Origin of the sequence: Tsuneonella sediminis, assembly GCF_051912845.1 — a bacterium.
GTDB lineage: Bacteria > Pseudomonadota > Alphaproteobacteria > Sphingomonadales > Sphingomonadaceae > Tsuneonella > Tsuneonella sediminis.
This window is the reverse complement of sequence record NZ_JBNCBU010000001.1, coordinates 277,008-722,545: the sequence shown is the minus strand read 5'-3', so window position 1 is coordinate 722,545 and position 445,538 is coordinate 277,008. Positions and strand designations below refer to the sequence as shown.

Below are 445,538 nucleotides of genomic sequence, written 5' to 3'. Positions count from 1 at the left end.
ATACGTGTTCCAGTATTGTTCTTGCATGACTGTATCAGCACAAGTGGCAGATCCGTCTGCCCATCGCCCGCTCGAAGTGGTCTATAGGCCGCTCGCGAGCCTGATCCCCGACCCCCGCAATGCGCGCACACATCCCAAACGGCAGATTGAGCAGATCGTCCAGTCGATCGCTGCGTTTGGGTTCACCAACCCGGTACTCGCCGACGAGGCGGGGAACATCATCGCCGGGCACGGCCGATTGCGCGCGGCGAAGGAAATGGGCCTGGCCGAGGTCCCGGTGATCGAGCTTGCCGGGCTGAGCGAAGCGCAGAAGAAAGCGCTGCGCCTCGCCGACAACAAGATCGCGCTCAATGCGGGCTGGGACCTCGAAATCCTCAAGCTCGAGCTCGCTGATCTCTCGCTACCCGAGATCGACATCGACCTCTCGCTGACCGGGTTCAGCGCAGGCGAGATCGACGTCGTGCTGGGCGACACCCCCGATCCCGATGACGAAGTCATCCCTGCAGTACCCGAAGCGCCGCGCGTGCTGCCCGGGGACATCTGGCAGCTCGGTGAGCACCGCGTCGCGAGCGGCGATGGCCGCGACCACGACTTCCTCGCTCGGCTTGTCGGCGAGAGCGAACGGATCGACTGCGCGTTCCTCGATCCGCCCTACAACGTGAAGATCAATGGCCATGCCGAAGCCAAGGGCCGCCACCGTGAGTTCGCGATGGCCTCGGGCGAGATGAGCACGGCCGAGTTCCGGACTTTTCTTGCCGACACGCTCGGCGCCTGCGCGTCGGTATCGCGCGAGGGCGCGGTCCACTTCGTTTGCATGGACTGGCGCCACATGGACGACGTGACCGCATCGGTGTCAGGCGTCTACTCGGATCTCCTCAACATATGCGTGTGGAACAAGAGCAACGCAGGGATGGGATCGCTCTACCGCTCGAAGCACGAGATGGTGTTCGTCTACAAGGTGGGCGATGCGCCGCATACCAACGCGGTCTAGCTGGGCAAGCACGGCCGCAACCGCACCAACGTGTGGGATTACCCGAGCGTCAACTCAATGCGCGGCAGCCGGCGCGAGGACCTCGCGCTTCATCCGACGGTCAAGCCGGTCGCGATGGTCGCCGACGCGATCTGCGACGTCACCCGGCAGGGCGAGCTGGTGCTCGATATCTTCCTCGGTTCGGGCACCAGCCTGATCGCAGCCGAGCGTGTCGGGCGACGGTTCCGCGGGCTCGACATCGACCCGGCTTATGTCGATCTCGCGATGACCCGTTGGTCCGAGATCACCGGCAAGGAGCCGCAGCTCATCCACCGAGAGAGCCGAGACGAGGCAGCATGAGCCGACGCGGCGACACGCGGTTCGTGAAGGGCCGCTCGGGCAATCCTGCCGGCCGTCCGAAGAAGCGGCGGCCGCACGTCTCGGCGTTCGACATCGTGTTCGACAAGACGCTCACGGTCACCCAGGGCGGAAAGGAGCGGGAGCTGACGATCGAGGAGGCCCTCGAACTGCAGACCTACCAGGCTGCGCTCAAGGGTAGCAAGATGGCGATCCGCAAGGTGCTGAAGATGATCGAGAAGCGCGAGGTGGCGCTGGCGAAGATGTCGCCAGCGCCCGTGAGATCGATGAGGGTGGTGCACGAGTACAGCTCCGACAACTTGCGCGATGCACTGCTGATCCTCGGCATTGCCGAGCATGATCCCAAATGGTCAGAGAAAACCGACCAATCACTCCGCATTGCGACTTGGGCGACGCAGGCTGGGCTGAGCCGTCCAGGCCGACGAAAATACACGGACCGCGAGGTGTCCGACATCAAGTTCTTCACGCTTGACGCTGATGCGCTGCGTTGGCCGCGGGGTAGTTCGGCGTGACCGAACAAGAGATCGAAGACGAAGCACACGAGGATGTCGGGTATGGTCGGCCCCCGACAGCGACCCGGTTCCGCAGGGGTCAATCCGGCAATCCCCGGGGGCGGCCCCGCAACCGCAAGCGCGAAATACCCCACGATGCAATCCTCGGGCAGATGGTCACGATACGGGAGGACGGACGTGAGCGTCGCGTAACGGCCGCCGAGGCCTTTCTTTTGCAGCTCACGCAAAAGGGGCTGGCTGGCGACAGCGCCGCAGCACGTAGTTCACTTGAGGCTATCGAGAAGGCGCGTGCTGCCCGTCAGGACAGTGGCCCATCCGGACAAGAAGTGATCACCATCTCGTTCATCAGGCTGGGTATCGAGACGATTATCGACGCGCTGGGGATCGCGACGAAGAAGTATCCGCGGGACGAAAGCAGAGTTCGGTGGGAGCTCAATCCCTGGATCGTCGAGGCCGCGTTGGCCCGAATGGGGCGGCAGCAGTTATCAATCGAGGAGCAACGCGAGGTTTTTGCCAATACGCGCGCGCCGGGCAAGGTTGAGTGGCCCGGGTGGTGGGAAGTGCCCAAGTGAATGGCCGCTTTGCGCCCCGAACCCCGACGCTCAGACCCAATCTACTATCGCCTGCAAGCAGACGTTCGGGTCCTCTGTCGTAAGGCTGCGTCGAGCAGCCCTCGTGGGTCGTTTGGGCAGTTCTTAGCGCAAAGTTGTTGGTGCAGCAGCGTGCGCTCTACATCACATGTCGGATGCGCCGGCCTTCCCCTGAAGATCAAGAGCCGCCGTCACCCAGCTGCGCTCGAATTCCGTCAAGTCCGAAGTAGAAGACTGCGCCACCAGCGTGAGCCTTTCCGTCAACGCGGACCTATCGTCGCCCTCCTGATAGAATCTTTCGGAAATCTGGATAGGAATTCCTTCCTCATCCAGATTCTTCAGCTCCTCTGCACGAAACCACCGGCTCAAATCGTGGAGAAAGAGGCTGTAGTCGACGTGGTGCCCCTCCGCCTTCAGGAACATCTCCACTACCGAGAATAGCTGTGGAAGCCCATATTCGCACGCGCGAAGAAACTTAAAAACGTTATCATGTCCAACGCGGTCGCCTTGAAATCCTTGATCATACTCTAGGAGGAAGGAGCGCATCGTATTCGCATGCCGCAGGCGACTGATGAAAAGGGTCAACTGCTTGTCTGAGAAAGCGCCGAACTCACGCGCCGACCGAACTGAGCATATAAGCGTACTGACTGCTGCGATGTGCTCGTAGCGAGGCATTCCAGACCAGATGATCGAGCGCCGGCCGCGCAATGCTGCCGCTACAGCCCCTTTCAACGCCATGGCGGTGTCAAGCCCTACCGCCGCCGCAAGGCGAAGCCCGGAGGTGTCGAGATTCAACGCAGTTCTGAGCGCCGCCACTCGATCGTCAATTTCGCTGCTGGTGTCATCTTCATCGAGATGGACAACGTAATCATCGGGAGCAGCGTCATCGTCCCCAAAAAGAGTAGGCGAGACCTCGGTGAGCTCAGGTTCTGGGGGTGAGTTAAACAGGAAAACGCGACCAATATGGTGCTGACCAAGCCTCCCCGCCCGACCCCGGATGTTCGCGAAGGTAAAGAAGTCATACCTGGAACGGCTTATCGTCTTATCGAAGATCAAAACCGTCTTCGCAGCGGTGTTTACGCCCTCGATCAGCGTTGACGTGCAGAAAAGGACAGGCAGGTCACCCGTATTGAACATTCTTACCATCTGAGAAGCGATGGCACGTGGAATTCGCCCATGGTGAATAGCAAACCCGTATTCTACTGCCTTCACGAGTGGCCAGCCCGCTCCCACATTTTCTCTCAACCACTCGGAGAATGGGGTGCTCGTATCCGATACCGCCATTTGCTCGGCAGCTTCTGCCGCCAGCCTGTTGGCTTTGTCAGGCGAAGACACGAAAACCAGTGCGGGCCAGTTGGTGTCGTCGCCAACCTCGTCGAAGAGCCTAGCGTGCTTGTCACTGATGGCCGTCAGGTCGAACGTGTCCACTGCGACCGTCGAGAACCGAGTCCGCAGAAACTCAAACTTCCACCTTCCATCTGGTGAGACTTGAACCCCGTCGATATTAGGACCGAGGAAGAAGAATTGACGCGAGCGCCCCAGAAGTTTGTAAACGGCCGCATTGAGCGTGACACTTCGCTCGTCGCGGCGGTTTGGATCGAGCTTATAGAACTCGTCCACCACGGTTAGATCTAACGTACCCAAGTCCGTGCGGTTGATGAGCCGCTCTTGGGTGCCAAGGAAGACAATCGGACCCTCTCCTGGCTTGTCCCCAGGATGCATGACTACGTTGAACGCTTCCCGGAAGCGCCTCCGCAAGCGACGCCGAAACTCGTCTAAGAGAGCGATCGTCGGGAGAACAATCGCTACCCGCTTATAACGGCCGGACGCAAGCAGTGCATCAATGAGGAGGCTTTTCCCGAAGCTGGTCGGGGCGCTCAAGATGAGATTCTTGCCCTCAAACAGATCATTGAGCGCGGCCATTTGCTCCCGGTGGAGGGTAAGGCCTTCCAGTTCGGGAACGGTTACGGTCTCGGCCACTACACGATCTGCCAAGTCGGCGGTCTCTTTATCAATGTAGTTCCACAGCCCGGTGGCCCGCGCGAGCGCGCTATATGCCTCACGGAACGTCTTCAGCTCCTCATGCTTGGGAAGCAGTTCGGCAAGCCTGGGTACCACCTCTAGCAGGTGCGGGTCGTCGGTCTCTGTTCCATTGATCGCCAATGCCGCTTGGCGGAGGATTGAGAACACCCGTTGCTTTAGTGGCTCACCCGAGAGCGTTTCAACGGCTTGCCAGTCAATCGCTGCCATGCTCATGGACAAAGTCCCTTCAGGCGACTGTCAAAAGCGTCCGCAAGCGTTCCCTTTGACCCCAATGGGACGTAAATCAGCATGATTCTGATCTTCTCGGTAAGTCCGGACTCTCGGAGCCGGCTGACCAGCTCCGACAACTCGGCTCCAACAGCTTCCGTATAGGATTTGCAAAACGTCTCGTGCGACTGAGTCGCCTTGCTATCACATGTGATACAAATAGGGAACACCGCATTCTTGAACAAGTCGTCGAGTGACGTTTGGACAGATAGCAGGTCCCGGATCTCTCGGTAATGAGCGAGTGACTTTGACACTTGGGGCCCAAGCAACAGCTTCTCGTTCTTGAGAAAGCCTTGATCAATATGCTCCGTGACGGAATCAATTGCGGCTTTGATGCCCTCGATAGCGCTTCGGTAGAACTTTGCCTCGCCGAGCCATAGTTCAAAGCCACCATCTGGCAGATCACGAACATGGACCAAGTCGAACGACTTCACGACGTCGTTTGATGAGGTCAGATAGAATACACGCGGCGCGAATGGCACGGTGTTAAAAAAATCGCGGCAAATCGCGTGCAATACGATCTCTCCGACTTCCCCGCGCTGCTTGTAGTTCTCACTTCGATAGACGCGAACAGCTGCCTCGCGGAGCCGAATATACATGTTGCCGTGATCTACGCGCAGCTCATCCTCTTTAAGAGCGTAATCCGCTATCCACTCTATGAGGTGATCTGCGAAGCTGTCACAGCGCCAAGCCTGCAACTCGAATCCGGCGCAGTAGCTGGCACTCGCCGGCACTGACGTTTCGTCGATTGCTAGTTGGGTGAGCAGGCGTTTCGGCTTGCTACTGTATGGACTTAACATCACGCCAACCACGCACCGCCCCTAAATTCGTGCGAGGGGTCTAACCGAATTTACTTACAGTTTCTACGAAACTTGGACTTGGATCTTGCCGAGAGACCACAACGGCCTTGAACATGCGGTTTGTTTACCTTCTAGGAGCTTCCTGAATGGCGGGAACAAACCCGTGGCTGCCGAGAGCGGCCAGTCAACTGGCGACCACAAGTGGACTGGCGACTTTGGGCATCGACTGCCTTCTTTAGCTGATTACGTTGAGCGGGCGGTTCGCGCGTGCTCGAGGATGAGCCAACTTTATGGATGCCGTGTGGCTTGCTCCGGGCAGGCAGCCAAGCAAAGGTAGGATCAGTAAATGGCGGAAGGTAAACCTGACAAAGAACCGAAGGGCGATCCCGCGGGGCTGTTCAGGGGCAAGCAGTTCGACATCGAACATGCCCTCAACATGTATGCGACGAGCTTCGTGCTCATGCCTGCCTTCGGGATCTACGAGGAGGAGATTGTGGCCGCGTTCAAGCCGCGGCTCGCAAATTGCCATATCTACGTCATCGGCACTATGCCAGCGATGGAGATCGTTGATCATCGCCTTGAGGATGGACGGCTTGTCATCAGTATACTCGTTGCTGGCAAACGCCATGAACTCGCCTGGCCGATGCCCGACGGCGTTGAGATCGTCGAGACCGAGCGAGGGTCGTTCATCAAGAACGGTGATGACTACTGGGCGCCCACCGAAGAAGAGATAGCGCGACGGCTCAACGACGAACAAGATGCGATCCGCTTCGATGTCCTTTACATTGGGCAGGCTTACGGAAAGGATGGGTCGCGCAACGCCCTCGACCGGCTGCTTAAGCATGAGACCCTGCAGAGGATCTCGGTCAAAGGCGTGCCGTCTGATCGCCGGCTCACGCTGCTCATGCTCGAGATCGAACCGGGCAATCGCATGATCACCTTCATGAACCCGTGGGCCGAGAATAAGGAGGACGGAAGTGCCCGCATTTCAGCGGGCCTGGACAAGTTGTTCGGGACATCCGATGCCGAGCGCGTAACTCTCTACGAAGCGTCCCTAATCCGGTACTTCCAGCCACCGTTCAACAAGGAGTTTAAGGAGAGCTTCCCGTCTACTAACCTGAAGGTGTTGGCGGACTGCTACGACAAGGATTTCTCCGCCTTGATCTCAGAGATTTGCATCGACGAACTGCCATTTAAGATGACCTCGGACGCTGTGCGGCCGTCACAGTATCACACCGCACAATTTGACCTTCACGAGGACGAGGCGCGTCAGGTGTTCTTCGGCAAGAAGACATAGCGGCTTGGGGGCGTCATTAAGCCGCGCGCCGCGGATGAATGCAGGTCGGATTTCAGGACGAGCTTCGGGTGCTGCGAATATCGGTTATGATGGCGATTGCCGACATCGCCGATCTGCGCACGTATGTCCGCTTACTCGCCCACTTAGCTAAAAGCGGGCAGTCGGGTGGCGGCCCAAAAGCGGATTTAGTTGGGTCCAGTGCCTTCGAGGATCATGTCTGCGACATCTCTTGGCTTGTCCCAGATCGAATAGTGGCCGCTGCCTTTGATCCAGTGGAACGCGGCCTGGGGAAACGCCGCACGGGCACGGGAGGCCTGACGGGGTGGACACAAGCGATCTTTTTCGCCCCAGGCGATGGTGATGCGCCCAGCTTGCGGTGATGCGGGCCCTGACTGTGCCGGGCCGCTCGCCAAATCTTTGATCAACGGAACGACCGTTGGTGTTTCGGCAAACAAGACGAGTTCCTTTTTGACCATAGTTTCTTCGAGCGCCCAAGGCCGCGCCGAAAGTTGAGCAAGCAGCGCAGTCCGCGAAACCGACGACCTGCTTAGCGTTCCCAGTTGGTCCTTCAGTGCGTGCAACAGCTTTTGCGAAGCAGTAAGGGTCCACTTGAAATACGTCCGCTCCCAGCCCCGCCAGAAACCGCCCGGATTGAGAGCGAAGACATTTCCTACACAGCCGCGGCGCGCCATCTCGAGCACCAGCCTCCCGCCGAGCGAGAAGCCCGCAACATCAATGGAAGTGAGCCCGTTTTGCTCAACATATTCTTGCAAATCGTCGGCTAAGCCAGCGAAGGTTCCGCTATCGGCGCGCACGGCTGTGTCGCCGTGCCCGGGCAAGTCGATCGTGAGTACTTCTCTTTGTCTGGCCAGAAAGGGAATGATCGGCGACCAAGACTCGCGACTGCCCCCCAGCCCATGAACCAGCAAGAGCTTTGATCCGCTTCCTTCGGTACTCGCTTCGATTTTTATGTCCGCTGTCATGTCGATGCATCACTACCCCGTCGTTCTAGGGATTGCCATCGACTGCAGCTCCAAATGCACTTGCTCAGCGAGGAAGGCGTTGGGGTGAAGCCGCTTGCTGAAAGTCTGCTTCGCACATCCGGTTGCCCAGAAGCGGAATATCAGCAATCGGCCCAGAAGCTGTCAGGGAGCTGAGCAAAGGCAGTCGCTCGGTCCCATCAGAGAAACTGTGTCTCATCTTTTCGAAGTCAGAGACGCAGCGCTGGCACTCACACTCTCGTTGTGGGCCAAGTTCCAGGCCGGGGCGATCGGCAAAATCCGCGATGGTGATACCGCCAAGGCGCCCGACGAAACTGTCATCGCTTCGCCGTGGTGCCGTTGAACTGCGACACCGCGATGCGTGTCCGAAATCGACGTTGATTATCTTTGCCATCATCATGTCATGCGTCGGGTTTGGCGAAAGCGGGCATAACGATTGAGCAGGTCATTGATGAGCTGATCTTCCGTAAAGCCGGTGACATCGTGGGGCTGATCGCCTTCCGAGCTGTGCGCCATCGCCCGATAATGCCGCTGTTCTCCCTCGTGGATTGTACGCGATTCCACCCATACGAAGCTCGGCGAGAGGAAGCTTCTGGAGCGGATCGTGTAGCAGAATACGCCCCTTTCCCCGTGTGGAATCTTCAGATCCAACCGGTCGGGCTGTTCAGTCAGTTCAGGGGAGAAACCACTTTCGCGCATCCGGGCGTCCACCGCTTCGAGCGCTGGCTTGGCGGTCGAGCGAATGAAGCTGGCGATCTGCTCGGCATCCATATGCTGCATGAGCGACGTCAGCCGTTGCTGCCAGCTAAGTTCGGGATCGGCGGCAGTGATCTCTGCGCTTGAAAGATCGATCGTTGAGCCGGCCTTCTCGAGCTGCAACGCCCGCAAAAGACCAAAGCAGATGAAGATCATGACAACCGCGAACGGTAGAGCGCTGGCGATTGCGGCGGTCTGCAGCGCTTCCAGCCCACCGGCCAGAAGAAGCACGCCCGCGATGCCTCCAGCGCAGACCGCCCAGAAGATGCGCTGCCACACGGGCGGATTCTCGGCAGCGCCGGAGGTGATCGTATCCATGACCAGCGCGCCCGAATCCGCCGAGGTTACGAAGAAGGTAATTACCAGAAGCGTGGCGATGAACGAGGTGATCGTGCCGAAAGGAAGCGCCGCCAGCGTTTCGAAAAGGGCCACCGGCAGATTGGTCAGCGCGGTCTCCGAGATCGGCGCGACGCCGCTCATATCGAGCGAGATCGCCGTGTTGCCGAAGACCGTCATCCAGAGGAAGCTGAAGAGTACCGGCACGAGCAATACGCCGCTGATGAACTCGCGGATGGTTCGGCCCCGTGAAATGCGAGCGATAAACATGCCGACGAAGGGAGACCAGGCGATCCACCAACCCCAGTAGAACAACGTCCAGCTACCCAGCCACGGGTTTGGCTCGTAGGCGTAGAGGCGAAAGGTTCGCTGGACGAGACTGTCGAGATAGGCGCCAATGTTCTGCAGGTATGCATCGAGCAAGAAAATCGTCGGACCCGCGAACAGCACAAACGCGAGCAGCAGGACCGCGAGGATGATGTTGAGCTCCGACAGGCGCTTTATGCCCCTTTCGAGACCCAGGAAGACCGACACGGTGGCGATGGCGGTAATCCCGGCAATGAGCAGCAGCTGCGTCGAGACCGACACGGGAATTCCGAAAAGATAGTCGAAGCCCGCGTTCACCTGGAGAACGCCGAGACCGAGCGAGGTCGCGACCCCGAACATCGTCCCGATGACCGCGAAGATGTCGACCGAGTGGCCAATGGGCCCATAGATTCGCCGCCCGATGAGCGGATAAAGCGGCGAACGCAGCGCGAGTGGAAGGCCGCGGCGAAAGGAGAAATAGGCCAGCGCCAGGCCCACGACGATGTAGATGGCCCAGGCGTGAAGCCCCCAGTGAAGGAACGTCAGCACCATCGCCTGCCGCGCCGACTCTATCGTTCTTGCCTCGCCGACCGGAGGAGCCGCATAGTGCTGGATCGGCTCCGCCACCCCGAAGAAGACCAGGCCGATGCCCATCCCGGCACTGAAAAGCATCGCAAACCATGACAGATAGCTGTAATCGGGTTCGCTCTCGTCGGGGCCGAGCTTTACGTCGCCGTGCCGGCTGATCATCAGATAGATGACGAACACCAGAAATCCGGCGACGGCGGCGACATAGAACCAGCCGAAGTCCGCGATGATGAGGGCCTGCACGCGCGCGAACAGCACTGCCGCTGGCTCAGCGAAGATGGCGCCAAAGGCCGCGAATGCGAGAATGAGCGCTGCCGATATGTAGAAGACCGGCGGATTGACCTGGATGCGTGCGCTGTCCTCCAGCGGAGCGGCTTCCTTCAGAACGGGGTCGGACAAGATGCCTCCCTGTAGGTGCGCGGTTACGTTAGTCGAACGCGGTGCGGCCCGGTCGGTTGCAAGAAGCAGAAGCGCGCCCCGCCGGCCGCAGCAACCGAAGCGGTACTTTCATACATTCAGGATGCGTCAGCCTTGCTAGCGCAGATGCTATTCGCGCGGTCGGGGCAGCGGGTCTAGCTCGGCAGCCGCGGGCGTGGTGCGCGGAAGAATCTGGTACGGCTGCTGGAGTTCGCTGGGGACAGCTTCGCGGCGGAATTGCCGCCATAGCGCGAAGATGAAAGTAAGCGCGGCGCAAGCGCCAATAAACATAAACAAGCCTCCGGGCCCCGCGGCCATCATCAGTCCAGCGCCGGCAGTGGGGCCCGCCGCAGCGCCGATCGAGTATGTGAGCACCAGTCCGCCGCTTGCGCTGACTCGCTGCTCCGCATTCAGGTGGTCGTTGGTGTGCGCCACGCACAGCGGATAGAGGGCAAAGCTCAGGCCTCCGAACAAAGATCCGAAGATCAACAGTATGGCTCCGGCATTCGTGGTTGAAGCAAGGCCGCCGCAGACGACCGCCGCGCCTGCCAGAGTACCAACGATGACAGTTCGCCGATCGAATCGGTCCGACAGCCAACCGAGCGGCCATTGCAGAGCCACACCGCCAGCGATCACTACGCTCATAAAAAGCGCCGTTCCGGACAGCTCCAATCCTAGGCGACGGGCGTAGACGGCTCCCAACCCGTAGAACGCGCCGAGCATGAGGCCCGTCATGCCACACCCGACCACTCCTAGCGGTGAGGCAGCATAGAGTCCCCGGGCGGAGAGCGGGGTCTTCCGGGTGACAGCAGGCTCTTCCATGCGAGTCAGCGCAATGGGCAGGACAGACAGGGACACCAAGAGCGAGGACGCGAGAAATGGTGCTGCGGTGAATCCGTCCAGGTTGAGCAGAAACTGCGCAATCGATTGCCCGGCATACAAAGCGATCATGTAGGCGGCCAGAATCAAGCCGCGTGTCTTGGGCTCAGCTCGGTCATTCAGCCAGCTCTCCAAACAAACGAAGACGGCTGCTACGCACAGTCCGTCGACAAAGCGCAGCAGCGCCCAAAGGCCGACGTTCTCGAAAACTGCGTATGCAAGAGTGCTGGCGGAAAGTAGCGACACCGCCGCGGCGAAGGTGCGGATTTGACCGACCCGGCGAATGACTGGTGAAACTCGTAAAGACCCAATCGTCAGCCCGACAAAACAGGATGTCGCCACCAAGCCGATCAGGCCGGCTCGAGATCCTGTGCTCTCGAGCCGCAAGCTGACGAGGGTCGACATCACGCCGTTACCCGCCATCAGCATGAAGATGGCGAGAAGCATGCTGCGCGTGGACAAGAATGAGCTGGGCACTAGAGCCTCAATGGCTCTTTGAGCGCCCCGTTCCCTGCCGACAACTGAGCTCGATAGATGTCCAACTTTAGCGCTTGGCCCGCAGTGAGCGGAAGTTCCCCTTTCGGCCCAAATCCCGCTTCCCGCTACTGTGAATCCCGACACGATCTGCTACCTGACCAGCCAGGAGGAGGGATGCACGCAGGTTCGCTATCGCAGTACTTCACCGGCGCGGGCGTGAAGACCGTGACCGGCACCGAGATCGATCCTGCCGTCTCCCGCAGCCACGAGTTCCAGGGCGTCGATAGTTTCCGTGCGTTCCTCGGCACACCGGCTGAGACCATTCACGTCCCCGTGAAATACGTCTGGCTCACTGACGAGGAGCCACCGCTGGTCATCGCGAGCGAGGGCACCTGGTACGACAGCCGCCGCGGCAAATCGCATCGCGGTCCCGAATACCGGCTTTATTACCCGGTGGCAGTCGAGGACGTCGTCTATCGCGCGAGCGACGGCGACACCCTGTTCATGTGCATGGACCGCGAGGGCATGCTGCTTGCGCTGCTGTGCCGTGCCGGGAGCTCGATCGAGCAGCAGCTGCTGTGGCTCTTCGGACTCGATGTCGGCGGACAGGACCTGTTCCAGCGTGACCTGCGCGAGGAGAGCGGGCGCGCGCTCGACATCGCCGCGCGCATGGTTCTCGAGCTCATTGGGATCGAGGTCGAGGCAGCCGACGACGACTGGCTCGAGCGGCTGTTGAAGGCGTTTCCGAAGGGCCTGCCCTCGACCCGCCGGTTCTCGGAGTTCGCGCGGCGGGCCTGCGAGGATCTCGATCCTTTAGGAGATCCCGATCAGGCGCTGCTGGCGTGGATGGACCTGGAGGAACGGCTATTCCTCACCTACGAGCGCCACATCGTGGGCGAGCGCCTGCGCGAGGGATTCGTGGCCGACGGGGTCGCGGACGTCGACGCGTTCATCTCCTACTCGCTGGGGGTGCAGAACCGGCGCAAGTCGCGGGCCGGTTATGCCCTCGGACACCACGTCGAGGCGCTGCTCGAGGTCCATAGCATCCGCCACACTCGCGAGGCGACGACCGAGAAGCGCAACGGGCCGGATTTCCTGTTCCCGGGCGAGGCCGAGTACCACGACCCTGCGTTTCCCGATGCCGATATGCTGATGCTGGGGGTCAAGACCAGCTGCAAGGATCGCTGGCGCCAGGTGCTCGCCGAGGCTGACAAGATTCGAACGAAACACCTGCTGACACTGGAGCCCGGAATCTCGACGGCCCAGACCGACGAAATGGCGAAGGAGCAGCTGCAACTGGTGGTGCCGCGTGGCATCCACGAGTCCTACCGCCCTGCCCAGCAGAGGGCTCTGCTCGACATCGGCGGATTCCTCGAGCTGGCCTCCCGGCTGCCTGCGGGCGCGACAGGAATCGGGCTGCGACAGCAGAACCTGCTCTAGTATCGCTCCGCCGCCCCGCATTCCCATGCGAGCGGTCACCGTTACGGGCGAAGCTTGGCTAGTCCTGCTCCTCGAACAGCTCGCGCGGGTGCACGCCGAGAGCTGCAGCAATGCGCCCGAGCACGGCCACAGAGGGATTTCGGCGGCAGCGCTCGATCCCGCCGACATAGGTCAGATCGATCTGGCCTCGTGCGCGAGCTGCTCCTGGGTGAGCTCGCGCTCTTTCCGCAGGCGGCGCACGTTGATGCCGACGATCCGGTTCCAGTCCATCGGCCAGCATGGAGACCGGCCGGCGACGAACCTCTAGGGATTATAGTCACTATTCCCGTTGACTTGGCTGCCCCTGCAAGCATGGGTCCTGTCCGTGTTCGACGTCTGGTCCCCCGAGCATTCGGTGCTGCGCGAGAAGGTGGTGGAGCACGTCTTTCTCGCCGAGCTCTCGCGCACGCTGCTGCTCGATCTGAAAATGCCGTTCGAGGTCCTGAGGGCCGAGTTCGACGCGTTCGGCTACGATCTCGTGATCGAGGCCAACGGGGTGCTGCGGCATGTACAGCTCAAGGCCACCAGAGCCTCGGGGGCCCGTGCGAGCGTCGATGTCCAGCTCGCGCTGGCGCGCAAGCCCGGCGGCTGCGTGGTGTGGATTGTCGTCGAACCCGATACGCTCGAGCCCGGCTCTTTCCTGTGGTTCGGCGGCGCCCCCGGCGCGCCGCTGCCGGATACGGGCGACCGCTCGGTGCGGCACAGCCGCGCCGATGCGACCGGCGAAAAGAAGGTCCGTCCGGGGCTGCGCCGGATCCCGAGGGGCATGTTCAGGCGGATCGATACGATGCGCGAGCTCGCGATCGCGATGTTCGGCCAGAGCGAGGCGGCCTACGACCGCATCCTGGTCGATAATCTGGCCCGCCGGGATGTTGCTCTCGACCCGGGCCTTGTTCCGGACCGAACCCTCACCTGGGAGGAAGCCGGCGAACTGGGCGCGATGGTCGACGCCTATGCGCTGGCCGAGGATGCCGGACTGGACGATCCCGGGGAGGTGGCGATCGCCATGCGCGCGAGCGCCGAGCGCACCGGCGAGTGGCAGGGCTCCGCGCTCGAACTGTGGATCACGGTCTGCATGGAGCGCCTGTGGGGCAAATGGCAGAGCGAGGGCGCGATCGGTGTCGACCTGAGCCTCCCGCCACGGCCGATGCTCGCAGAACTGGCGATCGCATTCGGGGAGAAGCTGGCGAGGCTGGGGTGGCCGCGGCGCGAACAGCGCGGCTGACTCAGTTGCGGTTGAGGCCCATCTCGCGGCTCTGCAGTTTCGCCTTCCACAGCTGCTCGGTGGCGATGATGTCCTCGACCGTCGCCGAGCTGCCGCTGACCTCCAGAATCGAGACCTGATAGTCCGACGGATCGCGGCTGCGCAGGCCGAGGTTACCGCCGTGGCCGGTGCGCACGTATTCGAGCCAGCGCCCGAGAAAGCCGTCGCTACCGGTCGCCGATCCGACGTACTGCTCTTTGGTACGCGGGCAGGTCAGCAGATAGATGCCGCGGGCCGCGCCCAGCGCCGCCAGCCATCCCGCCGGCAGCGCCTCGATCTCCGACAGCCTGCCGAAGAAGCGGGTGTAGCCGGGGAACGCCTCCTCCTGAAAGCTGCGGGCGATCTCGACGACCGGCTTCGGTTGCCTCGCAGCGACCTGCGCCCACGAGCGGATTCCGCTGCCCCAGTCGATGAACACCCGGCCGACGTCGCCGGCAGAGGCTGCGACGAGCTCCTGTCGGTAGAGATCCAGACCGGTGACGTCGTGGCCGTCGAGCGGATCGGTCGCGCCGGCAGGGCAGGTGCCGACCCGCTGAACCGCGTAGAGCCCGGCGAACATCGAGGACCCGGCAGGCGTCACCACGAAGCTTGCCCAGAACGGCGAGGCAAGGCGGGAGCGGTTCCGCTCGGTCTGGATGCTCTGGTAAGCAAGGAACGCGTCGTGGTCGTCACGCCAGAGGGTGTAGAGCGTCCTACTTCGAGATGCCGGCACCTGGTGTCTCAGCAGACGGGTGTCGGCCGGGTCGATGCCGTAGCTGTCGAGAATGGCGTTGAAGGTGAGGGTCATGGCGCGACCCTGCCGGACTCTCGCAGGAATGAAAACTCACAGGCGCGCGTAGATGGCGATGCGCACAGCGTCGGCTGTGACGGAAGCGCCGAGCTTGCGCATCATCGAGCTTCTCAGTCCGGTTGCCTCATCTGTGGAGAGGTCGAGGGAATCAGCGATGGCGTTCCGCGAATGGCCTTCAGCGAGCCTGCGCAGGAAGGCAAGCTCGGCGTGGGAAAGGCTGTCGACCAGCGCCTTTGCGCGCGAAATATTATCTGCGGTATCCATGGCTCTCCGCCTTCAGCGACTCCGCAAGAAGCCATGGACGATGGGCAGGCCAGGTTCCGCAAAGCATTAATGGGGCCAGCTGAGAAAGAGTTATAGTCGCTGGATGCCACTCTTTTATTAAGGATACCGCAAATCCGGATAAGCTTGTGATAATGGGCCAACGAGACCGTTTCATCCGGCCAAGATCCGGCGCGCCCGACGCGCAGATCCCTAAATGCATCGACGGAAATACATTCGCGGGTGACAGGTCAGCCGCCTTCTGCTCTTGAGCACGAATAAACGACCGCAAGAGAGGCATATGGATAGCACAGAACAGATGGACGCAGAGACGCTTATCACGCTCACGTCCGATATCGTCTCTGCCCACGTCAGCAATAACAGCGTCAGTGTTGATCAGGTGTCGGCGCTCATCGGCAGCGTATATCAGGCGCTGGCCGGGCTTTCGGGTTCGGCTGAGCAAGAAGAGCCGCGTCCCGATCCTGCCGTCTCGATCCGCTCATCGGTCAGGAAGGATCACCTGGTCTGTCTCGAGGACGGCAGGAAGATGAAAATGCTCAAGCGTCACCTGATGACCGAGCACGGGATGACGCCCGACGAGTATCGCGAGCGCTGGAATCTTCCAGGCGACTATCCGATGGTGGCGTCCGACTACGCCGAGACACGGCGCGATCTGGCGAAGAAGATCGGTCTCGGCCGCAAGCCGGGACAGGCGCGCGGTCGCCGGAAGAAGAGCTGAGGACCAGGGCTGGCCGGCGAATAGCGCCGGCCGGTCCCGCAATCCCGCAAGTAACGTCAGCCGAGGACGAGCGCCGCCAGCAGGAGCGCGTTCGTCCACAGTGCAGCAGGCACCAGCCAGAGTGCGATACGCGACGTGCGCGAGCGGCGCCGACGGTGCCCGCAGCCTGCGCACTCCTCGACCACGTGGAGGCGAAAGCGGTGCTTTCCATGGAACCGGCAGTCGTCTTGTTTCAATTTTCACATTCCGCATCGGCTCGGGGGCTCCCGGCTTCGGCCGGGGGCACATCGACCCGGGTCCCGCCGCCGATACTGCAGAACTTCTCCTCGCTCCGCAGGAACGCGTCAATCTGCGCCAGAACGCCCGGCAGTGGCCGGCGCTCGCGGCCCTTCAGTGTGCATTCCCACACCTCGGCTACCCGCCACCCGTCGGCGAGCAGGCGTTCGCGGATGCGCTCGTCACGCGCGATATTGCTGGCGATCTTCTCCCGCCAGAACTCGGGCCGGCTCTGCGGCCATTTGAACAAATGACAGGCATGTCCATGCCAGAAGCAGCCGTTCGCAAATATAAGAGCGCGCTTGCGGGGGAATACGAGGTCGGGTTTCCCGGGGATGCCGCGTCCGTGAAGCCGGTAGCGCCAGCCGAGCGTATGGAGACCCTTGCGGAGAAGCATTTCTGGACGAGTATTCGTGCTCCGGATGCCCGCCATCATCCGGCTTCGGACCTCGGGCGAAACGACGTCAGGCAACCTTGCGGTGCCTTCCGGGATTGCGATCACGGGCGAGCATCTCGGTAAGCTGCGGCTCCAGATACTTCGCCACCGCCTCGACCACCGGGACCGCAACCGCATTGCCGAACTGGCGATAGGCCTGCGTGTCGGAGACCGAGATCGACCATTTGCGGTCACCGTGTTCGAACCCCATCAGCCGCGCGCACTCGGTCGGCGTCAGCCGGCGCGGCCGTGTCCCCTTCTGTGCGATCAGAATTTCCGATCCGTCCTTGTGGTAGCGGGCCGAGAGCGTGCGGGCGACATCGTCGGGACCGAACAGGCTGTAGCCGAACCCGTTTCCGGCCTTCTCGTGCTTGGCCCGGTAATCCTGAAGGTACTGCCAGAGCCGCGGGGTCAGCGTGTACTTCGCATCGACCTCGTTGTGCGACTGGAGGATCGAGCCGAGCGTCGGCCATTCCGCCTGCGGCGGGACCATCCGGTCGAAATCGTCAAAGCTAAACCCCACATCCTCGCGGAAGCCGGCTATAAAGATGCGCTCGCGCTTCTGCGGTACCCACGGTGCCGAGCTGATCACCCGCCAGTCGATCGTATAGCCGAGATCCTGCTCGAGAGTGCGGCGGATGACCTGGAAAGTGCGGCCGGCGTCATGACGCTCGAGGTGCTTGACGTTCTCGAGCAGGAACGCGGCCGGTCGGTGGTAGCGGATAATCCGCTCGATATCGAAGAACAGGTTGCCCTGATGCTCGTCGTCGAAACCGTGCTTGCGGCCCAGCGAGTTCTTTTTCGACACGCCTGCAAGTGAGAACGGCTGACATGGAAATCCCGCGAGCAGCACGTCGAAGCCCGGAATGAGTGAAGGATCGACGCCGTAGGGGCGGATATCACCGGCCATGACGTGACCGGGCACTTCGGGAAAGTTGCGGCGATAGCTTTCCTGCGACCAGCGGTCCCACTCGCTGGTGAAGACGCACTGCCCGCCGATCGCCTCGAACCCGAGCCTCAGACCGCCGATGCCCGCGAAGAGGTCGACGAAGCGAAAGGCCGGCGGATCCTGACGCTCCGGCAGCCTTGCCGCAGCGATCGCCGTGACCCGCTCGCGCACCAGCTTGGGGATCCGGCACTCGGCAGCAAGGTAGCGGCGAATCTGGCGCTCGGTCACGCCAAGCTCACCGACGGCTTCCTCTATCGAGAGCCCGGTCCGGTGAAACTCCGCTGCGAACTCACCGGCTACCTCGTGCATTACGCAACCCCTTTCATCGCCGACCAGCTCTGGGTCGATTTCGGACGGAATGGCGCAGCGAGTCCCGCGTAGCAAGTTTGTTCTTCAAATGTTTCCACAGTCTCGGAGAGCGGTGGCAGGCATTGGTCAGCCACTGACTAATCATCCTTGAGTGCACACAACAAGACACTTGCCAAGACATACCAAGACACACTAGACGACGAATCATCGACGACGGGAGGTTAAATGACACACGAGGAAATGGAGCGGCTCACCGCCCATACCGATATCAAATCGGAAAAGATCCGTGTGCTGTTCCGCACGGGTGTACAGCGCGCTGATATCGCGAGATTCATGGGAGTTCAGTACCAGTACGTCCAGAACATCCTGAAGCGGAGCGGTCTCCTCGACCGCCCTCAGCCGGGCGGGGACCAAGAATCGGAAGACGTCAAAGTGTACACGGTTAAGGTAACAACCGGCGGGGCAATCAGATTGCCTCGTGAATACACGAAGGAGCATGGCATTAATGCAGGGGACACGCTGATCTGCCGCGAGGGAAAGGACGGGCTTACAATTATGAGCAGGAGCACTGCGGCAGAGACGCTGCGCAAGACCCTTGAACAGCGCATGCCGGCGGAGGCGGCGCTTCTCGAGGCACTGCTGGACCGAACAGGATCCAGCTGAAGGAGCAGAATGAGATGACTGACAGGTTTCCAGGTGATGGCAAAGGCCGCCACCCGAAGGTGGAGCTGTGGCCGCTGACGGCGCTCAAACCGGCACGGCGAAACGCGAGGACCCACTCGGACCGGCAGATCGCACAGATCAAGGGGTCGTTCGAGCAGTTCGGGGTCACCCATCCGATCCTAATCAATGACGAGGGGGAGATCGTCGCAGGCCACGGCCGGGTCGAGGCAGCGCGGCAGCTCGGGATGACCGAACTGCCGGTGATCCGCCTCTCCCATCTCGGCCCCGAGGAGCTGCGCGCCTACGCGCTCGCCGACAACAAAATCGCGGCGAACGCCGGGTGGGACCCCGAGATCCTGCAGATCGAGCTTGCCGAACTGTCGGCGCTCGACCTCGACTTCGATCTCGAGATCACCGGGTTCTCGACCACCGAGATCGATCTCGCAATCGGCGACGGCGAAGACGAGCCAGCCGACGACGAGAACCTCGACGAGCTTCTGCCGGCAGGGCAGTGCTGGATCCGTCCGGGCGACCTGTGGCTCCTGGGCGAGCACCGCCTGCTGTGCGGTGATGCGCGGGCGGCGGCGAGCTATCGCGCGCTGATGCCGGGCGAGCTCGCCAGGATGGTGTTCTCCGATCCGCCCTACAACGTGAGGATCGACGGACACGTTGACGGCCTCGGCGGGACGAAGCACGACGAGTTCGCGATGGCCTCGGGCGAGATGTCCCCGCGCGAGTTCGCCGGCTTCCTCGAGGAAGTATTCGTCAACGAGGCGCAAGTCAGCATCAACGGCGCAATCCACTTCCAGTGCATGGACTGGCGCCATATGGGTGAGATGCTCGAGGCCGGCGAGGCAGTCTACTCAGGGCTGCAGAACCTGTGCGTGTGGGCCAAGGACAGCGCCGGCATGGGATCGTTCTACCGCTCCCAGCACGAACTCGTATTCGTATGGAAGGTCGGAACCAAGCCGCACCTCAACACGGTCGAGCTGGGGAAGAACGGCCGCTACCGTACCAACGTGTGGAACTATCGCGGCGCGAGCAAGACCGGCGCGAACTCGGAGCTTGCGATGCACCCGACGGTCAAGCCGGTTCCGATGATCATGGATGCGATCAAGGACGCGTCGCGCCGCGGCGAGATCGTGCTCGATGCATTCGGTGGGTCGGGCTCGACGCTGATTGCAGCGGAGAAAACCGGCCGGCGCGCCCGGGTGATCGAGCTGGAGCCGAAGTACTGCGAGGTGACCATCCGGCGCTGGGAGAAGCTCACCGGCAGCGAGGCGGTGCTGGAATCCACCGGCGCCACCTTTGCCGCGACCTGCGCCAGCCGCGAGGCGAGCCGCGCTTTCGACCTCGAGCTGGACGGCGCAACCAGTGAGGAGAATGCGTGATGTCCGACAACCATGAGGAACAGGATCGCCCGGACGCGCAGCTGGAGGAGGCGGCGCCGCGAAAGCCCCGCACCCTCCGCGAGTCTGCCGAGACCGAGGCAAGGTTCAAGCGGAACCTCGACAGCTACATCGTGCGGGACGAGAGGGGGCGGTTCAGGCCCGGCACCCCCTCACCCAATCCTTACGGCGCGCGCCCGAAGGAGCGCCGCATGTACGGGATGACCCAGACCACGAAGGATGTGCTCGAACTGCTCGAGCAGCCGGTCATGATGACGAAGGGCAAGGGGAAGAAGAAGCAGGTACCCGCCATAGTGGCGATCTATGACAAGATGATTCACAAGGCGATCGCCGGCGACTGGCAAGCGATGAAGAAGTGCATCGAGCTGCGCGAGCGCTACTCCGATTTTCGCGAGGAAACGCTGAAGGGACTGCTTCGGGAGGCAGGCAACCTGCGGCTCTCATTCGCGCAGGCCGGACAGAAGATGCCCGAGGAGGTGGAGCGGTTGCTCGAGTTCATCGAGCTTACTGTGGCGCACGGACAGTTTCGGCCGGCCTAGGCCGCCTGGGACGGGCGTCGACTTGTGGCGCATCTCCCGAGATCCGACGATTCAGCGTTCGAACAAAAATCCCGGGAGCTTGAAGGAAGAACTCCACTGCAGGGTCCGTAAGCAGCAAAGATCTCCGCAGGAAAAGGGGTCGGCAGTCGGCCGAATTAATTGAGCGGGCCGGCGCTGACTCCTCGAGATCTTTTTCGAGCAGTTGGTGATTTCTCAAGGAGGGCCTGCCAGCGAACCGATTGCATCCTTGACTGGACTTGGTCCCGGTTTCATGTGGTGCTTGAGGGGGTTAGATATGGCTACCGCTGCTCAACTACCGGGGCCCGGCGGAGTGCGGGCTGTCCCCGAAATTGCTCTTCCCGGATGCGGAGAGGGCCCTGTTGAGCTACCCCGTATCATGCATCTTATTACTCACGCCGCACTTGCAGAAACCACCGGCGGGGTCTGCCTCGTAATACCGCATCCTGCGGGAATCGATCAGCTCACGGCGATCTTCTGTGCATTGGCTTACCTGCCAGATGACAGTCGAGACCTTGCCGACGCTCAAATCCGGAAAACCTTCAAACCCGGACAGAAGGTGAGGGTTCTGCCAGATGGATTCGTATACAGGGTGGCGGGTGATCTCGAGATCCATGGCAAGAAGGGGTATTTTCTTCAGTATCTCGATGCGAAAAAGGGCAGCGGCAACGGGCGGTTCGGAATCTGGGGCGGTGATCTCAAACGACTTGAACCCACCGAGCGTTCACGACCACTTGGTCCCGATCGCAGCGAGTGGTCGCCGGCTGCCCCAACTCTCATCGATTCCATTTGCGGCACCGAAACTCTCGGCAATCACGCACTCCTGAAGAACAGGGTGATACTGCTTGGAGCGAGATCAGAACTCGAATCCTTTCTCGACGACCTCGTCATTCTTCCCGCCGGCGCGCGAGCGGACGAGTCCGTTGGCCCAATCGGCTGTGAATTTCCCTGGGGCAGCATCAGCGAAGCCGGAGAAGTTTACATCGAGCACCCTCGCTCAACCCCGGGTGAGCCGCTTCTCGCGGCCACTCGCAACTTCGTTGCTGCGCGGGCTGCAAGTGATGGCGCTGAGGAGGGGACGAGGATCTTTGTCAGCCGGTGGCTGGAAGGCTGCATTCAGAACTTTCAGAACCTTTCTCGGATCGTCGATCGGCAGAGGGTGATATTGCTCGTCGAGGCCAGCGAGCGGGATCGACTGGATCTGTTCAGACGGGATGGCTGGGTTATTTGGGAGCCGACCGCGTCGGAACTGCTTGGAACCGACCCCGTCCAAGAAACCGGGGTGCGGTGTGTCGACCGGAATATGCAGTCCGCAAGAAACGACAGCCAATGTCGTGTTACATTCAGGACGGCTGTCCACGAGCGGCTATCCACCTGCTACCAGGGCTTGCGCTCGGTCGGCGAGCTCGTCCGCGAAATTGAGTCCGATGAAGATGGAGAGCTACTCGACGAACGTGTTGAGGAGCAGTGTTCGATCTTGTGGAGCCTGTTCCTCCAGGCCAGCAGCTGGATAAGTGCGCCGGACGAGGAGCAAAGATCGGAGTTTCTTGCCGGAATAGGCGAGGCGCGCCTGAATCTCGCCATGCTGTTGTCAGGAGTGCCTCGTGAGCTGCTGGACGCAATGAGGCGGGCGCTCGACGCCTTGAGGGCGTTTGCTGAAGAGCAAGGTTCCAGGCGCACGACTCCCAAAGGAGAGGCTTTGCTTGAGGCGCTGGACAGCGAAGAGACTCCGGTGCTGGCCCTTGGAGGAGCACACGAGAAAGAACACGCCCGTTTGCATCTGGAGGGTTTGTTTCCGTGCGACCGGATCGTCTCGGTCGCCGAGTTGCGGGAGCAGGGGACTACGGAGCACCTCGTTGGCTGTTCTGTGATGTCCAGGAAAGCCTTCGCGAGGCTGATGGACCCCTGCCCGTCCTCAAGTATCGAACTCGTCGGCTACGATTTTGAACAGGAGATCTATCATGGCCGCCTTGCCTGGCGGGCGAAAGCAAGGGCGCGGCTGGCGCCTGACCCGGAAACGAGGGAAAGGCTGAGCGGCTTTCCAGCCGTTGGCCTGGAGCCGGTTGCACCACGGGGACCTGACCCGCGGCCGGAGCCACGGGAGAACCCTGTCGAGGCCCTTGCGCGGGCGTCCCGGAGGCCGCGGCTCGATCTTCCCAAAGGGGAACAGAAGGAAACTGACGAGACACGTGAGGCGCGTCTCTGTCGTTTCACTGGCTGCTCCTGGGCGATTTTCACACCCGGCCATTCCATCTCAGTGATCGGGCTGGATGGCAGCGGGCTTCGCAGGAAGAACGTGGACGATCTTGTTACGGGTGAGCACGTGCTATTGCGCGAATCAGGCGACAAGGACGTCATCAGGCTCATCGCTGAGGATATCGCGGGGCCAGCTGAGTACGCGCTACTTTGCGAACAGGCGCAGCGCTGGCGCGACGCGCTCCGGGCAATATCGTCTTCACCACTGGATCTCTGGAGCAAGCTGCGCAGACTCGGGCTGCATCGTGATCCTGTCACGATCCGCTATTGGCTCCTCGACGACGGGGTGATCGGGCCTCGATCTCAAGATGACCTTTCCATCATCGTCGAAGGTGCCGGGGGTCAGCCCGACGACAGAATATGGTCGGAGTGCTGGGACGCCATTTGCCGATTGCGCAGCTTGCACATGCGGGCCGGGATGAAACTGACCGACATCCTCGAGGCAGAGTGCCGCGACCTGGATTGCCAAGATTTCGAGCACGAGCAGGCTCTGGATCTTTCGCTTGGTCTGCTCTGGCTTGTCCGGGTTGCTGAGGTTCGGCCGTCTGAGCACTGGCCAGCTGGCGAAGTTAATCAGCTTGTGTGGGGCAGCGATGACTGGAGAGAACAGCGGATGCGAAGCCTGCTGGCAGGAGAACGCACCTGAATGGCCCAGATGATTCCTCACGTGCCGTCCCAGGGCACACCACAATCCGAGCTTAGGGTCTTCAGGAAACTGGCAAGCGAGCTGGAAACATCCGGCTGGATCGTCTTTCACTCACTTGGTCTGTCGAGCAGCTACACAGGTCATTACGGCGAGATTGATTTTGTCGTTCTCATCCCCGGACGCGGAATCGTCTGCGTGGAGGTGAAGGGCGGCGGCGTGACTCAACACGGCGGCGTCTGGTCTTCCCGGGATGAAAAGGGCGTAACACACCAGCTCAAGCGTTCTCCCTTCTCTCAGGTCCAGAGCGCTATGTTCAAGCTACGTCGCGCCATTGAGAGCCGCTTCGGCAAGCACTCGATGGAGGCACAGGTCCCCACCGGCTACGTGGTGATCTTTCCCGGCGTCGATTGTCCACCGCCAAGCCCGGAATACACGCGTCGTGATGTTATCGATCGTCAGGACCTTGACCGCCCGATCGCCCAGCTTTTGAGTGAGTGCCCCACTCTTGAAGTCTCCTCCGCCAAGGCTGGCGCCGCCTTCAGCGGTGGTGCCTTTCAGAACCTGCGCAAGTTTTTCCGGCCCGACTTTGAGCGTGTTCTGACGGCAGGAGCGAGCCTGCGGCCGGTAGAGGAAAGTCTTCGGGCACTCACCGAAGAGCAGTACGCGTTCCTGGATGCCGCCGATCTCAATTCGCGGTGCATTCTTGTAGGACCCGCAGGCAGCGGGAAGACTACCCTGGCCGTGGAGTACGCCCGGCGCCTTTCGGCCGAAGGACAGAGCGTACTCCTTGTCTGCTTCAACCGCGGACTGGGTCGCTGGCTTGCGGAAAGGGCGACAGATCTCGGGCCCGGAAGGGTTGTGGCGGGGTCAATGCACAAGCTGCTCGACGAGCGGATCGGCAAGACTTCATTCGCAGCGGAGTTCCGGAAGAACCGGCAGCACCCTGAACTTTTCAGTGAACTGTACCCTCTATACGGCGCCCTCGCTATCGAGGAGCTGGGCGAGCGATTTGATGCAGTCCTGATAGACGAGGCGCAGGACTTTCGCTCAACAACGCTGGTCGCTCTTGCCGAAGCCTGGACGCGAGATTCTGAAAATCCGCGCATCGTCTTCTTTGGAGACTACGTTCAGCAGGCGATCTACGACACGCCGGGCGAGAACCTGCAGGTAGCGAGAGAGGCACTTACTGGCGCTTTTGCCCTGCCCCTTCGAAAGAATTGCCGCAACACGCGCCGGATCGCCGTGCAGACCTCGAGCCTTTCCGGATTCCGCGATCTCAAGCTCAACCACGGCCAGCCCGAGGGGGAGGCGGTCGAGACCACCTTCTACCGCGACAGAACTGATCAGACGGAACGGCTGGCAAAGGTATTTGCCAAACTTAGGGACGAAGGGATCAGCTCCGACGATGTCGTGGTGCTGGGAAAGTACCGTCTGGAGAACTCCGGCGTGGCTACTCTATCTCAGGAAAGCTGTTGGAGACTGGTTGATGATCCCAATGGACAGCGGAAGAGCACAGTCGTCTATTCTACAATTTATGCCTTCAAAGGTCTGGAATCGGCGGTGGTAATCCTCGTCGACGTAAATTGTCTGGACGAGGGGGAGGGCGAGGCACTGCTGTATGTCGGCATGTCTCGAGCAAAGGCCCGGCTTTACATGTTGATAGACGAACGGTGTCGACCCGCCTTCGACCGCAAGGTTCTTACAGGGCTCACTGGACTTGTCGGATCATGAACACCAATCCATTTGGCCTGCCTGAACAGATCTCCGACTCTCGCGATGTAAGATCCTTTGTTGTGGACTGGCTTCGCCGCGAACTCGTGGGGCCATCGCCGGGGCATCCGATGCTGCAATGGAGCGCTCAACATCCCGAGCTGAACGGCGAGGAGATCCTGAGACCCCAGGACCCTCCACGATACCGCTACGGGGCAGGCATTCTGTTCCCGAGAGGTGTTACCTATTCAGGGAGTCTGGATCCTGGCGACAGCCTTTCGGACCTTGACGCCAGTGCTGCAGAGGAACCTGACGCTGCAAGTCTGGATGAAGTCGGCGGCGAGCACACCACCCAGCCGAACGAGGATGCGAGCGAACTGGACGAGGAAGTCGAGGTATCAACCTCGTTCCTGCCCAGCACGATGGGGATCAGCTTCCTCCTCGAGGCAGCTGATGATCTTGAGGTGGAACTGGAATGGGCCACCTACGACCCTCGGAAGTTACGGGGCTATGGCTTGCCCGGCAGACCACGCGATGAGGAACAGACACTCTGGTTCCGTCGCCCGCAGCGTCAAATCGTTCCGCTCAAAGCTGAGCAACTTATCGAAACCGCCCAACAGCGCCTGACGCTCGTCGACACTCCCGGTCAGGGTCAGCTGGTTCTCCATGTACTGAGCCGGCCCTGGTCCGGCGCCCCCGCGCGGCGCCTCGTCACTCTCACGCTTATGAACACCAGTGACGCCGAGCCAAGGAACGAAGCCTGTTTCTTCCAGTGCGGCTTCACAGCACGCGCAGTCGGTGATGCTCGCATACTGCCATATAGCGAACGGCCTGAAGAGCAATCCGACGACGAGGAATTGTCCCTGCGGTTGCTCTATCGCCATCGACCCGTCTTTGCCGTGGGGCACGGTTGTGCCGCCGACTGGGATGCAGATCCCTCTGCACACTTTGCTCACTCCGTGAGAACCGAGACCCTGCCCATGTACGAGCAGGCGCCTATCGCTCCCCGGGACTACATCGAAGGCGTCGATCTTTCGATGCGTCGGCTGGGAGAGGCTGAAAAGGCGGATGTTCTTCGCTCCTGCCGGAGTCTTGCCCAGTCGTACGGGGCGTGGATTGCCAAGCGTCGTGAAGAGCTGGCCGCCGATGCAACGATTTCGGCAGCGCTTAAAAAAACAGGCGAGCGACATCTTGCCGCTTGTGATCAATGCCATGAGCGAATGCTCGGTGGCATCGAGCTTCTGGAGCGAGATGCCGACGCCCTCGAGGCATTCCAGCTGATGAACCGGGCGATGGTGGAGCAAAGGGCTCACTACGCTCTCTCGTCCGAAGCCCAGCTGAGGCGCCAGTGGACCGAGGTTCGTGGTGGCAACGTTCCGGAGCGGCCGTACTCACAGCCCGATTATCCCTACAGCACGGCATGGCGACCCTTCCAGCTCGCCTTTGTGCTGATGAACCTGCTGCCGTTCCTTGAGCCGGAGAGCAGTGAGCGCAGCATCGTCGACGTCATATGGTTTCCGACGGGTGGCGGGAAGACCGAGGCCTATCTCGGTCTGGCAGCATTCTGCATCCTCCACCGCCGTCTTGCTGACCCGGCCAATACCGGAACGACAGTGCTGATGCGCTACACGCTACGCCTGCTGACGACACAGCAGTTCCAGCGTGCTGCTTCCCTGATCTGTGCTCTTGAGTTGATGCGCCGGGGTTCCCCTCAGACTTTTGGCGAGACGCCAATTACAATCGGCCTATGGCTCGGCTCGGGCGTCACGCCGAACCGCAACAAGGAAGCGGTGGCCGATCTCGCAAAGCTTGCGCAAGGTCAGGGCGACAACAGGTTCATCGTACTTTCCTGTCCGTGGTGCGGCGTCGACATGGGGCCTCAGCCTCTCGGACGGAAGACGCGCGTATTCGGATATGAGCAAACGGGCAGTCCTGCTCACGTCAGATTCCGGTGTGAGGATCACGACTGCCCCTTCAGTTCGGAGATTGGACTGCCGCTCGAGGTCGTTGACGAGAGGATCTATTCCTCTCCTCCAACAATGCTCATCGGCACCGTCGACAAGTTCGCAATGATGCCTTGGCAGCCCCAGGCAAGGCACCTTTTCGGCATCCACTCGGAAACCGCTGTCTCCCCTCCCGATCTGGTGATTCAAGATGAGCTCCACCTCATCGCCGGTCCATTGGGGTCGATGGTCGGCCACTATGAAACTGTCATCGACGAGCTTTGCGCCCGCTCGGCACAGGGGCGCAGGATCGGCCCTAAAATCGTCGCTTCCACTGCGACCATTGCAAGGGCAACCGAGCAGGTCAAAGCCCTCTACGATCGAGAGGCGCTGCTCTTTCCGCCCCAGGGGCTTCGAGCAGGCGAGTCGTATTTCGCGGTAGAGCGCACTGATGTGCCGGGACGCCTGTATGTAGGTGTGCTCGCGGGGGCGCTGTCTTCACACGTGGTAGCCCAGATCAGAACGGTCGCAGCGCTTCTGCAGGCGCCCGCCCTCCTTCAAGAGCCAATCTGTCCTTCCGTTCCAGACAATCTGCGTGACCCGTACTGGACCCTCATGTGCTACTTTAATTCGCTTCGGGAACTGGGTCGGGCCGCTACTCTGATACAGGCCGACATTCGCGAGTATCTCAATGCGGTCTGGGACAGGATCGGCCTCAGAGCTGACTTGCTCGGAGCCGAGGGCAAGAGCCTGCGCAGGTTCATCAACCGGGACGAAGAGCTGACGAGCCGTCTCCGAAGTGCGGAGATTCCGGGGACACTTCAAAAGCTGTTCACAGGGCTGCCTTCACCCGAGACTGTCGACATTTGTCTTGCGACCAACATGATCCAGGTGGGCCTAGACGTGCCGCGCCTCAGCCTGATGACAATCGTGGGACAGCCCAAGACGGCTTCCGAATACATTCAGGCTTCGAGCCGCGTTGGTCGCGATCGGGACAAGCCAGGCCTTGTCGTGACCAACTATAATCCATTCAAACCGCGGGACCGATCGCACTTCGAGAGCTTTCGCTCCTATCACGAGAACGTCTACCGCCACGTCGAGCCGACGAGCGTCACTCCATTTGCAGTTCCGGTTTCAGAAAGAGCCATTCACGCCATCGCGGTTACTCTGGCACGCTTCAAAGTGCCGGAACTTCTGGACTCGCCGGCGGCCGGCATTTCCACGAGCACGCGTAAAATGATCACGGACGTTATCAGGAAACGCGTCCGTTCCATTTCAGAGGGTGACGAGGACATCGCGCTGGAGAAGCTCGAAGATTTCCTCGATCTCTGGGATCGTTGGCGTCCTGAAAACTACGGCGATTTTATCGGCTCAAGCGAAAGCGAACCGCTCCTTTGGCCGGCAGGGAAAGCTCCGGCTGATGAAGACTGGCTGTCGACCAGCCCGACAATGGCCTCGATGCGGAGCGTTGACGCAGAAAGCGAGGCAATGCTCATTCGGCAGTACGTGACGGGAAGCGACCGATGAGGCGCCCCCACAGCCGTACCGGAGGGCAGAACCGGGCAGTGCTGGTTCGCAAGCGCCCGGTTCGTCGCGGCCAACTCATCTCCCCGTTTGGCGTCGGTGCAATCACGGATTTTCGCAATGACGAAGCCCTCATGTGCGCCGGTATTGATGCCTGGTTTCAGGAGGATCCGCCAGGCGACCTGCGGGTTAACGAGGAACGCCTGCAGGCGCGACTGGGGTGCGACTACTTCGTTCTTCCGCCTGACTTCAGCGAGAACCGTGGTGGCCCCAAGATCCGCATCCCCTATGTTCGCTTCCCCCGTTGGCACTATTGCCCGAGGTGCTTTCGGATGCGGGAGGCACAGCTCTTCGGCGATCAACCGACCTGCTCGGCCTGTTCCGGCGAGGGGCGATGGAAGCGCAGGATGATCCCCATCCGCATTGTCGCGGCATGCGAGCATGGACACATTCAGGACTTTCCCTTCCAGGAGTGGATAGGTTGCTCATGTGACGAGAGCGCCGAACTCTATTTTAAGTCCGGCAGGAGCGCAGCGAGCATACAGGGGACCAAGATCGAGTGCCGCAAATGTGGGAAGGTGCAGTCACTCGCGGGTGCTTTTCAGCCGGCCGCACTTGCAGCTCGCGGCGCCCACTGCTCGGGTGCCCGCCCCTGGCTTGGCATCACTGAGGGCACCGGCGAATGCGTGCAGCCTCTGCGCACGCTGCAGCGAGGTGCCTCCAACCTGTATTTTCCAGTGGTCCGCAGCTCTATCTACGTTCCAGCCGAACTCTCCGCCGTAGATCCGAAAATCCGGAAGATGCTCGAAGACCCGGCAAAGTGGGCGGCGCTGACATCGGCGACGGTCGACGGCAAGCCGAATGAGACCGCCATCCGAATGCTGGCACAGATGAACTCGATTGATCCCGACGCATTGCTTGAGTCCGTTTCAGCCAAGATGGCTACGGGAGAGCAACAGAAGAAAACAGCGCAGGCGACCGAGGAGGAGTTCAGGCGTCAGGAGTTCGACGTACTCCGGGCCGGGAGTAGCGATCACAGATCAGATCTGCTTTGTGAGGTACTGCCCGGCACACGGTACGGCTTGCTAGCTGACTTCGTCAGATCTGTCGGTCTGGTGCGAAAGCTGCGCGAAACGCGGGTCCTCACCGGCTTTGCAAGGGTCAACCCGCCCGGCGGTAGTTCCGACGTCGAGCAGGCACTTTCACGCGCACCTCACCCGCGCTGGTTGCCTGCGACTGTTGTTCGTGGAGAAGGCATCTTCATCGAATTCGATGATTCAGTCATTTCAGAATGGGCAGCACAGGCGGAAGTCAGATCCCGCACGAAAATGCTTATCTCCGGCTATGACGCGCAGAGAGCTGCCAGAAACCTGCTCCCTCGAGGCATCGATAGTCGATTTCTGCTCGTCCACACCCTGGCGCATGCGCTGATCCGCGAACTCACCTTTCTTTGCGGCTATGGTTCCTCTGCGCTCCGTGAAAGGATCTATTGCAGCCTCGACGATCCGGGGCGCCCCATGCTCGGTCTGCTCATCTACACTGCATCCGGGGACTCGGAAGGTACCCTCGGCGGACTCGTAAGTCAGGCAGAAGAAGGCAAGCTTGAGGCCCTCTTCTCCGCGATGTTTCGCCGTTCCATGTGGTGTTCCAACGACCCAGTCTGCATCGAGAGCCAGCCAAGGGGAGCTGGGCAGATGAACCTGGCCGCGTGCCATGGGTGTACGCTGCTGCCCGAAACAAGCTGCGAAGAGGGTAATCGGCTGCTCGACAGGGCGCTTCTTGTGGGTACACCAGAAAACGGCAAACTCGGTTTTTTCAGCAAAATCTGGTCCCCGGCTACCTCCTCACCCGCTTGAGGACACCGCGCCGACGGTAGCAGCTCGCGCCACCCTGGCCGGTTTCCTCCAGAACTCCGTAGGCGCACGAGCGATCATCCCCGATCTGTGAGATCTGCAGTGAATTGGCCGACGCCCACAAGTCCAGAACTATCAGTTTTGCCGCCGGCAGACCGCATGGGTGCGCACAAGCTGCATGCAGCTGTTTTCTTTAAGAGGCTTCGCGCTATGCCCCACATATGAGCGGCGCATTATACAACGGCTACAGCTGGAAACAGCGGGACCTCATCCTCAAGGCTTATCGTCGCGGCGAAGCGGGGCCTGACTTCGTTCTGGAAGGGAAGCCCTGCGGCCTTTGCGGCAACCCGGATCGACCTGCTGGCGAATGGCATTCGGAAGATTACTCTCAACCCTTCACCTTCGAGCCGCCCCAGACCTATCCCCTTTGTAAGCCCTGCCACTTGCGCCTGCACAAAAGGTTCAACCAACCTGCCGAGGAATGGGAACTGTTCTGCCGCCACGTCGAGGCTGGTGGATACGGATCAGAGTTCGTTTCTTCTTATCCGCTGGGGAAGCGCAGAGACCTGTGCGCGAAGATCAGAGTAGGCGAACCGTTTGGGGTCGCTCCGATCCGAAGGCGAACAGTTTCGAGCCCGTGGTGGCGAGAACTCACACTCGATCCAGAGTCTCTCGACGCTGCATGGGCGCGGCCCAGACCCTTGAGAGAGCGCCCGGACGAGCAAAGCTATCGCTCTGCTCTCGAAGCTGCCTCGCCTTCTGAGCAGGAGTGGGCGATCCTGCGTTATCACGCCAATGCACATCGCAGAACGGTGACCATGCGCGAGATCGCGCGGGAAGTTCTGGGCTCGGATCAACCACAAGCTGCAAATCTCGCATATGGGAAGCTGGCGAAACGAATCGGAAAAGCCTTGAATTGGCAGCCCGACCTTGGCCCGAATGGAACTCCTTTCTGGATGAGCGTCATCGCCGAGGGGTGGCGACCACCGAGCCGCAATGGACAACGACGGGACTATGAGTTGACGATGGTGCCGGTGCTCAAGGGGATGGTGTCCCCTGAAGCGCCGGATCGTCGACGCAGAGGCGCTGCTGATCATCTTGATCGCTGCAAACTAACGGTCGGCCATGGCCCGCACGCGGTCACCGCTGCGAGGCGCGAGCGGCGGCGAGAAGTTGTGGGTTGTGACGCCGCGCCAACGGCGCGGGGGATCTGCCGTTCCGACGGGGACTCGAACCCCCTTTAACATAAGACCGATTGGCGGCCCGCGCCCAAGGCGACAAGTCAGATTGCGTGATTGGCGGTGCGCTACGAAGCAGTCAGTGCACCATGAAGGTAACTCGACGACAGGTTCGTATGGCAGCGCGATCACAGTTTCAACAGACGGAGCGTTCCCCAGTTCACAGTCGCTCTGACAACCAAGCTTGAATCTGTCACCGAGCGCACGAGCGATCTCCGTCCATCCTGCTTCAGGCCGAAATCGTTCTTTACCGAGGAAAGCAGTGGCACATTCCCGTGGAGTTCTAGGGACGCCTGGCCGATCAGGGAGGCTGGCAGCCTGATAATGAGGTCACCCTTAGACGAATGTGTCAATTCGAATCGGCCCTTCTTTGTGTCTCCATCGACCTTCACAGAAAGCCGCCCGACGCTATCAAATGAGATATCCGCAGCTGGCGCATTCATCAACTCCGCGCTAACATCGGCATTCGCAGACTTGTGAGACTTTTTATCGACGGTGATCGTCACCCACGAACCGGCCTCACTTGAACTCAACGACACCAATCCTGCAGGAGAGGAGTCGACGAGTTCGATGGATCCAGCGCCGTGACCTCCAGAACACAACACAGTCAACGAACCGGGGACCTGCTGTTCTATCCGCACCATCCTACCGTTCGGAATGTTGTTCTTCACGCCCCGCGCCTTTCCATTTTAGCTAGCTGCGAGTCCATCCGCATCCCCCACTACCGACAATGAGTTCGCGACGTGCTCCAAAACCGACAACACCGAAGGGAAGCCGCAGGGTACGCGAGCACCGTTTGCCGCACGCAAGGCATGCGCTTCTTTTGCAAAGATGAGGCTCATCCCTGCCTCTTCCAGTAAGCGGAGATTGCGTTGCACGATCTGTTTGCTGAATGCCGCCTCGTTTAGCGCAGGAACAACGAACACGGGGATGTCACAATGCACGGCGATCGCTGAAATCAGATCGTCAGCAGCGCCGGTCGCCAGTCGGGAGATCTGTGCCGCTGATGCCGGCATTATCACAAGTGCGTCAGCGGATTCTGCCAGCTCTATGTGCGGAATGAAGATCCCGTTTGACGACTGAAACATGTCGCTGAAGACCTTCCCACGCGCAAACGCCGAGAGAACCTCGACATTCACAAAGCGATGGGCGTTCCTAGAGAGTACGACCGTCACCTCCACACCCTGATCTGTGAGTATCAAAACCTGCTGTGGAATTGCGGTAGCAGCTCCGGCGCCGCAAACGCCGAGCAGCCATCTCATGATACAAGCGCCGCCTTGGCTGCACGAGTCTGACGATCCGTGGCCAGAAGCTCGCAGAGAGCTTCGCATGCCTCGTGATATTTGCTCTGCTCCCGGCTTAGCACGCACATCTTGGCACAACTCGCCTCGTACCTGCAGCCCCCACACACTTCGGGAACGTGGGAGCGCATTCTTAAGCGCTCCTCGACGAAATCACCCATGATATCGGGAAGCTCCGCACTCCAATTCGGCGTATAGGCCTTCTTGAACTCGGAACGCTCGGCGCGAGCCATGCTGCAGGGGTAAAGGCAGCCGTCATCTGCAAGCAGAAGCGCCTCGTCCACTGCACCGCAGCTTTGCTCCTTTGCGGAGACGTAGATGCGGTGCCGTTCAGCAAGGTAGTCAGCTACCCGCGGCATGGTGGGCAGATAGAGATAAAAATTGCCTATACGGGATGCGGTTCGACAGAGGTCATCAAGCACCCCAAGGAATGCAGCGGCCGAAGGGACCCCAAGACTTGTCTTCTCAATCTCGACATACTTGTTTACAAAAATATCGGCGATGTCGAGTTCTGCCATCTTCAAAAAGAATGACTCGAAATCGTGACAGTTTTGCTCAGCAAGAGTTAGGGCAACTGCGAGCCGAAAGCGATTCTCGCCCCGCACGTTTGCAAGGTTTTGAATGCCGCGGAAAATGCGATCAAATGTGCCCCCACCCCTTATCCGGTCGTTTGTGGCCGCCGTTCCTCCGTCTAGGCTGACCGCAACAAGCTTCAGCTGGAGCGAAGCAAGGCGCTCCGCAATCACCGGCGTCACCAGTGTTCCATTTGTCGAGATGGAACACTGGACCCCGCCCGCACGGAGTACCTCCAGATAGTGGAAAAGATTTCTATCGGCTAGCGGCTCACCGCCGAGAAAAATGACATTCGTAACACCATTGCGCATGATGTCACGGCATCGTTCTTCCCCCTGCTCAACTGTAAGCGTGTGGGCTTTGTTGTTCAGGAAACGGCTATTGTAACAAGTCTCGCAGGAGAGGTTGCACCGGTTGGTAACCTCCCAGAACACAGTGTTTGGCGCTCCCGCGAGACTCATGACAAGGATCCCTGTTCAGCAAAGATTATTGTTGGTGTCGTCCAACGAGAGCGGACCGACCTTGCGAGTAACCTCCAAAATCTTGAACGCCTTGCCACCCACCGTCTCGTTGACAACCAAGCGGTCCTTGCCAGAGGATTTAAGCGCTGCGTCTACCTGCTCCCGGTCATAGTTAAAGATGACCGCCCCTTTCTCATTTTGGTTAGGCATTCTCAGTCTCCTTTCTTTTGGGGTTATACTCTAGCTCGAGGATGCCCTCTCTCCCGCTTGATCGAAGCAGGATGGGGCGGCCGTCGGCTATGCGGGACCGCTCAATGAGCTGCTCGAGATGGATGCGCATCGAAATTGGGCCTGGACTATTCGGCGCGACAAAACGTACATCTATATGGTCAGGCATGTTGAACACTCCTTGTGCTTGGATACTCTGCCCCCATCAATGTGCAGAACACGTGCAAAACATCCGGGCTACACATGGGCTGCTCCCCTCGACTAGTCTTGGCAAGTACCTCGACTACTGAGTCTTCGACTTCGAAAATACGCCTCCCGTTTGCCACAACCACGTTGAAGCTTCCCCGCGATAGGGCTTGTCCGTTCGGATCGTAAGCGCCGCCAATGATTAGCGCTTGGCGTGCAAGATGCGCATCTTCTTGCGCGCGTTCTGCCGCCGCTATGCTGAACGGAAGGACAAAGTGAGCAAATGAGACAGTAGCCTCTTGCTGGCATTCCTCGCGCACGGCATCACTTTCGACCAACAGGAGATGCTCCCGGGTTGGCACGGAAGTCCTCTCATCTATCTCCCTCACCATCTCGCTCCCCGTAATCTCATCATAGAGGCCATAGGCATCCTTCTGCCCAAGGCCTTCAGCCACGGTGAAGTTGAGATCTGGCCGGAGAGCGTCGGCGCCATCGGAAATCTGGACGCCAAATCGACCTGGATCTTGGTGAACGATAGAGTTTGTATTCAGAGTAAACGGCGAAAACCCGAGTAGCGCCAGCCGATGCTGGTGCTTGGACAGAAGCTCGACGGTTTTCTGAAAATCGGTTTTAGACTCTCCAGGGAAGCCGATGATGCACATCGCATGTGCAGCGATACCCACTGCCGCACAGTGCTGCAGAACTCGGTCGACGTCTTCAACCGCGATTCCCTTCCCCATCAGATCGAGCACTCGCTGTGAGCCACTCTCGAGCCCGAACGACAGGACTTTGCAGCCCGCTCTAGCCATCAAACTCAGAGTTTCGTTAGTTAGTGCGCGTTCAAATCGAATTTCAGTACCCCACCGTATAGTGAGGCCATTATCTAGTAAGAGCTTGGCGAAAGCCGAGGCTTTAGAAGGGGCAAGCGACTCGTCCACGAAGTAGAAGTGCCCGCAACCGTGGCGATCCCGGAGGCGCTCTATGTGCGCCAAAAGCCCATTGGCTTGGAGGGTCCTGTAATCATTTCCATACGTGTGAAAGTGCGTGCAGAAGGCGCAAGCACCCCAATAACATCCTCTGGAGGTGAGGAGCGGAAGGATAGGGCTTGGTGACAGGTACTGGGAGAGGTTTAAATCATCGAAGTCAGGTGTGGGCAGCTCTTCCATGCGTTCGCGGTGGCGCGTCTTAACATCGACCTCGGCTCCCAGACGCGTCATAAGATTAGGAGTATCAAGCAACCACGGGTCTTGTTGCGTTTCGAGGCAGTCGAGCAGGGTGACTAATGCGGTCTCGCCTTCATAGGCAATGACGAAGTCGAACAGCGTAGCCAAAGTAGGGTTGCTTGCCAGTAACTTCCCCACCTCGGGCATGAGGCTGCCACCCACAGCGATGGGGATGTCCGGCCAAGCGCTGCGGACGTAGCGGGCAAGTTCGAGCCCAGCGATGAGCTGACCGTAGTAGTTGATCGAGATACCGATCAGGCCTGGAGTATCGTCGCCTACCAAGGCGCACACCCGCTTCTCCAGAAATTCGGCGACGGGACTCCGCCGGCTTTTTACACCTTGAACGACTTCGCGTAAAGAAAACGGAGCTTGCCCACACCTGAATTCGGCTCGATTTACCGAATATTCGCTGTGCACCGCGCCGATCAGTTCAAAAACGTCATCTACAGCTTCGATGGCTCGCCTGCGCTCGACCTTGTTCTGAAAAAGTTCGGCGTCTCCGAAGCACTTCACAGCATCGCGTACGGCTAACCGGAGCTTGGGCACCATGGTGTATGCCCTTGCAACTCGGAAGTAATCAGCCTGCATCTCGAAAGGCAACGTGCGCATGCCCCCGTAACCATCCATTTTTTCGGCGAGTAGCGCTTCGCACGTCTCGATGAACTCGGGAGCGAGTAGATGCCGAACAGTCTCAATCGACAGATCGACAATCTTACAGCGGTGCCTGCCCGACGCGCGAATCGCTGCAGCAAGGCTGGGCAAGCCGAGAGGTGGATAGAACGGGTTGGCGATCGGGGGCGCGAGAAGGAGGGTGTACACGGCGCCCCCCTAATTCAGTTCAGTCAGATCTGAGAAACTTCCGACCAACACCACGAAGTGTGCCAAAGAGTACGGATCGTGTGCTACACATTCGCACCGAAGCCGGCATCGAAGCTCACAACTGAAGTGATCCGTCGGAACGCCCTTGAACAGCATACAAGACTCCGGCCCTGCCCGGACGAGCCAAGAAGCAGCGCCCGTCAGCAAATTGAGTCAGCGATTCGGCGATCGAAGCGGGCACTATGATGCAAGCTCAGATAGACATCAATAGTGTAAATGAGCCTGTTTCGCGAACAATTCCCCCACGGGATTCTGTCACACCAAAATGCACCGGCCCGTTAGAACCTGAGGTCAGAGGCGCACGCAAGCAACAACGGGTGGAGAACTCACATCTGCCGTTCCGACGGCGAGAATGAGCGATGCTGCGTTTCCGGCAGATGAAGCCGCTGCAGAAGTTCGGCTCCGACCATATCGCCTCCTCCACAATTACTTGGCGTAGGAACGCCACCCAAGTGCGCCTAGCGGAGACAAGCTTCGGTTAGACTGACAGCACCGCCATGACAGTTCTGCTAGACCCAATGCGCGCGGCCCGGCAGCACGTAGTCATCCCGCCTCTCCGTTATCCAGTTCTTTACCATGATGGCCGAGAGGCGGGGCATGCCCCATGCGCCATCCGCCACCGTCCTGATCGCCGACGACGAGCCGCTCCTCACCGACCTGCTCGAGTTCCGCCTGACCGCGCGCGGATACGAAACCGTAGTCGCGAGGGACGGGCGCGAAGCGCTGGTGCGGCTCGAGGAAATCAGGCCGCAGGCCGTCGTGCTCGACATGATGATGCCCGTCCACGACGGCCTTGAGGTCCTTCGCAGGATACGCGCAAGTGAACGGCACTCCGCCACGCCCGTGATCATGCTGAGCGCTCGGCGCGGGGAGGCCGACGTGATCGGTGCCCTCGAACTGGGCGCGAACGACTATCTCGTGAAGCCATTCCTGCCAGAGGAACTGCTGCTGCGCCTCGCGCGCCTGCTTGCAGGATCAGCCGCGTGACCGCGCGATCAATCGCGCTGGCGGTGACCGGAGTGCTCTGCGTGGCGATGGCGCCTCAAGCCGCAGCCGCTTCGGAACCGAGCGACTACGAAGCAGGCGTTGCGGCACGGCTCGACGGGCGGCCGGGAGATGCCCAAATCCTGCTGAACCGCTGGCTTGCGAACCATCCGGACGACGCTGATGCTTTGCTCCAGCTAGCGTTGACCGAGCTCGCATTGGGACGCCTCGATTCGGCGGAGAAGGGTTTTCACGCCGTGTTGTCGGCCGCGCCTGGGTACGCGGATGCGGCGGCGGGGCTGGAGACAGTCCGGGCACGCAGGCAAGCGGCCCACCGGCGCCAGCGCCCGAGCCTCGGGCTCGAAGGCGCGTGGAGCGATCTGACCCGCGGGCAGGCCGACTGGCGCGAGGCAACGCTCGAAATCGAGGTTCCAGTAGGAGCGGCGTCGGCGGGGGGGCGGATAAGCCATCTCGCTCGTTTCGGGGCCAAGGACACGGAACTGGAGGCGCAAACCCGCTTCCACCCGACGAGCGACACCTGGTTCCGCGTGCACGCGGGCGTCACGCCTCACGCCGATTTCAGGCCCGCCTTCTCGTTCGGCGGTGGTGCGGATTTCAGGCTCGCCAACGCGCAAAGCATCGTAGTCACGCTCGATGGCGCCTTTCAGCGGTTTCCCGCGCAGGACGTCGTTACGATGAATCCCGCCATTACCCGTTACTTCGACGCGGGGCGCACATGGGTCACTCTCCGGGGCGTGGCGACGGCCGCCGATGGTGGTCCGCTCGAGCTGGGCGGGCTGGCACGGATCGATCACGCGCCGGGAGAGCGGTGGCGGGTGTTCGTCGGCGCCGCCGACGGGCCGGACACCGACCTCGGCACGGTTGCCAGGACGAGCGCGGTTTTCGCGGGAGTCGCGGCCCCGATCGGACCCCGGATGTCGATCACGGGATCCCTGTCGCGCGAGTGGCGCGGCGGCCTGGGCGACCGCTCGGAATTCCGGCTCGCGATCAGGACCGGTCTTTGACCGCCACGCTGTACGCTCTCTGGCGATTCTCGCTGCTCCTGTCAGGCGCCGCGCTGGCGGCGATGGCGGCGCTGCTGCTCGCCCGGCTCGTCGACAAGCGAAGAGCCGAAAAGCGCGAGGAAGTGCGGCTCCGGTTGATCCCCATCCTGTTGCAGGGACGGGATATTTCAATCGAGCGGTCCCGGTTTGAGCGGCGCGTGGCGGCCGACCTGACCGTCGAGTTGGCCGAGCTTGTGCGCGGAAGCGATCGCGACGGGCTGATCGCTGCGGCGACACGCGTGGGTGCCGGCAAAGAACTGGCAGCGCGCCTGCGCTCGCGCGCACCGCAGGACAGGCTGGTCGCGGCCGAAGCGCTGGCGATGTTTCCCTCCTACACCCAGCAAGTGACCGCACTGGCTCTGAATGATCGCAACGCGGACGTTCGGCTGGGGGCCGCGCTGGCATTGGCGCACGAGGGGCGTGCGCCCCCGGTCGGTCAGCTCGTTCGCTGCCTCGGCATTGGATCGAGTGAACGATCTCTTCTGGTCGTGTCGCTGATGCGCGACCTCGCGCGGACCGATCCACACGCCGTCGAAGCGCTGCTTTACGACCTTGACGTTCCCGACGCCGCGAAGCTCGCGGCCACCGATGCGCTCGCCCAGAGCGGGGCGATCGATCACGCACCCCTTGTCGCATGGATGGCCGAAACAGCCGAAGAAGGCGGCGAGTTGCGGCCCCGTATATTCCGTGCACTCGGGCGCGTCGGCCATCCATCGGCCCATCCTGCGATCCTGGCCGGGCTCGACAGCGACCGCTGGCCGGTACGCACGACCGCCGCGGAGGCAGCGGGGCGCGCCGCGCTCGTCCAGGCGGTGCCACGACTTGGTGAACTGCTGGGCGATAAAGAGTGGTGGGTCCGCTTCCGCTCAGGCGAAGCGTTGCTGCGGCTTGGACCGGCGGGACACCTCGCACTGGAGGCGGCGGCAAATGGCGATCTCCCGGTCGCGCGCGAGGCGGCAAGGGTGATCCTGGCAGAGAAGAGGGCAGCATGATTCTGCCATCCGCATGGGCCCAGGACTGGATGGTCGGGGCTGCTGAAACGATAGCGCTGATCGTCATCGTCACCGGCCTGTTGCAGGTGGGCTTCTACGTCGTGCAACTGGCTTTTGCCGCACTCGCGCTGTCCAGGCGGCCGCCCGTGCCCCGCAGCGCGACGCTCTGGCGCCGCTATTCGGATGAGGCACCCCCGATCACGGTGCTCGCTCCGGCCTTCAACGAAGAGCTGACGGTGGTCGAAAGCGTGCGCTCGCTGCTTGCGCTCGAGTATCCGGATTTCGAAATTCTCCTGATCAACGACGGATCGACCGATCGCACCCTCGCCAGGCTGATCGAAGCGTTCGATCTCGCGCCGGTCGAGCGCTATGTCGACAGCGCGCTCTCCCACGCGGCGATCCGCGGCTTCTACGCCAGTCCCGCGCTGCCCCGGCTACTCGTCATCGACAAGGATAACGGCGGCAAGGCGGACGCCCTCAATGCCGGCATCAACAGTTGCCGCACCTCGCTGTTCTGCGCGATCGATGCCGATTCGATCCTCGAACCCGACGCGCTGCTGCGCGTCGTCCGGCCCTTCATCGACGAGCCCGATCTGACGATCGCAGCCGGGGGCACCATCCGCATCGCCAACGGCTGCACCATCGATTCCGGTCGGGTGGTCGAGGTGCGCCTGCCGCGCAACTTCCTCGCGCTGGTGCAGATCATGGAATACCTGCGGGCTTTCCTGATGGCCCGGCTCGCGCTCGGGAAGATGCAGGTCCTTACCGTGATCTCCGGCGCCTTCGGTCTGTTCAACCGGCAGCGCGTCGTCGAGGTGGGCGGGTACAGTCACGCCACCGTCGGCGAGGACATGGAACTGGTGGTCAAGCTGCACCGCCATATGCGCGACCGGCAAGAGCCCTACCGTATCGAGTTCATCGCCGAGCCGGTTTGCTGGACCGAATGCCCCGAAGACCTTGCGGTGCTGGGCCGTCAGCGCAGCCGCTGGCAACGCGGAGCGCTGGAATGCTTCGCGAAGCACAAGGCGATGTGCTTCAATCCCCGGTATGGGCGGATCGGCTTTATCGGCTTCGGGCAGATACTCCTCGTCGACGTCATCGGTCCGCTCGTCGAAGTGCTTGGTTACCTGCTGGTGCCGCTTCTCTATGCTCTGGGCCTGCTCGCCCTTCCGTGGCTACTGGCGTTCCTTTCGGTCACCTTCACGTTCGGCATATTCGTGAGCGTCGCGACACTCGTCCTCGAGGAAATCCAGTTACGCCGTTTTCCGCGTGTCCGTGCGATCCCGATCCTCGCCGCCGTCGCCGTGCTCGAGAATTTCGGCTATCGCCAGCTGTCGAACTTCTGGCGGTTGCAGGGATGGTGGCAATTCCTTCGCAGGCAGCAGGGGTGGGGGACTATGACCCGCAAGGGGTTCGCGACGGCGGCGACGAACTAGAGCGCTTCGAGCAGTTTTAACAGCTCGTCGGTCGCGTGGTGCGGATCGTGACCGGCATCGATTGCCTCTTCCACCGCGAGCGCGGCTTCCCCGATCGCAGCAAAGCCGAACATCCCCGCATTACCCGCAAGCCTGTGCGCGAGCGATGCCAGCGCTGGCAGGTCATTCCGCGCGAGAGCATCGCGCAGCGCCGCCCGCTTTTCGGGTGCCTGCGCAACAAAGCGCTGCCCCAGTTCCGCGAGTTTGGCCTGCAGTGCGTCGGTCACAGGAAGGCGCGCACTTGTGCTGCGAGGGTAATCGGATCGAACGGCTTGGCGATGACGCCGATCGCGTCGAGGGTGCGGAAATCGTGGATCTCGCTCCGCTGGGCCCGGGCAGTAACGAACACGACCGGGATGGCGGCGGTGCGCGAATCGGCGCGCAGGCGGTCGAGCACCTGCGGACCGTCCATGCCGGGCATCATCACATCGAGAAGAACCAGGCTCGGCCGCCATTCGATCGCCGCAGCGATGGCCTGTTCCCCGCCCTCGGCCGTCCTCACCTCGAAGTGGGGATCCAGCGACAGCGCCATGTCGGCGATCTCGCGGATATCGGGTTCGTCGTCGACGTAGAGGATCCGGGTCATGCCGCCCTCCGGTTCATGCGCTGGATCAACGCCATCGTGGTCTCGACGAGTGTGGCCACCGCGCTGCGGCTCTTGATGAGAACCGCGTCGACGTTATGCGAGGCGGGTGTCCCGTCGAGCGCGGTGAAGATCACCACGGGCAGATCCTTCGCAGATGCGCGCAGACTGTCGATCAGGTCGAGGCCGCTCTCCGGCGGCACGACGACGTCGACGATCACGCCCGCGAGATTGCGCTGCGTTACCTCCTTGCGGGCATCGGCGAGCGAACTTACCGACACGACCGCGGCCTTTCCGGCGAAGGCGCTGGCAACTACCGCCAGGCAATCCTGGTCGTCGTCTAGATGCAATATCGCCGGCAGGCCGTGCTCGGGCTGGCCGGGTCGCGCGTCCTCGCAGTCGGCGAGCGGCAGCTCGAAACTGAACACGGTCCCGCCTCCGTCCCGATCGGAGAAGGTCAGCGCCCCCCCGTGCAACTGCGCGATTTCCCTCGCGATCGCGAGGCCCAGGCCGGTGCCGCCGCGCCGCCGGCGGTCGGACCCGTCGGCCATCGCGAACTTGCCGAATATCCGGTCACGGAAATCCTCGGGGATGCCTTCTCCACGGTCCCGAACCTCGATACGTGCGCGCCCTCCGGCGTTTTCGATCGCTATTTGAACCGTTCCTTCCGGTGGAGAATGCTTGATCGCGTTGGAGACAAGGTTGGTCAGCAGCTGCTCCAGCCGGTCGGGGTCCCCCATCACCGCGATCGGCCATGGCGGCATCGACAGTTCGATGGCAACCGAGTGAGCGTCGCCGAAGGCACGGTTTGCCTGCGCCGTTCGCTGGACGAGGGGGACGAGCGACATTCTCCTCAAGTCGAACTGCATCTTGCCGGATTCGATCTTCTCGATGTCGAGGATATCGTTGATCAGGCGGATGAGCCGTTCGCAATTGCTGTGGGCAATCGACACGAGCCGGGCGACCTTTTCCTCGAGCGGACCTGCGGCGCCCGCGGCGAGCAGGCCGAGCGATCCGCCGATCGAGGTCAGCGGAGTGCGCAGTTCGTGGCTTACCGTGGACACGAATTCGGTCTTCATCTCCTCGATGCGCTTGCGTTCGGTCACGTCGCGTATCACCGCGACATAGGACACGTCCTCGCCATCGCTCACACGGCTTATCGAAACATCTGTGGCCAGGGTGGTGCGGTCGGCGCGGCGGCCGATGAACTCCTGGTGCTCGCCGGAACCCTGCGAACCCGCAACGCCAACCTGACGTAGCCATGCGATGCTGTCGTCCAGCGGCGCGGGGCTCGCCATCAGGTTGGTGTTGTGCATCCCGACCAGCTCGGCCGGAGTGTAGCCGAACAGGCGCGTCATGCTCGGGTTGGCTTCGCGGATGTATCCTTCGGCATCCAGCACCAGCATCCCGTCTACTGCGCTGTCGAAGATCGCGCGGTTGCGCGCGCTGAGCGCACGTACGCGTTCCAGGGCCGACTTGCGCAGCCACATCGCTCGCCAGATTACCACGGAGAGGAGCGCGAGGAGGGTGACGAGGGCGCCCAGAGCGCTGTTTATCAGGAATTCGGCGCGCACACGCTTGCGATCCCTCGCCTGCGTCAGGACTGCAAGCCGGCTCGCCTCCGCCCGGTCGAGACGCGCGATCTCGGCTCGCAGCGCCTCCATCAGCAAGCGTCCTTCGCCCTGTGCGATGGTGCCGCGCGCGGCTCCGGCGTTTCCGCGTGCAACGAGGTCGATCGTCATTTCGGTAAAGCGAAGTTTCCGGCTCGACAGGGCTTCGACGCGCGTCAGGTCGGGCCCGGCGAGAACAGGCGCAGCGGAGCGGTCAAGCCTGCGCTCGATGCGAGTGCGGGCTCTCTCGTAAGGTTCGAGGAACCGTGGATCGCCCGAGATGACGTATCCCCTTTGGCCCGCTTCGACTTCCTGGTGATCTGACAGGATCTTGAGCAGTTCCTGCCGCGCCGAAACCGATTGTTCGACCGACGTGCGGAGCGCCCGGTTCTGGGCAAACTCGTTCTGGATCTCGAAAAAGACGAACAGCAGGCTCGTCGGGATCGCGACGAGCGCGAGCAGCGCCGCCGCGCGGCTGAGTCCTTTGAACCGGTTCATCCTTGCGCGTTACCATCAACATATGACCGAGTTCTCAATCGACTGGCGCGTAGCATCCGCAACCTTCCCTGGCCTCCCCATCGCGGGCACTCGCAGGCACGCTACAACCCGAATTCCACTCCTGCCCAGATCGTGCGGGGCGCGCCAAGATCAATCGATCCGCCCTGGTTGCGCGTGAAGACGATCTCGTCGGCCAGATTCTCGCCGCGTATCAGGAGCGCGAACCTGCGGGTTACCGGCAAGCGGGCGAATGCATCGAGCGTGGTCGCGGACGGCAGGAGGTCGGTCTCGAGGTCGTTCTCGAATTGCGCCCCGACATGCCGTAGGGTTACGGCCACCAGGGCCTTGCCCGCCGGTCGCCACGAGAATGTTCCCCCGGCGAACCAGCGCGGCGTCTGGGCGGGGCGCTTGCCGTCGAGCGCTGCCGCCGCCCCGCTGCCTCTCGCCCGCGAAGCCGTGTAGGCCAGCGATCCGTCCAACCTGAACGAGCCGATTGCCACTCCGGTACTGGCTTCCACACCACGAGCCTCGATAGCGTCGAGGTTCTGCCGCTCCCGCAGGTTCGGACCGATCGTCACGTTGGCGATTGCGTGTTCGACGCTATTGTCGAACGCGGTGATCGAAAGGTCCAGAAATGCGGCGGGACTGAAATCCACCCCGGCTTCGTAACCTTCGAGGCGTTCCGGCCGCAGCCCGGGATTGGCCCGGGTCGTTACGGGAAAGACGGTGAAGGGCCGGTAGAGTTCGTTCAGGGTTGGTAGCCTCAATCCGGTATAGCCTGCCGCGCGCAGCCGCAATCCGCTGCTGACGCGGGCGACCACCCCACCGCGTAGGCTCGTCTCCCAGCCGGAACGATCGGGATAGCGTTCGTCGATGACAATCGATCCGGAGGCGTTGCGCGCCTGGTAGAACCCGTCGCGGATCGTGTAGCGGTCCGCGCGCGCGCCGCCCGTCAAGGTTATCACGCCGACGCTTACGTCGTTTTCGACGAAGACCCCCAGGTCGGTGTTCACGCCGCCGGCGTTGCGGCGCTGGGTCACCGCGCCGGTAGTGCCGTTGATGGCGTCCTCGTATAGCTCGCCGCCGGACCTGCGGTAATCCATGCCGAGGCGCAACACGTTCATGGTTCCGGTCGGGGGGCGCAGTTCAAGCTTGCCGCCCAGTCCGGTCGCCGGGGTGTTCCGTTGGTCGAGAACGGGCCGGAAAGTGGCAGAACTGACGACGAGGTTGGTGAAGTTGCGCGCCTGGACATAGCCCAGCGCGTCGAACTGCCACCGACCGCGACCCACCACGCGCAACGAGGCGTCCTGTCCCGCGGTCGACGAATTCGCGCCGTCGAACCGCAACGTCCGTTCGTCGCGGTAGGCGAGGCCGCGCGCCTGCAATTCGATGGTATCGCCGATCGGCGCCACGCCGCGCGCCTGGACCGACCACGCATCGTATGCGGCGCGCGCCGTGGCGGGAACGCGCTGGTCGCGCGGTGTCGTATGGAACCCTTGTCCGCGGTCCCATCGACCCGAAACGACCGCGAAACCCGCACCCAGCTGCGGGGCGATCGTCATGCCGACTTCTGTTTCGCTGCGATCGTTGACCAACGCGCGCGCGCCGATTGGGCCGAGCGTCCGCGCGTCGGCGCTCGACAATTCGATCGTGCCCGCTAGCGCCCCCGCTCCGAACGGCCCGGAGCCCCCTCCTCGGGTCACGCGCGCGCTGGCCAGCCGTTCCGGCGCGATCGCGCTGAACGGGATGTACCCGAAGAACGGGTCGCTCATCGGCACGCCGTCGAGAAGGATCTGTGCCCGGCTCGAGGCATTTCCGCCGAGCGCGCGAAGCGTGACGCCCTGTGCGCTCGGATTGCTGGACCGGCTGTCCGATCGGCGGAACTGCTGGAATCCCGCCACCGCGGCGAGGGCGTCTTCGATACGGCCCGAGCCCGTTGCGACGAGTTGCTCGCGGCCGAGTACCTGCGTGTCATATGCAGGGGTCGCCGGGGGGTCGGGCAAGCCCGCGCCGGTCACGACTATCGCGGGCTCGTCACCTTGGCGGTCCTGCGCCTCGAGCGGGGCAGCTATCCAGGCAATCCCGATAGCGGCAGCGCAGGGCGCAAATCTCGATGCGCGGACAATCACAGGTTCATTGGCTCCTCGGGAACTGGGCGACGCGGGCGCTCGACGGCCAGTGGGGCGCCGCCATGCAGGCCACCATACGCAGGCCGCGGCCGACAACCAAGCCTCCGGGGTCGCCCGCCTGCGCGTCGGCAGGGAAATCGCGAATGGCCAGGAAAATCGCCGCCATCCATATACTTGCTACCCTGCCGGTTTTGTCACACGACTGCCTGCATGGGGGTCGGGGAATTTCACATCACGGCGATCATGCCCGGGCCGAGCGCGGTCGCACTCGGCTCTGCGGGCGACGCAACGTTCCTGTCCGGCTGGCAATGCGAAGAATTGCTGGGCCTCATCGGGTCGGCGCGCTGTTGCCGCTTGCTTCCGCGGGGCTGGGCGGAAGGCTGGCCCGGGCGCGGCAATCTCTTCCTGGTCGACGGCAAGGCGCTACGGGATAACTGGGCCGCATCGTGCGGGGTGGCGCGAGATCACCCGCGTCCCCTTGCCCTGGTCCTGCGGTTCGCCCATCCGGCATGGGATGTTGCAATCGGTCGCATCGCCGAGGCTTATGGCCTTTCGGCCGTCGAGGCTGCGCTGGCCAACGCGCTTGCCGAGTTTGGCGATTTCGAGAAAGCTGCCGCGTCCGCGGGTCTCAAACGAGTGCCCGCGCGCAATGCGGTCATGCGGCTGCGCGCGAAGTTCGGAACCCGCAACCTTGCGGAAACGGTCGAACACATCCTGATGATCATGTTCGGGCCGCGTTCGGACGACTTCAAGCCGGTCGACGACACGATCGCCGACATGCTCGAAATCGGTCCGCGCCACTTGTCCGTCGCCCGGGCAATCGCGGGAGGATCGCCGCGCAAGGCGATTGCCCGGACTAACGGCATGTCGCTGGCAACGGTGAAAGCCCTGCTTGCGGAGATTTACCAGCGGCTGGACGTCACCTCTGCGGCCGAGGTTAGCTGCGTGCTGGCGCAGGCGTCCAACATCGCGGAATCCTTCCTCGACCGGCCTGACGGTGCGCTCGACCCCGCGCCCGCCCTGCGTCATGCGTCGGTCCGCGACGGTGCGGGGCGAACGATCGCCTACTCGGTGTTCGGCGACCGCGGTGCACCCGCCATCGTCCTGCTTCACAGCTCGATCTGCTGCCGTCATCCACCGACCCGCTTCGTCCGGTGCCTTAACCGTCTGGGATGGCAGGTCATCGTCGTCGACCGCCCCGGCTTCGGGGAGACCAGCAATGCCGACTCCGAAAGCGCGGATGCGCATTTCGCCCAGGCCGCGGACGACCTCGTCCTGGTCCTGGACGAAGAAGGAGTCCCGAAAATCGTGCTGGTCGGTCGAAGCACGGGGCAGGGGGCGTTCTTCTTCACGGACCGGCTCGGCGACAGGATCGAACGGGCGATCCTCTTCAATCCGACTCCGCCGGTACATCACTCGCCGGTCGACAAGGGACCTCTCGGGGCGCTCAAGCGACGCTATGCGCGAAGCCCGGGGTCGATCCGCCTGCTGATCGGGTTGTTTCTGCGCTACGCGACGCCCGAACGGATCGTAGTGGGAATGCGGCGGTCGTTCGCGCAAAGCGATCCCGATCTGAAATCCCTCGATGATCCCCGTGTTGCCGAGGACTATCTGCTCGCAACGATGCCCCTGCGGAAAAACCTGTCCGGCTACATCGTCGAAAATGTCTCGTGGGCGAGGGGCTGGGAACCGCATCCGCGCGGCCGGACCGACCATTACACGCTCGTCTTCGGACGGCACTTCGTCCTGCACGATCCGCAGGTTTCCCGGCGGTACTTTTCCCGGCTGCTCCCGCGAGCGGAATGCCACGTCGTCGTCTCGGCCGGCCAGATGATCCTCTATTCGCACCCGGAGGAAGCTGCAGCCTGCGTCGGAAGTCCCGCCTGACTTCGGGCATTTCGCTTGCCCTGCCGCCGTGCTCGCGTAAGGTTGACGCAAACGTAAAGCGAGCAAGCAGGGAGTGGACGATGGCGTTCAAGACGCGGATCACGGAGATGTTCGGGGTCGAGACACCGATCCTCATGGGGGGCATGACCGGCGTGGGTTACGGCGAACTCGTCGCCGCCGTCGCCGAGGCCGGCGCGCTCGGGTTCATCACCGCGCACATGTATCCCAGCGGTGCCGCGCTCAGGGAGGAAATCGACAAGGTTCGCGGGCTGACCGACAAGCCGTTCGGCGTGAACCTGACCCTGCTGCCGTCGATCAACCCGATCCCTTACGACGAATACCGCGAGGCGATCATCCAGAGCGGTCTCAAGATAGTGGAGACCGCCGGGCGCGCGCCGACCGATCACCTGCCCGCGTTCAAGGAAGCCGGGGTCAGGGTGATCCACAAGTGCACCAGCGTCCGCCATTCCGAAAGCGCGGTGCGCAAGGGCGTGGACGTGATCAGCATCGACGGGTTCGAATGCGCTGGGCATCCGGGCGAGGATGACGTCGGGCTTGTCGTCCTGCTGCCCGCTACCGTGGATGCGCTTCCCGACACGCCGATCGTGGCGAGTGGCGGCATGGCCGATGGCCGCAGCCTGGTCGCCGCGCTCGCGCTGGGTGCGGACGCGGTCAACATGGGCACGCGCTTCTGCGCCACGCAGGAAGCGGCGATCCATCCCAACGTGAAGCGCCAGATCGTCGAGAACACCGAACTCGACACGGTGCTGGTGGGCCGGCCATTCCGTAACACTGCGCGTGTCGCACGCAACGCGGTCTCCGAAGAGGTCGCCGCGATCCAGCGCAACCCTGACACCACGTTCGAGGAAGTGAAACACCTCATGGCCGGCGCGCGCGGGCGCGAACTCGTCTATGCAATGGGGGATATGGACGGCGGCATCTGGTCGAGCGGGCAGAGCCAGGCGCTGATCCACGACATCCCGACCTGCAAGCAGCTGGTCGCCAACATCATGGCGCAGGCCGAGGCGGTGCGGGCCCGGCTTGGCTCGCTGGACGATTAGCGCTGGCTGGGGCGGCAGGATTCGAACCTGCGAATGCCGGTACCAAAAACCGGTGCCTTACCACTTGGCGACGCCCCAGCAGCGCGGCGCTCCTATAGCGACCTCGCCGCGCAAGGAAAGACCCGGTACCGATTCAAGAACGCGGGCGGCGCGGGTCAGGCCGCATGCGGGGCTGGCTGCCACGGCCAGCGATTTGATCTGGATCATTGCCGCCGGGAATGCGGATCACCAGTCTCCTGGGAATGACGAAGCTGCTGATCCCCTTGGCGTGCGCTGCCCTGGCCGGTTGCCACTCGTTTGCGCCAAGATCCGATGACACAGGTGCGATGGACGCCGGCAGCGCGCTTGAGGCACGGGGCTACAAGCTTGCCGTCAACCGTTGCGCCGATTGTCACTCGGTCGATCATGCGGAAACCTCGCCGTTGGCGCTCGCGCCCAGCTTTTCCGCCATCGCGAATTTGCCTGGCTTGACCCCCGCAACGCTGGCGCAGTGGATGCGCGACCACCGCAACTATCCGGACGAGATGTATTTCGAGATTCCGGCGGAGCACATCGAGGAACTGGCGGCGTACATGTTCACCTTGCGGCGAACGGATCCCCCGCGTCCCGATTGATCCCTGCGGCCGTCAGGCGCTCTCGAGCGACTTCCAGGGGACGCGGTCGAGCAATTCGGGCTTTTCGATCGCGTCGAAATCGGCCGCCGAGTGGCGTTCCTTCATGTTGGACGTGTTTACGATCCGGCCACGCCGGACCGCAGGCCTGTCTTCGAGCGCGCGGACCCACCTTGCGAGGTTGGTGTATTCGTGCACCGACAGGAACTTCGCCGCGTCGTTGTAGGCATCGCCCCGCAACAACGCGCCGAACCAGCCGTAGGCCGCGACGTCGGCGATCGAATAGGCGCTTCCCGCGAGAAATTCGGTTTCTGCCAGCCGCAGATCGGCGACCGAAAGAATGCGCTTCGTTTCCATCGCGTAGCGGTTGATCGGGTATTCGAACTTTTCCGGAGCGTAAGCGTAGAAGTGACCGAAACCGCCGCCGATGAACGGGGCGGTGCCCATCTGCCACATCAGCCAGCTCAGCACCTCGGCACGGGCGGGATTTTGCCGGGGCAGCAGGAAATCGAATTTCTCCGCCAGGTGGATAAGGATCGCGCCGCTTTCGAATACGCGGAAGGGTTCCGCGCCGCTGCGGTCCTCCAGCGCGGGAATCTTGCCGTTGGGATTGAGCGCGGTGAACCCGCTCGAGAACTGGTCGCCCTCGCCGATGTTGATGATCCACGCATCGTATTCGGCATCGTGGCCCGCCTCGAGCAGTTCCTCGAACATGATCGTCACTTTCTGCCCGTTCGGGGTGCCGAGCGAGTAGAGCTGGAACGGATGCGCGCCGACCGGCAGTTCCCGGTCGTGCCGAGCGCCGGCGGTGGGGCGGTTGATGCTGGCGAAACGACCCCCGTTCTCCTTGTCGTGTGTCCAGACTTTCGGCGGGGAATAGTCGGTACCGGTCATGCGCGAGACGCTCCGTGTGACGTTCAGAAGAAGATGGACATGGGCTCGCGGAACCGCAAGCCGCCAATGCCGTTGCGCAGGTCATGGTCGCTCAATCCAAGCTCATATATGTCGACGACGACATGCCGGGCATCACGCGCAAGCGCAGCGGTCGTGGATGGGCCTATTACGATCCCAAGGGCGAGCTGATCACCGATCCGGACGAGCGGGACCGCCTGAACCGGGTGGCACTCCCGCCCGCCTATACCGACGCATGGTTCTGCCCGGCGCCGAACGGCCACATCCTCGCCACCGGTATCGACGCCAAGGGGCGCAAGCAGTACCGCTATCACCCTGATTTCCGGACTGCGCGCGAAAGCGAGAAGTTCGACGGCTGCGCATCTTTCGGCCGGCTCCTGCCGCTCGTGCGCAAACGGGTCGAGATCGACCTCAAGGCCCGGGCCCTCACCCGTGAGCGCGCGATCGCAAGTGTCGTGCGCCTGCTCGACCTCGGCGCCATCCGCATCGGCAACGATGCCTATGCGCGGTCGAACAAGAGCTTCGGAGCAACGACGCTGCGCCAGCGCCATGCGCAGGTGAAAGGCCAGACCATCCGGCTCAAGTTCAGGGGGAAGAGCGGGGTCGAACGCGAAGTGGTGCTGTCGGACCGGGCGCTCAGCCGGGTCGTGCGGGCCATGCAGGACCTGCCGGGTCAGCGATTGTTTCAGTACGAGGACGAGAACGGCGATCTGCGCTCGGTCGGGTCGGCGGACGTCAACGATTACCTGTGCGAGACGATGGGCGATCATTTCACCGCCAAGAGCTTTCGCACCTGGCATGCCAGCGTCCTGGCACTCAAGGTCCTGGCCGAGGCCGAGGGACAGGTGACGCTGAAAGCCATGCTCGAGGAAGTGGCCGATCACCTCGGCAACACGCCAGCGGTGACGCGGCGCAGCTACGTGCATCCCGCGGTCATCGCGCTCGTCGAACGGCAGCAGAAATGGCGCAGCGCCTTGCGGATGCCGCGCGCGACCCGCTGGCTGGGACGCGAGGAACGGGCGCTGATCGATCTTCTCGAGGGATCACCCCGGGCCAGCAAGCTGCTTGCTGCGTGAGCGGGAAGGACGGTACGGAACGCTCCCGCCGAGCCGGGGTTGAGCCCGCATGACAAAGAACAGCGACAAGGCCGAGACGCTTGACCACGCCTTGCCCGATGCACTGCAGGAGAGGGCCTGCCGTGTCCTCGATCTGGCGCATGAAAAGGATCTGTCGCTCGCAACCGCCGAGAGTTGCACGGGCGGATTGCTGGCCGCCCTGCTGACGGACGTCGGCGGACGCGGCCATGTATTCGATCGCGGTTTCGTGACCTATGCGGAAGCGGCGAAAACCGATCTGCTCGGGGTGGACGCCGGGCTGATCGACAGCGTCGGCGTGGTGAGCGAGGATGTGGCGCGCGCCATGGCGAAGGGAGCGATCGCGCGGTCTGACGCCGACGTCGCCCTGTCGGTGACGGGCTTTGCGGGCCCCGGCGGGCCGGGCGACGAGGAAGGGCTTGTGCACTTCGCCTGCGCGACCCGTGACGGGGCCTGCGCCCACCGCGAGGAGCATTTCGGATCGATCGGTCGCGCGGGCGTCCGGATCGCCGCGCTTGAAGTCGCGCTCGCGATGATGGAAGACGCGCTCCACGCATGAACGACGCTTCGGACCGCTTCTATTCCCTGCACGCGCACGGGCTCGTGCGCGTGGCCGCGAGCACCCCGCAGGTGCGCACGGCCGACGTGGCGTTCAACCGCGACGCCATTCTGGAAGAAGCGAGGCGCGCGCACGACGCGCACGTGGATCTCGTGGTCTATCCGGAGCTGTGCCTGTCGTCCTACGCCATCGACGACCTCCATCTCCAGCTTGCGATGGTCGAGGCGGTCGAGGCGGCAGTGGCCGACATCATAGAGGCAAGCAGCGATCTCGACCCGCTCCTGCTCATCGGCGCGCCGCTGCGGCACAATGGCCGCCTGTACAACTGCGCGCTGGCTATCCATCGCGGGCGGCTGCTGGGTGCCGTGCCCAAAAGCTACTTGCCGAACTACCGCGAATTCTACGAGAAGCGCTGGTTCGCCAATGGGCGGCTGATCGAAGGGATCGAGATCGCCGTGGCCGGAAGTCAGGTCCCGTTCGGGACCGACCTGATCTTCGCCGCCGAGGATCTGCCCGGGTTCCGAGTGGCGGTCGAGATTTGCGAGGATTACTGGGCCCCGGTTCCCCCATCGACCCGCGCCGCGCTCGCCGGGGCGACGATCCTGTGCAACCTGTCCGCGTCGAATATCACCATCGGGAAGAGCGACGAGCGCCACCTGCTCAGCCGGTCGCAGTCGAGCCGCGCGGTGGCGGCGTATGTCTATTCCGCCGCCGGGCACGGCGAGAGCACGACCGACCTTGCATGGGACGGGCAGGGCATGATCTACGAACTCGGCGACCTCCTTGCCGAGAGCGAACGCTTCGCCTTGCAGCCCGAGCTCTGCATCGCTGACGTCGATTGCGAACGCATCCTGTCCGACCGGATGCGGATGCAGACCTTCAACGACGCGGCCGAGCACGAGGGCCGCCCCGAAGACAGTTTCAGGATCGTGCCTTTCGCGCATGAACCGTCGTTCGCGGACATCGGACTTGTCCGTCCCGTGCGGCGCTTCCCGTTCGTGCCCAACCGTCCCGACAAACTCGACGAGGATTGCTTCGAGGCGTTCAACATCCAGGTCGACGGACTGATGCGCCGGATCGAGGCGACGAAGCCCAGGTCGCTGGTGATCGGGGTGTCGGGCGGCCTCGACAGCACGCATGCGCTCATCGTTGCCGCCAAGGCCTGCGACCGGCTGGGCCTGCCTCGCGCAACTATCCGCGGATACACGATGCCCGGTTTCGGGACCTCGGAAGGCACCAAGTCGAACGCATGGAAACTGATGGAAGCGCTCGGCATCACGGCCGAGGAAATCGACATCCGGCCCGCCGCGGAGCGCATGCTGCACGATATCGGTCATGCGTATGCGCAGGGCGAGCCGGTCCACGATACCACGTTCGAGAATGTCCAGGCGGGGCTTCGCACCGACTATCTATTCCGGCTCGCCGGCCAGCACGGCGGGTTCGTGATCGGCACCGGGGACCTGTCGGAACTCGCGCTGGGCTGGTGCACATACGGCGTCGGCGACCAGATGAGCCATTACGGGGTGAACTCGGGCGTTCCCAAGACGCTCATCCAGTGTTTAATCCGCTGGACGACGCGCACCGACCAGTTCGACTCGGTGACCGACGCGGTGCTAGAATCCATCGTTGGCACTGAAATCAGCCCGGAACTCGTTCCTCCCGGCGATGGCGGCGAGATCCAGAGCACGCAGAGCATCATCGGCCCGTACGAGCTGAACGATTTCTTCCTCCACCACACCATCCGTTGGGGTCAGAAGCCGTCGAAGGTCGCGTTCCTTGCCTGGCACGCCTGGCGCGATGCGAGCCGCGGCCGGTGGCCGCTAGCCTTCCCTGAGGATGCCAAACACGAATACGACCTCGTCACGATCCGCCACTGGCTCGAGAACTTCCTGCGCCGGTTCTTCGGTTTCAGCCAGTTCAAGCGCAGCGCAATGCCCAACGGTCCCAAGGTTAGTGCCGGCGGTGCGCTCAGCCCCCGTGGCGACTGGCGCGCGCCGTCGGACGCGGTTGCCGATGTCTGGCTCGACGAGTTGCGCTCTAGGGTGCCCGAACGCTAGTATCGTGTGGAGCAATCCGGCGCGGGGACCGTTTGGATTGCAAATGACGACGGGAATTGCCCGACATGGCTACTATCTCGGCGATCGCCACAGCGGTCCCTGATCTTGATTTCGAACCCGACTATCGCCGCTGGGCCCTGTCCCGCCTGGGCGAAAGCCGCGAAGCAAAGCTCTATGAACGCATGGCGAGCCGGTCCGGAATCGAGCATCGCTGGTCGGTCCTGGACGAGGAAGACGCTCGGCTTGACGAGGGGGTCGGCTTCTACGGCGGCGAGGCGCCGAGCACTGCGGCTCGCATGGCAATCTACTCGCGGGCGGCACCCGAGCTGGCGTTGAAGGCCATTGCCGGCCTGCCCGAACTCGGAACGCCGACCCACATCGTCGTCGCCAGCTGCACGGGCTTCGTCGCACCGGGCATCGACCAGATCATCGCTCGCCGGCTCGGGCTGGGAGATAGCGTCGAGCGGGTCCTTGTCGGCTTTATGGGATGCTACGCTGCCGTGACGGCGCTTCGCACCGCACGGCACATCGTGCGATCCGAACCCGACGCCCGCGTACTCGTCGTCACCGTCGAACTGTCGAGCCTGCACCATCAGGAGGAAATGGACCTCGAGCCGCTCCTCATGGGCGCGCAGTTCGGCGACGGGGCCGCAGCGGCCATCGTCACCCGGCGTGAAGCAGGACTGGCACTGGGTGAAGGCATTTCGGCGGCGCTTCCCGACAGTGCTGATCTGATAACCTGGCGCATAGGGGATACCGGCTTCCACATGCGGCTGTCGGGCGAAGTGCCGGGACGAATTGCGTCCGCACTGGCCGACCCGACCGTCCAGCGCCGGATCACGGGAGGCAGGGATCCGGCAGATATCGCTGCGTGGGCTGTTCACGCGGGGGGGCGCTCGATCCTCGATGCGGTCGAAAAGGGCCTGCATCTCTCGCCAACGGCGCTCGACGAATCGCGCGAGGTCCTGCGGATGTTCGGGAACATGAGTTCCTCGACCTTGATGTTCGCGCTCAGGCGAATCCTGCGTTCGCGTCCGGACAGCGGGGTCGCACTGGCGTTCGGACCGGGCCTTGCAATGGAGGGTTTTCGCTTCGGCTGGCGCGATGCTGGCTGATCGCGCCCTCGACGACGAACTAATGGACGATCCCGCGCTCGACGCGGGGACCTACGCGCAAGTCCTTCACCATCTGGCCCAAGTCAATACGCTGACCATGGCACGGCGGCCAACGCTGGCGTTTCTCGACCGCGCGATCGGCACGCGCAAGAGTTTCACCGTGCTCGATGTCGGCTTCGGCGACGGCGACATGCTGCGCGCGATCGCGCAATGGGCTCGGGAGCGCGGGGTCGAGGCGCGGCTCGTCGGGATCGACCTCAACCCCCGCAGCGTGGCCGCGGCGCGCAGTGCGACATCCAATGGTGCGGCGATCGAATACCGGACTGGCGACTACGCCGATCTCGCGGGCGAGGGCTGGGACTGCGTGATCTCGAGCCTTGTCGCGCATCACATGAGCCACGGGCAACTCGTCGCGTTCCTGCGGTTCATGGATCGCGAGGCTGCGGCCGGGTGGTTCGTCAACGACCTCCACCGTCATGGCTTTGCCTATGCAGGATGGCCGATTCTCGCGGGGATCATGCGCTGGCACCCCATCGTGCGACACGATGGACGCCTGTCGATCGCCCGGTCCTATAGACCCTCTGAGTGGCTGCCGCTGCTCGCTGAGGCGGGCATCGAGGGCGCGCGGGTATTTCGCCAGTTTCCCTTCCGGCTATGCGTCGAAAAGCGCCGCTGATCGTCGGCGCGGGGCCGGCCGGATGCATGGCCGCAATCGAGCTGTGCAGCGGCGGAGCTACGCCGGACCTGATAGACCGCGACGGGACGGTGGGCGACGCGCTGTGCGGGGGCTTCCTTTCGTGGCGCACCGCGGCGAAGCTGCGGGCGATCGATGCCTGTCCCGTGCATCTGGGCGCGCCCCCGGTCGCGACGCTGGCGCTGATTGCCGGCACGAGTGAGGCGACGGCTCGATTGCCGTCTTCAGGCTTCGGCCTGTCGCGCCATGCGCTCGACAGTGCGCTGCGCAAGCGCGCGGTCTCCGCGGGAGCCCGACTGGTCATTGACCGGGTCCGCGCTGTCCGGCCGGACGTGGTCGAGGGAGAGGCGAGCGATTACGTATCGGAGGCGATATTCCTCGCCAGCGGCAAGCATGACGTACGCGGCCAGTCGCGCCCGCGTGACGACGATGATCCCGCGCTTGGCCTGCGTATCCGCATCCCGGCGCACGACCGGCTTGCCACGCTGCTCGACGGGCGGATCGAACTGCACCTGTTTGCCGGCGGATATGCCGGGATCGTTTTGCAGGAGGATGGCAGTGCCAACGTCTGTCTTGCGCTGCGCAAGTCGCTGCTGGCCGATGCCGGCGGGAAGCCGCGCGATCTTCTCGACCGGCTCGCCGCAGAGCACCCCCACTTTGCCCAGCGCATCGCCTTCGCGCCGAGCGACAGTGTGGTCGATACGGTCGGCTCGGTTCCCTACGGCTGGATCGCCCGGACCAGCAAGCCGGGCCTTTACCGCCTCGGCGACCAGGCCGCGGTCATTCCTTCTCTCGCTGGCGAGGGCATGGCAATAGCCCTGGACAGCGGCATTTCCGCGGCACGGGCCTGGCTCGCCGGAAGGGACGGCCCGCATTTCCAGGCAAGGTTCGCGGCGCGGGCCAGATGGCCGGTCCGCGTCGCGAGGCTGATTTGGCAAATTGCCGAAAGGCAGGCCGGTGCTTCGGCGCTGGTCCACGCCACCGATAAGGCACCATGGCTCGCCCGCGCGGCGATGACACTGACGCGGCTGTGACGGCTAGATCTTCACGACCCAGCCATGCGGATCGGGCGCGAGGCCGCGCTGGATCGAAACCAGCCGCTCGCGCAGCTTACCAGTCAGCTGGCCCGGGCCGCCCGATCCGATCGTAAACGCTCCCTCGGGTCCCTCCACCTTGCCAACCGGAGTAACGACGGCCGCCGTGCCGCAGGCCATCGTCTCGATCAGGTGGCCGCTCTCTGCGTCGCGCCGCCACTGGTCGATCGAATAGCGTTCCTCGCGGATCGAAAGGCCTTCGTCCCGGAGCAACTGGATCAGGCTGTTGCGGGTGACGCCCGGCAGGATCGTGCCGGTTAGCGGCGGGGTGATCACGCTACCGTCGTCAAAGGCGAAGAACAGGTTCATCCCGCCCAGTTCCTCGATCCACTTGCGTTCGACGGCGTCGAGGAAGACGACCTGGTCGTGTCCCTTGGCAATCGCCTCGGCTTGCGGGACCAGGCTCGCGGCGTAGTTCCCGCCGGTCTTTGCCGCCCCCGTCCCGCCGGGTGCTGCGCGAACGAAATCCCGGCTCACCCAGATGCTGACGGCGGGCACGCCGGACTTGAAATAGTTCCCCACCGGCGAGGCGATGACCAGGAACTTGTATTCGCGCGCGGGCCGCACGCCCAGGAATGCTTCCGAAGCGAACATGAAGGGCCGCAGGTAGAGCGCTCCGCCTTCGACGGTGGGAAACCAGTCCCGGTCCTTGAGAACGAGTTGACGGCAGGCTTCGACGAACAGGTCCTCGGGCACGTGGGGCATCGCCAGCCGGTCGGCGGACGAATTCATCCGTGCCGCGTTCATATCGGGCCGGAAGAGCGCGAACTGGCCGTCGGGATGCCGGTATGCCTTCATCCCCTCGAAGATTTCCTGCGCATAGTGCAGCACCGCGCAGGCGGGATCGAGGCTCAACGGCTCGCGCGGACCGATCCGCGCGTCGTGCCAACCGCGTCCTGCATGATAGTCGACGGTGACCATGTGATCGGTGAAGACCGTGCCGAAACCCGGGTCGGCGATCGCCTGGGCGCGGGTTTCGCCGGGTACGGGAGCGGGGTGGGGCAGGTGCGCGAAGTCCATGCAGCGCCGGTTAGGGCGGCCCGCGCCGCCACGCAAGTGAGGCAAGGGCGGGGAAGGGCGGGCCTATCCCCAAATGAGAAGGGCGGCCCCTTCTGCCAGGAACCGCCCTTCGCATGGTCAGCGGCCGGTTCGGCCGCCCACGAAGCCTCTATCGGCGTCAGAGATTACCGATAATGCCTCGCGAGGGTCGTCACCGACCTCCCTGCTGAACCATGAGACATCGGATCACCTCCTTTCGCGCTTCTAGAGCCAGACCCGCCGTTTCACCGGGGGCCGAGAGCCGCGTGGGTCGCTGGCCTCGACAGGGAATGTGAGTCTTTCGGCCCCGCAACACAAGTCTTGAAAAATAGTTTTTCACTGTCAGTATTCGACGCTTCCGGCCCGCGCTTTCGCGGGCCTTTTTCATACCTGCCCCCGGCAGTCCTCCACGACCCGCGTGACCTCGGGCCAACTTGGCAGGTAGAGCGTCGACTGGCCCGCGGCCTCGACCGCGAAACGGCCTTTCGAAAATGCCATCGCATCGAGGATCGGGTCGTTCGCGGCAACGGTCGCCACCAGCGACGGCAGATCGCCGCCCGAAGGCTGCGCCGTCAGGACGCGATCGGCGGTCTCGGTGCGGATGCGCAGCGGCACTCCTCCCGAAGCCGTCCCCGCCCGTGCGAGGGTGATCGTGCGGTCGGCGATGCGGCAGGTCAACGCGAACCGAGCGTCCGCCCCCGCGGTCCCGAAGAGCGCCGCGGTGGTCGCGGCGCTCCTGCGGTAGAACCAGTCGCCGTCAGTCTGCGGCGCGTCCATCCAGTTGTCGAAGCTCGGCGCGGGCGCGCCGGCAGGTGCCGGTGCAGTCGTGGGACGAGCCTGCGGGGGTGCGGGGGTCGGCTCCGGCGCCGGAGCGGTGCAACAGGCAGCGCCAAGACATGTGAGGGCGGCAATGGGGCCACGAAAGCGCATGAATTCTCCCGGTTTGACAGGCGACCAACGCACGCTAACCCGCAAAAGGTCCATGAGAAAGATGCGCCTCGATCAGTTGCTCGTCGACCGCGGCCTCGCCGAAAGCCGCAGCCGTGCGCAAGCGCTTGTGATGGCGGGCGTGGTCTTTTCGGGTGAGCGAAAGCTCGACAAGCCCGGTCACCAGATGCAGGTGGATGCCGAGATCGACGTGCGCGGGAGGGATCACCCGTGGGTCTCCCGCGGCGGAATAAAGCTGGCCCACGCGCTCGACGTTTTCGCGCTCGACCCGGCGGGGGCGATCGCGATGGACATCGGTAGCTCGACCGGCGGCTTTACGGATGTCCTCTTGCAGCACGGGGCTGCGCGCGTGTTCGCCGTCGATTCTGGAACCAACCAGTTGGCCTGGAAGCTTCGGCAGGACCCGAGGGTGACCGTGCTGGAGCAAACCAGCGCGCGAATATTGACCCCCGGGATGATCGATGCCCCGTGCGGCTGGGTCGTTTGTGATGCGTCGTTCATCGGCCTTGCCAAGGTCCTCGAGCGACCGCTTGACCTCGCGGCGGCGGACTGTCGGCTCGTCGCGCTGATCAAGCCCCAGTTCGAGGTCGGCCGCGAGGAAGTCGGCAAGGGCGGCGTCGTGCGCGACCCTGCGCTTCACGAGCGCGTTTGCACGGATGTTCGAAATTGGCTCGAGGTACGTGACTGGGCAGTCGACGGAATTGTCCGCAGTCCCATCACGGGACCGGAAGGCAATGTCGAGTTCCTCATCGCCGCACGGCGTGGCAACGTTGCGCCCGCATTCGCGGTCGGCCACAAATCCGCCCACGAATCGGCTTCGATGGAGACTCCATGACCGCTCTCGCCTCGCGTGGACAGTTGCGCGCCAGTCTGGTTCGCTGGGCGTTGTTCACCGTGCCGCTCGTGGTGCTGCTCGGATTCCTGTCCGGGCAGCTCTCGGGAAGCGGGGCCGACAGCGTGTGGTTCCGCTCGCTCGAAAAGCCTGCGATCTTCCCGCCCCCGATGTGGTTCGGGATCGTCTGGACGATCCTCTATGTCCTCATGGGACTCGCGCTCGCGATGGTCTGCGCGGCTTGGGGCGCGCGCGGCCGATCCGCCGCGATCGCGGTGTTCGCACTCCAGTTCGTGGTCAATCTCGCGTGGTCGCCAGTGTTTTTCGCATTGCACGAAATCCGCGCCGCGCTGGTCGTGATCGGCGTGCTCGACGTGCTCGTGCTGCTGACGATCGTGCTGTTCTGGCGGGTGCGCATGCTGGCGGGCGTCCTGCTGTTACCCTACCTGGCATGGATTGCCTTTGCGACGGTGCTCAACTGGCAGTTCCTCGAACTGAACCCTGCGGGCGGGATCGACGAACCGGCCAACGGCGCGGTCGAGCGTTACGAGTTCTGACTTGCGCGCAGGTGGCGTCGCCGCCACATAGCGCGCCATGCAGAGCGAAAATCCCCTCGTCGCCGATCTCGTCAAGCTGGCCAATGCGGCTGCGGGCACGTTCGCGGGCATGACACGCGAGGCGCGCGATGGCGCGCGCGAACGGATGCGCGAGGCGTTCGGCGGGCTGGACTTCGTCAGTCGCGAGGAGTTCGACGCGGTCAAGGACATGGCCGCTCGCGCGCGAGAAGACAGCGAAAGACTGGCCGCCCGCGTCGACGCGCTCGAGGCGGCGCTTTCCCGTAAGGACTGACATCTGCGGGGGCCTTGGAACGCCCTCTGGTTCGCGGGGTTGAGCGGACGAAAGGGATTACCCGCATGTTCACCCAGCTCAACCCACCGATACCGCTTCACGTGCTCGACAAGGGCGACGGCCTGGCCTTCGGTGTGATCGACTACGGACCCGAGCATAACCTGTTCTGGATCACTGCGCTCGACGCAAACGGCGAAATCTGGTGCGCGCCCAATCCGCAGGTCCGGATGCAGTCGAACTGGAGCATGGGGCGCGGGAAGAGTCCGGCCGTCGCTGCCTCCCGAGGCCGCCTCGCCGCTGCGAACGCCTCGCCCGGAGAAATCTGCGCCGACTGTTCGGACGCGCTTGCGAGCCGCGCCTAGCTCATCCGCTCGGCCGACCCTCCGGCAATTCGCCACACCGATGCGTTGCTCAGGATCGGTTCGAACGGCGCGGTTTCGGTTCCCGTGAGCCAGACTTGCGTGCCGCCGTCCGCGAGCCGCGCGAACAGCGCCTCGCGCCGCACGGGATCGAGATGCGCGGCCACCTCGTCAAGCAGCAGGACGCTCGCTCGCCCGCGCGCGGCCAGGCCCGCGTGGGCCAGGGTGATGGCGATCAGCATCGCCTTTTGCTCACCGGTGGAGCAATGGGCGGCCGGCTGGTCCTTGCCTGCCATCGTGACCGCCAGATCGTCGCGGTGGGGGCCGGCAAGCGTGCGGCCGGCGGCGCGATCGGCGGGTCGTGCGGCCCGCAAGGCCGCGGGATCGGCGCTGCCACCTCCGGCAAGCGCGAGGCGCGGTCTTGCAAATGGTTCAGGCGGCAGCGTGGACAGTTCGGCGCACAGCGCCTCCACGAGCCGCGTGCGCCCCTGTGCAAGCGCTGCCCCGGCTTCGGCCATCTGCGTCTCGATGCCATCGAGCCATATCGGATCTGGCGGCGTCTCCGACGACAACAGGCGGTTTCGTTCGCGAAGGGCTGCCTCGTATCGCGCGGCGCTCCGTGCGTGATCCGCGTCGAGCGCGACTGCCATGCGATCAAGCCAGCGCCGACGCGCGCCTGCGCTGTCGGTGAACAGTCCGTCCATCGCCGGCGTCAACCATGCGAGAGCGAGCCACTCGCCAAGCGCGAGCGCGCTTGATTCGGCGCCGTTGATCCGCACCAGTCGGCGCGAAGGTCGAGCCGGATCGGTGGCGGTACCAAGCCGCACCGGCTCGCCCTCCGCCTCGAGCGAAGCGCCGATAGCGAAACCCCCGGGGCCATCACTCGCCGCCATGTCGGTAAGCGAAGCACGGCGAAGGCCTCGACCCGGCGCGAGAAGCGACAGCGCTTCGAGCACGTTGGTCTTGCCCGCTCCGTTTTCGCCGACGAGCAGATTGAACCGGCCTGCCCCGTCGAGGCTGGTGGCACGATGATTTCGGAATGTCGTGAGGGAGATGCGATCGAGCGCCATTAGGATCGGCCGATAGCGGTCACTCGTCATATCTGCCAGCGCTTACAGAGGGGGTCCCAACAATTGGGAAAATTTCCCTAAGTTGAGCAAGGCGTTCATCGGCCGTCCATATGGTCGATCGAGAAAATGGCTATTTTCCGCCATTTTTTTAAATTGGCACGCCCCTTGCGAAAGTATCGGCATCAGGCGGAATGGCCCGCCGGACATTCTTGATAAAGGGAAAATCAGACATGCAACTTCTCAACACCAAGGCTGCCGCCGCCTTCTTCTCGCTCGCCTTCAGCCTCGTGATGCTGGCGACGGCGATTGCCCCCGCCAACGGCGGTGCGCTTCTCCCGGGCGGAATGCTGGCATGAACAGGCCCGACCGCACCCGCTCCGCCGTCACGCCCAAACGCGAGGGCTTTCACCTCGATCGCGCCAACGGCAAGGTCTTCGGGGTCTGTGCCGGGATCGCCAGCTACTTCGGGATCGACCCCCTGTTGGTCCGCGTAGTCTTCGCCGCAGGCACGATCATCGGCTTCGGCTCGTTCCTGCTGATCTATCTCGCGATCGCGCTGATCGCCGACTGAGGGAGCCCTTTCGGGGGCTCCCTCCAACCCTTCACATCGCCGAGATGCCCCCGTCGAGCTTCAGTTCGGCCCCGGTCATGAAGCTGCTCTCGTCACTGGCGAGGAACAGGACGCCGTCGGCGATCTCGCGCGGCACGCCCACCCGCTTCAGCGGGATCTGCCGCGCCAGCTTGTCCATGATTACTTCTTTCGAGTGGCCTGTGCGGCTCGTCATCCCGTCGAGGATCGGGGTGTCGACGAAGGTCGGGTGCACCGAGTTGCAGCGGATGTTCCAGCCCATCTTGCCGCAGTAGAGCGCGACCGATTTCGACAGCATCCAGACCGCCGCCTTGCTGGCGTTGTAGCCGGGCATCGTATCGCTCGCGATAAGACCGGCGATCGAACTGATGTTGACGATCGAACCAGGCTGATGGTCCTTCATCAGGGGGAGGGCCTTCTGGCAGCCGAGGAACACCGAATCGACGTTGATCGCGAAACCGCGCCGCCACTCCTCGAGCGTGCAGGTCTCGATATTGCCCCGCACCCCGACTCCTGCGTTGTTGACCAGCACCGAGAGGCCGCCAAGCGTGTCGCGCGCCATCTCGATCGCTGCATCCCACCTGTCCGGATCGGTCACGTCGTGCTGCATCGCAAAGGCGGTTCCGTCGCCGTGCTGCTTGTTGAGTGCGGCAGCGGTTTCGTGAGCGCCTTCGCCGTTGATGTCGGTGCAGATCACGCGCGCGCCTTCACGGGCGAGAACCTGGCAGTGCGCCGCGCCGAGCCCCTGCGCAGCGCCCGTTACCAGCGCCAGCTTGCCCGCAACCCGTCCTGCCATGTCACTCTCCCCGAATGTCGCCCGCCAGTAGCAGACCCATTATTCGAACGTCGATCCCGATGCCCGCATTTCTGCGCTTCTCGACGAAACCGGAAAGCTCGGCAAGGGGCACGCGGTGAACGGTGATGTCCTCACCATCGGTTCCACCCCCTGCGCTCACCCGCGTCAGGCCGTGCGCACGCACTAGAGTGAAGCTTTCGCTGACCATCCCGGGCGAGCTGTAGAATTCGCCGGCGATCGAGAGCCGGTCGGCGCGCCAGCCGGTCTCCTCCTCGAGTTCGCGCCCTGCGGCCGCCAGCACGTCTTCGTCGGGATCGTTCTGGTCTCCGACGAGGCCTGCCGGCAGTTCGAGGCAGACCTTGCCGAGAGGTACCCGGTATTGCTCCACGAGCAGGACATGCCCTTCATCGACTGCGAGAATAACCGCGGCCCGGATCCCGCGCACTCGCCCGACGTATTCCCACCGGCCCCGAACCTTCGCGGCGATGTAACGGCCTTGCCAGACGACTTCCTCGGGTTCGCCGCGGTCCGCGGTCATACCTCGATCAACCGGTCGGGCAGTTCATTCACGTCGTCTTCGTCGCGCGGGAAATGTTCCGCGAGGACGGCGCCGACGTCCGCGATGCCGGTCGCGAGGCCCTCGGCGATCCGGCCTTCGCGGATATGGGCCAACATATCTGCCATCGCGCTTCCCCAGACTTCGCCGGGCACCTTGCGCGCGATCGCTTCATCGGCGACGATTTCCGCCCGGTGCTCGCGCATCGACAGGTAGATCAATACTCCCGTGCGCCCGTGCGTGCGCCGCTCGGCCCCGACCTTGAAATGGCGTACCGCAGCATCGTGGACCCGGGCTTTCTTCACCAGGGGCGGGATGAGGAAGAATTTCAGGGGCTGCCAGAACTGGATCGCCCAGACCGAGGCGAACTTCAGCACCATCACCGCGAGGGCAAGCGTCAACACCGCCTGGGGGTGCCAATCGTGGTTCCATCCGCCCAGGACACGGTCGACAAGTGGAAGGTAGAAACCGGGTAGAAGCGCGAGGAAGGCAAGCGCGGTCGTCGCGGCAAGAAGTCCCCATCCGATCTGGATGTCGTGATACCCGTCCGAACGTTCGGCAAGGACGGTGACGATCTCGCCCGCGGTATGTTCCTCCGCCGCAGCTACCGCCGATGAAACGCGATCGTGCTCGGCCTTGCTCAGGTATGCCATTGCGTGCCCCCTACCAGCCGCCCGACGCGCCGCCGCCGCCGAAGCTGCCGCCGCCGCCTGAGAAACCCCCGCCACCGAACCCGCCGCCGCCCCAGCCGCCGCCGCGCGAGTTGCCGCCGAGGATCGACTTGCCTGCTTCCCAGACGATGATGTCGCCGATCGTGCTGCCGGTCAGCGTCCCGTTGTGCCGTCCGCCGCGCCGGCGCCCGCGAATAAGCGGCAGTATGAAGAACAGGAAGATGAACGCGAACCAGATGAGCATGCCGACGGGAAAACCGCCTTCGTCCGCAGACTGCTGTTCCTGCGCTTCACGGGCGACTTTCGCAGCCTCCTCAGCTGGCAATTCGAGTTGCTTGATGATCGCGTCCGTTCCGGCAACAATTCCGCCAGGCATGTCGCCGGCCCTGAATTCGGGCAGGATCGTATTCTGGACGATCAATGTCGAATACCCGTCGGTCAGGTAGGGCTCGAGGCCGTAACCTACCTCGATCCGCACTTTTCGGTCGTTCGGCGCGACGAGCAGGATGACACCGTCGTTGCGCTCTTCATCGCCGATGCCCCAGTGGCGGCCGAGGCGGTAGCCGTAATCGGCGATGTCGTATCCCTGCAGGTCGGACACCGTGGCCACCACGAACTGGCGCCGGGTGCGGGTTTCGAATTCGGCCAGCCGCGCCTCAAGCGACGCCTCGATGTCGGCGGGGATGACGTTGGCGGCATCGGTCACCCGGCCGGCCAGCGCAGGAAAATCCTGCGCCAGCGCTGGCGTTGCAAAAAGCATCGCCCCGGCCGCCAGCACCTGGGCGAGGAGGAGCGCGAAGGCGCGCATCGGAGCGTTACTGGTTCGCGGCGGCGGCGGTAGGCTGCGCGGCGTTGTCGTTGGCGCCGGCGGCGGGCGCGGTGGCGGATCCGCCCGGAGTCATGTCAAGCGTTGGCGCGGTTTCCGCGCCGGGCGTCACAGCCTTGTAAGGCACCAGCGGTTCGGCCCCGTAGACCACCTTCGCGCCGATGATGCTGGGGAAGGTGCGAATCTCGGTGTTATACTCGCGGACCGCTTCGTTGTAGTCGCGAATGGCGATGCGGACCTTGTTCTCGATCCCTTCGAGCTGGCCCTGCAGCATCTGGTAGTTGGTGATCGACTTGAGGTCGGGGTAGCGTTCGAAATTGGCGAGCAGCCGGCCCAGCCCGGCGCCGAGTTGCTCCTGCGCGGCCTGATATTGCGCCATCTTGGCCGGGTCCGACAGGTCGTCGGCGGATACCTGGATGCTGGTCGCCTTCGCGCGGGCCTCGATCACGTCGGTGAGGATTCCGCGCTCCTGCTCGGCCGCGCCCTTGGCGACCTCGGCGAGGTTGGGTACGAGATTGGCGCGTTCCTGGAACGTCGCCTCGACGTCGGCCCAGCGGGCCTTGGCCGTTTCTTCCTTGGTGGGGATAGAATTTATCCCGCAACCGGCAAGTCCGAGAGCGGCCAGCGCCACGATAGCGGCGCGGCGGACGGCGGTGAAATTCATCGCGGCAAGCCCCTTTGTTCCACATCGCCGGAAACGCCCGGCCCTGTATTGCCCATCTAGCACACCGGGGGAAGGGTTCAAGAATTTGCGAGAGTTGACGCGGTCAATTTTCCTGCGCAGCGTGAGCACCAAGGGTCGCCGACAGGGGGGGGAAAGATGCTTGCAGAGTTCAAGGCATTCATAAATCGCGGCAACGTGCTCGATCTCGCGGTCGCCGTCATCATCGGCGCGGCGTTCGGGAAGATCGTCACTTCGCTCACCGAAAGCATCCTCATGCCGGCGATCGGCTGGATCTTCGGGGATATCGATTTTTCGAATTACTTCATCCGCCTCGGGGAAATTCCGGCAGGCTACGAGGGTGAAGTCACGAATTACGCCCAGCTGAAAGAGGCCGGCGTCGCCATGATCGGTTACGGAGATTTCATCACCCAGCTGGTCAATTTCCTCATCATAGCGTGGGTCATCTTCCTGATCGTCAAGGCGGCAAACAAGGTCGAGACGAAGAAGGAAGAGGCACCGGCCGGTCCCAGCGAGACCGATCTGCTTGTCGAGATCCGCGACGAACTCCGCAAGCGTCCCTGAAGTCACTTCACATTAAGCCGGCATGGCCTATATCGGCGGTGCCGGACTTGTTCCGGCTATGGCGATAAACTGCGGCGTGCAATAGGCGCAGCGGACCCGGGGGCAGTACCCGGCGGCTCCACCACCTCCTCCGCCATTCGTGGGGGAAATGACGGGGCCGAACCAGGATCGACGTGTGCTGAAAAGCGCTGTTTTCGCCCGGGCTGAGTAACCCGCAAATAGGCTCACAACACACAAGTGCCAACGACAACGAAGCACTTGCTCTCGCTGCGTAATTCTAGGGCCTGACGGCCTGACGTTACAAAGCCTAGAGCACGGTTCGGACCGAACCGGGTAACAGAATCGGAAACCGGGGGCCCGGGGGAGCCTAGCAACAGAATCCCCCACCTCGCTCTGGGTGATTGGACTCTTTGGCGGATCAGGCCCGCGTCCGGGGTCGTCTCCGGACTCGCGGATCGCGGCGAATCTGGCGAAGATCGAAGCGGACGGTCAGGGCACCGGGCTGGCTGTTTCGCGCCGCTCCTTTTCGAAGCGCAAACAATCGAAGATTTTTGCCCCCGCCAGAAAGACCGATCCGGTCGCGGCGGCGAATAGCAACTTTCCGCCCCAGCCGGGATACTGCGTCATGTAGTGAACGCCGCGCTCGCAAGCGCCCAGGGCCAGCGCATAGATGATCAGGCACGCCTCGACCCGCGTCTTGATGACGAAGAGGCGTCCGATCTTCTTCAGCATGCAAAGCCTCGCACAACCCGTTGCAATCGTTAACGTCGCAGCTGCGCTTCGGTGCCGAATGGCAACGGAAGTGTCCCGTGCGATGGTTAATACGAGGTAGAGTGTAAAACCTACCGCTTCTGCGTCCAGCGCGTTAACCAAGAATTTCGAGGTCGAGCGTTTCGAGCAGTCGGGTGCGCGCCATGACGACGTCAGCGACAAGGTCGGGCTGCCCCAGGTCGGCGGGGTTGATGGTTTCGGGCCAGTGCCTCGTTAAGACCTCCTCGATCCTGTCGGCCTTCGCCTCGTCGAGCAGGAAGCGCTGATCTATTGTGGTCGGGTCGGCGACGACCCGCAGACGCAGACAGGCGGGTCCGCCGCCATTGGCCATCGACTGGCGCACGTCGACCGGCAGGACTCGTCGGATCGGACCGTTCCCCGCGACCAGGGTCGCAAGATAGCGCGAAACCGCGTCGACTTCGGTGCATTCGCCGGGCACGATGAGCGCGGTGTCCCCTGCGGGCAGGGTGACCAGCTGTGCGTTGAACAGGTAGCTTCGAATCGCCTCGGCGAGCGTTACCGCGGACGAAGGCACTTCGACGACTTCGAGCGCGGGGAACGCATTGCGGATCGCCTCGTAAGCCGCCGACTGGTCGGCAAAGGCTTCAGCATGGGTGAAGAGCACCCGTCCGTTTGCCACCGCGACGACGTCGTTGTGGAATGCACCTGCTGCGATCGCGGCGGGATTCTGCTCGACGAACACCGCCTTCCCGGGATCGAGCCGGTGCAGCCGGGCAACAGCGCGGCTGGCCTGTTCGTGCTGGCGGGCGGGGAACGAGCCGCCGCCGCGCCCGTAAACGAAGACCTCCACGCCGGGTCCATCGTGACTTTCGCAAAAGCGCATGTGGTTGGCCGCGCCCTCGTCGCCGAAGCTGGGCGGTACCGGCTGATGAACGACGAAGCGGCTTTCATCGGCGAATGCCAGCCTGAGTTGACGGGCCGTGTCTTTCGCTTCCTGAGCGCGGTGCGGCATCGTCACGAGGTTTGCCGGCGTCAGGTGGCAGCGCCCGTCGCGCGTGTCCGGGGACGGGCTCACTGTCGCCGCGTTCGCGGTCCACATCGAGGAGGCAGACCATGCGGCGGCGGTAAGCGCCGGGTCGGTGGATTCATCGGCGCCCAACCGGCGAAGGAAATCCGCGTTGGGGCGGGGAAGCGGCACGAAGAAGCCCTGCGCGAGGCCGAGCGCCATGTTGTGGCGCATCTTGGCAAGCCCCTGGAGCGCCGCGGCGCGCGGGTAACTTACGTCGCCTGCGTGGGCGGTCGCGGCGAGGTTGCCGAGACTGAGGCCCGCGTAATTGTGGCTGGGGCCGACGATGCCGTCGAAATTGATCTCGATGAGACCCGACTGGTCGGTCACCGGGCAACGCTCCACACTTCGTCGCCTTCGCCTACTCCGAGCAATCCCGCCGACCGGTGGTCGATCTCGATTGTCCCGTCGGGACGGAACTCGCGCATTCCGAACGCGGATCGGAAGCTGCCTAGCGTGCCGGCTGCGATGATCGAGCGCTCGCCGATGTCTAGCGTTGCGCTGGCGATCTTCGCCCGCCGGGATTCGCGGATCGATTTCACATCGTCCGTGCGCGCTGTCATCGTCGGACCACCGTCGAAGATGTCGACGTAGCCGTCATACCGGAACCCTTCGTTCTCGAGCATCCGCATCGCCGCCCGGCCGGTGGGGTGGGGCATGCCGATCACGTCGCGCGCGTCGTCGTCGAGCATCGCGATATAGACCGGATGCTTGGGCATCAGGTCGGCGATGAACTGGTTGCCGTTGATCGCATTGAAATAGTCCGCTTCCTGGAAGGTCATCCCGAAGAAGCGGCCAGCCACGCCGTCCCAGAACGGCGAACCTCCGCGCTCGTCTATGATTCCGCGCAATTCGGCCAGAATGCGATCGGCGAACCGTTGGCGGTGCATCGCGATGAAAAGGTACCGGCTCCGCGCGAGCAGTAGGCCGAGACCGCCCGCTCGCTCGCTCGGGTGAAGGAACAGCCCGCCCACCTCGCATGACCCTTCGAGATCTGTCACGAGGCTGAGAAGGTCCGCGCGCACGGTTCGATCCAGCTCCTGCGAATGCTGGGTCAGGGTGGTCTTGCGGTAGGAGTAGAACGGCCAGCGTTGCCCGACCTGGGTCATCAGCTGGCACGTGCCCCTGACCTCCCCGGTTTCGGCGTTCTCGAGCACGAGCACGAACTGCTCGTCGCAGAGGGCGTCGCCCTCGCGCGTGAAGGCGGCCTCGGTGCGTTCGAGCTTTGCCTTGAGCGACGCGCGGTCAGCGGGCAGGTTGGTGAACCCGCCGCCGGTAAGCTTCGCCATCTCGTAAAGAGGTTCCAGATCGTCGGGGTGCGCAGCGCGAAGTCTGAAGGTCATCGGGGAAAGCTCAAATCCGTTCTCCGGCGGCGATGCGGGCAAGGACCAGCGCCGACAGCGCGGCACGCTCGGCGAGGGAAGATACGATCATGAATTCGTCGGGCGAGTGGATCGCCCCGCCGCGCACGCCCATCGTGTCGACCACGGGCACCCCGCACGCGGCAATGTTGTTTCCGTCGCATACGCCGCCGGTCGCCTTCCAGCCGATTTCCTGACCGAGCTCCACGCCGCACTGCCGTACCAGGTCGAACAGTTTCTGGGCCCGGGCATCGACGGGCTTGGGCGGACGGGTGATCCCGCCATGCCGGCGGAGGGACACTTCGTGCAGGTTCTCGATCTCGGAAAGCAACCGTTCGAGATCGCGCTCGAACGTATCGGCCGCTTCGGTCGATCGCGGGCGGATGTTGAACCGCAGGACGGCATGGTCGGGGACGACGTTGTTCGCCGACCCGCCTTCGATCCTTGCCGGGTTCACCGACAGGGTATCGTGTCCCATTGCCTTCAGGCGGACCGCGAGGTCGGCCGCTGCGACGATCGCGTTACGACCGTCCTGCGGGTTGCGACCTGCGTGGGCGGACTTTCCGGAAACGACGATCGAGTAGTTGCCCGACCCGCCGCGTGCGTGCGCGAGAGTGCCGTCAGGCAGCGCGCTCGGCTCGTATGTCAGGGCTGCGAACTTGCCCCGTGCAAGATCGGCAATCAGCGCGGCGGACGACAGGGAGCCGGTTTCCTCGTCGGAATTGATCATGACGTCGTAGCCGAGCGACTGGCCGGCCCGCGTGCTCTCGAGCAACTTCAGCGCGTACAGGATAACCGCGAGGCCGCCTTTCATGTCCGCGAGGCCAGGACCGTTCAGCGTGTCGTCGTCAAGCCAGGACTGGTCCTGGAACGGGTGGTCGGCGGGGAACACCGTGTCCATGTGCCCGGTCAGCAGGACGCGGCGCTCTGCGTCGGGGCGTACGCGCAGGACCAGGTGCTTCCCGTGCTCCTTGCCCTCCTCCTGCCCCCCTGCGGACATCACGGTCACCGCGGCCGGCTCCACCATCTCGATGTCGCCCGGGAGCACCGAAAAGGCATCGGCGAGCAGAGCGGCCTGCCGCGCCAGTCCTTCCAGATTGGCGGTCCCGGTGTTGACCGCGCCCCATTCGCGCACGGTTGCCAGCATCGCAGGCCCGTCGATCGCGGCGGTGAACTGGTCTGGCGCAAGTTTCATCTGCAACCGCTCCTAGCGCGCCGTTCGTGGCTGTCCAACCCCGGCCTTATCGGTCAGCGTCCTGTTGCCTTCACCGCGCACTTTGGTCATAGGCGCTGCTCGCTTCCTCCCCGGACGACAGGCTATTGACGGCGCGTGCCGATTCCAGTCGGTGTGCGCGATAACCACGCGAGGGAAGCAGTGAGCGATACCGTTACCAAGGCAGGACTGATCATTGACGCCGCGCTCGCGGGCTTCGTCGAGGACGAGGTGCTGGCCCCGCTGGGCCAGGACGCGGCCGGGTTCTGGCAGTCGTTCGCAAGCCTCCTCGATGACTTTGCGCCGCGCAATCGCGCACTGCTGGACAAGCGCGAAACCCTGCAGGAGCAGATCGACGACTGGCACAGGCGACGACAGGGACTTCCGCACGATGCGGCGGCCTATCGCGCATTTCTGGATGACATTGGCTATCTCGTTCCCGATCCGGGACACTTTACGATCGGCACCCGCAACGTCGATGCCGAAATCGCGACGATGGCGGGTCCGCAGCTGGTCGTGCCGGTCCTCAACGCCCGCTTTCTTCTGAACGCGGCCAACGCGCGATGGGGCAGCCTGTACGACGCCTATTACGGTACCGATGCGCTCGATGCTCCCGCACCGAAGGCTGGCGGGTATGACAAGGCGCGGGGCGACGCGGTGATCGCCCGGGTGCGGGAATTCCTCGACAGCGCGATTCCCTTGGCCGAAGGGAACTGGGCAGGACTGTCGGGGCCAGATGCGATCAAACTGGCCGATCCCGGTCAGTTCGTCGGCGATACACGGCGCGGAAAGATGTTCGTCAACCACGGCCTGCACATCGAGGTCGTGTTCGATTCTGCCAGTCCGGTTGGCCAGGACGACCGGGCGGGTATCTCGGACGTCGTGCTCGAAAGCGCGCTGACGACGATCGTCGACCTGGAGGATTCGGTCGCCGCGGTCGACGCCGGGGACAAGCTCGCCGCGTACCGCAACTGGCTCGGCGTGATCCGTGGGGACCTTAGCGAGACGTTCGAAAAAGGAGGTCGGCAGGTCACCCGCCGCCTGGCGGACGACGTGACGGCCGGCGGGACCGTCCTGCCCGGGCGCAGCTTGCTGTTCGTGCGCAATGTCGGACACCTGATGACCAACCCCGCGATCCGGCTGCCTGACGGCAGCGAGGCGCCCGAAGGCATCATGGACGCAGTCATCACGAGCGCCATCGGCGCCCACGATGTCCGCGGCATCGGCCGTTGGCGCAACAGCCGGACAGGCAGCATCTACATCGTGAAGCCGAAGCAGCACGGTCCCGAGGAATGCGCGTTCACCAACGACCTGTTCGACGCAGTCGAGGACCTGCTGGGGCTGGACCGGCACACGATCAAGGTGGGCGTGATGGACGAGGAACGGCGCACCAGCGCGAACCTTGCCGCGTGCATCCACGCGGTGAAGGATCGCATCGTCTTCATCAACACCGGCTTCCTCGACCGCACGGGGGACGAGATCCATACGTCGATGCAGGCCGGGCCGATGATCCGCAAGGCGGAGATGAAGGCTTCCGACTGGCTCACCGCCTACGAGGCGCGCAACGTCGCCATCGGTCTGAGGCACGGGCTCTCGGGCAGGGCGCAGATCGGCAAGGGGATGTGGGCGGCACCGGACATGATGGCCGACATGTTGGAGCAGAAAATCGGCCACCTGAAGGCGGGCGCGAACACGGCCTGGGTCCCGTCGCCGACGGCCGCAACACTGCACGCCACCCACTACCATGCGCTCGATGTGTTCGAGCGTCAGAAGGAATTGGGCGATGCGCCCGGCCTCGATGCGCTGCTGACGATCCCGCTGGCGCAAGGAGCGAACTGGTCCGAGGACGAAGTGCGCGAGGAACTCGACAACAACGCCCAGGGTCTCCTGGGCTATGTCGTTCGCTGGATCGACCAGGGAGTGGGCTGCTCGAAGGTCCCCGACATTCACGACGTCGGCTTGATGGAAGACCGCGCGACGCTGCGGATCAGCAGCCAGCACATGGCCAACTGGCTGCTCCACGGCGTCTGCACGCGCGAACAGGTGATGGATTCGTTGCGCCGCATGGCCGCCAAGGTCGATGGGCAGAATGCGGGCGATCCGGGCTACGTGCCGCTCGTCGGGAACGAGGACGGCCCCGCCTTTCGCGCGGCCATGGACCTCGTCTTCAAGGGGACCGGTCAGCCGTCCGGCTACACCGAACCGCTGCTGCACGAATGGCGCCAGCGCGCCAAGGCTAGCTGAGGGCCCGCGCCACCGAGACGAATTCGTGGATGCTCAACGTTTCGGCCCGCCGCTGCGGGTCGATACCCAGGGTGTCGAGCGCGTCCAGCGCCCCTGGCACGGATTTCATGCTCTGGCGGAGCATCTTGCGCCGCTGACCGAAGGCGGCCTCGGTCAAGCGCTCGAGCTTTCGGGCAGAGACGCCATCCGGCATCGCGCCGGGTTCGATGTGGACGATCGCGCTCATCACCTTGGGGGGCGGGGTGAACGCGCTGCGATGGACCTTCATGGCGAGGCTGGCGGTGCAGCGCCATTGCGAAAGCACCGCGAGGCGGCCGTAGGCGCTCGTGTCGGGCCTGGCGACCACGCGCTGGGCGACCTCCTGCTGGAACATCAGCGTCAGGCTCGTCCAACGGGGCGGCCAGGGTTCTCCCGACAGCCAGCGGGTGAACAGAGCGGTGCCGACGTTGTAGGGCAGGTTGGCGACGACCGCGTAGCGCTCGCCCATGAGCGCATCGTGGTCGAGCTTCATCGCGTCGCCCTCCACGGTCCGCAGCCTGGCCGGAAAAGCGGTCTCGAGTTCGGCGAGGGCGGGCAGGCAGCGCCGGTCCATCTCGACCGCCGTCACGCGCGCACCCGCCCGCAGCAGCGCCCGCGTCAGCCCCCCGGGACCAGGCCCGATTTCGAGCACCGCCCGGTCCGCCAGGTCGCCGGGGATCGCGGCGATCCGGTCGAGCAGTTGCTCGTCGAACAGAAAGTTCTGACCCAGCGCCTTGCTGGCGGACAGGCCATGACGGGCCACGACCTCGCGCAGCGGGGGCAGATCAGGCATCCCGGAACCGCCTGGCGGCGCACTCGCCGGCCATGCGCATCGCGGCGATCGTCGCACCAGGGTTCGCGCGGCCTGTGCCTGCAATGGCGAAGGCGGTGCCATGGTCGGGGCTCGTACGCACGATGGGGAGGCCAAGCGTGACGTTGACACCATTATCGAAGTCGAGCGCCTTGAGCGGGATCAGCGCCTGGTCGTGATACATGCACAAGGCTGCATCGAAGCTTTCCCGCTGATGGGGCGCGAAGAGGGCGTCGGCCGGGTGCGGCCCGCTGGCATCGATGCCGTCTTCGCGCAGCGCCGCGATCGCGGGGGCGATGATGCGGGCTTCCTCGTCCCCGAACCTGCAGCCCTCGCCGGCGTGGGGATTAAGCGCAGCAATCGCGATCCGCGGCCTGTCGATACCGAAATCGCGCGAGAGCGCATCCGCGGCGATCGCCGCGCGCCTGCGGATAAGATCGACCGATAGGAGCGCGGGCACCCTTCCAAGCGCGACGTGAACGGTGAGCGGGATCGTGCGCAAACGCGGGCCCGCTAGCATCATGACCGCGTCCTGCGCCGCGATACCGCAGGCGTGCGCGACGAATTCGGTCTGTCCCGGGTGACGGAAACCCACCTCGGCCAATAGGGCCTTGGCGATCGGACCGGTCACGAGCGCGGAAGCCTCCCCGCGCACGGTAAGTTCCGTGGCCTGTTCAAGGCTCGCGAGCGCGAGCGCGGCCCCATCGCGATCGGGTTCGCCCGGCCGCCACACGCCGTCGAGGCCGCCAAGCACCGGCAGCGCACGCTCGAACACCAAGAGCGCCTCGGCAGGCGAGGCGACCGGCTCGATGGGCACGTCGAGCCCGCGTGAGCGGGCCGCCGGAGCGAGAAGGCGGCTCCCGCCGACCACAGTGAACGCAGGTATCTGAAGGCGGGACCGCTGCGCCCAGGCCTCGACAATCAGCTCCGGCCCGACCCCCGCGGGATCGCCCAGCGAAACCGCCAGCGGTACAATCGGCCGGTCTGCCGCCACTCTCAGTCCCCCACCGGGACGAACGGAATGCCCGCCGTCAGTTGTATTCGATCACCGCGTCGTTGCGCAGGTCGCGCAGGTACCGCTGCGCGCGCTTGTTGATACGGTCGTCCTCGAGCTGGGACATGAGCTCGTCGAAGCTCGGCGCGCCCGCTTCCTGCGGGTCATCGCGGCCGCAGAGCATCAGGACGCTGACACCTTCTTCCAGCCCGCCGAAGGGCGGAGTCGTCTGTCCGATCTGCAAATCGAGCAGCATCGCCTGGATCTGTTCGGGAAGCGACCGCAGAACGATGCCGTCGCTGCTTGCGACCCGGGCGCCCATCGACGCGGCGACTTCGTCGGCGCTGCCGCACCCGCGCATCTGGCCCAGACCGTTGACGAACTTCTGCAGGCCGCTCTGCGCCTCGGCCTCGGAGGTACCGGGGGCAAACTCGAGCGAGATCTGCTTGAGGCTGAGAACGGCATCACGGGGGTCGGCCATGAGGACTGCCCGCTTGTCGATCAGCGCGAGGATCGAGAATCCGCCCGAATTCTCGATCGGTCCGACCAGCTGGCCGACCTGCATCTGGCGCGCGGCCACCGCAAGCTCGCTCGGCAGCATCTCGAGCCGGACGAACCCGAGGTCGCCGCCCGCCGCGGCGGTCGAGGACTGGGAGAACTGGCGGGCATAACCGACGAACGTGCCGCCCTGGCGGAGCTGTTCCATGATCCTGTCGATGTTCTCGAGAACCTGTTCCCGGTTCTCGGGCGTCGCCGCCATCCAGATTTCGCCGAGACGATATTCCTCGGTGCCGCGGCTCGCCTCGAGCCGGGCCATCATCTCGTTCACCTCCTCGGCCGACACGTTCACGAACGGCGCGACGTTGCGCCGCAGGAGGCGTTGCCAGGAAAGCTCGCCGAGGATCTGCCGCTTCAGCGAGGCCGGGGACGAACCGACCCGGTTGAGGTAATCGTCCATCGCCTGGACGTTCTGGCCGAAGTTCTGCGCCGCCACACGGGCATAGGTCTGGTCGACCTCCGCCTGACTGACCTCGATCTCCTGGGCCTTGGCCTCCTGGATCTGCAGCGTCTCGTCGATCAGGTTGCGCAGAACCTGGGTGCGGAGCCGCTGGAGTTCGTCGCCCGCGATCTCGCTCTTCGATGCCGCGAGCACCAAGGCGGCGCGCTGGTCGACATCGGTCCCGGTGATGATCTGCCCGTTGACGACCGCGGTGGGCTTGCGCAGGTTGGGATCGTTCTGGCCGAGAACGGACACGGTCCTGGGCAGGTTGAGCCCGCCTGCCTCCTGCGTCTCCTGCGCCGAAGCGGCGAGGGGGGAGATGACGAGGCCGGCAGCCGCCAAACCGCTGACAAGCTTGGAAAGTGTTCGTTCGATCACGCGTCGGTCCGTTTACGTCGACGCCCGGAAAAGGCGCCCGATGATGCCCGGGCGGGTGGGCCAGAACGGCTTAACCCAAGCTGAGTGCGCGGGCGTTAGCCGTTTGATCTTCGCCTGCCAACCGGACTTGCGTCAACGGAAGCCCAGGTTCCTAAGAGCGAAGTAGAATTGGAAGGTATTCCCGCGCCGCGCGTCGCCCTGGTCGAGGTAGTCGCGGCGCCAGGTCGCGCCCAGTTCGAGGCAGTCGTCCTGGTAGGCGACACCTATGCGCGTGCGAATGGGATCGAACCCGTCGGAGGCAAGGGTCGGATCCTCGCTGCGGTCGGTCAGGTTGAACACGCCCGAGCCGAACAGCGACCAGTAGCGGGCGAAAGCGACCCGGCCCGCGAGCCGGAGTTCCTCGCGGTCGCCCAGATCCTCGATCGTCGGCGCAATATCGCGGTTGAGCCGCAGGTAACCCATCTCGAGGTATGTCCGGCTCGATCCCACGGTCGCGTCGATTTCGTTTCGGCGCACCGCGAGGCTGTCCTTGTCGAGACGGAAGCGGTGCGTGAACTTGACAAAATCCTGATAGCGCACCTCGGTCCGGCCGACGAAATCGGACACCCGCTCGCTCAGGCCGGTTCCGTCTGGAAGGATGGTATCGCGGTTGTTGAGCCTGACCGACTGCCCGACCGTGGTCGAGATCCGCCAGTTGGTTCGCCGCAATTTCCAGTCCACCCCGTAGGTGATACTCGGCCCGTCCTCGATCCGGTCATAGCCGGGAAAGCGATTGAGCGAGAAGAGGTTCGAATCCTCGAGGTCGATTGCGCGGGCATCCTCGTTCGGCACCGCGAGGTTGCGGATCGGGGGAGTGACCACGATCTGCACGCGCGGTGTCAGCACCTGCGTGCCGCCGAATGCGGGACCGACAAGCGGCCATTCGAGATCGGCGGCGGCGAGGGCGACGCCGCGCGTCTCCCAGCCGGGGTTCCCGCGATAGATGGCCGTGGCGGTCAGTCCGTTCTCGTCCGAATGATAGACGTCGCCGCGCACCAGTCCGGTCAGGGTCAGCAGCTGGCCCCAGCCGGTCACCTGCTTCAGGTCCCACTTGGCACCGAGGAAGGCGCGCTGGGTGTCCTGCCCCTCGCTTCGGAACAGCGCCAGCGAATTGGCATGGAGTTCCAGCTTGCCTCCGCCCAGGAACGGCGTGTCGATCCTGCGGCGATAGTCGACCAGCGGCAGCGCGACCGGAACCTGGCCCTGGGGCACGCCCAGCCGCAGCGTCTGCGTCGCGTAGCCCGCGATCACGAGATACGAATCCTGGTCGATGCGCTCGATCTCCGCGATCGAGCGCAGGCGGTCGTCGCGGCTGATGTCGTAACGACGCAGAAACGTCCGGTCGCTCGTCCGGCGGGCCGAGAAGGTGAGGCTCCAGTTGGGGTCGAACTGAAACTTTCCGTTGGCGAACAGATAGCCGCGAAACCGGTTGTCGCCGCTGGGCGCGCCGCCGAAGGGATCGAGTCGCCGGCTGTAGGTCATGTAGCCGGTCACCTGGTAGGCGCCGAGGTCGGTCAGGTGACGCCACTGGCCTGACACCATCGGGGGCGCGCCGGTGAATGCGTAGCCGCTGAGAGTGAGATCCCTGTTCGGCGCAAGATTGAGGTAATAGGAGCCCGACAGCTCGAGCCCGTTGTTGCGGGAATACTGGATGTCGGGGATGAGGAAGCCCGACACCGGGCGGCCGTCCGTGCGCACGGCCAGCCCGGGAAGGGGGATCAGCCGCGCCCCGAAGATTTCCAGGTAGGCGCCCTGGAAGCGGACCCGTTTCTCTTCGGGCGAATAGGTCACCCGGTCGGCGGTGATCCGCCAACTAGGCTCGCGTGGGCATCCCGCGCGGTCGACCACCTCGCAGCCGGTGTAGGCGGCCCTCGTCAGTTCGATCGTGCCATCGGCCAGCCGCTTGCCGTTGGCCGCGGCCAGGCGGCCGCCTTCGCGCAGCGAAAGCAGAAGGTCTTCCATCGCCCCGGCCTCGAACTCGTCGGTGAGTTCGATACGGCTGGTGTAAAGCTGGTTGCCGTCCTCGTCCACGAAACGGACGTTGCCGGTCGCGACGATCTGCCCGGTCGAGCGACTCCAGGTGACTTCGTCTGCCCGAACCGACCGGTCTTCGCTGCGCAGCACGACGTTGCCGCTCGCGGTGACGGTGTCTTCGTCGGAGTTGTAGGCGACGGTGTTGGCTTCGAAGTTGATCTGCCGGTCGTTCGTGGGAGCGGGCGGCAGAGACGCGGCGTCGATCGGCGGCATCGGGGTCGTGAGGTCGGGCGGCGCGCCCTCGGGCTGGTCGGTCGTGCCCATGCCGGGCGCGGGTCCGTCCTGCGCGAACGCGGGCACGGCCAGCAAGGCAAGCGTCAATGCCCAGAGGCTCGCGGTGCTACCGCGACCCAAGGCGCGCAAGCGGCGGGCCGGGGCTTGCTGCGTTCCGATCGAAGCGGGGAGCATTGCTTGCCTATCGCAGCACTGCCGCCTAATCGCAATCGCCATCCTGACCCGGCGCGCGCCAGGACGCGCAGTTGCCGGGACGAACACAATTTGCCGGAGTTTCCATGCAGATCACCTTCGCCGATTCCATTCCCGCCGGTGCGGCAATTGTCGCCCGTATCGTCGACCAGGATGCGCTGCCGGGCGATCTCGAGCGGCCCATCGCCGAGGGCGCGCGGTCGGCCCGCTTCAAGGGACGCGCGGGGCAGGTTTTCGACGGTTTCGCCGAGCGTGAGGGCGAAGTGGTTCGCGTGGCGCTCGCCGGAGCGGGTGAGGCGGGCGACGAGGGGCGCCTCGCCAACCTCGAGAAAGCCGGAGCGGGACTTGCGGCGAGATACGCGTGTTCGGGTTCGGAGGAACTCGCGATCGAGTTCGGCGAGTTGTCGGCCGAAGAGGCTGCCGCCGTACTGATGGGCGTTCGCCTGCGCACCTGGCGCTACGACCGCTACCGCACGACGATGAAGGACGAACAGAAAGTCACCCTTCGCAAGGTCGTAGCCGTCGGCGCCGCTGATGGCGCCGAGGCCGCGTGGACCGATGCGGCCGCTGTCGCCGACGGGGTCGAGTTGACCCGGGAACTCGTGACCGAGCCTGCCAACGTGATCTATCCCGAATCGTTCGTCGAACGAGTGAAGGCTCCGTTCGAGGAGGCCGGACTGAAGGTCCGCGTGCTCGACGTCGACGAGATGACAAAACTTGGCATGGGGGCGCTGCTGGGGGTCGGACAGGGGTCCGAGCGTCCCTCGCGCCTGCTCGCAGTCGAATGGAACGGCGGGGCTGACGGAGAGAAGCCTACCGCGATCGTCGGAAAGGGCGTCACGTTCGATACCGGCGGCATCAGCCTGAAGCCGGGCCCGGGCATGGGCGACATGAAGTGGGACATGGGCGGCGCGGGCGCGGTCGCGGGCGCCATGCTCGCGCTCGCCAAGCGCAAGGCGAAGGCCAATGTCGTGGCGGTCATGGGCCTCGTCGAGAACATGCCCGACGGCAAGGCGATGCGCCCTGGCGACGTCGTCACCACGATGAGCGGCCAGACCGTTGAGGTGCTCAACACCGATGCCGAGGGACGGCTGGTGCTCTGCGACGCGATCACCTGGGTGCAGAAGGAGTACGATCCGGCCGCGATCGTCGATTTCGCCACGCTGACCGGAGCGATCCTGATCAGCCTCGGGACCGAGCATGCCGGGCTGTTCTCCAACGACGACGCGCTTGCCGATGCGCTGTTGAAAGCCGGACGCGAAAGCGGCGACAAACTGTGGCGCATGCCGCTCGGCCCGGCCTACGACAAGCTGCTCGATTCGCAGATCGCCGACATGCAGAACATCGGTCCGCGAGAAGGCGGCTCGATCACCGCGGCGCAGTTCCTCCAGCGCTTTGTCGACAAGGGGCGGGCATGGGCGCATTGCGACATCGCCGGCATGGTCTGGGCGGCAAAACCCGGCGCGACCTGGGGCAAGGGAGCGACCGGTTACGGGGTCCGGCTGATCGACCGCTACGTGCGCGACGTACTGGAGAGCTGATCTGAAGCAGCTGAGCTTCTACCTGTCGGGGGAGCGCCCGGTCGACCAGGTGCTCCCCGTCATCATGCGTGGCGCGATGGCCAAGGGCCAGCGCGTGCTCGTCGTTTCGGGCGACGAGGCTGACCTCGACCGGTTGAGCGCGGCGATGTGGAGCACCAACCCGGCCGCGTTCGTCGCCAACGGAAAGGCCTCGGACGCACACGCGGATCGCCAGCCGATCCTGCTTTCGACGCGATGCGACGCGGTGAACGGTGCCAACGTCGTGGCGCTTGCCGACGGCGTCTGGCGCGACGAGGCGGAGCGGTTCGAGCGCGCCCTGGTGTTTTTCGACGAGGGTAAACGGGAGGCGGTGAGGGCGATCTGGCGCCTGTTCGACGGCCGCGAGGATATCGAGCGGGAATATTACGCGGTCGAAGGCGGCAAGTGGGTGAAGAAAGCCTGACGCTTGCGCCCCGCGCGGCTCGCCGCTAGGGGCGCGCGCAATTCCCCCAACCCCGTTCGCAAGGATCCTCCCATGGCGGTTACCCACACCTTCTCGATCATCAAGCCCGATGCCACGCGCCGCAACCTGACCGGCGCCGTCACCAAGATGCTCGAGGACGCCGGGCTGCGCGTCGTCGCCAGCAAGCGCATCCACATGACCCGCGAGCAGGCGGAAGGCTTCTACGCGGTGCACAAGGAGCGGCCGTTTTTCGGCGAGCTCGTCGAATTCATGACCAGCGGTCCCGTCGTGGTGCAGGTGCTTGAGGGCGAGGACGCCGTGAAGCGCAACCGCGACGTCATGGGCGCCACCAACCCGAAGGACGCCGAGGACGGCACGATTCGCAAGACCTTCGCCGAAAGCATCGAAGCCAATTCGGTTCATGGCTCCGACTCGGAAGAAAACGCCAGGATCGAAATCGATTATTTCTTCAAACCGGAAGAAATCGTCGGTTGATCACTGCCGGGGACCGGCTGGACCGGTCCCCGCCTCTGAATGTCGATTACGCTGGTGATGGCGCGCGCGCGCGTGTTACAGCGCCGGCCATGCCCTGGGGTCGTAGCCAGAAGAGCAAGGCTCTCGTCGCGCGCTTCGTCGCGGCAACGAACGCGCACGACGTCGATGCGATGCGCTCGCTCGTGAGCGACGATTTCACCTATATCGACAGCTGGCGTGAAGGCGTTTCGGGCCGCGATACCGTCATGGTGGGTGTCCGGCGGCTGTTCGAAGCCGACCCGGGTTTCAGGATCGAGGTCGAATCGACCAGTTTCGCCGACCCGTTCGTGCTGATGCGGGGGTGGGCGAACAGCTCGGTGTCCGCTTTCGGCCGTCGCCGCGCGGTGTGGCGCGCGCGCTGCGAGAACGGTCTCATCGTCGAATGGCAATCCTGGGCCGAAGGCGGTCCGCCCGCAATGAACCGGACCTATTCGCCCGAGGCGACCGAGGACATGTCGGACCGCGCCAGCGCCCCGCCGACGGCGGCCTGACGTCAGGCGAGGTCGGCGCCCCCTGTCGACCGGCATTGAAACCTAGCCCGATGCGTCCGCGAATCGGTTGACCGTTCTGGCGTGGGCGCGATGGGGAGAGCGGGTCGCGATCCGCTGTTCGCGCTCCATGGCCTCGCGTGCCGCCGGCAGGAGCGCCAGGCCGAGCAGGGCATACACGCCTGCGATCGCGCTGCGCCAGTCGGTATCGAGATCCTCGAACGAGACGTGGGCCACCGGTCCCCGGTGCGCGGCGAGGGCGCTTTCCAGCCGCTTCTCGCGCAAGGCTAGCTTGCGCCGCCATTCGGTCCGGATGGCCCCGGCGTCGCGCATCCGCGACTGGAACGCCGACTGACCCGCCACCATCGAGACCGTGCTGTCCAGGACCGCATCGCTCGCTCGGGACGTGACGATCACGCGGGCATCGGGAAACTGCGCGAGAAGCGCGGGCAAATCCTCCGCGTATTGCGGGCATTTCAGCACGCGCGGGCGGGCGGCGTCCCTCATCGCGACCGCATCGGTCCGCAGGACACGGGCGAACTCGCGGTACACCGGTGCGGGGTCGCTCGCCTCGCTCCACGCGACGTAGGAAGGGATGTGCCACTGCGCTTCGTAGGCACAAGGCGACAGTGCGGCCGACAGCCAGCCGATCTCCTCGTCGGCGCGCGTGGCGCCGAAAGGATGGAAGGTATCGAGCCAGGGGTTGATCCTGCGCGCGACCGCCAGCGCGAACGCCGCCTTCAGCGGTCGCCAGTCCGGTCGGGCGGGAACGGGATCGAAGCTGTTGCAGAACCGAGTTGCCGCCAATGCCGGATCGGCCGCCAGGAGCCGGTGGATGCGCGTCGTCCCGCTGCGCATCTGGCCGGCAATGACGATCGGGGGCGCAATCGGTGCCGTGGCCAGGTCCGGGCGGGCGCACCACAGGCGTCCCAGCGCGTGCCGCTTGCGTATCGCCCCGGTCAGCTGTCCATAAGCCATCGTGTGGCCCAGCGCGTTGAGCCGCGCCTCGTCGGTGAGCGAGCGGCACAGGCGATCCAGCCGTTCGCGGAAGTCGCGGCGATCTTCCTCGCTCCGCCCGGCGGCTTCGTCCTCTGCGCCGAAACCGCGCGCGCCGACCCGCCACAAGGCGTCCGGGTCGAGCGGCGGCCTCGGGGCTATCCCGCTGCGCCAGATTGCCGCCACCGCGCGGTCGGCAAGCCGTGCGGCGGGCGCGACCGCCAGGGGGTGCGGGCGTGGTGGTGCCATCAGAACTCGTCGGCGATGTCGAGCAGCCGGGTCACCGACTTCGGAGCCACCGTGCGCCAACTCCGCTGAAGCCAGTCGGCCACGTGGTTCCAGTCGAGATCCGGGCGGTTCAGGATTACCCCGATCCAGCCGCTCGCGCCGTAGTAGGCGGGCTTGTGGTAGGCGTGCGGCTGCGCTTCGACGAGGCCTTCGAGTTCGTCCATGCTGGCAGTCTTGACCAGCAACGAGACATGCGGCGTGCCGTGATGCTGGTCCGAGAAATAGGCGAAAAACTTGCCCGATTTCTCGCTTCCTGCCCGCCAGCCCGGCGAACCATGGCTTTCGCGTTCGTGGGTTCCGGGCAGGTCGAGCGCCAATCCGCGCACCTGCTCGAGCAGCCACCTGGGATCGCTCGGGCGCGACACGTATTCCTCGAGAACCCGCGAATATAACTGGTGCTCCGCGATCAGCACCCGCGCGGCGAGGCTCGCTTCGGTGTCGCCGGGCAAGACCGCGACCCGGGTCTGGCCAAGCACTTCGCCGGCGTCGAGTTCTTCGGTAACTAGGTGCACGCTGCACCCCGCGTGGCTATCCCCTGCGTCGAGCGCGGCGCGGTGCGTATGGAGGCCGCGATACTTCGGCAGCAGCGAGGGATGGATATTCAGCATGCGATCCTTCCATCCGCGCACGAAATCGCCGCCGAGGACGCGCATGTAGCCGGCCAGCGCCACGTATCCGGCGCCCGAATCGCGGATCGCGGCATCCATCGCGGCGTCGTGCGCGGTCCGGCCCATGCCCTTGTGGCTGAGGGCGAACGTCGGCACGCCTTCCGCCCGGGCAAGCTCCAGCCCCGCTGCGTCGGGATCGTTGCTGGCCACGAGCACGATCTCGTACCTGCTGCCGGCCCGCCTGCTGGCGTAGAGCAGCGCTGCCATGTTGGTGCCGCTGCCCGATATGAGCACCGCCACGCGCGCCTTCGCCAACCGGATTCTCCCGCAGTCCATCGAGGAACCTACTACCCCGACGGGGGCTTGTGCCAGCAGATGGGACCTCCGCTCAAGCCCCGCTCCGAAGATATACCGTACCTGCGCCGGCTCGGCTGGACCGTGCTCGTTGCAGCGGTGCTGTTGATCGTCTGGCGTGCATCCGATCTCCTGCTGCTGGCGTTCGGCTCGGTCATCGGTGCCGTCATGTTCCGCAGCGCCGGAAGGCTGTTCGAGCGGATCGGGGTGCGCAACCGGACCGTGGCGCTTGTCTTCGGGATACTCCTGTCGCTCGCTCTGTTTGCCATGGTGGGCTGGCTGATCGCCGTACAGTTCGGCAACGATGTCGCGGCGATGATCGACAACCTCCCGGAAATCGTCGCCTCGATCGAGCGAACGGTGAGCGTGACCCCGGTGGGCGAGGCAATCGTCCGCGCGGCAGAGGCGGCCGTCGCCGGCAGCGCGATTGCCGACCGGCTGGGTGCGCTGGCGGGCGGGGCGGCGGAAGTGCTGCTCAACTTCCTCATCGTCATGGTGGGCGCGCTGTTCCTCGCGGGCAACCCGCGTCCCTACATCCGCGCGACCGTACTGCTGACCCCTCCCGCCGGCCGCCAGGTAGTAGAGCGCGCACTCGACCGGATGGGGCTCGCGCTGCGGCTCTGGCTGAAGGCGAAACTCGTGACGATGACCGTAATGGCGATCCTCATCGGCGGGTCGTTCCGGCTGGCGGGGGTGGAAAACTGGGCTGCGCTCGGCCTGCTCGGCGGATTGGCGGAGTTCATCCCCTACGTCGGGCCGGCGGTCGCGATGCTGCCGGCGGTCGGCCTGGCGGCCGCTCAGGGAAGCGACGTGCTGGCCTACACTCTGGTGGCTATCGTCACGGTTCGGGTGGTCGAGGCGTGGCTGATAACGCCGGTGGTGAACAGGCAGGTGGTCGATATACCGCCTGCGCTCACGCTGTTCACGATCCTGGGTGCGGGGGCCGTGTTCGGGATCTACGGAGTGTTCTTTGCCGGGGCGCTGCTGGTGGTCGCTTTCGTCGGGGTGCGTGAAATCTACCTGCGCGATACGCTGGGCGAGGATATCGGCGCGATTCCCGGCAAGCGGGAGTAGCCCGCCGCGCAGCTCAGGCGAGGTGGCGTGCTTCCCAGTCCGCGCGGCTCGCCCATGTCCCCGCCGACCCGCGCACGGTACAACCGCGCGGCCCCTCGACGACTTCGCCGATACGCGCGACGGTTTCCCCATTTGCCTCGAGATCCGCGGCGACTTCGCGCGCGAGTTCCGACCGCACCGCCAGGACCATTCCGATACCGCAATTGAACGTGCGGGCCATCTCGCCCGGCTCGATCGTCCCCTGCGCCTGCAGGAACGCCATCAGGCGGGGCTGATCCCATGCGTCGGCGTCGATCACCGCGTGCGTCCCTTCGGGAAGGACGCGCGGCACATTTTCGAGCAGGCCGCCGCCGGTAATGTGCGCCAGCGCATCGATCCGGCCCGCGCGGACCAGTGGCAGCAAGGCCTTGACGTAGATCCGCGTGGGAGCGGTCAGCGCATCGATGAGCAACGTCTCGGGGTCGAACAGGGCGGGGCGGTCCATCCGCCATCCCATGTCCTCGGCGAGCCGGCGGACCAGCGAATACCCGTTCGAGTGGACGCCGGAGCTTGCCAGGCCGAGCAGGACATGACCCGGCGCAACTCGATCGCCGGTCAGCTGCTCTCCGCGTTCGACCGCGCCGACGCAAAAGCCGGCGAGGTCGTAGTCGCCCTCCGCGTACATCCCCGGCATCTCGGCGGTCTCGCCGCCGATCAGCGCGCAGCCGGCCTGCTTGCACCCGTCCGCGATGCCCGCGATGACCCGCTCCGCGATGCCGTTCTCGAGTTTGCCGGTGGCGAAGTAGTCGAGGAAGAAAAGCGGTTCGGCGCCCTGAACGACGAGGTCGTTCACGCACATCGCGACGAGGTCGATCCCGACGGTATCATGGCGGTCGTGCTCGATCGCGAGCTTGAGCTTGGTGCCGACGCCGTCGTTCGCGGCGACCAGCAGCGGATCGTCGTAGCCGGCGGCCTTCGGATCGAAGAATCCGCCGAAGCCGCCAAGATCGCTGGTCGCTCCGGGCCGAGCGGTCGCCTTCGCCATCGGACCGATCGCCCGCACCAGTGCATTGCCGGCGTCGATCGAGACCCCTGCGGATTCGTAGGTGTAGGAGCGCGGGGGCGGGCCATTCGAAGTCATGTCGCCGCCCTGACGCATTCGCGCTTGGATTTCCATGCCCGTTTGGGCAAAAGGCCGCCAGTTTTCCCCTATGGCACCCATCCAGTCCCTTCCGCGCGACCCCCGCCGCGTCACGATCATCGTCGCAGCCGGGCTGATTGCGGCCATACTGCTCGTGCTCGGCGGTCGGGCCCTCTACGCCCAGATCGCGGGAGATCGCGGAATCGCGGCGGTCGCCGCCTCTGGCGATATTCAGGTCGGCGGGATCGAGGTGGACGTGACCGCCAAGACCGCCGAGGAAGCGCGCGAGGAAGGGTGGCGGCAGGCGATGAAGCTCGCCTGGAAGAAGATCGACGGGCCCGCGATCCCGGACGGGCAACTTTATTCGCTGGTATCCTCGGTCGTCATCGAACGCGAGCAGCTCGGACCCGGCCGATACATCGCCCGGCTCGGGGTGGTGTTCGACCGCGCCCGCGCGGGCGGCCTGCTCGGCCGGGGCGAGAACGTCCAGCACTCCGCGCCCCTGCTGCTCGTTCCCGTCACCTTCAGCGCCGGGACGCAGACGGTCTACGAAATCCGCAATCCGTGGCAGCGGGCCTGGGCGGAATATCAGCCTGGCGCGAGCAAGATCGACTACGTGCGCCCGACCGGCGCGGGCGGCGATTCGCTGCTTCTCACCTATGGGCAGGTCGGGCGGCGCAGCCGGACCTGGTGGCGAAATGTTCTCGATCAGTTCGGTGCTTCGGACGTGCTGATCGCAATCGCCAACCTGGACTACTCGTACCCCGGCGGTCCGGTGAAAGGCACGTTCACTGCCCGCTACGGACCCGACAGCGAATTCTTGCAGACTTTCACCCTCACCGCGCGGAACCAGGACGCATTGCCCGACATGCTCGATCGGGCGGTGCTGCGGTTTAACGCGATTTACGAAGCGGCGCTCGAGGACGGCAGGCTCAAGCCCGACTCTACGCTCAACCTCGGTGCTCCCCAGATCGATCCCGCGCTCCAGCGGCTGATCGAGTACGGGCGCGCCGCCGAGGCGGCGGAGCGCGCGCGCGAAGTAGAGGCAACCCCGGCTCCCGCGCCCGGCGAAACCCCGTCGCCAGCGCCGGCACCGGCGGTCGTCTCAAGCTTCTCGGTCCAGTTCGCGACCCCGAACGCGGGGGCGTTCGACGCCTCGCTCGCCGCCGTCCGCGCGACGCCGGGAGTGCGCGGCGCGGCCGCGACGAGCACGGCAATCGGCGGCACCTCGGTGATGACCGTCAGCTTCTCAGGAGACGTCAACGCGTTGGCCGCCGCGCTGCGGTCTCGTGGGTTCACCGTGCGGCAGGCCGGGGCAGGCCTCGCCATCAGCCGGTGACCGGGCAAATCGCCCTGCCGCTGACCGTGCGGCGGGCGGACGACCCGGGCCGGATCGTCGTCGGCAACGCCAACCGGGCTGCGATCGATGCGCTGTCAGATCCGTCTGCATGGCCCTATGGAACGGCAATCCTCGCCGGTCCTCCGCGGAGCGGAAAGTCCTTGCTGGCGAGGTGGGCAGGGGGACAGGGCGACCTCGAGATCATCGATGGTGCCGACGCGGTTGACGAGACCGACCTGTTTCACCGCTGGAACCGCGCGCAGGAAAGCGGCCGGGCGCTGCTGATGGTGTCCGATCGCGATCCCTGGGACATAGTCCTGCCCGACTTGCGCAGCCGTCTGGGTGCGGCGCTCCACCTCGAGATCGGCGTGCCAGACGACGAAATGGTGGGGGCACTGATCGAAGCCCACGTCGAAGCGCGTGGACTTGCGCTTGGCGAAGGCGCGCTTACCTATCTGATCCCGCGGCTCGAACGCAGCTTCGCCGGGATCGAGAACGTGGTGGCGGCGATCGATCGGCTCAGCCTCGAGCGCAAGACGGCTCCCACGCTTTCGGTCTGGCGCGATGCGCTGGAGGCGGTGCAGGGCGCGGAGCAGCCCCGCTTGCTTTGATGCGCGATCGGTGGGAGATTCGCGGCAGATGCTTGATGAACTGAAGGCCTACCTGGATTCGGTGCGCGCGCGAGATCCTGCCCCGCACTCGCGATGGGAAATCCTGCTCTATCCTGGCGTGCTGGCCCTGGGCATGCACCGGGCGGCGCACTGGCTGTACGAGGCGAAGCTCTATTTCCTCGCTCGGTTCGTAAATCATTTCAGTCGTTTTCTGACTGCTATCGACATCCATCCGGGAGCGCGGATCGGCAGGAACCTGTTCATCGATCATGGTTTCACCGTCATCGGCGAAACGGCCGAGATCGGGGACAACGTCACCATCTATCAATGCGTGACGCTTGGCGGAACCAATCCGGCCAACGGCGTGGGCGGCAAACGGCACCCGACGATCGCTGACGGCGTCATCATCGGTTCGGGCGCGCAGGTAATCGGGCCGATCACCGTGGGCGCGCGTGCGCGGATCGGCGCCAATGCGGTCGTGACCGACGATGTCCCCGAAGGGGCCACGATGATCGGCCTGAAGGCGCGCAGTACCCTTGTCCCGGCCGAGGAATGGATGAAGGAATTCCTCCCCTACGGGACCCCGTGTGACGATCCCTGCGCGCCGGGGCGCGACTGCGTCGAGAAGCTCGAGAACGAGCTTGCCGCGCTGCGCGCAGAAGTCTCCGAGCTCAAGGCCGCCCTGAGCGATGCCGAGCCGGTTGGACGCCGCGGCGGGGCCAAGCGCGGATGAGCGCGGGATGAGCGTCGGGGGACCGGGCGGCGGCTCGATCGTTCCGTTTCCAGCGCGCATCCCCGGCCAGATCGGTTTCGAGCGCGACGAGCTCATGCGCATCCTCGACCTGTACGGCCGCATGGTGGCCGCCGGCGAATGGCGTGATTACGCGATGGATTTTACAAGGGATTTCGCGGCCTTTGCCGCTTTCCGCCGAACCGCGGAACGGCCACAGGCGCGCATCGAAAAGCGCCCCGCGCTGCGCAACCGGCAGGGCATGTGGACGCTGTTTGGCGAACACGGCCAGATCCTCAAGCGCGGTCACGAACTCGCCGGTGTCCTCGCGCCTGTCGAGCGGCGGCTGGTCAAGGCGGTCGAAGGCTGATCCAGGGACCGGGTATGAAAAACCCCGCGTCACCGGCGCGGGGTTTTCGTTCCAGGTGACCCGACGAGGACTACCCCCGTGTTGAACTGGGGCCCCCGTCGCCCATGACCTTCTGCATGGCCTTCAGGATCGCGCCCGACTGCTCGGCGCCCGAATTGGGAGCATGGAGATTGGCCTGGGCCGAAATCTGCTCCCAGTGCGCCGCGAAACCTTCCACGGTGCGCTCGTCCTCCGGCAGCCAGACGGCGTCGTTCATCATCACCCACGCAGAGTGGTAACCGCCGCCGCCGGCGCCCACGATGGCGTTTGTCGGCGCATCCTCGCTGACGAGGTAGAGTGCTGCCGGGACGACGTTCTCGGGCGCGAAGAGCTTGAACGCCTGTTCGGGAAACAGGTCCTCGGTCATGCGCGTACCCGCGACCGGCGAGAGCGTGTTGACCCTGATGTTGTACTTGGCCCCCTCGAGCTGGAGCGTCTTGGTGAGTCCCGCGAGGCCGAGCTTGGCAGCCCCGTAGTTCGCCTGCCCGAAATTGCCGAACAGCCCCGTCGACGAAGCGGTCATCAGGATGCGGCCGTAGGCCTGCTCGCGCATCAGTTCCCAGCACGCCTTGGTGACGAAGGCCGAGCCGGTGAGATGGACCTTGAGCACGAATTCGAAATCTTCGGGGCTCATCTTGGCAAAGGTCTTGTCACGCAGCACGCCGGCATTGTTGATCAGGATGTGGACGCCCCCCCACTTCTGCTTCGCGTCGGCGACCATCTTTTCCATCTGATCGAACTCGGTCACCGAGCCGCCGTTCGACATCGCCTCGCCGCCTAACTTCTCGATTTCTTCGACGACCTGGAGCGCCATGTCCGAATGGCCGGTGCCATCCCGCGCGCCGCCCAGGTCGTTGACCACCACTTTCGCGCCCCGGCGTGCCAGCTCGAGCGCATACTCTCGGCCCAGGCCCCCGCCAGCGCCCGTGACGATCGCGACCTTGTCCTTGAACGAAATGGTCATGGCAATTTTCTCCAATCGATCCGGCACGCAGGTTTACGCGCCCGTAAAGCAGGTCACGCGGTTGGCACCAATTGCGCCGCGATGCAACCGCACACGGGCTCAGCGCGACGGAGCGACGGATTCCAGAGCGCGAATGCAATCGCCGATGCGGTCTATCACGGCATCGCCGCCGAGTTCGGCTGGCGGCATGTCGCAATAGCCGTAGCCTGCCACGATTACCGGGACCCCAGCGGCCCTTGCCGACATGACATCGTAACTGCTGTCGCCGACATAGGCGAACCGGCCCCCGCCGAGCCGTTCGCGCGCCTCGATAATCGGGTCGGGGGCGGGCTTCGATCGTCCCTTGCCAAGGCTGTCCCCCCCGAGGATCAGGTCGAACCGGCGCGAAAGGTCGAGCGTGTCGAGGATCTGCCGCGCGAAGCTTTCGAACTTGTTGGTCAGAAGCGCGAGCCGCACGCCGCGAGCGGCCAACGCCTCAAGCACCTCGACCGCACCCGGATAGGGCCGGGTGTGAACGCAGTTGTTCGCCGCGTAGTGGGCGAGCAACTCCTTGTAGAGCGGGCGGAACTCGTCGTCGGGCAGGCCGCCGCGCGCATCGATGACCCGTCTGAGCATCATTTTCGCTCCACCGCCGATCGCGTCCTCTATCTCCTCGACCGGGACGGGGTCGTAGCCGCCTGTCCGCAACGCGTGGTTGACCGCCTCGCCGAGGTCGCGGTGGGTGTCGAGCAGCGTGCCGTCGAGGTCGAACCCGACGATGTCGAAAGCAAATTCCCTCATCGCGCTGCACCGGTAGCGGGGATTCTTCCAACCGCAAGCAATCGGTGGCATGGCCTGCCGCCATGAACACCACACGTGAATTCGCCGCCATCATCCTTGCCGCAGGCAAGGGGACCCGCATGAAGAGCGACCTGCACAAGGTGCTTCACCCGATCGGCGGCCGGCCCATGCTGCACCACCTGATGGCAAGCGTGGACCGGCTCGGCCCTCGCGAGACGGTGGTCGTGGTGGGCAGCGGGCGCGAGCAGATCGAGGCTGCGGTATCGGGACGTGCGAAGACCGCGCTGCAAGAGCCTCAGCTGGGCACCGGCCACGCCGTGCAGCAGGCTGAGGAGCAGCTGGCCGGCTTCGACGGTGACGTCCTCGTCCTTTACGGCGACGTGCCTTTCGTAAGTCCTGAAACGATGCGACGGATGCTCGACCGTCTGCACGAGGACGACGCGCCGCCCGCGGTTGTGCTGGCATTCCGGGCCGGCGATCCTGCCGCGTACGGACGGGTGATCTCCCACGACGGTCGAACGATCGCGAAGATGGTCGAATTCAAGGATGCCTCCGAAGAAGAGCGGGCGGTCGACCTGTGCAATTCGGGCATGCTCGCGGCGCGCGCAAAGGACCTGTTCACGCTGCTGGGGCGCATCGGCAACGACAACGCGGCGGGCGAGTATTACCTCCCCGACATCGTGATGACCGCCCTTGCGGACGGGCGCGCGAGTGCGTGCATCGAGACCGACGAGGCCGAGGTACGCGGGATCAATTCGCGGGCCGAACTCGCCGCCGCCGAGGTGCAGTGGCAGGAATTCCGGCGCGAGGAAGCTATGGCGAACGGCGCCTCGCTCCGCGCGCCCGAAACCGTGTTCTTCAGCTACGATACCGAGATCGGCCGCGACGTGACCGTCGAGCCGAACGTGGTCTTCGGCCCGGGGGTGAAGGTGGCTGACGGGGCGAGAATCAAGGCTTTCTGCCACATCGAGGGCGCGACGATAGGCGAGGGCTGCGAGGTCGGCCCATTCGCCCGGCTCCGCCCCGGCGCGGTGATGGAGAAGGGAGCCAAGGTCGGCAACTTCGTGGAGATGAAGAAGGCCGTGCTGGGCGAGGGCGCGAAGGCCAGCCACCTGACCTACCTTGGCGATGCCGAGGTGGGGGCGGGGGCCAACATCGGGGCGGGGACCATCACCTGCAACTACGATGGCTATTTCAAGCACCGCACCGTGATCGGCGAACGCGCCTTCATCGGATCCAACAGCGCGCTGATCGCGCCCGTGCGGATCGGCGCCGATGCGATAGTGGCGGCCGGCAGTGCGGTCAGCCGCGATGTCGTCGCGGGCGAGCTGAGGATGGTCCGTGCGGAGCAGATGGTGAAGCCTGGCTGGGCCGACCGCTTTCACGATGCGATGAAAAAGAAGAAAGCGGCGGAGAAAAAAGCCTGAACGAGGAGCCCTCGACATGCTGGCTCTGCCGGCGTCCGCTGGGAGACAAGGTGCAGCAGCACCACACTGTTCCCAAGGCCAAGAAGGGCCGGGATACGGTCCCGGTCCATCCGATCTGCCACCGGGCGATCCATGCCAACTTCACCAACGCGGCGCTCGCGCGCATCGGCGGAGACCTTGCCGCATTGCTCGAAAACGCGGCGCTGGCGAAGTTCCTCGAATGGGTTGCCGACAAGCCACCCGACTTCCACGCGCCGACACGAACGGCGCGAAGGTAACGACAGATCAGGCGGTTTCCCTGGCCTCTTCCGCGACCTGCTGGTCGACCTTTTCTTCCCACTGGCGGAATTCGCTTCGGCTCAGCAGGTAGCGCCAGCGCGCTTCGTCGAACGTGATCAGTTTGTCGCGCACCGCGCGGACGACGTCGGCCTTGCGCTGCTCGGACCAGTGGACCTTGTGCGACCTGGGAAGTCCGGCGCGCTTGATCGCTGCCGAAACCGTGCTGTCATATGGGTACGCCATGCAATTCACTCCTCGACGCCCCCGTCCGAAAGCGACGGTGTGCGCCGAGGGTTAATTCGGTCTTGCGAGTACTGGTTTACAGGGCGTTGAGCATCCCGGTCGTGCAGGATGCGCGCCGAACCGACTGCCCGCCCGGTTAACCGCGCCCAAGGATCAGGCGTGTTGCGGCGAGCGCGACGATCGCAGCCGCCATGTCCGCTGCCCAGTCGCTCCACTGGGCGTGGCGGTTCAGCGCCGGAATCGTTTGTGCGATTTCGATGACCCCGCCGAATGCGGCGAGCCAGACGAACAGGATGAGCACGGAGCGGTCGCGCCAGCCGGCGGCGGCGAGCACCCCCAGGGTAACGAAGGCGAGAATGTGCTGCACCTTGTCGCCGGGTCCGCCGGGCAGTTCCGGGGGCCGGGGAAGCAGCGCCATGACGAGCGCGAAGGCGGCCGCCACGAAAAACGCGCGCCGCAGCCAGAGCTGCGTGCGCGCGTCACTCATCAGCTTGCGGATGATCAGGCCTCGACGTGCTCGGCGAGCACCGTCAGGCCATTCTCGCCCACCTCGGCGAACCCGCCGCGAACTTCGATGTGCTCCGGCGCCGCGCCCTCGGTGCGAAACACCTGGATCGCGCCGTCGCGAATGGTCGACATCACGGGCGCATGGCCCTCGAGCACGCCGAAGTCGCCTTCGGTGCCGGGGACGACCACCATGTGGACGTCCTCGGACCGGACCAGCTTTGCCGGCGTGACCAGCTCGAAGTGCAGGGCCATTGTCTTACGCGTCCTCGGCCAGCTTCTTGGCCTTTTCGACCGCTTCCTCGATCCCGCCGACCATGTAGAAGGCGGCCTCGGGCAGGTGGTCGTACTCGCCGTCGACGACCGCCTTGAACGACTTCACCGTGTCCTCGATCTGCACGAACTTGCCCGGGATGTTGGTGAACACCTCGGCCACGTGGAACGGCTGCGAGAGGAAGCGCTGGATCTTGCGCGCGCGGGCGACGGTCAGCTTGTCCTCCTCCGACAGTTCATCCATGCCGAGAATGGCAATGATGTCCTGTAGCGACTTGTACTTCTGCAGCACTTCCTGGACGCGGCGGGCGGTCTGGTAGTGCTCCTCGCCCACGACGCGCGGCTCGAGCACGCGCGAGGTCGAGTCGAGCGGGTCGACCGCCGGGTAGATGCCGAGCTCGGAAATCGCGCGCGAAAGAGTGGTGGTCGCATCGAGGTGCGCGAACGAGGTCGCCGGCGCCGGGTCGGTAAGGTCGTCCGCGGGAACGTAGATCGCCTGCACCGAGGTGATCGAGCCCTTGGTGGTGGAGGTGATGCGTTCCTGCAGGTTGCCCATGTCGGTCGACAGGGTCGGCTGATAGCCCACCGCCGAGGGGATGCGGCCAAGCAACGCCGACACTTCCGAACCGGCCTGGGTAAAGCGGAAAATGTTGTCGACGAAGAACAGCACGTCCTGGCCTTCCTGGTCGCGGAAGTACTCGGCCATGGTCAGGCCCGAGAGCGCGACGCGGGCACGGGCGCCCGGGGGTTCGTTCATCTGGCCGAACACGAGCGCCACCTTGGAGCCTTCCGAGGTCGCGTTGCCATCGGCGTCCTTGGCGATGACGCCCGCGTCGAGGAATTCATGGTAGAGGTCGTTGCCCTCGCGGGTGCGCTCGCCGACGCCGGCGAACACCGACACGCCGCCGTGGCCCTTGGCGATGTTGTTGATCAGTTCCTGGATGAGCACGGTCTTGCCGACGCCCGCACCGCCAAACAGGCCGATCTTGCCGCCCTTGGCATAGGGGGCGAGGAGGTCGATGACCTTGATGCCGGTGACGAGGATGCTCGCCTCGGTCGACTGGTCGACGAACAGCGGCGCCTCGGCATGGATCGGAGCGGTCATGTCGCTGTCGATCGGGCCGCGCTCGTCGATCGGCTGGCCGACGACGTTGACGATCCGGCCGAGCGTCTTCGGGCCGACGGGGACCGAGATCTGGGCACCCGTATTGATCACGGGCTGGCCGCGGGTGAGACCCTCGGTCGCGTCCATCGCGATCGTGCGCACGGTGTTCTCGCCAAGGTGCTGGGCGACCTCGAGGACGAGCTTGTTGCCGTTGTTGTCGGTTTCAAGCGCGGTCAGGATCGCCGGCAGTTCGCCTTCGAACGCGACGTCGACGACGGCGCCGATGACCTGGCTGATGGTGCCGGTGGTGGTCTGGTTCAGGACGGGAGCGGTTGCCATGGTATATGTTTCCTACTGGCTTTCGGAAGCTGCGGTTTCGGTGGGTTCGGCACCGTGTTCGGTGCAGACATTTGCGGGATCGGCGAGCACCCAGCCGGTCTTGTCGGCATTGGGGCTCAGGGTCGCCTTGTGGCGAAGGTACTCGTCATCGCCCAGGCTGTAGTCGCACACGACATTGGGCGAACCCATGCCGGCGCGCTTGCAGGTGGCCTGGTTGACGGGTTCACCGCCGTTGCAGGCAGCTGCAAACGCGGCCGCGAAATCCTGCGTGTCGGGGGCGGGCAGGGTGGGTGCCGGCGCCACCGGTGCCGCCTGGGTGGCGGCCGGCTCGGGGGCGGGTTCCTGTCCACATGCGGCAAGCGCGAGAACGGGAAGAAGGAAAGCGATCTTGTTCACGTGTCGACCCTGGTCAGAGCGCTTCCGCGCCCGCGATGATTTCGATGAGTTCGGTGGTGATCGCGGCCTGGCGGCTGCGGTTGTACTGGATGGTAAGCTTGTTGATCAGCTCGCCCGCGTTGCGCGTGGCGTTGTCCATCGCGGTCATCGAGGCGCCCTGCTCGGATGCCTGGTTCTCGAGCAGCGCACCGAAGACCTGGGTCTTGAGGTAGCGCGGCAGAAGCTCGGCGAGGATTTCCTCCTCGTCGGGCTCGTACTCGACCGCGGCCTGGCTCGCCGTCGCCGTCTCGGGCGCGGGGACAGGGATGATCTGCAGGCGCGTGGGTTCCTGCGTCAGCGCCGACTTGAACTTGCTGTAGAACAGGTGCGCGACGTCGAACTTGCCGGCCTCGTACATCTCCATGAGTTCGGCGACGATGCGCTCGGCCTCGTCGTAGCCGGGTTCGCGGACATCGGTCGTGTCGAACATGCGGGCGATGTTCTGCGGGTGCGCGCGGCGGATCGGCGCGCGACCCTTCCGGCCGACCAGATAGAAATCGACCTCCTTGCCGGCGGCCTTCAATTCCGCCGCCTTGGCAAGTGCGGCGCGCACGATGTTCGAGTTGAATGCGCCGGCCAGCCCCTTGTCGCTGTTGGCGACGACGAGCAGGTGGCGCTGTTCCCTGCCGGTGCCGGCGAACAGCTTCGGCGCGCCTTCTCCCGATACCTTGCTCGCGAGCGAGGCCATGACCTTGCCCAGCCGCTCGGCATAGGGACGCGCGGCCTCGGCCGCCGCCTGCGCCTTGCGCAACTTGGCGGCCGCGACCATCTGCTTGGCCTTGGTGATCTTCTGGGTCGACTTGACCGAGTTGATCCGACCCTTGAGTTCCTTCAGCGAGGCCATTTCGGCTCCCTAGCTAGTCTTCTCGGGTTCAGGCGTACTGCTTGGCGAACGCGTCGAGGGCGGCCACGGTCGACTTCTTCACGTCGTCGCCGAAGTCGCGGGTCTCGCGGATCGTCTTTAGCACGTCTGCGTGTTCGGCGCGCATGAAGGCCAGCATCCGGGCTTCGTAATCGGTGACCTGGTCCACCGGCACGCTGTCGAGGTAACCGTTGGTGCCGGCAAAGATCGACACGGTCTGCTCCTCGAACGGCATCGGCTGGAACTGCGGCTGCTTGAGCAGCTCGGTCAGCCGCGCGCCGCGGTTGAGCAGCTTCTGGGTCGAGGCGTCGAGGTCCGAGCCGAACTGCGCGAAGGCCGCCATTTCGCGGTACTGTGCCAGCTCGAGCTTGATCGAGCCCGACACCTTCTTCATCGCCTTGGTCTGCGCGGCGCCGCCGACGCGGCTGACCGACAGGCCGACGTTGATCGCCGGGCGGATGCCCTGGAAGAACAGGTTCGTCTCGAGGAAGATCTGGCCGTCGGTGATCGAGATCACGTTGGTCGGGATGTACGCCGACACGTCGCCGGCCTGGGTTTCGATGATCGGCAGAGCGGTGAGCGAGCCCGAGCCGTTCTCCTCATTCATCTTCGCCGCGCGCTCGAGCAGGCGGCTGTGGAGGTAGAACACGTCGCCAGGGTAGGCTTCGCGGCCCGGCGGGCGGCGCAGCAGCAGCGACATCTGGCGATAGGCGACGGCCTGCTTGGAAAGGTCATCGTACACGATGACGGCGTGCATGCCGTTGTCGCGGAAGAATTCGCCCATGGTGCAGCCGGTGTAGGGCGCGAGGTACTGCAGCGGCGCGGGCTCCGAAGCGGTCGCGGCGACGATGATGGAATATTCCATCGCGCCGTTTTCCTCGAGTGTCTTGACGAGCTGCGCGACGGTCGAGCGCTTCTGGCCGACCGCGACGTAGATGCAGTAGAGCTTCTTGCTCTCGTCGCCGCTGGCGTTGACTTCTTTCTGGTTGATGAAGGTGTCGATCGCGACGGCCGACTTGCCGGTCTGGCGGTCGCCGATGATCAGCTCGCGCTGGCCGCGACCGACGGGGACGAGGGCGTCGAGCGCCTTGAGACCGGTCTGCACGGGCTCGTGCACCGACTTGCGCGGGATGATGCCGGGCGCCTTGACCTCGACGCGGCGGCGCTCGTCGGACACGATCGGGCCCTTGCCGTCGATCGGATTGCCGAGCGCGTCGACCACGCGGCCGAGCAGGCCCTTGCCGACGGGGACGTCGACGATGGTGCCGGTGCGCTTGACGCTGTCGCCTTCCTTGATCTCGGCGTCGGAGCCGAAGATCACGACGCCGACATTGTCGGCCTCGAGGTTGAGGGCCATGCCCTGCACGCCGTTGGCGAATTCGACCATCTCGCCGGCCTGAACCTTGTCGAGCCCGTGAATGCGGGCGATGCCGTCGCCGACCGAGAGCACCGAGCCGACTTCCGAGACTTCCGCCTCGGTGCCGAAGTTGGCGATCTGGTCCTTGATGACCTTGGAGATTTCTGCGGCGCGGATTTCCATGACGTGATGTACCTTTTCAGGGACGGGCTTGCGCCCTTAGGCCTTCATGGCCTGGGCAAGGGAGTTGAGACGGGTGCGGATCGAACCATCGATCCGCTTCGACCCCACGGTGACCACGAGCCCGCCGAGCAGGTCCGGGTCCACCTTGGTGGAAAGTTTCACGGTGCGGCCTTCGCGCTGCGTCAGCTTCTGGCGAAGCTGATCGATCTGCGCGTCGGTGAGCGCGTGGGCGCTGGTGACCTCGGCGGTCACTTCGCCGCGCTGGGCAGCGGCGATCGTGCGGAACGCGCGGACCATGTCGGCGAGGTGCGACAGGCGGCCGTTCTTGGCCAGCGTGCCGAGGAACTTCTTCGTCAGGTCCGACAGGCCGAGCGCGGTAGCAACTGCTTCGATCGCGGCCCCCTGCGCCTTCCGGCCGATTTCCGGGTTGGTCGTCAGCGCGCGCAGGTCGGCCGATTCGGCGAGCGCGGCGGCAAGTGTGTCGAGGTCCGATTCGACCGCCGTCACCGTCCCCGCCTCGCTGGCGAGTTCGAACAATGCAGAGGCGTAACGCCCTGCGAGGCTAGCCTGAATACCGGCGGAAATATCCACGCGCGATGGTCCTCTTGGATCCGGGAAATTCGATTTTGGGCTTCGCCGCGAAGTGGACAGCCGCAAGGCTCCCCGGGCAAGGCTGGCGCGCCCCTATCACCGGGTTTGCGGCGATGCAACCGGGAGTCGGGGCACGGCTGAAAGAGATCGCCCGCATGGGGCTGTCGTACCGGCTCAGCTACCCTCGGCCCGGCAGCTGTAGACCAGCCGCTCATTTGCCTGCCGGGGGAGCAGCGCCACCACCGCCGACTGTTGCTCGCCGAGCCGGCCTGCCGCGTTCGTGGCGCCGCACGCGGGAGGGCGGTACTTGCCACGCGCTTCGCGGGCGCGGGTCATGGCCGACTGGGTCAGCGGAAAGCGGTCGATGCGGAACACCCGGGTCTCGGGATCGAAGCTGTTGACCGAGACCGTATCCTCGTCGTTCGGAACGAACAGGCGGGTCCAGCGGCCCTCGGCAAAACCATACTGGGTCCGACCGTTGACGCAGCCATCGGGTTCCCATGCGAAAGCAAGGTCTTCGGAGGGGGCGCTAACGATCCTGCTGCGGTCGAGCTCGATCGAGCAGCTTAGTTCGGCCGCGCCCGGCTGTTCTTCCTTGCCCGCATCGCCGCCGGCGGGGGCGCCGTCGGCCATCATGTCGGCGACGCGCCGGTCTATCGCATCGATCCCGGGCCGGGTGAACCACACCGCGAGCGCGGCGATCGATGCCACCGCTGCGAGCGCGCCGGCGAGGCGCATCTTCTTGCCGCCGTCCTCCCCACCGCGCAGGGTCCACGCCGCGTATCCGGACCCGACTGCCAGGATGATCAGCAGGCCGGCAATCGCCATAGCGTTCTCGCGATCGCTCATCACGGAAAGCTGCGCTTCGAAGCGGGCGCGTTCGCGGCGTTCCCGGTCGCTTTCGGCGCGCTGGGCCAGCCGGGCGCGGGCCGCAGCCTGCTCGGCCTGCAATCGTTCGCGTTCCGCGGCGTCGAGCTGGGCCATCGAGCGACACGGCATCGTGTTGACCGACGGGTCGATTCCGGCCGATTTCAGGAAGGGCAGCAATTCGCGACCCGACACCGCGAACGAGAATTCGGCGTCCGAGCTGTCGTCCGAAGTCGTGCCGAAACTGTTGACCCCGAGGACGCGCCCGCAGGCGTCGAGCAACGGCCCTCCCGAATTGCCCCGGGCGATCGCCGCGGTATGAAGCACGGTGTCGAAATCGCGGCTGGGCCGCAGGCCCGAAACGAAACCCCTGCTTTTCACCGGCGGCTGGGGACGGAACAGGTCCGCAATGTCGAGTCCCTGCGCCCGATCGACGTTCATCGGATAGCCGACGGCCGCCACTTCGTCCCCGTCGCCAGCCGCATTCCCGGTCAGAGTCAACGGGGGTAGCCGCAGCGCGCCGGTCACCTCCACCAGCGCAAGGTCCTTGACGGTCGATACGGTCATGACCTTGCCGTAATCCGCGCCGTCGCCGTCGGGCGGCACGATGGCGATCCGCAAGGTATCGTCCTGGAGAACCTCACGCACGACGTGGGCGTTGGTGACGATCTTCGTCGGGGTCACGGCAAAGCCGGTGCCGTGGCTGACGGGGAAGACGCGCTGGCCGTCGGTCCCCATGATGACGACGCGCACCACCCCGCGCGCGGCGACGGTGATGTCGGACGCCTCGGGCCGAGCGGGCGAAGGCACAGCGAGCGCGAGCAGCGCGGCCACGAGAGTGAACAGGCGAACCATTGGCCGCGGCTTGTGCCCGCGCCCGGGATTGACCGCAAGCCGCGGGAAGCGCGGCCCGGCGGACGGCGCTACCTGTTCAGCCGCGATCCGATATGGCACGAACGAGGACGACCAAGCGATGACCGATGCAGCTTTCCTCTCGCCCGAACTGACCGACGATGACCGGTGGCGAATCGCGATGGCGAAGGATCGCCGTTACGACGGCCGGTTCGTGACCGGCGTGCATTCGACCGGCATCTATTGCCGCCCCAGCTGTCCGGCACGTGCGCCGCGGCGGGAGAACGTCCGGTTCTACGCCACCTGCGCCGAGGCCGAGGCGGCAGGCCTGCGGTCCTGCAAGCGCTGCGTTCCCGATGACGTGTCCCGCGAGGAAGCGGCCGTCATCGCCGCGATCGACGAAATCAAGGCCAGCGCGGGCCAGCCCCGGCTGGACGATCTCGCTGAGCTGACCGGATATTCGCCCAGCCACTTCCAGCGGCTGTTCACGCGCTCGACCGGATTGTCGCCCGCTGCCTATTCCCGCGCCTTGCGCGAGGAAAGGGCGCGCTCGGCGTTGACCTTGTCCGGGCGGGTGACGGATGCGATCTACGACGCGGGTTACGAGAGCGCGAGCCGGTTCTACGAAGCGATGGAGGGCAAGATGGGCATGGCGCCTTCGGCGTGGGTTGCGGGCGGGCGCGGCACGACCATCCACTGGGCGGTGGTCGGGACGACACTGGGATCGATGCTGGTCGCCGCCACCGACAAGGGCGTGTGCCGCCTCTCTTTCGCCGAGGGGCCCGAAGACCTTGCCCGCCGGTTCCCCAATGCCCGCCTGGTCGAGGGAGGCAGCGAATTCGAGCGACTGCTCGCCGATGTCGTCGCCTCTGTCGAAACGCCCGGCGACAGTTCGCACATTCCCCTCGACGTCAAGGGCACCGCATTTCAGGAAGCGTGCTGGCGCGCGCTTCGGGCGATCCCGCCGGGCGAAACGCGCACGTATGCCGAGATCGCCGCGGCAGCCGGAAATCCCAGGGCGGTGCGCGCCGCCGGCAGCGCGAACGCGCGCAACAACGTCGCGGTGCTGATCCCTTGCCACCGGGTGATCCGTACCGGCGGGGACCTCGGAGGCTACGCCTACGGCCTTGGCATCAAGCGCGAACTGCTCAAGCGAGAGGGCGCGGCGTGAGCCGACCTGCGGGTGCCGAGCGCCCGCCTGTCTCCGAGACCGCTCCGTCGACGCCACTTTTGCGACGGGCGCTCGACTTCCCGCTTATCGCGTTGATCGCCGGGCTGGTCGCGATAAACGGCCCGATAGTCCTGTTCGCGCTTATCGTGCGGCAGCTGGTTCGCGAAGACCCACCCGGCGCGGCGGTCATGGCCGGAACGCTGATCGGCGCCACGCTGATTGCGGTGCTGATGTACAAGCTCGTTATCGGCAGGCTGGGTGCAAACGCGCGCGACGATCTGCCGTTCGACCGGCGCGGGATCGATTTCGTTCGCGGAACTGTACTCGCGGCTCTCCTCATGAGCCTGATCGTCGGCGGGGTCGCCCTGCTTGGCGGCTATTCGATTTTGGGCTGGGGCGGCAGCACGAGCCTTGCGATGATACTCCTTGGCGCAGGGTTGCAGGCCGCTTTCGTCGAGGAGATTGTCGTGCGCGGGATCCTGTTTCGCTTCCTCGAGGAATTCGGTGGAAGCTGGTTCGCCCTTGCGCTCAGCTCTGCCCTGTTCGGCCTTGGCCATTATGCCAACCCGAATGCCACCGTGTTCAGTTCATTCGCGATCGCGCTGGAGGCGGGGATCATGCTCGGCGGGGCCTACATGCTCACCCGTAACCTCTGGTTCGCGATCGGTCTCCACTTCGGATGGAATGTGACCCAGGGATACGTCTGGGATATTCCCGTCTCGGGCGCCGCCGTGGACGGGCTCGTTCAGTCGCGAAGCGAGGGCAGCGTGCTCGTTTCGGGCGGCGCGTTCGGGGTAGAAGCCTCAATCGTCGCGCTCATTCTGGCGACCGTGTTCGGGTTCGTTCTCGTTCATCTCGCGATTCGCAAGTGCAATGTCGTGCGTCCGTTGTGGGTCCGCAGGCGAATCGCGGCGAACGGCCAGAGCTAGTCCAGCTTGGGCGTCATGCCCGGTTCGCACTTCTCCATCGCGCGGCGATAGGCGGGGCGCTCTCCGATGCGCCTGAGGTAGGCCTGCAGGTTGGGCATGCCGTCGATCCCCGTTCCGCTCATCGCGCGGCTCGTGGTCAACTGGAAGCCCATCATGATGTCGGCCGTGGTCAGCCGGGCGCCGCCGAAATAGTCCGCCGCGCTCAGGCGATCCTCGATGATCTTCCAGCTCCTGGCCATCCGGTCGGCAACGAACGGGGGAATCTGGCCACCGGCCGTCATGCGGCTGGCGACCAGCGCCATCATGCCATTGGTCATGAAGGTCGCGTTGGCCCAGTGGTAGAAGAACAGGTGATCGGCGAAGTCGGGATCCTCGGGACCCGGGACAAGCGGCGTTCCGGGCGCGTGTTTCGCCACGATCCAGTCGATGATCGCGCCGCTTTCGCCGAGGACGATCCGCCCGCCCGGGCCATCGTCCTCGACCACCGGGGCGATGCCCATCGGGTGGAGCGCCTTGTATTCATCGGGCGCGAGGTTGTTGTCGGTCCGGCGGGTGTAGAGCTTCAGCTCGTAATCGAGGCCCAGTTCCTCGCACAGCCAGACGATTCGCTCGGACTGCGAGAGCCGCAGGTGGTGGACCGTAAGCATGCCGGATTCTCCCTAGGCCGGTTCGATGCGCACCGGCGTAGCCTTGAAACTCGGCGTGCGCGAGCGCGGATCGACCGCCGTGCCGACAAGCACGTTGGCCTCGGGGAAGTAGGCCATCACCGATCCCCGGGCGATGTCGTATGCCTTGAGCGTAACGCCATCCATCCGACCGTGGTCGGAAACGAGGTTGGCCCGGTCGCCTTCGCGCATCCCGACGGCGGCGATGTCATCGGGATGAAGCATCACGGTGTCGCGCGTGGCGTTACCGCGATAGCTGTCGGTCCGCTCGTAGATGATCGAATTGAACTGCCCTTCGGAGCGAACCGTGGTCAGGACCAGGCCCGGCGCGCGGGGCGGGGGAAGCCGACGGATGACGAAACGCGCCTTGCCGCTGTCGGTACGAAACCTCGGCTCGTGCAGGAGGCGTCCGGTGATGTGGAATTCGCGCCTCGCAACGTCGATGTCGGCGAGCGCTTCCATGCCGGGGACGCTGCGCGCGATCGCCTCGCGGATCGTCCGGTGACTTGCAAAGCCGGCCCAGTCGATCGGGCTGTCCGGGAGCAATCGCTCAGCCAGATCGGCGAGGATGGAAACCTCCGGCCTGACGGTTTCGAACCGCTCGATGCCTCCATCCGACATGCGAACGTAATTGAACATCGATTCCTGGGTTGTCGGTTCCCACTCCTCGTCGCGGGCTGTCACGGGCAGGACGATCACTTCGCCGGCTTCCATCCCCTCGACATGCCCGCGGTTAAGTGTCGTCGTCAGGTACATGCGGAATCCCACCCTTTCGAGCGCTTCGCGGGCGAATGCGCGGTCGGGCGTCGCTTCCAGCAGATTTCCGCCCATGACCACTGCGGCGTCGAGCCGGCCGGATTGCGCGGCCTCGATTCCCGCAAGCGTATCGTAGCCCCGCTCCTTCGGCAGCTCGATCCCGAAGCTCCGCTCGATCGCCTCGACGACTTCGCCGGTGAGCACCGGTTTCACCCCGATCGTGCCGATCCCCTGGACGTTCGAATGCCCGCGCAACGGCAACAAGCCCGCCCCGGGACGGCCGATGTGCCCGGTGAGCAGCGCGAGACAGGCGATCGCTTCGACCACGTCGCATCCGTTGAGGTGGTGGGTGACGCCCATGCCCCAGGCGAACACGGCGTTCTCGGCCTCGGCTATGCGACCCGCAATCTCGTCTATGCGGGTGCGGGCAATGCCGCAGCCCGTCTCGATCTGGTCCCAGCCGGTTGCCTCAACGTCGGCGCGGTAGGCAGCGAAACCTTCGGTGTGCCGGTCGATGAACGCGCGCGCCTCGGCCCCGCGCTCGATTATCGCCTTGGCCAACCCCTTCAGCAGCGCGGCATCGCCGCCGATGATTGGCTGGAGATAGTCGCTGGCGATCTCGTCGCCGCCCTTGAGCATCGAGCGCGCGCTCTTCGGCACGGCGAAGCGGACAAGGCCTGCCTCCTTCGCCGGATTGACCACGATGACCTGGCCGCCGCGCGCCCTGCAATCCCGCAGCTTGTGGATCAGGCGCGGGTGGTTCGATGCCGGGTTGGCGCCGATCAGGATGAACAGGTCGCACTTCTCGAGGTCGGCGAGTTCGACGGTGGACGTGCCGGTGCCGATCGTCGTGCCGAGGCCTACACCGGTGGCCTGATGGCAATAGTAGGAGCAGTTGTTGACGTTGTTGGTGCCCCAGGCCCGCGCGAGCAGCTGGAACACGAATCCCGCCTCGTTCGACGAGCGGCCGGAGGAATAGAACATCGTCCTGTCCGGATCGGTCTGGGCCAGCCGCGCGGCGGCGCGTTCCATCGCGAAGTCCCAGCTCACGACCGTATATCGGTCGTCTCCGGCGGCCTTCCAGACCGGGTCCGCTAGACGACCGAGGTGTTCGATCTCGTGCCCGTCGAGCTCTGCGAAGTCGGCAAGCGGGTGTTCGAGCACTTCGCGCGGGATGGCCGGCTGGATATCGGTCGACTGGGCCTGCACCGACTTGTTGCAGACCGACGGAAATTCGCCGAGTTCGTTGACCATCCCGCCCCGCTGGCCGCCCATGCCGAGCCCGCAGGCCTTGCACGCGTTGTGCGAGGCCAGCGCCTTGCCCGCCCGCACGACGCCGATTTTCTGCGCCGTCTTGAGCAGGTAGAGGATCTTCTTGGTTCCGCCGCCGACGGTCAGGGATTCGGGTGCGTCCATTCCGCCGCTTATGGCACGGCGCGCGGCCCGGGCGAAGCGCCGCCGCGCGGGGTCACTCGAAACGCCTCAAGGCAACAAGCTGGACCGACTTTCCCGGCACGTGAAGGCGCATCATCATCTCCAGCCCCTCAGGCCCGGTCATGCGGCCTTCGACGGTCCCCGAGCCATCGGGCGACGTGAACTGTCCCGCAAAGTTGGAGCGGTCCGCGCCCAGCCTGACGTCGGTGAAGACGAGGCCTTCGACCGGCGAACTGACCCTCAGGATGCCGTCGGCGAAATCGATTCGAAGGCCGATGAAGGAGCCATCGCAGCAGGTCCGGTATTCCGCGTTTCCGCTAGTCGGTACGGCCGAGGCCGGGGTGGGTACCCCGTACACAAAGGCGTAGTCGTCAGCGAATAGGACCTGGTTGGGCCGGGCCGTGACCGACAGATATCCTTGCGCCGTGCTGGTCAACGGCCGCGCCGCGAAATCGTTTGCTTCCGAGATAGACCCGCTCCCACCGAGCGCGTTGAATCCGAATTGGACGGTGCGGTTACCAGGGTTCGTGATCCCCCCGCCTCCATTCGGCAAGACGGGCCCTTCACCTAGTCCTCCTATCGACAAGCGGAAGTTGCCGCTGCCCGAGTGCGAAAAACCGATCGGCACGGAAGTGTCGAAGGTCGCGGGATCGGGTATATTCTCCCACGGCCCGGCCTGGCTCGCGACCTTGTAGCCCAGCACGGCAAATGCGTACCCGCCCGGCTGTCCGAGAGCGAACGGCAGCGTATCGAACTTGGGCGCCGGCGTCGGGGCAGGGATTGCCGCTGTCGGCGCGGGCGCGCCGGACGCCGTCTGCGGCGCGGGACCGCCGCCTTCGCCGCACGCCGCGACCAGGGCGATGATGCCGGCAATTGCGGCGGCGCGGAGTAGAGCGTTGGTGCGGTTCATGGCGGTTCTCCTCATCGCATGAGGGTGTCCGCGCGGCCTCCGCAGGACAATGAAGGCGCGCCGATGGTTTGCCGATGATTTCCTGATTTCAGACGAAGCTGTAGGGATCGATGTCGACCGCTACGCGCACGCCTTGGGGAAATTTGAGCGAATCCAGCCACTCGCGGATCACGTCCTGCACCTGCGCGCTGCGCCGCGCATTGAGGAGAAACCGGTACCGATGACGTCCGCGCAGCAGCGCGAGCGGCGCGGGAGCCGGTCCCAGGATGGCCACATCGGGCAGGTTGGGCCGCGCCGCGCCCAGGCGGTGCGCCGCCTCGCGTGCTTCCGCCTCGTCCTCGGAACTGACGATGATCGCCGCCCAGCGCCCGAAGGGCGGCGCTCCGGCGTGGCGGCGGGCCTCGGTCTCGGCCTCGTAGAAGGCGTCCCGGTTCCCCGCCGCCAGCGCGGCGATCACAGGGGCGGCCGGGTGGCGGGTCTGGATCAGGACCTCGCCGGGCTTCGTGCCGCGGCCCGCGCGGCCCGATACCTGCGCCACCTGCTGGTAGGTCCGCTCGGCCGCACGCAGGTCGCCGCCCTCGAGGCCGAGGTCGGCGTCGACCACGCCGACCAGCGTCAGTTCGGGAAAGTGGAACCCCTTGGTCACGAGCTGGGTGCCGACGATGACGTCGATCGCCCCGCTTTCCGCCTGCGCCACGAACTCTGCCGCGCGTTCGGGAGAGTTGACCGTGTCGCTGGTGACGATCGCCACGCGCGCCTCGGGCAGGATTTCGGCCACCTCGTCGGCGATCCGCTCGACCCCCGGCCCGCAGGCGACGAGGCAATCGAGCTCGCCGCATTCGGGGCAGGCGGGCGGCGGCGGCGTCTCGTGCCCGCAATGGTGGCACGCGAGCCGCTGCGAGAAGCGATGCTCGACCAGCCACGCGGTGCAGTTGGGGCATTCGAACCGGAAGCCGCAATTGCGGCACAGCGTGAGCGGCGCATAGCCCCGGCGGTTCAGGAACAGCAGCGATTGTTCGCCGCGTGCCAGCCGGTTCTCCATTTCCGCGACGAGCCGCGGAGCGAGCCAGCGACCGCGCTCGGGCTTTTCCTCGGTCAGGTCGACCGTGTCGATGCTGGGCAGCCGGGCGCCGCCATAGCGGTCTTCGAGCACGAGCCGCTCGTAGATCCCGCTCTCGGCCATCTGCAGGCTCTCGAGCGCGGGGGTCGCGCTGGCGAGCACGACGGGAATGCTTTCGAACCGCGCCCGCATCACGGCGACGTCGCGCGCGTTGTAGCGGACGCCGTCATCCTGCTTGAAGCTGACCTCGTGCGCTTCGTCGACGACGATCAGGCCCAAGTTTGCGTAGGGCAGGAACAGCGCCGAGCGCGCGCCGACCACGACCTGCGCCTGCCCGGAAGCGATCGCGCGCCAGGCACGGCGGCGCTCGGTCGACTTGAGACTGGAATGCCAGACCACGGGCGGTGCTCCGAAGCGATCCTCGAACCGTCGCAGAAACGCCTCGGTAAGCGCGATCTCGGGGAGGAGGACGAGCGTTTGGCGCCCCAGGTCGAGCGCCCTGGCAGCCGCTTCAAGGTAGCATTCGGTCTTTCCCGACCCCGTCACCCCGTCGAGCAGAAACGGGGCGAACCTGCGCGCTTCGACCGCGTCGACGAACCGTTCCGCGACCACGGCCTGCGCGGGACTGAGTTTGGGTGCGGCATGACTGGCGCGCGCAGTTGGGTATGGCCGGTCGCAGTCCACCTCGACCGGCTCGAGCACGCCTTGGTTGAGGAGGCCGCGCAGCACGCCCTCGCTCACTCCTGCGATGCCCGCCAGTTCGCGGATTGTCGCCTGCTCGCCCTCGAGCGCCGCGATGGCCGCTTCTCGTTGGGGCGTCATTCGCTCCGGCATGCCGCCGCTCAGGCGGTATTCGGTCATCGTAGCGGGGCCGCGCAGCGCGCCTCCGCTTGAGAGCACCATGCGCGCCACGGCAGCGATCGGGGCGCAATAGTAATCGGCGGTCCACTCGATCAGGCGCCTGAGCTCCGCGCGCAGGGGAGGCACCGGCAGGAGACCGGCGAGCGGACGCAGCTTGCTGTCCGGAACCTCGCTCGCGGGAAGCCGTTCAGGCTCCCAGGCGATTCCGACGATCTGGCGGGGCCCGAGCGGCGCGACGACGACCGATCCCGGCTCGACATGCATCCCTTCCGGAACCCGGTAGTCGAGCGGGCCGAGCGCGGCGTTGAAGATGATCAGTCGGGCGCGGTTCATGTTTACAGGCCCATATGGGCGCCGCCGGGGTGGGGCGGCAAGGTAAGAGGACCTTGCAATGACCGAAATGATCGATACCGTTTCCATTCTTCACCGCCGGAAATTTCTTGCGGGTATCGGTTGCGCGGGCGGCGCGATCGTCCTGCCGGCCTGTGCCGGGCCCTACGGCGGATTCAGCTTCACCGACGCTATCGCGCGCCTCCTCTTCCTGTCGAGTTCGCGCGCGTTCGACCGGATGGCGGCCCCCGGCGGATTCTGGGATCAGCAGGTGGCGCAACTCGGCTTCGAGGAATTCCTCGGCGCGCGGGGAGGGGTGTTGAGCCGCATCCTCACCTCGGCGCTGTTCAAGGACCGTCTGGCCCGCGCGCTCGCCCCTGTCGCGTTCGACGCGGCCGAGCGCGCCGCGCCCGTCGTCGCCGACACGATCCGGGTCATCGGCTTCCAGAATGCCGTGGACCTCATCCGCGGCGGTCCCACGGCGGCCACAAGTTACCTGCGGCAGAACATGGGGACTCGGCTGATCGACGCGATGCTGCCCGAAGTCGGGCAGGGGTTGCGCGTTGCCAGCGACCCCATCGTGGGCGAGGCGCTCGCGGCGCTGACCGGGGTCGACATTCCGCAGGTCGCTCGGCGCTTCACCGGCACGGTCGACAACGTCATCTGGGACCAGATCGGCTTCGAGGAGGCGGCGATCCGCCGCGATCCCGCGTCCACGCGCGATCCGCTGATCATCGGCGTCTTCGGCGCGGGGAACGCGTTCTAGCCACTGGTTGGCGCAGAAGCTAAGGCTCTCGGGGAATCGCCCTTTTCCGGAGAGTCTCCCCAAAATGAAATTCTTTGCCGACACTGCCGAGATCGCCGACATCCGCGAATTGAACGATGCGGGCCTGCTCGACGGAGTGACGACCAACCCCTCGCTCATCCACAAGTCCGGCCGCGACTTCATGGAAGTGACGAAGGAAATCTGCGGCATAGTCGAGGGGCCGGTCTCGGCCGAGGTCGTCGCGCTCGATCACGAGACGATGATGAAGGAGGCGGAAGTCCTCCGTAAGATCGCCGACAACGTTTGCATCAAGGTGCCGCTTACGATCGACGGGCTCAAGACCTGCCGCGCCCTGACGCGGGACGGCACGATGGTGAACGTCACGCTGTGCTTTTCCGCCAATCAGGCGTTGCTCGCGGCGAAGGCCGGTGCGACCTTCGTCTCGCCGTTCGTGGGGCGCCACGATGACAACGGTGTCGATGGTATGGACCTCATCCGCGATATCAGGTTGATCTACGATAACTATGATTTCACGACAGAAATTCTTGTCGCCAGCGTGCGCCACGTGGTCCACGTGCTCGAAAGCGCGCGAATTGGTGCCGACGTGATGACCGCGCCGCCCAAGGTCATCAAAAGCCTCGCCAACCACGTTCTGACCGACAAGGGGATCGAAGGCTTCCTGTCCGACTGGGCGAAGACCGGACAGTCCATCCTCTAGGAATACCGCGGTTGGCCGACGAAACCCCTCTCGATCGTTTCAAGCACGCGTTGACCGGCGCTGCGCGCGCGCTCGCTCACGAGCCGGAGGTCGAGGTGGCGTGGAGCGCCGACAACCCCACCGTGCGGGGCAAACAGATGCGCGTGCCGCTTCCCGGGCGCTCGCTGCCGCCCGACCAGGTGCGCGAGGCGCGCGGAGTGGCCGATGGATTCGCGCTGCGGATGCTCCATCACAACGAGGCTCTGCACGCGCGCGGTGCACCGTCCGAGCCGGTTGCACGGGCCTGCTACGACGTCGCGGAAATGGTTCGTTACGAGGCCATAGGTTCAAACGATTACAGCGGGATACGGTCGAACCTTGATGCTGCGATGGAGCTGCGCACGGCATCGGACCCGATCAGCCGCGCCATGCGCAAGGAAGACGTTCCGCTCCCCACCGCGCTCGGCCTCCTCCTGCGCGAGAAGTTGACCGGCCAGCCGGTGCCCGAACGCGCTGCGCCCGGCGTCGACATGGTGCGGGGCTGGATCGAGGACCGCGCGAGGACCGACTTCGAGGCGCTTGCCGGGTCGCTCACTGACCAGAAGGCGTTCCAGAACCTTTCGCTCGACCTCCTGCGCCATCTCGAACTGACGCTGCCCGACGACGTCGACCAGACGCCCGACGACAGCGACGATGGTGACGAGCCCGAGGGGGACGACGAGGACGAGGGCGAGGACGATAACGAGGGGCAGGGCGATCCGCAGGCCACCGAGATGGCCGGGGAGATGTCCGACGGCGACGACGACGGCGAGAGCGAGACCGAGATGTCGTCGGAAGACGACATGGAGGGCGGCGAACCCGGCGACGAGGGCGAGGAGGGCATGATGCCCGTTCGCCCAAACCGCCCGTGGACCGACATTCCCGAAGGCTTCGACTACAAGGCGTGGACGACCAGGTTCGACGAGGTGATCGAGGCGCCCGAGCTGTGCGATCCGGACGAGCTCGACCGCCTGCGTGCCTATCTCGACAGCCAGCTCACCGGTTTGCAGGGCGTGGTCACCCGGCTTGCCAACCGGCTTCAGCGCCGCCTCATGGCGCAGCAGAACCGCAGCTGGGATTTCGACCAGGAAGAAGGTCTGCTCGATGCCGCACGCCTCGCTCGCGTGGTCGTAAGCCCTGGCCATTCGCTGAGCTACAAGATCGAGCGCGACGTCGAGTTCAAGGATACCGTCGTGACGCTGCTGATCGACAACTCCGGGTCGATGCGCGGTCGGCCGATCAGCATCGCCGCGATCAGCGCCGACATCCTTGGTCGCACGCTCGAGAGGGTCGGCGTGAAAACGGAGGTTCTCGGTTTCACCACCCGCGCGTGGAAGGGCGGGCAAAGCCGTGAGGCGTGGCTGGCCGACGGGAAGCCGCCGCAGCCGGGGCGCCTCAACGACCTGCGCCATATCGTCTACAAGAAGGCCGACGAGCCGTGGCGCCGCGCCCGCCGCAACCTCGGCCTGATGATGCGCGAGGGTCTGCTTAAGGAGAACATCGACGGCGAGGCGCTGCTGTGGGCGCACGACCGCCTGCTTGCCCGCAGCGAGGACCGCCGCATCTTGATGGTCATCTCCGACGGCGCGCCGGTCGACGATTCGACCCTGAGCGTGAACAGCGCCGGCTATCTCGAACAGCATTTGCGCAAGGTGATCGACTGGATCGAGAAGCAGAGCCCTGTCCAGCTCGTCGCGATCGGGATCGGCCACGATGTGACCCGCTATTACCGCCGCGCGGTGACCATCATGGACGTCGAGCAGCTCGGCGGCACGATGACCGAACAGCTCGCCGAACTGTTCGAGGTGGAGTGATCCCCGCAAGTTCCGCTTGCACGCCCGCCGGTTCGCGATAAATCGCTTTCCAGGGGAATCAGGGGTCTAACTTCATGACATTGCGGGGGTTGTGCGCGCGGAGCGCGTGGCTGGTAGCGTGCCTGGCGTCGCCATGCGCGGCGCAGGATGCTGCTGCGGACGTGGCGATTGGCGAGGCCATCATGCCCGACCCGGCAACGGCGGCGCAGGAACCGGTGGCTGTGGCCGCTGCAAGGATGACCCCTGTCGCGCTCGAGCTAGTCGATCCGGTCGGCAGCAAGACCAGCAAGTCGCTCGAAACGTTCCGCTTCGTCCTCGCCGAGCCGGTGATGGCGGGCGGCGTCGAGGTGATCCCTGCCGGCACTCCGGGAACGGGCGAGATCGTCCACGCGAAGAAGGCCGGCGGGATGGGCGCAGCCGGCGAGCTGGTCGTGGCTGCCCGCTTCCTCGATCTCGGCGACCGCAAGGTCCGCCTCCGCAGCACGGTCGTCGACGCCGAGGGAAAAAGCCGCATCAACGGGGTAAGCAATTTCGCCGCCGCCTCCGCAGCAAGTCCACTGCCGGTCGCCTGGGTCGGCTTCTTCATAAAGGGCAGCGAGATCGAGCTGCCACCGGGCACGCGGCTGGTCGCGAAGCTCGCAGAAGACTTCGTCCCCGCCGCATCCGCAATGCCGGCCGCGGCGAGCGAGGGGGAAAGCTCTGCGACCGTCGGGACGGTCACGGATAACTTGGAAGGACAATCAGAATGAAGTTCGCACTTACCCTGGCCGCCGCGATGGTCGTTGCCAGTCTTTCGGCACCGGCGATTGCCAAGGAGGCCGCCGCGCCGATCGCGATCCCCGCTCCGGCCGCGGGAACCGGCCAGATCGTCTTCTTCCGCCCCGGCGGAATGGGTTTCGCGATGGGATGCTCGGTCAACGAGAACGGCGTGAAGATCAGCTCGCTTGGCGCGGGCCGCTATTTCGTGCTGCGCACCACGCCCGGCCGCCACGAATACACCGTGAAGAGCGAGGCCAAGGATACGCTGGCGCTCGAGGTCGAGGAAGGCGAGACGAAGTTCGCCAAGTGCAAGATCAAGATGGGCATCATGGCCGGTCGCCCTGACCTGGCGCCCGCCGACGAGGCGGAATTCCGCAAGGGCAACTTCAAGCTCGTCGACGCCGACGACATGGGGCCTGCGCCGGGCGCGCTGCGAGCGGAGGAGATGGACGCCGCGGCGGGCGAATAGCAACGCGGGGCGAGCCGGGGCGGTTGCACTTCCGCTTCGGCACGCTAGCCATGGCGCGATGTCGACCGTATCCGAAGCCGTAGCCAGCCGCCGCTCGATCAGGGCGTTTCTCAACAAGCCGGTCGAGCGAGGCATTATCGAACGCATCCTTGAAAAGGCCCGGCGCGCGCCTTCGGGCGGCAACACCCAGCCGTGGCACGGGATCGTGCTTACGGGAAAACCGCTCGAGCGGCTGATTGCGCGGGTGGCGGAAGACGTGCCCAAGGGGCGGGCGGCCTTCGCGCCCGAATACCACGTCTATCCGCCCGGGCTTGACGGCGCGTACGAGGACCGCCGTTTCGGCGTCGGAGAAGCGCTCTATGCCGCGCTCGGCATTCCGCGCGAGGACAAGATGGCGCGGCTGATGTGGTTCGCGCGCAACTTCCAGGCGTTCGGCGCGCCGGTGCTGATGCTGGTCCACACGCCGAAGTACATGGGTCCGCCGCAATGGTCGGACATCGGCATGTGGCTCCAGACGATCGCTCTCCTGCTGCGCGAGGAAGGCCTCGACAGCTGCTTCCAGGAGGCTTGGGCAGTCTATTCGCCGCAGATCCGCGAGGTCATCGATATCCCCGAAGACCACATATTCTTCTGCGGCATGGCGATCGGCTGGGGGGACCGGGAAGACCCGGTCAACGCCTTTGCCGTCCCCCGTGCGCCCATAGACGAGGCGATCCGGTGGGAAGGTTGGGATTGACGCTTGGCCGCGCGCCGCTAACCCGCGCGCCATGGCCCAGCTTCGCCTCTTCAACTCGCTGACCCGCAGCCTCGAGACGTTCGAACCGATCCACCCCGGCGAGGCGCGGGTCTATTCGTGCGGGCCGACGGTCTACAACTACCAGCACGTCGGCAACATGCGCGCCTACGTCTTCGCCGATACGCTGGGGCGGGTGCTGAGCTTCAAGGGCTATCGGCTTACGCACGTAATCAACATCACCGACGTGGGCCACCTGACCAGCGACGCCGACGCCGGCGACGACAAGATGGAAAAGGCCGCCAGGGCCGAGGGCAAGTCGGCTTGGGACATCGCCCGGCACTACCAGGAGGTGTTCGAGGCGGACCTTTCCCGGCTCAACGTCAGGAAGCCCGCGCACCACCCGCGCGCGACCGACTACGTTGATGCGATGATCGCGTGGAATGCCGAGATCGAGGCGAAGCACGCCTACCGACTCGACAGCGGGCTCTATTTCGATGTGTCTACGGTGCCCGACTACGGCCGGCTCGCGCGGGCCTCCACCGGAACGGACGGGCTTGAGGGCGAAGGCCGGATCGAGAGCGTCGAGGGCAAGCGCCACGCGCCGGATTTCGCGCTCTGGCGCACTACGCCGCCGGGAGAGAGCCGGCAGATGGAGTGGGACAGCCCGTGGGGCCGCGGCGCGCCGGGCTGGCACATCGAGTGTTCGGTGATGAGCGCCGAACTGCTCGGCCATCCGTTCGACATCCATACCGGCGGCATCGACCACCGCGAGATCCACCACCCGAACGAGATTGCCCAGAACCAGGCGCATGCCTGCGGCCCTGATACCGGGGCGCGGCTGTGGATGCACAACAACTTCCTCGTCGATCGGCGGGGCAAGATGAGCAAGTCGACCGGCGACTTCCTGACCCTGCAGGCGCTGGTAGACCGCGGGTATCACCCGCTCGCCTACCGGTTGATGTGCCTCCAGGCGCACTATCGCAGCGAACTGGAATTCACGTGGGAAGGACTGGGAGCCGCACTCGTCCGGCTCAAGCGCCTGATCATGGCCGCCGCGCCGCTGAGAGACGTCGAGACAGGTACCGATCACCCCAAACTCGCACCGGTGGTTGCGAAGTTCGACGATGCCGTGTCCGACGACCTCAATACCGCGGTCGCGCTGACCGCGCTGGACGAGGCGCTGGCGATGAAAAAGGTCGATCCGGCGGCAAAGCGCGCAGCGGTCGAGGCCATGGACGCCGTGCTCGGCCTGCGTCTCCTTGACCTCACGCGCGAGGAGCTGCGGCTGCGCCCGGCGAATGCCGTCATTACCGAGGCCGAGGTCGAAGAAGCGCTCGCCCGGCGGAAGAAGGCGCGGGCCGACAGGGACTTCGCCGCATCCGATTCCATCCGCGACGAGCTTGCCGCACGGGGTGTCGAGGTGATGGACGGCGACCCGCTGGGATGGGACTGGAAGCTATGACCGTTGCGGTGCTCTCGGGCCTCGTGCGCCCGCTCGTTGAATCCCGCCTCCCGCCCGGGATCGAGCCGCGCTGGTACACTTCGGTCGACGAACTGCTCGCTCTCGCGCCCGAGGCCGAAATCGGCTGGTTCGACCTCGACCGGAAGGAACCGATGATCGAGGCGGTGCGCGCGGCTCGCAGGCTGAAGTGGCTCAACTCGATCTACGCGGGCCTCGATTTTCTCCCGCTGGAGGTGCTGATCGAGCGCGAGGTCACGATCACCAACGGTGCCGGGATCAACGCGCTGACGATCGCCGAATACGTCGTGATGCTCATGCTGGTCCACGCCAAGGGGTACCGCGAGGTCGTGCGCGCGCAGGACAGGCACGAGTGGCTGTCCGATTCGCCCGGCAAGATGGAACTCGCCGGGAGCCGCGCTCTGCTACTTGGCATGGGCGCCATCGGCAGCCTCGTGAAGACCCGGCTCGAGGCGTTCGACGTCGAGGTCGTACCGGTGCGCCGCTCGCCCGCGGCGGGCGCGCTGGGCCCCGACGAATGGCGCCGCCGCCTTGGTGAATTCGACTGGGTCATCCTCGCGGTGCCGGCGACGGCCGAGACCGACGCGATGATCGGCGCCGCCGAACTCGCGGCGATGAAGGACAGCGCGGTGCTGGTGAACATCGCGCGCGGCGCGGTAGTCGACCAGAATGCGCTCGTCGCCGCACTCGATGCGAAGGCGATCGGCGGCGCCCTGCTCGACGTGACGACACCCGAACCGTTGCCTCCGGACCATCGGTTGTGGAGCCTCGACAACGCGCAGGTCACCATGCACCTGTCGGGCCGCGCGCAGTCGAAGATGTTCCTGCGCTCGGCAGAGCGGTTTGTCGAAAATTGCCGAAGATACGCGGGGGGTGATCCGCTCGAACCGATCTTCGACCCCGTAAAAGGGTATTAGTTACAAGACTCCGCCTCTCCGACTTGATACGCTGCCTCTTTTCCGGGCCAGAGGGGGGTTGGCGGAATGGCTGAGGGCGGCAAGCAGAAGGCATCGGATCTCTTCATCGAGTGTCTCGAGGCCGAGGGGTGCGAATACATCTTCGGGGTCCCGGGCGAGGAAAACCTGGATTTTCTCGACAGCCTCAGCCGGTCGGACAAGATCAAGCTCATACTCACCCGCCATGAGCAGGGCGCGGGTTTCATGGCGGCGACTTACGGGCGGCACACGGGCAAGACCGGGGTCTGCATCGCCACGCTCGGACCGGGGGCGACGAACTTCGTGACCGCGGCGGCCTATGCCCAGCTTGGCGGCATGCCGATGATGATGATCACCGGGCAGAAGCCGATCAAGAAGTCGAAGCAAGGTCGTTTCCAGATCCTCGACGTCGTCGCGATGATGGGGCCGATCACGAAATACACCCACCAGCTGGCCGCGGGCGACAACATCCCCAGCCGGGTGCGCGAGGCCTATCGCCTTGCCGAGGAGGAAAAGCCGGGCGCCGTCCATCTCGAGTTCCCCGAGGACATCGCCGAGGAGAAGACCGACGCGAGGCCGATCGTGCGATCGACCGCGCGCCGCCCCAGCGCCGAGCCCAAGGCGGTGCGCCAGGCTGTCGAGATGATCGAGAAGGCCAAGGCCCCGGTCCTCGTCATCGGCGCGGGGGCGAACCGCAAGATGACCGGCCGCATGCTCGAACAGTTCGTCGAGAAGACCGGAATCCCGTTTCTCACCACCCAGATGGGCAAGGGCGTGATCGACGAACGGCACCCCAAGTTTCTTGGCTGCGCCGCGCTGTCGGCGGGCGATTTCGTCCACCGCGCGGTCGAGGACAGCGACTGCATCATCAACGTCGGCCACGACGTGATCGAGAAGCCGCCGTTTTTCATGAAGACGGGCGGGGCCTGTGTCATTCACGTCAGCAACAGGACGGCCGAGGTGGACCCGGTCTACTTCCCGCAGGTCGAGGTGATCGGCGACATCGCCAACGCCGTCTGGCAGATCAAGGAAGACATCAGCCCCAACCGCAGCTGGGACTTTGCCCACATGCTCGCCTACCACAAAGCTGAGCTCGATCACACGAACAAGCTGGCGTCCGACGACCGCTTCCCGATCTTCCCGCCGCACCTCGTCAAGCAGGTGCGCGACGCGATGCCGCACGACGGGATCATCTGCCTCGACAACGGCGTCTACAAGATCTGGTTCGCGCGGGGCTACACCGCGTACCTGCCCAACACCGTGCTGCTCGACAACGCGCTCGCGACTATGGGGGCGGGCCTGCCGAGCGCGATGATGAGCGCGATGCTCTATCCCGAGCGCAAGGTCATGGCGATCTGCGGCGACGGCGGGTTCATGATGAACGACCAGGAGATGGAGACCGCGGTGCGTCTCGGTCTCAACCTCACCGTCCTCATTCTGCGCGACGACGCCTACGGCATGATCCGCTGGAAGCAGGCCAACATGGGGTTCAGGGATTTCGGGCTGACCTATGGCAACCCCGATTTCGTCAAATTCGCCGAGAGCTTCGGCGCGCACGGGCACCGGATTGAATCGAGCGACCACCTGCGCGAAACGCTGCGGCACTGCAACGAGACGCCGGGCGTGCACCTCGTCGATTGCCCGGTCGACTATTCCGAGAACGACCGCATCCTCAACAAGGACATCAAGGAGCTTTCCAAGGCTCTGTGAATTGATCCGACAGGAGGATTCATGACCAAGCTCAAGGACACGTACCCGCTCTACCTCAACAACAAGGCGGCGCAGCCGAACGCCGACCTCGAGGTGACCGACAAGTACACCGGCAAGCTTGCCTTCCGAACCGCGCTCGCGACGCCGGACATCATCGACGAGGCGATCGCGGGCGCGGTCCGCGCGGCCGAGCCGATGGCGCGGCTGGCGAGCTTCGAAAAGCAGGGCGTCCTCCAGCACTGCGTCGACCGGTTCCAGGAGCGGTTCGACGAGCTTGCCTATGCGCTGTGCGTCGAGGCAGGCAAGCCGATCAAGGACGCCGAGGGTGAGGTCACCCGGCTGATCGACACCTTCCGCATCGCCGCCGAGGAGGCGACCCGCATCTACGGCGAGGTGCAACCGCTCGACATATCGCCCCGCGCGAAGGGCTACATGGGCATCTGGAAGCGGGTGCCGATCGGCCCGTGCAGCTTCATCTCGCCGTTCAACTTTCCGCTCAACCTCGCCGCGCACAAGATCGCCCCCGCGATCGCGATGGGCTGCCCGTTCGTGATGAAGCCTGCCAGCATGACCCCGCTGGGCGCGATCATCATGGGGGAAGTCCTGGCCGAATGCGATGTGCTGCCCGAGGGGGCTTTCAGCATCCTTCCCGCGAGCCGCGATGGAGCCGACCTGTTCACGACCGACGAGCGCTTGAAGCTGCTCAGCTTCACCGGTTCGCCGGGGGTGGGATGGGACCTCAAGGCGAAAGCCGGCAAGAAGAAGGTCGTCCTCGAACTCGGCGGCAACGCAGCGGTGATCGTCGACAAGGACGCCGACCTCGACCACGCGCTCGAGCGGATCGTGTTCGGGGCGTTCTACCAAAGCGGACAGAGCTGCATTGGCGTCCAGCGCATCCTGATCCACGCCGAGGTCTATGATCGGTTCAGGGACATGCTCGTCGAGAAAACCAGGACGCTCGTCGCAGGCGATCCCAAGGACCGCGACACATTCATCGGGCCGATGATCTCCGAGAAGGAAGCAACGCGGCTCAAGGGCTGGATCGACGAGGCAGTGGAGGCCGGGGCACGGCTCCTGTGCGGAGGCGAGCGCAAGGGCGCGATGCTCGAGGCGACACTGCTCGAGGGTGTGCCCGAGGAGTGCAAGGCCAACCGCGAGGAGGCGTTTGGCCCGCTTGCGAACCTCGCGAGGTTCACCGACTGGGACGAGGCGCTCGAAGTCGTCAACGACAGCAAGTTCGGACTCCAGGCCGGAATGTTCACCCGCGACCTCCATCAGGTTCTCGAGGCATGGGACCGGCTCGACGTGGGTGGCGTCGTGGTGAACGACGTGCCGAGCTACCGGGTCGACAACATGCCCTATGGCGGGGTCAAGGATTCGGGCCTGGGCCGCGAAGGCATCCGGTTCGCGATGGAGGACATGAGCGAAATCCGGAACCTCGTTATCCGGCGCCTTTGAACGGTGCCGTCCGGCCCGCCTGTCACACCTGTCACACTGTCCTGTCGCAAAACAATTGGCACCGCTCAAACATCCCGGAGCAGCAGCAGTTCGCAGCTCACCGTCATGCGGGGGCCGGGCAAAAGCCGGTGATCGACCGCGACGATCGCGGCCTCCGCCACGAGTTGGCCGGGGATCGCGAATTCGTGATCGGGGAGAGCCTCGACGAACCTCTCTCCCGCGCCAACCGCTTCGATCCCGTCGAATGTCAGCTCGAAGCCGTGCCGAGCACCTTCGAAGGTGATGCTGGCCCACGGGCGCTCGGTCTGGCGGACGACGGTGGCCTGACCGCCCGCGAGCGCGCAGAGGGCTTCGCGAAGGCGTCCGGCGGTGCCGAGGGGCGCGCGCAGCGGCGATGCACAATCAGTTGGCACGCGCCACCTCCCGGTAAGTGTTCATGAAATGTTCCACGCGCGAGGACAGGGCGCGACGAGGCTCACGGCCCATCCTCAGATCGAGCACGAAGCGCGGGTCGTTGGCCGCCAGGCGGCCGAACTTGGTGGCGGGCATTTCGTGCTCCTTCAGGAATTTCTCGATTGTTCGGATCAGCATGTGACCTTCTTCTGCCTCTGCGACTCGGCCCCCAGGCAAGGGACTCGGGTGGTGCGATCGAGGCTATGGGGACCATGCGAAATCCTACTTGTCTAGGAAAAATCCTACGAGTAGGAAGGAAAAATGGTAAACCCGCCTGATGATCCCTTCCGATTGCGCTTGCTTGACCTCGCGCAGCAGCGCGGCGTCAGTCTTGCCGGGCTGTCGGAGATGATCGGACGCAATTCCAGCTACTTGCAGCAGTTCATTCGCAAGGGTTCACCGCGCAAGCTGGAGGAGGGTGACCGCCGCACGCTCGCGCAGTTCTTCGGCGTGGCCGAATCGGAGCTGGGCGGCGTCGAGGAAATTTCCCTGCCCACGGCGAACTCCCGCGGTGAGTGGATCGAGATTCCCCGTCTGCCGCTGGGGGCGGCAGCGGGACCCGGCGCGCTTGCCGCCGACGAGCGGGCGTTCGATTCGTTTCGCTTCAGCCGCCGCTGGTTGCGCGAGCAGGGCCTCGGCGGCGCGGAGCTGTCCGCGATCCGCGTCGAGGGCGATTCGATGGAGCCGCTTCTCCACGACGGCGACGAAATCCTCGTCGATCGCGCCCAGCGGACCTTGCGCGACGGCATCCACGTCGTCCGTCTGGGCGATGCGCTTATGGTCAAGCGGCTTGCGCCTGCCGGGCCGGGCCGCGCGACCCTGCTCAGCCAGAATTATGCCTATCCGCCGCTCGAGGTGGCGCTCGACGAGCTCGAGATCGTCGGCCGCGTGGTCTGGAAGAGCGGCCGGCTCTAGGTTCGCGAACGGCCAACCGGAAGGCGTTCGCCTGCTAGTAGCTACAAAGTTCGCGCCAGGATGGATGGATCGCGGGGTGTCGCCCGTTAGAGAGGTGAACACGCTTCGCTTCGGAGATCCATTTTGCGTCTTGTTACTGCATTCATCGTCGCTCTGCCCGCCATGCCAGCCCTAGCACAACAGAGCCCGGCCGAACCGGCCCGGGACAACGCCGCGCATGTCCAGTTTTCGACCGGGTTCGATTACGAACGCGGCGATTACGGCACCGGGACCGAGATCGAGAAGGAAAGCGTTCCGCTGTCGCTCGTCGTCGCAAAGGGCAGGGTGCGGGCCAGCGCACAGACCTCGCTGGTGCGGCTGACCGCGCCTGCTAACGTGGTCGCGCCTTCGGGGCCGCTGGGATTGCCGATCCTTGTCGATCCGACCCGGCCCGACACCGTCGACACGCGCCAGGGTATGGGGGACCTCCACCTTTCGGCGGCCTACGACCTGCCGCTTGGCGGTGTCAGCGCCACGATCGGCACGGGGGTCAAGGTGCCCACCGCCTCGGTGGACAAGGGGCTGGGAACCGGCAAGGCCGACTATTCGGTCCGCGTGGATCTTGCCAAGCCGCTGGGCAGCGTCACCCCGTTTGCCGGCGTCGCCTACACGGTGACGGGTGACCCGGACGGTTTCGACCTCAGGAACTCGCTCTCGGCCCAGGCCGGTGCGTCGCTGCGCCTGGCCGGGTCGACCTCGGCCCACCTCGGATATGCGATCGCGCAAAGCCAGGTTGCAGGGGGCGAGGACGACCAGCGGATCGTCGGCGGCCTGAACACCGGCGTGGGCAAGAACCTGTCGCTGGGATTCTACGGGTCGGGCGGGCTGACCGACGGGGCTTCCGATTTCGGAGGCGGGGTAACGCTGGGCATCCGGCTCGGGCGCTGACGGGACGGCGGCGCCGCCGGGCCCGCCAGCGCTTGCAATCGGAGCGGTTAGGGGTCACCTCGGCGCGATGCAGCCGGACAAGCCTTTGCCCCCCATGCGGGCCGCGATCATCCCCGTGACCCCGCTCCAGCAGAACTGCTCGCTGATCTGGTGCACCCGGACGATGATGGGCGCGCTCGTCGATCCCGGCGGCGACCTCGACCGGCTCAAGGCGGGGGTGGCGAAGGCCGGGGTGACGCTCGAGAAGATCCTCGTCACCCACGGCCACCTCGATCACTGCGGACAGGCCGGGATGCTGGCCAAGGAACTCGGCCTCAGGATCGAGGGGCCGCACGAGGCCGACCGGTTCTGGATCAGCCGGCTCGACGAGGACGGCGGCAAGTACGGGATGCACGCCGAGGTGTTCGAGCCCGACCGCTGGCTCGAGGATGGCGACACCGTGACCGTCGGCGAACTGACGCTTGAGGTGATCCATTGCCCCGGCCACACGCCCGGCCACGTCGTGTTCTTCCACCGGCCGAGCCGGTTCGCGATCGTCGGCGATGTCCTGTTCCAAGGCTCGATCGGGCGCACCGACTTTCCGATGGGCAACCACCAGGACCTGATCGACGCGATCACCGGCAAGCTCTGGCCGCTGGGCAACGACGTGACCTTCATCCCCGGCCACGGACCCACAAGCACCTTCGGGCGGGAGCGGCAGACCAACGCCTTCGTGAGCGATTATGCGCTGAGTTGACGCTCAATAAGATTTGCGAGCAGATGGCTAGGAAAAATCCGGTCGCTTCTACTTCGTGTCGTTGTCTCCATGGAGCGACAGAACGGCGGAGCGGACAAAGGCATCCCAGTTTATCAATTTCGTAGCCAAGCTTGTCGATGGCTCATGCCCGGTGACGAAAAAGGCGAACCGAGTAATTATATCGTTTTCTTCGTCAACAAAACTCCTTCCGTGTATGTCATTTTTATTAAATTCGTTTGCGATACGTAAAGAATCCGCCCGATTTTTGCCCTTTGGCTTTTGCAGATTAACTATGATCGACAAGGTTCGGCAATTACTCAGCGTCTTTTTGTCTTCGCAATTTTGCAACTGCGCATTCGCCGGAATTCCGTTGGGCAAAATGATCTCGTAGCTGCCATCGTCAAGCTTTTTCGTCTCAGGCGCGGGGCGGATCAAACTTATTGCCTTCAAGAACTGGTCTTCGGTTATCGACTTGAGCGGAGCAGTCGGCGACTGAGATAGCGCCTGTACTGGAGCGATTGATAGGCAAAGTGCAATGGTCGCTTTTAGCGCTAATCGTTTACTGCACGACATAAGCCATTCCTCTCTAACAGCGAGAGCGACCCGTGTCCCCGGCCTGAAATTCCCTGCTTTCGGCCCGAATTCAACTCCTAAGTCCTGCCGAGAGCTATCAGAACCGCCACGACCGCCAGCCCCAGTTGCGTCAGCATCGTGATGATCGTGCCGACCGACCGGCCGCGGCCGAGCGCGCCGCCGTCCATTCCGAACCCGTGCGCCACGCGGCCGAGCATGTAGATCGCTGCCACCCAGGCGAGCCACGGCGCGCCCTTGCCGGAAATCTCGATGGCGGCGATCAGGATGAGCACGAACGCGGTGTTCTCGACGAAGTTGAGCTGGGCGCGCATCCGCGCGGTCAGCGGACCGCCGGCGTCGTCGCCGATCGAGACCTTGTGCTGGATTCGCATCCGGCCGACGCGCATCGCCAGCCAGATGTTGATGATAGCGGCCGCGGCGGCCGAGGTAAGCGTAACCGGAAGGATCATTTCGCCCCCATTCCCCTGCGAAAGCACGCCTCGCTCGCTAGCACAGCGGGGCGCGCTTGCAACGGGCGCAATATGCGCTATAGGGCGCGCCTTCCCGTCACTGCCGGGTCCCGTTCGCCGCTTTCCGGCTCGCCAGACGTTGTCCGGCGGGTTGTGCGCCGCAGGGGACTGGCCTAGGGCGGACCGCAACAGCTTTGATATTCATACGGAACAGGTGCCAAGATGGCCGTCCCAAAAAGAAAAGTTTCGCCCAGCCGCCGGGGCATGCGCCGGTCGCACGATTCGCTGAAGGTCGAGGCATTCCACGAATGCTCGAACTGCGGCGAGCTCAAGCGTCCGCACAACCTCTGCTCGCACTGCGGGCACTACAACGGCCGCGAAGTCGTCGCCGTCGGCCTCTGACGGCCGGCCTAGGGTAGTCGCGTCATGAGCCTCCCGCGTATCGCCGTCGACGCGATGGGGGGTGACGAGGGCGTGCAGACGATGATCTCCGGCGCGGCGCTCGCCCGCCGGAGGCACGACAAGTTCAAGTTCCTGCTCGTGGGCGACGAGACGCGGATCAAGTCCGCGCTCGACGCGCACCCGCAGATGCGCGGTGCGTCCGAGATCCTCCACTGCGACGGTGTCGTGGCGGGAGACGAGAAGCCGACTCAGGCTCTGCGACGCGCCAAGACCACCAGCATGGGTCTTGCCGTCAACGCGGTGAAATCGGGCGCCGCCGGCGCCGCAGTCAGCGCGGGCAACACCGGTGCGCTGATGGCGATGAGCAAGCTGGCGCTGCGCACGATGCCGGGCATCGACCGCCCGGCGCTCGCGGCGTTGCTGCCCAGCCTCGGCGACAACGATGTCATCATGCTTGACCTCGGCGCCAATACCGAGTGCGATGCGAGGAACCTCGTCCAGTTCGCCGTGATGGGCGCAGCCTATTCGCGCATCGTGACGGGCCGCGAGGAGCCGCGCGTGCGGCTGCTCAACATCGGTACCGAGGAGATCAAGGGCACCGACCAGCTTCAGGCGGCCGCCGGGCGCCTGCGCGCTGCCAAGGGCCTGGCGTTGAGTTTCGACGGCTTCATCGAGGCCGACAAGATCAACCGCGGCTCGTGCGACGTGGTCGTGACCGACGGATTTTCGGGCAACATCGCGCTGAAGGCGATCGAGGGCGCGGCGCGCTTCGTCACCGACCTGCTGCGCAACGCCTTCACCAGCTCGCTGCGATCGAAGATCGGTTTTCTCGTCAGCCGCCCGGCGACCGAACTGCTCAGGCACCATCTCGATCCGAACAACCACAACGGCGCGGTCTTTCTCGGCCTCAACGGCGTGGTGGTGAAGAGCCACGGCAGCGCCAATGCAGCAGGGGTCGCCAACGCGGTCGCGGTTGCCGCGCGGCTGCTCGAGGACGACCTCACGCACCGCATCGCTGACGACCTCGCTGCGCTCGGCGAGACGCGCCTGCGCTCGAACGGCGACCAGGGCCGGGCGGCATGATCCGTTCGGTCGTGCGCGGAAGCGGATCGGCGCTGCCCCGGCGCAGCGTCGGCAACGCCGAAATGGCGACGATGGTCGACACCACCGACGAATGGATCGTCGAGCGGACCGGCATCCGCAACCGCTACCTTGCGGCCGAAGACGAAACGACCGCCACGCTGGCCGCCGAAGCTGCCCGCAGGGCGCTCGAGGCGGCCGGGATCGGACCGGCCGATATCGGCCTCATCGTCCTTGCGACCGCGACCCCTGACCAGACCTTTCCCGCCACCGCCACGAAAGTGCAGGACCTTCTCGGCTGCCACGGCGGGATCGCGTTCGACGTCGCAGCGGTCTGTTCCGGCTTTCTCTACGCGCTCGCGACAGCCGATTCGATGCTGCGCGCCGGGATGGCTCCTCGGGCCCTCGTGATCGGCGCGGAGACCTTCAGCCGGATCCTCGACTGGGAGGACCGCACTACCTGCGTGCTGTTCGGAGACGGCGCGGGCGCCATCGTGCTCGAGGCGCAGGACGTGGCCGAGGACGGACCGGGCGTCATCTTCACCCAGCTCCACGCCGACGGCGCGCACAACGAGCTGCTCTACGTCGACGGCGGGCCGTCGACCACCGGCACCGTCGGCAAGCTGCGGATGAAGGGCAAGGAAGTGTTCCGCCACGCGGTCACCAACCTTGCCAGCGTGCTGGAGACAGTGCTCGGCGAGACCGGCTTTTCCGCCGAGGATATCGACTGGGTGGTGCCGCACCAGGCCAACGCCCGAATCCTCGATGCGACCGCGCGCAAGCTGGGGCTTCCTGCAGAAAAGGTCGTCGTCACGGTCGACCGGCACGCCAACACTTCGGCAGCGTCGGTCCCGCTCGCGTTCGACACGGCGGTCAGGGATGGCCGGATAAAGCCCGGCGACCTCGTGATGTTCGAGGCGATGGGTGGCGGGTTCACCTGGGGTGCCAGCCTCGTGCGGATGTAACCGCCGCCGAGGGTTTAAATTGGTCCCGCGCATTGCAGGTTCGGTCCTAATCCGTTAGAACAAAGCGAAATTCGGGTCGCACCGCCAAAACGGGAGGACGCCGGCATGATGCGTTCGGTGGGTACGCTGACTCGGGCAGATCTCGCAGATACGATCAACCGCAAACTCGGCTTCAGCCGCGCGGAATCGCTCGAGCTCGTGGAATCGATTCTTCGCCACATGTGCGAGGCGATGTCCCGGGGCGAAAACGTCAAGATCTCGGGTTTCGGCACCTTCGTGCTGCGCGACAAGAAGGAACGGATCGGCCGCAACCCCAAGACCGGTATCGAGGTGCCGATCACCCCGCGGCGGGTGATGACCTTCCGCGCAAGCCAGCTGCTCAAGGAGCGGGTGGCGAACGGATAGGGATGGCCCGATGACCTCCGGCTTCGACGACGGCAAGGATGAAGGCGCACTGCGCACGATCGGTGAGGTCGGCGAAGCCCTTGGCATCAAGGCCCACGTGCTGCGCTACTGGGAAGGCCAGTTCCCGCAGCTTCGACCGATGAAGCGCAGCGGGGGACGACGGTATTACCGGCCCGAGGACGTGGCGCTGGTGAAAGAGATCGACAAGCTGGTGAACCGCGAGGGCTATACCTTGCGCGGTGCGAAGGCTGCCCTTGCGGCCAATCCCGGGCCGGATGCCACCAACGCGACAGCTTCATCGACCGCCGACCGGGCCTCAGTGCCGGCCGAAGGGATTCGCTCCGATGCCCTCGACCGCCTTCGCGCCATCCGGCGCACCCTTGCGGACGCGCTGGAGACCTGACGCTTCAGGTCCGCTCTGGCTGTCCCCTGTCCCTATGCTGGCGGCTTGTTCGCGGGACCAGCATACCCACCCTCCGGCGGTAATCCTCGTAACTGGCGCCAAACAGCGCGACGAGGTCGCGTTCCTCGTACCGGATGGCGATCAAGATGTATGCGGTCATCCCGGCCGCCAGAAGCAAGTGGCCCGCGCTCATCACCGGGGTCGCCCAGAAGGCGATCAGGAACCCGGTATAAAGGGGGTGGCGAACGAACCGATAGAACAGCGGTTCGCGCAATTCCGGGGCCTGAGGAGACTTGCGGCAGACATGCAGCCAGCTTTGCTGCAGACCGAAAAGCTCGAAATGGTTGATGAGAAAGGTGCTCGTCAGAACGACCAACCAGCCCAATCCGAAGAGTGCCCACAGCAGTGCCGATCCGACCGGGTCGTCGACCGACCAGACGACCGCGTTGATCGGCCGCCAGAACGTGAAGAGCGCGATCAGAACTAGACTGGCGGTGAGAACATAAGCGCTTCGTTCGGCATGTCTGGGCACAATGCACGTCCACAACCGCTTGAACCCCGGGCGCGCCATGACGCTGTGCTGCAGCCCGAACAGTGCGATAAGCGCGGCGTTGCCGGCTGCGGCGGCCAGGGGGACGGTGTCGGGACCGCGATCGACAGTTACCGGTACCCATGGCAGGTTCCCGGTAAAGGCGATCAGGTAAAGGAAGGTCGCGAAGAACACGGCATAGGCCGTCGCGGCGAACAAAAGGCTGATGAATGCGGTCATCGCTTGTCTCCTCCGTCTTGGCTGACTTATCTGCCTCGCGCCCCGGTGTCGGCAATGACTGGAGGTCCTGAAACATTGATCGAAACGCCGGACACGTTTAACTTGCGCCTGCAATGAACAGCTCGATCGCCCCGGTACCGGACCGGCCGGATGGGACAGGGAGGAGGGTCGTCGCCAGGGCCCTCGCGGTGATCGGCGAACGATACAGCGATCCGATCGACATCGAGATGCTGGCACGGGAAGCGGGTGTCTCGCGCAGTGTCCTCGCCCTTCGTTTCCAGCAGGCGTTCGGCTGCCCCCCGATGCGATATTGCTACCGCTACCGGCTCGACCGGGCGGCCGAAATATTGCGTTCGGAAGGGACGACCGCGGCCGAAACGGCGTTTCGGGTGGGCTTTGGAAGCGAGGCCGCGTTCAATCGCGCGTTCAAGCGTCACCACGGGGAGACGCCGATTGCCTGGCAGCGTGCGCGCCGAAGGATGGCAGCGGCCTACCCCCTGCCGCCGCAAACCATCGCTCATTGCCATGCGAACGACGGCACGCGGATCGCCTGGTCCCAGATGGGCGAGGGATTTCCCCTGATCAAGACGGCGAACTGGCTCAATCATCTCGAACTCGACTGGACAAGCCCGGTCTGGCGGCACTGGCTGGCTGCCCTGTCGAGCCGGCACCGGCTCATCCGCTATGACGAACGCGGCAACGGATTGTCCGACTGGGAGACACCCAGCTTCTCACTGGCGGCTTTCGTCGATGACTTCGAGGCAGTCGTCGACGCGGCGGGGCTCGAACGGTTCGACATCGTCGCGCTGTCGCAAGGGGCGGCCGTGGCCATTTCCTACGCCGTCCGGCACCCCCATCGGGTCAGGCGAATGGTTCTCGCCGGGGGCTATGCGCGCGGTTGGCGCCTGCGGCTGTCGGGAGAAGACTATGCTCGCCGGGAAGCCATGGTCACCCTCTCGCGGACGGGCTGGGGCACCAACAGCGCGGCATTTCGGCAAGTGTTCACCAGCCTGTACATTCCGGGCGGTACCGCAGAACAGTTCGGCTGGTGGAACGAACTCCAGCGTTTGACTACCTCGCCGCAGAACGCCGAACGTCTGCAGATGGCGCTCGGCCTGATCGACGTATCCGGACTGCTTTCCCGGGTGACGGTGCCGGTTCTGGTGGCACATTCGCTTCGGGACCAGGTCATTCCGTTCTCGGCTGGCGAGGATCTCGCCCGATGCATTCCGGGTGCCCGCTTCCTCCCGCTCGACAGCGACAACCATGTCCTGCTCGATCACGAACCTGCGTGGCCGGTTTTCCGCGATGCAGTCGACAGTTTCCTGGCCGGATAGAGGCTACTCCGCCGCAAGCAGCTCGGCTTCGCCGAGGTCGACGCTGACAAGGCGGCTGACGCCGCGTTCGACCATCGTCACGCCGAACAGGCGGTGCATGCGGCTCATGGTCACCGCGTTGTGGGTGACGATCAGGTAACGGGTGTCGGTTTCCGCGACCATCGAGTCGAGGAGATCGCAAAAGCGGTCGATGTTGGCATCATCGAGCGGTGCATCGACCTCGTCGAGGACGCAGATCGGCGCAGGATTGGTGAGGAACAGCGCAAAGATCAGCGCGGTCGCTGTCAGTGCCTGCTCGCCGCCGGACAGCAGGGTGAGCGACTGCAGCCGCTTGCCCGGCGGCTGGGCGAAAATCTCGAGCCCGGCCTCGAGCGGATCGTCGCTGTCGATCAGTGCGAGGTGGGCTTCGCCGCCCTCGAACAGGCGGGTGAACAGGCGGCGAAAATGCCGGTTCACTTCCTCGAACGCGGCGCGCAGGCGCTCGCGGCCTTCGCGATTGAGATTGCCGATGCTCCCGCGCAGGCGGGCGACTGCTTCGGCCAGCTCGGCCTGCTCGGCCGCGCTGCTGCCGTGCGCGGCCTCGATGCGCTCAAGTTCTTCCGCCGCGACGAGATTGACCGGCCCGATCCGTTCGCGGCTGGCCGCGAGACGCTCCATTTCCTCGCCTTCGAGCCCCGCGCTCTTCACCGTTTCGGCGTCGAACCCCGCGCGGCCGGCGAGCAGCGGGGGAGGGCACTGGAACCGTTCGCCCGATATGCGCGCCATTTCCTCGCGCCGCTGTTCCTCGTTTTCGGCGCGGGCCGAGAGCCCAGCACGCGCTTCGCGCGCCGAGGCAAGCGCTTCGGTCGCTTCGGCATGGCTGCGACCGGCGACCTCGGCGGCGGCCTGCGCGTCGGCCACGGCGGCTTCTGCTGCAGCGAGGCCGGCAGCGAGCCGGGCGCGCACTTCGTCGCCCCGCTCGATCTCGCGCAGCAGCCCCTCGGGTTTTGCCGCGACGACCGCGCGCTCCTCCTCGATCTCCTCGAACCGGCGGCTCATGTCGGACAGGCGCCGCGCCGCCTCGCCGGAGCGGGCCTGCCAGCTCGCCATGTCGGCGCGCTGCGCCGCTGTCCGCTCACGCGCGACCGCAAGCGCTTGCTCGTGCGCCGCGAGGTCCGCCGTCGCGGCCTGGAGAGCGGTTCGCGCCGCCTCGTTTCTGGAGCGTGCCGCCTCCAGCGTGGCCCTGCCGGTATCGGGCGCAGGCAGCGCGGCACGCTTTGCCTGTGCACTGGACAGCTCCCCCTCCGCGGCGGCGCGCTGTTCGGCGAGGTCCCGTTCGGCCGCCGCCAGTTCGGCCAGCCTTGCGGAATGGCGTTCGCGCGCCGCCTCGGCCTGGTCGAGCGACCTCAGCGAGGCCCGCTCGGCCTCGGCGGCCTCCTGCAAGTCCCGCTCGGCGGCGACCAGACGGCGCTGGAGCGTCGTGAGCTCGTCCAGCGCGCGGGCCTGCGCGGCTTCCGCCTCCTCCAGTGCTGCGCGCCGGGGGGGGATAAGGGTGTCCAGTTCGTCGAGCCGGTTTTCCGCTTCGAGCTGGGCCGCTTCGGCCGCGCCTTCGCCGCGCGCCACGAAACCGTCCCAGCGTCGCAGCGCGCCGCCCCTCGTGACCAGCCATTCGCCGGGACCGAGCGTCCGTCCGTCGTCGCTATCGCCAACGTGGACCAGCGCGAGCCGCGCGGCGAGCTGCGGCGGGCAATCGGTCACGTGATGGGCCAGCGCATCGGCCACCGGGACGGGCGGTTCCGAACCGGTCCAGTAACGCCCTTCGCCATCGCCCTGCGGACTGCCGAGCGGCGCCTTCGCGTCGCGTCCGAGCGCGGCAGCGAGCGCGCGTTCGTAACCCGGCGCGGCACGCACCCGGTCGAGCGCGGTGGGGACGCCGTGGCGGTCCGCAGCCTGCCGGGCCCGCGCTTGCCGATCGCGGTCGAGTGCCTGGCGTTCGCGTTCGAGCCCGGCGAGGTCGGCCCGGGCACCGGCGAGTGCGGACGCCGCCTCGTCGCGCGCTGCCTGAAGCGATTCCTTGCCCGCACGCATCGTTTCGAGCGCTTCGCGGGCAACGCTCACCGCGCCGGCAGCATCGAGGGCGGCCTGCCTTGCCTCGGCCACCGCCTCGTCCGGATCGCCGGTCTGCAAGAGGCCAGCGCGGGTTTCGTCGTGGCGGCGCGCTTCTCCGGCGAGGCGGGCGAGGCGCGCCTCGGCCTGGGCGACCTCGGCTTCGGCTACGCGCCATTCCGCCTCGACCCCTGCCTGGTCGGCGGTCGCCTTGGCGAGGGCGAGTTCGGCGGCTCGCCCGGCGCGCTCGGCTTCCTCGACTTTCGCTGCGAGTGAGGGGCGGCGCGCCTCGTCCGCCTCGAGCGCGGCTAACCCGGCGGCGAGTTCCCTCTCAAGCCTTGCGAGCGCCTCGGCGGCATCGCGGGTCAGGCGGTCGGCGTCCCCGCGGTCCTGCTCCAACCGTGCCTTCTGGCGGTCGAGATCGGCGAGCCGCTGTTCGGCGGCTTCGAGCTGGCTGGACAGAGCCGCCATCCTGTGGCCGTGGGCACTGGCATCGTCGCGTCGGTCGGCAAGCTCGTCGCGCGCTTCGGCGAGCGCTGCCGCCGCAGCCGCCTGCGCCTTCTGCGCCTCCGCCGACGCCGCCTGTGCCGCGGTAACCCGCGCGTCCGCTGCCCGGGCTTCGGCGCGTGCGGCTTCGGCCGCGGCTGCGGCGTCGCGCCAGCGCGCGAACAGCAATCGCGCCTCGGCGACGCGGATCTGATCGGACAAGGCCTTGTAGCGTTCGGCCTGCTTGGCCTGCCGCCGCAGCGATGCGATCTGGCTGTCGAGGCCGGCCATGAGGTCCTCGAGCCTTGCCAGGTTCGCTTCGGTCTGCCGCAGCTTGCCCTCAGCGTCGCGGCGGCGGACATGGAGACCGGCGATCCCGGCCGCTTCCTCGAGCATCATCCGCCGCTCTGTAGGCTTGGCGGCGATGACCTGCGCGATCTTGCCCTGGCTAACCAGCGCGGGAGAGTGCGCGCCGGTCGCCGCGTCGGCAAAGGTCAGAGCGACGTCCTTGGCTCGTACGTCGCGTCCGTTGACCCGGTACGCGCTGCCCGCTCCGCGCTCGATGCGGCGGACGACTTCGAGGTCCTTGCCGTCATCGTCTGCGCCGGTCAGGACGACTTCGGCGAAATCGCGCGGCGGGCGGCTGGCGGTCCCGGCGAAGATGACGTCATCCATCCCGCCGCTTCGCATCGACTTGGGCGAGTTCTCGCCCATCACCCAGCGGATTGCCTCGAGCAGGTTGGACTTGCCGCACCCGTTCGGTCCGACGACCCCGGTCAACCCCGGTTCGATGCGCAGTTCGGACGGCTCGACGAAGCTCTTGAACCCGGTGAGCTTGAGCCGCCTGATGAGCATCCGGCCGGTGTCCCCTTACGCCCGGGGACTACCTGGCGCCGGCGCGCTGGAGCATCGGTTCGAGCGAATCCCAGGACTGGGTGCCTACGTTCTTGCCGTTGATGAAGAACGTGGGCGTGCCCGCGACGTCGAGTTCCTGCGACTGGGTTTCGGATCGCTTGGCGATGGCCTCGACCGATTTCGAGTCGGAAAGGCAGACCCGCGCTTGATCTTCGCTTATGCCGCGGCTGGCGAAAAACGGCAGGAAGCCTGCCGCCCGCGCCACTGCGACGAAGCGCTGGTCCTCGGGAAGCGCCATCGCCGATTCGAGCTGCCCGCCGGCGGCCTGTGCGCCCGACATGATCGTGTCGAAGTTCATCCACACCTGTTCGGACAACGGGACCATCGCGTCCGGCGTCGAACACCGCACGAGCCGCGCCAGCACGAGGTCGAGCCCGTTGTGCACCTGGTTGCGCAGCTCGAAGCTGACCTTGCCGGTGTTGATGTACTTGTCTCGCAGCGGCTCGAACCCGGTCTGGGTAAAGTTGGCGCAGGCGCCGCAGGTCAGCGAACCGAATTCCATCAGCTTGATCGGCGCGTCGGGATTGCCGACCATGTAACCGCCGTCCTCGGTCACCGAAGCGACGTCGATCCATTCCTGGCCGTCCGGAGCCGGCGTGGCGGCAACGGTGGCGCCTTCGGCCACTTCGCCGTCGGCGGTCTCTTTCGATCCGCAGGAAGCGAGTGCCAGCGCGGCGACGAGGGTGAAAGAGGCGGTACGCAGCATGATCATCCTTTCGGGTGGTCGTCGAGGGTATACGAGGGCAGACGGACGGTGAAGCGCGTCCCGGGGCTTTCCACAGCTATGCCTCGTCGTGGGTCAGAGACGGGCGTCGAGCTGTGGTTGCAGCAGGCTCCAGGAATAGGTGCCGGCCAGCATCGTGCCGTCGATCGCGAAGCTCGGGGTGGCCTTGACGCCGAACTTCTCGTCGTCGGCCTTGGATTGCGCCGCGAGCCGCTTTGCCAGCGCCTCGTCGGCGAGGCACCGGTCGAGCGCCACCCGCTCGTACCCCCGGCCGGTCATTATGGTGTAGAATCCGAGGTCGCTTGCGATCGCCCGGCGCCGCGCCGCGCCGGGGCCGTTGTACCAGCGCGATTGCTGGCCTTCGGTCGCCTTCTCCGCGAGCGGCAGCCACTTGGGCTGGGCGAGGATCAGCGCCGCATGGTTGCGCGGAAACTTCGCCGCGGGACCGCAATTGGCGAGCATCGCGGCGGTCAGGTCGATGGGGTCGCGGACCACGTGGCGAATGTCGAGCTGGACCTTGCCGGTGGCGACATAGAGGTCGAGTGCGCCGGATGCCTCCCGGGCGAAGTGCCCGCAATGCGAGCATGTGTAGCTCACGAACTCGGTCAGTTTCACCTTCGCCTGCGGATTGCCGATCTTGTGGCCGCCCCCCGAGGTGTCGACGACGGTAAGCCAGTTGGGTGTCGCGGCAATCGCGGCCGTCGCTCCAAGCGCGGCGATAGCGGCGATGATCCTGCGGGCGAACTTCACGTGTTGTCCTCCTTGCTGCCGAGCGAACGGGCGAGCGATTCGAGCACCGCACGAAGCTCGGGGTCGCCGACATCGCGCAGGCTGTCGCCGAGTTCGAGCGGTATCGGTTTGAGCGAGGGCGGCGCCGCGGGCCGCGCTTCAGCACGGGGCGGCTGAACCGCGCCTTGCCGCAGCTTGACACGCTCAACCGCCTTGTACCCGAAGAAGCGGTTCACCCGCTCGATGATCTCTGGGATTACGTGCTGGATCAGCGGCGCATGCGCGGGCAGCACGACGAGTTGCAGGATGCCGTCTGCCTTCTCGCCGGGTGGGAAGCGGATCGCTTCGGGCGTGCAGACCCTGGCGTGCGCCTCGCCAACGATCTCGGGCCAGCGGGTGACGACGCTCGACTGGACGAAACCGAAGCGGCGGAAGGCCGTGCGTCCGACTTGCGGGGTCAGCTCGGCGATCGACTTCGCCGGTCCGCCGCGCGGCCGGGTGTACTGCTTCGCCTTGGGGAGTTTCGCGTCCCGTTCCATCGTCGCGGCGGCCATGCCATAGGCGCGCCATGAGCGCCAGCGAGGACAGCATACCCGGTCGCCTTCTGGGTTGGTACGACCGCAACGCGCGCGTCCTGCCGTGGCGCAGCCCGCCCGGGTCGCCGGCGCCGGAGCCTTACCGCGTCTGGCTCTCGGAGGTCATGCTGCAGCAGACCACGACCGCGGCGGTCGCGCCCTATTACGCGCGGTTTCTGGACCGCTGGCAAAACGTAGAGTCGCTGGCCGCAGCCAGCGATGCCGAGGTCATGGCCGCATGGGCGGGGCTGGGATACTATTCGCGCGCGAGAAACCTTCTCGCGGCGGCGCGGGCGGTGGCGGCGCGTGGCGGTTTTCCCGAGACGGAAGCCCAATTGCGCGAACTTCCCGGCGTCGGCGCCTACATCGCCGCCGCGGTGGCGGCGATCGCTTTCGGTGAGCGCGCGGTAGTCGTCGACGCGAACGTCGAACGCGTCGTGTCGCGCCTGTTCGCCATGTCCGAGTCCCTGTCAACCGCCCGCAAGGCGATCCGCGCGCGGACCGATTCGATCACTCCGGACGAGCGGGCGGGAGACTTCGCGCAGGCGATGATGGATCTGGGTGCGACGATCTGCACCACGCGATTGCCGCGCTGCGCTGCCTGCCCGTTGGCGACGAACTGCGCCGCGAAGGCGGAGGGCGATCCGGCGCGGTACCCGGTGAAGCCTGCCAAGAGGGTCAAGCCGCTTCGCAAGGGCACCGCGTTCTGGTTCGAGCGCGAAGGCTCGGTCTGGCTGGTCCGCCGCGCTGAAGCCGGAATGCTTGGGGGGATGCGCGCGCTGCCCGACGACGGTTGGTCGGCGCGCGCCGACGGCGCCGGACCGCCTGCGGGCGAATGGCGCGAAGCGGGTGTCGTTCGCCACGGCTTCACCCATTTCGACCTCGAACTGGCGGTGCTTGTGTCGAGCAGGGGAGTTCCGCCGGGCGATGGCGAATGGTGGCCGCTTGGGGAACTGGAAGCCGCGGGTCTCCCCACGCTTTTTGCCAAGGCGGCCGTGCGCGCCCGCGCCTAGAGAATCCCGCCGCCGAGCGAAAGGCGGACCACTGCGATCACGATCACCACCAGGCAAAAGTTCCGGCCGTGGTTCGATCGCGACAGCGCGCCCAGGCCGGCTCCAAGAATGGCGATCGGCAGCACGATCCAGTTGCCCCAACCGAGCAGCGGAATGGCGGACGGGATCGCGAGGACCAGGGCTACGAGACCGAGCAGGATCGAGAGGATGTTGAGCATGTGTCTTATATGCCTAGCACACCGAAGGGATGCAAGCGCGCGATGAAGTGCGATTGACCCGGGCGGGCCGATGCCGCACATCCCGAATTGAAACCGATTTTTCCCTTGGAGTGGTCGATGGCATTTCGTGATCTTGCAACGCCGCAGATGTCGCGGCGCGATCTCCTGGGGTCGAGCGCATGGCTTGGGGCAGGGATGGCGCTCGCCGGCCTGCCGCTGGGCGCCGCCGCCCATGCGGCCGCCTCGGCCCGCTGGCCCTCGGTCGCAAGGCTCGTCAATGACTACGTCTCGTCGCGCAAGGTCGCCACGATCGTCGCTGCGCTCGGCTGGGGGCAGCGCCCGCCCGAAGTGATCGCCGGAGGCACGCTTGCCTTGGGGGTGACCGCGCCCGCGGGGCCGGACAGCCTGTTCCGGGTCTATTCGATGACCAAGCCGATTACCGGCATGGCTGCGATGATGCTGATCGAGGATGGTCGCCTCGGGCTCGACCAGCCCATCGCCGAACTGTTGCCGGCGTTCGCCAGCATGACGGTGCAGAAAAGCTACGACGGGTCGCTTACCGAACTGGAGCCGGCGAAGACGCCGATCACGGTGCGCCACCTCCTCACGCATACCGCCGGCCTTGGCTACGGGATCATCCAGAAGGGCGCGATCCGGCAGGCCTACATGGATGCAGGACTCGGAGCGGGGCAGGCGACCAAGCTCAAGCTGCCGCAGTTCACCGGTGCGCCGAGCGCGCCGAGCCTGGCCGAGTTCGCCGACCGGCTTGCCCGCCTGCCGCTGGTGTACCAGCCGGGAACGCACTGGTCGTATTCGGTCAGCCTAGACCTGCTCGGCCGGGTGATCGAAGTGGCCAGCGGAATGCCGTTCGACGCCTTCCTCAAGGCACGGATGTTCGAGCCGGCGGGAATGACCAGCAGCTTCTTCAAGGTGCCGGCGAGCGAGACCGGACGACTGACGACGAACTATTTCCGCGTGGGCGAAACCCTGATGCCGATCGATCCTGGCGGCAACTCGATATTCGCGGAAGAACCGCCGTTTCCCATGGGCGGGTCGGGCCTGGTGATGTCGACCGCCGACTACGACCGGTTCCTGCGTATGCTGGTGGGTTACGGCCGGATAGACGGCAAGCGCGTCATGGGTGAGCTGGCGGTCAGGGTTGGCACGTCGAACCTGTTGCCCGAAGGGGTCGCGACGACAGGTACGTTCGCGGAAGGATCGGGGTTCGGGGCGGGCGGCCGCGTCGGCCTCGGCGACCAGGCGGGAACCTTCGGCTGGGGAGGGGCAGCGGGCACGGCCGCCTTCGCCGATCTGCGCCGGGGCCTCAGGGCCACGCTGATGACGCAGTACATGCCGGCGGACGCCTATGGGATGACCACCCAGTTCACCAGGGCGGTCCTGTCCGATCTCGGGGGTGCAAGCGGGCAAATGGCGGAGTGATCGCATTCGGCGGCTCCCCGCTGGAGCGCGCGGACTTCCTGCGCTGCGATCCCGATGCGCTTGCCGCCAGGATGGACTGGCGGGCGCGCCTGCTCAGGCTCGACGGGCTCCTGCCGACTTTCGATCCCGACAGCGGGGGGCTTGGCTGGGGAACGCTGGCCGAGGCCCCTGACGGGTGCGACCTCGTCTTTCTCGGTCTTCTTGATGACAGGGCCTGTTTCGCCGCCGTTCCAGAAAGCGGCGCCGAGGGCCCGGCCTATGCCCAGCCCCAGGTTTGGCAGGCGATGCAGGTCCTCTCGCCACAGGACCTGGCGATCTACGGCGGTGCGCGCAGCCTGGTCGACTGGCACGCGCGCCACCGGTTCTGTGCCCGGTGCGGCCAGCCCACGCGAATCGCCAAGGGCGGGTGGCAGCGGGACTGCGCCCATTGCGGTGCGGCGCACTTCCCGCGAACAGACCCCGTCACGATCATGCTCGTCGAGCATGACGACCGCCTCCTCCTCGGACGCCAGCCGCGCTTTCCCCCGCGAATGTTCTCAGCGCTCGCGGGTTTCGTCGAGCCGGGCGAGACGATCGAGGAAGCCGTTGCGCGAGAAGTACTGGAAGAAGCCGGCGTGCGGGTGCGCGATGTACGCTACCTCGCCAGCCAGCCGTGGCCCTTTCCAAGCCAGCTGATGATCGGCTGCCATGCGGTGGCCGAGAGCGACCAGATCACCCTCGACGTGACCGAGCTGGAAGACGCGCGCTGGTTCACGCGCGCCGAACTCGTCACGGCGCGCGATGCGGGTTCCGATGGTACCGAGGCGCTGATCTTTCCGCGTCCGGCCGCGATTGCCCATCACCTCGTCCAGTGGTGGCTCGATCGATGAGCGAGACGGTGACGATCGACATCTGGTCGGATGTGATGTGCCCGTGGTGCGTGATCGGTTTCAAGAACCTGGAGAAAGCGCTTGCGCAGCTCGAGGGGGAAGTTGTCGCCGATGTCCGCTGGCTGCCGTTCGAACTCAATCCCGACATGCCGCCCGAAGGCGAGGAAAGCACCGCGCACATCGCGCGCAAGTACGGCCGCACCCCGGAGCAGGCGCGGGCGGGGCGCACGATGATGGCGGACAGGGCGGCAGAGGCGGGTTTTCCGTTCGATTACACAGGCGAGGGCGAGCCGCCGCCGGCGATGCTGTGGAACACGTTCGACGCGCACAAGCTGCTGCGCTGGGTGCTGGACGCCGCGGGCCCGGAGACGCAGACGCAGCTGAAGCTGGCATTGTTCGCGGCGCATTTCCAGCAGCGCCGCAACGTGGGCAGTCGCGACGTCCTGCTCGCGATCGCCGAGGAACAGGGCCACGACCCCGCCGCTGCCGCCGCGGCACTCGATGACGAGCGGATCGCGGCCACGGTGCGCGCGGACGAACGGCTGGCGTGGGACAGCAACGTCACCGGCGTCCCGGCCATGGTGATCGACGGCAGGTTCTTGGTCCCCGGCGCGCAGGCGCCCGAGACCTATGCCGACGTCCTGCGCAAGGTCATCGCGCGCAGAGGCCGGGCCTAGCGGGAGGGGCTCGATCCGCCGCCGACCATGTGGTCGATTGCCTTCGGCCCTTTCCGGGCGTCCTCTTCCGGGTTGTCCGAACCCGTCGCAGTCTCGATCTCGTCGCCTTGCAGCTTGCCTTGCGCGGCCTTCTCGTCCGCGCGCGAGCCGACCCGGCGGTTGACCTCGCCGCCGGCGCTGCTGCCTTGCGCGCCGGGCGTGCTGTCTTGCCGCGCCTGGTCGATGACCTCGTTGTCGGGATGGCGTGACTGGCGTTCTGGCATGATCTGTCTCCTTCTCCCTGAGAACGGGGGGAGAGGGCGCGATGTTCCGGGGATCGGCGCCCGCAACGCGGGGCAGTTCAGATCAGGCCGAGCTTGGTCAGCCGTCCGGCAAGACGGCCGGGAATCGCGTCGCTCGGCTCCTCTCCCTCCTCCAGGTCGCGCGGCACGTTCCTTTCCTCGAGGTAGCGCCAGCCCTGGTGCGCGCGTTTGTGCTTGGGCTGAACCAGCACGAGCCGGGGCGCGAGGCGGATGGTCCAGTGGCCGTCCGCGCGTTCCTCGAATCCGAGGATTTCACACCGCGCGACGATCGCGTGGTCCATGATCCAGTAGAGCGAGCCACCGATCATCTCGGCATGGCGGGTGGGGCGATAGCGCGTGCGCATGTGCGCTTCCTCGCCCGCTTCGACCCATTCGCGCAGCGACTCGATGCTTTTCGACCGATAGGCGATCTTGGTCATGCTGAGCGGCATGGGCGTTACCCCGCCAGCCCGGCCGCCACCGCCAGCCCGAGAAACGCAAGGAAACCCATCGAATCGGTGATCATCGTGACAAAGACGCTCGAAGCCACCGCGGGGTCCTGATCGAGGCGCTCGAATATCACCGGCACCGCGACGCCCGCCAGCCCCGCGACGACGATATTGACGACCATCGCCGCCGCGATGACCCCGCCGAGTTGGGGCGTGAACAGCAGCGTCACCGCGATTCCGATGAGGAGCGCGACCGTGGCGCCATTGAGCATTGCGACGCGCATCTCGCGCCAGATCATCCGCCGGGTGTTGGCGCGGGTGAGCTGGTTCATCGCGATCGCGCGGACCGTGACCGCCATCGTCTGCGTTCCCGCGTTGCCGCCGATGCTGGCGACGATCGGCATGAGAACGGCAAGCGCCACGAGCTGCTCGATCGCGGCACCGAACATGGCGATGATAGCGCTCGCCACCACAGCGGTGCCGAGGTTGGCGACCAGCCAGCGCACGCGGGCGACATAGGCCTCGCGGATGGGTTCGTTGATGTCGCCGTCGCCTGCACCGGACAGCAGCAGCACGTCCTCGCCGGCCTCCTCGGACACGATGTGGACGACATCGTCGGCGGTCATCTGTCCCACGAGCCGGCCGTCCTCGTCGATCACTGCCGCAGAGATCAATGCGTACTTCTGGAACATGTTGCCGACCTCCTCCTGGTCCATCGTGACCGGGATGAGGGTCTGATCGCGCTTCATGACCTCGGTAAGCGGGGTCGCGCGCGGCGCCCGCATGATCCAGGACAGCTGGCAGGTTCCGACCGGCTTGTGGGCGAGGTCGACGATAAAGACCTCCCAGAACTCGGTGGGCAGGTCGTCCTGCCCTGCGTCGCGCAGGTAATCGATCAGGTCGCCGACGGTCAGGTGCTCGGGCACCGCGACGAAGTCGCGGCTCATCAGGCGCCCGGCGGTTTCTTCCGGATAGGCCAGCGCGCTCTCGATCGCCGCGCGGTCCTCGGGTTCCATCTCGGCGAGGATCGCCGCCTGTTCGGCCGGTTCCAGGTCCTCGATCAACTGGACCGCGTCGTCGGTCTCGAGTTGCTCGGCGATCTCGGCGACGGCCACCGGGCCGAGCGCTTCCATCATGTCTTCGCGGACGTGGTCGTTGAGTTCCGCGATGACTTCCCCGGTCATCAGGTCCGGGATCGCCGCGGCGAGCAGCGGGCGGTCGCCCGCTTCGAGAAGTTCGAACAGGTCGGCGATGTCCGCCGGGTGGAGCGGCTCGACCAGTTCGCGGGCGAGCGCCGGGTCCCCGTCGTCGAGCGCCGTCACGACGCTGCGCAGGTATTCGGGCTTCAGGCGGTTGTCCTCGTCGTGCCGTTCGTCGTCGACGCGGTCGTCGGGACGATCGGAATCGTCGTCCGCGCGCAACACTTCGTCGTCGAGGATCGTCTCGTCCGCCATGCGCGTGGCCTTAGGCGCGAGGCAGCGAAACGCAACCCGGCGGGTGACTTCGCCGCGATCCCGCCTATATCGGCCCCGATTCGTTCAAGGAGATTCCGATGGCCGCCGAAACACTCACCTTCACTCTCGACACCGGAAACGGCCAGGGCGGCGACGTCGTCATCAAGCTGCGCCCCGACCTTGCGCCTAACCACGTCGAGCGCATCACTGAGCTGGCGACGGAAGGGTTCTACGACGGGGTGGTGTTCCACCGCGTGATCCCGGGTTTCATGGCGCAGGGTGGGGACCCGACCGGTACCGGCATGAGCGGCAGCGACAAGCCCGACCTGAAGCAGGAGTTCAGCACCGAGCCGCACGTGCGCGGCACCTGCTCGATGGCGCGGACCAACAATCCCGATAGCGCGAACAGCCAGTTCTTCATCTGCTTCGACGACGCGCGCTTTCTCGACCGGCAGTACACCGTCTGGGGCCAGGTCGAGAGCGGAATGGAACACGTCGACGCGCTGCCGAAGGGCGAGCCCCCGCGCGAGCCCGGCAAAATCATCAAAGCCACCGTGGGCTGACACGGGGCAGGCCGCAAAGGGCCGACGGTGAACGGGTCGCTCACCAGCGAAACGCAGATGCGCTACTGGCAACCGGCGCCCGCCCTGCGGACGTTGGTGAGCGGTTATCATCTCTATCGCATCGGCAATTCCGACGGCGAGCGTCAGTCCGACGTTTTCCAGCCGGCCGGACCGATCCTGCGCTTCACTTGGGGGCCGCCGGGCGGATGGCGGGTGCGCCCCCCGCGCGGCGCCTGGCAGGATGTGCCGCCAATCGCCTTGTTCGGCCCGACCAGCGGCGCCACCTGGTCGCAGAGCGGTCCGGGGACGACCGTCGGTTTCGGAATCCTGCCCCGCGGCTGGGCCCGACTGGCACGCGGCGCGGCGTCCGATTGGACGAACCGCGTTGCGGAACCGGGAGATCTCCTGCGACTGGACGTGCGCGGGCTCGCCGCATCGCTCGATGGCGTGCAGTCCGATGACGCTGTTCCGGCGCTCCTCGACGCCGCGCTTGCCGAGGCGATGCCCTGGCCGAGCCAGAACGAGAAGGTGATCGCCGACTTCGAGGAGGCGCTGCTCGAGCAGGGTATCACCAACGTCGAGCAGCTGGCCGACCGGATCGGCCGCCCACGCCGGAACACCGAACGACTTGCCAAGCGGGTGTTCGGCCTTTCACCCAAGAAACTGATCCGGCGCGCACGCTTCCTGAGGTCGCTTCATGCGCTCGGCGACAGTGCAAAGGACGGCGCTTCGGCCAGCGCCCGCGCGATAGACTACGGATATACCGATTATTCGCATTTCATCCGGGACGCGCACGCGTTCCTCGGAATGAGCCCTCAAGCCTTCCTCAAGATGGACAATCCGTTGCTTCGCCAGTCTCTCGCGCTGCGCAAAAAGGTGCTTGGTGCGCCGGCCCAGGCGCTGGCGCGAGGCCGCGACTAGAACGAGCCGCGCAGACGCCGTTCCTGAAAGGCAAACCGGGCGGCCTTCGATACGTCCGACTGGAAAGAGCGGTTGACCATCAGTCCCACCGCGGATCCAGCAAGCGGGACGAGCATGCCAACCCGGCGGCGGAACGTGGCGAGCGCCATCGCCCGACTGATCCGCTCGACCGCAGCGTCGACCATCGGCGTGGCGGCATCGCCGCTCACCGGTTTCAGCGACCCGTCGTCGGCAATCGCGTTCTCGATTCCCGCGATGCGCTCGGCCCGAAGGTCGGGGTCGTCGAGCGCGGCCAGTTCGAGAATCTGGAGGCGGAACAGTTTTTCCGCTTCTCCCAGGCCGGCATACCCGTACGCCCGACCGGTGTCGCGGATGTTGCGCAGGGCAAGGCCAATCGAGGCAGGAATATCGAGCCCTGCCGAAACCGCTCCCCCAAATCCCGCGGCGGCACCGGTGGCGCCGTTGATGGTCTTGTACAGGCGCTCGGTTTTCAATGCTGCTTCCCGGGCGGCGTCGAGGTCGGCCGGATCGTGTTTCATGGGCGCCAGCGGCGCTGCGCTTGCGGCGGTATCGATCCCCTTGACCACCGCCTCGACCACCGCGTTGGGCACCACGCTGGCGAGTGCCTTGCCGAACGGATTGGTCAGTCGCTCGATCCCGCGCCCGAGGCGCGAGGGCTTCGACCTGCGGAAGGCTTCCTGTTCCTTGTGAATGTCCACGCCCGTGCTCCCTGGCTGTCGCGGCTGGTAACCCGCGAACCTCGCGCTGCGTTCCTTCGGGTCAGAGATTGGCGTTGATCAGCCATTCGTGGAACAGACGCACGGGGCGCTGTTCCAGATCGCGCGGACGGCAAACGAACCAGTACGAATAGGGACTGTCGACATCGACGTCGAACAGGCGCGCCAGCCGCTTGTCGCCGGTGCGCTTGAAGTGGTCGTCGTGCATTATCGCGATACCCAGTCCCTGGGCCGCCGCCTCGAGAATGAGCTGGCCGGAATCGTAATGATCGATCGCCGCCGGCTCGAAATGCTTCAGACCCATCGCCTCGCGCCAGGCGACGAAGCTGTCGGGCAACTCGTTGTGGACGAGGAATGTCTGGCCAGCGAGCTTCGCGGCGTCGGGTTCGGGACCGACCTCGCGCGCCACTTCCGGCGAGGCGATCGCATAGACGAGGTTGTGATCGAGGCGGACGGCGTGAAGCGACGGGTCGGGCTTCTGCATCAGCACGATCGCCGCGTCGAGCGTGTCGCCCACGCGGTCGAGCAGGTGCGGACCGGTGTCGATGTCGATGTGCAGGCGAGGGTGGAGCCTGCGCAGTTCGGGAAGCCGCGGGAAAAGCCGCTGGCCGCCGAACAGCGGCAGGACGCCCAGGTGAAGGCGCATCAGCCCGACTTTGTCGGACTGTGCTTCCACCGCCGCGGCCAGCGCCTCGATGTGCGGGGCGACCGCATCGTGGAACGCGCGGCCTTCGTCGGTGAGCTGCATGGCTTGGTGCGCGCGCGTGAACAGCTTCTTGCCGACGAATTCCTCAAGCGTGCCGATCCGGCGCGAAAGCGCGGACGGGCTGAGGCCGAGTTCGGTCGCCGCTGCCCGCGCGGATCCCAGGCGCACCACGCGCAGGAACGCCTCGAGCGCACGCAGGGGAGGAAGGCGGCGGGTCATCACGGCGAAGATGCGTATTGCGAGCAACCTTGTCGAGAAGGTTTTTTCCGCAACTGCGAACAAATGCGCCCGTTCAGTCTCCGGCGGTTGGAGTTTCGGGAGGGTGGAGCCGCAGCCGCTTGACGTGGGTCTCGTCGGCGTCGGTCACCTCGATCTGCCAGCCGCTCGGGTGACGGAGGACCGTCCCTACATCGGGCACCGCCTCGGCCAGCACGAACGCAAGGCCGCCCAGCGTGTCGACGGCCTCCTCGACCTCGGCCAGCTTGGGATCGATCCGTTCGGCAACATCATCGAGCTCTGCACGTGCGTCGCAGTCCCACATGCCGTCGGGCAAGGCGACGATCCACTCGGGCTCCTCGTCGTCGTGTTCGTCCTCGATCTCGCCGACGATTTCCTCGACGAGATCCTCGATTGTGATGATCCCGTCGGTCCCGGAGTATTCGTCGACCACCACCGCGAGGTGGACGCGCTGCAGGCGCATGTCGGCCAGCACGTCGAGCGCGTTGCGGGCCTGCGGCACGAACAACGGCTGCCGCATCAGGACCGTCCAGTCCGCCGGCGGCTCGGCCCCGGTCGCGATGATCGGAAACACGTCCTTGATGTGCATCATCCCGATCACGGTATCGAGTGTGTCCCGATAGATCGGCAACCGCGAGTGCCCGTGCTCGGCAAAGGCGGCGACGACTTCGTCCCACGTTGCCGCCGCGCTAATCGCGACGATCTCGCCCCGCGGGATCGCCACGTCGTCGGCGTCGTGCTCGGAGAAGTGGAGCAGGTTGCGCAGCATCTGCCGCTCGACCGGCGAGAGATCGCCGTTCGGCGCAACCTTTTCTCCCTCGTCGCCTTGCGCGGCGTCGTGCTCGTCGATCGCGTCCTCGAGCTGTTCGCGCAAGGAGCGTTCGCCGTCGTCGGTGTCGAAGAACTTGCGGATCGCGAGCCAAAGCCCGCGGTTACTGTCCGCTTCTCCCGTCTGGGAATCGGTGTCGGGCATGGCCCTGTCGTAAAACCCTTTATGGTTCAGGCGTTCCCATATGGATTGCCTATGCCCATCGATGCAAGCGCCTTCACCTCGAGGGCCTCCATCGCATCGGCATCGTCTTCCTCGATATGATCGTGTCCGGCCAGGTGAAGCAGCCCGTGAACGACCAGATGGGCGGCGTGGTCTTCGATCTCAAGACCCTTGTCCTCCGCCTCGCGGCGACAGGTTTCCCAGGCGAGGGCGATGTCGCCGAGCAGTTCGGGAGGGCCCTCGGGCGCAAGGCCAACGAGGTCGCCGCGGTCGAGCATCGGGAACGAGAGGACGTTGGTCGGCCTGTCCTTTCCGCGCCACTCCCGGTTGAGCGCGTGAACCTCTTCGTCGCTGGTGAAGAGCACGCTTGCCGAAAGCCTCTTGCCCGACAGTTCCGGTGCCACCGCGGTCGCGGCCGCGAGCGCGCGCTCGGCAAGTTCCGCCCAGTCCGTCGGGCCCGGCCAGCCGTCGACGTCGACATCGAGCGTCAGGAGGCCGGCCCTTCGTACGCCTCGACGATCCGCCCGACGATCGGATGCCGCACGACGTCGGCGGCGGTGAACCGGCTTACCGCTATGCCATCGACGCCCTCAAGCTTCTCGACCGCGTCGGCGAGGCCGCTCATCCGGTCGCCTCCCGGGATGTCCACCTGCCGGGGATCGCCGCACACCACCATCCGGCTGTTCTGGCCGAACCGGGTGAGGAACATCTTCATCTGCTCGCGGGTGGTGTTCTGCGCCTCGTCGAGGATGACGAACGCGTCGCTCAGCGTGCGGCCGCGCATGAAGGCGATCGGCGCGACCTCGATCACGCCGCTCGCCAGGTGCCGCTCGACCTGCTCGGGCGGCATGCAGTCGTAGAGCGCATCGTAAAGCGGACGCAGGTAGGGGTCGACCTTGTCCTTCATGTCGCCGGGAAGGAAGCCGAGCTTCTCGCCCGCCTCGACCGCCGGACGCGAAAGGATCAGGCGCTGGACGCTGCCGGTAATCAGCTGGCTGACCGCCTGCGCAACCGCAAGGTAGGTCTTGCCGGTTCCGGCCGGACCGAGCGCGAAGACGATGTCCTCGCGTGCGATCTGCTGCATGTATGGGATCTGGCCGGGGCTGCGGGGGACGATCGTCTTGCGCCGCGTGCGGATCATCACTGGCGGAGCGTCGCCGCCGCCGCGCACGATCCCCTCGAGCGTGGGTTCGACCGACATCGCGATCAGCCCCTCGATCGCCCCTGCGTCGAGTTCCTGTCCCGTGGCGAGCCGGTCGTACATCGCCTGAAGCGTATCCCGGGCACGGGCCACCGAATCCTCGCTGCCCTCGATCTGGACCCGCTCGCCGCGCGCCGAGATGAATACCCCGAGACGGTTTTCGACCTGCACCAGGTTGGCGTCGAACTGGCCGAAAAGCGGACCGAGAAGCCGCTGGTCCTCGAAGGTAATCTCGCTGCGTGCGCGGCGGGAAGGCGTCGCGGCGGGAAGGGGGATGGCGCTGGTCGCGCGGGCAGGTTTACGGGCCATGCTCTCCTTTCGGGTTGCCGCTCGAATCTAGGATTGCGCGGGCGTTGCGCAAGCCGGACGCGCTCAGCAGACGGTGGATAACGCGCCCGGCGGGAAAAATAGTCGGGCGGGTGTATCTTTCGGGCAGTGCGTGCAGCTTTGTCGCTGGTCGCCTGCTCGACGAACGACGCGCGTCGCCGCGATCGTGCGGTTCATCGAGTATCGTGGCGCTTTCCGCGAGCCGTGTTTATGAAGCGGACTGAAGCTTAGCTATGATGAAACGTACATTGGTTGCCGGTCTGCTTCTTGGCGCGTCGGGCATTTGTCCGGCAGATCCGCTTGCAGCCCAGCACAACGACGATGAAATCGTGGTCAGCGGCGAGCTTGAGGAGGCCGAACGCGAGGTCGTCGCGCTGACCAGGGCAATCACCCGGCGCCCCCGGGTCGATAAGCCGATCTCGCGCCGCTATCAGCAGATGTGCCTGGGGGTGCGGGGTCTTTCGCCCGAGTTCGCTCATGTCCTGATCGGCCGGATCGAGGACAACGCCCGCGCGCTCGACGTGCCCGTCGGCGGCACGGGCTGCTCGATCAACACCCTTGTCTACTTTACCGCCAACACTCGCGCGCAGATCGCGCAGCTCCGCAAGGGGCAGCCCGAGTGGTTCGATAGCCTGCTCGATTACGAATACGAACGCATCCTGCGGGGCAATGGCGCGGTGCAATCATGGCATTCGACGCGAACCAAGGGCTCCGACGGCAAGGAATTCGCGGTGGCCCTGATCGGCAATCCCCCGCGGGAGGTCGAGACAGGCAGGCAGTGGAAAGCTACCCGTTTCGCGCAGCAGATCCGCGTGGACATCGAAGGGTCGATCGTTCTGTTCGATACCCGATACGTCCCGGGCAAATCCATCCAGCAGCTGGCCGACTACGCGACCATGCGGCTTCTTGCCCCGACCGACGACGTGTCGGGCCGGGCCGCAGGCGAGATGGAGACGATCCTGTCCCTGTTTGCGCCCGGTGGCGATGCTCCCGACGGCCTTACGCCGTTCGACCGGGCATACCTCGGCGCTCTTTACGCCCTGCCGCCGACAGCGCGGGGCGAGGCGATGCGCGATGCGACCTGGGCCGCGTACCGCCGTGCGCGTTACGCGGCGCCTTCGAACTGAAGCACCCGCCCGGCTAGCGAGTTGGGACCGGCTTCCACCAGCTCCACCTCGGCGAGGTCGCCGATCGCATGGTCTCCTTCGAACCACACCGACTGGAGCCATGGCGACTTGCCGAGCCACTGTCCCGGCTTCTTTCCTTTACGTTCAACCAGAACGGTGCATCGCTTGCCGACCGACGCCGCGTTGAACGCGGCCTGGTCGCGGTTGAGCGCGGCCTGGAGGCGCTGGAGGCGCTCGTCCATGACTGCAGGCGCGACTTGCCCGTCCATGGTCGCGGCCGGTGTACCGGGGCGGGGCGAGTACTTGAAGCTGAAGCATTGCGAATAGCCAACCGCGTCGACGAGGCGGAGCGTGTCCTCGAACTCGGCCTCGGTTTCGCCCGGAAAGCCGACGATGAAATCGCCGGACAACGCGATATCGGGACGCGCGGCGCGGAAGCGCTCGAGCAGGCGCAGATACTCTTCCGCCGTGTGGCTGCGGTTCATGGCACGGAGCACGCGATCAGACCCGCTCTGCACCGGCAGGTGAAGGAACGGCATGAGCTTGTCGACCTCGCCGTGCGCGGCAATCAGGCCATCGGTCACGTCGGAGGGGTGGCTGGTCGTATAGCGGATGCGCGCAACGTCGGGCAGCTTTGCCAGCGCCCGGATCAGGCCGTCTAGACCGATCGCCCGGCCCCGGTCGTCCTCGCCGCTCCAGGCGTTGACGTTCTGACCAAGCAACGTGATCTCGCGCGCACCGGCTTCGACCAATCTGGCAGCTTCGCCAACCAGATCGCTGAACGGACGCGATATTTCCGCACCCCGTGTATAGGGCACCACGCAATAGGTACAGAACTTGTCGCAGCCTTCCTGGACAGTCAGGAACGCGCTCGGACCAGTCCGTCGGCGGGCGGGCAGCGCATCGAACTTCGCGATCGGCGGCATGTCGGTATCAGTCGCGCGCTCGCCGCGCACCGCGGCGTCGATCATGCCGGGAAGCCTGTGATATGCCTGCGGGCCGACCACCATGCTGACTGCGGGCGCCCGCGCCATGATCTCCTCGCCCTCCGCCTGCGCGACGCAGCCGGCGACCGCTATCAGCGGCCTCCGGCCGGCGGCTTCCCCCGCCTTCACGATCCGGCCGATATCGGAATAGACCTTTTCCGCGGCCTTTTCGCGAATGTGGCAGGTGTTCAAGACAACTAGGTCGGCGTCCTCGCCCTCGGGCGCAGGCGCGATGCCGCGCTCGGCGAGCAGTTCCGCCATGCGCTCGCCATCGTAGACGTTCATCTGGCAGCCGAAGCTCTTGACCCTGTAGGTCCGGGGGGGCGGTGTATTGCGCATGGGCGCGGGCCTATAGCGGCTTTCGCGCGCGCGGCAAAACCCGGTGGCGCGGCGCGGGCCCGTCAGCGGGTGTCCGGGTCGAGCGGCGCGTTATAACGGACCGGCACGACGTCGTGCCTGAAATCGCGGAGCGGCTTGCCGAGCGCGGTCAGCAAGGCGGCCTCTATTGCCGCGCGGGCGCGGGCGCCGATGGCCTTGCGCCCGTGGAAGTCCTCCGGGCTGAAGGGTTCGAGGAAGTGGATCCGCACGTCGAACGTGCCTTTGCGCGCGAGGACGCGTTTCGCGTTGTTGAGGCCGCTTTCCTCGCCCACCCAGCCGATCCATTCGCCCAGCTCGCCGTAGTCCATCAGCACAGGCTGGACGAGCACGCCGGGCGGCGGCGGTTCGAGCACGCTGAGCATGCTGGTCTTGAACGGCAGCAAGCTCTGGTTGTCGGTGGTCGTACCTTCCGGAAAGACGGTGACCGACCAGTTGTCGGCCAGCGCCTCGCGCAGCGAATTGATCTGTTCCGCCACGCCGAGCCGGTTTTCCCGCTGGACGTACACCGTGCGGTTGAGGCTGCACAGCCAGCCGATGACCGGCACCTGGCTCAACTCGTGCTTCGCGACGAACGCGGTCCCGCTCGCCCCTGCGAGCGCAAGGATGTCGATCCACGACACGTGGTTGGCGATGAAGAAGACGTCGCGGCGCAGCGGGGTGCCAATTCTCCGGACCCGCGCGCCCGCGATCCGCGCGGTCCACCGCAGGAACAGCATCGGGAAGGGCGATCCGTACGCCAGCAGCCTGAAGGCGTAGTGCAACGGCACCAGGACCAGGAGGATCGCGACGATCGCGGAAAGCCGCAGCGCGATACGCACCTTTCCGGCGAGCGGGATGGGGGTCGGTTCGCCGCGTGTGGCGGCCTCGCGCGCTCGGGCCTCGTCAGCCGTCGCGGTCGATCCGGACACCGTAGAGTTCCATCCGGTGATCGACGAGACGGTAGCCCAGTTTCTCGGCGATCTGGCGCTGGAGCGCCTCGAGCTCCGGATCGACGAATTCGACCACCTTGCCGGTCTCGACGTCGATCAGGTGATCGTGATGCGCTTCAGGAGCGGCTTCGTACCGCGCGCGCCCGTCGCCGAAATCGTGCCGGTCGAGGATGCCCGCTTCCTCGAACAGCCGGACCGTCCGGTATACGGTCGCGATGGATATCCCCGGGTCGATTTCCGCTGCGCGCTTGTGCACCTGCTCGACGTCGGGATGATCCTCGCTGTTGGAAAGGACCTGCGCGATGACGCGCCGCTGCTCGGTTATCCTGAGCCCGCGTTCGGCGCAGAGCGCCTCGAGATCGATGGTCTGGTGCAAGCCTGGCTCCGCAAGTGGTCCTCGCCCCGCAACCTAGGGCTGCGGGGCGCGGCTGCCAAGTGTCAGGCGGACTTCTTGCGACGTCCGCGTTTCTGCGTCGGATTGCGACCGAGACCGATCTTCTTGGCGAGATCGCGGCGCGTTTCCGCATAATCGGGCGCGACCATCGGATAATCCGATCCCAGGCCCCAGCGCTGGCGATATTCGTCCGGGGTCATCCCGTGTTCGGTCATCAGGTGGCGTTTGAGCATCTTCATCTTCTTGCCGTCTTCAAGACAAACCAGATGATCTTTCTTTACCGACGAACGGATTGATACTGCCGGTTCGGGTTTTTCTTCTTCTTGGGCAGTGCCACTGCCGAGCCCCGACAAGGCGCCGAAGACGGTGGTAATGAGGGCCGGCACGTCTTCGACGGCGACGTTGTTGTTGCTCACATGTGCAGCCACGATGTCGGACGTGAGCGTAATCAGCGTCTCCGACATGTCGGTATCCAAGTTATCCATTTTCACCTCGTGCGATCGATAGTGCGCAGGGTTTTTCCGACCCGTTTCCCCCACGTCCGGTCAGTTAAGCACTATTCCAGTGGCGAAACAAGATGGAGTCCGGATATCGGCCTTGTATTACCTTTGCTTTTTTCAAGAACAGCGATCAAATCTGGTAAGCAAAGGTAATTGCATCGAGTTTTGATCCCTCGGATGTCCGGTAATAGTCCTTGCGGCATCCGATAGGTTCGAATCCCAACTTGCGATAGAGCGCGATGGCGGGGTTGTTGTGTCGTGCTTCGAGAAACAGCCTTTCGGCCCGGCGGAGGCGCGCATCCTCGATGGCCTGCCGGATCAGTTTCGCGCCAAGACCCCTGCCGCGAGCCGCGGGGACGACCGCGACCAGCAGGAGTTCCTCCTCGCCCGGCGCCGCGCGCACGAGCGTGAACCCGGCGCCTGGCTCGCCTTCGGCGGGCGCGATGCCCCGAAAGTCCGCGAGGCGATAATGGGTGTGTGCGAAGGCGAGCGAATCCGACAGCTGCCGGCGGTTCCAGGCCTCTCCCCAGGCGGGATCGAAGGCCACATCCATGATCGCCATGATCCGATCGACATCGTCGGCAGGCGGCGACGTCATGCGGGAAGCCGCGCGTCCGGCCCGCGCCCGTAAAGAGGTGACGCGTCGTTGCCAGGCAGACCGGCGGCCAGCGCAAGCACCCGTCGTGCGTCAGGCAGCATCGGCACCGCCCGGTGCTCGCCACGCAGCATGGCCGCGAATTCGGATGCACGCGAGCCGGCGATCCTTCCCCTTGCACCGCGCGCGACTGCCGCTTCGGGCGCGAGCGAGGCCAGCTTCGAGAGTTCCACGCCGCCTTGGGCGAAGTCCTGGATGAACCACTCGCCGTGACCGCCGGTCATGCACACGGTGACCGCTTCATCCTCGCCAGCGTCCTCGATCGCCATTGCTCCCACCAGAGACAGGGTCGGGTAGCCGCAGACTTCGGCCTGCCAGGCGAGCGAAAGCGAGCCGGCCACCGCCAAGCCGATCCGCACGCCGGTAAAGCTTCCGGGGCCGCGCGAGACGAGAATGCGGCCGGCGCGGCCCTTGGCGGGCAGCGCGGCGATCATCGGGACGAGGTGTTCCGCATGACCCCGTCCCAATACGCGGTGATCCGCGGCCACAAGCGTTCCGCTCTCGAAAAGGGCGACACTACAGGCCTCCGTCGCGCATTCGATGACCAGGGTTCGCATCGCGCGACCCAACCTCATCGCAGCCGAGCGCGCAAGCGCCCGCGCTCAGACAATGCGGTTGAACCGGTCGAATTCGGGCCGGGGGCTGCGCTCGAAGATCGACGTCGGGTCGCCGTAGCCGACCGAGCAGATGAAATTGGATCGCACCCGGGGCTGGTCGGCAAAGAAATGCGCATCGACCGCTGCGTTGTCGAACCCTGACATCGGACCCGTGTCGAGGCCCAGCGCGCGCGCGGCGATGATGAAATATGCGCCCTGGAGCGAGGAGTTGCGGAATGCGCCGGTCTCGCGGCCTTCCTCGTCACCATCGAACCAGCTCTTCGCGTCGGTGTGGGGGAACAGCCAGGGCAGTTCCTCGTGAAAATCGATGTCGTACCCGATGATCGCGGTGACAGGAGCGGCAAGGATCTTGGGCGCGTTCTTCTCCGAACAGCGATCGGCAAGCGCCCGCTTCGCCTCGTCGGACTGAGCCCAGACCATCCGGGCGGGCTGCATATTGGCCGATGTCGGCCCCATCTTCATGAGTTCGTAGATTGCGTGGATCTGATCATCGCTGACCGGCCGGTCGAGCCAGCCGTTGTAGGTGCGCGCCTCGCGGAAGATCTGGTCGAGCGCGGCCGCCGGCAGCGGCTGGTCGTGGTACTGCGTTGTCATCGATTTCCTTCAGGCTGCGCGAACTTCGGTTACTTCGGGGATGTAGTGCTTGAGCAGACCTTCGATCCCGTGCTTGAGCGTGGCTGTGGACGACGGACAGCCCGAGCAGGCGCCTTGCATCTGCAAGTGAACGACGCCGTCGCGATAGCCGCGGTAGACGATGTCGCCGCCGTCGTTGGCGACCGCGGGCCGGATGCGCGTCTCGAGCAGCTCCTGGATCTGCGCGACGATGTCGGCGTCTGCCGGATCGTCATCGACCGCAGGTTCGGTCTCGGGAGGAACCGAAAGACCCGATGCATCCCCGCCGGTAAACAGCGGTGCGCCACTGACGAAGTGATCGAGCAGGATCGCGACGACCTGGGCCTTGAGCTGCGACCAGTCGGCCCCCGGCGCAGCGGTGACCGAGACGAAATCGCTGCCGAAGAACACGCCGGTGACTTCGCCGGTGTCGAACAAGGCCTCGGCCAGCGAACTGGCCTCGACGGCTTCTGGCGAAACGAATTCGCGGGTTCCCGCCGGCATGACCTGGCGACCCGGGAGGAATTTGAGCGTCGCCGGATTCGGCGTGGTTTCGGTCTCGATGAACATGCCGGACATGTAGGGTTCCGCTTGGCTTGCGACAAGCGCGGCGCGGTCTCCTCTTTCTTCCCCGCATTCACTATCCCTTCACTTGCCCGTACCTTATAGCCTGCTGCCATGAGCCTGTTTCCGCGTGCCTTCCGGCACTTCGCGCCCCTCCTTCCGCTCGCCTTGATCGCCTCCCCGATGGCGGCGCAGGAAAAGTCGGCAGCCCCCGCGCCGCGCCACCTGCAAACCGGTTCGACGACGCCGTGGATCTATCGCGGCAGCGACGTGCCGCGCGATCCCGAATGGTTCTTCGGCGAGATGCCCAACGGGCTGCGCTACGCCGTGCGCAAGAACGGGGTGCCGCCCGAGCAGGTATCGATCCGCGTGCGCATCGATGCCGGTTCGATCCACGAACAGGACCACGAACAGGGATTTGCGCACCTGCTCGAACACATGACATTCCGCGAGAGCAAGTACCTTGCGAACGGCGCCGCGATCCCGACTTTCCAGCGCCTTGGCGCCACGTTCGGCAGCGACACCAACGCCGAAACCACCCCGACGCAGACCGTCTACAAGCTCGACGTGCCCGAGGCGAACCCGGGCAAGCTGAACGAGGTCTTCAAGCTGCTGTCGGGCATGATCCGCGAGCCGACGCTGTCGGCTCGGGGCCTGTCTGAGGACCTGCCGATCGTCCTTGCGGAAAAGCGCGAGCAGGCGGCCGCGGCCAAGCGGGTGGCAGAGGAAAGCCGCAAGACGATCTTCGCCGGCCAGCGCCTTGCCAACCGCCTTCCGATCGGCACCGAGGAGACGCTCAAGGCAGCGACGCCTCAGACCGTCCGCGCATTCCACGATCGGTGGTACCGCCCGGAGAACACGGTGATCGTCGTTGCCGGCGACGCGGACCCGCGCGCGCTTGCCGCGCTGGTCGAGCGCTACTTCGGCGACTGGAAGGGCAACGGTCCCCACGTCGAGCCGCCAAACTTCGGAGACCCGGTCGCGCCCGCCGGTGCCGATCCTGCCAATCCGGTAGGCGAGACCCAGGTGCTCGTGGAGCCGGACCTGCCACGGACGCTCACCTACGCCGTCATGCGTCCGTGGCGTCCGGTCAACGACACGATCGTCTATAACGAGGGTCTTCTGCTCGATTCGCTCGCCCAGGCCATCATCAACCGGCGGCTTGAATCCCGCGCGCGTGCCGGCGGTTCCTACCTGTACGCGCAGGTAAACCAGGACGATGTCAGCCGCACCGCCGACGCGACGTTCGTCAGCTTCGCCCCCCTGACCGAAGACTGGCGCGCCGCGCTGTCCGACGTGCGCGCGGTCATTGCGGACGCCGTCGCTTCCCCTCCGACGCAGGAGGAAATCGACCGCGAAATGGCCGAATTCGAGGTCGCGTTCGCGAGCCAGGTTGAGCAGCGTGCAGTCCTCGCCGGATCCAAGCTCGCAGACGACATCGTGCAGGCGGTGGACATTCGCGAGACGGTTGCCGCGCCGGAAACCGTGCTGATGGTCTTCAACGGAATGAAGGCCAAGTTCACCCCGGCGAACGTGCTTGCACACACCCGGGCCTTGTTCACCGGGACGGTGACGCGCTCGGTCTTCGTGACGCCCGACGCGTCGGAGGCCGATGCCGCTGCGCTCCGGATGGCGCTGCTGGCGCCGGTCGCCGCGGACGGGTCGGCGCGGCTCGCGGCCAAGTCGGTGTCGTTCGACGACCTGCCCCCGGTCGGGCCGGCTGGCACCGTGGCCGAGCAGGCATCGCTCGGCGTGCTCGGCATAGAGCGCGTCAAGTTCGACAATGGCGTCTCGGCGCTCCTGTGGAGCAACAACGCGGAGCCGGGGCGGGTAACGGTAAAGGTCCGCTTCGGATCGGGCCGCCGCGCCTTCGCGCCCGAAAACGCCGTTTACGCGTCGCTTGGCGAAGCCGCGCTGGTGGGTTCGGGCGTGGGCGAACTTGGTCAGGAGGAGCTCGATCGCATCTCCACCGGGCGCAGGATGGGGTTCGATTTCAGCATCGAGGATGGGGTCTTCACCTTTACCGCGCAGACCCGGCCAGCCGATCTGGCGGACCAGCTCTACCTTTTCGCGGCCAAGCTCGGGATGCCGCGCTGGGATCCCAATCCCGTCATCCGCGCGCGGGCGGCGGCCAAACTCGCATACGAAAGCTATTCGACCAGCCCCAACGGCATGCTCGAGCGCGATCTCGACTATGAACTGTACGGGCACGACGCACGGTTCGAGACGCCGACCCCCGCCCAGCTCGACGCCGCTACGCCCGAAGGTTTCCGGAAGGTCTGGGAGCCCTTGCTGAAGCAGGGGCCGGTTGAAGTGCTCGTGTTCGGGGAGTTCGACAAGAGCGCAACGCTCGAGGCGTTGCGCCGGACGTTCGGCGCGCTGCCGGCGCGCGATCCGATACCCGCCGAGGCGCTTGCCCGCACGACCGTGCTGGCCAAGGATTCGGCCCCGCGCGTGCTGTTCCATCGCGGCGACGCGAACCAGGCGGCGGCGATGGTGGCCTGGCCGACCGGGGGCGGGGTGGCGGGCCTGCGCGAATCGCGCCAGCTCCAGATCCTGAGCGATCTGTTCAACAACCGGTTGCTCGACGAGATGCGCGAGCGAACCGGGGCGAGCTATTCGCCCCAGGTGGCGAACGAATGGCCGGAAGACGTCGAGTCCGGGGGCTCGGTAAAGGCCCTCGCCATGATCCGGCCCGAGGACGTTCCCGCGTTCTTCGCCGCGACCGACACGATCGCGCGCGAACTGGCGACGGCCCCGGTCACCGCCGACGAGCTCGCGCGGGTAACCGAGCCGCTCAAGCAGTCGATCAGCCGGGCTTCCACCGGTAACACCTTCTGGCTTTGGCAGCTCGAGGGGGCGAGCGTGGACTCGCGCAGGGTCGCGCTGCTGCGCACGCTGCTGGTCGACTACACGCAAACCACGCCCGAGGCGATGCAGGCGCTTGCGCGCAAGTACCTCACCGCGCGTGAACCGTTCCGCCTCGCGGTGATCCCGCAGGGACAGGAGCTTGCGACGGCAGGCGCTGCATCGGTCGAGGGCGGACGCTGACGCGACACGCCCGCTTGGTCGCGGCCAAGATTATCCCGCTTGGCCTGACGGCAGCTTTGCGGTTCGGTGCGTGCGCGCCTAGAAAGCGTGTTTCCCCGCAACGACCGACGAAATGACCGTGGCAAGCAACTGGACCCCTGAAAGCTGGCAGGCGCACGAAGCGCGCCACCTGCCGCGCTATGAAGATGCCGCCGCGCTGGCGGTCGCCGAACAGACGCTGGCAAGCTATCCGCCGCTGGTCTTCGCCGGTGAAGCGCGCGCGCTGAAGGCCGATCTTGGCGCGGTGGCCAGGGGGCACGGTTTCCTGCTCCAGGGCGGCGACTGCGCCGAAAGCTTTGCCGAATTCCATCCGAACAACATCCGCGACACGTTCCGCGTGCTGCTGCAGATGGCGGTCGTGCTGACGTTCGCCAGCAAGCGGCCCGTGGTGAAGGTCGGGCGGATGGCGGGCCAGTTCGCCAAGCCGCGAAGCTCCGACACCGAAACCCAAGGGTCGGTCACGTTGCCGAGCTACTTTGGCGACAACGTCAACGGGATCGAGTTCGACGCCGACACCCGCCGCAACGACCCGCAGCGCATGGTGCGCGCCTACTCGCAGGCCGCCGCCACGCTCAACCTGCTGCGCGCGTTCGCCGGCGGGGGATACGCCAACCTGCGCCAGGTCCACCGCTGGACGCTCGATTTCATGGGTCGCAGTCCCTGGGCCGACAAGTTCAGGGACGTCGCCGACCGGATCGGGGAATCGCTCGATTTCATGGAAGCTTGCGGGGTCAACCCGGAGACCTTGCCCCAGCTCGAACGAACGACGTTCTACACCAGCCACGAAGCGCTGCTGCTTCCCTACGAGCAGGCGCTGACGCGCCAGGACAGCCTTACGGGCGACTGGTACGATACCAGCGCGCACATGGTCTGGATCGGCGACCGCACACGGTTTCCCGGCAGCGCCCACGTCGAATTCGCGCGCGGAATCGGCAACCCGCTGGGCATGAAGTGCGGCCCGAGCCTCGCGCCCGACGATCTCTTGCGGCTGCTCGATATCCTCAACCCGGCGCGCGAGCCGGGACGGATGACGCTGATCAGCCGGTTCGGCCACGACAAGGTGGAGGCGGGCCTGCCACGCCTCGTTCGCGCGGTCCAGCGCGAAGGACACCCGGTGGTATGGAGTTGCGACCCGATGCACGGCAACGTCGTGAAGTCGGACAGCGGCTACAAGACCCGTCCGTTCGACCGCATCCTGTCCGAAGTGAAGGGCTTTTTCGCGGTCCATCGGGCGGAAGGCACGCACGCCGGCGGCATCCATATCGAAATGACCGGACAGGACGTGACCGAGTGCGTTGGCGGCGCGGTCGCGATCACCGACGAGGCGCTGGGCGACCGCTATCACACGCACTGCGACCCGCGGCTCAATGCGGCGCAGTCGATCGAGCTCGCCTTCCTGCTCGCCGAAATGCTCAACCTCGAGGCTCAGGGCCGGCCCGCAGCGGCAGCCTAGGGAAGTTTACCTAGGCTAACGCAGCGCCGCCTAAACCGCGGGCCGCTATGGCCGTGAGGTGGGCGGGGGAATCGCAAGCATTGACTGGCGCGCGGGCTTAGAGTTCGCCGGCATCGCGCTCGCGGCGGCGGTAGCGATAACGGCCGTCGTCCTGGCGGGAAGGGTGCGCGACCTCGGCAACCGGCTGCGCAGCCGCGACAGGAGCCTCGCCCGCAGTTTCGCCCTCGTTGCCATGGCCGAGGAACTGGCCGGGCTTGGCCGCTGGCGCGCCCGGCCCGATGGTGTGCCCGAATGGTCGTCGGGGCTGAGCCGGATCACGGGTTTTCCGCCAGGCATGACCCCCGACTTCGAAACGCTGTGCGAAATGATGCCGGACGGAGGGGCGGCTTTCTACGGCGCGCTCGAACAGCACAAGCGCGATTCCCGGCCCTTCGCTTTCGAATTCGCCGCCCGCCGGGTCGATGGCGAGATGCGCACGCTGCGGGTCGTAGTGCGGAACGAATTCGATCCTGCGACCGGCAAGCTGGTCGAGCGACAGGGGGTGGCGCTCGACGTCACCGAGGCCCGCAGGCGAGAGGCGGAACTGGCGCGGGAAAAGGGCGAGGCGATCGCAGCGGCCGAGGAAGCGCTGCGCCTGTCGGAGACCGACCCCCTTACGGGCCTCGCCAATCGTCGCCGCGCCATGGCGGAAGCCGACCGCGGTGCGCTGGCCGCGGCGCAGCAGGCCGAACCGCTCGTCCTGCTTATCTTCGACATCGATCACTTCAAGTCAGTGAACGACCGTCATGGCCACCCCGCTGGCGACGCGGTGCTGGTCAAGGTCGCGGAGATCGCGCGCAGGGCGGTTCGCACCGGCGATCTCGTCGCGCGGATCGGCGGCGAAGAGTTTCTCTGCATCCTGCGGGGCGCAGACCTCGCCGTCGCGCGTGCATGCGCGGACCGGTTGCGCCGTGCGGTAGCGCGTGAAAGCGGAACCGCAGGCGTGCCCCCGGTCACGGTCAGCGTCGGCTATGCCGGCTGGCGCGAGGGCGACGCGGCACTGGCGCTGTTCGCCCGCGCCGACGCGGCGCTTTACGAGGCGAAGGCTTCGGGCCGCGACTGTGTCCGCCGCGCTGCCTGACGGGCCCCTTCAGGGCCGCAGGATGGTCGACCCGACGGTCTTGCGCGCCTCGAGGTCGCGATGAGCCTGCGCCGCGTCCTCGAGCCGGTAGGTCTGGCCGATCTCGACCGCCAGCTTGCCCTGTTCGATCAGCGACCAGAGCTTTCTGTTGCCCTCGGCGCGTTCGGCGGGCTCGCGGTAATAGTCGAACAGCGTAGGGCGCGTGACGAACAGCGATCCGGCGGCTGCGAGCGCGCCGAGGTCGATCCCGGTTACCGGCCCGCTCGCGTTGCCGAAGCTGGCGATGATCCCGCGGCGCCCGGTGGCGCGGAGCGAGGCTTCCCACGTTGCTCGGCCTACTCCATCGTAACTTGCGCGGACCCCGGCTCCGCTCGTCACCGCGCGGACCAGTTCGGAAAGATCGGTCGCTCCGGTATCGAAGGCATGCTCGGCTCCTAGCTCGACAGCCCTGTCGCGCTTGTCCGCCGAACCGGCGGTCGCGATCACGCGCACGCCGCGGGCGGCCAGCCATTGGACGAGCAGCTGACCGACCCCGCCGGCAGCCGCGTGGACGAGCGCCCAGTCGCCCGCGGCCAGCGGGGCGACCCGTTCGGCCAGCATCTCGGTCGTGAGTCCCTTGAGCAGGACCGCCGCCGCGACGTCGAGCCCGATCGTATCCGGCACACTGAACAGGCTGGCCTCGGCTGCGATCTGCGCGTCGGAATAAGCCGCCCGGTTGGGACCGAATGTTGCCACGCGGTCACCCACCGACAGGCTCACGCCGTCGCCAACGGCCTCGACGATACCCGCAGCCTCGAGACCGAGTGTCCCGGGCAGGTCGATCGGGTAGAGGCCTGATCGGTGATAGGTATCGATGTAGTTGAGGCCGATCGCCTCATGCCGCAGCAGGACTTCGCCGGGTCCTGGGTCGGGAAGGTCGACCTCGCGCCAGGCGATGACCTCGGGCCCGCCGGTCCTTTCGATGATCGCCTGCCTGGTCCGCATGCCTCGCCTGCCTTTCGAAGGCCGGAATAAGGTGCGAAGGGCCCGGCGCAACCCGTAAATGCCTTGCAGGGAACGAAAAACGAACGGAAGCCTTCCTATGTCAAGGCGGTTCGGCCATCATGGATCAGGACTGGTAGCGACAGAAGGATTTTCGTGTGCCCCAGCCATCGGTCCGCGCCGGCGCGGACACCGCCCCCGGCCTGGCGGAACGCTTCGCCCGAACCCGCTCGCTGAGCGAGGCGCTCGCCGCGCCCCTCACCGATGCCGACGCGACGATCCAGTCGATGGAGGATGCCAGTCCTACGAAGTGGCACCTCGCGCACACCACGTGGTTCTGGGAAACCTTCCTGCTGCGCGACCACGCGAAGGAATATCGCCTGCGGCACGGGGAGTGGCCATATCTTTTCAATTCCTATTACGAGGCCGAGGGCGACCGGCTGATGCGCGGGAAGCGCGGGATGCTCTCTCGACCGTCCCTCGACGAGATCCTCGATTGGCGCGCCCACGCGACCGCGGCGATGGCCCCCTTGCTCGGCGATCCCGCTCTGGCGCCGCTTGTCGAGCTTGGCATCGCGCACGAACAGCAGCACCACGAACTCCTGCTGACGGACATCAAGCACGCGCTGTTCCAGAACCCGCTGGGTCCAGCTATGTGGGACGAGGCGGCGACCGCCGCGGAACCGGCCGGCGAAATGGGCTGGCACCGGCACCCCGGAGGCATTGCCCGCATCGGCCACGAGGGCAACGGCTTTGGCTTCGACAACGAGGGACCCGCGCACCGGGTCCTGCTCGAGCCGTTCGTGCTTGCCGACCGGTTGGTGACCAACGCGGAATGGCAGGATTTCATCGACGACGGAGGCTACCGGACCGCATCGCTCTGGCTGTCCGATGGCTGGGCCTGGGTGCAGCAGGAGGGCATCGTGGCTCCGCTGTATTGGCGAGGCGAAGACGCGTTCACGCATGCCGGGTGGCAGCGTCGCGATCCGCATGCGCCGGTGACGCACATCTCGCACTTCGAGGCGGACGCGTTCGCGAGCTGGGCTGGCGCCCGCCTGCCGACCGAGTTCGAATGGGAAGCCATCGCGCAGGGTCATGATCCGGCCGGCGGGAACCAGCTCGACGGGGCGAAGCCGCCGCTCCCGCGCGGCGGGAACGACCTGTTCGGCGATTGCTGGCAGTTCACCCGTTCGGCCTACCTGCCATACCCGCGCTTTCGCCCCGCAGAGGGGGCAGTGGGGGAATACAACGGCAAGTTCATGAGCGGACAGGTCGTCCTGCGCGGGGCGAGCTGTGCGACCGTTCGCGGGCACTCGCGCGCCAGTTATCGCAATTTCTTCTATCCTCACCAGCGCTGGCAGTTCACCGGTCTGCGCCTGGCCAGGGACGCGTGATGCGGACCAACGAAAGCCTCAATCTTGTCGAGGTAGACGAGAACGGCGTGGCGACCGCCTTTCGCTCCGACGTGCTTCAGGGTCTCTCGGAACCGCAGAAGGCGATTCCCGCGCGGTGGTTCTACGACGATATCGGGTCCGAGCTGTTCGAGGACATCACCCAGCTTCCCGAATATTATCCCACCCGCGCCGAAACCGAGATCCTGTCGTCGCGCGGCGCAGAATTCCGCGATTATATCGGTAAAGGGCGCGCGGTAGTCGAGTTCGGGTCCGGCAGCTCGGTCAAGACGCCGCTGCTGCTCGATGCGATCGCGCCTGCGGCCTATGTCCCCCTCGACATCGCCGGCGACTTCCTGCGCGCATCGGCAGAAGCGCTGGCAGCGAAGTTTCCCGGGCTCCCGGTCCATCCGGTCGAGGCCGACTTCATGCGCAAGGTAGAATTGCCAAGCGCGGTGGCCGACATGCCCAAGCTCGGTTTCTTCCCCGGCTCGACGATCGGCAACATGGTCGCCCGCACCGCAACCGACCTTCTGCGGACGATGCGGGCGACGCTGGGCGAGGGCAGTCAGCTGCTGATCGGCATGGACCTCATCAAGGAGGCGCCGGTGCTCGAGGCGGCGTATGACGACGCGGCCGGGGTAACCGCGCGGTTCAACTGCAATCTCGCGGCGCGGATCAACCGTGAACTAGGCGGCACGCTTCCCCTCGACGCACTGCGGCATGTTGCCCGGTGGAACGACGACTTCGCGCGCATCGAAATGCACCTGCAGGCGACGCGCGATATCGCCTTCGAGGTTGCCGGGCGCCGGTTCGAGATGCGCGAGGGCGAGACGATCCATACCGAAAACAGCCACAAGTTCTCGCGCCGCAGCGCGACGCTGCTGTTGCTGGCTGGCGGGTGGACCCCGCTCAGGCGGTGGACCGATTCGCAGGACCGGTTCTCGATGATACTCGCCGATGCGACGGTGCCGCGCAGCGCGCCCTAGTCATGGTGGCGAAAGCGGTGGTGCGCTATTATCTCGTGGAAGATGGACTTCAAATCGATCGTTGACGCTGCCGCCGACATCATCCGCGAAGTTCCGCGGTCGGGTCTGCTGATGGCGACTGTCGCCGCGATCGTCGGCAGTTTCGTAGGAAGCGCGATCGCGCGTCGCGGTTCCGCTGTCGGCCGGACGCTCGCGGGGGCGAGCACGCTCATGCTGGCAGGCATTCTCGTCGTCGTCGTGCTGCAGGTTTCGCGATTTGACCCGCGGCTCGACGTCGCGGTGCCCGAACTGGGGCTGCCGACGCAGACGGTTGCAGGCGGCGAGACCCGGGTGGCGATGGCGCCCGACGGACATTTCTGGATTCGCGCCGAGGTCAACGGCTTTGCGGCGCCGTTTCTCGTCGATACCGGCGCTACGCTGACGGCTGTGTCGGTGCCGGTCGCGCGCCATGCCGGCCTCAATCCCCGCTCGGGAGGTTTGCCTGTCCGCATATCGACCGCCAACGGCACGGTTTCCGCCGAACTCACGACGATCGATACGCTGCGCTTCGGCAACATCAAGGCCGGCGGCCTCGACGCCGTCATCGCGCCGAATATCGGCGAAACCAACGTGATCGGGATGAACCTCCTCTCGCGCCTCGCGTCGTGGCGTGTCGAAGGGCAGACAATGATCCTGCGGCCGCATAACCCGCAACCGGTCGCCGCCGAGTGACCTTGCCGCCCGCTGCTGCTGCTGGCAGGGCGGCGGCATGAGCGAACACTACGTCCCGTCATTCGAAGGCATCCACAACTTCCGCGACTATGGCGGCTACGCGGCAGAGGGGGGCAGAGTCCGGCGCGGCCTGCTCTACCGGTCGGGACAGCACGTGGGCGCGACCGACGCGGACCTGGCGGCGATCGCGGCGCTCGGCATCCGCACCGTGATCGACCTGCGCGGCGTCAGTGAACGCACGAGCAATCCGTGCCGGCGCCATGTCGGCTGGGGAGGCGAGGTCGTAGCCCACGACGGCGAGACGAGCTCCAGTCCGCCCCACATGGACGTCGGGCCCGAAGTGACCACCGCCCAGTATGCCCGCGAGCGGATGATGGCGGTGTACACCCGGATGCCGGACAATCCGGCGATGCAAGTCATGTTCGGCCGGTATCTGCGCGCCCTCGCAGAGCGCGACGGGGCGAGCTTGGTTCACTGTTTCGCGGGCAAGGACCGGACCGGCATCGCGGCAACGATCCTGCTTCACGTCCTCGGGGTCTCGAAAACCGACCAGAAGCACGAGTTCCTGCTGACCAACTCGTCGCCGACGCTGCATGTGCTGCGCGCGCAGTCGGTTCCGGGAATCGAGGCCCGGCTGGGGCGAAAGCTGGACGAGGAGGCAATCCGCGCGCTTCTCGAGGTGCACGAGGACTATCTCTTTCGCTTTCACCAGACAGCGAGCGGGATCGCAGGCTCGTTCGATGGCTGGCTGGCGGAGAAAGTGGGTGTCGACGAGCGCCTGCGCGACACCCTTCGGGAGAAGTTTATCGCCTGACGGGGATAGCGGGCAGGTCGCGACTCGATTTCGGGCCGTCGCGCTCCTATCTCGCCGCGGAGACGGAGGAATCGATGGCAATCCACAAGACGCGCATGCTCATTATCGGCTCGGGCCCTGCCGGACTTTCGGCCGCGATTTATGGCGCCCGCGCAATGATGGAGCCGATCGTCGTGCAGGGGCTCCAGCCGGGGGGTCAGCTCACGATCACCACCGACGTCGAGAATTACCCGGGCTTCAAGGACGTCATCCAGGGCCCGTGGCTGATGCAGGAAATGCAGGCGCAGGCGGAGCACGTGGGGACGCGGATGATGTGGGACACGATCGTCGACGTCGACCTGTCCGGACCTCCGTTCCGTGCGATCGGTGACAGCGGCGACATCTATGAAGGGGACACCCTTGTCATAGCGACCGGAGCACAGGCCAAGTGGCTTGGCGTTCCCGGGGAGCAGGAACTGGGCGGCAAGGGCGTTTCGGCCTGCGCGACGTGCGACGGTTTCTTCTATCGCGGCAAGAAGGTCGCGGTGATCGGCGGCGGCAACACCGCGGTCGAGGAAGCGCTTTACCTCACCAATCATTCGGACGACGTGACGCTGATCCATCGCCGCGACGAACTGCGCAGCGAGAAGATCCTGCAGGAACGCCTGTTCGCCAATCCGAAGATCAAGGTGCTGTGGAACAAGACCGTCGAGCAATTCGTGGGTGACCCGCTCGCCGGCGGCCTCACGCACCTCGTCCTCAAGGACACCGTCACGGGCGAGACGACCGATTTCGCCGCAGACGGTGCGTTCGTCGCTATCGGCCACGCGCCCTCCACAGAGCTGTTCAAGGGCAAGCTCGAGATGATCGACGGCGGCTATCTCAAGGTGGAGCCGGGCACCCCGAAGACGGCGATACCCGGGGTATTCGCATGCGGCGACGTGATGGACCATGTCTACCGGCAGGCGGTTACTGCGGCGGGCACCGGGTGCATGGCGGCGCTGGACGCGGAACGTTTCCTTGCCGAGATCGAGTTCGCGAAAGGTCAGGCAGCGCAGGAAGCCGCCGCCTGATACCTCAGTGAAGGTCGAACAGCGGGATCGCCGCGTGGAGGATCAGCGCGATCAAGGCGAGGCTCGATAGCGCGAACAGGGCGAAGCGGACCATCACCCGGTTCACCGTCGCCTGCACGATCGAGTGGACGATGCGCAGCCCGACGTAAATCCAAGCGATTACGGCATTCAGGCCGTCTCCGTGGCCGATGATCGCAAGGACCAGCGCGACCGCGTAGAACACCGTTGGCGCCTCGTGCAGGTGGTTGTAGTTGTCCGCCTTCCAGTTGACCGCGTCGGGCAGCTTTTCGCGAAGGCCGGCGCCGGTCGTGCCGGTCATCCCCGGTTCGACCAGGCCCGCCCTGTTCATGGCCGGGATGCGGGTCGCGTACATCCACAGCCACATGACCATCGTCCAGGCCAGCAGCGCCACGACGGGCTTGAGGATCTCCATCCCGATCACGCGACGACTCCCGGGTTGGGAAACAGGGTAATGGCAAGGGCGATGACCGACAGGACGACCAGCGCGGCAGTCGACAGCATGAACAGCACGAAGCGCACCGCCACCACGTTGACCAGGGCCTGCCACAGCGAATGGGCGATTCGCAGCGCGACGTAGATCCACGCGAACAGGATCGCGGTCGGAGTCGGACCCAGCAGCGCGATTACGAGCGAAACAGCATAGAACAGCGTCGGTTGCTCGACGAGGTGCGAGTAGTTGTGCGACTTCCAGTTCGCGCGCTCGTCGATCACCCCTTCGAGGTCCTGTCCGCGCCCGCCCGGCTTTGCCTTGCCGAGATCCATCCCGGCGCGCTTCATCGCCGGAAAGCGCGTGGCAGCGGTCCACACCAACATGACAAGCGTCCACGCGACGAGCACTGCCGCCGGCGCCAGCATCTGAGCCTGCATCGTGATTTCCCCTCTACGCGACCCGGCGCGAAACTGCGCGCGTGGCAACGGGTTGTCAAACGCGGCTAGTCGTTCGTGGACAGCACCTTGGCAAACGCCTGCGCGTCGGTGTTGCCTCCGGTCAGGGTGACCACCGTGCCATCGTCGAGCGGGACCTTGCCGGCAAGCACGGCGGCCAGCGCCGCGGCGCCGCCGGGTTCCACCACAAGGCGCAGCCGGGAAAACGCGAATCGCTGTGCCTCGCGCACTTCCGCGTCGGATACGGCGACCCCCGGTTCGGCGCGGTCCTTGAGAACGGCGAAGTTCACCGGCGCAGTGCTCGGCGTCTGGATCGCGTCGCAGGCCGTCGCGGGCGGGTTTGGTCCCACGCGCTGGATTTCGCCGCTGACCAGACTGCGCGCGACATCGTCCCAGCCTTCGGGTTCCACCGGCACGATCGCGCTCGAAGGGCAGGCGAGCGCGAGGCCGGCCGCAAGCCCGCCGCCGCCGCAGCATACGACGATGCGGGTGGGCTCATGGCCGAGCTGTTCGGCGATCTCGATCCCCATGCTGCCCTGTCCCTCGATCACCCACGGGTCGGCGTAGGCGTGGACAAGGGTCCGCCCGCGCTCGTCGCACAGGGCATTGGCGATGATGTCGCGATCCTCGCCCCCGGCGCGGTCGTAGAGGATGACCTCGGCGTCCAGCGCGCGGGTCGCGGCGAGCTTCACTCGCGGCGCATCCGCGGGCATGACGATCGCCGCCTCGATCCCGAGCTTGCGCGCCGCAAATGCGACGCCCTGGGCGTGGTTGCCGCTCGACACCGCTACGACCCCCGCCGCCCGCTCCTGAGGAGTCAGGTCGGTCAGGCGGTGCCACGCGCCTCGGATCTTGAAAGCACCGATCGGTTGCAGGTTGTCGCATTTGACATGGATGCGCACGCCGCAGACCTCGACCGGCAAGAGCGGGGTCGGCGGCACGAGCGCGGCGATCTTCTGCGCGGCGCGCATCACTCCTTCGCGCGTCGGGTTCCGGGGGCTTTCGCGAAACATTCGGTCCGACTAGTGCGTTCGCCCTGTACAGCCAATCAGCGAATCCCGATGGGAGCCAAAATGTCGACAGTCCTGGTAATCGGTGCGGGCGGAGTGAGCTCGGTCTGCGTCCACAAGATGGCGATGAACGCGGAGATCTTCTCCGACATTCATCTCGCCAGCCGCACGAAATCGAAATGCGATGCGATCGCGGCCAGCGTGAAGGAGCGTACCGGGCAGGACGTCGCAACCTACTCGATCGATGCCGAGGAAGTGCCGGCGATGGTCAACTTGATCCGCAAGGTGCAGCCCAGCCTCGTGGTCAACCTCGCGCTGCCGTACCAGGACCTGCCGATCATGGATGCCTGCCTCGAAGCGGGGGTGAACTACCTCGACACCGCGAACTACGAGCCAAAGGACGAGGCGAAGTTCGAATACAAGTGGCAGTGGGCCTATCACGACCGTTTCAAGGAGGCAGGGTTGATGGCGCTGCTCGGCTCCGGCTTCGACCCGGGCGTGACCAGCGTGTTCACGATGTGGCTCAAGAAGCACAAGCTCAAGACCATCCGCCAGCTCGACATTCTCGACTGCAACGGCGGCGATCACGGGCAGCACTTCGCGACCAATTTCAATCCCGAGATCAACATCCGCGAGGTCACCGCGCCCGCTCGCCACTGGGAAAATGGCGAGTGGGTAGAGACCCCGGCGATGCAGGTGAAGACCGAGTTCGATTTCGAGGCGGTCGGCAAGAAGAATGCCTATCTCATGTACCACGAGGAGCTGGAAAGCCTCGCGAAGTTCGTCCCCGAGCTGGAGCGCGCGCGGTTCTGGATGACCTTCGGCGATGCCTACATCACTCACCTGACCGTGCTGCAGAACGTCGGCATGACCTCGATCGAGCCGATCCGCTACCAGGGCAGGGAGATCATTCCGCTCCAGTTCCTCGCCGCCGTGCTGCCGAAGCCCGAAACGCTGGGCGAGACGACAAAGGGCAATACCAACATCGGGGTGATAGCCACCGGCGAGGCGCTCGACGGATCGGGCGAAAAGACTTTCTACATCAAGAACATTTGCAGCCACGAAAAGGCCTTCGAGGAAACCGGCAACCAGGCCGTCAGCTACACCACCGGGGTTCCGGCGATGATCGGCAGCGCACTGATGGTGACCGGCAAGTGGTCGGGCGAAGGTGTTTTCAACATGGAGCAGATGGACCCGGATCCGTTCATGGAAATGCTGAATTCGGACGGCTTGCCGTGGACGGTCGAGGAGCTGGACGGGCCGGTCGCCTTCTGATGGAAACCCGTGCCGGCGATCCGGGGGCTTTTGCCCGGTTCGACCTCAATCGCGTCGATTCGCCGGCGTTCGTGGTCGATGCGGCGAAGTTGCGCGCCAACCTGCAGGTCCTCGCCGACATCCGCGACGCGGCCGATATCAAGGTGCTCGCCGCTCTCAAGGCGTTCAGCATGTGGTCTGTCGCGCCGATCGTGGGTGAGTATCTCGACGGGGTCTGCACCAGCGGGCTGTGGGAGGCGCGGCTCGCCAGCGAGTTCTACGACGGCGAGATCGCGACGTACTGCGCCGCCTACAAGCCCGACGAGCTCGAGGAGGTCTGCCGGCTGTCGGATCACGTGATCTTCAACTCGCCCGGCCAGCTCGAGCGCTACCGGCCGATCCTCGACGCAGCCCGTGCGAGCGGACAGGATTTCGATGTCGGCCTCAGGATCAACCCGCTGTGTCCGCAGGGCGAGGTGCCGCGCTACGATCCGTCGAGCCCGGGGAGCCGCCTCGGCTTCCCGGTCGACCAGCTCACGCCCGAAATCATGGAACAGGTCGATGGCATCCACTTTCACAACCTGTGCGAACAGGATTTCGAGCCGCTGAAGGCCACGTGGGACACGGTGTTCGACGCGATCGAGCCGTGGTTCGGCCAGCTCAAGTGGATCAACATGGGCGGCGGTCATCACGTCACCCGCGCCGATTACCAGCGCGAGGAACTGGTCGAGTTCCTGCGCGACGCCAAGGATGACACCGGGGCAGAAATATATCTCGAGCCGGGCGAGGCAGTCGCGCTCGATGCGGGCATCCTTGTCGGCACGATCCTCGATTCGCACTGGAACGGGTTGCCTGTCGCGATTGTCGACATTTCGGCCACCTGCCACATGCCCGACGTGATCGAAGCGCCGTACCGGCCCGCGATGCTGAACGAGAGCGGGGAGGGCGAACCGATCCGCCTCGGTGGGCCCTCGTGTCTCGCGGGGGACGTTATCGGCGATTATCGCCTGCCCGTGCCCAACGAGCCCGGTGAACGCATCGCGTTCCTCGACCAGGCTCACTACTCGATGGTCAAGACCAACACCTTTAACGGGGTGCAGCTGCCATCGATCTGGCTGTGGGACAGCGACACCGATTCGCTCGAGCAGATCAAGCAGTTCGGCTACGAGGACTTTCGCGACAGGCTCAGCTGAACGGAGCTGAGGCACGCCCCGTCCGGCGCAAGGTTGTTTCGCAAACCGCTCATTTTCACTTGCGGTTCACGCGCGCGCCGATATACGCGCACCCCGCAGCCCCAAGGGGACTTCCATAACCGCAAGGCTGCCTTGTCCGAACAAAACCGTTTGGGGGTCCCTTGAGTTGCACCATCATCCTGACGCCCGGTCTGTAGTTCGCGCCCTCGCGCCGGACGAACCGGTCATTCTCAACCGCCCGCACGCCGCTGCGCGCGCCGCCCGTTTCTTCGTCGAGAAGTTTCCGGGCAGGTCGCTCTACGCTGTGAAGGCTAATCCCTCGCCCGAACTGATCCGCATCCTGTGGGGCAGCGGGGTGACGCACTACGACGTCGCCTCGATCGCGGAAGTCCGGCTCGTGCGCGCCGAGCTGCCCGAGGCGACGCTGTGCTTCATGCACCCGGTGAAGACGCCCCGGGCGATCCGCGAAGCCTATTTCGAGCATGGCGTGAAGACCTTCAGCCTCGACACGATCGAGGAGCTGGAGAAGATCATCGATGCCACCCGCGGCGAAGACGGCGAGCAGGCGAAGGACCTGCGGCTACTCGTGCGCCTGCGCGTAAGCTCCGAATATTCCGAGCTCAGCCTCGCTGCCAAGTTCGGCGTCGACCTTGCCGATGCGGCCGAACTGCTGCGCGTCACGCGCCAGCACTGCGACTGGCTGGGCGTGTGCTTCCACGTCGGCAGCCAGGCGATGACGCCTTTCGCCTACGTCCAGGCGCTTGAGCGAGTGCGTGCCGCGGTAGCCGAGGCTTCGGTGGTCATCGACGTCGTCGACGTGGGTGGGGGCTTCCCGAGCGAATACCCCGGTATGGAGCCGCCGCCGCTCGAGGATTACTTCGCGATCATCCACCGCCACTTCGAGGCGCTGCCGATCGCCTACAACGCCGAGCTGTGGTGCGAGCCGGGCCGCGCGCTGTGCGCCGAATATTCCTCGCTCGTCGTGCGGGTTGAAAAGCGTCGCGGCGAGGAACTCTACATCAACGACGGCGCGTATGGCGCGCTGTTCGATGCCGCGCACATCGACTGGCGCTTTCCCGTCCGCGCGCTCGAGGATGACCTCGAGCAACCGCTTGCCGAGTTCGCCTTTTACGGGCCGACCTGCGACGATGCCGACTACATGAAGGGTCCCTTCATGCTGCCGGCCGACATCCAGGCCGGCGACTACATCGAGATCGGCATGCTCGGCGCGTACGGCGCGGCGATGAAGACCGGCTTCAACGGCTTCGGCAACGCCGAGCAGATCGTCGTCGACGACGAACCCATGGCGAGCCTCTACCGCGGCGACCGCGTGGATCCGCGCGCGAGCGACAACGTGGTGAGCCTGCGCTGATCAGCCGTGTTTTGACCGGTGCGCGTCGAGCAACGGCTTGACCCGGCCCAGCGCGGCGCCGACCAGTTCCGGGAAGCTGCCCGGCGCAATTTCGAGCAGGGTATTGTGCGCGGTCGCCACGCGTTCGGTGTCGGCCCAGTCGGTCCCGATACCGATCGCCCAGCCGCGAAAATCATCCGCCGCGCCGGCGCGCGGTTCGAGCGCCTTGGCGAGCGTCATGTGAAAGTCGAGCCGGCCGGTCATGGGCAGCAGCGAAAGAGGGAACGGTGCGCTCAGGTACGACAGGGTGTCGTCGACGTGGATCGTGCGGCTTGGCCGATGACGGGCGAGGACCGAACTGAAATGGATGTTCTCATCCGCGCACACCAGCGCGACCCCGCGCGGTACCGAGAAATCGAATATGTCACCGAAAATGAGGCCGAGCGCCTCGCTCTCGCACCGCTCGCTTGCCCAAGGCAGAGCGGGCCATTTTTCATGATGGCGCTGCGTTCCATACAGCGCGGCCTGCGGAAACGCCCGGTGCATCCATTCGCAGTGGACGGTGTGAAATGGGTGCAGGTTCACGATCGCTGAGACGTTGGCCGGACCGCCCGTGATCCGGTCCACCCGTGATCGCGTCCGGTCATCGAGCGCGTAGGAATCGAGGAACAGGAAGGTGCCGTCCCCGCGGTCGACCAGCGCGCACTGGGTGCCGACGTTGACGACCCCGCCGATGCGGAACTCGCCGCGGATCGACCAGAAGCCGTTTCCGCAATCGACCAGCGGATCGCTCATCGGTTGTCGCCCCGGAAGAATGGACGATCGCCCGCTACCGTCACCCGTTCCATCACCCGCCGCGCAGGGTAGTAATCGCTCGCAGCGAGGTGCTGGCACAAGCGGTTGTCCCAGAACGCGATCGAGCCCGGCTTCCAGCGAAACCGGCACTGGATTTCCGGATCGGCGGCGGTCGCGTAGAGATGGTCGAGCAGCCAGCGGCTTTCCTTCTCGCTGAGCCCCTCGATGTGGCTGGTGAAGCCGACATTGACGTAGATCACCTGCTTGCCGCTTTCGGGATGCGTACGGATCACCGGATGGCGCATCGGCGGATAGCGTTCGTGCAGATCCTCGGTTGTCTTGCCGAGGCGCTTGGCGAAGACCCGCGCTATGTCGTGTACGGCGGTAAGACCCGCGCAAAATCGCTTCATTTCCGGACTCAGCCGTTCGTAGGCGAGGTGCATGTTGGCGAACAGGGTGTCTCCGCCCACTTCCGGCACTTCGACCGCGCGCAGGATCGATCCGAGCGACGGGCATTCCCGCCAGGTGACATCGGAATGCCAGTTGTTTTCCCGGCCCCGGCTGTCCGGGCCGTGCTCGATGCGGAGGATTTCCGGGTCGGGCTGGCTTCGCGGCGTCGCCGGGTGGATTTCGAGATCACCGAAGTGCCGTGCGAAGGCGATATGCTGGGCGGGGGTGAGGTGCTGGTCGCGGAAGAAAATGACGCCGAAGTCCAGGAGCGCCGCCCTGATTTCGGGTATCCGGGCAGTGACATCGGGCGCGGCCAGGTCGATGCCGTGGATTTCCGCTCCGATCGCCGGGGTAAGCGGGCGAATGTCGAGCGAACCGGCGCCAGCGGTCTCGTCGTGAACGGCAGCAGTGGCCATCAGGTGTCTCCATTGGAGGCAAGTGTGCGCCCGCGCGGGTGTCGGGGTCAATCTCCGAACCCGATGAACCGTGCGGCCTCGGCGACGGTCTTGCGTTTGCTTACCACCGCGTTCGCGGGGAAACCGTGGTCCGGCCAGCCCATCGCCACCGCTTTCATGATCACCTGATCGTCGGGGATTCCGGCGTGCTCGCGCACGACAGGACTTTGCATGATCCCTTGCGAGTTGATCACGCAGCCGAGCCCGCGGGACCACGCGGCGTTCACGAGCGCGGTGGTCACCGCGCCGCAATCGAACTTGGCGTCGTCCCCGTCGTCGAGCACGCGATCGTAGGTCACGATGACGCAGACCGGAGCGTCGAACTGCCGAAAGCCCCGCAGGACCCAGTCCTGTCGCCCATCCTTGTCGTCGCGCTCGATCCCCATTGCCCCGAACAGTTGCTTGGCTACCTCGACCTGCCGTTCGCGGTGAACGCCCGCAAAAGCGCTACCCCGACGGAACTCGCGGCTGTCCGGTACGCCGGCGAGGATGTTTTCGGTATTGCCGCGACGAATGCGGTCGAGCGGCTCGCCGGTAATGACGTGAAAGTGCCAGGGCTGGGTGTTCATCGACGAGGGCGCGCGCACGGCAAGCGAGAGCACCTCTTCTATCAGTTTGCGCGATACCGGCTTGTCGAGGTACCCGCGGATCGAGCGGCGGCCGAGGACGACATCGTCGTAGGAGAGGGGCGATGGGTTGTTCATGGCAACCGGCATACCGCCTCGGCCGCCCGGGTAAAGCCTTCAGCCCCCGCTGCCGACCTGAACCTGCATGAACTGTGGGGGACTGCTCGGTGACTGCTGCTGGCCGAGCGGCGTCGCGCCGCCCTGGGCGAGCGAGGTCAGCGGCATCCCGGCGGCAGCGAGGGCATAGGGGCTAACGCGATGGCGAGTGCACAGGCCCCCCGCACCGTCGCTGACGAGCGGCGATTCAAACTCGACGCCGATCTGCGCCCCTTCCGAGCGCATCACCTCGCACACGACCAGCTGCCCGCCGCCAAGATCGAGCACGAACTGCGTGCCCTTGGGCACGCCGACGAGTCCCTCGATGAACGCGCCGTTCTTCGACAGGTCGCGAATCACCGCCTCGTAGCGGTGATCGCCATGGATGATGCCCACGCGGCGGAACATCGACCGGCGGTCGGCGCGGTGCTTGTCCGGGCCGCTCGGCTCGATCTTGAATTCGCCCGAAGTGATGTTCGCGAGCACTACCGGCTGTGGCATCGCCTTGGAATAGATCCACCCCTGGACCAGTTCGGCCCCCCGCTTCTTGACCACGTCGAGCTGGTCGAAGGCTTCCACGCCTTCGACGGTGGTTTCCATTCCCAGCGCCTTCGACAGGCCAATGATCGCGGTGATGATCTTGGCGCTGTTCTGATCCTTCTGGGTACAGGTGTCGACGAAGCTCTTGTCGACCTTGAGCTTGTCGAACGGTGCCGAACGCAGGTAGCTGAGCGAGGAGTAGCCGGTCCCGAAATCGTCGAGCGCGAGGCGGACGCCCAGTTTCTTGAGCGCCGCGAAAGTCGCCTCGGTCGTCTCGCTGTCGCCCATGAAGACGCTTTCGGTGAGTTCGAGCTCGAGCCGGTCGGGCGCAAGTCCGCTTTCCTCGAGCGCCGCGGCGACGACCTCGACGAACCCGTTCGCGGTGAACTGGCGCGCCGAGACGTTGACCGCGACGCGAACGGTAGCAGGCCACTCGGTCGCATCCCTGCACGCGCGGTGAAGTGCCCACTCGCCCAAGGGACCGATCAGGCTCGATTCCTCGGCGACGGGGATGAACGTGCCCGGCGGGACCCATCCGCGTTCCTCGTGCTCCCAGCGCATCAGTGCTTCCATGCCCACGACATGGTTGTCGGCGATCCGCACTACGGGCTGGTAGTGGAGTTGCAGTTCGTCCGCCGCGAGCGCCTCGCGCAGGTCGTCGAGCAGGAGCGCGCGCTCCTCTTCCTCGTCCTTGAGGTCGGCGGAATAGAACCGGAACTGGCCGCGGCCGCCGTTCTTGGCCGCGTACAGGGCAAGGTCGGATGCGCGGGTCAACTCGTCGGGCTCCAGCCCGTCGTACGGCGCTATCGCGACGCCGACCGAGGTGCCGATGATCGCACGCTTGTCGTCGATCGGGTAGGGCTGGGACACGATCTGGATGATCTTCTCGGCCAGTTCTCCCAGTTTCCCGCGATCGTCCATGTCGGGCAGGATGACCTGGAACTCGTCGCCGCCGAGACGGCCGATCTCTCCGCGGTCGCCGATCACATTGCGCAGCCGCTCGGCGACCTGCTGGAGAAGCGCATCACCGGCCGGGTGGCCCATCGTGTCGTTGACCTGCTTGAACCGGTCGAGGTCGAGCATCATCAGCGCGCAGACACGCTTGGCTGCCTTGTAGGCGGCAAGGACACTCTCAAGCCGCCGGTTCATCCGGTGGCGGTTGTACAGACTGGTCAGCGAATCGAATTCCGCGAGCCGCTGGTCCTCGATCTTGCGTTGATATTCGACCGAGACGTCCTTGGCCGCGCCGCGATAGCCGTGGAACCTGCCGCCCGCATCGATCTTCGGCTGGCCCGAAAGCGACAGCCAGACCGGGCGGCCGGTTCTTGCCTCGGGCAGGGTGCACCGCACGACCATATCGGTGATCCGGTTGCGAGCCTTCACCTGGAAACCCAGCGGGCGGCCGGAGCGGTTGTCCGGGTCGTCGGGATCGGTCTCGAACAGGCTCGCCAGGGGCTGTCCGAGCAGGGTCGGTAGCGGAATGTCGAGCGCCTCGGCGGCGGCAGGGGAGAGGTAGCTGAGGATGCCTTCGGCGTCGGAGGCCCAGATCCATGCGATCCCGGTCTGTTCGAAGTCATCGAGGACGGCCGCGCGCAGACCGTTGCTGGTGAGGTCGCTCACCGCGTCATGCTGGCTTCCTGAGAAGCCCTTCAAAAGGTTCCTGACAGCCATGTCCGTCCGTTGCGCGCCATTCCGCCCTGGAATGGTCACGAATTCATACGACCGAATGGTTTACAGGGACCTAAGCGAAAGTCCCATTCGACGAACCGAGTCGAAAGTCAGGCCGCCTGAGCGACCCCGATTTCGAGGCGGTCCCAGATCTCGACCAGGGCAGACGTCAGCTCGCGCATCATCCTCTCGTCATGCGCGGGTCCGGGCGTGAACCGCAACCGCTCCGTGCCTCGCGGGACGGTGGGGAAGTTGATCGGCTGGACGTACATCCCGTACTCGGCGAGGAGGATGTCGCTGATCCTCTTGGCGCGCACCGGATCGCCCACCATCAGGGGAACGATGTGGGTCGTGCTGTCCATCACCGGCAACCCGGCTTCGCGGAACATCGCCTTCAGCCGCGCAGCGGCGGCCTGCTGGCCGTTGCGTTCTTCGCTCGATCCCTTGAGATGGCGGACGGAGGCGAGCACGCCGGCGACCAGGACGGGCGATAACGAAGTGGTGAAGATGAAGCCGGGAGCGTAGCTGCGGATGCAGTCGACCACCTTGCGGTCGGCGGCGATGTATCCGCCCATCACGCCGAAGGCCTTGCCCAGCGTTCCCTCGATGATGTCGATCCGGTGCGCGGCCGCGTCGCGCTCGGAGATGCCGCCGCCGCGCTTGCCGTACATGCCGACCGCGTGGACTTCATCGATGTAGGTCAGCGCGTTGTACTTTTCCGCAAGATCGCAGATCGCGTGGATCGGGGCGACGTCCCCGTCCATCGAGTAGACGCTTTCGAACGCGATCAGCTTGGGCGCGTCGGGATCTTCGGCCGCGAGCAGCTCTTCCAGGTGCGCGACGTCATTGTGGCGGAAGACGCGCTTCTCGCACCCGGAATTGCGGATACCGGCGATCATGCTCGCGTGGTTCAGCTCGTCGGAGAAGATCACGCAGCCGGGCAGTAGCTTGGCGAGCGTCGACAGCGTGGCGTCGTTGGATACATAGCCGCTGGTGAAGATCAGCGCCGCCTCCTTGCCGTGGAGGTCTGCGAGTTCGCTTTCGAGCTGGACGTGGTAGTGCGTGTTGCCGCCGATGTTGCGCGTGCCGCCGGATCCGGCGCCGACGTCGTGCAGCGCCTCTTCCATCGCGGCGATGACCTTGGGATGCTGGCCCATCGCGAGGTAGTCGTTGGAGCACCAGACTGTGACCGGCTTCGGCCCGTTGTGGCCGTGAAAGCACCGCGCGTTCGGGAACGCGCCCTTGTTGCGCAGGATGTCGATGAACACCCGGTAGCGGCCTTCGGCGTGGAGCCGATCGATCGCCTGGTCGAAGATATGGTCGTAATTCACGTGGATGTCCCGTCCGTCGGCAACCATTCGGCCCTACCGCTGCGGGCGCAAGATTTCCACCGTGATCTTTGCGAATCGTTCGCGACTAGATTCGGCCTGTCTCGTGAAGGCCGAAGGATTGCAGGGCGCTGGCGAAAGCTTCGGAGCGGGCCGGCTCTGCGGTGAAAACCGCCCGGTCGGGACGCTGTCGGATAAATTCCTGGCCCTCGGTCAGGTTCGCGATACGGCGCGCTATGCCCTCTGCCCCGTCGACGAAGCGCACCTCGGGGCCAAAGATCTCGGCCAGTTCATCGGCCAGGAGCGGAAAGTGGGTGCATGCAAGGACGACGGTATCGACCCGCCGGTCGCCGGCTCCCACGCGCAGCGCGGTTGCCGCCCGCTCGATGGCCGCCACGTCGACCCGGTCACCTCTGAGCTTCGCCTCGGCCGCTGCGACGAGTTCAGGCGCGGCATGCCGGATCAGATGCTTGTCCGAAGCGAATTCCCGCTCGAGCCGGTCCACGTAACCCTGGCGTATCGTCGCCGCCGTACCGAGCAGACCGATGGTGCCGGTCCGGGTCAGCGCCGCGGCGGGCTTGATCGCCGGGACGGTGCCGACGATCGGGATGTTGAGCACTTCGCGCACCATGCCGAGCGCAATCGTGCTGGCGGTGTTACATGCGATCGTTGCCAGGCGCGGCCTGTACCGTTCGGACAGGACGCCGAGCAGTCCCGCGACCCGCGCGGCGATCTCGGCCTCGGTCTTCGCGCCATAGGGCAGGCCAGCTGTGTCCGCGGCATAGATTACCGGCGCCGCGGGCAGGACCTTGCGGAGTTCGGCAAGGACGGAAAGCCCGCCGACGCCGGAATCGAACAGCAGGATGGGGGCGGCGGGATCCACGCGAAAACTCCAAACCCGTGCGGGCCGATCTTGTCGAAGTCGGGCCGTGCTTCTAGCGTCGCGCTTAGGGGCTTGCGCGGCAATTCGACAAGCTCGGTGCGCACGGGGACAAATGTTGCAGACAGATTTCATCCTGGCCGCCGTGACCGGATACCTGCTCGGCTCGATCCCGTTCGGCCTGCTTCTGACCCGCGCGTTCGGCGCCGGCGACGTGCGCCAGATCGGGTCGGGCAGCATCGGGGCAACGAATGTTCTTCGTACCGGGCGCAAGGGGCTTGCCGCGGCGACCGTCGTGCTCGACGCGGGCAAGGGCGCGGCGGCGGTGCTGCTTTCGGCACTCTTCTGGCCCGGCACGGAAGGCGTGGCGGCGGTAGCGGCGATCGTGGGGCACTGTTTTCCGGTCTGGCTGCGGTTCAAGGGGGGCAAGGGCTTCGCTACCGCGGCGGGCGTGCTGCTGGCCCTGTCGTGGCCGGTGTTCCTGGTCTGCGCGGCGGTGTGGGCGCTCGCCGCCGTCGCCACCCGGATTTCGTCGGTCGCCTCGCTCAGCGCAGTGACCGCGGCTCCCCTCGCGGCGTGGCTCATGGGTCACGGAGACCTGGTAGTCACGCTGGTTGCCGTGGCGGTCGTGGTCTACTTCCAGCACCGCGCGAACATCGGCCGACTGGTGCGAGGCGAGGAACCGAGGGTCGGCGATAAATCGTGAGCCTTGCGCAGGAAGAGGCTTTCGCGCGCATCCGGCTGCTGCGTTCGCCGAACATCGGACCCGTCACCTACCGCCAGCTCCTCGCCCGGTTCGGCACGGCCGAGGCGGCGATCGACGCCCTTCCCGACCTCGGGAAGCGAGGGGGGAGGGCCTATGCGGCCGCGCTGCCGGAAAGGGTTGCCGAAGAAATCTCCCGTGTGCGCCGGGCCAACGCGAAATACCTGTTTCATGACCAGCCTGGATACCCGCCGCTCCTGGCGCAGGCGGACGGTGCGCCGCCGATCCTGACCTGGCGCGGCAACCTGTCGTTGGCGCAGCAGCCGGCGGTAGCGATCGTGGGTGCGCGCAACGCGTCGGCGGCGGCGGTGAAGCTTGCGCGCGAATTCGCGGCGGCCCTGGCCGAGGCCGGTCTCGCGGTGGTCTCGGGGCTCGCGCGCGGCATCGACGGGGCCGCGCACCGCGGCGCGATGCCTGCGACCATCGGGGTTATCGCAAGCGGTATAGATCTGACCTACCCGCCCGAGCATGCGGACCTCCAGGAGGAGGTCGCGCAGCATGGCCTGTTGATCGCGGAACAGCCTCCCGGCACCGAACCCCTTGCCCGCCACTTTCCCAGCCGCAACAGGATCATCGCGGGTATCGCCGCAGGGACGCTCGTGGTCGAGGCCGCGCCGCGGTCCGGTTCGCTGATCACCGCCCGGCTCGCCGCCGAAGCCGGGCGCGAGGTGATGGCCATTCCCGGCAGCCCGCTCGACGGGCGGGCGGCAGGGTGCAACCAGCTCATCCGTGACGGGGCGGTACTGGTCCAGTCGCCGGATGAGGTGATCGAACTTCTCAGCAGTTTCGACGGCACGCCCCGATCGACCTTCCGCGAGGCGGCGCCGGCCAATGGTTTCGATCACGACGAGCTTGCCGGCGCCGAACCGGCCGATGTCGCCGCCCTTCTGACAACCGCTCCGGTCGGGATCGACGAGTTGATCCGCCAGTCGGGAGAAAGCCCCGCCGCGGTGCAGATGGCGCTGCTCGAGCTGGAGATAGCAGGCCTTCTGGTCCGGCACGCGGGAGGGCGGGTCAGCCTGACCGCTTGACGGAGCGCGCAGACCCCCTCCACCCTCGCGTACACGTATACGCGTAGGGATGCCGAACCACTCACATGCAGCTTGTTATCGTCGAATCGCCCGCCAAGGCGAAAACCATCGAGAAATATCTGGGGTCGGACTTCAAGGTCCTTGCCTCGTACGGCCACGTCCGCGACCTCCCGCCCAAGGACGGCAGCGTGCGGCCCGACGAGGATTTCGCGATGGATTGGGAGGTCTACCGCGACAAGCAGGGCCGGGTGAAGGACATCGCCGACCTTGCCAAGAAGGCCGATAGATTGATCCTCGCCACCGACCCCGATCGCGAGGGCGAGGCGATCAGCTGGCATGTGCGCGACCTGCTCGCGAGGAAGAAGGCGCTGCCCGACCAGGTCCAGCGGGTGACCTTCAACGCGATAACCAAGGGCGCCGTGACCGAGGCGATGGCAAGGCCCCGCGATCTCGACCAGGACCTGATCGACGCCTACCTCGCGCGCCGGGCGCTCGACTACCTGTACGGCTTCACGCTCTCGCCGGTTCTCTGGAGGCGGCTGCCCGGCGCCAAGAGCGCGGGACGCGTGCAGTCGGTTGCGCTGCGCCTCATCGTCGAGCGCGAACGCGAGATCGAGGCGTTCGTCGCGCAGGAATACTGGTCGGTCGTCGCGCACATGCAGCACGACGGCACGGCGTTCGATGCGCGGCTGGTGACCTACGACGGCAGGAAGCTCGAACGCCTGTCGATCGGTGACGAAGGCACTGCGAACGCTGCGAAAAAGGCCGTCGAGGAAGCGCGCTTCACGGTCGAGGAGGTCGAGACCCGGCCCCTCAAGCGCAATCCCGCTCCGCCGTTCACGACCTCGACATTGCAGCAGGAAGCCGCACGCAAGCTCGGCTATTCGGCCAGTCACACGATGCGACTTGCGCAATCGCTCTACGAAGCGGGCGCGATCACCTACATGCGGACCGACGGGGTGCAGATGGACGGCAGCGCGATCAGCGCGTGCCGCCGGGCGATCAGCGACCGGTTCAGCGGGCACTATCTTCCCGAAAAGCCCCGCATCTACCAGACCAAGGCGAAGAACGCGCAGGAGGCCCACGAGGCGATCCGTCCGACCGACTTCGGGCGCGAACGTGCGGGGGCGGGCGACGAGGCGAAGCTTTACGACCTGATCTTCAAGCGGGCGATGGCGAGCCAGATGGCGGCTGCCAGCTTGGAACGGACCACCGTGACGCTGCGCGATCCGACGGGCCGGCACGAACTGCGCGCGACGGGCCAGGTGGTGAAGTTCCCCGGCTTCCTCGCGGTTTACGAAGAAAGCTTCGACCAGAAGGGCGAGGACGACGACGATAACCTGCTGCCGTTGATGCGCAAGGGCGACAGCCCCGCCAAGACCGGGGTCGACGCCACGCAGCACTTCACCCAGCCGCCGCCCCGCTTTTCGGAAGCCAGCCTGGTCAAGCGGCTCGAGGAGCTGGGCATCGGTCGCCCCTCGACCTATGCCTCGACGATCCAGACGCTGCGCGACCGCGAGTACGTGCGGATGGAGAAAAACCGTTTCTTCGCAGAGGAATCCGGCCGGTTGCTGACGGCGTTTCTCGAACGCTTCTTCGATCGCTACGTCGCCTACGATTTCACCGCGGGGATGGAGGACGAGCTCGATGTCGTCTCGGACGGCAAGGAGGACTGGAAGAAGCTGCTTCGCCAGTTCTGGCTCGATTTCAAGCCCAAGACCGAAGACGTGATGGAGCGCAAGCCGTCGGAAGTGACCGAAGCGCTCGACGAATACCTCTCCGACTATCTTTTCCCTCCGCGTGCGGACGGGCATGACCCGCGCGAGTGCCAGACCTGCGTCGCCGAAGGGCGCAGCGGCGGTCGGCTATCCCTGCGCGGCGGCAAGTTCGGCGCGTTCATCGCCTGCTCCAACTACCCGGAGTGCAAGTTCACCCGTCAGTTCGCCAACCCGGGCGGATCGGGCGCCGGCGAAGGCGACGGCTCGATGGGCAAGGACCCCGAAACTGGCCTGGAGGTCGAGCGCAAGACGGGCCGGTTCGGCCCCTACGTCCAGCTGGGCGAGGGCAAGGACGCCAAGCGCGCCTCGATCCCCAAGGACCTTGATGACTTCGACTTGGAATGGGCACTGAAGCTGCTGAGCCTGCCACGCATTGTCGGGACCCATCCCGATACCGGCAAGGAGATCGAGGCGAACATCGGCCGCTATGGGCCGTACCTCCGCCACGACGGCAAGTACGGCAAGCTGTCGAGCACCCGCGAGGTGTTCGAGGTGGGCATGAACCGCGCGGTCGACATCCTCGCGCAGGCTGCCAACCGCGGCGCGGGCGGTGGGCGCGCCAAGGCCGAGCCGATCAAGGTCCTGGGAGTGCACCCGACCAGCGGCGGCGAGATGAAGGTCATGCCCGGCCGGTACGGCCCCTACGTCACCGACGGGACGACCAACGCGACGCTGCCCAAGGACGCGAGGCCCGAGGACGTGACCGAGGCGCAGGCGATCGAGCTGATCGATGCCCGCGCGGCCAAGGGCCCCGCGAAGAAGAAGGGTCGCAAGGCCGCGGCCAAGAAGGCACCTGCAAAGAAGAAGGCCGCTCCGAAAAAAGCGGTCCCCAAGAAGGCGAAGGCAGGCTGATGGCGAAAGATCATTTCGAGCGGCACAAGCAGCCGTGGAAGGCCGAGGAGGCGGGCACCCTCCGCACGCTCGCGGGCAAGGGCAAGGGGCTCAAGGAGATCGCGAAGGCGCTGGGGCGCAGCGAGGAATCGACCAAGGACTTCGCCAAGAAGAACGGGATCGAGATCGCGAAGAAGCGCTAGGCTCGAGCGCCTAATGCAGGGTGCGGCCGGTCCCGCCGTCCTTTCCGAGGCGGCGGCGGTCGCGTTCGAACGGTCGCAGCAGGTCGAGGTGTGTCCACAGGCTCAGCAGGAAGGCGATCCCGCAGCCGAGTGCGAACGGGATGACGAACGCGAAAACGGAACCGCTCCTGTCGTAATCGCGGATACCCCAGGCTACGGACCCCGCGATCACGAGCCAGCGCAGGACGAGGGCCAGCTTCCGCCGCTGCCCGAGACGCCGAAGCAGGCCCTCGTAGTCGGCGCTGCTCACGATGAGGCCGTTGGCCGCTCCGGGTGGGCGGTACACGAAGTTGCCGCTGTCCAGCTTCGTGAAGAATGCCGCGAAGCGATCGCCGGGGCGTGGGGTCAGCGGCGAGGTCACCGCACCCAGTCGAGCCCGATTTCCTCGAAAATCTCGCGGCTTTCGGCCCAGTTCTCCTCGACCTTCACGTGAAGGAAGAGGTGGACCTTCTGCCCCAGCAGTTCGGCCAGTTCCAGTCTCGCGGCCTCGCCGATCGCCTTGATCTTCGCGCCACCCTTGCCGAGCACGATCGCCCGCTGGGTGTCGCGGCCGACGACGATCTGCTGGTGAATTTCGACGCTGCCGTCCTTGCGCACGGTATAGCTTTCGGGGCGCACCGCGCTGTCATAGGGTAATTCCTCGTGCAGCTGGCGGTAGAGCTGCTCGCGCGTGATCTCGGCGGCGAGCAGGCGCTCGCTCGCGTCGGATACCTGGTCCTCGGGATAGACCCATTCGCCCTCGGGCATCATCGCGGCGAGGGCGGCCTTCATCTCGGCCACCCCGTCGCCGGTCTGGGCCGAGACGAAGAACACCTCGGCAAAATCGACCTTGCCGGTCAGTTCCTGCGCGAGGACGAGCAGCGGTTCCTTCTTCGCGACGTCAACCTTGTTCAGCACCAGGATCTTGCGTTCGGGCCGGTGGCCCAGCGCCTCGAGCAGGGGTTCAAGCTCGTGGCGGCGCTGCTTGACCGGATCGACCACCAGCAGCACCGCGTCGGCCGCCTCGGTGCCGTCCCACGCAGCATTCACCATAGCGCGGTCGAGCCGGCGGCGGGGTTCGAAGATGCCGGGTGTATCGACCAGCACCATCTGCGTATCGCCCTCAAGGGCGATGCCCATCAGCCGCGCCCGGGTCGTCTGCGCCTTGGCGCTGACGATCGCGACCTTCTGGCCGACCAGCGCGTTGACAAGGGTCGACTTGCCGGCGTTCGGCGCGCCGATGACGGCGACGAATCCACAGCGGGTCATCCGTACTTCTCCATGAATGCCTTGGCGGCGGCGGTCTCGGCCGCCTGCTTGCTCGAACCGTCGGCCTCGACCTCCCCGACGCCGGCGACGGTCACCCGCACCGTGAAACGGGCGTTGTGATCGGGACCGGACCGTTCCAGCATCGCGTATTCGGGAGGCTTGCGGCGGTTGCCGGCCGCCCATTCCTGGAGCGCCGACTTGGGATGTTTCGACCGGCCCCTGCGCCCTTCGACCGCTTCCGCCCAGATCTGCCGCACGAGGCCGCGCGTGGCATCGAACCCGGCTTCGATGAAGTTGGCGCCCAGCAGTGCTTCCATCACGTCGCCCAGCACGTTGTCGCTGTCGTGCGCCCCGTCGTCGCGTGCCTGCTTGCCGAGGCGCAGATGCGCGGGAACGCCGATGTCGCGCGCGGTGCACGCGCAGGTGTCGCGGCTGACCAGCGCGTTGAGCCGCTGGGCAAGCTGGCCCTCCGGCGCGTCGTCGCTGGCGTAGAGCCATTCGGAGATCGCCAGGCCAAGGACCCGGTCGCCGAGCCATTCGAGCCGCTCGTAGTTCACCGCCTCGCCGGTGCTGCCGTGCGTCAGTGCCGCGCGCCAGACCGCCTCGTCGCGAACGGTGAAGCCGGTCTGTTCAAGCCAGGCGCGGGTTTCGGGGGAGAGCCGGCAAGCCGTCATATCGCGTGCCCAATGCGCGACCAGCGGGCCGCCGTCAGCCATGTCCAAGGCTTGATCCAGCTTGCCGACCCGTCGGTCGACCACACCATCGCGCTGGCGCGGGCGACCAGCAATTCATCCGGGATCAGGCCGACGCCGCCGCCCGGCATCGCTGGAAATCGGCTGTCCTGCGAATTGTCGCGGTTGTCCCCCAGCACGAACACCTGCCTCCGTGGCACCACCACGGGGCCGAAATCGTCCTGCGGTGTCCGGCCGAAGTCGAGCGTGTCGTAGCTCGCGCCCGAGGGAAGCGTCTCGCGGAAGCGGGTATACGAACAGGCCGCGCCTGCCGCCCGTCCGCCCCACGCACACCCGGTGTTGGGAGACTGCGGGATGGAAAAGTCGCCGATGATCTCGCGCTTGACCGGCACGCCGTTGAGAATGACCTGCCCCGCGCGCAACGCGACGGTATCGCCCGGCAGCCCGATCACGCGCTTGATGTAATCGACCTTGTCGACCGGGTGCTTGAAAACGACCACGTCGCCGCGCTCGGGCAGGCTGCCCAGCACGTGGCCCGGGATCAGCGGCAGGTTGAAGGGCAGAGACCAGCGCGAATAGCCGTAGGGCCACTTGGCGGCGATGAAGTAGTCGCCGTTCCACAGCCGGGGGAGCATCGATTCGCTGGGGATCGTGTAGAACGAGAAGAAGAAGCTGCGAAAGACGAACACCGCCAACGCCAGCTTCAGGACGAACGCGGCGAAGCTGCCCCAGGTCTCCCTGTCCTGCTCGGCCGTGGCGGTACCGGCGGTCGTGCTGTCGGCGGTCATCCGGCAGGCCCCGTCCGTTCCCTGTCACGCCTGTCACACAGTCCCGGAAAAGAAGAACATGCTTTCGGGAATACGTTTTCGCGGCATTCGAAAGGTGGCCGCACGCTCGGGGGGACGCTATCGATCATCGCCGCCCCTCTAATCGCCCGGGCGGGCAGTAGGAAAGGATATTCATGAGCGACGCCGTCCGGAACGCCTGGCAGGCCATCCAATCCACCCCGCAGCGCACGCTGGCGCAGCTTTACGCGAGCGATGCGGACCGGGTCGGCAAGTTGTCGGCACGGCTGGACTGGGAGGAAGGCGGGGCGATCTTCGACTGGTCGAAGACCCACCTCGACGACGCATTGCTGACCGCGTTCGAGGATCTCGCCGCGGCGCGCGACTTCGCCGGCAAGCGGGCCGCGCTGCTCGCGGGTGCGACCGTCAACGTGACCGAGGGCCGCGCGGCCGAGCACACCGCCCAGCGCGGTATCGGGGCCAAGGAAGCGGTCGAGGAAGCGGCCGAGTTCCACCACCGGATGCACCTTCTGGTCGATGCGATACACCGGGGAGCGCTGGGCAAGATACGGCACCTGATCCATATCGGCATTGGCGGATCGGCGCTTGGCCCGAAGCTGGCGATCGATGCGCTGGCCCGGGATGGCGCGCTGGTCGATGTCCACGTCGTGTCGAATATCGACGGGCTGGCGCTCGAACAGGCATTCGCGGCGTGCGATCCGGCGACGACCCTGATCGCGGTCGCGAGCAAGACGTTTACGACGATCGAGACCATGACCAATGCCGCCAGCGCGATCGACTGGCTGCGGCACAGCGGCGTGGCCGACCCCTACGGCCGGGTCGTCGCGCTGACCGCCGCGCCCGAAAAGGCTGTGGAATGGGGCGTGGACGAAACCCGCGTGCTGCCGTTCTCGGAAAGCGTCGGCGGGCGCTACTCGCTGTGGTCGAGCATCGGGTTCCCGATCGCGCTCGGCGCGGGGTGGGACGCATTCGACGCCATGCTGGCCGGTGCCAACGCGATCGACGTGCATTTCCGCGATGCCGACGGGCGCGCGAACCTTCCGCTGCGCGCGGCGTTTGCCGATCAGTTCTACACCCGCGTGCGCGGGTGCCAGACCCGTGCCGTCTTCGCGTATGACGAGCGGCTCGCGCTGCTGCCGTTCTACCTCCAGCAGCTCGAGATGGAATCGAACGGCAAGCGAGTGACGGCTGAAGGAGCGCCGGTCGACGGGCCGACCGCCCCGATCACCTGGGGCGGTGTGGGGACCGACGGTCAACACGCCGTGTTTCAGCTGCTGCATCAGGGCACGGTCGAGGTGCCAGTCGATTTCATCGCCAGCATTGCGCCGGGCGACGCCCTCGATCCCGCACACCACGAGATACTGCTGACCAACTGCTTTGCGCAGGGCGCGGCGCTGATGGCGGGTGGCAGCATGGCCGCCGACGGCAAGGACCCCGCGCGCCTCTTTCCCGGCGACCGACCGAGCGCCACGATTCTTCTCGACGACGTCGATCCCGCCGCGCTGGGCGCGTTGATCGCCTTCCACGAACACCGCACTTTCGCGAACGCGGTCCTGATTGGGATCAACCCGTTCGATCAGTTTGGCGTCGAGCTCGGCAAAAAGATGGCAAAGGATATCGAGGCGGGGGGTGGCAAGTTCGACCCCAGCACCGAGGCCCTGCTGGAGGCGGCCGGGCTGGGCGATTAGCCGTCTTCCTGGGACGGGCGACCCCGGGGCCCGGCTGGAAGGGCCGCAGCGGTGGCGTGGGCAAACGGATGTTTGTCATTGACTTTTTTGCCGCGCTGCACCATCTGCCCGTCCGAACCGATGCGCGCCTTGCCAGCGTGAAGCGGCGGTCACACCGCCCCGGCGCGCGCTTCGATCCTGATTTCAAGCGACTTCCCATTTCACGCGGGCGGTTAGAACCACCACCGCGAACGCGCGCGCCGCCAAGGCTGCCGCGCGCTGTCGCTCGCATACGAGTTTTACTTATCATGTCATTCGAACAACTCGGGCTCTCGCAGCCCATCCTCCAGGCGCTGGAGCAGAAGAACTACACCGTCGCCACGCCGATCCAGACGCAGGCCATCCCGCTCGTGCTGGGCGGCCGCGACCTCCTCGGCATCGCGCAGACCGGCACCGGCAAGACCGCCGCGTTCATGCTGCCCAGCATCGACAACCTGCGCGAATCCGGCCGCCAGACGCCGTTCAAGTCATGCCGCATGCTGGTGCTTGCACCGACGCGCGAGCTGGCCGGCCAGATCGCCAAGAGCGCCGAGGACTACGGCGGTTTCACCGGCCTCAAGGTCTCGGTCGTCGTCGGCGGCACCTCGGTCGGCAAGGACCGCAACAAGCTGCATCGCGGGACCGACATTCTCGTCGCCACGCCGGGCCGGCTGCTCGATCTCGTCGACCAGAAGGCATTCAGGCTGGACGGGGTCGAGATCCTCGTCCTCGACGAGGCCGATCAGATGCTCGACCTCGGATTCATCCACGCGTTGAGGAAGCTTGTCGCGCTTATGCCGAAGGAGCGGCAGACGCTGCTCTTCAGCGCCACGATGCCCTCGTCGATCAAGGACCTGTCGAAGCAATATCTGACTGATCCGGCGCACGTGTCGGTCACCCCCGCGGCGACCACGGCGGAGCGGGTCGAGCAGTACGTCACGCTCGTCAGCCAGTCGGAAAAGCAGGGCTTGCTCGAACTGATCCTGCGCAAGCGCTATCCCAAGACCGAGGGGATGGAGCGGGTGCTGATCTTCACGCGTACCAAGCATGGCGCCGACCGCGTGGTGAAGAAGCTGGGCCAGAACGGCATCCAGGCCGACGCGATCCATGGCAACAAGAGCCAGCCGCAGCGCGAGCGGGCGATCGCCAACTTCAAGTCCGGCCGCGTGCCGATCCTCGTTGCGACCGACATCGCCGCGCGCGGGATCGACATTCCGGGCGTAAGCCACGTGATCAACTTCGAGCTGCCCAACGTGTCCGAACAGTACGTCCACCGCATTGGACGGACCGCGCGCGCGGGCGCCGATGGCATCGCGATGACGCTGTGCGCCGAGGACGAGCGGGCATACCTGCGCGACATCCAGAAGCTGACCGGGGTTACCTGCGAGAGGCTCCCGCTCCCTGACAATTTCCGCGCCTTCATCGAAGAGCTACCGATCGTCCGGCCGAAGGGAAATCCGGGCCAGGTCCAGCAGCCCCGCGGGAAGAAGGTACACGCCAAGCCGATCGGCGGCGAGCGCCGGGGCAACGAGCGCAAGGACAAGCGGGGCGGCGACCGGCCGCAGCATACCTCGGGAGAGCGGCAGGGAGAGCGTGGCGGCAAGGCCGCCGGCAGCGGGGGCGGCCAGAACCGTCGCCGGCGCTTCCGCGGCAAGGGCAACGCGGGCGGAGGCACTGTTCAGCGCCGCACGGGCGGATAAGGGCCTGCAACCCGCCGTTCATCTCGGTTCGTGTGAGAATGGGCGGCGGGTCGCGCCGTATTCCCGATTCGGGGCCTATCGAGGGTCTGTCCTGCATGAAGCGTCTGGCGCCTTATCTCCCCTGCCTCCTGCTAGCTGCCTGTGCGCCTGCCCAGATGCAGATGCCAGCAAATCTTGCGTCTTCGACCGTTCGGACCGAGTTTGCGGGCATCGGCAGTCACACCTCGGGCCGGTATGCGGCCGGTCCCTACAGCGGTGTGTTCGACCGCTCGCTCGAGAAGTGGACGTTCGCCGACACCGACATTGCGCGGGCCGGGCATACGTACTTTTCGATTGCGGGTCTCGAGCCGGGCCCAGCGGTCGAGGGCCATTGCGGGATGCGCGAGCGCGCCAGGGCGATCGGGTCGGCCATCGAGATTACCACGCGGCCGATGACGTATCGGTGCGAGTTTACCGCCGACGGCGCGCCGATGGGCGCATGGCTCGAGCTCTGGGAGACGACCGGCCGCGGCCTTGCCGCCTTCCGGTATGAACGTCGCGGCGAAATCTCGCTCGGGAGCGAAACCGTGCGTTTCCGCTCAGTCCATCGCATCGACGGCTCATCAATGCCGACGATCACGCCCGTAGGGTACACGTTCGAGCATGGCGGTCGCGACATCGGCGCGATCGACCTGGCCAACCGTCCCGCACTCGTTGTCCCGGCCACGCTGGACAAGCGTGTCGAGCGTGCCGTGACAGTTGCCGCGCTTGCGCTGGCGACGTTCTGGGACCCCGCGATCCGCGAACCCGAAGCCTGATTCCCCAGGCGGTTGGCATTGCCTGCTTGGGGCTCCATATGCGCTGCCCGAACAGGAGACGCGCATGGCAACCCAGGACTATGACTACGACCTTTTCGTCATCGGGGCGGGCTCCGGCGGCGTGCGGGCGAGCCGGGTGGCGGCGAGCCACGGGGCGAAGGTCGCAGTGGCCGAAGAACATCGCGTCGGCGGGACGTGCGTCATCCGCGGGTGCGTGCCCAAGAAGATGCTCGTCTACGGGGCGCACTTCGCCGAAGACCTCGAGGATGCCGCGGCGTTCGGCTGGACGGTCGAGAACCCCCGCTTCGACTGGGCGAAACTGCGCGACAACGTTCTGAGGGACGTTGACCGCCTCAACGGGCTCTACACCCAGACCCTCGAGAACCACGACGTCGAGGTGATATTGGACCGCGCGGAATTGACCAGCCCGCACGAGATCAGCCTCGGCAGCGGCAGGACGGTGACCGCGCGGTATATCTTGATCGCGACCGGTGCACGGCCGCACGTGCCCGATTGTCCCGGCAACGAGCTCGGGATCACGAGCAACGAGGCGTTTCACCTCGATGGGTTGCCGCCGCGGGTGCTGATCGCGGGCGGCGGCTACATCGCGAACGAATTCGCGGGAATCTTCAACGAGTTCGGCAGCAAGGTGACGATCATCAACCGGTCCGACAAGCTGCTGCGTGGATACGACGAATCCCTGCGCGACCGGCTGCTGCAGATCAGCGTGACGAAGGGAATCGATTTCCGCTTCAACGCCGAGTTTCGCGGGATCGAGCAGACCGACGAGGGGTGTCTCCGCGTGTCGATGACCAATCACGAGGATATCGAGGTCGATTGCGTGATGTTCGCAACCGGCCGGGTCCCCAACACGCAGGGTCTTGGTCTCGACAAGGCCGGCGTCGAGCTTGGCGAGCGGGGCGAGATCAGGGTCGATCGCTTCAGCAAGACCAATGTCGAGCATATCTACGCGGTCGGCGACGTGACGGACCGCGTCCAGCTCACTCCGGTCGCGATCCGGGAAGGGCAGGCGTTTGCCGACACGGTGTTCGGCAAGGGCGATCCGGTCGCGGTCGATCACAGCGTGATCCCGAGCGCGGTTTTCAGCCACCCGCCGCTTGCCGGCGTCGGCCTGACCGAGGGCGAGGCGCGCAACAAGTTCGGCGCGGTGAAGGTCTACGAAAGCGATTTCCGGCCGATGAAGAACGTGCTGGCCGGCCGCAACGAGCGGAGCCTGTACAAGATGGTCTGCGACGACACGACCGGCAGGATCCTGGGCATTCACATGATCGGCCCCGAGGCGGCCGAGATCATGCAGGCCGCCGCGGTGGCGGTGAAGGCGGGCCTTTTCAAGGCCGATTTCGACGCGACCGTCGCCATCCACCCGACGATGGCCGAGGAACTGGTGCTCATGCGGTAGGCCGATTGCCGTTCACAACCCTCCGGCGTAGGCTCGGGCCGGAAGGGAGAAGGGCATGGGTGGGACCGTCCTCGTCACCGGCGGAACCGGCTACATTGCCGGCGAACTGATTGATCAGCTACTCGGCAGGGGCTGGTCCGTGCGGGCCACCGTCCGCAGCAGGGCAAAGGGCGAGGCGCGGCTGCGTGCGCGCTGGCCGCAAGCCGGTGACCAGCTTTCGGTGCACGAGGCCGAGTTGATGGACGATGCCGGATGGACCGAGGCGGTGTCCGGCTGCACCCACGTCGCGCACGTCGCCTCTCCTATCGCCGCGTCCGCTCCAAGGGACGAGGACGAAATGATCGTGCCCGCTCGCGAGGGTACCCTGCGCGCGCTGCGCTTCGCCCGCGACGCCGGAGTTCGCCGGTTCGTCCAGACGAGTTCGATGGCCGCGGTCGCCTATGGCCGCAGCGAAAAGGTCTATACCGTCGACGAGAGCGACTGGACGAACGTCGATCATCCGGATGTCTATCCGTACGTAAAGTCGAAGACGATTGCCGAGCGTGCCGCGCGCGACTGGGTGGCGGCGGAAGGCGGGCGGCTCGAATTCGTCTCGGTCAACCCCTCGATGGTGCTCGGGCCGGTTCACGATGCCGATTTTTCGCCCTCGGTCGAAGTGGTGCGCCAACTGCTCGACGGCTCGATGCCCATGGCCCCCGACCTCGGTTTTGCGGTGGTCGACACGCGCGATTGCGCCGACCTGCACGTCCGCTGCCTCGAGACGCCGGGCCTCGCGGGAGAGCGCTTTCTCGCCTCCGGTCCGTTCTTCAAGCTGATCGAGCTCGCCGCGATCCTGCGAGCGCATCTGCCCCGTGAGCAGGCGCGCAAGGTCCCGACGAGGGTCATGCCTGACTGGATGGTCAGCGTGCTCGCCATGGTGAATCCGGGGGTCCGCTCGATCCGCGCCGAGGTCGGCAAGAGCCGCAACGTGGATGCCAGCCACGCGAAGGAGCGCCTCGGCTGGGAAACCCGCCCGGTCGAGCATAGCGTTATCGACTGTGCCAGCAGCCTGATCGCCCACGGCGTGGTGAAGCCCTGATGCGGCTCGCGGGCAAGACCGTGCTGCTGACCGGCGGTACCGCGGGAATCGGCGAGGCGACGGCACGCCAGCTCAAGGCGAAGGGGGCCGAAGTCATCGTGACCGGCCGATCCCCCGATCGCCTGAAGGCGATGCGCGAAGCCGGCTTCGAGGCGATCCGGGCCGACCTTTCGACGCCGCAGGGCGCTATCGACATCGTCCACGCGCTCCGCGACCGGGAGATCGACGTGCTCATCAACAACGCCGGGCAGGGCGTGGACCACGACTTTCGCGAAGGACCGCCCGATGTCGATGCGGCCGACGACTGTATCTATGCCAACCTCAACACCCCGATCCGGCTGATCGCGGCGTTCGTCGAGCGGCTGAAACGGCGGCCCGAGGCGGCAATTGTCAACGTCACCAGCGGCCTCGCGATCGCGCCCAGGGCGGGCGGCCCGGTCTATTGCGCCACCAAAGCAGCCCTGCGCGCCTACACCCAGTCGATCCGGGCGCAGCTCGCCGGGACGTCGATCACCGTCATCGAGGCGTTGCCGCCGGTGGTCGATACCCGGATGACCGCAGCGCGGTCTGGCAGCAAGATGTCGGCCGAGGCGTGCGCGCGGCAAATCGTCGCCGCGATCGAGCGCGACCGGAGCGAGGCCAACATCGGCATGGTGAAGCTGCTCAAGGCCGTCCACTCGGCCAGCCCGGCGCTCGCGCGGCGGATCATGCTGCGCTTCTGAATTGCGTTCGGTCCTGGCCTCGTGGCACCGAATTCGGGGACTTTTCGTCGCGGAAAAAGAGGCGGATCGCGGCGCAGCTTGACGCTTTCCCCAACCGCGGCCTAACCGCCCCACTCAGCCAGGGAGTGCCGATGTCCGCCAATATCGCAGAAATGGAACGCCGCCGCGCCGCCGCCAGGCTGGGTGGGGGACAGAAGCGAATCGATGCCCAGCACGCCAAGGGCAAGCTGACCGCGCGCGAGCGGCTCGACGTGCTGCTCGACGAAGGATCGTTCGAGGAGCTCGACGCTTATGTCGAGCATGACTGTGTCGATTTCGGGATGCAGGACCAGAAGATCCCCGGCGACGGCGTCGTGACCGGCAGCGGCACGATCAACGGGCGACTGGTCTATGTCTTCAGCCAGGACTTCACCGTGTTCGGCGGTTCGCTGTCGAAGCGCCACGCGGAGAAGATCTGCAAGGTGATGGACAGCGCGATGAAGGTTGGCGCCCCGGTGATCGGCCTCAACGATTCGGGCGGCGCGCGCATCCAGGAAGGCGTCGCCAGCCTCGGCGGCTATGCCGAGGTGTTCCAGCGCAACGTGCTCGCATCGGGCGTGGTGCCGCAGATCAGCCTCATCATGGGCCCCTGCGCGGGCGGGGCGGTCTATTCCCCGGCGATGACCGACTTCATCTTCATGGTGAAGGATTCCTCGTACATGTTCGTCACCGGGCCCGACGTGGTGAAGACCGTCACCAACGAGGTCGTGACGCAGGAGGAACTGGGCGGGGCGGTGACGCACACCACCAAGACCAGCGTTGCGGACCTTGCGTTCGAGAACGATATCGAGGCGCTGCTGCAGACCCGGCGGTTCTTCGACTACCTGCCGCTGTCGAACCGCGAAGAGGTGCCCGAGCGGCCGACCGCCGACCCGTGGGACCGGCTCGACGACAGCCTCGACACGCTGATCCCGGCGAACGCCAACCAGCCCTACGACATGCACGAGGTAATCCGGAAGGTGCTCGACGAGGGCGACTTCTTCGAGGTCCAGCCGGCGCACGCGGGCAACATCCTCACCGGCTTCGGCCGGATCGAGGGGCGCACCGTGGGCGTGGTCGCGAACCAGCCGCTTGTCCTCGCGGGCGTGCTCGACATCAATTCATCGAAGAAAGCCGCGCGCTTCGTGCGCTTCTGCGACGCGTTCGAGATTCCGATCCTGACCTTCGTCGACGTGCCCGGGTTTCTTCCCGGCACGGCGCAGGAACACAACGGCATCATCAAGCACGGAGCGAAGCTGCTGTTCGCCTATGCCGAGGCGACCGTGCCCAAGATCACCGTGATCACCCGCAAGGCCTACGGCGGCGCCTACGACGTCATGGCCTCCAAGCACTTGCGCGGCGACCTCAACTACGCCTGGCCCACCGCCGAGATCGCGGTGATGGGCGCCAAGGGGGCGGTCGAGATCATCTTCCGCTCCGACATCGGCGACCCAGACAAGATCGCAGAGCGCACGAAGGAGTACGAGGACCGCTTCGCCAACCCCTTCGTCGCGGCGCAGCGCGGCTATATCGACGAGGTGATCTATCCCCACTCGACCCGGCGGCGGATCGCTCTGGGCCTCAGGAAGCTACGCGGGAAGGTGCTCGAGAACCCATGGAAGAAACATGACAACATTCCGCTTTAGGAGCGTGCCATGAAGCTCGGTCGCCTCAACCATGTCGGCGTCGCGACGCCTTCGATCGCGGACAGCGTAACCTATTACCGTGAAGTGATGGGGGCTACCTCAATCACGGAAGCTTTCGACCTGCCCGAGCAGGGCGTGAAGGTCTGTTTCGTCGACACGCCGGGACATGACGGCACCGCGGGCACGCAAGTCGAGCTGATTGAGCCATTGGGGCCGGATAGCACGCTTGCAGGCTTCCTTGCGAAGAACCCGCTGGGCGGCCAGCACCACGTCTGCTTCGAGGTGCCGGACATCGAGGTGGCGCGCGCGCATTTCGAGGGGCTGGGCAAGCGCATCCTCGGCCCGACCCGCATCGGCGCGCACGGCACGCCGATCTTCTTCCTCCACCCCAAGGACATGATGGGCCAGCTCACCGAGATCATGGAAACACCGAAAGGCGCGCATTGATGCTCTTTTACGACAGCCCCAATCCCGCGCCGAACCCGCGCCGGGTGCGCATTTTCGCGGCTGAAAAGGGCATCGAGCTGCCGACGCAGGAGGTCTCGATCCCGAAGCGCGAGCAGAAGTCGACCGAGTTCATGGCCAAGAACCCGCGCGGGCAGACCCCGGCGCTCGAGCTCGACGACGGGACCGTCATCGCCGAAAGCGTCGCGATCTGCCGCTACCTCGAGGCGCTGCACACCGAGCCGCCGCTGTTCGGCACAACGCCGGTCGAGATCGCGCTGGTCGAGATGTGGAGCCGCCGGGCCGAGATGATCGCGATGTATCCGATCGGCCAGGTCTGGGTGCACACGCACAAGTTCACCGCCGCGCTTCCTGGTCGCAACGCCGAGTGGGGCGAGGCCAACCGCCCGCGCGTTGCCGATGCCTTCGCGTTCTTCGACCGCAGCCTCGAGAACAGCGAGTTCCTGGCGGGCGACCGCTTCTCCATGGCCGACATCATCCTGCTGACGACCGTCGACTTCGCGACGTTCGTCGGCTGCGGACCCGGCCCGGAGAACGCGGCGCTGAACCGCTGGCACGAAGCCGTGAGCGCGCGCCCGAGCGCGGCGGCCTGAGGACCAAGATGACCGACAAGACAAAAGCCGATTGGGAAGCGCTCGCCGCAAAGGAGGTCAAGGGCAGGGACCTTGGCTGGCACACCCCCGAAGGCTTCGATATCCACCCGCTCTACACCGCCGAGGACGTGCCCGCCGATCCCGGCTTGCCGGGCTTCGCGCCGTTCACCCGCGGCGTGAAGGCGTCAATGTACGCCGGCCGTCCGTGGACCATCCGCCAGTACGCCGGCTTCTCTACCGCCGAGGAATCGAACGCGTTCTACCGCCGCAACCTCGCGATGGGGCAGAAAGGACTCTCGGTCGCCTTCGACCTTGCCACGCACCGTGGCTACGACAGCGACCACCTGCGGGTGGTTGGCGACGTCGGCAAGGCAGGCGTGGCGATCGACACCGTGCGCGACATGGAGATCCTGTTCGACGGAATCCCGCTCGACCAGATGAGCGTGTCGATGACGATGAACGGCGCGGTGATCCCGGTGCTCGCCTTCTTCATCGTCGCGGCCGAGCGCCAGGGCGTGAGCCAGGACAAGCTCGACGGGACCATCCAGAACGACATCCTCAAGGAGTTCATGGTCCGCAACACCTACATCTACCCGCCCGAACCGAGCATGCGGATCGTCTCGGACATCATCGCATATACCTCGGGCAACATGCCGAAATTCAACAGCATTTCGATCTCGGGCTATCACATGCACGAGGCCGGGGCGACCGCGGTGCAGGAGCTTGCCTTCACGATCGCCGACGGCAAGGAATACGCCAGGCGCGCGATGGCCGCGGGCCTCGACATCGACGCCTTCGCTGGGCGCCTATCGTTCTTCTTCGGCATCGGGATGAACTTCTTCATGGAAGTCGCCAAGCTGCGCGCCGCGCGCACGCTGTGGTGGCGCACAATGGACGGGCTGGGCGCGCAGAAGGACCGCAGCAAAATGCTGCGCACGCACTGCCAGACCAGCGGCGTCAGCCTGCAGGAACAGGACCCGTACAACAACGTCATCCGCACCACGATCGAGGCGCTGGCCTCGGTGCTCGGGGGAACACAGTCGCTCCACACCAATGCGCTCGACGAGGCGATCGCGCTGCCGACCGACTTTTCCGCCCGCATCGCGCGCAACACGCAGCTGGTGATCCAGGAGGAAAGCGGGATCACCAACGTCGTCGATCCGCTCGGCGGCAGCTATTACGTCGAGGCGCTGACGGCGAAGCTTGTCGAGGAAGCCGAGAAACTGATAGCCGAAGTGGACGCGGCGGGCGGGATGACCGCCTTCGTCGCCAGCGGCAAGCCCAAGGCCGCGATCGAGAGCGCGGCGGCGGCCAAGCAGGCGAGCATTGACCGGGGAGAGACGGTGATCGTCGGCGTCAACAGGTACCGCAAGGCCGAGGAAGACCCGATCGACACGCTCGACATCGACAACCACGCGGTGCGCGAGGCCCAGATCGCGCGGCTCAAGCGCGTGCGGGCCGAGCGCGACGAGGCGGCTTGCCGTGCCGCGCTGGCGGCGCTGACCGAAGGCGCAAAGTCAGGCGGCAACCTGCTCGCTCTCGCGGTCGAGGCCGCGCGCCACGACGCCACCCTGGGCGAGATTTCCTCTGCCATGGAAGAGGCGTTCGGCCGCTACGGCACCAGTCCGACACCGGTGACGGGCATCTATTCCGCCGCCTACGAAGGCGACAGCCGCTACGCGCAGGTGGTCGAGGGCGTGAAGGCGGTCACGCGCCGCCTCGGCCGCGCGCCGAAGCTGATGGTCGCCAAGATGGGGCAGGACGGCCACGATCGCGGTGCCAACGTGATCGCATCCGCCTTTGCCGACATGGGCTTCGAGGTCGTGTCCGGCCCGCTTTTCCAGACCCCGGCGGAGACCCGCGACATGGCGCTAGCCGAGGATGTCGACGCGATCGGCGCCTCGAGCCTTGCCGCCGGGCACAAGACGCTGATCCCCGAACTGATCGGCCTGCTCAAGGAAGCCGGCCGTCCGGACATTAAGGTCGTCGCGGGCGGGGTGATCCCGCCGCAGGACTACGACTTCCTGCGCGAAGCGGGGGTGCAGGGCATCTACGGACCCGGCTCGAACGTGGTCGAATGCGCGGCCGACATGCTGCGCCTGCTGGGGCACAACATGCCGCCGGTCGGCGACGAACTGGAGGTAGCGGAATGACAGAAGTCCGCACCGACTGGACGCGCGAGGAGATCGCCGCGCTGTTCGACCTTCCCTTCACCGATCTGCTGTTCCGCGCGGCGTCGGTTCACCGCGAGAACCATCCGCCCGACCAGGTGCAGCTGTGCACTCTGCTTTCGATCAAGACCGGGGGCTGTCCGGAAGATTGCGGCTATTGCTCGCAGTCGGTGAAAGCCGACAGCGGCGTGGCAGCCTCGAAGCTGATGGACGTGCGCAGCGTCCTGCAGTCCGCCGCGCAGGCCAAGGACAACGGCAGCCAGCGGTTCTGCATGGGCGCCGCGTGGCGCAATCCCAAGGACCGCGACATGCCCGCGATCGTCGAGATCGTGAAGGGCGTGCGCGCGATGGGGCTGGAGACCTGCATGACGCTCGGCATGCTGACGCCCAAGCAGGCCGACATGCTCGCCGAGGCGGGGCTCGACTACTACAACCACAACATCGACAGCAGCCCCGAATACTACGAACGCGTCATCAGCACGCGCACGATGGCCGACCGGCTCGACACATTGAACAACGTGCGCGCGGCGGGGATCAACGTGTGCTCAGGCGGGATCGTCGGCATGGGCGAGACGCGCGAGGACCGCGTCGGCTTCGTCCACACGCTCGCCACGCTGCCGCAGCATCCCGAAAGCGTGCCGGTCAACGCGCTGGTGCCGGTCAAGGGCACGGTGCTGGGCGACATGCTGGCCGACACGCCTTTGGCGAAAATCGACGACATCGAGTTCGTCCGTACCATCGCGGTGGCGCGCATCACGATGCCACTTTCGATGGTGCGCCTGTCTGCCGGGCGCGAGAGCATGAGCGAGGCCACCCAGGCGCTGTGCTTCCTCGCCGGCGCGAACTCGATCTTCACCGGCGACAAGCTCCTCACCGCCCCCAACGCCGGCGACGACAGCGACGCCGCGCTGTTCGCCAAGCTGGGGCTGACGGCGCTACGACAACAAGAACCGATGCGCGCCTACAAATCGATGGAGCCTGCCGAGTAATGTTCTCCAAAATCCTCATCGCAAACCGGGGCGAGATTGCTTGCCGGGTCATCAAGACCGCGCGCCGGATGGGTATCGCGACCGTCGCAGTTTACTCCGACGCCGATGCCCGCGCGCCGTTCGTGCGGATGGCCGATGAGGCCGTGCACATCGGCCCGGCGCCCGCGGCCGAGAGCTACCTGGTCGCGGACAAGATCATCGCCGCATGCAAGGCGACGGGCGCCGAGGCGGTGCATCCGGGCTATGGCTTCCTCTCCGAACGCACCAGTTTCGCCGAGGCGCTCGCCAATGAGAACATCGCCTTCATCGGCCCGCCGGTGAACGCCATCGCGGCAATGGGGGACAAGATCGAGTCCAAGAAGCTCGCGAAGGAAGCGGGCGTGAACACCGTCCCCGGTTCCGAGGGCGAGATCACCAGCACCGAAGAGGCGCTGAAGGTCAGCCGCGAGATCGGCTACCCGGTGATGATGAAGGCCAGCGCGGGTGGCGGCGGCAAGGGCATGCGGCTCGCGCACAATGACCGCGACGTCGAGGAAGGGTTCGAGGCGACCCGTCGCGAGGGCTTGAACAGCTTCGGCGACGACCGCGTGTTCATCGAGAAGTTCATCCTCAACCCGCGCCACATCGAGATCCAGATCCTTGGCGACCAGCACGGCAACATCGTCTACCTGAACGAACGCGAGTGCAGCATCCAGCGCCGCCACCAGAAGGTGGTCGAGGAAGCGCCGTCGCCCTTCGTCACGCCCGCGATGCGCAAGGCGATGGGCGAGCAGTGCGTCGCGCTGGCCCGCGCGGTCGGATACTACAGCGCGGGCACGGTCGAGCTGATCGTCAGCGGCGCCGACCCCACTGGCGAGAGCTTCTACTTCCTCGAGATGAATACCCGGTTGCAGGTCGAACACCCGGTGACCGAGGCGATCACCGGCATCGACCTCGTCGAGCAGATGATCCGCGTCGCCGCGGGCGAGAAGCTGCCGTTCGGGCAGGACGACGTGCGTCTAGACGGCTGGGCGATCGAGAACCGTGTCTACGCCGAGGACCCCTATCGGGGCTTCCTGCCGAGCACCGGTCGTCTCGTGAAATATCGCCCGCCGGTCGAGGGCTGGACCGATGACGGTGCCGAAAACGGCCGTCGCGGGGTGGACGGCGTCCGCGTCGACGACGGCGTCTATGAAGGCGGCGAGGTTTCCATGTTCTACGACCCGATGATCGCCAAGCTGGTGACTTGGGGCGAGACGCGCGATGAGGCCGCCGACCTCCAGGTCGCCGCGCTCGATGCCTTCGAGATCGAGGGGCTGGGCCACAACGTCGATTTTCTCTCTGCGATCATGCAGCACCCGCGCTTCCGTTCGGGCGAACTCACCACCGGCTTCATTGCCGAGGAATATCCCGATGGCTTCCAAGGCGCAGAGGCCGACGCGCGCACGATCGGTGTACTCTGCGCTGTGGCCGGCGCCATCGCCACCGCCGATGCCGACCGCTCGCGCCGGATCGACGGACAACTCGGCGACGAGCGCGCCGCACCCGGCGACTGGCAGGTACGCATCGGAGGTGAAGACCACGCGGTCGTGCTCGAGGAGGACGCGATCACGGTGGACGGGAAGCCCGTCGCCATTGCGCTCGAATATACGCCCGGAGACCGGTTCGTGTCGGTCGAACTGTATGCGAACAACAACGATGACGAGGCGGACCCGCTCGCGACCTACGGCATCCAGCTTGCTCCAACCCGCACAGGCTACCGCATGACCACGCGCGGCGCGAAGCACGACGTGCGCGTCCTGCCCGCCCACGTCGCGCAGTACGCGGAGCACATGATCGAGAAGATCCCGCCGGACCTGTCGAAGTTCCTGATCTGCCCGATGCCCGGCCTGCTCGTCTCGCTCCACGTCGGCGAAGGCGACGAGGTGCAGCCCGGCCAGCCGCTCGCCACGGTGGAGGCGATGAAGATGGAGAACATCCTGCGCGCCGAGAAGACCGGCACAGTAAGGAAGATCAACGCTGCCCAGGGCGCCAGCCTCGCGGTCGACGAGGTGATCCTCGAACTGGAGTAACTGCTTCCTATATCAAGCCGATGGGCACCATCTTCACGATAGGATACGAACAGGCGACGCAGGCCGCGCTGGTTGCCGCCTTGCGCGATGCGGGCGTCGAGGTGCTGGCCGACATCCGCTACCTGCCGCTGTCGCGCCGCCCGGGTTTCTCGAAGAGCAGCCTGCGCGCAGCAATCGAGGAGGCGGGGCTGGAATACCGCCATTTCCGCCATCTCGGCACGCCGGCCGAAGGCAGGGCGGCCGCGCGTCGCGGCGACCATGCGGAACTCGCGCGGATCTACGCGGGCCAGCTCGAGCTGCCCGAAGCGCTTCAGCAAATGGCTGAGATCCGCGCGCTGGCAGAGGACAGGCGAGTCGCACTGCTGTGTTACGAGCGCGACGCCGCCCAATGCCATCGTTCTTTGCTGTTCGCGGCGCTGTTCGCTGATTTCGCCCGCGTCGACCTCGAACCCGGCCTCCTGATCGCTTGACCGACAAGCAGTGCCATGTGCCGCAATGGCACCCGAGCGCGCGTTTACCCTGAATCGTGGTAAACCGGCTCGCCAATCGGCTGGACTTGCGGAATCCTGCAATCGCCCGGAATTCCCTCCGGACCCACAGGAGAACGACGATGGCTCATCAGGGTGTCGGATTCTTCGACGGCCGCGGCCATTTCTTCAAGACCCCCGACGAGGCGACGATCAGCGATCTTTCGGCCCTGCTCGGGCGGATCGGCGAGGGCGAAAGCCTTGCCCCCGGTATCGCGCAGACACTGCTCGGCCGGCGCGAGGATCTCGAGCGGCTGTTTCGCGAACACGACGAGATGATCGCCGGGCTCGGCAAGAACGTGGCGAGCCTGCCCGCCCGCGCGCGCCCGGCCGCCTAGCGCGCGATTTCCTCGTCGAGGAACGAGGCTACGTCGTCGAGCGCGACATCGCGGGCGACGAACGCTTCGCCGATGGCCCGCAGCAGGATGAAGGGCAGGGTCCCCGCATCCATCTTCTTGTCGTGGAGCATGTGGCCGACCAGCCTGCGTCCGTCGCAATCCAGCCCCAGCGAACGGATCGACGCCGGCAGACCGGCTCCTCCAACGGCCTCAGCGACGGCAATCGCGTCCCCTTCATCGAGGTGACCGCGCCGCGCCGAATAGCGCGCTGCCAGCACCATTCCGAGCGCGACCGCCTCGCCGTGGAGTAGCCGGTCGGAAAACCCTGTCTCCGCTTCGAGCGCGTGCCCGAAGGTATGGCCGAGGTTGAGCAGCGCGCGCCGTCCGCTCGTCTCCCGCTCGTCCTGGGCGACGATTGCCGCCTTCATCGCGACGCTGGTGGCGACTGCGTGTTCGAGCGGGTCCTCGCGCAGCTTGATAACGCCAGCACCGTGGGTTGCCAGCCAATCGAAAAACGCTCTGTCCCCCAGTAACCCGTATTTCAGCACCTCTGCATAGCCTGCCCGCAGTTCGCGCGCGGGAAGGGTATCGAGGGTCGCGAGATCGGCGACCACCAGCGACGGCTGATGGAACGCGCCCACGAGGTTCTTGCCGAACTTCGTGTTGATCGCGGTCTTGCCGCCGACCGAGCTGTCGACTTGTGCAAGCAGGGTAGTGGGGACCTGTACGAAGCCGCAGCCGCGCTTGAGGATCGCGCAGGCGAACCCGGTAAGGTCGCCAACGACACCGCCGCCCGCGGCGATCACGTGATCGCCGCGCTCGACCTCATGTTCCAACAGCCAGTCGACGAGCGTCGCAAGGCTTTGCCAGCTTTTCGAATCTTCTCCCGGCGGCACTTCGAATACCGCGGCGGTGCGTCCCGCCTGCGCGAGCGCCCTCTCGATCCGGCGGCCGTGCGCTGCCCACGCGCCGGCATCGGCGACGACGGCGACCTGTTCCTTGCGCATGAACGGCGCGACGATGTCGCCCAGCCGCTCGATCAGTCCGCGTCCGACGTGGACTTCGTACCCGCGCCCGGCGAGCGCGACCGGGATTACAGCCATCGTTCAATCGCCTCGATTATGCGAATAGCGGTTTCGTGCTGCGGTCCCTCCTGGCTTTCGACCCGGATGGGCGCCTCGCCATAGAATGGCGACCGCTCCTTGTGCAGCCGCTGGAGAATCTCCACCGGATCGCCTTCACGCAGGAGCGGCCGATGGTCGCGGCGCGCGGTGCGCTCGACCAGCGTTTCGATCGTGCAGTCGATCCACACCGCGATGCCGGCGGCCAAGACGAGCCGGCGGGTCTCGTCGTTGACGAAGGCGCCGCCCCCTGTTGCGATTACGCCGTGGCCTTCCTCGATCAGGCGGGCGATCACGCGGCGTTCACCGTCGCGGAAGTAGTCTTCGCCGAAGCTTTCGAAGATCTCCGCGATCGGCATCGCCGCGGCGGCTTCGATCGCCTCGTCGGCATCGACGAAATCGGTCTTCAGAAGCGCGGCAAGCTTGCGCCCGACGGTGGACTTTCCGACCCCCATCAGCCCGACGAGCACGACCGGTCGGTCGATCCGGGCGGCGATCGCGCCGATTTCGGCGTCGCTCAGGCGCGGGCTGGCTGAGTGCATTGCCGCCCCGCCTATAGATGGGCTAGGGCGCGTGCAACCAACCTGACCTTGCGGGAATGGCAGGCTTACTTGGGAATGCGAATGAGGTCGATGATGGGTGCGCGGGCCAAGCTGATCGCGGGAGGGGCGCTGGCAGCTGTGCTGGTCTACGCCTGGATCGACGGAGGCGAGGAGCCGCTGCGGCCGATATCGGAGCCGGTGGCCATGCCGGTGACCGCGCGATGAGGCGCGTGATCCTGCTCGGTTCCGCGACCGCGCTCGCGCTCGCATCGGGCCTCGCACTGGCGCAGAGCGCGCCGGAATCGCTGCTGCCGCCCGGGTTCGACGATCCGGCTCCGGCCCCCTCTCCGGCGCCCACCTCGAGGCCGACGGCTCCCGCGCAACCCGGCGCTCCGGCGCCGCCTCCGGGATCGACCTCGGTCCCGGTCATCCAGCCCATACCCGGCGGTGTGAACGCCGCGCCGCCGCCGGTCGCGTTGCCGGGTCTGGACGGCAAGCTTCCCACGCTCGAAGAGCTTGAGAAGATGTCGACCGACGAGCTCGACGAACTGCTCGGCCTCAAGCCCAAGATCGACATCCCGCCCGGTGCGCGCCGATCGCTCGAGCGCGTCGGTGTGCTGGCGCCGACCGAAGGCGGCCTTCCCGTGCGTTCGCTGGCCAACCAGCCGGCATCGCTGGTCAGGGCATCGCTGGGTGGGACCTCGCGGCCCCTCGTTTCGCGCTGGGGCCATATCCTGCTTCGCCGTGCCCTGGCGAGCCGGCTCGAGGCGCCCTCCGGAATGGACGCGGCCGAGTTCGCCGCGCTGCGGGTGGCCGCGCTCAACTCGATCGGCGAGTTCACCGTTGCCCGTGCGGTCGCGCAGGACGTCGATACCGTGAACTGGAACCCCGCTCTCACCGCGGCAGCGCTCGACGCCTACGTCGGAACGGCCGACCTCGTCGGCGCGTGCCCGGCCGTACGCTTGCAGGGCAATCGGCGCGAGGACGGGACCTGGCGGCTGTTCCAGGGCATCTGCAACGCCTACGCCGGCGAAAGCGCCCGGGCGAAGAACGACATAGAACGAGTGCGATACCGCGGCCAGGCGCCCAACATCGACGCCTTGCTGGCCCAGCGGTTCGCTGGCGCCGCGGGACAGGGGCGGGGCGCGGTGACGATCGAGTGGAAGGGCGTGACCGACATGAACCCGCTGCGGTTTGCGCTGGCGAACGCGGTGGGCGAGCCGGTTCCGGGCGATCTTCTGAACGGCGCGGGACCGTATTACGCGCGGGTGGCCGCTACCGCGCCGATGCTGCCGCTGGCGCAGCGCATCGCCGCGTCGGAAATTGCTGGGCGCGAAGGAATCCTGTCGTCGGCGGCGCTGGTCGACCTCTATTCGCAGCTCTATGCCGAGGACGAGAGCGATGGCCCGGCCACCGAACGTGCTCGCCTGCTCCGGCAGGCCTACGTCGGCGCCGACGCAGGGGCACGAATGGCGGCGATCCGCCAGCTCTGGGCTCCCGGTGCGGGCGGCGCGATCGACTATGCCCGGCTCGTCCTCACCGCCTACGCCGCCGCGCGGGTCGAGCCGGACGAGGAATTCGAAGACGACGCCGCCTCCCTCGTCGCCTCTATGCTCGCCGCGGGGCTGGAGCGCGACGCGCTGCGCTGGAGCGGCGTGGTCCCGCAGGGGAGCATGGCCTGGGCACAGCTTGTGTTTGCCTCGCCCGGACGGGGTCAGCCGGTGTCGACGGGCGCGGTCAACGATTTCATCGATGACGATCCCAGCTCAGGCCAGCGCAAATCACAGTTCCTCGTGGCGGGGCTCGCTGGACTGGGGCGGATCGATGCGGGTGCCGTGTCCGGACTTTCCGACGATCTCGGCATGAACCTCACGGCAGCAACGAAGTGGTCGCGGGCGATCGACGCCGCTGCCGCGGTCGACAACCAGGCGCTCGTTGTGTTCCTCTCGGGCCTCGGAATGCAAGGGTCGGGATGGGACCGGATGACCCCCCGGCACCTTTATCACATCGTCTCCGCGCTTGACCGGGTCGGCCTGACTGCCGAGGCGCGCATGATCGCCGCGGAGGCGGTGGCGCGCGGCTGATGCCGGCCTGGGGATGACCGCGATCGACGATTTCCTCTCGATGCTGGCCGCCGAGCGCGGCGCGGCGAAAAACACCCTGGCGGCGTATCGCCGGGACCTCGAGGGAGCCGCCGACGCAGTTGGTGACCTGGTGCGGGCTGACAGTGCGGCGCTCGCCCGGCTTGGCGGCGCGTGGTCGGCCCTCGCGCCTGCAAGCGTCGCGCGCAAAGCTTCGGCGCTGCGCCAGTTCTACGGTTTTCTCGTCGACGAGGGCGTGCGCTGCGACGATCCCTCGTCCGCGCTGCCCCGGCCTACCGCGCGCCGCCCGCTGCCCAAGGTTCTCACCCATGATGAAGTGGCAGCCCTGTTTACGCGCGCCGAAGCGGAGGCGGCGGGGGATGTGCCCGCCGCGGTCAGAACGCTCGCGCTGGTCGAGATGCTCTACGGATCGGGCTTGCGGGCGACCGAACTCGTTTCTCTGCCGCTGGCCGCGGTTCCGCGCGATGCGCCGTTCGTGACCGTCACCGGGAAGGGCGGGCAGGCGCGGATGGTCCCGGTCGGCGCGCGCGCGATCGCCGTGCTGGGCAGATGGATCGCAGTCCGCCCGCAAGGCCGGTTCCTGTTTCCTTCGCGGGGCGGCCATCTTTCGCGCGTCCGCCTTTTCCAGCTGGTCAAGGCACTGGCCGGGCGCGCCGGGATTGCGCCGGAAAAGGTCAGTCCGCATGTCCTGCGGCATGCGTTTGCGACCCACCTGCTCGAAGGCGGTGCCGACCTGCGCGTGCTGCAGACCCTCCTCGGCCATGCGGATATCGCGACCACGCAGATCTACACTCACGTCGATTCGGCGCGGCTCGTCGCGCTGGTCAACGAACGCCACCCGCTTGCGCATGGCATCAAGCGCGACTAGCTGCCCCAAAATGCAATCCTATCTCGAATTCGAGAAGCCCGTCGCTCAGCTGGACAGCCGTATCGCGGAACTTCGCTCGGCGGCCGAAGACGACGAGGTGGACATCTCGACAGAGATCGCGCGGCTGGAAGCCAAGAGCGCCGATCTCCTCGCGGCGACCTACTCTTCGCTTACGCCGTGGCAGAAGACACAGGTCGCCCGGCATCCGGGCCGGCCGCACTTCCGCGATTTCGTGGCCCATGCCTTCACCGATTTCGTGCCGCTTGGCGGCGACCGCCTGTACGGCGACGACGAGGCCATCATGGGCGGTCTTGCCAAGCTGGGCGGGCGCAAGATCATGCTGATCGGGCATGAGAAGGGCCACGATACGGCGAGCCGGATCCGCCACAATTTCGGCATGGGCAAGCCCGAAGGCTACCGCAAGGCGATCCGCCTGATGGACATGGCCGGGCGGTTCGGCCTGCCGGTCGTCACGCTGGTCGATACCTCGGGCGCGTTCCCTGGCATCGAGGCCGAGGAGCGCGGCCAGGCCGAGGCTATCGCGCGTTCGACCGAGGCGTGCCTCGCGCTGCCGGTGCCGATGGTCTCGGTGATCGTGGGCGAGGGTGGATCGGGCGGCGCGGTCGCACTGGCGAGCGCCGAACGCGTGCTCATGTTCGAACACGCGGTCTATTCGGTCATCAGTCCGGAGGGCTGCGCCTCCATACTCTGGCGCACCGCCGAGAAGGCGCCCGAGGCGGCCGAAGCCATGAAGGTCACCGCGCAGCACCTCGAGCAACTCGGCGTGATCGATCGAATCGTGCCCGAGCCGGTGGGCGGGGCGCATCGCGATCCCGGGAAGGCCGCGAGCGACCTGGGCGCGGCGATCGCGGAAGAACTCGATGCGCTTGTCGCCCTTTCGCCCGAAGCGCTGCGGCGCTTGCGGGAAGAGCGGTTTCTCGCGCTCGGGAGCAGCTAGACCGCAGATCCCCTGCGGGGAACTAGCCGCTACGGCATGGGTTTTCCCGTCACATGACAACCGCAGGCGGCGGGTGGGCGCCGCGCATGCCAGGGGAAATATCCATGTCGCGACTGAAGACCCTTGCCCTTCTCACGGCCGCTATCCCGTTCGCGCTGAGCGGGTGCGCCACGATGGGCGGCTCGATACCCGATCCGTCCGCCCCCATCAGCCAGAGCGAAGCGCAGCAGGGCGCCGAGGCCCACCCCCAGATCATGCAGGAATTCGGCGGGGCCATGACCGGGCCCTACGCCGCCTATGTCGAGCAGGTGGGCAAGAACATCGCGGTCCAGTCGGGCCTCGGCAATGCGCGCGATTCGTTCACCGTCTCGCTGCTCAACAGCTCCGTGAACAACGCGTTCGCGATCCCTGGCGGCTACGTCTACACCACCCGCCAGCTCGTGACCCTGATGAACAACGAGGCGGAACTCGCGGCTGTCCTCGGTCACGAGGTCGGGCACGTCGCGGCCCGCCATTCGCAGCGGCGTCAGGCCAAGGCCACCCAGAACTCCCTGCTGGGCGCGGCGGGCGCAATCCTCTCCGGCATCCTGCTCGGCAACAGCGGTATCGGCCAGCAGATCTCGCAGGGACTCCTGCAGGGATCGCAGCTCCTGACGCTGAAATTCTCGCGGTCACAGGAACTCGAGGCCGACAAGCTAGGGGTCCAGTACCTGAACAGCGCGGGGTACGATCCGCACGCGATGGCGACAGTGTTGCAAAGCCTCGCGATGCAGAACGCGCTCGATGCTTCGCTGCAGGGTCGCCAGAACGCGACCATCCCCGAATGGGCATCCACCCACCCCGATCCTGCCAGCCGCGTCCAGAACGCGCTCAGCCTCGCGGGAACCGGGACCGGGATCACCAATCGCGACACGTTCCTTTCGCGGATCGACGGGCTGACCTATGGCGACGACCCGTCGCAAGGCGTTATCGAGGGCAACCAGTTCATCCATCCCGAATTGCGGCTGGCGTTTACCGCGCCGAGTGGCTTTTACATGGTCAACGGCACGCGCGCGGTATCGATCAACGGCCAGAGCGGTCAGGCGCAGATGACGACCGCGCCCTATAACGGCAACCTTGAAACCTATGTGAGGCAGGCGTTCAGCAGCCTCGCCCAGAATCAGCAGCTCGCGCCTCAGACGATCCAGCGCACGACCGTCAACGGGCTACCCGCGGCTTACGGCACGGCGCGCGTCAACAGCGGCGGCAGCCAGGTCGATGTCGTGGTGTTCGCTTACGAATTTTCCAACAGCCAGGCATTCCACTTCGTGACCATAAGCCAGGCGGGCCGGTCGGAGGTATTCTCGCCGATGTTCAATTCGATGCGCCGCATCAGCGCGAACGAAGCGGCGCAGGTGGTGCCGCGCGTGATCGACGTGGTGACGGTGGGATCGCGCGACACGGTCCAGTCGCTCGCGGCGCGGATGGCCTATTCCACCGCTCAAGAGCAACGCTTCCGGGTGCTGAATGGGCTGACTTCGAGCGAAACGCTGCGTCCCGGCCAGAAGGTCAAGATCGTCGTTCGCGGACGCTGACGACCGGCGCGCAAAAAAAAGGCGGCGGGATCGCTCCCGCCGCCTCTTTTTCAGTTTTGACCGGAAGTGGCTATTAGCCCTTCATCTTGGTCGAAACGGTGGTGAAGGTTCCGCTCAGCTGGTTGCCGAGGCCCTGCATCGCGGCGATCGCGGCGACCGCGATGAGAGCGGCGATCAGGCCGTATTCGATGGCGGTGGCGCCCGCTTCGTCGCGAACGAGATTCTTGATGAACTGCATGTGACGTCTCCTGGTCAGTCTTCGCTACCCGGTCCTTGCCGAACCCATATTCACGGCTTGGACTGCATTGTGAGTTACGGCGTCGGAGTTGATAAAATCCTAACCGCTGGCTTATTACTTCGAGGCCTTGTCCATCTTGTCGGCGACATTGTTCCACATGGTGATTGTGGTGTTTCCGAAATTCTGAACTGCCACGATCATGGCGAGGAAAACCATCGCCAGGATCAGGCCGTATTCGACGGCGGTGGCCCCCGAGATGTCGGCGGCAATTCTTTTGAAGAGCTTGCGCATCGGCATGGGTTGTTGTCCGTCGAATACTTCCTGACACGATGCGTTGTGCGCCAGCCGGGTTAAGAAAAGGTTTCGGGGAACGCTGCGCTTGGAAAAGAATCCGACATGGATCGCCGTCGTCGCGGGTGCGCTGGAAGGCGGGGACGGGCGCTTCCTTCTCCAGCGGCGGCCACCGGAAAAGCACCACGGGGGCTTATGGGAATTCCCCGGGGGAAAGGTCGAGCCGGGCGAAAATCCCCGGAAAGCGCTGGTTCGCGAGCTTAACGAGGAGTTGACGATATCGATCGATCCAGCCGGGCTCCAGCCGCTCGCCTTCGCCGAATGCGAACCGACATGCGATCATCCCGGAATTGTCATCCTGCTTTACAGGGTCGGCGTCTGGCGGGGGAATCCCGTAGCCGAGGCGGGAGCTGCGATCGACTGGTTCTCCCTTGCCGAAGCAGGGGGGCTCGCGCTGCCGCCTCTCGACCGGGCATTGGTCGAAACCCTGCGATCAGGCACGCAATAGGTGTTGCCAAGCCTTCGACCCATGCCTATGTGGCCCCCTCTCAAGCGCGCCCGTAGCTCAGCTGGATAGAGCATCAGACTACGAATCTGAGGGTCGGACGTTCGAATCGTTCCGGGCGCGCCAACTTCCCCCGTTCACCACAACGCAGCACGATCGAGCAGCTCTCCTTCGGGTCCTGGGCGAGCGTATGGCGCGCGTTGGCGATTAGCGCCGCGGTTCCAGGCCCAGCTTGAGCATCGCCCGGCGCACGGGGGGATGATCATGCAGTTCCAGCAGCGGCGGCTGGTAAAGGAACCACGGGTGCCTGCGCCAGTCGGTAGGGACCGCCATGGGACCTTCGCTGAGAAGGTAACCGGTTATTGCGGTCGTCAGCAGGTCGAATTCCCGCAACAAGGCAAGAGGCGCCGCTGCGAGCGGGATCGAGCTGGGCCACTGGGCGATCGATTCGCGGTAATAGTCCAGGCACTTTTTCCTCGACGCCGCATCTCCCTCGCCCACCGCTCGCGAGAGCATCAGACGGGCGACTCGCCCTTGCGGACGGATATTGACCGGCGCCGCGTCGGCGTCGGCTACGAGGGAAGTCGCCGCCTGAAATTTGCCCGACATCAGGTTGGTGCGAAAGGCCGTTTCCCAGGCGCACCAGTTGTTGGGGCTGTGGGCCAGCGCCTCCTTTGCAACGCCGATGCTTTCATCTTCCCGTCCCGCCATAACGAGGGCGTGCCCTAGCCAGAACTGGACCCCGGCGAGGTTCCATTGACGATCGAGCGCCCGCCGCAAAGCAGCGATAGATACATCGAATTCGCCGCAGCACAGCGCCAGAAACCCGATTGCAGCCGGCAGATCCCATCCCGGCGACAGGCGCGCTTCCAGTTGCTCGAGCCTTTCACGCTGCACGCGCCAGCGCTTGTAAGTCGGTTCGGCGAGTGCCAGCGCGATGCGAGGATATGGATGCGCCGGATCGAGTTCCGCTCCGCGCCTGGCGGCCGCGAGGGTTCCGCGCAGGTTCCGCTGATTGTCGTCGTTCCAGTCGAGAGCCTTGGCAGACACCAGGGCGAGGCCTCCCCATGGCGCGCCGTATTGCGGGGCGATATCGATCGCGGACCGGAACAGCGACGGCGCCTGGCCGGGAACGAGAGCGCATCCCTCGTCACGACGGGCCACTTCGGCCCTTTCGAAGAGCTCGAGCGCTCGCGGGTCGACCTCGTCTGCCCGGCTCCGCAGGAAGGCCGCTCCTCCTGCCAGCACCGCGCCCGCCACCGCCGCCACCGCGATCCTGCGGTCGAAGCGTGGCTGCAAGCGACGCTCGTCGGGCCGGTCACCATGCTCTGCGCTGCGTAGGCGATATCCCACGCCTCGAACCGTCTGCACGTCGAAAGCGCCTGAACCGAAGCCGATTCCGGCCTGGCGAACCTTCGATACGGCGCGCTGGATCGCGTTGTCTCCGACGACCTGCCCGTCCCAACACCTGCGGATAAGCGTGTCGTGACCAACCACCTCGCCGTTCGCCTGGGCGAGCGCAACCAGCACGCGCATCACGCGGGGCTCGAGCAGCAACTCCTCATTGCCGTGCAGAATGCGCCGGGTACCGGGCTCCACGCGCACCGCGCCAAGGCGAAACGACTCGGTCGCATCCAGCCTGACGAATTCGTCGCAATGCTCCTGTCGCAAGAGGCATCTCCTTTCGGCGTGCCGCTTGGAACCCGCATATATCAGCTTGCCGTCAGCAAATCATCAGCTTCGGGTGCTCGCTCGATGAAGAACCCGGGAGCACGATCCCTGTCGGTGACCTACACAAGGAGCCGACCATGAAGAAAATCGTGACCACCGCACTTCTCGCATGCCTGGTGTCCGGCCCGGCCCTGGCAGGTGAAATCACGGGCAACGACAAGCCGATCACCGTGAAAGGGAAGTCATCTTGCGCTTTTTCCGGGCAGAACGACACGCCCGAGGGCGACGAAGGTCCGCCCCCTGATCCGGGTGGCCGGGTGCAGTCATACGGATTCTTCTTTGCGCAGACCTGGCTGGCTCCTTTCCTCGACCCCGCCGTCAACGATCCGCGCGTGGAGTCGTTCATACCGGGATGGGCCTGCAATCCTCAGCGTGCCGAGCCGTTCGTAGGCAACTAGGCCAAGCGAGGTGAACGGCGGGCCGCCATCCGGGATGACGGCGGCCCAAGCGGCTCGATTGCTTCGGACCGGACGCGCCGCACGCAAGGAACCCCTCGCAACCTTCGGCCATTGCCCCTAGGGACGCGCTGAGCCGCGAAGGGGAAATGTGGCCGATACGCAGGAAAAACGAGGCCCGGTCGAGTTCACCGACGAGTCGGTCGAGGCGGGAGTCTGGCGGTTCGCGCGCGTCGACCGGGCGAGCGTGATCGTCGATGCGGAAGACTATTTCGCGCTGATGCAGAAGGCGATGCTGAACGCGCGCCGCCGAATCCTGCTTGTCGGATGGGATTTCGACACGCGGATTCACCTGGCGGTCGGGCGTCGCTGGTTCAGCCGCCTGTTCCGGCGAACCTACCCCCGGCGGCTCGGCAGTTTCATCGTCTGGCTCGCGCGGCACCGCAGGGGCATCGAGATCGACATCCTCAAATGGGGACTCGGCGTGTTCGAGTTCGCGGTCCGCGGATTCATGCTGTTCGACGTCATCCGCATGGCCGCCTACAAGCAGATCAACTTCAACTTTGACGGCCATCACCCGGTCGGCTGCTCGCATCACCAGAAAATCGCCGTGCTCGATGACAAGCTCGCAGTCTGCGGCGGGATCGACATGACCCAGGAGCGCTGGGACACGCGCGAGCACCTCGAAAGGGACCGCCGCCGGCATCGGCCTCACGGCCTGCGCTACGGTCCTTGGCACGACGCGACGATGATGATGGAGGGCGAGGCTGCACGGCATCTCGGCGCGCTCAGCCGCGAGCGGTGGGAACGCGCTGGCGGCGAGCCCTTGAGCGAAGTGGAGATCCCGTTCGAAAGCCTCTGGCCGAAGGAGTTGCCGGTCCAGTTCGAAAACGTCGAGATCGGGATCGCGCGGACCCGCGCCAAATACGACGGCCTCGAGGGGGTCAGCGAAATAGAGGAATTGCTGCTCGCCCAGATCGCGGGCGCAAAGCACTTCATCTACTCGGAAAATCAGTATTTCACCTCGCCCCGCATCGCCGACGCGCTTGCGAAGCGACTGGAAGAGGACGATCCGCCCGAAATCGTCATGGTCCAGCCGGAGACGGCGGACGGCTGGCTCGAACAGGTCGCGATGGACCACGCGCGCAACTGCCTGCTGCATTCGCTGGCCGAGGTTGATCACCGCAAGCGCTTCGGTTTCTTCGTCCCGTACACGGGCGAGACGCCAATCTACGTCCATGCCAAGCTGACCATCTTCGATGACCGGGTCCTGCGCATCGGCTCTGCGAACTGGAATAACCGGTCAATGGGCCTCGACAGCGAATGTGACGTGTTCATCGATTGCGCGCGACCGGGCAACTCCCATGCCTGCGATGGGATCGCCGCGATCCGCCGCTCGCTCCTTGCCGAACATTGCGGGATGGAAGAGGAAGCGGTCGGCCGCGCGCTCGAGGACTGCGGATCGATGCTTGCCTTCATCGAGAGGCACGGTCGGGAGAACTCCCGCCAGCTTCGCCGCTTCGAACCCCCCGAAGTGGACGAGATCGAGGAGACGCTGGCCGGATCGCAGATCCTCGATCCCGAGTCGCCCGACGACATGTTCGAACCGTTTGCCAAGGGCGGCCTGATGAAGCAGGGCAGTCTCGTCAGCCGCGCCTGGAGCCGTGTGCGTGGCAGGAGGAAACGAAGACAATGAGCAGCCTGGTCGGCCCCGACGAAGACGATCCGCGCGGCAAGCCCCCGGTTCCCGATCACGTGCAGGACGCGATCCGCACGCTGATCGAGTGGGCGGGAGACGATCCCACGCGCGAAGGCCTGGTCGACACGCCGGCGCGCGTGGCACGGGCGTGGAAGGAATACTGCCTCGGATATTCCGAAGATCCGTCGGTTCACCTCAGCCGGATCTTCGAGGAAGTGGGCGGCTACAACGAGATCGTGTTGCTCAAGGACATCCCGTTCCAGAGCCATTGCGAACACCACATGGCGCCGATCATCGGCAAGGCGGCAATCGCCTATCTCCCGAACGACCGGGTAGTGGGCATCAGCAAGCTCGCGCGCGTGCTCCACGGCTTTGCGCGGCGGCTCCAGGTGCAGGAGCGGCTGACCGCGGAAGTCGCGGACTGCATCTGGGAGCACCTCAAGCCGCAAGGCGTCGCCGTGGTGATCGAGGCATCACATTCGTGCATGACCGCGCGCGGCGTGCGCACGCCAGGCGTCGTGATGACGACGAGCCGGATGATGGGCACGTTCCTCGACGATCCGCGGAGCCGCGAGGAAGTGCTCAAGCTCATGGGCTACTGAGCGGGACCGCACGAAAAAGGGCGGCAGGCACCTGGTGCCGCCGCCCTTTCCTGTCCGACTGGTTGCTGACGGTCAGAGCTGACCGAGCAGATGATCCGCGCTGGAAACCGAAAAATCGCCCGGTGCCTCGACGTTGAGTTCCTTGACAACGCCATCCTCGACGATCGCCGACCAGCGCTGTCCGCGCTTGCCGAGGCCGAAAGCAGACCCGTCCATGGTGAGACCCATCGCTTCGGCGAATTCACCGTTGCCGTCGGCCAGCATGGTGATGTCGTCAGACCCGGCTGCCTTGTTCCACGCGCCCATCACGAAGGGATCGTTGACGGCGGTAGCGACGATTTCGTCGACACCCTTGGATTTCAGTTCGTCGGCCTTCTCGACGAAACCGGGCAGGTGCCGTGCCGAACACGTCGGGGTGAATGCGCCGGGCACCGAGAACAGCGCCACCTTCTTGCCCTTGAAGTACTCGCTGCTCTGGATCGCCTCGGGGCCCTGTTCGGTCGCCTTGACCAGTTTCACGTCGGGCAGCGTGTCGCCCACCTTGATCGTCATCTTGCAATTTCCCTTCACTGTCCCGTCCATTCGCCGGTCGAGATAGCGCCGCGGGCGCCCGGCGCAACCGCAAGCGCGCCTTCGGCGTGGTTAATTTCGCTTCACCGCTGCCGTTTAAGAACGGGTAAACGACCGGGCGCACTCTCCCGATCAGGCGGGCGGGTCCGTTCGCCGGATCATGCGGGCCGGGGTGGGGCCCGTTCGGGGAGAATGGGGTCATGAGGACAATCACGAAACTGGCCGCGGCGGCGGCGGCCATGGCGCTGCTTGCAACTCCGCATGCAGCGGTGGCCGGCACGCCCGGCGAAGCGGCCAAGCTGCGCCGGCTCGATATCATGTTGATGGTAAGCTCGCTGCGCTGCCGCTTCGGAGCAGACAATTTTCAGGCCGATTACGCGCGCTTCTCGACCAACCAGTATCCGGTCATGCAAGAGGCGTTCCGGACGATGGAGGCCGACTACAAGGCCCGGATGAGCCCGCAGCAGGCCAAGAAAGCCCTCGACAGCGTATCGGTCGGAATGGCCAACCAGTACGGCGTGGGCCATCCCTGGCTGGGTTGCAGCGAACTCAAGTCGGCAACGCGCGAACTCGCCGCGACGCGCGACCGCTCCCGGCTCATCGCCGCAGCGGACGAGATGCTGGGCGATCGTCCGCCGCAAATCGCTTCGCGCCGCTGAAACCGGTCAAGCGGGGGGAAACGGGCGGCGCTGCGGAGCGACCGCCCGTTCTTCGTGGGAACCGCTCACCACACATATAAAGGAAGCTTTATATTTGCCTTCGGACGCGCCGGAGGGTAGGGGCGCGCCATTCCCGAATTTGGAGACGACCCCGTGGCCACCACCGCCGACACCATGACCCGCGATTACGTCATCAAGGACATCGCGCTCGCCGATTACGGCCGCGACGAAATCGCGATCGCCGAAACCGAAATGCCGGGCCTGATGGCCCTGCGCGAAGAATACGGCGCCTCGCAGCCGTTGAAGGGCGCGCGGATAACCGGCTCGCTGCACATGACGATCCAGACCGCGGTGTTGATCGAGACGCTCGTCGCGCTGGGGGCCGAGGTGCGCTGGGCAACCTGCAACATCTATTCGACGCAGGACCATGCTGCGGCCGCGATCGCCGCGCAGGGTATTCCGGTGTTTGCGGTGAAGGGCGAGAGCCTGGCCGATTACTGGGACTACGTCGGCCGCATCTTCGACTGGTCGAGCGAATCCGACCCCGACCTGACCGCCAACATGATCCTCGACGATGGCGGCGATGCCACGATGTTCGCGCTGTGGGGTGCGCGGGTCGAGGCTGGCGAGGACCTGTTCGAGCCGTCGAACGCTGAGGAGATCGAATTCGTCCGTGCGCTGAAGGCCTTCCTGAAGGCGAAGCCCGGCTACCTGACCGCCAGCGTCAAGGCGATCAAGGGCGTTTCGGAGGAAACCACCACCGGCGTCCACCGCCTCTACAGCCTGGCGAAGCAGGGCAAGCTGCCGTTCCCCGCGATCAACGTGAACGACAGCGTTACCAAGTCGAAGTTCGACAATCTCTACGGCTGCAAGGAATCGCTGGTCGATGCGATCCGCCGCGCAACCGATGTCATGCTCGCCGGCAAGGTCGCCTGCGTCGCCGGCTTCGGCGACGTCGGCAAGGGCAGCGCCGATTCGCTACGCAACGGCGGCGCGCGCGTCATGGTCACTGAAATCGACCCGATCTGCGCGCTGCAGGCCGCGATGGAAGGCTACGAGGTCGTGACGATGGAGGAAGCGACCAAGCGCTGCGACATCTTCGTTACCACCACCGGCAACGAGGACGTGATCACCGCCGAGCACATGAAGGCGATGAAGAACATGGCCATCGTGTGCAACATCGGCCACTTCGACAGCGAGATCCAGATCAGCGCCCTCGACAATTACGACTGGAAGGAAATCAAGCCGGGCACGGACCTGGTTACCTTCCCCGACGGCAAGCAGATCATCATTCTCGCCAAGGGCCGCCTCGTTAACCTCGGCTGCGCGACCGGTCACCCCAGCTTCGTGATGAGCTGCAGCTTCACCAACCAGACGCTGGCGCAGATCGAGCTGTTCACCAAGGGCGACGAGTACAACAACGACGTCTACGTGCTGCCCAAGCACCTCGACGAAAAGGTTGCTGCGCTGCATCTCGACAAGCTGGGGGTAAAGCTGACCAGGCTGACGCAGGCGCAGGCGGATTATATCGGGGTCCCGGTCGAAGGTCCGTTCAAGCCCGATCATTACCGGTACTGAGTTGCCGCAATGACGTTGCATAGTGCGGTCAGCGCGCATAGCTGACCGCCATGCAGTCGACCTCCACCGCGCTCGCGCTCATCGGCCTTCTGCTGGCCGCCTGGGTCGCGGGCGCGGCGTGGATGATGATCGCGGCCGGCGCCAGGACCCGGCGCGCCGAAGCCGCCCGAAAGGCCGCGCGCCGGATGGTGCGGATGATCGACGAATCACCCGCGATCCCCCTGATCGTGCGGGTCGACGGTCGGATCGAGGCCAGCGACCGGCTCGCGGGATGGCTGGGCCTGCCGAAACTTCCACAGTACCTGAGTGAACTTTCCGGCGCGGATGGTGGCAGAGGCCTTTCGGCCGAGCAGCTCGCCGAGTTGTCGGCCCATGTCATCCGGACTCAGAAAACCGCCGCTCCGTTTCGGATGGAACTGACCCCCCCGGGCTCGCAGCGAAGCCTTGCTGTGCGCGGGGTTCTTGCCGATCCCCAGGTTTCCCCTGGTGGGGCGGCCTTGCTCTGGATCTTCGATTTTTCCGAAAGCCAGGACGAACTGTCGCGTCTGCGTGCGGAAGCATCGCGCGCCAAGGGCGATTTCGCCGCGCTCGTCGGGCTGATCGAGGCGGCGCCGCTGCCGATGTGGTTCCGCGGACCCGACGCCAGGCTGAAACTTGTCAACAAGGCCTACGTGAGCGCCGTCGGCGCCGAAAGTGCCGAGGCCGTGGTCGAAGCGCAGATCGAACTGGTCGAATCGGTCGACGGCCTTACCGCGGCGCAGGTCGCGGCGCAGGCGGCTCAGGCGAAGACCCCCGTCGAGCGCATCGTCGCCGCGACAATCGGCGGGCAGCGCCGCAGCCTGCGGGTCAGCGACCTGCCCCTCGGGGAAGAGGGCGTCGCCGGCTACGCGGTCGACATCGAGGAAATGGAAGAGCAGGCGCGCACGTTTCGTGCGTTTCGCGAGGCGCAGCGCCAAATGCTCGACCAGCTGTCGGTCGGCGTGGCGCAGTTCGGCCCGGATCGTCGGCTGCTGTCCGCCAACCAGCCCTTTCGCCGCATATTCGCCATGCGGCCCGGCGCGACCGACGGGATCGAGTTCGAGCGCCTCCTGCGCGAATCGCGCGAGGCGGGGCGCACGCCGGAAGTGCGCGACTTTCCCGCGTGGCGCGCCGAGCGGGCCGAATGGTTCGGCTTTGGAGAGGCGGTCGAGGAGGCATGGCCGCTTAACGACGGGACGCACCTGCGCGTCGTCGCGCAGCCAATGCCCGACGGCGGGCTGGTCCTGATTGCCGAGGATCGGACCGAGAGCCTGGCGCTGTCAGCCACCCGCGACACACTCCTGCGCACCCGTACGGCGACGTTCGACAGCCTGTTCGAAGCTTTGGCGGTGTTTGCGCCGGACGGGCACATGCAGTTGTGGAACCGGCGATTTGCCGGCGCGTGGGGCCTCGAGCAGGACGAGGTCGAGGGTCATCCCACCGCCGACGAGCTGGTCGCCCGCATCACCCCGCACCTCAACGATCCCAGGCAGGCGAAGGCCGTGGGTGACATCGTGCGCGGTGCCACCCTGGACCGCAAGCAAACCGGCGGCCGGGTGGCGCTTGCCGATGGCCGCACGCTTGAAATCGCGGGGGTCCCGCTCCCCGACGGGAACGGACTGCTCACCGTCCTCGACATCACCGATTCGCAGAACGCGGAGGCGGCCCTGCGCGAACGCGCCCAGGCGCTCGAGGCAGCGGACGAAGTCAAGACGCGGTTCCTCGCGAACATGAGCTACGAATTTCGCGTGCCGCTCACCTCAATCGGCGGATTTGCCGAGCTTCTGCAGGCAGGAATTGCGGGCGATCTCGGCGAACAGGCTCAGGAATACGTCGCCGCGATCCTCGAATCGGTTCACCGGTTGACCGACCAGGTCGAGAATGTCCTCGCGCTATCACAAAGCGAGGCGGGACTGCTGCCGCTCGCCAAGGAGAAGCTGGAGCTTCTGCCGTTCGTGACTCAGGTCGTCCGCGAGCGTGAGGCCGCGATCGTCGCGGCCGGGCTCAGCCTCGACCTTCGAGGAGGGGGAACATCGAAAGTGGAGGCCGACCCGCGCCAGCTGGGCCGCGCGATCGGCCATCTCCTCGACAATGCGATCGCCGCGACGCCGAGCGGTGGCAAGATCCTCGTCGACTTGTCGCGCAAGAAGGACGGCGTGCGGATCGTCGTTTCGGACAGTGGCCGGGGCATGACCGCCGACGAACTGCGCCGGGCGCGCGAGGGCCTTCGAATCGGCCCCGACGGCCGGCCCGAACGGCGCCAGGGCCTCGGCATCCCGCTCGCCACGGAGCTCGTCGAGGCGCACGGCGGCACCCTCGAGATCGTCTCGCGCAGGGGCGAGGGCACATTCGCGACGATCCACCTGCCGTGAGGGTCGAACTGCCCGATCTCGACGCGATGGCGGCATTTGGCGCGCGTATTGCGTGCCGCCTGCGCCCCGGCGACGTGGTTGCGCTGAGCGGAGGGCTCGGCGCGGGCAAGACGACCCTCGCGCGCGCGATCATCGAAGCGCTTGGTCATCTCGGCGAGGTGCCTTCGCCCACGTTCACGATCGTGGAGACATACGAAGCGCTCGACCCCCCGCTGGTCCATGCGGACTTCTACCGGCTCGAGCACCCCGGCGAGGCAGAACAGATCGGCCTCGACGACTATCGCGAGGGCGCTGTCCTTCTAGCCGAGTGGCCCGAACACGCAGGCGGCTTCGCGCACGAGCCACAATGCCTCGAAATTGCGTTGGAAACTCGGGCCCACGGGCGCGCGGCGATTGTCGAGGGCGGGGCCGATTGGCTAGGGCGCATGCCATGAGTTCGCTTCCCGAGGGTCTCGCCGATTTTCTCGCCCGGTCAGGTTGGGACGGCGCGGCGGTCGACCCGATCCCGGGCGATGCCTCGTTTCGCCGGTATTTTCGCATCGAGCGGGAAGGGCGCCGGGCGATGCTGATGCATGCCCCGCCGCCGCACGAGGACCCGGCACCATTCCTGCACGTGGCCCGGTGGCTTTCGCAATACGGCCTGCGCGCGCCCGCCATCTACGCCGCCGACGCTGCGCAGGGCTGGGTGCTCCTCGAGGATTTCGGCGTCGATCGAATGCGCGACTGGCTCGACGAGCATCCCGCGGGAGAACACGATGCCTATGCCGGGGCGATCGACGCGCTGATCGACCTGCATGGAAAGCCGCCCGGGCCTTTCGAGCCCTATGACATGGCAGTCTACCAGCGCGAGGCCGGTCTTCTGACCGAATGGTACTGCCCCGCCGCCGGCCTCTCGGTCGACGAGAGTGGTTACGTTGCGGCATGGGAAAAGGCGCTCTCGCCGATGATTGCGCGCCAGCGGCCCGGCGTGACGGTGCTGCGCGATTATCATGCCGAGAACATCATGCTGCTCGAGAATGGCGGGCAAGGCTTGATCGACTTTCAGGATGCGCTCGTCGGTCATCCTGCCTACGACCTCGTCAGCCTGTTGCAGGACGCCCGCCGGGACGTCTCGCCCGCGCTCGAACGGGCGATGCTCGACCGCTATCTCGCCCGGGTCGATGCGGACCCGGAATTCGAGGCCGATTACGCCCGTCTGGGCGCGCAGCGGAACGCCAAGATCGTCGGCATCTTCACCCGCCTTTACCGGCGCGACGGCAAGGATCGCTACCTGTCGATGATCCCGCGGGTGTGGGCGGCGATGGAACGCGATCTCGCTCATCCCGCGCTTGCGCCGGTGGCTGCGTGGTTCGATGTCAATATTCCGCAGCGACTGCGTGACAGCGGTGGCGGAAAGATCGCGTGAGCCCGGGCGCCTAATGGAGCTAGCCAGCGACACCGCGATGGTCATGGCCGCAGGGCTCGGCAAGCGGATGCGCCCGCTCACCGCCAGCCAGCCCAAGCCGATGGTGCGCGTTGCGGGCAAGCCGCTGATCGACCACGCGCTCGACCGGCTTGCCGAGGCGGGGGTGGCCAGGGCGGTCGTCAATGTCCATTACCTGCCCGAGCCGCTGGTTGCGCATACCCGTCAGCGCGCGGCACCCAAGGTCGCGATTTCGGACGAACGCGACCAGCTCCTCGAAACCGGGGGCGGGATGGTGAAGGCACACGCCGCCGGGCTTCTGCCGGACCCGTTCTTTTGCCTCAACGCCGACAACGTCTGGCTCGACGGGCCGCGCAATGCCTTTGCCGACCTGTCGGCGGGATGGGACCCCGACAGAATGGACGCGCTCCTGCTTGTCGTGCCGCACGCACGGGCGGTCAACTTCCGCGGGCCGGGCGATTTCCACATGGATCCGCTCGGGCGGCTCACTCGCCGCAAGCCGGGGCGGATCGCGCCCTTTATATACACCGGCATTCAGATCGTTTCGCACCGGCTGCTGCGCGACGCTCCGGAGGGTCCGTTCAGTACCAACCAGCTGTGGGAACGCGCGATCGCGGAAGATCGGCTGTTCGGCACCAGCTTCACCGGCCTGTGGTTCGAGGTCGGGACGCCGCAGGCGATCCGTCCGACCGAAGAGGCGCTGGGCGGTGGCTGATGCGGGGGGGCCGCAGGTCTATTCGATCGCCGCGCACCGGGGGTTCGCCGACGCGCTCGTCGCGGGCCTGATCCCGCGATACGCGGAGCCTGACCTCGGGCTTGCCCGGCTCACCTTGCTGCTCCCATCGACCCGCGCTGCGCGCACCGTGCAGGACGCCTTCGTACGCGCCAGTGGCGAGGGGCTGCTGATGCCGCGGATGGCGGTCGTGGGCGATCTCGATCTCGATGAGACGCTAGGGGTGCTGCTCGATCCGCTGGGCGGGGCCGAAATTCCGCCCGCGGTCGAGCTGACGCGGCGCTGGCTGCGGCTGGCCGAAATCCTGCGCGAGGAGATGGGCGAGGCGGCACCCCGGGGCGCAGCGCTCCTGCGGCTGGCGCGCGAGACGGCGCGGACCATGGACCGGTTGCTGGTCGAGGACATCGCGCCGGAGGAACTGCTGCAGGACCGCGTGCTCGATCTCGTCGGTGATCTTGCGGACCACTGGCGCAACTCGCTGAGGCGTTTCGCCCGCGTGCAGCAACGCTGGCTCGCGGAACTCGAAACGGAGGGGGCGATCGACGCCTCGGCAAGGCGCAATCGTCTCTTCGAATTCGCCGCGCGTCGCTGGCGCGCATCGCCCCCCGATACGCCCGTGGTCGCGGCTGGTGTTACCTCGGCCGCTCCGGCGCTGGCAAATCTCCTGCGGGTCGTCAGCGAACTCCCGCGCGGGGCCGTGATACTGCCCGATCTGGATCTGGCGATGGCCGACGAGGTCTGGGACGAACTGGGTGCGGCCGGCGCGCGCGACAATCCCGGCGATCCGCCCTTCGCGCCGGGTGACGCGGTCACCCACCCGCAGTTTCACCTCAAGCTCCTGCTCAACCGGATGGGCATCAACCGCGCGGAAGTGCAGCCGTGGCACCGCCGCGGGCTGGCTGCCGCGCCGCCCGAGAGAAGCCACGCGATCTCGGCTCTGTTCCTTCCGCCCAAGGCAAGCCGATCGTGGGTCGACCTGCCGGCTGAAAAGCGCCGCCTGGCGGGTGTCAAGGTAATGGAAACCGCAAATCCCGAGGCGGAGGCACAGGCGATCGCCCTGCTGATCCGCGAAGCGGTGGCGATACCCGAGAAGCGGGTCGCCCTCGTCACGCCCGACCGCGGGCTGGCCCGCCGCGTCATACAGCATCTGGCGCGATGGAACCTCGTGGCCGACGATTCGGCTGGACGCCCCCTGTCGGACACGACCGCCGGCCGTCTGCTGCTGCAACTGGCTGAAATGGCGGGCGAGCGTGCCGCACCGGTTCAGCTCGTCGCGGCGCTGGCCAATCCGCTCGTGCGTTCGGATGACGGTCGTGGCGGCTGGCTCGACGCGCTTCGGCGGTTCGAACGCGAACTTCGCGGGCCGCGACCGGCTCCGGGTCTCTTGCCCCTCAGGCCTTATGCGGCGAAGGCGCGTGTGCTCGCATGGTGGGAAGGGGTGGAACCCGTCCTCGTTCCGCTCCTGGCCGACGACGCCCTGTTGCTTGCCGACTGGCTCGACCGCCTCGCGATGGCCGGCGAAGCGCTCGCGGGAAACGCGCTGTGGGCGCGCGAGGACGGCCGCGCGCTCGCGCTGTTCGTCGAGGACCTGCGTCTCCACGCGCGCGACGCGGGATCGAGGGTCGATGCCGGAGATCTCCGCGCGGTGCTGCGCGACGCGATGGAGGCGATATCGGTCCGGCCACCTTATGGGGGCCATTCGCGCGTCGCGATCTATGGCTTGATCGAATCGCGCATGGCGCGCGCCGACCTCGTCATCGCCGCGGGCCTGAACGAAGGGACCTGGCCCGCTCGGCCCGCGACCGATCCCCTGCTCGCCCCGGCGGTGCTGCGCGCGCTCGGGGTGCCCGGAGCGGACTTCCGCATCGGGTTGTCCGCCCATGACCTCGCCGCGGTCCTCGGCGCGCCAGAGGTCGTCCTCAGCCGCGCGCGGCGCGACGAAAGCGGTCCCGCGATCGCCTCGCGCTTCCTGCTTCGGGTGCAGGCCCTGCTGGGAGAGCTGGGCGAAACGCACCGCGAGACGCAGGCCCCCCGGCTTGGCACAATCATCGACCACGCCGAACCTGCGACACCCTATCCGCGCCCGATGCCAGCGCCCGATGCCACCCAGCGCAGGGTCGCACTTTCGGTCACTTCGCTCGACCGGCTGCGTGCCGATCCGTTCCAGTTCTATGCGTCGAGCATCCTCCGTTTGAAGGAACTCGACGGCCTCGACGCTGAGCCGTCGCCCGCCTGGCAGGGCACGCTGGCGCACGCGATCCTGGAGGAGTGGCACAAGTCTGCGCGGCCGCTCCCCGAGATCGCGTCAGAACAACTCGCCGAGATGAACGCGCACCCGCTCACGCGCGCGCTGTGGCGGCCTCGACTGATGAAGGCACTCGAATGGGTCGCCGCGTCGATCGCCGCTGACCCATTGCGCACGCCCGTGCTGGTCGAGGCCCAGGGCGAGCTCGACTGGCGCGGCATTACGATCCGGGGGCGGATCGACCGGCTCGACCGACTCGAGGACGGCTCCTTCGCGGTGGTCGACTACAAGACCGGCCGGCCTCCAAGCGGGGCGCAGGTGGAGCGGGGTTTCGCTCTCCAGCTCGGTACGCTCGGCCTGATGGTGGAGGAGGGCGCCTTTCCCGAAGCGAGGGGGGCTGCAACCCGGTTCGAATACTGGTCCCTGGCCCGCAACAAGGATGGCGGCTTCGGGTTCGTCGAAACCCCGGTACTCGAGGGACGCAAACAGAAGGGTGTTCCCGCCGGCGAGTTCCTGCCGCGTGCGCGCCAGTACCTCGATGCCGCGCTCAACCAGTGGATCCTCGGTGAAGCGCCGTTCACTGCGCGCCTCAACCCCGATGCGCCGGGATATGCAACCTACGACCAGCTCATGCGGCTCGACGAGTGGGTTCGCCGCGAAGGCGGTGACGGGGTATGAGCGGCAAGGTCTTTCCGCTGGCCGACAACCAGGCGCGCGCGGTCGCGCCGGACCGCAGCGTGTGGCTGTCGGCGTCCGCGGGAACCGGCAAGACGCAGGTGCTTTCCGCCCGCGTCCTGCGGCTGCTGCTTCGTCCCGGCGTGACCCCGGGTTCGATCCTGTGCCTGACCTTTACCAAGGCTGGCGCGGCGGAGATGGCCGAGCGGGTGAATGCCGTGCTGGCGAGCTGGGTGCGGATGCCCGACACGCGGCTCGCGCAGGATCTCATCGCCATCGGCGCCCCGCACGATCCCGCGACCATCGCCCATGCGCGGACGCTGTTCGCCAGCGTGCTCGACTGTCCGGGCGGGGGCCTGCGGATCGACACGATCCATGCCTTTTCGCAGTGGCTCCTCGCTGCGTTTCCCGACGAGGCCGGCCTCGTCGCGGGAACGCGGCCGATGGAGGACCGGGACCGCGAATTGCTCTCTCGCAGGGTCCTCGCCGAATTGGTCATCGAGGCGGAGGAGGCGGGCGACGAGGCGGTTTCGGGTCCCCTGGGCATGCTCAGCGAGCGGATGGGACCGGCCGACGTCCCCCTGTGGCTGATGCGCTGCGCCGAAGCGCGCGATCTGTGGTTCGGTACCGGCGGATGGCAACCCCCGATGCGCGAGCGCGTGCTGCGGCTGATAGGGCTGCCTTCCGACGCTGGCGAAGGAAGCCTCGCCGAACTGTGCAGCGACGGCGTGTTTGATTGCGCCGCGCTCGAGCGGGTGCGGGCAGCGAACGCGTCATGGGGAACGCCGACGGCGGGCAAGTCGCTCGACGCAATCGCGGATTTCCTCGGCGCGAGCGGGATGGGCCGGGTCACCGCAGCAAAGGCGCTGGAAACCGCGTTGTTCACCCAGAAGGGCGAGCCGAAATGGCTCAAGAACCTGGAGAAGCAGGATTGCGACTACGCCGCCCATCTAGCCGCTGTGGCCGAATCACTCGACGCGCTGCGCGAACGCCGGGCGCTGCTTGCACTCGCCGACCTCGTCACGCCCGCGCTCGAGATCGGTCGCCGGTTCGCGCTCGCCTGGGAGGAGGCCAAGACCCGAGAGGGCCTGATCGACTTCGACGACCAGATTTGCCGTGCCGCCGCGCTGCTATCCAATTCGGCGATATCGGACTGGATCCGCTATAAGCTCGACCGCCGCTTCGACCACGTGCTGATCGATGAAGCGCAGGACACGAACCACGCGCAGTGGGACATCGTCCGCGCGATCACCGACGATTTCTTCTCCGGCGAGGGACAGCGCGGCACGGCGCAGCGCACGCTCTTCGTCGTCGGCGACTACAAGCAGGCGATTTTCGGCTTCCAGGGGACAAGTCCCGAAAATTTCGCTGCCGCGCGCGAGTACTACCGCGAACTGATCGAGTCCCTCGCGACGAACGATCCGACGATCGAGAGCCTCCTGCCGCTCGGCCTCGGTCGGTCGTATCGCACGTCGCAGCCGGTCCTCGATTTCGTGGACGCGGCGATCGCGGCGATCGGCCAGGAGGCCTTCGGGATCGGAGCCGACGAGACGGTCGAACGCCACGTAGGCTTTGATCGGCCTGGGATGGTTGCCTTGTGGCGCCCGGTCAGCGCACGGACCGATGAAGACGAGGACGGCCCGGAGGACTGGCTGTCCGAACCCGAACGCGCGATGGCCAATCGCATCGCGGATCAGGTAGCCGCCTGGCTGCGCGAGGGCCTTCCCCTGACGAAGGACGGCGGGCGCAACGCCGGGCCGGGTGACATCATGATCCTCGTTCGCAAGCGGCGCGAGCTAGCCGGTCTCATCGTCGCGCGGCTCCACGCAGCGGGAGTTCCGGTGGCGGGAGTCGATCGCCTCCGCCTGGGCGCGCCGCTGGGGGTCAAGGACCTGATGGCGGCACTGCGATTCGCCGCGCAGCCGCTCGACGATCTCAGCCTCGCGAACCTGCTTGTTAGCCCGCTTGGGGGGTGGAGCCAGCAGGACCTCCTCGACCACGGCTACCGCCGGGACAAGCGGCTGTGGGATCACATTCGCGAAGGCGATGCGCCGCTCCAGCGCGCGACCGCGGAAAGGCTTCTCGATCTCTTGCGGATCGCCGATTTCGAACCGCCGGCGGCCATGCTCCGTTGGATCCTGGTGGGGCCGTGGCAGGGGCGCAAGGCACTGGTCGCGCGGCTCGGGCCCGAGGTGAACGATCCGGTCGACGAACTGCTCAACGCCGCCTCCGCCTACGCCGCGACCTCGACCGCGAGCCTTGCGGGGTTCATTGCCTGGTTCGATGCGGGCGAGGGCGAGCTGAAGCGCGAAAGCGAAGGTGGGGGCGGACTCGTCCGCGTGATGACCGTTCACGGGTCGAAGGGCTTGCAGGCTCCGATCGTCATCCTCGCGGACGCGGCCGGCAACCCGGACACCGCACGGACAACCGGGCTGGCCCTGGAAGAGAGTGCGATAGGCGGTGGGCAGCGCCGCGTGCCGCTGCCGCCGCTGCGCAAGGAGGAAAAGGCGGGGCCGGTACGGGAAGCCGAAGCCGCAGCGCGATGCGCGGAGCGCGAGGAGCACTGGCGCCTGCTCTACGTTGCGATGACGCGCGCGGAAGAGGCACTGTTCATCGGCGGGGCGCTTTCCAAGCGGGAGACCGAGCCTGCCGCGGATTCTTGGTACGCCCGGCTTTCCGCGTTGATGACGAGCGACGAAATCGACGACCCTATCTGGGGCATGCGGCGCGAGTGGGGATCGCTGGCCGCTCCGGTTCTGCGGGCGACACCGCTGGCCGAAGGCGCGAGGGCCGAATTGCCGGAGTGGGCGACCCGCGCGATCGGCCCCGAGCCCCGGCCACCAAGGCCGCTGGCGCCGTCAGCGGCAGGGGCCGATCAGGGCAGCGATCCGCCCCTGCCGCCCGAGGCCGCGCGGATCGCGGCACGGCGCGGCGTGCTCATCCACCGCCTGCTCGAACGCTTGCCCGACGTTGCGCCCCCCGCAAGGGAAGATGCCGCCCGGCGATGGCTCGCGCGGCAGGCGCCGGACCTCGAGGAAGGCGAACGCGCCGAGATGCTCACAAGCGCGCTGGGCGTCGTCGCGGAGCCGGATTTCTCCGAAGTCTTCTCGTCCGCTTCGCTGGCGGAAGTGCCACTGGCTGCGACGGTCGCAGGGCAGGTGATCGCGGGGACGGCGGATCGCCTGCTGGTAGAGCCCGACAGGGTAACGGTTGTCGATTTCAAGACCGCACGGCGTCCGCCCTCATCGCTCGAGGAAGTGCCCGAGAGCACGCTGCGTCAGATGGCCGCATATGTCGCCGCGCTCGTCGCGATCTATCCTGACCGCGAAATTCGCGCAGCAGTGCTTTATACGCAGACTCCGCTGCTGATCGAGATCCCGGCCGCGATGCTGGCGAGCCGCAAGGCGCTCTTGACGGCGAAATCGGAAAGCTTTGCCCAGCCGGGCGTTGAGTGAGCGACGCGAGCGCCTAGATAGCACCCGACACAAGGAGATTCCCATGCCGACCATCGCCGTGACCGACGCCAGCTTCCAGACCGATGTGCTCGAGGCCGACAAGCCAGTGCTCGTCGATTTCTGGGCGGACTGGTGCGGACCCTGCAAGATGATCGCACCTGCGCTCGAGGAAATCTCCGACGAACTCGCCGACAAGGTGACCATCGCCAAGATGGACATCATGGAGAACACGGGGGTTCCCGGATCGATCGGCGTACAGTCGATCCCGCTGATGGTCCTGTTCAAGGACGGGAAGCCGGTGGCCCAGAAACTGGGCGCCGCGCCCAAGAGCCAACTGAAGGGGTGGCTCGAAGGCGAACTCTAGCCTTCGTCGGGCCCGCCCGGGCGATAACCCGACTTGTCCAGGTGGGCGACGAACTCGTCCCACAGCGCGGGTGTCGCAGCGGCGATCAGGCCCTTTCGCCTGGAATCGACGCGGTAGGGCGAACCATCCTGCCGCGCGCAGCGACCGCCCGCCTCGTTGAGAAACAGGCTTCCGGCCGCGTGATCCCACGGCAGCGTGCGTTCGTAGATCGCGATATCGTGTCCGCCGATGGCGACGAGCGGATACTGCTCGGCCGCGCATCCGGGCGCTTCTGCGATTGTGAAATGCGGAACGATCTCCCGTTCGAACACCTCGCGTTGAGAAGGCGCCATATAGCGGGTCATCGCGGCAAGGGCAGGGGGATTGGAGCCGCCCGGCATGGCCCTAATACGCGCGTCGTTAATGAACGCGCCCTTGCCCTTGCGGGCGCGGCACAAACGGTCCCTTTGTGGGTCGTAGATCCAGCCCGCGATGGTTTCCCCGCCGTCGGCCAGCGCGATCATGATCGCGAAGTGTCCGTGGCCGGCTGCGAAGTTCGACGTTCCGTCGATGGGGTCGATGATCCAGCACGGACCGGACAAGTGGCCGAGCACGGACGGATCGGCCGCGCTCGCCTCCTCGCCCACCACCGCGACATCGGGCGCGAGCCGGGTCAGGGCCTCGCTCAGAAACGTCTCCACCTCGCGATCGGCAATGGTGACGAGGTCGTCCTTGGCCTTTTCCACCACCTCGCCTTCGGCGAGATTGCGCCAGCGCGGCATTACGGCATTTTCCGCTGCGTAGCGCAGCAGCGAGCCGATTTCGTCGTCGAGTGCGGAGCCCATCGCGCTCAGGACCGGTAATCGGCGTTGATCGAGATGTACCCGTGCGTGAGGTCGCACGTCCAAACGGTGGCCCGGCCTTCGCCGAGACCGATGTCGATTTCGATCGTGATATCTTCGCTTTTCAGGTGCGCGGCGACGGGTGCTTCGTCATAATCGGCGAGCGGCTGGCCATCACGCGCGGTCCAGGTTCCGCCGAAGCCGATGGACAGCTTGTCGCGATCGGCCGGTTCGCCGGCCTTGCCCACCGCCATAACAACGCGGCCCCAGTTGGCGTCCTCGCCTGCGATGGCGGTCTTCACCAGCGGGGAGTTGGCGACCGACAGGCCGATCCGGCGCGCGCTGTCGTCGTCGACCGCTCCCGTCACAGCGATCTCGATGAACTTGCGTGCTCCCTCGCCATCGCGCACGACGAGGTGGGAAAGCTCGCGGCAGACATCGTGCAGCGCGGCGGCGAACGCGTCTGCGCCCGGATCGACGGTTGAGGCGAGGGGTACATTGCCCGCCCTTCCGGTGGCGAATGCCAGGACGGTGTCGCTCGTCGAGGTGTCGCCGTCGACGGTGATGCAGTTGAACGTGGCGGCGCTGGCGGCGGACAGGCACGCCTGGAGGAACGCTGGCTCCACCACGGCGTCGGTAAAGACATAGCCCAGCATGGTTGCCATGTCGGGGGCAATCATTCCGCTGCCCTTCACGATGCCGACCAGCGTGACCTTCCTGTCTTCGATCATCGCTGTGGCGACCGCTCCCTTGGCGAAGGTGTCGGTCGTCCCGATCGTGGCAGCGGCTTCCTCCCACGTGCATTCGGCGCCGGCGAACGCCGCCTCGAGCCCGGCTCGGGCCTTGTCGCCGGGGAGCGGCACCCCGATCACGCCGGTCGAGCAGACGAAGACGTCGCTCGGTTCGCAACCGAGGTGCGCTGCGACCTGTCCCATGATACCCTCGACCGCCTCGCGTCCGCGGTAGCCGGTGAAGGCGTTGGAATTGCCTGCATTGACCACCAGCGCCCGCGCCCGGCCCAGCACGACCTGTTCGCGGCCCAGTTCGACCTCGCTCGAGCAGCAGACATTCTTCGTGAAGACGCCTGCAACCGACGTACCTTCGGCGAACTCGACATAGGTGAGGTCGCAGCGGCCCCAGTCCTTGTAGCCGGCCCGCGCCACCCGCGGCACGACGCCTTCGACGCGCGGCGTGGCGGGGAAGGGGCGGGAGAGCGGCGAGCGATCGGTGTCCATCGAGCGCCACCTATAAAGGTGTGGGAGGCTCGTAAACGCGTTTTCATGGGGGGGTGGACGAGTTGCCGGGCAGACCTTATCTGGCGGGGACCATGTTGCGTCGCATTCTTGCCTGTTTTGCGCTGATCACCGGCCTCACGGCGGCCGGGTCGCCGGCCGAGGCGCGCGTCATGGCGGTGATGACCCAAACAGTGGTCGAGGCAAGCCAGGCGCAGCAACAGGCTCCGGCGACTGCGTGCAAGGAAATCCTGCAACGCGCCAGCCTTCGCAGGAATGGCGCGGTTCCCGCTCCGTGCCGGACCCGCAGGCCCGTGGTCATCGTCATCCCCACGATCCAGGTCGGTGTCGATCGCGCGCTCGAATAGCGCGCCGTCCCTGATTTTCCGTGCTTCCGCGGCCGCCCGGGCTTTATTCCGCCCCGGCGGGCGTTTCCCAATAAGATTCCAGCCCCAGGGGCAACCATGATCCAGAACATCGCCAAGGCCCTCTTCGGGTCATCCAACGATCGTTACGTGAAGTCGATCGAGAAGATCGTCCGCCAGATCAACGCACTGGAACCGCAGATCCAGGCGCTCTCGGATGCCGAACTGGCGGCGCAGACGCCCAAGTTCCGCGAGATGATCCAGGGCGGCAGTACGCTCGATGACATCTTGCCCGAGGCTTTCGCCACGGTGCGCGAGGCGTCGGTCCGGGTGCTCGGAATGCGCCACTTCGACGTCCAGATGGTGGGCGGGATCGTGCTCCATCGGGGCGAGATCGCGGAAATGCGGACGGGCGAGGGCAAGACACTCGTCGCCACGCTTGCGACCTACCTGAACGCGATCGAGGGCAAGGGCGTCCATGTCGTCACCGTCAACGACTATCTCGCTCGCCGCGACTCCGAATGGATGGGCCGGATCCACAAGTTCCTCGGCCTGACGGTCGGCGTCATCGTGCCCAACCTCAACGAGTTCGAGCGGCGCGAAGCCTATGCGAGCGACGTGACTTACGGCACCAACAACGAGTTCGGCTTCGATTACCTGCGGGACAACATGAAGCACGAGCGCGGCCAGATGGTGCAGCGCCCCTTCAACTTTGCGATCGTCGACGAGGTCGATTCGATCCTGATCGACGAGGCGCGCACGCCGCTGATCATCTCCGGCCCGACCGAGGACAAGACCGACCTCTACGTGGCGATCGACGCGATCGTGAAGGAGATCGACGAGAGCTATTACGAAGCCGACGAGAAGAGCAAGAACATCACCTGGACCGAGGAGGGCGCCGAGAAGATCGAGGAACGCCTCGCGGACACCGGTCTCCTCGTCACCCCCAATCTCTACGACGTAGAGAACACCCAGGTCGTCCATCACCTCGATCAGGCCCTGCGTGCGAACAAGATGTTCAAGCGCGACATCGACTACATCGTGAAGGACGAAAAGGTCGTCATCATCGACGAGTTCACCGGCCGCATGATGGACGGGCGGCGCTGGTCGAACGGCCTGCACCAGGCGGTCGAGGCCAAGGAAGGTGTCAAGATCGAGCCCGAGAACCAGACGATGGCCTCGATCACCTTCCAGAACTACTTCCGGATGTATCCCAAGCTCTCGGGCATGACCGGCACCGCCGCCACCGAGGCGAGCGAGTTCTGGGACATCTACAAGATGAACGTGGTCGAGATCCCTACCAACGTGCCGGTCCAGCGGATCGACGAGGAAGACGAGTTCTACAAGAACACCAACGACAAGTTCGCCGCGATCGCGAAGTCGATCGCCGAAAAACAGGCGATCGGCCAGCCGGTACTCGTCGGCACGGTGTCGATCGAGAAGAGCGAGCTGCTGAGCCAGTTTCTCGAGAAGGAGGGCGTCAAGCACTCGGTGCTCAACGCGCGGTTCCACGAGATGGAGGCGCACATCGTTGCCCAGGCGGGCCGCCTCGGCGCGGTGACGATCGCGACCAACATGGCGGGCCGCGGCACCGACATCCAGCTCGGCGGCAATGTCGAATTCCGGATCGAGGACGAGCTCAAGGACATTCCAGAGGACGATCCGAAGCGCCAGCTCGAGATCGACCGGATCAAGGCCGAAGTCGCTGCGGAGCGCCAGAAGGTTCTCGAGGCGGGCGGACTGTTCGTCCTCGGTACCGAGCGGCACGAAAGCCGCCGCATCGACAACCAGCTGAGAGGCCGTGCCGGTCGTCAGGGGGATCCGGGCCTGAGCCGGTTCTATCTCTGCCTCGAGGATGACCTCCTGCGTATCTTCGGGCCGGACACGCTGTTCGCGCGCATGATGAATTCCAACCTCGCCGACGGCGAGGCGATCGGAAGCAAGTGGTTGTCAAAGGCGATCGAGACCGCACAGAAGAAGGTCGAGGCGCGAAACTACGACATCCGCAAGCAGGTTGTCGAATACGACGACGTAATGAACGACCAGCGCAAGGTCATCTATGAACAGCGCGCAGAGATCATGGACAGCGAGGCGGTCGACGATGTCGTGGTCGACATGCGTCACGACACGGTCAACACGCTGGTCGGAGAAGCCTGTCCGCCCGGATCCTATCCCGAGCAGTGGGACGTCGAGGGGCTCAAGCAACGGGTTCTCGACGTTCTTGGCCTGGAACCGCCGATCGACGACTGGTTGCAGGAAGACCAAGTCGAGCCGCAGATCCTCGAAGAGCGGCTCGTGGCCATGGCCGACGAGGTCATGGAACGGAAGATCGCCGAGGCCGATCCGGCGATGTGGAAGCGGCTGGAAAAGCAGATCCTGCTCGAACGGCTCGATCACCACTGGAAGGAACACCTCTCGACGCTCGATGCGCTGCGGCAGGTGATCTTCCTGCGCGCCTATGCCCAGAAGCAGCCGATCAACGAATACAAGCGCGAAGCGTTCGTGCTGTTCGAGCGCATGCTCGACACCCTTCGTGAGGATGTCACCGGCATCCTTCTCAAGGCGCAGTTCCAGTTCCGGCCGCAGACGCAGCCGCTGTCGCTTCCGGATCTTCCCGATTTCCTCACCGGTCATATCGACCCGTTGTCGGGCCTCGAGAATTCGGACGACGGCGACGGATCGCGGATGCGCGAGGCACTCTTTGGCTCGCTCGCCGGCTCGCCGATGGCCGCGGCGGGGCCGGGCGGAGCGGCGGACAACCCGTGGGCCGGACAGGATATCAGCCGGAATGCGCCGTGCCCGTGCGGTTCGGGGAACAAGTACAAGCACTGTCACGGCGCCGTGGGCGCAAAGGCCTCCAACCCGGCGAACGGGTGATTTACCGGGTGCGCGGCCGCCGGAGCATTGCTTCCAGCGGCGGCGCCCCCGGTTGGGGCTCGATCATTCCCACGCGCTCGAAGCCATACGAGCGGTAGAAGGCGTGATTCCGGGGGTTCGAGTTTTCGAGGTAGGCGGGGAGTCCTGTCCGGTCGCAGGCGGCCAGGACCGGCGTCATCAGCGTGCGGCCAAGTCCCTTGCCTTGTGCGCGGGGCCGAACCCCGATCGTGAACAGGTAGGCGTGGTCGAACCGCGGGTGCGCCGCTTCCATGGCGGCGACGGTCCGCTCGATACGGCCAATCGCACCGCGGCTTGCGCGAGCAATCGCATTGAGGCGCAGTTTCTGCATGGCCCAGAAACCGATCCGGTCATCGCCGCCGGGCAGCATCCACATCGCGGCACCCTCGTCGCCCAGGCGATAGCTGAAGCCGCGCGGCACATAGACGTGCCGTGCAAGCGGGACGAACATCCCGCGAATGCCGGCCTCCGTCCCCAGCAGCCAGCGGTTGAACGGATCGTCGCGAAAGGCCTCGGCGGTAATGTCTCCGACCAGCAGCCCATCCCCGCGCTCCGCGCGCACAAGCGGGAACGGCAAGTCGATTGTGCAAGCGAGGTCCATCGCGCCTCCGGTTCGGCGCTAGCACGCGCGACAGGCGCCCGATAGACGGTGGCGATGGTCTGGCTTACCGCCGCGTTCGCGCTTACCGCGCTCCTCTATGCCTCGGTGGGATTCGGCGGCGGATCGACCTACAGCGCGCTCCTTGCATTGTCGGGTGTCGACTACCGCCTGCTGCCTGTCGTATCCCTGCTCTGCAACGTGGTGGTGGTCGCAGGCAGCACTGTGCGCTTTGCGCGCGCAAGGATCACGCCGTGGCGGGGCGCCTTTCTGCTCACCGCGATCGCTGCCCCGGCGGCCTTCCTGGGGGGGCTTACACCGATCAGGGAGACGATGTTCCTCTCGCTGCTGGGCGCGAGCCTCGTGTTGACTGGCCTGACCCTGCTGGTTCCCCAGACCTCAGTCCATGAGGGCGAGCCGTCCCGTTTCGCCCGCTGGGCACCTCTGGCCGCGGCACCGATCGGTTACCTCGCCGGCCTGGTCGGGATCGGAGGAGGCATCTTCCTTGCGCCGGTCCTTCACCTCGTCCGCTGGCACGGGGCGCGGGAAATCGCGTCGACCGCAGCGCTGTTCATCCTGGTCAATTCGCTGTTCGGCATTGCCGGCCAGCTGACCAAGAGCGGTGCGGACATGATCGGTGCGGCCGCAGCATTCGGCTGGCCGCTGCTGCTGGCGGTCGCGATCGGTGGACAGGTCGGCAGCCTGATGGCGGTCCGTTTACTTCCGCAGAACGCGATCCGCTGGCTCACCGCAGCGCTGACCATCTGGGTCGGCGCGCGTCTCTTGCTGGGCTAAGGCTGAAAAGTGGCTCCCCGAGTTGGATTCGAACCAACGACCAAGTGATTAACAGTCACCTACTCTACCGCTGAGCTATCGGGGAGCAGCCAGATCGGCAGGAGCGCGCCTATATGGGCGCTCCCGGCGCTTGGCAACCCTATACGGCGAATTGCTCCGCAACGATCCGCTCGTCGAGCGCATGGCCCGGATCGAACAGCAACGTGAGCTGGCTTTCCCGCGCGATTTCAAGGTGAACCTCGGCGACGTCGCGGAATTCGCGCTGATCGGCGACGACCGAGACGGGCCGCTTGGCCGGCTCGTTGACGCGAAACGCGATGCGGCTTCTTTCGGGCAGCACCGCGCCCGACCAGCGCCGCGGGCGGAAGGGACTGATCGGAGTGAGCGCGAGAAGCTGCGAATCGAGCGGAAGGATCGGCCCGTTGGCCGACAGGTTGTATGCGGTCGACCCGGCCGGCGTGGCCACGAGAACGCCGTCGCAGACCAGTTCCTTCAGTCGCGTCTTCCCGTCGAGCATGACTTCGATCTTGGCCGTCTGGCGGGTCTCGCGCAGCAGGGAGACTTCGTTGATCGCGCATGCGACGTGACGGCGGCCCTCCTGGTCGACCGCTTCCATCCGCAAGGGCGCGATATTGAACGCCTTCGCCTTGGCAAGACGGTCGGCGAGTTTCGCGGGACCGCGATAGCGGTTCATCAGGAAGCCGACCGTGCCGAGGTTGACCCCGTATGCCGGCACCAGGTGTTCCTGGTCGAGCATCTGGTGCAGGGTATGCAGCATGTGGCCGTCGCCGCCCACGACGACGACTGCTTCCGCCCGGGCCAATGGGACGAAATCGAAATGATCGCGCAACTCGTCAGCCGCTTCCTGCGCGCGCTCGGTAGGCGAGGCGAGCAGGGCCAGCCGGCCGAGGTCGATCTGCCCTGTCACCGCACTCTCCCACCCGCCCTTTCGGTCATGAATGACGCTAGATGCCGCTGTCCCATTTGGCAACGCGGCCAAACGATCGCCCCGCAAGCCGAACTGCCACGCTAGGACCGTGCGATGGCGGCGTTTCCCGATTCCCTGTGTGCCGGTCCGGGCCGCGATGCGCTGACCGGGCTAGCCGATGCAGAGGCGCTTCACCTGCGACTGGCAACCTGGCGGTCCGATGGCGTCCAAGGCGGTCAAGCGGCCCCCGTACACGCGCTTCTCGTCGGGCTCGGCCGGTTCGACGCGGTAAATCTGGCATACGGGGAGGCAGCGGGTGACGGGGCCCTGGTCGAGTTGGCCCGCCGGCTCAACCATTTCGCCGCCGACGAACTCGCCGACGGCGACTGGCTGGCCGCGCGGCTGGGCGGGGGCAAGTTTGCCCTCGTCGCACAGCAGCCGATCAGTCGTGAACGCTGGCAGTGGCTGGGCGAGGCAGTGGCAGAGGCGCTCGCCGCGCCGATTGCGGCAATCGACGGTTCGGGCACCGTGCGCCTGTGGCCGCGGATCGCTCTCATGCGGGTCCTGCCCGGCGAGACGCCCGCGCACGTGCTGGATCGACTGGCCGCGACGCTCGGGAGGGCGCATGACCGGCCCGACGCGCGGGTGCTGTGGGCCGACCGGAGCCATGCCCCGGCGGGTATCCGAGCGGCGGAGCTCGAGGCGGATCTCCTGGCCGCGCTCGACCGGAACGAGATCGAGATCGCGTTCCAACCCCAGTATGCCTTCGACGATGGCCGTATCATCGGGGCCGAGGCGCTCGCCCGCTGGCAGCATCCGCGCGTCGGGCTGATCGGTGCGGGCGCGCTGTTCGCGATCGCCGAGCGTGCCGACCACGTCGCCCACCTGTCGCGCCACATCGCCGAAGCCGCGCTGGCCGCCGCGAGCAAATGGCCCGCACCCCTGCGGCTATCGCTCAACGTTACCGCGGTGGACCTAGCCAACAGGGGATTTGCACGCGACTTCACGGCGCTCGTGTCGGCGTCGGCAATCGATCCGAAGCGAATCACGCTCGAAATAACCGAGCAGGTCCTGCTCGGCGACCTCGATCAGGCCGCTCCCGCGATCGCGGCGCTGCAGTCGGCGGGCATGCGGATCGCCCTCGACGATTTCGGCGGGGGCTTCTGCAACTTCCGCTATCTCAAGCTCCTCGCGCTCGACACCCTCAAGCTCGACCGCTCGATGATCGAGGGGATCGAACACGATCCGCGTGACCGCGCGGTGCTGCGGGCGATCGTCGCGCTTGCCAGCGCGCTCGACCTGTCGGTCGTCGCCGAAGGGATCGAGAACGAGGAGCAGGCGGAGATCGCGCGCGAGGAGGGCTGCGCGTATTATCAGGGTTTCCTCGGCTCGCCGCCGCTCGACCCCGCGGCCTTTCTCGAACTCGCCAGTCGTTGAACGCTGTTGGCAATGGTCTGGCGGCGCGTGACGAGGCGCGGCGCATGGGCTAGGGACCAGCCGCTGCCATGCTGACGCGCCTGTCCATCCGCAACATCGTGCTGATCGAGGCGCTCGATCTCGAATTCCGCGGCGGTCTCGGCGTGCTGACCGGGGAGACCGGGGCGGGCAAGTCGATCCTGCTCGACGCGCTGGGGCTGGTTCTCGGCAACCGCGCCGACAGCGGCCTCGTCCGCAGCGGAGAGGACCGCGCGGGCGTGACCGCGACTTTCGAATTCGCCGCATTTCCCGAGCTCTTGCGCGAAACGCTCGACGAGGCGGGAATAGAGATCGAGGCGGACGAGCCGCTGATACTCAGGCGGACGGTGCGTGCCGATGGCGGCAGCAAGGCTTTCGTCAACGACCAGCCGGTGGGCGTGGCCCTGCTGCGCGAGATCGCTGCCGCGCTCGTCGAACTGCACGGACAACACGATGATCGCGGGCTGGTGAACCCCCGCGGGCACCGTGCGCTGCTCGACCGCTTCGCGGGAGGGCAGGCCGGCGGTGTCGCACGCGCGTGGGCGGATTGGCGCGCCGCGGAAGACCGCCTCGCCGCCGCGCGCGCGCGGGTCGAGACCGCGCAGGCCGACCAGGATCTGCTGCTCGCTCATCTTGCCGAGTTGACCGAGATCGAACCCCAGGCAGGCGAGGAGGCGCGGCTCGCCGAAACCCGTGCCGCCATGCAGAAGGGGGAACGCCTCTCGGGCGATCTCGAGGAGCTGCGGCACTTGTGGGAAGGCTCCGAATCCCCGCTCGCGCACCTGCGTGTCGCAGCGCGCCGGCTCGACCGGATTGCGGGTGAGCATCCGCTGCTCACCGAAGCGCTGGCCGCGCTTGATCGCGCCGTGATCGAGGCGGGCGAGGCCGAAGACAAGCTGAGCCAGGCGGCCGAGGCCCTGGTTCACGATCCGATGGCGCTCGAGCGGGCCGAGACCCGCTTGTTCGACCTGCGGGCGATCGCCCGCAAGCACCGCTGCGAGGTCGACGAACTACCGGACAAGATGCGCGAATTCCGCCACGCGCTCGACGCGATCGAGGGTGGCGAGGCGGAACTCGATGCACTGGCGCTGGCCGCGAGGGCCGCGGGCGAAACCTATCGTGAACGCGCGCGCGCCCTGCACGACCTGCGGCGCGAGGCCGCGCTGCGGCTCGATGGCGCCGTCGCCGGCGAACTCTCTCCCCTTAAGCTCGATGCGGCCCGTTTCCGCACGGCCGTGATCGAGCTTCCCGAAGACCGTTGGGGCCCCGCCGGGCTGGATGCGGTCGAATTTCTCATCGCGACGAACCCCGGTGCCGATTTCGCGCCTCTGAACAAGATCGCGAGCGGCGGTGAACTCAGCCGGTTCATCCTCGCGCTCAAGGTGGCGCTGGCCGAACAGGGCGGAGCGGCGACGATGATCTTCGACGAGATCGACCGCGGCGTCGGCGGCGCGGTGGCCAGTGCGATCGGCGACCGGCTGGCGCGGCTTGCGGAAGGCGGACAGGTTCTCGTTGTCACCCACTCCCCGCAGGTCGCCGCTCGCGGGCGTACGCATTACGCCATTCACAAGACCAGCGAGGGCACTGTCACCCGCACCTCGGTCAACTTGCTGGACCCGGCCGCCAGACAGGAGGAGATCGCCCGCATGCTGTCCGGCGCCGAGGTCACCGACGAGGCGCGCGCGCAGGCGGACAGGCTGCTCGAGGGCGCGTGACCGCTCACCCACTCGACCGACCCGTGTGGAACTGCCTGACTGGACCGCAGGCGCATCTTGCCCGCCGCACCCGCGATGGGGTGCGACTCGATCCGGCGATCGGGCCGTTTGCCGCCTGCGCCGACGGCACGGCCCGCGGGCTGACGCGGCATCGCGATGGTCCGTTGTGGTTCGTCGAAACAAACCCTGTCGCGGCGCCTCCCGGCCTCGTCGTGGATCGGACTGCCCAGCTGACCCAGATGGTCGCCGAGGCCCCGCTGACCGAGATGGAGGATCCGGCTCTGATCCCGCTCGGCGAAGACGACGCGTCCGCCATGGCGGCCCTGGCTCGGTCTACCCGCCCGGGGCCGTGGTCGACCTCCACGCACCTGTACGGCGGCTTCTACGGCGTCCGGGAGCGCGGAGAGCTCGTCGCGATGGCGGGCACGCGTATGCGGCCGTCGTCGCGCTTTGCGGAGGTCAGCGGCGTGTGCACCACACCTTCTGCGCGCGGTCGTGGGCTCGCGCGTCGGCTGATGATGCGGGTCATGGCCGACATGGCCGCGCGGCATGAGGTCCCCTTTCTCCATAGCTACAGCGCCAACGACGGTGCGATCCGGCTTTACCGTTCGCTGGGTTTTGTCGAGCGGCGCGAAATGGCCGTGACCGTTCTGGTGGCCGCATGAAGTCCGGCCCGATTCTCGTGCTGGCGGCTGCTGCTGCTGCTGCGGCTGCGGCTTGCACTCCTCGAATGGATACAGCGATGACCGAGGCTTCGACCGGCTCCCCCGCCAACGGCGCCATGTGGGGGACCGACGCGCACGTTGGGCCATCGCGGCCCGACGCGGTGTTGCGCTACGCGGACCACCCGCGCGGTTTCGCCGAGCTGCGGCTGCCCAAGGGCGCCGGTCCGTTTCCGCTGGCGGTGATCTTCCACGGCGGCTGCTTCAAGTACGGTGTGGCGGACCAGGCATACATGGCTCCGCTCGCGACGCGCTGGCAGGAGCACGGCATCGCCAGCCTGAACGTTGACTACCGCGAGGTTGGTGACGGCGGAGGCTGGCCCGGCTCCTTCGTCGACTGGGCGGCCGCGGCACGGCTGATCGACGACGTAGCAGGCAGGTATCCCGTGGACCGCACGCGAGTCACGCTCGTCGGGCATTCGGCGGGCGGCCTCCCGGCGTTATGGCTTGCCAGCGACCAAGATGCGGAAGGACCGCTGGGGCGACGAAAGGCACTTCGCGCGCGCGCGGCCATCGTGCTAGACGGGCCGGCTGACCTCGGCATGGAGGCGGGAGCTTTCGACGCGCTGTGCCAATTCTCCGCAGTGGGCCCGTTTCTAGGCGAGACGGGTGCAGCGCGGACCGGGGCGATCGCGCCGCGACCGCAGCTCGACAAGGTCTTGTTCGTTCAGGCTCGTCTGCCCGCACCGCCGCCCGCCGCGCTCGCCGCGATCCGCGAGCGCGGTGCCAACTTTGAGGTTCGCGAAAACCCCGGGGCCCGTCATTTTGCCGTCATTACGCCCGGCGATCCGGTCTATGCCGAGAACGAACCCGCCATGCTGAAAGTCCTGACGAGCGAATGAGCGAGCCAACCGAAGCCGATGCCGCAAACGAACTGATGCGGCTCGCCAAGGCGATCGCGCGGCACGATCGGCTTTACCACGCTGAAGATGCGCCGGAAATTACCGACGCGGAGTACGACGCGCTCGTCCGCCGCAATGCCGAGCTCGAGGCGCGCTTTCCCCATCTCGTCCGCCCGGACTCGCCGAGCGCCGGGGTGGGACACGAAGTAGCGGCATCACCGCTGTCGAAGGTGCGGCACGAGATGCGGATGATGAGCCTCGACAATGCCTTCTCGGACGAGGAGGTGGCGGACTTTGCCTCGCGGGTGCGGCGCTTCCTGAACCTTCCCGCCGATGCACCGCTGGCGTTCACCGCGGAGGACAAGATCGACGGACTTTCGTGTTCGCTGCGGTACGAGGAGGGGCGGCTCGTGCGCGCCGCGACGCGGGGCGACGGACAGGTAGGCGAGGATGTCACGGCCAACGTCGCCCATGTTCCCGACGTGCCGCAATCGCTGTGCGGAAAGGTCCCCGCGGTGTTCGAGGTGCGCGGCGAAATTTACATGGGAAAGCAGGATTTTGCTGCGCTCAATGCTGCGCAGGAAGAAGCTGGCGAAAAGGTCTTTGCAACCCCCCGAAACGCAGCGGCGGGATCGCTGCGGCAAAAGGATGCGAGCGTAACGGCCCGGCGCCCGCTCAAGTTCTGGGCGCACGGGTGGGGCGCCGCGAGCGAAGTTCCCGAACAGACGCAGTTCGCGATGATGCAGCGGATCCGGGACTGGGGATTTCCGGTCAGTCCGGACCTCACCCTGTGCCGATCAACCGCGGAACTGCTGCAGCATTACCGCAGCATCGGTGACCGGCGCGAAAGCCTGCCGTACGACATCGACGGCGTCGTCTATAAGGTCGACGAGCTTGCATTGCAGGCCCGGCTCGGCTCGGTCGGCAAGGCGCCGCGCTGGGCGATCGCGCACAAGTTTCCCGCCGAGCGTGCCGAGACGACGTTGGAGAAGATCGACATACAGGTCGGCCGCACCGGAAAGCTCACGCCGGTCGGGCGCCTATCCGGAGTGCTCGTCGGCGGGGTGACGGTGTACAACGTCACGCTCCACAACCGTGACGAGATCGCTCGCCTCGGCCTGCGCGAAGGCGATCGCATCGTGATCCAGCGCGCCGGAGACGTGATTCCGCAGGTCGTCGACAACCTGACCCGTGATGTCGACCGTCCCGCCTATTCCTTCCCCGACCATTGCCCGGTGTGCGGGAGCGAGGCGGTGGCCGAGGAGGGGGAGGTCGATGTCCGCTGCACCGGCGGCCTCGTCTGCAAGGCCCAGCAGTTCGAGCGTCTGCGGCATTTCGTCAGCCGCCCCGCGCTCGATATCGAAGGGCTGGGCGAAAAATCGATCGCGGAGTTCATGGACCTCGGCTGGCTCGACAAGGGTCCGGGAGACATCTTTCGCCTCAAATCCCACCGCTCCGAGCTCGTGGGCCGCGAGGGGTGGCAGGACAAGTCTGTCGATAACCTGTTAGCGGCTATCGAGTCGAAACGCGCGCCCGATGCCGCGCGCCTGCTGTTCGGTCTGGGCATCCGGCACGTCGGCGCGGTAACGGCGCGCGATCTCATGAAGCGATTTCATGAACTGCCGGTCCTGCGCGATCTCGCGGAGCGGGCACACGCCGGGGACGAGGAGGCGGCCGCCGAGCTGACCGCGATCGACGGCGTCGGCCCCGTGGTGGTCGAGGCGCTCGGCGACTTCTTCCACGAGGGCCACAACAAGGCAGTGTGGGACGACCTGCTTTCGGAGGTTTCTCCGCCGCGCTACGAGGTCGAAACCACCGCCAGCGCGGTAAGCGGCAAGACGGTGGTGTTCACCGGCAAGCTCGAGACGATGAGCCGCGACGAGGCCAAGGCCCAGGCCGAACGGCTCGGCGCCAAGGCGGCGGGATCGGTCAGTGCAAAGACCGACCTCGTCGTCGCGGGGCCCGGTGCGGGCAGCAAGCTCAAGAAGGCGGCCGACCTCGGGATCGAGGTGATCGACGAGGCCGCATGGGCGGAGATCGTCAGGGCCGCGGGCTAGGGAACCATCGCATCACCCCACCGGAGAAGGGGGTCCACCATCCCACCTTCACCCCCGCGGCGGCGAGCGTATCGGCGGTCCACTGATTGCACGTGTTGCCGATGTGATAACGGCCGGGCGCTTCATAAAAGACGTCCCAGTCGTCGTACCCGGGATAGCGGGTGCGCTGGGCGGGGGGCAGCACCTGCCGTTCGATCGCGGTGACGAGGCGCGAGTATTCGACCGGCCGCAGACGCACCACCCGCGCGGTATCGCCTGGGGCCGGGCGTACGTAATGTGCAACGTGAAGAAGGCCGTCGCCGCCGGCCGCCGCACTGATCGCGGTCAGTGGCGAGAGATCGCTCCAATCGGGGGTATCGAGGAATACCACGCGTTCGCCCCAACTCACCGATACGTGGGTGTACGCCCTGTCCTGTTCCCCCAGGTCGCGCGCGGGGAAATCGCCGCGCCAGTCCTTTTGGGTGGATACCAGCGGCATGACGATCGCGGTGTGGATGCCGTTGGTTTCGACCATGATCGGTATGCCCGACGCAGGCTCGGTCCACCCGGAATTGCGTGGAACCAGACTGCCGACCCACGCTGCGGACATGAACAGCCCCACGCCCAGCCCGAGCCAGGCAAGCGCCTTTCCGGCGATCCTCAGGGGGCGAGCCGGCGCCGCAGCCACAGGATCGACCAGTCGCCGTTCACGATGCGCGCGGCCAGGCGGAAACCGGACCTGCGGTAGGCGCGGCGGACGGCGGCCTCCTGCGTCTCCAGCAAGCCGGCGAGGAGGAGATTGCCGCCCGGTGCCACCGAACTGCCGAAGTCGGCTGCAAGCTCCACCAGCGGGCCTGCCAGAATATTGGCGATGAGCAGGTCGTAGGGTCCGCGCGTACGGAGCAGAGGGGCATCCATCCCGTCGGCGATCGTCATCGTCAGCGCCCCGGGGCCGGCGCCCAGCCGCACTCCATTGGCCCGGGCATTATCCTCCACCACGCCCGCGCAGACGGGATCGATGTCGCTCGCTGTAGCCAGGGCGCGCGGCCAGAGCGCGAGCGCGGCGAAAGCAAGCAGACCGGTCCCGGTCCCGATGTCGGCGATGTTCCGCGCAAGCGTGCCACGCGCCTTCATAGCGGCGAGCATGGCAAGGCAACCCTCGGTCGTCGCATGGTGGCCGGTCCCGAACGCCTGGCTCGCCGGGATGACGAAGTCGATCGCGCCCGCCCTCCGCGCGTGATCGGGTGTGCGCACGTGGAACGGGCCAGCCAATATCGGTTCGAGACCACGCTGGCTTTCTGTCAGCCAGTCCGCATCGGGCAGCTTCCCTGCCGAAAGCCGCGGGGCCGTGCCGGTGAAGAGCGATGCCACCATTCGCCGATCCGCGGGCGTAGGCTTGCGGTTGAAGTACGCATCCAGACGCCAGTCGTCCGGCCGGTCATCCGCTAGTTCGAAGCCGGTGATGGTCACGTCCGCGGGCCAGTCGTGAGCATCTTCCTGGGCGAGCAGGGCCGCCTGGACCGTGCGCTTGTCGGCGAACGCGGTCAGCGTCCACGTCTCATCGGACATAGCTCGCCCCGTTGGCGTCGAGGGTGGCGCCGGTCATGCTCGGCGGAGCGTCGAGCGCGCAGAACGCGATCATGGTCGCGATCTCGTCCGGGGTGGCGACCCGCCCCAGCGGAATGTCGGCGAGTAGCCCCGGGCCGCCCCGGCTCGCGAGATAGTCTCCGGCCATGTCGGTATCGGTGAACCCCGGCGCGATCGCGTAGCTCAGGATGCCTTCGGCCGCATATTGCCGGGCGATCGTCTTGTGCAGCGCGAGCATGCCGCCCTTCGCGGCCGCATAATGCCAGTGCGCGGGGGAATCGCCGCGGTGCCCGGCGCGGCTTGCCACGTGGACGATCCGTCCGCCGCTGCCCGTTTCCTGCCAGTGGCGCACCGCGAACCGGCTGAGCTGCGCGGCGGCGGTCAGGTTGATCCGCAGCGTGTCTTCCCACCCGTCAAGCCACGCGATGTCCGACCCGGCAAGCGGATTGGCCGAGAACAGCCCCGCGTTGTTGACGAGAACGTCGATTGTGCCGTCGGCTTTCGAAAGCGCAGTTTCCCACAGCGTCTGCGGCGACTGCGGGTCGGTGAAGTCGGCCGCGAGCAGACCATTTCCGGGCGCGGTAGCCTGGCCGATCACCCGGCAGCCGCGGGCCTCGAGCGCCGCGCGGGCGGCAGCGCCGATCCCTCGCGAGGCGCCGGTGAGAAGGATGGTCGTCATCGGTTCCCTTTCGTGCATGATCGGTTGCGTGTCGAGCGCTTGCGCGGGCGGTTCAACCCGTTAAGGGAGTCGCGCACTCGAAAAACGGGAATTCTCGATGGCCAACCGCCCGCTCTCGCCGCACTTGCAGATATGGAAGTGGGGGCCGCACATGCTGGTTTCCATCCTCCACCGGGTCACCGGTGACGGCATGGCCCTTGTCGGTCTCGGCGTGCTCGTCTGGTGGCTCGGTTCGCTTGCGGGGGGCGAGGAGAGCTACGCCGGTTTCCAGGCGCTGGCCGGATCGCCGGTCGGACTGATCGTGCTGGTCGGGCTGTCGTGGGCCTTCTTCACCCATCTTTCGAGCGGAATACGGCATTTCGTGCTCGATATCGGCGCCGGCTACGAGCTTACGACCAACAAGACGTGGTCGATCATCGCGCCGCTTGTCGGACTTGCACTCACGGTGGGCTTCTGGGCCCTGATCCTCACCAAGTAAGGCGCTGCGCTATGGGTAACGGAACTTCGATCGGCAAGGTGCGCGGGCTGGGGTCGGCGCATCACGGTTCGCACCACTGGCTGCTGCAGCGGTTCACCGCGATCGGCAACGTCGTGTTGGGGCTTTTCCTCGCGATCAGTCTCGCGCTGCTTCCCGCGTACGATTTCGCGACGGTGAAAGACTGGCTCTCCCAACCCCTGCCGGCGGCCGCGCTGGCAATCTGGATCGTCAACGTATTCTGGCACGCGCGGCTCGGCCTGCAGGTGCTCGTCGAGGATTACGTGCACACTCCCGGCAACAAGTTCGCCGCGATCGCCGCGCTCAACGGCCTGGCGGTTGCGGGTGCAGGATTCGGCCTGTTCTCAATCATCCGCATCGCTCTTGGAGGAGCCGCCTGATGGCCTCGCAGCCCAACGACACCGGCGCGGCCCGCCAGCCGGCTTATTCGATCGTCGACCACACTTATGACGTCGTGGTCGTGGGCGCGGGCGGATCGGGCCTGCGCGCCACCATGGGAGCGGCCGAGGCGGGACTGCGCACCGCTAATATCACCAAGGTCTTCCCGACGCGCAGCCACACCGTCGCCGCCCAGGGCGGCATCGCCGCTTCGCTCGGCAACAACACGCCCGATCACTGGACGTGGCACATGTACGATACCGTCAAGGGTTCCGACTGGCTTGGCGACCAGGACGCGATCGAGTACATGGTCCGCGAGGCGCCGCAGGCGGTCTACGAGCTCGAGCACGCGGGCGTGCCGTTCAGCCGCAACGAGGACGGCACGATCTACCAGCGCCCGTTCGGCGGACACATGCAGAACATGGGTGAAGGCCCCCCGGTCCAGCGCACCGCGGCGGCGGCCGACCGAACCGGCCACGCGATGCTGCACGCGCTCTACCAGCAGAGCCTGAAGTACGACGCCGATTTCTTCATCGAATACTTCGCGATCGACCTGATCATGAAAGACGGCGCGTGCGTGGGCGTCGTCGCGCTGTCCCTCGACGACGGCTCGATCCATCGCTTCCGCGCGAAGGCGGTGGTGCTGGCGACCGGCGGGTACGGCCGCTGCTACTTCACCGCGACGAGCGCCCACACCTGCACTGGCGACGGCGGAGGCATGGTCCTGCGCGCAGGCCTGCCGCTGCAGGACATGGAGTTCGTCCAGTTCCACCCGACCGGAATTTACGGGGCGGGTGTCCTCATCACCGAAGGTGCGCGAGGAGAAGGTGGCTACCTCACCAATTCGGAAGGCGAGCGGTTCATGGAACGCTACGCCCCGAGCGCGAAGGACCTCGCCAGCCGCGATGTCGTGAGCCGATCGATGGCGCTCGAGATCCGCGAGGGGCGGGGCGTGGGCCCTGAAAAGGACCACATCTACCTTCACCTCGATCACATCGACCCCAGGATCCTTGCCGAGCGGCTGCCCGGCATCACCGAAAGCGGCAAGATCTTCGCGGGTGTCGACCTGACCCGCCAGCCGCTGCCGGTCGTGCCGACCGTCCACTATAACATGGGCGGCATCCCGACGAACTACCACGGCGAGGTCATGACGGTTGCCAACGGGAATCCGGAAACAGTCGTGCCTGGCCTGTTCGCGGTCGGCGAGGCGGCGTGCGTATCGGTGCACGGCGCCAACCGGCTCGGCTCGAACTCGCTCATCGACCTCGTCGTGTTCGGCCGTGCGACCGGTCACCGGCTCAAGGAGCTGATCAAACCTGGGACATCGCACGACGAACTGCCCAAGGATGCGGGCGAGCTCGCGCTCACCCGCCTCGATCATTTCCGCAACGCGAAGGGCGGGTCGCCGACCGCCGCGATCCGCAAGGAAATGCAGCAGACCATGAGCAAGCACGCGGCGGTCTTCCGCACGGCGGACCTGCTCAAGGAGGGCGTGACTGAGCTGGCGAAGACCTACGGCCGGATGGAGGACGTATCGGTCACGGATCGGTCCCTAATCTGGAACAGCGATCTTGTCGAAACGCTCGAGCTCGACAACCTGATCGCCCAGGCGGCGGTCACGATGGCCAGCGCCGAGAACCGCAAGGAGAGCCGCGGCGCCCATGCGCACGAGGATTACCCGGAACGCGACGACGCGAACTGGATGAAGCACACCGCAGCCTGGTTCGACGGTTGGGGCGGCAAGGGCGGCAGCGTGAAGATCGATTACCGCCCGGTCCACGAATACACGCTCACCGACGATGTCGAGTACATCAAGCCCAAGAAACGGGTGTACTGAAGCTCTCCCGGAAGTTCGACGAGGCCGGGTTGCGCCCCTCCCGTCGCACTTTGCGCGACGGAAGACCGGGGCTGTCACGACTGGTCACTGTTCTCCGACCGAACAACCATCTGTCGCGCGCTGCGGCGGAACATGCGCGCGGCAAGCAGCCAGAGGAGGGCGAAGAACCCGTCGATCACCGGAGTAGGCGTTCCGTTCGCGGCGTGAAGGACCGAGAACAGGACCTGTGCGAAAGCGGCCGTCAGCATTGCGCGCCCGAGCGCCCGCGGGTTGCCAAGTGCGATGACGGCGCCTGCGGCGGCGATCACCACGACGGCGTAATAGGTCCAGTTGGCGGGGTTGTCCTCGTTGCCGATGATTCCCACGGCGGCATTGATCCAGAGCTGCAGGAAGCCGCAAGCGACGGCTGCCACGGCGCCCACCCGGAACGACAGGTTCCTGCTCGCCCGCGCAGCGAGTTCGAGCATTCCGCCCACGATGACCAGGACGCTGCCGGCGACAATGAAGTCGCCCGTGCTCCAGTCGACCTCGTCGGTGAACTGCATCGCGATCGCCGGCAGCGCGAGCAGCATGGCGACAGCAATCCATCCCGCGATCCGCAGGAAGCGCTCGGTGCCGGGGGTCATGTCGGTGGCGGTTGAAGCAGTGGTCATCAGGCAATCTCCGTAAATGCGACGGAGTACACCTCGCCGATTGCGAGGTGAGGATCATGACGCGACCGTGAGCTTTCGCTGAAATCGCCGGGTTCAGCGTGCCGCCTGCAATCTGCGACCGGCGATGATTGCGGCGGCGACGCAGCCGGCGAACAACGCGCCCTCGCACGCGGTGGCGACCGTCAGCGCAATCGGGCCAAGCCCGCTTTCACCGAATAGCGCCCCTTCGATTTGCAGGTTCGTGTCGGGAAAGCGCGCCGATACTTCGGCGAGGCTGCCCGCCATCAGCCGCCCGCCCATAAGCGCGATACCAGCCCCGGCCGCGCCGCCAAGGAAGAAGCCGGGCGCCAGTCGTCGCGGAATGGACCTCGCGGAAAAGTGCAAGGCGAGCGCGATCGCCAGGCCCGTTGCGGCGCCCACGACGAACCCTTCGATCGAACCCGTGATCGCCCCCGGTGGGGTGCCGAAAAGCAGCGCGAACAGGTCGTTCCCTATCATGCGCCCCAGCGCGCCGATCAGCAGCCCGCCCGAAGCGCCCCCGGCCACGATCCACGCGGGCGCGTTGTTCGACGCGCGCCCCGCAACCGAGGCGCCTGTGCCCACCGCGAGACCGGCGGCGAGGCCAAGGAGCAGGTTCATGCTGATGAGCACGAGGAGAGTCGAGGCCGTGCCGATCCCCGGCGTGACGAGCCCTAACGCGAGATATCCCAGGCCCGCGACCATTCCGGCAAGTCCTCCGCCAATCGCTCCCGACATGGCATCGAGACCGACGGGCGCAGCGCCGGGGATTGAGGCATGCGCTGGCGGAGATGATTGCGAAGTCCCGCCGCTGGTGACCGGCGCGATCAGGCGATACCCGTGTCGCGGGACGGTCTCGATGTACCGGGGCGCCGCAGCGCTGTCGCCCAGGGCCTTGCGCAGCGCCCTGATGCACTGGGTGAGAGCCTCGTCGGTCACGGGCACGCCGCGCCAGACTTCCGCCATGAAACGGTCCTTGGTTACGAGTCGCCCCTGATCGGCTGCCATGAGAATCAGGGCATCGAGGTACCGCGCACTCACCTCGATCGGCTCCCCGTCGCGGGTCAGGCGGCGGTCCGCCGGGTCAAGCCGGAACGGGCCGAACTGGTAGGTCCGATCGTGCATGGTTTCAGGGATAGGCAAATTTTCATGGCCTGACACCACCTTGCCGGAGTTCGCTTGTGGGAATTCAGCGCCGGCGCAGCATGGTCCGGTCGAGCTCCGCCACGGACCGGACCCCCATCAGCCGCATTCCCCGTTCGATTTCCTCTCTCAGGATGGCCACCGCGCGCTCGACCCCCGCCTCGCCCGCCGCGGCAAGGGCGTAAAGATAGAGCCGCCCGCCCGACGCAGCGGTCGCGCCGGTGGCAAGGGCCTTGAGCACATGCGTGCCGCGCCTGACACCGCCGTCGCAGATAACTTCAATCCGGTCGCCTACCGCGTCGACGATTTCGGCAAGCTGGTCGAACGGCGCTCGGCTGCCGTCCAGCTGGCGCCCTCCGTGGTTCGACACCATGATCGCATCGCACCCGATATCGGCCGCGCGGCGCGCGTCGGCCACGCTCATCACGCCCTTAAGGCAGAACGTTCCCCCCCAATCGTGGCGAAGCTTTTCGACCGCTGCCCAATCCATGTCGGGATCGAGCATCTCGTTGAAATAGTCCTGGATCGAAATCGCCCTGCTGCTGCCCTGGGCGACATGCGCCTCGAGGTTCGGCAGGCTGAACCGTTCGCGGAAGAGGTAGTTGAGCGCCCATGCCGGTTTCGACGCGTACGAAAGGAAGCTGGCGGGCGTGAAGCTAGGGGGAGTGGTGAAGCCGGTCCGCTTGCAGCGTTCTCGATTGCCTGAAACGATCGTGTCGACGGTCAGCGCGATCGCATCGAAGTTCGCCGCGCGGGCACGCTCTACAAGCGCGGCGTTGAGGCCGCGATCCTTGTGATAGTAATACTGCAGCATCTTGGGCCCGGCATAGTTCGCGCCGATTTCCTCGATGCTGACGCTCGACAGGCTGGAGATGCCGAACCACAGGTTGTGCCGTTCGGCCACGCGGGCGACCGCGCGCTCGCCCTGCCAGTGAAACAATCGCTGGAGTGCCGTCGGGCTGAGCACCAAGGGGAGATCCGTCTTGTGCCCCATGATCGTCGCGCTCGTGTCGACCGTGGCGACTCCTGCAAGGACGTTCGGGACAAGGTCGACCTCGTCGAATGCGACCGTGTTCCGGGTCCGGGTAATCTCGTCGTCACCGCCACCGTCGATATAATGAAATACCGGAAAGGGGAGCCGACGGTGGGCAAGGCGCCGAAAATCCATCACGTTGTGACAATCGCGCAGCCGCCGGATGGCATGGGGGACGCGGTAGGAGATTTCCATGGCAGCCTTTCCTACTTCGGGTCTGCAAACCTGAACAGTCATTCATCGGCGCTTCAGGTTTACATCCGTAATCGCCACGTCTACAGATGTGGTCGCTCATGCGGGAGAGGAAGCTTGGCTGAGGATAGCGAGATCGCGAGCGAACGGATCAGCGATGCCGAGCATGCCGTGATGGAAGTTCTCTGGGACCAGAGCCCGCTATCGGCAGCCGACGTATGCGAACGGGTCTGTTCGGATCGGGACTGGTCGATGCCGACGGTCAAGACGCTGCTTAGCCGGCTGGTCGCCAAGGGCGCCGTCGCAACCCAGCCCGACGGACGCCGGTTTCTGTATTCGCCGCTGGTCGAACGCACCGATTACCTCGGGAGCGAGTCCCGCCGGTTGGTCGATCGCCTGTTCGGAGGACGCGCGGCGCCGCTGTTTGCCCATCTCGCCGAAAGCGAGGCGTTGAGCGAGCAGGATCTCCTCGAGATCGAGGCGCTCCTGAAGGAGCTCCGCCGATGACCTGGCTGCTCGATACGTTGGTCTGGACCGGCGCGCTGATCACGTTGGTGCTTTTCCTTCGCCGCCCCATGGCCCGTCATTTCGGCGCGCGAACAGCCTATGCGCTCTGGCTGTTGCCCGGCATCCGTCTGATCATGCCGCCGCTCGTGCTGCCCGCGCCGGATCCGGTGACCATCACCTTGCCGGCTCGCGATCTGGAGTTGGTGGCAGCGATGGACGTGCCCGCGCAGACTGCCGCGGGGTATCAGCCGGCGATTGGCGTGATGGAGGAGTGGTCGCCGCTTATCGAGACCGGACTGGTCGCGATCTGGCTGGCGGGCGCGGCGATCTACATCGCGCTGCGCCTGGCCGCTTACCGGCGGTTGAGGATTGAGCTGCTGTCGGGTGCCCGCATGGTTGGCGAGGTGGGGAGCGTGCGTCTGGTCGAAACGCCGGCGACGCGTTCGCCGCTCGCGTTCGGCGTGGTCGACAAGGTCGTCGCTCTGCCAGTCGGGTTCATGGCGCTGCCGGACCGCGCGGCTCGCGACCTTGCCCTCGCACACGAGCTGGCTCACCATCAGGCGCACGACCTGGCGGCCAACTTTGCTGCCTTGCCGCTGTTCGCACTCCACTGGTTCAATCCCCTGTCGTGGCTTGGCTGGCTCGCTATGCGTCGCGATCAGGAGGCAGCGTGCGATGCGCGCGTGATTGCGGGGTGCGACCGGCTCGAAAGGTCGCGGTATGCCGCGCTCATCGCCGGGACGGCTGCCGCCCCCGCACCCCGAGCTGCTCTGGCCGCGCCCATGGCGTGTCCCGTGCTCGGCGACAAATCTATCATTCACCGATTGAGGAACCTGACCATGAACGAGATTTCGATCCGCCGCCGCCGCATGGGCGGGGCTTTCATCGGGATGGCCGCACTGGCGCTGCCGCTGACGGCCTCAATCAGCTACGCGCACGCCGGCGCCAAGGAGGATCGCGATGCGCCCGCCGCTCCGCTGCCGCCGCCGCCACCGGCTGCGCCTGACGCGCCGCTGGCGCCGCCGGCGCCGCCGGCCGCCGTGGCGCCGTCCGCCGATGGCGAGCGGGTTCTCGTCATCCGGAAGAAGGACGGAACGGATGGCACGGTCGAACGACGCAGGGTCGTTATCAAGTCGGCCGACGGAGAAATCCTCGACCCGGAATCTGCCGAATTCCAGGCCCGCATGAAGGAGCTCGAGAAGCATCTCGCCGATCTCGACCATCGGATCGAAAAGAACGTGCGGCTCGATGAGAAACGCGTAAAGGTCATCGAGATGCGCGCCCGGGATGCCGCAGAGCACGCTGCACGGGCTCACAGCAGGCTGGGTCACGACATGGCGCGGGTAGAACTCAACTGCGGCGACGATGGCGAGGTTACGGAAACCCGGACCGAAGACGGTCGCCGCGTCGTCAGGATCTGCCGCAAGGAGATAATCGCCAATGCTTCGGGCGGGTTGAAAGCGGCGCGCGCCGCAATCGCCGGCGACACTCGGATGGACGAGGGGACCAGGCGCAAGCTGATCGAGGAACTCGATCGCGAGATCGAACGCATCGATCGCAAGCCGGCGGGTTGACCTTGCGGCCAAGAAGCCGCCCGGAGCCGGGGTGCTGGGAGGATCAGCGCCTTTTCGGCCGCTGGACCTCCTGCACGACCGGCTCTGAAACGAACGCCGTCGGCTCGCCGCCCGGCTCCTTGCCGGACTTTGCGTCGCTCGCCTTTTTCCCCTCGACCTTGACCCGGGCAAAGGCGGGGCGGGCGGGATAGGCACAGCCCTTCTGCTGGCCGAGGCCCTTGAGAAAAGCGCGGCGCACGGCCCCTGCGTAGATCGCGGCCTGGAAGTTGCGCTGGTGTTCGGCGGCGCCGCTCAACTCGCGCAGGATACCGCGGAACGGTATGAACGAGGCAACCACGCTCTTGGCCACGGAGCCCGGGCTGATGCGATCGTTTTCGCCGTCGACGACGTCCATGTCGGGGCCAAGTGCCGCATCGAGCGGGGCGATCGCGGCCGCGATCTCCTTGCACGAGGCGAGACCGGCGGAAGCGTAGGGGTCTTCCTGCGCTGACAGGAGTATCGGCGGGATCTCGTCCTTGGCAAGGTTCAGGTCGGTGATCGGCGTCATCGCGACCTCCTGCGCAACGGGCGTGCGACTGGCGATCGGCTCGTCCTGGCCGCGCGCGAGGGCGGGGGTCGCCGCGAGCAGGGCAAGGGCCCCAAGCGGAACGAGGCTAACCGACCTGGACATATCGGTCGCAAACGGTGTCATCGGCAGTCTCCATTCCCGCCCGCAGCGCGTCCATGCGCTGCCGGCTGGTACCGTGGGTGAAGTTCTCCGCGCTGACTTGTCCGCCAGTCAATGCATCGTCGCCGATGGCGCTCGCGGCGGTCATGCCTTCTTCGAAATCGCCGGGATCGATCAGGTTGCGGTTATTGCCGGCCCAGACACCGGCGTAGCAATCGGCCTGCAATTCCATCCGCACCTGGAGCTGGTTTGCCGCGCGCGGATTCTGGTTCTGCGCGCTGCGAATGGCACTCGCCACCCCGGTCAGCATCTGGATATGATGACCGTATTCGTGCGCGATGACATAATAGCGCGCAAAGTCCCCGCTCGCGCCAAGCTGGCGCGCCATCTGGTCGTAGAAGCTCGTGTCGATGTAGATGCCCTGGTCGGCCGGACAGTAGAAGGGTCCCATCGCCGAAGAGGCGCCGCCGCACCCCGATTGCGTGCCGCCCGAGTAGAAGACCAGGGTCGGCTGTCGGAACGCGATCCCGGCGCGCTGGAATTCGGGCTCCCATGTCTGGTTCAGCGACTGAAGCGCGTTGCACGCCTCGGTCGCGTATTGGTTCGACGTGCACAGTTGCTCGACCGACTGGTCCGAATAGCCGCCTCGCGTGGCGGGAACCCCCGGGCCGCTCCCGCTGCCGGTCAGCATCGAGGTGGGATCGACCCCGAACACGAGCGCGGCAACAAGCGCGATCACGAGCGTTCCGCACCCGATCCCGCCGCCCGCTCCGCCGGGAAAGCCTCCGCCTCCCCCGCCGCGGACACTGATGCTCGATGGATCGAACCGATTGAGCCGCATGCACGAACCCCCGTTTTTGCGCGGCCCGGCCGCAATCTCTCTGGACAGGCCGGCCGCGTCTCGCAACAGCGGTAGGGCGGCCGCGTCGGCCGATCAATCCGCAAGGGAGGTCAAATGTTCCTGTCCGGCAAACGTGCGCTTGTCACCGGTTCGACTTCGGGCATCGGTCTGGCGGTCGCCCGCGCTCTCCACGCCGAGGGGGCCGAAGTCGTACTCAGCGGATTCGGCGAGGAGGACGAGATTGCCGGGCTGTGCCGCGACTTGTCGGCGAGCCACGTCCCCGGCGACCTGACCACGCGCGCGGGTTGCGAGGCGCTGATGAGGGGCGCTGGTGATGTCGATATCCTCGTCAACAATGCGGGGATGCAGCATGTCAGCCCCGTCGAGGACTTCCCGCCCGAGAAGTGGGACCTCGTCATCGCGTTGAACCTGACTGCCGCTTTCCATACCATTCGCCTTGCGGTGCCGTACATGAAGGCATCGGGCTGGGGCCGCATCATCAACACCGCAAGCGCCCACTCGAAGGTCGCATCGCCCTTCAAGTCGGCCTACAACGCGGCCAAGCACGGTCTGGACGGCTTGACCAAAACCGTCGCGCTCGAGGTCGCTCCGCATGGCGTGACGGTCAACTGCATCAGCCCAGGCTATGTCTGGACCCCGCTCGTCGAAAACCAGATTCCCGATACGATGAAGGCGCGCGGCCTGACCCGCGAGCAGGTTGTGAACGACGTTCTCCTGGTCAAGCAGGCTACCCGCAAGTTCGTGCAGCCCGCCGAAATCGGTGCGCTCGCGGTGTTTCTGTGCCGCGACGAGGCCCAGAACGTCACGGGCGCTAACTGGAGCGTGGACGGGGGATGGACCGCCGAGTAGGATCGCGCCGAAGGAGATCCGGGGAGTGAGGTTGCGGGTCGCATGGCTCCTGGGAGCGCTGCTGCTTGCCGGTTGCACCGGCACGCGGCTGCCTCCATCGGGTCCCGTCTCCGATCCATCGCTGCGTGCGGCCGTCTCGCGCCACATCGAGATACTGGCGAGCGACGCATTCGAAGGCCGCAGGCCGGGGACCGAAGGCGAGGCCAAGACGTTGAGCTACCTCGCGCGCGAGTGGCAGGCCGCAGGCCTCGAATCGGGCACCAACGATCCTGCCAATCCGTGGTTCGCGCCGGTCGAGCTGGCGAGCAGCAGTCCCGAGCGCAGCGTGGTCCGCTTCAGGCGAGGGGGCCGCACGGTTTCCGTGCCCGAGGCCGAAGTTGCCGCGTTCTCGTCGGGCCGGCGTGGACTGGTGGAAGGTGCACCCGTGCTGTTTGTGGGCGAGCAGGGTGAACGGCTCGACAACGCCGCGCTGGCGGGTCGCGTGGTGCTGATGCTGTGGGGTCACGCGGGTCATGCCGAGCAGCGCGAGGCGCTCTTGCGCGGTGGCGCGGCCGCCGTGCTGGCGATCGTCGCCGACAAGGGCGAACTGGACACGCTTGTCGAGGCCCGTCGACGGGGAAGCTATCGGCTTGCCGAGGCGGAGGGCGCGGACACCCTCGACGGATACATAACCCTTGGTGCCGTCGCCTCTCTGATCGGGCGCGAACGGCTGGAAATGTATGTCCGCGTTGCGAACGAACCGGATTTCAAACCGGTTGTGCTCGATCTCAGCGCCTCGATCGAGGCGGTTTCCATCGCCGGCTCGGTGCGGACATTCAACCTGATCGCGAAGCTTCCCGGCAAGCGTCCGGCTGCCGGCGCGGTGCTGGTTCTCGCGCACTGGGACCATTTCGGACACTGCGGAACGGGGTCGGATACGCCCGAAATCTGCAACGGAGCGGTGGACAACGCGAGCGGCCTCGCGGTGCTGACCGAAGTCGCCCGTCGCCTGGCCGCCGGTCCGCGGATGGATCGCGATGTGTATTTCCTCGCTACGACTGCCGAGGAATGGGGACTGCTGGGGGCCCAGGCCTTCGCCGAAAACCCGCCGATTCCGCTCGAGACGATTGTGGCCGCCTTCAACCTCGATACGGTCGCGGTGGCTCCGGCGGGCACCCCGGTGGCGATCGTGGGCAGGGGCCTCACCCCGCTCGACGCAGGAATTCTCGAGGTCCTGCGGCAGACCGGGCGGCGCGAGAGCGATGAAAGCCTTGCGCAAGATTACCTGCGAAGACAGGACGCCTGGGCGCTTCTCCAGCGCGACGTGCCGGCGGTATCGGTCACCAGCGCGTTCGGATCGGCCGAGGCGCTCGCCCGCTACACCGCCCAGCGGTATCACCAGCCGGCCGACAAGCCCGAGGGGATCGAACTTGGCGGTGCGATCGAGGATCTCCTCCTGACCGAGGCGCTGGTCCGCTACTTCGCCGATCCCGCCAGATGGGGTGCGACCGCGGGAAAAAGCGCGGGCCCCCTCTAGCCGCTTCGCCCCCCTGCCGTTAGATGGGCCGCCACGATTCTCCCGGCGGAAAGCGCAAATCCTGTGGCACACGACGACATCCCTCTCGGCCTCACATTTGACGACGTGCTCCTGCGTCCGGCGGAAAGCGACATCCTGCCGAGCATGGCGGACACGAGCACCCGGCTGACGCGTGAAATCCGCCTCAACATTCCCGTGGTCTCGGCAGCCATGGACACCGTGACCGAGGCGGACATGGCGATCGTCATGGCGCAGCTTGGCGGGATGGGGGTGCTTCATCGCAACCTCGATCTCGAGGCGCAGTGTGCCGCGGTTCGTGCGGTCAAGCGGTTCGAAAGCGGCATGGTTGTCAATCCCATCACGATTGGTCCCGAGGCGACCCTCGGCGACGCGCAGGCGCTCATGGCCGACAACCGCATCAGCGGCATTCCGGTGACCGACGGACAGGGCAAGCTCTGCGGCATCCTGACCAACCGCGACGTGCGCTTTGCCGAAAATCCCCGCCAGCCGGTCCGCGAACTGATGACGAGCGAAAACCTCGCGACCGTACCCCTGGGGACGAGCCAGGACGAGGCCCGCCGCCTGCTGCACCAGCGGCGGATCGAGAAGCTGCTCGTGGTCGACGAGAGCTACCGCTGCGTCGGATTGATCACGGTGAAGGATATCGAGAAGGCCGTCACCTATCCCCATGCGACCAAGGACGAGACCGGCCGACTGCGCGTCGCCGCGGCTTCGACCGTGGGCGACAAGGGCTTCGAACGGACGAAGGCGCTGATCGAGGCAGAGGTCGACGTTATCATCATCGATACCGCGCACGGCCACAACAAGGACGTCGGGCGAGCGGTCGAGGCAGCCAAGAAGCTGTCCAATTCGGTCCAGATCGTCGCCGGCAACGTTGCGACCGCAGAAGCGACCCGCGCGCTGATCGATGCGGGCGCCGACGCGGTAAAGGTCGGGATCGGCCCGGGGTCGATCTGCACCACGCGCGTCGTCGCGGGCGTCGGGGTGCCGCAGCTCACCGCGGTGCTCGAATGCGCCGAGGAAGCTGCGAGGTCAGGCGTGCCAATCATCGCCGACGGCGGCCTGCGCACGTCGGGCGACGCGGCCAAGGCGCTTGCCGCGGGCGCATCAAGCGTCATGATCGGCTCGATGCTCGCGGGTACGGCCGAGAGCCCGGGCGAAACGTTCCTCTACCAGGGGCGCAGCTACAAGGCCTATCGCGGGATGGGCAGCGTGGGTGCGATGGCGCGGGGCAGCGCCGACCGGTATTTCCAGCAGGACGTGTCCGCGCTCAAGCTGGTGCCCGAGGGGATCGAGGGACAGGTGCCCTACAAGGGACCGGCAAAGGGTGTGATCCACCAGCTCGTCGGCGGCATCAAGGCCGCGATGGGCTACACCGGCTCCGCCACCCTCGAGGACTTGCGCACCCGCGGAAAGTTTGTCCGGATTACCAATGCCGGCCTGGCCGAAAGCCACGTGCACGACGTCGCGATCACGCGCGAGGCACCGAACTACCCGACACGGTGAAGGTGCGGTGACCCCCGCAGCGCGCGTCCAGTCCGCGATCGAGATCGTCGATGCCGTGATCAAGGCGGCGATGGCTGGAGGCGCGCCTGCCGACCGGCTGATCTCAGACTATTTCCGGTCTCGCCGCTACGCGGGTGCGAAGGACCGGCGGGCCGTTCGTGAGCTGGCCTACGCGGCGATCCGCGCCTGTGGTCCTGTGCCATTGTCCGGCCGGGCGGCGATGCTGCGACTGGCGGATTCCGACCCGGCGCTCCTGCCCCTGTTCGACGGATCGCCCCACGGTCCTGCACCGGTGCGTCCCGGCGAGGCCGTGGCCCAGCCGGGCCTCGCTCCTGCCTGGCTGGAAGACGCGCTGGCACGTGCCGGAATCGCGGGGCGGGATGCGGCCGCGCTGCTTGACCGGGCGCCTCTCGATATCCGGGTCAATAGCCTCAAGGCGGATCGCGGCGACATCGACCTCCCGGTCCCCGCCGCGCGGACCGAAGCACCCCAGGGCCTGCGGCTTGAACCCGGCGCGCGTGTCGAGCACTGGGAGGCCTTCGCAAGTGGTCTGATCGAAGTTCAGGACACAGGGTCGCAACTCGCCTGCCTTGCTGTCGAGGCGCGGCCCGGCCAGAGGGTGATAGACCTGTGCGCAGGGGCGGGCGGCAAGACGCTCGCGCTCGCCGCGGCGATGGACAACCGGGGCACGCTGCTGGCGTGCGACACCGACCGGCAGCGCCTGTCTCGGCTGTCGCCGCGGGCCGAACGCGCGGGCGCGGGCATGATCGCGGCCCGCCTGCTCGATCCGGGCAAGGAACTCGACGGGCTCAGCGACGTCGCAGGCAGCGCCGACGCGGTGCTGGTCGACGCCCCGTGCTCGGGAACCGGCACCTGGCGCCGCAACCCGGAGGCGCGCTGGCGGCTGACTCCCGATCGTCTGGCGCGGTATGCGGCCCTTCAGCATCGGCTGCTGGAAATCGCGGCCGAGCTGGTGCGCCCGGGCGGCAGGCTGGTCTATGTCACCTGTTCGCTGCTCGACGAGGAGGGCGCCGACCAGGTCGAGCGCTTCGTTTCGGACAACCCGGGATGGACGGTGGACCTGCCCGATCTTCCATTGGGTCAGCAGCGCGGGAAAGGTTGGCGGCTTGCGCCGTTCCAAGACGGAACGGACGGATTTTTCATCGCGCGTCTAACTCGCGCGTGATACCCGTTGCCACTATGGCCGAGCCTGAACCCGCCCGGACACGCCCTGGTCGTTCGACCGCGAAGGAGATGCTGATGCGTTTCGCTGCCCCTGCCGCCGCCCTTGCCGTCGTTCTTGGAATGACCGCCAGCGTGGGTGAGGGTGCCGATCATGTCACCGATCCCCGAGCGGCGGCGCTTATTGCCGAAGGCCGGGCCGCGCTGTCCACCGGCCAGCCTGAAAAGGCCGTCGACGCGTTCGAGGCGGCGCTGACGGTCGACCCGGCGGCCACGTCGATTTTTCTCGATCTTGCCGAAGCTGCCCGCCGCAACGGGTTACAGGGCAAGGCGATCCGCTATTACCGCGAGGCCCTGACCCGTGAGCCGGACAATTTCGCTGCGCTGTCGGGCGAGGGCGCGGCGCTCGTGGAAAAGGGCGCGATCGAAAAGGCGCGGCGCAATCTTGCCCGGCTCCAGTCGATGTGCGGCGACAAGTGCGCCGAAACCCGCGCGCTCGCGGCCGCGATCGACAAGGGACCCCAGCCGCGCGTGCTCACCGCCGAGGCGGTGCTGCCCGACACGGTCGTGACCCAGCAGAACTGAAGAGCCGTCCGGTCAGATCAGAACGCGGAACTGTTCGACTACCGTCCGATATACCCGTTTCTTGAAAGGGACGATCAGATACGGGAGTTCGTCCGGCTCGACCCAGCGATATTCGCAGAATTCGGGCGGATCGTGCGATTCGAGATTGATGTGTTCGTCGCTCCCCGAAAAGCGGGCGAGGTACCAAGTCTGCTCCTGCCCCCGGAAGCGCCCGCCCCATAGTCTGCCCACAAGCTCTTCGGGCAGGTCGTAGCGCAGCGCCTCGTCGAGCCGCCCGATCAGCGACACGTGCTCGCGGGCAATGCCGGTCTCTTCGGCCAGCTCCCGGTAAACGGCCGTGTCGAGGTCCTCGCCCGGATCGACGCCCCCCTGGGGCATCTGCCACCAGTCGCCCTCCTTGTTGTCGATCCGCTTGCCGACAAAGACGAGACCTTCGGCGTTGACGAGCATCACGCCAACGCATGGACGGTAACCCAGCTCGGTCACGAATGGCGCTCCACCGCGGCCTTGATCGCTCCGATCAGCGCGTCGACGTCTGCCTGTGAGCTGGGAACCGCCTTTCGCATGTTGATGTATCCATGGACGTTACCGCGCGCCTCGAGATAGGTCACCTCGACCCCGTGACGGACAAGGTCTGCCGCGTATTCGCGGCCCGCGTCGCGGATCGGATCGAGACTTGCGGTGGTCAGCACTGTTGGTGGCATCGCAGCACGGTCCGAGTGCAGCGAGGGATAGCGCCGGTCGCTTTCGAGATCGCCGGCATAGCAGGCATCGAAATAGTCGATCGAGCGGGCAGTCAGGAAAAATCCCTCGCCGAACGCTCTGTGGCTCGGCGTGCCCCGCGGCGGGCCTGCATCGGGATATATCGGGGCCTGGACGATCACCGGGACAGTGGCAGGTTCGCTGACGAGGACCTGGGCGACCACGATCGCCAGGTTACCGCCCGCGCTGTCGCCGCAGGTAACCAGTCCAGTGATCTGCCTGCGGAGCGCTGCGGGGCTGGCGGCGACCCACCGGGCGGCCGCTTCGCAGTCCTCCGGCGCCGCCGGATACGGTGCTTCGGGAGCCCGGCGGTAGTGGACCGCGACCACCGGCAGGTCTAGCCCGTGGGCAAGCTCGGTGCAGAAAGCATGATGGGTATCCAGATCCCCGATCACGAAGCCGCCGCCGTGGAAGAACATGACCGCGGGACCGGCCTCGCGATTGTCGCGCCGATCGTAAAGCCGCAAGGGGATGTCGCCGGCAGGACCGGGGCAGGCGAGGTCGCGGATCACTGCAAGCTCGCGTGGCGGCGCCTCGGTGAGCATGCCGATTGCGAGGTAAGCGGCCCGGGCTTCGTCAGGCGTCAACTCGTCGAGCGGAGGGGCGGGGTTCGCGGCGAGCATGTCCAGCAACTGGCGAACGTCGCCGCGCACGTAAGGTTCGGTATCTGCCAATGCGATTGCCCCGCCTGTGGTACTGAAAGGGGTGATTAACCGGCGCCATGTTGCTTTTCCACTCGACAATTTCTCGCACGGGGAGAAAAACTTGGTTGTGGAGGGGATGGGCGCTCCCTAGGTGCGCCCACCCGAGAACAGGCGTCGCGGAGACGCACGACAAGGAATTCCGATGGCGATCCAAGCCCTCGATTCGACACAGACTGCACTAGCGTCCGACAATCCCGAAGCCGTGGTGGTCCGTTTTGCCGGCGATTCCGGCGATGGCATGCAACTGACCGGCGGCCAGTTCACGCTGTCGACCGCGCTTGCCGGCAACGATCTCGCGACCTTCCCCGATTTTCCTGCCGAGATCCGCGCTCCGCAGGGGACGCTGTTCGGGGTCAGTGCGTTCCAGATCAACTTCGGCAGCCGCGAGATCAACACCGCGGGCGATGCGCCCGACGTGCTCGTCGCAATGAACCCCGCCGCGCTCAAGACGAACCTCGACGCGGTGAAACCCGGCGGACTGCTCATCATCGACACGGGCGAGTTCTCGCGGCGCAATCTCGACAAGGCGAAGTACGACGCCAATCCGGTCGAGGATGGCAGCCTCGCGAGATGGCAGGTGCTGGCGTTCGACATCAGCGCGCAGACGATCGAGGCGGTCAAGCCGTTCGGCCTGGGCAACAAGGACGCGCTGCGCTGCAAGAACATGTGGACGCTCGGACTTGCGATGTGGATGTTCGATCGTCCGCGCGAACCGATCCACGCCTGGCTGAAAGCCAAGTTTGCCAAGGCACCCGAGCTGGCCGAAGCGAACATCGCCGCGCTCGACGCCGGTCACGCCTATGGCGAGACGGCCGAACTGTCGGGACCGCTCAAGCAGCTCCACCTCGAGCCGGTTCCCACCGAGCCGGGGCTCTACCGCACGATCACCGGGGCCGAAGCGGTCGCGCTCGGCCTTGTCGCCGGTGCGCAGCTGCTCGAGCTGCCGCTGTTTTTCGGCGGTTATCCGATCACCCCGGCCTCGGCGATCCTCCACCACCTCGCGCGGCTGAAGGAGTTCGGCGTGACGACCTTCCAGGCCGAGGACGAGATCGCGGCGATCTGCGCAGCTATCGGCGCAAGCTACGCGGGACAGCTGGGCGTGACCTCGTCTTCGGGGCCGGGAATCGCGCTCAAGGGCGAGGCGATGGGCCTCGCGATCATGACCGAGTTGCCGCTGGTGATCGTCAACTCCCAGCGCGGTGGTCCCTCGACCGGACTGCCGACCAAGACCGAGCAGAGCGACCTTTATCAAGCAGTCTATGGCCGGAACGGCGATGCACCGATGCCGGTAATCGCGGCGCGCAGCCCGGGCGACGTGTTCGAATGCGCGATCGAGGCTTGCAGGATCGCGGCTCAGTACATGACCCCGGTGATGCTGCTCACCGACGGTTACATCGCCAACGCCGCCGAACCCTGGAAGGTGCCGGACCCGGCGACCTTCGATCGCGCGCCCGTGCGTTTTCTCGAGGAAAAGAACGCCGGCGACGAGCTTCTTCCCTACAAACGGGACCCCAAAGGTGCGAGGCCATGGATCAGGCCCGGAACGCCTGGCCTGATGCACCGCATCGGCGGGATCGAGAAGGCGATCGACACCGGCCACATCGATTATTCGCCCGGCAACCACCAGGCGATGACGGACGCGCGCAAGGGCAAGATCGACGGGATTGTGGTGCCCGACCAGGAGGTATGCCTGGGCGAGAGTTCGGGCAGGCTCGCGGTGGTGGGCTGGGGCAGCACCTTCGGGCCGATACACCAGGCGGTAAGGCGCAGCCGTGCGCGCGGGATGGATGTCAGCCATGTCCACGTGCGTCACATCTGGCCGATGCCGGCCAATCTCGGTGACCTGCTGCGCGAATTCGACCATGTCCTCGTGCCCGAGATGAACACCGGCCAGTTCAAGACCGTTCTGCGCGACCAGTACCTTGTCGATGCGCGGCCGCTCACCAAAACCAGCGGGCAGCCGTTCCAGATCGCCGAGCTCGAGGCCGCGATTGCGAAGTATTTCGACGGCATCGAAGGTAACGAAGGCGGCGAGATCGAGCCCAACGAACAGCAGTTGCCGAGCGTGAAGGCGGTGAACCCATGAACGACATGACCCCGATCGAAACCACGCTGAAGGACTGGGAAACCGACCAGGAGGTTCGCTGGTGCCCCGGTTGCGGCGACTACGCGATCCTCAAGGCGGTGCAGCGCACGTTGCCGCAGCTGGGAGCGGACCCCGCGAAGACGGTGTTCATCAGCGGCATTGGCTGTTCGAGCCGGTTTCCCTACTACATCGAAAGCTACGGCTTCCACACGATCCACGGCCGCGCGCCGGCGGTTGCAACGGGCGTGAAGCTGGCCAATCCGGATCTCGACGTATGGCTGGTGACCGGCGACGGCGACGGCCTGTCGATCGGTGGTAATCATTTGATGCACGTGCTTCGTCGCAACGTGAACATGCAGATCATGCTGTTCAACAACGAGATCTACGGGCTGACCAAGGGTCAGTATTCGCCCACCAGCCGGGAAGGCACCAACAGCCCCTCCACCCCGTACGGTTCCATCGACCACCCCGCGCGGCCGGCGGCATTCGCGCTGGGTTCCGGCGCCCGCTTCGTGGGCAGGGGGTTCGACGTCTCGAAGAAGCTTCCCGAAGTTCTCAAGGCCGCGCACGCGCATCAGGGCGCTGCCTTCATCGAGATCTTCCAGAACTGCATCGTCTACAACAAGGATGTGTTCGACGCGTTCGCCGCCCCCAAGGGCGCGGAGGATCGCCAGCTGTGGCTCGAGCACGGAGAGCCGATGCTGTTCGCCGGCGGCACGCAGGGCATCGCGCTCGACCGCGACGCGTTGCGGCTGAAGGTCGTCGATGTGTTGGATGGCGATTGGGAAGCCGCGGGCGTCATCGTCCACGACACGAAGAACCGCTCGATCGCGCACATGCTGGTCGAGATGCCGTTCGGACCGTTTCCGATGGCGCTCGGAGTTCTCTACGACGATCCGCGACCCACGTTCGAGGCCGCGGTGATGGAAGAAAAGGCTCGCGCTTCGGCTGGCAAGGACGCCGATCTCGCGAAGCTGCTCGCCAAGGGCCAGTCGTGGACGGTGGGCGACAATGCGCCAGACCCGGTCAGTACCCGGCCCCCGGGGCAAGGCGAACCGGGCGCCGAGGATCCGCGCTGACCGGCCGCCGCGGATCTCTATCTCGCAGCACCGAACTTTCTGCCTGTTCAGGTTGGCACGTGTGACATGCAGGGCATGGCAGGCGTGAGCCGCGACTGATGGACAACCTGACGCACAGCCTCGTCGGCGTGCTCATCGGGCAGGCGGGATTGAAGCGAAAGACCGGCCTGGCGATGCCCGCGCTGATCCTCGGCGCGAACCTGCCCGATATCGACGCCGCCTGCCTCTTCTGGGTCGACGGGGTCGAGCACCTCGCGATCCGCCGCGGTGTGACCCACGGCCCGATCGCGTGGGTTCTGCTGCCGTTGGTGCTGGCAGCGGGATTGTGGTTGTGGGATCGCTGGCAGGATGGGCGGGGCAAGCGGCCCCGAGGGTGGCTGCCGGTCCACTTCGGATGGCTCTACGGGCTGTCGTTCCTCGCCACCCTGACCCATCCGGCGCTCGACTGGCTCAACGTCTATGGCATCCGCCTGCTCGAGCCATTCTCGAGCCGCTGGTTCTATGGCGACACGCTGTTCATCATCGACGTCTGGCTTTGGGCGCTGTTGGGGACGGCGACATGGTTCTCGCTTCGGCGTGAGAAGCGCGGCAGAGAATGGCGGCGCCCGGCGCGGATCGCCATTGCGGTGGCGCTGGCTTATGTCGGACTAAACGGAGTGCGGTCTCAATTCGGTCCCGAATCTCCCCTGGGGCTGATCCACATCAGCAGTCCCTTGCCGGTGGCATCGCTGGCGCGCGAAGACCTCGCGGGGACTGCGAACGACTGGCGATACTGGGACAGTTCAGCGCAGGATTGGGTGCCCCTCATCGAAAACGCCAAGCGTTGTAGCTGGCCTGAGATGGCCCGCCTGCGCCAGTCGAGACCTGCCCTCGATGCCTTTCTCTTCTGGTCGCGCGCCCCCTTCGCCGAACGCGCGCCGGACGGGTCGGTCCTAATCCGCGACGCGCGCTATTTCGATCCACGCGCGCGGGACCGGTTCACTGTCGCGTTGCCGGACGTGCGCTGTGAGCCGCTTTGACCGGATCCGGCAGCTCGCTCGCCGTGCTGTCCGCAGCGGCGCGGGCGGGCCTGTAGAGCAGCGCGGCGGCGAGGAACGCCCATCCGGCGCCGCCGAACCAGCCGGCGGTCACGTCGCTGGGGAAATGGACCCCGAGGAGCACCCGGCTCCACGCTACCATTGCCGAGAGCGCCATGGCGCTGCCGACGATCGTGTATCGGACCGAGTGACGGGCGCTCATCGATGCAAAGGCGAGTGCCATCGCGATGTAGACTACCGCGGAATTGAAGCTGTGCCCGCTTGGAAAGCTGGCGCCGCCAGCTTCGGTCAGATGGGGCACGATCTCCGGCCGGGGCCGGCCGACGAGCGCCTTCATCCCGGTGTTGACCAGCCAGCCAGTGACGACCGTCGCCGCAAACAGCACGGCCTCGCGCCGCAGCCTGAGGAACAGCAATGCGACAACCGCCGCAACCGCGAACACGTTGCGCAAGAATACGCCGCCGAGGCCCGTCACGTCCCGCACCGCTTCATGGAGAAGTTCCGGGCCACGGGGGACGAGCTGGTCGCCGGTGCGATAGAACAGCAGGCCCCACTCGTCGAAGCTGCCGGTCCGCCCTGTCGTGACCGCCCAGACCATGACGAAATACCCGGCCCACAGGAGCACTGCGGCGGCCAGCGCCTTGCGGCGGCTGACGGTGAAGCCGCGGGCAGGAAGGCGTACGATTTCCGCGGGGATCGGGGGTTCTTCGGGAGTCACGCGATCGTGGTTGGTCATGGCTGGGGAACAAGCACGCCGCGGGAAGTGTTCCGGTGACGATGTCGTCCCCGCAGATCGTTTGGCTCCGACGCGACCTGCGACTCGCGGACCAGCCCGCCTTCCATGCCGCTGCGCAGGCTGGACCGGTCATCCCCGTGTACGTTATCGACGATGAAGCGCCGGGGCAACATGCCATCGGCGGAGCAGGGCGCTGGTGGCTCCATCATTCGCTCGACAGTCTTTCGCGCGATCTCGGCCGACATGGATCGCGGATCGTGCTGCGTGCCGGCGATGCGGCGACCGAGGTGGCGAAAATCGCGAAAGAGAGCGGGGCAACCTGCGTGCACGCGATCCGGCACTACGAACCCTGGTGGCTTTCCGCCGAACAGACCCTCGCGTCCAAGGTCGACCTTGTCCTCCACGACGGCAATTACCTGCTTCCACCGGGCGCCGTGACCACCGGCTCGGGTGGATGCTACAAGATATACACGCCGTTTTCGAAGGCCGCGCTGGACATGATGCCGCCGCGCGATCCGCTGCCGCCACCTGGAACGATCCACCTGCCGGACGAATGGCCGGCGAGCGATCCGCTGGAAGACTGGGCCCTGCTTCCTCGCGGCCCAGACTGGTCAGGGGGAATTGCGGACTTCTGGAATGTAGGCGAAGCGGCCGCCCACGACCGGCTGGACGAATGGTCGGACATGGTCGCCGATTATGACGAGAGCCGGAACCTGCCCTCCGTCGACGGGTCGTCGCGCCTTTCCCCGCACCTCCACTGGGGCGAAATCAGCCCGGCACAGGTCTGGCATCGCCTGCACGGTCGGCGCGGGCGGGGCTGGGCGACATTCGCGAAGGAGCTGATCTGGCGCGATTATGCGCAGAATGTCATCGCGCAGTTTCCCGCTTACCCGAAGGAGAGCTATCGCGACTATGACGAGCGCACGCTGTGGCGCAATCCGGACGCCGACCCCCAGATTGCGGACGACCTTGCCTGTTGGCAGAAAGGGATGACAGGTTACCCGATCGTGGACGCCGGTATGCGCCAGCTCCGGCAGATCGGCTGGATGCACAACCGCGTGCGGATGATCACCGCCAGCTTTCTCGTGAAGCACCTGCTCATCGACTGGCGCGCGGGCGAACGCTGGTTCTGGGACTGTCTAGTCGATGCCGACTACGCCAATAACGGCGTCAATTGGCAGTGGATTTCCGGCACCGGGGTCGACAGCAACATGTTTTCCCGGATCATGGCGCCGCTGACCCAGAGCGAAAAGTTCGATGCCGCCGGCTACATCCGCACTTACGTTCCCGAGCTTGCCCACCTGGATGACGCGTCGATCCATGATCCGCCGGACGGGGAGAGGGGCGACTATCCCGCGAAGATCATCGGGCACAGGGAAGCGCGCGAGCGCGCGCTCGAGGCCTGGCGACACGCCAAGGACTAGCTTGATTTCGCGCGGTTTGCAGGTTCATAGCGCGGGCATGCGGGCTGAAGGGTTAGGCAGGGGAGGCACCCTATTTTCGGCGGGCGAGCGCTTTGCCCGGAGGCCGGGCTGGCTGGCGCGACTGATCGCTCCCGGTTTTCACAAGGTGCTCGACCGGATCGACGCGGGACTGGAAACCGGTTCGATTCTGGGGCGGCTTCCCGATGGAACCACGCGGTTGCTTGGGGGGCGCAACCCCGGGTTCGAGGCCGAGGTCGACGTCCGCGACTGGCGGGCGCTTGTCCGCCTTGCCACGAACGGCTCGATCGGCTGGTACCAGGCCTGGGAAGCGGGGGAATGGGACAGTCCGGATCCAGTCCCGGTCTTCGCCCTGTTCATGGCGAACGGCGATGCTCTCGGCGATACCGGAAGGGCCCGCGGACCGTTTCGCTGGGCGGCGCGGTTTGCGCACTGGCTGAACCGCAACACGCCTGCCGGCGCCGCTCGCAACATCCATGCCCACTACGATCTCGGCAACGATTTCTACGCCGCGTGGCTCGGCCAGTCGATGTGTTACTCGAGCGCGATTTTCGAGGACGAGGGCAGCCCCGGCCGCTCGCAGCAGCAGCTCGACATCCTCGACTATGCGCAACTCGCCAAGGCGACCGCGATGCTCAACCGCGTCAGGGCGCACGAAGCGCATTCGATCCTCGAGATCGGCTGCGGGTGGGGCCTGCTGGCACACGCCGCGGCGCAGGGCGGCAGGGCGCGGGTCGATGCGATCAGCCTGTCGGAAGAGCAACTCGCCTACTGCCGCGCGAAGAGCACCGATCCTACCAATCCCCGGTTTCTGCGGCAGGACTACCGGGATACCCGCGGCCAATACGATGCTATCGTCAGCGTCGAGATGGTCGAGGCGCTGGGGCGCGAATACTGGCCGGATTTCATGGATTGCATCGCGCGCAACCTGAAGCCTGGCGGACGCGCTGCGATCCAGTACATCTCGATGAAGGACTCGCTGTTCGAAGCCTATGCCGCAAGCGCGGACTTCATCCAGGCCTACGTCTTTCCCGGTGGCTTGCTGATCAAGACCAGCGAGTTCCGCCGACTGGCCGAGGAGCGCGGGCTCAAGTGGACTGACGAGACCGCATTCGGCGACCATTACGCGCGCACGTTGCGGCTGTGGCGGGAGAATTTCGACCGCGCCGTATACGAAGGGCGGCTGCCCGCCGGCTTCGACGACCGGTTCGTCCGGCTATGGCGATATTACCTGATGTACTGCGAGGGCGGTTTTCGGGGTGGCGGTATCGACGTACACCAGGTTACGCTCGTGAAGCGCCGCCGCTGAGAAACGCCGAATTTCCCTCCGGTGCGCAGCGCACGCGCTCAGACGATGGGGCGATATACCGATCCACCGCCGGAATACCGGGCGAGGATGTTGTCGTGGACGATCGGGCTCAGTAGTTCGGAAAACGCGCAGCCCGCGATGCAGTTGTCCCACCAGATGACCTCCGCCTGGAGCGATTCGAGGCCGGGAAGGGTAAGCCAGCAGAACTGGCCCACGTGCATCCGGTTGATCGCGGCGGCGGAAAAACCCGAGATCGAGAGATCATGGACGACCGTGCGGAATGGCCGTCCTCCCGATGCGCGCAACTGCGCGGGAATGCTGATCTTGGTGCGCGGCGCGCAGCGATCTTCCTGCGCGGCCAATGCATAGCGGTCGGTCGTATTGATCATCGCGAGAAACCCTCGTTCGCGTCACCTTCTAGTCGCCCCGCCGCCATCTGGCGGCCAGGACTCCTGCACGGTGCCTCAAGGTGCTTTCCCGTTCCCTGAGGGACGGGGTTAAGCGGACGCTAAGGACGATCGCGGTGTCGCGTCGGGAAGTCCTTCTCGAGCAGGGCGACGATCCGCTTCGCCACGTCTTCGGGAGGCTTCACGCTGGCGGGATCTTCGCCCGGATAGGCACGCGCCCGCATGGCGGTACGGGTCGCGCCGGGATCGACGATCGCGACACGGGTGTCGCCCAGCTTCTCGATCTCGAGGGCATAGCAGTCGAGCAACGTTTCGAACGCCGCCTTGCTCGCTGCGTAGGCCGACCAGAAGGCGCGAGGGGCGGTACCGACCGAACTCGTCAGCCCGATCACGCGGCCGTGACCCGCGCGCTTGAGCAGGGGATCGAGGGCTGCAAGCAGCGCCTGTGTGGCAAGGACGTTGGTCGTGAGAGCCTGGCCCAGCTGCTTCTGGTCGACCTGAGTGACCGGCGTAAGGGTTGGCAGGTACGCGGCGTTGATGACTAGAATGTCGAGGCGGTCCCAGCGCTGGGCGATTGCCGAGGCGAGCCGCGCGACGCCATCCGGCTCCGCGAGGTCGAGCGGAGCGATCGTCGAACTCCCGCCGGCAGAGTGGATCGCGTCCTCGACCGCTTCGAGCGCCTTCACGTCGCGCGCCGTCAGCACCACGTGAGCCCCTGCTTCAGCAAGGGCGAGGGCGGTCGCGCCGCCGATACCCCTGCTGGCCCCGGTCACGAGCGCGATGTGGCCATCGAACGGTTTCTTGTCAGACAATTAGGCGACCCTGTTGACGGGGAATGAAAGCTGGGCCTCGCGCGATTCCCGGGCAGCGAGGTCGGTGAGCGAGGTGGGATAGTCGCCGGTAAAGCACGCGTCGCAGTACTGGGGGCGAAGAGGGTTGCGGTTGCTTTCGCCCACTGCCCGGTAAAGCCCGTCGATCGACACGAACGCGAGGCTGTCGGCCTTGATGAACTCCCGCATGGGTTCCAGTTCCATTCGGGCTGCGAGCAGCTTTGACCGCTCGGGGGTGTCGACACCGTAGAAACACGAATGCGCGGTTGGCGGACTAGCGACGCGAAAATGCACCTCGGTCGCGCCCGCATCGCGCATCATTTCCACGATCTTCATGCTGGTCGTCCCGCGCACGATCGAATCGTCGATCAGGACGATGCGCTTCCCTTCCACGAGACCGCGGTTGGCGTTGTGCTTGCGCTTGACGCTCGAGTGGCGGGCACTGTCGCCTGGCTGGATGAAGGTCCGGCCGACATAGTGCGACCGGATGATACCCAGCTCGAACGGCACGCCAGATTCCTGCGCGTAGCCGATCGCGGCGGGCACGCCGCTGTCGGGAACCGCGACCACCAGATCGACGTCCGCGGGCGATTCGATCGCGAGCTCGCGGCCGATCGCCTTGCGCGCCTCGTAGACCGATCGGCCGTCGAAGATCGAATCCGGCCGGCTGAAATAGACATGCTCGAAGATGCACGGGCGCGCCTGACCGGACACGAATGGGTGGCTGGACACGACATTGCCGTCGAAATCGACGCGCACGATCTCGCCCGGTTCCACCTGGCGCACGAAATCGGCGCCGATCACGTCGAACGCGACCGTCTCGCTCGCGAACACCGTCGCGTCGCCGAGCCTGCCCATCACGAGTGGCCGGATCCCGAGCGGATCGCGGCAGGCAATCATCCCCTCCGGCGTCATGACGATGAGGGAATAGGCGCCCTCGACGAGGCGAAGCGCGTCGATAAGGCGATCGATCGTTGTCGGGTAACGGCTCGTCGCGACGAGGTGGATGATCACTTCCGTATCCGAGGTGGACTGGAAGATCGCACCCTTGCGGACAAGTTCGTCGCGCAGGCTCTGTGCGTTCGAGATATTCCCGTTGTGCGCGACCGCGAACCCGCCGGCGGCAAGGTCGGCGTAAAGCGGCTGCACGTTGCGCAGACCCGAACCGCCGGTGGTCGAATAGCGCACGTGACCGGCCGCCATGATGCCGGGCAATTCGGCGAGAGCGTCCTGCGAGGAGAAATGCTCCGCAACATGCCCCTGGCCCCGCCGCGTATAGAAATCCTGTCCGTCGAAGCTCGTGATCCCGGCCGCCTCCTGGCCGCGATGCTGCAGGGCGTGCAATCCCAGCGCGGTCACCGCCGAGGCGTCCGGAGCGCCGATCGCGCCAAAGACGCCGCATTCCTCGCGGAGCTTGTCGCCCTCCAGGGTCTCGAACGGATGATGGAATTTCATGGGGCTTTCGGGCCTCGCTGCTCGGGGCGCTCAATGGCGATGTTGGCTGGCGATGACAAGGCCGCTTCCATCGCGGTCTGGCCATTGCGTGCTGCGACAAGCCCCCCTAAACGCGAGCGCATCACGCTTCCCTGAACGAGACGCGCACCCCTTGCTGCTTTCCCCTTTCGAATGGACCATCGCCAAGCGCTACATGTTGCCTGGCAAGGGCGAGGGCTTCATCGCACTCGTCGCGGGTATCAGCGTGGGCGTCGTCATGCTCTCGGTCGCGCTTCTGGTCGTCGTGATGAGCGTGATGAACGGCTTCCGTGCCGAACTGCTCGACAAGATCGTCGGTCTCAATGGCCACGCGATCGTGCAGGCCTACGGCGGGCGGCTCGACAACTGGCAGGAAATCCTCGCCGAAATCCGCGAAACGCCTGGCGTGACCGACGCGAGCCCGCTTATCGAGCAGCCGCTGCTGGTGACCTTCAACGGGCGGGTGGAGGCGGTGCTCGTGCGGGGCAACACGGCGCCCGATATCGCCAATCTGCAGGACAAGGTCGTTGCCGGGGACCTGTCGCTTCTCAGGCCCGATGCCGGCGCAGTCGCGATCGGGGCCCGCCTTGCCGAAAACATCGGAGCGCGCGTGGGTGACACGATCACCATCATAAATCCCGCCGGGCGGTCGACGCCGTTCGGCACGGTTCCGCGGCAGGTCGGTTACCAGGTCGCGGCGATCTTCGAGATCGGTGTGTACGATTACGACAAGTCGTTCGTCGTCATGCCGATATCGGATGCCCAGACCTTGATGCTGATCGGCGACACCATCGGCATGATCGAGGTGACGACCGATGACGCGGACAAGGCCGCCGACTACCTGGCTCCGGTCGGCCGGAAACTTGCGGGACGGGCGGTCGTCTCCGACTGGAAACAGATCAATGCGTCCTTGTTCGAGGCGCTCGAGGTGGAGCGGGTGGCCATGTTCTTCGCGCTTTCGATGATCGTGCTCGTCGCGGCATTCAATATCCTCTCGAGCCTCGTCATGCTTGTGCGCGCGAAGACGCGCGACATTGCGATCATGCGCACGATGGGCGCGACGCGTAGGTCCCTCCTCAAGATCTTCGTGACCGCGGGATTTACCGTCGGGGCGGTTGGGACAGGCACGGGATTGGTCCTCGGCTTCCTGATTCTCGCCTTCCGCCAGAGCATCGTGAACGTGATCCAGGCAGTTACGGGCCAGAATCTCTGGGACCCCTCTGTGCGGTTCCTGACGACGCTGCCGGCGCGGGCCGATCCGGTCGAGATCGTCGGTATCGCGCTGCTGGCACTGGTGCTCAGTTTTCTCGCAACGCTTTATCCGGCGTACAAGGCGGCGAGCACCGACCCTGTGCAGGTGTTGCGCTATGAATGATCCGGCAGTGGTCCGCCTGACCGGCCTCACCCGCTCGTTCGAACAGGGCGGGGTGCGGATCGAGGTGCTTCGCGGCGTCAACCTGACGGTTGCGCCGGGCGAGATTGTCGCTCTTCTTGGCCCTTCCGGGTCCGGCAAGTCGACAATGCTGCAGGCGGTTGGACTGCTTGAAGGCGGGTTCGGCGGGCGGATCGAGATCGCCGGGATCGACGCGAGTGCCCTGCCTCCCGAGGGCCGCACGAGGTTGCGGCGCGAGCACCTAGGCTTCGTGTACCAGTTCCACCACCTGCTGCCCGATTTCAATGCGCTCGAGAATGTCGTCATTCCGCAGCTGGTGGCAGGTGCGCCGCGCGGAGAGGCCGAAGACCGGGCGCGGACTATCCTGGGCGCACTAGGGCTTGCCCATCGGCTCGCCCACCGGCCCAGCCAGCTTTCGGGCGGCGAACAGCAGCGCGTGGCGGTAGGCCGGGCACTCGCCAACCGCCCGCAACTCGTCCTTGCCGACGAGCCCACCGGCAACCTCGACGAACACACGGCCGATATCGTGCTCGAACAGTTCCTGGCGCTCGTCAGGGACGAAGGCAGCGCGGCGCTGGTCGCTACCCACAACGAGCGACTGGCGGCCAGGATGGACCGGGTCGTCCGGCTCCACGAGGGGATCCTTTAGTAAGGGTGGTCGAAGCGCGCCGGTCCGGCAGGACCGGAGCTTGATCGCGGAGCCCTTTTGCGTTGAACTCCTCCCGAGGAGATCAACCGCCATGTCTGCCATCGCCGTCCTGCTTCTGGCCCAGCTTTCGCCCGCCGGCTCCGCGCCCGTCCCGGTTCCATCGTCGCCCCGGTGCGAGGGGGAGGACTTTGCCGCGTTCGACTTCTGGGTGGGCGAATGGGATGTCTACCCGAACGGGAAAGACGTCCAGGTCGCCCGGAGCAAGGTCGAGAAGCTGTATTCGGGCTGCGCGGTGCGGGAAAACTGGATGCCCCTCAAGGGCGGCGGCGGCGGAAGCCTCAACGCTTTCGACCCGGTCTCTGGGCTCTGGCACCAGACCTGGGTCGGCAGCGCCCCCGGGTCGGTGCATTTCACCGGCGGACCGTCTGGTGACCGGATGGTCCTGACCGGCCGGTGGAAGGGATCAGGACCGAATGGGGAGGACGGACTGGCGCGAATGACATATTCGCGCCTCGACGGGTCGGTGCGCCAGCAGGGCGAGTTCTCGGGCGATCACGGATTGACATGGCAAACTACCTTCGACCTGATCTATCGCCCTCGAACGGCGCAGTAAGGGGCGGAGGAAGACGGATGACCACGATTGCCGATTTCACGGTCGAGAAGGCCGACGGGACCCAGCTCGACCTCGCTGAGAAGCGCGGCAAGGTCCTGTTGGTTGTCAACGTTGCCTCGCGGTGCGGGTTCACGCCGCAATACGAAGGACTCGAAGAGTTGCAGCGCAGGTACGGCGACCGGGGGTTCGAAGTGCTCGGCTTCCCGTGCAACCAGTTCGGCGCGCAGGAACCCGGCGATGCCGAGGAGATCGCCAGCTTTTGCAAGCTGACCTATGACGTCACGTTTCCGGTTCTGAAGAAGATCGAGGTAAACGGCGAGGGCGCCAGTCCGCTTTACGACTGGATGAAGGCCGAGGCCCCCGGGCTCATGGGTTCGAAGTCGGTCAAGTGGAACTTCACGAAGTTCCTTATCGACCGCGAGGGCAACGTGGTGAAGCGCTACGCGCCGCAGGATGCCCCCAGGTCGATCGAGAAGGACATCGAAAGGCTCCTTTGAGCTCTGTGGACAAGTCGAAAGCGCGAACCCTTTACGAATCGCAAGCCGAGCCACCATCTTCGCTCATGGCCTTCGCTCCTTTCGTTCCCTTGCGCGTCATGTCGAGCTACTCGATGCTCGAGGGGGCGATCGATCCGAAGGCGATTGCGCGGCTCGCCAAGGACAGGGGCTTCCCGGGGATCGCAATCTGCGACCGAAACGGCCTATATGGCGTGGTTGCCTTCGCGAAGGCCTGCATTGATCTCGGGGTGCAGCCGATCGTCGGCACGCTGCTTGGCATCGCGCGCGACGCGAGCGGCCAGACGATCGACTACCTCCCGCTCTACGCCCAGGACGAGACCGGATACGACAACCTGTGTCACCTGGTCAGCCGGGCCCACCTTGCCCGTCCGCTCGAACTTCCCGCGCATGTCGCGCTCGCCGAGCTTGCAGGGCACACCGACGGGCTGATCGCACTGACCGGCGCGGGGGAGGGCGCACTGACCCGGCTCCTTGGCGCCGGTCGACAGGCCGATGCCGAGGCGCTGTGCGACCGGCTTCAGCGCCTGTTCCCCGGACGGCTCTACGTCGAGATTGCACGGCGCAGCAGCACAGTGTGCGAAGCGGCCGAGGACGCGCTGATCGATCTGGCTTATGCCCGCGACCTGCCAATTGTCGCCACCAATCCGGCGAACTACGCCGATCCACATTTCCACCCTGCCCACGATGCCATGCTGTGCATCGCGAACTCGACCCACATCGATGCCGCAGAACGTCCTCGCTCGAATCCCGAGGCGTTCGTCAAATCGGCACCGATGATGGAGGAACTGTTCGCAGATCTGCCCGAAGCGACCGCGAATACCCTTGTCGTCGCCCAGCGCTGTGCCTTCGCGCCGCCCAAGCGCGACCCTATCCTGCCGAGTCTTGCCGGCGATCTAGAAGGCGAGGCGCGGATGCTCGCGGAGGATTCGCGCCGGGGTCTGGCCGCGCGACTGGAGAAATACGGGCCGCTCACCGACGAGGAGCTCAAGGTCTATGTCGATCGGCTCGAATTCGAGATCGGCATCATCAACCAGATGGGGTTCCCCGGCTATTTCCTGATCGTCGCCGACTTCATCAAGTGGGCGAAGGACAACGGTATTCCGGTCGGTCCGGGCCGCGGGTCGGGCGCCGGCAGTCTCGTCGCCTGGGCGCTGACGATCACTGACCTCGACCCGATCAGGCTCGGCCTGCTGTTCGAGCGGTTCCTGAATCCCGAGCGCGTGTCGATGCCGGACTTCGACATCGATTTCTGCGAAACCCGCCGCGGCGAAGTGATCCGCTACGTCCAGGCCAAGTACGGCGAAGACCACGTCGCGCAGATCATCACGTTCGGGAAGCTGAAGGCCCGGGCCGTCCTGCGCGATGCCGGGCGCATCCTTCAGATGAGCTACGGCCATGTCGACCGGCTGTGCAAGATGGTGCCCAACCACCCGACCGATCCGTGGACCCTGCCGCGGACGCTCAACGGTGTGTCCGAATTCAAGCGCGAATACGACAACGATGACGAGGTCCGCCGGCTGATCGATCTCGCGATGCAGCTCGAAGGCTATCCCCGGAACAGTTCGACCCACGCTGCGGGCGTCGTCATCGGAGACCGTCCGCTGGCGAAGCTGGTTCCGCTTTACCGCGATCCGCGTTCTGACATGCCGGTCACCCAGTTCGACATGAAGCACGTCGAGAGCGCGGGGCTGGTCAAGTTCGACTTCCTCGGCCTCAAGACGCTGTCGGTCCTGCAGAAGGCGGTCGAGCTGCTCTCGAAGCGCGGGGTCACGATCGATCTGGGGACCCTTCCGCTCGACGATCCCCAAGTCTACGAACTAATGAAGAGCGGCAACACGGTCGGCGTGTTCCAGCTCGAATCGGAAGGCATGCGCCGGACTCTCACCGCGGTGAAGCCCACCAATTTCGGCGACATCATCGCTCTCGTTTCGCTCTACCGGCCGGGTCCGATGGATAACATCCCGCTGTTCGGAAAGCGAAAGGCGGGAGAGGTACCGATCGAGTACCCGCACCCGAAGCTCGAGGGCATCCTTGCCGAGACCTACGGAATCTTCGTCTACCAGGAACAGGTCATGCAGGCGGCGCAGATCCTCGCCGGATATTCGCTGGGTGACGCCGACCTGTTGCGCAGGGCAATGGGCAAAAAGGTCCAGGCGGAAATGGATGCCCAACGCCAGCGGTTCGTTGACGGCTGTGCGAAGGTCTCGCAGATTCCCGCAAAGCGAGCGAACGAACTTTTCGACTTGATCGACAAGTTCGCGGGCTACGGCTTCAACAAGTCGCACGCGGCGGCCTATGCGCTGCTCGCGTACCAGACCGGGTGGTTGAAAGCGCATTATCCCGAGGAATTCTACGCCGCGTCGATGTGCTTCGACATGCACCAATCGGAAAAGCTCGCGGTGTTCGTCGACGACGCCCGCCGCGCCGGAATCGAGATCGCGCCGCCCGACGTCAATCGCTCGGAAGCCGAATTCACCGTCGAGCGCACCGACGAGGGCTATGCCGTTCGATATGCGCTCGCGGGTATCAAGAACGTCGGTGAGAAGGCGATGGAGGCGCTGGTCGAGGAGCGCGAGGCGAACGGATGGTTCGAATCGCTAGAGGACCTGTTCGGGCGGCTGCCGAAGGGCTCGATGAATTCGCGTCAGCTCGAGGGCCTCGTCGCGGCCGGCGCACTCGATAAACTCGAACCGAACAGGGCAAAGCTCTTCGCCAACGTCGATCTCCTGCTCGCGGTGAGCGAAGCGGCCAACCGCGAGCGGGAGAGCGGTCAAACCGCGCTGTTCGGCGGTGAGAGCCAGTCGGAGCCAGCACTGCGTCTCAAGGAGGTAGACGAATGGCCGCGCGCCGAGAGGATGGCGAAGGAGCGCGAGAACTTCGGCTTCTACTTCTCGGCGCATCCGGTCGAACAGTATCGCGCGATCGCGTCGGCCAATGGCGCGCGCAGCTTTGCCTCGCTGATGGAATCGGGCGCCCGGAGCGGAGGCCGAGCGCCTGCCGTCATGGCGGCCATGGTCGAAAAAGTGACCAAGGGGCGCACCCGCAAGGGCAAGGACTTCGTACGGGCCGACTTTTCCGACAGCTCGGGACAGTTTTCCGCGGCGTGCTTCGAGGAATCGCTCGTCGCGAACTTCGTCAAGTGGGCGGACGAGGGGACCTGCGTGCTGCTCAATGTCGAGCTCGACAGCCCGAGTCCCGACGAGCCGCCCCGCGTGACGGTGCGCGGGGCCCGGCCCTTGCGCGACGTGAAGGCCACCGCGCGCATGGCCCTGACGCTCGACGTCCACCTTCCCGAAGCGATCGAGGCGTTACGCGCGGAGCTCGTTTCGGGACCGGAGGGCCGCGGCGAGGTGCGCGTGCGCCTTCTGACCGGCCAGTGCGGCGACCCTGTCGTCCGGTTGGGCTGGAGCTTCCAGCTCGATGGCGAGCTTGCGGAGCGCTTGGCAAGCATCGACGGACTTGCCAATGTGCAACTGACGACCCAGCGCGGCCCCAGCCTGCGACTGGTCGCCTGATCCCGGCCACCGCCCGGCGTCAGGCGGGAAAAGGGGAGAGTTCGATGGCGTTTTCTGGGCTCGGGGCGATGCAGGACTGGGATCTGGTGGTCACGCACCTGATCGATCATGCGGCGCGGGAATACGGGACGCGCGAGCATGTTACCCACTGGGCGGACGGAACCGAGACACGGACCGACTGGGCACGCGTGCGGCGTGATGCGCTGCGAATGACGCAGGCCCTCCGTGCAGCGGGCGTACGCAAGGGCGACCGGATCGCGACGCTCGCGATGAACCACAGCCGGCACCTCGTCACCTGGTACGGCGCGGTTGGCGTGGGCGGCGTGTTGCACACGATCAACCCTCGCTTGTTCGACGACCAGCTCGAATACATCGTCACGCACGCCGAGGACCGGGTGCTCTTATACGATGCAGCGTTTCAGCCGATCGTCGACCGCATGCGCGACAGGTGGCCATGCGTGGAGACCTACGTCTGCTTCGACTCGGGCGATAACGCCCCTGCGTTCGAGGACTGGATCGGCGCCTATGACGGCGACACGAACTGGGAGCGGGTCGACGAGCGCGATCCCTGCATGTTGTGCTACACCAGCGGTACAACCGGCAATCCCAAGGGCGTCCTTTACGAACATCGCTCGACCTTGCTGCACGCAATGGCCGGGGTGCAGCCCAACCTGTTCGATTTCGACAGCCGCTCGGTGATGCTGCCGATCGTCCCGATGTTTCACGCCGCCAGCTGGGGCCTTCCCTGGTCGGGGACGATACCGGGCATCAAGTTCGTCTATTCGGCCGTGAACGACCCGGCCGTTCTGTGCGATCTGATGGACCGCGAACAGGTAACGCACTCGGCAGGCGTGCCGACCGTCTGGCTCGCCATGTTCAACTATCTCGATTCGATCGGGAAGGACGTCCGCGACGTCGGCAGGCTTGAGCGCGCGATCATCGGCGGGTCGGCCGCGCCGCGCTTCATGATCGAACGGTTGATGAAGAACGGGGTGAGCGTCGCCCACGCCTGGGGCATGACCGAGACCAGTCCGATCGGCACCACCGGGTCGCCGCCGGCAGACTGGGACGAACTGGATCTCGAGCAGAAGCTCGATCTTGTCCAGAAGCAGGGTCGCCCGGCTTTCGGGGTGGAACTGCGCTGCGTCGACCTCGACGACCGCACGAAAGTGCTGCCTCGCGACGGCGAGACCTCGGGTGCGTTGCAGGTGCGCGGCCCGTGGGTCATCAAGCGCTATTTCAAGGCCGACCACGACGCGGTCGATGCGGACCAGTGGTTCGACACCGGCGACGTCGCTGTTCTCCACCCCGACGGTACGCTGCAACTTACCGACCGGACCAAGGACGTCATCAAGTCGGGCGGCGAGTGGATCAGTTCGGTGGAGCTCGAAAACGCGGCCGTCGGTCACCCCGCGATCGCGGAAGCGGCGGCGATCGGGATCCCTCACCCAAGGTGGGACGAGCGACCGATCCTCGTCTGCGTGGCCAAGCAGGGATCGACGGTGAGCGGGGAGGAAGTGATCGAGCATCTGCGCGGCAAGGTCGCGAAATGGTGGCTTCCCGACGCGATCGAGTTCGTCGACGAGATCCCCCACACCGGCACCGGGAAGATCAGCAAGAAGGATCTGCGGGAGCAGTTTCGCGAATACCGACTGGAGACGCTCGAATGAGGGAAATTCTGCGCGCCGTAATCGCGGTGACAGCAGGTGTCGGCGTGTTGCTGTTCGGGCAGCTTGCAATCGAAAATGCGGCGTGGTGGTGGACGGGAGGAACCTCGACATTCGACGATCCGCTGCTGAACCTTGCGAAATTCGCTGCCGCGGGCGCGGCCGGTCTGGCATTGGCCATTGCGCTCTTCCTGGAACTGCATGGATACCGGAATTTGCCATGATCTCTTATATCGACCCGAGCCGGGCCACTTTCGACGCCTTCAAGGCGCTCCCGCGCGACCGGCCGATACATATGTTGAACCTGCTTCGGTACCGCGACCGTGCCGAATACCCCGAAGGTCACGCCTCCGCCGGACAGCGCTGGAGCGGACGGCGGGCGTACGAGGAGTACGGACGGACCAGTGGACCCATCTTCCGCCGCGTGGGGGGCAGCCTGGTATGGAGAGGGGTTTTCGAGACGGTCGTGACGGGACCCGACGCGATGGCCTGGGACGACGGGTTCATCGCAGCTTATCCCGGCAGCGCGGCCTTTTTCGAAATGATAAAGGATCCCGATTACCAGCACGCGGTCGTCCACCGGACGGCGGCGCTTGCCGACAGCCGATTGATCCGTTTTGCCCCGCGCGAGCCCGGCGCGAGCTTCTAGCCGAAGACCTCATCGAAAAATGAAAGCAGGGCGGCCCAGCTCTGGCGGTCGGCGCTTGCATCATAGGCGACCGGTCCGCCCGCGGGAGGACGGTTCGGATTGGTGAAACCGTGAACGACGCCACTATAAGTATGGAAATGCCAGTTCGCGCCCGCGCGGTCCATTTCTTCCCAGAAGGCGCTGACCTGCTCCCTCGGCACGAGCGGATCGGCGTCGCCATGACATACGAGGATGCGCGCTTTGATCGCTCCGGGCTCGGCCGGCTTTTCCGTGTCGAGCAGGCCGTGGAAACTTGCGACCGCAGCCAGATCGGCCCCATCGCGAGCGAGCTCGAGTGCCGCCTGGCCGCCCATGCAAAAGCCGATCGCTCCCTGACGCAGGCCCGGTGCGGCCAGTGACAATGCGTCCAGGGCGGCGCGAAGGCGTCCGCGATAGCTCTCCGCGTCGCCTCTCAGGTCGGTCGACAGCGCCACCGCCGCGGGGAAGTCATCAGGCGCTTCACCATAGAAGTCCGCAATCAGTGCGAGATACCCGGCCTCCGCCAGCGCCCGCGCCTTGGCCTCGACGGCGGGCGTCGGGTTCAGGATGGTAGGAAAGACGGCGATCGCGGCCCGGGGTGCGCCTGCCGGCCTGTATAGCGTTCCGGCAAGTTCGACCGGGCCGTCGCGATAGGCGACTTTCTCCACGGGTCAGGCTTCTGGCAGGAAGTCGGGGACCGACAGGTAACGCTCTCCAGTGTCGTAGTTGAAACCCAGAACGCGCGATCCGGCGTCGATCTCGGGCAATTTGGCTGCGATCGCCGCTAGCGTCGCGCCGCTCGATATTCCGACAAGGAGGCCCTCTTCGGCCGCGCAGCGGCGAGCCATGTCCTTCGCAGCGTCGGCATCCACCTGAACCGCGCCGTCGATGGCCCGGGTATGCAGGTTTCCCGGGATGAAACCGGCCCCGATGCCCTGGATTGGATGGGGCCCCGGCTGCCCGCCCGAAATCACAGGAGAAAGCGCCGGCTCGACGGCGTAGGCCTTCATCGCAGGCCACTCCGCCTTGAGAACTTCCGCGCACCCGGTCAGGTGGCCTCCAGTTCCAACGCCGGTAATCAGTAAGTCGATCGGCGTGTCGGCGAAGTCGGCGATGATCTCGCGCGCAGTGGTGCGTGCATGGACGGCGACGTTCGCCGGATTCTCGAATTGCTGGGGCATCCATGCCCCCGGCGTCGATGCCACAAGCTCGCTTGCCCGTTCGAGCGCGCCCTTCATGCCCTTTTCCTTGGGCGTCAGGTCGAACGTCGCGCCGTAGGCAAGCATCAGCCGCCGCCGTTCAAGGCTCATGCTCTCCGGCATGACGAGCACGAGCTTGTAGCCCTTGACCGCGGCGACCATCGCGAGGCCGATCCCGGTGTTCCCGCTTGTCGGTTCGATGATCGTGCCGCCGGGCTTGAGAGCGCCCGATTTTTCCGCATCCTCCACCATGGACAGCGCGATGCGATCCTTGATCGATCCCCCCGGATTGGTGCGCTCGCTCTTCACCCAGACCTCGTGATCGGGAAACATGCGTGCCAGGCGGATATGCGGAGTGTTGCCGATGGTGGCGAGGACGCTGTCGGCTTTCATGGGGTGGCCTCCTGGGGTTGAGTGTTCTTCGATGGTGCCTCCGGATCGAAGGTCTTGGCAAGCCTGAGTTCGGGAAAGAGCCGGGCCCAGGCGATAGTGATGCCGATTGCTGCCACTGCGCCGATCACGACGGCCGCGACGGGGCCGATCAGCGATGCGAGGAGCCCGGACTCGGTCTCGCCCAGCTCGTTCGAAGCCGAAATCGTCAGCGCTGAGACGGCACCCACTCGTCCCCGCATCTCGTCAGGGGTGTGCAGCTGAATGAGCGATTGGCGGACATATACCGATACCATGTCGGCAGCGCCGGCCACGATCAGCGCGATGAGGCTGAGCCAGAAGTGCGTGGACAGGCCGAAGGTCAGGATCGCCAGCGCGAAAAGGATGACCGCACCGATCATCTTCAGGCCGACCTCGGTCTTCATCGGGTAGACCGAGAACCAGATTGAAGCCGAGGTGGCGCCGATCCCCATTCCGGCGGCGAGCAGGCCGAACCCGTCGGCCCCGACATGCAGGATGTCGCGGGCAAAGACCGGGAGCAGCGCCGTGGCTCCGGCGAACAACACGACAAACAGGTCGAGCGTGATGGTCGCCAGGACGAGCCGGTTGTCGCGCACGTATCGGAAGCCGTCGATCACCCGGTGAATGGGCCGGCGGTCCTTCTGAACCGGCGGCTGCGGCACGGGCGAGATGAGGAATATGAGAAGGAGCGACAGCCCGAGCATCGCCGATATCGACAGGTACGCAAGATCGGGATGGATCGCGTAAAGCACCCCTCCGACGCTGGGGCCCGCAATCATGCCCACTTGCCACGCCATCGAACTGACCGCGATCGCGGTCGGGAGCGTTTCGCGGGGGACGAGGTTGGGGGCAAGCGCGGAGTAGGCCGGCCCCGAGAACGCACGCGCGATGCCGACGACCATGGCTGCGATGAACAGGAACGGAAGGGTTAGTTGTCCACTCCAGGTCAGGTAGCCCAGCATCGCGGCGTTGAGGGTGAGCAGCAGGGTGGTCCAGCGGACGATCCACCGCCGGTCGAAGGTGTCGGCGATAAGCCCTACGACAGGGGTGAGAAGGAACAACGGCACGAACTGGACTAGTCCGATCATGCCCAGCAGGAACGCGGATTCCTTGATGTCCATCGTCTGGCGCGCGAGCGCATAGACCTGCCACCCGATAATGATCGCCTGGGCGCTAACCGCGATCGTGCCGAGCAGGCGCGACAGGAAATAGGCCCGGAAATTGGCGATCCGGATCGGGTGGGGGTGGGCTTTCACAGAGCGCGCCATGACAGGCGGCCCAGCGCTTGCCAAGCAAGCGCTTCGCTCTGATCGCTAACGAAAACTTGGCCCTAAGGGCCGGGTTTAGCGTGCGCGCCGCAAACGTGGATTGGGCTGGAGGGTCTCGATGATCCGTACGAAATCGTCCAGCCGGATGATCCGCTCGAACTGGAAGCCGGCGCGTTCGTCGCGGGTCCAGATGACGTAAGCTTCTATCCGCCCGACTTCGGGCAGGCGGATGATGACCCGGTCACCTCGCGCCAGACCCTTTGCGTCGTCGACCATGAATCCGTGGGCAGACAGGTTCGCCACATGCAGCTTGAGGTCGCCGTGTACCTGGTGTTCGGCAATGACCGGATAATCGACCGGATGCCGCGCGGCGCGGCGCAGATCGGTTACCGAAAGCTGGGCTCCGACAGACACTGAACCACGACCCTCCCGTTGCGTGTGGACGGGGGACCTGATGCATCACAAACGCTGATATTGGGTTAAAGCGCGCCTGTTATGTCAGGATGCCGTGACGCTTCTTGCCCAGGCTGACACGTCCGGGCCGCGCCGCCGCCGTGGGATCGTCCACCAGTTCGCCATCCAATTTCACCGCGCCCTCGGCGATCTTGCGCTTCGCCTCCCCGTTCGATGCCGTGAAGCCGATCGCGGTGAGCGCCGCTGCGAACGTCATTCCCGGGTCCAGCGCCAGGTTTGGAAGATCCTCGCCCGCTCCGCCACCGGCGAATGTCGTCGCTGCGGTGGCTTCGGCCGAGCGCGCCGCCTCCGGTCCCCGAACGAGGCGGGTAACCTCGTTCGCTAGCACGACCTTCGCGGTGTTGATCTCGGCGCCCTCCATCTCTTCCAGGCGCGCGATCTCCTCGAGCGGAAGATCGGTGAACAAACGCAGGAAGCGACCGACATCGCGATCGTCGACGTTGCGCCAGTACTGCCAGAAGTCGTAGCTCGGAAGCTCTTGCTCGTTAAGCCACACCGCCCCGGCCGCGGTCTTGCCCATCTTGGCGCCATCGGCGGTCGTAAGGAGCGGGGTGGTGACCCCGAACAATTCGCGCCCTTCCATCCGCCGCGAAAGTTCCATCCCGTTCACGATGTTGCCCCATTGGTCGCTTCCGCCCATCTGCAAGCGACAGTCGTACCGGCGAGCCAACTCGAGAAAGTCGTACGCTTGCAGGATCATGTAATTGAATTCGAGGAACGTCAGCGGTTGCTCGCGCTCGAGCCGCAGCTTGACCGAATCGAAAGTCAGCATGCGGTTGATCGTGAAATGTGGGCCGACGTCGCGCAGCAGATCGACATAGCCAAGACCGCTCAGCCATTCGTCGTTGTCGACCATGACCGCCCCGGTGGGGCCGTCGTCGAACCGCAGCAGGCGTTCGAAGACGGTCCGGATCGATGCGATGTTTTCACGGATGGTGTCAGCAGTGAGCAGCTTGCGCGACTCGTCCTTGCCCGAGGGATCGCCGACCTTCGTGGTGCCGCCGCCCATGACGACGATCGGCTTGTGCCCGGCCTGCTGGAGCCGGCGCAGCATCATGATCTGCACCAGGCTGCCCACGTGGAGCGAAGGAGCGGTTGCGTCGAAGCCGATGTATCCCGGCACGATCCGGCGTTCGGCAAGGGCATCCAGCCCTGCAGGGTCGGTGATCTGGTGGACATAACCGCGCTCGTCGAGCAGGCGCAGAAGATCGGATTTGTACTGGCTCATCGCGGGCGGGCGGTTAGCACGGGGACGTGGACATGCAAACGCATCGGTTGACTGCGCATCCTGCGCATCCCCCCAAGAGGGTGACCGGCATTGAAGCGCGCGTGATCGGACTCGATGCCGATTGGCTTCGCGTCCGGTGGAGAATCGACGGCGCGCAAGCCCTGGTCATTCCGGCCTTTGCCGGGCGAGGACGAGCCGATGGCTTGTGGAAGACCACCTGCTTCGAGCTTTTCCTGCGCCCGGAAGGCAGCAAAGCCTACACCGAATTGAACCTGTCGCCGTCCGAGCGGTGGGCGGCATACGATTTCGCCTCGTACCGTAGCGGCATGAAGGACCGCCCGGCTTCGCGAGAGCCCGCTTGCACGATGCGGGTCGGCAGCACCTTTGCGATTTTCGACGCGGCGATCCCGGTCGATAGCCTCCCGCGCTTACCGGTGGCCGCCAGTTTCGCGTGCGTGATCGAGGAGGAGGGCGGAGAACTGAGCTACTGGGCCGGCGCGCACCCCTCTGCCAAGCCCGATTTCCACGACCCCGCTTGCTTCACCGCCGCGCTTGGGCCACCGCCGCGCTCATGAAATTCGGTATCGACCGGCTGCTCAGCGAGCCGGCCCTCTCGCAGGCGCTCAACGGACGGCGAGTCGCGCTCGTCGCCCACCCGGCTTCGGTCACCTCCGGTCTTGTCCACAGCCTCGATGCGCTGATCGAAGCCGGGGTCAACGTGACCAGCGCATTCGGACCGCAGCACGGCCTGAAAGGCGACAAGCAGGACAACATGGTTGAAACCGCGGACGAGACCGATCCGCATTATGGAATTCCCGTATTCAGCCTGTACGGCGAGGTCCGGCGGCCCACGGGCCAGATGATGAGCACCGCGGACGTGTTCCTCTTCGACCTCCAGGACTTGGGTTGCCGCATCTACACGTTCGTGACCACGCTGCTCTACCTGCTCGAGGCAGCCGCCGATCACGGCAAGGAAGTGTGGGTGCTCGACCGCCCCAATCCTGCCGGGCGTCCGATCGAGGGGACTCTTTTGCAGCCGGGTCACGAGAGCTTCGTCGGCGCCGCCGAGATGCCGATGCGGCATGGCCTGACGATGGGTGAAATGGGCCACTGGTTCATTCGCCGGTTCGGTCTGGATGTCGAATACCGGGTGATCGACATGCACCATTGGCTGCCCGAGGCAGGACCGGGCTTCGGTTGGCCGACCGATCGCGTCTGGATCAATCCAAGTCCGAACGCCGCCGGCATCAACATGGCGCGCGCCTACGCCGGGACTGTCATGCTCGAAGGGACCAACCTCAGCGAAGGTCGCGGGACGACGCGCCCGCTCGAGGTGCTTTTCGGGGCACCCGATCTAGACGGTGCGAAAGTTCTGGCGGAAATGACGCGCATAGCGCCGGCGTGGCTGGCTGGGTGCGCCCTGCGTCCCTGCTGGTTCGAGCCGACATTCCATAAACACGTGGGAAAGCTGTGCGGCGGGCTGATGATCCACGCCGAGCACGGCTTTTACGACCACGATGCGTTTCGTCCGTGGCGATTGCAGGCGCTCGCATTCAAGGCCATCCGTACCCTCCATTCGAACTACGACCTTTGGCGCGACTTCCCTTACGAATATGTCTTCGACCGGCTGGCGATCGACGTCATCAACGGCGGTCCCACATTGCGTGAATGGGTGGATGATCCTTCTGCATCTCCTGAAGATCTCGAACGGCTCGCCCGGGCGGACGAGGACCACTGGCGGGAGAGCGTAACCGATTGCCTGCTTTATTGACCGGGCATACCGTTTTTTTCGCTTGACCCGGAAAGGGCGGTAACAGACGCTCTCGTCAAGACGGCCATCATGCCGCGACGAGAGGATGGACTATGGCCAGTGCACCGGCGCAGACGGCTGCGCAGCGAGGAGTTTCGGCGACGCTCTGGATCCTCCTCGTCGTCTATATCTTCAATTTCCTCGATCGACAGATCGTCAACATCCTTGCCGAGCCGATCGCGCGGGATCTCGACCTCTCCGACACCCAGATCGGCTTAATGACGGGCCTGGCGTTTGCACTGTTCTACACGGTCCTGGGCTTGCCGATCGCGCGTTACGCCGACCGGCCGACGACCAACCGGTCGCGGCTGATCGCCCTGGCGCTGGCGCTCTGGTCGGCAATGACCGCGCTGTGCGGCCTCGCACAGAATTTCGTCCAGCTACTCCTCGCCCGGATCGGCGTGGGCGTGGGCGAGGCGGGGTGCACCCCGGCGGCGCATTCGCTGATTTCAGACATCGTGCCCAAGGAACGGCGCGCTTCGGCGCTTGCGTTCTATGCGCTTGGAATTCCGATCGGCACGTTGCTCGGCATGATAATCGGTGGGCTGCTTGCGGACATCGTGGGATGGCGACTGGCCTTCGTCGTTGTCGGCGTCCCGGGCGTCCTGCTCGCAGTGGTGGTGGTTTCGCTCCTGAAGGATCCCCGGCTCGGCGGAAGGGCGGACCTTGCCCCGGCCGAACCTGACGCCACGGTTCCGGGCAAGGCGCTTCATCTGCGGGTTCGCGAAATGCTATCGCCGATCCTCGGGTCACGCGCGATGGTGCTGCTTCTAATCGCCGCATCGAGCGCGTCGTTCCTTAGTTACGGCAAGACCACCTGGGCGACGATCTTCTTCCAGCGGACGCACGATCTGTCGCCCGGCGAAGTCGGTCTCTATTTCGGCATAATAAATGGGGTCGCGGGCATCGCCGGAACCATACTCGGCGGCAAGATCGCCGACCGCTGGGGCGCAACCAATCGCCGGCACGTGTTGACCGCGCCGGCAATCGGCATGGCGGTTGCGGCTCCCATTGCCTATTTCGGCTATGCGGCGGCCGACTGGCGCATGGCGCTCGCCTTGCTCTTCGTGCCTACGTTGCTGAACTCGCTCTATTATGGTCCGACCTATTCCAGCGCGCAGGGACTGGTCCCGCTCCGGTCGCGGGCAATGGCAGCCGCCGTTCTACTGTTCTTTCAGAACCTTATCGGACTCGGATTTGGTCCACTGCTGTTCGGAATGCTGTCGGACTGGATCAAGCCAAGCTTCGGCGACGATAGCGTCCAGGTCGTGCTCTACACGGCGACGGCCCTGGGCTTGCTCCCTGCCTTCTTCTTCTGGCGGTGCAGTCTTCGATTGAACAGCGAACTCGACAAGACCTGACGCGCTGAACAGCGCCTGCCCGCGACGCGTCCGGCTGCCCGTCCTAACCCTGTTTCCGGCTCAGTTCGCGCATCGCATCGTCGAGGCCGTCGAGCGTAAGCGGATACATTCGGTCATTGACGAGCTGCTTCATCAGCTTCGTCGACTGCGAATAGCCCCATTGCTGTTCGGGCACCGGATTGAGCCAAACGGTCGCCGGATAGGTGTTGGTAACCCGCTGCATCCACACCGCGCCGGCTTCCTCGTTCATGTGTTCGACGCTGCCTCCCGGATGCGTGATCTCGTAGGGACTCATCGCCGCATCCCCGACAAACACGATCTTGTAGTCGTGGCCGAACTTGTGAAGCACGTCCCACGTCTTGGTCCGCTCCGCCCACCGGCGCCGATTGTCCTTCCAGACCCCTTCGTAAAGGCAGTTGTGGAAGTAGAAGAATTCGAGGTTCTTGAACTCCGCCGTCGCTGCACTGAACAGTTCCTCCACGAGCCGGATGAACGGGTCCATTGAGCCGCCGACGTCGAGAAAGAGCAAGAGTTTCACGGCGTTGTGGCGTTCGGGCCGCATATGGATGTCCAGCCAGCCCTGCTTTGCTGTACCTTCGATCGTGGCCTCGAGGTCGAGTTCGTCTGCGGCGCCCTCGCGCGCGAAGCGGCGTAGGCGCCTGAGCGCCATCTTGATGTTGCGGGTACCAAGCTCGCGCGTGTTGTCGAGGTTCCTGAATTCGCGCTTTTCCCAGACCTTGAGCGCGCGCTTGTGCTTGCTTTCGCCGCCGATGCGCACGCCTTCCGGATTGTAGCCCCCGTGGCCGAACGGGCTCGTACCGCCGGTCCCGATCCACTTGTTACCGCCTTCGTGGCGTTTCTGCTGTTCCTCGAGCCGCTTCTTCAGGGTCTCCATTATCTCGTCCCACGAGCCGAGGGACTTGATCGCCTCCATCTCTTCGGGGGAGAGAAACTTCTCGGCGACGGCTTTCAACCAGACTTCCGGAATTTCGACCTGTTTCTGCCCGTAATCGGTCAGGATGCCCTTGAAGACCTTCTGGAACACCTGGTCGAAACGGTCGATCAATCCCTCGTCCTTAACGAAGGTCGCTCGGCTGAGGTAGTAGAACGCCTCGGGCGTCTGGTCGATGACATCCCTGTCGAGCGCCTCGAGCAGCGTCAGGTGCTCCTTGAAGCTTGCGGGAATTCCCGCTGCGCGGAGTTCGTCGACGAAGTTGAAGAACATGGCCGCTGCATATCGCGGGCAGAGCAATGACGCCAGCGCGACCAGCGCAGGTTTTCCGCCTGGCCCTTAAAGCTTCACTAACCATGCCCTCCTATGTCGCACGAGACAGGGTTGCGAACAGGGGACGTATGGAACACACCGCCATCGACAATGCCATGGGACAGGGCATCGACCGCATTTCGGCAAGCTGCGGCGATGTAACGGTCGGCTGCACCGATGTGGCCGGCATCATCCATTCGGTGATGGTGTCATCGGAGCGCCTTCGGGAAGAACATTCTGCACTGCAGAAGACCGTCTCCGCTCTCGAGCACGATCAGATGAGAGTCGCCCAGGCCAGCGACGAGGCGCGCCTCCTTTCCGAACGCGCGATCGAGCGGTTGGGGGAGGGATCGACGCTGATCCAGTCGTCGCTAGACCAGATCACCGAACTGCTCGAGCTCGTCGAGACGCTGACCCAGCACGTCACAGGGTTTGCGGCTGCCATGGCGCAGGTGCGATCCAGCGCACAGGAAATCGACCAGATTGCCGAGACCACGAATATCCTTGCGCTCAACGCCACCATCGAGGCGATGCGGGCAGGCGACGCGGGGCGCACGTTCGCGGTCGTCGCTAACGAGGTGAAGAGCCTAGCAAGCGACACGCGCCGTGCGACCGAGGAAATCGGCCGCACTATCGACACCCTGGGTGCGGAAGCCGACGAGGTGATCGCAAAGATCGAGCGCGGCGGCAAGAAGAGCGGCGAGGCGAAAGTCTCGGTCGGCCAGATCCAGCACACGATGCGCTCGGTCAATGAACTGATCGTCGAGGTGGACGGACAGAACGACCAGATCACGCGCGCCACGGCAACCATCAGCGATCACGTCAACGGGGTGCAGGCAATGCTCGACTCGTTCGACCATGCGGCGGTCGATAACGAGGAAAAACTGGCGAAAGCGCATCAGCGGATTGAGGAACTCGAGCTCACGGCGAGTGCGATGTTCGACGAGATCGTCAAGGCCGGCCTCTCGCCCCGGGACAGCATGATGGTCGATAAGGCGCAAGGTTTCGCGCGCGAGATTGTCGCGATAGCCGAGGCGGCAATCGCCGAGGGCAAGCTGTCGACGTCAGACCTGTTCGACCAGAACTATCGCGAAGTACCGAACAGCAACCCGCCACGCTTCCGGACCGCGTTGAGCGACTGGGCCGACAGGCACTGGCGCCCGGTAAACGACCGGCTGCTGGCGGAAGGAGGTCCGGTGAAGATGTGCAGCCAGGCGGACATGCGCGGTTTCCTGCCGACACATGTAAGCGACCGTTCGCGCCAACCGACCGGCGACCTTGCGCACGATACGAAGTATTGCCGGAACGGGCGGATCCTGTTCGACGCGATCGATCGCAAGGCCAAGGAAAGCAGCGACGCCTACATGATGGCCGTTTACCGGCAAGAGGGCGACGGCACGACATACGAAGTCGTCCGCAACGTCTACGTGCCGCTGGTGATCAACGGGCGGAGATGGGGCGACTTCGAGCTCGCATACGTCCTCTAGGAAACTCTATCGCGCCAGGCGCAGGCGGATGTGGTCGAACGTCGGGCCGTACAGGCGCTGGTGGAACTGTACTCCGACATACCCGCCTTCCTGCCACCGGACCGTGGCGGGAAACGGCCCGATCGTTTCGATCCGCAATGTCAGTTCCATGCCGGGCAGGAGGCTGGAGAACTTGTCGAAGAAGCGGCAGCCAGTCTCCGAGAGATCCTTGATCGGGACGTCGCGGCGAAGGCCCGTCCCCGTGCGATAATGTCCCCAGACTTCCAGCGAATGCCGGCCATCCTTCCGCGCATCGTCCATGCGACCGTTGCTCTCGTTTGCGACCCTTCTCCATCGCGTAGCGGCGCAGGACCGAAGATGCAAAGGCAGTCGGCCTACGTGCTAATCCTTATCAGGCGCCCTGGCGCCGCGCCATGAATGCCAGCCGTTCGAACAGCATCACGTCCTGCTCGTTCTTGAGCAGAGCGCCGTGAAGCGGCGGGATGGCCTTCGTCGGATCGCGGTCCTGCAGGACCTCGAGCGGCATGTCCTCGTTGAGCAGCAGCTTGAGCCAGTCCAGCAATTCGCTTGTCGAGGGCTTCTTCTTCAGCCCGGGCACTTCGCGGATTTCGTAGAACACGTCCATCGCCTTGGTCACCAGCATTTTCTGGATGCCGGGGTAGTGCACCTCGATGATCTCGCGCATCGTGTCGCGGTCGGGGAACTTGATGTAATGGAAGAAGCACCGGCGCAGGAACGCGTCGGGCAGTTCCTTCTCGTTGTTCGACGTGATCACGACGATCGGGCGTTCCTTGGCCTCGATTGTCTCTTGCGTCTCGTAGACGTCGAACCGCATCCGGTCGAGTTCCTGGAGGAGGTCGTTGGGAAACTCGATGTCGGCCTTGTCGATTTCGTCGATCAGGAGCACCGGCAGCTGCTCCGAAGTGAACGCCTCCCACAGCTTGCCCCGCTTGATGTAGTTGCGAATGTCGTGGACGCGCTCTTCACCCAGTTGCCCGTCGCGCAGGCGCGCGACCGCGTCATATTCGTAGAGGCCCTGGTGCGCCTTGGTGGTCGATTTCACGTTCCATTCGATGAGGGGCGCATCGATCGCCTTGGCGATCTCGTAGGCGAGGACGGTCTTTCCGGTCCCGGGTTCGCCCTTGACCAGCAGGGGGCGGCGCAACGTGACCGCGGCGTTGACCGCGACCTTGAGGTCCTCGGTCGCGATATAACTGCTGGTGCCTTCGAAGCGATCGACCATGTCCGTTTCCCTGTGCAACTTTACGCGTGCGTTAAGGGCGCGCAGCCGAGAGGGCAAGGGGGGGGGGGCGTGGAATGCGGGGTGGGTCGCGAGCGTCCCAGCGCGCTTCACGCGTCGATCAGTTCCCGGTCAAGATCCCCGGCGTGATTCTGGATGAAGTTGAACCGGTGCTCGGGATTGCGGCCCATGAGTTGGTCGACGAGCTCCTTGATCGCATGCCGCTGTTCGTGCTCGGGCGGTAGCGTAATCCGGATCAGGCTCCGCGACTGCGGATTCATCGTGGTCTCGCGCAATTGCTGCGGGTTCATCTCTCCGAGGCCCTTGAAACGGCCAACCTCGACTTTCTTTCCCCTGAACACCGTCGCTTCGAGTTCGGCCCGATGCGCATCATCGCGGGCGTAAGCGCTCTCCTTGCCCGCGGTCAGCCGATACAGCGGCGGTTGGGCAAGGAAAAGGTGCCCGCGCCGCACGATGTCGGGCATCTCCTGGAAGAAATACGTCATGAGCAGTGTGGCGATATGCGCGCCGTCCACATCGGCGTCGGTCATGATGACGATGCGGTCATAGCGCAACTGGTCGGCGTTGCACTCCTTGCGGGTTCCGCACCCCAGCGCCAGCGCGAGATCGGCGATCTCGGAGTTTGCGCGGATCTTGTCGGGGCTGGCCGATGCGACGTTCAGGATCTTGCCGCGGATCGGCAGGATCGCTTGCGTCTTGCGGTCGCGCGCCTGTTTGGCGCTGCCGCCGGCGCTGTCGCCTTCGACGATGAACAGTTCGGTTTCGCCATCGCCTTCGCCGGTGCAGTCGGTCAGCTTGCCGGGCAGGCGAACTTTCTTGGCGTTGGTGGCGGTCTTGCGCTTGATCTCGCGCTCGGCCTTGCGCTTGAGCCGCTCGTCCATCCGCTCCATCACCGCGCCCAACAAGGCGCGGCCGCGCTCCATGTTGTCGCTCAGGAAGTGGTCGAAGTGGTCGCGTACGGCATTCTCGACGAGCCGTGCGGCTTCCGGAGAGGTCAGCCGGTCCTTGGTTTGCGACTGGAATTGCGGATCGCGGATGAACACGCTCAACATGACCTCGGCGCCGGTCATCACGTCGTCGGCCGAAATGTCCTTGGCCTTCTTCTGGCCGACGAGATCACCGAAAGCACGGATGCCCTTGGTCAGCGCGGCCCGCAGGCCCTGCTCGTGGGTTCCGCCGTCGGGTGTGGGCACGGTGTTGCAGTACCAGCTGAACGATCCGTCCGACCACAGCGGCCATGCGCCCGCCCATTCGACTCTACCCTGTTCCTCGGGGAAATCCTGCCTGCCGGTGAATGGCTGGGCGGTTACACACTCGCGACCGGCCGTCTGTTCGGCCAGGTGGTCGGCAAGGCCGCCGGGAAACTGGAACACCGCCTCCGCCGGTACATCGTCGCATGAAAGCGAAGGAGCGCATTTCCAGCGAATTTCCACCCCGGCATAGAGGTAGGCCTTCGAGCGGGCGAGCTTGAACAGGCGCTTTGGGGTGAACTGGCGATCGCCGAAGATTTCGGGATCCGGATGAAAAGTCACGGTGGTTCCGCGCCGGTTCGGGGTTGCGCCAAGCTTGCCGAGGGGGCCGGTCGGGACCCCTTTGGAAAACTCCTGCGCGAACAGTTCGCGATTGGTCGCGACCTCGACCCGCGTATGATCGCTCAGCGCGTTGACGACCGATACGCCGACACCGTGAAGGCCGCCGCTGGTCGCATAGGCCTTGCCCGAGAATTTGCCGCCCGAGTGCAGGGTGGTGAGGATTACCTCAAGTGCGGATTTCCCCGGGTACTTGGGATGGTCTCCGACCGGAATGCCGCGGCCATTGTCGCTGATGGTGAGCACGTTGCCTTCGGCGAGTTCGACCTCGATGCGATTGGCGTGTCCCGCGACCGCCTCGTCCATTGCATTGTCGAGAACTTCGGCAGCCAGATGATGGAGCGCGCGATCGTCGGTCCCGCCAATGTACATGCCGGGTCTCCGGCGCACCGGCTCGAGCCCTTCGAGCACCTCGATCGATGAGGCGTCGTAGTCGCCGCTAGTGGCGGCCGGTTTGGCGAACAGGTCGTCGGACATCGCTGGAGGCTATAGGCTGTCGATTCGCGCGCCTTCAAGCGCGGCGGCGAGTTATCGTCAGCCGCCGAACTTGGCGGGTGCCGGATCGACGATCGCAACCGTGCCGTCGCGGACCTCGCGCACTTCCATGGCTCGTTCGACCACACCGGAACGGTTGAAGCGGAAGGCGCCATCGAGGCCGAGGAACCCGCCTTCGTCGCGCAGTTTCGACGACGGGAAGCTGCGGCCGGGGCGCCAGTCTCTCGCGATACGCAGGGCGAGAAGGACCCCGTCGTAGCCGAGCGTGGACACGCGATAGGGCTGCCCCCCGAACCGGCCCTTGTAGCTGTCGGAGAATCGTCTGAACCGGGCGTCCGAAAGTGCCGAGAACCACGCACCGCGCAGGGCTGCGGTTCGCGTGACGTCGCTTTCCCCACTCCACAACTCGGTCCCGAGTATCCTGACAGAGCCCGCGCCCCGGGGTTTGATAACCGAAGCGGCCTGGCCTGCGAGGCGCGAACCATCCGCGATCAGCACGGTGTCGAACCCGCCGCGCTGCGATAGCCTGGTCGCCGCGCTGACGATGGAAGTGTTGCCCCGGGCGTAGGTTTCCGAGCCTGCAAACGTCCCTCCCGAATTGGCGACTGCGGTGCGAAACGCGGCGGCCGCACGCTGGCCGTACTCGCCCTCGGGGACGATTGCGGCGAAGGCCTTCGACCCGTGGCCCCGGGCATAGTTGACCGTACGCTCGATGGACTGTTCCGGGGCCTGTCCGAACACGAAAACGTCGGGCGACGCAACCTTGCTGTCGTTCGAAAAGGTGATCAGCGGAACATCCGCCGGACGCGCTTCGGCGAGAACCTGTGCCACGTCGTCCGACAGCAGCGGACCAAGGATCAGCTTGTTCCCTTCTGCGATCGCGCGCGCGGCCGCCGCGCGTGGGCTGCCGGCGGTGTCGTAGGTGGTGATGCGCAGGTTGTCCGCGTTCGTATCGAGGAGCGCCATCGTGGTGGCGTTGGCGATCGACTGGCCGACCGCTCCGTTCTGGCCGGACATCGGCACGAGCAAGGCGACCCTGTGACGTCCGTCATCGTTCGGCAGGGGCTGGACCACGGGCGACGAGGTCGGGGTGGGCGTCGGTGCGGGACCGGTCGGCGCGGGGCCTCCACCCGGAATGATCTTGCACCCCGCAAGCAGCATAGCCGCCCCGACTGCGAAGACCTTTCGCCGATCGATCCTTCCGATGTTCATGCTTGCCGCTCCCCGCGTCGCTGGTCCATGAGGCGCGCCGTGTCCCACCACTCGCCCGCAACCCTGTCGCCCGGCCTCTACATCGTGGCTACGCCGATTGGCAATCTTGGCGACATCACCTTGCGCGCGATCGATGTGCTGGGCCGCTGCGACGCGGTCGCGTGTGAGGATACGCGCGTCACCGGAAAATTGTTGAGGCATCTCGGTCTTTCGAAGCCGCTGTGGCGCTATGACGACCACACGAGCGACCGGGACCGCGCACGTCTGATCCAGGCGATGGAAACCCGCGCCGTCGCGCTCGTCAGCGACGCTGGAACGCCGCTGGTGTCCGACCCCGGCTACCGGCTGGTGCGCGAAGCCCGCGAGCGGGCCATCCAGGTCACCTCGATCCCCGGGCCATGTGCTGCGATCATGGGCCTCACATTGTCCGGACTCCCCAATGACCGGTTCCTGTTCGCCGGATTCCTCCCAGCCAAGGAAAAGGCCCGGACCGAAATGCTGACGGATCTCGGCGCTGTCCCCGCAACGCTGGTTTTCTATGAGACCGGACCGCGCCTGGCCAAGTCGCTCGCCGCAATCGCGGAGATACTCCCGGGACGCGAGGTCTCGGTGGCACGCGAAATGACCAAGCTGCACGAGGAATGCCGCTCCGGTTCCCCGCAGGAACTGGGCGCATGGTACCGAGCGCATCCCCCGAGGGGAGAGATCGTTCTTCTCGTAGGGCCTCCTGGAGATCAGCCAACCGGCGAGGCGGACGCCGACGCGCTGCTCGCGGATGCACTGACCACGCTCAAGCCGTCGCAGGCCGCGGCGCAGGTTGCAAAGGTAACGGGGATCGACCGCAAGGTGCTGTACGCGCGCGCGATGGACCTGCGCCGCTGATGACACGGCGCAGGGCAGAGGCGGCCGGGCGCCGGGGCGAGCTGGCGGCTGAACTGTATTTGCGCGCCAAAGGCTGGTCGGTGCTTGCGCGGCGCCGCAAGACACCTGTGGGGGAGATCGATCTGATTGTGCGCCGGGCAGGGACGATCGCTTTTGTCGAGGTCAAGTGGCGCAGCCGCAGCGAGGATCTTGCGCTGGCGATCGATGAATACCGCCTGCGCCGGGTGGCGGCGGCCGCCGAAGCCGTGGCACACGAATACGCGTCGAACGGAGAGGACATGCGGGTGGACGTGATCCTTCTTGCACCGGGCCGGCTACCGCATCACATCGTCAACGCCTGGCAACCATAGGGAAAAACAGCATGAGCCTGCGCGTCGCGGTCCAGATGGACCCGCTCGAGACCGTCAACATCGCCGGGGATTCAAGCTTCGCCCTCATGCTCAGCGCGCAGGAGCGCGGCTATGAAATATTTCACTACGACGTCGGCAGCCTCACGCTCGATGCCGACGATCGCCTGATCGCGCACGCGCGGCCCGTACGGGTCCGGCGCGTGAATGGTGACCATTTCACCTCCGGCGAGTTGCGCCGGCTCGACCTCGGGCGCGAAGTCGATGTCGTCCTGATGCGTCAGGACCCGCCATTTCACATGGGCTACATCACCGCGACGCACCTGCTCGAGCGGATCGAGGGGGAAACGCTGGTAGTCAACAATCCGCGCGCGGTCCGCAACGCGCCGGAAAAAGTCATGGTGCTCGATTACCGCGAGTTCATGCCGCCGACGCTCGTCACCCGCTCGGTCGACGAGGTTCGCGCATTCCAGCGTGAACACGGTGCCGTCGTGGTCAAGCCGATCCACGGCAACGGCGGCAAGGCGATCTTTCGCGTTCCTGCCGACGGCGACAATCTGTCTGCCCTGTTCGAGGTGTTCAACCAGACCTGGCCCGAACCACACATGGTCCAGCCGTTCCTTCCGGAAGTCGCGAGCGGTGACAAGCGGATCGTGCTCGTCGACGGCGAGGTGACCGGAGCGATCAACCGCAAGCCGGGAGAAGGGGAGTTCCGATCGAATCTGGCGGTGGGCGGCAGCGCCGAGGCGACCGAATTGACCGCACGAGAGAAGGAAATCTGCGCGGCGATGGGGCCACGCCTGAAAGAATTGGGCCTCATCTTTGTCGGCATCGATGTGATCGGCGGCGAGTGGCTGACCGAGATCAACGTTACCAGTCCGACCGGCATAGTCGTGATCGACAGGTTCAACGGGACCGACACTCCGGGCCGCATCTGGGACGCAATCGGCACCCGGCTGAAATAGAAAAAGGGCGCGAGCCTTGCGGCCCGCGCCCCCTATTCTATTCTTCGAGGCGAAGAGATCAGGCCTCGTCCGTGGCCTCGGAGCGTTCCTCGATCAGGTCCGCGGGGATCTCGCCCGGCTCCAGCGTCGGGTCGACGGCCTCGGTGAAGCCTTCGCTCTCGCTGCGCTCTTCCTCGGCCATCGCGCCGATCACGTCGACGCCCTGGCGCTGAAGTTCGGCTTCGTCGTCCGAACGGGCAACATTGGCCTTGACCGTGACCTGCACCTCAGGATGCAGCGCAATGGTGACGTCGTGAATGCCGAGCGTCTTGATCGGATGGCCCATTACGACCTGGCGTTTGTCGACCGTGTGGCCAGCAGCCTCGAGGCCCTGCACGACGTCCCGCACGTTGACCGAACCGTAGAGCTGGCCGGCGTTCGAGGACGAACGGATCAGTACGATCTCGGTCCCGTCGAGCTTCTCGCCAGCCTTCTCGGCGTCGGTACGGCGCTCCGCGTTTTCCTTTTCAAGGCGTTCACGGTTCGCTTCGTAGACCTTGCGGTTGGCCTCGTTGGCGCGCAGCGCCTTCTTCTGGGGCAGCAGGAAGTTGCGCGCGTAGCCGTCCTTGACGGTCACGACATCGCCCATCGCGCCGAGGTTCGCCACGCGTTCGAGGAGAATGATATCCATGTCGTCTCTCCTCCTACTTCACGATGTACGGCAGAAGGCCGATCTGGCGGGCACGCTTGATCGCGGTCGCCAGTTCACGCTGCTTCTTGGCCGAGACGGCGGTGATACGGCTCGGAACGATCTTGCCGCGCTCGGACATGAAGCCCTGGAGCAGGCGCACGTCCTTGTAATCGATCTTGGGCGCGTTCTTGCCCGAGAAGGGGCACGACTTGCGGCGGCGGAAAAACGGGCGGGCCATCAGTCACGCTCCTCGCGGTCGCGGCGCGACTTGCGGTCGCGGTCGCCCTTGCGCATCATCACGCTCGGGCCGGATTCGTGTTCATCGACGCGCACGGTCATGTAGCGGATCACGTCTTCGTTGATCCGGGTCTGGCGCTCGAGTTCGGCAACGACGGCACCGGGGCCTTCGATGTTGAGCAGGACGAAATGCGCCTTGCGGTTGCGGTCGATCTTGTAGGCGAGATTCTTGAGACCCCAGGTCTCGGTCTTGGTCACCTTGCCGTCGAGCTTTTCGACGATTTCGGTGGCCGTAGCGGCCAGTGCATCGACCTGAGCCTGGCTCAGGTCCTGGCGCGCGAGGAAAATGTGCTCATAAAGAGCCATAGCGCACGTCCTTTGTTGGTGCCGATCGCTGGCTTGTCCGTCCGGATGACGGGGCCCCTCCGGCTTTCTTCCATCCCTGCCCTGAAGCAGCGAAGGCGCGCACATAGCGCCATCGGGCACAAAAGCAAGCCTTGTGCGTCTGCGAACAGGCGGGCAGCGCCCGCGCAACTGGGAGAACGGCGTGCCCGGCGGACTGGTAGCACTGCTCGATGACATTTCGGTAATCGCCCGGGTCGCCGCGGCATCGATCGACGACGTGGGCGCCGCTGCTGGCAAGGCGGGCTCCAAGGCTGCTGGCGTCGTGATCGACGATGCGGCAGTCGCACCGACCTATGTCACCGGCATCGACCCGGCACGCGAACTGCCGATCATCGCAAAGATCACCACGGGGAGCCTGAAAAACAAGCTTCTGTTCCTGCTCCCCGGCGCCCTGCTGCTGAGCTGGTTTCTCCCCGAAGCGATCACCTACATACTGATCCTCGGCGGCAGCTACCTGTCCTACGAGGGCGCGGAGAAAGTCATCGAAAAAATCGGCGGCGAAAAGCATGGCAAGACTCTCGAGGACGTCATCGAGGACCCGGCGAAGTTCGAGCAGCAACGGATCGCGGGGGCGATCCGCACCGACCTGATCCTGTCGGCAGAGATCATGGCGATCTCGCTCAACGAGATCGCTGCCTTGACCGACAGTTTCTGGACGCGGGCGGCCGCTCTTGCCGCGGTCGCCATCGCCATTACGCTTATCGTTTACGGGGCCGTTGCGATCATCGTGAAGATGGACGACGTCGGCTTGCACTTGGCAGAGCGGGACTCCTCACATGTGCGCAAGGTTGGCTGTTTCCTTGTGCGGTCGATGCCGAAGGTCCTAGCCGCGCTTTCGCTGATCGGAACGATAGCCATGCTGTGGGTGGGCGGCGGGATACTGGTTCACAGCCTGCACGAGCTCGGGATCCACGCGCTCTCCGATCTTGCGCACGGGATCCAGCATTTCGTCGAAGAGGCGAGCGGCGGCCTGTCGGGCGTTTTCGGGTGGCTGACGTATGCCGCAGTCTCCGCCGCGGTGGGTTTGCTGCTCGGAAGCCTGATCGTGTTCGTCGTCCACAAGATCCTGCGGATCGGCCACGGTGGAGGCGAGGCGGCCGAGGTTCACTGATCCTCAGGACAGGCGCGCGAAAAGGTCCTTCGCGAAGTCGGTGAGAGTGTCGTCACGCGCGCCCATCACGACGATGCGGTCTCCGGGTTGCGCAAGCGAAAGGATTCGATCGCCGACGGCCTTGCGGCTCGGGACGTATTCGGCCTGTCCGCCCGCGTCCTCGATCAGCTTGACCACGCGGTCCGCGCCCTCGCTCCGGTCGACCGTGCCGCCGAAATAAGCCGGGTCACAGATGATCGCGTGATCGCCGTCCGCCAGTTCCCGAGCGAAGGTTTCGGCCAGTTCCTCACCCATTTGCCTCAGCGGTCCGTATCCATGGGGCTGGAAGAATGCGATAATTCGGCCCGGGTGCTGGCGCAGCGTCCGCAGCGTCGCCGCGCATTTTTCGGGATTGTGCCCGAAATCATCGATCACGCTGATCACGGCAGGAGTCGTCCCTATCACGTCGAACCGTCGCGCGAGGCCGGCAAAGGTCGCGAGCGCACGAACGGCGACGTCGACCGCAACCCCGAGCGCGCTGGCGCCCGCAACCGCGGCAAGCGCATTCGAGAGATTGTGGTTTCCCGGCATGGCCAGGGCGAGCGGATGGCGTGATCCGTCCCTCCGGTCGATCAGGGTTGCAGACACCGAGGTCGGAGCCGAGGACACGGTGGCACGGTCGACGGAGATGTCGGCCTCGCTGGCCTGGATGCCGAACGACACGCAGCCTGTCAGCCCGCCAGCCAGAGTCTTCGCTTCCGGGTCGTCGAAATTCACGACCGCCTTGCGGGAAGAACGGAGGAAGTCACCGAACAACTCGCGCAGTTCTTCCATGCTCTTGTGGTCGAGGCTCACGTTGAGGAGCACCCCTACCGCGGGCCGGTAGAGCGCGATCGAGCCGTCGCTTTCATCGACTTCGCTGACGTACAGCTCTTTACGACCGACACAGGCGCTGGCGTACGGGTTCTCCTCGGACACGAAATTCTTCATGACCGCGCCGTTCATGATCGTCGGCTCGAAGCCCGCGACCTGGAGTATCCAGCCGAGCATCGCGGTAACGGTGGACTTCCCGCTCGTCCCGGCGACTGCGACGCCGTTGTCGGCCGCGTTGAACAATTCCGAGTTGAGGTCTGCGCGGCTCATCCTCGGACAACCGAGCTCGCGCGCCTTCGCGATTTCCGGAACGTTCTCTTCGACGGCGGCGCTGGCGACGACGATCTGGTCAGGACTGGTGACCCCGCTGCCATCCTGGGGGAAGAGCGTGAAACCTTTTCGTTCAAGCCATTCGAACTTGGCCAGCGTTCGCCCCTGGTCGTGACTGCGGTCTGACCCTGAGACCGCGCCGCCGAGACCGCGCACGATCTGCGCCAGAGGCAGCATGCCCGACCCTCCGATGCCGCAAAAGAACCAGGGGTGGGCGGCGGGGTCGATCGGCTTGTCCATAATGCGGTTGCGATGCCTAGTCGGGGCTGACCCCAATGTGAAGCGCTGCTAGGGCAGGGGAGATGACCCGTATCGCCATCTGCGCGCCAGCGACCCCGATTACCCGCGACGTCGCCGACGCGGTCACTCGCATCGCGGCGACCGAATTTCCGGATCTCGCGCTCGAATTTCATGATCAGTGTTTTGCCGCGCGGGGTCATTTCGCCGGCAGCGAAGAGGAGCGCCTCGCAGCGTTTCTCGACTGTGCGAACGATCCCGGCGTCGATGCGGTCTGGTTCGCCAAGGGGGGATACGGCTCAAACGTGATCGCCGAGGAAGGCGTCAGGCGGCTTGATCGAGCAGGTGAACCCAAGATCTTTCTGGGGTATTCTGACAACGGCTATCTACTCGCCGCGATCTACCGGACAGGCAAGGGGAAGGCCGTACACGGTCCCATGCCGGTCGATGTCCGCCGGACGGGCGGGGAAGCGGCCGTTGCACGCGCGCTCGCCTTTCTGGCCGGGCGAGGCGATAGCGGCCTCGAACCGGCGCTGGATGGCCGCCCGACAGTGGCTTTCAACCTTATGACGCTGGCAATGCTCACCGGGACGGATCTGATCCCCGACCTGTCGAGCCATGTCGTGATCGTCGAGGAAGTGGCCGAGCACCTCTACGCGATCGACCGACTGTTTTTCCACGTCACCCAGAACCTCAAGGGCATCGCCGGTATCCGGCTCGGGGCCGTGACGGACGTTCCCGAGAATGATCGTCAGTTTGGCTCGGACGAGGAACGGATTGCTCGGTATTGGTGCGAGCGGTCGGGCATCCCATATCTCGGCCGGGCGGAGATCGGCCACTGTTCGGCCAACAGGATCGTGCCCTTCGGGGTTGCTCCAAATCCGGCGGACGCATAGGCGCTGCGCGCGAAGGAGAACCGTGCGATGAGAGCGTTCGTATTCCCCGGCCAGGGCAGCCAGAAAGTCGGCATGGGGGTCGACCTTGCGCAGGCGAGCGCCGCTGCCCGCGAGGTTTTCGAAGAAGTCGACGATGCGCTGGGCTGCACCCTGTCGGCTCTGATGGCGGAAGGCCCCGAGGAGCAACTCACCCTTACTGAAAATGCCCAGCCGGCGATCATGGCCAATGCGATTGCCGTGTTGCGCGTGCTGGAGAAGGAGGGCGGGATCACCCTTGCCGCCGTGGCCGACTGCGTCGCCGGTCATTCGCTCGGCGAATACACCGCGCTTTGCGCTGCGGGGGCGTTTTCCCTTTCAGATACCGCCCGCCTTCTCAGGCTGCGGGGCCAGGCGATGCAGGCCGCGGTTCCCGTCGGCGTCGGCGCGATGTGCGCTCTTTTGGGCGCTGATCTCCAGCGGGCGCAGGCTCTTGCCGACGCCGCCGCGCAAGGACAGGTCTGCCAGGTCGCCAACGACAACGATCCCACGCAGGTCGTGCTGTCCGGCCACCGTGAGGCGATCGAGCGCGCGGTCGCAATGGTCAAGGAGCACAGCATCAAGCGCGGCGTCCTTCTGCCGGTTTCCGCTCCGTTCCACTGTGACCTGATGCAGCCGGCAGCCGAGGCCATGGCGGAGGCGCTCGGCGAGACGCCCCCGGGAGCATTGCGACTGCCGATATACGCAAACGTCAAGGCCGCGATAGTGACTGATCCAGACGAGGAGAGGCGGCTGCTCGTCGAACAGGTATGCGGCAGAGTGCGCTGGCGGGAAAGCGTCCAGGCCATGCGCGCCGCGGGTGTCGGCAGCTTCATCGAACTCGGCGGCAAGGTGCTGGGGCCCATGATCGGCCGCATTGATGGCGAGGCGGCAGTCAACAGTGTCGTGACGATGGGCGATATCGAATCGCTGGCGAAGGAGATCGGCTGATGTTCAATCTTGGCGGGATGACCGCGCTCGTGACGGGCGCGAGCGGCGGGATCGGCTCGGCGATCGCCTATGCGCTGGCGCGGCAGGGTGCCCGAATCGCCCTGTCCGGCAGCAATTCGAGCAAGCTCCGCTCGTTCCGGGAGCAGCTCAACAGCGAGATCGGGGGCGACCATGTCGAGATCACCTGCGACCTCGCGAACACGACGCAAGTCGAAGAACTGGTCCCCGCCGCGATGGACACTTTCGGAAAGCTCGACATCCTCGTGAACAATGCCGGGATCACGCGCGACAACCTTGCTATGCGGATGAAGGACGAGGAATGGGATCAGGTCATCCGCATAAACCTCGAAGCAGCCTTCCGCCTGATGCGCGCGTCGGCCAAGCCGATGATGAAGGCGCGCTTCGGACGGATCGTGACGATAACCAGTGTTGTCGGGGCAACGGGCAATCCCGGCCAGGCGAATTATGCCGCGGCCAAGGGTGGGCTCACCGCAATGTCCAAGGCGCTGGCTCAGGAGCTCGCGTCGCGGGGCATTACGGTTAACTGCGTGGCGCCGGGGTTCATTCGTACGGCGATGACCGACGCCTTGCCCGATGCCCAGAAGGAGGCGCTCAATGCGCGCATTCCGATGGGCCGGATGGGCGAGGGCGACGATATCGGCGCAGCGGTGGCTTACCTCGCCTCGCGCGAGGCCGGCTATGTCACCGGACAGACCTTGCACGTCAACGGCGGCATGGCGATGCTGTCCTGATCGGAGTGCTGGCTTGAACAGCGTTATCCACACCGAATCGGCGCTGTACCGCCTTGCTGCTTGCCCCTTGCCGCCTCACCGCTAAGGATAATTCGACGAATTTGCGGTGCCTGCTGCCGTCTCCCCGGGCGATTCCGGCCCCGAGGTGCGCCAGCTGACGCGCGAGAGGGGTAAGAGTAAGAGCGATGAAGGCCACCATCGAACGCGCGACATTGCTGCGCTGTCTGTCTCACGTCCAGTCGGTGGTTGAGCGCCGCAACACCATTCCGATCCTGTCGAACGTGCTGATCGATTCCTCGGATGGGGGCAGCCTCAAGGTCATGGCGACCGATCTCGATCTCCAGGTGGTCGAACGGATGGCTGCTGCCTCCGTCGAGAGCCCCGGGGCTATAACCGTGTCGGCGCACCTGCTGTTCGACATCGCCCGCAAGCTGCCCGAGGGCAGCCAGGTCAGCCTCGAAACTGCCGACAACCGGATGACGGTGAAGGCCGGTCGGAGCCGTTTCTCCCTGCCGACGCTCCCGCGCGACGACTTTCCGGTTATCGTCGAAGGCGACCTGCCAACGAGTTTTGAACTGCCGGCGAAATTGCTCGCCGAGTTGATCGATCGCACCCGTTTCGCCATTTCGACCGAAGAAACCCGATATTATCTCAACGGGATCTTCCTGCATGTATCGGACGAGGAACAGCCGGTCCTGAAGGCCGCCGCGACCGATGGGCACCGGCTAGCCCGGTTCACGATCCCCCGGCCGGACGGGGCCGAAGGCATGCCCGACGTCATCGTGCCCCGCAAAGCGGTCGCCGAGCTTCGCAAGCTCCTCGAGGAAGCTCTCGACGCGAGCGTCCAGATCGACCTTTCGGCGAGCAAGATCCGCTTCACGCTGGGGGGCGAGGGCGGAGTCGTGCTGACCAGCAAGCTGATCGACGGCACCTTCCCGGACTATTCGCGCGTCATTCCAACGGGTAACGACAAGTTGCTAAAGCTTGATCCCAAGTCATTCTACGAAGGCGTGGACCGCGTGGCGACGATCGCCACCGAGAAGACCCGCGCGGTCAAGATGGGCCTCGAGAACGACAAGGTAACGCTTTCGGTCACCAGTCCCGACAACGGCACCGCCGCCGAAGAGGTGCCTGCGGACTACCGGGCTGATGGCATGGAGATCGGGTTCAACGCCAATTACCTCAAGGACATCCTGCACCAGATAGACGGCGATACGGTGGAGTTGCACCTCGCCGATCCCGGTGCTCCGACGCTGATCCGCCAAGATGAAAAGGCGCCCGCGCTCTACGTACTCATGCCGATGCGGGTGTGACGGGCGCGCCTCGGATCGTGCGACGGCTGATCGGTTTCACTCGGGTGACCGGTTTCTAGCCTGCGCCGATAATCGCGTGATAGGTTAGATTCCTTCGGCCATGGTGCCCGCAGCGCCGGCTAGTCCCGCGCGCGGATCATGCTCTCGATATCGACGAATTTCTCCCGCGGGGCCCCATCACGGGCCGCCTTGGCCTCGGCCTCTTCGATCTTCTTCCAGTCACGAAACGTCACGACGTCGAGTCCTCGCGCGTCGGCCAGGCGATCAAACCCGGTGCGACCCTGCTTCTCTCCGGGATCGAGCGCGCCGGCGGCAAAATCGTCTGCGATTCTCTCGATCACTCCGAAGCCATCGGGGCGATTGGTTCCTATCGTCCCCGTGGGTCCGCGCCGGGCCCAGCCGACCGCGTAGAGACCCGGAACGATCCGCCCCTCGTCGTTGGCAAACCGGCCCAGCCGGTCATCGAACGGAACGCCCGGGATCGGGGACGAACGATACCCGATACAAGCGATGACGATGTCGGCCGGAATGACGTAGGTCTCGCCTATGCCGACAGCGCGGCCCGCCTCGACCTTGGTCTTCTCGACTTCGACACCCGTCACCCGGTCCTGCCCGACGAGGCGCACCGGGCTTGCGAACATGTCGAAGTCGATCTCAACCGGCTTGTCGGCGCGTTCGCTCTCGGGGATCGCCGCGAAACTGCGGAGGTGCGCGACCGATTTTCGCAGACCAGGTTCGAGGAACGCGTCTTCGTCCACATCGGGAAGATCGCCCGGATCGACGCGAGGGCTCGCCCGCTCGAGGCGCATGAGCTCGCCCAGTTCCTTGGGAGTCATCATGATCTGGTGCGGCCCGCGCCGCCCGACAATGGTGATGGTACGGATCTGCGAAGAGCGGAGGGCGTCGAGCGCGTGGCCCACGATGTCACTGCCCTCGAATTCCCGCTCGGTCTTGGCGAGAATTCGTGCCACGTCGAGCGCCACGTTGCCCATGCCGATGACGACGGCTGACTGGCCCGACAGGTCCGGTGAAAGTTCGGCGAACTGGGGGTGACCGTTGTACCATCCCACGAAAGCCGCGCTCCCGTGAACGTTCGGGAGGTCCTCTCCCGGCAAGCCGAGAGTCCTGTCGTGCGGCGCGCCGGTCGCGAAGACGATCGCGTGATAGAGCCCACGGAGCTCCTCGACCGTGACGTCCTTGCCGATCGTGACGTTGCCGACGAACCGGACGTTCTCCGAAAGGGCAGTCGCCTCGTACCGCCGGCTGACGGCCTTGATCGACTGGTGATCGGGAGCGACACCCGTCCGGATCAATCCGTAGGGCACAGGAAGCGTGTCGATCACGTCGACATTGACGTCGTCACCCCACTGCTTCTGCGCGGCCTCGGCCGTGTAATACCCCGCAGGCCCGGAGCCGACGATCGCGAGGTGCCTGATCATGCAGCCTGTTTCACCGCGTCCTCGCGATCGAGGAAGGCCCGCATGCAGCTGACCGACTGCTCGCGGTGGCTGAGAAGGAAAAGATGGCCGCCACCCTCGAAGATTTCCAGCTCGCTGCCTGGAATGAGGCCGTGCAGGATCTTGCCATTGGCCAGCGGAACGATCGCGTCCTCGTCGCCCATCATGATCAGAGTGGGCTTCCTGAGAAACGGAAGGGCAGGGGCGCTGGTCCAGCCCAGCATTGCGAGGAGTTGGTAGAGATATCCCCGCGTGGTTGGCGGCTTCAGCCGGGCCATGTGGGCCGCCCGGTCGGGAGAGGTGCCCAGGCCTCCTCCATATAGCGTTGTAAAATGTTTCTGCATGAAGGCAGCGTCGACGAAGCGACGCGGGTTGGCCATCTTGCTCAGCGCTTTCGGTGCTCCCGGTACCATGACCATCCCGGCGCTCGTCGCGCACAGGATCAGTCGCCTGACGCGTTCGCCGTGCTGGAGGCTGAAATGCTGCGCCATAGCGCCTCCCCAGCTCACGCCCATCACGTCAACCTCGTCGAGCGCCAGTTCGTCGAGGAGTCGGCACGTAGCCCATGCCATCGTGAAGGGATTGTATGGTACTACCGGCTCCGGCGATCCGCCGATCCCGGGCATATCGAATATCACGAATCCCCGGTCGTCGAGCGCTTCGGCGAGGGGTGCAACCGCCTCGATGTTCGTGCCGATGCCGTTGAAGAAGAGCAGGGGCGGATGTTCGGATGGCAGGTCCAGCCGCCAGGTCGCGACGCGCAGGGTCCGGGCGCCCACGGTCATCATGCGGACGTCGGCGGTCTTCATCGGGTCGGGCAAGTGCGATCCTTCAGGCTTGTTCGAGGACATATTGGCCAGGAGCGGGATCAATCGGCTCGAACCCCTTTGCCCCCAGCTTTTTGGGCGCAACCTTCTTGCTGCCAGAGCGTTCCTGAACCCAATCGATCCAGAAGGGCCACCAGCTTCCCTGCGTTTCTTCGGCCTTCTCGAGCCATTCCTCGGCGGTGGCGGGTAGTTTTCCGCCATCTTTCCGGACGTAATACTTCGCTTTGGGATTCCCGGGCGGATTGAGAATCGCCTGCATGTGGCCCGATTGACTGAGGACGTAGGTCACGTCGCCGGAACCGAACAACCGGGTCGAGCGATAGGTCGCGCGCCAAGGGGTAATGTGGTCCGTCACGCCGCCAAGGATGAAGAGGTCGGCATCGACCTTCGAAAGATCGAGCATGTGATCCGCGATCTCGACCTCGCCCTTTCTCGTGAACGCCAGCGTCTCGAACAGCGTCAGGAAGTCCCCCATGAGCGTCGCCGATAGATTGGTCGCGTCGGAATTCCAGAAAAGAACGTCGAAAGCCGGTGGATCGTCGCCAAGCAGGTAGTTGTTGATGACGTAGTTCCAGATGAGATCGTTCGGGCGCAGCCAGGCGAAGCCGCGCGACAGATCGTCCCCCTTGATGATGCCGCCCTTCGCCGCGCGCTTTTTCGCAAGCGAAAGGCCGTTGTCCGTCATGAGCGACCCGGCCTCGATGTCGCCTTGTTGCGGGTGAAGCACGCAGACCATGAGCGTCAGGGTCCCGAGAAGTTCGCTGCCGTCTGCGGCGAGTTTGCTGGCGAGCACCGCGGCGGTCTGTCCGCCCGAGCACCCCGCTGACACGTTGACTTTCGAACTGCCGGTGATCTTGGCCACGGCTTCCATCGCCTCGCGGCAGCTGGCCACGTAGTCGGCCATGCCCCAGGTGCCCTGATCCTTTGTCGGGTTCTTCCAGCTGATCACGAACGTCTGGATGCCGTTGTCTAGCTGGTACTTCACCACCGACTTTTCGGGCGAAAGGTCGTTGATGTACATCTTGTTGATCTGAGGCGGGATGGTGAGTTGGGGGATCTCGTAGACTTCGTCGGTGGTCGGCGCGTACTGGATCAGCTCCATCATCTCGGTCCGCAGAACGACCGAGCCCTTGCTGGTCGCTACGTTCCCGCCGATTTTGAACGGCCGCTTGTCGACCTGGCTGACCATTCCCTTGTTGTGAACCATGTCGTTGTAGGCATTTTTCAGGCCCTTGATCAGCGACATGCCGCCGCTATCGACAAGGCGTTTCTGCGCGGTCGGGTTTCCCCAAAGCGTGTTCGTCGGCGCCAGAGCGTCGATGATGATCTGGCTGATGAAATTGGCGCGGTCGCGCTCGATGGCGTCGAGTTCTAGGTCCGCGAGCCAGTTGCTGACGCCCTTCTGGACGGCGAGGTAGTACTGCGCGCCGGCGCGCAGGAACGGATTGTATTGCCACGCGGGGTCGCGAAACCGCTTGTCCTTGGGGTCGGGAGCCAGGTCGCTCTGACCGGTCATGATCTTGACCATGTCCTCGCCCATCGCCTGGGCATGTCGCATCGTACGCTGCGGGTCGTTCGCGGTTTCGCGGAGAAGGAGCGCGATGGCGCCCGCGAAATCCTCTCGTACGAGCCCCACCATGGGACCAAGCGCCGTAGTGGACTGGGCCGCTTCCTCTTCCAACCGGGTGACCATCCGTTTCTCCCCCGACGATGACTCTGCAACTCCGCGCGGTCATGCACGGGGGGGCACGCGATGGCAAGCGCACCATGGGATAGCCTACCATAATGCCTCGTCCGGTCGGCACTCCGGAAGCGGTTAACCGATGTTTTAGGCAATGGTTCTAACGAGAACGCAGACAGCCGGGGAAAGCTGACAGCGCGCATGGCATTATCGGGTATCTTTTCACGCCGCAAAGGCGACAGTCCTGAGGGCGCGCAGCCTGCCGATGCCATGGGGCCCGCCAGCCGGCTCGCGCTGCTCGACCAATTCGAGGAAGCTGGGCTCGGTTGGTTCTGGGCGACCGATGCCAGCGGCACGCTGAACTACATGTCCGCGAGTGCCGCCCACCAGATAGGGCGGACACCCGACGAGATCGTTGGCACGCCCCTTTCCGCCCTTTTCCTTCCCGAGCGCGACGAAGACGAAGCCCGCGCGGAGCGACCGCTCGCATTTCAGCTGCGGGCCCGTAACTCGATGTTCGAACTGCCGGTTCGCCTCGCGGTTGAGGATCGGGAGGTCTGGTGGTCGATCAGTGCCAAGCCGCTGGTTGACGAAAACGGGGAATTCCTGGGCTACAGGGGCAGCGCCAAGGACATCACGGCTGTACGCGAGAATCAGCGCGATGCCTCGCGGCTCGCGCAGTATGACTCCCTTACCGGCTTGGCCAACCGTCATCGTATGACGAAGCGGCTAACCGCCACGCTCAATGCGTACAAGGCGGCCAAGCGCAGTTGCGCGCTGATGATGCTGGATCTCGACCGCTTCAAGGCGGTGAACGACACTTTGGGCCACCCCGCGGGCGACGAATTGCTCAAGCAGGTCTCCCAGCGGATCGAACGGATCATCGGGGGGCGCGGCGAGATCGGACGGCTCGGCGGCGACGAGTTCCAGATCATGCTGCCAGACATCGACGATCGCGGCCGCCTTGGCGAAATCGCCAACAGCGTGATCCAGATGGTTTCGCAGCCCTATTCGCTTGACGGCAGCCGGGCGATCATCGGAACCTCTGTCGGCATAGCCATCGCGCCCTATGACGGTATCGATACCGACGAACTTGTCAGCAGCGCCGATCTTGCCCTTTATGCAGCGAAGGGCGGGGGACGCGGCCAGTACCGCTTCTTTTCGAGCGAACTGAAGGACGGAGCGCGTCTCCGCCGCCAGATCGAGGAGGACTTGCGCGATGCGATCCAGACCGACCAGCTCGAACTCCACTATCAGCCGATTGTCCGGACTTCCGACCACCACGTGACATGCCTCGAGGCGCTGGTGCGCTGGAACCATCCGGAACGCGGATGGATCAGCCCGGCGGAATTCGTGCCGGTCGCCGAAGAAACCAACCTCATCAATCCGCTCGGCGAATGGGTCTTGCGGCGAGCCTGCAAGGAAGCGACCGCCTGGCCGGAATCGCTGCGGGTGGCGGTGAACGTCTCTGCGATCCAGTTTTCCGGAACGGATGTCCCCAAGGTGGTGAAGGCCGCGCTCGACAAGACCGGCCTCAATCCCTCTCGCCTCGAACTGGAGATAACCGAAAGCGTGTTCCTGGGCGATCCTCAGGGTACGGGCGCGATGCTTAAGGCGCTCAAGAAAATGGGCGTACGTCTCGCGCTCGATGACTTCGGGACAGGATACTCTTCGTTGGGCTATCTCAGCAGCGCGCCGCTCGACAAGATCAAGATCGACCGCAGCTTCGTATCGGGCCTTAACGAGGACGAGAACAACAACGCTGCCATCATCACCGCGATCGTCAGTCTTGCGGATGCGCTGAAGATGGAAACGGTCGCCGAAGGGGTCGAGGCGATGGACGAGTTGGCGACGATCACCGAGTTGGGTGCGAGCCACATCCAGGGCTACATCTTCTCAAAAGCGCTCTCGCAGGACGCTTTGCTCGAGCGTCTCGAGCAAGGGGGCCTCAAGTTCGTACCCGAAGGCCCTGCAAAGCACCGCGCCGACCGGCGATCGACCTATCGCAAGGTCGGAGTGATCCACGAGGACCACCGTTACGACGTCGTGATGCGAAATCTGTCGAAATCGGGGGCCGGGATCGAGGGATTGCTCGACGTGCCGCTGGGCACTTCGCTCGTGCTCGATCTCGGGGGCGGGCAGCTCGTCGTGGCGGAAGTCGTGCGCAGCGAGGGTTATTCTCAAGGTCTCGAATTCGAGCAAAAGCTTATCAGCGACGGTGCAGAGGGGCTTTGCACGCGCCATCGGATAAGTCCCTATGCCCTGGCGGCGGCGGGCATGCCGCTCGCCGCTTTGCCGCCGGGCTCCTACCTGCCGCCTGTCCGGCCGGATGCTCCGACGTCGAAACCGCATTTCCTGCAGGTCGATCTCGCACATTCGCACAAGGCCGCTTAATCGGTCTGCTGACAGGAAGCATTGGCGCGGCTAAGGGCGGCGCCGATGACCGACCTTCAGCATATCCGCAATTTCAGCATTATTGCGCACATCGATCACGGGAAGAGCACGCTTGCCGACCGGCTGATCCAGGCCACCGGCGGGCTGACCGACCGCGAGATGAGCGAGCAAGTCCTAGACAACATGGACATCGAGCGCGAGCGCGGGATCACGATCAAGGCCCAGACAGTGCGCCTGAACTACACCGCCCGCAACGGTGAGACCTACGAGCTCAACCTCATGGACACGCCCGGCCACGTCGACTTTGCCTACGAGGTCAGCCGGAGCCTCGCCGCGTGCGAGGGTGCGCTGCTCGTCGTAGACGCCGCGCAAGGCGTCGAGGCGCAAACCCTCGCCAACGTTTACCAGTCGATCGAGCACGATCACGAGATCGTACCCGTCATCAACAAGATCGACCTTCCCGCAGCCGAGCCGGAAAAGGTCCGTGCCGAGATCGAGGACATCATCGGCATCGACGCGAGCGAGGCAGTGCTGACATCCGCCAAGTCCGGCATCGGCATCGAGGATACGCTCGAAGCGATCGTCGCGAAGATACCCCCTCCCAAGGGCGACCGTACTGCACCGCTGAAGGCCATGCTGGTCGACAGCTGGTACGACCCCTATCTCGGCGTGGTCATTCTCGTGCGCGTGATCGACGGGGTCATCAGGAAGGGCCTCAACGTCAAGTTCATGCAAGGGGGCACCGATCACCTGATCGATCGCGTCGGCGCCTTCACCCCCAAGCGCGTCGACCTGCCCGAGATCGGCCCGGGCGAGATCGGTTTCATCACCGCCCAGATCAAGGAGGTCGAGCAGGCCCGCGTCGGCGACACCATCACCACGGTGAAGGGCGGGGCGAGCGAGGCGCTGCCCGGCTACAAGGAAGTGCAGCCAGTGGTCTTCTGCGGCCTGTTCCCGGTCGACGCGGCGGACTTCGAGAAGCTGCGCGAGAGCATCGCCAAGCTGCGCCTCAACGACGCGAGCTTCTCCTACGAAATGGAGAGCAGCGCGGCATTGGGCTTCGGCTTTCGCGCCGGCTTCCTCGGCCTGCTGCACCTGGAAATCATCCAGGAACGCCTGTCGCGCGAATACGACCTCGACCTCATCACTACCGCGCCCAGCGTCGTCTATCGCCTCCAGCTCTCCAAGAGCCGGACCGAGGACGCGAAGGAGATCATGCTCCACAACCCGGCCGACTGGCCCGACCAGAACCGGATCGAGACGGTCGAGGAACCGTGGATCAAGGCGACGATCTACACCCCCGACGAATACCTCGGCTCGATCCTCAAGCTGTGCCAGGACCGGCGCGGCATCCAGACCGGCCTGACCTATGTCGGCGGCCGCGCGCAGGTGACCTACGAGCTGCCGCTGAACGAGGTGGTGTTCGACTTCTACGACCGGCTGAAGAGCATCTCCAGAGGCTATGCCAGCTTCGATTACGAGCAGATCGGCCTGCGCGAAGGCGACCTCGTGAAGATGAACATCCTCGTCAACAACGAGCCGGTCGACGCGCTCTCGCTGATCGTCCACCGCGCCAATGCCGAGGCGCGGGGCCGCGGCATGTGCGAACGGCTGAAAGACCTCATCCCCCGCCACCTGTTCAAGATCCCCATCCAGGCCGCGATCGGCGGCAAGGTGATCGCCCGCGAGACGATCGCCGCCCTGCGCAAGGACGTGACCGCCAAGTGCTATGGCGGCGACATAACGCGCAAGAAGAAGCTGCTGGAGAAGCAGAAGAAGGGCAAGGCCAGAATGAGGGAATACGGCAACGTCTCTATCCCGCAGGAAGCTTTCATCGCCGCGCTTCGCATGGGCGAGGAGTGAGCCGTTTTTTGAAGAGGGAGACGTGGCAGAGTGGTTGGCTGCCTCACCGACGCAATGGTCGCGGCTTGCGAATCACAATGCTGTCACCTTTTCTCAGCTGACATCTTTGACGATAAACCTAGTACGTAGGGGCGCGGCGGCCTCAATTAAATCGGCAACAATCAGATCGATTTCTGATTGGCTAATTATCGAACCATCGGCCCATCGCATTCCATCGGCAATTTCCACTATTCGGCCATCAGGAGCGCCATCAGGGGCAATGTTACGCTCGGCCTGAAGATGCGCCAATTTCCCCCCTATGCGATATTCAATTTCAAAAGCATTCGGGAAACTGACGTGCACGACACCATCAGCGCTCACTACATGCCGTGCTGTGATCGCACGGAAATCCCGATTAACGACCATATTTTTTGTCCAGAAAATTTTTCATTTCGACTAGTTGCTTTCGTGATCCGGGGGTGATTTTCGGATTTTTTAGGAGAGCGGGCAATTCGATACGCCGGAATACGCTATTTGGATTGATCGAGTCCAAATCCCCAACAAATTTTATAGCACCCTCAGCATTCTCTGCTAGTTTTGCTGAAGCGAGGTCGTCGACAAAGCCCATCGCATCATCGGGTAGGACATCTCGGATGTCTTTACGGTTAAGTAATCCATTACTTAGAGTGTTCACTGTATCGTGCGCCCCGGTTTTTTCCATCTTCTCGACAAGCTTCCAAGCAGGAGTTTCGCCAATTCTCCCTGAATAGAAGATTGCCTTGTCGGTGCGCGCTTTCAAAGGAGTTGCCTCAACTTCCTTGATCGCACGCTCAAAAACGGATTTTTCAGCAGGAGTGAGTTTTTCAAGTATTCGAATGGGGACCGGAGTTTTTCCGACCATCATGGCTGATTGACCGAGGCGCTTTGTTGCCTCCGGACATTCTTGAATCCCACAGGGTCGAGAAGTGGAGGCATGTCGGTCCAGCACCTCCTTCCGCCACTTGACCAGCGCTTCCTCGATCTTGGCAATGTGTGGCGCCAGCTTGTTATTCTTCTTCAGCGGCGCGAGGACCTTCGCGAAGTCCATCTTCGCCAGCGCCTTGACCGCGGGTTCTGCTAGTTTGCCGCCTGCCCTGGTTGCCAGCTTGCCGCCCTTGCCGACCACATCGCCGACGACAGGCACCATCGAGATTATCGACAGTCCAGCGTCGAGGTATTTTTCCTCGGAAGCGAGCCAGGCGGCATTGGTCAGGTCCGCTGCTTCTCCGATGATCGGGACCATGCCCGCGAGATCAAGCGCCCCGTGCCCGACGTCGCTCCACGTCCACCCTTCGGGAAGCGGACTCCATCCGTCGTCGGGCGGACTGGAGGCCATCAGCGGCGGGCGCCTTCGATCTCTTCGAACATCGCGGCAAGCCGCAGGTCAGCCAGCAGTTGCAATTCCCCGACAGTGAGATCGGGGTCGTCGCGAGAGGCGAATTCGATCTCGTCGAGGATTGCCGAACGACCGGCTTCGCCTACGGACATCGCCAGTGATGCTAGCCGTTCGTTCCAGCCGACAAGGATCCGCTGGCGGAGCGCACGAATCCCCTGTTCCTGAAAATGGGCCAGCGAGTTGGAGGAGACGATCAGCACACGGAAACCCTAACAGAACGGGGAAAACGCGACCGTGTTTTGATCACGCTAGCACCTCGTCCAGATGACGACAACACAGCCGGCGCGGTCCGGGTTTATCCCCCCTCCGTTATCCCTCTGTGGGCCACCACCCGGCACGCGACCCCGACTCTACAGGGCGGGCGTCGCCCTCTCGCGGTGGGTGCGCTACTGTAGTGCCGCGCCTATGCGGGGGTCGGACAACGAGGTACGGGTGAAAGACAGGGGCGGGGAATCAGCGCATCTCGCCAACCGCTAGATTGAACCAGGAAAGCCGCCGAACAGCAAAGCGTACGCGTCGTGGTGGCGTCCTTAGCCGCCCATGCCGATGCGCGCGGCGTCCATCGTGGAGGACAGGCTGTTGCCGGTACTCGCCAGCGCGACAGTCATCGCGATGCCGATCAGCGCGACGATCAGGCCGTACTCGATCGCGGTTGCGCCGCGCTGGTCCCGCAGGAGCGGGCGAAGGAGGGCCTTGATCGGGTTCATCGCTCTCGCATCCTCCGCTGGGGCGTGCCCAAGGATATGCCCGCGGGGTTGCCGCGCGGTTGCGGGGCGTCGTTAACGGGTCGGAAGCGGTGGGGAGTGAGCGGCTGTTCGGGCCGCTGCGCACAAGCGGGCAACTTCACTTTGCGTTCACGCTGGCGGCGGTTATAGGCGCCCCTCATGCAGACGCGCACCTCCGCTTCGACCCGGCCGACGGCCCGGCTCTTCCTCGCCGCCGCCGTGCTCGGGGCCACGCTCACCGTTTCGGCCTGCGCCGGGAAGGGCGGCGTGCAGGACACGGCCTATGTCGCGCGGGACGTTGAATCGCTTTACGCGGCGGCGAAGGACCGGCTCGATCGGGGCCAGCCCAAGGTGGCGGCGGCGCTGTTCGACGAGGTGGAGCGCCAGCATCCCTATTCGCCGTGGGCCCGCCGCGCGCAGTTGATGAGCGCGTTCAGCTATTACGTCGCGGCCGATTACAACAAGGCGATCGAGAGCGCGCAGCGGTTCCTCTCGATCCATCCGGGCAACAAGGACGCCCCGTACGCGTACTACCTGATCGCGATCAGCTATTACGAGCAGATCAGCGACGTCACCCGCGACCAGAAGGTGACCGAGCAGACACGCACCGCGCTGCAGGAACTGATCCGCCGCTATCCCGCGACCGAGTACGCCAGCGACGCGAAGCTCAAGCTGGACCTCGTGGACGATCACCTCGCCGGCAAGGAGATGGAAATCGGCCGTTGGTACGAGCGTAGCGGGAACTGGCTTGCCGCCCAGATCCGCTTCCAGAACGTGGTCGACAATTTCCAGACCACCAGCCACGCGCCCGAAGCCCTGTTCCGCCTCGTCGAAACGAGCCTCGCTCTCGGCGTACCCGAGGAAGCGGTGAAGAACGCCGCAGTCCTCGGCGCAAACTACCCCGGCAGCGAATGGTATGAGAAGGCCTACGCCCTCGTCCAGCGGCGGGCCGCCGGCGTCACCGCTAGCTAATCGGAGTAGGGACGTACAAAGCGGCGCAGTCGCTCGTTTTTTTCGGCGGCAGGCGGTAACTGCGTCTAAACCCTGTTGCGCAACGATTGCGCGGAAGCGGTAATTCTTCGCATCGTCCATTCAACCTGGGCGGGCGGTGGGTGCATGCCACGGGCGCTCTAACCCGTCCTGGGTGCGCGCTTTCGGTAATCGAGATCCGCAAGCCCTTGATGCCGCGCGGTAATCCACCGGAACGCATCGTTCGGGATCCGCTTTCTGCACGGCGCGCATGTCCCGTTGGCCGAGCGCTGCGCGTCGCCGGTCAATTCTTACCCCGTTAACCATCACCGGGTGCAGGAACGCGCCCGTTCCGACGTGCCGGCAGGTGTTAACCCGCAATCAGGGTTACGATTTCTTTTCGATTTGGTCCGATAGCGAGCATTCCGGTTGATAGGATAGGAAGCGGCGTGCCGCCCGACCTCGAACTCGAGCGCAGAAACAACCCGGTCTCGGGCCGTGAACCGGTTCGCCGAGAAGGTATGCTCGCGCGATTTCGAGCCCTGTTTCGGCGCGGCAGCAAGCCGTCCTTGAGCGAATCGCGCCGTCGCGATCGCGCCCGTCGGCGCATCGCCCTCTGGGCCATTTTCGCGGGCCTTGTTTCGGGCGCCCTCGACGTGCCGATGCCGCTCGAGGATTCGCTCCGCCTGGGACGCGATACACTGCGACTTCGCGCGGCGGACGGGCAGACGGTGCTTGTCATGATCGACGACCGGTCACTCGACGAACTGGAGACCCGCGACCCCTCTCGCGGCGACGATGCGCGCGTGCTCGACCGGCTGTTCGCAAGCGGAGCAAGGCAGGTGGTCTTCGACCGCGCGCTCGCCGATGCATCGACCGAAGAGGAAGACGGCAAGCTCATAGACGCGTTCAAGCGATACGAGGGCCGCGTCTCCGTCGGGTCCACCCCGAAGGTGAAGACCGGGTTCAATAGCGAGGCCCAGTTGCTCACGCATCCCCGTTTCCGCGGTCACGCGCCGATGGTATCGATGTACGGCAAGCAGCGCGTGATGGATTTCTCGTGGGGCCTGCCGACGAGCTCGGAAATCCTCGGCAAGACCGTGCCGTCCATCTCGGCGCACCTAGCCGGCGTCGAAACCGACAGCGAGGAGATTTTCCGACCGGACCTTTCGATCGACTTCGCGACGATCCCGATGTTCAGCTATGTCGATGTCCTCAAAGGCAAGGTGCCTGCCGCCTCGTTTGACGGCAAGGACGTGATCATAGCGCCCGCGAACCGCACCTCTCCGGACCTTTACGGCATGCCAGGACGCGGGGTTATCGCGGGTGCGCAGGTTCATGCCCTGGGCGCCCAGACCCTTCGCGAGCGCAAGCCGATCGATCTTGGCTGGCTTCCGCCGTTCCTGATCGCCGCGGCGTTCGTATTGTATCAGTCGCGACAGAAGGTCCCTTCGCGTCGGACTGCTCTTGCCGTTGCGGGGCTCATTCTTGTCTTGCAGGCTCTGCTTGAGCTCGCCTCGATACACGTCGCAGCCTTGAGCGGCCTGCTCTGCCTGGGGATCGGGGCCGTGCGGCTGCGCAATCTCGCCAACTCGACCTACCGCGGCGAAACGGGTCTGGTGAAGATCGAGAGCTTCTATTCGGCCGAAACCGCGCCCGATTGCGATGTCATCGCGCTGAAGATCCGCAACTTCGCGACCATCAGCGCCTGCCTATCGCCCAGGGAAATCGACGAATTGCTGGTCAAGGCGGAAGAGATGCTGCGTTCGGCGGAGGGGGGCACGCAGTTCGCTTTCCATAAGGACACCCTCGTGTGGCTGCGGGACCGGATCCACGAGAACGACCGCAACGGTCATTTGCGCGGGCTTCACGCGGTCTTCCGCACGAGCATCACGGTCGGCTCGCAAGCTCCCGACATGGCGACCTCCATCGGCCTCGACACGAATTATGCCCTCACGCTGCGCGAACGGACGGAAAGCGCGATCCAGTGCGCCGAGGATGCTGCGCATCACGGTTCGGTCTTCGTCGTCAGCGAACCCGAGGTCGGCGAAGAGCGCAGCTGGCGGCTCCAGTTCTTTTCCGAGCTCGAGAAGGCCATCCGCGACGGAGACCTGAAGGTCGAGTTCCAGCCCAAGGTGTCGCTTGCCACCGGTAAGATCGTGGGTGCGGAAGCGCTGATTCGCTGGACCCACCCCACGCGGGGATCGATCGAACCGTCGCAGATCGTCGCCTATGCAGAGGAGCATAACCGGATCGAGGTCATCACCGGCTTCGTGCTGGAGAGCGCGCTTCGCCACGCGCGCAAGGCAATTGCCGTCGATCCGGAGTTCCGGGTCGCGGTCAACATCTCCGCGCTCGACCTCCGCGATCCCGGCTTTGCCGCCGAAGTGCGCAGGGTGCTGGCCTCGCACGATTTCCCGCCAGCCAACCTGATGCTCGAGATCACCGAGACCGCGCCGGTCGAAAGCGACCGGATAGCAGGGGAAATCCTGGCTGAACTGAAGCGGGCAGGGGTCAGGCTTTCGGTCGACGATTTCGGGACCGGCCACGCCTCGCTGCACTACTTGCGCCAGATCCCCAGTGATGAAGTCAAGATCGACCGCAGCTTCGTTGCGAACATGGCGCACTCGGATGAAGACCGGATGCTGGTGAAAACCGCGATCGAGATGATCCATTCCCTCAAGCGCTATGCAGTCGCCGAGGGCGTCGAGGACGAAGCCGTGCTGAGGTTGCTGGTCGAAATGGGCTGCGACGCTGCCCAGGGCTTTTACTTCTCCCGTGCAGTGCCGATGGAGCGATTGCTGGCCAAGCTAGAAGAAAAGCCACGAGCCGCTTAAAACTTGCATTAACCATAAGATCTGTTAACCATCCTTGTTAGCACGTTGGGTTGCTACAAGGAGTTTCGTCATGTCGATCTGGGGATGGTACGAATGGTTCCTCGGCGGTCGTTGATCGTTTGAGAGCCTACGAGAAAACCCCGGCGCTGCCGGGGTTTTTTGTTTCCCGGATACCTTGTCATGGCAATACAGCGAAGCCGCCTTCCTGCCGGCGGACTCCAGACACCTGAAATGCAAAGGTTTTTTGCGGCCATTGCTGCTGTGAGATGACGCGAGCCGTGCCAGGTCTTGCCGGCGAACCCTGACGCAGTGGCGCGGGACATTCGCTTCAAGGTTAATCCGGCGAAACCGCCCGGATTTACAAAGGATAAGGGGTTCATCTGGCCCTTATTGCGCATTCCGGCGGGCGGGGCTGGAGCGCGAATCACCTCGAATCGCGGTTAATGCCGCGCTCCCTTTTTTGCGGTAACCATGGGGGCAGACCCTGGATCAGGCCGCTTTCTTGCGCTTTTCTGCGCGAGCCACGATCCCGCTGAGCCCCTTGGCTAGCTGATAGAGACCGTTGAGCCGGCTTTGCGGGTCGCCCCACGCGCGCGACAGCACCAGCTTCATGTCGGGCCGCAGCTTCGCGTCGGGTCCGACCCGTTCGGTCCAGGCGATCAATCCGGCAGGATCGGGGAAGTCGTCCTTGTGGAAGGTGACCAACGTGCCGCGGGCGCCGACATCGATCTTCGAAATGTTGGCGCGGATTGCGAGATGCTTGATCTCGATCAGCCTGACGAGGTTTGCGGTCGCCGCGGGCAGGGGGCCGAAGCGGTCGATCATCTCTGCTGCAAGCGCCTCGATCTCGCTCTGGTCGCGCGCGTCGTTGAGGCGGCGGTAAAGACCCATGCGCACCGCGAGGTCCGGCACGTAGTCTTCCGGTATCATGATCGGCGCATCGACAGTGATCTGCGGGCTCGGGCCAGCCTCTCGTTCGAGCCCCGCATCGCCGGCCTTGGCGGCCAGTATCGCGTCCTCCAGCATCGACTGGTAAAGTTCGAAACCCACTTCGCGGATGTGGCCCGACTGCTCGTCGCCAAGCAGGTTGCCCGCGCCGCGGATGTCCAGATCGTGGCTGGCCAACTGGAACCCCGCGCCGAGGCTGTCGAGATCACCGAGCACCTTGAGGCGCTTTTCGGCAACTTCGCTGAGCGCGGTGTCGGCGGGCGTGGTGAGGTAGGCATAGGCGCGCAGCTTCGATCGGCCCACACGCCCGCGTAGCTGGTAGAGCTGGGCAAGGCCGAAGCGGTCGGCGCGGTAGATGACGATGGTGTTCGCGCTCGGGATGTCGAGTCCGCTCTCGACGATCGTAGTCGACAGCAACACCTCGTACTTGCCCTCGTAGAACGCGCTCATTCGTTCCTCGACTTCGGTCGGGGACATCTGGCCATGGGCGCTGATCGCCTTGACTTCAGGCACGTGCTTGTGGAGCCACTCCTCGATTTCGGGCATGTCCTTGATGCGGGGCACCACGATGAAGCTCTGGCCCCCGCGATGATGCTCTCGGAGCAGCGCCTCGCGCATGACCATGTCGTCCCATTCCATCACGTAGGTCCGCACCGCTAGACGGTCGACCGGAGGGGTCTGGATCGTCGACAGTTCGCGCAGACCGCTCATTGCCATCTGCAGGGTACGGGGGATCGGCGTGGCGGTAAGCGTCAGGACATGAACGTCGGCGCGCAGCTGCTTCAGCTTTTCCTTGTGGGTCACGCCGAAGCGCTGCTCCTCGTCGACGATCACGAGCCCGAGGTTCTTGAACTCGGTCGATTTCGACAGGATTGCGTGGGTTCCGATAACGATGTCGACGTCGCCCGACTTGAGGCCGGCGCGGGTGTCGGACATTTCCTTTGCACCGACCAGGCGGCTCAGGCGGCCGACCTTCAGCGGAAAGCCCGCAAATCGCGCGGCGAAGTTCTCGTAATGCTGGCGGGCGAGGAGGGTCGTCGGCGCGACGACAGCCACCTGCCGCCCGCTCATCGCGGTCGCGAAAGCCGCGCGCAGTGCCACCTCGGTCTTGCCGAAGCCGACGTCGCCGCAGACGAGCCGGTCCATCGGCGCCCCGCTGGCGAGGTCGCTCAGCACCTCGAAGATCGCGCGGTCCTGGTCCTCCGTCTCGTCCCACGGGAAGCGGTCGACGAACGGCATGAAGCTCGCCTCCTCGACCTCGACGACGGGCGCCTTGCGCAGCGAGCGTGCGGCGGCCGTGCGCAGCAGCTCGTGCGCGATTTCGCGGATCCGCTCTTTCAGCCGGCTGCGGCGCTTCTGCCATGCTTCGCCGCCGAGCCGGTCGAGGCCGACCATTTCCTCGCTCGAGCCGTACCGGCTCAGCACCTCGAGGTTCTCGACCGGCACGTAGAGCTTGTCGCCCCCATGGTACTCGAGCATCACGCAGTCGTGCTGTGACTTGCCGACCGGTATCGCCTCCAGTCCAAGGTACTTGCCGATGCCGTGATCGATGTGGACGACAAGGTCGCCCGCATTCAGCGCCTGCAATTCGGCGAGGAAGGCATCGGCGCTCTTGCGGCGCTTCTTGCGGCGCACGAGCCGGTCGCCCAGCACGTCGGCCTCGGTAATCAGGTCGATCTGGTCGTTGGAAAAGCCCGTTTCGAGCGGCAGCACTACCGCCACTGGCTTGCCCTTCGCCGACAGCCCCATCGCCTCCTGCCAACTGTCCGCCAGATCGACAGGAGCACCGGCCTCGGTCACGATCGACGCGATGCGCGCGCGGCTGCCTTGCGAATAGGTAGCCAGCATCGGCCGCCTTCCGGCCTTGCCGGCCGACTTGAGATGATCCGCGGCGGCGGCGTAGACATTGTCGCCGCGCGCCCGCTCGGGCGCGAAGTCGCGTCCCGACTGGAAACCGAAATCGACTACCGTCGCGCTTTCGGGTTCGGCGAAGATCGACGCGCGGTGGACCGGCAGCCCTGCCAGTGCGGTGTCGAGCTCGGTTCGGGTGAGATAGAGCGCGTCTTCGGGAAGGGGGCGATAGGTGCCGTCCTCGCGCTGGCGGTGATAATCGGCGATGTCCGCCAGCCGCTCGTCCGCTGCGCCGAGCGCGGCGTTGTCGATGACGACCAGATCCTCCCTGTCGAGATGGTCGAAGAGCGTCGACAGGCGTTCCTCGAAAAGCGGCAGCCAGTGCTCCATGCCGGCAAGACGGCGCCCGTCGCTCACCGCCTGGTAGAGCGGGTCCTGCGTCGCGTTGGCGCCGAACCGCTCACGGTAGCGGGTGCGGAAGCGCTTGATCGTGTCCTCGTCGAGCAGCGCTTCGCTTGCCGGGATCAGGAGATGCTGTTCGAGCAAGCCCGTGGTCATCTGGGTGTTGGGATCGAACAATCGGAGCGATTCAAGCTCGTCGCCGAAAAAGTCGAGCCGCAGGCCAGCGTCAAGTCCGCTCGGGAACAGGTCGAATATCGAGCCGCGTACCGCGAACTCGCCATGATCGATCACGGTGTCGGTGCGCGAATAGCCCTGGCGCTGGAGCAACGCGATCAACGCGTCGTGGGCGATCTCCATGCCCGGCTTCAGTTCCCGAACCGCCTCGCGCACGCGAAACGGAGTCAGAACCCGCTGCAGGATCGCGTTGATGGTGGTGACGAGAAGCTGGGCACCCTGTTTTCCCGCCTGGAGGCGGTGCAGGGCCGCCAACCGACGCGCGCTGACCGAAAGAGCCGGTGACGCGCGGTCGTAGGGCAGGCAATCCCAGGCGGGGAACTCGATCACCTCGAGCTCGGGTGCGAAGTATCGAGCGGCCTCCGCCACGCCGGACATCGCCGCTTCGTCCGGTTCGATCATCACAGCCCGTCCCTTGGCCCCTCGTGCGAGGTCGGCCAGGACCAGCGGCTGCGCCCCGCGCGGCACCGCCGCCAGTGTAAGCGGGCCGGTCGCGGTCAGGATTTTCTGGAGATCGGGCATGGAGGTCCTGTGTTGCGGGCACGCGCGGCGCCCCGCTCGGGGATTTCGAGCGGCTCAGCGTGTTCCGGTTGAGATAGGTCGAACGCCCGGCAGGGCAACCCGTTTCCGGACCGGGCTCAGGGCATCCTGACGTAATCGAGCCGCTGCATCGCCGCCATATGGTCGCCGGCGAACTCGGTCGGCGGGGGGCGGGTGCCGAGCGCCCAGGCCATCACGTCGACGTCGTCCTGGTCAAGCAGAGCCTCGAACCACGCCAGACCTTCATCGTCCCACCCCGCATGGAAGGTATCGAAGAAGCCCCCGATCATGAAATCGGCTTCCCGCGTGCCGCGGTGCCATGCGCGGAACCTGGCGCGCGCGAGACGGTGGGCGAGGGCGGTATCCACCCGGCCCCCGCTACCCAAGCGCGCCAGACTTCGCAATCGCCTTGGGTCAGTGCGCCGCTTCGGGCTGGACCTCGCTCATCCTCGCAGGGGGCAGCCCTTCACTTTCGGCCTGCTTCTTCAGTTCTTCCTTGCGCCGGAGCATCGGCTCGAGCAGCGCCTTCACGTCGACATCGCTGTCGCGGCATTTCGCGAACATGCCCTCGTGCGGTTGCTCCTCCTCCTCGATGTGATGCTCGATCTGCTCCGAAAGCACCTTGACCTTGGCCTCGAACACGGTGTCGTTCGACTGGACGCATTCCATGATGTCGTTGATCAGCAGCTTGGCCCCATCATGTTCAACGATCGCTTCGTCGAGCATGTCGTCCTCGAGAACGCCGCGGAACGCCGGATAGAAGATTTCTTCCTCGATGAGCGAGTGAATCTTCAGCTCGTTGCAGATCTGCTCCGCAAGGCGCTTTTTCTTGTCGCCATCATCGGTATTTTCGAACTCGTCGAAGAGGTCCTTCGCCTCTTCGTGATCGGCTCGGAGAAGCATGATTGCATCCGTGTACTGCTGGTCGGCCATGTCGGTCTCCGCTTGTGAAGTGTGTCGGTCTGTCAAGCGCCGAAGCCCGCCGCGGTTCCCTGGCTAACATCGGTCAAGTAGCCTCGAGCGGATGGCGAGAATTCGCAACCCGGCGCGGGGCCCGCGCGGGACCTGAGCCTCTTCGCACTCCGTTCAAAAGTCCGTAGGGCACCATTATGCGTCCCGACGTTCTCAATCCGCTCTTTGCCGAGACAGAGACGCTTGAGGGCGTGGGTCCGAAGATCGCGCGCCCGCTCGAGAAGCTGGGCCTCTCGAGGGTACGGGACGTTGCGTATCACCTCCCCGAGCGTTTCGTGACCCGGCGTCCGGTCGATAATCTCGACTCCGCAAGTGTAGGAGAGCAGGTGGTCGTGCCGCTCACGGTTACGGAACACCGCGCCAGCCGTAACGCGCGTGGCCCCTACAACGTGATGGCAGCCGACGCGCTCGGCAACGTCGTGTCGCTGACATATTTCGGTCGCGCGAGTTTCACCGCGAAGAAGCTGTTGCCAGTGGGCGCGAAGCGCTGGGTCGCAGGCCGGCTCGACCAGTACGGCCAGATGCTCCAGATCGTTCATCCCGATCATGTCAGCGAGGACAGCAAGGGACTGCTGGGCACGCTGAACGAGCCGGTCTACGCACTGTCCGAGGGCCTTACGCAGCCGAAGGTCGCGGGGCTGGCCGCACAGGCGCTCGCCAGGCTGCCCACTTTGCCTGAATGGATCGAGCCCGGTCAGTTCGCCAAGATGAAATGGCCGTCGTGGGCCGAGGCGCTCAGACTCGCTCATCGCGGCGACCACGCGGCCGCGCGCGACCGGCTTGCCTATGACGAACTGCTCGCCAACAGCCTGGCGCTGATGCTCGTGCGGGCGGACAACCGCCGGCGGCGCGGGCAGGCGCTGGACGGTAACGGCTCCTTGCGCGGTAAGCTCGACCTCTCGTTTCCGCTCACCGGAGCGCAGACGCGAAGCATTGGGGAGATCGAGGGCGACCTCGCTCAGGACCGTCCCATGCTCCGCCTCCTCCAGGGCGACGTAGGCAGCGGGAAGACGGTTGTCGCTCTCGAGGCGATGCTCGTCGCGGTGGAGGGCGGGGCACAGGCCGCGCTGCTGGCGCCGACCGAGATCCTCGCCCGCCAGCATTTCGACACGCTGCGCCGAATGCTGGCGCCGACGGGAGTCGAAATCGCGCTCCTGACCGGGCGGGACAAGGGGCGTTCGCGCGAATCGATCCTGATGGGCCTGCACGACGGGTCGATCCCGATCGTGGTCGGCACCCACGCAATCTTCCAGGAGACGGTCGCTTATCGCAACCTGGGGCTGGTGGTGATCGACGAGCAGCACCGCTTCGGGGTGTCGCAGCGGCTGATGCTTGCCAGCAAAGGCAAGGTCGCCCCGCATACGCTTGCGATGACGGCGACGCCGATTCCAAGGTCTCTGACGCTCGCCCAGTATGGCGAGATGGACGTGAGCCGGCTCGACGAGATGCCCCCTGGCCGGCAGGCGATCGACACCGTGGTCATCAGCGCCGACCGCACCGGGGAGGTGGTCGACCGGCTCGCTCGGCAGCTCGAGGGCGGGGCGCAGGCCTACTGGGTCTGTCCGATGGTGCGCGAACTGGAAAGCGAGGACATAGCGGCGGCGGAGGCACGGTATGCGGCGCTGAAAGTGCGGTTCGGCGACTCGGTCGTGCTTGTCCATGGTCAGCTGAAACCCGAGGTAAAGGACGCCGCGATGGAGCGCTTCGCCCGAGGCGATGCGAGGCTGCTCGTTGCGACAACCGTCATCGAGGTTGGAGTGGACGTTCCCAACGCGACCCTGATGGTGATCGAACAGGCCGAGCGTTTCGGCCTCGCGCAACTTCACCAGTTGCGCGGCCGGGTGGGCCGGGGCGCCCAGAAGTCGGCGTGCGTCCTGCTGCGGGGCGAAGCCCTGAGCGAGACTGGAAAGGAGCGCCTGGCTCTGATGCGCGAGACGCAGGACGGATTCCGCCTCGCCGAGGAGGATCTCAGGTTGCGCGGTGGCGGGGAGCTTCTCGGCACCCGCCAATCGGGAGACACGCCCTTCAGGGTCGCCGATCTCGACCAGATCCAGCGCCTTCTTCCCATCGCCCACGAAGATGCGCGGCTGCTGATGGAACGGGACGGAGGCCTGACGGGCGAGCGTGGCGAGGCGGCGCGGGTGCTGCTTTACCTGTTCGAGCGGGACTGGGGCGTGCAGTTGCTTCGCGGCGGGTAAGGCGGCTGTCGGCGGCGCGAGCTTGGGAACCGGTGCACAGGGCGCGCCTTCTATCAGTGGAGGTGCCGTATCTTTCTCGATGACCCCATGTTTGATTCGATCGTCAGCGGTCTGGTGCTCGCGACGGTCGCGCTGCTCTGGATCGTACTCCTGGTCCGCATAGTGGGCCTTCGATCGTTTTCGAAGATGACGAGCTTCGATTTCATCATGACGATCGCAATGGGCTCGCTCGTCGGCAGCGCTTCGCGAACGGACGAATGGGGCGCATTCATCCAGTCGCTCGCAGCCATGGCCGCTTTGTTCGGGGTGCAATTCCTCGCCGCAAAGGCGCGACAACGGTGGGATCGGGCAGACGCGGTGATGCAGAACGAACCGGTCCTGCTCGTCCGCGATGGTGTCGTAATCGAGGAGGCGCTGCAAAAGACTCGCGTCGGGAAAGGCGACCTGATGGCCAAGCTCCGGGCCGCAAACGTGGGATCGCTGAAGGACGTCCGGGCCGTCGTCCTCGAGACGACCGGCGACGTCTCGGTCATGCACGGCAAGCCGCTCGACGAAGACCTGCTGTACGAAGTTCAGCGCGGCGTCGCGCGAGATTAGACTGACACGATTTGTGGCGAAATGGTCGGGGAGAGAGGATTCGAACCTCCGGCCCCTGCCTCCCGAAGACAGTGCTCTACCAGGCTGAGCTACTCCCCGACCGGCGCCGTCCGGAACTGGTCCGGGGCGAGGCAGAGGCGGCCCTATAGGGAGGGGATCGCGGGGTGGCAAGCGGCCATTTCGCGCGCTAGGGACTTGGCATGCCGGCCGCATCGCCCCACCCTGAAACCCAGTACCTCGACCTCATGCGGCGCATCTGGACCGAAGGGTCCGAACGGATGGACCGGACGGGGATCGGCACACGCTCGATCTTTGGCGCGACCTTGCGATTCGACTTGGCGGATGGCGCCATGCCGCTCATCACCACCAAGCGGGTCTACTGGAAGACCGCGACGCGGGAGCTTCTGTGGTTCCTGACGGGTGAGACAAACATTCGCCCCCTGGTGCTCCAGGGTGTCGGGATCTGGAACGAGTGGCCGCACGCGCGCTACGTGCGCGAAACCGGCGACGACATTCCGCTCGAGGATTTCGTCCGTCGCATAGCCGAAGACGAGGTGTTCGCCCGGAACTGGGGCGATCTTGGCCCGGTATACGGCAAGCAGTGGGTGGACTGGCCGACCTGGCGCTACCGCCCCGATGGGCTTTACGAGCCGGGCGAGGGGATCAACCAGGTCGCCGAGGTCGTCGAATCGCTGCGGACCAACCCCGGCAGCCGGCGGCACATCATCGAAGGCTGGAACGTCGCAGAGCTGGACCGGATGGCGCTCCCGCCGTGCCACAAGACCTACCAGTTCCACGTCGCCGAAGGACGCCTGAACGGGCTCCTCTATCAACGCAGCTGCGACGTCGCGTTGGGCCTGCCGTTCAACCTGTGGTCGGCTGCGCTGCTTCAGCGCATGCTGGCCCAGCAGGCCGGTCTCGAACCCGGCGAGTTCGTCTGGATGGGCGGCGACGTTCATCTCTACCTCAATCACCGGGTCCTGATCGAGGAGCAGCTCGGCCGGGAACCGCAGGGCCACCCAAGGCTTGAAATCGTGCGGCGGCCGAAGTCCATGTTTGATTACCGGATCGAGGATTTTGCGGTTCTCGATTATGCGCCACTCGGTGCGTTGAAAGCGCCGGTTGCGGTCTGACGGGGGCTCCTTGACTCTGGCACCCGCTTTGAAATAAAATAACGCAGATTTAAAAGATTGCGTCTGGAGAGCCAAATGGCCGATACGCCGAACGGGAGAGGCAAGGCGGGGCATAACCGGCCCGAGCTGCGCTTTCATGTGCCCGAACCCAAGTTCCGGCCCGGGGACGCGGTCGATTTTTCCTACATCCAGGTCAGCGAGGCCGGGGCGCAGCCGCGGCCCGACGAACTGTGCGAACCGATCGGCACGCAGGATCTAGCGAACGACCTCGTCCGCGTGCTCGGCGACGACAACCGCGCGCATGGGCCATGGGACCCCAAGCTCGATCCCGATACCTTGCGCAAGATGCTCGAGACGATGGCGCTGACCCGCGCGTTCGACGAGCGGATGTATCGCGGCCAGCGACAGGGCAAGACCAGCTTCTACATGAAGTGCACTGGCGAGGAGGCAACCAGCGTCGCGGCGGCCATGGCGCTTGCCGGCGACGACATGGTATTTCCCAGCTATCGCCAGCAGGGCATCCTGATTGCGCGCGGTTATCCGCTGGTCGAGATGATCAACCAGATCTACTCGAACCGCGGCGACAAGCTGAAGGGACGCCAGCTGCCGATCATGTATTCGAGCCGGCCGCACAGCTTCTTCACGATCAGCGGCAATCTTGCCACCCAGACCCCGCAAGCGGTGGGCTGGGCGATGGCGAGCGCGATGCGCGGCGACAGCCGTATCGCCGCAACCTGGGTGGGCGAGGGCAGCACCGCGGAGGGAGACTTCCACGCCGCCTGCCTGTTCGCCGCGGTCTACAACGCGCCGGTGATCCTCAACGTGGTCAACAACCAGTGGGCGATTTCCAGCTTCTCGGGTTTCGCCGGTGGCGAGCGGGCGACCTTCGCCGCGCGCGGGCTCGGCTACGGCATCGCCTCGCTGCGGATTGACGGAAACGACGCGCTGGCGGTCTATGCCGCGACCCAGTGGGCGGCCAATCGCGCGCGCGCGAACGGCGGCCCGACGCTGATCGAACACTTCAGCTACCGCGCGGAAGGTCACTCGACCTCGGACGACCCGAGCCAGTACCGCAGCGCGCAGGAGCGCAGCGAATGGCCGCTCGGAGATCCGATTATGCGTCTGAAGGACCATCTCATCGCGATCGGCGAATGGGATGAGGATCGCCAAGAAGCGCTCGACCTGAAATGTGCCGAAAAGGTCAAGGCCGCGACCAAGGATGCCGAAAAGAACGGTGTGCTGGGCCACGGCATGCACCACCCGTTCCACACGATGTTCGAGGACGTCTTCGAAGAACTGCCTTGGCACCTCGAGGAACAGGCCGCGCAGGCTATCCGCGAAAGGAAGATCAAGTGGCCTCAAGCCTGATCGACGAAGACGGCGTGCTCGGCCTCGCCGATGCACCGTCGCGCAACATGAACATGATCGAGGCGATCAACGACGCGCTCGACATCATGCTCAGCCACGATCCCTCGGTCGTCATTATGGGCGAGGACGTGGGCTATTTCGGAGGCGTGTTCCGGGCGACCGCGCACCTCCAGGAAAAGCACGGGAAGAACCGGGTATTCGACACCCCGATTTCCGAATGCGGGATCATCGGCGCGGCGGTCGGTATGGGCGCGTACGGTCTCCGGCCCGTGCCCGAGATCCAGTTCGCCGATTATATCTACCCCGGGCTCGACCAGCTGATCAGCGAGGCGGCACGGCTGCGCTACCGTTCGGCGGGCGAATTCATCGCGCCTATGACCGTGCGCAGCCCGTTCGGCGGCGGCATCTTCGGCGGGCAGACGCACAGCCAGAGCCCCGAGGCGATATTCACCCACGTGTCCGGGCTGAAGACCGTCATTCCGTCGACGCCATACGATGCCAAGGGGCTGCTGATCGCGTCGATCGAGGACAACGACCCGGTCATCTTCTTCGAGCCCAAGCGGATCTACAACGGGCCTTTCAGCGGATACTACGACAAGCCGGTCGAGCCGTGGAAAAACCACCCCGACAGCAAGGTGCCCGAGGGGTACTATTCGATCCCGCTCGGCAAGGCGAGGACCGTGCGCGAAGGCGATGCCTTGACGATCCTGACCTACGGCACGATGGTCCACGTGAGCGCCGCCGTCGCGAAGGAAAAGGGCGTCGACGCCGAGATCATCGACCTGCGCACGCTCGTTCCGCTCGACATCGAGGCGATCGAGGCGTCGGTCGAGAAGACCGGCCGTTGCCTCATCGTGCACGAGGCCACCCGCACGAGCGGGTTCGGCGCCGAGCTTTCCGCGCTTGTGCAGGAGCGCTGCTTCTATCACCTGGAAGCTCCGGTCGAGCGCGTGACCGGTTTCGACACTCCATACCCGCACAGCCTCGAGTGGGCCTATTTCCCCGGTCCCGTCCGCATCGGCGAGGCGATCGACAAGATACTGGAAGCCTAGATGGCACGCTTTACCTTCAACCTTCCCGACATTGGCGAGGGCATCGCCGAGGCCGAAATCGTTGCGATGCACGTGAAGCCCGGCGACATGGTCGAGGAAGACCAGCAGATCGCCGACATGATGACCGACAAAGCCACGGTCGAAATGGAAAGCCCCGTATCGGGCAAGGTCGTCGAGGTCGCAGGCGAAGCGGGCGACGTTATCGCGATCGGCTCGATGCTCGTCGTCATCGAGACCGACGGCGAGGTTCCCGATGACGTGGCCGCTGCCAACGAGCCCGTTGTCGAGGAAGCGCCCGCTCCGAAGGACGACGCGGTTGAAAAGCGCATAGAGGTTGAGACGCCCGATCCGTCCGATGTTGCCGATGCGGCCGCGGCGGTCGAGGAAAAGTCCGCTCCCCCGCCTCCGCCCGACCCGAAGCCGGCGCCAAAGCCCGCTCCTGCGCCTGCGCCGGTCGCGAAGGCGTCGCCCGGAGCCAAGGTCCTGGCCACCCCGGCCGTGCGCAAGCGCGCCGCCGACCTCAACATCGACCTTTCGGAAGTGCGTCCGAGCGAGGAAGGGCGGATCCGCCATTCCGACCTCGATGCATTCATTTCCTATGGCGCCAAGTCCGGCCATGCGCCCGCAGGCGCGACCCGCCCCGACGAGACGGTCAAGGTCATCGGTCTCAGGCGCCGGATCGCCGAAAACATGGCCGCGGCCAAGCGTCACATTCCGCATTTCACCTATGTCGAGGAATGCGACGTCACCGAGCTCGAGCGCCTGCGCGAGCAGCTCAACGCGGGCCGGGGCGAGAAGCCCAAGCTGACCATGCTGCCGCTGCTGATCGCTGCGATCTGCAAGACAATCCCCGATTTCCCCATGATCAATGCACGCTACGACGACGAGGCGAACGTCGTCACGCGGCATGGCGCGGTCCACCTCGGCATGGCGACGCAGACCGACGCGGGGTTAATGGTCCCGGTCATCCGTAATGCGCAGGCGAGGAACCTGTGGCAACTGGCTGCCGAGATTCGCCGGCTTGCCGAGGCAGCGCGCGACGGATCGGCTAAATCGAACGAACTGTCCGGATCGACGCTGACCGTCACCTCGCTCGGCCCGCTGGGCGGGGTTGCCACCACGCCGGTCATCAACCGCCCCGAGGTTGCGATCATCGGCCCCAACCGTATCGTTGAGCGGCCGATGTTCGTTCCCGACGGCATGGGGGGCGAGCGGGTCGAGAAGCGCAAGCTGATGAACATATCGATCAGCTGCGATCACCGGGTCGTCGATGGGTACGATGCCGCCAGCTTCATTCAGGCGGTGAAGAAACTGATCGAAACGCCGGCGCTTTTGCTGGTCGGCTGAACCGGGTATCGTGCGCTCCGTCAGGGGAAGGCACGATGACCACCGATCCGCGCATAGACAGCTACATCGCGAACGCCGCGCCGTTCGCGCAGCCGATCCTCAGGCGAATCCGCGCGCTCGTCCATTCGCTGGTTCCCGAAGCGGGAGAGACGATTAAGTGGGGAATGCCGTGCTTCACCTATCGCGATAAGAACCTCGCGGGAATGGCGGCGTTCAAGGCCCATGCAAGCTTCGGCATCCACGGCGATGGAACTGCGCCCGAAGGCATGGGGCAGTTCGGAAAGCTGAAATCGGTGGGCGACCTACCGTGCGAGGTCGCGCTCGGGGAGCGCCTTTCGGCCGCGTGCAGCCGGATCGACGCGCGGGGCACGGCCATCCGCAAACCCGCCGCGGCAAAGGTGCCGCGCCCCGAACTCCCCATCCCGGACGATCTCGGTGCAGCGCTGTCGCCCGCGGCAAGAGCTAACCTGGAAGGTTTAGCGCCGTCTCACCGCCGTGAGTACCTCGAATGGATTGACGACGCCAAGCGACCGGAAACCCGGGCGAAACGGATTGCCCAGGCCGCGGAGTGGCTGGCGGAAGGCAAGAAGCGGTACTGGAAGTACGACAAGTGCTGACCCTCAGCGCACGACCGCGCTGAACATCATTCGGCCGCGCTGAGCGCCGGCGACTCGCAGTCGCAGGTGCGTGACATCCTCGGCCGACGCGAGTCGAGCGCCCATTCTGAGGGTGCCGAGTTCGCCCCAGTTGCGTCCCCCGTCGGTGGACACCTCGATCGCAGGGCTGCCCGCGCGCTGAAAGGCAAGATCGCGCGGCACCGCGCTTTGTACTGTAAACTGCCGGCCCGCGCCGTCCGCGCGCCATTCGACCAGAAGGACGACCCTGTCACCGGATCTCAGCGCTGTCGCCGGCGCAAGTTCGCGCACGCCGTCGCGGGTGCGCTCGACGTAGATCGCGCGGTCGATGTCCACCTGGTCTTGAGCGGAAGCCGCGCTTGCCGCCAGGCACAGCAAGCCGACGAAGCCTAGCCCGAAGCGCATTGTCGTATGGTCCCCCGATGCCCCGTGGCGGGGCAAGGCGAGCATGCCGGGACATGGTTAATTTTTGCTTGCGGCAAACGCGGCAAAAAGGGTCGCTCGGAGCGGTTGACAGGTCTGCGGTCACCCCTTAGTGGCGCGGCTCCCAAGCGGTGCAAGCCCCGGATGCGCGGGTGTAGCTCAGTTGGTTAGAGTGCCGGCCTGTCACGCCGGAGGTCGCGGGTTCGAGCCCCGTCACTCGCGCCACTTGGGATTTTTTCCGCGGCTACCTCTTGCCCGGTGAATTCCTTGAGGGCGACTGGTGCAGCGCGGCAAATCGCCGTCAGCCCCAGCGCCCGGTCTCCATCCACACTATGAATCGCCTGAGTGGCAGCAGCCAGATCACGCCAAGCGTGCAGTAGATCGCCGCCTGGGCGAGCGCGGGCCAGTCGCCAATCAGGCGCGGCGCGAAATTGGCGATGACGCCAACATAGACCGCAAGCGCGACGAGAAGCGCGAGGATTCCCAGCGGAATGCGCAAGGTCGGTTCGGTCCTCATGCGAATGGTCCTAGCATTCGGGTCGGGGTGACAACGGCATCGAGCCTCCGATCGTGCGCTTCGCGCGGGAACGAGTCGACCTCCTGCATGTCCCACGCCAGCCCGATCGCCGTCACGCCGGGATGGGCGCCGAGCCAGCGGTCGTAATGCCCGCCTCCCTGACCGAGGCGGTGGCCGTCTGGGGTGAAGGCGACCAGCGGCACGAACACGACCTGCGGACAGGTTTCCTCGCACCGGTCGGCGGGCTGAACTCCGAATGGCCCTTCGCCAAGGTCGTTCTCTCCGAACGGATCGGAAAAGGCGCGAAATGTCATCGGCGCGTCGCGATCGGCGAACCAGGGCAGGGCGATGCGGTGTCCCCGTTCGGCGAAGAATCGCGCATAGGCGCCTGCCGGGGCCTCGCCGGGGATCGCGCGGTAGAGGCCGATGATCGCACCGTCAGGGATCAGATCGAGCACCGGACGTGGCGGGCGGTGAAAGACCAGTGCGCGCACCTGCTCGGGCAAGGCGGCCGCGTGGGCAATGCGGTCGGCGCGCAGGCGCCGCCGTATCTGTGCCTTGGTCTCGGTCGTTTCGCTCATCGGAGGCTGTCGAAAGATCTCGCGGTCAGGATGCGCAACGGAAAAGAGGACTTGGATGGTGTGGCGGAACCACCATGGGTCGTTTGCCCCAGAATCCTCCGACGCCAAAACGTCAGGTGGGCGCCGTGTACCCCGGTTCCCGGGACGAACCCGGTTGCCGGAGCAGGGACAACTCCCGTGGATTGCTTATAGCCCCGGGGATTTTGATGCGGCTCGTGCCGGGCAGTCCCGCCGCCCCCTACTTAGGAGGCCGCGGCCCGGCTCTCAAGCTTGTCGGCACATTCCTCGAGCACTTCGGCGAACCGTTCGAGCGCGGGGGCCAGCGGGGACAGGTCTCCGGCTCCGGAGACGCCTTGCGAAACGGAAACTGACGCCGCATCCCGCTCGACCTCGGCAAGCCTCGCCCGCAACCGCTCCGTTTCGTCTTCGTACCCTGCAACCTTTCGGGAAAGTTCGTTCTCCCGTGCGCGCGCGGCCTCGATCTCTCCGCGCGAATCGCGTGCGGCGTCTTTCATCCGCTCCAGCTCGGTTTCGAGGTCGGCGATCCTGGATTTCAGCGGTTCGACCGCGTCCGCCGCCGGGCTGGCTTCATCGGCAGACGCGGTTTTTTCGGGCGCGGAAGCCGTCTCACGGCCTTCGTGGACTTCGTCGGCGAGGAGCAGCGCTGCGAACAGGAGGTTCTGCGCGTCGGGGCCCGCGGGATTGCCAATCGAGGCGAGCTTGTCTGCGATCGTATCGCCCAGGCGGGCTACACGGTCCTCCTCGCCTGGCGCGCAGGCGACGCGGTAGGTCCGTCCCCCGATGTGCAAGGACACTTCGCTCATGGCCGAATGCTCACCGCTCGAGCCCTGCGATTACCGCGTCGAGCTCTCCGATCGCGCGCGTAACGGTGTCGCGCAGCGCTTCGTGCTGTTCGACGAGGGCGGAGACGTCCGGACCGGAGGCAGGAGCGGCTCTCTCGGGCGGGCTATCGGCGACGCGGGCGATGCGCGCCAGGGCAGCCTCGATGCGCTGAACCGCCGCTTCGGTCCGTTCCCCCGTCATTGTGCCGATTTACCGTGTTTCGGACCAGCTTGCAAAGGGTTGGCGGAAGCTGTTGATAACTGCCCTTGAGCCCCTGTGCGGGAAACTTCGTGGGACCTCGCCTTGACCTTGCGAGGTGCATTCGCAAAGGCGTGCGCGCGCACCGAATCGCCCCAGCAGGAGCCCGCCGCCGATGACCCTCGATACCGCCCGCCTGGCGCCGATGGCCAACGCCATCCGCGCGCTCTCGATGGACGCGGTCCAGGCGGCGAATTCGGGACATCCTGGCATGCCGATGGGCATGGCCGATGTCGCCACGGTGCTGTTTTCCAAATACCTCAGGTTCGATCCGAAGGCGCCTGACTGGCCCGATCGCGACCGGTTCGTTCTGTCTGCCGGTCATGGCTCGATGCTTATCTACAGCCTGCTTTGCCTATCCGGTTACGAGCGTCCGACGATCGAGGACATCGCCAATTTCCGCCAGCTCGGCAGTCCTTGCGCGGGACACCCGGAAAACTTCCTCCTTCCGGGGGTCGAATGCACCACCGGCCCGCTGGGACAGGGTCTTGCAATGGCGGTCGGGATGGCGATTGCCGAACGGCACCTCAATGCCGTCCATGGCGACGACGCGGTCGATCACCACACCTGGACCATCGCCGGCGACGGCTGCCTGATGGAAGGTGTCAACCACGAAGCAATCGGGTTGGCCGGCCATCTCGGTCTCGGCAAGCTCAAGGTGCTGTGGGATTCGAACCGCATCACCATCGACGGATCGACCGCGCTGTCGACTTGCGAGGACATCCCAGCTCGGTACCGGGCGGCCGGATGGCATACGCTGGTGTGCGACGGGCACGACTTCGCCGACATCGACCGCGCGCTGGGCGAGGCTGCAAGGCTCGACGACAAGCCCGTTCTGGTGGAGTGCCGCACCGTGATCGGCCGGGGCGCTCCCAACAAGCAGGGGACGAGCGGCGTGCACGGCGCTGCGCTCGGCGCGGACGAGGTCGCCGCGGCGCGTGAGGAACTGGGCTGGTCCGCCGGACCTTTCGTCGTTCCGGACGATATTCTTTCCGACTGGCGCAGGACCGGAGAGCGGGGCGCCGCCGCCCGAGCCGAGTGGGAGCAGCGGGCGACCGGCAAGGACCTCGGCATCGTATCGGTGCCCGAGGGGGTGCTGGACGACTACATTTCGCGGCTTCTGGCGGAACCCAAGAAGGTCGCGACCCGCAAGGCGAGCGAGATGGCACTCGAGGTGCTGACCGCCGCGGTCCCGGCAATGATCGGCGGCTCGGCCGATCTCACGGGGTCGAACAATACCAAGACCAGCTCGACCGGCCCGCTCACTGCGGGGGACTATTCCGGGCGCTACGTCTATTACGGCATCCGCGAATTCGGCATGGCTTGCGCGATGAACGGGATGGCGCTGCACGGCGGGGTGATCCCCTACGGCGGCACGTTCCTGATCTTCAGCGACTACTGCCGCAACGCTGTGCGGCTCAGCGCGCTGCAGGAAACGCGCGCAATCTACGTCTTCACCCACGACAGCATCGGTCTGGGCGAAGACGGTCCGACACACCAGCCGGTCGAGCAGCTGATGAGCCTGCGGCTTATCCCGAACCTCAACGTTTTTCGTCCGTGCGATACCATCGAAACCGCCGAGTGCTGGGCTCTTGCCTTGGCGGACACCGACAGTCCGTCGGTTCTTGCGCTTAGCCGCCAGAACCTTCCCCAGCTTCGTACCGAAGGCGGCAACCTGAGTGCCAGGGGTGCCTATCGCCTCCGGTCCGCCAAGGGTGCGCGCAAGGTCGTCCTCATCGCTTCCGGCTCGGAGGTCGAGGTGGCCTGCGCGACGGCCGACGCGCTCGAAGCAGACGGCATTGGTGCCGACGTGATCTCGATGCCGTGCATGGAACTGTTCGAGGCACAGGACGCCGCGTACCGGGCGGACCTTTTGCCCGCCGGCACCCTTGCGGTTTCGATCGAGGCCGGCAGCACGCTTGGGTGGGAGCGATACACGGGAACCGAGGGCATCCAGATCGGACTGGACCGGTTCGGCGCCTCCGCACCGGCCGAGGACCTGTTCGAAAAGTTCGGCTTTACCGCCGATTCGATAGTTCCGAAAATCAAGGCCAAACTAGGCATTTAACAGGAGTTCTTTACATGGCGACCAAGGTTGCGATCAACGGTTTCGGACGCATCGGACGGCTCGTGGCGCGCGCCATCCTCGAACGTGACGATCACGACCTCGAACTGGTCTCGATCAACGATCTCGCCGATACCAGGTCGAACGCGCTCCTGTTCGGCTTTGACAGCACCCACGGCCGCTTCCCCGGCACGGTCGACACCGACGGAAACGACCTCGTCGTCAACGGCAAGCACATTCGCGTGACCGCCGAGAAGGATCCCGGCAATCTCCCGCACAAGGCCAACGGCATCGACATCGTGCTCGAGTGCACCGGCTTCTTCCAGTCCGACGAGGCCGCGCGTCCCCACATCTCGGCCGGCGCGAAACGCGTGCTGATCTCGGCCCCCGCGACCGGCGTATCCAGGACGATCGTGTTCGGGGTCAACCAGGACAGCCTGACCGCGGAAGACGATATCGTCTCGAACGCGAGCTGCACCACCAACTGTCTCGCGCCCGTGGCAAAGGTGCTCAACGACACGATGGGCATCGAACGCGGCTTCATGACCACGATCCACAGCTACACCAACGACCAGCGCATGCTCGACCAGATCCACAAGGATCTGCGGCGGGCGCGCGGCGGCGCCCAGAACATGATCCCGACGACGACGGGCGCGGCGCGCGCGGTCGGACTCGTGTTGCCGGAGCTCAAGGGAAAGCTCGACGGCAGCTCGGTCCGCGTGCCTACCCCGAACGTGTCGATGGTCGACCTGGTCTTCGTGCCGGGGCGCGACACCTCTGCCGAGGAGATAAACGAGGCGCTCAAGGCCGCCGCCGAGGGCCCGATGAAGGGCGTCCTCGACTATACGGACCAGCCGCTCGTTTCGAGTGATTTCAATCACTACCCGGCGTCTTCTACCGTCGATTCGCTCGAGACCGCCGTGCTCGAAGCGAAGCTGGCGCGCGTCGTCAGCTGGTACGACAACGAATGGGGCTTCTCCAACCGCATGATCGACACCGCCGGGGTGATGGCCGGGCTGCTCTGATGCCGTCCTTCAAGACTCTCGACGATCTTGGTGAAGTGCGCGGCAAGGTCGCGCTCGTCCGGGTGGACCTCAACCTTCCGATGGACGAAGGGCGGGCGAGCGACGTCACCAGGGTCGAGGCGAGCGCGCCGACGATCCTCGAACTCGCCGATGCGGGAGCCAAGGTGCTGCTGCTGGCGCACTTCGGTCGTCCGAAGGGGCAGCGTCACTCGACCATGAGCACGAGCCTGATCCAGGGCGACGTCGAGCGCGTGCTGGGGCGAGAGATCATGTTCATTCCCGAGGTGTCGGGTCCGGTGGTGGAACAGGCCATCGGCATTTTGCGCGACGGGGACATCGGTCTGCTCGACAACGTGCGCTTCTGGCCCGGAGAGGAGGCCAACGATCCCGACTTCGCGCGCGGGATCGCCGCCAATGGCGATTTCTACGTCAACGACGCGTTTTCGGCCGCGCACCGCGCCCATGCCTCGACCGAAGGCCTGGCGCACCTGTTGCCCGCATATGCCGGGCGGGCGATGGAAAAGGAACTGCAGGCGCTCGATGCCGCGCTCGGCAACCCGGAAACCCCGGTGGCCGCGGTGGTGGGCGGGGCCAAGGTCTCGACCAAGCTGGCGGTGCTGGAGAACCTCGTCGGGCGCGTGCAGCACCTGATCATCGGGGGCGGCATGGCCAACACCTTTCTCGCAGCGCGCGGCGTGGACGTGGGCAGGTCGCTGTGCGAACGAGACCTCGCCGCCACCGCCAACGCGATCATGGACAAGGCGGATCATGCCGGCTGCACGGTGCACCTGCCCTATGACGTCGTGGTCGCGAAGGAATTCACCGCCAATCCTGTGTCGCTGCGCACCTGCAACGTCCACGAGGTCGCCCCGGACGAGATGATCCTCGACCTCGGTCCCGCCGCGGTCGAGGCGCTGGCGGACGTTCTCAAGACCTGTCGCACCCTCGTCTGGAACGGTCCGTTGGGGGCGTTCGAAACCCGGCCGTTCGACGAGGCCACGGTCGCGCTGGCAAGGACGGCCGCGGCGCTCACGCAGGACGGCAGCCTGGTATCGGTTGCAGGTGGCGGCGATACCGTGGCGGCATTGAACCACGCCGGCGTGGCGCGCAATTTCACGTATGTCTCGACCGCGGGGGGCGCATTCCTGGAATGGATGGAAGGACGTGAGCTACCGGGCGTGAAGGCGCTCGAAGCGTGAGCGAGCAGGTACCCGAATCGCAGACGGGCCGCGTTCGTCAGACCGAGGGCGAGTTTGCCGGGTGGACCTACTGGCGCGGGGATCCGTTCGAGGATCGGGCCGGCCCGTTTTACGAGAAGCAACTGGATGACGGCACCTGCGTGGTCGCCTTCCGCGCCGAACCGCGCCACATGAACGGCGGAGGTTTCATGCATGGCGGCTGCCTGATGACCTTTGCCGACGGCGCGCTGTTCTCCATCGCCCGCGCGGAACTGCAGGATCATCACGCGGTCACCCTGCACCTTACAGGCGATTTCCTGGCCCAGGTGCAGATCGGCCAGTTGGTCGAGGCGCGGGGACAGGTAGTGCGCGGGGGCGGAAAGACGATATTCGTTGCCGGCCTCGTTACCGCCGACGGTACGCCCGCATTGCGTTTCGACGGGATCATCCGCAAGCTCGGCAAGCGGGGCTGAGGCTCCGGGTTGCGAGCCCGCCGCGGCGCGGTTAGGAGCCGCGCGCATACCTATGCACCGTAATCGAGGGACGACGATGAACCACCAGGAAATGACCCACCGTATCGCCACCGGCGAGGGCTTCATCGCCGCGCTAGATCAGTCGGGCGGGTCGACCCCGAAGGCGCTCAAGGGCTACGGTGTCGACGACGGCGCGTGGGGCACCGAGGACGAGATGTTCGCGCTGATCCACGAGATGCGCAGCCGCATCATCGAGGCGCCGTGCTTCGGCAACGGCAAGGTCATCGGCGCCATCCTGTTCGAAAAGACGATGGAGGGTACCAGCGGCGGTAAGCCGGTGCCCGAGCGCCTTGCCGAGCGCGGCATCGTGCCGTTCCTGAAGGTCGACAAGGGACTCGAGGATGAAACTCGCGGCGTGCAGCTGATGAAGCCGATGCCGGACCTCGAATCCCTGCTGGCCCGGGCGAAAGCCAAGGGTGTCTTCGGCACCAAGATGCGCTCGGTGATCAAGCGCAACGATGGCGCGGGCATCCGGGAAATCGCTCACCAGCAATTCGCCGAGGGCGCGCGGATCCTCGCCGCCGGCCTCGTGCCTATCCTCGAACCGGAATACGACATCACGGCAGCCGACCGCGCGGAGGGCGAACGGATCCTGCTCGACGCCATTCTCGAGGGTCTCGATGCGCTGCCGCAAGGTCAGCAGGTCATGCTCAAACTCTCGATCCCGGTCGAAGCCAACCTCTACAAGCCGCTGATCGACCATCCCAATGTCCTTCGCGTCGTCGCGCTGTCGGGCGGCTACTCGACCGACGAGGCATGCGAGCTTCTCGCGAAGAACGAGGGCATGATTGCCAGCTTCAGCCGAGGGCTCCTGCAGGACCTGCGGCATCGCCAGTCGGACGAGGAGTTCGACGCAACGCTCGGCGCCGCGATCGATCAGATCCAGGCTGCCTCGATCACCTGACATGGCGCGCCGGGATGGCGCGTCGAAACCCCGCCGCGGCATCCGCGGCCCCATGTTTGCAATCGCGGCGGGGCCGCTCGCAGCGGTCGCCGTCATCGGGTGGCCAGTGTGGCGCGGGGCCGAGCGGCAGGACCGGATCGGCCGCGCGGAGCAGGTCGCTGCGGCCGCGCCGCTGGAGCGCCTGTCCGTGCTGTCCTACAATGTCGAGGGCTTGCCGCCCCCGGCCCGGTGGGGACGCACGGCGGATCTCGCCCGGATCGCCCGCGAGCTGTCTTCCATGCGCCAGGCGGGCGAGGCCCCGCACGTGGTCATGCTGCAAGAGTCATTCATCGATCCCGATCCACCGATCGAGACCATCGCCGGATACCGTTACGTCGCCCATGGTCCGGCGGAAGCCGACCGATCGCCTCCGCCAGCGGGAGAGGCGCAGGCGCTGGCAGCGGAGGCTCGAACCGCGAAGGGTGAGGGGGTGGGTCAATGGGTGGATAGCGGGCTGCGGGTCCTTTCGGATTTTCCGATCGTCCGGGTCCGGCGGATGGCGTTCCCCGCGTGGATGTGCGCAGGTTACGATTGCCTCGCGAGCAAGGGGGTCCTCGTCGCCTGGATAGCGGTTCCAGGAAGCCCGCGTTCGGTGGCCTTCGTCAACACGCACCTCAACTCCATGCGACTCGCCGGCGTGTCGCCCGAGCGAAGCGACCTGGCCTTCGCGCTACAGGTTGCTGCCATGCGCAGGTTCCTGGCCGAGACGGTTCCCGCCGACGCGCCGGCCTTCTTCGGCGGCGACTTCGACACAGAGAACGAACGCCGGCGCCGGCTGCTCGAACGTCCGCCGATCAGCGGTGCGCGCGACGCTCTCTGGCAGGCGTTTGCCAGCAGCACTGCAATCGCTGCCGACGAGTTACCCGAGGCGGCCGCGATCCGGGCCCACGGCGTGGACCGGCTGTATTACCGGGACACCGTCGATTGGCCTGTCGAACTGGAAACGCTGACCGTACCCTTCGGTGCCCGTCACGATGGTACCATGCTGTCAGACCATCGCGGGTTCGTCGTTCGCTTCCGCGTCGGCAGTCAGCGGGACTCGTAGACGAAGCGGTAATCGCTCGGGCCGATCGCGTCCTGCGTCGTGCGCTCGGGCATGACCCTCGCGAGCGCGACCATCTGCCCGTGGGTTCCATATGTCTCGCCCAGCGTGAGATCCTTCGTCTCGCGCCAGCCCGCGCCGTCGATCCGGGTCGTGACCACGACCCGACCCGCCCAGACGCAGCGGGCGTTCGTCGGACAGCGACTGTCCTCGACAAGCTTCTTGGGCGTGAGGACGAGGTCGCCCACCTGCACCGGCACGTCGAAGGGGACGGCATAGCCCGGTGGTTGCGGCGTGCCGGCGACGATCGGGGCATCGGGCACGACCGCGCAGGCGCCGAGCAGCGGAACTGCGAAGAGCGCGGGCAACAGGCGGTTCATGGACTTCGTCATCGCGCGACCATAACGCTGCATTTGCTTTCATGCACCTGAATTGCCGCCGTATCGACGAACCGGTCATACGCGCCTACGACGCGAAGCGATGACCATCAGCCAGCTTTACCTGATTTCGCCGCCCGAAGTGGACGGTCCCTTTGCCGACAGCCTCAAGGCCGCCCTCGATGGCGGCGATGTCGCCGCGTTCCAGTTTCGGGTGAAGGGCGTCGACCAGCACGAAGCGGCCCGCCTTGCCCGGCCGCTGCAGGAAATCTGCGCCGCACACGATTGCGCCTTCATCGTCAACGACAGTGTCCCGCTTGCAAGGCGCCTGGGAGCCGACGGCGTCCATCTCGGCCAGGGCGACGGCGACGTGCGCGAGGCCCGCGAAATCCTGGGCCGGGAGGCGCAGATCGGGGTCACCTGCCATGCAAGCCGCCACCTCGCGATGGAAGCGGGCGAGGCGGGCGCGGACTACGTCGCGTTCGGTGCATTCTTCCCCAGCACGACCAAGGCGAGCGAGCACCGGCCCGAGCCCGATCTCCTGGCCTGGTGGCAGGAACTGTTCGAGATCCCATGCGTCGCGATCGGCGGAATCACGCCGCACAACTGCGCACCACTGGTCCGTGCGGGCGCCGATTTTCTCGCGGTTTCGGCCGCGGTATGGGAGGGCGAACCGGCCGCGAACGTCGCGGCGTTCCACAAGGCAATCGTGCAGGCGGCAGACGGCTGAGAACCCGGGGGTGTGGCACGCGGCGGATATTTTTTCAGGTTCGCCCGTTGCCTAGGCGAGGGACGGGTCGCGTCCCGGCAAGGGGACCAGCATTGCACAAGATCTTAGCCGCCGTCTGTCTGTTCGGGCTAAGCGCCTGCGGCCTTAACGGCACGGACCGCGACAGCGAGGATTCCGCCGCGGCGGACCGGTCGGTCAACCGGACGACGGAGAACCTTGCCGATAGCATGGCCTCGCGAGACGGCGGTGACACTACGGCGGACGTGCCGAATATCCCTGACTCCGAAAACCGGCCGGTCATGCAGGCGCAGGTTGTCCTCGATCGGCTCGGCTTCGGCCCAGGCGTCATCGACGGCAAGGCGGGCCTTTCGACCGAAAATGCCATTGAGGGCTTCCAGGAGGCCAATGGCCTGACGGTAACCGGCGAGATCGACGAACCGACGCGCGCCCGGCTCGAGCGGTGGCGAACGATACCCGCTACGCGCGTGGTCCGCATTCCCGAGGAATGGGGCACGCTGGACTATGCCCGGACCCCGGAAGACGCGGCCGACCAGGCGAAGCTCGACCGCCTCGGCTACCAGAGCCTCGATGAAAAGCTCGCCGAGCGGTTTCACACGACTGTCGATACGCTCAAGATGCTCAACCCGGGCGGCCGACCTGCTGGCATGGAGACGGCGGCAATGCAAAGCCCCGTGGCCACGCCCCGGGCGAGCGGCTCGTCCTCTCCATCGCCGACACCCACGGCGAGCGGAACCGGCGATCCCGACCTGTCGCCCCTGCCGTCCACATTCCAAGCCGGGCAGCTCGTCAGGGTGCCCAACATCGGCGCGGACCGCATCGCGCCAGGCGCGGTCGACGATCCCGACTGGCAGCAGACGCTCCAGAGCCTCGGCATCGGCACCGAGCAACCCCAGGTCACCCGGGTGGTCGTCAGCAAGAGCGGTGGCACGCTCAAGGGATACGACGGGGCAGGAAAGCTCGTGACCGTCTTCACGGTCACGACCGGTTCCAGGCACGACCCACTGCCGCTTGGCGACTGGAAGGTGAACGGGGTCGCGCGCAACCCGCCTTTCGCCTACAATCCCGAGCTGTTCTGGGACGTCCCCGACAGTGACGAAAAGCAGACGCTTCCCCCGGGACCCAACGGGCCTGTCGGCGTCGTCTGGATCGATCTGAGCAAGGAGCATTACGGCATCCACGGCACGCCCGAACCCCAGACGATCGGCCGTGCGCAGAGCCATGGTTGCGTCCGCCTGACCAACTGGGACGCGGCCCGGCTCGCGCAGATGGTCAAGCCCGGCACCAAGGTCGAGTTCGTGGCCTAAGATGGGACTGCGGCTTCTCGACCGTGTCCTGACGATTATCGTCACCGTGACGCTCACGAGCGCGTTCTGGATCGTGTTTGGCGGCACCTTGATGGAACGGGCACGCGGCGTGGGACAGGTCGATCGAACCCATCCGGCCGAGGCCGCCCCGAGCCCCCGTCCCGTCGCGAGCGACGGCACCATGGCGGCGCCCTCGCTCGATACCAGCGAGACGACGATGCCGCCGTCGGGAAATTCCAATTCGCTTATGATCCCCGTACTTGGCGTACGTCCGGGCGAATTGACGGACACGTTTACCGACGAGCGGGGTGGGGGCGAACGGCTGCATTCCGCGCTCGACATCATGGCGCCCGAAGGAACCACCGTGGTTGCCAGCGCGCCCGGCACTGTGGAACGGCTGTTCCTCTCCGATGCCGGCGGCAAGACGATCTACGTCCGCTCCGTCGATGGCCGCGCGATCTATTATTACGCCCATCTCAAGGATTACGCGACGGGCTTGAAGGAGGGGCAGAAGATCCGCCGTGGCCAGAGACTGGGCAGCGTGGGATCGACCGGGAATGCGAGCGCCAACGCGCCTCACCTTCATTTCGCGATCATGCGGACCACGCCGGAGGCCAAGTGGTGGGAGCCTGCGACCGCGATCAACCCCTATCCGCTTCTGGCAAGGTCCGCGCGCTAGTCAGCCGCGCCGCGTCCGCTTCGCACGCAGCGCATGTTGGCAAGCTCGCCCGAAAGGCCTTCCGACTTCAGCGTGCGCGCACCCGTCCGGACGAACTTCATTCCTTCCATCGGCCCGCGGGTAAAAACAACCGACTTTCCGGTCAGCAGGTAGGTTCCCCGGCCCTCGGCACCGGCATAACTCGACGCGTTGACGATATCGAACCACGCGCCCTCGATCGGGATCGAAGCCGGTCCCGCGGCATCGCCCGGCAACTCGCAGAGGTAGCGACCGGGCTCGAGAGTCCCGAGCCGACCCTGCGCGTGCGCAGCCTGTCCCGCGATGCCAAGGCACAGGACGAGGATGGGTGAAAGAAGGTATCGCAGGGCCATTCCCGCCTGCCTAGCAAACAGCCCCCGCGCCCGCTACCGTCCAGCTTGCCGCGACGCGGGCGAGCGGCTAAGGCGCGCCGCGCAGTGCGCCTGCCCTTGCGGCAGCGCGTGAACCATCCGCAACGAAAGCACCCACCCATGAAGATTTCCGGCGTGGACATCCGTCCCGGCAACATCCTCGAATACGAGGGCGGCATCTGGAAGGTCGCCAAGATCCAGCACACCCAGCCGGGCAAGGGCGGTGCCTACATGCAGGTCGAGATGAAGAACCTGCAGGACGGCCGCAAGACCAATGTCCGCTTCCGCAGCGCCGACACGGTCGAGAAGGTGCGGCTCGACACCAAGGACTACCAGTTCCTCTACGAGGACGGCGACATGCTGGTGTTCATGGACAAGGACACCTACGAGCAGATCACCCTCCCTTCGGACCTGCTCGGTGACGCGCGCCCGTTCCTTCAGGACGGCATGGAGGTCATGCTCGAACTGTGGGACGAAAAGCCCATCTCCGTCGAACTTCCCCAGCAGGTGGAAGCCACGATCGTCGAGGCCGATGCGGTGGTGAAGGGGCAGACCGCGTCGTCCAGCTACAAGCCGGCCATGCTCGACAACGGCGTACGCATCATGGTCCCGCCGCACATCGAAAGCGGCACCCGGATCGTGGTCGACGTTTACGAACAGGCCTACGTCGGCAAGGCGGGATAGGCGCAATGGCGGCAATCTCGGGCCTCATCCGGGTGATGGAAAAGGCCGCGCGCAAGGCGGGCGGCAAGCTCAGGCGCGATTTCGGCGAGGTCGAGCACCTCCAGGTCAGCCGCAAGGGTCCGTCGGACTTCGTCTCGAAGGCCGATCGAATCGCCGAGCGCACCATCTGGGACGAGCTCAAGGCGGCGCGTCCGGGCTGGGGCTTCCTGATGGAAGAGGGCGGCGAGATCCCCGGCGAAGAGGGGCAGCCCCGTTTCATCGTCGACCCGCTCGACGGCACCAGCAACTTTCTCCACGGCATCCCGCATTTCGCGATTTCGATCGCGGTGCAGGAGCCGACCCTGGACGGCAAGGGATGGGGCGAGGTAACCGCGGCTGTCGTATACCAGCCGATTACCGATGAAACCTTCTGGGCCGAAAAGAGCCGCGGCGCATGGCTGCACGACGGGCGCCTGCGGGTATCGAGCCGGGGGCGGTTGTCGGACGCGTTGATCGCGACCGGAATACCCTATGGGGGCCACGGTGATTTCGCCGAGTGGACCAGGGTCCTGGCGGCGATCGGGCCGCAGGTGGCCGGAATCCGCCGGTTCGGCGCGGCCTCGCTCGATCTCGCCTGGGTTGCCGCGGGCAGGTTCGACGGGTTCTGGGAAAGCGACCTTGCCCCGTGGGACACGGCCGCGGGCTGCCTTCTCGTGCGCGAGGCCGGCGGTTTCGTGACCGACTACCGCGGGCGGTCCCAGCCGGTCTGCGACCGCCAGGTTCTCGCCGCGAACGACGGGTTGCACTCCAAGCTGCACAAGGCTCTGGCGACCGCCCTCAAATAGCTCGGGGCTTCAGCCTGCGAGTTGCAATCAGGCTATAGCCGACCGCGCAAGGTGCCGCTAAGGCACGCGGCGCTGCGGGGCCCCTGTGGCGGAATGGTAGACGCGAACGACTCAAAATCGTTTGTCTTCGGACGTGCCCGTTCGAGTCGGGCCAGGGGCACCATGCATCGGGCGATATCCTGCGGACCCGGCCCGTGTTGGCGATAATCGCTTGTAATCCCGCGCGCCCTCTGGGATTCACCCGCGCCACATGATCGACGCTCCCAGTTATCATGCGATCGGCGCGATGGCCGTGACGGTCGCGATGTTCATCGGCTTTGCCCGCGGCCGGCTCAGCACCGAGATCGTTTCGCTCCTGACGATCGCGGTCATCGCCGTCGGCCTGTATTTCTTCCCGATGCCGCATACCCAGCCGACCGATGGTCTTGCGCTCGCGTTTTCGGGATTCGGGCACTACGCGCTGATCACGATCTGCGCGCTGATGATCATGGGCCGGGGGCTTGTCGTCACGGGTGCGCTCGAACCGTTCGCTCGGGTGCTCGAGCGGGTCTTCAAGTTCAATCAGACCATCGGCCTTCTGGTGTCGTTGTCGATGGCCTTCTTCCTCTCGATGGGCGTCAACGACACGCCCGTGCTCGTGCTGCTCATCCCAATTTTCGTGAGTCTGTCGATGCGCGGCGGGATGGCGGCCTCCAAGACACTTATACCCCTCAACGCGGCGGTTCTCATCGGCGGGATGGCGACGACGATCGGAACGTCGACCAATGTTCTCGTCGTGTCGATCGCGCGGGACCTGGGCATGCCGCAGATGGGCGTGTTCCATTTCACGCCTATCGTGCTCACCGCGGCGCTCGTCGCCCTGCCTTACCTGTGGCTGGTGATGCCGCGGCTGCTCAAGGACAACAGGACCGAAGCGGCCCATGCCGAGCGGCGCTTCGTGGCGCGGCTGCGGATCGGTGAGGACAGCGCGTTGACCGGGCAGGATCTCAGCACCGTCCTGCCGAGGCTGCCGGCAGAGATCGAGTTCCACGATCAGCCCTCGGAACCCTTGCAGGTCCAGCAGCGGCTGACGATCAGCGGCACTCACGGTGCGCTCGAAGACGCCATGAGGATGCTGAAGGGTGAGGTCGCACCCGCGTGGGTGATCGACCGGATCCGCCGCAAGTCGTCCGAGACGGGCGAGGACATCGCGGTCGTGGAGATGACCGTGACCGCGGATTCGCGGCTCATCGAGCGCACGCTCCCCAGCTCGGGCATCGCCGACCTCTATGGCGTGGCAGTGCTCGGCATTCACCGCCCCAAGACCCTTCTGGGCGAGCGCGACCATTACAGCGAAGGGGGCGACCTGCGCATCGCGGAGGGCGATGTCCTGCTGGTAATGGGTCTTTCGGAAAACCTCGAATCGTTCGCGCGCGCCGACAGCCTGCTGGTGCTCGAGGGAAAGCGCGAATTGCCCCGGCGATCGAAGGCAGTGCTTGCGGCGGCGATCATGGTCGGGTCGGTCGGGCTGGCTTCGATCGGTTTTCTGCCGATCGCGATCTCGGCCCTGGCCGGTGCGATCGTCATGTTCGTGACGGGCTGCGTGAAGTTCGACCGGGTGGGGCGCGCGCTGTCTGCCAAGGTGATCGTGCTGGTTGCAGCGTCGATCGCCATCGGGCGCCTGATCGGCGATACCGGGGCGGCCGCCTGGCTCGGCCAGGCGCTTGCGATGGGCCTGCAGTTCCTAAGTCCGGCTGCCGTCCTGGCCGCCATCATGCTGTTCGTTACCTTGCTGACCAATTTCGCCAGCAACGCGACCGCGGCGACGGTAGGCACCCCCATCGCGTTCAACATCGCACAGCAGCTCGGCCTCCCGGCCGAACCGCTGATCCTCGCCGTGCTGTTCGGTTGCAATCTTTGTTACGCGACGCCGATAGCCTACCAGACCAACATGCTGATCATGGGCGAGGGCGGATACGAGTTCAGGGATTACATCCGGACCGGTGTTCCGCTGGTCCTGCTGATGACGACCACGCTCTCGATCCTGCTCGTCATTACCTACAACATGTGACGATCAGCCTGGTGCCGATGCGTTGACGGCCGCCGGGGAAAGGGGGTCCCCCGACGGCCGTCGCTCCTCCCCAGGAGCTGGTCAGCTCAGGTGTATGTTCCGAGCCGGTGGTGCAGCGCGTTGATCCGTGCCAGCTCGTCGCGATCGTCGACCGTCCTTGCGTAGGCAGTCAGCGCTGTCCGCAGCAGCCGGAAATCGGCGGTCGACAGCAGCGCGCGGGCGCGGCCGGGGCCGGCGTTCGTTTCGGGCGGGCGTTCCTCGGTCATCGTCGTCATCCTCTCTCTCCTTACGCGGCGGCGAACTGGTTCATCGTGTTGTGTTCGCCCCCGGCCTTGAGGGCGGCCTCGCCCGCGAAATATTCCTTGTGGTCGTCGCCTATATCGCTGCCGGCCATGTTCTGGTGCTTCACGCAGGCGATGCCCTGGCGGATCTCCTCGCGCTGCACGTTCTTGACGTACCCTAGCATGCCCTGCTCGCCGAAATACTCGCGGGCGAGGTTGTCGGTGCTGAGCGCCGCGGTGTGATAGGTGGGCAGCGTGATCAGGTGGTGGAAAATGCCCGCCTCGCGCGCGGCGTCGGCCTGGAAGGTCCGGATGCGTTCGTCGGCCTCGGCGGCAAGCTCGGTGCCGTCGTAGTCCACGCTCATCAGCCGGTCGCGGTCATAGCCGCTCACGTCCGTGCCTGCCGCTTTCCAGGCATCGTACACCTGTTGGCGGAAGTTCAGCGTCCAGTTGAAGCTCGGCGAATTGTTGTACACTAGCTTCGCGTTGGGGATCACCTCGCGGATGCGACGGAGCATTCCGCCGATCTGGCCGATATGCGGCTTTTCGGTCTCGATCCACAGCAGGTCGGCGCCGTTTTGCAGCGACGTGATGCAATCGAGCACGCAGCGGTCCTCGCCGGTTCCCGGGCGGAACTGGTAGAGGTTGCTGGGCAGCCGCTTGGGCCGCAGCAGCTTGCCTTCCCGGCTGATAAGTACCTCGCCGTTGCCCAGATTCGAGGCCTCGACTTCATCGCAATCGAGAAAGGCGTTGTATTGGTCGCCGAGGTCGCCCGGCTCCTTGCTGAAAGCGATCTGCTTGGTGAGGCCCGCGCCGAGCGAGTCGGTTCGAGCGACAATCACCCCGTCCTCGACGCCGAGTTCGAGAAACGCGTAACGGATCGCGCGGATCTTCTGCAGGAAATCTTCGTGCGGGACGGTGACTTTGCCGTCCTGGTGGCCGCACTGCTTCTCGTCGGACACCTGGTTCTCGATCTGGATCGCGCAGGCGCCCGCCTCGATCATCTTTCTGGCGAGCAGGTAGGTGGCCTCGGGATTTCCGAAGCCGGCGTCGATGTCGGCGATGATCGGAACGATGTGGGTTTCGAAGTTGTCGATCGCGGTCTGAAGGCGCTTGGCTTCGACCTCGTCTCCCTTGTCGCGCGCCTTGTCGAGTTCGCGGAACAGGCCTCCCAATTCACGGGCATCGGCCTGGCGGAGGAAGGTGTAGAGTTCCTCGATCAGCGCCGGGACCGACGTCTTCTCATGCATAGACTGGTCGGGCAGGGGCCCGAAATCGCTGCGCAAGGCGGCAATCATCCAGCCGGACAGGTAAAGGTACCGGCGTTTCGTGGTGCCGAAGTGCTTCTTGATCGCGATCAGCTTCTGCTGGCCGATGAAACCATGCCAGCAGCCGAGCGACTGCGTATACTCGGCCGGGTCGGCATCATAGGCGGCCATGTCCTCGCGCATGATCTTCGCGGTGTATCGCGCGATGTCGAGGCCGGTAGGAAAGCGGTTCTGCAGTTTCATTCGGGCGGCGCTCTCTGCGTCGATCGCGTTCCAGCCTTCGCCCGCGCCCTCGATCGTGCGCCGGAATTCGGAAATGGTAGTCTGGTAGGTCATGCGAAACGTGTCCCATCTGAGGAAGTGACGACGTTATGAACCGCGGTGATCGAGGGGGCACCCCAAATTTACAGAATTTGATGTCATATGAAGCCATATGAGGCTATTGAGTGTGTAATTTTGTGAAGGAATTTACACGTGGCAGATAGCGCGATGTTTGCAGGCCCGGCGCTTCGACGCCTCCGCAAGCGCGAAGGCCTCACGCAATCTGCCATGGCCGCCCGCCTCGGGATTTCGGCTTCCTACCTCAACCTGATCGAGCGGAACCAGCGAGCACTGTCGGCCAACGTGGTCATACGGATCGTCGACGCGTTCGATTACGACCCCCGGGCCCTGCGCGAAGACGAGGCCATCGGCGGCATCGACGGGCTGGCCCGTCGGATGGCGGACGAGCGTTTTGCCGACCTGGGCATCGATCGGGACGAACTGCACGAGTTTCTGTCGGCGGCGCCGCAGGCAGCGGCGGCCTTCGCCCGTTTGTACGATGACGCCGGTCCGGCCGGACGCCGCGACGATCCGACCCAGGCGGTCCGGCGCGAGATCGAACGCTGGCGCAATCACTTCGCAGACCTCGATACCCGGGCCGAGGCGCTGGCGGATGAACTGCGCCTGTCGCGGGGCGATACCTATGCTGCCCTGGCCGAACGTCTGCGCGAGCGACACCAGCTGGCGATCCGGATCCTTCCGCGCGAGGTCCTGCCCGATGCGGTCCGTCGGCTCGACCTCCACGCACGCCAGCTTCAATTGAGCGAAATGCTCGATCCCGCCTCGCGGACCTTCCAGCTCGCCACCCAAATCGCACTGCTCGAATTCCGGGACGAGATCCGCGCGATTGCCGCCGGGGCGCAGTTTGCAGACGATATTCCGCGTCACTTGTTCGAACGCCACGTAACCGCGTGCGCCGCGGCCGCCCTCGTCATGCCGTACGGGCGCTTCCTGCGCGCGTGCGACGCGACGGCGTATGATCTGCCCGTCCTCATGCGGCGGTTCGGGGTGGGGTTCGAAAGCCTCGCCCACCGGCTTACGACGCTCCAGCGGGTCGGCCAACGAGGCCTGCCATTTTTCATGGTGCGGCTCGACCGGGCAGGGCAGTTCTCGAAGCGGTATTCGGGCGCGAGCGGCGCCGCCTGGCTCGATGGCGACGCAAGTTGCCCCCTGTGGAGCGCGCACCGCGCATTCGAGCGAGCGGGCGAGTTCTGCGTCGAGACAGTGACCGTTGACGGCAGCGGCGCCGCGCCGGCTCACTGGCTGACCATCGCGCGCAGCGTCGAGGGCAGGGGAACCGATACGACCGCCCGGTTCGTGGTCGCCATTGGCATCGAAGCCCGCCTGGCCGGCGAACTGGCGATAGCGCGCGGACTGTCACTTCGCGCGGACGACGCGACCCTCATCGGCCGGGGGTGTTCCGAATGTCATGTCACCGGCTGCCCGCAACGCTCGCTGCCTCCGCGCGGGACCAGGCTGCAGTTCTCCACGATCGAGCAGGGCATGACGCCGTTTCGATTCTAGGTAGAGTTACGGGTCGGTTAACCAGTGATCGAGGAACCCGAAACGTTCGATCCGCGTTTGCGCGGCATTCCATGAGGGAGAAGGTCCGATGACCGAAGAACGCATCACTGAAACTCGCGACCCGGCAACAGGCGATACCCATACCACCCACACTGTCATTACCGACGGAGATCGGCGCGGCGGTGGATCGGGCTGGCTGATCGCCATCGTCCTTCTGATCGCCGTGGTCGCAGGCTTTTTCATCTTTTCGAACATGAGCGGATCCGAGGTCGCAAAGGACAACGCGATCGCAGATGCTGCAAGCGATGTCGGCAACGCAGCCCAGCAGGTCGGCGACGCGGCGCAGGATGCCGCCGACAACCTAAACACTAACTAAAAGGGCATTCGCCTCGCTGGGAAGGCCCGCCTTGTCGCCGAAGGCGGGTCAGTCCTGCTCGCCCAGTGCAGTGAGAATATCCCTCAATGAGACGAGCTTGAAGTTCTGGGGGGCGTGCCGCGTCCGTCCCGCGTCGTAATCGCGGTTCTTTCCATCCTGCGCTACGAAAATGCCCTCAGGGAAGGACCTGCCGAAGGGTCGGTGGTCGAGCGCTATTCCGTCGGTGTCCTCCGCGCCATCCACCGTGCCGCCACCGATCCGGAATCCTCCCACAAACGCGCCGTCTGGAAGGCGGAAAACCGAGAAACTGTCATCGCCCTGGCTCGAGGCGAACAGCAGCCCCGCATCCCGCCCACGCGGCAGGATCGCCAGCCCTTCGACGTCCTTGTGCAGTCGAACACCGTCGACGGCTGCGAACTTGACCGGACGCATCGAGCTGTCTGGATCGGTGCCGAACCGCCAGATCGCGACCTTGTCTTCCGCCACGTAAAGGTGTCCGGTGCGGGGATCGGAAACGCAGCCCTCGCTCCGGCTACCGAGGTCGTACCGGCGCACCGATCGTCCCGTTGGCTTGGTGCCCGTGAAGTCGAGTTCCACCTGCTCGATCACCCCTTCCTCGTAAACCATGAAGGCACCGAGGCTGTCTTCGCGGCTATAGAGGCACAGGCCGTAGGCTTCGCCGCCGGCGAGGTGAATAGCCCCCATCGGAACGAACGTCGGCACCGATGTGTCGAGGCGGAACAGGCGCAGGACGGGGCGCTTCCTGTCGCCCCGATCGGAAGCGGCGACGACGACCGCTGGCTTGCCCGCGATGACAACGCGCGGGAAGATGTCGACGTTGTTCAGCGCACCCAATCTCTGGAAATTCAACAGCCTGCCGGTGAGATCGTGGACGGCGAGACCAGCTTTCTTGTCGGTCGACACGATCAGGCTCGCTTGCGGATCGTCGGGATTGCGCCAGATCGCAGGGTCGTCGGCGCGGTCCCCGAGTTTGGTCGTGACGGGACGGGTTTCGGCGACCGCGGGCACGTTTGGCAAGGAACCGGACGTAGCCGCCAGCATGGCCAAGGCGCCTGTCGCAGCGAGAGAGCGAGAAATGGTCATGACTGTTTTCCCGGGATACCCGGACAACGGCCCCTTTGCCCCATGGTTTCCCAGCACAATGCCCCCGTCCTGCCGCCAGGGACGGGTGTAAAGTTTACCGACATTTCACTTCTCGGGCCTAGGGATTCGTTTACCCTGACTGGAGCGCGCCCGGACCACGACGATGATCCGTCTTTTCAAGCACTACATCCCGCATGCGGTGATGCTGCTCGGGCTGTTCGACCTCGTCCTCCTGCTGGCGGCGGGGGAGGCCGCCTGGCTATTCCGCGCGTCGCAGATCGGCATCGACTCCGGCCCCGTCGCCGATCGTATCCCCATGCTCGCCGGTTTCGCCGGAACGGTGTGGCTGGCGATGATCGCGGTCGGAACATATGGCGCGGATGCCCTGCGTTCGATGCGATATGCCGGCGCGCGCCTCCTGGTGGCTGTAAGCCTCGGCATCATCGCGCTGTCGTTCGTCGATTTCATGCTGCCTGGCCACACGTTCTGGCGTTCGACGCTGCTCTACGCGATGACCCTTGCCATCGCGTTCCTGATGGCAAACCGGATGCTGGTGGGCAGCGTGATCGGCGCGGCCGCGTTTCGCCGCCGTGTACTGGTTCTGGGTGCCGGGAAAAGGGCGCAGCGCATCAAAACGCTGGCCGAACGCCCGGAAAGCGGTTTCGCTGTCGTCAGCTTCATCGGCATGAACGAAGGCACGCCGCAACTCGACGAGGCTATCCCGCGAAGTGCCATCCACGACCTCGGTCGTTTCGTCGAGAACATCGGGGCGAGCGAGGTAGTCCTGGCGCTCGAGGAGCGCCGCAATTCCCTTCCGTTGAAAGACCTCCTGCGGATCAAGACCCACGGCGTCCATGTGAATGATTTCTCGAGTTTCCTCGAGCGTGAGACGGGCCGGGTCGATCTCGACACGCTCAATCCGAGCTGGCTGATTTTTTCCGACGGTTTCTCGAGCGGGCGGATGCTGTCGGGTGCCGCCAAGCGGGTGTTCGACGTCATCGCGAGCGGCCTGCTGCTCGCGTTGACCTTTCCACTGATCGCGCTCTTCGCGCTGCTGGTGAAGCTCGATAGCAAGGGTCCGGCGTTCTTCCGCCAGACCCGTATCGGCCTCTACGGACAGCCGTTCACCGTGCTTAAACTGCGGTCCATGCGGCTAGACGCCGAGGCCGGCGGTGCGCGGTGGGCGGAGAAGGACGATCCTCGGGTGACGCGGCTCGGCCGTTTTATCCGCAAGGTGCGGATTGACGAGCTGCCGCAGGTGTGGACGGTCCTTGCCGGCCGGATGAGTTTCGTGGGACCAAGGCCTGAGGTTCCCGACTTCGTCACCGATCTCGAGGACAAGCTGCCATACTATGCCGAGCGGCACATGGTGAAGCCGGGCATCACCGGGTGGGCGCAGATCAACTATCCCTACGGGGCCAGCGTGGAGGATGCCCGCGCCAAGCTCGAATACGACCTGTATTACGCGAAGAACTACACTCCTTTCCTCGACCTCCTGATATTGTTGCAGACGGTGCGCGTCGTGCTCTGGCCCGAGGGGGCGCGCTGATGGACCCGGATCCGTTCTGGCAGGTGCTCGGGTTTTTCCTTAACCTTGGCGGCGCGGTGACCTGCGCGGTCGTGGTGCTGGTCCTCGCACGGCGCACGGCGCATCCGCGGCGCGAGCGCGGCGCGGCCATCGTCGCGATCGCCCTGAGCGCGGCGTGGTGCGTCACCAGCGCCGCGTTCGGCCCGGGGTCAAGCCTCCCCGCCCTGCTTGAATCCGGGCGCAATCTCGCCTGGCTGCTGGTGCTTTACCGATTGTTCGGCAACGATGGGCGCGATCACAGCCTCGCACCGATCCGGCCGCTGATCTTCGTGCTTGCGACCGTCGAGTGTCTTCAGCCCGCGCTTCTCGTTCTCGAGCTCCGCTCGGGTGGATCGGAACCGGTGGGCGAACTGGCCTTCTCGGTGTCGGTCCTGTTCCGGGCGCTGGTGGCAGTGGGTACCCTGGTGCTCCTCCACAACCTCTACGCCGGCGCATCGGCCGTATCGCGCCAGATCCTGCGATGGCCCGCGGCTGCCCTTGCGGGGATGTGGGCATGGCAGCTCAATCTCTACGCCCTCGCGTGGATCGGCGGCAGCCTGCCGGACGAACTCGTTGCACTGCGCGGGATCGTCGCCGGAATGGTCGCGGTGCTGTTCGCGATCGGAGCGAATGCTCGCGCGGCGGAACTCCGGATCGCGCCGAGCCGGACGGTGGCCTTCCAGTCGCTTTCGCTGCTGATCATCGGTGGCTACCTATTCGCGATTACGCTGCTGGCGGAATCGTTGAGCCTGTTCGGGGGCGGCCTGTCGCGGCTCACCCAGGTCGGTTTCCTGTTCGCCGCGGCTACGTTCGCAATCCTCTGGCTCCCATCGAAGCGGGTCCGGGGATGGCTGCGGGTCAAGGCGTTCAAGCACCTGTTTCAGCACCGTTACGATTATCGCGCCGAATGGCTGCGTTTCACCGGTACCATCGGGCGGGCAGGTGCCGAAGCTCCCGCGCTGCCGGTCCGCGCCGCGCAGGCGCTGGCCGACATTACCGACAGCCAGGGCGCGGTTCTGCTGCTGCCCGGAGACGCAGGCGGCATGTCGCTCGCGGGGGCCTGGCAGTGGGACGAACTCGAAGTTCCCGCATCACCTTTCGACCCCGAGGTCGTTGCCTGGCTCGAGCGCAGCGGAAGGGTGGTCGAACTCGACGAGGCTCGCGTGGGCGAGGGCGGAAGCATGCGCATGCCGGACTGGCTCATGGGGGAGACAAGCGCGTGGGCCGTCGTACCGCTGGTGCATTTCGACCGGCTCGCGGGGGTCGCGATCCTTGCCCGGCCTCCGATCGCTCGGCGGCTCGACTGGGAAGATTTCGATCTGCTCAAGGTCGTCGGCCGTCAGCTCGCCAGTTACATCGCTGAACAGGCGGGCCACGAAGCTCTGGTCGAGGCATCGCGATTTGACGAATTTAACCGCCGGATCGCGTTCGTGATGCATGACATCAAGAACCTTGCCAGTCAGCTCTCGCTGCTTGCCCGCAACGCAGAGCGCCACGCGAACAACCCGGAATTCCGTGCCGACATGCTGGTTACGCTGACGACAAGCGCAGCGAAGCTCAACGCCCTGCTGACCCGCCTCGGTCGCTACGGCGCACCGGGCTCGGCGGTCTTGGCACCGTTCGACCTGGCAGCGATCGCGAATCGTGCCGCCGACCGTTACACCGGCGTGCACAGGGTCGAGGTTACCCGCGCGGATCCATGCATGGTACTCGGCGACTCCGACGCGCTAGAGCAGGCGCTGGTGCACCTCGTGCAGAACGCGATCGAGGCGAGCGATCCCGCGACGCCGGTGTATCTCGAGGTATCTTGCGACGGGCTCCAGGGCCGTCTCGAGGTGATCGATTCCGGGACCGGAATGAGCCCGCAGTTCGTCCGCGACAGGCTCTTCAAGCCGTTCGTTTCGTCGAAGGACGGCGGGTTCGGCATCGGCGCCTTCGAGGCGCGGGAGCTTGTTCGAGCCATGGGCGGCAGGCTCGAAGTCGAATCGCGGGAAGGCCTCGGCACCCGCTTCGCCGCAGTTCTTCCACTTTCCGCCGCCGCCGGCATCGGCAGCCGGCAAATCGCTCGGGAGGAGGCCGCGTAATGGCCGACAACAGAAAGAAGCTCCTCGTGGTCGAGGACGACGAGGGCCTGCGGGCACAGCTCAAATGGGCCTACGACGATTTCGACGTCGTGATGGCGGCCGATCGCGACAGCGCCCTCGCCGCCTTGCGCAGCGACGAACCGGCAGTGGTCACGCTCGACCTCGGACTGCCTCCCGACCCCGATGGCACCAGCGAAGGATTCGCAGTGCTTGACGCGATCATGGCGCTCAAGCCCGATACCAAGGTGATCGTGGCCTCGGGGCACGGCGCACGCGAAAGCGCCCTGCGCGCGATCGAGCGCGGGGCATACGATTTCTACCAGAAGCCCGTCGATATCGACGCCCTCGGCCTGATCGTGCGTCGCGCCTTTGCGCTGCACGAGATCGAGGCGGAAAACCGCAGGCTCGCGGCCCGCGTCGGCGAGGACAGGACCGTGCTCGGAACGTTGATCACCGCCGCTCCCGAAATGGCCAAGGTCGCGCGCACGATCGAGCGGGTCGCCAGCACCGGAGTGTCGGTCATGCTGCTCGGCGCGAGCGGCACGGGCAAGGAGCTCCTCGCGCGCGGGCTGCACGACGCGAGCGACCGGCGCAGCGGAGCATTCGTCGCACTCAACTGCGCGGCAATCCCGGAAACGCTGCTCGAAGCCGAACTGTTCGGCCACGAAAAGGGCGCGTTCACCGGTGCGGTCAAGAGCACTGAGGGAAAGATCGAGCAGGCCCACGGGGGCACGCTGTTTCTCGACGAGGTCGGCGACATCCCGCTGCCGCTGCAGGTCAAGCTGCTCCGTTTCCTGCAGGAACGGACGATCGAACGCATCGGCGGGCGGACCGCCATCGCAGTCGACACCAGGATCGTGTGTGCGACGCACCAGGATCTCGAAGCGATGATCGCCGCGGGCACGTTCCGCGAGGACCTGTTCTATCGCCTGGCGGAAATCGTCGTGAAGATCCCTACCCTGGCCGAGCGGCCCGGCGATGCCGTCCTGCTCGCCAAGGCCTTTCTTCAGCGGTTCGCCGCCGAGATGAACCCGTCGGTCAAGGGATTCGCGCCCGATGCGCTCGCGGCGATCGACGGTTGGCGCTGGCCGGGCAACGTGCGCGAGCTGGAAAACCGCGTGAAACGCGCGGTCATCATGACCGATGGAAAGCTTGTCGGCGCCGAAGATCTCGATCTGGCGCCGCATGCGGGCGATGGGTGTGCCGAGACGCTCAACCTCAAGAGCGCGCGCGAGCGATCGGACCGCGCGATGATCCGTCATGCGCTGGCGCGGAGCGAGGGCAATATTTCGAGTACCGCCAAACTGCTCGGGATCAGTCGTCCCACGCTCTACGATCTCATCAAGCAGTATGATCTTTCGACGTAACCTGGTCCTTGCGCTGGTGTTGACGCTGGCTGCTTGTCGAGGACCGTCTTCTGAAGCGACTGCGCCGGACGACTGGCAAGCCATGCTTGCCGCCGGGGACGGGATTGCGGCTGAAGTGGCACTGCGCCGCGCGTTGGATCGCGGCACCCCGGCCCCGTTACTCGCGCCCTGGCTCGGGGAAGCCGAACTGCAGCAGGGCGACCTTCGCGAGGCCGAGCGATGGCTTGCAAGTGGAGAACTCGCGCCCGAAGTGGCGGGTCACGGTTTTCATATGCTCGGCCGCCTGCGGATGCGACAGGGCGATCTTCCGGCTGCGGGGCGGGCGTTCGACAAGGCGCTCGCCGCCGGGACAGCCGATGATCCGGAGCTGTGGGTCGACATCGGAAGATTGCGGTGGCGCGGGGGAGAACAGGCCCAGGCGGCCGAGGCAGCGGACCGTGCACTCGCCCTGGGACCCCGGAACCCCGCCGCGCTGCTGCTTCGCGCGCAGCTGCTGCGCGAATCGGCCGGCAACGCGCATGCGCTGCCCGTGCTGGAACAGGCGCTCGGCGCCTCGCCGCGAAATCCCGACATCGTTGCCGAGCATGCTGCGACGTTGGGCGAACTGGCGCGCGCGACGGAGATGCTCGCCATGGTCCGCCGTCTCGCGGAGACTGCACCTGGCGACCCGCGCGCGCAGTTCCTCCAGGCCGTTCTCGCCGCGCGCGGGGGAAAGTACGATGTCGCCCGCAGCCTGCTGCAGCGCAGCGGCGATGCCGATCGCCAAGTCCCCGCAGCGATGCTCCTCCTTGGTATCGTGGACATGGAGAACGGGAACTACGCCAGCGCTGCGCAAGGATTCGACGCACTGGCGCGCCGCCAGCCCGACAATCGCCGGGTACGGCTTCTCCTCGCAAGGGCGCTGGCGCTCGGTGGCAACCACCGCGAACTCATTGCCCGCTTCGGGACTGAAGGGGACGATCCCTACCTTGCGGAGCTTGTCGGGCGCGCGCACGAGGCGCTGGGCGAACGCGAGAAGGCCGCGCCATATCTCGACGCCGCGCAATCGGGCGGCGCGCTGCGCATCGTGCCCATCGCCCCGCGGGCCGCGATCGAGGTGGCAGAGCGGCGAACCGCCGGAGAAGGCGTCTCGGTCGTTGACCTCGTCCGCGGCCTCCTCGTGCGGGGACGCACGACCGAGGCGCGTGCCGCAAGCAACGCCTTTCTTCGCGCCAACGCAGGGTCGGCAGATGCCGCAGCCCTTGCAGGCGACGCCGCATTCGCCGCCGGCGACGCCCGCGGCGCGGCGGCACTGTATGCGCGGTCTGCGGGAATTCGCCGGAACTGGCCGCTGGTCAAGCGCTTGGCCGCCGCGCTCGACCGGTCCGGACGCCGGGATCAGGCCACCGAGGCGATAGCGGCCCAACTTGCCGCCGAGCCTGCAAATGCGGACGCAGCCGCCCTGCTGGCGCGCCGCATGCTCGACCTGGGCGAGACGGGCCGGGCAAGGGATCTGATCGAATACGCGCGGTCGCGCGATCGCAACGATCCCCTTCTCAAGAGGCTCGGCGCAAGCTGATCGCCTCGACAATGCGGCTGCTCGCGGTCAATGGCGCCGTGATGCGCGTATTTGCCAAGATCGACCTGATGGTACGTCTTCTCGTGCTGGCTATCGTCCTGGCCAGCATCATGCCTGCCACGGGTGAGGCGCGAACGATTGCCCAGTGGGTTTCGAACGGCGCGATCTTCCTGCTTTTCCTGCTCAACGGCCTGCGCCTTCCGCGCCGCGAAGTTCTGCAGGGGCTGGGCCACTGGCGCTTCCTTCTACCCGTGACGGTCTGGTGTTTCGGAGCAATGGCCCTGGCCGGCAAGGGGCTGGAAATCGCGCTGGGCGGCACCTTGCCCCCGCTGGTGGCGCTCGGCTTCCTCTATCTTGGCGTTCTGCCATCGACCGTGCAGTCGGCAACCGCCTACTCCTCGCTTGCTGGCGGGAACGTCTCCCGCTCGGTTGTCGCGGCGGCGCTGACGAACATCCTCGGCGTCTTCGTCTGCGCGCCCCTGTTCGCCGCGCTGGGCGGGGGAGGGGCGGCGGACCTGGGCCTTTCGGGACTGGGCAAGGTCTTCGGCATCCTCATTCTCCCGTTCGCGATCGGCCAGCTGCTGCAGGCCCGGCTCGAAACGTGGACGGCCTCACACCGGGACCTGGTGACCTGGATGGACCGGATCTCGATCGCGATCGCGGTCTACGTGGCTTTTTCCGGTGCGGTCGAACAAGGTCTCTGGACCCTGGTCGGACCAGGCGACTGGGCTTTGCTTCTGGCGGCGGTCTGCGCGATGCTGGCATTTGCGTTTTGGGGGTCGTGGGCACTCGGCGGCGCCATCGCACTCGGCAGGCCCGAGAGGATCGCGTTCCTGTTCGCCGGCGCGCACAAGAGCGTCGCGATGGGCGCGCCGCTTGCCGCGGTGCTCTTCCCGCCGCAGGTTGCCGGGATGGTCCTCCTGCCCCTGCTCGCCTACCACCTGCTGCAGCTTGTGGTGAGCGCGCCGCTCGCTACCCGGCTGGCAGACCGCCCTCAGAATTCTCCGGGTTCGACCGGTTGAACCGGACCGACCACCATAGCGACAGGCCAATCAGCACCGCGCCGATGAGGCCGGTCACGGTTTCGGGAATGTGCCACCTGGCCGAAAGCAGCATGATCGCTCCCAACACGATAATCGCCCAGAAGGCGCCGTGCTCGAGATAGCGGTATTGCGCGAGGGTGCCTTTCTCGACGAGGTGGATCGTCATCGACCGCACGAACATCGCGCCGATCGACAGGCCAAGTGCGATCACTATCATGTTGTTGGACAGGGCGAAGGCACCGATCACGCCGTCGAAACTGAAGCTCGCGTCGAGGACGTTGAGATAAAGGAAACCGCCGAGCCCGCTGCGCACGACGGCTCCGGCAAGGCGTTGCTTCTGTTCGTGAAGTTCGAGCAGGGTGCTGACCCCCTCGACCGCGATGAAGGTCACGATCCCGAGGATTCCGGCCACGACGAAGGTCAGCGCGTCGGCATCGGGAAGAAGCAGCGAAATGCCCCAGATGGCCAGCAGCAAAAGGCCGATCTCGGCGGCGGGCAGCGCAGCGAACCGGCCGAGGAAACGCTCGAAAACCTCGATCCAGTGGACGTCCTTCTCGCCGTCGAAAAAGAATTTCAGCCCCACCATGGCGAGGAACGCGCCGCCGAACCCGGCAATGCCGATGTGCGCGCTCGACACCAGCCTTTCGTATTCGACAGGATCATTGAGCGACAGGCGGATCGTCTCGACCGGGCCTATCCCGGCCGCGATCGCCACGATCGCAAGCGGAAAGACGATGCGCATGCCGAACACCGCAAAGGCAATGCCCCAGGTGAGGAACCGTTTTTGCCAGACCCGGTCCATGTCCTTGAGCACCGATGCGTTGACCACCGCATTATCGAAGCTGAGCGAGATCTCGAGCACCGACAGCACGACGATGATCCACAGCATCTGCGCGGTACCGATTGCCGTGCCCGTGCTCGATATGCCGTACCAGACGCCCAGCCCTAGACAGGCGAGCGTGAAGATCAGCGAGAAGCCGTAATACCGCTTGAGCGTGTTCATGTGGGGATTGTCCGGCTTTAATTCTTGGGCTGGTAGGTCTGGTCGGCGGTCGGGAACGCCCGCTCGCGAACCTCTGTGGCGTAGGTTTCGGCCGCCTTGGAGATGACGCTGGCCATGTCCTCATAGCGTTTCACGAAACGCGGCACCCGCTCGAACATGCCGAGCATGTCTTCCGTCACGAGCACCTGGCCGTCGCACTGCGCGCTCGCGCCGATGCCGATGACGGGGATTGCGAGCGCATCGGTCAGTTCGATCGCGATCGGCTCGATGACGCCCTCCGCGACGACCGCGAAGGCGCCTGCGTCCTGCACCGCCCGGCCATCGGACATGATCTTGGCGTGCTCCTCCTCGCTGCGCCCGCGCGCGCCGTAACCGCCCAGCGAGTTGACGGCCTGCGGCGTCAGGCCCACGTGCGCCATGACCGGAATGCCGCGGCCGGAGAGAAACGCTATCGTCTCGGCCATCGCCGCGCCGCCCTCCAGCTTGACCGCGGCGCATCCCGTCTCGGCCATGATACGGCTGGCGCTTTCGAAGGCCTTCTGCGGGCTGGCCTCGTAGGAGCCGAACGGCATGTCGACGATCACCAGGCTGTGATAGCTGCCGCGCACGACCGCCGCGCCGTGCGCGATCATCATTTCCAGCGTTACCTGCAGCGTCGAGGGCAGCCCGTAGATGACCTGCCCGAGTGAGTCGCCGACCAGCAGCATGTCGCAGTGCTGGTCGAGCAGCTGGGCCTGCCGGGCGGTGTAGGCGGTAAGCATCACCAGCGGATCGGCCGTCTCGCCGTCGGTCTTGCGTGCCTTGATCGCCGGCACCGTCAGGCGCCGCATCGGCTGCGGGGTGGGGTGCGCCCGGCTGGTGGCGGTGTCGAGCTGGAAGGTGGTGGACATCGCGCACCTCCTAGCCGCGCCACCGATGCGGGGAAAGCCCGGACATTTGGCTTGCCTTGAGAGAGCGGGGCGCTAGCTTCGCGCGCCATGAGGGAGGCAGGCCGCCATGGCCGCCTGACAAAAGGGAATACGGGTCCATGCTACTCGACCGCGTAAAGCCGCTAGACGCCATCCTGGCGACGGCGGAAAAGAAATCGCTCAAGCGCACGCTCGGTGCGTTCCAGCTCATGCTTTTCGGAATCGGCTGCATCATCGGCACCGGTATCTTCGTGCTGACCGCGGCGGGTGCGCAAAAGGCCGGCCCCGGCCTGATGCTCGCGTTCGTGATCGCCGGCGCGGTCTGCATCGTCGCCGCGCTCTGCTATTCCGAGATCGCCGCAATGATCCCCGTCGCGGGTTCCGCCTACACCTACAGTTACGCGACGATGGGCGAATTCCTCGCCTGGACGGTCGGCTGGGCGCTGATACTCGAGTACGCGATCGCCGCGTCCGCGGTCTCGGTCGGCTGGTCGGGGTATTTCACGGGCACGATCCTGAACGATACCTTCGGAATAGCACTGCCGGCCTGGCTCACGGCCGGCCCGCTTGCCCTTGGCGGCGCGCCGGGCGGCTTCATCAACCTGCCGGCGCTGATCATCGCATTGCTGGTGACCTGGCTCCTCATGATCGGCACGAGCGAAAGCGCCAAGGTCAACGCGGTGCTGGTGCTCATCAAGGTCACCGCGCTGACCGCGTTCATCGCGCTCACGCTGACCAGCGCCGAGTTTGATGCGGAGCGCTTCAATCCTTTCCTTCCCGCCGGCGTGTTCGGCGGCTGGGGAACCGGCGTCGGCGCGGTGGGCGCGGCGGCAACGATCTTCTTCGCCTATGTCGGCTTCGATGCGGTCTCGACCGCGGCTGAAGAGACCAAGAACCCGCAGCGGAACGTGCCGATCGGCCTCGTGGGATCGCTGCTCTTCTGCACCGTGTTCTACATCCTCGTCGCGGCCGGCGCGATCGGCACGATCGGCGGCCAGCCCATCATGGGACCCAACGGCGTGCCGTTCCCGGCCGGATCGGCCGAACTCGCCCGTCAGTGCGCGATGCCGCAATACGCCGACGCGCTGGTGTGTTCGAACGAGGCGCTCGCTCACGTCCTGCGGCAGATCGGCTTCGGTCCGATCGGCAACATGCTCGGCTACGCCGCGATTCTTGCCCTGCCTTCGGTGATCCTGGTTCTGCTGTTCGCGCAGACCCGCATCTTCTTCGTGATGAGCCGTGACGGACTGCTGCCCGAGGGCCTGTCCAAGGTTCACCCCAAGTGGCGCACGCCCTACGTGGTTACCGCGATCACCGGGGTGGTCGTGGCGATTGCCGCGGCGTTCTTCCCGGTCGGGCAGCTGGCCGACATCGCCAACGCGGGCACGCTCTACGCGTTCCTCATGGTGGCCGTGGCGGTAATGCTGCTACGGCGGTCCGATCCCGACCGCCCGCGGACGTTCCGCGTTCCGGGCCTGATCGTCATCGGGCCGCTGACGATCGCGGGATGCCTGTTCCTGTTCCTCAACCTGCCGAGCGCCGCCATGCTGGTGCTGCCGATCTGGACGGTGATCGGCCTGCTGGTCTATTTCGCCTATAGCCGGCGCAACAGCCACCTTGGCCGCGGGATCGTCGAGGTCGTCGACGACATCGGCGGTCAGGAGCACGACTTCCCGATCGACACCCCCGAAAGCCACCGCTGAGGGGACACCCACAAAAAAGGGCCGCTCCCTCGCGGGGGCGGCCCTTTTGCTTGTCCGCTTCATGTCAGAGCGAGGTTTCGGCGTGCTTGCCTTCCATGTCGTCGCGTACGTCCATGCCGAGCGCCATCTTGGCGGTAGTCAGCAGGCTCTGGTCGCCGCTCCAGATTTCGGCTTCGCCCAGGTCCATCCGCAGCATCAGGAGGTTGGGATCGTCCTTGCCGCCCGGGAACCACGCCTCGACGAAATTGGACCATTGCTTGTCGAGCCGCTCGCGACTTGTCTCTTCGACGAGGGTGCCCTCGAAGCGGGCGAACATGTCGTGGTCCTTGCCTGCGAACGTGCAGGTGGCGGGTCCCATCTGCGCGAGGTGATGGCCGCGCGAGGTGAAGAACCAGATCGCGCTGTTCGCATCCTTGTCAAGCTGCGCGGTCATCGGCACGGCATCGCCGGCGGCCGACCGCAGCGACACGAACACGAATGGGGAATCGGCCAGGCTCCTCCAGAATTTCTGTTTCAGCTCGTCGGCGTTGCCGGTGTCGTATTTCATGACTGTCTCCTTCGCTGGGCGAACGGGGCTGGGGACAGGTTTGTTCCGCCGTTGCGAATCGATGCGGACAGGAACATAAAGAGAACGAATGAGTCGTCTCCCTGCCATGACCCAGTTATCGAACGCGCTCCTGCCGGCCTCCGGGCTCGCCGGCCTGTCCACCCACACCCCGCGCTGGCGGCCGGGGCTGGCAGGGGCGCACCATAGCGAGGTGTTCGCCGCCTCGAGCGAGGCCAGCGGCGCGGCGGCCGCGCTGGCGCTCGCGGCCGACGCGCTGCGCGCGGCGGGTCGCGGCGCCGGCGCCGAGACGGAGGACCGCCGCGTGCTGCTGTGGGTTCAGGATCGCGATGCGCTGCGCAAGGGTGGGCGGCCATACCGTCCAGGCCTGCCGCGCGTGTTCCGCGACCGTCTAGTGCACGTTGCCTGCGAAAGCTCCGAAGACGCGCTCTTTGCACTCGAGGAAGGGTTGCGATGCCGCGAGGTGGCGGCCGTGGTGGGGGAGATCGCGGGCAATCCGCGGGCGCTCGATTTCACCGCCTCGCGAAGGCTGACGCTCACCGCGGAGAAGCACGGCGTGCCGCTCTGGCTGGTCCGGCTCGACGCGACACGCGACCTGTCCTCGGCGCGGCTGCGGTGGGACGTGACCGCCGCGGCCTCACCGCGTCCGCGCTGGAACGGCGAAGCGCCCGGCATCCCCTCATGGCGGGCCGAGTTGTTCCGCGCGCGAATGCATCCTCCCGGCACATGGACCCTGCGCGATGACGAGCATGCACTCGTCGCCGAGCGTCGCGCCGACGCCGATACCGACCAGTGGGGCGCGGCCGCGCCGTATCCTCTCGGTCTGGCTTTCGCGTCTGGCGATCGATCGCTGGCGGCTGGGTAAGGGGCTGGCGCCGGGTGAGGGCGCCGACGCCCAGCCCACAGTCCTGATTACCGAGACCGCGCACGGTCCGCGGATCGATGCCGCCAACGCAGCCGGGCTGGGGGCCGGTGCGCGTAGCGGCATGATGCTGGCCGATGCGCGCGCGCTGTGTCCGCAGCTTGCGGTCCACTCCAGCGACCCGGCGGGCGATCACGACTTCCTCGAAAAGCTCGCCATCTGGGCGCTGCGCTGGGGCCCGTGGAGCGCGATGGACGCGCCTGACGGTCTGCTTGTCGACGTCACGGCGGTCGCGCACCTGTTTGGTGGCGAAAAGCGGCTGATTGCCGATGCCGGTGCACGGTTCGAGGCCCGCGGCCTTGCGGCCAGGGTGGCGATCGCGCCCACCGCGGGGGCGGCATGGGCGCTGTCGCACTATGGTCCGGCCGCCGCGATCCTTCCCGTCGACGGCGATACCGAGGTTGCGCTCTGCGATCTTCCCGTCGCCGCGCTGCGGCTCGACGCCGATGTCCTGGCGGTGTTGCGGCGGCTCGGCCTCAAGCGGATCGGCGATCTCACCGGGCGGTTTGGCGACACGAGGGGGCGTGACGCGCTTCACCGCCGGTTCCGCAATCGCAAGTCGCCTGGCGCCAATCCGCTCGTGCGGCTCGACCAGCTGCTCGGGCGCGTGCCCGAGCCCCTGCTGCCGGTCGTCCCGCAGCAGATGCCGCTGGTGCAGCGCCGGCTGATGGAGCCGATCCGTCACCGGGACCTGCTCGACCAGGTGGTCGCCGACCTTGCCGCGGACATGGCGCGCGAGCTCGAGGGCCAGGGACTGGGGGCACGCCGGCTCGAACTGGGGATGTGGCGGGTCGACGGTGAAGTCGTGGTACGCCGGCTCGAAATGGCCGCCGCCACGCGCGAGGCGGCGCATATCGTCCGGCTGTTTTCCGCCCGCCTCGACGATGTCGACGCAGGCTTCGGGATCGAGACCGTGCGCCTGCGGTCGAGCTGGGCCGAACCGCTCGCGCTGGCGCAGGCCGATATCGAAGCCGCCGCCGAGGAACACGGTACCTCGCTCGCTGCCTGCATCGACCGGCTGACCGTGCGGCTCGGCCCGTGCGCGGTGCAGCGCCCGGTGCTGTACCCCAGCCACATTCCCGAACGCGCGCAGCGCTGGCAGCCCCCGCTCGAGCCGGAGCCCGCGGCCCAGGGCGAACTCGCGTTCCACGCGCGGCCCCTGAAGTTGCTCGACAAAGCCGAGAAGATCGCGGTGCTCTACGCCACCCCCGACGGCTATCCGCAGCGCTTCCGCTGGCGGGGCGAGGTGCACGAGGTGGTTCGCGTCGAGGGGCCGGAACGCATCTCGCCCGAATGGTGGCGGGAGAGGGGCTCGGCGCGCCTGCGCGATTATTACCGGATCGAGGACCACGCGGGTCGGCGATACTGGATCTACCGCCTGGGCCTGATCGGTGACGGGCGGGGCGGGGTGCCCGACTGGTTCCTGCAGGGGCTGTGTGCCTGAGCGGTGCCGCTAGTATCCCGCTGGACCGCCACGGCGGAACCTCGCGAGCACCTCGGCGAGCGATGACGCCGGTCCCGGCAGCGGGGTGCTGGCGACAGCGGGCTGCTCGACCGCCGGGGTCTTGCGAAAGGTCGATGACCGGCGGCGGCCCTGCGTGATGTTGCCCACGCTCGCGATGGGAACCTCGCGCACGCGGGTCAGCGCGGCCGTCTCGGCGACCACCTCGGCGGACAGCGCCTGCTTGAACACTACTCCGCACGAATCGTGCTCCGACCAGACGATCGTGCATACGGCCTCGTGGTCGCCCCAGCGCAGCAGCGCGGTGGCACCAGCACCGGGCGGATCGACGGCCTCGAATCGGGCACCCGATACGGAGATGTCGGCGAGGGTCCCGGTCGTCAGCGTGGTCATGGTCTGCAGGATCGCGGGGCAGGTGGTCTGCACGCGCCGGCACGCGCGGCGGTCGACGACGGTTTCGGGTTCGTGACTGCGCAGCGGCTCCATCGCGTTCGAAGATTGCCCGGAATGCTGAACATCGGCTGGCGGAAACTGGTGAACGCCGCGTTCGCCATCACCGAAATCGACATTCTCCTGTTGCGAACCGGGCGTGAGAACATATAAAGAACATATGGGTACGCAGTCCATCATCGAGAAGCTCGAAATCCTCGCCGACGCGGCGAAATACGATGCGTCGTGCGCGTCGTCGGGCACGGCAAAACGCAATTCGAGCGGCGGGAAAGGCATCGGTTCGACCGAGGGGATGGGCATCTGCCATGCCTATGCACCCGACGGCCGCTGCATTTCGCTGCTAAAGATCCTGCTGACCAACCATTGCGTGTTCGACTGCCATTACTGCGTCAACCGCAAGAGCTCGAACGTGCGCCGTGCCCGATTCACACCGCAGGAGGTCGTGGATCTCACGCTCAGCTTCTATCGCCGCAACTACATCGAGGGGCTGTTCCTTTCGTCGGGCATCGTGAAGAGTTCGAACCACACGATGGAGCAGTTGGTCGAGGTCGCCCGAATTCTGCGCGAGGACCACGATTTTCGCGGCTACATCCATCTGAAGACCATTCCCGAGGCCGACCCCGAACTGGTCCACCAGGCCGGGCTCTATGCCGATCGCGTTTCGATCAACGTCGAATTGCCCACCGACGCGGGCCTCACCCGTCTCGCGCCCGACAAGAACGCCCGCCAGATCGAGGGCGCGATGGGCAAGCTGAAGAGCGACATCGTCGAGGCGAAGGACAACCGGAAACGCTTCCGCCACGCCCCGCGTTTCGCGCCCGCCGGCCAGTCGACCCAGATGATCGTCGGCGCGGACGCGGCAAGCGATGCGGACATCGTCGGCAAGGCAAGCCGGCTCTACGACAGCTTCCGCCTGCGCCGCGTCTACTACAGCGCGTTTTCGCCGATTCCCGACGCCAGCGCGGTACTGCCGCTGAAGCGCCCGCCGTTGATCCGCGAGCATCGGCTCTACCAGTCCGACTGGCTGATGCGGTTCTACGGCTATCAGCCGCAGGAGGTGATGCAGGCGACCGAGGCCGACGGCAACCTGCCGCTCGATATCGACCCCAAGCTCGCCTGGGCATTGAAGTTCCGCGAGCGGTTCCCGGTGGACGTCAACCGGGCGGGACGCGACGAACTGCTGCGTGTTCCGGGGTTGGGGGTGAGGGCGGTGAACCGCATCCTTGCCAGCCGGAGGCACCGGACCATGCGGCTCGACGATGTCGCCAAGCTCACGGTCTCGATCGCCAAGGTGCGTCCGTTCATCGTGACCGCCGACTGGCGGCCGGTCCTTCTTACCGACCGGGCCGACCTGCGCGCGCTGCTCGCGCCCAGGCAGGAGCAGCTCGAGCTGTTCGCGGCATGACCGCCCTCCAGCACGTCAAGTCGGGCACGTATTACGTCGTGGCGCTGCCCGAGGCGGACGACTTCGATTTCTGGCGCGAACGGGCGCGCGGACTCGTCCAGTGCGACGTGCCGCCCGACCGCGTCGCGTGGGTCGAGCCGGGCGGGTCGGGCAACCTGTTCAGCCACGGGGATCGCCGGGTCCCCGTGCCGCCGGCCGATGCCCCGCCGGTCCGCGCGAGCAAGGCGTTCGTGCAGCTTGCAAGGAGCGCGATCTGCCATTCGGACCCCGAACGGTTCTCGCTGCTATACCGCCTGCTCTGGCGCTTGCAGGCGAACCCGCGCCTGCTCGAGGACGGCGCGGATCCCGATGTGCGCCGGCTCGACGAGCTCGCGCGCACGGTGCGCCGCGACATCCACAAGATGCGCGCCTTCGTCCGCTTCCGCCTCGTCGAGAGCGAGGACGACGAGGCGGGCGAGCATTACGTCGCGTGGTTCGAGCCCGAGCATCACATCCTGCGCACCAATGCCGGCTTCTTCGTGCGCCGGTTCGCCAACATGGAGTGGTCGATCCTGACGCCGAAAGGTTCGCTGCACTGGGATGGAACGGTACTCGAGGAAGGCCCTCCTGCCCGGCGTTCCGATGCACCTTCGGGCGATCCGACCGAGGACTTGTGGCGCAAGTACTACGCGTCGATCTTCAACCCCGCGCGTTTGAAGATCGGGGCCATGCTCAAGGAAATGCCCCGCAAGTACTGGAAGAACATGCCCGAGGCGGCGCTCATCCCCGAGCTGGTCGCAGGGGCGCAGTCGCGGGAGTCGCAGATGGTCGCCGCCGGAAGCCTAGAGTTCGAGGAAAGGCCCGAAACGCTAGCGGCCGTCGACAAGGCGATCCACGCCTGCCGCAAGTGCCCGATCGGCAGCCTCGACAATCATGCGGTGATGGGGGAGGGGCCGCAGGACGCCGCCTTGATGATCGTCGGCGAGCAGCCGGGAGATCAGGAGGACCTAGCCGGCCGGCCCTTCGTGGGGCCTGCCGGGCAGCTGCTCGACCGCCATCTCGAACGCGCGGGGATCGATCGCCGTTCGGCCTACGTCACCAACGCGGTCAAGCACTTCAAGTTCGTTCAGCGCGGCAAGCGACGGCTGCACCAGTCGCCCACGGCGAAGGAGATCGATACCTGCCGCTGGTGGATCGAGAGCGAGCGCGCGATCGTGCAGCCCAGGCTCATCCTCGCGATGGGCGCGAGCGCGGCCCGCGGGATGCTCGGCAAGACGGTCAGCATCTCGAAGGCCCGGGGGGCCCCGATCCCGCTGGAAGATGGCAGCGAACTGTGGGTCACCGCGCACCCCAGTTACCTGCTGCGCCTCGATGGCGCCGCGCGTGAAGAGCAGTCGCGAATGTTCGACGCCGATCTCGCCGCGGTAAAGAACCGGCTCGCGGAACTGACGGCGTGACGTGCCCGAGAACGACCTCCTCATCCCGCGCCGGCGGATCGAGCTCGACGATCCCGCTGCCGTAGCCCCGCCGCCGCGCGCCCCGTTCGTCGAACTGGGGCTTGTTTCGAACTTCAGCTTCCTGCGCGGCGCCTCGGATGCGGTCGACCTCGTGCTGACCGCGCGCGCGCTGGGCTACGACGCCATCGGCATCGCCGATGCCAACTCGATGGCCGGCGTGGTGCGCGTCCACACCGAGGCCCGCACGCTCAAGATGCGGCCCGTCATCGGCTGCCGGATCGAGACGGTCGAGGGGCTGGCCTTCCTTGCCTATCCCACGGATCGCGCTGCCTACGGCCGCCTGTGCAGGCTGATCAGCGCGGGGAGGATGCACACCCTCGAAGGGGAATGGCAGGCCAAGGGCGCGTGCGACATCGATCTCGCGATGCTGGCCGCGCATGGCGAGGGCGTGCAGCTGATCCTGCTGCCGCCGGACGACCTCGAAGCCCGGTTCACCGTGCCGGCCTGGGCTAGCAACGTCGTTTCCCTGGGCCGCGAACAGGTGCAGGATGCGGTCAGTGGAAAATTCTTTCAGCTTGTCAGTCACCTGGCGGCGGGGCTTCCCACTCTTCGGCACCTCGCCGCGAGTCATCTTCACGCCGGCGACGACATCGCGCGGATCGACCGGCTCGATACGCTTGCCCGCGAGAGCGGGTTGACCCTGCTCGCCACCAACGACGTGCATTATCACGCGCCGGACCGGCGCCCGTTGCAGGACGTGATGGTGGCGATCCGGCACAAGACGACCGTCGACAAGGCCGGCCACCTGCTGTTCGGCAACGCCGAGCGGCACCTCAAGAGCCCCGCCGAGATGGCCACGCTGTTCGCTCGCTGGCCCCACGCCATCGCAGCAGCGCGCGCGGTGGCCGATGCCTGCACGTTCAGCCTCGACGAACTGCAATACGAGTATCCGCAGGAGATCTATCCCGACGGCATGACGCCCCAGGCGTTCCTCGCACGGGAAACCTGGAAAGGGGCAAAATGGCGTTATCCCAATGGCTTGCCGGAAAGTGTTGCCGCGACGATCGAACGCGAACTGGCACTGATCGGCAAGCTCGACCTCGCGCGCTACTTCCTCACCATCAAGGACATCGTCGACTACGCACGCGGGGTCGATCCGCCGATCCTGTGCCAGGGACGCGGCTCGGCGGCCAACTCGGCGGTCTGTTACTGCCTCGGGATAACCAGCGTGGACCCGGCCAAGCACGCGCTGCTGTTCGACCGCTTCATTTCCGAAGAGCGCAAGGAACCGCCCGACATCGACGTCGACTTCGAGCACGAGCGGCGCGAGGAAGTGATCCAGCACATCTACCGCCAGTACGGCCGCCACCGCGCGGGCCTGTGTGCCACGGTGATCCACTATCGTCCGCGCATGGCGATCCGCGAAGTGGGCAAGGCGATGGGCCTGTCCGAAGACGTGACCAGTGCGCTCGCGCGCACCGTGTGGGGCGGGTGGGGCAAGGAGATCGGCGAGGCCCATGTCGCGGAAACCGGCCTCGACGTGGGCGATCCCCACCTCAGGCGGGTTCTCAAGCTGACCGAGCAGATGATCGGAATGCCGCGTCATTTGTCTCAGCACGTGGGCGGGTTCATCCTCACCGATGGGCCGCTGACCGAGACCGTGCCGATCGGCAACGGGGCGATGCCCGACAGGAGTTTCATCGAGTGGGACAAGGACGACATCGAGGCGCTCGGCATCCTCAAGGTCGACGTACTTGCGCTCGGCATGCTGACCTGCATCAGGAAATGCCTCGATCTTGTTGAAAACACCCATGATCGCACGCTGACGCTGGCCACGGTCCCGCGTGAGGACCCGGAAACCTACGCGATGCTGCGCAAGGGCGATTCGCTCGGGGTGTTCCAGGTCGAAAGCCGCGCGCAAATGAACATGCTGCCGCGACTGCGCCCGCGCGAATTCTACGATCTGGTGATTCAGGTCGCGATCGTCCGCCCGGGGCCGATCCAGGGCGACATGGTCCATCCCTACCTCAAACGCCGCCGCGGGGCCGAGCAGGTGGTGATCCCGGCGCCGGGTCCCGAACACGGCCCGCCAGACGAGCTGTCGAGCATCCTCGAGCGGACGCTGGGGGTCCCGATCTTCCAGGAGCAGGCGATGAAGATCGCGCTCGACGCGGCGAAGTTCTCCAGCGCCGAAGCCAACCGGTTGAGAAAGGCGATGGCGACGTTCCGCAGCCGGGGCATGGTCGACGAGCTGCAGGACATGATGGTCGAGCGCATGGTGCAGCGCGGCTATGACCGCGAGTTCGCGCAGCGCTGCTTCAACCAGATCCGCGGTTTTGGCGAATACGGCTTCCCCGAAAGCCATGCGGCGAGTTTCGCGCACCTCGTCTACGTATCGAGCTGGCTCAAGTGCCACTTTCCCGCGGCGTTCGGCTGCGCGCTGCTCAATTCGCAGCCGATGGGCTTCTACGCCCCGGCGCAGATCGTGCGTGACGCCGTGGAGCATGGCGTCACGGTGCTGCCCGCCGACGTCAACGCGTCGCAGTGGGATTGCACGCTCGAGGTCACGGGCGAGGAGAAGGCAGGGTCCCGAGACAGCGCCAGGGCAGACAAGGGCCGCCTCGATCGCCACGTCGCGCTGCGCCTCGGCCTCAGGCAGATCGACGGGCTGCCCGAGCACGTCGCCGCCCGCCTTCTGGCCGAGCGGGCCGAACGCGGGGCCTTTGCCGATGTCGCGGCGCTGCGCGATCGCGCCGGCGTGAGCCCAGCGCATATCGAGCGGCTCGCCAGCGCCGACGCGTTCCAGTCGTTGCGGCTGCCCCGACGCCAGGCGCTGTGGGACGCACGCAGCCTCGTCGGCGGGCCGGACCTGCCGCTGTTTGCCTTTGCCGAGACACGCGACGAGGGGACGGAGGCGCAGCCCACCGCGCTTCCCGCGATGCCGCTCAGCGAAGAAGTGGTCGCCGACTACCAGACCACGCGCCTCAGCCTGAAGGCGCACCCGATGGCGTTCCTGCGCGCCAGCCTGGCCGAGCGCGGCTTCGTGCGGGCCTGCGACCTGCGCGCGCGCAAGTTCCGCTCGATGGTGCAGGTCGCGGGCGTGGTCCTGATCCGCCAGCGGCCGGGCAGCGCCAAGGGCGTGTGCTTCATCACGCTCGAGGACGAAACGGGAGTCATCAACCTCGTCGTCTGGCCCGATCTGAAGGAAAGGCAGCGCAAGGTGGTGATGGGATCGCGACTGATGGAGGTGCGCGGCCGGGTCGAATACGACGATGAGGTGATCCACGTGATCGCCCATCATATGACCGACGCAACGCACGAGCTCCACCGTCTGAGCGACGACCTGATCCGCACCCCGATCGCCCGCGCCGACCATTGCAACAACCCGCTGCCGGGCCGGTCGGGCCCGCGCGACGACTTGCGCCCGGACACGGACGATCCAAGCGCAAGGCCGCCGGTCGAGCCTTGGGAGCCTCCGCCTGCCAACAACCGGGAGTGCGGCTTTCACGGCCACCCGCGCGACACGCGCATCGTCCCCCGGCTCATGCCGCTGCCACCAAGCCGCGACTTCCACTAGCTCTTGTCCAACAGCATGTCGGCCGGGAGGGAAAGCCGCGCTCCGGCCTCGCTCGCTTGAATCGACGAATCGACCGTGTCCCCCTAGCGGGCGTACGGTGATCGATCCCGAACGCCTTGCCGCCTTCGCGCTGATGACCGCAGTCACCAGCATCGTACCCGGTGTATCGATGCTGTTCGTAATGGCGCGAACCATCATGAACGGTTGGCGCAGCGGACTTGCGGCTCTGCTGGGGATGCAACTGGGCTATATCGTCTGGTGGCTGCTGGCCGCACTGGGTCTCGGCACGATCGCCGCAGCGTGGCCCAGGGCTTTCACGGCGCTGGCTGTTGCCGGCGCGGTCTACCTGGGGTGGATCGGGGTCAGGGGCATCCTGCGCGCAGGCAACCGGTTCCCGGCCGGGCCGGGCGCGCGCGACGGTCACGGGCGCCGCTCCTTCGCCGGGGGAATCCTCGTCGCGATCGGCAACCCGAAGTCGCTCGTCTACGTGGTAGCCTTGCTGCCACCGTTCATCGATCAGCGGATCCCGGTCGTGCCGCAGATCGTCGTGCTCGCGGTCGTCGCCATGGTCATCGACCTGGCGGTGGGCGGTCTTTACATCGGCGCGGGGCGGCGCGTGGCGACGGCGCTTGCGCAGCCGGAGGTCCGTCGCAAGGCGGATATGGCGGTAGGCGTGGTACTTGTCGCAATCGCGGCCGGGCTCCTCGTCGACCTTGCGATGCGATGAGGCGTGCCGATCTCTTGCGCGCGGCACGGCGCTGGCGCCCGTCCCGCTTCGATCGCCTGGCATTCATTGCACTGATCGCCGCAGCGCTGGCGCTGGCCGGCAAGGCATGGCTCGACGCGCATCCCGAGGCCAATCCCTGGGCGCCCTTGCGCCTCGGGGACCCCGATGGCTGGGCCACGCGGCAGAAGCTCGCCGACTTGCGCGTCGACCGGGACCGATGCCGTGACATACTCGGCCGAAGCGATGTCGCATTCACCGAACTCGCCCCCGCCGGTGAAGGAGCGTGCCTGCGCCGGGACCGGGTCGTTCTGCAGGATATTCCGCTGCGCCCCGGCGCGCCTCCCACGACTTGCGCCGTCGCGGCCGGTCTGGAGCGCTGGCTGGAGCGTGAGGTTCGCCCGGCCGCCCGCGAGATGCTCGGGTCCCCGCTCGCCGGGGTCGAGCACCTCGGCGCATTCAGTTGCCGGCGACTCTATGGCCGATCGACTGGCGGCTGGAGCGAGCACGCGACCGGCAACGCCATCGACATCGCCGCCTTTGTCCTCGAGGATGGCCGCCGGGTCTCGGTGCTGCGGGATTGGGACGGAAACGATGCCGAGGCGGTGTTTCTGCGCCGCGTCCGCGACGGGGCCTGCGAGGCGTTCGGCACGGTCCTTGGCCCCGATTACAACGCCGCCCACCGCGATCACCTGCACCTCGATCAGCAGGCGCGCGGGTGGGGTGGGGTGTGCCGGTGACCCTGTGCACCGATGCGGCGCGCGCTAGCCTTCTAGAGAGTACCCTGCTGACCGCACAGTGCGGACCGGGTCCTTTGCCCCGTCGATGGCGATCGCTTGACGCAGGCGGCGAATGTGGACGTCGACGGTGCGCAGCTCGATCTCGCTCTCCGTACCCCAGACGCCGTCGAGCAGCTGGCTGCGGCTGAATACGCGCCCGGGGCTCTCCATCAGGAATTTCAGGAGGCGGTATTCGGTGGGGCCGAGATGGATTGGTTGCCCCCGCCTAGATACCCGGTGCGCCACCGGATCGAGCAAGATATCGCCAACGGCGATGGTCTCGCCGGCCAGCGCGGGACGAATGCGCCGCAGGACCGCGGCGACCCTGGCCAGGAGTTCACGCGGAGAGAAGGGCTTCGTCAGGTAGTCGTCGGCCCCCGTCTCGAGCCCGCGAATCTTGTCGTCCTCTCCCTCGCGCGCGGTGAGCATGATGATCGGCACGTGCGCAGTCGCCTTGTCGCGGCGCAGGCGCCGGCAGACCTCGATCCCGCTGGTCCCCTCGATCATCCAGTCGAGAATGATGAGGTCGGGCACGTCCTCTGCCGCGAGCAGGAGTGCCTCGTCGCCGTCAGATGTCACGCGGACCGAATAGCCCTCGTTCGCGAAACGGTATTCGAGCAGTTCGGCAAGCGATGGGTCGTCTTCGACCAGGAGAAGCTTGGCAGCGGTCATCGACCGCCTTTCCACACGCGAATTGTTACACCCTGAGGACGAAGCGTTGACCGCCGCGCCGCACGGTGCCCCCGCATCAGAAATCGGCATCGACCGGATAGGCGCCCGTGGCGGCGAAATGCACCATCTCGGCAACGTTGGTCGCGTGGTCCCCGATCCGCTCGAGGTTGCGGGCGACAAACAGCATCTGCGCGGCCGAACTGATCGTCGACGGGTTCTCGACCATGTGGCTGACGAGGTTGCGGAAGATCGATTCGTAGAAGTTGTCGACCTTCTCGTCGGTCACGATCACCTCGCGCGCGAGCACCGCGTCGCGCGCGGCATAGGCGGTCATCGCGTCATGAACCATTTCGGCCGCAATTTCCCCCATCGCCGGGACGAGCGTGAGGGGCCCGAACTTCTTGCGGTCCTCGATCTGGCGCGAGGCCTTGGCGATCGCCTTGGAGTAGTCGCCGATCCGCTCGACCACGCCGGCGATCTTCAACGCCGCGATGACCTCGCGCAAGTCGTCCGCCATCGGCGCGCGCAGGGCGATGATCCGGACCGCCAGCTTGTCGACCTCGCTCTCGAGCGCGTCGAGCTTCTTGTCCTCGGCAATGATGCGGTCGGCCAGCGCGTCGTCGCCCTTGACCAGCGCGTCCATCGCGTTCTGCACGGCAACTTCGGCCATGCCGCCCATCTGCGCAATCAGTCCGCGCAGCTTGGTAATATCCTCGTCGAAGGCCTTGACCGTGTGTTCCATGTCGTTCCGTGTCCTAGCCGTAGCGGCCCGTGATGTAGTCCTTGGTCCGCTCCTCGAGCGGATTGGTGAATATGTCCGACGTGCGACCATACTCCACCATGTTGCCGAGGTGGAAGAAGGCCGTGCGCTGGCTGACCCGCGCGGCCTGCTGCATCGAGTGGGTGACGATGACGATCGCGTAGTTGCCACGCAGCTCGTCGATCAGTTCCTCGATCTTGGCGGTCGCGATGGGATCGAGCGCCGAACAGGGCTCGTCCATCAGGATAACCTCGGGATCGACCGCGACCGCGCGGGCGATGCACAGGCGCTGCTGCTGGCCACCCGACAGCGCGGTGCCGCTGTCGCTGAGGCGATCCTTGACCTCGTTCCACAGGCCGGCGCGCTTCAAGGAGCGCTCGACGATGTCGTCAAGCTCGGCCTTGCCTTCCGCGAGGCCGTGGATGCGCGGGCCGTAGGCGATGTTCTCGTAGATCGACTTGGGGAACGGATTGGGCTTCTGGAACACCATGCCGACCCGGGCGCGCAGCTGCACGACGTCCATGCCGGACTTGTAGATGTCTTCCCCGTCGAGCTCGATGCAACCCTCGACCCGCGCGGACGGGATCGTGTCGTTCATGCGGTTGAGCGCCCGCAGGAAGGTCGACTTGCCGCAGCCCGACGGACCGATGAACGCGGTGACATACTTCGACGGAATGTCGATCGACACCTCGTCGATGGCCTTTTTCGCGCCGTAATACACCGACACGTCGCGCGCCCGCATCTTGGCGTCGGTTTCTTCCAGGTTGGGATGGACGAATGTCACCAGGTCTTCTCGAATTTGTTGCGCAGGTAGATGGCTAGCCCGTTCATCACGAGCAGGAACAGCAGTAGCACGATAATCGCCGCGCTGGTGCGTTCGACGAACCCGCGGTCGATCTCGTCCGACCACAGGAAGATCTGCACGGGCAGTACGGTCGCGGGCGAAGTGAAGCCCGATGGCGGCGTCGCGACGAACGCGCGCATGCCGATCATCAACAGCGGCGCGGTTTCACCCAGGGCGCGCGCCATGCCGATGATCGTTCCGGTCAGAATGCCGGGGAGCGCGAGCGGCAGCACGTGGTGGAAGACCACCTGTACGGGTGAGGCGCCGATTGCCAGCGCCCCGTCCCTGATCGACGGCGGAACCGCCTTGATCGCGTTGCGCCCGGCGATGACGATCACCGGCATCGTCATCAGCGCCAGCGTCATGCCGCCGATCAGCGGCGCCGAACGCATGTTGGGAAAGATCCACAGGAAGACCGCGAGGCCCAGAAGGCCGAAGATGATCGACGGGACCGCGGCGAGATTGTTGATCGAAACCTCGATCAGGTCGGTCCAGCGGTTCTTCGGCGCATATTCCTCGAGGTAGAGAGCGGCAAGCACCCCGATCGGGAAGGCGAGCAGCAGCGTGACGAACATCGTCAGCATCGACCCCTTGAGCGCCCCCCAGATGCCGACCGCCTGCGGATCGGTCGCGTCCGATCGGGCGAGGAAGCCTAGGTCGAGCGCGGTGCCAAGCTTGCCCTCCGCGGCAAGGCGCGCGGCGAGGGCCCGGCTTTCCGGTCCGCCTTCGCCGGCAAGGCCGGCCGCAAGGTCCGAACTTGCGGGGAGCGACAGCGTCTCGGTCCGGCGCAGGATGGTCGGATCCTCCGCGATAGCCGAAGCGACTTCGCGCCAGGCGTCCGCCGAGATCTCCTGCGCGCCGTCCTCGCCAAGCGTCCGAGCGGCGAAGAACTCGATCACCTGCGGCAGCCCCTGGTTCTGCAGGCTCTGCTGGATCTCGACGGGATCGGACAGCGAGGGATCGATCGATAGCCCGGCTTGCGTGAAGTCGACCGGTACCTCGACCTCGGCACGCTGAAATCCGCCAAGGCCGTTGATCAGCATCGTCGTCAGCAGGAACAACAGCACCGCGACCGACACGAGGATCGCCGCGAGGCCCAGCGCCTTGAACCGCCGCTCCGACGCGTAGCGCTTCTTCAGCCGCGCTTCGAACGCGGGCGTGCGGGTCGGCGCCCGGAATGCTTCGGCCTGCTCACTCATATGCTTCTCGGAACCGCTTGACGACGCGCAGCGCGACGAAGTTCAGCGCCAGCGTCACCATGAACAGCACGAACCCGAGCGCGAACGCACTGAGGGTTGCGGGGTGGTCGAAGCTGCCCTCGCCGGTGAGCATCGCCACGATCTGCACCGTGACCGTTGTCATCGCCTCGAGCGGGTTGGCGCTGAGGTTGGCCGCAGTCGAGGCGGCCATGACGACGATCATCGTCTCGCCGATCGCGCGGCTGACGGCCAGCATGATTCCGGCGACGATGCCCGGCAGGGCGGCAGGGATCAGGACGCGGCGGATCGTCTCGGATTTCGTCGCTCCCATCGCCAGGCTGCCGTCGCGCATCGCCTGGGGCACCGCGGCGATGCTGTCGTCCGCCATCGAGGACACGAAGGGGATAATCATCACGCCCATCACGAGCCCGGCGGCGAGCGCGCTTTCCGAGCTCGCCCCCGCGAAACCGACTGCCTGCGCGGCATCGCGGATCGCCGGCGCCACCGTAAGCGCGGCGAAGTAGCCGTACACAACGGTCGGCACGCCGGCGAGAATCTCGAGCGCCGGCTTGAGCCACTTGCGGTAGGCGGGCCTGGCATACTGGGTCAGGTAGATCGCGCTCATCAGCCCGAGCGGAATCGCAACGATCATCGCGATGATCGCGCCGATGAAGATCGTGCCCCAGAACAGCGGGATCGCGCCGTACCGGGTCGGGTCCGCCGATTCGGCCGAGACCATCGGGTCGGGCGACCACATCGTCCCGAACAGGAAATCTATCGGAGAGATCATTCCGAAGAATCGGATCGTCTCGAATATCAGACTGACGAGGATTCCCAGCGTCGTGAGGACCGCGACCAGAGATGCGAGCAGCAGGACCGAGAGCACGGCCCGCTCGACTCGGGTGCGGGCGGTGAAATTCGGCCGCAGCCGCAGGAACGCGAACGCGCCCGCCGCCACCGCAATGCCAAGAGTCGCAAGGATCCCGATCAGCCGGTAGCGGGCGATCGCCGCGCGATATGGCTCGACCAGCGCGGCCGCGTCCGGATGCGTCGTGACCGCCGCTGCACCTGTCGCAACCGCGCGCGCCTGGGCAAGGATGGCGTTGCGCTGGAAATCGGAGGCCGGCAGGCCTTGCGCCGCCGGGTCGGCGAGAACCGCCTGCTGGACCAGGTCAGGAGCCAGCGCGGTCCACAGCATAATAAACCCCAGCAAGGGCAGGGCAATCCACAGCGCTACATACCAGCCGTGATAGCTGGGCAAGGCAGCAAGCCTCGTCCCGCCGGCCGCCGCGCGGAAACCCCATGCGCGCGCACGGCCAGCCAGCCAGCCAGCCAGCGCGAGCCCTATTGCGAGGAGGAGGAGAAGCGAAAGTGACATGGGTGAATGCGATTGTCCCGCGGGTTGAGGGTCAACGTGTCGAGCCGATGCGTCGTTTTGATGACGGTTTCATGACAATCCCTGCGCGGCGTTCACGCCTGATGGAATACGGACCACGACGCTCGTCCCCTTACCCAGCTCGCTCTCGATGTCGAGCCGGCCGCGATGGCGTTCCACGATATGCTTGACGATCGCAAGGCCAAGTCCGGTCCCGCCCGAAGCGCGGCTGCGCCCCGGGTCGGTCCGGTAAAAACGCCGGGTAAGGTGCGGCAGATGCTCGGGCGCTATGCCGTCGCCGCGATCGGTTACCGACAACCGCGCGGCCCCGCCCTGCAGTTCGACGAGACTAACGGTGACGGGCTGGTCGTCGGCCCCGTACTTCAAGGCATTGTCGACCAGGTTGCGGACCAGTTGCTCGAGTTGCTGCTGGTCGCCGCGCACCGAAAGGCCAGGCGACAGATCGAGTTCAAGGCGCCCTGTCCTCTCCGGCCCTGCGGCATCGCGGGCTGACCTTTCGACGAGCGGCCCGAGGTCGATCAGTTCGGATGGCTGTTCGTGCTTTTCGGCCTCGATCCGCGAAAGCGACATCAGATCGTCGACTAGCCCCTTCAACCTTCGCGATTCGCGCAGGATCGTCGAGAGAAACTTCTGCCGCCTCGCCGGATCGCCGTCACCGTTCTCCTCGGCGAGCGTCTCTGCGTACCCGATGATCGAGGCAAGCGGGGTGCGCAGCTCGTGGCTGGCGTTGGCCACGAAATCGGTGTGCGACCGGCTGATGTCAGCCTCGGCGGTACGGTTGATCATCTCGATCACTGCCGCCCCGTCGCCGAGCGGCTGCCGGCTGACCCGCCATATGTCGTGCCGGCGAGCCAGGCCCTTGACCATGGCAGTGGCGGGCCGGTCGCGCTCGGTCAGCGCGATCGCGTCCGGGTGGCGCAGGGCCACGCGAATGTCCTGCCCCACGATGTGGGCGCCCAGGACCTCACGCGCAGCCTGGTTGGCGATAGCCACCCGGTCGCTCTCGACCAGCATCAGCGGCGTTCCCGAATGCTCGATCAGCTCGCCCATGGTGTCGCGATCGAAGGGACCGTTGGCCTTGTGCGACGCTATCGGGGGTGGTTCGGCGATCGACAGCCACAGCGAGCCTGACCACAGCACCAGGACCGCCAGCGCAAGGAACGGCTGTTCGCCGAGAAGCAGGAGCCCCCCCGCGCCGATCGCCGCCAGCGCGAGGCCGAGCCAGGGCAGGGGACGGCGCTCATCCATCGCGAGCGGCCCTAGCCTCGCGATGAGCCGAGCGCCAGCCCGGTCGCAAATCGTATCGTTTCATGCGGATGGTCATGGTTGCCGCTGGTGACCCCTACGGGAATCGAACCCGTGTTTCAGCCGTGAGAGGGCCGCGTCCTGACCGCTAGACGAAGGGGCCATCCGTGCGAATGGCGCGCCACCGGTGGTGACCCCTACGGGAATCGAACCCGTGTTTCAGCCGTGAAAGGGCCGCGTCCTAACCGCTAGACGAAGGGGCCGCTCCGGAAAGCGTGGCGCGCCATTAGGGGCGGGGGGACGGGCGGTCAACCCCGGCTACTCGCTTACGCGATCAATCGGCCCATGCTGCGTCTTCGATCTGGAGCTCCGCCTGCAACCGGTCGCCCCAGTCGTCGATCTTGGCGCGGCCGGCGAGCCAGAGCAAACGGCCGCGCGAACCATGGAGCAACGCCTCGCCGAGGGGCGTCTCGGCGGCGCGAAATGCGATGGCCTTGAAGCTGCGGCCATCCTGCCCGGCGGCAATGGCCCGAACGTGGTCCGTCCCCACAATGTCGGCCTTGACGAGACGCACGGGACCGATTGCGATCCGCGGGCCGGGCCATCCCATGCCGAAGGGTCCGGCCGCCTCGAGCGCGTCAACCAGGGCGGGGGTCAGGCCCCCTGCCGCCAGCGCAAGGTCGAGCGCGATCGATTCGCTTTCCCGCGCTCGCGCGACCGCGGCGCCGAGACGCGAATCAAGCCAGTCCGCCAGCGCTGCGACCCTGTCTGCTTCAATCGTCAGTCCGGCGGCCATGGCGTGCCCGCCGCCCGCCACCAGCAGGCCTGCCTCGCGTGCGGCGATGATCGCTGCGCCGAGGTCGACCCCGACGATCGAGCGCGCAGACCCCTTGCCGATCTGGCCATCGAGAGCGATTACGAGGGCGGGCTTGCCCGTCCGCTCCTTGATCCGTCCTGCGACGATGCCGATCACGCCAGGGTGCCAGCCGCTTCCGGCGACCACGTGCACCGCGCGGTTGTGCTGGCCCTCCAGCATCGATTCCGCGGCAGCCTGGACTTCGGCCTCGATAGCGCGGCGATCCTCGTTCAGCGCCGACAGCTTGGCGGCGATCTCGGCCGCTTCGGCGGGATCCTCGGTCGTCAGCAGGCGCACTCCCAAGGTCGATTCGCCGACCCGGCCCCCTGCGTTGATCCTTGGGCCCAACGCGAAGCCCAGGTCGCTGCAGCGCGGGCTTCGCTTGAGGCGGCTCGCATCGATCAGCGCGGCCATGCCGGTATTCTCCCGGCGCGCCATGACCTTCAGTCCCTGCGCGACGAACGCGCGGTTCAGCCCGCGAATCTGCGCGACGTCGGCGACCGTGCCCAATGCTACAAGATCAAGCAGCCCCATCAGGTCGGGCTCGGGGAGGCCGTCAGTAAAGTAACCCCGCGCCCGCAACGTGCGGACGAGCGCCACCGCGAGCAGGAAGGCGACCCCCACCGCGGCGAGATGGCCATGTTCGGCACCTTCGGAGCTCTCGTCGAGGCGGTTGGGATTGACGAGTGCCACCGCCACGGGATTTTCTGCCGCGCACTTGTGGTGATCGACCACGATAACATCGATCCCGGCGGCGTGCGCCTGCGCCAGCGCTTCGTGGGCCATCGCGCCGCAGTCGACCGTGACGATGAGGCTGGAACCTTCTTCGCCAAGGCGAACGAGAGCCTCGCCGCTGGGTCCGTACCCCTCGAGCAGTCGATCGGGAATATAGTAGCGGGCGTCGCGACCGAGCGTGCGGAGCAGCCGGACGAGCAACGCGGCGCTGGTCGCGCCGTCGACGTCGTAATCGCCGTAAACCGTCACCGTCTCGCCCGCAATGACCGCCTGCGCAAGCCGGTCCGCGGCGGTATCCATGTCGCGGAAGTGCGACGGGTCGGGAAGAAACTGGCGCAGCGTAGGGGACCGGTGACGGGCGAGATCGTCGCGCGCCACCCCGCGTGAAAGCAGCAGCTGGGTCACGACATCGTCGAGAGCGCCCGGGGCGCCGGAGCCGGCCGTGTCCTCGAGACTCCCGACATCCATGTTCCCGCCCCGCCACCTCCATGACTTGCCGGAAAGCGAACTTACGACGCCGAACACGGGAGCGAGCGATTGCGATGCCATCCGGGTCGTCTAACGCAGTGCGATGCCCGCCGGAACCCGCCGGCGATTGACAATCGACAGCGCGAACCGATGGTGGAAGGCGTGGATACCCTGCTGCTCATCGCCTGGCACAGTCGCACGGGTGCCTCCGAAGCGATGGCGCTAGCCGCCTGCGAAGGGGCGGGCGAGCGCGCGCGGCTGCTGCGCTGCGATGCGGTGGAGCCCGCCGATCTGCTGGCGGCGCGGGGCTATCTGTTCGCCTTTCCGGAAAATCTCGCGACGATGAGCGGGCTCATGAAGGAGATGTTCGACAGGTGCTATTACCCGGTGCTGGGCCGGGTCGAAGGGCGTGCCTATGCCACGCTCATCGCTGCCGGTTCGGACGGAGAGGGCGCGCAGCGCCAGATCGACCGGATCGCTACCGGCTGGCGCCTTCGCCGGGTGGGCGAGCCCCTGATCGCCAACATGTCCGCGCAGACGCCCGAGGCCATTCTCGCGCCAAAGACCGTGCCCGAAGAAACGCTCCGGCGGTGCCGCGAGATGGGCGAAGCGCTCGCGGAGGGGCTAGTCGCCGGTATTTTCTGACCGGGCCGAACTGATCCATTTCCGTAGCGATTAACTTTCGAGGACTCGACGCATAACTTGTTTTGCGGCACGAAACCGCTGGGATTTGAAGGCGAAAGGTCGCTTCATCACATTGCAAGGTCGATCCCGGGGGCAGGCCGCTGAGGGGGCTTTGCTGTTGTTCTTCACCGAAGGGCAGCGGCCCGATGCCGATCGCCTTGCATCAGCGGTCGACGCCGCCGCGCGGCTGGACCTGACCCACCGGTTGGTGGAGACTGGGCCAGACGGCGGTGGACGCGGCGACCGCGGCGGGATGGTCACCGGATGCGAACTCCTGCGCGACGGGATGACCTACGATATCGTCGGGCTTGCCCCGGGCGCGCCGGTCGCCGTGCCTCCGGCCCGTCATCGGTATGGTCTTGCGGGCGCGGGCGGATCTCTCGAAGCGGCGGCGCTTTCCCCGGGACCGCACCTTGCTGCCGGTGCGCACTCAATCCCGGTCGTGCGAACACAGGCGGGGATCGCCGTTTCGCTTGCCGGATCGCTTCCGGACCTGGTTGCATTCGGCTGGCCACCCGCGCGGACGCTGATCGGCAAGGACTTCTTCGCCTCGAGCGTCTCGAGCTGGCTCGACGGGGGTGCATTTCCCTCGCTCGGCTTCACGGCGTTCCACACCGATCCCGAAGGAGGCATGGCGAGCGAGGGGCTGGCATGGTTCACCGGCCAGGAACTGCGGTTCTCCAACGATATCGCCAAGGACAGGGCGGCGGCGGCGCGACTGGGCGTGCGGCTCGTCAACCAGCTCGTGTCCCAGGGCAAGCTCACGATGCCGGAACACGTCATCGCGCCCGATGGCGGGCGCCTGGCGCTCGAGCCGACCCGCGACGGCAAGACCGTCCGGGTGCGGCGCGCATGACCGGTAGCGGTGATTATCAACGGCGCGCCCGGCTCCCGTTCAGGGCGATCAATCGACCGGGTACCGCGGACTACGACCCGGCGCTCCAACGTCATCACCTGCTGCCGCGCCAACTGATCGGCGACCGCTGTTTCGGGCGCCTGTTCGCCGCGCTCGATCCCCGGCGGCTAGGTTTCGACGACTTCCGCCGCAACGGCATACTGCTACCGGCCCGGACTGCCGCCGCGCGCCGGCTGGGCCTTCCGCTTCACCGTGGCCCGCACAAGGCATACAACGCCATGGTCATCGAGCGGGTCGGCTCGATCGAGGCGCGCTGGGCGGCGGCGCGTCCCCGCGCTCCGGTTTCGGCCGGAGAGGAAGCGCTATTCCGCCTGGCATTGCTGCAGCGGGCGCTGCGCCGCAGGCTGCTCGATCCTCCACGCGCGCCATTGCGGCTCAATCGGCACGTCCCGATCGGCACCGGGTTCGACTTCACGGGGCTCGATGCGATGGTCGATCAGCTTTGGGGCGCCACTCAAAGCGCCTTTGCAGACAGTTCTTCCTTCGCATCCTGATACTGCTTTGCGAGCGCATCGACTCGCTCGGCAACGGTCTCGACCGCTTCGACCATGCCCACTCCCTGGCCCGAGCCCCAGATGTCTTTCCATGCCTTCGCCTCGGTGTTGCCGCCGCTGCCGAAGTTCATCTTCGTCGGATCGCTTTCGGGAAGGTTGTCCGGGTCCATCCCGGCGGCCTCGATCGACGAGCGCAGGTAATTGCCGTGCACTCCCGTGAAGAGATTGGAATAGACGATGCCGTCCGCCTTCGCCTCGACGATCGCTTCCTTGTACCGGGAATCGGCATTCGCTTCCTTCGTGGCGATCCACGGCGATCCGATGTAGGCGAAATCCGCCCCCATCGCCTGCGCGGCGAGAACCGAGCGGCCGTGCGCGATTGCGCCCGACAGCGCGACGAGACCATCGAACCACGCGCGGATTTCCTGCATCATCGCGAAGGGCGACAGTGTTCCGGCGTGCCCTCCTGCGCCGGCGGCGACGGGGATAAGGCCCGTTGCGCCCTTTTCGATCGCCTTTCGGGCGAAACGGTCGTTGATCACGTCGTGCAGCGTGATGCCGCCCCAACCCTTGACCGCCGCGAACACGTCCTCGCGCGCGCCGAGCGAGGTGATGACCATCGGCACCGCCCATTTGGCGCAGACCGCCATGTCTTCCTCGAGCCGGTTGTTCGACCTGTGGACGATCTGGTTGACCGCAAAGGGTGCCGCCGGCCGGTCGGGGTTGTCGCGGTTGTGCGCGGTAAGCTCTTCGGTGATCTGGTGTAGCCATTCGTCGAGCTTGCCCGAAGGGCGGGCGTTGAGCGCCGGAAACGCGCCGACGATCCCCGCCTTGCATTGCGCAATGACGAGTTCGGGACCCGAGATGATGAATAGGGGTGAACCGATCACGGGCAGGCGCAGGCGGTCGAACGGTGCGGGCAGGGTGGTCGGCATCGGCTACTCCGGTTTTGGTTTGCAACCGGCCTAACCGGCGTCGTCGCGGCTGTCGAGCGTCACCGGGGCAGGAGGTGCTCGATCCCGTAGACTCGCGCCGCGGTGCCGGCGAAGAGCGCCCGCTTCTCGTCCGCCGAAGCCCCTGTAGTCAGCCGCTTGAACGCATTCCACAGCTCGGCATAGCTCGCACCCCAGCGATCCACCGGGTAGTTGCTTTCGAACATCGCGCGCTCAGGTCCGAAAGCCTCGATGCACGTCTCGACATAGGGCCGCCACATCGCCGCTAGGTCCTCCGATCCGATCCCGGGCATGGGACCGCGGTCGGGCAGTTGGCAGAAAGGCATAGCCAGCCCGCCGAGCTTGACGGTGACGTTTTCGCACCTGGCGAGTGCGCGGATGCTCGCCCGCCAGGCATCGAAGCGCTCGTGGAGCTTGCCGCGGTAACTGGCGATTCCGAGCGGCGTTCCGCAATGGTCGAGCACGATCGGCTGGTCCGGGAACGCTTGCGCGAGATCGATCACGTCGCCGAGTTGCGGCTCAACCACCCAGGCGTCGAACGTCAGCCCGCGCTTGGCCAGTTCAGCGAAGCCTTCACGAAAGGCGCTGTCGCGATAGAGCCCTTGCGGGTGATGGAACGGTGGGCCGAGCACTTCGGGATCGGCGTCCCACGCCGCTGCATGGCGGATGCCAACGAACCGCGCACTTGCGTTGGCGAGCGCGTCGAGCACGACCCCCGCGCCGCTCCCCAGCGTCAGGTCGGCGTGCCCGACGATTGCGGCACAGGGCCGGTAGTTGCCGTAGAGCCCGCTCGCTCCCTGGGCGGCGACGCCATTGACGAATTCTACCTCGCCCACCGTTCGCAGCGATTCGCCCCGGCTCGCATCGTAGAACGCGCCGCATTCCATGAAGACCGTCGCAATCACGTTGTGCCCGCTGTGGGTATCGGCGTGGAGCGCGTCGAACGTGTAGTACGGTGCACCGACCAGCGTTTCGATGAAGTCGTGGCGCGGTTCCGGGAACCCGCCGATCAGCGGCCGCAGGTCCCACAAGTGGTGGTGCGGATCAATGATCGGCAGGTCGGTTTCGATGATTGGCTCTTCTGCGTGTTCGGTCACTTCTCGCCCTCCCGCTCGCTTCAGCTTGTCAAACCGTCAGCACGATCAAAAGCCGTCCCGCTCGCTAGTCTAAGCCGGCAAGGACCACACCGCCCAGCGCGCACGAGACGAGAACGCGGACGACCGACCAGTCGAACCGGAAGATCAGGACGGCGGCAAGGCCTGCCAGCAGGGCAGCTCGCCAGTCGAAGCTTGACCATTCCGGGCGATACAGCCGCATCGGCCCCAGCGCGATTTCGCTGACGGTAACAAAGACTACATGAAGCAGGAACCACGCCGAAAGGTTGGCGATGACCCCCACGACCGCCGCGGTGACGGCTGCCAGTGCCCCTCTCAACCGCACCGCGCTGCCGAGGCGGTCGATCCACGGTGCCAGCGCGAAGATCCACAGGAAGCAGGGAGCAAAGGTCACCCAGGTGGTCAGACCGGCGCCAAGCAAGCCCGCGACGAGCGGCGAAAAGGGCTCGGGTGTCCGGAATGCGGCGAGGTAGCCGACGAACTGCGTCACCAGGATGAGGGGGCCGGGGGTTGTCTCGGCCAGTCCCAGTCCATCCGCCATCTCGCCAGGCCCGAGCCAGCCGTAGCCCTGCACCGCTTCCTGCGCCATGTAAGCGAGAACCGCGTACGCTCCGCCGAACGTCACCACCGCGAGCTGCGAGAAGAATGCGCCGATGTCCCACAGCATATGATCGGTCCCGAGAGTCGCGAAGACGACAAGCATCGGCGCGGCCCAGATCGCGCCCCAGATCGCCACCGCCCTCAAGCTCGAGAGCCAGGGGCGCGGAGTTGCCGCCGCCGCGGGAACGCCAGGCCTCAGTGCAAGCCACGAGGGACGCCGCGACGACACCGCGAGACCGAGAAGACCCGCGCCGAGGACGACCAGCGGAAAGGGCAGGTCGAGCAGAAAAAGAGCGACGAACGCTCCGAGGGCCAGCCCCTGCTTGAAGCGCGTGTCGAGCGCGCGCCGGGCTATTCTCAAAAGAGCCTGCAACACGATGGCGAGCACGACCGCTTTCACCCCCAGGAATATGGCCTCGAACCAGTCGAGCCCGGCCGCGACCGCGTAGAGGATGGAAAGCCCCAGGATCACCAGCGCGCCGGGGATTACGAACAGAAGCCCCGCGGCGAACCCGCCCTTCCAGCCGTGCAGGCGCCAGCCTATCCACGTGGCCAGCTGCTGGGCCTCCGGTCCCGGCAGCAGGTGGCAGAAATTGAGCGCGTGAAGAAAGTCGTCTTCGCTCACCCACTTCCGGTCCTCGACCAGTTCGCGGTGCATGAGCGCGATCTGCCCCGCCGGACCGCCGAAACTGAACAGGCCAATGCGCAGGAAAACCCTGAACACCCGGTCGAACGGCGGCGCCCCGGCGGAAGTCTCGGCCATCTTCACCTTAAGGAGTATGTCTTGCAGCCCCGAGCCAGCGCTCTACGAACCAGCGCCCGCTCGCGAAAGCGGAATTTGCCGCGCTTCGGGAGAGGCTGGCTCTAAACCGCCTTCGCCGAATTTGCCGCGCTGAGGATCGCCCGGACGCTCGCGGTCGCGACGTCTTCGTCGATTCCGCAGCCCCATACCGTGCCGTTCCCGCCCAACGCGCACTGGACGTAGGCGGCGGCGCGGGCGTCCGAGCCGGTCGACAGCGCATGTTCGGAATAGTCGAGCACCTCGAGGTCGATACCGAACGCATCGTTCAGCGTTGCCACGACCGACGAGATCAGGCCGTTCCCACGCCCGCTTACGGACTGCGCCTCGCCGTCGACCTCGATCGTCCCGGCGAACACGCGCGTACCGTCGGAGGCGCGGCTTTCCTCGTAGTCGAGGAGCTGGAACCGCTCGGCATCGGTCTGGACGTGATAGGTCTCGCGGAACGCCTGCCAGATGTCGGCGGCGCCCAGTTCGCGGCCGAGTTCGTCGGCCATGTGCTGCACGGCTTTCGAGAAATCCGCCTGCATCGCCTTGGGCAGCTTCAGGCCCTGGTCCTGCTCGAGGACCCAGGCGAAGCCTCCCTTGCCGGACTGCGAGTTGACCCGGATCACCGCCTCGTAGCTGCGGCCGAGGTCAGCCGGATCGATCGGCAGGTAGGGGACGCGCCAGCGTTCGTCGTTCTGGCGCGCGTGCGCCTCGAACCCCTTCTTGATCGCGTCCTGGTGACTGCCGGAAAAAGCGGTGAAGACGAGTTCGCCGCCATACGGGTGGCGCTGGTGGACGGGTATCTGGTTGCAGTATTCGACGGTTTCGATGATCCGGTCGATGTTCGAGAAATCCAGTCCCGGATCAATTCCTTGCGTGTACATGTTGAGAGCGACTGTCACGAGGCAGCAGTTGCCGGTGCGCTCGCCGTTGCCGAACAGGCAGCCTTCGACCCGGTCGGCACCGGCCATGAGGCCCAGCTCGGCCGCCGCGACGCCGGTCCCGCGGTCGTTGTGAGTATGCAGCGAAATGACCGCGCTTTCGCGGTTCGGCAGGTTGCGGCAGAAATACTCGATCTGGTCGGCGTAGACGTTCGGCGTCGCCGCCTCGACCGTGGCGGGGAGGTTGAGGATGATCGGCCGCTCTGCGGTCGGGCGGAGAACCTCCATTACCGCTTCGCAGACCTCGATGCTGAAATCGAGTTCGGCGGTCGAGAACGTTTCGGGGCTGTACTGGAATCGCCAGTCGGTGCCCGGACGGCGCGCAGCCTCGTCACGCATCACCCTGGCGCCAGCGACGGCGATCGCCTTTACTTCCTCGCGGCTCATGCGGAACACGATGTCGCGCCACGCCGGGCTGACTGCGTTGTACAAGTGTACGATCGCCGTCTGCGCACCGTCGAGACTGGCGAAGCTGGTGCGGATGAGATCTTCGCGGCTCTGCGTCAGGACCTGCACGGTCACGTCTCCGGGGATTCGGCCCGACCGCACCAGTGCCTGGATGAATTCGAACTCGGTCGCCCCGGCGCTGGGAAAGCCGATCTCGATTTCCTTGACCCCGATCTCGACCAGCAGATCGAAGAAGCGGTTCTTCTTCACCGCGTCCATCGGGTCGACGATCGCCTGGTTGCCGTCGCGCAGGTCGGTGGAGAGCCAGCGGGGCGGCGAAGAAATCGTGCGCGCAGGCCATTGCCGGTCGGGCAAAGGCACCTGAGGGAAGGCGCTGTACTTGACGCCGGGATTGCGGAGCATGGACATGAATGAACTCGACTGACGCTGGTTGCTGCTTGGTGTGGCCTTTTCCCTTGGGGGCGCGGCGCGCGCCCGTCAGGCCACGCAGCCGGTCACGCCCAAGGGCGGCTAAGTCGAAGCAGCAGGTTCGCGGCGCGGATCATCGTGCCCCAATGCGCGAAGTCGGGGGCAGGGGCAAATGTTTCAGTTGCAACCGGTCGGACGCTGGCCCTAGCCGCACCTCGCCGAGCGGATGACGTCGGTACCCTTGTCCATCGTCACGTTGAGCCGGGCAGTGTTGTAATCCATCGTCACCACGCTGTCGGGATAGAGCCAGCGGACTGCCTTGGCGCCGGTCGCCTTCAAGACGGCATCGCGAACCGCCGGCGTGGCTTTCCTGCCGTACCAGGGACGGACCTTTTCCGCATTGCACGCATTCGCCCCCGGGTCCGGGCGGCGTTGCGGCTCGGTGCCCACCTTCTTCTCGAACGCGGCCGTTATGTCGAGTTCCACTTCGTCGCCGACGAGCGGCAAGGCGCCGTCGATCCCGAACACCGACCGACGGATCATCGCGCGCCCCTCGAACCCCACCGTCTCGGTTCCGCGCATGGTTCCTGCGCCGTTGAACGTGGCCCGCATCGCGACCGGCGCCGTAATCCCGTTGAGTGTCAGATTCCCGAGAATATAGGCGCTGCGCCCGTCGGCCGAAGGCGTGACCGCGGTAGAGACGAAACGGGCGGGCTGCTGGTCAGGACCGAAGAAGTCCGGCCCCTTGCCGTCTTTGCCCGGTCGCAACAGATGCTCGGTGAGGCCCTTGCTGGCGGTAACCGGATTGATCGGTATGGAGACGTCGACCCGTGCGGCAGACGGGTTGGCCGGATCGAGATTCAAGGTGCCGGTCACGTCGCCGAACAACCCGAAATAGTCGCTGAATCCCAGGTGATCGACCCGCCAACCGACGAGCGTGTGGTTGGGATCGACGGTGTAGGTCCCGCCGCTGACGCGGGCCGGGTCGGCCGTGCCGGGCTTTTCGGTCGGCATCTGCGCGATGGCGGCCGAACCCGCGGCCAGCGCCAGCGCGAGGGCGATCAGCGGTCGTCTGCTCACGAACATTTTCCTCCGGTGATGATGTCGTTCGCATCGAGCGTAACGTTCAACCGGTCCGGGCGGAAGTCCATCGTTACGACGGTATCCGGACCGACCCAGCGGATGCGGTCATGTCCGACTTCCCTGGCCAACCGGGCCCGGACCGCCGGGGTGGCTTCCTGCGACACGAAGGCAGCGACCTTGCTGGCCCCGCAGGCGTCGCCTGGTGGATTGCTGTCGACTTCGCCAGCGGCAGGCTTCGCGGGCGGAGCCGCGCCTTCGCGACCGGGCGCGGCGGGCGGCGAAGGCACCGGCTGGGCATCACTGGCCGCCTTGCCAGATGGTGCAGCTTCGCCTCCTGACGCGGCCCCGTCGGGGGCAGGGTCGGCACAGGCTGCAACCGCCAGCGAACCGGCGGCAACCACGGTCAGGAACAGGATACGCATGGGAGCTCTCCACGATAATCGTGGGGTGGGAACGCGCCAGTCCCGGCAATTATCCCGCCGCGCTAGTTGACGGCCTTGTCGACCAGCTTGTTCTTGCCGATCCAGGGCATCATCGCGCGCAGCCGGGTCCCGACCTGCTCGATCGGATGGGCGGCCGCGGCCTTGCGGCTCGCCTTGAGTTCCGGCTGACCGGCCCGGTTGTCGAGCACGAAGTCCTTGACGAAACGGCCCGACTGGATGTCGGCGAGCACGCGCTTCATCTCGGCCTTCGTCTCGTCCGTGATAATCCGCGGACCGGTCTTGATGTCGCCGTATTCTGCGGTGTTGCTGATCGAGTAACGCATATTGGCGATGCCGCCTTCATACAGCAGGTCGACGATCAGCTTTGTTTCGTGAAGGCATTCGAAATAGGCCATCTCGGGAGCGTATCCCGCCTCGACCAGCGTTTCGAACCCGGCCTGGATCAGGTGTGTGATCCCGCCGCAAAGGACCGCCTGCTCCCCGAACAGGTCGGTTTCGCATTCTTCCTTGAAGTTGGTTTCGATGATCCCCGAGCGGCCGCCGCCGACCCCGCTCGCATAGGCGAGGGCTATGTCATGTGCATTGCCGGTCGCGTCCTGGTGCACCGCGATCAGGCACGGCACGCCTCCGCCCTTCTGATATTCGCTGCGAACGGTGTGGCCGGGGCCCTTGGGCGCGATCATGATCACGTCGATGTCGTCCGGCGCCTCGATCAGGCCGAAGTGGATGTTGAGGCCGTGGGCGAAGGCGAGCGCGCTGCCCGACTTCAGGTTGTCCTTGATGTCGTTGTCCCAGATTGCCGCCTGATGTTCGTCGGGGGCAAGGATCATGACGATGTCCGCCCATTTCGCGGCATCGGCATTGGACAACACCTTGAATCCGGCGCCCTCGGCCTTCCTGGCCGTGGCCGAGCCTTCGCGCAGCGCGATTGCCACGTCCTTCACCCCGCTGTCGCGCAGGTTCTGGGCATGGGCGTGGCCCTGGCTGCCGTAACCCACGATCGCGATCTTCTTGCCGGCGATCAGGTTCAGGTCGGCATCGGCGTCGTAATGGACTTTCACGTGTGTTCCCCATCCTTGGCTAGTCGGGTGGCGTTAGCGCCCCTGCCGCTGACGGAAAGGGCGAATGGTTTGAGGCGGGTGAAGCTGGTCTTACGCCCCTTCGGCCCCCCGCATCATTCCCACGATTCCGGTCCGGCCCACCTCGACCAGACCCAGTTCGCGCATCAGGCCCACGAAGCTTTCGATCTTTTCGGGGGCACCGGTGATCTCGAAGATGAAACTTTCCGTGGTCGTATCGACCGGTTTGGCGCGGAAGATGCCGGCAAGGCGCAGCGCCTCGACCCGCTTCTCGCCCGTGCCCGACACCTTGACCAGCGCCAGCTCGCGCTCGACGTGCGGGCCGGCCTCGGTCAGGTCGACGACCTTGTGCACCGGCACTAGCCGCTCGAGCTGGGCGTGTATCTGGTCGATCACCGCGGGCGGACCGTTGGTAACGATGGTGATCCGGCTGACCGCGTGGTCGGTGCTGATGTCCGCCACGGTCAGGCTGTCGATGTTGTACCCGCGCGCGGTGAAGAGACCCGCTATCTTGGCGAGGATTCCCGCCTCGTTGTCGACGGTGATCGCGAGCACGTGCCGCTCGGACTGCGCTTCCTTGATGTGCATGCCCTGCGTGTCCCTAAACCAGAGCCTTGGCTTCGTCGTCGAGAGTGCCCGCAACCCGGTCGCCGTAAAGCAGCATGTCGGTGTGCGCCGCGCCGCTCGGGATCATCGGGAAGCAGTTCGCGTCCTTCGACACGCGGCAATCGACGATCACCGGCCCGTCGTGGTCGATCATCGCCCCTATGCCCGCGTCGAGCCCCGCTTCCTCCTCGATGCGGATGCCCTTCCAGCCGTATGCTTCGGCCAGCTTCACGAAATCGGGGAGGCTATCCGAATAGCTGTTCGAATAACGGCTCTCGTAGGTCAGTTCCTGCCATTGGCGGACCATGCCCATGTACTCGTTGTTGAGGATGAATATCTTGACCGGCAGGCGGTACTGGCTGGCGGTTCCAAGCTCCTGGATGTTCATTTGGATGCTCGCCTCGCCGGCGATGTCGATCACCAACCTGCCCGGGTTGCCAAGTTGCGCGCCGATCGCCGCAGGCAAGCCGTAGCCCATCGTGCCGAGCCCGCCGCTGGTCAGCCACCGGTTCGGGCCGAAAAAGCCGAAATACTGCGCCGCCCACATCTGGTGCTGGCCGACTTCGGTGGTGATGATCGGATCGTGGTCGCGGGTGAGGGCGAACAGCCGCTCGACCGCTTTCTGCGGCATGATCTCGCTGCGGCTCTCGGGGTAGGCCAGGCTTTCGCGCGCACGCCATCCGGCGATCCGAGCCTTCCACTCACCCAGGTCCCGCGGCTTGCGGTCGCCCCACGCGGTGATGAGTTGCTCGAGCACTGCTGCGCAGTCACCAAGGATCGCGATGTCGACCGGCACGACCTTGTTGATGCTGGCCCGGTCGATATCGATGTGGATCTTCTTCGATCCGGGGCTGAACGCGTCGAGGCGCCCAGTCACGCGGTCGTCGAACCGCGCGCCGATGCAGACCATGAGGTCGCACTTGTTCATCGCCATGTTCGCTTCGTAGGTGCCGTGCATCCCCAGCATCCCCAGCCAGTCGGGATGATCCGCGGGAAAGGCGCCAAGGCCCATCAGGGTGCTGGTGACCGGTGCGCCGGTCAGATCCTGCATCGCGCGCAACATCTCGCTCGCTCGCGGACCCGAGTTGATCACCCCGCCGCCGGTATAGAATACCGGGCGTTCGGCCGCAGCCATCAGGTCGACCGCGTCGAGCACGTCGTCGAGTGCACCGGCGGCAGGGGGACGATAGCGCGCCGACGCAAGGGTCCCGGCATCCTGCGCGTCCATACTTGCCAATGCGACCTGGACGTCCTTGGGTATGTCGATCAACACCGGGCCGGGTCGCCCGGTGGTCGCGATGCGGAACGCCTCCTCGATCGTCGCCTGCAGCCGTGCAGGGTCCTTAACCAGGTAATTGTGCTTGGTGCAGTGGCGGGTGATGCCGATCGTGTCGGCTTCCTGGAACGCGTCGGTCCCGATGAGCGGGGTAGCGACCTGGCCGGTAATGATGACGAGCGGGATCGAATCCATGAACGCATCGGCGATGCCGGTCACGGCATTGGTCGCGCCCGGTCCGCTGGTGACAAGGACCACGCCCGGCTTGCCGGTAGAACGAGCGTAACCCTCGGCCGCGTGGGCGGCACCGGCCTCGTGGCGCACGAGAATGTGCCGAACGCGCTGGTCAGCGAACAGCTCGTCGTAGATCGGCAGTACCGCGCCGCCCGGATAGCCGAACACGAATTCGACGTTCTGCCGGACGAGGCATTCGATCAGGATCTGGGCGCCGCTCAATTCGGCCACGGTCGGTGTTCCTTGCGTCATGGGCCGACATAGGCGCCGCCCCAGATAAAATCGACCCGGCGCGGGGACTACGCGCCGGGTCGGTCTCTCGTGCGAGAGCCACAGGCCTATGAGACGCAAAATGTCATGTCAAGCCCAATTCACCGTATAAAGTTTCAAAATAATCGCTCTGATGGATATTTTCTGCGCGCAGTCGCTTCCACTCTTGCGGGAGCTGGTGGCGGAACCACGTCGCCTGTCGCTTGGCGTATTGCCGCGTCGCAAGTTGACCGGCAGCGATGGCCGCCTCGCGATCGAGTTCCCCGTTCAGCCACGCGGCTATCTCGCGCACACCAATGGCCCGCATGACCGGCAGCGAAGGCTCAAGCCCGCGAGAGAGCAGCGCAGCGACTTCGGCCTGCGCGCCGCCGCGTACCATCGCGTCGAACCGGCGGTCACAGCGCTCGGACAACCAGCTGCGATCCGCTTCGAGGACCAGCGGAACGAGGGCCACGCTGTCTTGGATCCCGCCTTCACGCCGGGCTTGCCAGTGGGACAGCGGGTGCCCGGTCGATCGGACTACCTCGAGCGCCCGGGCGACCCGCGCGGTATCGGCCGGGGCGAGTGCTGCCGCGCGCTCCGGATCCTCTCCCAGCAGGGCCGCATGCGCCTCGGCGACAGGCAGCGCGCGAACCGCCTCGCGGATTGCAGGGTCGATCGCGGGGACCGGGGCGATACCGTCGAGCAACGTCCGGATATAGAGCCCGGTGCCCCCCACAAGGATCGGCAGGCGACCCTTGGCAAACGCGGAGGCAATCTCTTCCCGCGCAGCGGCCGCCCAGTCCGCTGCCGAGCAGGGCGAGGCACCGTCCCAGGTCCCGAACAGGCGATGCGGCACGCCTTTCATTTCCTCCGCCGACGGCCGCGCGCTCAGGACACGGAGGTCGCAATAGACCTGCGCGCTGTCGGCGTTGATCACGACCGCGTTGCCGTGCGCCAGCGCCAGGCGCACGGCGAGATCGCTCTTGCCGCTGGCGGTCGGCCCTGCGATGAGCGCGACCGGTGGTTTCGCGGGCGTCCGCCCGCTCTCGGCTTCCGGAGATTTTCCAGTGCTCATCGCGCGGCTGATAGCAGACCCGCTCGGCCTTGAAACACGGCTCGATGCCGCCACCGCAGCCCTCGAGGCAAAAGGAATGCGCGTGGCGGCGGCGGTAATGCTCGATTTCTGCGGCGACGTGCTTCAAGTCATGCTGCCCGGTGGCGATCCCGCTGTATTGCGCCGCGTGCTTGACGCACACTTCGCCCCTTCCGACCTCCTTGTCTCGACGCGCGAGATCGAGGTTCCACGGCTGTTCGTGTCGGACATGGATTCGACGATGATCGGGCAGGAATGCATCGACGAACTCGCCGACTTCGCGGGGTTGAAGGACAAGGTCGCCGCGATCACCGAACGCGCGATGCAAGGCGAACTCGACTTCGAACGCGCCCTCAACGAACGCGTCGGCCTCCTCGCAGAAATGCCCGAAGAAACCGTCGCGACCTGCCTTGCCGAGCGTATACGCCCCGTCGAGGGGGCGCGCACTCTCGTCTCGACGTTGAAGGCCAAGGGATGCCGGACGGTGCTCGTGACGGGCGGCTTTCACCATTTCGCCGACCCGGTGGCGCACGAGATCGGGTTCGAGCACGTCGTCGGCAATCGCCTGGCAGTCGCGGACGGGAGGCTGACGGGCGCGCTGTCGGGCGGAATCGTCGACAGCGGGGTCAAGAAACGCGTCCTGCTGGACGAAAGCGGCGCGCTCGGCGAGGACATTCCCAGTCTCGCGACGGGCGACGGGGCCAACGACATCCCGATGCTCGAGGCGGCCACCTGGGGGATCGCCTACCGCGCCAAGCCGAAGGCGCGCGCGGCGGCTGACGGATGGGTCGATCACGGAGACCTGACATCGATCCTGTCGCTGCTTGGCATTCCGCGCGACGAATGGGTCGCCGCGTAATACGTGCTTTCCAGTTTCGGTTTGAAACGCTATATTGACAGGACTGTCAGTAGAGGCGCCTCATGACCGCTCACCAGCCGATCTCCGACGCCGATCCCGATCTGGCTTGCGCCGCGGACGGGACCGTCTTTCGCAACCCGGCGCGCCCGCAGCCGCGGCGCGACGTCGGGAAGGCGCTGCGCAAGTTCCGTGAACTGATCAGGGACAAGGAAAACACCGCCCTGGTGTTCGAGATCTACGACGCACTGCCGTCGAGGCATTTTCTGCCGCGGGCGCGTGCGTTGACCTTGAGCAGCGAAGGACAGGCGCTTCGTGCCGCCGAGCCCGAGCTCGCGCCCATCCTCGACAACCACGACGCCTTGCGCACGCTTCCGTCGGGTAGCGTGGCGCATGCCTATTGCGATTTCATGGAAAGCGAGGGTCTTACTGCCGCGGGCCTTGTCGCGGAATCCGAGAAGGCGGGCCGGCCGCGATACGACGATCTGGTCCAGTGGTTTGGCTTCCGCCAGCGCGATACCCACGACCTGATGCATGTCCTCACCGGCTACGGCCGCGATGCGCTGGGCGAACAATGCGTGCTGCTGTTCACCCACGGCCAACAACCGGCGCCCGGACACCTTCTGCTTGGGTATGCCGGCGCGTTCAACATCACCAGGCAGGTCAAGTCGAAGGCGCCGGTGTTCAAGGCCGTGCGCGAAGCGCATCGGCTGGGCAAGACGTGTCCGCCGCTGGTGAACATGTCGATCCGCGAGCTGCTTGCGATGGACCTGGCGGAAGCGCGCCGGATGCTCGGGATTACCCCGGCCAGGTGGTACGCAAGGTGTCACGAGGTCTGGCGTAGCGAGGGGATCGATCCGTACGACCTGCTCGGCAAGCAGATGCAGGAGCATGAACTGGCGGCCTAGAGCCAGCTCGATATCGTGCCGATCCTCTTCTTGTGGAGCGCATGGACGGGGACGGTAGCTCCCGGAGCCGGATGACCCGCGACCACGATCATCAGCGGTTTCTCGTACGCTGGCCGTCCGCAGATCTCGCGCAGAAATCCCATCGGGCTTGGCGTGTGTGTCAGGGTGGCGAGACCAGCCTCGTGCAGCGTCGCGAGCAGCAATCCGCAGGCAATGCCGACGCTTTCGGTGACGTAGTAATTGTTGGTCTTGCCGTCTTCGTCGATCCCGCCCTTGCGCTGCGCGAAGCAGACGATCAGCCACGGCGCAGTCTCGAGGAAAGGCTTGTCGGGATCGGTCCCCAGGGGGGCGAGCGCCGCGAGCCATTCGGCGCTCGCACGGTTGGCGTAGAATTCGCGCTCCTCGGCCTCGGCTGCCTCGCGAATTGCCCGCTTGATCTCGGCTGAGGAGATCGCGGTGAAATGCCATGGCTGATGGTTCGCGCCCGAAGGCGCCGTTCCCGCTGCGCGGATCGCGTATTCGATCACCTCGCGCGGGACGGCCCGATCGGTGAACGCACGGCAGGTTCGCCGGCTGGCGTAGCGGTCGTAGGCTGCGCGGGCGCGGGCCACGCGCTCGTCGTCGGTCAGATCGGGCAGGGGCGGGTAGGACGTCTCGCTCACCGCAGTTCCTTGCGGATCACCAGCTTGAGGCCCGACCAGGTCTCGTCGACCGCACAGACCTTGGTATCGACGAAGCCGAGCGGCAGCGCGACCTCGCGGATCGTGTCTTCCGAAATATCGGCGGGAACCCCCGAGGCTTTTTTCGGCCAGCTCACCCAGACCTGCCCATCGGGGGAAATTCGGTTCCGCAATTCGCGAAGGCGGGCTTCAAGGATCGCGCGCTCGGTCACGAATATGTGGGCGGCGTCGATCCCTTCAGCGGGATCCCCGACGAACGTCAGTTCGAGCGCGTATTCATCGATCTCGTCGGCGACGTGATCGGGCATCGCGTCGAACCACACCCGCTGTCCGTCGCGCAGGCTCAGCTTTTTCGCAAGCGGTGTACCCGAATAGCCGCCAGAGGATCCCGGCGCCACCCGCTCAGCCTTCCATCCAGTCGCGGAAAAAGCTGTCGTTCGCCTCGCGCAGGGCGTCGAGGGTGACGGAGAATGGTTTGGCCCCGCCGTCGCCGTCGGTCAGCCCGAGCGCATCCCCGCCGGTCCGTCCAACCATGACGAAGGGTATGCCCTCGGCCTCGGCGGCCTCCAGAAAGCGATCGCCGCTGTCGCCGGATACCGCGACCAGATAGCGTCCCTGGTCCTCGCCGAAGAGCTGCGCCGCCGGGCCAGGAACTTCCTTTTCTAGCCATTCGCGACTGGCCGGCTTCTGGATGAAGGCGTCGCCAAGTATCTCGGCGCCTATGCCGCCGGCGAGCGCCATTTCGGCGAGCGCGACCAGCGGACCCCCATCGGAAACGTCGTGCACCGTCTTGAGCCAACCGTTGGCGATCGCCTTGCGCACCAGTCTGCCCGTCGCCCATTCGAGCTTGAGGTCGACCGCAGGCGCCTCCCCGTCCTCTCGGCGGTGAATGTTGCGCAGGTACAACGACTGGCCAAGGTGGCCGCAGCGCGGACCGACCAGCCATATGTCCTGGCCATCCTCCTTGAAGGCGATGGTCGCCATTTGCGAATAGTCGGCAATCACGCCGACTCCGCCAATCGCGGGAGTGGGAAGGATCGCGCTGCCGCCGCCGGTAGCCTTGCTCTCGTTGTAGAGGCTGACGTTGCCGCTCACGATCGGGAAGTCCAGCGCGCGGCAGGCGTCGCCCATGCCTTCGAGGCAGCCCGTGAGCTGGGCCATGATCTCGGGGCGCTGGGGGTTGGCGAAGTTGAGGCAGTTGGTCACCGCCAGCGGCTTCGCGCCGACCGCACAGAGGTTACGGAACGCCTCGGCGATCGCCTGCTTGCCGCCCTCGTAGGGATCGGCAAAGCAATAGCGCGGGGTGCAGTCGGTGGTCATCGCCAGCGCCTTGCGGGTGCCGTGAACGCGGACCACCGCCGCGTCGCCGCCCGACAGCTGGAGCGTGTCGGCGCCGACCTGGCTGTCGTACTGCTCCCAGATCCAGCGGCGACTGGCGAGATCGGGGCTCGCCATCAGCTTGAGCAGGTCCGCACCGATATCGCCGCTCTCGGGCAGGTTGCCGAGCGGCTTTACCTGCGCCCAGGCCTTGTAATCCTCGCGGTTCAGCGCCGGCCGGTCGTACAGCGGGGCATCGGCGGCAAGCGGGCCGAGCGGGATGTCGGCGACGACCTCGCCCTGCCATTCGAGGACCATGTGGCCGGTATCGGTCACTTCGCCGATCACCGCGAAGTCCAGTTCCCACTTCTTGAAGATCGCCTCGGCCATGGTCTCCTTGCCAGGCTTCAGGACCATCAGCATGCGCTCCTGGCTTTCCGACAGCATCATTTCGTATGGGGTCATCCCCTCCTCGCGGCAGGGGACGTTGTCCATGACAAGACGGATGCCCGCCTTGCCATTGGTCGCCATCTCGACGCTGGAAGAGGTGAGGCCCGCCGCGCCCATGTCCTGGATCGCGACGATCGCATCGGTCGCCATCAGTTCGAGGCAGGCCTCGATCAGCAGCTTTTCGGTGAACGGGTCGCCGACCTGCACCGTGGGGCGCTTCGCCTCGGCGTCCTCGGCGAAATCGGCGCTTGCCATCGTCGCGCCGTGGATACCATCGCGCCCGGTCTTGGAGCCGACGTAGACGATCGGATTGCCTACGCCCGTCGCTGCCGAATAGAAGATGCGGTCGGCATCGGCGACGCCGACGGTCATCGCGTTGACCAGGATGTTGCCGTCGTAGGCCGGGTGGAAATTGGTCTCGCCCCCGACCGTCGGCACGCCGACGCAGTTACCGTACCCGCCGATACCCGCGACCACGCCCTTGACCAGGTGCTTCATCTTCGGGTGGTCGGGCCGCCCGAAGCGCAGCGCATTGAGGTTCGCGACGGGCCGCGCCCCCATCGTAAACACGTCGCGCAGGATGCCGCCCACGCCGGTGGCCGCGCCCTGGTACGGCTCGATGTAGCTTGGGTGGTTGTGGCTCTCCATCTTGAAGATCGCAGCCTGGCCGTCGCCAATGTCGATCACGCCGGCGTTCTCGCCCGGGCCGCAGATCACCCACGGTGCCTCGGTGGGCAGCTTCTTGAGATGGATGCGGCTCGACTTGTAGCTGCAGTGTTCCGACCACATGACCGAGAAGATCCCCAGTTCGACGAGGTTCGGCTCGCGCCCCATCGCGTGGACCACGCGATCGTATTCCTCGGGGCTGAGGCCATGGGCCTCGACGACTTCGCGGGTGATCGGTTCTGCGGAGTGTGCCATCGCCCGCGCCCTTAGCGGCGGGCGCGGCGGGGGGCTAGCCCCGCCGGAGCGAGGGGCTGCGCGTCATCCCCAGCCACCAGGCGGCAAGGGTGGCGAGGCCATAGGCGAAAAAGGCGAGCAGGCTGGTGCCCGCGGTCACGCTATCGGGGGCGGGCGCGAACCAGTTGACCGCCTGGAGGCCCAGCAGCACGATCCCGAGAAGGATGGGCGGCAGGGCCGGACCGCGTGTCCGCGAAAGGTAGAATGCGAGCGCGCCGAACGTCAGCGCCAGTTCCAGCGGCATCTCGAGATACGGCAGGTCCCACAGGCCGAATCCCAGCTTGGGAGGGTGACCCGCAAGGGTCAGGTCCGGGCGGTGTACGAGCAGATCGAGCAGCCAGTGGCTCATCACCACGAGCCCGGCAAGCAATGCGAATGCGCGATCTTTGCGCCATAGCCAGACGGCGAAAGCGAATGCCGCTGCCCATGCACAGGTGCCGAGTAAGCTATGGGTGTAGGGCATGTGATAGAGGTCCATCGGGTTCATCGCGGTGATCCCGGGCACCACGCGCATGTGCTCGATGCCCAGCAGCAGGAAAACGAAAAACGCCCAGTCGACGAGTTGAGCTGCAACGAACAGCGCGCCAAGTCGCGGCGCACGGCGTGACACGGCGGCGGCGGCGAGGGCGGGTGCCCAGTGCCCGATGAACATCTAGGCGAACTTCACCGCGACCCAGCACCCCACCGCCGCAGCGATTGCGCTGGCGAAGGCACCCCATGCGATGTCGATCAGCGTGATGTGGACCGGCCAGACCTTCATCGTCGCCTGGTTGGTGAGGTCGTAGGTGGCATAGGCGATTGCGCCCAGCAGTGCGCCGTTGAGTGCAGAGGTGCCGATTCCGCCCGCCGCCAGGCCGGGCCGCACCGCGAACCAGACGACTGCCGCGATGTAGGCGAGGTAGAATACGATCGCCGGCACCAGCCGGAAGCTGTCCGCAAGAAGCTCGCCGAGCGCGGGCCGGTAGAGGTTCGGTCCGGCCCAGCGCAGCCAGAGCGCATCGAGCAACCCGAAACTAACTCCCACGCCGAGATAGGCGAAGATCCATTTCATGCGGTGTTCCCCCTGCCACTTGCGCTCGCAGCTTGACCCTGCACGCGTGCGCGGTCAATGCATTGGGCGATGGATGAGGGTGCCCAGCAGATCGCAACGATGACGTTCGAGGACGCGCTCCGTGCGCTCGAAGACGTCGTTCGCCGGCTCGAAAGCGGCGAGGTCCCGCTCGACAAGTCGATCGAGCTCTATGAGCGGGGCGAGGCCCTGCGGCAGCATTGCCAAGCGCGGCTCGATGCGGCGCAGGCGCGGATCGAGAAGATCGTCGCCGGGCCCGACGGTGCACCGAGCCATTCGGTACCGTTCGACGCCGATGGTTGACGTTGCTCTTGCAGGCGGCGCCTTGCTGGCGGACGCGCTGCGGCGCATACAGCAGGAGGTCGATCAAGCTTTCGACCAGTTCCTGCCGGTTCCGGATGACACGCGGGCACCGCTGATCGAGGCGATGCGCTATGCCGCAATCGGCGGCGGCAAGCGGGTGCGTCCGCTGCTCACCGTCGCCACTGCGGGCATGTTCGGCGTGGTGCGAGATGCCGCTATCCGCACCGGCTGCGCGGTCGAGGCGATCCACGCTTATTCGCTCGTCCATGACGACCTTCCGTGCATGGACGACGACGACCTGCGTCATGGCAAACCCACGTTGCACAGGGCCTTCGACGAGGCGACCGCGGTTCTCGCGGGGGACTCGCTCCACGCGCTCGCGTTCGAAATCCTCTCGATGCCCGAGACGAGCGGCGATCCGTTCGTGCGCGCCGAACTCGTAGCCGCGCTGGCGGGGGCAAGCGGGTGGGGCGGCATGGCGGGAGGCCAGATGATGGACATCGCCGCCGAAAGCGGAGCGGCGCACGACCTCCACACGATCACCCGTCTCCAGCAGCTCAAGACCGGCGCCCTGCTTGGCGCGGCGGTGGAAATGGGCGCTATCCTCGGCCGTGTGCCCGACGAGGGAAGGGGGCACCTGCGCGCCTATGCCCGCGATATTGGCCTTGCCTTCCAGATCGCCGACGATCTTCTCGACGCCGAGGGGGACGAGGCGGTCGCCGGCAAGGCGCTGCGCAAGGACCAGCAGGCCGGCAAGGCGACGTTCGTGAGCCTGATGGGGGTGGATGGCGCCCGTGCGCAGGCCAGCGCGTTGGTTGACCAGGCTATCGGCCACCTTTCCGGCTATGGGCGGGAGGCGGACCTGCTGCGCGCGCTGGCCCGCTATATCGTGGAAAGGGATCACTGATGGCGGACACACGCGTCGGCATCTATCCGGGCACCTTCGATCCCATCACGCTCGGTCACATGGACATCATCGAACGCGGGGCCAAGCTCGTCGACCGGCTTATCGTCGGCGTGACGACCAACATCGCCAAGTCGCCCATGTTCTCGGACGAAGAGCGGATCGCGATGGTCGAGCGCGAGGTCGCGGCGATCGGCGGCGGGATCGAGGTCGTCGGCTTCGATTCGCTGCTGATGGACTTTGCCGAAGCGCAGGGCGCCTCTGTCGTCATCCGCGGGATCCGTGGGGTGACCGATTTCGAGTACGAGTACCAGCTCACCGGTATGAACCGGCAACTCAACGACCGGATAGAGACGATCTTCCTCATGGCCGACGTCAGCCTGCAGCCCATCGCAAGCCGGCTGGTCAAGGAAATCGCCCATTATGGCGGCGACATCTCCCGGTTCGTCACGCCCGCCGTGCGCAACGACGTGCTCGAGCGGGTCGGCAGCTGCGGCCCCTAACCATTCATTGTATCGACAGACCGGCGCCGCTAGAGGCGCGGACCAGATGACCAGGATCGACGGGACGCCCATCACGATGTTTACCCGACTGCTCGCCGCCGGCGCGCTCGCCAGCCTCGCGCTGACGCCCGCCGTTGCGCAGGATGCTCCGGCTCCTGCCGCCGCAGAAACGCCGCGCACCTATTCGGCGATCGACTTCGACCTGTCCAAGGACCCGGAAAACATCCTCCTGCTCGACCTGTCGAACGGCCGCCGCGTGGCGATCCGGCTGATGCCGGACTGGGCGCCCAACCATGTCGAGCGGGTAAAGACGCTGACCCGGGCCGGCTTCTACGACGGAGTGATCTTCCACCGCGTCATCGACGGGTTCATGGCACAGTCGGGCGACCCGACCGGCACCGGCCGCGGCGGTTCCGAACTGCCTGACCTTAAAGCCGAGTTCAATCCGATGCCGCACCTGCGCGGCACGATCTCGATGGCCCACGCGGCCAGCGACGATTCGGCCAACAGCCAGTTCTTCATCATGTTCTATCCGCGCTTCAGCCTCGACCAGAAGTACACCAACTTCGGCCGCGTGATCGCCGGCATGGACGCGGTCGACGCGATCAATCGCGGCGAGCCACCGGCAAACCCGACGGTCATCGTCCAGGCGTCGCTCGCGGCTGACGGCAAGCCGCAGAAGTTTGCCGCCCCGACCGAGATCGCGGGTGATATAAGCGCCGACATGCTCAATGCCCCGCAGGCGAACTAGGGCTCCCTTGCATCCCTGACCTCTGCTAGCGCGCCGCCCATGCGCGTCGACCTGTTCGATTTCGATCTACCCCCGGACCTGATCGCCCTGCGTCCCGCTGCCCCGCGCGACGCAGCCCGCATGCTCGTGCTGCGCGGCGTTGACGAAACCCTTGACCGTCACGTGCGTGACCTGCCCCACATGCTCGAGCCGGGCGACGTCCTTGTCTTCAACGACACGCGCGTGATCCCGGCCCAGCTCGAAGGCCGGCGCGGAGACGCGCGGATCGGCGCAACGCTTCACAAGCGCGTAGATCTCAGGCGCTGGCAGACGTTCGTCCGTAACTCCAGGCGGCTGCGCGAAGGCGACACGATCGATTTCGGCGAGGACGTGTCGGCAGTCGCCGAGGAGCGGATGCCGGACGGGTCGTGGTTGCTGGCATTCGCGGGCGACGAACCGGTCGAGGTCCTGCTCGAGCGCGCGGGGCGGATGCCGCTGCCGCCTTACATCGCCGGCAAGCGCCCGACCGACGAGCGCGACCGGACGGACTACCAGACGATGTTCGCAGCCCGCGACGGCGCGGTCGCGGCACCCACCGCGGCGCTCCACTTCACGCCCGGCTTGATGGCGGCGCTGTCCGAACGGGGTGTCCTCACGGAAACCCTGACGCTCCATGTCGGGGCGGGCACCTTCTTGCCAGTCAAGGCCGAGGACACCGACAATCACGCGATGCATGCCGAATGGGGCCGGATCGACGCGGCGACCGCGGCCCGTCTCAACGCCGCGCGGGCTGGGGGCAAGCGCGTGATCGCGGTCGGCACGACCTCGCTGCGCCTTCTCGAAAGCGCGGCAGATGAAGAAGGCACGATCCACTCCTTCGAAGGCGATACGGCGATCTTCATCACCCCGGGCTACGCCTTTCGCGCGATCCACGGGCTGATGACGAATTTTCACCTTCCGAAATCGACCCTCTTCATGCTGGTGAGCGCACTGATGGGCCGCGAACGGATGCAGTCAGCCTATGCTCACGCGATCGCAGAAGGCTACCGGTTCTACAGCTACGGGGATTCCTCGCTGCTGTTGCCGTAAAAGGTTGCATTGCGCGAACCGAAATCCGACCTTCGCTTCGTGAACGACCCGATTCTCCGCATCGAAGGACTTACCAAGGTTTATCCGGGCGGTCTCAAGGCCCTCGACGGGGTCGACCTCGAAATCCGCAAGGGCGAGATCTTCGCGCTGCTCGGCCCCAACGGAGCCGGCAAGACGACGCTGATCGGCGCGGTCTGCGGCATCGTGCGGGTGACCGGCGGAACGATCCGCGCCTTCGGCCTGGACATGGCGCATCACTGGCGCGAGGCCCGGCGCCGGATCGGACTGGTGCCGCAGGAAATGGGCTTCGACATGTTCGAGACGGTCGAGCGCGGGGTTGCCTACTCGCGCGGCCTGTTCGGACTCGGACCCGACGCCGCGCGGATCGAGGAGGTGCTGCGCTCGCTCAGCCTGTGGGACAAACGCAAGGAACAGATCCGTGCGCTGTCCGGAGGGATGAAGCGCCGGGTGCTCATCGCCAAGGCGCTCGCCCACGACCCGGATCTGCTGTTCCTCGACGAGCCGACGGCAGGGGTCGACGTCGAACTGCGGCGCGACATGTGGCGGCAGATCGACCGCCTGCGCGATCAGGGCGTGACCGTCATCCTGACGACGCACTATATCGAGGAGGCCGAGGAGATGGCCGACCGGGTCGGCGTGATCGACAGGGGCAGGCTGCTGCTCGTCGACGACAAGGACGCGATCATGGCGCGCATGGGGCGCACCGAGGCCCATTTCCGGCTGGCGATGCCGCTGGCCGCCGTTCCCGCTGCCTTGTGCGCCTATCCGCTGCACCTGGAGGATGGGGGGCACACGCTGACCTATCGTGGCGGAGACGGGTCGGGGAAGGGCAAGGCGGAGATCGCCGCTATTGCCCAGGCGCTTGCCAGGGCGGACATTCCTTTTACCGGTCTCGACCAGAAGGAGAGTTCGCTGGAGGACATCTTCGTCGATCTCGTCGAGCAGACCAAGGACGGTGCGGCATGATCGGCTGGCGCTCGACCTACGCGATATACCGCAACGAACTGGCGCGCTTCATGCGCACGGTCTTCGGATCGCTTGTGTCCCCGGTGCTCACGACAAGCCTTTACTTCATCGTGTTCGGCGCTGCGATCGGCGGACGGATGGATGCGGTCGGTGGCGTCGATTACGGGGCCTTCATCGTACCCGGGCTGCTGATGCTGACCCTTCTGAGCGAAAGCACCAGCAATGCCAGCTTCGGGATCTACATGCCGCGATTCACTGGCGCGATCTACGAGTTGCTGTCGGCGCCGGTCGGAGTGGCCGAGACGCTCCTGGGCTTCGTCGGCGCGGCGGCGACCAAGAGCCTGATCTTGGCCGCGGTCATCCTGATGACGGCAACCCTGTTCGTCGATTACCGCATCGCCCACCCGTTCCATGCGCTCCTGTTCGTACTGCTCGTTTCTGCGAGCTTTTCGCTTCTCGGCTTCATCCTTGGCATCTGGGCGGAAGGCTTTGAAAAGCTGCAGATGGTGCCGATGCTCATCCTGACTCCGCTCACGTTCCTCGGCGGCACGTTCTACTCGATCGACATGCTGTCGGAGCCGTGGCGCACGATCGTGCAGTTCAACCCGATCTTTTATCTCGTCAGCGGTCTCAGGTGGACATTCCTGGGGAAGGCGGACGTCTCGATCGGGCTCGCCCTTTCGCTGACCGTGGCGTTCCTTGCCATCTGTGTCGCGGTCATCGCATGGATTTTCAGGAGCGGCTGGCGCCTGCGCAGTTAAGGGCCAACCCGTTCTTCAATCGGCGAATTCGGCGCGTTCGAGGCGAGTCCCCTTGTAGGCCACGAAGCGCCGGGTCATGCGTTCGAAGAATCCGGCACCTATCCTGTCGGCGAAGCGCTGCGCCTCGGCGAGCGAGCCGTACCATTTGCCTTTGCGATGCGGAGTAACGAAGCGGAACTTGGTCATTTCATTGGCAAAATTCCCGTCATCGCAACCGGTTCCGCACTTGCGAAATGTTTGCCTGCGGCCTGCGACAACGAACGCGCGAAGGCTGGCGAAGCACCGCCCGTCCCGCTAGGCGGGCGGCGATGAGGACCCGCTTTAGATTCACCATCGCCGCGACCGACGGCAAGGCCCGGACAGGCACAATCGCCATGCGCCGGGGCGATATCCGCACGCCGGCGTTCATGCCGGTGGGCACAGCTGCCACGGTGAAGGCGATGAAGCCCGAAACCGTCCGTGCGACAGGTGCCGACATCCTGCTTGGCAACACCTACCACCTCATGCTGCGTCCCGGGGCCGAACGGGTCGCGCGGCTGGGCGGTCTGCACCGTTTCATGAACTGGGAGCGGCCGATCCTGACCGACAGCGGGGGCTATCAGGTGATGAGCCTCGCGAGCTTGCGCAAGCTGAACGAGGAAGGCGTCTCCTTCGCCAGCCACATCGACGGTACGAAGCACCTGCTTACGCCCGAACGATCAATGGAGATCCAACGCCTCCTTGGCAGCGATATTGTGATGGCGTTCGACGAGTGTCCGCGCGCTGACCGCCCATTGCTCGAAATCGAGGCGAGCATGGAACTGTCGATGCGCTGGGCACGGCGCAGCCGCGACGCCTTCGACGCGGGCGCCGCGCACGCTGAGCAATCGGCACTGTTCGGTATCCAGCAGGGCGCGCTCGACGAAGGCTTGCGCGCGCGATCGGCCCATGCGCTCCGCGAGATCGGCTTCGACGGCTACGCCATCGGCGGCCTCGCAGTGGGGGAAGGGCAGGAGGCGATGTTCGCCACCCTCGATTTCGCGCCAGGCCAGCTTCCGGAGGACGCGCCGCGCTACCTGATGGGCGTGGGCAAGCCCGACGACCTGGTTGGCGCCGTACTTCGCGGGGTCGACATGTTCGATTGCGTGCTGCCGACCCGGTCGGGCCGCAACGGGCAAGCGTTCACCTGGTCCGGCCCGGTCAACCTGCGCAACGCGCGGCATGCCGAGGATCCCGCGCCGCTCGATGCGCGGTGCGCCTGTGACGTGTGCGCGACCTATACGCGCGCGTACCTGCACCATCTCACGAAGGCGGGCGAGATGCTGGGCGCGATGCTGCTCACCGAGCACAATCTGTCGTTCTACCAGCAACTGATGGCGGCAATGCGAGAGGCGATAGTGCAAGGCGGACTGGGCCGGTTCGCCGCCGACTTCCTTGCGGCCTATCGCAGCGCCCGGGCATAGCGCCGAGCGCGCACCGGACAGGCTCCCGCTCCAACCTTTCCATACCCGGACGCAGCGGCCATAAGAGGTGGCGTGACGACGTCGTTCGCGCCCCGATCCACGCCATCGCCTGCGGGCCGGCAGGGCCCGGAGGGCAGGGTATGGAATTGGATCGCGTGGGCCGCGCTCGCCCTTGCGATCGTCGTCGCGGGAGATTTCCTTCTCTCGCGCGAGCGCCCATCGCAGGCCGAGGGGACGTGGCAGGTTCCCCGCCCGGTCCTCGGCCCCGCAACCTACACCGATGCGATCGCTGCTCTCGACGAGGAGGTCGAACGGAAACGCGCCATGGTCGCAGCCTTTCCCAGCGACTGGGTGCGCCACGAGGGACTCGCTCTCGCGCGTCTTGACCGCTTTCGCCTGTCGGGCGATTACGCCGATCTCGCGCAGGCCCGCGAGACCGTGAGACGGGGGATGCAACTGGCCGAAGCACCTGGCGGCCCCGTTCTAGCCTACGCCGAAATCGGCCTTGCCTCGCACCGCCTCGACGAGGTCGCGGCAACCCTCCGCCTGCTCGACCGGTGGGTCGCCCCCGACCGCAGTGAAAGGGCGGCCGCCGCAGCATTGGCGGGCGACGTGGCGTTCTACCGCGGAGACATGGGCCGCGCGCGGGACCACTATGCCGCCGCGCAGGCCACCGGCGCTCCCGGCGCCTTGCTGCGGATGGCCGTCCTCGACATGGCACGCGGCGAATTCGATATGGCGATTGCCGCGATGCGCACTTCGCTCGAAAAGCAGAGGCGGCCCTCGCCCTATGCGATTGCCACCACCGCACTGCGGATCGGCGCTGCGGAACTCGCGCGCGGCGACATTGCCGAGGCGCGCCGCCTGTTCGAAGAGGCCGACCGGGTCTTTCCCGGTTACTGGCTCACCCAAGCCCACATTGCACAGGCGAGCGCGATGGATGGAGAACTCGGGAAGGGTATCGCCATCATGAGGCGGGTCGCCGAACGCAGCGGAAGCGCAGAGGCAATGGACGCGCTCGCCATGCTCCTGCGGAGCGCGGGGCAGCCCGGCGAAGCACGCGATTGGGCCCGGCGCGCCTCCCGCGAGTGGAGCCGCCGGATCGACCTCGCGCCCGAAGCCGCCCTCGGCCATGCGGTCGAACACGAGCTGGTCTTCGGCTCGCCAGCGCGGGCACTGGCGCTCGCGCGGCGCAATCTTGCCAACCGGCCGTACGGGGAATCGCGGTTGCTGTTGGCAAATGCGCTCGTTCAGAACGGCCTTAACGGCGCCGCGCTCGACCAGTTGGATCGCGCCGAGAAGAGCGGGTGGCGCAGCGCATCGCTTCATGCCCTGCGTGCCGAGATCCTCGCGTTGGAAGGCGATCGCCAAGGCGCTGCTGATGCCCGCGCGGCGGCACGCGCGATCAATCCGGCAATTTTCGAGCCGCAGACCGCGCTGGCGTGGTTCTCACACGGATGATCGGGGCTAGGCGGGCGGCATTCCTGTTTCGCATCGCGGCGGCGTTGGTTGCGGGATGGTGCATGCCGGCAGGCGCTCACCTCACGCCCAATTCGGAAATTGTCCTGATGGTCGGCGAGGGATGGGTCCGGGCCGATATAACCGTGCCGCAAGGCGAATACGCCTATGCCACCGGCAACCCCGTCGGCCCGGATCGCCTGTCGGAAGACCGCGCGCGCAGCTATCTTTCCGATCACCTGCGCGTCACCTCGCCCGAGGGCAGGCTGTGGTCGGTTCGAATCGACAAGGTCGAGTTCAAACAGATTGCCGGCCCGCCCGACCTGCACGCCGTGGCATCGCTCGTCCCGCCCCGGGGCACGTCGGCCCGCGAGTTCGTGATCGAGTGGACCGTTCTCCTGAACGAATTGCCGGGCCACTTTGCGCTTTTCCTTCTGGGCGAGGAGGGCCGCGAGCCGCACGTGCTGGGCGCACTCAGGTCGGGCAGCACGACCCTTGCGGTGGATGTCGCAAGGGCAAGGCCTATGACGGTACTGATCGGTTCCCTGCGGCTCGGTATCGAGCATATCCTGCACGGATACGACCACCTCCTGTTCCTGATTGCGCTGCTCCTTCCCGCGCCGCTGGTTGCGGAAGGCGGGCGGTGGTCGGCACCTCGCCCGATGCGCGGAACGCTGCTGCGGCTTGCCGCGATCGTCACCGCGTTCACGATCGGTCATAGCGTCACACTGGTCGGGGCCACGCTGGGAGGGTGGCGCCTGCCGGTGGCTCCTGTCGAGATCGCCATCGCGGTGTCTGTGCTGCTGTCGGCAATCCACGCCCTCCGACCGTTGATCGCAGAACGCGAGCATTATATCGCGCTGGCCTTCGGGTTGGTGCACGGGCTCGCATTTGCGACCCTGCTGAGCGACGCGGAGGCGGGCGCAGCCAGCACGGCGGCCAGCCTGCTTGGTTTCAACCTGGGGATAGAGATCGTGCAACTGTCCCTCGCCGCCGCCGTCGTGCCTCCGCTCGTGGTCCTGGCGCGCGCTCCGTGGTTCGGCCTTCTGCGGAAAGCGATCGGCGGGATCGTCGCGGTCGTCGCACTGACATGGATCGCCAATCGCACACTCGGAACTGGCGCGGCGCTGGTCGGGAGCATCGATGCCCTCCTCGCTCATGGAATCTGGGCCATCGCGGTCCTGTACGTCCTGGCGCTGATCCATGTCACGCGGCGCGTTCCGCGCCGCGCGAAGCCCGGTTGATCGGCTGTTCAACGAAAAAGGGCGGCCCGCACGGACCGCCCTTCTCGTGTTCTGGATTGAACCGGATCAGCGCGAGTAGAACTCGACCACCAGGTTAGGCTCCATGGTGACCGGGTAGGGCACCTCGTCGAGAGTCGGCACGCGGGTGAAGGTCACCTTGTCGGTGCCGTCGGGGCTGACATAGTCGGGGATGTCGCGCTCGGGCAGACTCTGCGCCTCGATGATGAGCGCCATTTCCTTGGCCTTTTCACCCAGGCTGATGACGTCGCCGGCCGCCACGCGACGGCTGGCAATGTTGCACTTCACGCCATTGACGCGGATGTGCCCGTGGGAAACGATCTGGCGCGCGGCGAAGATCGTCGGCGCGAACTTGGCGCGGTAGACGATCATGTCGAGCCGGCGCTCGAGCAGGCCGATCAGGTTCTGGCCGGTGTCGCCCTTCATCCGCGCGGCCTCGGCATAGGTCGCCTTGAACTGCTTCTCGGTGACGTCGCCGTAGTATCCCTTGAGCTTCTGCTTGGCGCGCAGCTGCAGGCCGAAGTCGCTCGTCTTGCCCTTGCGGCGCTGGCCATGCTGGCCGGGGCCATAGGAGCGGCGGTTGACGGGGCTGCTGGGACGACCCCAGATGTTCTCGCCCATCCGGCGGTCGAGTTTGTGCTTGGCGCTCTTGCGCTTCGACATGATGTCGTTCCTTCGATTTGCTGGACCGCGCCATTCGCGGCCATTCAACCCGGCATCGCACCGCCTGGCCTGATGCCGGGCGCGGCCACCGCTTCACCGGGATGCGGAGCCAATTGCGAAGCGCGCGCCTAGAGGCACGCATCCGCACTGTCAATCCAAACGATTACCGGGGACCGGTGCTCGCCCCGCCCATGCTCGACGCCGCGTCCTGGTTCTCTAATGAAGAGCCGACAGCCTTCACCTGCAGGTCGCTCCCGTCGTTGTTGTAAGCCTCGGTCGCCCATTCCCGCGCAGTCTTGCAGGCCTGTTTGGGCATTCGGCTACCGGTCACCAGGACCTGGCGGCAGATCTTCTTTTCCTTCTTGGCGCCTTCCGCAGGACCGTCGTCCTTGTTTGCAGCCTGAGCGGGCATGGCCGGAGTGACCAGCGCAATGGCGAGAAGCGTGGCAGCGATCTTACGCATGATATCGATCCTGAAAAATTGCGACTAATCACCAAAAAGCCGATTGGACAAGCCGAAGAGAGTTGCCGTGCGCCATGCGATGAAGAGGATGCATTGCGGTCCATGGCGCAGGCGGCCGCTGGGAAGGCGGCGCCAGTTCCTGCCGGTGCGGCTTTCGTAGCTGACGAGTTCGATCGAAAGGGAATCACCTCCCCGGCACTCGACAAATCGAACCCGCCGGGCCAACGCGCCCGTCATGATGGATACCCTTACCTTGCCCGCCGATTGCATGACGATGACCGAAGTCCGCGCCGGGGTCGACGCGACTGACCGCGCGCTCATGGAATTGCTCGACCGGCGGTTCGGCTACATGCGTGCCGCGGCGCACATCAAGCAGGACCGCGCAAGCGTTCGCGACGAGACCCGCAAGGCGCAGGTGATCGCCGCGGCTGTAACCGACGCAGCCGGACGCGGTCTTCCCGCCGATGCCATCGCCGATATCTGGGACCGCCTGGTCGAGGCGTCGATCGCCTATGAATTCGGCGAATGGGACCGGTTGAGGAGCTAGTCCCGATCCGGCTTGGCAAGGTGGCTGAGCACGCCGCGCAGCGTGCGCACCTCGAGGTGGTTCCAGCCCGGCTTCGTGAGCAGGCTGCGCAGTGTGCGGCGGGTCGACGCCGCGCGGCTTTCCGGCCGGAAGAAACCCTTGGGTTCCAGCATCGCCTCGAGCTGGGCGATCATCCCGTCGAGGTGCTCCTGCGGAGCCGGGGGTAGCAGGTCCTCGGCGGTCGGGCTGGCGAGCGCCTCGCCCTTCGACCACTCATAAGCCACGATTATCACCGCCTGCGCGAGATTGAGCGAACCGAAAGCCGGATTGATCGGCACCGTGAGGATTGCGCGGGCGAGAGCGACGTCGTCGGTTTCGAGGCCTGAGCGCTCGGGTCCGAACAGGATCGCGCTGCGACCGGCGCGTCCGTGCATCTGGGATGCGGCCTCCGCCGGCGTGACGACCGGCTTGGTCACGCCGCGCTTGCGCACGGTCGTCGCATAGACGTGCGCGCAATCGGCGACGGCATCGGCCACGGTGTCATACACTTGGGCCTTTTCCAGCACGATGTCCGCCCCGGAAGCGGCCGGCCCCGCGGCGGGGTTGGGCCATCCATCTCGGGGCGAAACGAGCCGCATGTCCTCAAGCCCGAAGTTGAGCATCGCGCGCGCGGCCTTGCCGATGTTCTCGCCCAGTTGGGGGCGAACGAGGACGATGACGGGCGGGGCCTGTTTCATGATCCCGCGGCGCCTAGCGCGCGGAGGGAATTATGGAAAGCCGGGTCAGTTTTGCCCGGCGCGACCTTCGAAATTGTCGAGCGTGATCGACGGATCGACCGGGAGGGTGGGTCGCTTGCCGTCCTTGCGCACCTGCGCTGCGCTTCGGCAGATCCTGCGGGGCATGTTGCTGCCGATCATGGTCCGGGTGACACAGATCTTGTCATCGGCAGGAACCGGGGCCGCGTCGCTCGCGGCCGGAACCGCCTTTTCCGGATGGACCGCGGCTTCGGGATCCTGCGCGGCCGCGACGGCGGCGGTCGAAAGAAGCACCAGGCCCAGGTACATGGTTCGCACGACTGTTCTCCCCCGACCGATCGAGGCCATCATCATGATGGATCCCGGCGACAAGGGAAAGCGGTTTCAGTCCCTCCCGCCCGCGTCGCGAACGGAGCCTGCGAATTCCTCGAAGTCGCGCGGATCGTCGAAATCGCGATAGACGCTGGCGAACCGGATGTACGCGACCGAGTCGAGCCGCTGGAGTCCTTCCATCACCAGCGCACCGATCCGAGCAGCCTGTACCTCGTTCTCGCCGGATGTCTCGAGCTGCCGCTGGATGCCGCTGACGAGCTGGTCGATACGCTCCTGCGCGATCCCGCGCTTGCGGCACGCGAGCGCGATCGACTGCTCGAGCTTGGACCGATCGAACGGCTGGCTCTTGCCGTCAGATTTCAGGACCGACACCTCACGCAGCTGTACGCGCTCGAACGTCGTGAAGCGCGCGCCGCACCCGTCGCATTGGCGACGACGGCGGATTGCGGCGCCGTCCTCGGCCGGGCGGCTATCCTTGACCTGCGAATCCTCGTGCGCGCAGAACGGACACCGCATCCGGAACGCGGTCCCTACTTTTTGACGCGGTTGTAAAGCGCGATGCCCGCACCGGCCGCGAGGCCGAGCGGCCAGCTGACCACCGGCAGAAGCGCACCGGCAAGCGCGCCGATCGCGGCGCCGGCGAGCACCGGCTTGGTCGAGGGGTGGTGCATGCCTTCCTTGGCCATGCCCGAAACCTCGGACTTCACGTCCTCGACCCAGTCCTGGCCGCCGCGCTTGTTGGGATCGTTCTGGTCCATGTCAGCTCCTTCCGGGATAGACGGGAAATGCATCGCACAGTTCCGCTACGCGGCGGCGAACGCTCTGTTCCACCTGCGCATCGCCTTCCGCGCCGTTGCGCGACAGGCCGTCGACCACCTCGGCAATCAGACCGCCGATCGTGCGGAATTCGTCAGGCCCGAACCCGCGAGTGGTTCCGGCTGGCGAACCAAGGCGGATCCCGCTCGTCACGAAGGGACTGCGGGTGTCGTAAGGGATGCCGTTCTTGTTGCAGGTAAGGTATGCGCGGTCGAGGCCGTGTTCGGCCGCCTTGCCCGTCACGTCCTTGGGCGTGAGGTCGACCAGCATCGAGTGGTTGTCAGTGCCGCCCGACACCACGCGCAGCCCGCCCGCTTCGACGCCCTGAGCGAGCGCCCGGGCATTTTCGACGATCCGGCGAGCATACTCCCTGAAGTCGGGACGCAACGCCTCGCCGAACGCGACCGCCTTGGCCGCGACGACGTGCATCAGCGGGCCGCCCTGGAGCCCGGGAAAGACCGCCATGTTGAGCGGCTTGGTCAGCGCCTCGTCGTTCCACAGGATCACGCCGGATCGCGGGCCGCGCAGGCTCTTGTGCGTTGTCGTAGTGACAACGTGAGCGTGCGGCATGGGGGAGGGGTGGGCGCCGCCCGCAACAAGGCCCGCGATGTGGCTCATGTCGACCATGAGGTAGGCGCCGACCTCGTCAGCAATCCTGCGGAAGGCTTCCCAGTCCCAAACGCGCGAATAGGCCGTGCCGCCGGCGATGATCAACTTGGGCTTGTGCTCGCGCGCGGTCGCAGCGACCGCTTCCATGTCGATCAACTCGTCGTCCCTGCGCACGCCGTAGCTTACGGGATTGAACCATTTGCCGCTCATGTTGACCGGCGACCCGTGGGTGAGATGACCGCCCGAGTTGAGATCGAGGCCCATGAAGGTGTCGCCCGGCTGCAGCAGCGCGAGGAACACGGCCTGGTTCATCTGGCTGCCGCTGTTGAGCTGAACATTGGCGAATTCACAGCCGAAAAGCTGCTTCGCGCGCTCGATCGCGAGGTTTTCGACTACGTCGGCATATTCGCACCCGCCGTAATAGCGCTTGCCCGGGTAGCCTTCGGCGTACTTGTTGGTGAAGACGCTCCCGGTCGCCTCGAGCACGGCGCTCGACGTGATGTTCTCGGACGCGATCAACTCGATCCGGTTGCGCTGCCGGTCGAGTTCGTGGCGAATGGCCTCGGCCACCGCAGGGTCCGCCGTCTCGAGGTCGTCACACCAGAACCGGGTCAGCGGGTCGTCCCGGCTCTCGTTGCGGGCGAGGGCAGCGGTCCCAAGCTCGGAAATAGTCATGCCGTCTCCCTGGAAGGCGGGTTGGATAGCTTGTCGACCCGGCGCTGGTGGCGCCCGCCGGCAAAATCGGTGTCGAGGAAGGCGGCGACGCAGGCCTTCGCCAGGTCGATGCCGATGAGGCGCGCGCCCAAGGCGACGACGTTGGCGTCGTTGTGCTCGCGCGCAAGCGCGGCCGACAGCGGCTCCGAAACGAGCGCGCAGCGCACGCCGGCGTTGCGGTTAACCGAGATCGAGATGCCGATGCCCGATCCGCACAAGGCAATTCCGCGCTCGGCGGTCCCTTCCGCGACCACCTCGGCCAACTTGTAGCCGTAATCGGGATAGTCGACGCTGTCGTGGCTGTCGGGACCCAGATCCGCGACCTCATGGCCCTGGTCGATCAACCACTCGCGCAAGGCTGTCTTGAGCTCGATGGCGGCGTGGTCCGAAGCGATGGCAATGCGCATGCGGGCCACATAGGGAAGGGGGCCGATTCGCGCGACCCCCTTTGCCCGGCTTTCGACGTTACTGGTCGAGGAAAGAGCGCATCTTGCGCGACCGGCTCGGGTGCTTGAGCTTCCTCAGCGCCTTGGCTTCGATCTGGCGAATGCGTTCGCGGGTGACCGAGAACTGCTGGCCGACTTCCTCGAGCGTGTGGTCGGTGTTCATGCCGATACCGAACCGCATCCGCAGGACGCGCTCCTCACGCGGGGTCAGGCTCGCGAGGACGCGGGTGACCGTTTCCTTGAGGTTCGACTGAATCGCCGCATCGACCGGGATGACCGCGTTCTTGTCCTCAATGAAGTCGCCAAGGTGGGAATCCTCCTCGTCGCCGATCGGCGTCTCGAGGCTGATCGGCTCCTTGGCGATCTTCATCACCTTGCGGACCTTCTCGAGCGGCATCGACAGGCGTTCCGCCATCTCCTCGGGCGTCGGCTCGCGGCCCTGCTCGTGGAGGAACTGGCGGCTCGTGCGCACGAGCTTGTTGATCGTCTCGATCATGTGGACCGGGATGCGGATCGTGCGCGCCTGGTCAGCAATCGAACGGGTGATCGCCTGGCGAATCCACCACGTGGCATAGGTGCTGAACTTGTAGCCCCGGCGATACTCGAACTTGTCGACCGCCTTCATCAGGCCGATGTTGCCTTCCTGAATGAGATCAAGGAATTGCAGGCCCCGGTTGGTATACTTCTTGGCAATGCTGATCACGAGACGCAGGTTCGCTTCGACCATTTCCTTCTTGGCGATGCGCGCCTCGCGCTCGCCCTTCTGGACCATGTTCACGATCCTGCGGAATTCGGGCAGCGACATGCCCGTGGCGCTGGCGATGTCGGCGATCTCGGCTCGGATGCGCTCGACCGCGTCGGCTTCCTTCTCAGCGAAGGCGGCCCACTTCTTATCCTTCTTCGCGTTCTCGGCCAGCCAGCTGTCGTCGAGCTCGTTGCCGATATAGACGTTGAGGAAGTCGGCGCGCTTGACCTTGTGACGCTCCGCAAGACGCAGCATCTGCCCGCCCAGCGCGGTCAGGCGGCGATTGAAAGCGTAGAGGTTGTCGACCAGGAACTCGATCTTGGTCGCGTGGAACTGCACGCTCTCGACCTCGGCGGTGAGCTGCTCGCGCAGTTCCTCGTATTTCTTTTCCTTGGCCTTGGGGAACTCTTCGCCCCGGCCGAGAACCTCGACCCGCTCGGCCTGTAGCTTCTCGAACTTCTTGAACAGGTCGGTGATGCGCGCGAAAGTCTCGAGCGCCTCGGGCTTCAGCGCGGCCTCCATCTGGGCGAGGGACAGGGTGTTGTCCTCTTCCTCTTCCTCCTCGCGGCGGCGCGAGGTGCCTTCGCCGTCCTCGTCGTCCTCGCCGGAGGTTTCCTCCTCTTCGTCCTCTTCCTCGTCTTCCTTGTAGGTGGGGCCGGCAGTCTCTTCCGAGATCTCGCCGTCGTCATCGTCGTCGGCGTCGTCGGTCATCTTGTCGACCGGCGGTTCCTTCGACAACATCGCGTCGAGATCGAGTATCTCGCGCAGCTGCATTTCCTCGTTGTTGAGCGCTTCGGACCACAGGATGATCGCGTGGAAGGTGATCGGGCTTTCGCACAGGCCCATGATCATCATGTCGCGGCCTGCCTCGATGCGCTTGGCGATGGCGATCTCACCCTCGCGGCTGAGCAGCTCGACCGCGCCCATTTCGCGCAGGTACATGCGCACCGGGTCGTCGGTACGCTCGACCGTTTCCTTCTTCTTCGCGGCGGCCGCAGGCTTGGACGGCTTGTTGGGCGTGCCGTCGTCGTCGCCGTCGTCGTCGGTGCCGATCTCGTCGACTTCCTCCTCGGAGTCGCCTTCGTCCTCGGCGTCCTCGTCCTTCTCGACGATGTTGACGCCCATCTCGCTGATCGCGGACATCACGTCCTCGATCTGCTCGCTCGACAGCTCGTCCTGCGGCAGCGCCTCGTTGAGCTCGTCCACGGTGACGTAGCCCCGGCGCTTGGCCTTGGTAATCAGCTTCTTGATCGTCGCTTCGTTGAGGTCGATGAGCGGTGCATCGTCCTTGGAGTCGGTGTCTTCCTGGGTCGCCATCTCGTCTCGTGTCATTCGCTGTCCTCGTCCGCGGCGCCGGACGGCGCCGGCGGAGAGTCTGAATCCGGATGGGCTGCGCTTGCGGCCCTGCGCGTCGCCATTAGCCCCAATCGTTTCTCGAATGCCAGCTTTCGTTTGAGCAGGCGCTGCTGCTCGGCGAAAGCGGCCTCGGGATCGGTCTCGAAGCGCGCGGTGGCAGCCGCCAGGGCGGCTTCCAGCGCGGGCCGTTCGACCAGCAACGAAACGGCTTCGGCCAGGTCCTCGCGCGCAGCTCGCGGATCGGCGCCCTCGTCGAGGAAGGCAAAGCGGCTGTTGTCCGGCGGCGGGGCGAAACCCTGTGGCGGCGATATGGGCGCGTTTTCATCGGGTTCAAGCATCTCGGCGGCCTCGATGAGTGATTCGAAGGCCGGGCCGCTGCGCCCGTCGCGTGCGGCGTACCGGCCCAGCGGCTCGGCGTGGACGAGGATCTGGTCGGGAAACCGCAGCAATCCGGCCACCACTGCGCTCGCCAGCGCATCGCGGCCCGCCCCGCTTGCCGCCTTTCGCAGGCGTCCCGCGGATTCCGGCGACAGCGGTGGCGAGGCGGGCCGGGCGACGCCGCCTTTCCATTCGCGCCGTTCGCGGGGCGGGCGGGGCGGGTAGGCGAAGGCGGAAAACCTCTCGAGCAGTTCGCGCCTGTAGAGCGAACGAATGTCCGGGTGCTGGATCGCGTCGCAATGGGCGATCAGTCGCGCCTTCAGGCCGGCCTTGTCCTCGGGCGTGCGCAAGGGAGCGGCCGCCTTCTCGAATTCCCACAAGGTGTCGATCAGGCTGGCGGGATCGGCGAGGAGCGCCTCCATCGCGGCGGCGCCCTGCCGCTTGAGCAGGTCGTCAGGGTCGAGGCCCGCCGGCAGCCGGACGATCGACAGCGTTTTGCCCGGCGCGAGCATTGGCAGCGCCCGGCCGATCGCGCGCATCGCCGCCCGCTGCCCCGCGCTGTCGCCGTCGAAGCACAGGATCGGCGCGTCGACGAGGCGCCAGAGCATTTCGAGTTGGCGCTCGGTGAGCGCGGTGCCCATCGGCGCGACCGCGTCCCCGAACCCTGCGGCCGCCATCGCGACAACGTCCATCTGCCCCTCGACCACCACCATCCGACCCGTCTTGCGCGAGGCCGGGCCGGCGCGGTGGAGGTTGAACAGCGTGCGGCCCTTGTCGAACAGCGGCGTGTCGGGGGAATTGATGTACTTTGGCGCGTCCTTCTTGTCCGCGTCGAGAATGCGCGCCGCAAATCCGATCACCCGGCCGCGCGCGTCGTGAATCGGCATCGTCAGCCGGTCGCGGAAGCGGTCGTAGGGCGGCTTGTCGTCGACCGCGATGCGTAGGCCCGCCTCGACCAGCATCGGCTCGTCAAACTGGTTGAGAGCGGCCTTCAACGCCTGTCGGTCGGCAGGTGCGTATCCGAAGCCGAAGCGCTCGTTGGTGTGCGCATCGAACCCGCGCGAATGGAGGTAGGCGCGTGCCTTCGCCGCGGCAGGCGTGTCGAGGCTGGCGCGGTAGAAATCCTGCGCGGCCTGGGTCACGTCGTGCAGCCCGGCGCGCTGCTCGGCGGCCTGCGCGGCGCGCGGGTCGGGGGCGGGAACCTCCATCCCGGCTTCGGCCGCAAGCTCCTTCACCGCGTCCATGAAGGAGAGGCCGCGCTGGTCGGTCATCCAGCGGATGACGTCGCCATGCGCCCCGCAGCCAAAGCAGTGGTAGAAGCCCTTTTCGTCGCTAACAGTGAAGCTCGGCGTCTTCTCGTCGTGAAACGGGCAGCACGCCTTCCACTCGCGCCCGGCGCGAACAAGCTTGGTCGTGCGCATCACCACGCCCGACAGCGTGACCCGCGCGCGCAGTTCGTCGAGCCATTGCGGGGAAAGCGCCATGCGCCTTCAATGCGGGCGAATCGCCTTTCGATGCAAGCGGGTCAGGACAGCGATTCCTTCACAAGCCGGCTCGCGGCGGCCATGTCGAGCACGGTCCCGTGGCGGGCCTTCAGTTCGGCCATCACGCGGCCCATGTCCTTGACCGATTCCGCGCCCAGTTCGCTCTTGGTCGCCTCGATCGCCGCGCGGGTCTCGTCCTCCGACATCTGGCGGGGGAGAAACTCCTCGATGACCTTGAGCTCCTTTCGCTCCTGCTCGGCGAGTTCCTCGCGGCCGCCATCGACGTACATCGTGATCGACTCGCGGCGCTGCTTGGCCATCTTCTGGAGGGTCTCGATGACGAGCGCGTCGTCCTCGGGCTTCTGGCTCGCGGTCCGCAGCTCGATGTCGCGGTCCTTCAGCCTGGCGAGAATCAGGCGCACCGCGGCAAGGCGTTCCTTGTCGCCGCCCTTCATCGCGTCGATCTGGGCCTGCTTGATAGTATCGCGGATCATAATTCGTATGCCTTCGTCGGGATGTGCAAAAAGCGCCCCTAGCGCGGGTTGACGGGGCAGGGAACCGGGCCTAGCGGCTGGGACTTAGCGACATCGCCGGAAAACCCCTGACTCGGAGAGCCCCATGGCCGTCCCCGCCAACACGCCTGCGCAACCCGAGGGGGCGACCGGCGTGCTTGTCCTGGCCGATGGCACGGCGATCTGGGGCCACGGCTTCGGCGCCACCGGCGAGGCGGTAGGCGAAGTCTGCTTCAACACCGCCATGACCGGCTACCAGGAGGTGATGACCGACCCCTCCTACGCGGCGCAGATCGTCACCTTCACTTTCCCGCATATCGGCAACGTCGGCGCGAATGCCGAGGATATCGAGAGCCAGGTCGAAGGAGCGGTCGGCTGCGTGGTGCGCGAGGAGGTGACGGCTAGCAGCAACTTCCGCAGCCAGCAGCAGTTCACCGAGTGGATGGCGGCGAAGGGCAAGATCGGCCTGTCAGGCATCGACACCCGCGCGCTGACCCGCCGCATCCGGCTCAAGGGCGCGCCCAACGCGGTGATCGCGCACCATCCCAAGGGCAAGTTCGACCTGAAAAAGCTGATCCAGCGCGCGCAGGAATGGCCGGGCCTCGAGGGCATGGACCTCGCCACGCGCGTCAGCCGCGAGGCGCAGGAGGACTGGGGCGGCGGCTACTGGGAGCTCGGCAAGGGCTATGCCGAGGCTGAGGGCGCCGGCAAGCCGCACGTCGTGGCCATCGACTACGGCGCAAAGGACAACATTTTCCGCAACCTCGTGAAGGCGGGTGCGCGGGTGACGGTGGTGCCGGCCAAGACCTCGCTGGAGGAAATCGAGGCGCTCTCGCCCGACGGCGTGTTCCTCTCAAACGGCCCGGGCGATCCGGCGGCGACCGGGGAATACGCGGTGCCGACAATCAGGGCGCTGCTCGACAAGGACGTGCCGGTGTTCGGCATCTGCCTCGGCCACCAGATGCTCGGCCTCGCCGCGGGCGCGACCACGAGCAAGATGCACCAGGGCCATCGCGGCGCGAACCACCCGGTCAAGCGGCTGGAAGACGGGGTGGTCGAGATCACCTCGATGAACCACGGCTTCGCGGTCGACAACACAGCGCTTCCCGACGGCGTCGAGGAAACCCACGTCAGCCTCTTCGACGGCAGCAACTGCGGCATCGCGATCAAGGGCAAGAAGGCGTTCGGGGTGCAGTATCACCCCGAGGCCAGCCCAGGGCCGCAGGACAGTTTCTACCTCTTTGAAAAATTCGTTGGGATGCTCGGATAATGCCCAAACGCACTGACATCTCCTCGATCCTCGTCATTGGTGCCGGGCCGATCGTCATCGGGCAGGCGTGCGAGTTCGATTATTCGGGCACGCAGGCGATCAAGGCGCTGAAGGAGGAGGGGTACCGGGTGATCCTGGTCAACTCCAACCCCGCCACGATCATGACCGATCCCGAGTTCGCCGACGCGACCTATGTCGAGCCGATCACGCCCGCGATCGTCGCCAAGATCATCGAGAAGGAGCGGCCCGATGCGCTGCTGCCGACGATGGGCGGGCAGACCGCGCTCAACACGGCGCTCGCGCTGTTCAACGACGGCACGCTCGACCGATTGGGCGTGCAGATGATCGGCGCCGATGCCGACGCGATCGACAAGGCAGAGAACCGCCAGCGCTTCCGCGAGGCGATGGACAAGATCGGCCTTGAGAGCGCGCGCAGCGGCGTTGCCAACACCGTCGATCAAGCCTTTGCAATCCTTGAAAGAACCGGACTGCCTTCGATCATCCGGCCCAGCTTCACGCTTGGCGGCACCGGCGGCGGCATCGCCTATAACAGAGCCGAGTTCGAGAAGATCGTCCGCGAGGGTCTCGACGCCAGCCCGACCACCGAGGTCCTCATCGAGGAATCGCTGCTCGGCTGGAAGGAATACGAGATGGAAGTCGTCCGCGACCGGAACGACAACGCCATCATCATCTGCGCGATCGAGAACGTCGACCCCATGGGCGTCCACACGGGGGATTCCATCACCGTCGCCCCGGCGCTGACGCTGACCGACAAGGAATACCAGATCATGCGCTCGGCGAGCATCGCGGTGCTGCGTGAAATCGGCGTGGAAACAGGCGGTTCGAACGTACAGTTCGCAGTCAATCCGAAGGACGGGCGGCTCATCGTCATCGAGATGAACCCGCGCGTCTCACGCTCTTCGGCGCTGGCGTCAAAGGCCACCGGCTTCCCCATCGCGCGGGTGGCGGCCAAGCTTGCCGTGGGCTACACGCTCGACGAGATCACCAACGAGATCACCGGCGCCACGCCGGCGAGCTTCGAGCCGACGATCGACTACGTCGTCACCAAGATCCCCCGCTTCGCGTTCGAAAAATTCAAGGGCGCCAGGCCCGAGCTTGCCACCGCGATGAAGTCGGTGGGCGAGGTCATGGCGATTGGCCGCAACTTCCAGGAAAGCGTGCAGAAAGCGCTCCGCGGGCTCGAAACCGGGCTCGACGGATTCAACCGCGTGGTTGAGTTGGAAGGCGCGAGCCGCGAGGAAATCACCGCCTCGCTCGCCCGCCGCACGCCCGACCGGCTGCTGAAGGTCGCGCAGGCCTTCCGCGAGGGCATCGAGCTTGAGGAAATCGCCCGGATCACCGGTTACGACCCGTGGTTCCTGCGCCAGATCGAGTGCATCGTCTACGAAGAACAGATGATCGGCCACAACGGTCTCCCGCGCGACGCGCAGGAAATGCGGCGGCTGAAGGCCATGGGCTTTTCCGACAAGCGCCTTGCCACGCTGGCGGTACGCTCGGTCGGCGTCGCGGGAGGACTGGGCGAAACCCAGGCCAAGCGTTCCGGGCTGCTCCACGACACGCTGCGCGCGATGGCGGGCGCAACAAGCGAACAGGAAGTGCGCGACCTTCGCCGAAAGCTCGGCGTGTTTCCGGTGTTCAAGCGCATCGACAGCTGCGCCGCCGAATTCGAGGCGATTACGCCCTATATGTACTCCACGTACGAAGCCCCGAGCTTTGGCGAGCCGGAGGACGAGGCAATGCCGTCCGACCGCAAGAAGATCGTCATTCTCGGCGGCGGCCCGAACCGGATCGGGCAGGGCATCGAGTTCGATTACTGCTGCGTCCACGCTTGCTTCGCGCTCAGCGAGGCCGGCTACGAGACGATCATGGTGAACTGCAACCCGGAGACGGTGAGCACCGACTACGACACCAGCGACCGGCTCTATTTCGAGCCGCTGACTGCCGAGGACGTTCTCGAAATCCTGCGCGTCGAGATGAGCCGTGGCGAGGTGGTCGGCGTGATCGTGCAGTTCGGCGGGCAGACCCCGTTGAAGCTGGCCCAGGCGCTGGAGGACGAGGGCATCCCCATCCTCGGCACCAGCCCCGATGCGATCGACCTTGCCGAGGACCGCGAACGGTTCGCGCGCCTCGTCAACAAGCTCAAGCTGAAGCAGCCGCAGAACGGTATCGCGCGCAGCCGCGACGAGGCGGCCGCGTGGGCCAATCGCATCGGTTACCCCGTACTGCTGCGCCCCAGCTACGTTCTGGGCGGGCGCGCGATGGAGATCGTCGACAGCGAGGCGCAGCTCGACGATTACATCGCGACTGCAGTGCAGGTCAGCGGCGACAGCCCGGTGCTCGTCGACCAGTACCTGCGCGACGCGATCGAATGCGATGTCGACGCGCTGAGCGACGGTACCGAGGTCCGCATCGCCGGCGTGATGCAGCACATCGAGGAGGCCGGCGTCCATTCGGGCGACAGCGCCTGCACCCTGCCGCCGTATTCGCTGTCCCCCGAGATCGTCGCCGAGATGGAGCGCCAGGCCCAGGCGCTCGCCCTCGCGCTCGGGGTGAAGGGGCTGATGAACGTCCAGTTCGCGGTCAAGGACGGCGAAGTCTACCTTATCGAGGTGAACCCGCGCGCGAGCCGCACGGTGCCCTTCGTCGCCAAGGCGATCGGGCAACCGGTCGCCAAGATCGCGGCGAGGGTAATGGCGGGCGAGCCGTTGTCGAACTTCCCCCCGTTCCGCCGCGAACTCGAATACATGGCGGTAAAGGAAGCTGTCTTCCCCTTCACGCGCTTCCCGGGGGCCGACCCGGTGCTGAGTCCGGAGATGAAATCCACCGGCGAGGTGATGGGCATCGACCGCGATTTCGCAACCGCGTTCTTCAAGAGCCAGATCGGTGCAGGCGACCGGCTACCGGAAGGGGGCACGCTGTTCGTCAGCGTCAAGGACAGCGACAAGGCGACGATACTGCCCGCGGTAAAGGCCCTGATCGGGCATGGCTTCACCGCGATCGCGACCGGGGGCACCCAGCGCTTCCTCGCCGAGGCCGGGCTGCCGGTCGAGCGGGTGAACAAGGTCGCCGAGGGACAGCCACACATCGTCGACCGGATCATCGACCGCGAAGTGGCGCTGATCTTCAACACGACCGAAGGCTGGCAGTCGCTCCAGGACAGCCAGTCGATCCGCGCCAGTGCCCTGGAGGCGCACGTGCCGTACTATACCACGGCAGCTGCCAGCCTCGCCGCCGCACGCGCCATTACCGAGGTTTCAGCCGACCAACTTGAAGTCCGCCCGTTGCAGGCCTATTACAGCTGAAACAACGACACGCGCCTTTCCCGACATCGCGACCCGTTTCGAACCGTTTGAACGAGCGGCAGGGTCCACAATTGTCCCGATAGGCGCGAAGGCAGAGAACAAGAGAAAGAGCAACGGGATGGCTACGATGGAAAAGGTGCCGATGCTGGCCGAGGGTTACGAGCGGATCACCGCCGACCTCAAGGCCCTGCGTGCCGAGCGGCCGAAAATCGTCGACGCGATCGAGGAAGCCCGCGCGCACGGCGATCTTTCGGAGAATGCAGAGTACCATGCCGCCAAGGAGCGGCAGGGCCAGATCGAGGCGCAGATTTCGGACCTCGAGGATCGGATCAGCCGCGCACAGATAATCGACCCGGCGACCCTGTCGGGCGACCGTATCGTGTTCGGCGCCACGGTCACCCTGCTCGACGAAGACGACAAGCCGGTAAAGTATCAGATCGTCGGCCAGACCGAGGCCGATGCCAAGAAAGGCCGGATCAGCTACAACTCGCCGCTGGGCCGCGCGCTGATCACGAAGAAGGTCGGCGACGAGATCGAGGTAACCGTTCCCTCGGGCGACAAGTTCTACCTCGTTGAAAAGATCGAGTTCATCTAAGGCAAGCCCCCTTTGAGGGTACAAGCCGTGCTCCCCGTCCGGCGGGGAGGGCGATCGAACGGAACCTGGTCCAGCAGGCTTCTCGGTGGCGGGTGTGGGACAGCGCGGTTGCCGCACACTTCTCCCGCACCGCGGAGCGGGCCAGGGCGGTCCGGTCTATTTCCCCGCGGCCTCGGGGTCGAAAAGCTTGTGCAGGTGGACGATGACGTACTTCATTTCTGCGTCGTCGACGGTGCGTTGCGCCGCGCCGCGCCAGGCTTCGAGGGCACTGGCGTAATCGGGGAAGACGCCGACCACGTCGATTTCCTTCAGGTTCTCGAACTGCAGCGTCATCGGGTCCGTCACGCGTCCCCCCATGACGAGGTGGAGCAACTGCTTCTTCGCTTCGGTCATTGTCTCTTGTCCTTGGGGAGGAATCGCAGCGCCCCATAGGGAAGGCGGCGCGACAGGGAAACCCCGTCGCGCCGCCTCAGCGATCAATAATTCGTGGGATCAGTGCAGTCGCGACCGAGCGCTGCCGATCGCGCGACTGGCGGTTTCGCTCGCGCTGCGGCCGAGGTCGCGAGCGCCGTCGCCGATCGCCTCGCCCAACTCGCCGATGCGATCCTGTCCGGCCTCGGCGGCCTCTTGCGCGCTTTGCAGAAACTTAGCACCGTAAACCATGGCGAGATCCGCGAGCGCCCCGGCAAGCACCGCGCCCCGCGCGGTCGCCTTCTTGCGCAGCCGACGTCCTGGTCCCGGGACGATGGCAGCGATCAGGACACCGAGCGCTACGCCCCCGGCGAGGGTGGTCAGCGGGTGCTCCTTGACGAACGAGGTGGCACTGTCAGCCGCACCGCGCGCGTAATCGCCGAACGATCGGTCGGCGTTGCGCTGTTCGGCTGCTTCGATCTTCTTTTTCAACTCTTTGCGCTTGTCGGTGGAATTGGTGGCCATGGGCGACTCCTTTGAAAGGGGTGTGTCTTGCTAACGGGCGCGATCGCGGTTCCGTTCCGGTGGCTCGCTGTCGCCCGGGTTCTCTTCGCCGTTGTCTTCTCGGGAAAGGAACATGTCGAGGATGGGCTGCCGCGCGAACCAAAGCACGATCGCGGCCAGCAGGGTTGCGATGACCCCCTTGTTGTTGTCGGCGACCTCGATTGCCTCGTCGAGCACCTCACTCGCGCCCTCGCCGATCCGGTCGACAATGCGGCTGGAGATGCTCCGACCCGCAAGGCTCGCGCGGAGGTGGGCGATATCGGCTTCGAACAGCGCGCGCGCCGCGTTGCGAAGCGCGCGGTCCTCGCGCAGCTGTTTTTCGAGCGCCTCGCTCATTCGCGAGTCTCCGAATAGGCCCGGGCAAGTCTGGCGAACCTGCGCCGGGCCATCATCGCAAGAACGAGACCCGCAACAATAAGAACGCCGACCACTCCGGCAGTGGCGGCCCATGGCCCGATGATGGGAGAGAGCGCGATGACGAGCCCCACGACGAGGGCCACGAGCGCGAGATGGATCAGCGCGAAGGCGACGACCCCGTAGAAGGCACCCGCGCGCCCGCGATCGAGCGCGAAAGCGGCGCGGGTCCTCTGGAACTGGATTTCGGCCTCGACCATCGTCCGGCCGTCGTCGAGCAGCGCCACGATGTCGTCGGTCAGTGAATCCCGAGCACCGATATCTTCGTCGACGGAGCGGGTCTCGACCACGTGTTCGAAATCCGGATCATGCGTATTCAAGTGGCCCTCCCGAGCAGGAGGGTCAGTCGTTAGAGCCGCGGAACATCCGTGCCAACAGGAAGCCGCCAACAGCCGCGATGCCGATTGCAAGGCCGGGGCTCTTGCGCACCATTTCGCGCGCATCCTCGCCCAGCTCCTCGACACTCTTGGCGTCGATCCTGGCCGATGCGTCCTGCAGCGAACGCGAAGCCGAGCGCGCGTAGTCACCGTATTTCGCGCCCAGCTTTTCGTCCACGGCCGGGGCCGTGTCGAGCACCGCGCGGCCAAGAGCGAGCAGCGCCTCGGCGACCTTGCCCTTGCCATCGGTGGCCAGTTCTCCAGCCTTGCCCCTGGCCTGGACGCCATAGTTCTTCGCCTCGGCGACCCAGTCCTCGCTCTGCGTCCGCGCCTGGTTGCGGTAGGCGGCTGCACGCTCGCCCGCCTCGGACTTCAGAGCCGCCGCACCCGCCTTCGCTTCCTCGAGCGCGGCGTTGAAGCGGCTCTTTGCCACTGCGGTGTTGCTCTTTACGGCGGCGGGCTTGCGGGGAGTGGTCGAGGCCCCGGAACCAGCGACCTTGGTCGCTGGCTTGCGGGTCGACTTGGGCTTGGGGGTGCTGGTCTTGGGGGTACCGGTCTCGGCCATGATCGTTTTCCTTCTTGCCCTCGCATACAAATTCATCGCGCGCCCGGGATTGTCGGACGGCTCGAAACTGCAACGCAACTTGCGTGGCATTGTTCCGCCGCATAGAGCGCGGCTGCCTCCCGATATGGGAGTGTATTAGTCTAATGCAACACCATTCCCACGGAGCGCCGCCATGACCGCCATCATCGATATCCACGGTCGCGAAATCCTCGACAGCCGCGGCAATCCGACCGTCGAGGTCGACGTGCTGCTCGAAGACGGCAGCTTCGGCCGTGCGGCGGTGCCGTCGGGGGCTTCCACCGGCGCCCACGAAGCGGTCGAGCTGCGCGACGGCGACAAGGGCCGCTATCTCGGCAAGGGCGTGACAAAGGCGGTCGATGCGGTGAACGGCGAACTGCGCGACCTGCTTGTCGGGTTCGACGCGGAAGACCAGCGCGATATGGACCACGCGATGATCGAACTCGACGGAACCGAAAACAAGGGCCGCATTGGCGCTAACGCAATTCTGGGCGCGAGCCTCGCGGTCGCGAAGGCCGCGGCTGACGCGAGAGGCTTGCCGCTCTACAGCTACGTTGGCGGCGTGTCGGCGCACCTTCTCCCGGTGCCGATGATGAACATCGTCAACGGCGGCGAGCATGCCGACAATCCCATCGACGTGCAGGAATTCATGATCATGCCGGTGGGTGCCGGCACCCTAGCCGAGGCGGTCCGCTGGGGCGCAGAGGTCTTCCACACGCTCAAGAAGGCGCTTCATGCAAAGGGCCTTGCTACCGCGGTGGGCGACGAGGGCGGCTTTGCCCCGGACCTCGCCAGCACACGGGCTGCGCTCGATTTCATCATGGGCTCGATCGAGGAGGCGGGCTTCAAGGCCGGGCAGGACATCGTCCTGGCGCTGGACTGCGCGGCGACCGAGTACTTCAAGGGTGGTAAGTACGAAATGCTCGGGGAGGGCATCTCGCTGTCGCCGCAGGACAATGCCGAGTGGCTTGCAGGGCTGTGCGACGACTATCCGATCCGCTCGATCGAGGACGGCATGAGCGAAGACGACTTTGAGGGCTGGAAGGCGCTCACCGACCGTGTCGGCGACCGGGTCCAGCTAGTCGGGGACGACCTGTTCGTGACGAACCCCCGTCGGCTCGAGATGGGAATCGGAAAAGGCCTCGCCAATTCGCTGCTGGTAAAGGTCAACCAGATCGGGACGCTGACCGAAACACTGGAAGCGGTCAGCATGGCGCAGCGTGCGGGCTACACCGCGGTGATGAGCCATCGTTCCGGCGAGACCGAGGACGCGACGATCGCCGACCTTGCGGTCGCGACCAACTGCGGTCAGATCAAGACCGGCTCGCTCGCGCGTTCGGACAGGCTGGCGAAGTACAACCAGTTGATCCGGATCGAGGAGGAATTGGGCGGAAGCGCTCGCTATGCCGGGACATCCTGCTTTGGCGGACTCGGACGCTAGGATCCGTTCGACGGACCGACGCAGGGTCCCGATCAGGGTGGTTGGACGCCGGGCTCTTCACTTCTAGACGGTTGCAGAAGCAACCGACTCGCAGGGGAGAGCCCAATTTCATGAACGCCCGCTTTTACGCCGCCCTGATGCTCGGGGTGGCCAGCGCCACGCTCGGGCCCGTCGCCTGCTCGATGGCGACCACGGATGCCGGAGTCGCCGCCGCGCCCGGCACCGAACTCGGGATCCGGAAGGACTGGATGGACACCTCGATCCACCCGGGTGACGATTTCTTTCGTTATGCGAACGGCGGGTGGATCGACGGGACGGAAATTCCCGCCGACCGTTCCAGCATCGGCGGCTTCTGGATTGCCGACCAGGCGACCGAACGAAACCTCGAGACGCTGATCGCGGAAATCCGGGAATCGGACCCCGAACCCGGCAGCGATGCCGCGAAGGTCAAGGCGTTCTACCAGTCGTTCACTGATACCAAGGCCATCGATGCAGCCGGTCTTGCTCCGCTCGAGGGCGATCTGGCGCGGTTCGGCCGCATTGCAGACAAATCGGCGCTGGCCGAAGTCCTCGGCAGCCAGACCCGCGCCGACGTGGATCCGCTGAACAACACCGATTTCCGCACCGAGAACCTGTTCGGGGTCTTCGTCACCCAGGCCCTCAAGGGCGGCGTGGTCGTCCCCTACATCCTGCAGGGCGGTCTTGGCCTGCCTGAGCGTGAGTATTACCTGTCCCCGGACCCGAAGATGACCGACCTCAGGTCGGCCTATCGAACCTATATCGCGGACCTGCTGAAGGCCGCGAATGTCTCTGATGCCGATCTCCGTGCGCGGCGAATCTACGATCTGGAGTTGAAAATCGCCCGCGCGCACGCAAGCCGCGAGGAAAGCGACGACTGGACGAAGGCGGGCACGCTTTGGAAGAAGTCCGACTTTGCCGCGAAAGCTCCCGGTCTCGACTGGGACGCCTTTTTCAGGGGCGCAAAGCTGGACGCATATGAGACTTTCGACGCGTACCACCCCGCAGCCATTGGCGGGCTGTCGAGCCTGGTGGCGAGCGAGCCGCTCGAGGCATGGAAGGACTGGCTGGCGTTCCACCAGATCAACAGTCACACCGACGTGCTGCCGTCGCGGCTCGACGATCTCCACTTCGCTTTCTACGGTCAAAAGCTGAGCGGGCAGGAACAGCAACGCCCGCGAGAAAAGCGGGCGATTGCCGCGATCAACCAATACATGGGCGATGCGCTGGGCAAGCTCTATGCGGAAAAGTACTTCCCGGCGTCGGCAAAGGCCGAGATCCAGGGGATGGTCGATGCCATCAAGGCCGCGTTTGCCCAACGGATCGAAGCGCTCGACTGGATGGCGCCCGAGACGAAGGCCGAAGCGCGCAAGAAGGTCGAGACCATGGCCGTAGGCGTAGGCTATCCCGACAGCTGGACCGATTACTCCTCGCTGCAAGTACCGGAGGGCAATCCTTACGCAGCAGTGATCGCCGCGGAAAAAGCGCGCTATGACCAGCAGCTCGCCAAGGTCGGCAAGCCGATGGACAAGGGCGAATGGTGGATGAACGCCCAGCTCGTTAACGCGGTCAACCTGCCGGTGCAGAACGCGCTCAACTTTCCCGCCGCGATCCTGCAGCCCCCGTTCTTCGATCCCGGTTGGGACCCGGCGGCGAATTATGGCGCGATCGGCGCCGTGATCGGCCACGAGATCAGCCACAGCTTCGACAACAACGGCGCCGAGTTCGATTCCTCGGGCACGATGCGCAACTGGTGGACGGCGACGGACAAGAAGCGGTTCGACGAGGCCGGCAAGGCGCTTGCCGCGCAGTACGATGCCTACGAACCGTTCCCCGGTCTGAATGTAAAGGGCGAGCTGACGCTGGGAGAGAACATTGCCGATCTGGCAGGGCTCCAGGCCGCCTACGATGCCTATCGTGCCTCGCTGAACGGGAAGGAAGCCCCGGTGATTGAAGGCTTCACCGGCGATCAGCGGTTCTTCATCGCCTATGCCCAGGCATGGGCCAGCAAGATGCGCGAAGCGGCGCTGCGCCAGCGCATCGCGACCGACGGACACGCTCCGGCGCAGTATCGCGCGCTGACCGTGCGCAACATGGATGCGTGGTACAAGGCATTCGATGTAAAGGAAAACGACACGCTCTACCTCCCGCCCGAAAGCCGGGTGAAAGTCTGGTGATGTCCTAGCCTTCTTCCGCCTCGACCTCGTGCTCGATCCGTTCGGCCACGGGTTCGAGGCGATCCATCACCTTCCTGTTCTTGGGGCTGAGCAGGTACTGCCAAACACCCCAGGCATTGATGAGCAGCAGGATCGCGTTCATCGCCGCGATCGGCAGGGCATCGCTGGTCAAACCGGACACGATCCAGGTAATCGACACGAGGCAGAACAGGACGAAACCCCAGCCCGTAACCCTGCGTCCGAGGTCGAACGCGATGAGTCCGGCCGCCATCATCGTGCCGATTGCAGCGATCCATTCCAGCGGTCCGTTCATCGCCGTCCTTCCCGTGTTTTCACGCTAGCCAAAGCTACGGGACGGGAAGGGGTTCCGAATGGCTCAGCGCGCGGCCGCGGAAAGCGTCTCGATCTGTTCGCCGGTCAGGTTGACCCGGGTGAACTCGAGCAGGTCGTCGAGCTGTTCGGCTGTGCGCGCGCTGGCGATTGGGGCGGGAATTCCCGGTTGACGGACCAGCCAGGCCAGCGCGATCGCGGCGTGGCTGGCTCCGGTTTCGGCGGCGACCGCATCCATTGCCGCCAGTACGCGAGGACCGCGTTCCCCGGCGAGCTGCTTCGCGCGCGCCCCGCGCACCGACTGAGAGAAGTCCTCATCGTTACGGTACTTTCCCGTGAGATATCCCGAAGCGAGTCCGAAATAGGGCAGCATGACCAGTCCGTGCTCGATAACGCTCGCCTGTAGATCCGAGCCGTAGGCGTCGCGCGCCACGAGGTTGTATTCGTTCTGAAGCGCGGAGAACGCAGCGGTCCCGCTCGACTGCGCAGCGTCGAGCGCGTCCTCGAGCCGCTGGACGTCAAAATTCGACGCGCCGATCGCCCCGGCCTCACCCGCACTCACCGCGCCGCCGAATGCCTCGACGATCTGCTCAATTGCGAGTTCGGGAAAGTCCTTGTGCGCGTAATAGAGGTCGACGCGGTCGGTCCCGAGCCGTTCGAGCGAGGCGTCGAGCGACCGAAGCACGCGAGCCGGTTCGTAAAGCTCCTTGCCGCCCAGCATGCCGGTCTTGGTGTGCAGCCGCATGTCGTCGCGGACCCCGCGGCTCGCCAGCCATCGGCCGATCTCGGATTCCGATTCGCCGCCTGTGTGTCCCTCGACCCATGCCGAGTAGACATCGGCGGTGTCGATCATCCGCCCGCCGGCTTCGTAAAACTTGTCCAGCACCGCCAGGGTATCGTCGCCCCTCGTCGACCAGCCGAACACGTTGCCGCCCAGCACCAGCGGTATCCCCGCGATGAAGCCGTGCGAGCCGGTCATGAGTACTGCTCGCCAATCGACAGGAGGGCCATCGCAGCCTTCGCGGCCTCGCCGCCCTTGTCCTTGCGGGCGGGATCGGCGCGTTCGAGCGCCTGCGCCTCGTCCTCCACGGTAAGGATGCCGTTTCCGATCGGAACGCCGTCCATAGTCAGCGCCATCACCCCGCGCGCGCTCTCGCCCGCGACGATCTCGAAATGATAAGTCTCACCGCGGATGACGACACCGATCGCGACGAACCCGTCGTACCGGCCGCTTTCCGCCACCGTGGCGATTGCGCCAGGAATTTCGAGCGCGCCGGGAACGACCATCACATCGAAGTCGTGCCCGTTGCGTTTCAGTTCGTCACCCGCACCTTTCACGAGGAGGTCGTTGAGGTGGTCGTAAAAACGCGCTTCGACGATCAGGAACTTGGCCAACGGTGGATCCTCCAGGGGTTGCTGGCGGACAGGGTGGGATTCGAACCCACGGAGAGCTTGCGCCCTCGCTGGTTTTCAAGACCAGTGCCTTAAACCGCTCGGCCACCTGTCCGTCGAACCGAGCGGCTAGCGAGCCGAATGGCGCTTGTCACGAACCCTTTGCGGTTTGCACCGTTACCATGCCTATGCGACACAAAACCATGCGCTCGAAACTCCTTGCCATCCTCGCTGCGATCCTTGCTCCCACCCTCGCAGTTCCCGCCGCGGCCCAGGACATGTCGTTCGACGCCTATCTCCAGCTCCTGATCGCGCGGGCCAGGGCTGAAGGGGTGAGCGAGGCGACGATCCAGCGCATGACCTACGATCTCACGCCCAACCGGCGCGTCATCGAACTCGACCGCGCGCAGCCCGGCACCCCATCGAGCAGCGGCGCGTTCCCCCGTCTGCAACCCTATCTCGACATCCACGTCGACGCCGCGCGGATCGGCGGGGGCCGGCGGAATTACCGCGCGCTGGGGCCGCTCTCGGCGCAGATCGAGGACCGATACGGCGTGCCGGCCAATATCGTCGTCGCGATCTGGGGGCACGAAACCAATTACGGTAGTTACACGGGGGATTTCGACCTGGCACGCAGCCTGGCGACTCTCGCGTGGGAAGGCCGCCGACGCGACCTCTTCGCGGCCGAGTTCGTCGCCCTTCTCAAGATTGCCGACAAGGGCGTAAACCGCTCCACGCTGAAAGGCAGCTGGGCAGGAGCGTTCGGCAATCCCCAGTTCCTGCCGACCATTTACCTGCGGCTGGCGCAGGATGGAGACGGCGACGGCCACCGCGACATCTGGAACAGCCGGGCCGACACGCTGGCGTCGATCGCGAATTATTTCCGCGACGCGGGCTGGCGGAAAGGGCAGCCTTGGGGCGTTCTGGCGAACGTCCCGGCTGGACTCGACTGGGCTGCGCTGAAGTCTCCGATGAATGCCCCGGTGTGCAGCCGCGTGCACGAGCGGCACAGCCGCTGGATGAGCGTGGGCGAGTGGAAGCGGCTGGGCGTGCAGCCGCTCGTCAACCTTCCCGACGATGTCACCGCCTCGCTCTTCCAGCCCGACGGGCCCGGCACCCGCGCATGGCTGTTAACCGCAAATTATCGGGTCATCCTCGAGTATAACTGCTCGAACTACTACGCGATGAGTGTGGGGTTGCTTGCAGATGAGATTGTCCGTTGATGCCGGTTTCCGGCTGTTTGCCATTGGCCTGACCACCGCGGCTCTCGCCGGGTGCGCACTGGCCGGGCGCGCGGACAGCGCGCAATCGCTGGCGACGATCGAACCCGCGGCCAGTGGGCCGGCGGCCGACTTTCCCATCGTCCTCGGCGCACCTTTCACCGTCGACGGCGTGCTCTACACGCCCGCCGATACGATGAACTACGACGTCGTCGGCTACGCCGCCATCGACGCGGCGGGCGGCGTTACCCTTGCGCACCGGACATTGCCTCTGCCGAGCTACGTCGAGGTCACGTCGCTCGTTTCAGGCAAGACGATCCTCGCGCGGGTGGAGCGGCGGGGACCCATGACGGGCGATCGGCTCGTCTCGCTGTCGGCCCCGGCCGCGTCGCAGCTCGAAGCTGGCGAGGGCACGCCTGTCCGGATCCGGCGCGTCAATCCGCCCGAAAGGGACCGCGCGGAATTGCGCGCCGGCCGCTCCGCGCCGGCGCGGATGGCAACCCCTCGATCGCTGGTGGAAGTCCTGCGGCGGAAATTGCCCGCCTCGGACGCGGCGAGCGTGCGCGCTTCGATCCCCTCGCAGCCCGATCTCGCCAAGGGTTCGCATGAACCGGTCACCGCGACTGCAGACGGGGGCCCCCGATCGACCGGAGCGTTTCCTCTGGCCCCGCTCGGCGCGGGTATCGCACCCGGGAAACCGGTCGTCGTCGCGCGCCCACGACAGGCGCCGTCCAGTACCTCTCCCGCCGCAAAAGCGGTCGAAAAGGCTGCGCCGCCTGCGTCATCAGACAGGCAAGGCTTCGTTGTCCAGGCTGCGGCCTTTGCCGTCCGCGAGAACGCCGAGAAGGCCGCCACCGCGCTTGGAGGGCATGTCAGCCAGTCGGGCCGGTACTATCGCGTAAGGACCGGGCCCTTTACGAGCAGGGGACAGGCCGAAGCCGCGCTGGCGAAGGTGCGGGCCGCCGGTTATAGCGACGCGCGAGTCTACAGCGCAGGTTGATCCGCCGGCTTCCGCCCGGCGCGGGAGTTTCATTGAACACCTTGTCCAAGTCATTGCTGGCCGCCGTGGCACTCTCTACGAGCACCGGCGCGGCGAGTGCGGATCGCCGTCCGGTCGAACCCCTAGTGCCTCCGCCCGAGGTGCCGATCGCGCTGCTGGTGGACCTGTCCTCGGGCCAGACGCTTTATGCACGCGAACCCGATCGGCGCTTCATGCCCGCTTCGATCACAAAGGTCATGACGGTGTTCACCGTCTTCGAAATGATCGAATCCGGCCAGATATCGCCCAGCCAGGAGGTCATCTTCAACGAGGCCACGTGGAAGGACTGGCATGGCGTTGGCTCGACGATGTTCCTCGAACTCAACCAGCGGGTAACGATCGATGCGCTGCTCCACGGTATCACGACCGTGTCGGCAAACGACGGCGCCGCCGCCTTGGGCGTCGGGCTCGCCGGTTCGCTGCCCCGCTGGGTCGACCGAATGAACGCGACCGCGCGGTCGATCGGCATGCACGACAGCCATTTCGGGACGCCCAACGGGTGGATGGACGAAGGACGCACGTTCGTCACCGCGCGCGACCTTGCCACCCTGGCGACGGCAATGACCACGCGCCATCCCGATCTCTATCGGCGGTATTTCGGCCACCGGACGCTCAAGTTCAACGGTTTCGAGCAGCGCAACCACGATCCGGTCACCGGCGTCGTCGACGGCGCGGACGGGATCAAGTCGGGATTCACGAACCAGGCGGGATACGGTTTTCTCGGCAGCGCGGAACGGGACGGGCGGCGGCTGGTGATGGTGATCGGCGGCGCTCCAACCTCGCGCATCCAGAAACAGGCCTCGCGCTCGTTTCTTGAATGGGGCTTCCAGGCGTTCGACAACCACGTGCTGTTCGACCGCGGGGCTCTTGTCGGCGAAGCGCGCGTCCAGGGCGGTTCGGAAAGGTCCCTCGGCCTGCTCGCGGAACGGCCGATCGGCTACGACCTTCCCGTGGGCCAAACCGGCAAGGTCGCGCTGACGATCCGCTACCAGGGACCCTTGCGCGCGCCAATCGCCAAGGGAGAGCAGGTCGCAGAACTGGAAATCGCGGTCGAGGGATTGCGCACGTCGCGCGTTCCGCTCGTCGCGGCCAGCGCCATCGAGGAAGCGAATGTCGCCGAGCGCCTCGCGAACGGCCTGGCGGGCCTGTTCTGATGCCTTCCGGGTCGCCGGCGCAGGGGCGTTTCATCGCGTTCGAAGGCGGGGAAGGGTGCGGCAAGTCGACCCAGGCTCGCCTGCTCGTCGACCGCTTGATCGCGTGCGGCATCCCCGCCGTGCTGACCCGTGAGCCGGGAGGGACGCCGGGAGCCGAGGCGATCCGCGCCCTCCTCCTCGATCCGCCGGGCGAAGGCTGGGGGACGGAGGCCGAGGCTCTGCTCTTCGCCGCCGCCCGGGCCGACCACGTGGCCCGCCTGATACGGCCGGAGATGGCCCGGGGGGCCTGGGTGGTGTCAGACCGGTTCGTCGATTCGAGTCGGGCCTATCAGGGCGGGGCAGGCGGGGTCGGGGACGACGCGGTCCGGACACTCCACGCGATCGGCAGCGGGGGCCTGCGCCCGGACCTCACAATCCTGCTCACAATCGATCCCGAAACCGCGCTCGCCCGAACCCGCGCTCGCGACGGCGACGCGGCCGACGCGATCGGTGGCCGCGATGGCGGTTACCACCGGGCAGTGGGCGAGACCTTCGCCTGCCTGGCCGCCGACGATCCCGCAGGCTTCGCCGTGATCGACGGCGCCGCCCCCCCGGCATCCGTCCACGACGCCGTGTGGCGGGTTATCAAGCCGTTCGCGGGGCTCTCATGACCCTCGTCGGGCACGATGCCGCGTGGCGAGAGTGGCGCGAGGGACTTGGCGGGGACCGCATGCACCACGCCTGGCTGCTCGCGGGCAAGAAGGGCCTCGGCAAGATGAGTTTCGCCCTTGCCGCCGCGCGCGAACTGGTCGCGGAACCCGGCATACCGCAGCCCCCGGGTCCACACCCCGACATCCTCGTTCTCACGCATCTGCCCAAGGACGAAAAGGAAGAAAGGAAGCGCGACGACGGCAAGGATTTCGAGCTGGCGCGCAACATAAAGATCGCCCAGATTCGCGAAATGCAGCGGCGGCTGACGACCCGGCCGACGCTCGGCAGCCGCCGCGCGGTAATCATCGATCCGGCCGACGACCTGGAGACGGCCTCGTCGAACGCATTGCTCAAAAGCCTCGAGGAACCGCCGGCCGGCACGTTCTTTCTACTCGTCGCGCACCGGCCCGCGCGGTTGCTGCCGACGATCCGCTCGCGCTGCAGGCTCCTTCGCTTCCCCGCGCTCGATGACGCGCTGGTTGCCAAGATTCTTCGCGACAAGGCGCCGGAGGCCAATCCCGCCACCCTCGAAGCCGCGGTCGCCGCTTCCGCGGGTTCGCCTGGTGCGGCGCTCGAGTTCGTGGCTCAGGACCTCGGTCCGGTCGACGCGCTGATGAAGCGCATAGTCGAGACCGGCGACCCGGACTTCACTCTCCGCGGAAAGCTGGCGGCAGAGATCGGCGCCCGGCCCGAACGCGCCCGGATCGCCGCGGTGCTCGACCTTGCTCGGGTGAGGCTCGCCCGCATGGCGACCGATGCCCCGCGTGCCGCGCTGGCGGGAATAGTCGATGCGCACGCGGACCTCGTGCGGCTGACTGCGCAAGCGCCGACTCACAACTTCGATCCGGGGCTGCTCGTTATGCAGATCGGCGGCTTGCTCGCCTCCGCGGCGACAGCTAGCAGCCTCGCCGATGCCTGAACCCTACTATCTCACCACCGCGATCAGCTATCCCAACGGTCGCCCCCACATCGGCCACGCGTACGAAGCGATCGCCGCCGACGTGATTGCGCGCGTGAAGAAGGCGCAAGGTTTCGACGTGCGACTGGTCACCGGAACCGACGAACACGGCATGAAGATGGCCAAGACGGCGCGCGATGCGGATCGCGACACGCTGGAATTTGCCGACGAAATGTCCGGATATTTCCGTAATATGTGCACCGCTCTTCACATCGATTACAGCGCATTCCGGCGCACCACCGAAGAGCAGCACTTCGCCGCCAGCCAGGCGATCTGGAGGGCAATGGAGGCCGCCGGCGACCTCTATCTCGACCGTTACGAAGGTTGGTACTCGGTCCGCGACGAGGCCTTCTACGGCGAGGACGAGCTGGTCGAAGGGGAGGGGGGCGCAAAACTCTCGCCCCAGGGTACGCCGGTCGAGTGGCAGGTCGAGGAGAGCTGGTTCTTCCGGCTTTCGAAATACCGGGATTACCTGATCGAACTGAACGAGCGGCCGGGCTTCCTCGAGCCGGAGAGCCGGCGCAACGAGGTGCTGGCCTTCCTCAAGGGCAATGACCTGCGCGACCTGTCGGTCAGCCGCACGAGCTTCGACTGGGGAGTTCCCGTGCCGGGCAGCCCGGGCCACGTGATGTACGTCTGGGTCGATGCGCTGACGACGTATCTCACCGGCATCGGCTTCCCCGATCGTGAAGGGGAGTTCGACCGGTTCTGGCCTGCCGACCTCCACCTTATCGGCAAGGACATCGTGCGGTTTCACGCCGTTTACTGGCCAGCCTTTCTCAAGAGCGCGGGACTGCCCGCGCCGAAGGCCATCTTCGGTCACGGTTTCCTGCTCCACCGCGGCGAGAAGATGTCCAAATCGACCGGCAACGTCGTCGACCCGCTCGAACTGGCAACCCGCTATGGAGTCGACCAGCTGCGCTATTTCCTCCTCGCTGAAGTGCCGTTCGGCAAGGACGGCAGCTTTTCGGCAGAGGCGATCGTAACCCGCTGCAACGCCGAGCTCGCTAACAGCTTCGGCAACCTTGCCCAGCGCGTGTTATCCATGATTTTCAAGAACCTTGACGGTGAATTGAAAGCCAGCCTGCCGTTCAGCGAGGCGGATGAGGTTCTGGCGGGGGTCGTCGCGACAGAAGTCGGGACGATGCGCCAGCGGTTCGAGGATCTTGCGTTCAGCGAAGGGATCGAAGCCTGGATGCGGGCGGTCTTCGCCTGCAACGCCTACGTCGACGACCAAGCCCCGTGGACACTACGCAAGACCGATCCGGAGCGAATGGCTGCCGTCCTTATGACCCTCGTTCGGCAGGTCCGTGATCTCGCAATCGCGATCCGCCCCGTGGTACCGTCGAGCATCGACGCACTGCTCGACCAGATGGGCGTCCCGGGCGATGCCCGCGATTTCGCCGCGCTCGGAGACGACGCGTGGGTCGAGCGTGTCGGCGGCTTCCGCCTCTCGCAGCCGGTCGGGGTATTTCCGCGGCTGGAGCTCCCGTCCGAGGAGCCGGCGTGAGGCTGATCGACAGCCATTGCCACCTCGAATACGAAGGTGTCGCGGAGGACCGGGAAGGGGTGCTCAGCCGGGCCCGGGAGGCCGGGGTTACCGGCATGCTGAACATCTCGACGCGGCGCAGCGAGTGGAGAACCGTCATCGGCACCGCCGAGTGCGAGCCCGACATATGGGCGAGCGTCGGGATCCATCCGCACGAGGCGGATCAGCACGCCGATCTCGGTCGTGATGCGCTCCTCGCCGCGGCGGACCATCCCAAGGTGATCGGGATCGGCGAGAGCGGTCTCGACTACTACTATGACAAGTCAGACCGCGGGGTGCAACGCGACCTGTTCCGGATGCACATCGGCGTCGCGCGCGAAACGGGATTGCCGATCATCATCCATACCCGTGACGCGGAAGACGATACCGCGTCGATCCTGGCCGAGGAAACAAGGAAGGGGGCCTTTCCGGCCCTGATTCACTGCTTCACCGCCTCGCGGGCCTTTGCGAAGACCGTCCTCGATCTGGGACTGACGATCTCTTTGTCGGGCATCGTCACCTTCAAGAACGCAAAGGAACTGCAGGAAATCGCGGCCGAACTGCCGGCGGACCGAATTCTCGTCGAAACCGACAGCCCGTTCCTTGCCCCAGTGCCCCACCGCGGGCGCCCGTGTGAGCCGGCGTTCGTTCGTGATACTGCAACGTTCGTCGCGAACCTGCGCGGCGTCGATCTCGAGGAACTTGCGGAAACGACCACCGCCAACTTCTTCGCCTTGTTCGGGAAAGCCGCCGCGTGAAGCTTATCATGCTAGGCTCGGGCACTTCGACCGGAGTGCCGCGGATCGGCGAAGACTGGGGCGAATGCGATCCTTCCGAACCGCGCAACCGGCGGACCCGCGTGTCGATTGCGGTCGAGAGTGCCGAGGGCAAGCGACTTCTGGTCGATACTTCCACCGACCTCCGGCAGCAGCTTCTCGCCAACCGCATCGAACGGATCGATGGAGTATTCTGGACCCACGACCATGCCGACCACTGCCACGGCATCGATGACCTGCGCGTCATGCGCTACGACCGATCGGGGCCGCTGCCGGGATTTGCGGCCGACGAGACCGCCCGGCGCTTGCGCGCGCGTTTCGGTTATGTCTTTGCCGGAGAACACGGTTACCCGACGATATGCGAACTCAATACCCTCGAGCGACTGCGCATATTCGCAGGTTTCGGGATCGCCCATTGCCAGATGCCGCACGGACCTGCGCAGTCGACTGCGTTTCGTTTCGATGCTGATGGAAAATCAATCGGTTACGCGACAGACTTCAGCGAGATTACCAACGCCATGGTGTCCCTGATGAAAGGGGTAGACGTCCTGGTTGTCGATTGCCTTCGTCGCCGTCCGCATCCGACCCATGCACATCTCGAAATGGCACTGTCGTTCGTCCGTCGATGCGGCGCCCGCCGCGGCGTACTCACGCATCTCGACAAATCGATGGACTACAGGACGCTCTCGGCCGAAGTCCCGCAGTCGGTCGAGGTCGGATACGATGGCCTGGAGGTGGCGCTGTGAACGAGTTCAACACGGTGCAGATCGTCGCGTTGCTGGGCTGGCTGCTGCTCGCAGGCAGCGCCTTTGCCGGATACCGGCTCGGCTGGAAGGAAAGCATTCGCATGGCGCTTCTGTGGGCGGGAATCTTCGTTGCCGTCGCCTTGGCGTTTTCCCTCGCAATGGGGTGAGAGGGCGACGGCGCTTTAAACCCATTTAACATAATATATATTATCATCGTAACATGACAGATCAGCTCGACCGCCTCCTCACCATCATGGCCACCCTGCGCGACCCGGTGAACGGCTGCGACTGGGATCGTGCGCAATCGTACGAGACGATCGTCCCGCACACGATCGAGGAAGCCTACGAAGTCGCAGATGCAGTCGCACGCGGCGCCATCGAAGATATACGCGACGAACTTGGCGACCTGCTGTTTCAGGTCGTCTTCCAGTCGC

435 protein-coding genes, 9 tRNA genes and 2 other RNA genes (1 of these 446 only partly in view) are annotated in these 445,538 nt (G+C 65.6%); 239 read left to right on the top strand and 207 right to left on the bottom strand.

Annotated elements, in window-relative coordinates:
- The first annotated feature begins 43 nt into the window (after window positions 1–43).
- Genes ACPV3N_RS03630 through ACPV3N_RS03615 form a run of 4 tightly spaced genes read left to right on the top strand, consistent with a single transcriptional unit; the run spans window position 44 to window position 2,432 of the window.
- Window positions 44–991 (top strand): ParB N-terminal domain-containing protein, encoded by a 948-nt coding sequence (locus tag ACPV3N_RS03630; RefSeq protein WP_440114783.1) that lies wholly within the window; start codon window positions 44–46, stop codon window positions 989–991.
- Window positions 992–1,330 (top strand): DNA-methyltransferase, encoded by a 339-nt coding sequence (locus ACPV3N_RS03625; protein ID WP_440117425.1) that lies wholly within the window; start codon window positions 992–994, stop codon window positions 1,328–1,330.
- A complete protein-coding gene (locus tag ACPV3N_RS03620; protein WP_440114780.1) occupies window positions 1,327–1,860 on the top strand; it encodes a DUF5681 domain-containing protein in 534 nt (177 codons plus the stop codon). Before ACPV3N_RS03625 ends, ACPV3N_RS03620 begins: the two co-directional genes overlap by 4 nt.
- The gene (locus ACPV3N_RS03615; RefSeq protein WP_440114778.1) at window positions 1,857–2,432 is read left to right on the top strand and encodes a DUF5681 domain-containing protein; all 576 of its coding nucleotides are present in this window, start codon (window positions 1,857–1,859) and stop codon (window positions 2,430–2,432) included. Before ACPV3N_RS03620 ends, ACPV3N_RS03615 begins: the two co-directional genes overlap by 4 nt.
- Before the next feature lie 162 nt (window positions 2,433–2,594).
- Here ACPV3N_RS03615 and ACPV3N_RS03610 read toward each other — a convergent pair whose 3' ends face one another.
- Window positions 2,595–4,706, bottom strand: coding sequence for a DEAD/DEAH box helicase (locus ACPV3N_RS03610; RefSeq protein ID WP_440114775.1), 2,112 nt, complete (start codon window positions 4,704–4,706; stop codon window positions 2,595–2,597).
- Window positions 4,703–5,572 (bottom strand): HamA C-terminal domain-containing protein, encoded by an 870-nt coding sequence (locus ACPV3N_RS03605; protein ID WP_440114772.1) that lies wholly within the window; start codon window positions 5,570–5,572, stop codon window positions 4,703–4,705. Before ACPV3N_RS03605 ends, ACPV3N_RS03610 begins: the two co-directional genes overlap by 4 nt.
- A 334-nt stretch (window positions 5,573–5,906) precedes the next feature.
- Between ACPV3N_RS03605 and ACPV3N_RS03600 the strand changes: the two genes are divergently transcribed.
- Complete coding sequence (locus ACPV3N_RS03600; RefSeq protein WP_440114769.1) at window positions 5,907–6,857, top strand: hypothetical protein; 951 nt, start codon at window positions 5,907–5,909, stop codon at window positions 6,855–6,857.
- A 185-nt stretch (window positions 6,858–7,042) separates the two neighbouring features.
- Here ACPV3N_RS03600 and ACPV3N_RS03595 read toward each other — a convergent pair whose 3' ends face one another.
- The 3 genes from ACPV3N_RS03595 to ACPV3N_RS03585 all read right to left on the bottom strand — a co-directional run bounded on the left by ACPV3N_RS03595 (window position 7,043) and on the right by ACPV3N_RS03585 (window position 11,587).
- Complete coding sequence (locus ACPV3N_RS03595; RefSeq protein WP_440114767.1) at window positions 7,043–7,840, bottom strand: alpha/beta fold hydrolase; 798 nt, start codon at window positions 7,838–7,840, stop codon at window positions 7,043–7,045.
- A gap of 414 nt (window positions 7,841–8,254) precedes the next feature.
- Window positions 8,255–10,243, bottom strand: coding sequence for a BCCT family transporter (locus ACPV3N_RS03590; RefSeq protein ID WP_440114764.1), 1,989 nt, complete (start codon window positions 10,241–10,243; stop codon window positions 8,255–8,257).
- A gap of 147 nt (window positions 10,244–10,390) precedes the next feature.
- Window positions 10,391–11,587, bottom strand: coding sequence for an MFS transporter (locus ACPV3N_RS03585; protein WP_440114761.1), 1,197 nt, complete (start codon window positions 11,585–11,587; stop codon window positions 10,391–10,393).
- Window positions 11,588–11,791: 204 nt separating this feature from the next.
- Between ACPV3N_RS03585 and ACPV3N_RS03580 the strand changes: the two genes are divergently transcribed.
- Complete coding sequence (locus tag ACPV3N_RS03580; protein WP_440114758.1) at window positions 11,792–13,057, top strand: type II restriction endonuclease; 1,266 nt, start codon at window positions 11,792–11,794, stop codon at window positions 13,055–13,057.
- 58 nt (window positions 13,058–13,115) lie between these two features.
- Here the strand turns inward: ACPV3N_RS03580 and ACPV3N_RS03575 are convergent, their stop codons facing one another.
- On the bottom strand, window positions 13,116–13,214 hold the full coding sequence (locus ACPV3N_RS03575; protein ID WP_440117423.1) for a helix-turn-helix domain-containing protein: 99 nt from the start codon (window positions 13,212–13,214) through the stop codon (window positions 13,116–13,118).
- A 207-nt stretch (window positions 13,215–13,421) separates the two neighbouring features.
- Here ACPV3N_RS03575 and ACPV3N_RS03570 point away from each other — a divergent pair, with 207 nt between their 5' ends.
- A complete protein-coding gene (locus ACPV3N_RS03570; protein ID WP_440114756.1) occupies window positions 13,422–14,321 on the top strand; it encodes a hypothetical protein in 900 nt (299 codons plus the stop codon).
- A gap of 1 nt (window position 14,322) precedes the next feature.
- Here the strand turns inward: ACPV3N_RS03570 and ACPV3N_RS03565 are convergent, their stop codons facing one another.
- Window positions 14,323–15,147, bottom strand: coding sequence for a GIY-YIG nuclease family protein (locus ACPV3N_RS03565; protein ID WP_440114753.1), 825 nt, complete (start codon window positions 15,145–15,147; stop codon window positions 14,323–14,325).
- Between the two features lie 36 nt (window positions 15,148–15,183).
- Window positions 15,184–15,414 (bottom strand): LuxR C-terminal-related transcriptional regulator, encoded by a 231-nt coding sequence (locus ACPV3N_RS03560; RefSeq protein ID WP_440114750.1) that lies wholly within the window; start codon window positions 15,412–15,414, stop codon window positions 15,184–15,186.
- Between the two features lie 298 nt (window positions 15,415–15,712).
- Between ACPV3N_RS03560 and ACPV3N_RS03555 the strand changes: the two genes are divergently transcribed.
- On the top strand, window positions 15,713–16,150 hold the full coding sequence (locus ACPV3N_RS03555; RefSeq protein WP_440114747.1) for a Ros/MucR family transcriptional regulator: 438 nt from the start codon (window positions 15,713–15,715) through the stop codon (window positions 16,148–16,150).
- 56 nt (window positions 16,151–16,206) lie between these two features.
- Here the strand turns inward: ACPV3N_RS03555 and ACPV3N_RS03550 are convergent, their stop codons facing one another.
- The 3 genes from ACPV3N_RS03550 to dcm are packed head-to-tail and all read right to left on the bottom strand — an operon-like array spanning window position 16,207 to window position 18,120.
- The gene (locus ACPV3N_RS03550; RefSeq protein WP_440114744.1) at window positions 16,207–16,386 is read right to left on the bottom strand and encodes a hypothetical protein; all 180 of its coding nucleotides are present in this window, start codon (window positions 16,384–16,386) and stop codon (window positions 16,207–16,209) included.
- Window positions 16,383–16,928 carry a very short patch repair endonuclease gene (locus ACPV3N_RS03545; protein ID WP_440114741.1) on the bottom strand — a complete coding sequence of 182 codons (546 nt, stop codon included), beginning with the start codon at window positions 16,926–16,928 and terminating at the stop codon, window positions 16,383–16,385. The genes ACPV3N_RS03550 and ACPV3N_RS03545 overlap by 4 nt, the downstream gene beginning before the upstream one ends.
- Window positions 16,891–18,120, bottom strand: coding sequence for a DNA (cytosine-5-)-methyltransferase (gene dcm / locus ACPV3N_RS03540; protein ID WP_440114738.1), 1,230 nt, complete (start codon window positions 18,118–18,120; stop codon window positions 16,891–16,893). Before dcm ends, ACPV3N_RS03545 begins: the two co-directional genes overlap by 38 nt.
- A 225-nt stretch (window positions 18,121–18,345) precedes the next feature.
- On the opposite strand from dcm, the gene ACPV3N_RS03535 reads away from it, so the two are divergent.
- From ACPV3N_RS03535 to ACPV3N_RS03500, 8 genes are all read left to right on the top strand, one after another.
- Window positions 18,346–18,783, top strand: a complete 438-nt coding sequence (locus ACPV3N_RS03535; protein WP_440114735.1) for an AbrB/MazE/SpoVT family DNA-binding domain-containing protein — start codon at window positions 18,346–18,348, stop codon at window positions 18,781–18,783.
- A 14-nt stretch (window positions 18,784–18,797) separates the two neighbouring features.
- The gene (locus ACPV3N_RS03530; RefSeq protein ID WP_440114732.1) at window positions 18,798–20,174 is read left to right on the top strand and encodes a site-specific DNA-methyltransferase; all 1,377 of its coding nucleotides are present in this window, start codon (window positions 18,798–18,800) and stop codon (window positions 20,172–20,174) included.
- Window positions 20,174–20,731 (top strand): DUF5681 domain-containing protein, encoded by a 558-nt coding sequence (locus tag ACPV3N_RS03525; protein WP_440114729.1) that lies wholly within the window; start codon window positions 20,174–20,176, stop codon window positions 20,729–20,731. Before ACPV3N_RS03530 ends, ACPV3N_RS03525 begins: the two co-directional genes overlap by 1 nt.
- A 397-nt stretch (window positions 20,732–21,128) precedes the next feature.
- Complete coding sequence (locus ACPV3N_RS03520) at window positions 21,129–23,651, top strand: DISARM anti-phage system protein DrmE domain-containing protein (protein WP_440114726.1); 2,523 nt, start codon at window positions 21,129–21,131, stop codon at window positions 23,649–23,651.
- Window positions 23,652–25,382, top strand: coding sequence for a nuclease-related domain-containing DEAD/DEAH box helicase (locus ACPV3N_RS03515; protein ID WP_440114724.1), 1,731 nt, complete (start codon window positions 23,652–23,654; stop codon window positions 25,380–25,382).
- On the top strand, window positions 25,379–28,831 hold the full coding sequence (locus ACPV3N_RS03510; protein WP_440114721.1) for a helicase-related protein: 3,453 nt from the start codon (window positions 25,379–25,381) through the stop codon (window positions 28,829–28,831). Before ACPV3N_RS03515 ends, ACPV3N_RS03510 begins: the two co-directional genes overlap by 4 nt.
- A gap of 38 nt (window positions 28,832–28,869) precedes the next feature.
- The gene (gene drmB, locus ACPV3N_RS03505) at window positions 28,870–30,684 is read left to right on the top strand and encodes a DrmB family protein (protein WP_440114718.1); all 1,815 of its coding nucleotides are present in this window, start codon (window positions 28,870–28,872) and stop codon (window positions 30,682–30,684) included.
- Window positions 30,685–30,902: 218 nt separating this feature from the next.
- Complete coding sequence (locus ACPV3N_RS03500) at window positions 30,903–31,925, top strand: hypothetical protein (RefSeq protein WP_440114715.1); 1,023 nt, start codon at window positions 30,903–30,905, stop codon at window positions 31,923–31,925.
- A 122-nt stretch (window positions 31,926–32,047) separates the two neighbouring features.
- Here the strand turns inward: ACPV3N_RS03500 and ACPV3N_RS03495 are convergent, their stop codons facing one another.
- The 5 genes from ACPV3N_RS03495 to ACPV3N_RS03475 form a co-directional block, all read right to left on the bottom strand.
- Complete coding sequence (locus ACPV3N_RS03495; RefSeq protein WP_440114712.1) at window positions 32,048–32,590, bottom strand: hypothetical protein; 543 nt, start codon at window positions 32,588–32,590, stop codon at window positions 32,048–32,050.
- Window positions 32,591–32,608: 18 nt separating this feature from the next.
- Window positions 32,609–33,181 (bottom strand): flavoprotein, encoded by a 573-nt coding sequence (locus tag ACPV3N_RS03490; RefSeq protein WP_440114709.1) that lies wholly within the window; start codon window positions 33,179–33,181, stop codon window positions 32,609–32,611.
- Window positions 33,178–34,254: a radical SAM protein gene (locus ACPV3N_RS03485; RefSeq protein ID WP_440114706.1), complete on the bottom strand. Its 1,077-nt coding sequence runs from the start codon at window positions 34,252–34,254 to the stop codon at window positions 33,178–33,180. Before ACPV3N_RS03485 ends, ACPV3N_RS03490 begins: the two co-directional genes overlap by 4 nt.
- A 15-nt stretch (window positions 34,255–34,269) precedes the next feature.
- Window positions 34,270–34,464 (bottom strand): hypothetical protein, encoded by a 195-nt coding sequence (locus ACPV3N_RS03480; RefSeq protein ID WP_440114704.1) that lies wholly within the window; start codon window positions 34,462–34,464, stop codon window positions 34,270–34,272.
- A gap of 179 nt (window positions 34,465–34,643) precedes the next feature.
- A complete protein-coding gene (locus ACPV3N_RS03475) occupies window positions 34,644–36,710 on the bottom strand; it encodes a B12-binding domain-containing radical SAM protein (protein WP_440114701.1) in 2,067 nt (688 codons plus the stop codon).
- Between the two features lie 657 nt (window positions 36,711–37,367).
- Here ACPV3N_RS03475 and ACPV3N_RS03470 point away from each other — a divergent pair.
- The 4 genes from ACPV3N_RS03470 to ACPV3N_RS03455 are packed head-to-tail and all read left to right on the top strand — an operon-like array spanning window position 37,368 to window position 41,246.
- On the top strand, window positions 37,368–37,757 hold the full coding sequence (locus tag ACPV3N_RS03470; protein WP_440114698.1) for a response regulator: 390 nt from the start codon (window positions 37,368–37,370) through the stop codon (window positions 37,755–37,757).
- On the top strand, window positions 37,754–38,779 hold the full coding sequence (locus ACPV3N_RS03465; RefSeq protein WP_440114695.1) for a YaiO family outer membrane beta-barrel protein: 1,026 nt from the start codon (window positions 37,754–37,756) through the stop codon (window positions 38,777–38,779). Before ACPV3N_RS03470 ends, ACPV3N_RS03465 begins: the two co-directional genes overlap by 4 nt.
- Window positions 38,776–39,810, top strand: a complete 1,035-nt coding sequence (locus tag ACPV3N_RS03460) for a HEAT repeat domain-containing protein (RefSeq protein ID WP_440114692.1) — start codon at window positions 38,776–38,778, stop codon at window positions 39,808–39,810. Before ACPV3N_RS03465 ends, ACPV3N_RS03460 begins: the two co-directional genes overlap by 4 nt.
- A complete protein-coding gene (locus tag ACPV3N_RS03455) occupies window positions 39,807–41,246 on the top strand; it encodes a glycosyltransferase family 2 protein (RefSeq protein ID WP_440114689.1) in 1,440 nt (479 codons plus the stop codon). Before ACPV3N_RS03460 ends, ACPV3N_RS03455 begins: the two co-directional genes overlap by 4 nt.
- On the opposite strand, the gene ACPV3N_RS03450 is transcribed toward ACPV3N_RS03455, so the two are convergent.
- The 4 genes from ACPV3N_RS03450 to ACPV3N_RS03435 all read right to left on the bottom strand — a co-directional run bounded on the left by ACPV3N_RS03450 (window position 41,243) and on the right by ACPV3N_RS03435 (window position 46,105).
- The gene (locus tag ACPV3N_RS03450; RefSeq protein WP_440114686.1) at window positions 41,243–41,512 is read right to left on the bottom strand and encodes an Hpt domain-containing protein; all 270 of its coding nucleotides are present in this window, start codon (window positions 41,510–41,512) and stop codon (window positions 41,243–41,245) included. The genes ACPV3N_RS03455 and ACPV3N_RS03450 overlap by 4 nt on opposite strands.
- The gene (locus ACPV3N_RS03445) at window positions 41,509–41,871 is read right to left on the bottom strand and encodes a response regulator (protein WP_440114683.1); all 363 of its coding nucleotides are present in this window, start codon (window positions 41,869–41,871) and stop codon (window positions 41,509–41,511) included. The genes ACPV3N_RS03450 and ACPV3N_RS03445 overlap by 4 nt, the downstream gene beginning before the upstream one ends.
- Window positions 41,868–43,976 (bottom strand): sensor histidine kinase, encoded by a 2,109-nt coding sequence (locus ACPV3N_RS03440; RefSeq protein ID WP_440114680.1) that lies wholly within the window; start codon window positions 43,974–43,976, stop codon window positions 41,868–41,870. Before ACPV3N_RS03440 ends, ACPV3N_RS03445 begins: the two co-directional genes overlap by 4 nt.
- A 101-nt stretch (window positions 43,977–44,077) precedes the next feature.
- The gene (locus tag ACPV3N_RS03435; protein WP_440114677.1) at window positions 44,078–46,105 is read right to left on the bottom strand and encodes a TonB-dependent receptor plug domain-containing protein; all 2,028 of its coding nucleotides are present in this window, start codon (window positions 46,103–46,105) and stop codon (window positions 44,078–44,080) included.
- 210 nt (window positions 46,106–46,315) lie between these two features.
- Here ACPV3N_RS03435 and ACPV3N_RS03430 point away from each other — a divergent pair, with 210 nt between their 5' ends.
- Together ACPV3N_RS03430 and ACPV3N_RS03425 are read left to right on the top strand one after the other, a co-directional pair.
- Window positions 46,316–47,992, top strand: coding sequence for an alpha/beta fold hydrolase (locus ACPV3N_RS03430; RefSeq protein WP_440114674.1), 1,677 nt, complete (start codon window positions 46,316–46,318; stop codon window positions 47,990–47,992).
- Window positions 47,993–48,072: 80 nt separating this feature from the next.
- Window positions 48,073–49,053: an NAD(P)H-dependent flavin oxidoreductase gene (locus ACPV3N_RS03425; protein ID WP_440114671.1), complete on the top strand. Its 981-nt coding sequence runs from the start codon at window positions 48,073–48,075 to the stop codon at window positions 49,051–49,053.
- Window positions 49,054–49,056: 3 nt separating this feature from the next.
- Here the strand turns inward: ACPV3N_RS03425 and ACPV3N_RS03420 are convergent.
- Both ACPV3N_RS03420 and ACPV3N_RS03415 read right to left on the bottom strand, forming a co-directional pair.
- Window positions 49,057–49,131 (bottom strand) — tRNA-Gln (locus ACPV3N_RS03420).
- Complete coding sequence (locus ACPV3N_RS03415) at window positions 49,111–49,260, bottom strand: hypothetical protein (protein WP_440114668.1); 150 nt, start codon at window positions 49,258–49,260, stop codon at window positions 49,111–49,113. Before ACPV3N_RS03415 ends, ACPV3N_RS03420 begins: the two co-directional genes overlap by 21 nt.
- 35 nt (window positions 49,261–49,295) lie before the next feature.
- Here ACPV3N_RS03415 and ACPV3N_RS03410 point away from each other — a divergent pair, with 35 nt between their 5' ends.
- Window positions 49,296–49,667: a c-type cytochrome gene (locus tag ACPV3N_RS03410; protein WP_440114665.1), complete on the top strand. Its 372-nt coding sequence runs from the start codon at window positions 49,296–49,298 to the stop codon at window positions 49,665–49,667.
- A 12-nt stretch (window positions 49,668–49,679) separates the two neighbouring features.
- Here ACPV3N_RS03410 and yghU read toward each other — a convergent pair whose 3' ends face one another.
- Window positions 49,680–50,558, bottom strand: coding sequence for a glutathione-dependent disulfide-bond oxidoreductase (yghU, locus tag ACPV3N_RS03405; RefSeq protein WP_440114662.1), 879 nt, complete (start codon window positions 50,556–50,558; stop codon window positions 49,680–49,682).
- An 83-nt stretch (window positions 50,559–50,641) separates the two neighbouring features.
- On the opposite strand from yghU, the gene ACPV3N_RS03400 reads away from it, so the two are divergent.
- The 6 genes from ACPV3N_RS03400 (at window position 50,642) to ACPV3N_RS03375 (ending at window position 57,129) form a co-directional block, all read left to right on the top strand.
- On the top strand, window positions 50,642–51,652 hold the full coding sequence (locus ACPV3N_RS03400) for a DNA topoisomerase IB (RefSeq protein WP_440114659.1): 1,011 nt from the start codon (window positions 50,642–50,644) through the stop codon (window positions 51,650–51,652).
- A gap of 49 nt (window positions 51,653–51,701) precedes the next feature.
- Window positions 51,702–52,229: a CinA family protein gene (locus ACPV3N_RS03395; protein WP_440114656.1), complete on the top strand. Its 528-nt coding sequence runs from the start codon at window positions 51,702–51,704 to the stop codon at window positions 52,227–52,229.
- On the top strand, window positions 52,226–54,286 hold the full coding sequence (locus ACPV3N_RS03390) for an NAD(+) synthase (protein WP_440114653.1): 2,061 nt from the start codon (window positions 52,226–52,228) through the stop codon (window positions 54,284–54,286). Before ACPV3N_RS03395 ends, ACPV3N_RS03390 begins: the two co-directional genes overlap by 4 nt.
- A gap of 65 nt (window positions 54,287–54,351) precedes the next feature.
- Complete coding sequence (locus tag ACPV3N_RS03385; protein WP_440114650.1) at window positions 54,352–55,401, top strand: type III polyketide synthase; 1,050 nt, start codon at window positions 54,352–54,354, stop codon at window positions 55,399–55,401.
- On the top strand, window positions 55,391–56,077 hold the full coding sequence (locus ACPV3N_RS03380) for a methyltransferase domain-containing protein (RefSeq protein WP_440114647.1): 687 nt from the start codon (window positions 55,391–55,393) through the stop codon (window positions 56,075–56,077). Before ACPV3N_RS03385 ends, ACPV3N_RS03380 begins: the two co-directional genes overlap by 11 nt.
- Before the next feature lie 26 nt (window positions 56,078–56,103).
- Window positions 56,104–57,129, top strand: coding sequence for an NAD(P)/FAD-dependent oxidoreductase (locus tag ACPV3N_RS03375; protein ID WP_440114644.1), 1,026 nt, complete (start codon window positions 56,104–56,106; stop codon window positions 57,127–57,129).
- A gap of 3 nt (window positions 57,130–57,132) precedes the next feature.
- Here the strand turns inward: ACPV3N_RS03375 and ACPV3N_RS03370 are convergent, their stop codons facing one another.
- Together ACPV3N_RS03370 and ACPV3N_RS03365 are read right to left on the bottom strand one after the other, a co-directional pair.
- Window positions 57,133–58,209: a branched-chain amino acid aminotransferase gene (locus ACPV3N_RS03370; protein ID WP_440114641.1), complete on the bottom strand. Its 1,077-nt coding sequence runs from the start codon at window positions 58,207–58,209 to the stop codon at window positions 57,133–57,135.
- Window positions 58,210–58,611: 402 nt separating this feature from the next.
- Window positions 58,612–59,004: a hypothetical protein gene (locus ACPV3N_RS03365; RefSeq protein ID WP_440114638.1), complete on the bottom strand. Its 393-nt coding sequence runs from the start codon at window positions 59,002–59,004 to the stop codon at window positions 58,612–58,614.
- 214 nt (window positions 59,005–59,218) lie between these two features.
- On the opposite strand from ACPV3N_RS03365, the gene ACPV3N_RS03360 reads away from it, so the two are divergent.
- The 4 genes from ACPV3N_RS03360 to ACPV3N_RS03345 all read left to right on the top strand — a co-directional run bounded on the left by ACPV3N_RS03360 (window position 59,219) and on the right by ACPV3N_RS03345 (window position 61,218).
- Complete coding sequence (locus ACPV3N_RS03360; protein WP_440117421.1) at window positions 59,219–60,010, top strand: TlyA family RNA methyltransferase; 792 nt, start codon at window positions 59,219–59,221, stop codon at window positions 60,008–60,010.
- Window positions 60,007–60,564, top strand: a complete 558-nt coding sequence (locus ACPV3N_RS03355) for a TspO/MBR family protein (RefSeq protein ID WP_440114636.1) — start codon at window positions 60,007–60,009, stop codon at window positions 60,562–60,564. Before ACPV3N_RS03360 ends, ACPV3N_RS03355 begins: the two co-directional genes overlap by 4 nt.
- Before the next feature lie 37 nt (window positions 60,565–60,601).
- Window positions 60,602–60,856 carry an accessory factor UbiK family protein gene (locus tag ACPV3N_RS03350; RefSeq protein WP_440114633.1) on the top strand — a complete coding sequence of 85 codons (255 nt, stop codon included), beginning with the start codon at window positions 60,602–60,604 and terminating at the stop codon, window positions 60,854–60,856.
- A 65-nt stretch (window positions 60,857–60,921) separates the two neighbouring features.
- The gene (locus ACPV3N_RS03345) at window positions 60,922–61,218 is read left to right on the top strand and encodes a hypothetical protein (RefSeq protein ID WP_440114630.1); all 297 of its coding nucleotides are present in this window, start codon (window positions 60,922–60,924) and stop codon (window positions 61,216–61,218) included.
- Here ACPV3N_RS03345 and recF read toward each other — a convergent pair.
- Window positions 61,215–62,285 (bottom strand): DNA replication/repair protein RecF, encoded by a 1,071-nt coding sequence (recF, locus tag ACPV3N_RS03340; protein ID WP_440114627.1) that lies wholly within the window; start codon window positions 62,283–62,285, stop codon window positions 61,215–61,217. The two genes, ACPV3N_RS03345 and recF, sit on opposite strands and share 4 nt — an antisense overlap.
- 230 nt (window positions 62,286–62,515) lie before the next feature.
- Here recF and ACPV3N_RS03335 point away from each other — a divergent pair, with 230 nt between their 5' ends.
- Entirely contained in the window at window positions 62,516–62,641 is a 126-nt protein-coding gene (locus ACPV3N_RS03335; protein WP_440114624.1) for a hypothetical protein, read from the top strand.
- Window positions 62,638–62,856, top strand: coding sequence for a PspC domain-containing protein (locus tag ACPV3N_RS03330; protein ID WP_440114621.1), 219 nt, complete (start codon window positions 62,638–62,640; stop codon window positions 62,854–62,856). Before ACPV3N_RS03335 ends, ACPV3N_RS03330 begins: the two co-directional genes overlap by 4 nt.
- Window positions 62,857–62,887: 31 nt before the next feature.
- On the opposite strand, the gene ACPV3N_RS03325 is transcribed toward ACPV3N_RS03330, so the two are convergent.
- From ACPV3N_RS03325 to ACPV3N_RS03305, 5 genes are read right to left on the bottom strand one after another with little or no spacing between them, the layout of a single operon-like run.
- Window positions 62,888–63,670, bottom strand: a complete 783-nt coding sequence (locus ACPV3N_RS03325; RefSeq protein ID WP_440114618.1) for an SDR family oxidoreductase — start codon at window positions 63,668–63,670, stop codon at window positions 62,888–62,890.
- A 1-nt stretch (window position 63,671) separates the two neighbouring features.
- On the bottom strand, window positions 63,672–64,208 hold the full coding sequence (locus ACPV3N_RS03320; protein WP_440114615.1) for an NUDIX hydrolase: 537 nt from the start codon (window positions 64,206–64,208) through the stop codon (window positions 63,672–63,674).
- The gene (locus ACPV3N_RS03315) at window positions 64,205–64,879 is read right to left on the bottom strand and encodes a TPM domain-containing protein (protein ID WP_440114612.1); all 675 of its coding nucleotides are present in this window, start codon (window positions 64,877–64,879) and stop codon (window positions 64,205–64,207) included. The genes ACPV3N_RS03320 and ACPV3N_RS03315 overlap by 4 nt, the downstream gene beginning before the upstream one ends.
- A 10-nt stretch (window positions 64,880–64,889) precedes the next feature.
- The gene (locus ACPV3N_RS03310; protein ID WP_440114609.1) at window positions 64,890–65,705 is read right to left on the bottom strand and encodes a TPM domain-containing protein; all 816 of its coding nucleotides are present in this window, start codon (window positions 65,703–65,705) and stop codon (window positions 64,890–64,892) included.
- 7 nt (window positions 65,706–65,712) lie between these two features.
- Entirely contained in the window at window positions 65,713–66,387 is a 675-nt protein-coding gene (locus ACPV3N_RS03305) for a LemA family protein (protein ID WP_440114606.1), read from the bottom strand.
- 156 nt (window positions 66,388–66,543) lie between these two features.
- Here ACPV3N_RS03305 and mscL point away from each other — a divergent pair, with 156 nt between their 5' ends.
- Together mscL and ssrA are read left to right on the top strand one after the other, a co-directional pair.
- Entirely contained in the window at window positions 66,544–66,969 is a 426-nt protein-coding gene (mscL, locus tag ACPV3N_RS03300) for a large conductance mechanosensitive channel protein MscL (protein ID WP_440114603.1), read from the top strand.
- A 2-nt stretch (window positions 66,970–66,971) separates the two neighbouring features.
- Window positions 66,972–67,320, top strand: a transfer-messenger RNA (tmRNA) gene (ssrA, locus tag ACPV3N_RS03295).
- 138 nt (window positions 67,321–67,458) lie between these two features.
- Here the strand turns inward: ssrA and ACPV3N_RS03290 are convergent.
- The 4 genes from ACPV3N_RS03290 to ACPV3N_RS03275 all read right to left on the bottom strand — a co-directional run bounded on the left by ACPV3N_RS03290 (window position 67,459) and on the right by ACPV3N_RS03275 (window position 71,323).
- Window positions 67,459–67,701, bottom strand: coding sequence for a hypothetical protein (locus tag ACPV3N_RS03290; protein WP_440114600.1), 243 nt, complete (start codon window positions 67,699–67,701; stop codon window positions 67,459–67,461).
- A gap of 133 nt (window positions 67,702–67,834) precedes the next feature.
- Complete coding sequence (locus tag ACPV3N_RS03285; RefSeq protein WP_440114597.1) at window positions 67,835–69,097, bottom strand: N-succinylarginine dihydrolase; 1,263 nt, start codon at window positions 69,095–69,097, stop codon at window positions 67,835–67,837.
- On the bottom strand, window positions 69,094–70,110 hold the full coding sequence (locus ACPV3N_RS03280; protein WP_440114594.1) for an arginine N-succinyltransferase: 1,017 nt from the start codon (window positions 70,108–70,110) through the stop codon (window positions 69,094–69,096). Before ACPV3N_RS03280 ends, ACPV3N_RS03285 begins: the two co-directional genes overlap by 4 nt.
- Before the next feature lie 10 nt (window positions 70,111–70,120).
- A complete protein-coding gene (locus tag ACPV3N_RS03275; RefSeq protein ID WP_440114591.1) occupies window positions 70,121–71,323 on the bottom strand; it encodes a hydrolase in 1,203 nt (400 codons plus the stop codon).
- Between the two features lie 180 nt (window positions 71,324–71,503).
- Here ACPV3N_RS03275 and ACPV3N_RS03270 point away from each other — a divergent pair, with 180 nt between their 5' ends.
- Window positions 71,504–73,585 (top strand): malate synthase G, encoded by a 2,082-nt coding sequence (locus tag ACPV3N_RS03270; protein WP_440114588.1) that lies wholly within the window; start codon window positions 71,504–71,506, stop codon window positions 73,583–73,585.
- On the opposite strand, the gene rsmA is transcribed toward ACPV3N_RS03270, so the two are convergent.
- The 4 genes from rsmA to ACPV3N_RS03250 form a co-directional block, all read right to left on the bottom strand.
- Entirely contained in the window at window positions 73,578–74,396 is an 819-nt protein-coding gene (gene rsmA / locus ACPV3N_RS03265; protein ID WP_440114585.1) for a 16S rRNA (adenine(1518)-N(6)/adenine(1519)-N(6))-dimethyltransferase RsmA, read from the bottom strand. The genes ACPV3N_RS03270 and rsmA overlap by 8 nt on opposite strands.
- Window positions 74,389–75,408 (bottom strand): 4-hydroxythreonine-4-phosphate dehydrogenase PdxA, encoded by a 1,020-nt coding sequence (gene pdxA, locus ACPV3N_RS03260; protein WP_440114582.1) that lies wholly within the window; start codon window positions 75,406–75,408, stop codon window positions 74,389–74,391. The genes rsmA and pdxA overlap by 8 nt, the downstream gene beginning before the upstream one ends.
- Window positions 75,409–75,445: 37 nt before the next feature.
- Window positions 75,446–76,786 (bottom strand): peptidylprolyl isomerase, encoded by a 1,341-nt coding sequence (locus tag ACPV3N_RS03255; RefSeq protein WP_440114579.1) that lies wholly within the window; start codon window positions 76,784–76,786, stop codon window positions 75,446–75,448.
- 132 nt (window positions 76,787–76,918) lie between these two features.
- Window positions 76,919–79,267 carry an LPS-assembly protein LptD gene (locus ACPV3N_RS03250; RefSeq protein WP_440114577.1) on the bottom strand — a complete coding sequence of 783 codons (2,349 nt, stop codon included), beginning with the start codon at window positions 79,265–79,267 and terminating at the stop codon, window positions 76,919–76,921.
- 104 nt (window positions 79,268–79,371) lie between these two features.
- On the opposite strand from ACPV3N_RS03250, the gene ACPV3N_RS03245 reads away from it, so the two are divergent.
- From ACPV3N_RS03245 to ACPV3N_RS03230, 4 genes are all read left to right on the top strand, one after another.
- Window positions 79,372–80,826: a leucyl aminopeptidase gene (locus tag ACPV3N_RS03245; RefSeq protein WP_440114574.1), complete on the top strand. Its 1,455-nt coding sequence runs from the start codon at window positions 79,372–79,374 to the stop codon at window positions 80,824–80,826.
- Window position 80,827: 1 nt separating this feature from the next.
- On the top strand, window positions 80,828–81,268 hold the full coding sequence (locus tag ACPV3N_RS03240) for a DNA polymerase III subunit chi (protein ID WP_440117419.1): 441 nt from the start codon (window positions 80,828–80,830) through the stop codon (window positions 81,266–81,268).
- A 72-nt stretch (window positions 81,269–81,340) separates the two neighbouring features.
- A complete protein-coding gene (ndk, locus tag ACPV3N_RS03235; protein WP_440114571.1) occupies window positions 81,341–81,763 on the top strand; it encodes a nucleoside-diphosphate kinase in 423 nt (140 codons plus the stop codon).
- Between the two features lie 89 nt (window positions 81,764–81,852).
- Window positions 81,853–82,293: a nuclear transport factor 2 family protein gene (locus ACPV3N_RS03230; RefSeq protein WP_440114568.1), complete on the top strand. Its 441-nt coding sequence runs from the start codon at window positions 81,853–81,855 to the stop codon at window positions 82,291–82,293.
- Window positions 82,294–82,335: 42 nt separating this feature from the next.
- On the opposite strand, the gene ACPV3N_RS03225 is transcribed toward ACPV3N_RS03230, so the two are convergent.
- Both ACPV3N_RS03225 and purN read right to left on the bottom strand, forming a co-directional pair.
- A complete protein-coding gene (locus ACPV3N_RS03225) occupies window positions 82,336–83,535 on the bottom strand; it encodes a sulfotransferase (protein ID WP_440114565.1) in 1,200 nt (399 codons plus the stop codon).
- A complete protein-coding gene (purN, locus tag ACPV3N_RS03220; protein WP_440114562.1) occupies window positions 83,535–84,497 on the bottom strand; it encodes a phosphoribosylglycinamide formyltransferase in 963 nt (320 codons plus the stop codon). The genes ACPV3N_RS03225 and purN overlap by 1 nt, the downstream gene beginning before the upstream one ends.
- A 60-nt stretch (window positions 84,498–84,557) precedes the next feature.
- On the opposite strand from purN, the gene ACPV3N_RS03215 reads away from it, so the two are divergent.
- Window positions 84,558–85,610, top strand: a complete 1,053-nt coding sequence (locus tag ACPV3N_RS03215) for an AI-2E family transporter (RefSeq protein ID WP_440114559.1) — start codon at window positions 84,558–84,560, stop codon at window positions 85,608–85,610.
- Between the two features lie 13 nt (window positions 85,611–85,623).
- On the opposite strand, the gene purM is transcribed toward ACPV3N_RS03215, so the two are convergent.
- Window positions 85,624–86,730, bottom strand: a complete 1,107-nt coding sequence (gene purM, locus ACPV3N_RS03210; RefSeq protein ID WP_440114556.1) for a phosphoribosylformylglycinamidine cyclo-ligase — start codon at window positions 86,728–86,730, stop codon at window positions 85,624–85,626.
- A gap of 70 nt (window positions 86,731–86,800) precedes the next feature.
- Between purM and ACPV3N_RS03205 the strand changes: the two genes are divergently transcribed.
- Genes ACPV3N_RS03205 through ACPV3N_RS03190 form a run of 4 tightly spaced genes read left to right on the top strand, consistent with a single transcriptional unit; the run spans window position 86,801 to window position 89,780 of the window.
- Window positions 86,801–88,069, top strand: coding sequence for a heavy-metal-associated domain-containing protein (locus tag ACPV3N_RS03205; protein WP_440114553.1), 1,269 nt, complete (start codon window positions 86,801–86,803; stop codon window positions 88,067–88,069).
- On the top strand, window positions 88,066–88,680 hold the full coding sequence (locus ACPV3N_RS03200; RefSeq protein ID WP_440114550.1) for a P-loop NTPase family protein: 615 nt from the start codon (window positions 88,066–88,068) through the stop codon (window positions 88,678–88,680). Before ACPV3N_RS03205 ends, ACPV3N_RS03200 begins: the two co-directional genes overlap by 4 nt.
- A gap of 28 nt (window positions 88,681–88,708) precedes the next feature.
- Window positions 88,709–89,413 (top strand): serine O-acetyltransferase EpsC, encoded by a 705-nt coding sequence (epsC, locus tag ACPV3N_RS03195; RefSeq protein ID WP_440114547.1) that lies wholly within the window; start codon window positions 88,709–88,711, stop codon window positions 89,411–89,413.
- Between the two features lie 7 nt (window positions 89,414–89,420).
- Window positions 89,421–89,780, top strand: coding sequence for a DUF2794 domain-containing protein (locus ACPV3N_RS03190; protein WP_440114544.1), 360 nt, complete (start codon window positions 89,421–89,423; stop codon window positions 89,778–89,780).
- Window positions 89,781–89,850: 70 nt separating this feature from the next.
- Here ACPV3N_RS03190 and ACPV3N_RS03185 read toward each other — a convergent pair whose 3' ends face one another.
- Window positions 89,851–90,783 carry an SDR family NAD(P)-dependent oxidoreductase gene (locus tag ACPV3N_RS03185; protein ID WP_440114542.1) on the bottom strand — a complete coding sequence of 311 codons (933 nt, stop codon included), beginning with the start codon at window positions 90,781–90,783 and terminating at the stop codon, window positions 89,851–89,853.
- 99 nt (window positions 90,784–90,882) lie between these two features.
- On the bottom strand, window positions 90,883–91,563 hold the full coding sequence (locus tag ACPV3N_RS03180) for an HAD-IA family hydrolase (RefSeq protein WP_440114539.1): 681 nt from the start codon (window positions 91,561–91,563) through the stop codon (window positions 90,883–90,885).
- A 62-nt stretch (window positions 91,564–91,625) separates the two neighbouring features.
- Between ACPV3N_RS03180 and glmU the strand changes: the two genes are divergently transcribed.
- Both glmU and ACPV3N_RS03170 read left to right on the top strand, forming a co-directional pair.
- Window positions 91,626–92,990 (top strand): bifunctional UDP-N-acetylglucosamine diphosphorylase/glucosamine-1-phosphate N-acetyltransferase GlmU, encoded by a 1,365-nt coding sequence (glmU, locus tag ACPV3N_RS03175; RefSeq protein ID WP_440114537.1) that lies wholly within the window; start codon window positions 91,626–91,628, stop codon window positions 92,988–92,990.
- A 50-nt stretch (window positions 92,991–93,040) separates the two neighbouring features.
- A complete protein-coding gene (locus ACPV3N_RS03170) occupies window positions 93,041–93,268 on the top strand; it encodes a hypothetical protein (RefSeq protein ID WP_440114534.1) in 228 nt (75 codons plus the stop codon).
- Window positions 93,269–93,275: 7 nt separating this feature from the next.
- Here ACPV3N_RS03170 and ACPV3N_RS03165 read toward each other — a convergent pair whose 3' ends face one another.
- The 9 genes from ACPV3N_RS03165 to ACPV3N_RS03125 all read right to left on the bottom strand — a co-directional run bounded on the left by ACPV3N_RS03165 (window position 93,276) and on the right by ACPV3N_RS03125 (window position 100,883).
- A complete protein-coding gene (locus ACPV3N_RS03165; RefSeq protein WP_440114531.1) occupies window positions 93,276–93,512 on the bottom strand; it encodes a DUF1153 domain-containing protein in 237 nt (78 codons plus the stop codon).
- Window positions 93,513–93,648: 136 nt separating this feature from the next.
- Complete coding sequence (locus tag ACPV3N_RS03160; RefSeq protein ID WP_440114528.1) at window positions 93,649–93,999, bottom strand: VanZ family protein; 351 nt, start codon at window positions 93,997–93,999, stop codon at window positions 93,649–93,651.
- Window positions 94,000–94,013: 14 nt separating this feature from the next.
- Window positions 94,014–94,271 carry an ATP synthase F1 subunit epsilon gene (locus tag ACPV3N_RS03155; protein WP_440114525.1) on the bottom strand — a complete coding sequence of 86 codons (258 nt, stop codon included), beginning with the start codon at window positions 94,269–94,271 and terminating at the stop codon, window positions 94,014–94,016.
- Window positions 94,272–94,275: 4 nt separating this feature from the next.
- Entirely contained in the window at window positions 94,276–95,733 is a 1,458-nt protein-coding gene (gene atpD / locus ACPV3N_RS03150) for a F0F1 ATP synthase subunit beta (protein WP_440114522.1), read from the bottom strand.
- Window positions 95,734–95,745: 12 nt separating this feature from the next.
- A complete protein-coding gene (locus tag ACPV3N_RS03145) occupies window positions 95,746–96,129 on the bottom strand; it encodes a hypothetical protein (RefSeq protein WP_440114519.1) in 384 nt (127 codons plus the stop codon).
- Between the two features lie 13 nt (window positions 96,130–96,142).
- Window positions 96,143–97,012 carry a F0F1 ATP synthase subunit gamma gene (locus ACPV3N_RS03140; RefSeq protein ID WP_440114516.1) on the bottom strand — a complete coding sequence of 290 codons (870 nt, stop codon included), beginning with the start codon at window positions 97,010–97,012 and terminating at the stop codon, window positions 96,143–96,145.
- 28 nt (window positions 97,013–97,040) lie between these two features.
- Window positions 97,041–98,570, bottom strand: coding sequence for a F0F1 ATP synthase subunit alpha (gene atpA, locus ACPV3N_RS03135; protein ID WP_440114513.1), 1,530 nt, complete (start codon window positions 98,568–98,570; stop codon window positions 97,041–97,043).
- A 36-nt stretch (window positions 98,571–98,606) separates the two neighbouring features.
- Window positions 98,607–99,161 carry a F0F1 ATP synthase subunit delta gene (locus ACPV3N_RS03130; RefSeq protein ID WP_440114510.1) on the bottom strand — a complete coding sequence of 185 codons (555 nt, stop codon included), beginning with the start codon at window positions 99,159–99,161 and terminating at the stop codon, window positions 98,607–98,609.
- Between the two features lie 174 nt (window positions 99,162–99,335).
- Window positions 99,336–100,883, bottom strand: coding sequence for a S1 family peptidase (locus ACPV3N_RS03125; RefSeq protein ID WP_440114508.1), 1,548 nt, complete (start codon window positions 100,881–100,883; stop codon window positions 99,336–99,338).
- Window positions 100,884–101,001: 118 nt separating this feature from the next.
- On the opposite strand from ACPV3N_RS03125, the gene ACPV3N_RS03120 reads away from it, so the two are divergent.
- Together ACPV3N_RS03120 and ACPV3N_RS03115 are read left to right on the top strand one after the other, a co-directional pair.
- Window positions 101,002–102,051, top strand: coding sequence for a bifunctional transcriptional activator/DNA repair enzyme AdaA (locus ACPV3N_RS03120; protein WP_440114505.1), 1,050 nt, complete (start codon window positions 101,002–101,004; stop codon window positions 102,049–102,051).
- The gene (locus ACPV3N_RS03115; RefSeq protein WP_440114502.1) at window positions 102,048–102,980 is read left to right on the top strand and encodes a CPBP family intramembrane glutamic endopeptidase; all 933 of its coding nucleotides are present in this window, start codon (window positions 102,048–102,050) and stop codon (window positions 102,978–102,980) included. Before ACPV3N_RS03120 ends, ACPV3N_RS03115 begins: the two co-directional genes overlap by 4 nt.
- Here the strand turns inward: ACPV3N_RS03115 and ACPV3N_RS03110 are convergent.
- The 4 genes from ACPV3N_RS03110 to ACPV3N_RS03095 all read right to left on the bottom strand — a co-directional run bounded on the left by ACPV3N_RS03110 (window position 102,977) and on the right by ACPV3N_RS03095 (window position 108,999).
- Window positions 102,977–103,627: a glutathione S-transferase family protein gene (locus tag ACPV3N_RS03110; RefSeq protein WP_440114499.1), complete on the bottom strand. Its 651-nt coding sequence runs from the start codon at window positions 103,625–103,627 to the stop codon at window positions 102,977–102,979. The two genes, ACPV3N_RS03115 and ACPV3N_RS03110, sit on opposite strands and share 4 nt — an antisense overlap.
- Before the next feature lie 12 nt (window positions 103,628–103,639).
- Window positions 103,640–105,817, bottom strand: coding sequence for an FdhF/YdeP family oxidoreductase (locus tag ACPV3N_RS03105; RefSeq protein WP_440114496.1), 2,178 nt, complete (start codon window positions 105,815–105,817; stop codon window positions 103,640–103,642).
- 52 nt (window positions 105,818–105,869) lie between these two features.
- The gene (locus ACPV3N_RS03100; RefSeq protein ID WP_440114493.1) at window positions 105,870–106,745 is read right to left on the bottom strand and encodes a hypothetical protein; all 876 of its coding nucleotides are present in this window, start codon (window positions 106,743–106,745) and stop codon (window positions 105,870–105,872) included.
- 88 nt (window positions 106,746–106,833) lie between these two features.
- A complete protein-coding gene (locus ACPV3N_RS03095) occupies window positions 106,834–108,999 on the bottom strand; it encodes a primosomal protein N' (RefSeq protein WP_440114490.1) in 2,166 nt (721 codons plus the stop codon).
- 58 nt (window positions 109,000–109,057) lie between these two features.
- Between ACPV3N_RS03095 and ACPV3N_RS03090 the strand changes: the two genes are divergently transcribed.
- The 10 genes from ACPV3N_RS03090 (at window position 109,058) to ACPV3N_RS03045 (ending at window position 119,859) form a co-directional block, all read left to right on the top strand.
- Window positions 109,058–109,762, top strand: coding sequence for a DUF4197 domain-containing protein (locus ACPV3N_RS03090; RefSeq protein ID WP_440114487.1), 705 nt, complete (start codon window positions 109,058–109,060; stop codon window positions 109,760–109,762).
- A 64-nt stretch (window positions 109,763–109,826) separates the two neighbouring features.
- On the top strand, window positions 109,827–110,480 hold the full coding sequence (gene fsa / locus ACPV3N_RS03085) for a fructose-6-phosphate aldolase (protein WP_440114484.1): 654 nt from the start codon (window positions 109,827–109,829) through the stop codon (window positions 110,478–110,480).
- A gap of 11 nt (window positions 110,481–110,491) precedes the next feature.
- Window positions 110,492–112,312, top strand: coding sequence for a cobaltochelatase subunit CobT (gene cobT, locus ACPV3N_RS03080; protein ID WP_440114481.1), 1,821 nt, complete (start codon window positions 110,492–110,494; stop codon window positions 112,310–112,312).
- A gap of 74 nt (window positions 112,313–112,386) precedes the next feature.
- The gene (locus ACPV3N_RS03075; protein ID WP_440114478.1) at window positions 112,387–113,061 is read left to right on the top strand and encodes a hypothetical protein; all 675 of its coding nucleotides are present in this window, start codon (window positions 112,387–112,389) and stop codon (window positions 113,059–113,061) included.
- Window positions 113,058–113,540, top strand: a complete 483-nt coding sequence (locus ACPV3N_RS03070) for a DUF2846 domain-containing protein (RefSeq protein ID WP_440114476.1) — start codon at window positions 113,058–113,060, stop codon at window positions 113,538–113,540. The genes ACPV3N_RS03075 and ACPV3N_RS03070 overlap by 4 nt, the downstream gene beginning before the upstream one ends.
- A gap of 58 nt (window positions 113,541–113,598) precedes the next feature.
- On the top strand, window positions 113,599–114,276 hold the full coding sequence (locus ACPV3N_RS03065) for a nitroreductase (RefSeq protein ID WP_440114473.1): 678 nt from the start codon (window positions 113,599–113,601) through the stop codon (window positions 114,274–114,276).
- A gap of 31 nt (window positions 114,277–114,307) precedes the next feature.
- Window positions 114,308–115,738 (top strand): cysteine--tRNA ligase, encoded by a 1,431-nt coding sequence (gene cysS, locus ACPV3N_RS03060; RefSeq protein ID WP_440114470.1) that lies wholly within the window; start codon window positions 114,308–114,310, stop codon window positions 115,736–115,738.
- Window positions 115,735–116,673, top strand: a complete 939-nt coding sequence (locus ACPV3N_RS03055; protein WP_440114467.1) for a D-2-hydroxyacid dehydrogenase — start codon at window positions 115,735–115,737, stop codon at window positions 116,671–116,673. The genes cysS and ACPV3N_RS03055 overlap by 4 nt, the downstream gene beginning before the upstream one ends.
- Before the next feature lie 66 nt (window positions 116,674–116,739).
- A complete protein-coding gene (locus tag ACPV3N_RS03050) occupies window positions 116,740–118,401 on the top strand; it encodes an acetolactate synthase large subunit (RefSeq protein ID WP_440114464.1) in 1,662 nt (553 codons plus the stop codon).
- A gap of 21 nt (window positions 118,402–118,422) precedes the next feature.
- Window positions 118,423–119,859 carry an aldehyde dehydrogenase family protein gene (locus ACPV3N_RS03045; RefSeq protein ID WP_440114461.1) on the top strand — a complete coding sequence of 479 codons (1,437 nt, stop codon included), beginning with the start codon at window positions 118,423–118,425 and terminating at the stop codon, window positions 119,857–119,859.
- Between the two features lie 65 nt (window positions 119,860–119,924).
- Here the strand turns inward: ACPV3N_RS03045 and ACPV3N_RS03040 are convergent, their stop codons facing one another.
- Complete coding sequence (locus ACPV3N_RS03040) at window positions 119,925–120,272, bottom strand: hypothetical protein (RefSeq protein WP_440114459.1); 348 nt, start codon at window positions 120,270–120,272, stop codon at window positions 119,925–119,927.
- Complete coding sequence (locus ACPV3N_RS03035; RefSeq protein WP_440114456.1) at window positions 120,262–120,450, bottom strand: hypothetical protein; 189 nt, start codon at window positions 120,448–120,450, stop codon at window positions 120,262–120,264. The genes ACPV3N_RS03040 and ACPV3N_RS03035 overlap by 11 nt, the downstream gene beginning before the upstream one ends.
- Before the next feature lie 123 nt (window positions 120,451–120,573).
- Between ACPV3N_RS03035 and ACPV3N_RS03030 the strand changes: the two genes are divergently transcribed.
- The 3 genes from ACPV3N_RS03030 to ACPV3N_RS03020 all read left to right on the top strand — a co-directional run bounded on the left by ACPV3N_RS03030 (window position 120,574) and on the right by ACPV3N_RS03020 (window position 122,890).
- Complete coding sequence (locus ACPV3N_RS03030) at window positions 120,574–121,227, top strand: S24 family peptidase (protein WP_440114454.1); 654 nt, start codon at window positions 120,574–120,576, stop codon at window positions 121,225–121,227.
- Between the two features lie 162 nt (window positions 121,228–121,389).
- Window positions 121,390–122,154: a transporter gene (locus ACPV3N_RS03025; RefSeq protein ID WP_440114451.1), complete on the top strand. Its 765-nt coding sequence runs from the start codon at window positions 121,390–121,392 to the stop codon at window positions 122,152–122,154.
- A gap of 94 nt (window positions 122,155–122,248) precedes the next feature.
- On the top strand, window positions 122,249–122,890 hold the full coding sequence (locus ACPV3N_RS03020; RefSeq protein ID WP_440117417.1) for an MBL fold metallo-hydrolase: 642 nt from the start codon (window positions 122,249–122,251) through the stop codon (window positions 122,888–122,890).
- Between the two features lie 48 nt (window positions 122,891–122,938).
- Here the strand turns inward: ACPV3N_RS03020 and ACPV3N_RS03015 are convergent, their stop codons facing one another.
- Window positions 122,939–123,463, bottom strand: coding sequence for a YbjN domain-containing protein (locus tag ACPV3N_RS03015; protein ID WP_440114449.1), 525 nt, complete (start codon window positions 123,461–123,463; stop codon window positions 122,939–122,941).
- 77 nt (window positions 123,464–123,540) lie between these two features.
- Window positions 123,541–123,933, bottom strand: a complete 393-nt coding sequence (locus ACPV3N_RS03010) for an MAPEG family protein (protein WP_440114446.1) — start codon at window positions 123,931–123,933, stop codon at window positions 123,541–123,543.
- 222 nt (window positions 123,934–124,155) lie between these two features.
- On the opposite strand from ACPV3N_RS03010, the gene rpmF reads away from it, so the two are divergent.
- The 5 genes from rpmF to ACPV3N_RS02985 all read left to right on the top strand — a co-directional run bounded on the left by rpmF (window position 124,156) and on the right by ACPV3N_RS02985 (window position 127,188).
- Complete coding sequence (gene rpmF / locus ACPV3N_RS03005; protein ID WP_057883014.1) at window positions 124,156–124,335, top strand: 50S ribosomal protein L32; 180 nt, start codon at window positions 124,156–124,158, stop codon at window positions 124,333–124,335.
- 24 nt (window positions 124,336–124,359) lie between these two features.
- The gene (gene plsX, locus ACPV3N_RS03000; protein ID WP_440114442.1) at window positions 124,360–125,418 is read left to right on the top strand and encodes a phosphate acyltransferase PlsX; all 1,059 of its coding nucleotides are present in this window, start codon (window positions 124,360–124,362) and stop codon (window positions 125,416–125,418) included.
- On the top strand, window positions 125,415–126,380 hold the full coding sequence (locus ACPV3N_RS02995) for a beta-ketoacyl-ACP synthase III (RefSeq protein ID WP_440114439.1): 966 nt from the start codon (window positions 125,415–125,417) through the stop codon (window positions 126,378–126,380). Before plsX ends, ACPV3N_RS02995 begins: the two co-directional genes overlap by 4 nt.
- 105 nt (window positions 126,381–126,485) lie before the next feature.
- A complete protein-coding gene (locus ACPV3N_RS02990) occupies window positions 126,486–126,785 on the top strand; it encodes an integration host factor subunit alpha (RefSeq protein WP_440114437.1) in 300 nt (99 codons plus the stop codon).
- A 10-nt stretch (window positions 126,786–126,795) separates the two neighbouring features.
- The gene (locus tag ACPV3N_RS02985; RefSeq protein ID WP_440114434.1) at window positions 126,796–127,188 is read left to right on the top strand and encodes a MerR family transcriptional regulator; all 393 of its coding nucleotides are present in this window, start codon (window positions 126,796–126,798) and stop codon (window positions 127,186–127,188) included.
- Window positions 127,189–127,192: 4 nt separating this feature from the next.
- Here the strand turns inward: ACPV3N_RS02985 and mddA are convergent, their stop codons facing one another.
- Window positions 127,193–127,957: a methanethiol S-methyltransferase gene (mddA, locus tag ACPV3N_RS02980; protein WP_440114431.1), complete on the bottom strand. Its 765-nt coding sequence runs from the start codon at window positions 127,955–127,957 to the stop codon at window positions 127,193–127,195.
- 113 nt (window positions 127,958–128,070) lie between these two features.
- Here mddA and ACPV3N_RS02975 point away from each other — a divergent pair, with 113 nt between their 5' ends.
- Complete coding sequence (locus ACPV3N_RS02975; RefSeq protein WP_440114428.1) at window positions 128,071–129,294, top strand: alpha/beta fold hydrolase; 1,224 nt, start codon at window positions 128,071–128,073, stop codon at window positions 129,292–129,294.
- Window positions 129,295–129,297: 3 nt separating this feature from the next.
- Here the strand turns inward: ACPV3N_RS02975 and ACPV3N_RS02970 are convergent, their stop codons facing one another.
- The 4 genes from ACPV3N_RS02970 to ACPV3N_RS02955 all read right to left on the bottom strand — a co-directional run bounded on the left by ACPV3N_RS02970 (window position 129,298) and on the right by ACPV3N_RS02955 (window position 134,787).
- Window positions 129,298–132,720: a chromosome segregation SMC family protein gene (locus tag ACPV3N_RS02970; RefSeq protein ID WP_440114425.1), complete on the bottom strand. Its 3,423-nt coding sequence runs from the start codon at window positions 132,718–132,720 to the stop codon at window positions 129,298–129,300.
- Window positions 132,721–132,748: 28 nt separating this feature from the next.
- A complete protein-coding gene (locus ACPV3N_RS02965) occupies window positions 132,749–133,486 on the bottom strand; it encodes a thioredoxin domain-containing protein (protein ID WP_440114423.1) in 738 nt (245 codons plus the stop codon).
- Window positions 133,487–133,579: 93 nt separating this feature from the next.
- Complete coding sequence (locus ACPV3N_RS02960) at window positions 133,580–134,254, bottom strand: thioredoxin domain-containing protein (RefSeq protein ID WP_440114421.1); 675 nt, start codon at window positions 134,252–134,254, stop codon at window positions 133,580–133,582.
- A complete protein-coding gene (locus tag ACPV3N_RS02955) occupies window positions 134,251–134,787 on the bottom strand; it encodes a DUF721 domain-containing protein (RefSeq protein ID WP_440114418.1) in 537 nt (178 codons plus the stop codon). Before ACPV3N_RS02955 ends, ACPV3N_RS02960 begins: the two co-directional genes overlap by 4 nt.
- A gap of 14 nt (window positions 134,788–134,801) precedes the next feature.
- Between ACPV3N_RS02955 and ACPV3N_RS02950 the strand changes: the two genes are divergently transcribed.
- Entirely contained in the window at window positions 134,802–135,821 is a 1,020-nt protein-coding gene (locus ACPV3N_RS02950) for an A/G-specific adenine glycosylase (protein ID WP_440114416.1), read from the top strand.
- On the opposite strand, the gene ACPV3N_RS02945 is transcribed toward ACPV3N_RS02950, so the two are convergent.
- Window positions 135,818–136,039, bottom strand: coding sequence for a hypothetical protein (locus ACPV3N_RS02945; protein ID WP_440114414.1), 222 nt, complete (start codon window positions 136,037–136,039; stop codon window positions 135,818–135,820). The genes ACPV3N_RS02950 and ACPV3N_RS02945 overlap by 4 nt on opposite strands.
- 117 nt (window positions 136,040–136,156) lie before the next feature.
- Here ACPV3N_RS02945 and ACPV3N_RS02940 point away from each other — a divergent pair, with 117 nt between their 5' ends.
- From ACPV3N_RS02940 to ACPV3N_RS02930, 3 genes are read left to right on the top strand one after another with little or no spacing between them, the layout of a single operon-like run.
- Window positions 136,157–137,479, top strand: a complete 1,323-nt coding sequence (locus tag ACPV3N_RS02940; protein ID WP_440114411.1) for a serine hydrolase domain-containing protein — start codon at window positions 136,157–136,159, stop codon at window positions 137,477–137,479.
- Window positions 137,476–138,348 (top strand): NAD(+) diphosphatase, encoded by an 873-nt coding sequence (nudC, locus tag ACPV3N_RS02935; RefSeq protein WP_440114408.1) that lies wholly within the window; start codon window positions 137,476–137,478, stop codon window positions 138,346–138,348. The genes ACPV3N_RS02940 and nudC overlap by 4 nt, the downstream gene beginning before the upstream one ends.
- The gene (locus tag ACPV3N_RS02930) at window positions 138,345–139,025 is read left to right on the top strand and encodes a DsbA family oxidoreductase (protein ID WP_440114405.1); all 681 of its coding nucleotides are present in this window, start codon (window positions 138,345–138,347) and stop codon (window positions 139,023–139,025) included. The genes nudC and ACPV3N_RS02930 overlap by 4 nt, the downstream gene beginning before the upstream one ends.
- Here the strand turns inward: ACPV3N_RS02930 and ACPV3N_RS02925 are convergent.
- From ACPV3N_RS02925 to mgtE, 3 genes are all read right to left on the bottom strand, one after another.
- Complete coding sequence (locus ACPV3N_RS02925; RefSeq protein ID WP_440114402.1) at window positions 139,022–139,288, bottom strand: hypothetical protein; 267 nt, start codon at window positions 139,286–139,288, stop codon at window positions 139,022–139,024. The two genes, ACPV3N_RS02930 and ACPV3N_RS02925, sit on opposite strands and share 4 nt — an antisense overlap.
- A 77-nt stretch (window positions 139,289–139,365) precedes the next feature.
- On the bottom strand, window positions 139,366–139,758 hold the full coding sequence (locus ACPV3N_RS02920; RefSeq protein ID WP_440114399.1) for a DUF1489 family protein: 393 nt from the start codon (window positions 139,756–139,758) through the stop codon (window positions 139,366–139,368).
- A gap of 5 nt (window positions 139,759–139,763) precedes the next feature.
- Window positions 139,764–141,209 (bottom strand): magnesium transporter, encoded by a 1,446-nt coding sequence (gene mgtE / locus ACPV3N_RS02915; protein WP_440114396.1) that lies wholly within the window; start codon window positions 141,207–141,209, stop codon window positions 139,764–139,766.
- 98 nt (window positions 141,210–141,307) lie between these two features.
- Here mgtE and ACPV3N_RS02910 point away from each other — a divergent pair, with 98 nt between their 5' ends.
- The gene (locus tag ACPV3N_RS02910; RefSeq protein WP_440114394.1) at window positions 141,308–141,772 is read left to right on the top strand and encodes a peptidylprolyl isomerase; all 465 of its coding nucleotides are present in this window, start codon (window positions 141,308–141,310) and stop codon (window positions 141,770–141,772) included.
- A gap of 27 nt (window positions 141,773–141,799) precedes the next feature.
- The gene (locus ACPV3N_RS02905; RefSeq protein WP_440114392.1) at window positions 141,800–142,693 is read left to right on the top strand and encodes an AraC family transcriptional regulator; all 894 of its coding nucleotides are present in this window, start codon (window positions 141,800–141,802) and stop codon (window positions 142,691–142,693) included.
- Here the strand turns inward: ACPV3N_RS02905 and ACPV3N_RS02900 are convergent.
- From ACPV3N_RS02900 to ACPV3N_RS02880, 5 genes are all read right to left on the bottom strand, one after another.
- Window positions 142,690–143,412 carry an EcsC family protein gene (locus ACPV3N_RS02900; RefSeq protein ID WP_440114389.1) on the bottom strand — a complete coding sequence of 241 codons (723 nt, stop codon included), beginning with the start codon at window positions 143,410–143,412 and terminating at the stop codon, window positions 142,690–142,692. The genes ACPV3N_RS02905 and ACPV3N_RS02900 overlap by 4 nt on opposite strands.
- Window positions 143,413–143,473: 61 nt before the next feature.
- Complete coding sequence (locus tag ACPV3N_RS02895; RefSeq protein ID WP_440114387.1) at window positions 143,474–144,355, bottom strand: LysR substrate-binding domain-containing protein; 882 nt, start codon at window positions 144,353–144,355, stop codon at window positions 143,474–143,476.
- A gap of 73 nt (window positions 144,356–144,428) precedes the next feature.
- Window positions 144,429–145,346, bottom strand: a complete 918-nt coding sequence (locus ACPV3N_RS02890) for a hemolysin family protein (RefSeq protein ID WP_440114384.1) — start codon at window positions 145,344–145,346, stop codon at window positions 144,429–144,431.
- 26 nt (window positions 145,347–145,372) lie between these two features.
- Entirely contained in the window at window positions 145,373–145,855 is a 483-nt protein-coding gene (gene ybeY, locus ACPV3N_RS02885) for an rRNA maturation RNase YbeY (protein ID WP_440117415.1), read from the bottom strand.
- On the bottom strand, window positions 145,852–146,874 hold the full coding sequence (locus ACPV3N_RS02880; protein ID WP_440114381.1) for a PhoH family protein: 1,023 nt from the start codon (window positions 146,872–146,874) through the stop codon (window positions 145,852–145,854). The genes ybeY and ACPV3N_RS02880 overlap by 4 nt, the downstream gene beginning before the upstream one ends.
- Window positions 146,875–147,128: 254 nt before the next feature.
- Here ACPV3N_RS02880 and ACPV3N_RS02875 point away from each other — a divergent pair, with 254 nt between their 5' ends.
- Window positions 147,129–148,019, top strand: coding sequence for a hypothetical protein (locus ACPV3N_RS02875; protein ID WP_440114378.1), 891 nt, complete (start codon window positions 147,129–147,131; stop codon window positions 148,017–148,019).
- Here ACPV3N_RS02875 and miaB read toward each other — a convergent pair.
- From miaB to ACPV3N_RS02835, 8 genes are all read right to left on the bottom strand, one after another.
- The gene (miaB, locus tag ACPV3N_RS02870; RefSeq protein WP_440114375.1) at window positions 147,998–149,344 is read right to left on the bottom strand and encodes a tRNA (N6-isopentenyl adenosine(37)-C2)-methylthiotransferase MiaB; all 1,347 of its coding nucleotides are present in this window, start codon (window positions 149,342–149,344) and stop codon (window positions 147,998–148,000) included. The genes ACPV3N_RS02875 and miaB overlap by 22 nt on opposite strands.
- 62 nt (window positions 149,345–149,406) lie before the next feature.
- Window positions 149,407–150,291, bottom strand: a complete 885-nt coding sequence (locus ACPV3N_RS02865; RefSeq protein ID WP_440114372.1) for a lysophospholipid acyltransferase family protein — start codon at window positions 150,289–150,291, stop codon at window positions 149,407–149,409.
- The gene (locus ACPV3N_RS02860) at window positions 150,266–150,688 is read right to left on the bottom strand and encodes a Fur family transcriptional regulator (protein WP_259961116.1); all 423 of its coding nucleotides are present in this window, start codon (window positions 150,686–150,688) and stop codon (window positions 150,266–150,268) included. The genes ACPV3N_RS02865 and ACPV3N_RS02860 overlap by 26 nt, the downstream gene beginning before the upstream one ends.
- 62 nt (window positions 150,689–150,750) lie before the next feature.
- The gene (locus ACPV3N_RS02855; RefSeq protein WP_440114368.1) at window positions 150,751–151,191 is read right to left on the bottom strand and encodes a Ros/MucR family transcriptional regulator; all 441 of its coding nucleotides are present in this window, start codon (window positions 151,189–151,191) and stop codon (window positions 150,751–150,753) included.
- A gap of 145 nt (window positions 151,192–151,336) precedes the next feature.
- The gene (locus ACPV3N_RS02850) at window positions 151,337–151,804 is read right to left on the bottom strand and encodes a GNAT family N-acetyltransferase (RefSeq protein WP_440114365.1); all 468 of its coding nucleotides are present in this window, start codon (window positions 151,802–151,804) and stop codon (window positions 151,337–151,339) included.
- Window positions 151,801–152,418, bottom strand: coding sequence for a tRNA (adenosine(37)-N6)-threonylcarbamoyltransferase complex dimerization subunit type 1 TsaB (tsaB, locus tag ACPV3N_RS02845; protein ID WP_440114362.1), 618 nt, complete (start codon window positions 152,416–152,418; stop codon window positions 151,801–151,803). The genes ACPV3N_RS02850 and tsaB overlap by 4 nt, the downstream gene beginning before the upstream one ends.
- Window positions 152,419–152,463: 45 nt before the next feature.
- Window positions 152,464–153,072, bottom strand: coding sequence for a malonic semialdehyde reductase (locus ACPV3N_RS02840; protein WP_440114360.1), 609 nt, complete (start codon window positions 153,070–153,072; stop codon window positions 152,464–152,466).
- A gap of 9 nt (window positions 153,073–153,081) precedes the next feature.
- Complete coding sequence (locus tag ACPV3N_RS02835; protein WP_440114358.1) at window positions 153,082–153,660, bottom strand: NifU family protein; 579 nt, start codon at window positions 153,658–153,660, stop codon at window positions 153,082–153,084.
- A gap of 108 nt (window positions 153,661–153,768) precedes the next feature.
- Here ACPV3N_RS02835 and ACPV3N_RS02830 point away from each other — a divergent pair, with 108 nt between their 5' ends.
- The 3 genes from ACPV3N_RS02830 to ACPV3N_RS02820 all read left to right on the top strand — a co-directional run bounded on the left by ACPV3N_RS02830 (window position 153,769) and on the right by ACPV3N_RS02820 (window position 159,317).
- Entirely contained in the window at window positions 153,769–156,705 is a 2,937-nt protein-coding gene (locus tag ACPV3N_RS02830; RefSeq protein ID WP_440114355.1) for a M16 family metallopeptidase, read from the top strand.
- Between the two features lie 118 nt (window positions 156,706–156,823).
- A complete protein-coding gene (locus ACPV3N_RS02825) occupies window positions 156,824–158,197 on the top strand; it encodes a class II 3-deoxy-7-phosphoheptulonate synthase (protein WP_440117413.1) in 1,374 nt (457 codons plus the stop codon).
- A gap of 58 nt (window positions 158,198–158,255) precedes the next feature.
- Window positions 158,256–159,317: a GGDEF domain-containing protein gene (locus ACPV3N_RS02820; protein WP_440114352.1), complete on the top strand. Its 1,062-nt coding sequence runs from the start codon at window positions 158,256–158,258 to the stop codon at window positions 159,315–159,317.
- 9 nt (window positions 159,318–159,326) lie between these two features.
- Here the strand turns inward: ACPV3N_RS02820 and ACPV3N_RS02815 are convergent, their stop codons facing one another.
- Window positions 159,327–160,301, bottom strand: coding sequence for a quinone oxidoreductase family protein (locus tag ACPV3N_RS02815; RefSeq protein ID WP_440114349.1), 975 nt, complete (start codon window positions 160,299–160,301; stop codon window positions 159,327–159,329).
- A 155-nt stretch (window positions 160,302–160,456) separates the two neighbouring features.
- Here ACPV3N_RS02815 and egtB point away from each other — a divergent pair, with 155 nt between their 5' ends.
- From egtB to trxB, 5 genes are all read left to right on the top strand, one after another.
- The gene (gene egtB / locus ACPV3N_RS02810; RefSeq protein WP_440114347.1) at window positions 160,457–161,692 is read left to right on the top strand and encodes an ergothioneine biosynthesis protein EgtB; all 1,236 of its coding nucleotides are present in this window, start codon (window positions 160,457–160,459) and stop codon (window positions 161,690–161,692) included.
- Window positions 161,692–162,678 (top strand): L-histidine N(alpha)-methyltransferase, encoded by a 987-nt coding sequence (gene egtD / locus ACPV3N_RS02805; RefSeq protein ID WP_440114344.1) that lies wholly within the window; start codon window positions 161,692–161,694, stop codon window positions 162,676–162,678. Before egtB ends, egtD begins: the two co-directional genes overlap by 1 nt.
- 42 nt (window positions 162,679–162,720) lie before the next feature.
- Window positions 162,721–163,389: a retropepsin-like aspartic protease family protein gene (locus ACPV3N_RS02800; protein WP_440114341.1), complete on the top strand. Its 669-nt coding sequence runs from the start codon at window positions 162,721–162,723 to the stop codon at window positions 163,387–163,389.
- A 37-nt stretch (window positions 163,390–163,426) separates the two neighbouring features.
- On the top strand, window positions 163,427–164,203 hold the full coding sequence (locus ACPV3N_RS02795; RefSeq protein WP_440114338.1) for a tyrosine-protein phosphatase: 777 nt from the start codon (window positions 163,427–163,429) through the stop codon (window positions 164,201–164,203).
- Between the two features lie 74 nt (window positions 164,204–164,277).
- Complete coding sequence (trxB, locus tag ACPV3N_RS02790) at window positions 164,278–165,255, top strand: thioredoxin-disulfide reductase (RefSeq protein WP_440114335.1); 978 nt, start codon at window positions 164,278–164,280, stop codon at window positions 165,253–165,255.
- A gap of 4 nt (window positions 165,256–165,259) precedes the next feature.
- Here the strand turns inward: trxB and ACPV3N_RS02785 are convergent, their stop codons facing one another.
- The 3 genes from ACPV3N_RS02785 to ACPV3N_RS02775 form a co-directional block, all read right to left on the bottom strand.
- Window positions 165,260–165,688 carry an MAPEG family protein gene (locus ACPV3N_RS02785; protein ID WP_440117411.1) on the bottom strand — a complete coding sequence of 143 codons (429 nt, stop codon included), beginning with the start codon at window positions 165,686–165,688 and terminating at the stop codon, window positions 165,260–165,262.
- Between the two features lie 5 nt (window positions 165,689–165,693).
- On the bottom strand, window positions 165,694–166,143 hold the full coding sequence (locus tag ACPV3N_RS02780) for an MAPEG family protein (RefSeq protein ID WP_440114332.1): 450 nt from the start codon (window positions 166,141–166,143) through the stop codon (window positions 165,694–165,696).
- Window positions 166,144–166,208: 65 nt separating this feature from the next.
- Window positions 166,209–167,174: a threonine ammonia-lyase gene (locus ACPV3N_RS02775; RefSeq protein WP_440114330.1), complete on the bottom strand. Its 966-nt coding sequence runs from the start codon at window positions 167,172–167,174 to the stop codon at window positions 166,209–166,211.
- 60 nt (window positions 167,175–167,234) lie between these two features.
- Here ACPV3N_RS02775 and ACPV3N_RS02770 point away from each other — a divergent pair, with 60 nt between their 5' ends.
- The 3 genes from ACPV3N_RS02770 (at window position 167,235) to ACPV3N_RS02760 (ending at window position 170,990) form a co-directional block, all read left to right on the top strand.
- Window positions 167,235–168,446 (top strand): saccharopine dehydrogenase family protein, encoded by a 1,212-nt coding sequence (locus ACPV3N_RS02770; protein ID WP_440114328.1) that lies wholly within the window; start codon window positions 167,235–167,237, stop codon window positions 168,444–168,446.
- Window positions 168,446–169,618 carry a carboxynorspermidine decarboxylase gene (locus tag ACPV3N_RS02765; protein WP_440114325.1) on the top strand — a complete coding sequence of 391 codons (1,173 nt, stop codon included), beginning with the start codon at window positions 168,446–168,448 and terminating at the stop codon, window positions 169,616–169,618. The genes ACPV3N_RS02770 and ACPV3N_RS02765 overlap by 1 nt, the downstream gene beginning before the upstream one ends.
- Window positions 169,619–169,784: 166 nt before the next feature.
- A complete protein-coding gene (locus ACPV3N_RS02760; protein WP_440114322.1) occupies window positions 169,785–170,990 on the top strand; it encodes a type III PLP-dependent enzyme domain-containing protein in 1,206 nt (401 codons plus the stop codon).
- On the opposite strand, the gene ACPV3N_RS02755 is transcribed toward ACPV3N_RS02760, so the two are convergent.
- From ACPV3N_RS02755 to murI, 6 genes are all read right to left on the bottom strand, one after another.
- Entirely contained in the window at window positions 170,991–171,764 is a 774-nt protein-coding gene (locus ACPV3N_RS02755) for a hypothetical protein (protein WP_440114320.1), read from the bottom strand.
- Window positions 171,761–172,630, bottom strand: coding sequence for a TauD/TfdA dioxygenase family protein (locus tag ACPV3N_RS02750; RefSeq protein WP_440114318.1), 870 nt, complete (start codon window positions 172,628–172,630; stop codon window positions 171,761–171,763). Before ACPV3N_RS02750 ends, ACPV3N_RS02755 begins: the two co-directional genes overlap by 4 nt.
- Window positions 172,631–172,677: 47 nt before the next feature.
- Window positions 172,678–173,373, bottom strand: coding sequence for a nitroreductase (locus tag ACPV3N_RS02745; RefSeq protein WP_440114315.1), 696 nt, complete (start codon window positions 173,371–173,373; stop codon window positions 172,678–172,680).
- Window positions 173,374–173,412: 39 nt separating this feature from the next.
- Window positions 173,413–175,602 carry an EAL domain-containing protein gene (locus ACPV3N_RS02740; RefSeq protein ID WP_440114312.1) on the bottom strand — a complete coding sequence of 730 codons (2,190 nt, stop codon included), beginning with the start codon at window positions 175,600–175,602 and terminating at the stop codon, window positions 173,413–173,415.
- A gap of 107 nt (window positions 175,603–175,709) precedes the next feature.
- Window positions 175,710–176,930, bottom strand: a complete 1,221-nt coding sequence (hemA, locus tag ACPV3N_RS02735) for a 5-aminolevulinate synthase (RefSeq protein WP_440117409.1) — start codon at window positions 176,928–176,930, stop codon at window positions 175,710–175,712.
- An 85-nt stretch (window positions 176,931–177,015) separates the two neighbouring features.
- Window positions 177,016–177,810: a glutamate racemase gene (gene murI, locus ACPV3N_RS02730; RefSeq protein WP_440114309.1), complete on the bottom strand. Its 795-nt coding sequence runs from the start codon at window positions 177,808–177,810 to the stop codon at window positions 177,016–177,018.
- A gap of 112 nt (window positions 177,811–177,922) precedes the next feature.
- Here murI and plsY point away from each other — a divergent pair, with 112 nt between their 5' ends.
- The 4 genes from plsY to ACPV3N_RS02710 all read left to right on the top strand — a co-directional run bounded on the left by plsY (window position 177,923) and on the right by ACPV3N_RS02710 (window position 182,413).
- Window positions 177,923–178,513, top strand: coding sequence for a glycerol-3-phosphate 1-O-acyltransferase PlsY (plsY, locus tag ACPV3N_RS02725; protein ID WP_440114306.1), 591 nt, complete (start codon window positions 177,923–177,925; stop codon window positions 178,511–178,513).
- A complete protein-coding gene (gene dprA, locus ACPV3N_RS02720) occupies window positions 178,507–179,601 on the top strand; it encodes a DNA-processing protein DprA (RefSeq protein WP_440117408.1) in 1,095 nt (364 codons plus the stop codon). The genes plsY and dprA overlap by 7 nt, the downstream gene beginning before the upstream one ends.
- Window positions 179,602–179,666: 65 nt before the next feature.
- Entirely contained in the window at window positions 179,667–182,231 is a 2,565-nt protein-coding gene (gene topA / locus ACPV3N_RS02715; protein ID WP_440114303.1) for a type I DNA topoisomerase, read from the top strand.
- Window positions 182,231–182,413, top strand: a complete 183-nt coding sequence (locus ACPV3N_RS02710) for a hypothetical protein (protein ID WP_440114300.1) — start codon at window positions 182,231–182,233, stop codon at window positions 182,411–182,413. Before topA ends, ACPV3N_RS02710 begins: the two co-directional genes overlap by 1 nt.
- Before the next feature lie 10 nt (window positions 182,414–182,423).
- Here the strand turns inward: ACPV3N_RS02710 and ACPV3N_RS02705 are convergent, their stop codons facing one another.
- From ACPV3N_RS02705 to lepB, 4 genes are read right to left on the bottom strand one after another with little or no spacing between them, the layout of a single operon-like run.
- Complete coding sequence (locus tag ACPV3N_RS02705; protein ID WP_440114297.1) at window positions 182,424–182,813, bottom strand: hypothetical protein; 390 nt, start codon at window positions 182,811–182,813, stop codon at window positions 182,424–182,426.
- Entirely contained in the window at window positions 182,810–183,700 is an 891-nt protein-coding gene (gene era / locus ACPV3N_RS02700; RefSeq protein WP_440114294.1) for a GTPase Era, read from the bottom strand. Before era ends, ACPV3N_RS02705 begins: the two co-directional genes overlap by 4 nt.
- Window positions 183,697–184,416, bottom strand: a complete 720-nt coding sequence (rnc, locus tag ACPV3N_RS02695) for a ribonuclease III (protein ID WP_440114292.1) — start codon at window positions 184,414–184,416, stop codon at window positions 183,697–183,699. Before rnc ends, era begins: the two co-directional genes overlap by 4 nt.
- On the bottom strand, window positions 184,371–185,180 hold the full coding sequence (gene lepB / locus ACPV3N_RS02690) for a signal peptidase I (protein WP_440114289.1): 810 nt from the start codon (window positions 185,178–185,180) through the stop codon (window positions 184,371–184,373). Before lepB ends, rnc begins: the two co-directional genes overlap by 46 nt.
- A 173-nt stretch (window positions 185,181–185,353) precedes the next feature.
- Here lepB and pgi point away from each other — a divergent pair, with 173 nt between their 5' ends.
- The 14 genes from pgi to ACPV3N_RS02620 all read left to right on the top strand — a co-directional run bounded on the left by pgi (window position 185,354) and on the right by ACPV3N_RS02620 (window position 201,419).
- Window positions 185,354–186,886 carry a glucose-6-phosphate isomerase gene (gene pgi / locus ACPV3N_RS02685; RefSeq protein ID WP_440114286.1) on the top strand — a complete coding sequence of 511 codons (1,533 nt, stop codon included), beginning with the start codon at window positions 185,354–185,356 and terminating at the stop codon, window positions 186,884–186,886.
- Between the two features lie 287 nt (window positions 186,887–187,173).
- The gene (locus tag ACPV3N_RS02680) at window positions 187,174–188,604 is read left to right on the top strand and encodes a DEAD/DEAH box helicase (RefSeq protein ID WP_440114283.1); all 1,431 of its coding nucleotides are present in this window, start codon (window positions 187,174–187,176) and stop codon (window positions 188,602–188,604) included.
- 38 nt (window positions 188,605–188,642) lie between these two features.
- Window positions 188,643–189,401 carry a VV20781 family protein gene (locus ACPV3N_RS02675; RefSeq protein ID WP_503473848.1) on the top strand — a complete coding sequence of 253 codons (759 nt, stop codon included), beginning with the start codon at window positions 188,643–188,645 and terminating at the stop codon, window positions 189,399–189,401.
- A 64-nt stretch (window positions 189,402–189,465) separates the two neighbouring features.
- Window positions 189,466–190,821 (top strand): glutathione-disulfide reductase, encoded by a 1,356-nt coding sequence (gene gor / locus ACPV3N_RS02670; RefSeq protein WP_440114277.1) that lies wholly within the window; start codon window positions 189,466–189,468, stop codon window positions 190,819–190,821.
- A 55-nt stretch (window positions 190,822–190,876) separates the two neighbouring features.
- Window positions 190,877–191,899, top strand: a complete 1,023-nt coding sequence (locus tag ACPV3N_RS02665) for an NAD-dependent epimerase/dehydratase family protein (RefSeq protein ID WP_440114274.1) — start codon at window positions 190,877–190,879, stop codon at window positions 191,897–191,899.
- Window positions 191,899–192,621 (top strand): SDR family oxidoreductase, encoded by a 723-nt coding sequence (locus ACPV3N_RS02660; RefSeq protein WP_440114272.1) that lies wholly within the window; start codon window positions 191,899–191,901, stop codon window positions 192,619–192,621. The genes ACPV3N_RS02665 and ACPV3N_RS02660 overlap by 1 nt, the downstream gene beginning before the upstream one ends.
- Window positions 192,622–192,752: 131 nt before the next feature.
- Window positions 192,753–194,285, top strand: a complete 1,533-nt coding sequence (locus tag ACPV3N_RS02655; protein WP_440114269.1) for an acyl-CoA carboxylase subunit beta — start codon at window positions 192,753–192,755, stop codon at window positions 194,283–194,285.
- A gap of 9 nt (window positions 194,286–194,294) precedes the next feature.
- Window positions 194,295–194,732: a methylmalonyl-CoA epimerase gene (mce, locus tag ACPV3N_RS02650; RefSeq protein ID WP_440114267.1), complete on the top strand. Its 438-nt coding sequence runs from the start codon at window positions 194,295–194,297 to the stop codon at window positions 194,730–194,732.
- Window positions 194,732–195,343, top strand: a complete 612-nt coding sequence (locus ACPV3N_RS02645) for a glutathione S-transferase family protein (RefSeq protein ID WP_440114264.1) — start codon at window positions 194,732–194,734, stop codon at window positions 195,341–195,343. Before mce ends, ACPV3N_RS02645 begins: the two co-directional genes overlap by 1 nt.
- A gap of 8 nt (window positions 195,344–195,351) precedes the next feature.
- Entirely contained in the window at window positions 195,352–197,496 is a 2,145-nt protein-coding gene (scpA, locus tag ACPV3N_RS02640) for a methylmalonyl-CoA mutase (RefSeq protein ID WP_440114261.1), read from the top strand.
- Complete coding sequence (gene bioB, locus ACPV3N_RS02635; protein ID WP_440114258.1) at window positions 197,493–198,503, top strand: biotin synthase BioB; 1,011 nt, start codon at window positions 197,493–197,495, stop codon at window positions 198,501–198,503. The genes scpA and bioB overlap by 4 nt, the downstream gene beginning before the upstream one ends.
- Window positions 198,503–200,554 (top strand): ATP-binding protein, encoded by a 2,052-nt coding sequence (locus ACPV3N_RS02630; RefSeq protein WP_440114255.1) that lies wholly within the window; start codon window positions 198,503–198,505, stop codon window positions 200,552–200,554. The genes bioB and ACPV3N_RS02630 overlap by 1 nt, the downstream gene beginning before the upstream one ends.
- Window positions 200,555–200,574: 20 nt before the next feature.
- Window positions 200,575–201,024 (top strand): DUF488 domain-containing protein, encoded by a 450-nt coding sequence (locus ACPV3N_RS02625; protein ID WP_440114252.1) that lies wholly within the window; start codon window positions 200,575–200,577, stop codon window positions 201,022–201,024.
- A 140-nt stretch (window positions 201,025–201,164) separates the two neighbouring features.
- Complete coding sequence (locus tag ACPV3N_RS02620; protein ID WP_440114249.1) at window positions 201,165–201,419, top strand: hypothetical protein; 255 nt, start codon at window positions 201,165–201,167, stop codon at window positions 201,417–201,419.
- Here ACPV3N_RS02620 and aroB read toward each other — a convergent pair.
- Window positions 201,416–202,522: a 3-dehydroquinate synthase gene (gene aroB / locus ACPV3N_RS02615; RefSeq protein WP_440114246.1), complete on the bottom strand. Its 1,107-nt coding sequence runs from the start codon at window positions 202,520–202,522 to the stop codon at window positions 201,416–201,418. The genes ACPV3N_RS02620 and aroB overlap by 4 nt on opposite strands.
- The gene (locus ACPV3N_RS02610; protein ID WP_440114244.1) at window positions 202,513–203,082 is read right to left on the bottom strand and encodes a shikimate kinase; all 570 of its coding nucleotides are present in this window, start codon (window positions 203,080–203,082) and stop codon (window positions 202,513–202,515) included. The genes aroB and ACPV3N_RS02610 overlap by 10 nt, the downstream gene beginning before the upstream one ends.
- 81 nt (window positions 203,083–203,163) lie before the next feature.
- On the opposite strand from ACPV3N_RS02610, the gene ACPV3N_RS02605 reads away from it, so the two are divergent.
- The 5 genes from ACPV3N_RS02605 to ACPV3N_RS02585 all read left to right on the top strand — a co-directional run bounded on the left by ACPV3N_RS02605 (window position 203,164) and on the right by ACPV3N_RS02585 (window position 208,584).
- Window positions 203,164–203,307, top strand: a complete 144-nt coding sequence (locus tag ACPV3N_RS02605; RefSeq protein WP_440114241.1) for a hypothetical protein — start codon at window positions 203,164–203,166, stop codon at window positions 203,305–203,307.
- Window positions 203,304–205,166: a hypothetical protein gene (locus ACPV3N_RS02600; RefSeq protein WP_440114239.1), complete on the top strand. Its 1,863-nt coding sequence runs from the start codon at window positions 203,304–203,306 to the stop codon at window positions 205,164–205,166. Before ACPV3N_RS02605 ends, ACPV3N_RS02600 begins: the two co-directional genes overlap by 4 nt.
- 13 nt (window positions 205,167–205,179) lie before the next feature.
- Window positions 205,180–206,052 carry a tyrosine recombinase gene (locus ACPV3N_RS02595; RefSeq protein WP_440114236.1) on the top strand — a complete coding sequence of 291 codons (873 nt, stop codon included), beginning with the start codon at window positions 205,180–205,182 and terminating at the stop codon, window positions 206,050–206,052.
- A gap of 10 nt (window positions 206,053–206,062) precedes the next feature.
- On the top strand, window positions 206,063–207,010 hold the full coding sequence (locus ACPV3N_RS02590) for an acetyl-CoA carboxylase carboxyltransferase subunit alpha (protein WP_440114233.1): 948 nt from the start codon (window positions 206,063–206,065) through the stop codon (window positions 207,008–207,010).
- Window positions 207,011–207,114: 104 nt separating this feature from the next.
- Window positions 207,115–208,584, top strand: a complete 1,470-nt coding sequence (locus ACPV3N_RS02585; RefSeq protein ID WP_440114230.1) for a M48 family metalloprotease — start codon at window positions 207,115–207,117, stop codon at window positions 208,582–208,584.
- Between the two features lie 73 nt (window positions 208,585–208,657).
- Here the strand turns inward: ACPV3N_RS02585 and ACPV3N_RS02580 are convergent, their stop codons facing one another.
- Together ACPV3N_RS02580 and ACPV3N_RS02575 are read right to left on the bottom strand one after the other, a co-directional pair.
- Complete coding sequence (locus ACPV3N_RS02580) at window positions 208,658–208,822, bottom strand: Flp family type IVb pilin (RefSeq protein ID WP_440114228.1); 165 nt, start codon at window positions 208,820–208,822, stop codon at window positions 208,658–208,660.
- Between the two features lie 114 nt (window positions 208,823–208,936).
- Window positions 208,937–209,119: a Flp family type IVb pilin gene (locus ACPV3N_RS02575; RefSeq protein ID WP_440114225.1), complete on the bottom strand. Its 183-nt coding sequence runs from the start codon at window positions 209,117–209,119 to the stop codon at window positions 208,937–208,939.
- A gap of 82 nt (window positions 209,120–209,201) precedes the next feature.
- On the opposite strand from ACPV3N_RS02575, the gene ACPV3N_RS02570 reads away from it, so the two are divergent.
- Both ACPV3N_RS02570 and ACPV3N_RS02565 read left to right on the top strand, forming a co-directional pair.
- Window positions 209,202–209,621, top strand: coding sequence for a (deoxy)nucleoside triphosphate pyrophosphohydrolase (locus tag ACPV3N_RS02570; protein WP_440114222.1), 420 nt, complete (start codon window positions 209,202–209,204; stop codon window positions 209,619–209,621).
- A gap of 46 nt (window positions 209,622–209,667) precedes the next feature.
- Window positions 209,668–209,744: transfer RNA gene (locus ACPV3N_RS02565), tRNA-Arg, on the top strand.
- 81 nt (window positions 209,745–209,825) lie between these two features.
- On the opposite strand, the gene ACPV3N_RS02560 is transcribed toward ACPV3N_RS02565, so the two are convergent.
- Window positions 209,826–211,289, bottom strand: a complete 1,464-nt coding sequence (locus tag ACPV3N_RS02560; RefSeq protein ID WP_440114219.1) for a winged helix-turn-helix domain-containing protein — start codon at window positions 211,287–211,289, stop codon at window positions 209,826–209,828.
- 137 nt (window positions 211,290–211,426) lie between these two features.
- On the opposite strand from ACPV3N_RS02560, the gene ACPV3N_RS02555 reads away from it, so the two are divergent.
- The 3 genes from ACPV3N_RS02555 (at window position 211,427) to folE (ending at window position 214,045) form a co-directional block, all read left to right on the top strand.
- A complete protein-coding gene (locus tag ACPV3N_RS02555) occupies window positions 211,427–211,747 on the top strand; it encodes a hypothetical protein (RefSeq protein ID WP_440114216.1) in 321 nt (106 codons plus the stop codon).
- Between the two features lie 148 nt (window positions 211,748–211,895).
- Window positions 211,896–213,440 (top strand): phospholipase D-like domain-containing protein, encoded by a 1,545-nt coding sequence (locus tag ACPV3N_RS02550; RefSeq protein WP_440114213.1) that lies wholly within the window; start codon window positions 211,896–211,898, stop codon window positions 213,438–213,440.
- A complete protein-coding gene (gene folE / locus ACPV3N_RS02545) occupies window positions 213,437–214,045 on the top strand; it encodes a GTP cyclohydrolase I FolE (protein ID WP_440114210.1) in 609 nt (202 codons plus the stop codon). Before ACPV3N_RS02550 ends, folE begins: the two co-directional genes overlap by 4 nt.
- Before the next feature lie 72 nt (window positions 214,046–214,117).
- Here the strand turns inward: folE and ACPV3N_RS02540 are convergent, their stop codons facing one another.
- Entirely contained in the window at window positions 214,118–214,597 is a 480-nt protein-coding gene (locus tag ACPV3N_RS02540; RefSeq protein WP_440114207.1) for a peroxiredoxin, read from the bottom strand.
- Window positions 214,598–214,815: 218 nt separating this feature from the next.
- Between ACPV3N_RS02540 and ACPV3N_RS02535 the strand changes: the two genes are divergently transcribed.
- The 9 genes from ACPV3N_RS02535 (at window position 214,816) to trxA (ending at window position 228,137) form a co-directional block, all read left to right on the top strand.
- Window positions 214,816–215,274 carry an S-adenosyl-L-homocysteine hydrolase gene (locus tag ACPV3N_RS02535; RefSeq protein WP_440114204.1) on the top strand — a complete coding sequence of 153 codons (459 nt, stop codon included), beginning with the start codon at window positions 214,816–214,818 and terminating at the stop codon, window positions 215,272–215,274.
- A gap of 174 nt (window positions 215,275–215,448) precedes the next feature.
- Window positions 215,449–216,852, top strand: coding sequence for an adenosylhomocysteinase (gene ahcY / locus ACPV3N_RS02530; protein ID WP_440117406.1), 1,404 nt, complete (start codon window positions 215,449–215,451; stop codon window positions 216,850–216,852).
- Window positions 216,853–216,902: 50 nt separating this feature from the next.
- On the top strand, window positions 216,903–219,242 hold the full coding sequence (locus tag ACPV3N_RS02525) for a sensor histidine kinase (RefSeq protein WP_440114202.1): 2,340 nt from the start codon (window positions 216,903–216,905) through the stop codon (window positions 219,240–219,242).
- Complete coding sequence (tsaE, locus tag ACPV3N_RS02520) at window positions 219,239–219,676, top strand: tRNA (adenosine(37)-N6)-threonylcarbamoyltransferase complex ATPase subunit type 1 TsaE (RefSeq protein ID WP_440114199.1); 438 nt, start codon at window positions 219,239–219,241, stop codon at window positions 219,674–219,676. The genes ACPV3N_RS02525 and tsaE overlap by 4 nt, the downstream gene beginning before the upstream one ends.
- Entirely contained in the window at window positions 219,673–220,647 is a 975-nt protein-coding gene (locus ACPV3N_RS02515) for an aminoglycoside phosphotransferase family protein (RefSeq protein WP_440114196.1), read from the top strand. The genes tsaE and ACPV3N_RS02515 overlap by 4 nt, the downstream gene beginning before the upstream one ends.
- 13 nt (window positions 220,648–220,660) lie before the next feature.
- Entirely contained in the window at window positions 220,661–221,380 is a 720-nt protein-coding gene (locus ACPV3N_RS02510; protein ID WP_440114194.1) for a nucleotidyltransferase family protein, read from the top strand.
- Entirely contained in the window at window positions 221,373–224,321 is a 2,949-nt protein-coding gene (locus tag ACPV3N_RS02505; protein ID WP_440114191.1) for a PD-(D/E)XK nuclease family protein, read from the top strand. Before ACPV3N_RS02510 ends, ACPV3N_RS02505 begins: the two co-directional genes overlap by 8 nt.
- Window positions 224,318–227,773 (top strand): double-strand break repair helicase AddA, encoded by a 3,456-nt coding sequence (gene addA / locus ACPV3N_RS02500; protein WP_440114188.1) that lies wholly within the window; start codon window positions 224,318–224,320, stop codon window positions 227,771–227,773. Before ACPV3N_RS02505 ends, addA begins: the two co-directional genes overlap by 4 nt.
- A 43-nt stretch (window positions 227,774–227,816) precedes the next feature.
- Window positions 227,817–228,137, top strand: a complete 321-nt coding sequence (gene trxA, locus ACPV3N_RS02495; protein ID WP_440114185.1) for a thioredoxin — start codon at window positions 227,817–227,819, stop codon at window positions 228,135–228,137.
- Here the strand turns inward: trxA and ACPV3N_RS02490 are convergent.
- Complete coding sequence (locus ACPV3N_RS02490) at window positions 228,134–228,961, bottom strand: inositol monophosphatase family protein (RefSeq protein ID WP_440114183.1); 828 nt, start codon at window positions 228,959–228,961, stop codon at window positions 228,134–228,136. The two genes, trxA and ACPV3N_RS02490, sit on opposite strands and share 4 nt — an antisense overlap.
- A gap of 5 nt (window positions 228,962–228,966) precedes the next feature.
- Entirely contained in the window at window positions 228,967–230,193 is a 1,227-nt protein-coding gene (argJ, locus tag ACPV3N_RS02485; RefSeq protein WP_440114180.1) for a bifunctional glutamate N-acetyltransferase/amino-acid acetyltransferase ArgJ, read from the bottom strand.
- Window positions 230,194–230,285: 92 nt separating this feature from the next.
- On the opposite strand from argJ, the gene ACPV3N_RS02480 reads away from it, so the two are divergent.
- Window positions 230,286–230,558, top strand: a complete 273-nt coding sequence (locus ACPV3N_RS02480; protein WP_440114178.1) for a hypothetical protein — start codon at window positions 230,286–230,288, stop codon at window positions 230,556–230,558.
- Between the two features lie 96 nt (window positions 230,559–230,654).
- On the top strand, window positions 230,655–233,432 hold the full coding sequence (gene secA / locus ACPV3N_RS02475; RefSeq protein WP_440114175.1) for a preprotein translocase subunit SecA: 2,778 nt from the start codon (window positions 230,655–230,657) through the stop codon (window positions 233,430–233,432).
- A gap of 1 nt (window position 233,433) precedes the next feature.
- Here the strand turns inward: secA and ACPV3N_RS02470 are convergent, their stop codons facing one another.
- Complete coding sequence (locus tag ACPV3N_RS02470) at window positions 233,434–234,027, bottom strand: GNAT family N-acetyltransferase (RefSeq protein WP_440114172.1); 594 nt, start codon at window positions 234,025–234,027, stop codon at window positions 233,434–233,436.
- 78 nt (window positions 234,028–234,105) lie between these two features.
- Between ACPV3N_RS02470 and ACPV3N_RS02465 the strand changes: the two genes are divergently transcribed.
- Window positions 234,106–234,843: a sulfite exporter TauE/SafE family protein gene (locus tag ACPV3N_RS02465; protein ID WP_440114169.1), complete on the top strand. Its 738-nt coding sequence runs from the start codon at window positions 234,106–234,108 to the stop codon at window positions 234,841–234,843.
- 10 nt (window positions 234,844–234,853) lie between these two features.
- On the opposite strand, the gene ACPV3N_RS02460 is transcribed toward ACPV3N_RS02465, so the two are convergent.
- Together ACPV3N_RS02460 and ACPV3N_RS02455 are read right to left on the bottom strand one after the other, a co-directional pair.
- Window positions 234,854–234,928, bottom strand: a tRNA-Asn gene (locus tag ACPV3N_RS02460).
- Between the two features lie 54 nt (window positions 234,929–234,982).
- Window positions 234,983–235,771 carry an NAD kinase gene (locus tag ACPV3N_RS02455; protein ID WP_440114166.1) on the bottom strand — a complete coding sequence of 263 codons (789 nt, stop codon included), beginning with the start codon at window positions 235,769–235,771 and terminating at the stop codon, window positions 234,983–234,985.
- 114 nt (window positions 235,772–235,885) lie between these two features.
- Here ACPV3N_RS02455 and ACPV3N_RS02450 point away from each other — a divergent pair, with 114 nt between their 5' ends.
- From ACPV3N_RS02450 to ligA, 5 genes are all read left to right on the top strand, one after another.
- Window positions 235,886–237,208: a GGDEF domain-containing phosphodiesterase gene (locus tag ACPV3N_RS02450; protein ID WP_440114164.1), complete on the top strand. Its 1,323-nt coding sequence runs from the start codon at window positions 235,886–235,888 to the stop codon at window positions 237,206–237,208.
- A 68-nt stretch (window positions 237,209–237,276) separates the two neighbouring features.
- Window positions 237,277–238,941 (top strand): DNA repair protein RecN, encoded by a 1,665-nt coding sequence (recN, locus tag ACPV3N_RS02445; RefSeq protein WP_440114161.1) that lies wholly within the window; start codon window positions 237,277–237,279, stop codon window positions 238,939–238,941.
- Window positions 238,938–239,606 (top strand): GNAT family N-acetyltransferase, encoded by a 669-nt coding sequence (locus ACPV3N_RS02440; protein WP_440114158.1) that lies wholly within the window; start codon window positions 238,938–238,940, stop codon window positions 239,604–239,606. Before recN ends, ACPV3N_RS02440 begins: the two co-directional genes overlap by 4 nt.
- A gap of 77 nt (window positions 239,607–239,683) precedes the next feature.
- Window positions 239,684–240,505, top strand: coding sequence for an alpha/beta hydrolase (locus tag ACPV3N_RS02435; protein WP_440114155.1), 822 nt, complete (start codon window positions 239,684–239,686; stop codon window positions 240,503–240,505).
- A complete protein-coding gene (gene ligA / locus ACPV3N_RS02430) occupies window positions 240,502–242,562 on the top strand; it encodes an NAD-dependent DNA ligase LigA (RefSeq protein ID WP_440114152.1) in 2,061 nt (686 codons plus the stop codon). Before ACPV3N_RS02435 ends, ligA begins: the two co-directional genes overlap by 4 nt.
- On the opposite strand, the gene ACPV3N_RS02425 is transcribed toward ligA, so the two are convergent.
- From ACPV3N_RS02425 to ACPV3N_RS02415, 3 genes are read right to left on the bottom strand one after another with little or no spacing between them, the layout of a single operon-like run.
- Window positions 242,546–243,229 (bottom strand): DUF2459 domain-containing protein, encoded by a 684-nt coding sequence (locus tag ACPV3N_RS02425; RefSeq protein ID WP_440114149.1) that lies wholly within the window; start codon window positions 243,227–243,229, stop codon window positions 242,546–242,548. The genes ligA and ACPV3N_RS02425 overlap by 17 nt on opposite strands.
- Complete coding sequence (locus ACPV3N_RS02420) at window positions 243,202–244,110, bottom strand: 50S ribosomal protein L11 methyltransferase (protein WP_440114146.1); 909 nt, start codon at window positions 244,108–244,110, stop codon at window positions 243,202–243,204. Before ACPV3N_RS02420 ends, ACPV3N_RS02425 begins: the two co-directional genes overlap by 28 nt.
- Window positions 244,100–244,807 (bottom strand): SDR family NAD(P)-dependent oxidoreductase, encoded by a 708-nt coding sequence (locus ACPV3N_RS02415; RefSeq protein ID WP_440114143.1) that lies wholly within the window; start codon window positions 244,805–244,807, stop codon window positions 244,100–244,102. Before ACPV3N_RS02415 ends, ACPV3N_RS02420 begins: the two co-directional genes overlap by 11 nt.
- A 97-nt stretch (window positions 244,808–244,904) precedes the next feature.
- Between ACPV3N_RS02415 and sdhC the strand changes: the two genes are divergently transcribed.
- The 3 genes from sdhC to sdhA are packed head-to-tail and all read left to right on the top strand — an operon-like array spanning window position 244,905 to window position 247,518.
- The gene (sdhC, locus tag ACPV3N_RS02410; protein ID WP_440114140.1) at window positions 244,905–245,285 is read left to right on the top strand and encodes a succinate dehydrogenase, cytochrome b556 subunit; all 381 of its coding nucleotides are present in this window, start codon (window positions 244,905–244,907) and stop codon (window positions 245,283–245,285) included.
- A gap of 11 nt (window positions 245,286–245,296) precedes the next feature.
- Entirely contained in the window at window positions 245,297–245,683 is a 387-nt protein-coding gene (sdhD, locus tag ACPV3N_RS02405; RefSeq protein WP_440114137.1) for a succinate dehydrogenase, hydrophobic membrane anchor protein, read from the top strand.
- On the top strand, window positions 245,683–247,518 hold the full coding sequence (gene sdhA, locus ACPV3N_RS02400; protein WP_440114134.1) for a succinate dehydrogenase flavoprotein subunit: 1,836 nt from the start codon (window positions 245,683–245,685) through the stop codon (window positions 247,516–247,518). The genes sdhD and sdhA overlap by 1 nt, the downstream gene beginning before the upstream one ends.
- A gap of 74 nt (window positions 247,519–247,592) precedes the next feature.
- On the opposite strand, the gene ACPV3N_RS02395 is transcribed toward sdhA, so the two are convergent.
- From ACPV3N_RS02395 to ACPV3N_RS02385, 3 genes are all read right to left on the bottom strand, one after another.
- Window positions 247,593–248,171, bottom strand: coding sequence for a hypothetical protein (locus ACPV3N_RS02395; protein WP_440114131.1), 579 nt, complete (start codon window positions 248,169–248,171; stop codon window positions 247,593–247,595).
- A gap of 93 nt (window positions 248,172–248,264) precedes the next feature.
- On the bottom strand, window positions 248,265–249,314 hold the full coding sequence (locus ACPV3N_RS02390; RefSeq protein ID WP_440114128.1) for a winged helix-turn-helix domain-containing protein: 1,050 nt from the start codon (window positions 249,312–249,314) through the stop codon (window positions 248,265–248,267).
- Between the two features lie 64 nt (window positions 249,315–249,378).
- On the bottom strand, window positions 249,379–250,560 hold the full coding sequence (locus ACPV3N_RS02385) for an alpha-hydroxy acid oxidase (RefSeq protein ID WP_440114125.1): 1,182 nt from the start codon (window positions 250,558–250,560) through the stop codon (window positions 249,379–249,381).
- A gap of 114 nt (window positions 250,561–250,674) precedes the next feature.
- On the opposite strand from ACPV3N_RS02385, the gene ACPV3N_RS02380 reads away from it, so the two are divergent.
- The gene (locus ACPV3N_RS02380; RefSeq protein WP_440114123.1) at window positions 250,675–251,064 is read left to right on the top strand and encodes a BlaI/MecI/CopY family transcriptional regulator; all 390 of its coding nucleotides are present in this window, start codon (window positions 250,675–250,677) and stop codon (window positions 251,062–251,064) included.
- Window positions 251,061–252,638: a M56 family metallopeptidase gene (locus ACPV3N_RS02375; RefSeq protein ID WP_440114120.1), complete on the top strand. Its 1,578-nt coding sequence runs from the start codon at window positions 251,061–251,063 to the stop codon at window positions 252,636–252,638. Before ACPV3N_RS02380 ends, ACPV3N_RS02375 begins: the two co-directional genes overlap by 4 nt.
- Before the next feature lie 43 nt (window positions 252,639–252,681).
- Here the strand turns inward: ACPV3N_RS02375 and ACPV3N_RS02370 are convergent, their stop codons facing one another.
- Together ACPV3N_RS02370 and ypfJ are read right to left on the bottom strand one after the other, a co-directional pair.
- Window positions 252,682–253,308, bottom strand: a complete 627-nt coding sequence (locus ACPV3N_RS02370; RefSeq protein ID WP_440114117.1) for a hypothetical protein — start codon at window positions 253,306–253,308, stop codon at window positions 252,682–252,684.
- On the bottom strand, window positions 253,292–254,146 hold the full coding sequence (gene ypfJ / locus ACPV3N_RS02365; RefSeq protein ID WP_440114114.1) for a KPN_02809 family neutral zinc metallopeptidase: 855 nt from the start codon (window positions 254,144–254,146) through the stop codon (window positions 253,292–253,294). The genes ACPV3N_RS02370 and ypfJ overlap by 17 nt, the downstream gene beginning before the upstream one ends.
- Window positions 254,147–254,260: 114 nt before the next feature.
- Here ypfJ and ACPV3N_RS02360 point away from each other — a divergent pair, with 114 nt between their 5' ends.
- The 5 genes from ACPV3N_RS02360 (at window position 254,261) to ACPV3N_RS02340 (ending at window position 259,826) form a co-directional block, all read left to right on the top strand.
- Window positions 254,261–255,016, top strand: coding sequence for a 3-hydroxybutyrate dehydrogenase (locus ACPV3N_RS02360; RefSeq protein WP_440114111.1), 756 nt, complete (start codon window positions 254,261–254,263; stop codon window positions 255,014–255,016).
- Window positions 255,017–255,041: 25 nt separating this feature from the next.
- A complete protein-coding gene (locus tag ACPV3N_RS02355; RefSeq protein ID WP_440114108.1) occupies window positions 255,042–256,532 on the top strand; it encodes a M28 family peptidase in 1,491 nt (496 codons plus the stop codon).
- Between the two features lie 63 nt (window positions 256,533–256,595).
- The gene (gene guaB / locus ACPV3N_RS02350) at window positions 256,596–258,059 is read left to right on the top strand and encodes an IMP dehydrogenase (RefSeq protein WP_440114105.1); all 1,464 of its coding nucleotides are present in this window, start codon (window positions 256,596–256,598) and stop codon (window positions 258,057–258,059) included.
- 7 nt (window positions 258,060–258,066) lie between these two features.
- Window positions 258,067–259,245 (top strand): RsmB/NOP family class I SAM-dependent RNA methyltransferase, encoded by a 1,179-nt coding sequence (locus ACPV3N_RS02345; RefSeq protein ID WP_440114102.1) that lies wholly within the window; start codon window positions 258,067–258,069, stop codon window positions 259,243–259,245.
- 74 nt (window positions 259,246–259,319) lie between these two features.
- Window positions 259,320–259,826, top strand: coding sequence for a tetratricopeptide repeat protein (locus ACPV3N_RS02340; RefSeq protein ID WP_440114099.1), 507 nt, complete (start codon window positions 259,320–259,322; stop codon window positions 259,824–259,826).
- A 12-nt stretch (window positions 259,827–259,838) separates the two neighbouring features.
- Here the strand turns inward: ACPV3N_RS02340 and ACPV3N_RS02335 are convergent, their stop codons facing one another.
- Window positions 259,839–260,276: an RNA pyrophosphohydrolase gene (locus tag ACPV3N_RS02335; protein ID WP_440117404.1), complete on the bottom strand. Its 438-nt coding sequence runs from the start codon at window positions 260,274–260,276 to the stop codon at window positions 259,839–259,841.
- Between the two features lie 32 nt (window positions 260,277–260,308).
- On the bottom strand, window positions 260,309–261,262 hold the full coding sequence (locus ACPV3N_RS02330; protein ID WP_440114096.1) for an alpha/beta hydrolase: 954 nt from the start codon (window positions 261,260–261,262) through the stop codon (window positions 260,309–260,311).
- Window positions 261,263–261,434: 172 nt separating this feature from the next.
- Between ACPV3N_RS02330 and ACPV3N_RS02325 the strand changes: the two genes are divergently transcribed.
- The 3 genes from ACPV3N_RS02325 to ACPV3N_RS02315 all read left to right on the top strand — a co-directional run bounded on the left by ACPV3N_RS02325 (window position 261,435) and on the right by ACPV3N_RS02315 (window position 265,476).
- Window positions 261,435–263,378 carry a 2-oxoacid:acceptor oxidoreductase subunit alpha gene (locus ACPV3N_RS02325; protein ID WP_440114093.1) on the top strand — a complete coding sequence of 648 codons (1,944 nt, stop codon included), beginning with the start codon at window positions 261,435–261,437 and terminating at the stop codon, window positions 263,376–263,378.
- Complete coding sequence (locus ACPV3N_RS02320; protein WP_440114090.1) at window positions 263,375–264,457, top strand: 2-oxoacid:ferredoxin oxidoreductase subunit beta; 1,083 nt, start codon at window positions 263,375–263,377, stop codon at window positions 264,455–264,457. The genes ACPV3N_RS02325 and ACPV3N_RS02320 overlap by 4 nt, the downstream gene beginning before the upstream one ends.
- A 98-nt stretch (window positions 264,458–264,555) precedes the next feature.
- Complete coding sequence (locus ACPV3N_RS02315; RefSeq protein WP_440114087.1) at window positions 264,556–265,476, top strand: metal-dependent hydrolase; 921 nt, start codon at window positions 264,556–264,558, stop codon at window positions 265,474–265,476.
- Here the strand turns inward: ACPV3N_RS02315 and ACPV3N_RS02310 are convergent.
- The gene (locus ACPV3N_RS02310; RefSeq protein ID WP_440114084.1) at window positions 265,436–266,230 is read right to left on the bottom strand and encodes a phosphatase PAP2 family protein; all 795 of its coding nucleotides are present in this window, start codon (window positions 266,228–266,230) and stop codon (window positions 265,436–265,438) included. The two genes, ACPV3N_RS02315 and ACPV3N_RS02310, sit on opposite strands and share 41 nt — an antisense overlap.
- 41 nt (window positions 266,231–266,271) lie before the next feature.
- On the opposite strand from ACPV3N_RS02310, the gene ACPV3N_RS02305 reads away from it, so the two are divergent.
- Both ACPV3N_RS02305 and ACPV3N_RS02300 read left to right on the top strand, forming a co-directional pair.
- Window positions 266,272–267,654, top strand: coding sequence for a cryptochrome/photolyase family protein (locus ACPV3N_RS02305; protein WP_440117403.1), 1,383 nt, complete (start codon window positions 266,272–266,274; stop codon window positions 267,652–267,654).
- A 37-nt stretch (window positions 267,655–267,691) separates the two neighbouring features.
- Entirely contained in the window at window positions 267,692–268,981 is a 1,290-nt protein-coding gene (locus tag ACPV3N_RS02300; protein WP_440114081.1) for a class I SAM-dependent methyltransferase, read from the top strand.
- A gap of 38 nt (window positions 268,982–269,019) precedes the next feature.
- Here ACPV3N_RS02300 and ACPV3N_RS02295 read toward each other — a convergent pair whose 3' ends face one another.
- From ACPV3N_RS02295 to purF, 3 genes are all read right to left on the bottom strand, one after another.
- Window positions 269,020–269,370: a PilZ domain-containing protein gene (locus ACPV3N_RS02295; RefSeq protein WP_440114078.1), complete on the bottom strand. Its 351-nt coding sequence runs from the start codon at window positions 269,368–269,370 to the stop codon at window positions 269,020–269,022.
- A 119-nt stretch (window positions 269,371–269,489) separates the two neighbouring features.
- Window positions 269,490–270,200: an SDR family NAD(P)-dependent oxidoreductase gene (locus tag ACPV3N_RS02290; RefSeq protein ID WP_440114075.1), complete on the bottom strand. Its 711-nt coding sequence runs from the start codon at window positions 270,198–270,200 to the stop codon at window positions 269,490–269,492.
- Window positions 270,201–271,673: an amidophosphoribosyltransferase gene (gene purF / locus ACPV3N_RS02285; protein ID WP_440114072.1), complete on the bottom strand. Its 1,473-nt coding sequence runs from the start codon at window positions 271,671–271,673 to the stop codon at window positions 270,201–270,203.
- Between the two features lie 151 nt (window positions 271,674–271,824).
- On the opposite strand from purF, the gene ACPV3N_RS02280 reads away from it, so the two are divergent.
- The 8 genes from ACPV3N_RS02280 (at window position 271,825) to ACPV3N_RS02245 (ending at window position 280,695) form a co-directional block, all read left to right on the top strand.
- Window positions 271,825–273,066 (top strand): lipoprotein-releasing ABC transporter permease subunit, encoded by a 1,242-nt coding sequence (locus ACPV3N_RS02280; RefSeq protein ID WP_440114069.1) that lies wholly within the window; start codon window positions 271,825–271,827, stop codon window positions 273,064–273,066.
- On the top strand, window positions 273,059–273,733 hold the full coding sequence (locus ACPV3N_RS02275; protein ID WP_440114066.1) for an ABC transporter ATP-binding protein: 675 nt from the start codon (window positions 273,059–273,061) through the stop codon (window positions 273,731–273,733). The genes ACPV3N_RS02280 and ACPV3N_RS02275 overlap by 8 nt, the downstream gene beginning before the upstream one ends.
- A gap of 91 nt (window positions 273,734–273,824) precedes the next feature.
- Window positions 273,825–274,346, top strand: a complete 522-nt coding sequence (locus ACPV3N_RS02270) for a hypothetical protein (protein WP_440114064.1) — start codon at window positions 273,825–273,827, stop codon at window positions 274,344–274,346.
- 17 nt (window positions 274,347–274,363) lie between these two features.
- Complete coding sequence (locus ACPV3N_RS02265) at window positions 274,364–274,843, top strand: glutathione peroxidase (protein ID WP_440114061.1); 480 nt, start codon at window positions 274,364–274,366, stop codon at window positions 274,841–274,843.
- 65 nt (window positions 274,844–274,908) lie between these two features.
- Window positions 274,909–278,379: a DNA polymerase III subunit alpha gene (gene dnaE / locus ACPV3N_RS02260; RefSeq protein ID WP_440114058.1), complete on the top strand. Its 3,471-nt coding sequence runs from the start codon at window positions 274,909–274,911 to the stop codon at window positions 278,377–278,379.
- 44 nt (window positions 278,380–278,423) lie between these two features.
- Window positions 278,424–280,049 (top strand): long-chain fatty acid--CoA ligase, encoded by a 1,626-nt coding sequence (locus tag ACPV3N_RS02255; protein ID WP_440114055.1) that lies wholly within the window; start codon window positions 278,424–278,426, stop codon window positions 280,047–280,049.
- Window positions 280,046–280,270 carry a hypothetical protein gene (locus tag ACPV3N_RS02250; protein WP_440114052.1) on the top strand — a complete coding sequence of 75 codons (225 nt, stop codon included), beginning with the start codon at window positions 280,046–280,048 and terminating at the stop codon, window positions 280,268–280,270. The genes ACPV3N_RS02255 and ACPV3N_RS02250 overlap by 4 nt, the downstream gene beginning before the upstream one ends.
- A complete protein-coding gene (locus tag ACPV3N_RS02245) occupies window positions 280,267–280,695 on the top strand; it encodes a DUF1330 domain-containing protein (RefSeq protein WP_440114049.1) in 429 nt (142 codons plus the stop codon). The genes ACPV3N_RS02250 and ACPV3N_RS02245 overlap by 4 nt, the downstream gene beginning before the upstream one ends.
- Here the strand turns inward: ACPV3N_RS02245 and ACPV3N_RS02240 are convergent.
- The 5 genes from ACPV3N_RS02240 to tyrS all read right to left on the bottom strand — a co-directional run bounded on the left by ACPV3N_RS02240 (window position 280,692) and on the right by tyrS (window position 285,293).
- A complete protein-coding gene (locus ACPV3N_RS02240) occupies window positions 280,692–281,381 on the bottom strand; it encodes a dienelactone hydrolase family protein (protein WP_440114046.1) in 690 nt (229 codons plus the stop codon). The genes ACPV3N_RS02245 and ACPV3N_RS02240 overlap by 4 nt on opposite strands.
- Window positions 281,382–281,384: 3 nt before the next feature.
- Window positions 281,385–282,305, bottom strand: coding sequence for a cysteine synthase A (gene cysK / locus ACPV3N_RS02235; protein WP_440114043.1), 921 nt, complete (start codon window positions 282,303–282,305; stop codon window positions 281,385–281,387).
- Complete coding sequence (locus tag ACPV3N_RS02230) at window positions 282,302–283,591, bottom strand: MFS transporter (RefSeq protein ID WP_440114040.1); 1,290 nt, start codon at window positions 283,589–283,591, stop codon at window positions 282,302–282,304. Before ACPV3N_RS02230 ends, cysK begins: the two co-directional genes overlap by 4 nt.
- A 75-nt stretch (window positions 283,592–283,666) precedes the next feature.
- The gene (locus ACPV3N_RS02225) at window positions 283,667–284,005 is read right to left on the bottom strand and encodes a PilZ domain-containing protein (RefSeq protein WP_440114037.1); all 339 of its coding nucleotides are present in this window, start codon (window positions 284,003–284,005) and stop codon (window positions 283,667–283,669) included.
- A 79-nt stretch (window positions 284,006–284,084) separates the two neighbouring features.
- Window positions 284,085–285,293: a tyrosine--tRNA ligase gene (gene tyrS, locus ACPV3N_RS02220; RefSeq protein WP_440114034.1), complete on the bottom strand. Its 1,209-nt coding sequence runs from the start codon at window positions 285,291–285,293 to the stop codon at window positions 284,085–284,087.
- Window positions 285,294–285,373: 80 nt separating this feature from the next.
- On the opposite strand from tyrS, the gene ACPV3N_RS02215 reads away from it, so the two are divergent.
- The 3 genes from ACPV3N_RS02215 (at window position 285,374) to ACPV3N_RS02205 (ending at window position 288,464) form a co-directional block, all read left to right on the top strand.
- The gene (locus ACPV3N_RS02215; RefSeq protein WP_440114032.1) at window positions 285,374–285,868 is read left to right on the top strand and encodes a DOMON-like domain-containing protein; all 495 of its coding nucleotides are present in this window, start codon (window positions 285,374–285,376) and stop codon (window positions 285,866–285,868) included.
- Window positions 285,865–287,064, top strand: a complete 1,200-nt coding sequence (locus tag ACPV3N_RS02210; RefSeq protein WP_440114029.1) for an exo-beta-N-acetylmuramidase NamZ family protein — start codon at window positions 285,865–285,867, stop codon at window positions 287,062–287,064. Before ACPV3N_RS02215 ends, ACPV3N_RS02210 begins: the two co-directional genes overlap by 4 nt.
- Before the next feature lie 92 nt (window positions 287,065–287,156).
- Window positions 287,157–288,464, top strand: coding sequence for a spinster family MFS transporter (locus ACPV3N_RS02205; protein ID WP_440114026.1), 1,308 nt, complete (start codon window positions 287,157–287,159; stop codon window positions 288,462–288,464).
- Window positions 288,465–288,507: 43 nt separating this feature from the next.
- On the opposite strand, the gene ACPV3N_RS02200 is transcribed toward ACPV3N_RS02205, so the two are convergent.
- On the bottom strand, window positions 288,508–289,689 hold the full coding sequence (locus tag ACPV3N_RS02200; protein ID WP_440114023.1) for a vWA domain-containing protein: 1,182 nt from the start codon (window positions 289,687–289,689) through the stop codon (window positions 288,508–288,510).
- Window positions 289,690–289,817: 128 nt separating this feature from the next.
- Between ACPV3N_RS02200 and ACPV3N_RS02195 the strand changes: the two genes are divergently transcribed.
- Window positions 289,818–291,215, top strand: a complete 1,398-nt coding sequence (locus ACPV3N_RS02195; RefSeq protein WP_440114021.1) for a methyl-accepting chemotaxis protein — start codon at window positions 289,818–289,820, stop codon at window positions 291,213–291,215.
- A 6-nt stretch (window positions 291,216–291,221) separates the two neighbouring features.
- Here the strand turns inward: ACPV3N_RS02195 and ACPV3N_RS02190 are convergent, their stop codons facing one another.
- The 4 genes from ACPV3N_RS02190 to ACPV3N_RS02175 form a co-directional block, all read right to left on the bottom strand.
- On the bottom strand, window positions 291,222–291,515 hold the full coding sequence (locus ACPV3N_RS02190) for a PilZ domain-containing protein (RefSeq protein WP_440114018.1): 294 nt from the start codon (window positions 291,513–291,515) through the stop codon (window positions 291,222–291,224).
- Between the two features lie 91 nt (window positions 291,516–291,606).
- Complete coding sequence (locus ACPV3N_RS02185; protein ID WP_440114015.1) at window positions 291,607–292,458, bottom strand: AAA family ATPase; 852 nt, start codon at window positions 292,456–292,458, stop codon at window positions 291,607–291,609.
- Window positions 292,459–292,565: 107 nt separating this feature from the next.
- Complete coding sequence (gene parE, locus ACPV3N_RS02180) at window positions 292,566–294,542, bottom strand: DNA topoisomerase IV subunit B (protein ID WP_440114012.1); 1,977 nt, start codon at window positions 294,540–294,542, stop codon at window positions 292,566–292,568.
- Window positions 294,543–294,599: 57 nt separating this feature from the next.
- Window positions 294,600–295,772: a penicillin-binding protein activator gene (locus ACPV3N_RS02175; protein WP_440114010.1), complete on the bottom strand. Its 1,173-nt coding sequence runs from the start codon at window positions 295,770–295,772 to the stop codon at window positions 294,600–294,602.
- 39 nt (window positions 295,773–295,811) lie between these two features.
- Between ACPV3N_RS02175 and rsmI the strand changes: the two genes are divergently transcribed.
- The 3 genes from rsmI to gshB are packed head-to-tail and all read left to right on the top strand — an operon-like array spanning window position 295,812 to window position 297,966.
- The gene (gene rsmI, locus ACPV3N_RS02170) at window positions 295,812–296,654 is read left to right on the top strand and encodes a 16S rRNA (cytidine(1402)-2'-O)-methyltransferase (RefSeq protein ID WP_440114008.1); all 843 of its coding nucleotides are present in this window, start codon (window positions 295,812–295,814) and stop codon (window positions 296,652–296,654) included.
- The gene (locus ACPV3N_RS02165) at window positions 296,654–297,004 is read left to right on the top strand and encodes a YraN family protein (RefSeq protein ID WP_440114006.1); all 351 of its coding nucleotides are present in this window, start codon (window positions 296,654–296,656) and stop codon (window positions 297,002–297,004) included. The genes rsmI and ACPV3N_RS02165 overlap by 1 nt, the downstream gene beginning before the upstream one ends.
- Window positions 297,005–297,015: 11 nt before the next feature.
- Window positions 297,016–297,966 (top strand): glutathione synthase, encoded by a 951-nt coding sequence (gshB, locus tag ACPV3N_RS02160; RefSeq protein ID WP_440114003.1) that lies wholly within the window; start codon window positions 297,016–297,018, stop codon window positions 297,964–297,966.
- Window positions 297,967–298,024: 58 nt separating this feature from the next.
- On the opposite strand, the gene rplI is transcribed toward gshB, so the two are convergent.
- Genes rplI through rpsF form a run of 3 tightly spaced genes read right to left on the bottom strand, consistent with a single transcriptional unit; the run spans window position 298,025 to window position 299,239 of the window.
- Window positions 298,025–298,636, bottom strand: coding sequence for a 50S ribosomal protein L9 (rplI, locus tag ACPV3N_RS02155; RefSeq protein WP_440114000.1), 612 nt, complete (start codon window positions 298,634–298,636; stop codon window positions 298,025–298,027).
- 13 nt (window positions 298,637–298,649) lie between these two features.
- Window positions 298,650–298,874 carry a 30S ribosomal protein S18 gene (gene rpsR, locus ACPV3N_RS02150; RefSeq protein ID WP_067679293.1) on the bottom strand — a complete coding sequence of 75 codons (225 nt, stop codon included), beginning with the start codon at window positions 298,872–298,874 and terminating at the stop codon, window positions 298,650–298,652.
- Window positions 298,874–299,239 carry a 30S ribosomal protein S6 gene (gene rpsF, locus ACPV3N_RS02145; protein ID WP_259960962.1) on the bottom strand — a complete coding sequence of 122 codons (366 nt, stop codon included), beginning with the start codon at window positions 299,237–299,239 and terminating at the stop codon, window positions 298,874–298,876. Before rpsF ends, rpsR begins: the two co-directional genes overlap by 1 nt.
- A gap of 181 nt (window positions 299,240–299,420) precedes the next feature.
- Between rpsF and ACPV3N_RS02140 the strand changes: the two genes are divergently transcribed.
- On the top strand, window positions 299,421–300,389 hold the full coding sequence (locus tag ACPV3N_RS02140; protein WP_440117401.1) for a DUF808 domain-containing protein: 969 nt from the start codon (window positions 299,421–299,423) through the stop codon (window positions 300,387–300,389).
- Between the two features lie 3 nt (window positions 300,390–300,392).
- Here the strand turns inward: ACPV3N_RS02140 and ACPV3N_RS02135 are convergent, their stop codons facing one another.
- Window positions 300,393–301,811 (bottom strand): glutamate ligase domain-containing protein, encoded by a 1,419-nt coding sequence (locus ACPV3N_RS02135; protein ID WP_440113996.1) that lies wholly within the window; start codon window positions 301,809–301,811, stop codon window positions 300,393–300,395.
- 62 nt (window positions 301,812–301,873) lie between these two features.
- Between ACPV3N_RS02135 and ACPV3N_RS02130 the strand changes: the two genes are divergently transcribed.
- The 4 genes from ACPV3N_RS02130 (at window position 301,874) to dnaN (ending at window position 305,735) form a co-directional block, all read left to right on the top strand.
- Entirely contained in the window at window positions 301,874–302,704 is an 831-nt protein-coding gene (locus ACPV3N_RS02130; protein WP_440113994.1) for an LD-carboxypeptidase, read from the top strand.
- Window positions 302,705–302,731: 27 nt separating this feature from the next.
- Window positions 302,732–303,670, top strand: a complete 939-nt coding sequence (fabD, locus tag ACPV3N_RS02125) for an ACP S-malonyltransferase (protein WP_440113991.1) — start codon at window positions 302,732–302,734, stop codon at window positions 303,668–303,670.
- Window positions 303,670–304,422 carry a 3-oxoacyl-[acyl-carrier-protein] reductase gene (gene fabG, locus ACPV3N_RS02120; RefSeq protein ID WP_440113988.1) on the top strand — a complete coding sequence of 251 codons (753 nt, stop codon included), beginning with the start codon at window positions 303,670–303,672 and terminating at the stop codon, window positions 304,420–304,422. The genes fabD and fabG overlap by 1 nt, the downstream gene beginning before the upstream one ends.
- Window positions 304,423–304,607: 185 nt before the next feature.
- Window positions 304,608–305,735 carry a DNA polymerase III subunit beta gene (gene dnaN / locus ACPV3N_RS02115; protein WP_440113985.1) on the top strand — a complete coding sequence of 376 codons (1,128 nt, stop codon included), beginning with the start codon at window positions 304,608–304,610 and terminating at the stop codon, window positions 305,733–305,735.
- Window positions 305,736–305,854: 119 nt separating this feature from the next.
- Here dnaN and ACPV3N_RS02110 read toward each other — a convergent pair whose 3' ends face one another.
- The 3 genes from ACPV3N_RS02110 to ACPV3N_RS02100 are packed head-to-tail and all read right to left on the bottom strand — an operon-like array spanning window position 305,855 to window position 309,712.
- Window positions 305,855–307,171 (bottom strand): FAD-dependent oxidoreductase, encoded by a 1,317-nt coding sequence (locus ACPV3N_RS02110; RefSeq protein WP_440117399.1) that lies wholly within the window; start codon window positions 307,169–307,171, stop codon window positions 305,855–305,857.
- Window positions 307,171–308,001, bottom strand: a complete 831-nt coding sequence (locus tag ACPV3N_RS02105; protein WP_440113982.1) for an alpha/beta fold hydrolase — start codon at window positions 307,999–308,001, stop codon at window positions 307,171–307,173. The genes ACPV3N_RS02110 and ACPV3N_RS02105 overlap by 1 nt, the downstream gene beginning before the upstream one ends.
- Before the next feature lie 22 nt (window positions 308,002–308,023).
- On the bottom strand, window positions 308,024–309,712 hold the full coding sequence (locus tag ACPV3N_RS02100; protein ID WP_440113980.1) for a PHA/PHB synthase family protein: 1,689 nt from the start codon (window positions 309,710–309,712) through the stop codon (window positions 308,024–308,026).
- A 189-nt stretch (window positions 309,713–309,901) separates the two neighbouring features.
- On the opposite strand from ACPV3N_RS02100, the gene ACPV3N_RS02095 reads away from it, so the two are divergent.
- On the top strand, window positions 309,902–312,094 hold the full coding sequence (locus ACPV3N_RS02095; protein ID WP_440113977.1) for an EAL domain-containing protein: 2,193 nt from the start codon (window positions 309,902–309,904) through the stop codon (window positions 312,092–312,094).
- A 45-nt stretch (window positions 312,095–312,139) separates the two neighbouring features.
- Complete coding sequence (gene lepA / locus ACPV3N_RS02090) at window positions 312,140–313,957, top strand: translation elongation factor 4 (protein WP_440113975.1); 1,818 nt, start codon at window positions 312,140–312,142, stop codon at window positions 313,955–313,957.
- Window positions 313,958–314,050: 93 nt separating this feature from the next.
- Here the strand turns inward: lepA and ACPV3N_RS02085 are convergent, their stop codons facing one another.
- From ACPV3N_RS02085 to ACPV3N_RS02070, 4 genes are all read right to left on the bottom strand, one after another.
- Window positions 314,051–314,317: a hypothetical protein gene (locus tag ACPV3N_RS02085; protein ID WP_440113972.1), complete on the bottom strand. Its 267-nt coding sequence runs from the start codon at window positions 314,315–314,317 to the stop codon at window positions 314,051–314,053.
- Window positions 314,318–314,351: 34 nt separating this feature from the next.
- On the bottom strand, window positions 314,352–315,311 hold the full coding sequence (locus tag ACPV3N_RS02080; protein WP_440113969.1) for a hypothetical protein: 960 nt from the start codon (window positions 315,309–315,311) through the stop codon (window positions 314,352–314,354).
- Window positions 315,311–315,571: a hypothetical protein gene (locus ACPV3N_RS02075; RefSeq protein ID WP_440113966.1), complete on the bottom strand. Its 261-nt coding sequence runs from the start codon at window positions 315,569–315,571 to the stop codon at window positions 315,311–315,313. Before ACPV3N_RS02075 ends, ACPV3N_RS02080 begins: the two co-directional genes overlap by 1 nt.
- A 330-nt stretch (window positions 315,572–315,901) precedes the next feature.
- Window positions 315,902–316,078, bottom strand: a complete 177-nt coding sequence (locus ACPV3N_RS02070) for a Flp family type IVb pilin (protein WP_440113963.1) — start codon at window positions 316,076–316,078, stop codon at window positions 315,902–315,904.
- Between the two features lie 177 nt (window positions 316,079–316,255).
- On the opposite strand from ACPV3N_RS02070, the gene ACPV3N_RS02065 reads away from it, so the two are divergent.
- Together ACPV3N_RS02065 and ACPV3N_RS02060 are read left to right on the top strand one after the other, a co-directional pair.
- The gene (locus ACPV3N_RS02065) at window positions 316,256–317,068 is read left to right on the top strand and encodes an outer membrane protein assembly factor BamD (RefSeq protein ID WP_440113960.1); all 813 of its coding nucleotides are present in this window, start codon (window positions 316,256–316,258) and stop codon (window positions 317,066–317,068) included.
- 566 nt (window positions 317,069–317,634) lie between these two features.
- A complete protein-coding gene (locus ACPV3N_RS02060; RefSeq protein WP_440113957.1) occupies window positions 317,635–319,902 on the top strand; it encodes an EAL domain-containing protein in 2,268 nt (755 codons plus the stop codon).
- 489 nt (window positions 319,903–320,391) lie between these two features.
- Here the strand turns inward: ACPV3N_RS02060 and mfd are convergent, their stop codons facing one another.
- The 3 genes from mfd to ACPV3N_RS02045 all read right to left on the bottom strand — a co-directional run bounded on the left by mfd (window position 320,392) and on the right by ACPV3N_RS02045 (window position 324,810).
- A complete protein-coding gene (gene mfd, locus ACPV3N_RS02055) occupies window positions 320,392–323,859 on the bottom strand; it encodes a transcription-repair coupling factor (RefSeq protein ID WP_440113954.1) in 3,468 nt (1,155 codons plus the stop codon).
- A 116-nt stretch (window positions 323,860–323,975) separates the two neighbouring features.
- Window positions 323,976–324,245, bottom strand: coding sequence for an FAD assembly factor SdhE (locus ACPV3N_RS02050; protein WP_440113951.1), 270 nt, complete (start codon window positions 324,243–324,245; stop codon window positions 323,976–323,978).
- Window positions 324,246–324,291: 46 nt separating this feature from the next.
- Window positions 324,292–324,810, bottom strand: a complete 519-nt coding sequence (locus ACPV3N_RS02045; RefSeq protein ID WP_440113948.1) for a hemerythrin domain-containing protein — start codon at window positions 324,808–324,810, stop codon at window positions 324,292–324,294.
- A gap of 176 nt (window positions 324,811–324,986) precedes the next feature.
- On the opposite strand from ACPV3N_RS02045, the gene recG reads away from it, so the two are divergent.
- Both recG and ACPV3N_RS02035 read left to right on the top strand, forming a co-directional pair.
- Entirely contained in the window at window positions 324,987–327,047 is a 2,061-nt protein-coding gene (recG, locus tag ACPV3N_RS02040) for an ATP-dependent DNA helicase RecG (RefSeq protein ID WP_440113946.1), read from the top strand.
- Between the two features lie 87 nt (window positions 327,048–327,134).
- Window positions 327,135–327,644 (top strand): DUF421 domain-containing protein, encoded by a 510-nt coding sequence (locus ACPV3N_RS02035; RefSeq protein ID WP_440113943.1) that lies wholly within the window; start codon window positions 327,135–327,137, stop codon window positions 327,642–327,644.
- 22 nt (window positions 327,645–327,666) lie between these two features.
- Here ACPV3N_RS02035 and ACPV3N_RS02030 read toward each other — a convergent pair.
- Window positions 327,667–327,743 (bottom strand) — tRNA-Pro (locus tag ACPV3N_RS02030).
- Between the two features lie 101 nt (window positions 327,744–327,844).
- Here ACPV3N_RS02030 and ACPV3N_RS02025 point away from each other — a divergent pair.
- The 5 genes from ACPV3N_RS02025 to ACPV3N_RS02005 all read left to right on the top strand — a co-directional run bounded on the left by ACPV3N_RS02025 (window position 327,845) and on the right by ACPV3N_RS02005 (window position 333,161).
- The gene (locus ACPV3N_RS02025) at window positions 327,845–328,777 is read left to right on the top strand and encodes a thymidylate synthase (protein WP_440113941.1); all 933 of its coding nucleotides are present in this window, start codon (window positions 327,845–327,847) and stop codon (window positions 328,775–328,777) included.
- Window positions 328,778–328,852: 75 nt separating this feature from the next.
- Entirely contained in the window at window positions 328,853–330,145 is a 1,293-nt protein-coding gene (locus tag ACPV3N_RS02020; protein WP_440113938.1) for a 3-methyl-2-oxobutanoate dehydrogenase (2-methylpropanoyl-transferring) subunit alpha, read from the top strand.
- Between the two features lie 47 nt (window positions 330,146–330,192).
- Complete coding sequence (locus ACPV3N_RS02015) at window positions 330,193–331,197, top strand: alpha-ketoacid dehydrogenase subunit beta (RefSeq protein ID WP_440117397.1); 1,005 nt, start codon at window positions 330,193–330,195, stop codon at window positions 331,195–331,197.
- Window positions 331,198–332,544 (top strand): dihydrolipoamide acetyltransferase family protein, encoded by a 1,347-nt coding sequence (locus ACPV3N_RS02010; protein ID WP_440113935.1) that lies wholly within the window; start codon window positions 331,198–331,200, stop codon window positions 332,542–332,544. It begins immediately after the preceding gene.
- A gap of 35 nt (window positions 332,545–332,579) precedes the next feature.
- Window positions 332,580–333,161: a YdeI/OmpD-associated family protein gene (locus tag ACPV3N_RS02005; protein ID WP_440113932.1), complete on the top strand. Its 582-nt coding sequence runs from the start codon at window positions 332,580–332,582 to the stop codon at window positions 333,159–333,161.
- A 3-nt stretch (window positions 333,162–333,164) separates the two neighbouring features.
- On the opposite strand, the gene ACPV3N_RS02000 is transcribed toward ACPV3N_RS02005, so the two are convergent.
- Window positions 333,165–333,584 (bottom strand): hypothetical protein, encoded by a 420-nt coding sequence (locus tag ACPV3N_RS02000; RefSeq protein ID WP_440113929.1) that lies wholly within the window; start codon window positions 333,582–333,584, stop codon window positions 333,165–333,167.
- A gap of 166 nt (window positions 333,585–333,750) precedes the next feature.
- Here ACPV3N_RS02000 and ACPV3N_RS01995 point away from each other — a divergent pair.
- Window positions 333,751–333,827: transfer RNA gene (locus ACPV3N_RS01995), tRNA-Asp, on the top strand.
- Between the two features lie 76 nt (window positions 333,828–333,903).
- Here the strand turns inward: ACPV3N_RS01995 and ACPV3N_RS01990 are convergent.
- From ACPV3N_RS01990 to ACPV3N_RS01970, 5 genes are all read right to left on the bottom strand, one after another.
- A complete protein-coding gene (locus ACPV3N_RS01990; RefSeq protein WP_440113926.1) occupies window positions 333,904–334,119 on the bottom strand; it encodes a DUF2842 domain-containing protein in 216 nt (71 codons plus the stop codon).
- Entirely contained in the window at window positions 334,116–334,700 is a 585-nt protein-coding gene (locus tag ACPV3N_RS01985) for a 5-formyltetrahydrofolate cyclo-ligase (RefSeq protein ID WP_440113923.1), read from the bottom strand. Before ACPV3N_RS01985 ends, ACPV3N_RS01990 begins: the two co-directional genes overlap by 4 nt.
- Window positions 334,701–334,762: 62 nt before the next feature.
- Window positions 334,763–334,932: non-coding RNA, 6S RNA (ssrS, locus tag ACPV3N_RS01980), on the bottom strand.
- A gap of 10 nt (window positions 334,933–334,942) precedes the next feature.
- Window positions 334,943–335,524: a cell division protein ZapA gene (gene zapA, locus ACPV3N_RS01975; RefSeq protein WP_440113921.1), complete on the bottom strand. Its 582-nt coding sequence runs from the start codon at window positions 335,522–335,524 to the stop codon at window positions 334,943–334,945.
- A 10-nt stretch (window positions 335,525–335,534) separates the two neighbouring features.
- Window positions 335,535–335,744 (bottom strand): hypothetical protein, encoded by a 210-nt coding sequence (locus ACPV3N_RS01970; protein WP_440113918.1) that lies wholly within the window; start codon window positions 335,742–335,744, stop codon window positions 335,535–335,537.
- Window positions 335,745–335,916: 172 nt separating this feature from the next.
- Here ACPV3N_RS01970 and tkt point away from each other — a divergent pair, with 172 nt between their 5' ends.
- The 6 genes from tkt (at window position 335,917) to ACPV3N_RS01940 (ending at window position 342,590) form a co-directional block, all read left to right on the top strand.
- Window positions 335,917–337,869 carry a transketolase gene (gene tkt / locus ACPV3N_RS01965; RefSeq protein WP_440113915.1) on the top strand — a complete coding sequence of 651 codons (1,953 nt, stop codon included), beginning with the start codon at window positions 335,917–335,919 and terminating at the stop codon, window positions 337,867–337,869.
- 14 nt (window positions 337,870–337,883) lie between these two features.
- Window positions 337,884–338,891 carry a type I glyceraldehyde-3-phosphate dehydrogenase gene (gene gap, locus ACPV3N_RS01960; protein WP_440113913.1) on the top strand — a complete coding sequence of 336 codons (1,008 nt, stop codon included), beginning with the start codon at window positions 337,884–337,886 and terminating at the stop codon, window positions 338,889–338,891.
- Complete coding sequence (locus tag ACPV3N_RS01955; RefSeq protein WP_440113910.1) at window positions 338,891–340,090, top strand: phosphoglycerate kinase; 1,200 nt, start codon at window positions 338,891–338,893, stop codon at window positions 340,088–340,090. The genes gap and ACPV3N_RS01955 overlap by 1 nt, the downstream gene beginning before the upstream one ends.
- Window positions 340,087–340,542, top strand: a complete 456-nt coding sequence (locus tag ACPV3N_RS01950; protein ID WP_440113907.1) for a PaaI family thioesterase — start codon at window positions 340,087–340,089, stop codon at window positions 340,540–340,542. The genes ACPV3N_RS01955 and ACPV3N_RS01950 overlap by 4 nt, the downstream gene beginning before the upstream one ends.
- A 76-nt stretch (window positions 340,543–340,618) precedes the next feature.
- The gene (locus ACPV3N_RS01945) at window positions 340,619–341,506 is read left to right on the top strand and encodes a fructose bisphosphate aldolase (RefSeq protein ID WP_440113904.1); all 888 of its coding nucleotides are present in this window, start codon (window positions 340,619–340,621) and stop codon (window positions 341,504–341,506) included.
- A gap of 52 nt (window positions 341,507–341,558) precedes the next feature.
- A complete protein-coding gene (locus ACPV3N_RS01940) occupies window positions 341,559–342,590 on the top strand; it encodes an endonuclease/exonuclease/phosphatase family protein (RefSeq protein WP_440113901.1) in 1,032 nt (343 codons plus the stop codon).
- On the opposite strand, the gene ACPV3N_RS01935 is transcribed toward ACPV3N_RS01940, so the two are convergent.
- Window positions 342,575–342,979 carry a hypothetical protein gene (locus tag ACPV3N_RS01935; RefSeq protein ID WP_440113898.1) on the bottom strand — a complete coding sequence of 135 codons (405 nt, stop codon included), beginning with the start codon at window positions 342,977–342,979 and terminating at the stop codon, window positions 342,575–342,577. The genes ACPV3N_RS01940 and ACPV3N_RS01935 overlap by 16 nt on opposite strands.
- Window positions 342,980–343,067: 88 nt before the next feature.
- Here ACPV3N_RS01935 and thiE point away from each other — a divergent pair, with 88 nt between their 5' ends.
- From thiE to ACPV3N_RS01920, 3 genes are all read left to right on the top strand, one after another.
- Complete coding sequence (thiE, locus tag ACPV3N_RS01930; RefSeq protein ID WP_440113895.1) at window positions 343,068–343,694, top strand: thiamine phosphate synthase; 627 nt, start codon at window positions 343,068–343,070, stop codon at window positions 343,692–343,694.
- A gap of 92 nt (window positions 343,695–343,786) precedes the next feature.
- Complete coding sequence (locus ACPV3N_RS01925; protein ID WP_440113892.1) at window positions 343,787–345,019, top strand: L,D-transpeptidase family protein; 1,233 nt, start codon at window positions 343,787–343,789, stop codon at window positions 345,017–345,019.
- A gap of 1 nt (window position 345,020) precedes the next feature.
- A complete protein-coding gene (locus ACPV3N_RS01920; protein WP_440113889.1) occupies window positions 345,021–345,698 on the top strand; it encodes a M23 family metallopeptidase in 678 nt (225 codons plus the stop codon).
- Here the strand turns inward: ACPV3N_RS01920 and ACPV3N_RS01915 are convergent.
- A complete protein-coding gene (locus tag ACPV3N_RS01915) occupies window positions 345,695–346,069 on the bottom strand; it encodes a hypothetical protein (RefSeq protein ID WP_440113886.1) in 375 nt (124 codons plus the stop codon). The genes ACPV3N_RS01920 and ACPV3N_RS01915 overlap by 4 nt on opposite strands.
- A 138-nt stretch (window positions 346,070–346,207) precedes the next feature.
- Here ACPV3N_RS01915 and efp point away from each other — a divergent pair, with 138 nt between their 5' ends.
- The 4 genes from efp (at window position 346,208) to ACPV3N_RS01895 (ending at window position 349,645) form a co-directional block, all read left to right on the top strand.
- Window positions 346,208–346,771, top strand: coding sequence for an elongation factor P (gene efp / locus ACPV3N_RS01910; RefSeq protein ID WP_440113883.1), 564 nt, complete (start codon window positions 346,208–346,210; stop codon window positions 346,769–346,771).
- A 5-nt stretch (window positions 346,772–346,776) separates the two neighbouring features.
- The gene (locus ACPV3N_RS01905; protein WP_440113880.1) at window positions 346,777–347,595 is read left to right on the top strand and encodes an inositol monophosphatase family protein; all 819 of its coding nucleotides are present in this window, start codon (window positions 346,777–346,779) and stop codon (window positions 347,593–347,595) included.
- Window positions 347,596–347,674: 79 nt separating this feature from the next.
- Window positions 347,675–347,758 (top strand) — tRNA-Leu (locus ACPV3N_RS01900).
- Between the two features lie 87 nt (window positions 347,759–347,845).
- Window positions 347,846–349,645 carry an SLC13 family permease gene (locus ACPV3N_RS01895; protein WP_440113877.1) on the top strand — a complete coding sequence of 600 codons (1,800 nt, stop codon included), beginning with the start codon at window positions 347,846–347,848 and terminating at the stop codon, window positions 349,643–349,645.
- 86 nt (window positions 349,646–349,731) lie between these two features.
- Here ACPV3N_RS01895 and ACPV3N_RS01890 read toward each other — a convergent pair whose 3' ends face one another.
- Together ACPV3N_RS01890 and ACPV3N_RS01885 are read right to left on the bottom strand one after the other, a co-directional pair.
- The gene (locus ACPV3N_RS01890) at window positions 349,732–349,920 is read right to left on the bottom strand and encodes a hypothetical protein (protein WP_440113874.1); all 189 of its coding nucleotides are present in this window, start codon (window positions 349,918–349,920) and stop codon (window positions 349,732–349,734) included.
- 11 nt (window positions 349,921–349,931) lie between these two features.
- Window positions 349,932–351,530, bottom strand: coding sequence for an isocitrate lyase (locus tag ACPV3N_RS01885; RefSeq protein ID WP_440113872.1), 1,599 nt, complete (start codon window positions 351,528–351,530; stop codon window positions 349,932–349,934).
- A gap of 138 nt (window positions 351,531–351,668) precedes the next feature.
- Between ACPV3N_RS01885 and ACPV3N_RS01880 the strand changes: the two genes are divergently transcribed.
- Together ACPV3N_RS01880 and ACPV3N_RS01875 are read left to right on the top strand one after the other, a co-directional pair.
- The gene (locus ACPV3N_RS01880; protein ID WP_440113869.1) at window positions 351,669–353,039 is read left to right on the top strand and encodes a helix-turn-helix domain-containing protein; all 1,371 of its coding nucleotides are present in this window, start codon (window positions 351,669–351,671) and stop codon (window positions 353,037–353,039) included.
- An 88-nt stretch (window positions 353,040–353,127) separates the two neighbouring features.
- Window positions 353,128–353,415, top strand: coding sequence for a hypothetical protein (locus ACPV3N_RS01875; protein WP_440113866.1), 288 nt, complete (start codon window positions 353,128–353,130; stop codon window positions 353,413–353,415).
- Window positions 353,416–353,463: 48 nt separating this feature from the next.
- Here ACPV3N_RS01875 and ACPV3N_RS01870 read toward each other — a convergent pair whose 3' ends face one another.
- Window positions 353,464–354,519, bottom strand: coding sequence for a phytase (locus ACPV3N_RS01870; RefSeq protein ID WP_440113863.1), 1,056 nt, complete (start codon window positions 354,517–354,519; stop codon window positions 353,464–353,466).
- A 163-nt stretch (window positions 354,520–354,682) separates the two neighbouring features.
- On the opposite strand from ACPV3N_RS01870, the gene ACPV3N_RS01865 reads away from it, so the two are divergent.
- From ACPV3N_RS01865 to ACPV3N_RS01845, 5 genes are all read left to right on the top strand, one after another.
- Window positions 354,683–356,068, top strand: coding sequence for a TIGR03013 family XrtA/PEP-CTERM system glycosyltransferase (locus tag ACPV3N_RS01865; RefSeq protein WP_440113860.1), 1,386 nt, complete (start codon window positions 354,683–354,685; stop codon window positions 356,066–356,068).
- A complete protein-coding gene (gene prsK / locus ACPV3N_RS01860; protein WP_440113856.1) occupies window positions 356,068–358,170 on the top strand; it encodes an XrtA/PEP-CTERM system histidine kinase PrsK in 2,103 nt (700 codons plus the stop codon). The genes ACPV3N_RS01865 and prsK overlap by 1 nt, the downstream gene beginning before the upstream one ends.
- Window positions 358,170–359,537 carry a PEP-CTERM-box response regulator transcription factor gene (gene prsR, locus ACPV3N_RS01855; protein ID WP_440113853.1) on the top strand — a complete coding sequence of 456 codons (1,368 nt, stop codon included), beginning with the start codon at window positions 358,170–358,172 and terminating at the stop codon, window positions 359,535–359,537. The genes prsK and prsR overlap by 1 nt, the downstream gene beginning before the upstream one ends.
- 115 nt (window positions 359,538–359,652) lie before the next feature.
- Window positions 359,653–361,095, top strand: coding sequence for a tetratricopeptide repeat protein (locus ACPV3N_RS01850; protein WP_440113851.1), 1,443 nt, complete (start codon window positions 359,653–359,655; stop codon window positions 361,093–361,095).
- An 11-nt stretch (window positions 361,096–361,106) separates the two neighbouring features.
- Window positions 361,107–362,117 carry a bile acid:sodium symporter gene (locus tag ACPV3N_RS01845; protein WP_440113848.1) on the top strand — a complete coding sequence of 337 codons (1,011 nt, stop codon included), beginning with the start codon at window positions 361,107–361,109 and terminating at the stop codon, window positions 362,115–362,117.
- Here ACPV3N_RS01845 and ACPV3N_RS01840 read toward each other — a convergent pair.
- Both ACPV3N_RS01840 and panB read right to left on the bottom strand, forming a co-directional pair.
- Window positions 362,068–363,141, bottom strand: coding sequence for a DUF475 domain-containing protein (locus ACPV3N_RS01840; protein ID WP_440113845.1), 1,074 nt, complete (start codon window positions 363,139–363,141; stop codon window positions 362,068–362,070). The genes ACPV3N_RS01845 and ACPV3N_RS01840 overlap by 50 nt on opposite strands.
- Before the next feature lie 17 nt (window positions 363,142–363,158).
- On the bottom strand, window positions 363,159–364,031 hold the full coding sequence (panB, locus tag ACPV3N_RS01835) for a 3-methyl-2-oxobutanoate hydroxymethyltransferase (RefSeq protein WP_440113842.1): 873 nt from the start codon (window positions 364,029–364,031) through the stop codon (window positions 363,159–363,161).
- Between the two features lie 137 nt (window positions 364,032–364,168).
- On the opposite strand from panB, the gene ACPV3N_RS01830 reads away from it, so the two are divergent.
- A complete protein-coding gene (locus tag ACPV3N_RS01830) occupies window positions 364,169–365,752 on the top strand; it encodes an amino acid permease (protein WP_440113839.1) in 1,584 nt (527 codons plus the stop codon).
- A gap of 64 nt (window positions 365,753–365,816) precedes the next feature.
- On the opposite strand, the gene ACPV3N_RS01825 is transcribed toward ACPV3N_RS01830, so the two are convergent.
- Entirely contained in the window at window positions 365,817–366,299 is a 483-nt protein-coding gene (locus ACPV3N_RS01825) for a pyridoxamine 5'-phosphate oxidase family protein (RefSeq protein WP_440113836.1), read from the bottom strand.
- Window positions 366,300–366,387: 88 nt separating this feature from the next.
- Here ACPV3N_RS01825 and ACPV3N_RS01820 point away from each other — a divergent pair, with 88 nt between their 5' ends.
- Both ACPV3N_RS01820 and ACPV3N_RS01815 read left to right on the top strand, forming a co-directional pair.
- Window positions 366,388–367,182, top strand: coding sequence for a hypothetical protein (locus ACPV3N_RS01820; RefSeq protein WP_440113834.1), 795 nt, complete (start codon window positions 366,388–366,390; stop codon window positions 367,180–367,182).
- Window positions 367,067–368,683: a DUF6504 family protein gene (locus tag ACPV3N_RS01815; RefSeq protein WP_440117395.1), complete on the top strand. Its 1,617-nt coding sequence runs from the start codon at window positions 367,067–367,069 to the stop codon at window positions 368,681–368,683. Before ACPV3N_RS01820 ends, ACPV3N_RS01815 begins: the two co-directional genes overlap by 116 nt.
- A gap of 9 nt (window positions 368,684–368,692) precedes the next feature.
- Here ACPV3N_RS01815 and ACPV3N_RS01810 read toward each other — a convergent pair whose 3' ends face one another.
- Window positions 368,693–369,187 carry a PilZ domain-containing protein gene (locus ACPV3N_RS01810; RefSeq protein ID WP_440113831.1) on the bottom strand — a complete coding sequence of 165 codons (495 nt, stop codon included), beginning with the start codon at window positions 369,185–369,187 and terminating at the stop codon, window positions 368,693–368,695.
- A gap of 124 nt (window positions 369,188–369,311) precedes the next feature.
- Between ACPV3N_RS01810 and ACPV3N_RS01805 the strand changes: the two genes are divergently transcribed.
- The 5 genes from ACPV3N_RS01805 to ACPV3N_RS01785 all read left to right on the top strand — a co-directional run bounded on the left by ACPV3N_RS01805 (window position 369,312) and on the right by ACPV3N_RS01785 (window position 377,033).
- Complete coding sequence (locus ACPV3N_RS01805; protein WP_440113828.1) at window positions 369,312–370,556, top strand: putative DNA modification/repair radical SAM protein; 1,245 nt, start codon at window positions 369,312–369,314, stop codon at window positions 370,554–370,556.
- On the top strand, window positions 370,553–371,992 hold the full coding sequence (locus ACPV3N_RS01800; protein WP_440113825.1) for a UdgX family uracil-DNA binding protein: 1,440 nt from the start codon (window positions 370,553–370,555) through the stop codon (window positions 371,990–371,992). The genes ACPV3N_RS01805 and ACPV3N_RS01800 overlap by 4 nt, the downstream gene beginning before the upstream one ends.
- A 1-nt stretch (window position 371,993) precedes the next feature.
- Window positions 371,994–375,569 carry an error-prone DNA polymerase gene (locus tag ACPV3N_RS01795; RefSeq protein WP_440113822.1) on the top strand — a complete coding sequence of 1,192 codons (3,576 nt, stop codon included), beginning with the start codon at window positions 371,994–371,996 and terminating at the stop codon, window positions 375,567–375,569.
- A 97-nt stretch (window positions 375,570–375,666) separates the two neighbouring features.
- Complete coding sequence (locus ACPV3N_RS01790; protein ID WP_440113819.1) at window positions 375,667–376,296, top strand: LysE family translocator; 630 nt, start codon at window positions 375,667–375,669, stop codon at window positions 376,294–376,296.
- Complete coding sequence (locus tag ACPV3N_RS01785; RefSeq protein ID WP_440113816.1) at window positions 376,293–377,033, top strand: extensin-like domain-containing protein; 741 nt, start codon at window positions 376,293–376,295, stop codon at window positions 377,031–377,033. Before ACPV3N_RS01790 ends, ACPV3N_RS01785 begins: the two co-directional genes overlap by 4 nt.
- Before the next feature lie 24 nt (window positions 377,034–377,057).
- Here the strand turns inward: ACPV3N_RS01785 and phoB are convergent, their stop codons facing one another.
- The 9 genes from phoB to recJ all read right to left on the bottom strand — a co-directional run bounded on the left by phoB (window position 377,058) and on the right by recJ (window position 385,328).
- Entirely contained in the window at window positions 377,058–377,744 is a 687-nt protein-coding gene (gene phoB, locus ACPV3N_RS01780) for a phosphate regulon transcriptional regulator PhoB (protein ID WP_440113813.1), read from the bottom strand.
- Between the two features lie 76 nt (window positions 377,745–377,820).
- Window positions 377,821–378,486, bottom strand: coding sequence for a phosphate signaling complex protein PhoU (gene phoU / locus ACPV3N_RS01775; RefSeq protein ID WP_440113810.1), 666 nt, complete (start codon window positions 378,484–378,486; stop codon window positions 377,821–377,823).
- Between the two features lie 13 nt (window positions 378,487–378,499).
- Window positions 378,500–379,246, bottom strand: coding sequence for a phosphate ABC transporter ATP-binding protein PstB (pstB, locus tag ACPV3N_RS01770; RefSeq protein ID WP_440117393.1), 747 nt, complete (start codon window positions 379,244–379,246; stop codon window positions 378,500–378,502).
- Between the two features lie 38 nt (window positions 379,247–379,284).
- Window positions 379,285–380,547, bottom strand: coding sequence for a phosphate ABC transporter permease PstA (gene pstA / locus ACPV3N_RS01765; RefSeq protein ID WP_440113807.1), 1,263 nt, complete (start codon window positions 380,545–380,547; stop codon window positions 379,285–379,287).
- Window positions 380,540–381,925, bottom strand: a complete 1,386-nt coding sequence (gene pstC, locus ACPV3N_RS01760) for a phosphate ABC transporter permease subunit PstC (protein WP_440113804.1) — start codon at window positions 381,923–381,925, stop codon at window positions 380,540–380,542. The genes pstA and pstC overlap by 8 nt, the downstream gene beginning before the upstream one ends.
- A 69-nt stretch (window positions 381,926–381,994) precedes the next feature.
- Window positions 381,995–383,191, bottom strand: a complete 1,197-nt coding sequence (locus tag ACPV3N_RS01755) for an ATP-binding protein (protein ID WP_440113801.1) — start codon at window positions 383,189–383,191, stop codon at window positions 381,995–381,997.
- 85 nt (window positions 383,192–383,276) lie between these two features.
- Window positions 383,277–383,351, bottom strand: a tRNA-Glu gene (locus tag ACPV3N_RS01750).
- A gap of 25 nt (window positions 383,352–383,376) precedes the next feature.
- Window positions 383,377–383,451 (bottom strand) — tRNA-Glu (locus tag ACPV3N_RS01745).
- 71 nt (window positions 383,452–383,522) lie between these two features.
- A complete protein-coding gene (recJ, locus tag ACPV3N_RS01740; RefSeq protein WP_440113798.1) occupies window positions 383,523–385,328 on the bottom strand; it encodes a single-stranded-DNA-specific exonuclease RecJ in 1,806 nt (601 codons plus the stop codon).
- A 69-nt stretch (window positions 385,329–385,397) separates the two neighbouring features.
- Between recJ and ACPV3N_RS01735 the strand changes: the two genes are divergently transcribed.
- The 3 genes from ACPV3N_RS01735 (at window position 385,398) to ACPV3N_RS01725 (ending at window position 387,341) form a co-directional block, all read left to right on the top strand.
- Window positions 385,398–385,892 (top strand): flavodoxin family protein, encoded by a 495-nt coding sequence (locus tag ACPV3N_RS01735; protein WP_440113795.1) that lies wholly within the window; start codon window positions 385,398–385,400, stop codon window positions 385,890–385,892.
- Window positions 385,893–386,049: 157 nt separating this feature from the next.
- On the top strand, window positions 386,050–386,787 hold the full coding sequence (locus ACPV3N_RS01730) for a hypothetical protein (RefSeq protein WP_440113792.1): 738 nt from the start codon (window positions 386,050–386,052) through the stop codon (window positions 386,785–386,787).
- On the top strand, window positions 386,784–387,341 hold the full coding sequence (locus tag ACPV3N_RS01725) for an AHH domain-containing protein (protein WP_440113789.1): 558 nt from the start codon (window positions 386,784–386,786) through the stop codon (window positions 387,339–387,341). Before ACPV3N_RS01730 ends, ACPV3N_RS01725 begins: the two co-directional genes overlap by 4 nt.
- Here the strand turns inward: ACPV3N_RS01725 and ACPV3N_RS01720 are convergent.
- The 10 genes from ACPV3N_RS01720 to miaA all read right to left on the bottom strand — a co-directional run bounded on the left by ACPV3N_RS01720 (window position 387,302) and on the right by miaA (window position 398,601).
- Window positions 387,302–388,276, bottom strand: a complete 975-nt coding sequence (locus ACPV3N_RS01720; protein ID WP_440113786.1) for an NAD(P)H-dependent flavin oxidoreductase — start codon at window positions 388,274–388,276, stop codon at window positions 387,302–387,304. The genes ACPV3N_RS01725 and ACPV3N_RS01720 overlap by 40 nt on opposite strands.
- A gap of 59 nt (window positions 388,277–388,335) precedes the next feature.
- Window positions 388,336–389,391, bottom strand: a complete 1,056-nt coding sequence (locus ACPV3N_RS01715; protein ID WP_440113783.1) for an amidohydrolase family protein — start codon at window positions 389,389–389,391, stop codon at window positions 388,336–388,338.
- 64 nt (window positions 389,392–389,455) lie between these two features.
- Window positions 389,456–390,772: a chromate efflux transporter gene (gene chrA / locus ACPV3N_RS01710; protein WP_440113780.1), complete on the bottom strand. Its 1,317-nt coding sequence runs from the start codon at window positions 390,770–390,772 to the stop codon at window positions 389,456–389,458.
- 101 nt (window positions 390,773–390,873) lie between these two features.
- Complete coding sequence (leuA, locus tag ACPV3N_RS01705; protein ID WP_440113778.1) at window positions 390,874–392,553, bottom strand: 2-isopropylmalate synthase; 1,680 nt, start codon at window positions 392,551–392,553, stop codon at window positions 390,874–390,876.
- Between the two features lie 204 nt (window positions 392,554–392,757).
- Complete coding sequence (locus tag ACPV3N_RS01700) at window positions 392,758–393,633, bottom strand: I78 family peptidase inhibitor (RefSeq protein WP_440113775.1); 876 nt, start codon at window positions 393,631–393,633, stop codon at window positions 392,758–392,760.
- Window positions 393,630–394,058, bottom strand: coding sequence for an I78 family peptidase inhibitor (locus tag ACPV3N_RS01695; protein ID WP_440113773.1), 429 nt, complete (start codon window positions 394,056–394,058; stop codon window positions 393,630–393,632). Before ACPV3N_RS01695 ends, ACPV3N_RS01700 begins: the two co-directional genes overlap by 4 nt.
- Before the next feature lie 62 nt (window positions 394,059–394,120).
- The gene (ilvC, locus tag ACPV3N_RS01690; protein ID WP_440113770.1) at window positions 394,121–395,140 is read right to left on the bottom strand and encodes a ketol-acid reductoisomerase; all 1,020 of its coding nucleotides are present in this window, start codon (window positions 395,138–395,140) and stop codon (window positions 394,121–394,123) included.
- A gap of 90 nt (window positions 395,141–395,230) precedes the next feature.
- Window positions 395,231–395,746 carry an acetolactate synthase small subunit gene (ilvN, locus tag ACPV3N_RS01685; RefSeq protein WP_440113767.1) on the bottom strand — a complete coding sequence of 172 codons (516 nt, stop codon included), beginning with the start codon at window positions 395,744–395,746 and terminating at the stop codon, window positions 395,231–395,233.
- A gap of 13 nt (window positions 395,747–395,759) precedes the next feature.
- The gene (gene ilvB / locus ACPV3N_RS01680) at window positions 395,760–397,526 is read right to left on the bottom strand and encodes a biosynthetic-type acetolactate synthase large subunit (protein ID WP_440113764.1); all 1,767 of its coding nucleotides are present in this window, start codon (window positions 397,524–397,526) and stop codon (window positions 395,760–395,762) included.
- Between the two features lie 103 nt (window positions 397,527–397,629).
- Window positions 397,630–398,601 (bottom strand): tRNA (adenosine(37)-N6)-dimethylallyltransferase MiaA, encoded by a 972-nt coding sequence (gene miaA / locus ACPV3N_RS01675; protein ID WP_440113761.1) that lies wholly within the window; start codon window positions 398,599–398,601, stop codon window positions 397,630–397,632.
- Here miaA and serB point away from each other — a divergent pair.
- Both serB and ACPV3N_RS01665 read left to right on the top strand, forming a co-directional pair.
- A complete protein-coding gene (gene serB / locus ACPV3N_RS01670) occupies window positions 398,594–399,478 on the top strand; it encodes a phosphoserine phosphatase SerB (protein WP_440113758.1) in 885 nt (294 codons plus the stop codon). The genes miaA and serB overlap by 8 nt on opposite strands.
- 62 nt (window positions 399,479–399,540) lie before the next feature.
- Entirely contained in the window at window positions 399,541–400,383 is an 843-nt protein-coding gene (locus ACPV3N_RS01665; RefSeq protein WP_440113755.1) for a Coq4 family protein, read from the top strand.
- On the opposite strand, the gene ACPV3N_RS01660 is transcribed toward ACPV3N_RS01665, so the two are convergent.
- Genes ACPV3N_RS01660 through ACPV3N_RS01640 form a run of 5 tightly spaced genes read right to left on the bottom strand, consistent with a single transcriptional unit; the run spans window position 400,380 to window position 404,841 of the window.
- On the bottom strand, window positions 400,380–401,045 hold the full coding sequence (locus ACPV3N_RS01660) for a nitroreductase family protein (protein WP_440113752.1): 666 nt from the start codon (window positions 401,043–401,045) through the stop codon (window positions 400,380–400,382). The genes ACPV3N_RS01665 and ACPV3N_RS01660 overlap by 4 nt on opposite strands.
- A complete protein-coding gene (locus ACPV3N_RS01655; protein ID WP_440113749.1) occupies window positions 401,042–401,461 on the bottom strand; it encodes a DUF3052 family protein in 420 nt (139 codons plus the stop codon). Before ACPV3N_RS01655 ends, ACPV3N_RS01660 begins: the two co-directional genes overlap by 4 nt.
- A 4-nt stretch (window positions 401,462–401,465) precedes the next feature.
- Window positions 401,466–403,751 (bottom strand): phosphoribosylformylglycinamidine synthase subunit PurL, encoded by a 2,286-nt coding sequence (purL, locus tag ACPV3N_RS01650; protein ID WP_440113746.1) that lies wholly within the window; start codon window positions 403,749–403,751, stop codon window positions 401,466–401,468.
- Window positions 403,752–403,785: 34 nt separating this feature from the next.
- A complete protein-coding gene (locus tag ACPV3N_RS01645; RefSeq protein ID WP_440113744.1) occupies window positions 403,786–404,442 on the bottom strand; it encodes a hypothetical protein in 657 nt (218 codons plus the stop codon).
- The gene (locus ACPV3N_RS01640; protein WP_440113741.1) at window positions 404,443–404,841 is read right to left on the bottom strand and encodes a DUF2177 family protein; all 399 of its coding nucleotides are present in this window, start codon (window positions 404,839–404,841) and stop codon (window positions 404,443–404,445) included. It lies immediately after the preceding gene.
- A gap of 69 nt (window positions 404,842–404,910) precedes the next feature.
- Between ACPV3N_RS01640 and ACPV3N_RS01635 the strand changes: the two genes are divergently transcribed.
- The 7 genes from ACPV3N_RS01635 (at window position 404,911) to ACPV3N_RS01605 (ending at window position 410,136) form a co-directional block, all read left to right on the top strand.
- The gene (locus ACPV3N_RS01635; RefSeq protein ID WP_440113739.1) at window positions 404,911–405,162 is read left to right on the top strand and encodes an exodeoxyribonuclease VII small subunit; all 252 of its coding nucleotides are present in this window, start codon (window positions 404,911–404,913) and stop codon (window positions 405,160–405,162) included.
- On the top strand, window positions 405,155–406,069 hold the full coding sequence (locus ACPV3N_RS01630) for a polyprenyl synthetase family protein (RefSeq protein ID WP_440113736.1): 915 nt from the start codon (window positions 405,155–405,157) through the stop codon (window positions 406,067–406,069). Before ACPV3N_RS01635 ends, ACPV3N_RS01630 begins: the two co-directional genes overlap by 8 nt.
- Window positions 406,069–406,569 (top strand): pantetheine-phosphate adenylyltransferase, encoded by a 501-nt coding sequence (gene coaD / locus ACPV3N_RS01625; RefSeq protein ID WP_440113733.1) that lies wholly within the window; start codon window positions 406,069–406,071, stop codon window positions 406,567–406,569. Before ACPV3N_RS01630 ends, coaD begins: the two co-directional genes overlap by 1 nt.
- A 76-nt stretch (window positions 406,570–406,645) precedes the next feature.
- A complete protein-coding gene (locus tag ACPV3N_RS01620) occupies window positions 406,646–407,320 on the top strand; it encodes a peptidylprolyl isomerase (protein ID WP_440117391.1) in 675 nt (224 codons plus the stop codon).
- Window positions 407,321–407,359: 39 nt separating this feature from the next.
- Entirely contained in the window at window positions 407,360–408,388 is a 1,029-nt protein-coding gene (queA, locus tag ACPV3N_RS01615) for a tRNA preQ1(34) S-adenosylmethionine ribosyltransferase-isomerase QueA (RefSeq protein ID WP_440113731.1), read from the top strand.
- Between the two features lie 39 nt (window positions 408,389–408,427).
- The gene (locus ACPV3N_RS01610; RefSeq protein ID WP_440113728.1) at window positions 408,428–409,375 is read left to right on the top strand and encodes an ABC transporter ATP-binding protein; all 948 of its coding nucleotides are present in this window, start codon (window positions 408,428–408,430) and stop codon (window positions 409,373–409,375) included.
- On the top strand, window positions 409,372–410,136 hold the full coding sequence (locus tag ACPV3N_RS01605; protein ID WP_440113725.1) for an ABC transporter permease: 765 nt from the start codon (window positions 409,372–409,374) through the stop codon (window positions 410,134–410,136). The genes ACPV3N_RS01610 and ACPV3N_RS01605 overlap by 4 nt, the downstream gene beginning before the upstream one ends.
- Window positions 410,137–410,151: 15 nt before the next feature.
- Here ACPV3N_RS01605 and ACPV3N_RS01600 read toward each other — a convergent pair whose 3' ends face one another.
- Window positions 410,152–410,322 carry a hypothetical protein gene (locus tag ACPV3N_RS01600; protein ID WP_440113722.1) on the bottom strand — a complete coding sequence of 57 codons (171 nt, stop codon included), beginning with the start codon at window positions 410,320–410,322 and terminating at the stop codon, window positions 410,152–410,154.
- Between the two features lie 122 nt (window positions 410,323–410,444).
- Between ACPV3N_RS01600 and tgt the strand changes: the two genes are divergently transcribed.
- From tgt to ACPV3N_RS01585, 3 genes are all read left to right on the top strand, one after another.
- Window positions 410,445–411,578, top strand: a complete 1,134-nt coding sequence (gene tgt, locus ACPV3N_RS01595) for a tRNA guanosine(34) transglycosylase Tgt (protein WP_440113719.1) — start codon at window positions 410,445–410,447, stop codon at window positions 411,576–411,578.
- Between the two features lie 72 nt (window positions 411,579–411,650).
- A complete protein-coding gene (locus ACPV3N_RS01590; protein WP_440113717.1) occupies window positions 411,651–413,039 on the top strand; it encodes a tetratricopeptide repeat protein in 1,389 nt (462 codons plus the stop codon).
- Between the two features lie 62 nt (window positions 413,040–413,101).
- A complete protein-coding gene (locus ACPV3N_RS01585; protein ID WP_440113714.1) occupies window positions 413,102–414,280 on the top strand; it encodes a HupE/UreJ family protein in 1,179 nt (392 codons plus the stop codon).
- Between the two features lie 66 nt (window positions 414,281–414,346).
- On the opposite strand, the gene rpsD is transcribed toward ACPV3N_RS01585, so the two are convergent.
- Together rpsD and ACPV3N_RS01575 are read right to left on the bottom strand one after the other, a co-directional pair.
- Complete coding sequence (gene rpsD, locus ACPV3N_RS01580) at window positions 414,347–414,961, bottom strand: 30S ribosomal protein S4 (RefSeq protein WP_440113711.1); 615 nt, start codon at window positions 414,959–414,961, stop codon at window positions 414,347–414,349.
- A gap of 163 nt (window positions 414,962–415,124) precedes the next feature.
- Window positions 415,125–415,424 carry a hypothetical protein gene (locus ACPV3N_RS01575; RefSeq protein ID WP_440113708.1) on the bottom strand — a complete coding sequence of 100 codons (300 nt, stop codon included), beginning with the start codon at window positions 415,422–415,424 and terminating at the stop codon, window positions 415,125–415,127.
- A gap of 235 nt (window positions 415,425–415,659) precedes the next feature.
- Here ACPV3N_RS01575 and ACPV3N_RS01570 point away from each other — a divergent pair, with 235 nt between their 5' ends.
- Entirely contained in the window at window positions 415,660–415,971 is a 312-nt protein-coding gene (locus tag ACPV3N_RS01570; protein ID WP_440113705.1) for a chorismate mutase, read from the top strand.
- On the opposite strand, the gene ACPV3N_RS01565 is transcribed toward ACPV3N_RS01570, so the two are convergent.
- The 9 genes from ACPV3N_RS01565 to ACPV3N_RS01525 all read right to left on the bottom strand — a co-directional run bounded on the left by ACPV3N_RS01565 (window position 415,968) and on the right by ACPV3N_RS01525 (window position 424,080).
- A complete protein-coding gene (locus tag ACPV3N_RS01565) occupies window positions 415,968–416,687 on the bottom strand; it encodes an RNA methyltransferase (RefSeq protein ID WP_440113702.1) in 720 nt (239 codons plus the stop codon). The genes ACPV3N_RS01570 and ACPV3N_RS01565 overlap by 4 nt on opposite strands.
- A 45-nt stretch (window positions 416,688–416,732) precedes the next feature.
- The gene (locus tag ACPV3N_RS01560; protein ID WP_440113700.1) at window positions 416,733–417,023 is read right to left on the bottom strand and encodes a hypothetical protein; all 291 of its coding nucleotides are present in this window, start codon (window positions 417,021–417,023) and stop codon (window positions 416,733–416,735) included.
- A 66-nt stretch (window positions 417,024–417,089) separates the two neighbouring features.
- Window positions 417,090–417,554 (bottom strand): transcriptional regulator NrdR, encoded by a 465-nt coding sequence (gene nrdR / locus ACPV3N_RS01555; protein ID WP_440113697.1) that lies wholly within the window; start codon window positions 417,552–417,554, stop codon window positions 417,090–417,092.
- A gap of 14 nt (window positions 417,555–417,568) precedes the next feature.
- Window positions 417,569–417,796: a hypothetical protein gene (locus ACPV3N_RS01550; RefSeq protein WP_440113694.1), complete on the bottom strand. Its 228-nt coding sequence runs from the start codon at window positions 417,794–417,796 to the stop codon at window positions 417,569–417,571.
- A 1-nt stretch (window position 417,797) separates the two neighbouring features.
- The gene (glyA, locus tag ACPV3N_RS01545; protein WP_440113691.1) at window positions 417,798–419,138 is read right to left on the bottom strand and encodes a serine hydroxymethyltransferase; all 1,341 of its coding nucleotides are present in this window, start codon (window positions 419,136–419,138) and stop codon (window positions 417,798–417,800) included.
- Entirely contained in the window at window positions 419,135–419,584 is a 450-nt protein-coding gene (gene rpiB, locus ACPV3N_RS01540) for a ribose 5-phosphate isomerase B (RefSeq protein ID WP_440113689.1), read from the bottom strand. The genes glyA and rpiB overlap by 4 nt, the downstream gene beginning before the upstream one ends.
- A 58-nt stretch (window positions 419,585–419,642) precedes the next feature.
- The gene (gene rpoD, locus ACPV3N_RS01535; RefSeq protein WP_440113687.1) at window positions 419,643–421,700 is read right to left on the bottom strand and encodes an RNA polymerase sigma factor RpoD; all 2,058 of its coding nucleotides are present in this window, start codon (window positions 421,698–421,700) and stop codon (window positions 419,643–419,645) included.
- Entirely contained in the window at window positions 421,697–423,586 is a 1,890-nt protein-coding gene (gene dnaG, locus ACPV3N_RS01530) for a DNA primase (RefSeq protein WP_440113684.1), read from the bottom strand. Before dnaG ends, rpoD begins: the two co-directional genes overlap by 4 nt.
- Window positions 423,587–423,627: 41 nt before the next feature.
- Complete coding sequence (locus ACPV3N_RS01525; protein WP_440113681.1) at window positions 423,628–424,080, bottom strand: GatB/YqeY domain-containing protein; 453 nt, start codon at window positions 424,078–424,080, stop codon at window positions 423,628–423,630.
- 124 nt (window positions 424,081–424,204) lie between these two features.
- On the opposite strand from ACPV3N_RS01525, the gene carA reads away from it, so the two are divergent.
- The 3 genes from carA (at window position 424,205) to greA (ending at window position 429,286) form a co-directional block, all read left to right on the top strand.
- Window positions 424,205–425,368, top strand: coding sequence for a glutamine-hydrolyzing carbamoyl-phosphate synthase small subunit (gene carA, locus ACPV3N_RS01520; protein WP_440113678.1), 1,164 nt, complete (start codon window positions 424,205–424,207; stop codon window positions 425,366–425,368).
- Complete coding sequence (carB, locus tag ACPV3N_RS01515) at window positions 425,368–428,691, top strand: carbamoyl-phosphate synthase large subunit (RefSeq protein ID WP_440113675.1); 3,324 nt, start codon at window positions 425,368–425,370, stop codon at window positions 428,689–428,691. The genes carA and carB overlap by 1 nt, the downstream gene beginning before the upstream one ends.
- Window positions 428,692–428,809: 118 nt before the next feature.
- Complete coding sequence (gene greA, locus ACPV3N_RS01510) at window positions 428,810–429,286, top strand: transcription elongation factor GreA (RefSeq protein ID WP_440113672.1); 477 nt, start codon at window positions 428,810–428,812, stop codon at window positions 429,284–429,286.
- Between the two features lie 156 nt (window positions 429,287–429,442).
- On the opposite strand, the gene ACPV3N_RS01505 is transcribed toward greA, so the two are convergent.
- The 5 genes from ACPV3N_RS01505 to ACPV3N_RS01485 all read right to left on the bottom strand — a co-directional run bounded on the left by ACPV3N_RS01505 (window position 429,443) and on the right by ACPV3N_RS01485 (window position 431,617).
- Window positions 429,443–429,679, bottom strand: coding sequence for a DUF4170 domain-containing protein (locus ACPV3N_RS01505; protein ID WP_440113669.1), 237 nt, complete (start codon window positions 429,677–429,679; stop codon window positions 429,443–429,445).
- A 99-nt stretch (window positions 429,680–429,778) separates the two neighbouring features.
- A complete protein-coding gene (locus ACPV3N_RS01500; protein WP_440113667.1) occupies window positions 429,779–430,222 on the bottom strand; it encodes a hypothetical protein in 444 nt (147 codons plus the stop codon).
- 30 nt (window positions 430,223–430,252) lie between these two features.
- Entirely contained in the window at window positions 430,253–430,597 is a 345-nt protein-coding gene (locus ACPV3N_RS01495; protein ID WP_440113665.1) for a hypothetical protein, read from the bottom strand.
- On the bottom strand, window positions 430,594–430,995 hold the full coding sequence (locus ACPV3N_RS01490; protein WP_440113662.1) for a phage holin family protein: 402 nt from the start codon (window positions 430,993–430,995) through the stop codon (window positions 430,594–430,596). Before ACPV3N_RS01490 ends, ACPV3N_RS01495 begins: the two co-directional genes overlap by 4 nt.
- A gap of 22 nt (window positions 430,996–431,017) precedes the next feature.
- Entirely contained in the window at window positions 431,018–431,617 is a 600-nt protein-coding gene (locus ACPV3N_RS01485; RefSeq protein ID WP_440113659.1) for a hypothetical protein, read from the bottom strand.
- A 172-nt stretch (window positions 431,618–431,789) separates the two neighbouring features.
- Between ACPV3N_RS01485 and eno the strand changes: the two genes are divergently transcribed.
- Window positions 431,790–433,076, top strand: a complete 1,287-nt coding sequence (gene eno, locus ACPV3N_RS01480) for a phosphopyruvate hydratase (protein ID WP_440113656.1) — start codon at window positions 431,790–431,792, stop codon at window positions 433,074–433,076.
- Between the two features lie 110 nt (window positions 433,077–433,186).
- Window positions 433,187–435,271: a M13 family metallopeptidase gene (locus tag ACPV3N_RS01475; protein ID WP_440113653.1), complete on the top strand. Its 2,085-nt coding sequence runs from the start codon at window positions 433,187–433,189 to the stop codon at window positions 435,269–435,271.
- Between the two features lie 4 nt (window positions 435,272–435,275).
- Here the strand turns inward: ACPV3N_RS01475 and ACPV3N_RS01470 are convergent, their stop codons facing one another.
- The 4 genes from ACPV3N_RS01470 to ACPV3N_RS01455 form a co-directional block, all read right to left on the bottom strand.
- On the bottom strand, window positions 435,276–435,584 hold the full coding sequence (locus tag ACPV3N_RS01470) for a hypothetical protein (protein WP_440113650.1): 309 nt from the start codon (window positions 435,582–435,584) through the stop codon (window positions 435,276–435,278).
- Window positions 435,585–435,647: 63 nt separating this feature from the next.
- Window positions 435,648–436,580 carry an aldo/keto reductase gene (locus ACPV3N_RS01465; RefSeq protein ID WP_440113647.1) on the bottom strand — a complete coding sequence of 311 codons (933 nt, stop codon included), beginning with the start codon at window positions 436,578–436,580 and terminating at the stop codon, window positions 435,648–435,650.
- A complete protein-coding gene (ribH, locus tag ACPV3N_RS01460) occupies window positions 436,577–436,996 on the bottom strand; it encodes a 6,7-dimethyl-8-ribityllumazine synthase (RefSeq protein WP_440113644.1) in 420 nt (139 codons plus the stop codon). The genes ACPV3N_RS01465 and ribH overlap by 4 nt, the downstream gene beginning before the upstream one ends.
- Before the next feature lie 22 nt (window positions 436,997–437,018).
- A tRNA-Ser gene (locus ACPV3N_RS01455) sits at window positions 437,019–437,108 on the bottom strand.
- 88 nt (window positions 437,109–437,196) lie between these two features.
- Here ACPV3N_RS01455 and ACPV3N_RS01450 point away from each other — a divergent pair.
- The 10 genes in view from ACPV3N_RS01450 to mazG are tightly spaced (at most 53 nt apart) and all read left to right on the top strand, a layout consistent with a single transcriptional unit that may run on beyond the window.
- Window positions 437,197–438,216, top strand: a complete 1,020-nt coding sequence (locus tag ACPV3N_RS01450; RefSeq protein WP_440113641.1) for a lytic murein transglycosylase — start codon at window positions 437,197–437,199, stop codon at window positions 438,214–438,216.
- Entirely contained in the window at window positions 438,200–439,213 is a 1,014-nt protein-coding gene (locus ACPV3N_RS01445) for an SPOR domain-containing protein (protein WP_440113638.1), read from the top strand. Before ACPV3N_RS01450 ends, ACPV3N_RS01445 begins: the two co-directional genes overlap by 17 nt.
- A gap of 32 nt (window positions 439,214–439,245) precedes the next feature.
- Window positions 439,246–440,406: a D-alanyl-D-alanine carboxypeptidase family protein gene (locus ACPV3N_RS01440; RefSeq protein WP_440113635.1), complete on the top strand. Its 1,161-nt coding sequence runs from the start codon at window positions 439,246–439,248 to the stop codon at window positions 440,404–440,406.
- Entirely contained in the window at window positions 440,406–441,056 is a 651-nt protein-coding gene (tmk, locus tag ACPV3N_RS01435; RefSeq protein ID WP_440113632.1) for a dTMP kinase, read from the top strand. Before ACPV3N_RS01440 ends, tmk begins: the two co-directional genes overlap by 1 nt.
- Window positions 441,053–442,015: a DNA polymerase III delta subunit-related protein gene (locus ACPV3N_RS01430; protein ID WP_440113630.1), complete on the top strand. Its 963-nt coding sequence runs from the start codon at window positions 441,053–441,055 to the stop codon at window positions 442,013–442,015. The genes tmk and ACPV3N_RS01430 overlap by 4 nt, the downstream gene beginning before the upstream one ends.
- Window positions 442,008–443,564 carry a methionine--tRNA ligase gene (metG, locus tag ACPV3N_RS01425; RefSeq protein ID WP_440113627.1) on the top strand — a complete coding sequence of 519 codons (1,557 nt, stop codon included), beginning with the start codon at window positions 442,008–442,010 and terminating at the stop codon, window positions 443,562–443,564. The genes ACPV3N_RS01430 and metG overlap by 8 nt, the downstream gene beginning before the upstream one ends.
- Window positions 443,561–444,340 (top strand): TatD family hydrolase, encoded by a 780-nt coding sequence (locus ACPV3N_RS01420; protein ID WP_440113625.1) that lies wholly within the window; start codon window positions 443,561–443,563, stop codon window positions 444,338–444,340. Before metG ends, ACPV3N_RS01420 begins: the two co-directional genes overlap by 4 nt.
- Window positions 444,337–445,104, top strand: a complete 768-nt coding sequence (locus ACPV3N_RS01415) for an MBL fold metallo-hydrolase (RefSeq protein WP_440113622.1) — start codon at window positions 444,337–444,339, stop codon at window positions 445,102–445,104. Before ACPV3N_RS01420 ends, ACPV3N_RS01415 begins: the two co-directional genes overlap by 4 nt.
- Complete coding sequence (locus tag ACPV3N_RS01410; RefSeq protein WP_440113620.1) at window positions 445,101–445,271, top strand: hypothetical protein; 171 nt, start codon at window positions 445,101–445,103, stop codon at window positions 445,269–445,271. The genes ACPV3N_RS01415 and ACPV3N_RS01410 overlap by 4 nt, the downstream gene beginning before the upstream one ends.
- Before the next feature lie 53 nt (window positions 445,272–445,324).
- Window positions 445,325–445,538, top strand: partial view of a nucleoside triphosphate pyrophosphohydrolase gene (gene mazG / locus ACPV3N_RS01405; RefSeq protein WP_440113617.1) — the beginning only. The gene runs 557 nt beyond the window's last position; the window shows 214 of its 771 coding nt (coding positions 1–214); it begins with the start codon at window positions 445,325–445,327; the stop codon falls past the right edge of the window.

Excerpts from the sequence above, each read along its gene's own strand:
- ACPV3N_RS01465 (WP_440113647.1), bottom strand. The coding sequence starts at position 436,580 with ATGACCGGCTCGCACGGCTTCATCGCGGGGATACCGCTGGTGCTGGGC.
- atpD (WP_440114522.1), bottom strand. The coding sequence starts at position 95,733 with ATGGCAACCGCTCCCGTCCTGAACCAGACCACCACCGGCACCATCAGC.
- ACPV3N_RS02745 (WP_440114315.1), bottom strand. The coding sequence starts at position 173,373 with ATGAACAACCCATCGCCCCTCTCCTACGACGATGTCGTCCTCGGCCGC.
- ACPV3N_RS01755 (WP_440113801.1), bottom strand. The coding sequence starts at position 383,191 with ATGGATGAGCGCCGTCCCCTGCCCTGGCTCGGCCTCGCGCTGGCGGCG.
- ACPV3N_RS01800 (WP_440113825.1), top strand. The coding sequence starts at position 370,553 with ATGACCGCCCTCCAGCACGTCAAGTCGGGCACGTATTACGTCGTGGCG.
- ACPV3N_RS03275 (WP_440114591.1), bottom strand. The coding sequence starts at position 71,323 with ATGAAACTTGCGCCAGACCAGTTCACCGCCGCGATCGACGGGCCTGCG.
- ACPV3N_RS01990 (WP_440113926.1), bottom strand. The coding sequence starts at position 334,119 with ATGAGGACCGAACCGACCTTGCGCATTCCGCTGGGAATCCTCGCGCTT.
- ACPV3N_RS01665 (WP_440113755.1), top strand. The coding sequence starts at position 399,541 with ATGACCGCTCACCAGCCGATCTCCGACGCCGATCCCGATCTGGCTTGC.
- ACPV3N_RS01505 (WP_440113669.1), bottom strand. The coding sequence starts at position 429,679 with ATGACCGAAGCGAAGAAGCAGTTGCTCCACCTCGTCATGGGGGGACGC.
- ACPV3N_RS02300 (WP_440114081.1), top strand. The coding sequence starts at position 267,692 with ATGCGGGCTGAAGGGTTAGGCAGGGGAGGCACCCTATTTTCGGCGGGC.
- ACPV3N_RS02360 (WP_440114111.1), top strand. The coding sequence starts at position 254,261 with ATGTTCCTGTCCGGCAAACGTGCGCTTGTCACCGGTTCGACTTCGGGC.
- ACPV3N_RS02620 (WP_440114249.1), top strand. The coding sequence starts at position 201,165 with ATGGCTCATCAGGGTGTCGGATTCTTCGACGGCCGCGGCCATTTCTTC.
- glyA (WP_440113691.1), bottom strand. The coding sequence starts at position 419,138 with ATGACTATTTCCGAGCTTGGGACCGCTGCCCTCGCCCGCAACGAGAGC.
- ACPV3N_RS03415 (WP_440114668.1), bottom strand. The coding sequence starts at position 49,260 with ATGATCCAGATCAAATCGCTGGCCGTGGCAGCCAGCCCCGCATGCGGC.
- ACPV3N_RS03250 (WP_440114577.1), bottom strand. The coding sequence starts at position 79,267 with ATGCTCCCCGCTTCGATCGGAACGCAGCAAGCCCCGGCCCGCCGCTTG.
- ACPV3N_RS02575 (WP_440114225.1), bottom strand. The coding sequence starts at position 209,119 with ATGCCGATGCGCAAGCTCTTCAAAAGAATTGCCGCCGACATCTCGGGG.
- ACPV3N_RS03455 (WP_440114689.1), top strand. The coding sequence starts at position 39,807 with ATGATTCTGCCATCCGCATGGGCCCAGGACTGGATGGTCGGGGCTGCT.
- ACPV3N_RS01635 (WP_440113739.1), top strand. The coding sequence starts at position 404,911 with ATGGATGAGGGTGCCCAGCAGATCGCAACGATGACGTTCGAGGACGCG.
- ACPV3N_RS01815 (WP_440117395.1), top strand. The coding sequence starts at position 367,067 with ATGCACTCGTCGCCGAGCGTCGCGCCGACGCCGATACCGACCAGTGGG.
- bioB (WP_440114258.1), top strand. The coding sequence starts at position 197,493 with ATGACAGAAGTCCGCACCGACTGGACGCGCGAGGAGATCGCCGCGCTG.
- ACPV3N_RS03180 (WP_440114539.1), bottom strand. The coding sequence starts at position 91,563 with ATGAGGGAATTTGCTTTCGACATCGTCGGGTTCGACCTCGACGGCACG.
- gshB (WP_440114003.1), top strand. The coding sequence starts at position 297,016 with ATGAGCCTGCGCGTCGCGGTCCAGATGGACCCGCTCGAGACCGTCAAC.
- ypfJ (WP_440114114.1), bottom strand. The coding sequence starts at position 254,146 with ATGCGGCTCAATCGGTTCGATCCATCGAGCATCAGTGTCCGCGGCGGG.
- ACPV3N_RS02955 (WP_440114418.1), bottom strand. The coding sequence starts at position 134,787 with ATGGCCGCCGCGACGATGGAACGGGACGCGAAACTCCCCAAGGCGAAG.
- ACPV3N_RS02295 (WP_440114078.1), bottom strand. The coding sequence starts at position 269,370 with ATGATCAATACGACCGACCGCTATGCATTGGCCGCGCAGGAAGATCGC.
- ACPV3N_RS02645 (WP_440114264.1), top strand. The coding sequence starts at position 194,732 with ATGCTCTTTTACGACAGCCCCAATCCCGCGCCGAACCCGCGCCGGGTG.
- ACPV3N_RS02995 (WP_440114439.1), top strand. The coding sequence starts at position 125,415 with ATGATCCGTTCGGTCGTGCGCGGAAGCGGATCGGCGCTGCCCCGGCGC.
- ACPV3N_RS03055 (WP_440114467.1), top strand. The coding sequence starts at position 115,735 with ATGACCGTTGCGGTGCTCTCGGGCCTCGTGCGCCCGCTCGTTGAATCC.
- ACPV3N_RS03370 (WP_440114641.1), bottom strand. The coding sequence starts at position 58,209 with ATGGACTTCGCGCACCTGCCCCACCCCGCTCCCGTACCCGGCGAAACC.
- pstC (WP_440113804.1), bottom strand. The coding sequence starts at position 381,925 with ATGTCACTTTCGCTTCTCCTCCTCCTCGCAATAGGGCTCGCGCTGGCT.
- ACPV3N_RS01570 (WP_440113705.1), top strand. The coding sequence starts at position 415,660 with ATGATGGATACCCTTACCTTGCCCGCCGATTGCATGACGATGACCGAA.
- ACPV3N_RS02205 (WP_440114026.1), top strand. The coding sequence starts at position 287,157 with ATGGCCAGTGCACCGGCGCAGACGGCTGCGCAGCGAGGAGTTTCGGCG.
- dnaE (WP_440114058.1), top strand. The coding sequence starts at position 274,909 with ATGGCCTTCGCTCCTTTCGTTCCCTTGCGCGTCATGTCGAGCTACTCG.
- ACPV3N_RS03225 (WP_440114565.1), bottom strand. The coding sequence starts at position 83,535 with ATGGCACCACCACGCCCGCACCCCCTGGCGGTCGCGCCCGCCGCACGG.
- gor (WP_440114277.1), top strand. The coding sequence starts at position 189,466 with ATGGCAACCCAGGACTATGACTACGACCTTTTCGTCATCGGGGCGGGC.
- sdhC (WP_440114140.1), top strand. The coding sequence starts at position 244,905 with ATGGCCAACCGCCCGCTCTCGCCGCACTTGCAGATATGGAAGTGGGGG.
- ACPV3N_RS02210 (WP_440114029.1), top strand. The coding sequence starts at position 285,865 with ATGAAATTCGGTATCGACCGGCTGCTCAGCGAGCCGGCCCTCTCGCAG.
- ACPV3N_RS01935 (WP_440113898.1), bottom strand. The coding sequence starts at position 342,979 with ATGACGAAGTCCATGAACCGCCTGTTGCCCGCGCTCTTCGCAGTTCCG.
- greA (WP_440113672.1), top strand. The coding sequence starts at position 428,810 with ATGGCTACGATGGAAAAGGTGCCGATGCTGGCCGAGGGTTACGAGCGG.
- ACPV3N_RS02510 (WP_440114194.1), top strand. The coding sequence starts at position 220,661 with ATGGAGCTAGCCAGCGACACCGCGATGGTCATGGCCGCAGGGCTCGGC.
- ACPV3N_RS02750 (WP_440114318.1), bottom strand. The coding sequence starts at position 172,630 with ATGGCCACTGCTGCCGTTCACGACGAGACCGCTGGCGCCGGTTCGCTC.
- ACPV3N_RS02340 (WP_440114099.1), top strand. The coding sequence starts at position 259,320 with ATGCGTTTCGCTGCCCCTGCCGCCGCCCTTGCCGTCGTTCTTGGAATG.
- ACPV3N_RS01985 (WP_440113923.1), bottom strand. The coding sequence starts at position 334,700 with ATGAGCGAAACGACCGAGACCAAGGCACAGATACGGCGGCGCCTGCGC.
- zapA (WP_440113921.1), bottom strand. The coding sequence starts at position 335,524 with ATGAGCGAAGTGTCCTTGCACATCGGGGGACGGACCTACCGCGTCGCC.
- fabG (WP_440113988.1), top strand. The coding sequence starts at position 303,670 with ATGTTCAATCTTGGCGGGATGACCGCGCTCGTGACGGGCGCGAGCGGC.
- ACPV3N_RS01495 (WP_440113665.1), bottom strand. The coding sequence starts at position 430,597 with ATGAGCGAGGCGCTCGAAAAACAGCTGCGCGAGGACCGCGCGCTTCGC.
- ACPV3N_RS03380 (WP_440114647.1), top strand. The coding sequence starts at position 55,391 with ATGCTGGCTGATCGCGCCCTCGACGACGAACTAATGGACGATCCCGCG.
- ACPV3N_RS02975 (WP_440114428.1), top strand. The coding sequence starts at position 128,071 with ATGAACAGCTCGATCGCCCCGGTACCGGACCGGCCGGATGGGACAGGG.
- ACPV3N_RS03025 (WP_440114451.1), top strand. The coding sequence starts at position 121,390 with ATGCCAGCCCTAGCACAACAGAGCCCGGCCGAACCGGCCCGGGACAAC.
- ACPV3N_RS02795 (WP_440114338.1), top strand. The coding sequence starts at position 163,427 with ATGAGCGAACACTACGTCCCGTCATTCGAAGGCATCCACAACTTCCGC.
- rsmA (WP_440114585.1), bottom strand. The coding sequence starts at position 74,396 with ATGCCTGATCTGCCCCCGCTGCGCGAGGTCGTGGCCCGTCATGGCCTG.
- ACPV3N_RS01630 (WP_440113736.1), top strand. The coding sequence starts at position 405,155 with ATGGTTGACGTTGCTCTTGCAGGCGGCGCCTTGCTGGCGGACGCGCTG.
- ACPV3N_RS03305 (WP_440114606.1), bottom strand. The coding sequence starts at position 66,387 with ATGAATTTCACCGCCGTCCGCCGCGCCGCTATCGTGGCGCTGGCCGCT.
- ligA (WP_440114152.1), top strand. The coding sequence starts at position 240,502 with ATGAGCGAGCCAACCGAAGCCGATGCCGCAAACGAACTGATGCGGCTC.
- ACPV3N_RS03595 (WP_440114767.1), bottom strand. The coding sequence starts at position 7,840 with ATGACAGCGGACATAAAAATCGAAGCGAGTACCGAAGGAAGCGGATCA.
- ACPV3N_RS03520 (WP_440114726.1), top strand. The coding sequence starts at position 21,129 with ATGCATCTTATTACTCACGCCGCACTTGCAGAAACCACCGGCGGGGTC.
- ACPV3N_RS03470 (WP_440114698.1), top strand. The coding sequence starts at position 37,368 with ATGCCCCATGCGCCATCCGCCACCGTCCTGATCGCCGACGACGAGCCG.
- ACPV3N_RS03310 (WP_440114609.1), bottom strand. The coding sequence starts at position 65,705 with ATGCGCGCCTTCGCGCTCCTCCTCGCCCAGGTGCTGGCGGCCGGGGCG.
- ACPV3N_RS02245 (WP_440114049.1), top strand. The coding sequence starts at position 280,267 with ATGATCTCTTATATCGACCCGAGCCGGGCCACTTTCGACGCCTTCAAG.
- ACPV3N_RS02415 (WP_440114143.1), bottom strand. The coding sequence starts at position 244,807 with ATGACGACCATCCTTCTCACCGGCGCCTCGCGAGGGATCGGCGCTGCC.
- ACPV3N_RS02310 (WP_440114084.1), bottom strand. The coding sequence starts at position 266,230 with ATGACCAACCACGATCGCGTGACTCCCGAAGAACCCCCGATCCCCGCG.
- cysS (WP_440114470.1), top strand. The coding sequence starts at position 114,308 with ATGGCCCAGCTTCGCCTCTTCAACTCGCTGACCCGCAGCCTCGAGACG.
- ACPV3N_RS03205 (WP_440114553.1), top strand. The coding sequence starts at position 86,801 with ATGGCACCCATCCAGTCCCTTCCGCGCGACCCCCGCCGCGTCACGATC.
- ACPV3N_RS02770 (WP_440114328.1), top strand. The coding sequence starts at position 167,235 with ATGTCGACAGTCCTGGTAATCGGTGCGGGCGGAGTGAGCTCGGTCTGC.
- ACPV3N_RS02320 (WP_440114090.1), top strand. The coding sequence starts at position 263,375 with ATGAACGACATGACCCCGATCGAAACCACGCTGAAGGACTGGGAAACC.
- ACPV3N_RS03565 (WP_440114753.1), bottom strand. The coding sequence starts at position 15,147 with ATGACCCTCACCTTCAACGCCATTCTCGACAGCTACGGCATCGACCCG.
- ACPV3N_RS01735 (WP_440113795.1), top strand. The coding sequence starts at position 385,398 with ATGGTGGAAGGCGTGGATACCCTGCTGCTCATCGCCTGGCACAGTCGC.
- ACPV3N_RS02230 (WP_440114040.1), bottom strand. The coding sequence starts at position 283,591 with ATGGCGCGCTCTGTGAAAGCCCACCCCCACCCGATCCGGATCGCCAAT.
- tkt (WP_440113915.1), top strand. The coding sequence starts at position 335,917 with ATGACCCTCGATACCGCCCGCCTGGCGCCGATGGCCAACGCCATCCGC.
- ACPV3N_RS03185 (WP_440114542.1), bottom strand. The coding sequence starts at position 90,783 with ATGACCATTTCGTTCAAGGACAAGGTCGCGATCGTCACGGGCGCTGGC.
- ACPV3N_RS03045 (WP_440114461.1), top strand. The coding sequence starts at position 118,423 with ATGACCAAGCTCAAGGACACGTACCCGCTCTACCTCAACAACAAGGCG.
- ACPV3N_RS03620 (WP_440114780.1), top strand. The coding sequence starts at position 1,327 with ATGAGCCGACGCGGCGACACGCGGTTCGTGAAGGGCCGCTCGGGCAAT.
- secA (WP_440114175.1), top strand. The coding sequence starts at position 230,655 with ATGATCCAGAACATCGCCAAGGCCCTCTTCGGGTCATCCAACGATCGT.
- ACPV3N_RS01945 (WP_440113904.1), top strand. The coding sequence starts at position 340,619 with ATGAACCACCAGGAAATGACCCACCGTATCGCCACCGGCGAGGGCTTC.
- ACPV3N_RS01825 (WP_440113836.1), bottom strand. The coding sequence starts at position 366,299 with ATGAAATACGACACCGGCAACGCCGACGAGCTGAAACAGAAATTCTGG.
- ACPV3N_RS02595 (WP_440114236.1), top strand. The coding sequence starts at position 205,180 with ATGACCGCGATCGACGATTTCCTCTCGATGCTGGCCGCCGAGCGCGGC.
- ACPV3N_RS02740 (WP_440114312.1), bottom strand. The coding sequence starts at position 175,602 with ATGGCTGTCAGGAACCTTTTGAAGGGCTTCTCAGGAAGCCAGCATGAC.
- ACPV3N_RS02775 (WP_440114330.1), bottom strand. The coding sequence starts at position 167,174 with ATGTTTCGCGAAAGCCCCCGGAACCCGACGCGCGAAGGAGTGATGCGC.
- ACPV3N_RS02165 (WP_440114006.1), top strand. The coding sequence starts at position 296,654 with ATGACACGGCGCAGGGCAGAGGCGGCCGGGCGCCGGGGCGAGCTGGCG.
- ACPV3N_RS02600 (WP_440114239.1), top strand. The coding sequence starts at position 203,304 with ATGAGGCGCGTGATCCTGCTCGGTTCCGCGACCGCGCTCGCGCTCGCA.
- ACPV3N_RS02200 (WP_440114023.1), bottom strand. The coding sequence starts at position 289,689 with ATGTTCTTCAACTTCGTCGACGAACTCCGCGCAGCGGGAATTCCCGCA.
- ACPV3N_RS02045 (WP_440113948.1), bottom strand. The coding sequence starts at position 324,810 with ATGGCCGACCAGCAGTACACGGATGCAATCATGCTTCTCCGAGCCGAT.
- ACPV3N_RS02175 (WP_440114010.1), bottom strand. The coding sequence starts at position 295,772 with ATGAACATCGGAAGGATCGATCGGCGAAAGGTCTTCGCAGTCGGGGCG.
- ACPV3N_RS03400 (WP_440114659.1), top strand. The coding sequence starts at position 50,642 with ATGGTCGCTCAATCCAAGCTCATATATGTCGACGACGACATGCCGGGC.
- ACPV3N_RS01565 (WP_440113702.1), bottom strand. The coding sequence starts at position 416,687 with ATGAAACAGGCCCCGCCCGTCATCGTCCTCGTTCGCCCCCAACTGGGC.
- ACPV3N_RS02000 (WP_440113929.1), bottom strand. The coding sequence starts at position 333,584 with ATGCGCTTCGGGCTAGGCTTCGTCGGCTTGCTGTGCCTGGCGGCAAGC.
- ACPV3N_RS01645 (WP_440113744.1), bottom strand. The coding sequence starts at position 404,442 with ATGTTCATCGGGCACTGGGCACCCGCCCTCGCCGCCGCCGCCGTGTCA.
- dnaG (WP_440113684.1), bottom strand. The coding sequence starts at position 423,586 with ATGGCGCTTTCCCCGCAATGGCTCGACGAACTGCGCGCGCGGGTCACG.
- gap (WP_440113913.1), top strand. The coding sequence starts at position 337,884 with ATGGCGACCAAGGTTGCGATCAACGGTTTCGGACGCATCGGACGGCTC.
- leuA (WP_440113778.1), bottom strand. The coding sequence starts at position 392,553 with ATGTCCATGCTCCGCAATCCCGGCGTCAAGTACAGCGCCTTCCCTCAG.
- cysK (WP_440114043.1), bottom strand. The coding sequence starts at position 282,305 with ATGAAAGCCGACAGCGTCCTCGCCACCATCGGCAACACTCCGCATATC.
- rpsF (WP_259960962.1), bottom strand. The coding sequence starts at position 299,239 with ATGGCTCTTTATGAGCACATTTTCCTCGCGCGCCAGGACCTGAGCCAG.
- ACPV3N_RS02930 (WP_440114405.1), top strand. The coding sequence starts at position 138,345 with ATGAGCGAGACGGTGACGATCGACATCTGGTCGGATGTGATGTGCCCG.
- tmk (WP_440113632.1), top strand. The coding sequence starts at position 440,406 with ATGCCTTCCGGGTCGCCGGCGCAGGGGCGTTTCATCGCGTTCGAAGGC.
- mfd (WP_440113954.1), bottom strand. The coding sequence starts at position 323,859 with ATGCCCGATCTCCAGAAAATCCTGACCGCGACCGGCCCGCTTACACTG.
- ACPV3N_RS02680 (WP_440114283.1), top strand. The coding sequence starts at position 187,174 with ATGTCATTCGAACAACTCGGGCTCTCGCAGCCCATCCTCCAGGCGCTG.
- scpA (WP_440114261.1), top strand. The coding sequence starts at position 195,352 with ATGACCGACAAGACAAAAGCCGATTGGGAAGCGCTCGCCGCAAAGGAG.
- prsR (WP_440113853.1), top strand. The coding sequence starts at position 358,170 with ATGGCCGACAACAGAAAGAAGCTCCTCGTGGTCGAGGACGACGAGGGC.
- epsC (WP_440114547.1), top strand. The coding sequence starts at position 88,709 with ATGCTTGATGAACTGAAGGCCTACCTGGATTCGGTGCGCGCGCGAGAT.
- ACPV3N_RS02465 (WP_440114169.1), top strand. The coding sequence starts at position 234,106 with ATGGTCTGGCTTACCGCCGCGTTCGCGCTTACCGCGCTCCTCTATGCC.
- ACPV3N_RS03355 (WP_440114636.1), top strand. The coding sequence starts at position 60,007 with ATGACCGCTCTCGCCTCGCGTGGACAGTTGCGCGCCAGTCTGGTTCGC.
- ACPV3N_RS02525 (WP_440114202.1), top strand. The coding sequence starts at position 216,903 with ATGCAGTCGACCTCCACCGCGCTCGCGCTCATCGGCCTTCTGCTGGCC.
- ACPV3N_RS01695 (WP_440113773.1), bottom strand. The coding sequence starts at position 394,058 with ATGCGTATCCTGTTCCTGACCGTGGTTGCCGCCGGTTCGCTGGCGGTT.
- ACPV3N_RS03365 (WP_440114638.1), bottom strand. The coding sequence starts at position 59,004 with ATGGACGCGCCGCAGACTGACGGCGACTGGTTCTACCGCAGGAGCGCC.
- pstB (WP_440117393.1), bottom strand. The coding sequence starts at position 379,246 with ATGCGGGCGCGCGACGTGTCGGTGTATTACGGCGCGAAAAAGGCCATC.
- ACPV3N_RS01830 (WP_440113839.1), top strand. The coding sequence starts at position 364,169 with ATGCTACTCGACCGCGTAAAGCCGCTAGACGCCATCCTGGCGACGGCG.
- ACPV3N_RS02105 (WP_440113982.1), bottom strand. The coding sequence starts at position 308,001 with ATGAAGACCGCCGACGTCCGCATGATGACCGTGGGCGCCCGGACCCTG.
- ACPV3N_RS03120 (WP_440114505.1), top strand. The coding sequence starts at position 101,002 with ATGACCGATGCAGCTTTCCTCTCGCCCGAACTGACCGACGATGACCGG.
- ACPV3N_RS03100 (WP_440114493.1), bottom strand. The coding sequence starts at position 106,745 with ATGAACCGCACCAACGCTCTACTCCGCGCCGCCGCAATTGCCGGCATC.
- ACPV3N_RS02965 (WP_440114423.1), bottom strand. The coding sequence starts at position 133,486 with ATGCTGCGTACCGCCTCTTTCACCCTCGTCGCCGCGCTGGCACTCGCT.
- rpsR (WP_067679293.1), bottom strand. The coding sequence starts at position 298,874 with ATGGCCCGCCCGTTTTTCCGCCGCCGCAAGTCGTGCCCCTTCTCGGGC.
- ACPV3N_RS01430 (WP_440113630.1), top strand. The coding sequence starts at position 441,053 with ATGACCCTCGTCGGGCACGATGCCGCGTGGCGAGAGTGGCGCGAGGGA.
- ACPV3N_RS02275 (WP_440114066.1), top strand. The coding sequence starts at position 273,059 with ATGAATGATCCGGCAGTGGTCCGCCTGACCGGCCTCACCCGCTCGTTC.
- glmU (WP_440114537.1), top strand. The coding sequence starts at position 91,626 with ATGAACACCACACGTGAATTCGCCGCCATCATCCTTGCCGCAGGCAAG.
- ACPV3N_RS02335 (WP_440117404.1), bottom strand. The coding sequence starts at position 260,276 with ATGCTCGTCAACGCCGAAGGTCTCGTCTTTGTCGGCAAGCGGATCGAC.
- ACPV3N_RS03535 (WP_440114735.1), top strand. The coding sequence starts at position 18,346 with ATGACACACGAGGAAATGGAGCGGCTCACCGCCCATACCGATATCAAA.
- miaB (WP_440114375.1), bottom strand. The coding sequence starts at position 149,344 with ATGCGCAATACACCGCCCCCCCGGACCTACAGGGTCAAGAGCTTCGGC.
- coaD (WP_440113733.1), top strand. The coding sequence starts at position 406,069 with ATGGCGGACACACGCGTCGGCATCTATCCGGGCACCTTCGATCCCATC.
- lepB (WP_440114289.1), bottom strand. The coding sequence starts at position 185,180 with ATGACCGCCGACAGCACGACCGCCGGTACCGCCACGGCCGAGCAGGAC.
- ACPV3N_RS02450 (WP_440114164.1), top strand. The coding sequence starts at position 235,886 with ATGGCGGCGTTTCCCGATTCCCTGTGTGCCGGTCCGGGCCGCGATGCG.
- ACPV3N_RS02395 (WP_440114131.1), bottom strand. The coding sequence starts at position 248,171 with ATGACCACTGCTTCAACCGCCACCGACATGACCCCCGGCACCGAGCGC.
- ACPV3N_RS03530 (WP_440114732.1), top strand. The coding sequence starts at position 18,798 with ATGACTGACAGGTTTCCAGGTGATGGCAAAGGCCGCCACCCGAAGGTG.
- nrdR (WP_440113697.1), bottom strand. The coding sequence starts at position 417,554 with ATGCGGTGTCCGTTCTGCGCGCACGAGGATTCGCAGGTCAAGGATAGC.
- ACPV3N_RS03510 (WP_440114721.1), top strand. The coding sequence starts at position 25,379 with ATGAACACCAATCCATTTGGCCTGCCTGAACAGATCTCCGACTCTCGC.
- ACPV3N_RS02025 (WP_440113941.1), top strand. The coding sequence starts at position 327,845 with ATGCCGGCCGCATCGCCCCACCCTGAAACCCAGTACCTCGACCTCATG.
- ACPV3N_RS02910 (WP_440114394.1), top strand. The coding sequence starts at position 141,308 with ATGGCCGCCGAAACACTCACCTTCACTCTCGACACCGGAAACGGCCAG.
- ilvN (WP_440113767.1), bottom strand. The coding sequence starts at position 395,746 with ATGCACATCAAGGAAGCGCAGTCCGAGCGGCACGTGCTCGCGATCACC.
- ACPV3N_RS02880 (WP_440114381.1), bottom strand. The coding sequence starts at position 146,874 with ATGGCCCGTAAACCTGCCCGCGCGACCAGCGCCATCCCCCTTCCCGCC.
- ACPV3N_RS03480 (WP_440114704.1), bottom strand. The coding sequence starts at position 34,464 with ATGCCTAACCAAAATGAGAAAGGGGCGGTCATCTTTAACTATGACCGG.
- ACPV3N_RS02540 (WP_440114207.1), bottom strand. The coding sequence starts at position 214,597 with ATGACGATCAAGGTGGGCGACACGCTGCCCGACGTGAAACTGGTCAAG.
- ACPV3N_RS01450 (WP_440113641.1), top strand. The coding sequence starts at position 437,197 with ATGCGCTCGAAACTCCTTGCCATCCTCGCTGCGATCCTTGCTCCCACC.
- ACPV3N_RS02890 (WP_440114384.1), bottom strand. The coding sequence starts at position 145,346 with ATGCCCGACACCGATTCCCAGACGGGAGAAGCGGACAGTAACCGCGGG.
- ACPV3N_RS02895 (WP_440114387.1), bottom strand. The coding sequence starts at position 144,355 with ATGACCCGCCGCCTTCCTCCCCTGCGTGCGCTCGAGGCGTTCCTGCGC.
- ACPV3N_RS02850 (WP_440114365.1), bottom strand. The coding sequence starts at position 151,804 with ATGACGTCGCCGCCTGCCGACGATGTCGATCGGATCATGGCGATCATG.
- ACPV3N_RS01785 (WP_440113816.1), top strand. The coding sequence starts at position 376,293 with ATGAGGCGTGCCGATCTCTTGCGCGCGGCACGGCGCTGGCGCCCGTCC.
- folE (WP_440114210.1), top strand. The coding sequence starts at position 213,437 with ATGAGCAGCCTGGTCGGCCCCGACGAAGACGATCCGCGCGGCAAGCCC.
- dnaN (WP_440113985.1), top strand. The coding sequence starts at position 304,608 with ATGAAGGCCACCATCGAACGCGCGACATTGCTGCGCTGTCTGTCTCAC.
- ACPV3N_RS03580 (WP_440114758.1), top strand. The coding sequence starts at position 11,792 with ATGCACGCAGGTTCGCTATCGCAGTACTTCACCGGCGCGGGCGTGAAG.
- ACPV3N_RS02065 (WP_440113960.1), top strand. The coding sequence starts at position 316,256 with ATGCAGACGCGCACCTCCGCTTCGACCCGGCCGACGGCCCGGCTCTTC.
- ACPV3N_RS02305 (WP_440117403.1), top strand. The coding sequence starts at position 266,272 with ATGTCGTCCCCGCAGATCGTTTGGCTCCGACGCGACCTGCGACTCGCG.
- ACPV3N_RS03345 (WP_440114630.1), top strand. The coding sequence starts at position 60,922 with ATGTTCACCCAGCTCAACCCACCGATACCGCTTCACGTGCTCGACAAG.
- ACPV3N_RS02270 (WP_440114064.1), top strand. The coding sequence starts at position 273,825 with ATGTCTGCCATCGCCGTCCTGCTTCTGGCCCAGCTTTCGCCCGCCGGC.
- ACPV3N_RS03070 (WP_440114476.1), top strand. The coding sequence starts at position 113,058 with ATGAAGTTCGCACTTACCCTGGCCGCCGCGATGGTCGTTGCCAGTCTT.
- ACPV3N_RS02005 (WP_440113932.1), top strand. The coding sequence starts at position 332,580 with ATGACCACCGATCCGCGCATAGACAGCTACATCGCGAACGCCGCGCCG.
- ACPV3N_RS03065 (WP_440114473.1), top strand. The coding sequence starts at position 113,599 with ATGTCGACCGTATCCGAAGCCGTAGCCAGCCGCCGCTCGATCAGGGCG.
- ACPV3N_RS01600 (WP_440113722.1), bottom strand. The coding sequence starts at position 410,322 with ATGACCAAGTTCCGCTTCGTTACTCCGCATCGCAAAGGCAAATGGTAC.
- ACPV3N_RS02625 (WP_440114252.1), top strand. The coding sequence starts at position 200,575 with ATGGGCACCATCTTCACGATAGGATACGAACAGGCGACGCAGGCCGCG.
- trxA (WP_440114185.1), top strand. The coding sequence starts at position 227,817 with ATGCCGACCATCGCCGTGACCGACGCCAGCTTCCAGACCGATGTGCTC.
- purM (WP_440114556.1), bottom strand. The coding sequence starts at position 86,730 with ATGACTTCGAATGGCCCGCCCCCGCGCTCCTACACCTACGAATCCGCA.
- ACPV3N_RS03335 (WP_440114624.1), top strand. The coding sequence starts at position 62,516 with ATGCAACTTCTCAACACCAAGGCTGCCGCCGCCTTCTTCTCGCTCGCC.
- carB (WP_440113675.1), top strand. The coding sequence starts at position 425,368 with ATGCCCAAACGCACTGACATCTCCTCGATCCTCGTCATTGGTGCCGGG.
- ACPV3N_RS01890 (WP_440113874.1), bottom strand. The coding sequence starts at position 349,920 with ATGACGACGATGACCGAGGAACGCCCGCCCGAAACGAACGCCGGCCCC.
- ACPV3N_RS01955 (WP_440113910.1), top strand. The coding sequence starts at position 338,891 with ATGCCGTCCTTCAAGACTCTCGACGATCTTGGTGAAGTGCGCGGCAAG.
- ACPV3N_RS02920 (WP_440114399.1), bottom strand. The coding sequence starts at position 139,758 with ATGCCGCTCAGCATGACCAAGATCGCCTATCGGTCGAAAAGCATCGAG.
- ACPV3N_RS02250 (WP_440114052.1), top strand. The coding sequence starts at position 280,046 with ATGAGGGAAATTCTGCGCGCCGTAATCGCGGTGACAGCAGGTGTCGGC.
- ACPV3N_RS03425 (WP_440114671.1), top strand. The coding sequence starts at position 48,073 with ATGGCGTTCAAGACGCGGATCACGGAGATGTTCGGGGTCGAGACACCG.
- miaA (WP_440113761.1), bottom strand. The coding sequence starts at position 398,601 with ATGAGCACTGGAAAATCTCCGGAAGCCGAGAGCGGGCGGACGCCCGCG.
- ACPV3N_RS01500 (WP_440113667.1), bottom strand. The coding sequence starts at position 430,222 with ATGGCCACCAATTCCACCGACAAGCGCAAAGAGTTGAAAAAGAAGATC.
- ACPV3N_RS03410 (WP_440114665.1), top strand. The coding sequence starts at position 49,296 with ATGACGAAGCTGCTGATCCCCTTGGCGTGCGCTGCCCTGGCCGGTTGC.
- ACPV3N_RS02875 (WP_440114378.1), top strand. The coding sequence starts at position 147,129 with ATGAAACGTACATTGGTTGCCGGTCTGCTTCTTGGCGCGTCGGGCATT.
- ACPV3N_RS02630 (WP_440114255.1), top strand. The coding sequence starts at position 198,503 with ATGTTCTCCAAAATCCTCATCGCAAACCGGGGCGAGATTGCTTGCCGG.
- ndk (WP_440114571.1), top strand. The coding sequence starts at position 81,341 with ATGGCGGTTACCCACACCTTCTCGATCATCAAGCCCGATGCCACGCGC.
- tgt (WP_440113719.1), top strand. The coding sequence starts at position 410,445 with ATGAGGACCCGCTTTAGATTCACCATCGCCGCGACCGACGGCAAGGCC.
- ACPV3N_RS01810 (WP_440113831.1), bottom strand. The coding sequence starts at position 369,187 with ATGGAGCCGCTGCGCAGTCACGAACCCGAAACCGTCGTCGACCGCCGC.
- ACPV3N_RS03110 (WP_440114499.1), bottom strand. The coding sequence starts at position 103,627 with ATGCTTACGGTCCACCACCTGCGGCTCTCGCAGTCCGAGCGAATCGTC.
- ACPV3N_RS03585 (WP_440114761.1), bottom strand. The coding sequence starts at position 11,587 with ATGCTTCTCGCCATCTTCATGCTGATGGCGGGTAACGGCGTGATGTCG.
- phoU (WP_440113810.1), bottom strand. The coding sequence starts at position 378,486 with ATGGAACACACGGTCAAGGCCTTCGACGAGGATATTACCAAGCTGCGC.
- ACPV3N_RS02800 (WP_440114341.1), top strand. The coding sequence starts at position 162,721 with ATGGACTTCAAATCGATCGTTGACGCTGCCGCCGACATCATCCGCGAA.
- ACPV3N_RS02185 (WP_440114015.1), bottom strand. The coding sequence starts at position 292,458 with ATGGTCGATCGCTTCGAAGGCACCAGCAGTTATATCGCGACCGAGGAC.
- ACPV3N_RS02925 (WP_440114402.1), bottom strand. The coding sequence starts at position 139,288 with ATGCCAGAACGCCAGTCACGCCATCCCGACAACGAGGTCATCGACCAG.
- ACPV3N_RS03215 (WP_440114559.1), top strand. The coding sequence starts at position 84,558 with ATGGGACCTCCGCTCAAGCCCCGCTCCGAAGATATACCGTACCTGCGC.
- ACPV3N_RS03375 (WP_440114644.1), top strand. The coding sequence starts at position 56,104 with ATGGCCGCAATCGAGCTGTGCAGCGGCGGAGCTACGCCGGACCTGATA.
- fabD (WP_440113991.1), top strand. The coding sequence starts at position 302,732 with ATGAGAGCGTTCGTATTCCCCGGCCAGGGCAGCCAGAAAGTCGGCATG.
- thiE (WP_440113895.1), top strand. The coding sequence starts at position 343,068 with ATGACCATCAGCCAGCTTTACCTGATTTCGCCGCCCGAAGTGGACGGT.
- ACPV3N_RS01895 (WP_440113877.1), top strand. The coding sequence starts at position 347,846 with ATGATCGACGCTCCCAGTTATCATGCGATCGGCGCGATGGCCGTGACG.
- plsY (WP_440114306.1), top strand. The coding sequence starts at position 177,923 with ATGTTGCAGACAGATTTCATCCTGGCCGCCGTGACCGGATACCTGCTC.
- ACPV3N_RS03165 (WP_440114531.1), bottom strand. The coding sequence starts at position 93,512 with ATGGCGTACCCATATGACAGCACGGTTTCGGCAGCGATCAAGCGCGCC.
- ACPV3N_RS02585 (WP_440114230.1), top strand. The coding sequence starts at position 207,115 with ATGTCGCGACTGAAGACCCTTGCCCTTCTCACGGCCGCTATCCCGTTC.
- ACPV3N_RS03315 (WP_440114612.1), bottom strand. The coding sequence starts at position 64,879 with ATGGCATACCTGAGCAAGGCCGAGCACGATCGCGTTTCATCGGCGGTA.
- rplI (WP_440114000.1), bottom strand. The coding sequence starts at position 298,636 with ATGGATATCATTCTCCTCGAACGCGTGGCGAACCTCGGCGCGATGGGC.
- recG (WP_440113946.1), top strand. The coding sequence starts at position 324,987 with ATGCGTCCCGACGTTCTCAATCCGCTCTTTGCCGAGACAGAGACGCTT.
- purF (WP_440114072.1), bottom strand. The coding sequence starts at position 271,673 with ATGAAATTCCATCATCCGTTCGAGACCCTGGAGGGCGACAAGCTCCGC.
- ACPV3N_RS02830 (WP_440114355.1), top strand. The coding sequence starts at position 153,769 with ATGAGCCTGTTTCCGCGTGCCTTCCGGCACTTCGCGCCCCTCCTTCCG.
- ACPV3N_RS02660 (WP_440114272.1), top strand. The coding sequence starts at position 191,899 with ATGCGGCTCGCGGGCAAGACCGTGCTGCTGACCGGCGGTACCGCGGGA.
- ACPV3N_RS01820 (WP_440113834.1), top strand. The coding sequence starts at position 366,388 with ATGAGTCGTCTCCCTGCCATGACCCAGTTATCGAACGCGCTCCTGCCG.
- ACPV3N_RS03140 (WP_440114516.1), bottom strand. The coding sequence starts at position 97,012 with ATGGCCTCGCTGAAGGAACTCAAGGGTCGGATCAACTCGGTCAAGTCG.
- pstA (WP_440113807.1), bottom strand. The coding sequence starts at position 380,547 with ATGAGTGAGCAGGCCGAAGCATTCCGGGCGCCGACCCGCACGCCCGCG.
- ACPV3N_RS02080 (WP_440113969.1), bottom strand. The coding sequence starts at position 315,311 with ATGGCCTCCAGTCCGCCCGACGACGGATGGAGTCCGCTTCCCGAAGGG.
- trxB (WP_440114335.1), top strand. The coding sequence starts at position 164,278 with ATGGCAATCCACAAGACGCGCATGCTCATTATCGGCTCGGGCCCTGCC.
- ACPV3N_RS02815 (WP_440114349.1), bottom strand. The coding sequence starts at position 160,301 with ATGCGGACCAGGCAGGCGATCATCGAAAGGACCGGCGGGCCCGAGGTC.
- mddA (WP_440114431.1), bottom strand. The coding sequence starts at position 127,957 with ATGACCGCATTCATCAGCCTTTTGTTCGCCGCGACGGCCTATGCCGTG.
- ACPV3N_RS01865 (WP_440113860.1), top strand. The coding sequence starts at position 354,683 with ATGATCCGTCTTTTCAAGCACTACATCCCGCATGCGGTGATGCTGCTC.
- ACPV3N_RS02390 (WP_440114128.1), bottom strand. The coding sequence starts at position 249,314 with ATGCACGATCGGACCTACCAGTTCGGCCCGTTCCGGCTTGACCCGGCG.
- ACPV3N_RS03325 (WP_440114618.1), bottom strand. The coding sequence starts at position 63,670 with ATGGCAGGACGGGTTGCGGGCAAGCTGGCGCTGGTAACGGGCGCTGCG.
- ACPV3N_RS02785 (WP_440117411.1), bottom strand. The coding sequence starts at position 165,688 with ATGGAGATCCTCAAGCCCGTCGTGGCGCTGCTGGCCTGGACGATGGTC.
- ACPV3N_RS03360 (WP_440117421.1), top strand. The coding sequence starts at position 59,219 with ATGCGCCTCGATCAGTTGCTCGTCGACCGCGGCCTCGCCGAAAGCCGC.
- recJ (WP_440113798.1), bottom strand. The coding sequence starts at position 385,328 with ATGGCATCGCAATCGCTCGCTCCCGTGTTCGGCGTCGTAAGTTCGCTT.
- ACPV3N_RS03485 (WP_440114706.1), bottom strand. The coding sequence starts at position 34,254 with ATGAGTCTCGCGGGAGCGCCAAACACTGTGTTCTGGGAGGTTACCAAC.
- ACPV3N_RS03330 (WP_440114621.1), top strand. The coding sequence starts at position 62,638 with ATGAACAGGCCCGACCGCACCCGCTCCGCCGTCACGCCCAAACGCGAG.
- ACPV3N_RS01970 (WP_440113918.1), bottom strand. The coding sequence starts at position 335,744 with ATGACGGGGGAACGGACCGAAGCGGCGGTTCAGCGCATCGAGGCTGCC.
- ACPV3N_RS02970 (WP_440114425.1), bottom strand. The coding sequence starts at position 132,720 with ATGCTCATCAGGCGGCTCAAGCTCACCGGGTTCAAGAGCTTCGTCGAG.
- ACPV3N_RS02855 (WP_440114368.1), bottom strand. The coding sequence starts at position 151,191 with ATGGATAACTTGGATACCGACATGTCGGAGACGCTGATTACGCTCACG.
- ACPV3N_RS02515 (WP_440114196.1), top strand. The coding sequence starts at position 219,673 with ATGAGTTCGCTTCCCGAGGGTCTCGCCGATTTTCTCGCCCGGTCAGGT.
- ACPV3N_RS02580 (WP_440114228.1), bottom strand. The coding sequence starts at position 208,822 with ATGCAGTTCATCAAGAATCTCGTTCGCGACGAAGCGGGCGCCACCGCC.
- ACPV3N_RS01915 (WP_440113886.1), bottom strand. The coding sequence starts at position 346,069 with ATGGCCCTGCGATACCTTCTTTCACCCATCCTCGTCCTGTGCCTTGGC.
- ACPV3N_RS02480 (WP_440114178.1), top strand. The coding sequence starts at position 230,286 with ATGTTGCGTCGCATTCTTGCCTGTTTTGCGCTGATCACCGGCCTCACG.
- ACPV3N_RS01940 (WP_440113901.1), top strand. The coding sequence starts at position 341,559 with ATGTTTGCAATCGCGGCGGGGCCGCTCGCAGCGGTCGCCGTCATCGGG.
- ACPV3N_RS03155 (WP_440114525.1), bottom strand. The coding sequence starts at position 94,271 with ATGGCCCTGCACTTCGAGCTGGTCACGCCGGCAAAGCTGGTCCGGTCC.
- ACPV3N_RS03610 (WP_440114775.1), bottom strand. The coding sequence starts at position 4,706 with ATGAGCATGGCAGCGATTGACTGGCAAGCCGTTGAAACGCTCTCGGGT.
- eno (WP_440113656.1), top strand. The coding sequence starts at position 431,790 with ATGACCGCCATCATCGATATCCACGGTCGCGAAATCCTCGACAGCCGC.
- ACPV3N_RS02255 (WP_440114055.1), top strand. The coding sequence starts at position 278,424 with ATGGCGTTTTCTGGGCTCGGGGCGATGCAGGACTGGGATCTGGTGGTC.
- ACPV3N_RS02370 (WP_440114117.1), bottom strand. The coding sequence starts at position 253,308 with ATGTCCAGGTCGGTTAGCCTCGTTCCGCTTGGGGCCCTTGCCCTGCTC.
- ACPV3N_RS02130 (WP_440113994.1), top strand. The coding sequence starts at position 301,874 with ATGACCCGTATCGCCATCTGCGCGCCAGCGACCCCGATTACCCGCGAC.
- panB (WP_440113842.1), bottom strand. The coding sequence starts at position 364,031 with ATGTCCACCACCTTCCAGCTCGACACCGCCACCAGCCGGGCGCACCCC.
- mscL (WP_440114603.1), top strand. The coding sequence starts at position 66,544 with ATGCTTGCAGAGTTCAAGGCATTCATAAATCGCGGCAACGTGCTCGAT.
- ACPV3N_RS01445 (WP_440113638.1), top strand. The coding sequence starts at position 438,200 with ATGAGATTGTCCGTTGATGCCGGTTTCCGGCTGTTTGCCATTGGCCTG.
- ACPV3N_RS03105 (WP_440114496.1), bottom strand. The coding sequence starts at position 105,817 with ATGGACGCACCCGAATCCCTGACCGTCGGCGGCGGAACCAAGAAGATC.
- ACPV3N_RS02265 (WP_440114061.1), top strand. The coding sequence starts at position 274,364 with ATGACCACGATTGCCGATTTCACGGTCGAGAAGGCCGACGGGACCCAG.
- ACPV3N_RS03490 (WP_440114709.1), bottom strand. The coding sequence starts at position 33,181 with ATGAGATGGCTGCTCGGCGTTTGCGGCGCCGGAGCTGCTACCGCAATT.
- ACPV3N_RS02315 (WP_440114087.1), top strand. The coding sequence starts at position 264,556 with ATGGACAACCTGACGCACAGCCTCGTCGGCGTGCTCATCGGGCAGGCG.
- ACPV3N_RS01470 (WP_440113650.1), bottom strand. The coding sequence starts at position 435,584 with ATGAACGGACCGCTGGAATGGATCGCTGCAATCGGCACGATGATGGCG.
- ACPV3N_RS02765 (WP_440114325.1), top strand. The coding sequence starts at position 168,446 with ATGGAAACCCGTGCCGGCGATCCGGGGGCTTTTGCCCGGTTCGACCTC.
- ACPV3N_RS03160 (WP_440114528.1), bottom strand. The coding sequence starts at position 93,999 with ATGAGTGACGCGCGCACGCAGCTCTGGCTGCGGCGCGCGTTTTTCGTG.
- ilvB (WP_440113764.1), bottom strand. The coding sequence starts at position 397,526 with ATGACGCAAGGAACACCGACCGTGGCCGAATTGAGCGGCGCCCAGATC.
- pgi (WP_440114286.1), top strand. The coding sequence starts at position 185,354 with ATGAGCGACGCCGTCCGGAACGCCTGGCAGGCCATCCAATCCACCCCG.
- atpA (WP_440114513.1), bottom strand. The coding sequence starts at position 98,570 with ATGGAAATCCGCGCCGCAGAAATCTCCAAGGTCATCAAGGACCAGATC.
- ACPV3N_RS02755 (WP_440114320.1), bottom strand. The coding sequence starts at position 171,764 with ATGAGCGATCCGCTGGTCGATTGCGGAAACGGCTTCTGGTCGATCCGC.
- ACPV3N_RS02605 (WP_440114241.1), top strand. The coding sequence starts at position 203,164 with ATGAGGTCGATGATGGGTGCGCGGGCCAAGCTGATCGCGGGAGGGGCG.
- ACPV3N_RS02420 (WP_440114146.1), bottom strand. The coding sequence starts at position 244,110 with ATGTCCGATGAGACGTGGACGCTGACCGCGTTCGCCGACAAGCGCACG.
- mce (WP_440114267.1), top strand. The coding sequence starts at position 194,295 with ATGAAGCTCGGTCGCCTCAACCATGTCGGCGTCGCGACGCCTTCGATC.
- prsK (WP_440113856.1), top strand. The coding sequence starts at position 356,068 with ATGGACCCGGATCCGTTCTGGCAGGTGCTCGGGTTTTTCCTTAACCTT.
- ACPV3N_RS02710 (WP_440114300.1), top strand. The coding sequence starts at position 182,231 with ATGGCGAAAGATCATTTCGAGCGGCACAAGCAGCCGTGGAAGGCCGAG.
- ACPV3N_RS01525 (WP_440113681.1), bottom strand. The coding sequence starts at position 424,080 with ATGATCCGCGATACTATCAAGCAGGCCCAGATCGACGCGATGAAGGGC.
- ACPV3N_RS02990 (WP_440114437.1), top strand. The coding sequence starts at position 126,486 with ATGATGCGTTCGGTGGGTACGCTGACTCGGGCAGATCTCGCAGATACG.
- rpsD (WP_440113711.1), bottom strand. The coding sequence starts at position 414,961 with ATGTCGAAGCGCAAGAGCGCCAAGCACAAACTCGACCGCCGGATGGGC.
- aroB (WP_440114246.1), bottom strand. The coding sequence starts at position 202,522 with ATGGCTGTAATCCCGGTCGCGCTCGCCGGGCGCGGGTACGAAGTCCAC.
- topA (WP_440114303.1), top strand. The coding sequence starts at position 179,667 with ATGCAGCTTGTTATCGTCGAATCGCCCGCCAAGGCGAAAACCATCGAG.
- ACPV3N_RS02190 (WP_440114018.1), bottom strand. The coding sequence starts at position 291,515 with ATGGACGATGCGCGGAAGGATGGCCGGCATTCGCTGGAAGTCTGGGGA.
- ACPV3N_RS03230 (WP_440114568.1), top strand. The coding sequence starts at position 81,853 with ATGCCCTGGGGTCGTAGCCAGAAGAGCAAGGCTCTCGTCGCGCGCTTC.
- ACPV3N_RS01805 (WP_440113828.1), top strand. The coding sequence starts at position 369,312 with ATGGGTACGCAGTCCATCATCGAGAAGCTCGAAATCCTCGCCGACGCG.
- ACPV3N_RS03430 (WP_440114674.1), top strand. The coding sequence starts at position 46,316 with ATGGGGGTCGGGGAATTTCACATCACGGCGATCATGCCCGGGCCGAGC.
- addA (WP_440114188.1), top strand. The coding sequence starts at position 224,318 with ATGAGCGGCAAGGTCTTTCCGCTGGCCGACAACCAGGCGCGCGCGGTC.
- ACPV3N_RS02070 (WP_440113963.1), bottom strand. The coding sequence starts at position 316,078 with ATGAACCCGATCAAGGCCCTCCTTCGCCCGCTCCTGCGGGACCAGCGC.
- rpoD (WP_440113687.1), bottom strand. The coding sequence starts at position 421,700 with ATGACACGAGACGAGATGGCGACCCAGGAAGACACCGACTCCAAGGAC.
- ACPV3N_RS01720 (WP_440113786.1), bottom strand. The coding sequence starts at position 388,276 with ATGCCGACCACCCTGCCCGCACCGTTCGACCGCCTGCGCCTGCCCGTG.
- ACPV3N_RS01575 (WP_440113708.1), bottom strand. The coding sequence starts at position 415,424 with ATGCGTAAGATCGCTGCCACGCTTCTCGCCATTGCGCTGGTCACTCCG.
- ACPV3N_RS03190 (WP_440114544.1), top strand. The coding sequence starts at position 89,421 with ATGAGCGTCGGGGGACCGGGCGGCGGCTCGATCGTTCCGTTTCCAGCG.
- ACPV3N_RS02135 (WP_440113996.1), bottom strand. The coding sequence starts at position 301,811 with ATGGACAAGCCGATCGACCCCGCCGCCCACCCCTGGTTCTTTTGCGGC.
- ACPV3N_RS03020 (WP_440117417.1), top strand. The coding sequence starts at position 122,249 with ATGCGGGCCGCGATCATCCCCGTGACCCCGCTCCAGCAGAACTGCTCG.
- ACPV3N_RS03030 (WP_440114454.1), top strand. The coding sequence starts at position 120,574 with ATGGTAAACCCGCCTGATGATCCCTTCCGATTGCGCTTGCTTGACCTC.
- ACPV3N_RS03395 (WP_440114656.1), top strand. The coding sequence starts at position 51,702 with ATGACAAAGAACAGCGACAAGGCCGAGACGCTTGACCACGCCTTGCCC.
- ACPV3N_RS01605 (WP_440113725.1), top strand. The coding sequence starts at position 409,372 with ATGATCGGCTGGCGCTCGACCTACGCGATATACCGCAACGAACTGGCG.
- ACPV3N_RS03090 (WP_440114487.1), top strand. The coding sequence starts at position 109,058 with ATGACCGAAATGATCGATACCGTTTCCATTCTTCACCGCCGGAAATTT.
- ACPV3N_RS03525 (WP_440114729.1), top strand. The coding sequence starts at position 20,174 with ATGTCCGACAACCATGAGGAACAGGATCGCCCGGACGCGCAGCTGGAG.
- ACPV3N_RS02610 (WP_440114244.1), bottom strand. The coding sequence starts at position 203,082 with ATGCACTCAGCCAGCCCGCGCCTGAGCGACGCCGAAATCGGCGCGATC.
- ACPV3N_RS03515 (WP_440114724.1), top strand. The coding sequence starts at position 23,652 with ATGGCCCAGATGATTCCTCACGTGCCGTCCCAGGGCACACCACAATCC.
- ACPV3N_RS01725 (WP_440113789.1), top strand. The coding sequence starts at position 386,784 with ATGACCGGTAGCGGTGATTATCAACGGCGCGCCCGGCTCCCGTTCAGG.
- ACPV3N_RS01845 (WP_440113848.1), top strand. The coding sequence starts at position 361,107 with ATGCGGCTGCTCGCGGTCAATGGCGCCGTGATGCGCGTATTTGCCAAG.
- sdhD (WP_440114137.1), top strand. The coding sequence starts at position 245,297 with ATGGGTAACGGAACTTCGATCGGCAAGGTGCGCGGGCTGGGGTCGGCG.
- ACPV3N_RS03320 (WP_440114615.1), bottom strand. The coding sequence starts at position 64,208 with ATGACCGCGGACCGCGGCGAACCCGAGGAAGTCGTCTGGCAAGGCCGT.
- ACPV3N_RS03290 (WP_440114600.1), bottom strand. The coding sequence starts at position 67,701 with ATGCTGAAGAAGATCGGACGCCTCTTCGTCATCAAGACGCGGGTCGAG.
- ACPV3N_RS03390 (WP_440114653.1), top strand. The coding sequence starts at position 52,226 with ATGAACGACGCTTCGGACCGCTTCTATTCCCTGCACGCGCACGGGCTC.
- parE (WP_440114012.1), bottom strand. The coding sequence starts at position 294,542 with ATGTCCGACGACCTGTTCGCCAAACCGGCCGCCACTAGCGGCGACTAC.
- ACPV3N_RS02375 (WP_440114120.1), top strand. The coding sequence starts at position 251,061 with ATGACCTGGCTGCTCGATACGTTGGTCTGGACCGGCGCGCTGATCACG.
- tyrS (WP_440114034.1), bottom strand. The coding sequence starts at position 285,293 with ATGAGCCAGTACAAATCCGATCTTCTGCGCCTGCTCGACGAGCGCGGT.
- ACPV3N_RS01585 (WP_440113714.1), top strand. The coding sequence starts at position 413,102 with ATGCCGGCAGGCGCTCACCTCACGCCCAATTCGGAAATTGTCCTGATG.
- ACPV3N_RS02655 (WP_440114269.1), top strand. The coding sequence starts at position 192,753 with ATGTCCGCCAATATCGCAGAAATGGAACGCCGCCGCGCCGCCGCCAGG.
- ACPV3N_RS02535 (WP_440114204.1), top strand. The coding sequence starts at position 214,816 with ATGAGGACAATCACGAAACTGGCCGCGGCGGCGGCGGCCATGGCGCTG.
- ACPV3N_RS01875 (WP_440113866.1), top strand. The coding sequence starts at position 353,128 with ATGACCGAAGAACGCATCACTGAAACTCGCGACCCGGCAACAGGCGAT.
- ACPV3N_RS03015 (WP_440114449.1), bottom strand. The coding sequence starts at position 123,463 with ATGTCGTGCAGTAAACGATTAGCGCTAAAAGCGACCATTGCACTTTGC.
- ACPV3N_RS03440 (WP_440114680.1), bottom strand. The coding sequence starts at position 43,976 with ATGAACCGGTTCAAAGGACTCAGCCGCGCGGCGGCGCTGCTCGCGCTC.
- carA (WP_440113678.1), top strand. The coding sequence starts at position 424,205 with ATGGCCGTCCCCGCCAACACGCCTGCGCAACCCGAGGGGGCGACCGGC.
- ACPV3N_RS03445 (WP_440114683.1), bottom strand. The coding sequence starts at position 41,871 with ATGACCCGGATCCTCTACGTCGACGACGAACCCGATATCCGCGAGATC.
- era (WP_440114294.1), bottom strand. The coding sequence starts at position 183,700 with ATGACCCGCTGTGGATTCGTCGCCGTCATCGGCGCGCCGAACGCCGGC.
- fsa (WP_440114484.1), top strand. The coding sequence starts at position 109,827 with ATGAAATTCTTTGCCGACACTGCCGAGATCGCCGACATCCGCGAATTG.
- ACPV3N_RS03095 (WP_440114490.1), bottom strand. The coding sequence starts at position 108,999 with ATGAACCGCGCCCGACTGATCATCTTCAACGCCGCGCTCGGCCCGCTC.
- ACPV3N_RS03125 (WP_440114508.1), bottom strand. The coding sequence starts at position 100,883 with ATGGTTCGCCTGTTCACTCTCGTGGCCGCGCTGCTCGCGCTCGCTGTG.
- ACPV3N_RS02195 (WP_440114021.1), top strand. The coding sequence starts at position 289,818 with ATGGAACACACCGCCATCGACAATGCCATGGGACAGGGCATCGACCGC.
- ACPV3N_RS01870 (WP_440113863.1), bottom strand. The coding sequence starts at position 354,519 with ATGACCATTTCTCGCTCTCTCGCTGCGACAGGCGCCTTGGCCATGCTG.
- ACPV3N_RS03350 (WP_440114633.1), top strand. The coding sequence starts at position 60,602 with ATGCAGAGCGAAAATCCCCTCGTCGCCGATCTCGTCAAGCTGGCCAAT.
- ACPV3N_RS02950 (WP_440114416.1), top strand. The coding sequence starts at position 134,802 with ATGAGCGCCAGCGAGGACAGCATACCCGGTCGCCTTCTGGGTTGGTAC.
- mgtE (WP_440114396.1), bottom strand. The coding sequence starts at position 141,209 with ATGGCGGACGAGACGATCCTCGACGACGAAGTGTTGCGCGCGGACGAC.
- ACPV3N_RS03035 (WP_440114456.1), bottom strand. The coding sequence starts at position 120,450 with ATGCTGATCCGAACAATCGAGAAATTCCTGAAGGAGCACGAAATGCCC.
- metG (WP_440113627.1), top strand. The coding sequence starts at position 442,008 with ATGCCTGAACCCTACTATCTCACCACCGCGATCAGCTATCCCAACGGT.
- ACPV3N_RS03280 (WP_440114594.1), bottom strand. The coding sequence starts at position 70,110 with ATGACCTTCAGACTTCGCGCTGCGCACCCCGACGATCTGGAACCTCTT.
- ACPV3N_RS02840 (WP_440114360.1), bottom strand. The coding sequence starts at position 153,072 with ATGACAACGCAGTACCACGACCAGCCGCTGCCGGCGGCCGCGCTCGAC.
- ACPV3N_RS03600 (WP_440114769.1), top strand. The coding sequence starts at position 5,907 with ATGGCGGAAGGTAAACCTGACAAAGAACCGAAGGGCGATCCCGCGGGG.
- ACPV3N_RS02780 (WP_440114332.1), bottom strand. The coding sequence starts at position 166,143 with ATGCAGGCTCAGATGCTGGCGCCGGCGGCAGTGCTCGTCGCGTGGACG.
- chrA (WP_440113780.1), bottom strand. The coding sequence starts at position 390,772 with ATGGCCGAGACTTCCGCCGGGGCGCCGCCGTTCGACCGGGTGTTCAGG.
- rpiB (WP_440113689.1), bottom strand. The coding sequence starts at position 419,584 with ATGCGCATTGCCATCGCTTCGGACCACGCCGCCATCGAGCTCAAGACA.
- ACPV3N_RS03010 (WP_440114446.1), bottom strand. The coding sequence starts at position 123,933 with ATGATCCTTCCGGTTACGCTTACCTCGGCCGCCGCGGCCGCTATCATC.
- ACPV3N_RS02590 (WP_440114233.1), top strand. The coding sequence starts at position 206,063 with ATGCAATCCTATCTCGAATTCGAGAAGCCCGTCGCTCAGCTGGACAGC.
- recF (WP_440114627.1), bottom strand. The coding sequence starts at position 62,285 with ATGGCGCTCGATCGCATCTCCCTCACGACATTCCGAAATCATCGTGCC.
- ACPV3N_RS02435 (WP_440114155.1), top strand. The coding sequence starts at position 239,684 with ATGACCGAGGCTTCGACCGGCTCCCCCGCCAACGGCGCCATGTGGGGG.
- ACPV3N_RS02035 (WP_440113943.1), top strand. The coding sequence starts at position 327,135 with ATGTTTGATTCGATCGTCAGCGGTCTGGTGCTCGCGACGGTCGCGCTG.
- ACPV3N_RS01620 (WP_440117391.1), top strand. The coding sequence starts at position 406,646 with ATGTTTACCCGACTGCTCGCCGCCGGCGCGCTCGCCAGCCTCGCGCTG.
- queA (WP_440113731.1), top strand. The coding sequence starts at position 407,360 with ATGCGCGTCGACCTGTTCGATTTCGATCTACCCCCGGACCTGATCGCC.
- ACPV3N_RS01920 (WP_440113889.1), top strand. The coding sequence starts at position 345,021 with ATGGGACTGCGGCTTCTCGACCGTGTCCTGACGATTATCGTCACCGTG.
- ACPV3N_RS03245 (WP_440114574.1), top strand. The coding sequence starts at position 79,372 with ATGCAGATCACCTTCGCCGATTCCATTCCCGCCGGTGCGGCAATTGTC.
- ACPV3N_RS01905 (WP_440113880.1), top strand. The coding sequence starts at position 346,777 with ATGGCGGCAATCTCGGGCCTCATCCGGGTGATGGAAAAGGCCGCGCGC.
- ACPV3N_RS01885 (WP_440113872.1), bottom strand. The coding sequence starts at position 351,530 with ATGACCTACCAGACTACCATTTCCGAATTCCGGCGCACGATCGAGGGC.
- purL (WP_440113746.1), bottom strand. The coding sequence starts at position 403,751 with ATGGCACACTCCGCAGAACCGATCACCCGCGAAGTCGTCGAGGCCCAT.
- egtD (WP_440114344.1), top strand. The coding sequence starts at position 161,692 with ATGCGGACCAACGAAAGCCTCAATCTTGTCGAGGTAGACGAGAACGGC.
- ACPV3N_RS02100 (WP_440113980.1), bottom strand. The coding sequence starts at position 309,712 with ATGGTCACCCGGTTGGAAGAGGAAGCGGCCCAGTCCACTACGGCGCTT.
- ACPV3N_RS02020 (WP_440113938.1), top strand. The coding sequence starts at position 328,853 with ATGGCCGATACGCCGAACGGGAGAGGCAAGGCGGGGCATAACCGGCCC.
- ACPV3N_RS03500 (WP_440114715.1), top strand. The coding sequence starts at position 30,903 with ATGAGCGGCGCATTATACAACGGCTACAGCTGGAAACAGCGGGACCTC.
- ACPV3N_RS01640 (WP_440113741.1), bottom strand. The coding sequence starts at position 404,841 with ATGAAATGGATCTTCGCCTATCTCGGCGTGGGAGTTAGTTTCGGGTTG.
- ACPV3N_RS03385 (WP_440114650.1), top strand. The coding sequence starts at position 54,352 with ATGGCTACTATCTCGGCGATCGCCACAGCGGTCCCTGATCTTGATTTC.
- phoB (WP_440113813.1), bottom strand. The coding sequence starts at position 377,744 with ATGACCGCTGCCAAGCTTCTCCTGGTCGAAGACGACCCATCGCTTGCC.
- ACPV3N_RS02015 (WP_440117397.1), top strand. The coding sequence starts at position 330,193 with ATGAACATGATCGAGGCGATCAACGACGCGCTCGACATCATGCTCAGC.
- ACPV3N_RS02940 (WP_440114411.1), top strand. The coding sequence starts at position 136,157 with ATGGCATTTCGTGATCTTGCAACGCCGCAGATGTCGCGGCGCGATCTC.
- rnc (WP_440114292.1), bottom strand. The coding sequence starts at position 184,416 with ATGGCTGACGGCGGCCCGCTGGTCGCGCATTGGGCACGCGATATGACG.
- ACPV3N_RS01840 (WP_440113845.1), bottom strand. The coding sequence starts at position 363,141 with ATGAACACGCTCAAGCGGTATTACGGCTTCTCGCTGATCTTCACGCTC.
- ahcY (WP_440117406.1), top strand. The coding sequence starts at position 215,449 with ATGACCCGCGATTACGTCATCAAGGACATCGCGCTCGCCGATTACGGC.
- ACPV3N_RS02325 (WP_440114093.1), top strand. The coding sequence starts at position 261,435 with ATGGCGATCCAAGCCCTCGATTCGACACAGACTGCACTAGCGTCCGAC.
- ACPV3N_RS02555 (WP_440114216.1), top strand. The coding sequence starts at position 211,427 with ATGAAGAAAATCGTGACCACCGCACTTCTCGCATGCCTGGTGTCCGGC.
- ACPV3N_RS02835 (WP_440114358.1), bottom strand. The coding sequence starts at position 153,660 with ATGTTCATCGAGACCGAAACCACGCCGAATCCGGCGACGCTCAAATTC.
- ACPV3N_RS01475 (WP_440113653.1), top strand. The coding sequence starts at position 433,187 with ATGAACGCCCGCTTTTACGCCGCCCTGATGCTCGGGGTGGCCAGCGCC.
- ACPV3N_RS03560 (WP_440114750.1), bottom strand. The coding sequence starts at position 15,414 with ATGGATACCGCAGATAATATTTCGCGCGCAAAGGCGCTGGTCGACAGC.
- ACPV3N_RS02945 (WP_440114414.1), bottom strand. The coding sequence starts at position 136,039 with ATGCTCAACATCCTCTCGATCCTGCTCGGTCTCGTAGCCCTGGTCCTC.
- yghU (WP_440114662.1), bottom strand. The coding sequence starts at position 50,558 with ATGACCGGTACCGACTATTCCCCGCCGAAAGTCTGGACACACGACAAG.
- ACPV3N_RS02095 (WP_440113977.1), top strand. The coding sequence starts at position 309,902 with ATGGCATTATCGGGTATCTTTTCACGCCGCAAAGGCGACAGTCCTGAG.
- plsX (WP_440114442.1), top strand. The coding sequence starts at position 124,360 with ATGAGCCTCCCGCGTATCGCCGTCGACGCGATGGGGGGTGACGAGGGC.
- ACPV3N_RS03555 (WP_440114747.1), top strand. The coding sequence starts at position 15,713 with ATGGATAGCACAGAACAGATGGACGCAGAGACGCTTATCACGCTCACG.
- argJ (WP_440114180.1), bottom strand. The coding sequence starts at position 230,193 with ATGGACACCGATCGCTCGCCGCTCTCCCGCCCCTTCCCCGCCACGCCG.
- tsaB (WP_440114362.1), bottom strand. The coding sequence starts at position 152,418 with ATGCGAACCCTGGTCATCGAATGCGCGACGGAGGCCTGTAGTGTCGCC.
- ACPV3N_RS01485 (WP_440113659.1), bottom strand. The coding sequence starts at position 431,617 with ATGGCCGAGACCGGTACCCCCAAGACCAGCACCCCCAAGCCCAAGTCG.
- ACPV3N_RS03050 (WP_440114464.1), top strand. The coding sequence starts at position 116,740 with ATGGCTGAGGGCGGCAAGCAGAAGGCATCGGATCTCTTCATCGAGTGT.
- ACPV3N_RS02010 (WP_440113935.1), top strand. The coding sequence starts at position 331,198 with ATGGCACGCTTTACCTTCAACCTTCCCGACATTGGCGAGGGCATCGCC.
- lepA (WP_440113975.1), top strand. The coding sequence starts at position 312,140 with ATGACCGACCTTCAGCATATCCGCAATTTCAGCATTATTGCGCACATC.
- ACPV3N_RS02385 (WP_440114125.1), bottom strand. The coding sequence starts at position 250,560 with ATGGAAATCTCCTACCGCGTCCCCCATGCCATCCGGCGGCTGCGCGAT.
- rpmF (WP_057883014.1), top strand. The coding sequence starts at position 124,156 with ATGGCCGTCCCAAAAAGAAAAGTTTCGCCCAGCCGCCGGGGCATGCGC.
- ACPV3N_RS01550 (WP_440113694.1), bottom strand. The coding sequence starts at position 417,796 with ATGGACCAGAACGATCCCAACAAGCGCGGCGGCCAGGACTGGGTCGAG.
- ACPV3N_RS02985 (WP_440114434.1), top strand. The coding sequence starts at position 126,796 with ATGACCTCCGGCTTCGACGACGGCAAGGATGAAGGCGCACTGCGCACG.
- ACPV3N_RS03075 (WP_440114478.1), top strand. The coding sequence starts at position 112,387 with ATGACATTGCGGGGGTTGTGCGCGCGGAGCGCGTGGCTGGTAGCGTGC.
- sdhA (WP_440114134.1), top strand. The coding sequence starts at position 245,683 with ATGGCCTCGCAGCCCAACGACACCGGCGCGGCCCGCCAGCCGGCTTAT.
- ACPV3N_RS02490 (WP_440114183.1), bottom strand. The coding sequence starts at position 228,961 with ATGGGCTCCGCACTCGACGACGAAATCGGCTCGCTGCTGCGCTACGCA.
- ACPV3N_RS02675 (WP_503473848.1), top strand. The coding sequence starts at position 188,643 with ATGGGCGGCGGGTCGCGCCGTATTCCCGATTCGGGGCCTATCGAGGGT.
- recN (WP_440114161.1), top strand. The coding sequence starts at position 237,277 with ATGCTGACGCGCCTGTCCATCCGCAACATCGTGCTGATCGAGGCGCTC.
- dcm (WP_440114738.1), bottom strand. The coding sequence starts at position 18,120 with ATGCACGAGGTAGCCGGTGAGTTCGCAGCGGAGTTTCACCGGACCGGG.
- ACPV3N_RS02665 (WP_440114274.1), top strand. The coding sequence starts at position 190,877 with ATGGGTGGGACCGTCCTCGTCACCGGCGGAACCGGCTACATTGCCGGC.
- efp (WP_440113883.1), top strand. The coding sequence starts at position 346,208 with ATGAAGATTTCCGGCGTGGACATCCGTCCCGGCAACATCCTCGAATAC.